We start from the raw sequence: 452,882 nt of genomic DNA on the forward strand, positions 1-452,882 counted from the left end.
CCGCGCGAGCCACCGCCATGCCGGGTATCCCTGAAATGGGCGAAGTCTGGGGGCCGGCCAACGCCGCGCTGGAGCTAAGCCTGACCGGCAAACAGGATCCCAAAGCCGCGCTGGACAGCGCAGAGAAACAGGTCCAGATGCAAATCGAAGCCATGCAGGCCAGCAACCAGTAATTTTCTGACGTCGCAGAACGGGAGGCCGCTCTCCCGTTTTATTGAAAGGAGTTGTCTGTGAGTATCATCCCGGAAAATTTTGCCAGACCGCACGGGGCCGGGCGTCACGCCTGGACCGGCCTGCTGCTGGCGGTCATCCCCGGCTTCGGCCAGTTCTATCACCGCCAGTGGCTGAAGGGCGTTATCTTCCTGGTGCTGCTGGCCAGTTTTATCGGCGTTTTTGCCGATTTCCTGCGCGAAGGACTTTGGGGGCTGGTGACGCTGGGGGAGGAAGTGCCGCGGGATAACTCCATCTTCCTGCTGGCAGAAGGGATCATTAGCGTACTGATCGCCGCATTTGGCGTGATGGTGTATTACCTGTCGATGCGTGATGCCTGGGTCAACGGTCGAAAACGCGATGAAGGGCTGGGGCTAAACAGCGTGCGTAAGCAGTATCAGATGCTACTGAGCGACGGCTTTCCGTATCTGATGATCACGCCGGGCTTTATTCTGCTGGTGTTTGTGGTGGTTTTCCCGATCCTCTTCGGTTTTGCCATCGCCTTTACTAACTACAATCTTTACCATACGCCGCCGGCTAAGCTGGTGGACTGGGTAGGGTTTAAGAACTTCATCAATATTTTCACGCTCTCCATCTGGCGCTCAACCTTCTTCGACGTGCTGCAGTGGACGGTGGTCTGGACCCTGCTCGCCACCACGCTGCAATGTACCGTGGGCGTGCTGCTGGCTATCCTGGTGAACCAGAAAGACCTGCGCTTTAAGCCGCTTATCCGCACCATCTTCATTCTGCCGTGGGCTGTGCCGGGCTTTGTCACCATTCTGGTGTTTGCCGGAATGTTCAACGACTCTTTCGGTGTGATAAACAATGCCATTCTGGCCTTCTTCGGCATTGCGCCGAAAGCCTGGATGACCGATCCGTTCTGGACCAAAACGGCGCTGATCCTGATGCAGACCTGGCTCGGCTTCCCGTTTGTTTTTGCTATGACAACCGGCGTGCTGCAGGCGATCCCTGACGATCTGTACGAAGCCGCCACCATGGACGGGGCCAGCAGTGCGACCAAGCTGCGCACCATCACGCTGCCGCTGGTGCTGTACTCGATTGCGCCGATTCTGATCACCCAATACACCTTCAACTTCAATAACTTCAACATCATCTACCTGTTCAACAACGGCGGGCCGGCGGTGGTGGGGTCCAATGCGGGTGGGACAGATATCCTGGTGTCGTGGATCTACAAACTCACCATGTCGTCGTCGCAGTACGCGATTGCGGCGACCATCACTATCCTGCTGTCGATCTTTGTCGTCGGCCTGGCGCTGTGGCAGTTCCGCGCCACCAAATCTTTCAAAAACGACGACATGGCGTAAGGGACGTAACAATGGCTCAATCACAAAGTATTAAACGTGAGAAGTGGGTACGCCTCTCGCTCTCCTGGCTGGTTATCGTGCTGGTGTCGACGATTATCATCTACCCGCTGGTGTGGACGGTCGGCGCGTCGTTCAACGCAGGTAATAGCCTGCTCAGCTCCTCAATTATTCCAGAGAACTTTTCGGTGCAGCACTACGCCGACCTGTTTAACGGCCAGGTGAACTACATGACCTGGTACTGGAACTCGATGAAAATCAGCTTTCTGACCATGATGCTGACCTTAATCAGCGTCAGCTTTACCGCCTATGCCTTTTCGCGCTTTCGCTTTAAGGGACGCCAGAACGGGCTGATGCTGTTCCTGCTCCTGCAGATGATCCCCCAGTTCTCGGCGCTGATTGCCATCTTCGTGCTGTCGCAGCTTTTGGGCCTCATCAACAGCCATCTGGCGCTGGTGCTGATCTACGTGGGCGGCATGATCCCGATGAATACCTACCTGATGAAAGGCTACCTCGACGCCATCCCGAAAGATCTGGATGAATCCGCGCGCATGGACGGGGCCAGTAATTTCCGGATTTTCATCGAAATTATCATGCCGCTATCGAAGCCAATTGTGGCGGTGGTGGCGCTGTTCTCCTTCACCGGGCCGCTGGGGGATTTCATCCTCTCCAGCACGATTCTGCGCACCCCGGATAAATACACCTTACCCATCGGGCTTTATAACCTGGTGGCGCAAAAAATGGGTGCCAGCTACACCACCTACGCGGCAGGCGCGGTGTTGATTGCGGTGCCGGTAGCGATCCTCTATCTGGCATTACAAAAATACTTCGTCTCCGGCCTGACCTCCGGGAGTACCAAAGGATAATCATGAAAAGACTCAAACCTGCTTTACTTGCCGTTTGCCTCTCATGTGGCCTGGCCGCGAGCGCGTTTGCTGCGGACGGGGTGCAAACGCGTCCTTTTAACGCCATGCCCGCGGACTTTATCAAGGGGGCGGATATTTCGACGCTGCTGGAAGCGGAACAACACGGCGCCAAATTTTATAACCAGAGCGGCCAGCAGCAGGACGCGCTTGCTATCCTCAAAGCTAACGGCGTGAACACCGTGCGCCTGCGCCTGTGGGTTGATCCGCAGGATGCCGACGGCAACACCTACGGCGGCGGCAGTAATAATCTCGAAAACACCCTCGCGCTGGCGAAGCGCGTAAAGGCGCAGGGCCTGAAGCTGCTGCTCGATTTCCACTACAGCGATTTCTGGACCGATCCGGGAAAACAGTTCAAGCCAAAAGCCTGGGAGAAGATGGACTACCCGCAGCTGAAAACGGTTATTCATGACTATACCCGCGACACGATCGCCCGCTTTAAGAAAGAGGGCGTATTGCCGGACATGGTGCAGATAGGAAACGAAATTAACGGCGGCATGCTGTGGCCGGAAGGAAAAAGCTGGGGGCAGGGCGGCGGTGAATTTGACCGCCTGGCCGGGCTGCTCAACGCCGCGATTGGTGGGCTAAAGGAGAACCTGACCGACGGCGAGCAGGTGAAAATCATGCTCCATCTGGCCGAAGGCACCAAAAATGACACCTTCCGCTGGTGGTTTGATGAAATCACGAAGCGCGACGTGCCGTTCGATATCATCGGCCTGTCGATGTACACCTACTGGAACGGCCCGATTAGCGCGCTGAAGGCCAACATGGATGACATCAGCAGGCGCTATAACAAAGACGTGATTGTGGTGGAAGCGGCCTATGGCTATACGCTGGAGAACTGCGATAACGCCGAGAACAGCTTCCAGGCCAAAGAAGAAAAGGACGGCGGCTATCCCGGCACCGTTCAGGGTCAGTACGATTATATTCACGATTTAATGCAGTCCGTTATTGATGTGCCTGACCGTCGCGGCAAGGGCATCTTTTACTGGGAACCGACCTGGATTGCCGTTCCGGGCACCACGTGGGCCACCAAAACCGGCATGAAATATATCCATGACGAATGGAAAGAGGGTAATGCCCGCGAGAATCAGGCGTTATTTGATTGCCAGGGTAAAGTGCTGCCGTCAATAACGGTATTTAACTAGTTTTTATCTCCATTCAGGACGTTTTAAATATGAATAAATTTGCGCCTTTAAGTCCAAAGGTCGCGGCGTTATTGCATGGCGCCGACTATAACCCGGAGCAATGGGAGAATTACCCCGGTATTATTGAAAAAGATATCGCCATGATGCAGCAGGCGAAATGTAATGTCATGTCGGTGGGGATATTTAGCTGGGCGAAACTGGAGCCGCAGGAAGGGGAATATGATTTTGCCTGGCTGGACAGCATTATTGAAAAACTCTATGCGGCGGGCATTCATATATTTCTCGCTACGCCGAGCGGCGCGCGTCCGGCATGGATGTCGAAAAAATATCCGGAAGTGCTGCGCGTCGGGCGCAACCGCGTCCCCGCGCTGCACGGCGGGCGTCATAACCACTGCATGTCGTCTCCGGTCTACCGCGAAAAGACGATGAAAATTAACAGCCTGCTGGCGGCGCGTTATTCGCATCATCCGGCGGTGCTGGGCTGGCATATCTCCAATGAGTACGGCGGCGAATGCCACTGTAGCCTGTGCCAGGAACGCTTCCGCGACTGGCTAAAGGCGCGCTACAACACCCTCGACGCGCTGAACCATGCGTGGTGGAGCACCTTCTGGAGCCATACCTACACCGATTGGTCGCAGATTGAGTCCCCCGCGCCGCAGGGAGAAATGTCGATTCACGGCCTGAATCTCGACTGGCGCCGCTTCAATACCGCGCAGGTCACCGATTTTTGCCAGCATGAGGTGGCACCGCTGAAGGCCGCCAATGCCGAACTGCCGGTGACAACCAACTTTATGGAGTATTTCTACGATTACGACTACTGGCAGCTGGCGAAAGCGATCGACTTCATCTCCTGGGACAGCTACCCGATGTGGCACAAGGAGAAAGACGAAACGCAGCTGGCCTGCTATACCGCCATGTACCACGACATGATGCGCAGCCTGAAGGGCGGTAAACCCTTTGTGCTGATGGAGTCCACGCCAAGCACCACCAACTGGCAGCCGACCAGCAAGCTGAAAAAGCCGGGGATGCATATTCTCTCCTCTATTCAGGCGGTAGCGCACGGAGCGGATTCGGTGCAGTACTTCCAGTGGCGTAAGAGCCGCGGGTCGGTGGAGAAATTCCACGGTGCGATTATCGATCACGTGGGGCATCTTGATACCCGCGTCGGGCGCGAAGTAACGCGTCTGGGGGAGATGCTGGCGCGTCTGCCTGAGGTGGTGGGGTGCCGCACCGACGCACGCGTGGCCATTATCTTTGACCAGCAAAACCGCTGGGCGCTGGACGATGCCGAAGGCCCGCGCAACATGGGGCTGGAGTACGAAAAAACCGTCAACGAACACTATCGTCCGTTCTGGGAAAAGGGCATCGCGGTCGACGTCATCGACGCTGACGGCGATCTGAGCCGCTACGCGCTAGTGATTGCCCCCATGCTCTACATGGTGCGCGAAGGTTTCGCCGAGCGGGCGGAAGCCTTTGTGGCCGCGGGTGGGCATCTGGTGACGACCTACTGGAGCGGGGTAGTGGATGAGACCGATCTCTGCCACCTCGGCGGTTTCCCGGGCCCGCTGCGCAAGCTCCTCGGCATCTGGGCGGAAGAGATTGACTGCCTGGGCGAGGGGGAGCGAAACCTGGTTCAGGGGCTGGCGGGCAATGCGGCGGGCCTGCAGGGGCCGTATCAGGTCAGGCATCTGTGCGAGCTGATCCATACTGAATCCGCGCAGGCGCTGGCGACCTACCGGGATGATTTCTACGCCGGTCGCCCGGCGGTGACGGTCAACCGCTTCGGCAAAGGCAAGGCGTGGCACGTGGCGTCGCGCAACGACCTGCCGTTCCAGCGCGATTTCTTCGCCGGGATTATCGACGAGCTGGCGCTACCGCGCGCAGTCGAAGGGGATTTCCCTCCGGGCGTGGTCGCCACGGCGCGCACGGATGGCGAAACCGCCTGGGTGTTTGTGCAGAACTACACGGCCCAGCAGCAGCTCATCACGATGCCGCAGGGGTATACCGACTGCATGACCGACGCCGCCGCTGCGGGCGATACCGTGCTGCTGGCGTGGGACTGTCGGGTGCTTAAGCGCAAAGCGTAGTTGATTTTCTCCCTCTCCCTGTGGGCTGAGGAATCCACAGTAATTTTTTAACCGAAAGCGATAAATGTTGCTTCAGGAAAATTAATGGCTTAAAGCGATGCCCTGGTCCGGCTGTAAATCGCCGAGGCGTTTCCGTAAGGCCGGGGCGAGGCGCAGGGATGCGCCGAGAGGGCGTGGCCTGCAGGGATGCAGGCTCATGCCCGACCCGATAGCCTGAAGGAATAAGCTGAGGGTACCGCGAAGCGGCTATTTACCGCCGGGAGCCCGGGTCGCCAGGGCGGCGGCGATTGAGCCGCCATGGCACGTTCACAGGTATTGTCGTTACAGAGTAGCAAGGAACATAAAGTGAACGGAATAACCACCACAGCCGTATGTTCCCCCTCACCCCAGCCCTCTCCCTCAAGGGAGAGGGGGTCGTCTGTGCAGGCATTATTTTGTGGGGATCCCTCTCCCTGTGGGAGAGGGATGGGGTGAGGGCATCAGACCGCGCCGTCCGGGCAAAAAAAGGCACAGAATGCCTGCTCTACGAGCGGGCATTTTTTTATCTGCATAACAGAGAGGCGTATTATGGACAGTCAAATTACTCAGCGTTTAATTCCGGCATTTGGCGGCGACGATAATATCGAGCACGTCGAAGCCTGTATTACCCGCCTGCGCGTGACGGTAAAAGATTTAAATAAGGTCGATTCACAGGCGTTACAGAATGAGGGGGCGCTGGGGGTGATTATTATCGGTCAGCAGGTGCACGCTATATTCGGCAGGCAGTCTGATACATTACGGAAATTATTAGACGAACATTTTAATCAGTAAATATAAAAAAGGGATAGCCAAAGTAATGGCTATCCCAAAGCAGTAAAATAGACTGCAGGTTGCTGGAGATACGATAACGATTAACGCAAATTATGAATTAAGATTTACCACCAGGCCTCGACCTGCACACCAAAGTTCCAGGTATTGTTGGCCGTGCCATCCTCGAAGGATTGCCCTTTTTCGGAGTCATTCAGATAGGAGGCGAACACGCGCAGTTCAGGACGTGACATAAACTCAGGACCGTCTGCCAGGCCCAGCGCGAGGGTGTACTTCTCGCCGCTCTGCTTGTACTTAGTGCCGTCGGTATAAGTATCTTCCTGGTAGAATCCGCCCACTTCGCCAATCAGACGCACGTACTCGGTGAACTGATACTGTGCGCGCCCCACCAGCGATACCAGGCGTGATTTGTCCGTATACTGCGTGGTGTCGTCTGCCGAGCCCCATGTCAGGACGTGGTTAAAGGAGAACTTGTCGGTAATCGGAATTAAGCCGGTGTTAATCACGCGGTAGCCGGTGGCGTCGTTCACGTAGTTCCACATGTCGTACCAGCCCCCACCCTGTGAAACCATGTTCTGGGCCAGACCTTTATTGGCGTACTGCAGCACCAGCTTGTTATAGCCGCCAAACATATCCTGGCTGATCTCACCGGTGACCATCACGCCGTTATCGGCCTCGTACAGCCCGCCGTACTCTTTTTGCTTGTTGGTCGGGTTTGGCATGGCGTAATCAATACCCACTTCCGTCCACGCGCCCGCCCACGGCTTCCAGCCCGCATAGCGAAGGTCAATGTAGTTGATGTTAACGTCGCTGTCGCCATCCACGCGGTAGTCCACGTCGTTAGCATCGCCGCGGATCCACGCAACGGAGACTGCGCCCGGGCCAAGCGTGTAGTTCTCGATACCCGCACCGGAGCCGGAAATATTCCAGTATTTGGTATCAATGATGTGCAGGTCATGGCGCTGGTAGTAGCGCTTACCGCCCCAAATTACCGCATTGGGATCTCCGGGGATCAGCCCCTTGATCTGCAGGTTAAGCTGGCGCAGGCCGAACTGGGCATCGTCATCTAAGGTGGTTTCATTGTCGTTGGAGCCGTCTGATACCATGCTCACCATGCTGTCGAGATAGAAACTGACGTCGTTCTTTTTGTATACCTCGGAGCCTAGCTCCAGTTCGCCGTAGGTGTCGGCCTCGTTACCCAGACGGCCAATTTTGTTTTTTTGCCACTCCTCCATCCCACCATCCCGTGAGACGCCCACACCAGAGCGAAGATATCCATGAAAATCAATCGGTACTGAAGACGCTGCAAACAGCGAAGGCGATGCCAGCGCGGCAGCCAACGCAACAGATACAGAGCGGATCGTCGTGTTCATTGTAACCCTCTTATTGTTTTGTAATACGTTCACAAATCCGCTGTCATAAAATGCCTAAACCCGTTGGCTGGCAATTACACGATCTTAAATGTGTGATTAACTGCAAATAAAATAGACAATTTTGTTACGAGTAATGAGATTGGACACAAATTATGGCATTGTGAGCGTCATACTTTTTGATGGTGTTATGCCCACAGCGAGAGGGTGGTAAGCGTTTTTTTTCAGCACCCCTGTTACAATCAGCGCATAACAACATAAGGAACCGGACCATGAAGTCGAAAAGCGCAACGTTAGAGGACGTGGCACGCCATGCGGGCGTCTCCTATCAGACCGTGTCCAGGGTACTGAATAAGTCTGCGAATGTATCCGACGCCACGCGCAGCAAGGTGGAGAAATCCATAGAGTTATTGCGGTATGTACCCAACCGACTGGCTCAGCAGCTGGTGGGCAAGCAGAGCCAGACCGTTGGGCTGGTGACCATTTCGCTGGCGCTGCACGCGCCTTCGCAGGTTGCGGCGGCGGTGAAACGCTATGCCAATGTGGAAGGCTACCAGGTACTGATCTCAATGATTGATGAGAACGTCAACCACAGCATCCAGGATTCCATCAACGAGCTGAAATCCCAGCTGGTGAGCAAAGTGATCATCAACGTGCCGCTGGAGGCTGAAGCGGCGCAGAAAATCGCCACCGACAACGATGACATTGTCTGCCTGTTCCTCGACGTGGACCCGTACAGTTCCGTGTTTAACGTTTCGTTTAACCCGGCGGACGGCACCCGCGCCAGCGTCAAATATCTTTACGAACTGGGGCATCGCGACATTGCCCTGCTGGCGGGGCCGACGTCTTCCGTCTCGGCGCAGCTGAGGCTGAAAAGCTGGATCGAGACCCTGAAGGGCTACGGCCTGGAGCCAGCATCGGTCATTCGCGGCAACTGGGATGCGCAAAGCGGTTATTCGGGAGCGTTGCAAATGCTGCGGGAGACGGCGCAGTTTACCGCCGTGCTGGTGGCTAACGACCAGATGGCGCTCGGCGTGCTGAGCGCGTTCCATCAGCAGCAGATTTCAATTCCGGGCGAGAAGTCGGTGATTGGCTACGATGACACCTATGAAAGCTCGTTCTTCTACCCGGCGCTGACGACGGTATCGCTGGATTTAGATCTGCAGGGTAAAGAGGCGGTGCGCCGTATTCTCGACAGCGGTGAAGAGAATGCCCAGCGCATGTCCTCGATTTTACCTGCCCGTCTGGTGGTGCGTCAGTCCACCGGGCCAAAAGGGGAAAAGGGGAAAAACCTGCAGGCGCTTGCCCAGCAGTTGCGTGAGATCGCGCATCAGCTCGGCGATGCGTAGCGAAGTGAGCACCTCAATCACGTGAATGAGGTGCTCGCAAGCTTACTCTAGCCCCAGCGTGTACTGGGCAATTTTGAAGTAGATAATCAGCCCGGTCCCGTCAATCAGTGTGGCGATAAACGGCGCGGACACCACGGCAGGGTCGATCCGGCAGCGCTTGAGCACCATCGGGATCACGGACGACACAATCGCGCTCCAGAGCGTGATACACACCAGCGTCAGGCTGACGATAAGCGTGATCTCCAGGCCGATACCCATCATCCAGGCGCGGATACACCCGGCGATACCCAGCGTGGCGGCAATCATCAGCGAGGTGGTCATCTCTTTGCGCAGCACGCGCCCGACGTCGCGAAGGTGGACTTCCCCCAGCGCCATCGCGCGCACCAGCGTGGAGGTGATCTGCGTCCCGCTGTTGCCGCCCGTGCCAATCAGCAGCGGAATAAAGAACGCCAGCGCAATGGCGGACTCCAGCGCCTCCTCGAAGTGCTGGATCACCGAGCTGGTATACGCTTCCGCGACAAACAGCAGCAGCAGCCAGACGGAGCGTTTTTTCCACAGGCTAAAGGCGCTGGTTTCCAGATACGGCTTTTCCAGCGGCAGCGTTGCACCCTGAAGCTGAGCATCTTCGGTGACGTCATCTTCCAGCAGATGGGCGATCTCGCGCTCGGTCAGGCAGCCGACGAGCTTGCCGTGGGTGACCACGGGCACCACATCCGCCCCGGCGTGGGCCAGCACGCCTGCCACGTCCGCACGTTCATCTTCGGGTTTAACCTGAATAAATTCCGAAATCATCAGCGCCTTAACGGACTGCAGCGTATCGGTAGTCTGCAAGAGTTTGCGCACGGCAATCATGCCCGCGAGGCGACCGTTATCTTCAATAAAAATATGCGACGGAATATCGTCGTCTTTTAATTTTTCGAAGAATTGCTCGCGCGCCAGTGCCACGCATAATGAAATATCAAGGACGATGAAGTCAGTATTCATATATTGCGCGATCGCGCTGTCATTGAATGCCAGATTTTGGTTGTGAATAGCGTAAGACATAGTGAATTCCCTTTGAATAATAACATCTCTCAGGGGCGAGCAAGACAGGGCATGTCGAAGAGGAGATCCCCACGTCCTGGGTTCAGCACTGTACACCGTATCCCGTAAGGGAAGTTATACTGACAAAGCCTTGATTCGACAGTGCCTGTTTTACCCTGTGCCGGTTCTCTCGAACCCACCAGAGCGATAACGTGTATTTGTACAGGAGCCTCGCCATAACGAGATCGTTGTATACCCGTCATACTTCAAGTTGCAGGTGCGTTGGCTGCACTCACTCACCCCAGTCACGTACTTATGTACGCTCCCGGGGATTCGTTCCCTTGCCGCCTTCCTGCAACTCGAATTATTTTGGGTATAAAACGAGAGGGATAATACGCTTATTTCATTTTGCCGCTCAGAAAATTAAATAATGTTTAAGAATGGTTTAGGAGAGTTTTATTAATTAAACGTTGAGGGTTTATTTAAGTTTATTCATTTTAAATGGAGGATGACATAATTCGTGGGGGAAGGGTAAATGGCGTGGTTTGATACGTTGTTGGATCATTTTACGTTCTACCCGGCACATCTGTTCGCGCTGTTATTCGTGATGGCGTTGAGTAAATCCACGGTGCTGGTCTCCTCCGTGCTGCCGCCCGCCTCGGTGATGCTGCTGGCGGGCATCAGCGTCGGTCAGGGGAGCATGCATCCTGCGCTGGCGTGGCTTGCCGTGGTGATGGGGGCAACGGCGGGGTCGGTGCTGAACTACCATATCGGCCAGCTGATGGGGCATACCCGGCTGGTCACGCGTTTCACGTCGAAGCACGCCGATAAGTTCTTGCGGGTACAGCACCAGCTGCAAAAGAACGGTGTCATCGTGCTGTTTACGTCGCGCTTTCTGGCGGTCCTGCGCTACATCGTGCCGCTGGCGGCTGGGATGCTCAGGCTGAATGCAGTCAAGGTCTACGCCGTCAGCCTGCTTTCCGCCTGCGTATGGGCGGCGCTGTACGTCGGCGCGGTCACCGGCATCAGCGCCTTTTGAGTTACAAACTTCCCATTCCGCCGTCCACCAGCAGCTCCGTTCCTACCGTATAGCTCGACTCGTCGGACGCCAGATAGAGCGCGGCTTTTGCCAGCTCCGTCGTCGAGCCCATTCTGCCGAGCGGGACCAGCTTGATGACCTCTGCCATCATCGCGTTAAGCGCTTCATCACTTAAGCCCGTCTTCGTAAACGCCGGGGTTTCCACCGGACCGGGGCTCAGGCCGTTGACGCGGATCCCGCGCGGCAGCAGCTCCGCCGACAGCGTACGCGCCAGAGACAGGAGGGCGGCCTTGCTCGCGGCATACACGCTGCTGGTGGGCAGGCCGATGCGCGCGCTCACGGAGCCGCAGAGGATAACCGACGATGGGTTATTCAGCAGCGGCAGCAGCGCCTGAATTAAAAAGAACGGTCCCTTCAGGTTGATGCCCATCAGGCGGTCCCAGGCATCCTCCTGCCAGACTTCCAGCGGCGCGTGCGTCACGTCGCCAGCGTTGAGAAACACCGCGTCGAGGCGCGGCCAGCGAGCGGCGAGAGTGTTCGCCAGCGCTTTTTGCGACGTGATATCTCCCGCATCGGTCGGGATCACCCAGGCCTTATCGCCAAGAATACGTTCTGCTTCGGCGAGGGTGTCCGGGTTGCGTCCGGTCACGGCGACGCGCGCGCCTTCGGCGATAAACGCCTGCGCGGTGGCAAGACCGATGCCGCTGGTGCCGCCGGTAATCAACGTATATTTATCTGTTAAACGACCCATGTTCTTCTCCTGAAATGTTACTGGAGAAAGCACTATAGAAACGTTAGTATCGAAAGGAAACCAGGTACCAAATGGATACTAACGCGGCAAGAGGTGTGCTATGGCAGAAATGCTGGACGTGTCATGCGAAAAAAAATCTGAGGTTTACACCTGCCCAATGACGCAGTTTGTGAACCTGATTTCCGGTAAATGGGCGATCCCGATCCTCTATCGCCTGATTATCCTCAATACGCCCGTGCGGTTTGGCGAACTGCTGAGGGCGGCCGCGCCCATCACCCAAAAAGAGCTGACCAAACAGCTCCGCCTGTTTGAACAGCGCGGGCTGGTGACGCGGACAGTCTATCCGGAGATCCCGCCGCGCGTGGAGTATCAGATAACCGACCTGGGGTTAACCCTTCAGGGTGCGCTTTCTCCGCTGGCCGCCTGGGTGAGCGAATACGGCGACCAGCTGGAGCGTTAGGCTAGCGTTTTACGTAGCGCGGTGCCGGAATGCCGGTGCGCGCGCTGTTGAACAGCTCAAGGCGCGCCGCTTCGTAGCGCTCCCACAGGCCTGCGTCATGCATCGGCGGGATGGTGATCGGTTCGCCCTGATCCAGACCCGCCAGCGACGCATCGACCATATCGTCGGTGGTCATCACCGAGCCTTCCGGCAGATCGTTCACCGTGACGCCTGAATGGCTCCAGATTTCTGTCGCCGTGGCGGCGGGCAGCACGGCCTGAATGCGCACATTGCTCTCGGCAAACTCTTCCTGTAGCCCACGGGTAAAGCTCAGTACCCACGCCTTGGTGGCGCTGTAGAGCGCGCTGCCCGCCCGCACGTGCAGGGCCAGCACCGACGCGATATTGATCAGCGTGCCGCGATTGTTCTGCGCCAGTCGGGGCAGGATGGCGTAGGTCAGACGCATCAGCGCCGTGGTATTCAGGGTGTTAATGGCCTGATGCTGCGCCACGTCACCTGCGAGGAACGGCGCCATCTGGGCGGTGCCCGCGTTGTTAATAAGCGTGTCAATGGCGGTATTGCTGCGCAGCTCCTCTTCCACGGCGCGGATCCCGGTCTCGTCGGTGAGATCGGCCACCAGAATATCGACGCCCACGCCATAGCGCGCGCGCAGGTCGGCAGCGAGGGTTTTCAGGCGATCCTCGCGGCGGGCAACCAGCACCAGGTTAGCACCGCGCGCGGCAAGACGGTCAGCATAGACGGCACCAATCCCGGAAGAGGCGCCCGTAATCAGGGCGGTGGTGATTTGCGTAGTCATCGTGTGTTACCTCAAGGCAAAGTGGGTTATTTGGTTTCAAGATGAAACTGAATTAACTCTCTGTCATTTGGTTTTATAATGCAACCATTTTGGTGGGCATTTTGTGCTTTTGTCCTCGGGAACGATCAGGAGGGGAGTTTAGCCACGATCTCTTCTGGCGCCAGTTCACGCCCATCGTCGGCAATAAGCGCCAGCCTGCGCAGGGGTTTGCGCTGTTCGCTATCGACCAGCACGGTGCCGCATTCGTTTTCACCAAACAAAAATTCATTCCCCCACTGGGACAGAGCAACCAGCACCGTTTGCAGGGCGCGACCTTTATCGGTCAGGACATACTCCTGCCAGGCGCTGCCGTCGGACGCGGGCTGAAGCGTAAGAATGCCTTCGTCGACCAGCAGCTTCAGTCGCGTGGTCAGCATGTTTTTTGCGATACCGAGGCTTTTCTGGAACTCGCCGAAGCGTTTAATCCCGCGCAGCGCGTCGCGCACGATCAGCAGCGACCACCAGTCGCCGATGATATCCAGCGAACGGGCGACGGGGCAGGTGCTCTCTTCAAGGCGGGTACGTTTCACGGTCAATTCTCCGGTAGGGTGTGGTTTTATTATAAAACTAATTGGCACACACCGTAAGCACGTTAATCATCACTTTGAGAAATGCTTCCCGAAAAAGCTGTCACGAATGTGTCACACTCGCCGCAACAATAAAACGCGTGAGGAATAAGGGATGAGAAAAGCACTACTCGCAGTTGCAGTCGCAGGTACCCTTTCAGTGACCTTTGGCGCACAGGCGCAGGAGACGCCAGACGGATATCAGCTGGAGCAAGTTTTAATCATGAGCCGTCACAACCTGCGCGCGCCGCTCGCCAATAACGGCAGCGTGCTGGAGCAGTCCACGCCGAAGCAGTGGCCGGAGTGGGAAGTGCCGGGCGGTCAGCTCACCACCAAGGGTGGCGTGCTCGAAGTCTATATGGGCCATTACATGCGCGAGTGGCTGGCGCAGCAGGGAATGGTAACCACCGGAGAATGCCCTCCAGCGGATAGCGTTTATGCCTATGCCAACAGCCTGCAGCGCACCGTCGCCACCGCGCAATTCTTTATCACCGGCGCGTTCCCGGGCTGCGACGTTCCCGTGCACCATCAGGAAAAAATGGGCACCATGGATCCGACCTTTAACCCGGTGATTACCGATAACTCGCCGGAATTTCGTGAAAAAGCGCTGAAGGCGATGGAGACGGAACGGCAGAAAATGCAGCTTGGCGAAAGCTATAAGCTGCTGGAGCAGATGACGAACTACGCGGATTCTCCGTCCTGCAAAGAGAAAAAGGTCTGCTCGCTGGCAGACGCGAAAGACACCTTCAGCGCCGACTATGAAAAAGAGCCTGGCGTATCCGGGCCGCTGAAGGTGGGTAACTCGCTGGTGGATGCGTTTACGCTGCAGTATTACGAAGGCTTCCCGGCCGACCAGGTGGCCTGGGGCGAAATTAAGACTGACCAGCAGTGGCGCGTGCTGTCGAAGCTGAAGAACGGCTATCAGGACTCGCTGTTTACCTCCACCGAGGTGGCGCAAAACGTGGCGAAGCCGCTGGTGAAGTATATCGATAAAACGCTGGTCACCGACCAGGCGAAAGCGCCTAAGATCACACTGCTGGTGGGGCATGATTCGAACATTGCTTCCCTGCTCACCGCCCTGAATTTCAAACCGTATCAGCTGCACGACCAGCAGGAGCGCACCCCGATTGGCGGCAAGATTGTCTTCCAGCGCTGGCATGACAAAAATGCCAACCGCGAGCTGATGAAAATTGAGTATGTCTACCAGAGCTCAGAGCAGCTGCGTAACGCCAGCGTGCTGTCGCTGCAGTCGCCTGCGCAGCGCGTGACGCTGGAGCTGAAAGACTGTCCGGTGGATGCGAACGGCTTCTGCCCTGTCGATAAATTCAATGCGGTCATGAATAACGCGGCGAAGTAAAAGAGAACCCCCCGCTGCGGCGGGGGGGAAACGCTTAGACGTTTTTACGTTCGATGGTTTGCTCACCCCAGAAGAGCGAGTCTTTATCCGTTTTTTCGAAGGCGCGCACCAGCACCTCATCATTACCTTCCTCCCAAATCTGCTCGGCCAGCTTTTCATCGTATTTAGCGACTTCAAAGATAGCTTCGGCAATCTCCGGAGAGGTATTGCGTAAACTTGCCCATTCGCCCACGTGGTGAGCTTTGGATTCTTGAGTTGGCATGCTTGTCCTCCTGTTGGGTGTTAGCCGTTCAGTTTTTTGGCCAGACCCGCGACGTGTTCACCCTGATAGCGGGCGATAGCCAGTTCTTCATTGCTTGGCTGGCGTGAACCGTCCCCACCGGCAATGGTGGTTGCACCGTAAGGCGTACCGCCGCGCACCTGGGAAACGTCAAACAGCTCCTGCGCGCCGTAGCCAATCGGCACAATCACCATCCCATGATGAGCAAGGGTAGTCCAGGTTGAGGTAATCGTCTGCTCCTGACCGCCGCCGGTGCCGGTAGAGCTGAAAACGCTGGCGAGTTTGCCGTAGAGCGCCCCGGATGCCCAAAGTCCGCCGGTTTGATCGAGGAAGGTGCGCATCTGACCCGACATATTGCCGAAGCGGGTTGGGGTGCCGAAGATAATGGCATCATAATCTGCCAGCTCCTGCGGGGTGGCGACCGGGGCGTTTTGCGTTTTCCCCCCGGCTTTCGCGAAGGCTTCCGCCTGCATGGTTTCCGGTACGCGTTTCACCACAACCTCCACGCCATCAACCCTGTTTGCACCTTCTGCTACCGCGTGAGCCATGGTTTCAATGTGTCCATACATGGAATAATAGAGCACCAGAACTTTTGCCATTTTGCTTCACTCCTCGTTTGTTTTTTCTGACAGCGGATCGCTGCGTTCTTTTAAAGATATGCCATCACAGCCAGACTGCAAAAATGAACGGCATTTCTTTGATTTATAACAATATGATTACAAAAATGGCTTTGTAGCAAAATGAAACAACTTTCTCTCAATCGAATTTTGAAATGATAAGAAAGGCTTATGAGTCACCGTCGCGTCGTCTCACCCAAAAGACTGAGATCATGTTGCAGAATATTACCTCTGGCTTGCTGGATAGCCGCATTCCACTAAGCTTAGTTTCACGCGGCACAGATAAAGGCACTGTCCTTGAGTCGCGCGGTGAAAGAATCCTCTTTTACTGAATGCAAAATGATGTCTAATGTTTCACACTCTGGAGGTTAGAGATGGCAAACCATCGTGGTGGTTCAGGTAATTTCGCTGAAGACCGTGAAAGAGCATCAGAAGCAGGTCGTAAAGGTGGCCAGTCTAGCGGGGGTAACTTCAAAAATGACCCTCAGCGCGCATCAGAGGCTGGTAAAAAAGGGGGCAAAAACAGCCACGGCAGCAATAAGTAACACGCCGGGTTGAATCCCTGCCGCCGGGATTTCCCGGCGGTTTTTTTATTTCTGCAACATTGAACTGTAACCAAAGGCAACGCACACTAGAGAATTGATTTTAATTGCGAGTGCCGCATGTCTGTCTCACGCTTCAAATTCTCCGTAAAACCGCAGGAAGCCATCCTCATTCTCATCACCATGTTCTGGGGCGGGACGTTCCTGGCCGTTCAGTATGCGGTGACCCTCAGCGATCCGTTCTTTTTTGTTGGCCTGCGCTTTGCGACGGCGGCGCTTGCCGTAGGGCTGATTTCGCTTAAAACGCTGCGGGGGCTGACGCTTAAAGAGCTTAAGGCCGGCGTGGCGATTGGTGTTGCGATAGCGATGGGCTACAGCCTGCAGACGTGGGGTTTACAGACTATCTCCAGCAGCAAATCCGCGTTTATTACCGCCATGTATGTGCCGCTGGTGCCGCTATTGCAGTGGCTCTGTCTCGGCAGAATTCCGGGCCTGATGTCCTGTATTGGCATCGTGCTGGCGTTTATCGGTCTGATCTTACTGGCCGGGCCGGAAAACAACCTGCTGGCACTGGGGCCGGGCGAAATCATCACCCTGATTGGGGCGATTGCCATTGCGGCGGAAATTATTCTGATTAGCGCCTGGGCGGGTGAGGTCGACGTCAAACGGGTGACGGTGGTGCAGCTCGCCACGGCGTCGCTGGTGGCCTTTGCGACGATGGTTCCGGCAGGGGAGTCCGTACCGCCGATGTCCACCGGGCTGGTTGTGGTCGCACTGGGGCTGGGTATCTTCAGCGCCATTATTCAGGTCACCATGAACTGGGCGCAGCGCAGCGTATCGCCAACCCGTGCGACGGTGATTTATACCGGAGAACCGGTCTGGGCGGGCATTTTCGGGCGGCTGGCCGGGGAGCGTCTGCCGCTGCTGGCCCTGGTGGGCGCGGCATTTATTGTCGCCGGGGTGCTGGTGAGCGAGCTGAAACTTAAGCGGAAGAAAAACGCGCTGCCAGGAGATGACAGCGCGACGTTAAATCACGAATCCTGATGCACGACCTCGCCCTGCGGCGCGGTCGCTTCCCGGCGGCTCAGCAGGGCATTAAGCAGAATTGCCCCAAAGGTCGCCGTGCCAATCCCGCCAATCGTGAATCCGCCCAGCGTCAGGGCGAAGTCGCCTGCGCCCAGCACCAGCGTGACCGCCACCATAATCAGGTTGCTGTTCTGGCTGAGATCGACGCGGTGCTGCACCCAGATACGCGCCCCGGCCACGGCAATCAATCCAAACACCACAATCGATGCGCCGCCGATGACCGGTGACGGAATAGTGTGTATCAGCGCGCCGAACTTCGGTGAGAACCCGAGCAGTATCGCCATCACCGCCGCTGCGACGAAGACCAGCGTGGAGTAGACTTTGGTGACCGCCATCACGCCGATGTTTTCGGCATAGGTGGTAACGCCGCTACCGCCCACGGAACCGGAGAGCATGGTCGCCAGCCCGTCACCGACGAATGCGCGCCCCATGTACGGATCCATACTGCGCCCGGTCATTCCGGCGACCGCTTTCAGGTGACCTAAGTTCTCCGCCACCAGGATCACCGCCACCGGTGCGATAAGCATCATCGCCTGAGCGTTAAAGGTGGGTGAGGTCACCTGCGGCAGGCCGAACCAGGCAGCCTGGTGCAGCAGCGTAAAATCAACCGGTTTGCCCAGGCCAAAAACGTTCGCCAGCAGGGCGTAGACCAGGCAGGCGACAATCAGCCCAACCAGGATCAGCAGACGCTGGATCATGCCCCGCGTAAACACCGCCACCACGCCGATGCACAGCACCGTGATCACCGCCATCCAGCTTTCAAACGGCGAGGCGGAGACGCTTCTGACCGCAATCGGTGCGAGGTTCAGACCAATCGCCATCACCACGGCGCCCGTCACGACGGGGGGCATCATTCGCTCTATCCAGCGCGTGCCGATTTTCATCACCACCAGACCAATCAGGGTATACACCAGGCCGCAGGCGATGATGCCGCCGAGGGCCACGCTCAGGTTGGGGTTGATTCCCTGGCCGTTAAACCCGGTGGTGGCGATGACCACCCCGACAAAGGCGGCGCTGGAGCCGAGATAGCTGGGCACGCGCCCGCCGGTAACAAAAAAGAACAGCAGGGTACCGATACCCGACATCAAAATAGAGAGGTTGGGATCGAGTCCCATCAGCATCGGCATCAGCACCGTCGCGCCAAACATGGCAACCGCGTGCTGCACGCCCATCACCATCGTCTGCCCGAGCGGGAGGCGTTCATCCGGCGCGACCACGCCTGCTTCTGTGGAGGTCGATTTCAACTGCCAGTGGGGAAATCCGAACATGGTCTGTCTCCTTAAGGCGGGTTAACAGGCGGGTCGCATAAGCGCGTGGTAGCCGCGGTCAAACCACACCAGCCCTTGCGGCGCGGGGTGGCGAATAATCGAAACAATGTCGCAAAACAGAATGTCGTGGGTACCGACGCTGACCACCTGGCTGATGCGGCAGTCAAACGAGGCCAGCGCATCCTCCAGCCGCGGGCAGCCCGTGTCGCCTGTCTGCCAGCGGGCGGCGGCAAAGCGTTCCTCCATCGGCGTTTTCCCGCCAAACAGATTGGACAGCGGCTCCTGTCCGGCGCTCAGGGTATTCACGCAAAGGGTGCGGTTTTCGCTAAACGTTGGCCAGACGGACGCCCCGCGGTTCAGGCACACCAGCAGGGTGGGCGGTGAATCCGTGACGCTGCACACCGCGCTGGCGGTGAAGCCTGCCATCCCCGCAGGGCCGTCGGTGGTGATGATATTGACCGCCGCGCCGACGCAGGCCATGGCGTCGCGAAAGGTTTGTTTATCCGGTGTCATGACGTTCGCTCCTTTAGGCCAGCCCGCAGGCATCGTCGAAGGTCAGACGCGGCAGGCGCCCGTATAGTTTGCTGGTATCGCCATAGCCAATGTTGATCAGCAGATTGCTTTTAAGCGTGGTGCCGGTGAAGAAGGTCTCGTCGACCTTTTGCCGGTCAAATCCCGACATCGGGCCAGTGTCCAGCCCCAGGGCGCGACAGGCGAAAATCAGGTAAGCAGCCTGCAATGAGCTGTTGCGAAAGGCGGTCTCTTCCGCATGCGCGGGGCTGGAGGTAAACCAGCTCTTTGCATCGCCGTGCGGGAACAGCTCGGGCAGGCGCTCGTAGAATTCACCGTCCCAGGCGACAATGGCCGTGACCGGGGCGGTGAGCGTTTTCTCGAGGTTGCCGCTGGAGAGCGCCGGGCGCAGCTTCTCTTTTCCCTCTGCGCTTCGCACAAACACAATTCGCGCCGGGGAGCAGTTGGCGGACGTTGGCCCCCATTTCATCAGGTCGTAGATTTCGTGCAGCATTTCGTCGCTGACAGGCATATCCAGCCAGCCGTTATGGGTGCGGGCGCCGGTGAACAGCGTTTCCAGCGCGGCGGGCGTAATGGCTTCGCTCATTAAAGCTCCTTACAAAACGGGTTCAGGACTGTGCAGCAGGCTGGCAAGCCCGTTCAGCAGCAGAGTGTTAAAGGTGTCCGGCTCGGTGACGTTGCAGGCATGCCCGCCCTGGCGCATCACCACGCTGTGGCTGTGTGGGATCGCCGCCTGCAGCTCGGACGAGCAAACAGCGGGCACCAGCATGTCGTCGGCGGAACAGATAATGTGTACCGGGCAGCGAATGCGCGCGGCATGGCGGCGGAAGTCGGCTTTTTTCAGTGCGCTTAGTCGGCGCAGCAGATTGGTTTTACCCTGGAAATGGGCCAGCGCCAGCGCTTCTTCTGCCTCCAGGCGAGGCGCGCGAGCGGCCATCCAGTCTGCCGGGTAGAGAAACAGCGGCTGCGCCTCGACCCAGGCCTGCGCGCCGCCGGAATGCAGCAGACGTTCGCGAACGTCAAAACAGCGGCGGGTATGGGCATTGAGGGTGAGCCAACCGTTAATACATACCAGCGCAGAAACCGCGTCGGGTTTGTCGATCGCCAGCTGCAGGCCGACCAGCGCGCCCAGCGCGTGGCCCACGACGGTGTAGCGTAAGATCCCGGCATCCGTAAGCGCCTGAGCCAGCTCATCGGCCATCTGCGCCAGGCTATAGCCTTCAGGAAGGGTATCCGGGTTATTACCCGTCCCTCGCTGGTCATAGCACACCACCTGATACTCCTTTTCCAGCGCGGCGAACTGGGGTAGCCAGTAGCTGCCGCTGCCCCCAAGCCCGGCAATCAGCACGACCACGGGCGCGCCCTTGAACGGGGGCGGCGAGAGAGAAAGTTTCATGGCAGCCTCACTTCGCGATGTGTGCAACGGTGGCGATTTCAACCAGCGCCTCTGGCTTCACCAGCCCGCACTGAATGCAGAACCGCGCCGGTTTATCGCCGGGGAAGAACTCGGCGTAGATCTCGTTAATCGCGGCGTAGTTTTTCCAGTCGGTGATAAAGATGCTGTTGAAGGTCACATCCTCCATCGTGCCACCCGCCGTTTCGATCACGGTTTTGATCGTCTCCAGCACGTGGCGAGTTTGCGCCTTTGGGTCGTTGATAAACACCACGTTGTTGTCTTTATCAAACGGCAGCGTGCCGGAGACATATACCACGCCGTCGGCGAGGGTGCCGGGAACAAACGGGGCAATGGGCGTGCTGGTGCCCGGCGGAATGATTACGGATTTTGGCATCAGGTGTCTCCTCAGGCGATACGGGCGAGCGGAGGAGTCAGGGCGTCGCAGAAATCATTGACGTTACTGACCCAGCCAAAAAAGGTTTCGATATTGAACAGGGCGGCTTTCTGGGCGAATTCCGGCCCGGCCTGGTGGGTTGCGTCTTCCAGCACCACGCCAAAATACTCGAGGAAAAAGCCGTCGCGCAGGGTCGACTCCACGCAGACGTTGGTGGCGATCCCGGTGAACACCAGATGGCGAATGCCCCGGCTGCGCAGCAGGCTGTCGAGTGGGGTGTTGAAAAAGCCGCTGTAGCGCGGTTTCGGCAGAACGATATCGCCCGCCTGCGGTACCAGCTCATCCACCAGCTGATAGTCCCAGCCGCCTTTCGCCAGCAGCTTGCCCTGCAGTTCGGGCCGTTTACGCATGGTTTTCAGGGCGTTCGACTTGTGGAAGTTGGGGGAGCCGGGGCCGCCTGCCTCGACGTACTGGTCATCCCAGCCGTTCTGGAACCAGATGATGAGCATCCCCGCGGCGCGCGCGGCGGCGACGGCGGTTTTGATGTTCGCGATCACCGGCTGCGTGGCGGAGACATCGAACCCCGCCAGGTCCAGATAGCCGCCCTGGCTGGCATAGGCGTTTTGCATGTCCACCACGATCAGCGCGCTCTGCTCCGGCGCAAAGGTGATGGCTTCCGGGCGTGCGTTAAGGGTCGTCATTACGCCACCTCCTTCGTGACGGCAGGGATGTGGGCGCGGCACTGCATCAGCGGCTGGATGCGCTCGCCGAAGGTCTCCACGCCGGTCAGGAAATCGTCGAAGGTCAGCAGGACGCCTTCCGCCCCAGGTACGGCCGCCACTTCGTCAAGCATTCTGGCCACGCTGGCATAAGAGCCGACCAGCGTGCCCATGTTGATATTGACCGCAGAGGTGGGGTCGGCCATCTGGCGCACGTTGGTATCCGCCCCGGAGCGGGTATCCTTCTGGCTCTGCTCGGTGAGCCAGCTCAGGGCCTCCTCGTCGGCACCGTCCTTATAGCGCTCCCATTTCGCGCGCGCGGCGTCGTCGGTTTCGTCGGCGATCACCATAAACAGCACGTAGGAGCCCACGTCGCGTCCGGTCTTATCGGCGGCCTCTTTCATGCGCGCGGCAGTCGGGGCGAAGGCGGCAGGCGTGTTCACGCCTTTACCGAAGCAGAAGTTGAAGTCGGCGTATTTGGCGGAGAATTCCATCCCCGCGTCGCTCTGCCCGGCGCAAATCACCTTCATCGGCTCCGACGGCTGCGGGCTGACGCGACAGTCGTTCATGGTAAAGAAGTCACCCTTGAAATCGCTTTTGCCTGTACCCCACAGATCGCGCAGCACCTGCACGTATTCGGTCAGGTAGTCGTAGCGACGCGAGAAGTAGTCGTCACCCGGCCAGAGCCCCATCTGCTCGTATTCGGGTTTTTGCCAGCCGGTGACCAGGTTGACGCCAAAGCGCCCGCCGGAGATGGAGTCGATGGTGGAGGCCATGCGCGCTACGATAGCTGGCGGTAAGGTGAGGGTGGCGGCGGTGGCGTAGATTTGGATCCGCGAGGTGACCGCGGCCAGCCCGGCCATCAGGGTAAAGGACTCCAGGTTGTGATCCCAGAATTCGGTTTTGCCGCCAAAGCCGCGCAGCTTGATCATCGAAAGCGCAAAGTCGAAATGGTAGTGCTCCGCTTTCTGCACGATGGCTTTATTCAGCTCAAAGGTCGGCATGTATTGCGGTGCGGTGGTCGAGATAAGCCAGCCGTTGTTGCCGATGGGTACAAATACGCCAATTTTCATCACGAACCTCTCTTCATTTCAGTGTGGGGTGAAAGTCAGACGTGGCGCTGCATCCTGCATATCCTGTTCAGCCTCGTGAAAAGGGATTTGCAAAGGGAATGCCAGTTTTTAAAATTGCTTTGTTATTAATGTGTTAATTAGGGGTTGGTGAATTGGGTGTAAATAAAGTGGACTAAATGGTCAAAAGAAATGCACACAAAGCAGGCAACGGTGCGCGATGGCGGTGCAGGGTCGGTGAGGGGAGTGCAGCACGATCCCTGTGCGGGCCGGGATTGCAGTTTAGCGTTTATTGTGGCTTCAGGTATAAAAACGTCTTTTATTTAGTTGCTGGTTTAGCATTAACCACTGTCTCCTTACCTTTGATAGCATTATCTAATATTTTAGAGAATAGTTGTGCGTAGGCATTTTGGTCTATGGCATTTGAACCATAAGCCATGCATAGCGAGAAGCTAGACGATAATACAAATAAAGCCGATGACATTTCATCGTCTTTATTCAGAACAACCACATCAGAAGTATCTTGAGCATTACGTTTCCCTGTAATAGATACTTTCGGTACGGTGATTGTAGCTTCTGTATTGCGGATTTTTTTTAATGCTTCTGCAGCTTGAGATGGAAGAGTACAAAGTACTGGTTCAAAGTGTGCTGTATCCCCCTTCCGGTAGAGGACATAAGATAAATTTTTCATAGGATTGGTTAAAATTAATTTACCTTGCACTCTGCAATTGCTATCTCTGTGGTGTAAAATTCCATTAGCATCCCTATAATCATCGCAATTATATGAAGCTTGATTGGTAATCGCTAAAATATCAGTTTCCTTAGGTGCCTCTGAGGTGCACCCACTTAAAATTAAACTAGCCAAAACAATAGAGGGAGAAATTAATTTGTTTGAGTCTGAGAGAATGCGTAAATAAAAGCAAAAGTAAGTCGACATGGGGGACTCCAATCAAAATGATAATTAAAATAACAGGCGGTCTCTATATCACATAACTATAGCCATTCAAAAAAATTATTCACTAGCACATTAGTTGTAGTTAATTAAATGGGTTCAATCTTTATTCACCATTGAGGGACCCTGATGGCTGAACATGTTACGGAGTTAGCCAACGTTTTTATTTCATTGCATAAGCCTGGATGAGTCTCCACAACAACCGACCCATAGGTAATCGATAGATATCGCTATGAGCATCCCCACCTGTTCCAAAGGAATTGTATTGTGTAATTCCGTTTGATGTATCAATGTAATCAATAACTCTTGCCCCATTAATACCGTTAAGAGGATTTATACATTTTTCTGATGTATCACCACGGTTGCATAGTGAAAATTTACCTTTTTTTTCTGTAGCTGATGTATCTGAGGCAGTCATACAGTGAAATGTTCCCGAGTAAACTGGTTGCGTACAAGCTTTCACATAACTTTTCACTGCTCCTGCAGGGTCAGTCCATTTCGCAAATTTTACTGCTGAGTCGAATTTCGATGCTGTTAATACTAATTTAGTATTACCCAACCTCATGTAATCTCTGTATGGCGCTCCTTCTTCACTTAACCCTGGAAAGAACCTGTTGATACTCATGGCACCCTGCAATGACACAGCTAAATTTACAGGGCTCGAGACCGTTGTGTCATTTTTTATTAATGGACTGCTAAATAGCGCTCGAGTCATAGCGCGAGCACCGAAACTATGACCAATGGCGATGACAGGAAGTTTGATGCCTGATTCGCTCATACTCTCAGGTATAGTTTGATTGATAATTTTATTGAGCCAGATGAGACCCAGTTCGTCCGCATCGTTTGCTTTGTTTAGGTAACTAGCAACATTATCAAGTCTAGTGGACCAATATGAAGGCCAGGTAATACCAATTACGAGCGGCCTAAAAGAAAGGTTATTTTTTTCGGAGGGCTTTATTACTCGTACTCTGGGAATTAGCATGTTACTTGCGGGACTTGAAGGGTTTTCTTTAACATCATCCTGTTGTTCAAGAGAGGCTGTTATTATATTTCCAGTAATGTCATTAAAATTACGAATTGCGTCACTTTGAGACGTATTCCAACCCATGACGATGATCAGGATATGGCTATAACCGCCACTTTTAAGATCATGCTTGAGATTGCTTTTAAGCGCAGTAAGCCCAACGTCACTATTTTTATAAAATGAGTATAATTTAGCGTCATTTGCATCTTTAATCGAACTTGAAATGTCACATGCATTCCACCCGCTTATTTTAGCTATGTCGACATTTGATTTATCAACCAACTCTTTTGATATATAGGAGTTATAAACAAAACAGTAATTACTAGTAATATAAGGAGTGACTGATTTTTCATTTATGATATTAAAGTCATTTTTTATGATATGAGAGATAAACATGGATTTTATATTGTATTTTGTAAGTGATTTTATTTCGCTTGGTCCGCCAATAATTCCTTTTGGTGATTTTTCAACCCCAATGATATATCCGGGGCTGTGAAGGGCTATACCTGAAGGATAATATAACATTGAATGAAAACTTCGAGTGGTTGAGTCATTGAGCTCAAGTTTTTTTTCATAAGGAGCCATTACCGTATCAGCATTGCTACAGCTGCTGGCAGCAGAACAAAACATGATGGTGAAAATTTTTGATAATTTCATGTGCTTTTACCCAATCAAGTGCTGTGATTTGAATTTTTTTTGAATGCAATAATTCATAAACAATAGAATCTATTTATAAAAATACCTTAATATCACTTAAAAACAATTCAATGTGTTAAAGAATAAATGTGATTTGTTCTCATGCCCCCATCAAATAGTTTTCTAATCATAAAAGCACAGTGGTTCAAGTTCGAGTAGGTAACTTCATTAAACTTAGACCTGCTTAAAAACAACTCCAGTGATTTCCGGTTAGAAATGAAAATAACATTAAAATACTGAGTTTTATTTTTATTGTGGTGTTTAATTTCATGGCATTAAACTCTTTCAGGATTTTATTGATTTTACTTTGGTAGAATAGAAAGCTTTAACAATAGATTCATTCACCAAATGAATAAATGGTGTATTGAAAAAAAACATCAGTCTGTTTCTAAAAAAATTTATGGTTCATATAGTTTTAGCAACCGCACCAGGCACTAAGCGGACCGTCTACAGGACCGAGTAGTCAGCGATAAAGAAGGGGTAACAGCATTCGCACCTGAACTCCCACAACAGCTTGTCTTTTTTCGATTTTGCTCAGAGCCTGCACCCCAAAATGTCGAGAGAAAGCAGGGCTTTTGCTATGCTATGGCAAACCAATAAGGAGAGCGGGAATGACACAAGGCGCAGTGAAAACACCGGGTAAACGTTCGCAGGCGGTGAGTGCGAAAAAGCAGGCTATTCTGAGCGCGGCGCTGGATACGTTTTCGCAATTTGGCATCCACGGCACGCGCCTGGAGCAGGTGGCGGAGCAGTCCGGGGTATCCAAAACCAATCTGCTCTACTACTACCCGTCGAAAGAGGCGCTCTATATTGCGGTGATGCAGCAGATCCTCGATATCTGGCTGGCGCCGCTGAAAGCGTTCCGCGCAGAGCTGGCCCCGCTGGTGGCGATCAAGGAGTATATTCGCCTGAAGCTGGAGGTGTCGCGCGATTACCCGCAGGCATCAAGGCTATTCTGTCTTGAGATGCTGCAGGGCGCGCCGCTGTTGCAGGCGGAGCTCACCGGAGATTTAAAGCAGCTGGTGGACGATAAATCGGCCATTATCGCCGGATGGGTCACCAGCGGAAAGCTGGCCCCGGTCGATCCGCATCATCTGATCTTTATGATTTGGGCCTCCACCCAGCATTACGCTGATTTTGCGGCCCAGGTTGAAGCGGTGACCGGTAAAACGCTCCAGGACGAGGCGTTTTTCCAGAGTACGCTGGATAACGTGCAGCGGATGATTATCGAAGGGATCCGTGTGCGTTAGTTCCCCCTCACCCCAGCCCTCTCCCTCAAGGGAGAGGGGGCCGTCCGTGCACCTCAGCCCGGCGGGAGAGGGCAGCTTAAGTCGCCCTCTTCACACTGCATCAGCGAGGCCAGAAACGCTTCGCGCTCGACCGTTTTCTCCGCCAGGCACTGGTTAACAATCATTGGCTGGACGCTTCCGCCTTCCGTCCCCGAACCGATAAACGCGCAGTCCGCGTCGCGCAGGGTAATCCACGCCTGCTGCGCTTTTTTCAGCAGGTCGCGCTGGGGGGCTGCCGCGCGTTTGATGGCGGCCTGATACGTCTGGTTGAGCTTATTATCGGCAGCCTGGTACTGCTGCGCGCTACAGGTATTCAGCTCAAGCTGGGTGGTCGCTTTGTCGCACTCGTCGGCCAGCGCGCTGGCGCTCAGCAGCAGTGCTGCGCCTGCGATAAGATATCGTTTCATACACTCCCCAATAAAATAAGGCTCCGTCTCCGGAGCCTTATTAGCACAGCGTTAGCCGATTGTCATCAGGCTGGCGTTACCCCCCGCCGCCGCGGTGTTGACGCTGAGCGAGCGCTCCACGTACAGACGCTCCAGCAGCAGGTTGGTTTCCCCGCGCGCAAAGCCCTGCACGGAAACGATGGCACCGCTGCGGGCCGCAACCTGCTCGCATAGTTCGCGCAGCTGGTCGGAATCACCGTGGTAGATCACCGCATCAAACGGCTGCGTCAGCAGCGCATCGGCCTTCGCAAAGCGAATGCGGGCCGAGACCGCTTTTGGCAGCTGTTTGGCGAGATCGCGATGCAGCGCATCTTCCGGCCACAGCACTTCACAACCGGTTGCCATTGCGGCAGCCAGCTGCACCAGCGCGTCCTGCTCATTATCGGCCACGCACAGTACGCGCTCGCGCGGCATCAGCGTCCAGGTGTTGCGCTCGCCGGTTGGACCCGGCAGCAGACGCTGGGTGCCCGCCTGCGCCAGTTCGCCGTACTGTCGGGCGACGGCACGCAGTTCAGGACGTTTTTCTGCCCAGGCGATCAGCGCCTCCAGCGGCTGGGTCAGCACGGTTTTCACCTGCGTATCCACCGGATAGTGTGCGTCCTGACGCGCCAGGGTCACGCCCAGGGCGTTTTCCGGACGGTTAGCGAGCAGACGGTACAGGTAGAGCGGGCCACCCGCTTTCGGACCGGTGCCGGAGAGACCTTCACCGCCGAACGGCTGCACGCCCACGACCGCGCCAACCATGTTGCGGTTGACGTACAGGTTGCCGACTTTGGCATTGCCGGTGACCTGCGCAATGGTTTCGTCAATACGGGTATGCACGCCGAGCGTCAGGCCGTAGCCGGAGGCGTTGATCTGCTCAACCAGCTCGTTCAGGTTGTTACGGTTGTAGCGCACCACGTGCAGTACCGGACCGAAGACCTCTTTTTTCAGCTCGTCGAAGCTTGCCAGCTCAATCAGCGTTGGCGGCACAAAGGTGCCGGTCCGCCATTCGCGGGCATCTTCGCTGTTCTCGCGCACCGCCTGGAACACCGGACGGCCTTTCGCGCGCATGGTCTGAATGTGGTTTTCGATATTGGCTTTGGCTTCCGCGTCGATCACCGGCCCGATGTCGGTGGTGAGACGGCCCGGGTTGCCCATGCGGCATTCGGCCATCGCGCCGCGCAGCATTTTCAGCGTGTGATCCGCGACGTCGTCCTGCAGGCACAGCACGCGCAGGGCGGAGCAGCGCTGACCGGCGCTGTCGAATGCAGAGGCCAGCACGTCGACCACCACCTGCTCGGTGAGCGCGGAGGAGTCAACGATCATGGCGTTCATCCCGCCGGTTTCCGCGACGAGCGGAGTAGGGCGACCCTGCGCATCCAGGCGGGTAGCAATGTTGCGCTGCAGCAGGGAGGCTACTTCGGTCGAACCGGTAAACATCACGCCGCGCACGCGGTTATCGGAGGTCAGTTTGGCGCCGACGGTTTCACCGCGGCCCGGCAGCAGCTGAACCACGCCCGCAGGCACGCCGGCTTCCAGAAGAATGTTGATACCCTGTGCGGCAATCAGCGGGGTCTGCTCTGCCGGTTTTGCCAGCACGCTGTTGCCTGCGGCAAGCGCGGCGGCTATCTGGCCGGTGAAGATCGCCAGCGGGAAGTTCCACGGGCTGATACACACGACCGGACCCAGCGGACGGTGGGTTTCGTTATCGAAATCATCGCGTACCTGACCGGCGTAGTAGTGCAGGAAATCGACGGCCTCGCGCACTTCGGCGATGGCGTTGCTGAAGGTTTTACCCGCTTCGCGCACCAGAATGCCGATGAGCGACTGCATCTGATCTTCCATCAGCACCGCGGCACGTTCCAGAATGGCGGCACGCTCCTGCGGCGGCGTGGCGAACCAGATTGGGGCGTTATTCACCGCGCTTTCCAGCGCCTGGTCAACTTCCGCTTCGGTGGCTTCACGCACGTAGCCGACGATATCTTTTGGCTCTGCCGGGTTAATGACCGGCTGCATTTCGCCGTCAGCAACGGACTGTTCCAGGATCGGCTTCGCCTGCCATTTCTGCAATGCGCTGTTGAGCAGGGCAGAGGAGAGCGACGCCAGACGATGTTCGTTGGCGAGATCCAGACCCGCCGAGTTGACGCGGCCTGCGCCATACAGCTCGCGCGGCAGGGAAATCTTCGGATGCGGCAGGCCAATCTGGCCTTCCTGCGCCGCCATCTTCTCTACGGCCTGCACCGGATCGGCAACCAGCTCGTCCAGCGGCAGGGTGGTGTCGGCGATGCGGTTAACGAAGGAAGTGTTCGCGCCGTTTTCCAGCAGACGACGCACCAGGTATGCCAGCAGGGTTTCGTGGGTTCCCACCGGGGCATAGATGCGGCACGGGCGGTTCAGCTTGCCGTCTGCCACTTTACCGGTGACCTGCTCGTACAGCGGTTCACCCATGCCGTGCAGGCACTGGAACTCGTACTGGCCCGGATAGTAGTTCTGTCCCGCCAGGCTGTAGATTGCCGCCAGGGTGTGGGCGTTATGGGTGGCGAACTGCGGATAGATCAGGTTCGGCACGCCGAGCAGCTTTTTCGCACAGGCGAGGTAAGAGACGTCGGTGTAAACCTTGCGGGTATAGACCGGATAGCCTTCCAGACCTTCCATCTGGGCGCGTTTGATTTCGCTGTCCCAGTAGGCGCCTTTCACCAGACGGATCATCAGGCGACGGCGGCTGCGGCTTGCCAGGTCAATCAGGTAATCAATGACGAACGGGCAGCGCTTCTGGTAAGCCTGGATCACGAAGCCGATGCCATTCCAGCCTGCCAGCTCCGGCTCGAAGCACAGTTTTTCCAGCAGATCGAGGGAGATCTCCAGACGGTCGGCCTCTTCGGCGTCGATATTAATGCCGATGTCATACTGGCGCGCCAGCAGGGTCAGGGACTTCAGGCGCGGGTAGAGCTCTTCCATCACCCGGTCATACTGCGCGCGGCTGTAGCGCGGGTGCAGGGCGGAAAGCTTAATGGAGATGCCCGGGCCTTCGTAAATTCCGCGGCCGTTGGACGCTTTACCGATGGCGTGGATCGCCTGCTGGTAAGAGACCATGTAGGCCTGCGCGTCGGCGGCGGTCAGCGCCGCTTCGCCCAGCATGTCGTAGGAGTAGCGGAAACCTTTATCTTCCAGCTTGCGGGCGTTCGCCAGCGCTTCGGCAATGGTTTCCCCGGTGACGAACTGCTCGCCCATCAGGCGCATCGCCATGTCCACGCCTTTGCGGATCAGCGGCTCGCCGCTCTTACCGATAATGCGGTTCAGGGAGCGGGAGAGGTTGGCTTCGTTATGGGTGGAGACCAGTTTGCCGGTAAACAGCAGGCCCCATGTCGCGGCGTTGACGAACAGCGACGGGCTGCGGCCAATGTGGGAATGCCAGTTGCCGTTGCTGATCTTGTCGCGGATCAGCGCGTCGCGGGTGGCTTTATCCGGAATACGCAGCAGCGCTTCCGCCAGGCACATCAGCGCCACGCCTTCCTGTGAAGAGAGGGAAAACTCCTGCAGCAGACCCTGAACCATCCCGGCGCGGCCGGTGGCGGTTTTCTGGTTGCGCAGCTTGTCGGCTAACTGATACGCCAGGCTATGCGCCTGCGCGGCAATGGCTTCCGGCAGACGAGCCTGCTCCAGCAGCATTGGCACGGCGTCGGTTTCGGCGCGGCGGTAGGCGCCGGTAATGGCGGCACGGCTGACGGACTGCGGCAGGATCTGCTCGGCGAATTCGAGGAACGGCTGATGGTTCTCGTCGCCAGCGGCTGGCGCTTCCTCGCTTTCGTTCGCTGCACCGGCCAGCAGGGCAGGCAGTTCCGGCAGACCTTCATCGCTCTCGAGTCTTTCGAGATAGTTAAAAATCGCCTGCTTAATTAACCAGTGCGGCGTGCGGTCAATGCGGGTTGCTGCGGTCTTAATCCGTTCGCGGGTGGCGTCATCCAGCTTAACCCCCATGGTGGTCATACCCATGCCAAAGCTCCTGTTGTTCTTTCATCGTGTTTGGTCGTTAGCGTGAAATATCCCCCATGTTGCAACTTTGTGCAACCGTGTTAAATGTGACCTGGTTTGCAACCCGGAAAATGAATGGATTGTTAACGAATGGTTAGCTGGAAAAACGCACTGGCTTTTGGGCGGGAAGCCTGTTTTTATGCGGGAGTTAACACTTTTAAAAGGTGCAACCCGTAAAAGCGTGAGCGAGTGCAACCTATAGGAAACTCGTATCAAACCAGGGATGAAATTGATGTAAATGCAGTGTTAAATCGTTTGTCAGCGGGATGCGCATACGGCAGGATAGCGCGCCCAACAGAAACACAAGATACATTCACCTCGTTCCGGTGATCATATAACAAGGCAGCCCGGATGGTTGTCGCTCGACATTTTGGAGAATTTGAATGGCTATTAGCACACCGATGCTGGTGACATTTCTCGTTTATATATTTGGCATGATCCTGATAGGGTTTTTGGCATGGCGTTCAACAAAGAACTTTGACGACTACATTCTGGGCGGACGCAGTTTAGGCCCGATGGTGACCGCGCTCTCTGCGGGCGCTTCCGACATGAGCGGCTGGCTGTTGATGGGCCTGCCGGGCGCGATTTTCATCTCCGGTATCTCTGAAAGCTGGATCGCCATCGGTCTGACCGTCGGCGCGTGGATCAACTGGAAGCTGGTGGCAGGCCGTCTGCGCGTGCATACCGAGGCCAACAATAACGCCCTGACGCTGCCGGATTACTTCACCGGACGCTTTGAAGATAACAGCCGCGTTCTGCGCATTATCTCCGCGGTGGTTATTCTGCTGTTCTTCACCATCTACTGTGCCTCCGGCATCGTGGCCGGTGCGCGCCTGTTCGAAAGCACCTTCGGCATGAGCTATGAAACCGCTCTGTGGGCCGGTGCTGCGGCGACCATCCTCTATACCTTTGTGGGCGGTTTCCTGGCCGTGAGCTGGACCGACACCGTGCAGGCGAGCCTGATGATCTTCGCCCTGATCCTGACCCCGGTGATTGTGATTTTCACCGTTGGCGGCTTTGGTGATTCGCTGGAAGTGATCAAGCAGAAGAGCATTGAAAACGTCGACATGCTGAAAGGACTGAACTTCGTTGCCATCGTCTCCCTGATGGGCTGGGGCCTGGGCTACTTCGGTCAGCCGCACATTCTGGCGCGCTTTATGGCGGCGGATTCTCACCACACCATCGTTCATGCCCGTCGCATCAGCATGACGTGGATGATCCTGTGTCTGGCAGGGGCGTGTGCGGTCGGCTTCTTCGGTATCGCGTACTTCAACAACAACCCGGCGCAGGCGGGCGCGGTGAACCAGAACGCCGAGCGCGTGTTCATCGAGCTGGCGCAGATTCTGTTTAACCCGTGGATTGCCGGTATTCTCCTCTCTGCAATCCTGGCGGCGGTGATGTCCACCCTGAGCTGCCAGCTGCTGGTCTGCTCCAGTGCGATCACCGAAGACCTCTACAAAGCCTTCCTGCGTAAAAACGCGAGCCAGAAAGAGCTGGTCTGGGTAGGGCGCTTTATGGTGCTGGTGGTGGCGCTGATTGCCATCGCGCTGGCGGCCAACCCGAATAACCGCGTACTGGGTCTGGTGAGCTATGCCTGGGCGGGATTCGGTGCGGCATTTGGTCCGGTCGTGCTGTTCTCCGTCATGTGGTCACGTATGACCCGTAACGGTGCGCTGGCGGGGATGATCATCGGTGCGGTTACCGTTATCGTCTGGAAACAGTTCGCGTGGCTGGGTCTGTACGAAATCATTCCGGGCTTCATTTTCGGCAGTATCGGTATCGTGGTGTTCAGCCTGCTGGGTAAAGCACCGTCAGCCTCTATGCAGAAACGCTTTGCTGAAGCCGACGCGCACTACCACACTGCGCCACCGTCTAAACTTCAGGCAGAATAATTTTCCCACATAACACCGTAGGCCGGGTAAGCGCAAGCGCACCCGGCTTTTTTCTTGCCAAAATCCGTATTTTCCTGTGATATCCATGTGCTTATAACAATGAGGATAGCGAAGCATGACCATCAAAACAGGGGTAATGGCAGCGGCATTATTGATGCTGGCGGGCTGCAACGCGCCATCGCAACATGCGGCGGTAGAGACCTGCAAAGCGGATAACCTGATGCAGCAGACCACGCTCTATTTCGGACTGAATCGTCCGGCCGGGGCGCAGATTACCGGCAACGAATGGCAGCAGTTTGTTGACCAGGACGTGACGCCGCGTTTTCGCGATGGCTTAACGGTATTTGATGCGCGCGGGCAGTGGCTGGGGAACGACGGGAAAGTGGCGCGTGAGCCGAGCAAGGCATTGATGCTGATCCACGGTAAAGATGCGCAGAGCGAAAACAACATCGAGGCGTTACGCGGGATTTATAAATCACGCTTCGCGCAGGAGTCGGTGATGCGGGTCGACCTGCCGGTGTGCGTGCAGTTTTAATGAAAACGGCGGGATAACCCGCCGTTGTTGTATCGTAGGCCCGCGCAAGCGAAGCGCCGCCGGGCACAAACGGCACAAAACTTACAACACCAACCCCGCAAAGCTCGCCGACAGCAGGCTCACCAGCGTCGCGCCATACACCAGACGCAGACCAAACCGCGATACCACGTTGCCCTGCTGCTCGTTCAGGCCCTTAATCGCCCCGGCGACGATACCGATTGAGGCAAAGTTAGCAAACGACACCAGGAAGACGGACAAAATACCCAGCCCGCGAGGGGACATCTGATGGGCGATTTTTTGCAGCTCGATCATCGCCACAAATTCATTCGCCACCAGCTTGGTTGCCATAATACTGCCCGCGTTTAAGGCATCGCTCAGCGGGATCCCCACCAGCCAGGCCAGGGGATAAAACACATAGCCCAGGATCTGCTGGAAGCTCATGCCAAATACGCTGGAGAAGAGGGCGTTAACGGCGCTAATAAGCGCGATAAAGCCAATCAGCATCGCCAGAATAATCATCGCCACCTTAAAACCGGCCAGAATATACTCGCCGAGCATTTCAAAGAAGCTTTGCGATTCATGCAGCTTTTCGAGCTTGATATCCGGCTCCGCTTCCGGGCGCACCGGGTTGATGACGGAGAGAATAATAAAGGTGCTGAACATATTCAGAATAAGCGCCGCGACGACAAATTTGGCGTCGAGCATGGTCATATAGGCACCGACTATCGACAGGGAGACCGTCGACATGGCCGTGGCCGCCATGGTGAAGAGACGACGTGAGGAGAGATCGCCCAGCACGCCTTTGTAGGCAATGAAGTTTTCCGACTGACCGAGGATCAGCGAACTTACCGCGTTAAAGGATTCCAGCTTGCCCATACCGTTCAGTTTTGACAGCACTGTCCCGATGACGCGAATAAAAATTGGCAGGATCCGCCAGTGCTGAAGAATACCAATCAGTGCGGAAATAAAAATAATCGGACACAGTACGCCGAGGAAAATGAATGCCAGCCCTTTTTCACCCATTCCGCCAAAGACGAAATTCGTCCCTTCGGCCGCAAATTTAAGCAGCGATTCAAAGAAACCGGAGACATATTTAATAATAAACAGACCGCTTTCTGCGTGCAGGAAAAAGAATGCCAGCGCGATTTCGATAACAATCAGCTGTACAACAAAACGAATGCGAATTTTTCGGCGGTCGAAACTCACCAGCCAGGCAAGCGCAAGAATAATCACCAGCGCCAGCAGGAAATGGATAATCTTAAACATGGTTTATTTTCAGTTAGTTTTCGAGGTGGATATTTAGCCACAGCGCTGATTAACCGTAAATGGGCATTTTCGTTATAACTTATAAACGCAATCGTAACGGATGGAATTATTATCCTGCGATGCGGTTACAACTCGTCATCAAAAGGCCACATATTTCGCTTGTTTTTCTTCTTGCCGTAATGATAATCACTATCACAAGAATTTACCTTTCTTTGCATCAGTTGACCGCGATAAACATTTAAGGTGTCGGCATGTTTGTTCCATTTCTCATTATGTTACGTGAAGGCCTTGAAGCGGCCCTGATTGTCAGCCTTATCGCCAGCTATCTGAAGCGAACCCAGCGCGGACGCTGGATTGGCGTCATGTGGGTTGGCGTCTTCCTTGCCGCGGCGCTCTGCCTGGGCCTGGGTATCCTCATCAATGAAACCACCGGCGAATTCCCGCAGAAAGAACAAGAGCTTTTCGAAGGGATCGTCGCCGTGATTGCGGTGGTGATCCTCACCTGGATGGTGTTCTGGATGCGTAAAGTCTCCCGCAACGTGAAGGTGCAGCTGGAGCAGGCGGTAGACAATGCCCTGCAGAAGGGGAACAACCACGGCTGGGCGCTGATCCTGATGGTCTTTTTTGCCGTTGCGCGTGAGGGGCTGGAATCGGTCTTCTTCCTGCTGGCGGCCTTTCAACAGGATGTCGGTATCTGGCCGCCGGTTGGCGCGATGCTCGGGCTGGCAACCGCGGTTGTGCTGGGCTTTCTGCTCTACTGGGGCGGCATTCGTCTCAATCTGGGCGCCTTCTTCAAGTGGACCAGCCTGTTTATTCTGCTGGTGGCGGCAGGGCTGGCGGCAGGGGCGATACGTGCCTTCCACGAGGCGGGCCTGTGGAACCACTTCCAGGACGTGGCGTTCGATCTCAGCAACGTTCTCTCCACCCATTCACTGACCGGCACCCTGCTTGAAGGTATCTTCGGCTATCAGGAAACGCCGAGCGTCAGCGAAGTGGCGATGTACTTTATCTATCTGGTTCCGGCGCTGGTGCTGTTCGCTATGCCGCCGCGTACCGGCACCCAGGCGTCGCGCGTTGCGCCGTAATGTGTAATTTAGTTACAACATACTTTTAAAGGGAAGAGTCATGGCAATTCAGTTCCGTCGTAGTGCGTTATGCGCAGGCATTGCCGCGCTGTTCGCTTCTTCATTCTCTGCCTGGGGCGCTGATGTTCCTCAGGTCAAAGTGACCGTCAATGATAAACAGTGCGAGCCGATGACCATCACGGTCAACAGCGGCAAAACCCAGTTTATCATCCAGAACCACAGCCAGAAGGCGCTGGAGTGGGAGATCCTCAAAGGCGTAATGGTGGTGGAAGAGCGTGAGAACATCGCCCCAGGCTTCAGCCAGAAGATGACCGCCAACCTGCAGCCGGGTGAATACGACATGACCTGCGGCCTGCTGACCAATCCGAAAGGTAAGCTGATCGTCAAGGGCAACGCCACGAAGGATGCCGCGAAAGGCGAAGCGCTGCTGAGCCTGGGCGAGGCCATCACCGCCTATAAAGCCTACGTCACTAAAGAGACGGCGGACCTGGTTGCGGGCACCAAAGCCTTCACCGATGCGGTGAAAGCCGGGGATATCGAAAAAGCGAAATCCCTGTACGCGCCAACCCGTCAGCACTACGAGCGCATCGAGCCGATTGCCGAGCTGTTCTCTGACCTCGATGGGAGCATCGATGCCCGTGAGGACGATTACGAGCTGAAGGCCGCCGATCCGAAATTTACCGGCTTCCACCGACTGGAAAAAGCCCTGTTTGGCGACAACTCCACCAAAGGGATGGAGAAATACGCCGGGCAGCTGAACGGCGACGTGCTGGAGCTGCAAAAGCGCATCAGCGAGCTGGCCTTCCCGCCGTCGAAAGTGGTTGGCGGCGCGGCCGGTCTGATTGAAGAAGTGGCTGCAAGCAAAATCAGCGGTGAAGAAGATCGCTACAGCCACACCGACCTGTGGGACTTCCAGGCCAACGTCGACGGCGCGCAGAAAATTGTCGATCTGCTGCGTCCTCAACTGCAAAAAGAGAACAGCGAACTGCTGGCCAAAGTGGATGCCAACTTCAAAAAAGTCGACACCATCCTGGCGAAGTACCGCACCAAAGACGGGTTCGAAACCTATGACAAACTGACCGACGCTGACCGTAACGCGCTGAAAGGCCCGATTACTACCCTGGCGGAAGATCTCTCCCTGCTGCGCGGCGTTCTGGGTCTGGACTAAGCACGATGAACAAGCATGACGAGCACGACGTGGCGGAACCTTCCCGACGTCGTTTGTTAAAAGGGGTAGGGGCGCTGGGCGGCGCGCTTGCCCTGGCAGGCGGCTGCCCGGTGGCGCATGCGGCTAAACCGCAGAGTGCTCCCGGCACGCTGTCGCCGGATGCGCGCATGGAGACGCAGCCGTTTTATGGCGAGCATCAGGCGGGCATTCTGACGCCGCAGCAGGCCTCCATGATGCTGGTGGCGTTTGATTCGCTGGCCAGCGATAAAGCCGATCTGGTGCGTCTGTTCCGCCTGCTGACAACGCGTATTGCGTTTCTCACCGCGGGCGGTCCGGCACCGGAAACGCCAAATCCGCGTTTGCCGCCGATGGACTCCGGTATTCTCGGGGCGTTTATCGCCCCGGATAACCTGACCATTACCGTGTCGGTGGGCGAGTCGTTGTTTGATGAGCGCTACGGCCTGGCAAAACAGAAGCCGAAAGCGCTGCAAAAAATGACGCGCTTTCCAAATGATTCCCTCGACGCGGCGCTGTGCCACGGCGATCTGCTCCTGCAGATTTGCGCCAATACCCAGGACACGGTGATCCACGCCCTGCGCGATATCATCAAGCACACGCCGGATCTGCTGAGCGTGCGCTGGAAGCGGGAAGGGTTTATCTCTGACCATGCTGCCCGCAGCAAAGGCAAAGAGACGCCGGTGAACTTGCTAGGCTTTAAGGACGGCACGGCCAACCCGAACAGCAGCGATGCGGCACTGATGAAAGACGTGGTGTGGGTGACGGCGGATCAGGGCGAACCGGCATGGGCGGTGGGCGGCAGCTACCAGGCGGTACGCATTATTCAGTTCCACGTGGAGTTCTGGGACCGCACGCCGCTGAAAGAGCAGCAGACCATATTCGGCCGCGACAAGCAGAGCGGGGCGCCGCTGGGCATGAAGCACGAGCACGATGTGCCGGACTACGCGAGCGATCCTGACGGGAATACCATCGCGCTCGACAGCCATATTCGCCTTGCGAACCCGCGCACCAAAGAGACGCAGTCGAGCCTGATGATGCGTCGTGGCTACAGCTATTCGTTAGGCGTGACCAACTCTGGTCAGCTTGATATGGGGCTGCTGTTTGTCTGCTATCAGCACGATCTGGAGAAAGGGTTCCTCACCGTACAGAAGCGGTTAAACGGCGAAGCGCTGGAAGAGTATATTAAGCCCATCGGCGGCGGTTATTTCTTTGCCCTGCCTGGCCCGCGCGACCGGAACGCGTACCTCGCTCAAGGGCTGATCGAAGCCTGATAATCGTCCCTGCGATAGTTCGCGGGGACATTATTTTTTCATATGACTATCTTGTTGTTATATTTCTGTAATATTTCTATATAAGACTGAATCCACTGCAGGCGCAGTCTTAAAAGTTGCATTCAGGTAAAATAAATGTTGCATTTATGATAACTCCTGATGTACTTAAGATAAGACAGCGGTAGTTCCCGGCAGTGATGCTGAATCACTATGGAGATCGCGAATGGTTGGGTCCTGTACTGGACAAGGTAAACATAACAACCGCAGCACCCGGCGCGGAGGCTCAGACTCCGGCAGCGATTTCCTCACCACTAAATTCTCCCCTTCACCTCAAGAATCTGATTCCACCGACGTGCAGACTGGTGCGCGTAGCTATTCTGTATCGTCATCCGGTAAAGCAAGCAATGGCTTACAAGGAAGCCAACCCTCTGATGTTCGTGCGCATAATCGTGCCGAAGCTGGCGCGTGTGATGAATACCAACAACTCAAGGTGCTATCCATGGGAAGACAAAAAGCAGTGATCAAAGCTCGTCGCGAAGCAAAACGTGTGCTGAGACGGGATTCACGTAGCCATAAACAGCGTGAAGAAGAATCGGTCACCTCGCTTGTGCAGATGAGTGGCGTAGAAGCAATTGGCATGGCCCGAGACAGCCGTGATAATTCTCCAATTGTTGCGCGCAATGAGGCTCAGGCGCACTACCTGAATGCTATCGAGAGTAAACAGCTCATCTTTGCAACCGGTGAAGCCGGATGCGGGAAAACCTGGATTAGTGCAGCCAAAGCGGCGGAAGCGCTGATCCATAAGGACGTGGAGCGCATTATTGTTACCCGTCCGGTACTGCAAGCTGATGAAGATCTCGGCTTCTTGCCCGGAGATATTTCGGAGAAGTTTGCCCCGTACTTCAGGCCCGTTTATGACGTGCTGGTGAAGCGACTGGGTGCATCCTTTATGCAGTACTGCCTGCGACCAGAGATTGGCAAGGTGGAAATCGCGCCGTTCGCCTATATGCGCGGACGTACATTTGAAAATGCGGTCGTTATTCTTGACGAGGCTCAGAACGTGACCGCTGCGCAAATGAAAATGTTCTTAACGCGCCTCGGGGAAAATGTGACGGTTATCGTTAACGGCGATATTACCCAGTGTGACCTGCCGTCCGGCGTGAAATCCGGATTAAGCGACGCCATGTCACGTTTTGAGGAAGATGAGATGATTGGGGTGGTACGCTTCACCAAAGAGGACTGCGTGCGTTCGGCGCTCTGCCAGCGCACGCTGCAAGCGTATTATTGAGTTTGCTGTTGTGTTCAAGGCCCGGGAAACCGGGCTTTGTTTTTTGTGCGGGCTTTTTGTCGGGTGGCGCTACGCTTACCCGACCTACAATACCCGTAGGCCGGGTAGGCGCAGGGAGTTTCAAGGTTCGAATCCCTTGGTGCGATCCAAAAGAAAAAAGCCCGTACTTTCGTACGAGCTCTCATCTCGAATATGGCGGTGAGGGGGGGATTCGAACCCCCGATACGTTGCCGTATACACACTTTCCAGGCGTGCTCCTTCAGCCACTCGGACACCTCACCATATTGTTTTGCTGCCTGACCGCTTGGGGGGCAACGGGGCGCTACTATAGGGAGTTGCGCTAAAACGGTCAAGCAGATTTTCTGTATTCGTGTGCGTTCGGTTAAGCCTTAATCAGCTCTTGTCGCAGCACGGGTTATTAACGCTGTGAATCGAGCACTTCGCTGTTTTTCACCACTTCCTGTACTTTGCTGTAGCTTTCGATCAACAGCTGATAAGCAGGGAAGATGTGGGTGTATACCTCAGCCCACTCAGCCGCGTCTTCACGATTCCATGTCCGCTGGATCTCAGAAGCCACAGCCGCCGTATCCATTGGCACCACGCCAGCCTGCACAACACGCGCCAGGGTGATTTCCTGGGCCATCTTGCTGTAGGTGCCGGAGGCATCAATCACCGCAAATACTTTATACCCATCTGCAACTGCGCTGATTGACGGGAAGGCCATGCAGACGCTGGTGATAGTGCCCGCGATGATCAACGTCTTACGTCCGGTCGCTTTCACTGACGCAACAAACTCCGGGTTGTCCCAGGCGTTGATTTCACCTCTACGGGCAACATATTGTGCATGCGGCGCGTTAGCGTGGATCTCCGGGATCAGCGGTCCGTTCGGCCCCTGTGGTACGGACGCCGTAGTGATAACCGGGATCTTCGCCAGGGTAGCGATTTTCGCTAACGCCGCGGCACGAGCACGCAGCTCTGGCATTGGCATGTCACCAACGGTCTGGAACAGACCGCTCTGGTGATCGATAAGCAACATCACTGCATCGTTAACATCAATGACCGGACGTGCTCCATTAAAATTGGCAGGTATGGACATGTTCTTCTCCTTTATTACAATTACGATCAGATCTGGCCGAAGCGGCCGGAGTTGAAATCACGAATAGCTTCCGCGATCTCGGTTTTAGTGTTCATCACAAACGGGCCATAGCCGACGATGGGTTCATTGAGCGGCGCGCCGGCCATCAGCAGCACTTTGGCATCGCTGCTTGCCTCAAGGTGCAGTTTGTCGCCTTCCTGACTCAGCACCACCAACTGGGTTTCTCCCGCCGGAGCAGTGCCGTTCACCGTAACGTGACCTTCCAGCACCACCAGCGCCGTGCTCCAGCCCTCCGGCTGAGCGAGCGTAAGATGGCTTCCCTGATTAAGGGCAAGATCCCAGACGTTCAGCGGCGAAAAGGTGTGCGCAGGGCCGGTAATATCGTCGTAGCGTCCGGCGATAACCCGCACCGTTCCGCTGTTGTCCGGTAGTGCCACAACCGGGATGTCGCTTTTGGTGATGCTCTGGTAGCCCGGCGTCGCCATTTTGTCTTTGGCTGGCAGGTTGACCCAAAGCTGCATCATTTTCAGTTCGCCGCCTTTCCGCGAGAACGCGCTGGAGTGGAACTCCTCGTGCAGGATGCCTGCACCTGCCGTCATCCACTGCACGTCGCCGGGGCCAATGACGCCACCTTTACCCGTGGAGTCGCGATGCTCCACTTCACCGGAATAGACGATGGTGACCGTTTCAAAACCCCGGTGAGGGTGTTGGCCTACGCCGCGTTTCGTCCCATCTGCCGGAAAGGTGTACGGACCTGCGTAGTCCAGCAGCAGGAACGGACTCAGCGGCTCGCCGTGGGTTTGATAAGAAAACATCGAACGAACCGGGAAACCATCGCCAACCCAGTGCTGGCGGGGAGCGGTATAAACGCCTGTTACGTTTTTCATGATTAACTCCTGATGTTCTGTTGATGTAATTAGCTTATATTCAGAGTTAATATCCCGGTAGATAGTGAAAATGGCATTCACTGTTCCGAAAATAGAACGATGGGGTTTTATGCAGGATCTCAATGACTTTGTCTGGTTTGTGAAGGTGGTCGAGCATGGTGGGTTTGCGGCGGCGGGAAGGGCGTTAGACCAACCCAAGTCCAAACTGAGCCGCAGGATTGCGCAGCTGGAAGAGCGGCTTGGCGTGCGGTTGATACAGCGCACTACGCGGCAGTTTACGGTGACGGAAGTGGGGCAGACCTTCTATCAGCACTGTAAGGCAATGCTGATAGAAGCAGAAGCGGCAGAGGAGGCCGTTGCTGCGCTGCAGGCTGAGCCGCGCGGCGTCGTCAGGATCACCTGTCCCGTCACGTTACTGCACGTCCACGTAGGACCGATGCTGGCGCGGTTTATGGCGCGCTACCCCGGGATTAATCTCCAGCTTGAGGCCACCAATCGGCGGGTCGATCTTGTTGGCGAAGGCATTGATGTGGCGATCCGTGTGCGTCCGCGTCCGTTTGATGACAGCGATCTGGTCTTAAGGGTGCTGGCTGACAGGGGGCATTGCCTGGTGGCGAGTCAGCAGTTGATTGAACGTATGGGTAAACCTCGAATGCCTTCTGAGCTCAGTGAATGGCCTGGTTTAAGTATGGGGGCCGGTAAACAGGTGCATAAATGGGATCTCAGTGGTCCAGAGGGAGCGAAAGCGGAGATCCACTACGCACCGCGCTTTATTACCACCGACATGCTGGCGCTGCGGGAAGCGGCGATGGCGGGCGTGGGCGTTGTGCAGTTGCCGATATTGATGGTGAAGGATCAGCTTGCGTCAGGGGAACTGGTACGGGTGCTGGACGCGTGGGAACCCCGACGGGAAGTGATTCACGCGGTTTATCCTTCGCGGCGCGGCATGCTGCCGTCGGTCAGGACGCTGGTAGATTTTCTGACCGAGGAGTATGCGCGGATGGTGGAAGAGTAGTACTTCCCTCTCCCCTGGGGAGAGGGGCAGGGTGAGGGGCTCAGGCCGCACCGAGCTGCAGATACCACCGGGGGGATTGACTCGCTTCGCTCGCCCTGCGGGCAGCCTGTTCGCTGCGCTCTCAGTCTGTCCAACTGGCTGTCGCCAGTTGTCGAACCCCGGTCGGGGATTCTCATCCCCCCTTTCGGAGAATATAAAAGAAAAAAGCCCGTACTTTCGTACGAGCTCTCATCTTAAATATGGCGGTGAGGGGGGGATTCGAACCCCCGATACGTTGCCGTATACACACTTTCCAGGCGTGCTCCTTCAGCCACTCGGACACCTCACCATATTGTCATCCCGTTGTTGCCGGGACGGGCGCTAATGTAAGGAAAAGCCGAACTGGCGTCAACTCACTTTTTCAGTAATTTAGCGTATTTAGACAAACTTCAAGCAACCTGATTCCTAAATGTGCATAAAGCGCCTCTTTTATCAGCAACGCGGTTTCCTGATAAATTTGTTATGCTGGCAATCCACTTGAAAATGAAAACAAAACAGCGCACTAAAAGGCAGGAATGACCATGGATATTCTCTTCTATCACCCTACATTTGATACCGCTTACTGGATTGACGCACTTTCGGCGGCGCTGCCCGGCGCACGCGTACGCGAGTGGAGGCGTGGCGATAATGAACATGCCGACTATGCGCTGGTCTGGCACCCGCCGGTTGAGATGCTGCAGGGCCGCAAGCTGAAGGCGGTTTTCGCCCTGGGTGCGGGGGTTGATTCGATCCTCAGTAAACTGAAAGCGCATCCAGAAATGCTGCCTGACAATATTCCGCTGTTCCGTCTTGAAGATACGGGAATGGGCCAGCAGATGCAGGAGTATGCCGTGAGCCAGGTGCTGCACTGGTTCCGCCGCTTTGACGATTATCAGGCCTTTAAACAGCAATCCCACTGGGAGCCGCTGCCGGATTATCGACATGAAGATTTTACCGTTGGGATCCTCGGCGCGGGTGTGCTCGGCTCAAAAGTGGCAGAAGCACTCGCTCCGTGGGGCTTCCCGCTACGTTGCTGGAGCCGCAGCCGTAAGGATTATCCGGGCGTTGAGAGTTTTGCCGGAACGGATGAGCTTCCTGCGTTCCTGAAAGGGACTCGCGTGCTTATCAACCTGCTGCCGAATACCGCCGAAACGGTGGGCATTATCAATAGCACTCTCCTGAACCAGTTAGCCGAGCAGAGCTATTTGATGAACCTCGCGCGCGGGGTCCATGTCGTGGAGGGCGATCTGCTGAACGCGCTGGAAAGCGGAAAGCTCAAAGGTGCCATGCTGGACGTTTACAGCCGTGAGCCACTGCCAGCGGAAAGCCCGCTGTGGGCGCACCCGCGCGTCGCGATGACGCCACACGTGGCTGCCGTGACGCGTCCGGCAGAAGCGGTGGCGTATATATCCCATACCATCAGCGAATTGGAAAAGGGTAACGCGGTCACCGGGCAGGTCGACAGACAGCGCGGCTACTAACGGAAACCCGGCGTTCGCCGGGTTTTTGCTAATATTCGCCGCTGATAACTGCTATCCTTTGGAAAAACCGCAGAGGAGAGAAAGATGTATCCCGTAGACCTGCATATGCACACCGTCGCCAGCACCCACGCGTATAGTAACCTCCATGATTATATCGCCCAGGCAAAGCTCAAGGGCATCAAGCTTTTTGCGATTACCGATCATGGCCCGGATATGGCGGATGCGCCGCACTACTGGCATTTTGTGAATATGCGGATTTGGCCACGTCTGGTGGACGGTATCGGGATACTGCGCGGCATTGAGGCGAACATCAAAAATACCGACGGTGAGATCGACTGCACCGGCCCGATGCTGACCTCTCTTGACCTTATCCTTGCCGGTTTCCATGAGCCGGTCTTTGCGCCTCAGGATAAAGAGACCAACACCGCGGCGATGATTGCCACCATTGCCAGCGGCAATGTGCACATTATCAGCCACCCCGGTAACCCGAAGTATCCGATTGATATTCAGGCTGTCGCGCAGGCGGCAGCGAAACACCGCGTGGCGCTGGAGATTAATAACTCCTCCTTTGTTCACTCGCGTAAGGGCAGTGAAGCCAACTGTCGCGAAGTGGCTGCCGCCGTGCGTGATGCGGGGGGAATGGTGGCGCTGGGGTCCGATTCTCATACCGCGTTTACGCTGGGTGATTTCAGTGAGTGTATGAAAGTATTAAATGACGTTGGTTTCCCGGAAGCGCAAATCCTGAACGTGACGCCACGCCGCATGCTCGATTTCCTCGAGTCGCGCGGAATGGAGCCGATTGCCGAATTTGCCGATCTTTAATTGTGTAATGGAATAAAAAATGAACGAGTTCTCCATCCTTTGCCGCGTGCTGGGTACGCTCTATTATCGCCAGCCGCAAGACCCGCTGTTGGTTCCGCTTTTCACGCTGATCCGTGAAGGCAAGCTGGCGCAGAACTGGCCGCTGGAACAGGATGATTTGCTGGAACGTCTGCAAAAAAGCTGCGACATGCAGCAGATTTCAACGGATTACAATGCGCTGTTCGTCGGTGACGAGTGCCGTGTTTCGCCGTACCGTTCAGCCTGGCAGGAAGGGGCGACGGAAGCAGAAGTGCGTGCGTTTCTCTCTGAGCGCGGGATGCCGTTGAGCGATACGCCAGCCGATCACATCGGTACGCTGCTGCTTGCGGCCTCCTGGCTCGAAGACAACGCCGGTGATGACGAAAATGAAGCCATCGAAACCCTGTTCGAAACGTACCTGCTGCCGTGGGTTGGGACGTTCCTGGGTAAAGTCGAAGCCCATGCCACCTCGCCATTCTGGAGAACCCTGGCACCGCTGACGCGTGATGCGATTGCTGCGATGTGGGATGAACTCGAAGAAGAGAATGAAGAGTGATTTAGATCACAAAAATCCTGCAACGATACATTTCAACTTGCACATAGTGTGCTTCTGATCGCATTTCTATGGCGCGCTTCTGCTAAGATGCGCGCCATGAACATATTACTTTGTATTGCACTGACAACAGGCATTCTCTCCGGTATCTGGGGATGGGTGGCCGTGTCTCTCGGATTGCTCAGCTGGGCCGGGTTCCTCGGCTGCACCGCCTATTTCGCCTGCCCGCAGGGTGGCGTCAAAGGGCTATTCATCTCCGGATGTACCCTGATGAGCGGTGTGATTTGGGCGCTGGTGATCATGAAGGGCAGCGCGCTGGCGCCTCACCTGGAGATCCTGGGCTATGTTATAACGGGCGTGGTCGCATTTTTAATGTGCGTTCAGGCAAAGCATTTGCTGTTGTCGTTCGTACCGGGCACGTTCATGGGGGCCTGCGCGACCTTTGCAGGGCAGGGGGACTGGAAGCTGGTCGTTCCCTCGCTGGCGCTGGGACTTCTCTTCGGCTATGCCATGAAAAACAGCGGCCTGTGGCTGGCAGCGCGGCGAGAAAAAGCGCAAAACATCACTGCGGTGAGTGAATAAAAAAAGGCGAGACAGGGATCTCGCCTTTTTTATGCGCTTTCGATCAGGATTCCGGCGGCACCGACATATCGCGGTATTTTACCAGTACCGGGTTTTGCGCTTCTGATTTGTTCTGCAGATCCCACAGCCCGCGATCAATACCATCGTTAATCAGGAAGATAACCCCGGTTTCGATAGCCGACATCAGACACAGCATCACCGGTTCATTAGAGGTATACCCAATTTCACCCTCCAGCAAACGCTGGTAGTCGATAAAGCGGAATACCCCGGCCTGAACTTCATACGAGAGAATGGTTTTGCTGGTGTTCACGGAGGATAAGATCTCACCCGTGCTCACGTTAACCACGCGCAGGTTGACGGCAATCTGGTCGAGTTGATACTGGGTGTCAGCACCGATACCGAAGTAACGCGCACCTGCTCCCCCCGATTTCACGTTACTTTCGTAACCGATAATCGAGCCTTCCACCATGATATTGGCCGCGGTAAGCGACTGAAGTGGCATTCGATTATTCACGCCAACAGTTCCGTTTTCCTGTGCGGCGCGGATGATTTTTCGTTCATTCAGCAGGTTTTGCAATCCCTGGCGTTCCAGAGGAATAAACCAGCGTGAATCCTTCAGGGCAGTGACCAGCATGGCGGTTGCACTCTGCGGCACGGCCGTAGAGAAGTTACTTGCCGGATACGGTTTAAACTGTCCTGTTTCATCCTGAATGTTATATACCGAGACAAATATCTTACCGGTTGGTGTCGGCAGATGGGTTAAATCGCGGTAGCTTTGTGCCCGAGGCATTAATGTTGGCTTAGCGGCTTCTTTGGGTGGAGCAGTTAAACAACCGCTCAATAAGCACACTGCAACAATGATCAAAAAGCGCTGCATGATAATTGTCCTTATTTTGGGGTTGTTTAAAAATCAGTCGAACTGGTTTGCAAACCCGACACCTGGATTGTCGATGTTTTTCCGGTTTTGCGATCCGTTACGTTCAACTGAAGCTGCCCATCTTTGTTGGCGATATCGACGATAAAGTCGTTAGTCACCATGCGGCCGGGTTTACCGGTATTAATATTGGTTAATAAGCCACCTAATATTTGCGACTGGATGGCCTGGGTGAAGTTATCCAGCGCTGACGGGGTTTCGATACCGAAATCGTCGTCAAAGCTTGGGTCTTTGTAAGAGTTTTGAGCCTGGGCTTCGTTAAGCATGAATGCCCCGTTGTTCGGGTTGCCGCCAAAATTAGGGTTGCGGAACTGGAAGGTCATATTCCCGGCCCAGCTTAGCGGTGCAATGAGCATTAACGAAATCACTGTGTGTGCGAGACGCATTACAGCCTCCGAAATAAGTATCGTTGCTAGAACTCATCTTTTGCTAAATCGCCTGTACTCAGCAGGGCTTTATCTAACTGCAGACGATTAATAGCTTCTTCTGTTTGTGCCAGGGCAAAAGCGACGTTCTGATCGAAGTCTCTTTTGGTGGGGAACAGGAAGGTTTGGTAAATAACATCCTGATTGGCTGTTATTGTGATCCAACTTCCCCACCGTGCACTGGGCCGTTCGTTGATTGTTAAGTTACCGGGGTAGTCACTTTCCCATTTATCGCTGAAGGCGCGGTAGAAATCGTGCCCGATAGATGTGACGGTGTGGTCGGTTAACAATCCGGGAACCTCAACTTCCACTGCCTGGAGATTCCCGGCCGCAAGCAGGAAACCTGCTGCAGCAATCCAACTCAACGTGCGTTTCATGCTATTAACGCCTGAGGTTATCGTTTGCCCATGAAACTGCCTGAGTCCGGTTTTTAACAGCTATCTTCTTGAAAAGATTATAAAGGTGCGTCTTGACCGTATTTTCGCTGATAAATAACGAACGGGCGATTTCAATGTTTGAAGCACCAATGCGCAACTTGTTCAGGATCTCTTTCTCACGATGCGTCAGCAGTGCAGACTCTGTACTGTTGTAGCGATAATTTCCGGAGTGTGTAATGAGGTAGCTGGCAAGCTTTTGCGAGAAATAGCATTCGCCTCGCAAGATGCCCTGCAAGCCTTCCACAACACGATTCTCTTCTTCAGTGACGTAGAACACGCCATTGATATGCGGCCAGCTTTCTATGTCTCTAAAAGGATACTCATCAGGGGTATTCAATAATAACACGCGGATATTATTGTTTTTCCTGCTTAAGTTATCTTGCCAGTAATGGATCAGCTTTTTATCCGCTTCCATCATATCGAGAAGAATGATACTACCAGGTGCAATGTCATCAAAAGAACGTTGAATGTTATGCAATTTCCCGTTCAATGAAAGAGATTGCTTTAAATGCTGCAATAATGCTGTCGCTTGTAAAGAAGGTTTGGTGATCAACAATAATGTATGACCATGTAAACTATGGACTTCATTAAACATGATGAAACCCCACTTTATTTATGACACCTGGCAGCTATCCCTTATTAATAGATAAGGAATACCAGAAGCACTGACAGATGTGGCACTGCTGTGTGTAGAATCAAACCATTCCTCCAGAGGAGGACGGAAATAAAAATAAAATGACTTACTACTGTTTTCAATCTAGCTATTACAAACGTTAAAGCAAGTGTTAATCATGTAACTAAATGTAAAATTCAATATTAAATTGTGTATTTGGTGTAATAAATTAGTTTTTGTTTAAGAGAAAAGTTGTACATGAGAATAACACTGCACACATTTTAAAAATCATACAAATAATTATAACCGACTGAAAAAATAGTGGATTTATAATTCTTACCCCACCGGTAAAAGGTATGAGATACATAAGAAAACTAAGCCTTCCCTCATCAGGCTATTCCTTCTTAAGAAAACTCACTCTGTGTGACAAGGTTTTCAAATTGTCTCGCGTGGGTGTGGTGAAGCCAGGCTACGTAAGGCTGGACAAGAAACCTGCCATTGTACAGGATCTGAGAGAGACGATTTTTTTCTCGCGCTAAACCTAACGTCTGTCAGCGTATTTTTACCGGAATTAATACTTTGAGGTGAAGTCATTAATTAAAATAAGCCGCGCGGGTGAGATATTTAAATTGTTTCGGCAGACATACTCTTTTTCGTAACGCGACGTTAACAAAAAAACGATTCGCGTTTATGCATGAAGAAACGTTATTTTGTGTATAGCCAGGTCCAGGGTGACAACATGAAAAACAGAACGTTATTTATGATGTTTACATTGCTGGGTGCGCCTGGATTTGTAACCGCAGGCGGTTCGGACTTAGCCGGTTCTGAATATAACTTTGCGGTTAATGAATTAAGTAAGTCCTCCTATAATCAGGCAGCCATTATTGGTCAACAAGGTTCAGGTAATTCTACTGATATTCGTCAGGACGGTTCCAAATTAATGTCCGTTGTCTCTCAGGAGGGTGGAGGCAACCGAGCGAAGGTTGATCAATCAGGAACTTATAACCTTGCTTATATCGATCAAGATGGAAATGGTAATGACGCGAGTATTAAGCAGGACGCTTTTGGTAATACCGCAATGATTATCCAAAAAGGGTCGGCTAACAGAGCGAGTATTACGCAGTATGGTACGCAGAAAACAGCAGTTGTAGTGCAGAGACAGTCACAAATGGCCATCCGCGTTATTCAACGTTAGGGCGTTGTGGCGACTTAATCAATCCGATGGGGGTTTACCATGAAACTTTTTAAAGTGGCAGCAATTGCAGCAATCATCGTTTCTGGCAGTGCTTTCGCAGGTGCGGTACCTCAATTTGGCGGCCACGGTCATGGCCACGGCGGTGGTGGTAATAGCGGTCCTGACTCAACCCTGAGCATTTACCAGTTTGGTGGCGGCAACTCTGCTCTTGCCTTGCAAACGGATGCAAGAGATTCAGAACTGACAATTACCCAGCATGGCGGCGGTAACGGTGCTGATGTTGGACAAGGATCTGATGACAGCACCATCGATCTGCTGCAGAAAGGCTTTGGTAACAGCGCAACCATTGACCAGTGGAACAGCAAAAACTCCGTCATCGATGTTAAACAGTACGGCGGCGGCAACGGTGCGGCAGTGGACCAGACAGCATCTGGATCAACTGTTACCGTGCATCAGGTCGGCTTTGGCAACAATGCGACCGCACATCAATACTGATTTCAAATCTGTGCTACAAAAAAACAGGGCATTTGCCCTGTTTTTTTTCGGGAGTTCATCATGAATACCTTAATTCTCCTTGCCGCGCTTTCCAGCCAAATAACCTTTAAAACATCTCAGCAGGGAAATATGACCACCATTATTCCGCAGGTCACTCTGACACACGCGTGCGATTGTCAGGTTCAAATTTTGTCCGTTCGCCAGGGGGAGGGAGGACATAGTACCTCACGCCAGCAAAATACCTTTTCTATACCCGCTAATCAGACGATTGATTTGATGAGACTGAGTTTAAATATTGGCACAGGGGATACGGTGAACATTACGGTCACCGTCTCTGACGGAAAATCGCTGCATTTATCACAACAATGGTCGCCTGCAGAACGCTCGCTTTAATCATTCACAAAATCAATGATTTGGGAATGTGGCGGGAGTTGAAAGGTGTAACTATGATGTTATCAGGAGCTGAACACGTTTCGCTGTTCAATTACCGGCTACCGCGTTGTCATACTGGAGCGCTTTTACCCCTCAAGGATGATTTATTTTGAGGAGTACAACTTGTGACCAAATCTACCGCTCTGCTCATCTCAGGTTTTAGCCTGATCGTCTCGGCTTATATGACACCCGCATTTTCAGCAACGATTGTGGAAGGCGGTGTTATCCATTTCCGTGGTGCCATTGTTGCCGATCCCTGTCAGATTACCCCTCAGCATCGTCAGTTTGCGATGTCCTGCCCGGAAAATAACCGTATCCAGACCCGAATGGTCAGCTATGAGGATGCACTGAATGGGCGCTCAGCCTATCCAGGACTGGCATCCGTGAGTATGCAGTATCTCAATCCTGAAAAAACGCTGGCCGTTGTTAAGGTGGAATATCGCTAGCCGTTTTAAACGATAGTTTTTTCTGACCCTCCCCTCTGCGATACACTTAAGAAAAAGGCGGGTAGCAGGGGGAATGTATGAGACCGCAAATCGAGATTATTCACGGCGATATCACAACGTTACATGTTGATGTGATCGTCAATGCAGCGAATTCCTCGTTGCTGGGGGGAGGCGGCGTGGATGGCGCTATTCATCGTGCTGCCGGGCCGCAATTGCTCGAAGCTTGCAAGGCCGTGCGTCAACAACAGGGGGAATGTCCGCCGGGGCATGCCGTGATTACGCTGGCAGGGGATCTGCCCGCCAAAGCCGTTATTCACGCTGTGGGACCGGTGTGGCAGGGGGGCGAGCACCACGAGGCACGGATCCTTGAGGATGCTTACCGTAACTGCCTGCGCCTCGCTGCGGACAATGGCTATAAAACCCTGGCGTTTCCTGCCATCAGCACCGGTGTTTATGGCTATCCCAAAGCGGCTGCCGCGACCATTGCGGTGAATACCGTGTACCACTACCTTTCCCTGAAGCCCATGCCGGAAAAGGTCATCTTTGTCTGTTTCGACGAAGAAACGACGCATCTCTACCAGAGGCTTTTGACCCAGCGTGGAGAAGAACTGGACGGCTGATACAAAAGCGGCGCCGTATCGGCGCCGCTTTTTCGATCAGGCTTTAACCTGCGGTTTCCCGGAGAAGAGGAACCGCAGGAGCGGGATACGCAGGTGGATCTCGTACAGCACGATGGCAATCCCAATCACGAAGACCAGCCCAGTGAAGAAGCCCAGCGTGTTGGAAGCAATATGCGGAGTGATGTAAGCACCGAAGAACAGTGTCAACGGGTGATGCACCAGATAAATGAACAGTGATGCATTGACGAAATAGGTAACGCGGCTGGATTTAAAGTTCAGCAGGCGATGACCGAGGGCAAACACCACGTTCACCATCCACAAGCCCAGCAGCATGGTAATGACACTCTCCGTTTCGTACATCCACGCGTCACCGCTGCCGTAGCGCTGATTGAGAAGATAGGCCGCGAAGGCAAGGGCTGCGCCGACGGCACACCAGGGCGACGGTTGGGTAAACAACGCTTTTAACTGCGGATAGACAAACGCTAGCGCTCCCACCAGGAAGAAAGGAATGTAGAACAGCGACTGCATCACCACGAAATTAAACAGCCCGTCGCTTAGGATGGGTGGATAAACAATGAACAGCGTGCGTCTGATGGCCGCGTAGACAATCCCCAGCACCAAAAAGAGCAGGGACAGTTTACCGAGCGTTATGTTGGCAAAGAAAGTGTCTGACGTAGCGCTTAAATGACGGCGCAGACGGCTGAAGATGACAAGACTGACAGTGGTAAGAACCACCAGAACCAGCAGGAACCAAAGGTGTGAAACTAGCTCCCAGACCAGCGTATTGTACTTTTCATACAGCGACAGGTTAGGCCAGTTTTCCGCTTTGCCTTTCATATACTGCAGCATAATGAATTGCGGCAGCGTCAACAGCGGGATGGCGGTGAGCATCGGTATGCCGACGCGCTCTACGCGCACCTTCCACCATCGCTTAAGCGGGTAGCGCAAAAACAGCATATAAGAGAAGTAGCCGGATATGACAAAAAACACCTGCATACGGAAGGCGTGAATGAAGTCATTAAACAGCGTCAGCCACCAGGAGGGCATTTGGCTGTTCACGTGCCAGGTGTGGCTGGAATAAATCAATGAAATGTGAAACGGGATCCCCAATAGCATCAGCCATGCCCGGATCGAGTCGAGGAAATATTCACGTTGTACGGGTGTTGTGCTCATATAACTCAGTACATTCTCAGACTAATCGTCTTATCCCTAAGACGCATAATGGTTACATTCGAAGCCAACCCTACACCAAGACCGACACCCTGTCTCCAGGATAAGCACGCAAAGTGAAAAGCGGGTTCTTTCATTTGCTTAATCCCTGAGCCAGCGAGCTGAACAAAGCAGTGATAATGTTGTCGGATTGCCTGAGTTTCCATTAAAATGGATCGGATCGAATTAAGCACACAAAGGGGGAAGTGCTTACTTATTATGAAACATAAATCACAAATGATGAAAATGCGTTGGTTGGGTGCGGCAGTGTTGTTGTCCCTGTATACCTCATCGGCCTGGTCCTTTACCATCGATGACGTTGCTAAACAGGCCAAGTCTATGGCTGGCAAGAGCTACGAAGCGCCAAAAAGTAACCTGCCCTCCGTTTTCCGTGACATGAAATACGCGGACTATCAGCAGATCCAGTTCAATCACGACAAAGCATACTGGAACAACGTTAAAACCCCGTTCAAGCTTGAATTTTATCATCAGGGTATGTATTTCGACACGCCTGTTGCTATCAATGAAGTGACGGCAACCGCGGTACGTAAAATCAAGTACAGCCCGGATTATTTCAATTTCGGCGATGTGCAGCACGACAAAGACACGGTTAAGGACCTGGGCTTCGCCGGCTTCAAAGTGCTTTACCCAATTAACAGCAAAGATAAAAACGACGAAATCGTCAGCATGCTCGGTGCCAGCTACTTCCGCGTGATTGGCGCAGGGCAGGTGTACGGGCTTTCCGCACGTGGTCTGGCTATTGATACCGCGCTGCCATCAGGTGAAGAATTCCCACGTTTCCGCGAGTTCTGGATCGAGCGTCCTAAACCAACGGATAAACGTCTGACAATCTATGCGCTGCTGGACTCCCCTCGTGCAACAGGCGCATATCGCTTCGTGATCATGCCGGGACGCGACACTGTCGTTGACGTGCAGTCCAAAGTTTACCTGCGCGATAAAGTGGGCAAGCTGGGCGTTGCACCGCTGACCAGTATGTTCCTGTTCGGGCCGAACCAGCCGTCTCCGGCGACCAACTTCCGCCCGGAGCTGCATGACTCTAACGGTCTCTCTATCCATGCCGGTAACGGCGAGTGGATCTGGCGTCCGCTGAATAACCCGAAACACCTCGCGGTGAGCAGCTTCGCGATGGAAAATCCGCAGGGCTTTGGTCTGCTGCAGCGTGGCCGTCAGTTCTCTCGCTTTGAAGACCTGGATGACCGTTACGATCAGCGTCCAAGCGCCTGGGTAACCCCGAAAGGTGACTGGGGTAAAGGGAAAGTCGAGCTGGTTGAAATTCCAACTAACGACGAAACCAACGATAACATCGTCGCTTACTGGACCCCGGACCAGCTTCCGGAAGCCGGTAAAGAGATGAACTTCAAATACGCCATCACCTTTAGCCGTGACGAAGACAAACTGCATGCGCCGGATAACGCGTATGTGATGCAGACTCGCCGTTCAACGGGTGATGTGAAGCAGTCAAACCTGATCCGTCAGCCTGACGGTACCGTAGCTTTCATCGTGGACTTCGCGGGCCAGGACATGAAAAAACTGTCCCCGGATACCGCCGTGACTGCTCAGGCGAGCATCGGTGATAACGGTGAGATCGTTGAAAATGCCGTGCGTTACAACCCGGTAACGAAAGGGTGGCGTTTGACCCTGCGCGTGAAAGTGAAAGATCCGAAACAGACCACTGAAATGCGCGCCGCGCTGGTCAGCAACGATCAGCCGCTGAGTGAAACTTGGAGCTATCAGCTACCTGCCAATGAATAATACATCTGAATATATTGATGCCATGCCGCTGACGGACATTGAAAAAGCGGCACTGCCTAAAAGCGACATCCGTGCGGTACACACCGCGCTGGATGGCGATCATCGTCAGTTTACACGTGATGATGATACGCCGCTGGGGTCAGTAAAGGCGCGTCTGGAGCAAGCCTGGCCGGACTCGCTGGCAGAAGGACAGCTGATTAAAGACGACGAAGGGCGCGACCAGCTTCAGGCGATGCCAAAAGCCACGCGTTCTTCTATGTTCCCCGATCCATGGCGCACCAACCCGGTGGGTCGCTTCTGGGATCGCCTGCGCGGACGTGACGTCACGCCGCGCTATCTGTCGCGTCTGACTAAAGAAGAGCAGGCCTCAGAGCAGAAGTGGCGTACCGTCGGAACGATCCGTCGCTACACGCTATTACTGCTGACGCTGGCGCAGACGGTGGTGGCAACCTGGTACATGAAGACCATTCTGCCGTATCAGGGTTGGGCGCTGATCAACCCGGCTGACATGGTAGGCCAGGATATCTGGGTCTCCTTCATGCAGTTGCTGCCGTACATTCTGCAAAGCGGCATTCTGCTGTTGTTTGCCGTTCTCTTCTGCTGGGTCTCGGCGGGTTTCTGGACCGCGCTGATGGGCTTCCTGCAGCTGCTGATGGGGCGTGATAAATACAGTATTTCAGCGTCAACGGTCGGGGATGAGCCCCTCAATCCTGAGCACCGTACTGCGCTGATTATGCCTATCTGCAACGAAGACGTTGACCGCGTGTTTGCGGGGCTGCGCGCAACCTGGGAGTCTGTTAAGGCGACCGGTAACGCCGAGCATTTTGACGTTTACATCCTGAGCGACAGCTACAACCCGGATATCTGCGTTGCAGAACAAAAAGCCTGGATGGAGCTGATTGCGGAAGTGCAGGGCGAAGGCCAGATCTTCTACCGTCGCCGCCGCCGTCGTGTGAAGCGTAAAAGCGGTAACATCGATGACTTCTGCCGTCGCTGGGGTAATCAGTACAGCTACATGGTGGTCCTGGATGCCGACTCCGTGATGAGCGGTGACTGTCTGAGCGGTCTGGTCCGCCTGATGGAAGCCAACCCGAACGCCGGTATCATTCAGTCCTCGCCGAAAGCGTCCGGAATGGACACGCTTTACGCACGTTGCCAGCAGTTCGCGACCCGTGTGTACGGCCCGCTGTTTACGGCTGGTCTGCACTTCTGGCAGTTGGGTGAATCCCACTACTGGGGCCACAATGCGATTATCCGCGTGAAGCCGTTCATTGAGCACTGTGCGCTTGCGCCGCTGCCGGGTGAAGGGTCTTTTGCCGGGTCGATTCTGTCGCATGACTTCGTGGAAGCAGCGCTGATGCGCCGCGCAGGGTGGGGCGTCTGGATTGCCTACGACCTGCCAGGCTCATACGAAGAACTGCCGCCGAACCTGCTGGATGAGCTCAAGCGTGACCGTCGCTGGTGCCACGGTAACCTGATGAACTTCCGCCTGTTCCTGGTGAAAGGGATGCACCCGGTTCACCGTGCGGTATTCCTGACCGGCGTGATGTCCTATCTCTCTGCTCCGCTGTGGTTTATGTTCCTGGCGCTGTCGACTGCCTTACAGGTGGTTCATGCCCTGACGGAGCCGCAATACTTCCTGCAACCGCGCCAGTTGTTCCCGGTGTGGCCGCAGTGGCGTCCGGAGCTGGCGATAGCGCTGTTTGCGTCGACAATGGTGCTGCTGTTCCTGCCTAAGCTGCTCAGTATCATCCTGATCTGGTGCAAAGGCTCGAAAGAGTATGGCGGTTTCTGCCGCGTGACGCTCTCGCTGCTACTGGAAGTGCTGTTTTCCGTGCTGCTGGCGCCGGTGCGCATGCTGTTCCATACCGTGTTTGTGGTCAGCGCGTTCCTGGGCTGGGAAGTGGTCTGGAATTCACCGCAGCGTGATGACGACTCCACCCCGTGGAGCGAAGCCTTCATGCGTCACGGTTCGCAGCTGCTGCTCGGTCTGGTGTGGGCTGCGGGGATGGCGTGGCTGGATCTGCGCTTCCTGTTCTGGCTTGCGCCGATTGTCTTCTCGCTGATCCTGTCGCCGTTTGTGTCCGTGATCTCCAGCCGTTCAACGGTGGGGCTGCGTACCAAACGCTGGAAGCTGTTCCTGATCCCGGAAGAGTATTCCCCGCCGCAGGTGCTGGTGGATACCGACAAGTACCTGGAGCAGAACCGCAGCCGTTCGCTGGATGATGGCTTTATGCACGCGGTGTTTAACCCGTCATTCAACGCCCTGGCGATGGCAATGGCGACCGCGCGTCACCGCGCCAGTCAGGTGCTGGAGATCGCCCGCGATCGCCACGTTGAGCAGGCGCTGAACGAGACGCCGGAAAAACTCAATCGCGACCGCCGTTTGGTGTTGCTGAGCGACCCGGTCACCATGGCGAGGCTTCACTATCGCGTGTGGTCTGCTCCGGAGAAATACTCTTCGTGGGTGGGCTACTACAAAGAGCTGAAGCTGAATCCGCTGGCGCTGAAGGCGAAGTAAGCTGCTAAGTAGGGCGGGTAAGCGAAGCGCACCCGCCAGATAAAATACCGGCTGCGAGGCCGGTATTTTTTTAGAGGTAATGAATGAAAATAATTGTCGTGGTGTTGATGACATGTCTGCTCAGCGGCTGCGGCAGCATTATCAGCCGCACTATTCCGGGACAAGGTCACGGGAATCAGTATTACCCCGGCGTCAAATGGGACGTACGAGATTCCGCCTGGCGCTACCTGACCGTGCTCGATCTGCCGTTTTCGCTGATCTTCGACACGCTATTGCTGCCCATCGACGCCAGCCACGGGCCTTACGAGTAATGAGCGCTTAACGTTCGTCCCACTCATCGGCTGCGGTCTGGCCCTCTTCGGTATCCAGCGGCGGTTCGAGTTGAAATTCCCCCTCATCCCATTCATGCAGGGTATTTTCTTCAAGCCATTCCTGGCGTAATTCAATTTCGTCGTAATCGCCGTCAAAGACGGCCTGAGCACCTTCACCGCTCAATATCGGCAAACATTCTCCCTCTTCACCGTCATCGGCAAAAAATTCGGCCTGCCACATAATATCGCCGTCCTGCAGGACATACTTTTGGATATTGAGTTGTTGCACGTCAGCATCTTCTTCCTCAATGCCGGGGTTATCGGCGAGGAATTCTTCACGAGCGGCATCAATAGCTTCTTCCAGCGTGGCGTACATGGTCATCGGTGTCTCCCTGTTTTTCATGAAGGTATTCAGGGAAAGAATAGCTGATTCTCTGATTTTGCAAGTATGAATGCGAAAATAAGCCGTCAGGCATTTGTCTTATTCAGTTCAGAACGCATCGTCCGGGATAAACTGAACCAGGAGTAAATGGCGTTAAACAGCACGACACCGGCCGTGACGATAAAAACGGCGCGAAAGCCAAAGCTGGCGGAAATGCCCGCCCCGACAAGCGGCCCGGTGACGTTGCCGATATCACGAAACGACTGGTTATAGCTAAAAATACGTCCAGCGATTTGGTTCGTTGAGTTGTAGACCAGCAGGGTTTGTACGGCAGGTAATAGCGCACCGTCTGCCGCGCCGAGCAAAAAGCGCAGCAGGCCGAGTTGCCAGGGAGACTGCACCATCGCCATCGGGATGAGTAACAGAACGGAAATCACCAGGGCACAAATCAGGATCTTTTCGGGCCCAACACGGTCGCCGAGTTTTCCCAGCCTTGGCGCGCTGAGCAGTGCCGCCACGCCAGGTACTGATGCGATCAGCCCGCTGATAAAGGCAATGTTGCTGACGTTGCCCGCCAGATCGCGTACGTACAGCGTTAAAATCGGGGCGATCGACCCGGTCGCCACCTGAATAATCATGGTCGTCACGAACAGGCTCAACACCAGTTTAGGGTTTTTCAGCGAGGTAAGAACATCCCGGGCATGAAGCATCTCTTTCCTGGTGACCGGCGTGAATTTTTCACGGATACAGAGCAAGGTGACGACAAAGCAGAGGAACAGCACGCTGGCGGTGATGAAAAAGACGGGCCGCAGGCCGTAGCTATCCGCCAGTAAGCCGCCCGCCAGAGGTCCAAGCAGCGCACCGCTGACGCCACCCGTTGAGAGCGTACCGAGAGCCCAGCCGCTTTTATGGCGTGGAATTTGTGTGGCAATCAGGGCGTTGGCATTGGGGATGAATCCGCCCAGCAGGCCAAGCAGAGCGCGCAGCACCAGGAACTGCCAGACGTTTTGCGCCACGCCCATCAGCGCCATAATAATAGCCATCCCCAGCGCTGAACGTAGCAGCATAATTTTTCGCCCCTTGCGGTCGGCGAGGCCGCCCCAGAATGGCGAAGCGATAGCGGAAAACAGAAAGGTGATGCTAAACACCAGACCTGACCACATATTGAGCGCGCTATGGCCCGTAACGCCAAGCTGTTCAACGTAGAGAGGCAGGAAAGGCATGACCAGGCTGAACGCCGCGCCCGTCAGAAAGCAGCCGAGCCAGGCAACCGTGAGGTTACGTTTCCAGTTTATGGGAGCATCTGAGGGTGACATAACTCTCCGCAAATTAAGATACAGTGCGCCGGGAAGGGGAAGTAATAAGCGTGCTAATTATGCGCCTGGGTCAGGATTGCCGCAATGTGGGGGAGCTTTTAAAGCTAAAACAGCATGCGGCCCGGAGGCCGCATGACAATCAGTATCGGGAGGGAACGCCTTGCGGGCGCGTTTTAAAGCGGCGATGGAGCCACATGTACTGCTCTGGTGCCATCATGATGCATTTCTCCACAATATCGTTCATCCAGCGCGCGGTGGTTTCTGCGTCGTCCAGAGGCGGCGTGAGTTCTGGCTCAAGCATGATGAGCTGATAGCCTGAACCATCCGGCTTGCGGCGTGGGACAAAGGGAACAATAGCCGCTTTAGACATTCGGGCGAGCATCCAGGTCCCTGTGGTGGTCGCCGCTTCTTCGACGGCAAAAAACGGCACAAACACGCTGGATTGCGGGCCGTAATCGTGATCGGGGGCGTACCAGACCACCTCACCGGATTTGAGGGCGCGGATCATGCCCTTCAGATCCTTACGGTCAATCATGCTTTTGTTAGAGCGCATGCGGCCATTAGTCTGGATGAGATCGATGACCGGATTGTCATTCGGCCGATATACGCCAATACCAGGCGCCTGCATGCCAAACATACGCGCGCCGATTTCAAGCGTCAGGAAATGGACGCCAATCAACAGTACGCCGGTCTGATTAGCCTGCAATGTGTGCACGGGCTCCATACCTGTTCCGGCAACCTCCGTCCAGCGGGCCATTCTTTTGTCCGACCAGAACCATGCAATGCCTGTTTCCATCAGACCCATGCCAACGGATTCGAAATTTTTAACCACCATATCGTTACGCTCTGTCTCACTCATCTGCGGAAAACAGAGTTCGAGGTTGCGGTGAGCAATCCTGACGCGGCGTTTCATGAATTTCCGGGCAACGTGGCCGATCCCTTTACCGAGGCGGAAAATAACCGGGTAAGGAAGTTGTACGATAAGCCACAACAAGCCAATGCCAATCCAGGTCAACCAATAGCGGGGATGCAAAAGGGCGGCAGTAAATTTCGGTAACTGGGTCATGTCTGTCCTGTGTTCTTACGTCCTGAATGGCTATTCTCGCATTTTTTAGTACGTAGCCAAAATGTCTGTCATCGAAACGTGCACGAATCCAGCAATTGTTAATCCTGGTAAATCAGGTAGGCTGAAATGTAGCGTAAATTGTGTGGATGTAAATTAGCTTTGTTTGCTATATGATGCCGACCGATTTTAATTCTCTAACGAATGCAGGACTTGTACACCATGCCAGTGTTACACAACCGCGTATCGAATGAGATGTTGAAGGCGCGTATGTTGGCTGAAACCGAACCGCGCACGACCATCTCATTCTACAAATACTTCACTATCAACGATCCACAAGCGACCCGCGATGAACTCTATCAGGCATTGACTGCGCTCAATGTCTTCGGGCGCGTCTATCTGGCGCGTGAGGGCATCAATGCGCAGATCAGCGTGCCGGAAAGTCAGGTGAACGCCTTCCGTGATTTTCTTTACGGCTTCGATCCGGCGCTTAATGGCTTACGCCTGAACATTGCGCTGGATGATGACGGGAAATCGTTCTGGGTTCTGCGCATGAAAGTGCGTGAGCGTATCGTGGCTGACGGTATTGACGATCCCAGCTTTAATGCGGGTGACGTCGGGGAATACCTGAAGGCCGCTGAAGTGAACGCCATGCTTGACGATCCTGATGCGGTCTTTATCGATATGCGCAACCACTATGAGTATGAAGTGGGCCATTTCGAGAACGCGATGGAAATTCCGGCTGATACCTTCCGCGAGCAACTGCCAAAAGCGGTTGAGATGATGCAGGAACATAAAGACAAAAAGATCGTGATGTACTGCACCGGCGGGATCCGCTGTGAGAAAGCCAGTGCGTGGATGAAGCACAACGGTTTCAACAAGGTCTGGCACATCGAAGGTGGCATCATCGAGTATGCTCGCCGCGCGCGTGAGCAGGGCCTGCCGGTGCGCTTTATCGGCAAAAATTTTGTCTTTGACGAGCGCATGGGGGAGCGTATTTCCGACGACGTGATCGCCCACTGCCACCAGTGTGGAACGCCTTGCGATACGCATACCAACTGCAAAAACGACGGTTGCCACCTGCTGTTTATTCAGTGTCCAACCTGCGCTGAGAAATTTAACGGCTGCTGTAGTGAGCTGTGCAGCGAAGAGAGCGTGTTGCCGGAAGAAGAGCAGCGTCGCCGTCGCGCAGGTCGCGAAAACGGGAACAAGATTTTTAATAAATCCCGCGGACGTCTGAATACCAAACTGGGTATTCCCGACCCCGAGTAATGTTTATGCCCGACGGAAAATACCGCCGGGCATATTTTTATCCCTTCTGCTGAACGCCTTCCACGGAAATAATCAGTTCAACATCCTGAGATGCCGGGCCTAAATCCGTGGTGATGTTAAAGTCTTTCAGGTGAATTTTACCTGCAGCTTCAAAGCCTGCACGTTTCCCGCCCCACGGATCATCACCCTGACCAAGCAATTTCGCATTAAGAGTGACGGGTTTCGTTACGCCATTAAGCGTCAGGTTGCCGGTAATATCCAGCTTGTCACCGTCCTTTTTCACGCCGGTAGAGGCGAATGTTGCCTGCGGGAATTTCGATACGTTCAGAAATTCTGCACTGCGTAAATGTTTATCACGCTCGGCGTGGTTAGTATCCACGCTGTTGGTATTAATGGTGACATTGACTTTATCCGCTGCCGGATTTTTCTCGTCAAAAGTAAAGGTGCCATCAAAATCGTTAAAGGTGCCATATAGCCAGCTATAGCCAAGATGCTGAATACGGAAATTGACGAAGGCATGTTGGCCCTCTTTATCAATTTTATAATCAGCCGCAACAGCAGAACCGGTGGTGAATAACAGTGAACCTAAGGCGATGCCCAGCAGGTGTTTTTTCATTTTATGCTCCAGAGTCAGAAGACGAACGGCCAAGCATGCGCTTCAGCGTGTCGTCTTTATCGATAACGTGATGTTTGAGGGCCGCGAGCCCGTGAAGGACAGAAAGAATAACCACGCTCCAGGCCAGCCACAGATGGACAACGCCAGCGGTATCCGCCTGGACGCCAGCATCGCTGAGCGTGGAGGGAACGTCAAAAAGACCAAAGACGCTGATCGGCTTGCCATCCGCTGTTGAAATAAGGTATCCGCTAATCAGAATGGCAAAAAGCAGGGCGTAGAGAGCAATATGGGCCGCGACAGCGCTCACGCGCGTGAATTTACCGTGGGTTTTCGGCGCGGGTGGCGGCGGGGAAATATGTCGCCAGACTACGCGAACAACCAGACCCATCATCAACAGGACACCTATGCTTTTATGCAGTTCCGGTGCCTGGTGATACCAGCCGTCATAATAGCTTAACGTGACCATCCAGAGTCCAAGCCCGAACATAGCATACACCGCAAGCGCGAATATCCAGTGCAAACCTATGGATATTATTCCGTAGCGATGGGGGGTATTACGCAATTGCATAGGAGATACCACTCAAAATCATTCGAGCAATAAAAATGAACGGGAATAGAGGATATTGCAACTGAAATAAGTAGATAACGTTTTTAATTTAATTTATTTCAGCGTATTTGAAGGTGTTGCGTGGATGTATTTCAAAAGCTTCGAGCAATATAACTCAGGTGGAATCAGTGGATGCGTTAAAAAATAATTAACCTCAAGAAATGTCAATAAACGTAAGCGTTTCTTTTCAATAAAATACAATGTAAATAACATCAATGATTGCCAGCAGCGCCCACAACAACAGATAGAGCATAAAATGCTCGCGAATATTATTGACGAGTAAATCGACGATCCTGCGCATCATTTTTCCTCAGATAAAAGAGGCTCCGGGGACCGGAGCCTGGCGGGTATTATCCGTTAAAACGTGAGAGCGAGAAGGGCTGCAGATCAAATGGTGGCGTAATACCCTGCGCAAACTGCGCGGCAATTTCGCCAAGCACGGAGGCGAACTTGAAACCGTGGCCGCTGAGTCCGGTAATGAGCAGCGTGTTGTCATGCCCCGGCAGGGTATCAATGATGAAATCTTCATCAGGCGTATTGTCATAGGTGCAGGCCGCGCCGTAGAGCAAGCCGCCAACGCCCGGCAGGATAGTGCGCAGGAACATGAACGCTTCTGAACCATCCTGAGGGTATGCGCCATAGGGTTTGCGCTCCTCAGGCGTGGAGATAATTTGTCCGCCGTTGTGTTTGCCAATCTTAAGCGCGTCTTTCTCTGACGGGAAGCCGTAGAACTGATCGCCGTTCGGTAACTCACCGGTGAATGCCGGGAATTTATTCTGCGTGCTGTAACGCCCGTCTGACTGGAACCAGGAGAAGACTTTGCGCACGGGCTGAATGGGCAGATCCGGGAGCAGTTTTGTTACCCAGGTTCCGGCGCTAATTAGCAGCCGAGACGCAGAATAGTCTCCGTCAGCGGTGGTGACGGTGACACCGTCAGCATGATGGGTAATGCCGCTTACGGGACAGTTGAACAACTGGGCACAGCCGGCTTTTGCCGCCAAATCAATCCAGGTCTTAATGGCCGCTTCACAATGCAGTACGCCCGAGTTGGCTTCAAACAGCCCGATGTAATCATCCGGAACGGCGATCTCCGGCCAGCGTTGCATAATGCCGCTCGCATCCAGACGTTCAACATCAAGATTAAATTCCTTCGCGCTCTGTTCCACGTTCGCAAGAAATGCAGAACTGGCCGGGCCAAGGTTGATAATCCCCGTGCGGTCAAAAATGTGTTCTTCGGTCAGCGTTGCCAGTTCATCCCACAGCGTCTGGGCACGTAAGACCAGCGGGACATAACGCTCTCCTTCACCATAGGCGTGGCGAATAAGACGGGTATCGCCGTGATGGCTACCTTCCGCGTGCGGAGGAAGATGGGCATCAATCATCAGAACCTTCAGACCGGCCTGCGTTGCGTAATAACCGGCAGCAGAACCTACGGAACCGCTGCCAATAATGATTAAGTCGTATCTCATATGCATCTCGTTAACTCACGCTTTGTTAGCAGAGTAATTAACTATGCGGGCTGATACAAGGGAGAAATAAATAAGGCACCGCGTGGGTGCCTGTTGAGTGAAAAATGGGCATTGTACTAATGCCGTTTATACTCATTTTCCTGATAGTCGCCAGATTCTATTTTTGCGATACCTGCTTCTAAAATAGAAATAAACTGACGGGCGACGTCTGTTGTAAGCCACAGCGTCTGTCCAACTTCCGCTTCGTCACGGTTGAGTTGATTTGGGGTCTGGTAGTGCAAACGCAGCATCAGCGCATCGTAGCTATCTACGGTACTGATATCCCAGCCGACAAGCGGGTGGGTCTGGATGACTTCACTATTCTTTTCCATTATAACCCCCTAAATGCGTGTTAGAAGACAACGGCTTTGAGGTTCAATGCATGTTTTTCTGAAAGCATCTTCAGTATACAAGTAATAAGGGTTCCGAAGAGAAAAATAAACAGCTGGCAACACATTTTTCTGCGTTTTAGGATTCTTCGAACAATAAAACACCGTCTTGTTCACGAATTTCTAAGAAGATGCTGAAATAATTTGAACTTATCCAGGATAAAAAAACAAAAAAAAGCCGGGGCGACCCGGCAAAACAAAACAATGAGGGAGCAAGGTTAATCCGTTATGAACCAGTCGTCGGCGCTTTCCCACGTTTCCTGCAGGATTTCGCGGATACGATCTTTGTCTTCTTTTGCACCGCCGATGACGGAGAGGTTGTTTGCGGCCGCGTAACGTACCGTTACGGCGCCATCATTTTCAGGAAAGGTGCTGTGAATACGACGGGATAACTCGCCCGCCAGCGCATCGAGTGCGCCAGCAGGCAGAACGGTTGTTTTGGCAATGGTGACTTCAATACGCATAAATGCCCCCTGTGTAATATACTGTTTATATATACAGGTATATTATGAATTTGACAACAAGAGGCGTTGATTTTTTAACGTTTTACCGTCCAGTGTACAGTTTCACCGGCCAGGAACGGGATCAGCGTGTCATCCGTCAACGGAATCGCGTCGTCCACCTGGCTGGCTTTACGCTCCAGCTCGATGAAGCTCTCATTGACCGGCAGACCATAGAAGCGTGGGCCGTTGAGGGAGCAGAACGCTTCAAAATGTTCCAGCGCATTCATCTCTTCAAACACGGTGGCATAGCTCGCCAGCGCAGTCGGAGCGTTGAAGCAACCAGCGCAGCCGCAGCTGGCCTCTTTACGATGACGCGCATGCGGGGCGGAGTCGGTACCCAGGAACGCGCGAGAGAAACCGCTCGCAACCAGCTCTCGCAGGGCTTGCTGGTGGATATTGCGTTTGAGGATCGGCAGGCAATAGAGGTGAGGGCGCACGCCGCCAACCAGCATGTGGTTACGGTTAAACATCAGGTGCTGAGGCGTGATGGTGGCGGCGATAAGATCGTTGCCATCGCGAACATATTCCGCGGCGTCTTTGGTGGTGATGTGTTCAAACACCACTTTGAGGGCAGGCAGACGCTGGCGCAGCGGTTCCATTACCGTTTCGATAAACCGGGCTTCACGGTCGAAGATATCAATCTCGGCGTGCGTCACTTCCCCGTGTACCAACAGCGGCATGCCCAGTTTTTGCATCCGTTCCAGAACGGGCATGATGGCATCAATGCTGGTCACACCGTGGCTGGAGTTGGTGGTGGCATTGGCCGGGTAGAGTTTCGCCGCGGTGAAGACGCCTTCGTTAAACCCACGTTCCACTTCGTTCGGGTCGAGTGAATCTGTCAGGTAACAGGTCATCAGCGGGGTGAAATCATGCCCCGCCGGAACGGCGTCAAGAATACGCTGGCGGTAAGCCATTGCGGCATCGACGGTCGTGACTGGCGGAACCAGGTTAGGCATAACAATCGCGCGGCCATAAATTTCGCTGGTGTAGGGCACGACGGTTTTCAGCATATCGCCATCGCGCAGATGGATATGCCAGTCGTCAGGGCGGCGGATTTTTAGAACCTGGGGTTGTGCAGTCATGGAAGCTCCGGCTTGTCAGGAATCAGTCATAAGGATGGCTGTTTTTGCCGGACACAAATCATAAGCGGAAACGTTTTCGTTTGCACACTTTTCTGCGAAAAAAAAGGGCGCTTCCGCGCCCTTCAGGTTAATCGGTGAAAGGAATAATGATTTCTCCCGGTTTCACCTCTATCCCTTTTGCATACTTTTTCGCGAGCGCTTCACCCTTGCTCTTGTCTTCGCTCAAGACATAGGCGGGTTGCTGGTTGAAGTAATTACGCAGCGACTGATTCAGATAAGGCATTAGGGTTTGCAGTACCGGCTTCATTTTGTCCGGCGTGACGACCGCATCGACGATCTCCATTTCCTGCAGGAAAATGGCCCCTTTCTCTTTGTTGAAGACCGGCAGCGCCTTGAGCTTCAGCTTAATATCGGCTTTCTGGTTGCCGAATAATGAGGTCATATCCAGCGTGGCGTCACCGGAAAGGGTGACTTTGTTCGGTTCTTCACGTCCAATCTGGCTGGCGAGATTGCTGAGGACGATATGGGCATCGGCAAGGCCCGGAACGCCGATGTCTTTGGCAAAGTTATTATGTTTTTCCAGCGCCTGATTAATTTCCTGCTCACTGACGGTGTACTGCGTAAGCTGGTTACAGCCTACCAGCAGGCCACTCACAATTAACGCAGCGGCAATGACAATCTTCTTCATAGTGTTCCTCAACGAAAAATCGGCGCATCTGTCCTGATACGCCAGTATGTCAGTGTGAATAGAGAGAAACCAGCAGAAAAAACTGAGAATTGAGGCGGGAAAGGATGCCCGCCAGAAAGAAGAACTAGGCGCCGGGTTCGAGCATGCCGCTCGCGCTGCGCTTCTGGCTGAATTGCCACCACAGGGCCAGCAGGGTCATAAAGCCTACCACGCCGAGCATCATCCACGGCAGTTCCGGCTGGTTCAGCGCTTTACCAGCGTCGAACAGCCAGCCGCCTCCGGCATAGCCCAGCGCGCCGCCAAGGGCGAGCCCAAGTCGACTGAACCCCATATAGCTGCCACGCGCGCGCGCATCGGCCAGTGAGGCACTCAGCGTTTCACGCGCGGGTTCGGCAACGATCGAGCCGATGTAGAAGGTGCAAATTAGCATGAACAGCTGCTGCAGCGAATTCACGAGCCCGATGGGCATCATGCTCAGCGTCATCAGCAGAAGCCCTGCCATCAGGCGATGCTCCAGACGAAAGCGGCGCTCGCTCCAGCGGGCTATCGGGTAGAGGAGCGTCAGTGACAGGCAGGCCTCAATGGCATACATCCACTTCACGGCGGCAGGGGTTCCTGCAATGTCGTTAACCATGATCGGCAGCATCAGCATGACCTGCACCGCCAGCATGTAGTACCCCGTCAGGGTGAGCACATAGGTGACAAAGCGTTTGTCGCGCAAAACGCGGCCCAGGCCTTCTCGCACCGGTGCTTTCACCGTCGACAGTTTCCACGTGGGCAGGAACAGGCCATTGAATAAGGCGCAGAGAATAAACAGCACCGCACCAGTCGCACAGACCAGACGGAAATCATACTGCAGGAGCCAACTGCCCAGCAGTGCGCCAATCACCGCGCCAGCGCTATCCTGCATCATCAGAATCGAGAAGAAGCGTCCCCGGTGCTGCGGGCGGATCAGCTTCACCACCAGCGCGGTACGCGGCGGATCGAACAGGGTGCCGCCAATCCCGGAGAGGAAGCAGGAGAACCACAGCAGCCAGGGCTCGTGGGCGATTGCCATCGTGGCAAAGCCTGCCGCGCGTAACAGCATGCCGGTAACGATCATCGGTTTAGCGCCGAAGCGGTCAGCAATGGCCCCGCCAAAGACGCCCAGACCCTGCTGGACAAACTGGCGCAACCCCAGTGCAATGCCAACCATTAATGCCGCCCAGCCCATCTGATCGACAAAGCGGATCGAAATAAGCGGAAAAACGACAAAAAAGCCGAGCACGACCAGCATGTTATCGACGAGCAGGAAATATTTACCCAGGCTCCTGGCCTGTGATACGCGGGACATTTTCCCTCCAGGGAAAATAAGAAGGTGAGCACGCTAACATTCTGCGGTGTCGCCGCGTTTTTTCCCACCCCCGGGCGTGACAATATTTTTTTATCAAAAGGGTGCTTTGATAGAGAGTTCTCATCGAAAAATGTGAAAAGAGGTCAAAATGGTATGTCACTGTTTTCACAGACGGCGCAGGCGCAGGTATAGTAAAGCTAATCGGTAGAACAGAAGTGACGGGAAGGAGTGGTATCGATGTTTGGCTATCGCAGCAATGTGCCAAAAGTGCGTCTGACAACGGACAGGCTCGTCGTTCGTCTGGTGCATGAGCGTGATGCCTGGCGTCTGGCGGATTATTACGCCGAGAATCGCCAGTTTTTAAAGCCCTGGGAACCCGTTCGGGATGAGAGCCATTGTTACCCCTCCGGCTGGCAGGCGCGTCTCAGTATGATCGCGGAATTTCACAAACAGGGCAGCGCATTTTATTTCGCGCTGCTGGATCCGGAAGAAAAAGAGATTATCGGCATCGCCAATTTTTCTAACGTGGTGCGCGGATCGTTCCACGCCTGTTATCTCGGCTACTCCATCGGTCAGAAATGGCAGGGGCAGGGGCTGATGTTTGAGGCGTTAACGGCGGCGATCCGCTACATGCAACGCACGCAACATATCCACCGTATTATGGCGAACTACATGCCGCATAATCAGCGCAGCGGGGATTTGCTGGCGCGCTTAGGCTTTGAGAAAGAGGGCTACGCCAAAGACTATCTGCTTATCGATGGCGAATGGCGCGATCATGTTCTCACCGCATTAACCACCCCGGACTGGACTGCAGGTCGTTAAGGAGAAAAGATGAAATATCAGTTAAGCGGTGCAGAAGCGCGCGTTGTCGGCAGCCTGCTGGAAAAACAGGTCACCACGCCGGAACAGTATCCGCTTTCGGTCAACGCCGTGACGATGGCCTGCAACCAAAAAACCAACCGTGAGCCGGTGATGAACCTCAGCGAGCATGATGTTCAGGACGTGCTGGATGCGCTGGTCAAACGCCACTACCTGCGCACCGTCAGCGGCTTCGGTAACCGCGTCACTAAGTATGAACAGCGCTTTTGTAACTCAGAATTTGGCGACCTGAAGCTGAGCAGCGCGGAAGTGGCGGTCATCACCACGCTGTTGCTGCGGGGGGCACAGACGCCAGGGGAACTGCGGACGCGCGCTTCCCGTATGCATGAGTTCAGCGATATGCAGGAGGTCGAACAGACGCTTGAAGGGCTGGCGGCTCGTGAGGATGGCCCTTACGTGGTGCGTCTGGCGCGCGAGCCGGGAAAACGCGAAAGCCGCTATATGCATCTGTTCAGTGGTGATGTGGATATTTCAGTTAAATCCATTGCAACCGATATCAATGCAGGAGAGGTCGATTTGGTTGCCCGCGTAGAGGCACTGGAAGACGAGGTTGCCGGGCTGAAACAGCGTCTGGATGCATTGCTGGCACATTTGGGAGACTGATGGTGAAAAAATTACGCATTGGCGTGGTCGGTCTGGGCGGTATCGCGCAGAAAGCCTGGCTACCGGTTTTGGGCGCAGCATCTGACTGGACGCTGCAGGGGGCCTGGTCGCCCACGCGCGAGAAGGCCGAACGCATCTGTGAAACCTGGCGCATTCCGTATGCCAGCTCGCTTCAGGCGTTAGCCCACGAGTGCGATGCGGTATTTGTGCATACCTCAACGGCAACGCACTATCAGGTGGTGAGCGAGCTGCTCAACGCGGGTGTCCACGTCTGCGTGGATAAGCCGCTGGCAGAAAATGTTCAGGATGCCGAACGGCTGATTGAGCTTGCCGCGCGCAAAAAGCTGACGCTGATGGTGGGCTTCAACCGCCGCTTCGCACCGCTTTACCAGCAGCTTAAGGCGCAGTCGGGCTCGCTTGCCTCACTGCGGATGGATAAGCACCGCACAGACAGCGTCGGGCCGAACGATCTGCGCTTCACCCTGCTGGATGATTATCTTCACGTTGTGGATACGGCGTTATGGCTGACGGACGGCAATGCACAGCTGAAAAGCGGCACTCTGCTGACAAACGATCAGGGGCAGATGGTCTATGCGGAACACCACTTTTCCGTTGAGCATCTTCAGGTGACCACCAGCATGCACCGTCGGGCCGGTAGCCAGCGTGAATCCGTGCAGGCGGTGGCCGACGGCGCGCTGGTCGACATTACGGACATGCGTGAGTGGCGAGAAGAGAAGGGCAACGGCGTGGTGACACTGCCCGTTCCCGGCTGGCAGAGCACGCTGGAGCAGCGCGGTTTTGTCGGGTGTGCTCGTCACTTTATCACCTGCGTACAAAATCAGACGGTTCCTGAAACCTCCGGCGAGCAGGCGATTCTGGCGCAGCGCATTGTAGAAAGGCTCTGGCGCGACGCCATGAGTGAATAACTCGCTGTAACATCTGCGGATAGTAATTCGTTGAAATCCGGTTAGACTAAGCGCCGCTTGTTGGCTTTGCCGGGTGGCGCTTACGCTTACCCGGTCTACAAATCCGTATGGTTCTGGAAATTCACGTTAATGAACTTATTAAAATCGCTGGCGGCCGTCAGCTCGATGACCATGTTTTCCCGCGTGCTCGGCTTTGCGCGCGACGCCATTGTGGCAAGGGTATTTGGTGCAGGGATGGCCACGGACGCCTTTTTCGTCGCGTTCAAATTGCCGAACTTATTACGCCGTATTTTTGCGGAAGGCGCATTTTCCCAGGCCTTCGTGCCGATTCTCGCAGAATATAAAAGCAAGCAGGGCGAGGACGCGACCCGCGTTTTTGTCTCTTACGTCTCGGGGCTACTGACCCTGGCGCTGGCGGTGGTGACCGTCATCGGGATGCTGGCCGCGCCCTGGGTGATTATGGTGACGGCACCGGGCTTTGCGGATACGGCGGATAAATTTGCCCTAACCTCGCAGCTTCTGCGCATTACCTTCCCCTATATTCTGCTGATCTCGCTGGCCTCGCTGGTGGGGGCGATACTCAATACCTGGAACCGCTTCTCCGTCCCGGCGTTTGCGCCGACGTTTCTTAACGTCAGCATGATCGGCTTTGCGCTGTTTGCCGCACCGCATTTCAATCCGCCGGTGCTGGCGCTGGCCTGGGCCGTGACCGTGGGCGGCGTGCTGCAGCTTGCTTACCAGCTGCCGCACCTGAAAAAAATCGGCATGCTGGTCCTGCCGCGTATCAACCTTAAAGATGCCGGTGCGATGCGGGTTATTAAGCAGATGGGGCCCGCGATCCTCGGGGTTTCCGTCAGCCAGATCTCACTCATCATCAATACCATTTTTGCCTCTTTCCTGGTGTCTGGTTCGGTCTCATGGATGTACTACGCTGACCGTCTGATGGAGTTTCCATCCGGCGTGCTGGGCGTGGCGCTGGGGACCATCCTGCTGCCGTCGCTCTCCAAAAGCTTTGCCAGCGGCAACCACGATGAGTATTGCCGCCTGATGGACTGGGGGCTGCGTCTCTGCTTTCTGCTGGCGCTGCCGAGCGCAGTGGCGCTGGGGATTCTGGCAAAACCGCTGACGGTGTCGCTGTTCCAGTACGGTAAATTTACCGCCCATGACGCCGCCATGACCCAGCAGGCGCTTATTGCCTATTCGGTAGGGTTGATGGGGCTGATTGTCGTGAAGGTGCTGGCACCGGGGTTCTATTCACGCCAGGACATCAAAACGCCGGTGAAAATCGCCATTGTGACGCTGATTATGACCCAGCTGATGAACCTGGCGTTTATCGGTCCGCTGAGACACGCCGGGCTGGCGCTGTCGATTGGTCTGGCGGCCTGCCTGAATGCCGGGCTGCTATACTGGCAGCTGCGTAAGCAGGATATTTTCACGCCGCAGCCGGGCTGGTCGCGTTTTCTTGTGCGTCTGGTGATCGCGGTGCTGGTGATGTCGGCGGCATTGCTCGGCATGCTGTATGTGATGCCGGACTGGTCAGCGGGCACCATGCCATTCCGCCTGATGCGCCTGATGGCCGTTGTGGTGGTCGGCGTGGTGGCCTACTTCGCCACGCTCGCGGTGTTGGGATTCAAGGTGAAAGAGTTCACCCGCCGTACGGCATAAACGCCAAAAGGGGAGTTCACCTTATGGTGCTCCCCACAGCTTGATTTGCCGCTAAGGCGTCAAATCGAAATCTTTTTCCCGCCCGTAATGCGTGCCGTGGACGTCTGACCATCCGCACCATACAGCCCCGGCTCTTTATGGGGCTTTAATACTTCCAGAGCCTGCTGATTACGCACCATCTGTCCCTCCAGTAACCAACCGTTATGCTGGTTGAGATCGCGCAGATGCTGGGTTTTTTCCGTAATCGTTTGCCAACGTTCGACAATTTCATCGTTGGCGCTGCGCTTCTGATCCTGTTCAGCGCGTCGCTGCTGCTCAAGGTAATCCAGCGTCGCCAGAAGCGAACTTTTGTCTTCAGTAATGCGTTGCAACGCGCTGCCGTTGATTTGACCCGAAGACAGGTGTTGTTGTTCAGCATCCATTACCGTTTTCAGGTCGTTCAGGACAACCGTCATCTGATCCAGTATTTCTGACAGTCGACTCATACGGTTATTTACTCTGTAAGAAACTCTGCGCTTCCTCGATCAGCGCGTCAGCGATTTTGCTGGTATCCATTTTCAGCTCGCCGTTACGAATGGCCGTTTTCAGCGCTTCAACACGTTCCATGTTGATATCGCTGCTGCCCGGCTGCATCAGTTTGGACTGCGCGTCGCTCAGAGTCACGCTAGTGCTGTTAGCCGTAGACGGTTTTTCCAGACGCGTTTTCTGCGCGGGAGCGTCATTCGTTTCGCGAGGTTGTACAGTGCTAACCGGCTTCAGGGCTGATGTACGATCAATGCTCATAGTGTTGTCCTCATCGAGGGTTCGCGGCGTTTGCGCCTGACATCATCATTAGTTGAATATTTATCGGCAGGCACCGCGAAATCTTTAAAAAGATTATAGGTTAATCAGAATATTCCCATCAGAATCGACGGTTCCGCTAACCACCTGGCCTGAAGACATTCTGACCCGGGCATTTTGCGCCACGGCGGCATTGTTTAATGCCTTACCTTCACTGTTGATACTAAAGCCGTCTCCGTTGGCGACCACCATCACCTGCTGACCCGCTTTCACCCGCCACGCTTTACGCAGCATGGAGAGCTGAATGGCCTGGCCTGGTGCCATATCGCGCAGGCTGACCGCGTCCTGTGCCTGGTTTATGTCCAGCATCGTTCGCGGCGGAAGCTGATCCAGTCGACCGCGTTTAAGCGTCACGCTGCTGGCCTGCAGTACGCTGCCGCGGGCAATGGGCGCGGCGGCAACAACATAATTGCCCGTCGCCAGAACCGCAACCTGTAAATAGCGTTTTTCGTTGGCGCAGCGCGCCAGCACGTTCACGTTACCCCACAGCTTTGTCGTGCCGGTCACGGTGAATGAGGGCTGTTCGCAGGAGGGATAGAGATTAGGCGGCGTGCGAACGGTGACGCTGACTTCATCACTAAAGCCCGCCAGCTGCTGTGCAAAAAAAGTCGTCAGCTGAGCCTGTAAGTTTTCAGCCTGCGCCAGAGGGCTTAAAAGCAATAAGGTTGCCGCCAGGCCTCGTTTTATCGTCCGCATTGCACATCCCACCGTTTCCAGAATTGAGAGGATTCTACCCGCAGTGGTTTTACATCAACGCAATAAATAGCGACGCATTTTGCGCTTATTCCGTCGATAGGGGAGACGGGGTGAGATTTAAGCTGTGAACTGAAATTTTGCCATCAGCGGAGGAGACATGCTCGATAAACTCGACGCCGCGTTACGTTTTCAGCAGGAAGCGCTCAATTTACGCGCCCAGCGGCAGGAGATTTTGGCCGCCAATATTGCCAACGCCGATACCCCGGGGTATCAGGCGCGCGATATTGATTTTTCCAGTGAACTTAAAAAAGTGATGGAGCGTGGACGTGCCGAAGGAACGGGTGTCGCACTTGCACTGACATCCTCACGCCATATTCCTGCTCAGGCGATGACCGCGCCCACGACCGATTTACTTTATCGCATTCCCGACCAGCCATCGCTTGACGGCAACACCGTCGACATGGACCGGGAGCGTACGCAGTTTGCCGATAACAGCCTGCAGTACCAGACGGGTCTGACCCTACTCGGCGGACAAATTAAAGGCATGATGACCGTCCTGCAAGGGGGCAACTAATCCATGGCTTTGCTGAATATTTTTGATATCGCCGGTTCGGCGTTAACGGCACAGTCCAAGCGTCTGAACGTTGCCGCCAGTAACCTCGCTAACGCCGACAGCGTAACCGGTCCTGACGGACAGCCCTATAAAGCAAAACAGGTGGTCTTTCAGGTCGATGCTGCACCGGGTGCGGCAACAGGCGGCGTGAAAGTCTCTGACGTGGTGGAGAGCCAGGCACCTGACAAGCTGGTGTATGAACCGGGCAACCCGCTCGCCGATGCCAGTGGTTACGTGAAGATGCCTAACGTGGATGTGGTCGGTGAGATGGTGAACTCGATGTCCGCCTCGCGCAGCTATCAGGCAAACGTCGAAGTGCTCAACACCGTGAAGAGCATGATGCTCAAAACACTCACGCTCGGCCAGTAAAGGAGACACGCATGTCCATTGCCGTCAGTATGAATGACCCAACGAATACGGGGGTCAGCAGTGCCAGCACGACCTCCGGTTCCAGCTCCCTGACCGGAAGCAGTGCTAACGATCTGCAAAGCAGCTTCTTAACGCTGCTGGTGGCGCAGCTGAAGAACCAGGATCCTACCAACCCGATGCAGAACAACGAACTGACCACGCAGCTTGCGCAGATCAGTACCGTGAGCGGCATTGAGAAACTGAATACCACGCTCGGCTCCGTCTCCGGTCAAATCGACAACAGCCAGTCTTTGCAGGCAGCCAACCTGATTGGTCATGGGGTGATGATCCCGGGGACCACCATTCTGGCGGGCACCAGCACCACCGATGGCACCTCAACCACCACCACCACGCCGTTTGGCGTTGAGCTGCAGCAGGCGGCTGACAAAGTGACCGCGACGATAACCGACTCGACCGGTGCCGTGGTACGCACCATCGACATCGGTGAGTTGAAAGCAGGTGTGCATACCTTCACCTGGGATGGCAGCCTGACCGACGGCACTAAAGCACCAAACGGTTCCTATAAGGTGGCGATCAGCGCCAGCACCGGGACCACCCAGCTGGTTGCGCAGCCGCTGCAGTTTGCACTGGTTCAGGGCGTCATCAAAAGTAGCGATGGCAACAAACTGGATTTGGGTACCTCTGGTACCACCACACTCGACGAAGTTCGGCAGATTATCTAAGCCTTTACACTTATCAGGAGTAAGTCATGGCCTTTTCTCAAGCGGTCAGCGGCCTGAATGCTGCGGCCACCAACCTGGACGTCATTGGCAACAACATCGCCAACTCCGCGACCTATGGTTTTAAATCCGGTTCGGCCTCGTTTGCCGATATGTTTGCAGGCTCTAAAGTCGGCCTGGGCGTTAAAGTCGCGGGTATCACTCAGGACTTTACCGACGGTACAACCACCAATACCGGTCGTGGTCTGGACGTTGCCATCAGCCAGAACGGTTTCTTCCGTATGGTGGATTCCAACGGCTCTGTGTTCTACAGCCGTAACGGCCAGTTTAAGCTCGACGAAAACCGTACCCTGGTGAACATGCAGGGGATGCAGTTGACCGGCTATCCGGTTGCAGGTACGCCACCAACGGTGCAGACCGGTGCGAACCCACAGGCGATTACTATCCCTAACACCCTGATGGCCGCGAAGGCGACCACAACGGCAACCCAGCAGATCAACCTGAACTCCACGGATGATGCGCAGACTGCCGCGTTCGATGCGACTAACCCGGATACCTACAACAAAAAAGGGACCGTGACCGTATTCGATACCCAGGGTAACGCCCACAACATGTATGTCTACTACGTCAAAACAGCAGACAACAAATGGGATCTGTACACCCAGGACGGTAGCGTTGCCGGTTCTCCAGCAACCAAAGCCGCTCAAATGAACTTTGACAGCAACGGTAACCTGGCGGGCGTGTACAACTACAACGCGGCTGGCGTGCTGAGCGCGACGCCAAACGCCACCCCGGCCATCAACATCACCACCGGTTCGGTGAGCGGCGCGACGCCTGCGACGTTCTCCCTGAGCTTCCAGAACTCCATGCAGCAGAATACCGGTGCCAACAACGTTGTCGGGACCACTCAGAACGGCTACAAGCCGGGCGATCTGGTGAGCTATCAGATTAACGACGACGGCACCGTTGTGGGTAACTACTCCAACGAACAGACGCAGGTTCTGGGGCAGATCGTGCTGGCAAACTTTGCTAACAACGAAGGCCTGAAATCTGAAGGCGACAACGTATGGTCTGCAAGCCAGTCCTCCGGCGTTGCGCTGCTCGGCACGGCGGGTACCGGTAACTTTGGTACGCTGACCAACGGCGCGCTGGAAGCCTCTAACGTGGACCTGAGTAAAGAGCTGGTGAACATGATTGTCGCGCAACGTAACTACCAGTCGAATGCGCAGACCATCAAAACGCAGGATCAGATCCTCAACACGCTGGTTAACCTGCGTTAAGCGGCTAACAGGAACGCGCAATGGATCACGCAATATATACAGCGATGGGCGCGGCAAGCCAGACGCTCAATCAGCAGGCCGTTACCGCCAGCAACCTGGCAAACGCCTCCACGCCGGGCTTTCGCGCGCAGCTTAATGCGCTGCGTGCGGTGCCGGTCGAAGGGCTTTCATTGCCCACGCGTACGCTGGTGACGGCATCCACTCCCGGTGCCGATATGACGCCGGGCCAGATGGATTACACCTCGCGTCCGCTGGACGTTGCCCTTCAGCAGGACGGCTGGCTGGCGGTGCAAACGGCAGACGGCAGCGAAGGCTATACCCGCAACGGTAATATCCAGGTGAGCGCAACCGGGCAGTTGACCATTCAGGGTCATCCGGTGATGGGCGAAGCCGGTCCGCTCACGGTACCGGAAGGCTCAGAGCTGACCATCGCGGCAGACGGCACCATCTCGGCGTTAAACCCGGGCGATCCGGCCAATACCGTTGCGCCCGTCGGGCGTCTGAAACTGGTTAAAGCGGAAGGCAAAGAGGTGCAGCGCGGCGATGACGGCATGTTCCGTCTGACCCAGGCGGCACAGGCCACCCGTGGAGCTACCCTCCAGGCTGACCCGAGCATTCGCGTGATGTCCGGCGTGCTGGAAGGCAGTAACGTCAAGCCGGTTGAAGCCATGACCGACATGATCGCCAGCGCCCGCCGTTTTGAAATGCAGATGAAAATTATCAGCAGCGTGGATGAAAACGCGAGCAAGGCTAACCAACTTCTGGCTATGAGTTAACAGGACTCCTTATGATCAGTTCTTTATGGATCGCGAAAACAGGCCTGGATGCGCAGCAAACCAACATGGATGTGATTGCCAACAACCTGGCAAACGTCAGCACCAATGGTTTCAAGCGTCAGCGTGCGGTTTTCGAAGATTTGCTTTATCAAACCATTCGCCAGCCGGGTGCTCAGTCTTCTGAGCAAACGACGCTGCCGTCCGGTCTGCAGATTGGTACCGGCGTGCGTCCGGTAGCGACCGAGCGTCTGCACAGCCAGGGCAACCTGTCTCAGACCAACAACAGTAAAGATGTGGCCATCAAAGGGCAGGGTTTCTTCCAGGTGCAGCTGCCTGACGGTACCTCAGCCTACACCCGTGACGGCTCATTCCAGGTGGATCAAAACGGCCAACTGGTGACGGCGGGCGGCTTCCAAGTTCAGCCTGCAATCACCATTCCGGCGAATGCCCTGAGCATCACCATCGGGCGCGACGGTATCGTGAGCGTCACCCAGCAGGGTCAGGCCGCGCCCGTTCAGGTTGGACAGCTCAACCTGACCACCTTCATGAACGATACCGGTCTGGAAAGCATTGGTGAGAACCTCTACACCGAAACCCAGTCCTCCGGTACGCCAAATGAGAGCACGCCGGGTCTGAACGGCGCGGGTCTGCTGTATCAGGGTTATGTTGAAACCTCGAACGTTAACGTGGCGGAAGAGCTGGTGAATATGATCCAGGTCCAGCGCGCGTATGAAATTAACAGTAAAGCAGTGTCGACGACCGATCAGATGCTGCAGAAACTGACGCAACTCTAAGGTGCAGTCCGGTGCGGTCAACGCCGCACCGGCTCCCTGTTTTCGAAGATGAAGGCAATGCAAAAAAACGCGGCGTTTCGTTATCCGATACTGACTGTTCTGGCCGTCACCCTCAGCGGGTGTGCCTGGATCCCGTCTAAACCATTGGTCGAGGGTGCGACGACCGCCCAGCCCGTTCCCGGCCCCGCGCCCGTGGTGAACGGCTCCATTTTCCAGACCGCACAGCCGATTAACTACGGCTATCAGCCGCTGTTTGAAGATCGTCGCCCGCGTAACATCGGCGATACGCTGACCATTGTGCTGCAGGAAAACGTCAGTGCGAGCAAGAGCTCGTCGGCGAACGCCAGCCGCGATGGCAAAACCAATTTTGGCTTCGACACCGTTCCACGCTATCTGCAGGGCCTGTTCGGCAATGCGCGTGCGGATGTTGAGGCGTCTGGCGGCAATACCTTTAACGGTAAAGGTGGTGCGAACGCCAGCAACACCTTCAGCGGTACGCTGACGGTGACGGTTGACCAGGTGCTGGTTAACGGCAATTTACACGTTGTGGGTGAAAAACAGATCGCCATTAACCAGGGCACTGAGTTCATTCGCTTCTCCGGTGTGGTTAACCCTCGCACCATCAGCGGCACCAACACCGTACCGTCCACCCAGGTGGCGGATGCGCGCATTGAATACGTCGGTAACGGCTATATCAATGAAGCGCAAAATATGGGCTGGCTGCAGCGTTTCTTCCTTAACTTATCGCCGATGTAAGCGAGGTGACCCATGTTTAAAACGATCTTCGCCGTGGCGCTGGCGCTGGTGGCAACCTTCGCTCAGGCTGACCGTATTCGCGACCTGACCAGCGTTCAGGGCGTGCGCGAGAACTCGCTGATTGGCTATGGCCTGGTGGTGGGGCTGGACGGTACGGGTGACCAGACCACCCAAACGCCATTCACCACCCAGACCCTGAATAACATGCTTTCGCAGCTTGGTATTACCGTCCCTGCGGGGACCAACATGCAGCTGAAAAACGTGGCGGCGGTGATGGTGACCGCGTCCTATCCGGCGTTTGCGCGTCAGGGGCAGACCATCGACGTAGTGGTCTCCTCCATGGGTAACGCCAAAAGCCTGCGCGGCGGCACGCTGTTGATGACGCCGCTTAAGGGCGTCGACAGCCAGGTCTATGCCCTGGCGCAGGGTAACATTCTGGTTGGCGGTGCGGGTGCCTCTGCGGGCGGGAGCAGCGTGCAGGTGAACCAGCTAAACGGCGGGCGTATCACTAACGGGGCCATCATCGAACGCGAGCTACCGACCCAGTTTGGCGCAGGAAATACCATCAACCTGCAGCTTAATAATGAAGACTTCACGATGGCGCAGCAAATTGCCGACACCATCAACCGCAGCCGCGGCTACGGGAGCGCCACGGCGCTGGACGCGCGTACCGTGCAGATCCGGACCTCTTCGGGTAACAGTAACCAGGTGCGTATGCTGGCGGATATCCAGAATATGGAAGTGAACGTGCCGGTGCAGGATGCCAAAGTCATCATCAACTCACGCACCGGGTCAGTGGTGATGAACCGCGAGGTGTCGCTGGACAGCTGTGCCGTGGCGCAGGGTAACCTCTCCGTGACGGTGAACCGCTCTGCCAACGTCAGCCAGCCGGACACGCCATTTGGTGGCGGTCAGACGGTGGTGACACCGCAAACGCAGATTGATTTGCGCCAGAGCGGCGGCTCGCTGCAAAGCGTGCGTTCCAGCGCGAACCTGAACAGCGTGGTGCGCGCCCTGAATGCGCTGGGCGCGACGCCGATGGATCTGATGTCGATTCTGCAATCGATGCAAAGTGCAGGCTGCCTGCGCGCCAAACTGGAAATCATCTAATGCTGACCGATAGCAAACTGCTGACCGGTGCCGCCTGGGATGCCCAGTCGCTGAACGAACTCAAAACCAAAGCAGGCAAAGACCCGGCGGCGAATATCCGCCCGGTCGCCCGCCAGGTGGAAGGGATGTTCGTGCAGATGATGTTGAAAAGCATGCGTGAGACCCTGCCGAAAGACGGGATGTTCAGCAGCGATTCCACGCGGCTTTACACCAGCATGTATGACCAGCAGATTGCACAGCAGATGACCGCCGGTAAAGGACTCGGACTGGCTGACATGATTGTCAAACAGACCGCTGCCGCACAGGGTATTCAGCCTGAGGATCAGCCGCAGCAGGTGCCGATGAAGTTCGACATCGAAACGGTGACCAGTTATCAGAACCAGGCGCTGACGCAGATGGTGCGTAAGGCCATGCCGAAGCCCGCAGAGACGCGCGACGAGCCGCTCTCCGGCGACAGTAAGGACTTCCTGGCGCAGCTTTCTCTGCCAGCGCGACTGGCCAGCGAGCAGAGCGGGGTACCGCATCACCTGATCCTGGCCCAGGCGGCCCTAGAGTCGGGCTGGGGCCAGCGTCAAATCCGTAAGGAAAACGGCGATCCGAGCTTCAACATCTTTGGCGTGAAAGCTACCTCCAGCTGGAAGGGGCCGACAACCGAGATCACCACCACCGAATACGAAAACGGCGCGGCAGTGAAGGTTAAAGCCAAATTCCGCGTTTACAGCTCCTACCTTGAAGCATTGTCAGATTACGTCGGCCTGTTAAGCCGAAACCCGCGCTATACCGCCGTGACGCAGGCATCGACGCCGGAGCAGGGCGCGCAGGCATTGCAGAATGCGGGATACGCTACCGATCCGAACTATGCGCGCAAGCTCACCAGCATGATCCAGCAGCTGAAATCGATGGGTGAGAAGGTGAGTAAAGCCTATAGCACCGATATTGAAAATCTGTTCTGAAAGTTCTCAAGTCCCGGTGGAGGCTGCCGATAACCTTCATCAGGACTCGTGTCTGAAAGTATAAAAGGAACCCCCATGTCCAGTTTGATTAACAGCGCCATGAGTGGCCTCAGTGCGGCACAGGCGGCACTTAATACCGTAAGTAATAATATTTCAAGCTATAACGTGGCAGGTTACACCCGCCAGAACACCATTCTGGGCGCGGCTAACAGCACGCTGACCGGCGGTGGCTGGGTGGGGAACGGGGTTTATGTCTCCGGCGTGCAGCGTGAGTATGACGCCTTCATTACCAACCAGCTGCGCGCCGCACAGACGCAGAGCAGCGGGCTGACAACGCGCTATCAGCAGATGTCAAAGATTGACGACGTGCTCTCCGATACCACCAACTCGCTTTCGACCACGCTGCAGGATTTCTTCAAGAGCCTGCAAACGCTGGTGAGTAACGCCGAAGATCCGGCTGCACGCCAGACGGTGATCGGCAAAGCGGATGGACTGGTAAACCAGTTTAAAACCAACGATCAGTATCTTCGCGATCAGGATGCGCAGGTTAACACCGCGATCACCACCAGCGTGGATCAGATCAATAACTACGCGAAGCAGATAGCCAACCTTAACGATCAAATTTCCCGTCTGACCGGCGTAGGCGCGGGCGCATCGCCGAACGAACTGCTCGATCAGCGCGATCAGCTGGTGAGCGAGCTGAATAAGATTGTGGGTGTGGACGTGACCGTGCAGGACAGCGGTACGTACAATATCTCCATCGCGAACGGTTACACCCTGGTGCAGGGCAGTACTGCCAGCCAGCTGGCTGCGGTGAAATCCAGTGCTGACCCGTCGCGCACCACGATTGCCTACGTGGATGCAGCGTCTGGAAACGTTGAGATCCCGGAAAAGCAGATCACCACAGGGTCACTGGGTGGGCTGTTGACCTTCCGTTCTGAAGATCTGGATAAGGCGCGTAACACCCTTAACCAGATGGCGCTGGCGTTTGCCGACGCGATGAACACACAGCATGAAGCCGGGTTCGACGCAAATGGCGACGCAGGCGGCAAGCTGTTCGACTTCGGTTCACCTTCCGTACTGAGTAACAGCAAAAACACCGGCAGCGCGTCGGTCACGGCGAGCGTAACGGACAGCTCTGCGGTGCAGGCGACGAACTATAAAGTTGAGTACAACGGGACCAACTGGACGGTCACGCGTCTGTCTGACAAAACCAGCTTTACGGCCACGCCGGACGGCAGCGGTAACCTGTCGTTTGATGGTCTGAACGTGAACATCACCGGTGCGGCCAACCAGAAAGACAGCTTCATCGTGAAACCGGTGAATGACGTCATTATGAATATGGACGTCGCGATTAGCGATGAATCCAAACTGGCGATGGCCTCCGCCAGCGACAGCGGCGATAGCGACAATACCAACGGCCAAAAACTGTTGGATCTGCAGAGCGCGAAGCTGGTGGGGAATAACAAAACCTTCAACGATGCCTATGCGTCACTGGTCAGTACGGTGGGGAGCACCACGGCATCGCTGAAAACCAGCAGCGCCACGAAAGACAACGTGGTAACGCAGCTGACCAAACAGCAGCAGTCGATTTCCGGGGTTAACCTGGATGAAGAATACGGCAATCTGCAGCGCTATCAGCAGTACTACCTGGCGAATGCGCAGGTTCTGCAAACGGCGAGCACGCTGTTTGATGCGTTGATCAACATTCGCTAAGGCCGGGGTTAAAAAATGCGTATTAGTACTCAAATGATGTATGAGCAGAGCATGCGCGGAGTGACGAACTCCCAGAGTCTCTGGCTGGGCTATGGCGAGCAGATGTCAACCGGCAAGCGCGTAAACCGTCCTTCCGATGACCCGATTGCGGCTTCTCAGGCCGTTGTGCTCTCCCAGGCGCAGACGCAGAACAGCCAGTATGCGCTGGCGCGTTCTTTCGCCACGACCAAGGTGTCGCTGGAAGAGAACGTGCTGAAAGAGGTGACGAATGCGATTATCACCGCACAGGAAAAAGTGGTTAACGCCGGTAACGGAACCCTGAGCGATGATGACCGACAGTCGCTTGCCACCAACCTGCAGGGGATCCGCGATCAGCTGATGAACCTGGCAAACAGCACCGACGGTAATGGACGCTATATTTTTGCGGGTTACAAAACGGAAGCGGCGGCCTTCGACGAGACGACCGGCACCTATAACGGCGGCTCTACGCCAATCAGCCAGCAGGTTGACGCCGCGCGTACCATGCAAATCAGCCACACGGGCAGTGAAGTTTTCGATACCTTCACCAGTAACGCGAAACCGGAGCCGGACGGCAGCGCGCCGGAAACCAACCTGTTTAAGATTCTGGATACCGCTATCGCTGCGCTGAATACGCCGGTTGAAGGCGACCAGACTAAAGCCGATGCGTTTACGGCGGCGATGGATAAAACCAACCGCGGCCTGAGCAACTCGCTGAACAACGTGCTGACCGTGCGTGCAGACCTGGGGATCAAACTGGACGAGCTGGGCAAACTGGATTCGCTGGGCGATGACCGTGCTTTGGGCCAAACGCAGCAGATGAGCGACCTGGTCGATGTGGACTGGAACTCGGTGATCTCTTCTTACTCCATGCAGCAGGCGGCTCTGCAGGCCTCCTATAAGGCGTTTAGCGATATGCAGGGGATGTCCCTGTTCCAGATGAACAAATAATGTCTTGACCTCTTAGAACATGTCTTGAAACTGGGCATGTTTTGACTGCCCAGTCCGTATGGACTGGGCATTTTTTTACACGGTTTCAGCCTGAGCGGATGTTACCCGGGCGTTTTCAATCAGTCTGATGATCAGGGCAATAACGCCGCACAGCGTTGCCAGCGCCACCACGCCAGACCAGCCTGCCATCGTATAAATTTTACTGCCGAACGCCGAGCCTAGCGCCATTCCGATAAACACCACCGTAAAGAGCAGGGCATTCAGGCGACCGCGTGCCTGCGGTTCAAGGCTGTAGACCAGATTCTGGTGAGCCACCAGGCTTGACTGCAGGCCAAGGTCAAAACCGACGGCGGAGACGGCAATCAGGATCAACTGCCCATGGACGCCGAGGGCGGGCATCAGGAACATTAGCGCAAACGAGACGGTGACGAGCGAGGCACCCAGTTGCGTCACTTTTCCTGCACCCAGTTTATCCGCCAGCCCGCCTGCCAGCGGCGCGGCTAATGCACCGGCGGCACCTGCGATACCAAACCCGCCCGCCACGGCGCTGCCGAGGTGGTAGCGTTCCAGCAGCATTACGGCCAGCGTTGACCAGAATGCGCTAAAGGCAATCGACAGAAAACCCTGAGCCAGCGCCGCGCGACGCAGTGCCGGGTAACGACGCCACAGGTGCTCCATGGAACGCATCAGCGCGGGATAGCTCAGCGTGGAGTGAATAGCAAAACGTGGGAGTACGGCCCACATCACCGCGCCGACAAAGGCAATGCTTGCAGCAGCCAGCTGATACATCACCCGCCAGCCAAAGGCTTCACCGACCACGCCGCTGACGGTTCTCGACAACAATATGCCTAGCAGAAGACCTGTCATGACGGTGCCCACGGTTTTCCCTTGTTTACCTTCAGGGGCGAGGATCGCAGCAGCGGGAACGATATCCTGCGCCATGGTGGCGGCCATGCCAATCAGCAGGCTTGTCAGCAGCAGCGAAGGGAGTTGCCCGGTGAGACTACAGCCCAGAAGAAACAGCGCCAGGGCAGCACTTTTAATCAGAATCAGCGTCCTGCGGTCATGACGATCGCCAAGCGGCAACAGGAAGAGGATGCCGAGCGCGTAGCCTGCCTGGGTCAGCGTCGGAACCAGGCCCATTCCTTCAATACTCAAATGAAGGTCTGCGCCCATGAGAGGCAGCAAAGGCTGTGCGTAGTAAATGGATGCCACGCTGAAACCAGCACCCAGAGCCAGCATTAATATCACCCAGCGGCTCACGGCATGGGAGGCAGTTGTTGTGTTCATAAGACGTTCCTCAGTCATAGTGTGAGGCTATTTTTTATCACTACGCCTTGCGGCGGTAGACGGGCCGATGGTAAAACGCTTATACGTTAAGCGTATGACAGAGGAAGGTATGAAGCGAGTTGAGCGTATAGACAGGGTGGAACTGATGCGAACTTTTGTTCGCATCGTGGAAACCGGCTCGCTCTCGGCAGCGGCAAGGCAGCTTTCGACGACTCAGGCCACGGTAAGCCGACGTTTGCAGTCTCTGGAAACCTTGCTGGGGGCTCGCCTGCTGCTGCGAACCACCCATGCCACCAGGCTCACTGACGACGGTGAACGCTGCTATCAGCATGCCCGGCGGGTGATTGATAGCTGGCTGGCGCTGGAAGATGAAGTCGGGCAGGCGGAGGATGAACCGGTTGGGGTATTGCGGGTGCGGGCACCGCACGCCTTTGGTCAGGAACAGCTCCTGAAACCGTTGACGGAATTTTTGCAGCGTTATCCTCAGCTTTCCGTTGAGTGGATGTTGAACGATAAGTCGGTGGATTTTCTCAGCGACAATATTGATTGTGCGATCCGCGTGGGTGCCGAGGTCGATCCCGCCACGGTTTCCGTACAGCTGGCAGAGGTACCGCGCTCCATCGTCGCCTCTCCTGCGTTGCTGGCACGCTTCCCAAAGGTTAGCAAGCCAGAGGATTTGCAGGCGCTGCCCTGGATTGCCATCAGCACCTTCTACCAGCGACACGTTGAATTGTTTGATGGTGCAGCGCAGCCGACACGCATTGCCATTACGCCGCGTCTGAGCACGGACAGCCTGTACGTGGCGCGAAATACGGCCCTGACCGGGCTGGGGGTGGCGCTGGTATCAAGCTGGACGGTGAAAGAGGATATTCAGGAAGGGCGCTTAATCCCTCTTCTGCCCGAGTGGCAACCCACGGCGCTGCCCGTCCATCTGGTTTATCCGTGGTCGCGATACTATCCGGCGCGCTTGCGACGTTTTCTTGAGATGATGAAGCAGGTGATGCCGGGTATAGCCGGAATGAGAAAGCCAGCAAATGCGCAATAAAAAAGCCGACCCTGAGGTCGGCTTTTCGTCCTAACGCGTATTACTCAACAGACTGGGGGCGGGTTGCCGGTGCAGTCGCCTGGTGCGTTGCGCTGTGACCACCTGCGGAACCTTTGCCGTCAAAGTTGAACTCTGGGCGAACCCAGTCGCTTTGACGCGGTGCTTCCGGCACATACTCAGGCGCAGGTGCGCGAGTCATGGGTGCCGTTGCAACGTGTGCTGCCGCTGGCGCAGTAACCACTGGCTCTGGTTTCACCTCAGGCGCTGGAGCTTCTTCGGCTTCACGAACCGGTTCAACGTCGAGTTCAACCTCCTGAACCACCTCTTCTGTCACCGTTTCGATAACAGCGTCAGCGGTGTCTTCAACCGGCGCGGCGACTTCAACTTCTTCAGCAACCTCTTCGGCCACGACCGCGTCTTCTTCGGCGATGAACTGCGGTGCGGCATCAACCGGGGCAGCAATCACTTCAGGATGGGTGGTTTCCACTTCAACCGCCTGTGGGGCTTCGGCTTCCACAGCCTGCGGCTCAACCACCGTCGCTGCTGCAGCCACAACCACAACCTCTTCAGCTGCAACGACAGGTGCAATCACCTCTTCGGTGACAGACTGTTCTTCAACAATCTGCTCCGGGCGAGCAACCGGGTAGCGGATCCAGACTTTACCGGATGCCATTTCAGGTGACGCACACGCGATAGCTAAAGGCATTGGAGACTGAGTCGGGTAACGCTCGTCACGATAACGGCGACGACGCTGACCGCTCACGCGCAGGTGACGAGGAGAACGACGTGAACGACGCGGCATGCCTGCGTTATCACGACCTTCGCCGTTATCGTCCTGCTCGGCGTTGTTCTCTACCACTGCTGGCAGATCAATTTTCGCCAGTTGGGTCTGCGGCGCGCTTTCGGCGACGGTTTCCGTAACAACAGTTGTCTCTTCGGTCGTTTCAGAAGCAAAACGGACTTTCTGATTCAGCTGACGCTGCTTACGACGTGGCATAACCTGAGTACGTTCTTCCTGCTCAGCGTCTTGCTGTTCAACAGGCTCTTCGCGGTTCAGGTTTTTAACTTCCTGCTGCGCCTGACGCTTCTCGTCGTTGCGACGACGATTGCGCTCGCGGCGAGGCTGCTGCTCGTCGCGCTGTTTGCTCTTCTCTGACTCATCGCCAGCCGGTTGGCGAATTTCGCGATCTTCAACATTCTGCTGCTGTTTCTCGCGACGGTTGCGACGGTTATCTTCGCGTTGCTCACGGCCTTCGTTGTTGTCAGAACGGTTGTCGCGACGCTCGTTACGGTCGTTACGATCGCTGCGGTCATTACGATCGCGGCGGTTGTTCTGGCGCTTACGACGATCCTGCTGACGCTCAGGCTTCGCTTCTTTCGGTGCTTCTTTTGGCTGCTCCGGCTGAACTTCTTCGCCAGCAAACATCTTCTTCAGCGCGCCGAAGAAGCGGCTCAGAAGACCAGGTTGCTCTGGCTGGGCTTTCGCCACGTCTGGCGCAGGTTTTTGCGCAGCAGGTTTAGCCGCTGGTTTTTCCAGCACGGCTTCCGGCGGCGCTTCCGGCATAATGAAGGTGGCTAATGCTGGCTGCTCAGGCAGTTTACGCTCGGCAGGTTCTTCATCGGATGGCAGTGCCATCTCTTCTTCATGCAGCTTCGGCAGCAGGTAGCTGAGGGTGGTCGTCTCTTCGCCCTTACGTACACGCAGCACGTGATAGTGCGGAGTCTGCATCTGGTCGTTTGGCACGATGATGCAGCGAACGCCGCCCTGACGTGCTTCGATTGCGCTTACCGCTGCACGTTTTTCGTTAAGCAGGTAAGAGGCAACGGGCACAGGCACAATGGCGTGAACTTCTTTAGTGTTCTCTTTCAGCGCTTCTTCTTCAATCAGACGCAGAATAGAGAGGGACAGCGATTCGTTATCACGCACGGTACCGGTACCGGAACAGCGCGGGCAAACGTGATGGCTGGACTCACCCAGTGATGGGCTCAGACGCTGACGGGACATCTCCAGCAGGCCAAAGCGAGAAATATGGCTGATCTGGATACGAGCACGGTCCTGGCGCACCGCTTCGCGCAGACGGTTTTCAACCGCACGCTGGTGACGAACAGGGGTCATGTCGATGAAGTCGATAACGATCAGACCACCCAGGTCGCGCAGGCGGAGCTGGCGGGCGATTTCATCGGCGGCTTCAAGGTTGGTGTTGAAGGCGGTTTCTTCGATATCACCGCCGCGGGTTGCACGCGCGGAGTTGATGTCGATAGCGGTCAGCGCTTCGGTCGTATCGATAACGATAGAACCACCAGATGGCAGACGCACTTCACGCTGGAAGGCGGATTCAATCTGGGATTCAATCTGATAGTGGCTGAACAGCGGGATTTCACCGGTGTACAGTTTGATTTTGCTGGTGAAATCCGGACGACCCAGCGCGGCGATGTGCTGGCGAGCCAGCTCAAGCACTTTCGGGTTATCAATCAGAATTTCGCCGATGTCCTGACGCAGGTAATCACGGAAGGCACGCACGATAACGTTGCTTTCCTGGTGGATCAGGAACGGAGCAGGGCGGCTTTCTGCTGCTTTCTGGATAGCTTCCCAGTGCTTCAGACGGAAGCTTAAGTCCCACTGCAGCGCTTCGGCAGATTTGCCTACGCCTGCGGTACGCACGATAAGCCCCATGCCGTCCGGCAGTTCAAGACTTGCCAGCGCTTCTTTCAGCTCGGTACGGTCATCACCTTCGATACGGCGAGAGATACCACCCGCACGCGGGTTGTTTGGCATCAGAACCAGATAGCTCCCCGCCAGGCTGATAAAGGTCGTCAGTGCGGCACCTTTGTTGCCACGCTCTTCTTTATCAATCTGGACGATAACTTCCTGACCTTCACGCAGAACATCTTTGATGTTTGGGCGGCCATGGGCGTTGTAGTTTGCAGGGAAATATTCGCGGGCGATTTCTTTAAGAGGGAGGAAACCGTGACGCTCAGCACCGTAATCGACAAATGCAGCTTCAAGGCTTGGTTCAATGCGGGTGATTTTACCTTTGTAAATGTTCGCTTTTTTCTGTTCGTGTCCAGGACTTTCGATATCCAGATCGTACAGGCGCTGCCCATCCACAAGGGCGACACGCAACTCTTCTTGCTGAGTTGCGTTGATTAACATTCTTTTCATCGTAACTTACTCGTTATTCTTACATTGACGACAAAGCTGCGGGCAAGGTGACGCTTTCCGGGGTATGAACCGATGGCCTCGTGTCTGTTCACGTCGCCAACCTCACGGTTGTCGCTCGCTTAAGAGGCGCAGAGTGTCGGTTGCCTGTATTTCATACGGAAACACAGCGCAATTATCAGGGGAATTGCCTGGGTAGAACTCTCCAGAAAACAATCCTTATACCGGGAAGTACTGCAACCCGCAGCCCGCTAACTGCCTGAAAGATCAATACGTCTTACGCCATTGCTGCGTGGATGATCGGTCAGACAAAATTGGTCATTCCGTCGACATCCTTACTTAACCTGGATTTAACACGGAAAACAGCCTCATTATTCCACTGCTCGCCGGGTTATAGCAAGATGACTTTTACCAATTATCACCCGGTTACTCACAGTTTCTTCACTTCGAGGTGGTGATTGGTTTAATAACCACCAAATCGATTGCGCGAAACGGGGCGCAGGCCGGATAAAAGTAAATATAAGCATAGAAAAATGAGTGGCGCTAATGGCTGACGATATTTAGAATCGCCAACCATGAAAACAGAGACTCCAGCCGTAAAAATTGTTGCTATCGCGGATGACTATGCGGGGCAACGCATCGATAACTTTTTACGCACCCAGTTGAAAGGCGTGCCAAAAAGTATGATTTACCGCATCCTGCGCAAGGGCGAGGTGCGGGTTAACAAAAAACGCGTGAAGCCTGAGTATAAGCTCGAAGCCGGTGATGAAGTGCGTATCCCGCCGGTGCGCGTGGCTGAACGTGAAGAAGAGGCGGTTTCGCCTAAGCTGCAAAAAGTGGCTGCGCTGAGTGACGTCATCCTTTATGAGGATGACTATATCCTTGTGCTGAACAAACCGTCAGGTACAGCCGTACACGGCGGCAGTGGCCTGAGCTTTGGCGTGATTGAAGGACTGCGTGCGCTTCGACCGGAAGCCCGTTTCCTGGAGCTGGTGCATCGCCTGGATCGTGATACCTCCGGCGTGCTGCTGGTGGCGAAAAAGCGTTCTGCGCTGCGTTCTTTGCATGAGCAGCTTCGTGAAAAAGGGATGCAGAAAGACTACCTGGCGCTGGTTCGCGGGCAGTGGCAGTCCCATGTAAAAGTGGTGCAGGCACCGCTGTTGAAAAATATTCTGCAGAGCGGCGAGCGCATTGTGCGTGTGAATCAGGAAGGGAAACCGTCCGAGACGCGCTTTAAAGTTGAAGAGCGCTATGAATTTGCCACGCTGGTGCGCTGCAGCCCGGTGACGGGGCGTACCCATCAGATTCGCGTGCATACCCAGTTTGCCGGGCATCCTATTGCGTTTGATGACCGCTATGGCGACCGCGAGTTTGATAAACAACTGGCAGGCACGGGGCTGTCGCGTCTGTTCCTGCATGCGGCTGCGCTGAAGTTTACCCATCCTAATACGGGGGAAGTCATCCGTATTGAAGCGCCGCTGGATGAGCAGCTTAAACGCTGTCTAAAGGTCCTGCGCGGCTGATTTTGCTTTTCTCCCTCTCCCTGTGGGAGAGGGCTGGGGTGAGGGCGTCGGGCCGCAATGGTCCAGTCACATCGTCAGCGGATTACACCCTTCTCGCCTTAACATCTGACACAAGGCAATCAGCGGTAACCCCACTAGCGTGTTGGGATCGCGACCGTCCAGCTTGTCGAACAGCGCAATCCCCAATCCTTCACTTTTAAAACTTCCTGCACAGTTGAGCGGACGTTCCCGGCGGACATAATCTGTTATTTCCTGCTCGCTGAGATGGCGAAAGTGCACGTCGAACGGCTCGCATTCCGTTTGCAGGTGGCCTGAGGCGGAGTTATAAAGTGCCAGCCCTGTATAAAAGGTCACGATAGTGCCACGTGCACGCAGAAGCTGCTGGCAGGCGTTCTCTTCCGTATGCGGCTTGCCGGTGATCTCTCCGTCCAGTACACAAACCTGATCGGAGCCTATAATCAAATGGGCGGGATAACGTGCGGCCAGCGATTGCGCTTTCTCTTGTGCGAGACGCGTCACCAGATGACGCGGGGATTCTCCCGGGTGTGGCGTTTCGTCAACGTCGGGGGCAGCGCATTCGAACGGGATCCCGAGCTTTTCCAGCAGCATTCGACGGTAGGGTGAAGTGGAGGCGAGAACGAGATTTGGCATATTTTTATCACCAGATATAGCGTATCGATGCCAGCCATTTTAAACTACAGGCCGCAATGTGTGCGAATAATTGGCAAAAGGCAGCTCTGGTTGCCTTTTTCTTTGACTCTATGACGTTACAAAGTTAATATGCGCGCCCTATGCAAAAGGTAAAATTACCCCTGACTCTTGATCCGGTTCGTACGGCTCAAAAACGCCTTGATTACGAAGGAATCTATTCTTCCGATCAGGCTGAGCGTATTGCCGAATCCGTAGTCAGTGTGGACAGTGATGTAGAATGCTCCATGTCGTTCGCTATCGACAACCAGCGTCTCGCCGTTTTAACCGGTGATGCAAAGGTGACGGTAACCCTCGAATGTCAGCGTTGCGGGAAACCGTTTGTACAGCATGTTCACACAACGTATTGTTTCAGTCCCGTTCGTTCTGACGAGCAGGCTGAAGCACTCCCGGAAGCGTATGAGCCGATTGAGGTTAACGAATTCGGTGAAATCGATCTTCTGGCTCTGGTTGAAGATGAAATCATCCTCACCTTGCCAGTGGTTCCGGTGCATGATTCTGAACACTGTGAAGTGTCCGAGGCGGACATGGTCTTTGGGGAACTGCCTGATGAAGCGCAAAAACCAAACCCATTTGCCGTATTAGCCAGCTTAAAGCGTAAGTAATTAAGGAGTAAGGTCCATGGCCGTACAACAGAATAAACCAACCCGTTCCAAACGTGGCATGCGTCGTTCCCATGACGCGCTGACTGCAGTTACCAGCCTGTCTGTAGACAAGACTTCTGGTGAGAAACACCTGCGTCACCACATCACCGCTGACGGTTTCTACCGCGGCCGCAAGGTTATCACTAAGTAATCACGCGTTAGCGTGATTAGGCTTAGTGAGGATTTCCCCGTGCAAACGGGGAAGTTACCGAACCAGGCTGTGACGATACCTTGACACGTCTAACCCTGGCGTTAGATGTCATGGGGGGAGATTTTGGCCCTTCCGTGACAGTGCCTGCAGCATTGCAGGCACTGAATTCTAATTCGCAACTCACACTTCTTTTAGTCGGCAATCCCGACACAATCACGCCATTACTTGCAAAAGCTGACTTCGAACAACGTTCACGTCTGCAGATTATTCCTGCACAGTCAGTTATTGCCAGTGATGCCCGGCCATCGCAGGCTATTCGCAATAGCCGTGGCAGCTCTATGCGCATTGCACTGGAGCTGGTGAAAGAAGGGCGAGCGCAGGCTTGCGTCAGTGCGGGAAATACCGGTGCGCTGATGGGGCTGTCGAAATTATTGCTCAAGCCCATTGAGGGCATTGAGCGCCCGGCGCTGGTGACGGTGTTGCCGCATCAACAAAAGGGCAAAACGGTGGTGCTGGATCTCGGTGCTAACGTTGATTGTGATAGTACAATGCTGGCTCAGTTTGCTGTGATGGGGTCGGTGCTGGCTGAAGACGTAGTGGGAATTCATAATCCCCGCGTTGCGTTACTGAATATTGGTGAAGAAGAGACCAAAGGCCTGGACAGCATTCGTGACGCTGCCGAATTGCTCAAGCAGGTTCCCTCCATCAACTATATTGGTTATCTCGAAGCCAATGAGTTGCTGACGGGTAAGACCGATGTATTAGTGTGTGATGGCTTCACCGGAAACGTAACGTTGAAGACTATGGAAGGGGTGGTGCGAATGTTCCTTTCTCTGCTGAAATCGCAGGGGGAAGGTAAAAAAAGCGCCTGGTGGCTGATTTTATTAAAGCGTTGGTTACAAAAAAGCCTGACGCGGCGATTCAGTCACCTCAACCCCGACCAGTATAATGGCGCCTGTCTGTTAGGATTGCGCGGCATCGTGATTAAGAGTCACGGTGCGGCCAATCAGCGAGCCTTTTCCGTCGCGATAGAACAGGCAGTGCAGGCGGTGCAGCGACAAGTTCCTCAACGGATTGCCGCTCGCCTGGAATCTGTATTAGCTAAAAGTGACTGAGCGTACATGTATACGAAGATTTTAGGTACCGGCAGCTACCTGCCAACACAAGTGCGTACCAACGCCGATCTTGAAAAAATGGTAGATACGTCTGACGAGTGGATTGTCACGCGCACAGGTATCCGTGAACGTCGTATTGCCGCGCCAGACGAAACCGTGTCCACCATGGGTTACGAAGCCGCACAGCGCGCTATCGAAATGGCTGGCATCGATAAAGAACAGATTGGCTTGATCGTGGTCGCCACCACGTCTGCCACGCATGCCTTCCCAAGCGCAGCGTGCCAGGTGCAGAACATGCTCGGCATTAAAGGCTGCCCGGCATTTGACGTTGCTGCCGCGTGCGCTGGTTTCACCTACGCGCTGAGCGTTGCCGATCAGTATGTTAAATCTGGCGCCGTGAAGTACGCGCTGGTGATCGGCGCTGACGTGCTGGCGCGTACCTGTGATCCAACCGATCGCGGGACGATCATTATTTTTGGTGATGGTGCGGGTGCGGTGCTGCTCGGGCAGTCCGAAGAGCCGGGCATCATCTCCACGCATCTGCATGCCGACGGTAGCTACGGCGAGCTGTTGACCTTGCCAAACGCCGATCGCGTTAATCCGGAAAACTCCATTTACCTGACGATGGCAGGTAATGAGGTGTTCAAGGTGGCGGTGACTGAGCTTGCACACATTGTTGATGAAACGCTGGAAGCGAACAACCTTGAACGCTCTGCGCTCGACTGGCTGGTGCCGCATCAGGCGAACCTGCGTATTATCAGCGCAACCGCGAAAAAGCTGGGCATGTCGATGGATAATGTTGTGGTGACGCTTGATCGCCATGGCAACACCTCTGCGGCGTCGGTACCGTGCGCATTTGATGAAGCGGTACGCGATGGACGAATCAAACGGGGCCAGTTGGTCTTGCTTGAAGCCTTCGGTGGCGGGTTCACCTGGGGTTCCGCGCTGGTTCGTTTCTAGGATAAGGATTAAAAAATGACGCAATTTGCTTTTGTGTTCCCGGGGCAGGGCTCTCAAACCGTTGGGATGTTGTCTGAAATGGCAGCCCACTATCCGGTAATTGAAGAGACTTTCCGTGAAGCTTCTGATGCACTGGGTTATGATCTGTGGGCGTTGACTCAGCAGGGTCCAGCCGAAGAACTGAACAAAACCTGGCAGACTCAGCCAGCACTGCTGACCGCGTCCGTTGCGCTGTGGCGTGTATGGCAGCAGCAGGGCGGCAAAGCGCCTGCACTGCTCGCGGGCCACAGCCTAGGTGAATACTCTGCACTGGTGTGTGCCGGTGTGATCGCCTTTGCTGACGCGGTACGTCTGGTAGAACTGCGCGGTAAATTCATGCAGGAAGCGGTGCCGGAAGGCACGGGTGGCATGTCTGCTATCATCGGTCTGGATGATGCTTCGATTGCAAAAGCGTGTGAAGAATCTGCTGAAGGTCAGGTGGTTTCACCGGTAAACTTTAACTCGCCGGGCCAGGTCGTTATCGCCGGTCATAAAGAAGCGGTTGAACGTGCTGGTGCTGCCTGTAAAGCTGCTGGCGCGAAACGTGCGCTGCCACTGCCGGTCAGCGTTCCGTCACACTGCGCGCTGATGAAGCCTGCCGCCGACAAACTGGCGGTTGAGCTGGAAAAAATTACGTTTAACGCACCGACGATTTCCGTTGTAAACAACGTCGATGTGAAATGCGAAACCGCGCCGGAGGCAATCCGTAATGCGCTGGTTCGCCAGCTTTACAGCCCAGTACAGTGGACCAAAACCGTTGAGTTTATGGCGTCACAGGGCGTTGAGCATCTGTATGAAGTCGGTCCAGGTAAAGTCCTCACCGGCCTGACAAAACGTATTGTTGATACCCTGACTGCCTCGGCCATTAACGAGCCGGAAGCACTGTCAGCGGCACTCGCGCAATAAAAGAGGAATACCATGAGTTTTGAAGGAAAAATCGCACTGGTTACCGGCGCAAGCCGCGGTATCGGACGTGCAATTGCTGAAACACTGGTTGCGCGCGGCGCGAAAGTGATTGGTACAGCAACCAGCGAGAATGGCGCTCAGGCCATCAGCGAGTATCTTGGTGTGAACGGTAAAGGTCTGGTACTCAATGTGACCGAACCTGCATCTATCGAATCTGTTCTGGAAAATATTCGCGCAGAGTTTGGCGAAGTCGATATTCTGGTAAATAATGCCGGGATCACGCGCGACAACCTGCTGATGCGAATGAAAGATGACGAGTGGAACGATATTATCGAAACCAACCTGTCATCTGTATTCCGTCTGTCAAAAGCGGTAATGCGCGCTATGATGAAAAAGCGTCATGGTCGTATTATCACTGTTGGTTCTGTGGTTGGTACCATGGGAAATGCTGGTCAGGCTAACTACGCTGCGGCGAAAGCAGGTCTGATTGGCTTCAGTAAGTCGCTGGCACGTGAAGTCGCGTCCCGCGGTATTACTGTAAACGTTGTTGCTCCGGGCTTTATTGAAACGGACATGACGCGTGCGCTGACCGATGATCAGCGTGCGGGTACGCTGGCGGCAGTTCCGGCGGGTCGTCTTGGCGACCCTAAAGAAATCGCCAGCGCGGTTGCATTTTTAGCCTCTGACGAAGCGGGTTACATCACTGGTGAAACCCTTCACGTCAATGGCGGGATGTATATGGTTTAATCACGATGAAAAATATTTGCGTTATTGTAGGGGTTGGCCTCAAAATAACGTAAAATCGTGGTAAGACCTGCCGGGATTTAGTTGCAAATTTTTCAACATTTTATACACTACGAAAACCATCGCGAAAGCGAGTTTTGATAGGAAATTTAAGAGTATGAGCACTATCGAAGAACGCGTTAAGAAAATTATCGGCGAACAGCTGGGCGTTAAGCAGGAAGAAGTTGTGAACTCCGCTTCCTTCGTTGAAGACCTGGGCGCAGATTCTCTTGACACCGTTGAGCTGGTAATGGCTCTGGAAGAAGAGTTTGATACTGAGATTCCGGACGAAGAAGCTGAGAAAATCACCACCGTTCAGGCTGCCATTGATTACATCAACGGTCACCAGGCGTAAGTGAACATCTCCAGGCGGTCATTCGACCGCCTGAGTTTTATCTTTTTTAGTCCCACGAATCTCTTTTATTTTTCCCTCCCTGGAGGACAAACGTGTCTAAGCGTCGTGTAGTTGTGACCGGACTTGGCATGTTGTCTCCTGTCGGCAATACCGTAGAGTCCACCTGGAAAGCTCTCCTTGCCGGTCAGAGCGGCATCAGCCTAATCGACCATTTCGATACTAGCGCCTATGCAACGAAATTTGCTGGCTTAGTAAAGGATTTTAACTGTGAAGAATTTATCTCGCGCAAAGAACAGCGCAAGATGGATGCCTTCATTCAATATGGAATTGTCGCTGGCATTCAGGCCATGCAGGATTCTGGCCTTGAGATTACGGAAGAGAACGCAACCCGTATTGGCGCCGCTATTGGCTCCGGGATCGGCGGTCTTGGCCTGATCGAGGAAAACCATACATCTCTGATGAATGGCGGACCGCGTAAGATCAGCCCGTTCTTCGTTCCGTCCACGATTGTTAACATGGTGGCGGGTCACCTGACCATTATGTTCGGTCTGCGTGGGCCAAGCATTTCCATCGCTACCGCATGTACGTCCGGCGTACATAACATCGGCCAGGCCGCGCGTATCATTGCGTACGGCGATGCAGATGCTATGGTTGCAGGCGGTGCTGAAAAAGCCAGTACCCCACTGGGTGTAGGCGGTTTTGGTGCGGCGCGTGCGCTGTCTACCCGTAATGATAACCCGCAGGCGGCGAGCCGTCCGTGGGATAAAGACCGTGACGGCTTCGTGCTGGGCGACGGTGCGGGTATGATCGTACTGGAAGAGTACGAACACGCGAAAAAACGCGGTGCGAAAATTTATGCTGAAATCGTTGGTTTCGGCATGAGCAGCGATGCTTACCACATGACGTCTCCTCCGGAGAACGGTGCGGGTGCTGCGCTGGCGATGGAAAATGCGATTCGTGATGCGGGTATTACCCCAGCACAGATTGGCTACGTTAACGCGCACGGTACTTCTACGCCTGCAGGCGATAAAGCTGAAGCACAGGCGGTTAAGTCTATCTTCGGTGAATCTGCCAGCCGCGTAATGGTGAGCTCCACGAAATCCATGACCGGTCACCTGTTAGGTGCGGCGGGTGCAGTAGAGTCAATCTACTCCATCCTTGCGCTGCGCGATCAGGCTGTGCCGCCAACCATCAACCTGGATAACCCGGATGAAGGTTGCGATCTGGACTTCGTTCCTCACGAAGCGCGTCAGGTTAGCGGTATGGAGTACACCCTGTGTAACTCCTTCGGCTTCGGTGGTACTAACGGCTCTCTGATCTTCAAAAAAGTCTGAGCCTGACTGCACGATGGCTATTAAAAAGGTCCGCTTGTCGGGCCTTTTTTATTAAGCGTAATCCCCTTGTCCGGTTAAAGACATCCTGCCAGACTGAACCCCCACGCATCAGGAGACATCATGTTTTTGATCAATGGCCTTGAGCAGGAGAATCTGCCTGCCAGCGACAGAGCAACGCAGTTTGGTGATGGCTGCTTTACGACGGCGCGAATTATTGACGGGCAAATATGCCTGCTCGACGCGCATATCCGCCGTCTGCAAACGGCCTGCGAAACCTTAATGATCCCCTTTCAGCACTGGGGCACGCTGCGACGTGAGATGAGCCAGCTGGTGTCAGAGAAGAGCAGTGGTGTGCTGAAAGTCATCATCAGTCGCGGCAGCGGAGGGCGGGGTTATAGCGGGGCCAGCTGTGAGAACCCCACGCGCATACTCTCCGTATCCGCTTATCCCGCACATTATGAAAGCTGGCGCAAAGACGGCGTCACGCTGACGCTGAGCCCGATACGACTGGGCCGCAACCCCATGCTGGCCGGAATTAAACACCTCAATCGCCTTGAACAGGTGCTGATTCGTACTCATCTTGAACAGACGGACGCTGATGAGGCGCTGGTTCTTGACAGCGAAGGGTTCATTACGGAATGCTGTGCGGCTAATTTACTCTGGCGGAAGGGCCGTGATGTCTTCACACCTTCACTGGAGCAGGCTGGGGTGAAGGGCATTATGCGTCAGTTTTGTTTGCAACAGTTGGCACACTCGGGTTTTCGCGTTGTCGAAGTTAACGAAAGGGAAGAGGCGCTACTGACCGCTGATGAAGTTATTGTTTGTAACGCGTTGATGCCTGTTTTACCCGTCCGCGCCTATGGTCAACAGGTCTGGTCATCGCGCGAACTGTTTCAGTTTTTAGCCCCGTTATGTGAGCAAACCAGATAGTCATGAAGAAAATGTTGCGCTTTGTTCTCCTCCTCATCGTTGTGCTGGGTATTGCTGGCGGCGCGGGAGTGTGGAAAGTCCGTCAGCTGGCGGACAGTAAAATCCTGATTAAAGACGAGACGATTTTTACCCTTAAAGCCGGTACCGGGCGCATTGCGCTGGGTGAGCAGCTTTACGTGGATAAGGTCATCAACCGCCCGCGCGTCTTCCAGTGGTTACTGCGCCTTGAGCCTGAACTGTCTCACTTCAAAGCCGGTACGTACCGCTTTACCCCTGGTATGACCGTCAGGCAGATGCTGCAGGTGCTGGAGAGCGGCAAAGAGGCCCAGTTCCCGCTGCGGTTTGTTGAGGGGATGCGTTTAAGCGATTACCTCAAACAGCTGCGTGACGCACCCTATATTAAACACACGTTAAAAGACGACAGCTATCAGACGGTCGCTGAGGTGCTGAAATTCGAGCATCCTGAGTGGGTGGAAGGCTGGTTCTGGCCGGATACCTGGATGTACACGGCGGGCACAACCGACGTTGCTATTCTGAAACGCGCACATAAAAAAATGGTCGCGGCGGTGGAGTCAGCGTGGGAAGGGCGTGTAGATGGCCTGCCCTATAAAGATCAAAATCAGTTCGTCACCATGGCCTCGATCATTGAAAAAGAGACTGCCGTTGCGGCAGAGCGCGATCAGGTCGCTTCCGTATTTATCAATCGTCTGCGCATCGGCATGCGTCTGCAAACCGATCCCACCGTCATCTACGGTATGGGCGAGAGTTATAGCGGCAAGATATCCAGAAAAGATCTGGAGACGCCAACAGCGTATAATACCTACGTGATCGCAGGCCTGCCGCCAGGCCCGATTGCGACGCCGAGTGAAGCCTCATTACGAGCCGCGGCGCACCCGGCCAAAACACCGTACCTCTATTTTGTGGCTGACGGAAAAGGGGGGCATACCTTTAACACCAACCTTGCCAGCCATAATCGCTCTGTTCAGGACTATCTGAAGGCACTTAAGGAAAAAAATGCGCAGTAAATACATTGTCATTGAGGGACTCGAAGGGGCGGGTAAAACCACCGCCCGCAACGTGGTGGTTGATACGCTGAAAGCGCTTGGCGTTGCGGACATGGTGTTTACCCGTGAACCCGGCGGTACGCAACTGGCTGAAAAGCTGCGTAGCCTTGTGCTGGATATCAAATCCGTTGGCGACGAGGTCATCACTGACAAAGCCGAAGTGTTGATGTTCTACGCGGCGCGCGTGCAGCTGGTAGAAACGGTGATCAAACCTGCAATGGCAGAAGGGAAATGGGTGATTGGCGATCGTCATGACCTGTCGACCCAGGCGTATCAGGGCGGTGGTCGGGGGATTGACCAGACGATGTTAGCAACGCTGCGCGACGCAGTGCTCGGTGATTTCCGTCCCGACCTGACGCTCTATCTGGACGTGACGCCTGAAGTCGGCCTGAAGCGTGCCCGCGCGCGCGGTGAACTGGACCGCATCGAGCAAGAGTCTTTTGACTTCTTCAACCGTACCCGCGCGCGCTACCTTGAACTGGCGGAGCAGGATGCTTCCATTCGCACTATTGATGCAACACAGTCTCTGGACGAGGTGACGCGCGCAATTCAGAAGACGGTCGCGCAGTGGCACCAGGAGCAACAGGCATGAAATGGTATCCATGGTTGCGCCCGCACTTTGAACAGTTGATCAACAGCTATCAGGCGGGGCGGGGCCATCATGCGTTACTGATTCAGGCATTGCCAGGAATGGGCGATGATGCGCTGATTTACGCCATCACCCGTTTCCTGATGTGTCAGCAGCCGGAAGGGCATAAAAGCTGCGGTAAATGCCGTGGTTGCCAGCTGATGCAGGCGGGCACACATCCGGACTATTACACGCTGGAGCCTGAAAAGGGCAAAAGCACGCTCGGGATTGACGCCGTGCGTGAAGTCAGTGAAAAACTGTATGAACACGCGCGGCTTAACGGGGCCAAAGTGGTCTGGCTGAAAGATGCCGCGCAGCTTACCGAGGCGGCGGCGAACGCGCTGCTCAAAACCCTGGAAGAGCCACCGGAGAAAACCTGGTTCTTCCTGTCATGTCGTGAACCGGGACGATTACTGGCGACACTGCGCAGTCGCTGCCGTCTTCATCACCTCGCAGTACCTCAGGAAACATGGGCGCTCACCTGGATTGAACGCGAAGTGACGGTGTCACAAGACGCGGCCCTGACTGCGCTGCGGCTGTGCAGCGGCGCGCCAGCGGCGGCTCTGGCGTTGCTTCAGGCGGATGTCTGGTCGCAGCGTGAAACGCTGTGTCGTGCCGTCGAATCCGCGCTGGATAGCGGCGACTGGTTGAGTTTGCTGCCTGCCCTGAACAGCGATCAGTCGACCGAGCGCCTGCACTGGCTGGCCGCTTTACTGCTGGATGCGCTCAAACTTCAACAGGGGGCAACACTTCTGACCAACCTTGACGTCTGGCCGCTGGTGAACACCCTGGCGAATCGCCTGTCGGGCGTTTCGTTGCGCGCTATCCTTCATGATATTTGCCAGAGTCGCGAACAACTTTTGACAGTAACCGGTCTTAATCGCGAGCTTTTACTGACAGACCAGTTACTGCGAATCGAACACTACCTGCAACCAGGCGTGATACCGCCTGTTTCCCATCTCTGAGAGAGACATTATGTTTTTAGTCGACTCACACTGCCATCTTGATGGTCTGGATTATCAATCTCTGCATAAAAACGTCGATGACGTGCTGGAAAAAGCCGCCGCCCGCGATGTCAAATTCTGTCTGGCCGTGGCAACCACGCTACCGGGCTACCGCTCCATGCGCGAACTGGTTGGCGTTCGCGATAACGTCGTCTTCTCCTGCGGCGTTCATCCACTGAACCAGGATGACGCGTATGACGTGGAAGATTTACGTCGTCTGGCGGCAGAAGAGGGCGTGGTGGCGATGGGTGAGACCGGGCTTGACTATTTTTACACGCCGGAAACTAAACCACGCCAGCAGGCGTCCTTCCGTCACCATATCCGCATTGGCCGCGAGCTGAACAAACCCGTCATTGTGCATACCCGCGATGCGCGCGCCGATACGCTGGCGATCCTGCGGGAAGAAAAGGTGACGGATTGCGGTGGCGTACTACACTGTTTCACAGAAGACAGAGAAACGGCGGGCAAGCTGCTTGATTTGGGGTTTTATATCTCGTTTTCGGGGATCGTAACGTTCCGTAATGCTGAGCAGCTGCGTGATGCTGCGCGTTATGTTCCGCTCGATCGCATTCTGGTGGAAACAGACTCGCCGTATCTGGCACCGGTGCCGCATCGCGGCAAAGAGAACCAGCCAGCGATGACGAGAGACGTGGCTGAGTATATGGCCGTTCTGAAGGGCGTCAGCATTGAAGAGCTGGCTCGTGCGACGACGGAAAATTTCTCCACGCTGTTCCACATCGACCCCGCCCGCCTGCAATCTGTCTGATACACCTGTTTTTTTTAGGCTCGTAATTAATAAATAAAGCGAGTAAAGTTCACCGCCTCATTTGGGGCGGTGATAGTGTTTTTAGACACATCCAGACATGCTTTTTGTAAATATCTGAAAGTTTTTTGGCCGTCTTGAACTGAAACGTGATAGCCGTCAAACAAACCCAGAGGGAATTATTTTACTCTGTGTAATAAATAAAGGGCGCTTAGATGTCCTGTCCACGGCACGGTACTCCCCCCGGGCCAATGCGTGAAAGCGTAAAAAAAGCACAAATACTCAGGAGCACTCTCAATTATGTTTAAGAATGCATTTGCTAACCTGCAAAAGGTCGGTAAATCGCTGATGCTGCCAGTATCCGTACTGCCTATCGCAGGTATCCTGCTGGGCGTCGGTTCTGCTAACTTCAGCTGGCTGCCAGCCGTAGTTTCCCACGTGATGGCCGAAGCAGGCGGTTCTGTTTTTGCTAACATGCCGCTGATCTTCGCGATCGGTGTTGCTCTGGGCTTCACCAATAACGACGGTGTATCTGCACTGGCTGCAGTGGTTGCCTACGGCATCATGGTGAAAACCATGGCGGTGGTTGCGCCGCTGGTTCTGCATTTACCGGCTGAAGAGATCGCCGCGAAACACCTGGCGGACACCGGTGTTCTGGGCGGTATCATCTCCGGTGCGATTGCAGCGTATATGTTTAACCGCTTCTATCGCATCAAGCTGCCTGAGTATCTCGGCTTCTTCGCGGGCAAGCGTTTCGTTCCGATCATCTCTGGTCTGGCAGCGATTTTCACTGGTGTGATCCTGTCCTTCATCTGGCCACCAATCGGTTCCGCTATTCAGACCTTCTCTCAGTGGGCTGCTTACCAGAACCCGGTTGTGGCGTTCGGTATCTACGGCTTCATCGAGCGCTGCCTGGTACCATTTGGTCTGCACCACATCTGGAACGTTCCATTCCAGATGCAGATTGGTGAATTCACCAACGCAGCAGGTCAGGTATTCCACGGCGATATCCCACGCTACATGGCAGGCGACCCAACTGCAGGCAAACTGTCTGGTGGCTTCCTGTTCAAAATGTACGGTCTGCCGGCTGCTGCGATTGCAATCTGGCACTCTGCTAAACCAGAGAACCGTGCAAAAGTGGGCGGTATCATGATCTCCGCAGCGCTGACCTCGTTCCTGACCGGTATCACCGAGCCGATCGAGTTCTCCTTCATGTTCGTTGCGCCGATCCTGTACATCATCCACGCTGTACTGGCTGGCCTGGCGTTCCCAATCTGTATCCTGCTGGGTATGCGTGACGGTACGTCCTTCTCTCACGGTCTGATCGACTTCATCGTTCTGTCCGGTAACAGCAGCAAACTGTGGCTGTTCCCAATCGTGGGTGCGTGCTATGCCGTTGCTTACTACACCATCTTCCGCGTGCTGATCAAAGCACTGGACCTGAAAACTCCGGGTCGTGAAGATGCAACTGAAGACAGCAAAGCAGGCGTGACCAGCGAAATGGCTCCAGCACTGGTAGCCGCGTTCGGTGGTAAAGAGAACATCACTAACCTGGACGCGTGTATTACTCGTCTGCGTGTGAGCGTTGCCGATGTCGCAAAAGTTGACCAGCCGGGCCTGAAAAAATTGGGCGCAGCAGGTGTTGTTGTTGCAGGTTCTGGTGTTCAGGCAATCTTCGGTACCAAATCCGATAACCTGAAAACCGAAATGGATGAGTACATCCGCAACAACTAAGTTGTGATGTGGGGAGACTGAGGCAGCCGAATGGCTGCCTTTTTTATTTGTGCGGCCTGTTCAGCCCGGTGGCGGCTACGCCTTACCGGGCCTACGTGAAACGAATCGTCATCCGGCGAGAAGCGCGAACAAAAAAGGGAGCCATTCGGCTCCCTATTAATACGTCTGAGCGATCAGAACTGGTAGCTTGCCGTTACGCTGACGTTTCGGGGTTCACCATAAACCAGTGAGCCCTGAACGTTGGTATCGTAAGTCTTGTCGAACAGGTTGTTCAGATTCCCCTGCAGAGAAAAGTTCTTCGTGACCTGATAGCGGGTGAAGAGATCAACCAGCGCATAGCTGCCTTGTTCCGCGCGCCACGTGCCGTAAGGTGTGGCAACGTCGCTGTAAACGCGGTTTTGCCAGTTAACACCGCCACCCACGGTCAGCGCAGGCATCGCTGGCAGACGGTAACTGGTGAACAGTTTAACCGTCGTGCGCGGTAGGTAAGGGTTAACGTCTTTACCGTCGCTGTCTTCAGCCAGGTAGCGCGTCGCGCCAAAGGTCATTTGCCAGTTGTCCGTCAGCGCGCCGTTAATTTCAAATTCAACGCCTTTACTTACTGTGCCGTCTACGCCTTCATAAGCGGTATCGGTTGACCCCTGAATCACGCGCCCCGTACTCTGCGCCACGTTATCCTGCTCGATGCGGAAGACAGAGAGCGTTGTGGTCAGTCGGCTGTTCATCCAGTCCGACTTCAGGCCCACTTCATAATTGTTGCCGGTGATTGGGTCGAGATACCTGCCGGTGCTGTCACGGTAGTTCTGTGGCTGGAAGATGGAGGTATAGCTGGCATAGGCAGACCAGTTATCATCAATGTCATAGACAAGACCCGCATACGGCGTGGTATGGTTTTTTTCCATACCATAAGTCATCGTGTTGACGCTCCAGTTCGTATAGCGGGCACCGAGAATCAAATGCAGAGGATCGGCCAACGAAATGCGCGTCGCGGCGTAGAGCGATTTCATATTCGTTTTGTCGTCCTGGGCCAGCGCCTGCGATCCCCAGTTTGTTTCCGGGAAATGGCCATCATAGTCGTAGAAATTACCGAGTTCGTCCGGATATACGTTCGCCCACGCGTTGGTGTAACGGTTCGTTTGACGACTGAAGCTGCCTCCGAACATCACGGTATGCTGGCGGCCAAACAGGTCATAGCCACCATCAGCAAACAGATCGACAGCATCGACCTTACGCTTCCCGCTGTTCCAGCCCGTCCCGCCGATATAGCCGTAGTCCGGTCCATAATTCGAATAAGGCCCAACCAGCATGCCGGTTGATTTGTCCACATAAGCGTCAAGGTACAGGGCTTTACTGTCGAACTTGGCCTCGGTATGGGTGGCATTCAGCGTGGCCTGCCAGGTGTCGGCAAAGCGTTGCTTGAAGGTGGCGAAAACTTTGTTGAACTCTTTGTCGTTATAGGCCCAATCTGGCGCGGTGCTGTGGGCGCGATCGTAATGCCTTACGCTACCGTCCGTGTTCCAGCGCGGTAAGCCGCCCCAGGTCTGGTTGTTTACGTCAATGCGCTGATATTCGTAACCAGCCGAAAATGAGGTGGTATCGCCCAGGTCCGCATCAAGAATGCCGGAGAAGAACGTTTTCTTTTGATTGTAGTTATCGAGCCAGGAGTCATTATCCTGATAGCCAGCCACGATCCGACCGCGTACATTCCCGTCATCCGTTAACGGGCTTTGCAGATCCATGACGTAACGCTGTTTGTTCCAGCTGCCGTATTCCGCAGACAGATTGCCTTTGAACTCGCGGCTGGTGGCATGTTTACGCACCATGTTGATCGCTGCCGACGGGTTACCCGTGCCCGTCATCAAGCCGGTCGCCCCACGCACCACTTCCACGCGCTCAAACAGGGCGGTATCCGAGAGGGCATCCCCGAGGTTCCAGCGAGATTCGAAATAGGTGGGGATACCATCAATCATGTAGTTGTCGATCTCGAAACCACGTGAGTAATAGCTGCTGCGATCGGAGTCTGCGGTGTTTTTGCTGATCCCCATCGTGTTATCCATCACATCTCCCAGCGTTTGCAGCTGCTGATCTTCCATACGTTGTTCACTGACAATGGAGACTGACTGGGGGATATCGCGCTGGACCATCTGCATTTTGGTGCCGATGGTGGTGGTTTTGACGCTGTAGTCCTGCTCTTCGCTGGACGCGTCTGGCTGGGAAGTACCGTCAACGACGAGTGTTTCCTCGTTTGGTGCGGCGAAACTTACGGTTGGCATCAGTGCCATAGCAATGCAGGCTGCCAGCAACGAAGGCGTTGCAACAGGCTGACGTTGCCCATCCCTGGTATGATTAATGAAAGACATCATCAAACCCTTAGTGAATGGTGAAGGTTGTATGCGTCAGTCCCTTAACCGGGCTGGCGTCGTATTCTTTGTTAAAAACGCGCATGAAAATGCAAATGCGAAATATACGCATTGTTATTAGCACTGTAAACAGATGTTTCGGACGAAACTGAAATAATGTTTCAGAGGAAAAATGTCGTCTGGCGGTCACTCTCCCGCCAGCTGGTGAGGGATCGGGAAAGAAATCGAGGGAGAAGGTTGAAAGGACAGGAGAAACTCGCTCATACTCTTGCGTTGTATCACACTGTCGTAAAGACTGTATGTGTGAATAGCGGACGCATCACGCCAGATTAATCAAAAAAGGAAAAGGTCATGGCCGAAGAAACGATTTTCAGTAAAATTATCCGCCGCGAAATCCCGTCGGATATCGTCTTTCAGGATGAGCTGGTGACGGCTTTTCGGGACATTTCACCTCAGGCGCCGACGCATATCCTTATCATTCCAAATATTCTGATTCCTACCGTCAATGATGTGAAAACCGAGCATGAAGTGGCGTTAGGCCGTATGCTAACGGTAGCCGCGAAAATTGCTGAGCAGGAAGGCATCGCTGAAGACGGCTATCGTTTGATCATGAACTGCAATCGCCACGGCGGTCAGGAAGTTTATCATATCCATATGCATCTTCTGGGTGGGCGACCACTGGGACCGATGCTGGCACATAAAGGTCTTTGACATGTTAAGAGGGCGTATTGCAGCGCTGATGATAACGCTGGTGATAGCAGGGTGCAGTGCGCGTCCTGCGATCCCCGTCAGCGACGAACAGACGCTGGTGATGGAGTCCTCAGTCCTTGCTGCAGGCATTACGGCAGAGCAGCCTTCGCTGACCATTAGCGAAATCCAACCTTCTGCCTCCTCTACGCTCTATAACGAAAGACATGAGCCAGTGACGGTACATTACCGCTTCTACTGGTATGACGTAAGAGGTCTTGAAATGCATCCGCTTGAGGCGCCGCGTAGCGTGACTATTCCGGCAAGATCGTCGGTGACGCTCTATGGCAGCGCTAACTATTTGGGTGCACATAAGGTGAGACTTTATCTTTATCTGTAAGGGGTGATCCTTGATTAAAAATATGAGCCGTTATGTGCTCTTAAGTGCGTTTGCACTTTTCCTCGCAGGGTGTGTGACGCGTACAGAACAGCCTGCGCCAGTGGATGAGGCGAAACCGGGTACGGAACAGCCGACACAGCCAACGCAGCCGGTGCCAACGGTGCCTTCTGTCCCGACCATTCCGGCGCAGCCTGGCCCAATTGAGCACCCGGACCAAACTTCACAGCCTGCGCCGCGCGTGCGTCACTATGACTGGAATGGCGCAATGCAGCCTATGGTGGGCAAAATGTTGCAGGCTCAGGGCGTGACGCCGGGAAGCGTACTGTTGGTGGATAGCGTAAATAACCGCACCAATGGTTCACTCAACGCGGGCGAAGCGACGGAAACGCTGCGTAATGCGTTAGCAAACAACGGCAAATTTACCCTGGTCTCGACACAGCAGCTGGCAGTAGCCAAACAGCAGTTGGGCTTGTCGCCGCAGGATAGCCTGGGCTCGCGCAGCAAAGCGATAGGCATTGCGCGCAACGTTGGCGCTCAGTATGTCCTCTATTCTAACGCCACCGGTAATGTGAACACGCCTTCGCTGCAGATGCAGCTGATGCTGGTTCAGACGGGTGAAATAATCTGGTCAGGTAAAGGTGCCGTTACGCAACAATAGCTGCACGCGTGACGAGATTCTGACGCGTTATTTTCCTCAGTATCGCCTTATCGCGCCGCAGGCCCACTCCGGGCTTGGCGGCGCGAGCTGCATCATTGAGCAGGGCGAACAGCGGCTGGTGCTGCGACAGCATCACGATCTCTCTGCCCCTGCATCCCACTTTCGCCGACAGTTTCGTACGCTGAGGTGCTTGCCTGCGGATCTCGTGCCGAAGCCCTGTTTTTTTACGCAGGGCTGGATGGCGGTAGAGTATCTTGCGGGGGAGATCAAAAGCACGCTTCCGCATACTCCCGCGCTCGCCGCGATGCTGTATCATCTTCACCGCCAGCCTTGCCTGGGATGGCGGGTCACGCTGTTACCGCTGCTGGAAAAATACTGGCAGCAGGCCTCGCCCGACAGACGAACGCCATTCTGGCTTGCGCAGCTTAAACGGATGCGAAAGCGAGGGGAACCGCAACCCTTACGGCTTTCGCCGTTGCATATGGACGTCCACGCCGGGAATATTGTACACACGCCCGCGGGAGCCAGGCTCATCGACTGGGAGTATGCCGGAGATGGCGACGTGGCGCTGGAGCTGGCGGCGGTCTGGATGCCGGAAGATGGCTCCCGTGAGCAGCTTATAATGGCCTATGCCCGTGAAGCGCAGATGGATGCGTTGACGCTTATGCGGCAGGTCAGGCGCTGGCGACCCTGGGTATTCATGCTGATGGCGGGCTGGTTTGAAATGCGCTATCAGCAATCAAACGACAAACACTTTATTACGCTGGCAGATGACGTCTGGCGTCAGTTACAAACTAAAGGATAAGAGAGGTTCGTGTGGGTCCAGTCATGTTGGATGTCGAAGGGTTTGAGCTGGATGCGGAGGAGCGCGACATTCTGGCGCATCCGCTGGTAGGGGGGCTGATTCTGTTTACCCGCAACTACCACGATCCGGCGCAATTGCGCGAACTGGTTCGTCAGATCCGCGCGGCGTCCCGTAACCATCTGGTGGTCGCGGTGGATCAGGAAGGCGGGCGCGTGCAGCGCTTCCGCGAGGGGTTCACCCGCTTGCCTGCCGCACAATCTTTTGCTGCGCTGCTGGGTACAGAAGAGGGCGGTAAACTGGCGCAGGATGCTGGCTGGCTGATGGCGAGCGAAATGATTGCGATGGATATCGACATCAGCTTTGCTCCCGTTCTGGATGTGGGCCATATCAGCGCGGCGATTGGCGAGCGTTCATACCATGAAGATCCGCGCATTGCGCTGGCAATAGCCACCCGTTTTATCGACGGCATGCACGCAGCAGGCATGAAAACCACCGGCAAACACTTCCCGGGACATGGCGCAGTGACGGCAGATTCTCACAAAGAGACGCCGCGCGATCCGCGTCCGGAAGCGGAAATCCGTGCTAAAGATATGTCGGTGTTCCGTTCGCTTATCACCGATAACAAGCTTGATGCCATCATGCCTGCACACGTGATTTACAGTGATGTCGACCCGCGCCCGGCCAGCGGTTCACCGCACTGGCTGAAAACGGTGCTGCGTCAGGAGCTCGGTTTTAACGGCGTGATTTTCTCCGACGATCTGTCGATGGAAGGGGCGGCAATTATGGGCAGCTACGCGGAGCGCGGGCAGGCATCCCTGGACGCAGGTTGCGATATGATCCTCGTCTGCAATAATCGTAAAGGGGCCGTCAGCGTGTTGGATAACCTGTCGCCGATCAAAGCAGAGCGTGTTACACAATTGTATCATAAAGGTTCATTTAGCCGTCAGGAGCTGATGGATTCGGCGCGCTGGAAGACGGTCAACGCCCAGCTTGAAGCACTGAATGAGCGCTGGCAGGCACATAAAGCCAGCCTGTAAACCCTCCCGGAAGGCGTAGCGTGGTGAGAAGACAATGATCATCTATTTACACGGTTTTGACTCAAACAGTCCTGGTAATCATGAGAAGGTGCTGCAGCTGCAGTTTATCGACCCGGATGTACGGCTGATCAGTTACAGCACGCGTCATCCGAAGCATGATATGCAGCATCTGCTCAAGGAAGTGGACAAGATGTTACAGCTCAATGTCGATGAACGTCCACTGATCTGCGGCGTGGGGCTGGGGGGCTACTGGGCCGAACGCATTGGCTTCCTGTGCGACATCCGTCAGGTCGTGTTCAATCCCAACCTGTTCCCGAACGAGAACATGGAAGGCAAAATTGACCGCCCGGAAGAGTATGTCGATATTGCCACCAAGTGCGTGAGTAACTTCCGTGAGAAAAACCGCGATCGCTGTTTAGTGATCCTCTCGCGCCAGGATGAGGCACTGAACAGCAGCCGGGCGGCAGAACTGCTGCATCATTACTATGAAATTGTCTGGGACGAGGAACAGACCCACAAGTTCAAGAATATCTCCCCACATCTGCAGCGTATCAAAGCCTTCAAAACGCTGGGCTAAGCCACAGCCTGCCACCCGAAACCCGGTACGCCTTTGCGACCGGGTTTCTTTTTGTCCAGAATTGTCTACTTTTAAGCCATCAAAACTTGATGCATATCAATTTTGGTATGACCAATGCGCCTGACGTGTTATTCTCAATTCACCTGAATGGTTTCAGTGCTGTAACCTATTGTTAATTAAGGGTTATTTTTATAACTTTTACTTAACAATTGGTTAATAATTTGAGGGGGTCACGTTGACTACGCCATTGAAAAAGATAGTGATTGTAGGCGGTGGTGCTGGCGGGCTGGAGCTGGCCACACAGCTGGGAAAAAAGCTGGGTCGCGGCAAAAAAGCCAAAATTACGCTGGTGGATCGCAACCATAGCCACCTGTGGAAACCGCTGCTGCACGAAGTGGCGACCGGTTCGCTGGATGAGGGCGTCGATGCGCTGAGCTATCTGGCGCATGCGCGCAATCACCATTTCCAGTTCCAGCTGGGATCCGTGGTGGATATCAACCGTGAAAGCAAAACCATTACACTGGCCGAACTGCGTGATGAAAAAGGCGAACTGCTGGTTCCTGAACGCAAGCTGGCGTATGACACGCTGGTCATGGCGCTGGGCAGTACCTCTAACGACTTCAACACGCCGGGCGTGAAAGAGCACTGTATCTTCCTCGATAACCCGCACCAGGCGCGTCGTTTCCATCAGGAAATGCTAAACCTGTTCCTGAAGTACACCAGCAATATGGGTGCCAATGGCAAGGTGAACATTGCTATTGTCGGCGGCGGCGCGACGGGCGTTGAGCTGTCTGCAGAGCTGCACAACGCGGTGAAACAGCTGCACAGCTACGGTTATAAAGGGCTGACTAACGAAGCGCTGAACGTGACGCTGGTTGAAGCCGGTGAACGCATTCTGCCTGCGCTGCCGCCACGTATTTCCGGTGCGGCGCACAATGAACTCACCAAACTGGGCGTGCGGGTGCTGACGCAGACCATGGTGACCAGCGCTGACGAAGGCGGCCTGCATACTAAGGACGGCGAGTATATCAAAGCGGATCTGATGGTCTGGGCGGCGGGTATCAAAGCGCCTGATTTCATGAAAGAGATCGGCGGGCTGGAAACCAACCGCATTAACCAGCTGGTGACAGAGCCGACGCTGCAAACCACGCGCGACCCGGAAATCTTCGCTATTGGAGACTGTGCATCCTGTGCGCGCCCTGAAGGTGGGTTCGTGCCGCCGCGCGCTCAGGCCGCTCACCAGATGGCGAGTCTGGTGCTGCACAACATCCTGGCGCAGTACAAAGGAAAACCGATGAAGGCGTATGTCTATAAAGACCACGGTTCGCTGGTGTCACTGTCTAACTTCTCTACCGTGGGTAGCCTGATGGGTAACCTGATGCGCGGCTCGATGATGGTAGAAGGGCGCATTGCACGCTTCGTGTATATCTCCCTTTACCGTATGCATCAGATTGCACTGCACGGCTACTTCAAAACCGGTCTGATGATGCTGGTCGGCAGAATCAACCGCGTGATCCGCCCTCGACTGAAGCTGCACTGATATTTCTCTCCCTCCGGGCCATCCGGAGGGGGTTTTTAGCATTTCATGCTGTACATCACACTTTGCGTGCTTAAGAGTTCTCTCAAACACGATATCTCTCCCCCAGACGGCCATTTTTTAATCCTTTGTCTTATTGGCGAGGACTGACCCCTGTTGCAAAATAGTTTCCAATAGCAACAAAGGAGGAAGTCCCGTGAATAAATCAATGTTGGCGGGTATAGGGATTGGCGTCGCTGCTGCGCTAGGTGTGGCTGCCGTAGCCGGTCTCAACGTACTTGATCGTGGCCCGCAGTATGCGCAGGTCGTTTCCGCTACCCCGATTAAAGAAACCGTGAAAACCCCTCGTCAGGAGTGCCGTAACGTCTCTGTGACTCACCGTCGTCCGGTGCAGGATGAAAACCGCATTGCCGGTTCAGTTCTCGGTGCCGTAGCCGGCGGCGTGATTGGTCATCAGTTTGGTGGCGGACGAGGCAAAGATGTGGCGACGGTCGTGGGTGCGCTGGGTGGCGGCTATGCCGGTAATCAGGTGCAGGGCGCAATGCAGGACAACGATACGTACACCACCACACAGCAGCGCTGCAAAACCGTTTATGACAAGTCCGAAAAAATGCTGGGCTATGACGTAACCTACAAAATTGGCGACCAGCAGGGCAAAATCCGCATGGATAAAGACCCTGGCACCCAGATCCCTCTGGACAACAATGGTCAGCTGGTACTGAACAACAAAGTGTAAAAAAGATGTTCTCTGAACTTAGCTCCTCATGCGCTCAGGCTGAGGAGCTTTTTTTTTGCCTTAAAGTTTAAGCAGTTCAGGCCACAGACGCAGTGTGGTTTGCGTAATACTCTGCAGTTTTTCAAGCGTAGCCCCTTCACGGGCGCTGATGGACATACCCTGTAAAATACAGCTCAGGTATTGCGCCAGCTCCTGCGGGCGGCAGTGCGCCGGGATTTCACCGCGCTGCTGCCGCTGGGCCAGAAACGTACTTAACGTCTCCTCCTGCATGGCATGGCGTGATTTCACCGTATTGGCAATCTCTTTAGATGAAGCAGCAAGCGTGGCGGAGGTGTTGATCATAAAGCAGCCCGCGGGTGTGTCTTTGCTGGTAAAGCAGGTCGCGACGGCGCAGAAATAGTCCTGCAACGCCTGTTCAACGCTTTTCTCTTCGCAAAAAAGCTGTGCTTCGTGTTTTGCCGCAAAGCGCGAGATGTATCTGTCCAGCACTGCCCTGAACAGCCCCTCTTTATTGGTAAATTCCGCATACAGCGTGGGGGCCTTGGCGCCGGTCGCTTCTACCAGATCGGAAAGCGAGGTCGCTTCGTACCCATGCTGCCAGAAGAGTGTCATGGCCTTATCGAGCGCCGCATCCCTGTCGAACACTTTTGGTCGGCCACGGCTTTTCTTTGCGCAACTCGTGACTTCGGTTGTCATTTGCCGTTGGTCCTCAGTTGGTTTGTTGAATGACCATTATAAAAATAAACCTATCCCGCGACCAGCGTAGTTTGCTTAAAAATAAATTAATCATATGGGTATGAAAATTAACGGAAATAAAATTAATTTAACGGTCGTTATAAAAACATGTTGACGTGTGAGCTGGATCACATCTATCATTTACCTATCGATCGTTAAGTAAATAACTTACGACGCCCAATTCATCTGCCTAAAGGTAAAAATCATGAAAAACGTAAAAACCCTGATCGCTGCTGCTGTACTTAGCTCACTCTCTTTCGCAAGCTTCGCCGCTGTAGAAGTACAATCTACTCCTGCTGACCAACAAAAAGTGGGTACCATCTCTGCAAACGCGGGGACAAACCTGGGCTCTCTGGAAGATCAACTGGCGCAGAAAGCGGATGAGATGGGTGCGAAATCATTCCGTATCACCTCAGTGACCGGCCCTAACACCCTGCACGGTACTGCTGTTATCTATAAATAAGCCTGGCTAAACCCTCATTTATGCCACTGCTATAAAAAACGCCCTGCATTTGCAGGGCGTTTTTGTTGGTACTTACATTGACTGCGGAGTGACATTTCCATGTCGCGTGACGTCAATTGGCATTCCTGACCGGGCTTCCATCGCGCGCTCCATCACCACGCTATCGGTGTTCGTATTCGATTTAAAGCTCACCATCGCGGCATTCAGTGGAATGGGCAGCGTCTGCGGATCGTCACCGAGGTGTTTTGATAATGGCTGGTGAATTTCGACCAACCGTACGCCACCGGGCTCTTCCGAGGCCTTAATCGGCGTATTGATAATATTCACTTTTGTGCCTGGCGTGATCACGCTATAGAGCGTCTTGATGTCGTCATCGCGCAGACGAATACACCCGGAGCTGACTCGCATACCGATGCCGAAATCCGCATTCGTTCCATGCAGCAGATAAACCCCACCATATGCCGCGAGGCGGATCGCGTGATGACCCATTGGGTTGTCCGGGCCCGCCGGCACGACGGTGGGCAGATCGATACCCTGAGCTTTATAGCGTGCGCGAATATTTGCCGTGGGTGTCCAGGTTGGGTTAGCACGTTTATCCGACACGGTAGTAACCATGGTTGGCGTCAGTGTGTCCCCGCCCAGCTGGCCGATACCGATTGGATAAACGGTCACTTCTTTTTTACCCGGCGGATAATAGTAAAGTCGAAGCTCGGCAAGGTTAATCACGATCCCCTGTCGTGGTGCATCAGGAAGAATGGTCTGAAGCGGGATGGTCAGCACGCTGCCAGCACGCGGCACGTAAGGATCGACACCGGGGTTGGCCTGCAGCAAGGCCAGGAAGCCGACGTTATATTTTTTGGCAATGGCCTCCAGCGAACCCCCGTTATCTTCAACAACATGAAAACGGTTTTGCCCGACAACGTTGCTGCCAGGGGGGGGAAGGGGCCAGGTGTTTGCGCGTGCAGGCAGCGCAACGGCTACCGTAGCGGCAAGCGCAAGCAGGGTGATCCAGCGAGTTAAACGCGAAGCGGTCATTATCATAATCCCTATAAATGATAAGGTTATTGTTTTATAAAGGGTTAATGATAATTATGGCGAAGAGGTGTGTCGGGAAGATCGGGTGAAGTGCAAAGAGTTTGTAAATTCTCCCCCGTCAGCCAGGCGCTAACGGGGGAGAAGATTACGCGATAGCGTTCTCTTCAAGCTGGCGCATAAAGTTGCGCACCCAGTCCATGCGGGTTTTGCGTTCTGTCAGTTCCTGAGTAAAACGCAGACGCGTCGGGCCGTCCAGGCGGAAGTGCTGCGGCTGTTTTTGCAGCAAACCAATCAACCACATTGGATCGACATGGTTTTTTTCCGCGAACTCAATCACGCCGCCTTTTTCATTCCCTTCGAGCTTACGAATGCCCAGCTTTTGCGCCTGCTGACGAAGCCGCGCAATATCCAGCAGATTTCGCGCGGCATCCGGCAGCAGCCCGAAGCGGTCGATCAGCTCCACCTTAATCTCTTCCAGCTCGTTTTCTTTTTTCGCGCTGGCGATACGTTTGTAGAATGACAGACGGGTATTCACATCAGGAATGAAATCATCCGGCAGCAGGGAAGGCATACGCAATTCCACCTCGGTCTGCTGGCTGGTCAAATCTTCCAGCGACGGCTCGCGTCCGGCCTTCAGCGCATCGACGGCATTTTCCAGCAGTTCCATATAGAGCGAGAAGCCGATGGTCTCCATCGAGCCGCTCTGGTCTTCACCCAGCAGTTCACCGGCACCGCGGATCTCGAGATCGTGTGTCGCCAGCGCAAAGCCTGCGCCAAGGTCTTCCAGTGACGCGATGGCTTCCAGACGCTTTTGCGCGTCGGTGGTCATCGCTTTAGGATGCGGCGTCAGCAGCCAGGCGTAGGCCTGATGATGCGAACGCCCGACGCGACCGCGCAACTGGTGCAGCTGCGCCAGACCAAAGTGATCCGCGCGTTCAATAATGATCGTGTTCGCGGTCGGGATATCAATACCGGTTTCAATGATGGTGGTACACACCAGCACGTTGAAGCGCTGGTGGTGGAAATCATTCATCACCCGCTCCAGCTCGCGCTCGCGCATCTGTCCGTGACCGATAGCGATACGCGCTTCCGGCACCAGCTCCGCCAGCCTGTCCGCCGCTTTTTGAATGTTTTCCACGTCGTTGTAGAGGTAGTACACCTGACCGCCGCGCAGCACTTCACGCAGGATCGCTTCGCGCACCACCAGATTGTCATATTCGCGGACAAAGGTTTTTACCGCCAGACGGCGCGCCGGTGGCGTGGCGATAATCGACAGATCGCGCATGCCGCTCATCGCCATGTTCAGCGTACGCGGGATAGGCGTTGCGGTCAGGGTCAGAATGTCGACGTCGGCGCGCATCGCTTTGATGCGCTCCTTATGGCGCACCCCGAAGCGGTGCTCTTCGTCGACGATCAGCAGCCCCAGATCTTTCCACTTCACGTCGCTTTGTAGCAGCTTGTGGGTGCCGATCAGGATATCGATTTTACCTTCACTTGCCTGTTCAAGAATTTGCGTCTGCTCTTTAGCGCTGCGAAAACGCGACAGCATCTCGATACGCACTGGCCAGTTGGCAAAGCGGTCGCGGAAGTTGTCGAAGTGCTGCTGGGCAAGCAGGGTAGTAGGCACCAGCACCGCCACCTGCTTGTTATTCTCAACGGCCAGGAAAGCGGCGCGCATCGCGACTTCAGTTTTACCGAAGCCCACATCACCGCACACTAAGCGGTCCATCGCCAGCGGCTGGCACATGTCGCTCAGCACCGCGTTAATGGCCTGCGCCTGATCCGGCGTGGTTTCAAACGGGAAACTGTCGCAGAACAGCTGATACTGCTCTTTATCATGCTTAAACGCATAACCTTCTTTGGCCGCGCGCTGGGCATAGATGTCCAGCAGCTCGGCCGCCACGTCGCGCACTTTTTCCGCCGCCTTCTGGCGCGCGCGCGCCCAGGCGTCGCCGCCCAGCTTGTGCAGCGGTGCATTATCTTCGGCACCGCCTGCATAGCGGCTGATCAGGTGCAGGGACGAGACCGGCACATAGAGTTTGGCGTCGTTGGCGTAGGTCAGCATCAGGTATTCGCCTTTGATGCCGCCCGCTTCAAGGGTGGTCATCCCCTGGTAGCGTCCGACGCCGTGCTCGAGGTGAACAATCGGCTGGCCCGGATGCAGTTCGGCCAGGTTACGGATCAGCGTGTCCGGGTTGATGGTGCGACGGCTATCCTGACGGCGGCGCGCCACGCGCTCGCCGAGAAGGTCGCTTTCGCAAATTAGCGCCAGGTTGTTGAGCGCGTCGATAAACCCATGCTCAGCGGCACCGATCATCAGATAGCGGCCCGTTCCGGTGGCATCGTCCAGCCGCAAAATGCGCTTTGGCGCGATCTTGATGCGGCCAAGCAGTTCGCCTAACGCTTCGCGACGACCTTCGCTCTCAACGGAGAACACCACCGGCCCGGTAAAGGATTCCAGGAACTTGCGCAGATTATCCAGCGGGGATTTTTGCTGCGCCTGAACGGAGAGGTCCGGCAGCGTTTGGAACGCCAGGTTGGTATTGGCCGCTTTATCCGCGAGCGAGTCGGTTCTGAGCTGCATGCGCGGCCAGCGCTTCAGTTCGGCGTTGAGCTCGTCGGTGCGCAGCCAAAGCGTTTCCGGCGGCAGCAGCGGACGCATCGGATCCACGCCACGGTTTTCGAAGCGAGCGCGGGTTTCACTTTCAAAGCGGCTGGCGCTGGCCTCGATATCCCCGGTGTTTACAATCAGCGTGTTCGCCGGGAAATAGCTGAACAGCGCGGGTAGCGGCTCGTTGAAGAACAGGGGCTGCCAGTATTCGATCCCGGCAGGCAGCGTGCCTTTGCTGACCTGCTGATAAATGTGCTCGGCATCGCGCTTCACGTCGAACCTGTCGCGCCACTGGCTGCGGAACAGCTCGATAGCGGTTTTGTCCGTCGGGAATTCATGTGCGGGCAGCAGGTTGATGGATTCCACTTCTTCCAGCGTGCGCTGCGTGTCGGCGTCGAACACGCGCAGGCTGTCGATTTCATCATCAAAGAAATCCAGGCGGTACGGCTGGTCGCTGCCCATTGGGTAAAGATCGAGCAGCGCGCCGCGGGTGGCGTATTCCCCATGCTCCATCACCTGATCGACATGGCGATAACCGGCACCGTCAAGCTGCGCGCGCAGGGCATCCCGCGACAGGCGCTGGCCTTTTTTCATCACCAGCGCGTGGCCGTGAAGATAGCTGTGCGGGCAGACGCGCTGCATCAGCGTATTGACCGGCACAATTAACACGCCGCGCTGCATGGTCGGAAGCTGATACAGCGTTGACAGGCGTGAAGAGATGATCTCCTGATGCGGGGAGAAGCTGTCATACGGCAGCGTTTCCCAGTCGGCGAGGCTGGACACCAGGCTATCGGTAAATTGACGGATTTCGTCATGCAGGCGCAGGGCATTTTGCATATCCGGGGCAACCAACACCACCGGGCCGGGATGGCGCTCAGCGATTTCTGCCACCAGCGTGGCGCACGCCGCGCCCGTGAGTTCGCCCAGCTGGCGTTGGTCGCCTGCTTTTACAGGCAAGGTAAAGCGATAGTGTTCAGGCATGGCTATGTCAGAGTCTCTTATGGATATACCAACAGTATTGGGGCATATCACTGATACGCAATGTCTTTATTATCCTCGATCGCTTTGCATTAGCAAATCGTAAGCGTATGGGAGGCAATTCGCCCCCGAAAAGGGGGCGGAGAGGGCATCAACGGGTAGCGGTTGATGGGGAGAGCGTAGCGGGTGGGGAGAAAAAGACATCGCCAAAGAGAGAGGTGGAAATCTTGCGTATGCCAAGCCCTACAAGGGTGCAGACCAGCAGGCTAGCGAACGGATAGACCAGAATCAGCGTTAACTCGGCCCACACCGGCCAGTACGCGGCATTCATTTCACCAATCAGGCACAGGCTAAAAGCCTCTATCAAAATGCGATGCGTGGTGTAAATCGCAATGGTATTCGAACCCACCACATTCAGCAGGTTTCCTGGATGGACGGCATAACGTTGCTCAACGCTGTAGAAAAGCTTCATGATCAGTACAATCGACAGCAATGAGAGCGGGAGAGGGACGTTTGCAAACCACAGCACCACGGATACCGCTCCGAACGCGACCAGCGCCAGCCAGACGCGACCTATTTCCAGCCCCTTCATCCAGGCCATAAGCTGGGCACCGTACCACGCGCCCAGGCTGTAGTAGATCATATTACGCACGACGCTGTTCATTCCCCACCACGGCAGCGGCAGGAAGTTAATGGCAATGCTCGCCAGCGCCAGCAGGCCCAGAACAGGCAGCTTCCAGCGGCTCAGCAGTTTGCACAGGGTGAAATAGACTACCAGGGCATACAGATACCACAGGCTGGTGCTGGCAGTGAGCATACCCAGAATAAAGCCCGAGACAGAGTCGGCGTAGGCCGCATTCGAGGACGTTGCCAGTTCACGTTCCGGTGCGAGCCAGGCATTGAGGTGGGTCAGCGCCTGCCACTGAAGTATTCCCCATAGCGCCAGCACCCAGACGATGCTCCAGATGCGCTTGTCGAGGCTGGTGCGCCAGTCTACTTCATCAATATATCGGCGGATCAGAAAGCCGGAGATAAAGAAGAACACCGGCATGCGGAAGGGTGCGAGATACAGGTTAAAATAGACCCAGCATTTGGCGAGAAGCCCTGACAGCGGATGCTGCAGCCCGCTGAGATGAGGATAAAAGGTGATGACCGAGTGGTAAATCACCACCAGGCAGATGCACAGCCCCTTTATCTGATTAATCCATAATGCTTTTTGTTTCATCGGTAACCAATACCTGTTTTGCCATAAACGAACGGGCAATTGTTCTAAAACGACAGCGAGATGTAACGGGTAACTGTCTGTATCGGGACGTTTTTCGGAAAAGGTGGAGGGTGTGCAGAGAAGAAACCGAAAGTACCACCCTGATTTGTCTGAGTTTTTCGGGAAAATGATTACCAAAGCTTACGGTTTCAGTCATTTACGCTTAACGGATTCGCTTATATACTCGTGGGTCTGCTATCAGCAAACAGACGGATTTCATGTATCAACCTGTCGCACTCTTCATAGGCTTACGTTACATGCGTGGGCGCGCCGCGGACCGCTTCGGTCGCTTTGTCTCCTGGCTTTCGACTATTGGCATTACGCTTGGCGTGATGGCACTGGTGACGGTGCTTTCCGTCATGAACGGCTTTGAGCGTGAGCTGCAAAACAATATCCTGGGGCTGATGCCGCAGGCCGTTCTCTCCTCAACCAACGGTTCCGTGAACCCGCAACAACTGCCGGAAAGCGCAGCGAAGTTACAGGGTGTCACACGCGTTGCGCCATTAACCACCGGCGATGTCGTGTTGCAAAGCGCCCGCAGCGTGGCGGTCGGCGTCATGCTGGGGATTGATCCTGCCCAAAACGATCCGTTGACGCCGTATCTGGTTAACGTAAAGCAATCCGATCTGCAGCCCGGTAAATACAATGTCATTCTCGGCGAACAGCTTGCCGGACAGCTCGGCGTCAACCGTGGTGACCAGCTGCGCGTGATGGTACCTTCTGCCAGCCAGTTTACGCCGATGGGGCGCCTGCCGAGCCAGCGCCTGTTCAACGTGATAGGTACCTTTGCCGCCAACAGCGAAGTCGAGGGCTATCAGATGCTGGTTAACATCCAGGATGCGTCGCGCCTGATGCGCTACCCGGCGGGAAACATTACCGGCTGGCGCCTGTGGCTCGATCAGCCGCTCAAGGTCGATACCCTTAGCCAGCAAACGCTGCCGGAAGGTACCAAATGGCAGGACTGGCGTGACCGTAAAGGCGAATTGTTCCAGGCCGTTCGCATGGAAAAAAACATGATGGGGCTGCTGCTGAGCCTGATCGTCGCCGTGGCGGCATTTAACATCATCACCTCCCTGGGCCTGATGGTGATGGAGAAGCAGGGCGAAGTCGCCATTTTGCAAACCCAGGGGCTCACGCCGCGCCAGATCATGGCGGTCTTTATGGTTCAGGGGGCAAGCGCAGGCATCATCGGCGCGCTGCTCGGTGCCGTGCTGGGCGCGCTGCTTGCCAGCCAGCTGAATAACTTAATGCCGATCATCGGCGCGCTGCTTGATGGTGCGGCGCTGCCGGTGGCTATCGAGCCGCTGCAGGTGGTCGGTATTGCGCTGGCCGCGATGGCCATTGCGCTGCTTTCTACGCTTTATCCTTCCTGGCGCGCTGCCGCCACTCAACCCGCTGAGGCTTTACGTTATGAATAAGATCCTGTTGCAATGCGACAACCTGTCCAAACGCTATCAGGAAGGCACTGTGCAGACCGATGTGTTGCACAATGTGAGCTTTAGCGTGGGTGAAGGCGAGATGATGGCGATTGTCGGCAGCTCCGGCTCAGGCAAAAGTACACTGCTGCATCTGCTGGGCGGGCTGGACACGCCAACTGAAGGTGATGTGATCTTCTCCGGCCAGCCGATGAGCAAGATGTCCTCCGCGGCGAAGGCCGAGCTGCGTAACCGCGAGCTGGGCTTTATCTACCAGTTCCACCACCTGCTGCCGGACTTCACGGCGCTGGAAAACGTGGCAATGCCGCTGCTGATTGGCAAAAAGAAACCGGCAGAAATTAACGCCCGCGCCAGCGACATGCTGAAAGCGGTAGGGCTGGGCCATCGCGGGAACCACCGTCCTTCAGAGCTTTCCGGTGGCGAGCGCCAGCGCGTGGCGATTGCCCGTGCGCTGGTGAATAATCCGCGTCTGGTGCTGGCGGATGAACCTACCGGTAACCTGGATGCGCGCAATGCGGACAGTATTTTCCAGCTTCTGGGCGAGCTGAACGCCTCGCAGGGCACCGCGTTTCTGGTGGTGACCCACGATCTGCAGCTGGCAAAACGCATGGGTCGCCAGCTTGAGATGCGCGACGGCCATCTGAACGCGGAACTGACCCTGATGGGAGCAGAGTAATGGCGTCACCGTTATCGCTACTCATCGGTTTACGTTTTAGTCGTGGTCGCCGTCGCGGCGGCATGGTGTCGCTCATCTCCGTGATCTCCACCGTGGGTATCGCGCTCGGTGTGGCGGTATTGATCGTGGGCTTAAGTGCCATGAACGGCTTTGAGCGCGAGCTAAACAACCGCATTCTTGCGGTGGTGCCGCACGGGGAGATCGAGCCGGTTAACCAGCCGTGGACGAACTGGAGCGACGCGCTCACAAAAGTCGAAAACGTGCCGGGCATTGCCGCGGCCGCGCCCTACATCAACTTTACCGGGCTGGTGGAGAGCGGGGTAAACCTGCGCGCCATTCAGGTGAAAGGTGTCAACCCCGCCCAGGAGGAGCGTCTCAGCGCGCTGCCGCAATTTGTGCAGAACGGCGCGTGGGCCAACTTTAAGGCTGGCGAGCAGCAGATCATCATGGGCAAAGGTGTTGCCGATGCTCTGAAGGTGAAGCAGGGTGACTGGGTATCGATCATGATCCCGAACGCCAGCGCCGACCACAAACTGCAGCAGCCTAAGCGCGTGCGCCTGCACGTTGCCGGCATTCTTCAGCTGAGCGGGCAGCTCGATCACAGCTTCGCCATGGTGCCGATGGAAGACGCGCGCCAGTATCTCGACATGGGCGACAGCGTGACGGGCATTGCCATTAAGGTGAACGACGTCTTTAACGCCAACAAACTTGTGCGTGATGCGGGCAGCGTGACCAATAACTATGTCTACATCAAAAGCTGGATCGGCACTTACGGGTATATGTACCGTGATATCCAGATGATCCGCGCCATTATGTATCTGGCGATGGTGCTGGTGATTGGTGTAGCGTGCTTTAATATCGTCTCGACGCTGGTGATGGCGGTCAAGGATAAGAGCGGAGACATCGCCGTGCTTCGTACCCTCGGGGCGAAAGACGGCCTTATTCGCGCCATCTTCGTCTGGTACGGTTTACTGGCGGGCCTGTTCGGCAGCCTGTGCGGCGTGGTGATTGGCGTGGTGGTTTCCCTGCAGCTGACGCCGATTATCAACGGCATTGAAAAGCTGATTGGCCACCAGTTCCTGTCGGGTGATATCTATTTTATTGACTTCCTGCCGTCTGAACTGCACTGGCTGGATGTTTTTTATGTGCTGGTTACAGCACTTTTACTGAGTCTGCTGGCAAGCTGGTATCCGGCGCGTCGCGCAAGCCGAATTGATCCGGCGAGGGTACTAAGTGGCCAGTAATTTCGTCATGGTTTAGCGGTCTTTAGGCCGCTGGATCAAGCAGAGGAATGCATCATGTATTACGGATTTGATATTGGCGGCACCAAGATTGCGCTCGGCGTGTTTGATAAAGACCTCAAACTGCAGTGGGAAACCCGCGTTCCCACGCCGCGCGAAAGCTACGACGAATTTTTAACCGCCATTGCCGCACTGGTGGCGCAAGCCGATGAACGCTTTGGCGTGAAAGGCAGCGTCGGCATCGGCATTCCGGGCATGCCCGAAACCGACGATGGCACGCTGTATGCCGCCAACGTGCCTGCCGCCAGCGGCAAACCGCTGCGCGCCGATCTCTCTGCCCTCCTTGAACGCGATGTGCGTTTAGATAACGATGCCAACTGTTTTGCCCTCTCCGAAGCCTGGGACGATGAGTTCCGTCAGTACCCACTGGTGATGGGGCTGATCCTCGGTACCGGCGTCGGCGGGGGAATTGTGATCAACGGTAAGCCGATTACCGGGCGCAGCTACATCACCGGCGAGTTTGGTCACATCCGTCTGCCGGTGGACGCGCTGGAGGTCGTTGGGCGTGATTTTCCGCTCACCCGCTGCGGCTGCGGCCAGCACGGCTGTATTGAGAACACTCTCTCCGGCCGCGGGTTTGCATGGCTTTACGAACACTTCTATCATCAGAAACTTGAAGCCCCCCAAATTATTACCCTGTGGGAGCAAGGGGATGCGCAGGCGCGTGAGCACGTCGAGCGCTATCTTGATCTGCTGGCGGTGTGTCTGGGAAATATTCTCACCATCGTCGACCCGGATCTGCTGGTGATTGGGGGAGGCCTATCAAACTTTACTGCGATTACGGAACAGCTGTCCGGGCGTTTGCCCCGACATTTATTGCCGGTCGCCCGCGTGCCGCGTATTGAACGCGCGCGACACGGGGACGCGGGAGGCATGCGCGGAGCCGCATTCCTTCATCTCACCGATTAGTCTACGAGGTTTCTATGCTGTCGCGTCGCCAGGGTCGACTCAGCCGTTTTCGCAAAAACAAACGCCGCTTGCGTGAGCGCTTGCGCCAGCGGATCTTTTTCAGAGACAGAATGATGCCAGAAGCGATGGATAAACCCAGAGTGGTGGTGCTGACCGGCGCGGGGATCTCCGCCGAGTCAGGAATTCGAACCTTCCGCGCGGCGGACGGGCTGTGGGAAGAACACCGTGTCGAGGACGTGGCGACGCCGGAAGGTTTCGCCCGCGATCCGGACCTGGTGCAGGCGTTTTATAACGCCCGCCGTCGTCAGCTTCAGCAGCCTGAGATTGCGCCGAATGCGGCGCATCTGGCGCTGGCTAAGCTGGAAGAGGCGCTGGGGGATCGTTTTCTGCTGGTGACGCAGAATATCGATAACCTGCATGAGCGGGCGGGTAACAAGAATATCATCCACATGCACGGCGAGCTGCTCAAGGTTCGCTGCGCCTGGAGCGGTCAGGTGCTGGACTGGAAAGAGGACGTGCTGCCGGAAGACAAATGCCATTGCTGTCAGTTTCCTGCGCGTTTACGCCCGCACGTGGTGTGGTTCGGCGAAATGCCGCTGGGCATGGATGAGATCTACAGCGCGCTGGCGATGGCGGACGTGTTCATTGCCATCGGCACGTCCGGGCACGTCTATCCGGCGGCGGGATTTGTTCACGAGGCTAAACTCCAGGGCGCGCATACGGTAGAGCTTAATCTGGAGCCGAGTCAGGTGGGCAGTGAGTTTGAAGAAAAACACTATGGTCTGGCAAGTGAAGTGGTGCCAGCTTTTGTGGATAAACTCCTGAAGGGGCTGTAGTTGTGACGGGAGACATCGCGTCGCCCGTCATATCTCAACGACCAGCTTTTAACTTCTGATAATACTCTTCATAAAGACGGCTCGCGTCCCCCACGTCGTTCTGCCATTCGCCTTTGCTGACTGTATCAGCATCAGGGTACAGCGATTTATCATTCGCGACTTCAGGGCTTAACAGCTTGCGTGCAGCCAGATTTGGTGTCGGGTAGCCAATGGTTTCAGCCACCTGTTTCGCCACGTCGGGGCGCAGCAGGAAGTTAATCAGCTTCAGCGCGCCGTCCACGTTTTTGGCGTTGGCCGGAATCGACAGACTGTCCATCCAGAAGATCCCGCCTTCTTTCGGCCAGACGACCTCCAGCGGCGTACCGGCCTGGCGGGCAACATACGCGGAGCCGTTCCACACCATCCCCAGATTCACTTCGCCTTCCATATACGGGTTTGCCGGGTTATCAGAGTTGAATGCCGCCACGTTAGGCATCAGTTTTTTCAGCTCGTTGTAGGCCGCTTCGATCTCTTTCGGATCGGTGGTGTTACCGGAATAGCCGAGTTTACGCAGCGCTATCTGGAACACCTCACGCGCATCGTCGGTTAACAGCAGGCTACCTTTGTATTCCGGTTTCCACAGATCGGCCCAGCCTGTAACCGTTTTCGGATCGATGGCATCGCTGTTCACGCCAATCGCTGTCGCACCCCAGATGTAAGGAATGGAATAGTCGTTATTGGGATCGAACGGTTTGTTAAGCATCTCCGGATCGAGGTTTGAAAAATGGGTTAGCTTCGTTTTATCGATCTTCTGGATCATCCCCTCTTTGCGCATTTTGTCGACAAAGTAGGTGGAAGGCACGACCAGATCGTACGCACCGTCTTTGTAGGTTTTCAGCTTGGCGTACATGGTTTCATTCGACTCATAAGTTGAGTAGATAACCTTGATGCCCGTCTCTTTGGTGAACTGTTCCAGTAGCCCTGGCGGCACATATTCGGTCCAGTTGTAGAAGTAGAGCGTTTTGCTGTCATCAGCGTGCGCGGCACCCATGCCAAGCACCAGCGCCGCAGCGGCGAGCATTTTTTTCATTTCATTGTCCCCTGAGATTTTGTTTTATCACGAGCAATAACCTGGCTGGCAATCACCAGAACCAGCGACAATACCAGCAGAATGGTCGCCAGCGCGTTCACCTCAGGTGAGACGCCGACTTTCACCATTGAATAGATCTTCAACGGCAGAATTTCATAGCTCGGCCCGGTCACGAAGGAGGAGACCACCACGTCATCCATCGACAAAGTAAAGCTGAGCAACCATCCGGCCGCCACGGCAGGCATTGCCAGCGGCAGGATGATTTTACGCAGGATGGTCATCTCGCTGGCGCCCAGATCTTTCGCCGCCTCCAGCATACGCACGTCGAACCCTTTAAGACGCGCAAAGACGGTCACCACCACAAACGGCAGGCAGAAGGTGATATGCGAGAACAGCAGCGACCAGAAGCCAAGCTGTACGCCCAGCAGCATAAACAGCACCAGCAGCGAAATGGCCATGACGATATCCGGCGACATCATCACTACAAACAGCATGCCGCTGACGAACGGTTTGCCGCGAAAGCGGTAGCGGTACAGCGCGACGGCGGTGAGGGAGCCAATCAGCGTCGCGAAGGTGGCGGAGACGATCGCCATCGTCAGCGAGTGCTGAGCGGCCTGCAGCAGGCTGTCGTTGTTCATCAGCAGGCTGTACCAGTTGGTGGTAAAACCCTGCCAGTTAATCCCGAACCGCGAGCTGTTGAATGAGTTCACGATCAAAATTACGATCGGGATATAGAGCCAGGCATAAATGGCGGTCATGAAACCGCCGCGAAGCAGTCGACCGATCATTCGAGCTCCACCTTTTTATTCAGCAGGCGCGAGGCGCGCCAGTAGACCAGCAGCATCAGGCCCATCACCACCGTCAGCGTAATGCTGGTGGCCGAGCCGAACGGCCAGTCGCGGATGTTCAGGAACTGGCTCTTGATCACGTTACCAATCAGCAGGTTTTTCGCACCGCCCATCAGATCCGACACATAGAACAAGCCCATCGCCGGGAGCATCACCAGCAGACAGCCTGCAATAATACCGGGCATCGTCAACGGAATAATGATGCGGATAAAGGTCTGCAGCTTACCGGCACCCAGATCTCTTGCCGCTTCCAGCAGCGGTTTATCCAGCTTCTCAATGCTGGAGTAGAGCGGCATCACCATAAACGGCAACAGGATATAAACCAGGCCGACAATCACCGCGCTCGGGGTGAACATAATACGGATTGGCGTATCAATCACCCCCAGCCACAGCAGAAACTCGTTGAGATAGCCTTTAGTGCTCAGGAAGATTTTCAGCCCGTAGATGCGGATTAACGAGTTGGTCCAGAAGGGAACAATCAGTAAAAACAGCAGCAGGGGGCGTACCTTTTGCGGCAGGCGCGCGAGGAACCATGCAAAAGGATAACCCAGCGCCAGACAGGCGAGGGTGGCAATCAGCGCCATATTGAGCGAGTGCAGCAGCACGTCAAAATAGAGCGGATCGAGCAGGCGCGTGTAGTTGTCCAGCGTAAAGACCAGCGAAACGAAGTTAGCGTCGTCGCGGGTCAGGAAGCTGGTAGCAACGATCATCAGGTTGGGTAAAAAGACAAACAGCACAAGCCAACCGACGATCGTGGCGATCACCACATTCTGGAATTTACTTGTGTTCTTCATCAGCCAGCACAACCTCCCAGCTTTCTACCCAGTTGATAACCATTTTCTGGTCGAGAGAGTGGTCGAAGTCAGGGTCATCCTCGTTAAAGAACTCGCTGACCATCACCATCTTGCCGTTTTCCAGCTCAACAACGGACTCCAGCGTCATCCCTTTGTAGTTGCGCTCGCGGATATAGCCGATTAACCCTTCGGCCTCGGTATTGCCATGAATTTCCTCGACGCGCAGATCTTCCGGACGCAGCAAGACGTTAAGCTTTTGTCCCTTTTCAACGGGGAAATTCACCGCGATAATGCACTCACGGCCTTCAACGCTGGCGCGCACACGCTGGTCGTCCAGGCGTTCAATCACCGTGGCATCGAAGATATTGATCTCACCGATGAAGCTGGCGACAAACAGATTCTTCGGCTCTTCGTAGATTTCGCGCGGCGTGCCATCCTGCTCGATTTTTCCGTCACGCATCACCACGATGCGGTCGGACATGGTCAGGGCTTCTTCCTGGTCGTGGGTCACAAAAACAAAGGTAATGCCCAGCTTACGCTGTAAGGCTTTCAATTCGTTCTGCATCTGCTTGCGCAGCTTGTAATCCAGCGCGGAGAGGGATTCATCCAGCAGGAGCAGACGCGGCTTGTTGACCACGGCGCGAGCGATGGCGACGCGCTGCTGCTGGCCGCCGGAAAGCTGATGGGGTTTACGCTGGGCAAACTCTTCCAGTTGCACCATCCGCAGGGCTTCGGTGACGCGCGGTGGGATCTCGGCTGCAGGTGTTTTTTGCATCCGCAAACCAAACGCGACGTTCTCAAACACGGTCATGTGCGGGAACAGGGCGTAACTCTGAAAGACGGTATTGACGTGTCTGTCTTCTGCGGGAACCTGGGTAATATCCTGGTTCTCAAGATGGATATGGCCGTTATCAACGCTTTCAAGCCCGGCGATAAGGCGCAGTACAGTGGTTTTGCCGCAGCCAGAGGGGCCCAGCAGCGTCAGAAACTCACCGTCGTTGATGGTGAGAGTGAGGTCGGAAATAACGTCTTTACCATCAAAGTTTTTACGAATTCGTTCCAGTTGCACCAGCGGTGAACGTGAACGGGATTGTGTATTCAATTTTTGCGCTGTCCCATATAGACGCCTCAGGCAGCAGACCGAAGCGGGGTTTGTGTGTAACCACCTTGGTGACTCGTAATGAGGGCGGACATTCTACGGCAATCCCCTGCAATCGCCAATCCTTGTCACTGATTCATAAGCTACATTTATAAACACTGCATGACATAAACGAAAAAAGTTCTCGTTTGCGGGATAAAAGTGACCTGACGCAATATTTGCGTTTTGATGCTTATTGATAATGTTGTCACAAAAAGTGAGGGTGACTGCATGGATAAATTACTTGAGCGTTTTTTACAGTACGTTTCGCTGGATACCCAATCTAAACCGGGTGTTCGCCAGGTGCCGAGCACCGAAGGCCAGTGGAAGTTATTAAACCTGCTTAAAGAGCAGCTTGACGCCATGGGGCTGGTCAACGTCACGTTAAGCGAGAAAGGCACTGTGATGGGAACGCTGCCTGCCAATGTCGACGGGGATATTCCGGCGATTGGCTTTATCTCCCATGTCGACACCTCTCCGGATTTTAGCGGTAAACATGTTAACCCGCAGATTGTTGAAAACTACCGCGGCGGCGATATCGCGCTGGGTATTGGCGATGAAGTGCTCTCGCCGGTGATGTTCCCGGTTTTGCATCAGCTGCTGGGCCAGACGCTGATCACCACTGACGGCAAAACGCTGCTGGGGGCGGATGACAAGGCGGGCATTGCGGAGATCATGACGGCGCTGGCGGTGCTGAAAGGCAAAAATATCCCGCACGGTGATATCCGCGTGGCCTTTACGCCGGATGAAGAGGTGGGCAAGGGCGCAAAACATTTCGACGTCGAGGCCTTCAATGCGAAGTGGGCCTATACCGTTGACGGCGGCGGTGTCGGTGAACTCGAGTATGAGAACTTCAACGCTGCGTCGGTGACGATCAAGATTGTGGGGAACAACGTTCACCCAGGCTCCGCGAAAGGTGTGATGGTAAATGCGCTGTCGCTGGCGTCGCGTATTCATGCTGAGGTTCCGGCGGAAGAGAGCCCTGAAATGACGGAAGGGTATGAAGGTTTCTATCACCTGACCAGCATCAAAGGCACCGTGGACAGCGCGCAGATGCACTACATCGTTCGCGATTTCGACCGCAAGGCCTTTGAGGCGCGCAAGCGTAAGATGATGGAGATCGCCAAGAAGGTGGGGAAAGGGTTACACCCTGATTGCTATATTGAGCTGATCATAGAAGACAGCTATTACAATATGCGTGAGAAAGTGATGGAGCATCCTCATATTCTCGACATCGCTCAGCAGGCCATGCGCGACTGTGACATTGAACCGCAGCTGAAGCCGATTCGCGGTGGTACTGATGGCTCGCAATTGTCGTTTATGGGATTACCTTGCCCGAACCTGTTTACCGGCGGGTATAACTACCACGGCAAGCATGAGTTTGTGACGCTGGAAGGAATGGAAAAAGCGGTGAAGGTGATTGTGCGGATAGCTGAACTGACGGCAAAACGCTGAGAAAACGCCCGGTGGCGCTTCGCTTACCGGGCCTACGGGATCACGCTTTTGTAGGCCGGGTAAGGCGTAGCCGCCACCCGGCTTTTAGGCAAGGAACGCCAATGTCAAACTATCGTCGTCATTACGTCCCTGGCGGTACCTGGTTTTTCACCGTCAACCTGCAAAACCGCCAGAGCGATTCGCTTATACGTCATATCGACAGCCTGCGTGCTGCCACCTCTATGGTTAAACGCGCGAAGCCCTTTACCATAAACGCCTGGGTTATCCTTCCCGAACATATGCACTGTATCTGGACCTTACCGGAAGGCGACAGCGACTTTTCGGCCCGCTGGCGGGATATTAAAAAAACGTTTAGCCGCAACATCGACATGCGCCACATATGGCAGCCGCGTTTCTGGGAGCACACCATTCGCAATGAACAGGATTACCGGCGGCATGTGGATTATGTCTATATCAATCCGCTGAAGCATGGCTACGTCAGTAAGGTTCGCGACTGGCCGTATTCAACGTTTCATCGGGACGTACGGGAAGGGTTATATCCAGAGGATTGGGCCGGAGAGATCGAGGATTTTGCGGCAGGTGAGCGGAAGTAAAAAGCCGGGTGGCGGCTACGCCTTACCCGGCCTACATTCGGATCGTAGGCCCGGTAAGCGAAGCGCCACCGGGCATTACAGCGACTTAGTCCTCAAAAAACCAATACCCACTGTTCACCAGCGCGGCCAGCATCGCAAGGAATGACGGGTCTTCCAGCGCGTCGCCAAACGTTTCGGCGTGCAACACCTGATGGCTGGCGATGGCTTCCAGCGCCGGACGATGCGGAGAGTCCAGCTTTTCGCCGTTCACGAAGACATCTTCACCAATGCGCAGCACGCGTAACCCGCCGAGGCGAACCAGCTTGTCACCCTGTTGCAGGGCATCATAAATCTCATCGGCCTGATACGGTGGCTCCGGCGGCGCAACGTCCAGCTCGTGGCGTGACTGGCTGACAAACTCACCAAACCACTGTTTGAAATGTTCCGGCTCGTTGATCAAATCCAGCATCATGCCGCGCAGTTTATCAAGCTCTTCCGGCAGGATGTCAGCAGGGTGTTCACGCGATGGCACGTCCGGGTCGCTATAGCGGTAGCTGCCCAGCTCGCGCTGCAGAACATAGTCAGCGAAGCCGCTGATCATTTCGCGACCGCTTGGCGCGCGGAACCCCACGGAGTAGTTGAGCGAGTTTTCCAGGGAGTAACCTTCGTGCGGGAATCCCGGCGGAATGTAGAGAATATCTCCCGGCTCCAGCTCTTCGTCGATGATCCCTTCAAACGGGTCAACCTGAAGCAGGTCCGGATGCGGGCAGTGCTGTTTCATCGGCACTTTGTCACCCACGCGCCAGCGACGGCGGCCGGTACCCTGAATGATAAACACGTCGTACTGATCCAGATGCGGACCAACGCCGCCACCGGGAACGGAGAAGGAGATCATCAGATCGTCCATTCGCCAGTCGGGCAGGGCGCGGAACGGGCGCATTAAGGCGGCGGTAGGCTCATGCCAGTTGTTGACCGCCTGCACCAGTAAAGACCAGTTATTTTCGCCCAGATGATCGTAGCTTTCGAAAGGACCGTGGCTGACCTGCCATTTTCCGTCCTGGTGGCTCACCAGGCGGCTGTCGACTTCATTTTCCATGGCCAGGCCGGCCAGCTCGTCAGGGGAGATAGGGTCGACAAAATTGCTGAACCCGCGTTTGAGAACCACCGGGCGTTTTTGCCAGTAGCGCTCGATAAATTCGGGCCAGTTAAGTGCTAAGTGATATTCCATATTTTTTTATTCCGCAGGCTCTTATTGAGTCGGATTATAACGGAAGCTCAGGAGCCTGAGTGCGAGATCCGCGCATTTTTCACATAACGGGTCAAGTATCGTTCGATGTGGGATGCTGGCGGCCAAAAATAGCCTCCATTCGCGCACCGCCCAGCAGGCTTTCACCCGTTTCAATTTTGCCATCGTACTGATCGACAATCTCCCGGGCGACGGCTAACCCCACTCCCTGACCCGGACGCAGCGTATCGGCGCGTTGACCACGATCAAACACGACTTCACGTTTATTGCGGGGAATGCCGGGCCCGTCGTCTTCAACGATGATGTGCAGCTCGTTATCCGTCTGACGTGCGGACACTTCCACAAACTCCAGACAATATTTACAGGCGTTATCGAGCAGGTTACCCATCACTTCCATGAAATCATTTTTCTCACCCACGAAGCTGATTTCCGGCGAGATATCGAGGCTGATGTTCACCCCTTTACGCTGATACACCTTGTTTAGCGCGGAAGTGAGGTTGTCCAGTAAAGGCGCCACCGGATGCAGCTCGCGGCTCAATAACGCACTTCCTGAACGCATGCTGGCGCGATGGAGATAATAGCCAATTTGCTGCGAGATACGACTGATCTGCTCAAGCATCACAGGCTCTGCGTCATCGACGCTGAGCGTTGAGCTACGCATGGAACGCAGCGTGCTCTGCATGACCGCCAGCGGCGTCTTAAGGCTGTGCGTCAGGTCGGTGAGCGTGGTGCGGTATTTATCATAGCGTTCGCGCTCGCTTTTCAGCAGGCGGTTAAGATTACGCACCAGGCTGGTGAGTTCGCGCGTGGTTTCCGGGTTGAGCTTTTCACGATGATGTTCTTCCAGCTCGCGAACCTCTTTGGCCAGTGATTCTATCGGACGCAAACTCCACCATGCTGCGACCCAGAGCAGAGGGATAACCAGCAGTAGATTGGCGGCCAGAACATACACGAACCAACTCCAGACCATGTAAGAACGTTTAAGCTCAACCGGAATGGTGTCGATCACCACGATGGTCAGTTGCGGCATGTTCATGGTAGCGGGATAGAGATTAATGGCGACGGAGTGGGTCATCTCCGTGTCGTCGTCATCCTCGCGTATCTCATTCAGCTTTTGCTGAAGGGCGCGATCGTCATGCAGCAATGCGCTGGTTGAATTGAGATCGGCCTCAATCTCATGAAAACCATTCGTCCTGAGCCATTCCGGGCGAATGCGTTTTTTTAACCAGGGGACGTCGCGCTGAGCCCACAGCAGTTTGCCTTTTTCATCATAAATTAACGCCAGCGTTGGGCTTTGCTGATTGAGGTGCTCAGGCATATCCACGGTAATGTGGTTATCTTCCCACTTCGCCAGGGTATAAAACAGGTTACTTTCGCCGCGTAACAGACGGAAGGTTGTTTTATCGAAGCTCACGCTATACCCGACCAGCGCCACTATCCCATAAGAAAGAGAAAGCACCAGCACCACGGCAGCGGTTGCCAGCAGAAAGCGCACCCGCAGCGAAAGGGGCAGAAAGTGTCGTGAAATCCCTTTCATTAGCGTAATTCGAACAGGTAACCCTGACCACGGACCGTGGTGATCACGTCCTGCGGGTATTGCGCCTGAATTTTTTTGCGCAAACGGCCCATCAGCACGTCAATGGTGTGGCTCTCCCGTAGCTCGGCATCCGGGTAAAGCTGGAGCATTAAGGAATCCTTGCTCACCACTTTGCCGTTATTACGGATAAGCGTCTCCATGATGGTGTACTCGAACGCCGTCAGCTTGACCACTTCATTATTAATAGAAAATTCGCGACGGGAAAGATCAACCTGGAATGGCGGAAGGGAGATAACCTGCGAAGCATGACCGCTGTTGCGACGTAACAGCGCCTGCATGCGCGCAGCGACTTCTTCGATATGAAACGGCTTCGTCACGTAGTCGTCCGCACCCGCGCTGAGCACTTCCACTTTATCCTGCCAGCCTTCACGGGCGGTCAGGACCAGCACCGGTAGAGAGACGTCATGGCTGCGCCAGCGACGGATCAGCGAGAGACCGTCTTCATCCGGCAAGCCTAAATCGACAATGGCGATATCCGGCAGGTGTTCATTGAGATAATAATCGGCTTCTTTTGCATCTTCAGCATCGTCCACCTGATGTCCCATCTCCTGAAGCTGAACTTTCAGGTGATGACGTAGCAATGCGTTATCCTCAACAACCAGTACGCGCATCATCTCTTCTCCCTAAATAATTGGTATGAATAGTTTAACGCTGATTATGTTGTTGTGGTGATAAACATTGACTAAACCGGGGAAAAGCATCCCCCTTTTCGGGCGAAAAGAGGGAGAGGGAGTTACTTCAGCTCGTCAACCATCGTGACGGCGCGACCAATATAGTTCGCCGGGGTCATCGCCTTGAGACGCGTTTTCTCGTCCTCCGGCAGTTCCAGACCGTCGATAAACTGCTTCATGCCTTCAGCGTCCACGCGTTTGCCGCGGGTCAGTTCTTTCAGCTTCTCGTACGGTTTTTCAATGCCGTAACGGCGCATCACGGTCTGGATTGGCTCCGCCAGCACTTCCCAGTTGTGATCCAGTTCGTCCAGCAGACGATCGCGGTTCACTTCCAGTTTGCTCACGCCTTTCAGGGTGGACTGATAGGCGATCAGCGCGTAGCCAATGCCTACGCCGAGGTTACGCAGTACGGTGGAGTCAGTCAGGTCACGCTGCCAGCGGGATACCGGCAGTTTGCTCGCCATATGCTGCAGCATGGCGTTCGCCAGGCCCAGGTTGCCTTCGGAGTTTTCGAAGTCAATCGGGTTCACTTTGTGCGGCATGGTGGACGAACCGATTTCACCGGCGATGGTTTTCTGTTTGAAGTGGTTCAGCGCGATATAGCCCCACACGTCACGATCGAAGTCGATCAGGATGGTGTTGAAGCGGGCGATGCAGTCAAACAGTTCCGCGATGTAGTCATGCGGCTCGATCTGGGTGGTGTATGGGTTCCACTGAATGCCCAGAGAAGTCACAAACTCTTCGCTGAACTGGTGCCAGTCCACTTCCGGATAGGCGGCGATGTGGGCGTTATAGTTGCCAACGGCACCGTTGATTTTGCCGAGGATCTCAACCTGTTCCAGCTGACGATACTGACGCTCCATACGGTATGCCACGTTCGCCATCTCTTTACCCATGGTAGATGGGGTAGCTGGCTGGCCGTGGGTACGGGAAAGCAGCGGAATGTCGCGATATTCCACAGATAGCGCTTTCACCGCGTCGATGATTTTACGCCAGTATGGCAGCACGACTTCTTTGCGCGCGGTGGAGAGCATCAGCGCGTGAGACAGGTTATTGATGTCTTCAGAGGTACAGGCAAAGTGAATGAATTCAGACACGGCGTGCAGGGCAGGAACGCTTTCCACTTTCTCTTTCAGGAAATACTCAACCGCCTTCACATCGTGGTTGGTGGTACGTTCAATGGTCTTAATGCGCGCAGCATCTTCTTCATTGAAGTCAGCAACGATTTTATCAAGGTAATCGTTTGCCTTTTCGTCAAAAGCAGGAACTTCCTTGATTGCTGCCTGGGCGGCCAGCTTCTGCAGCCAGCGCACTTCAACCTGAACACGGAACTTCAGCAAACCATATTCGCTGAAGATCCCGCGCAGCGCGCTGACTTTATCGCCGTAGCGTCCATCGACAGGGGATACGGCGGTCAGTGAGGATAATTCCATAATTCGCAACTCCGGGAGGTTAACAATGAGCAAGAATTTGTTTTGCCTGAGTGGTCAGGCGATTACGAGAAAACATTAACTGCAGGCGGCCGCCGCCGACCTGATGCCACAGCACGGCGGCGCGGATGCCTGCCAGCAGCGAGGCGCGAACCTTCGCCTGAACCTGTGGGCTTTGCAGTACCGCAGGAGAGCCGGTGACCTGAATGCGCGGGCCTAGCGGGCTGATGACGTCGACATAAATCCCCGCCATCGCGCTCAACAACGTTTCCGACTGCAGGTCAAAATGATCGAGCTGACGCTGCAGCCCGGCAATGCGATCGCCCAGCGTATTCATTGCGCCTTTTGCGGCGTTCAGCTTACGTTCCAGTACCATCAGGCTTAACGTGTAGCGGGTTAATTCCGCGTTTAACCCCTGACGGTTGCTGGCATTGAGCACGCCGAGCAGGGTTTCAAGACCGAGACGAAGATTGGCTTCACTGCCGCCGAAAACACCCAGCGTAGAGCCCGGGTTGAGATCGATAACGCTGTTAAGTGAAACGTGCAGGGCATCGGCGTCGCAGTGACCCTGATGCGCCAGCTGTTGCACCAGACGGGCTGACTGGCAAATTCCCGCCAGCGCCAGGGTGATGTCATAGTAGTTCTTCGCCACACGGTCTCCTTTATGTGTGCAATCGTATTAAACAGCAGGCAGCGGCAGGCGCTGTTCAATGATCCCGCCGCCCAGGCAGATCTCACCGCTGTAGAAGACAGCGGATTGACCCGGGGTGACGGCTGCGACCGGCTCGTCGAAACGCACGTCAATGCGATCGTCATCAAGCGCGGTAATGGTGCAGGGAATGTCGGTCTGACGGTAGCGTGTTTTCACCGTGCAGCGGAGCGTGCCTTTCAGCGGCTCGCGATCGACCCAGTGCAGCTGCTGCGCGATAAGCCCAACGGACATAAGACGCGGATGATCGTGGCCCTGGGCGACAACCAGAATATTGTTTTCAACATCTTTGTCGACGACGTACCACGGATCTTCACTACCTTCTTTGGTTCCGCCGATCCCCAGACCTTTACGCTGGCCGAGCGTGTGGTACATCAGACCCTGATGCTGGCCAATCTCTTCACCGTCGACGGTGACAATTTTACCCGGCTGTGCAGGCAGGTAACGTCCCAGGAAATCGCGGAATTTGCGCTCGCCGATGAAGCAGATGCCGGTGGAGTCTTTTTTCCTGGCGGTGATCAGGTCCAGCTCTTCGGCGATTTTACGCACTTCCGGCTTTTCCAGCTCGCCGACCGGGAACAGGCTTTGGGCAATCTGTTCGTGGCTCAGCGTGTAAAGGAAGTAGCTCTGATCTTTATTGCCGTCCAGACCGCGCAGGAGCTGGCTTTTGCCATTCACATCTGCGCGACGCACGTAGTGACCGGTCGCAATGTAGTCTGCGCCCAAATCTTCTGCGGCGAATTCCAGGAAGGCTTTGAATTTGATCTCTTTGTTGCAGAGAATATCGGGGTTCGGCGTGCGGCCCGCTTTGTACTCTTCCAGGAACAGTTCAAAGACGTTGTCCCAGTATTCCGCCGCAAAGTTTACGGTGTGCAGTTCAATGCCAAGCTTGTCGCACACGGCCTGCGCATCGGCGAGATCCGCAGCGGCAGTGCAATATTCCTCACCATCATCTTCCTCCCAGTTCTTCATGAACAGGCCCTCCACCTTATAGCCCTGTTGCTGTAACAGGTAGGCGGAAACGGAGGAATCGACACCGCCGGACATGCCGACGATCACTTTTTTCTGGCTATTATCTGACATGGAATACTCACGACATTGAACTTCAAGGCGGCGTATTCTATCACGCCCCCCCACCGTTGACACCCTCTGTAAACGGCCAGTTAAATTCTCCGATGACATCCAGCGGCAGGCGAACCGCAGACTGCCAGCAGCGGATGCTTTCCGCAACCAGCGGCGAGCGCAGGTTTGGCGCGTTCAGTATCTCGTCGGCGGTCACCCACAAGCAGCGATCGATATCGTCATCGTGCGGTTCAGTGGCGCACGTTTCGCTAAGCTCAACGGTGAATAAAAAACGCAGGAAGGGGGTGCTATCGGGCGCGATCCACTGGTGCATACGGATGAAATGCTGGGGCTCAGCGTGAATGCCGGTCTCTTCCCACAGCTCACGCTTCGCTGCCTGGAGTAGGGTTTCATTGGCTTCAAGATGCCCGGCAGGCTGGTTCCACAGCGCTTTGCCATTGATGCTCTCTTCAACAACAAGGAATTTGCCCTGGGCGTGAACCACACAGGCGACCGTAACATGAGGTTTGAACATCGTTTCTCCTTAAGGGACAGCGTCCCGCCATTCGCCGTTCGCCAGTGAATCCAGCGTGTAGCTGCCCATGGCGTAGCGAATCAGACGCAGGGTAGGGAAGCCAACGTGTGCCGTCATCCGGCGAACCTGACGGTTGCGGCCTTCGTAAAGGGTGATTTTAAGCCAGCTTGTCGGAATGGATTTACGTTCACGAATTGGCGGGTTGCGCGGCCACAGCCATTCCGGCTCATTCACGCGCTCAATACCCGCGGGCAGGGTGGGACCGTCATTTAACGTCACGCCGCTGCGCAACGTCGCCAGCGTCGCGTCATCCGGTTCGCCTTCAACCTGCACGAAGTAAATTTTGCCGGTGCGTTTCCCCGGCTGCGTGAGCTTCGCCTGCAAGGCGCCGTCGTTAGTTAAGACCAGCAGGCCTTCGCTGTCGCGGTCCAGTCGCCCGGCGGCGTAGACGCCCTGTACGGGGATGTAGTCCTTCAGCGTGCTGCGTCCGGCCTCGTCGGTGAACTGCGGCAAAACATCGTAGGGTTTATTGAACAGAATCACCCGCGTCGGCTGGGTTTCTTGCGGTCTTCTGGTGGCTTGTCGCGAGCTGAATCGCTCAACCCGGTGTTTTGTAAAAGAAGTTTTCTTCATGGTATTTTCAGGCGTTATCAATTGCCGCATTATAGCCTAATAACGAAGACCTTTCATGGCGTCGGACATTCAGGTACTATCGAAGGGCTCATTACAATTTATTAACATAAGATCAGTAACAACCAGAAGCGCTCGAAGGAGAGGTTAATGGAAAGCAAAGTAGTTGTTCCGGCGGAAGGTAAAAAGATCACCCTGCAAAACGGCAAGATTAACGTTCCTCACAATCCGATTATCCCGTTCATTGAAGGCGACGGTATCGGTGTAGACGTTACCCCGGCAATGCTGAAAGTGGTTGATGCCGCTGTTGAGAAAGCCTACAAAGGCGAGCGTAAAATTTCCTGGATGGAAATTTACACCGGTGAGAAATCGACTCAAGTTTATGGCCAGGACGTCTGGCTGCCAGCAGAAACGCTGGACCTGATCCGCGACTACCGCGTTGCAATTAAAGGCCCTCTGACGACGCCAGTTGGCGGTGGTATCCGCTCCCTGAACGTGGCACTGCGTCAGGAGCTGGACCTGTACGTGTGTCTGCGTCCGGTTCGTTACTATCAGGGCACCCCAAGCCCGGTTAAGCACCCTGAACTGACCGACATGGTTATCTTCCGCGAAAACTCAGAAGACATCTACGCGGGTATCGAATGGAAAGCGGACTCTGCTGACGCAGAAAAAGTGATTAAATTCCTGCGCGAAGAGATGGGCGTGAAGAAAATTCGCTTCCCTGAGCATTGCGGTATTGGCATCAAGCCATGCTCTGAAGACGGTACCAAGCGTCTGGTGCGTGCGGCCATCGAATACGCGATCACCAACGACCGTGACTCTGTGACCCTGGTTCACAAAGGCAACATCATGAAGTTCACCGAAGGCGCGTTCAAAGACTGGGGCTACCAGTTGGCGACCGAAGAGTTCGGCGGTGAGCTGATCGACGGCGGCCCGTGGCAGAAGATCAAGAACCCGAACACCGGCAAAGAGATCATCATTAAAGATGTGATCGCCGATGCGTTCCTGCAGCAGATCCTGCTGCGTCCTGCTGAATACGACGTGATCGCCTGTATGAACCTGAATGGTGACTACATCTCTGACGCCCTGGCAGCGCAGGTTGGCGGTATCGGTATCGCCCCTGGCGCGAACATCGGCGACGAGTGCGCCCTGTTTGAAGCGACCCACGGGACTGCGCCTAAATACGCAGGCCAGGACAAAGTGAACCCAGGCTCAATTATTCTGTCCGCAGAGATGATGCTGCGTCATATGGAATGGTTCGAAGCCGCAGACCTGATCGTTAAAGGTATGGAAGGCGCGATTAACGCGAAAACCGTCACTTACGATTTCGAACGTCTGATGGAAGGCGCTAAGCTGCTGAAATGTTCAGAGTTTGGCGACGCGATTATCGCGAATATGTAATCTACTCGCTGGATTAAATATCAACGGGAGCCTAACGGCTCCCGTTTTTTTAACCCGATAATTGTTATAATCACGCTTGTTGTTGAAAATATAAAACCGAGTCAACTTAACCTGAAAATTTAGCCTTTCCCTTGATTAATTACTTTACTGAAAAGGGGAAGTATCGCTCTTCTGAATTTGTGCTTGATTTTAGTCTTAAAGGTTCTGCCTGCCATGAGCTCATTCCATATTTTCTTCTTTTTTATATGGATTTCGTGCGCATCCTGGGGAACATTAATCGTAGAGTTCTTGGCTTCATCAGAAAGATGCACAGGGTGAGGTACAACAGAATATACCTCAACCAATGACATATCTTCAAACAGCCCCCATTTATCAGACACAATCCAGACAGGGTAAAGTCCTTTTAGTAACGATCTTGCGGCTTCACTGTTTATGATATAACTATGTGCCGTCGTGGCAAGTAAGGTTTTATGTAAAGAATAATTGCCAGAAATAGCTTTTAATGGTTTTTTAAAATACTTGTTTGTGCGGCTTAGCAAGATAACCGAAGGACGTTCTGAAGGAACGGTGATGTTTTGGAGTACGTGTTGAAAATCTTCGGTCAAAACAACGTCATCTTCTAGGATCAGAGCATTATTGATATTTTCATCAATTATTTTTTTGTAGATTTGCTGATGGCTTAGTGCACAGCCGATCTCACCGGGAAGAAAAGCGTAATTTACTTGAGCGGTGACACTTTGCCTCTCTTTCTCTGACAACTCTCTGCCATCTACGGCCTCTACAAACTCTGCAGAAAGCCCCAGAGCAACAAGCTGGGCCTCAATTTTCTGCCTTCTTTCTACGGACTGTTTAAGATTTACAATAAAAATCTTCATAAAAAACCTATTATTAAAAGCCTTTTTGTGGTCACGAGTCGAACTCTGTAGCTGAGCAGCAAAAAAGATGCACGGCATGAATATGTCTGTCTATCAAGCTCAACCCGTAACTACATCCCACTGCGGTATTATGCTTGTCGCTGTTACTGCTGCAATAGCTATCTTCATTCTTAAGCCAGAAATGTATCTGTGGATGGCTAAAACGGGTCGAAAGGGCTTTAATCGCCTGTTGAAGCAATCAATCAACTGACTGAGTCTTCCCTGGGCTTTTGTCGAAGAGCGTCGTCAGATATAATCGTGATATTGCCCTTTAATTGTCAGACTTGAGACTGGTATGAACAACGATATCCCACTTAAATTTTATGACATCGTCGATGAGTACTCGACGGAAGCCGCTGAAATGGTGAGCGAAGCGGAGCGAGATCAGCTGGCACACTATTTCCAATTGTTGATCACCCGTTTGTCGAATAATGAAGAGATCAGCGAGGAAGCCCAGCAAGAGATGGCCAGCACAGCAGGGATCCGCACGATGCGGGTTGATGACGTTGCGAATTTCCTGAATCAGTGGGGCAACGAGTAACACGTTGATGGCATAGGGCGTCGGGTCAACGTGTAGACATCCCAGCTCACCGCCCTTCAGTAATTTGAGTTATACTCTATCCGAATGAGTGAATCAGGATAACGTTTTGCAATAAGCTATATTTTGTTTCACTTTCTTCCCCTTCAAAAACGTGCTCGCAGAAATCAGGTTGAGACAAATTACGCAACCAACCAATACTGGTGGTTTCATTTGCATAGCTTAAGTACAATTTATTTTCCTCTTATACTGACCTTTGCTACAGTGACAAGAGTTGTCAGCCAGGGATATCAGGCGTGATAAGGTGGATTAGCTCGTGCATGTGAAAAACGCGTTTAACACAACAACCATTACCGTCATCATCGTCTCACTGATTATTTCGCTGTCGCTTGTCGTTCAGATCGCCACATCCAGACAGCAATCAATTCAACAAATTAATACCAGCGTTGCCAACCTGAGCCATACCCTTGATGTGTACACTGAGGGGATTATGCGCCAAAGTGAAATGTTGATTACCACTGTCTCTGACATGATTGAAATTTATGGCATGACGCCGCAGCAGGCTGTGAATATTCAGCGGATAATAACAAATCAGGATGATTTACTTTCTCAGATAAATAATGTCGTCGTCTACGATGCGAAAGGGGATATCTTCACGGCATTGCATGAGGGGTTTTCCGGTTCCCGTAAAGGGGCAGACAGGCCATTTTTCGTCTATCACAAAGAAAATAAAAATTCGCAGATTTTTATTGGTCAACCTGTGGTGAGCAGAACAAACGGTAAATGGGTGATTACCATCAGTCGACGCCTGGAAACGCACTCGGGAGCCTTTAACGGGGTTGTCGTGGTTACGCTGGGTATCGAAAACTTTCTTGCGCTGTATGGACAGATTGACATTGGTCATTCTGGGGTTATTGGTTTAACGACGCAAACAGGTGTATTACTGGTTCGGCACCCTTTTAAAAATAACTATATTGGCGCGATTGTTTCTGACTCACCCCTTTTTAAAGAGTATCTCAAGGTACAGAATGCCGGGATAGCCAGTTCCGTCTCGCGGTTTGATAAAATCGAACGCATCTACGCGTTTGAGAAAAACAAACGCTATGGTTTGGTGACGACCGTGGCGGTCAGCAAGGAGGAGGCGTTGTCTCCCTGGCGCAAGCAGGCCATTCAGCTCGCCGTCGTTATTCTTATTTTAACCGCCGTGCTCATCGTGGCTTCCTACTTTTTGTATGTAGACTTATCCAGAAAAAACCGGGTTAACAAAGAGCTTCAGATCATTGCCTCTGAAGATGCATTGACCGGGCTTTTCAATCGCCGTGCATTTGATGAAAAGATCCTGTCTGAAATTGCGCGCTGTGCGGCTGACAATTCCCCGATTTCGGTGCTGATCGTGGATGCGGATTTCTTCAAAAAATATAATGACAACTACGGGCACCCGGAAGGGGATCGCTGTCTTAGCCTTCTGGGAGAGTGTCTCAGGAAAAGCCTTACCCGGAACAACCAAATTGTGGCGAGATACGGCGGTGAGGAATTTGCGCTCATCTTGCCTGACACCGATATCGAGGAGGCGTGTCGCCTTGGCAAATCGATTATTCGCAATGTCTGCTCCCTGAATATTGAACACGATTTCAGCCCCTTTGGGCGGGTAACGGTAAGCGTAGGAGTCTCAACCGCGCGTGCCGTGGAGATTGCAGGTAGCCAGCAGAACATTATTATTGCTGCCGATCGCGCGCTCTATCAGGCAAAACGGGCCGGACGAAACCAGCACGCCTTTATTGCGGTATGACGTGTCTGTCTTGCAGGCAAAAAAAGCCCACTCAAGAGTGGGCAAGAAATACTGGAAGCAATGTGAGCAATGTCGTACTGAATACCTGAGTGTTTCACTCAACTATTCAGTATTGAGAAAGATAATCTTTCTCAACAAAAGATGCAACCCCACACTTCATGTGGAACGGCATTTTTTATAGCTCAGATTTTACTCAATCAAACCCTGTGATGCTTATCACAAATTTCCTTTCTTAAATCCTGTGCTATCCTTTTCTGTGTCGTTGATTTAATGACAAAAACCATACAGAGAGGAAAGCTATGGGAATTTTATCCTGGATTATCTTTGGGCTGATTGCGGGGATCCTGGCGAAGTGGATTATGCCGGGCAAAGATGGTGGTGGGTTCTTCGTAACCGTCATACTGGGGATCGTGGGTGCAGTCGTTGGCGGCTGGATCAGTACCCTGTTCGGGTTTGGCAAAGTAGATGGCTTCAATTTTGGCAGCTTTGCCGTCGCGGTAATTGGCGCCCTGGTGGTTCTGTTTATCTACAGAAAAATCAAAAGCTAAATCTGTTATTTGCTGAAAAAGGCTGCCAGATGGCGGCCTTTTTACATTGGAGGTTTACCACCAGCCGAACTGTGAACCTGCGACAGCCACGATTGCCACGATCAACATAATGATGGTTGTTTTTCTCATTTATGCCCCCGGCGCAGCGTAACCGCCAATGAAAAACCAGGCTAAAAAAATCACCGCCGTTATAAAAATAACAACCGGGAAGAGGATCCCTATTCGCATGCCATCACCTTTATCGTTTTACGTAACGCCGTAGAGTGTACGGCGTTAATCCATCGTGAGAAAGCGTGTTTTGCTTTTTCCTTTTTTGTCTTGATACATCGCCATATCTGCCGCCTGTAACGCGCTGTCCGCATCGGTGCTGGTGGGATCGACTTCGACGATACCCAGACTCGCACCCGGATACACAATATGAACCTGACCGAGCCAGTATTCACCCGAGATGCGAGCGCTAAGCCGGGTTTTCAGCAGATTAACCTGCGTCCTTTCGGCTTCTTTTGTGCTTTGACTCAGACAGGCTACCAGAAACTCATCGCCGCCTAATCTTCCGACGATCTCGTCCTCGGTCTGTTCGTCAGTGAGTCGTTTGCCCACTTCGATCAGGAATCGATCGCCCGTCTCATGCCCGAAGCGATCGTTAATCAGTTTGAAATCATCCAGATCGATAAACGCAATAATGGCGTTGCGTTTAAGGTGTTTAGCTAAGGAAAACAGGGTGGTGAGATTCTCGAAAATCGCCCGACGGTTGGGCAACCCCGTGAGGGCATCGGTATAAGAGTGGGCGATGAGTGCTGCATTGGCTTCGCGAAGCTGGGCCACCAGGGACTCTTTCTGAATGTACTGTGCAATTAAACCGGCAAACAGCTTCAGCACGTGTTCACCGCGCTCGCTAAGCTGCTTCTTCTCCGTGCTGGTCGCGCACAGGGTCCCGTAAATCGAACCATCAGCCAGGTGAATAGGGATACTCATGTAGGTTGTAATCCCAAGCGCTTTTGCGGCTTCGCAATCAGGCCAGCGACCCGGCACGTCGTTGCTGAACAGAGTATCGCTGTCTATCGCACGCTTGCACAGGGTATCCCCCCACGGAACGCTCAGCCCTTCAGGGATCTGCATCTGCTTACTGTTGCGGGCATAAAGAATGTGCTGCAACCGTGCGTTGATATCCACCTTTGTCAGGTAGGTGGATTCCATTTCGGTCACAATTTCCAGCATCTCCAGCAGCTGGCGTACAAGACTTTCTAAGGATTGCTCGGTGGCGAGTGTTTCAGAAACACGGGCAAGGATGATATCCGACATGACGTGGGTTGACTCCCATACAGAAGACGTCTGCATCTGCATGTTATGCTGAAATTTTCCAATTTCGACATAGTAAAACATGAATATAACAAATTTTATACATTCTCCGGGGCGATTCAGGAGACAAAAAGGCCCCGGTACAGAGACCGGGGCAAAGACATCTTGATTACGGAATGATGTTCTCTGGTCATATCGAGAACACGCTGCACTGTAAGGGGCAAAAGTGCAGTAACGATGGAGAAATCATGGAGAAAACCTTCCTGACCCGTTACCCTGACGTTTTCAGGACGCTTTAAGGATCGCGATGATGAAATATCTGTTACTGGCACTGGCGTTACCGCTCGCAGCATGCACAACAAAAGCTACTCAACCTGACGCCCCTATGCCGCCGCATGCGGTAGGGATGGCAAACCCGGCCTCCGTGTACTGCCTGGAGAAAGGTGGCGAACAGATCCCGGTGCAAAGTCCGCAGGGTGTGCGTACCGAGTGCAAACTGCCTGGCGGTGAAGTGATTGATGAGTGGGATCTCTACCGTCGGGATCATCCGCAACCTGCCAGGTGACAGCGGGATACTGTCTGCGATACACTTCTCTTTAGGATTATTCTTAGCCAGTTTCTGGCGATATTGACCGCGAGAGAAGTATGTTTCAGTTAAAGCCGGGCAGCCTGGCGATAATCATTGGCGCGCGTACGTCAGCTGGCCGCCGCAATGTAGGAAAATCAGTGGAGCTGTTTGGTCTTTGCCAGCCAGGTCAGCGTTTTGTTAATCCAGTAAACGGCGTGATGACGCAGCTGCCTGCAACGGCGGACCGTGCGCTGTGGCTGGTGACGGGAGACGTCTATGCGTTTGATAATCAGCATGGCTTTGCGTTTGTCCGTCCGGAACATCTGCTGCCGCTGACGCCGGACGAAACATCGCAGACCTGTGATGAACTGACGATCGGTTGATTACAGATGGCGTAGCCAGTCAGCCAAAACCAGGGCATGATTTTGCGCCTCGTCTTTAGCGCCGTAGAGCAGGGTTAAGGTCTGCCTGTTTGCCAGAGCTGCCAGGCGCTGGCCTTCGTCCTTATGCTGCGCCAGTTCTTCCCGATACGCCTTACTGAAGGCGGTGAAATCAATCGTTTCGCTATGAAAAGCTTTGCGCAATTCATTTGAAGGCGCGAGCGTTTTACACCATTCATCATACGCGAGGTCTGTTTTTTTCACCCCGCGTGGCCACAACCTGTCCACCAGAACCCGATAACCGTCGTCCTGACTGGCCCGATCGTACAGGCGCTTGCACTGAATCATATTTCATCCCTCCCAATTTAAGGTATTGTGATAATTGCAGAAGATCGGTAGTCTGAGGTTCCTTATGTTATCTGATAATTCTTTGGCATAAGGACTCCCTCATGGAACACCTCCCGGTTAAAACGACGCTGCGCATTGCCCTTGTTGGCGATTATAACGCTAATGTGGTCGCGCATCAGGCGATCCCACTGGCAATTGACGATGCCGCTGCTGTACTGGATCTCACCGCCGATTATGACTGGCTTGCAACAACGGAGCTGACCAGTCCGGAAGACCTGGTAGGCTATGATGCCATCTGGCTGGTGCCTGCAAGTCCCTATAAGAACACCGAGGCGGCCTTCATCGCCGCACGCTACGCTCGTGAAAACAGTATTCCCTTCCTCGGGACCTGCGGTGGATTCCAGCATGCATTGATTGAGTACGCGCGCAATGTGCTGGGCTGGAGCGATGCGGCTCACGCTGAAACGGATACCGAAGGGACGATGGTGATTGCGCCGCTGACCTGCTCGCTGGTGGAAAAAACCGATGCCATTGAACTGCGCAACAATACGCTCATCGCGAAAGCCTACGGAAAGCCGGAAATTGTAGAGGGCTATCACTGCAACTATGGCGTGTCGCCAGAATTTGCGCAGGAGCTGGAGAGCGGTGATATGCGCGTGACGGGCTGGGACGAACAGGGCGACATTCGCGCAGCCGAACTGGTTACGCATCCGTTCTTTGTGATCACCTTATTCCAGCATGAACGTGCAGCGCTTGAAGGGCGTCCGGTGGTGCTGGTGCAGGCGATGCTGCGCGCGGCGCGCGGATAAAACAAGGGCAGACTATCGTGTCTGCCCATGTCATTAGCGGGGTGTGATCTCCCGGTCACGCCCGGCAAGCACGCCGCAAACCGCCATCACCGCGGCGGCCAGCGCGCAGGCCATCAGTGGAATGCGCCAGTCCCCGGCTGTGTCGTGAATTTTCCCCATCAGCGGTGGCCCGCAGGCGGCCAGCAGATAACCAATTGACTGCGCCATACCGGATAACGCCGCCGCCTGGTGTGCAGAGCTGGCGCGCAAACCGATGAAGGTCAGGCCGAGGATCATGGTCGCACCCGAGCCAAAGCCAAACACCAGCGTCCATATTACCGCCATGTCAGGCGCAAACCAGAACCCCGCCGCGCTCACCGCGCACATCAGTGCCACGATACCGGCTATCCCGCGCTGATCCTTCAGGCGATGGAGGAGCAGTGGGATAGCAAGACCCGGCACGGCGGTGGCCAGCTGTAGCAGGCCGTGCATCGAACCTGCCTGTGTTTCACTGTAGCCGTGACTGAGTAAAATCGCCGGTAGCCAGCCGATGATCACGTAGTAAATCAGCGAGTTGATTCCCAGAAACAGAGTCACCTGCCAGGCAAGGGCAGAGCGCCAGATGGCGCGATTGTGCAACGCACCTGCGCCGGTCACGGTGGCAGCAGGGGTCTGACGCCACTGCGGCAGCCACAGCAGCAGGGCGACCAGCGGGAAGATCATCAGCATCAGCAGCGCGCCGTGCCAGCCCGCATCACCCAGCGCCAGGGGAACAATCAGCGCAGAGCCTAATGCAGCAGACGCCCCCATTGTCAGGGAATACGCCCCGGTGAGCTTAGCCACCTGTCCCGGGAAGTCGCGCTTGATTAACCCCGGTAACAGCACATTGCCCAGTGCGATACCACAGCCGATGACCGCCGTACCGATAAACAGCAGAGAGGCCGTAGGCAGGGAACGTACGCCAATTCCGGCGCAAATCAGCAGCAGGGCGAGAAACAGGCTGCGCTCCATGCCGATACGGCGGGCGACACCTGCGGCGAGGGGAGAGATTAACGCGAATGCCAGCAGAGGCAGCGTGGTGAGCAAACCCGTTTGCGCGGTGGTTAAGCCGTAGTCCTGACGGATGGTGTCAAGCAGCGGCGCCGCCCCGGTAAAGGTGACGCGAAGCGTGGTGGCAATCATCAGGATGCCTGCAATCAGCAGCGCGCCGTGTTTTCCTGACGTTCGAATAGCTGTAGTCATTATGTTCTCATACGTTCAAGCGAGCGCACACAATACCGATTTTCAGCTTGGTTTAAATCAAGCTAAAATGACAGTTTATCGCTAATATCGGACAACTTTATGATCGGTCTTGGGTTGGATGGCTACGATCCGGATAGCCAGCATGACGCTGCGGTGGCGTTTCGCATCCGCGTGGTGGCTGAAGAACAGCATATTCCGCTGCATCATCACCGTAAAGGTCAGCTGATTCTGGCGCTGGGGGGCGCGATCACCTGTGAGGCGGAAAACGCCATGCTGATGGTGCCGCCGCAGTATGCGGTATGGGTTCCGGGGGAGATGCCGCACAGCAATAAGGCCACGCCAGGCGCACAGCTGTGTTTCTTATTTATTGAACCCGGCGCCGTCAGTTTGCCCGATCGCTGTTGCACCCTGAAAATCTCCCCGCTGGTGCGGGAACTTATTTTGTCGCTGGCGGATAAATCGCGTGAAGAGCTGCGCCTTGCGGCCACCTCGCGCCTGGTGGATGTCCTGTTTGACGAGTTACCGCTCCAGCGTCAGGAGCATCTGCAGTTGCCCGTGTCGCCCCATCCTAAAATTCGGCTGATGAGCGAGAAGATGGCAGAAGAGCCTGCCGCCTGGCAAACGCTGGCGCAATGGGCGAGCCACTTTGCCATGAGCGAGCGCAACCTGGCGCGGCTGGTCGTAAAAGAGACGGGGTTAAGCTTCAGGCGCTGGCGACACCAGCTGCAGTTGATTGTCGCCTTGCAGTTGTTGATTGGCGGGAACTCCGTGCAGCAGGTGGCACAGTCACTGGGGTATGACTCTACCACCGCCTTTATTACCATGTTCAAGAAAGGGTTGGGGCAGACGCCTGCTCGCTATATTGCCAGCCTGACTACGATTTCCCAATAAACAGCGAAACCAGCCCGGCGGCAATCAGCGGCCCCACCGGCACGCCGCGAAACAGCGCTACGCCGAGCACGGTACCTACCAGCAGGCCCGCCACCAGCGAGGGCTGGCTGCTCATCAGCGTCACGCCGCGTCCACCCAGCCACGAGACAAAAACACCCACCGCGATCGCCACCAGCGATTTCCAGTTCATGAACGAATGCAGCAGTGTCGAGGCGGGAAGCGTGCCGCTGGCGATCGGGGCCATCACGCCGATGGTCAAAATGATAATCCCGATAGTGAGGCCTTGTTTTTCTATCCACGGGAAAAAGGTATTGAGCGGGGTCACACGCACAATAATTAGCACCAGAATCGAGATGGCGACCGTGGTGTTATGGCTGACAAAGCCGAGCGCGGCGAGTGCCAGAAGAATGAGCAGAGTAGGGTCAAACATAGGGAATCCTTGCCAAAATAATTAACCTGCTTACTGTACGCGCAAACGCGACGCAGGACAGTTTTAAAAAGATTTTGTTGCTGTCATAACCTTGTCATTTACGAGGATTAAAACGGAGGCAGATATCGCAAAAGGGGTCGCCATCATGAACGATCACATGTTTGTTGAAACGCTGATTATCTCCTCATCGTTTTTCGCTATTGCCGTGATTCTCGTCGCCTCCGTACTGTTTCTGGAAAGAAAAGGCTGACGGGGGCGTCAGCCTTAGCGGTTACGCTTTATGGAAGGTCACCAGCTCAGGACGGGCGATGCGCAGGTAATCCTGGGTATCCATAATGACGGATTTCTCCAGCAGGCCAGCGTTAAACGCGATTTCGTCGAAGCGCTCGAATAGCAGCGGGTCGGCCACCAGCGCCAGGTCAGGATGGAAGCTAAAGGGCGGGATAGCGCCGAATACGCAGGCGGTCAGGGTATCGACTTCCGCCGGGCTGGCGAGCGAGGCCTTAAGCCCGCCAAAATGGCTGGCAAGCTTGCTCAGGTCGGCCTGCAGGTCGGCGGCCAGGATCGCCAGAACGTGTTTTTTTACGCCGTTGCCTTTCACTTTGCACACCAGCGCTTTCGCGCCTTGTCTCAGATCGGTCCCGCGAATTTCACTTACCGCTTCACATTTCCCCACCGCCTCGTGCTCCATCACCCGAAACCGCGCGCCCTGCCCGGTAAGTAAGGTAATCAGTTGCTGGTGAGTTGCCGTCCCAATAACATCTTCAGACATAACGATTTTCCCGGTAATAAACCCATTTGCAGCTTGCTACATTATCACGGGATGAACGGGGTCGAAAGAAAACAGCCAGCGGATTTGCTGGCTGCTGGGTTATGCATTGCTGGTGGCAGACTGCTTGTGGAACAGCTCCCGGAATACCGGATAGATATCATCCTGATCGCGGATATGCTGCATGGCAAAGTTATCGAACATCGACTGCAAATGTTCATACTCCCGCCACAGAGTCTGGTGCGCGCGGCGGGTGATTTCGATATAGCTGTAGTAACGCACGACGGGCAGAATTTTCTTCGCCAGAATTTCATGACACAGCGGCGAGTCGTCTGCCCAGTTATCGCCATCCGACGCCTGCGCGGCATAGATGTTCCACTGCGCCGGGTCATAACGCTCTTTCACCACTTCATCCATCAGCTTCAGGGCGCTCGATACAATGGTCCCACCGGTCTCCTGTGAGTAGAAGAACTCGTGTTCATCCACCTCTTTCGCCTGAGTATGGTGGCGAATATAGACCACCTCCACGTTCTTATAGGTTCTGCTCAGGAACAGGTAGAGCAGAATATAAAAACGCTTCGCCATATCTTTGGTGGCCTGGTCCATTGAACCGGAAACGTCCATCAGACAGAACATCACCGCCTGGCTGGATGGCTCTGGACGTTTTTCGTAGTTCTTGTAACGCAGGTCAAAAGTATCAATAAACGGCACGCGGTCGATTTTTGCCCGTAGCTCGGCAATCTCTTTGCGCAGGCGCTCCTCTTCCAGCAGTTGCGCCGGTTCCGTGTTTTCCACGACCTTCAGGCTGGTTTCCAGCTCGCGCAGTTCACGTCGTTTACCTGCTGTCATCGCCGTCCGTCGCGCCAGTGAGTTCTGCAGCGAACGCACGACGCTGATATTGGCGGGCACGCCGTTTGCGGTATAACCCGCGCGATGGGTTTTGTATTCGTTAAGCTGGCGGTGCTGGTTCTTTTTCAGATTAGGCAGCGCCAAATCCTCAAACAGCAGGTCGAGATATTCATCTTTCGAGATCTGGAAGACAAATTCATCCTGACCTTCACCGTCCTGGCTGGCTTGTCCCTGACCGCTTCCAGAACCGCCGCCACCGCCTTGTGGACGCTCGATTCGGTCATTCTGAACAAAGTGATCGTTACCTGGGTGGACGCGATGGCGCAGACCGCCTCGCCCCTGATGAAACATCGGTTCGCTGATGTCATCAGTGGGGATGGAGACAGACTCGCCGCTGTCTACGTCAGTCACCGAGCGTTTGTTGATGGCCTCGGAGATCGACTGTTTAATTTGCGCTTTATAACGACGCAAGAAGCGCTGGCGGTTAACCGTGCTCTTGTTTTTGCCGTTAAGACGCCGGTCAATAAACCAGGTCATATACCCCCCGTACTGCATTTGCCAACTTGCATTTTGTAGGCCCGGTAAGCGTGAACGCTACCGGGCACTTGTTTTAAGACGATTTGCGCACGCGCAGGTACCATTCGCAGAGCAGGCGGACCTGTTTGCGGGTATAGCCTTTCTCCATCATACGGTCGACAAAATCGTCGTGCTTTTTCTGCTCGTCGGTTGAGGTTTTGGCGTTAAACGAGATAACCGGCAACAGCTCTTCGGTATTGGAGAACATTTTTTTCTCAATGACCGTGCGCAGTTTTTCGTAGCTGGTCCAGTTCGGGTTACGCCCGTTGTTATGCGCTCTGGCGCGCAGGACGAAGTTGACAATCTCATTACGGAAGTCTTTCGGGTTGCTGATACCGGCAGGCTTCTCAATTTTTTCCAGTTCCGCGTTCAGGGATTCACGGTCAAACAGCTGGCCGGTATCCGGGTCGCGGTACTCCTGATCCTGGATCCAGAAGTCAGCATAGGTGACATAACGGTCGAAAATGTTCTGCCCGTATTCTGAATAGGATTCCAGGTAGGCGGTCTGGATCTCTTTGCCGATGAACTCGGCGTATTTCGGGATCAGGTAGCCTTTCAGGAACTCAAGGTAGCGTTCAGCCTGCTCCTGCGGGAACTGCTCGCGCTCGATTTGCTGCTCCAGGACATAGAACAGATGCACCGGGTTGGCCGCCACTTCCGCATGGTCAAAGTTAAAGACGCGGGAGAGGATCTTAAACGCGAAACGCGTGGACAGACCGTTCATCCCCTCGTCGACGCCAGCGTAATCGCGGTACTCCTGATAGGACTTCGCTTTCGGGTCGGTGTCCTTCAGGCTTTCACCATCATAGACGCGCATTTTCGAGTAGATGCTGGAGTTTTCTGGCTCTTTCAGGCGCGACAGAATGGAGAAGCGAGACAGCGTTTCCAGCGTTCCCGGTGCGCAAGGTGCGTGCACCAGCTCACTGTGGTTAAGCAGTTTCTCGTAAATTTTGATCTCTTCCGAGATCCGCAGGCAATAAGGCACTTTGACAATGTAAACACGGTCGAGAAACGCCTCATTGTTTTTATTATTACGGAAGGTGACCCACTCAGATTCGTTGGAGTGCGCCAGAATGATGCCGTTAAACGGCAGGGCGGAAATACCTTCCGTACCGTTGTAGTTCCCTTCCTGAGTGGCGGTCAGCAGCGGATGCAGCACTTTAATCGGTGCTTTAAACATCTCGACGAACTCCATAATCCCCTGGTTTGCACGGCACAGGGCGCCGGAGTAGCCATAGGCATCCGGGTCGTTTTGCGCGTGATGTTCCAGCTTACGGATATCGACTTTACCGACCAGGGCCGAAATATCCTGGTTGTTTTCGTCGCCGGGCTCCGTTTTGGCGATGGCAATCTGTTCCAGAATTGACGGCCAGACTTTGACGACGCGGAATTTGGTAATATCGCCACCAAACTCGTGCAGGCGTTTTGCCGCCCACGGTGACATAATCGTGCCGAGATAGCGGTGCGGGATGCCAAACTCTTTATCAAGGATCTGCGCATCTTCCTGCGGATTAAACAGGCACAGCGGATGGTCATTGACCGGGCTGCGTTCCCCGTTGGCACTCAGCACGTAAATCGGCACGCGTTGCATCAGCGCTTTAAGGCGCTCGGCAAGCGACGATTTACCGCCACCCACAGGACCCAGTAAATAGAGGATCTGCTTCTTCTCTTCCAGACCCTGAGCAGCATGCTTCAGGTAGGAGACGATCTGCTCGATGGCATCTTCCATGCCATAGAACTCTTCAAACGCCGGATATCGGGCGACGACCCGATTCGAAAAGAGACGGGAAAGCCGTGGCTCCAGGGCAGTATCAACCATGTTAGGCTCACCAATAGCCATCAATAGCCGTTCTGCCGCATTGGCATAGGCACTGCGATCTTGCCGACAAATGGTAAGAAACTCCTGCAGTGTGAACTCTTCGTCCTTGGCAGCTTCGTAGCGCTGGCGATAGTGATCGAATATATTCATGGCATGCCGTCCTTTCGTTTTTTAGCACAGGATAAGAGCCGTTCGTATGAGTAGTGGAGGCTCCCGGAAGAGAATTTCTCGCACCTCACTGCCAGAGCAGCAACCTGTGTGCCAGGTCAGACGCTAAGAAGTGCGGGGTGTGCAGCAAAATCTCTTCTTAAATTAAAGCGTAGATGGCATTTGCAAAACTTGCATGCTGAGAAAATCTAATTTCAATGACATATCAATAACTCATCCAAAAATTCCCACGTGCGTAATAAGGCGAAGCCGCGTTTTTCATTCAGGGTTCACATAAATGAAAGCAGCCTGTCATCTGAAAAGTAAAAAATAACGGGTTAATCAGACTCATTAGTCAGCAAAAAATTTTGGGATGAACGGGAATGGCGGTTACACTTCACCCGCTGATTATTTGACTACAGGAAAGAATGGATTGTGACCAAACTCAAACTTCTGGCATTGGGCATCCTTGCCGCTACCGCAGTGAACACCGCACAGGCAGAAAGTCAGTGGACTGTTGGCGCGGGCGCGGGTGTCATTAACAGCCCGTACAAACAGTATGACCGCGATGTGTATCCCGTTCCCGTTGTCACCTATGAAGGCGATAACTTCTGGTTCCGTGGCCTAGGCGGCGGCTACTATCTGTGGAACGATACGGCTGACAAGCTGTCGATCATGGCGTATTACGACCCGACGCACTTCAAGCCAGGCGACAGCGACAGCAACGCGCTTCGCCAACTGGACAAGCGCAGAAGCTCGCTGATGGCGGGTCTTTCTTACGTACATAATACCCAGTACGGCTTCCTGCGTACTGCGCTGGCGGCGGATACGCTCGACAACAGCAACGGCTTTATCTGGGATCTGGCGTGGCTTTATCGCTACACCAACGGCGCGCTGACGCTTACGCCGGGCATTGGTGTGCAGTACAGCAGCGAGAACTACAACGACTACTATTACGGCGTCTCTAAAGCTGAATCTCGTCGTAGCGGTTTGAAAAGCTACAGCGCGGATGATGGCTGGGATCCGTACCTGGAGCTGACCGCGAGCTATAACTTCCTGGGTGACTGGAACGTTTACGGTACTGGCCGTTACTCCCGCCTGAGTGATGAAATCAAAGATAGCCCGATGGTCGACAAATCCTGGTCAGGGCTCTTCTCTGTGGGTGTGACCTACAAGTTCTGAGTGTGCATCATTAGCGTGCATTCTGTGCATCAAAATGGGGCGCTATGCGCCCCGTTTGTTTTATTTTGGTGCAACAGAACAGTGTTAACGCTTCACAATCTTAATTGTCTGTCCTAAACGAGAGGGTTTTTCTTCGCTTGCTTTCTGCAGCGTGCTCACGCAGGCGGTTTCTACGCAAACAAAGGTTTTATAACCGTCATCCGTTACGTCCGCCATGCTGACAGAAAGAGCCGGGCCTGGGTTCCAGCCGACTACGTCGCTGTGATGGTGATGAACCACTTCAATACCGCGATTCAGGGCACCGTCATGGATCACGCTGCATGCTTCCGGGTGCAGGTAAACGCGGTCGGTACGGTCAGGGAAAGTTTGCACCCCGTCGCTCAGCTTTCCTTCCTTCGCGTTATCCACCTTGTCGATAAAGGTATCACCAAGACCGCTCACTTTTACCGCGCTAATATCACCCACGTTGAAATAGGTGTGCAGGGCTGACGTGGTTTCAAACTCGCCATGGGCTTCCAGCTCAATTTCGCAGGTTTTCGCCAGCTTGAAGCGGGCATAAAGGGTGAAATCGTGCGGCCACAGGGCGCGAGTTTCATTGTTTGCCTGCAGTTCAAAGGTCAGCACCGCGCCGTTATCATCTTCGTTGTGTGCTTTCAGCGTCCACTGTTGATTACGGGCAAAACCGTGAGACGGCAAACCCGGTTGCGCGGAAGGGCCGAACCACGGCCAGCAGATCGGCACGCCGCCACGGATAGCCGCCCCTTTTTTGAATGAGGTCGCATCGCTCAGCCATAAGCCTTCCACTTCTCCTTCCGGTTTCCAGGAGAGCAGGTGAGCGCCGTTCAGCGCCACGGAAGCTTTTACGCGCGGATGGTCTACAACGATAATATCAGCACCGTCGATCTGACGGCGGGAGAGCACAGGGGTAAGTTGTTCGACTACCGGAAGTGCAAAAATTTTATTAATCATTAAGCAATCCTCTGTCTTAAAACAATAAAAAAGGCGACCGAAGTCGCCTTTTTGGATCAAACACTCATCTCAACTTATTTGGAGATGTGAGCGATCAGGTCCAGTACTTTGTTAGAGTAGCCGGTTTCGTTGTCGTACCAGGAAACCAGTTTAACGAAGTTGTCGTTCAGTGCGATACCTGCTTTAGCATCGAACACGGAAGTGCACACTTCGCCGTTGAAATCGGTAGATACAACGTCGTCTTCGGTGTAGCCCAGAACGCCTTTCATTGCGCCTTCGGAAGCAGCTTTGATTGCTTTCTTAATTTCTTCATAAGAAGCAGCTTTTTCCAGACGAACGGTCAGGTCAACAACGGATACGTTAGGAGTTGGAACGCGGAACGCCATACCAGTCAGTTTGCCGTTCAGCTCTGGCAGTACAACGCCTACAGCTTTAGCAGCACCGGTAGAAGATGGGATGATGTTCTGAGCTGCGCCACGGCCGCCGCGCCAGTCTTTGTGAGACGGGCCATCAACAGTTTTCTGAGTAGCGGTAGTTGCGTGAACGGTGGTCATCAGGCCTTCAACGATACCGAAGTTGTCGTTGATAACTTTAGCCAGTGGAGCCAGGCAGTTGGTGGTGCAGGATGCGTTGGAAACGATGTCCTGGCCAGCGTATTTTTCGAAGTTAGCACCACGAACGAACATTGGGGTGTTGTCTTTGGAAGGACCAGTCAGAACAACTTTCTTCGCACCAGCGGTGATGTGTTTACGTGCGGTTTCGTCGGTCAGGAAGATACCGGTAGCTTCAGCTACAACGTCAACACCAATTTCGTTCCATTTCAGGTTAGCTGGGTCTTTCTCAGCAGTAACGCGGATGGTTTTACCGTTAACAACCAGGTGGCCGTCTTTCACTTCAACGGTGCCGTCGAAACGACCGTGAGTTGAGTCGTACTTCAGCATGTACGCCATGTATTCAGCGTCCAGGAGATCGTTGATACCAACGATTTCGATGTCAGAACGTTTCTGAGCAGCACGGAAAACAATACGGCCGATACGGCCAAAACCGTTGATACCTACTTTGATAGTCATATATTCCACCAGCTATTTGTTAGTGAATAAAAGGTTGCCTGTAAAATTACAAAAACCTTACGCAGCGTCAAGCGGAATCGTGTCAATCATTGCGACAAATCAATCCTGTGACTAACGTTTGTGCGACTGACTCGCCTCACTTTCCCTTTGAGCTAGCAACCACATGGGGGCTGCGGCCGGAATTTTAAAGGCCTCGCAGGATAAAAATGTGAAACAGATCACAATTGCCTGACCGCCTTTTCGCGACACATAAGTTTAGAACAAAAGTGCACGCAAGGGTGTTAATGTTTTGTTAGAATTCGGGTCAGAAGATGTCTGTTTCTACAGCGAGATGTAAGCATATGTCGAACCAACGTAACCCCGACGATTTGAAAAAAAACCTCACAGAAATGCAGTTTTACGTGACGCAGAACCACGGAACGGAACCGCCATTCACCGGGCGTTTACTGCACAACAAACGAGACGGCGTCTACCACTGTCTGGTGTGCGATGCGCCGCTGTTTAATTCGCAAACAAAATATGATTCAGGCTGTGGCTGGCCGAGCTTTTACGAGCCGGTGAGCGATGATGCAATCCGCTATCTGACGGACTCCTCGCACGGCATGGTACGCACTGAAATTCGTTGCGGAAACTGTGATGCGCACCTCGGGCATGTCTTCCCTGATGGGCCTCAGCCAACGGGTGAGCGTTTTTGCGTGAATTCAGCCTCGTTAAGCTTCACTGATGACGAAAATGGCGATCACACTAAAGGTTGAAAAATCGATTCAGCAAATTATTCCTTTAAAAGGGAGACATCATGAATATTGATGACATGATTAGCGGTATGACACCGGAGGTTTATCAGCGTCTGGTGACGGCCGTTGAACTGGGAAAATGGCCAGATGGTGTGGCGCTCACCCCGGAGCAAAAAGAGAACAGCCTGCAGCTGGTGATGTTATGGCAGGCGCGCAACAACACTGACGCGCAGCACATGACTATCGATACCAAAGGCCAGATGGTGATGAAAAGCAAGCGCGAGCTGAAAGAAGACTTCGGCATCACGCCGAAGCCGATTGCGACCATGAAAATGCAATAACGGTGCGGGTTGATGCCCTCACCGAACCCTCTCCCACGGGGAGAGGGCTTGATGTCTTACTACTTATGCGGGATCCCGAGCGACTCCGCCAGCTGCTTCGCTAACTGATTGTTGTCGTCCGCGCCGTACTCCCAGAACATCGCCCCTGCCAGACCTTTCTCTTTGATGTAGTCCGCTTTGATCGCCACAGAACGTGGGTTCTCATAGGAAATTGCAAACAGCGCCTTCCCGTCGGCAGTATTCACCGACAGCCATGGCACCTTCGCCTGGTCATCCCAGTGCTCGGTAAAGCGCTTCTGCGGATCGTTCAATAGCTTCTTCACGATATCGTTGTACTTCACGTAGGTATCTTTGGTCAGGTCATAGCCGAGTGACGTGAACAACCCGATCTCCTGAGGTCCGAAGTAGGGCTGGGTCACCGGATTTTTTTGCGCATCCGGTTTCGTCCAGTCGATCCCCGGCTCGACGGCGCGTTTCGGCACGCGGCCATAGAAACCGATCCCGAGGTTCATCTGCTGTGGCTTCAGCCCGGCGGCCAGATAATTGTTCACCACAAAATCGACGCTGTATTTATCGGCCGCGGCAACCGTCGGCCAGGCGCTGGAGTCGTAAAGGTTCGCGTTGAAATACTGCGTCCCGTACGCCATGTCGTAGGTCATCAGGTTGATATAATCGAGCAGCGGGGCGATGGCTTTGACATCCACCCAGCTTTTCGGACTTTCCGCATTCGCGCCTACCGCGATAGTGACCAGTTTTCCCTGCCCGAACGCCTCACGCAGCTCTTTCAGCAGGGCGGTGAAGTTATCCCGGTCGGCAGGCGTGCTGGCAACCAGCCCCCACGCGCCATTGACCGGATACTCCCAGTCGAGATCGATCCCGTCCAGGCCGTATTTATCGACGATCTCCTGCGCGGAGCGGATAAACACCGCGCGCGTCTCTTTAGTTGCCGCTGCGCCAGAGAAGCCACGCGCCCCCCAGCCGCCAACAGAAAGCAGCACTTTGAGGTTCGGGTTTTGTTTACGCAGGGTCGGGATCAGTGCCAGGTCGGAGGCGACTTTTGGGGATAGCCAGATTTGATGCAGCTTTGCTGGATCTTTTAAGGCGGCGTTGGTTTCGTCTTTCTCATTGTTGTAAACCAGACCAAACGAGTAGTTCAGGTGGGTGATCTGGCGGACGTCCAGCTTATTGATATCGCCACCCGGTCCGGCGGTGACATCGCCACCCCCGTTAAAGTAGCCCACGGACATCAGGGGACTGGCGGAGGCAACTGACGCGCAAAGCAAGGGTAATGCTGCCAGCAAGGGCAAACGTTTCATACAAGTTCCTCTTTGACTTATCAAAAAAACCACGCCACAGAAAAAGCGTGGCGGAAAAATAACCTGATGAGAATAGCATTGCCGCTTCGCTGAGGATGCGAGGGAGTTCACTTTATGGGAGATGGAGAGGGGGTTGCCGGGTGGCGCTGCGCTTACCCGGCCTACAAAACCAGAGAAGTCGGCCGGGTAAGGCAACGCCGCCACCCGGCTAAAAAGGCTTACGCCTGCGTTTCCAGCCAGTCTTCCAGCGTATACAGCGTCGCGCCTTCGGCGGCCATATCCATAAACGCCTGGGCGCTGTCCTGCGGGTTAATGTTCACCCCGCGGCAGCCGTCGGTGATGACGCTGACGGTATACCCCAACTGGAGTGCGTCCAGCACGGTAAACTTCACGCAGTAATCCGTCGCCAGGCCCAGCACAATCAACTCCGTGATTTCGTGGTGACGTAACCATGCGTCCAGCGCCGTTTTCTGGCGATGCCCGTTATCAAAAAACGCGCTATAGCTGTCGATAGTCGGGTTTTCCCCTTTATGGAACACCGCGTCGATGGCCTTATGATTCAGGAGGGGATGCAGCTCCGCGCCTTCCGTCTGCTGTACACAGTGATCCGGCCAGAAGGTTTGCGCCAGCCCGTCGAGTTCACCCTGGGTGAAGGGCGCAACGTCGTGCTGGCTGGCAAAACTGCCGTGGTTCGCCGGGTGCCAGTCCTGGCTTGCGACAACCGCCTCACCGCGGGCTTTGCACCAGTCAATCAGCGTATTCGCCACATCAACGGTGCTGTCACCTTCCGCGACGGCCAGCGCGCCGCCCGCGCAGAAATCATTTTGCAAATCGACCAGTAACAGGGCGCGTTGCTTCATGTGGCCTCCTTATTCGTCCGGGGTCAGCTCGCCGCGCAGGTTTTGCATCATCGCGCTACGAATGGACTGGATGTCCAGATCCTGGCTCAGTAAATAGTGAAGTTTAGTCAGCGTTGCCTCAACGGTCATATCAAAGCCGCTGATGACTCCGGCATGTGCGAGCGCGTTGCCGGTAGCGTAGCCGCCCATGTTCACCTTGCCGGACATACACTGGGTCAGGTTCACCACCACGATCCCGCGCTCGCTGGCTTCCTGAAGCTCTTTCAGGAATTCGCCGTTCTGCGGGGCGTTGCCGACGCCGTAAGAGCGCAAAATCAGCGCTTTCACTGGCTGACGCAGGAAGTTACGTACCACGTCCGCAGAGATCCCAGGGTAAATCGTCACCACGCCAATCGGTTGTGGGGTAATCGGGTGCACAATCAGCTCACCGGCGGTGTTCGGCGCAGGCGGCGTGCCCAGACGACGGATATGAATACCCGCTTCCAGCAGCGGCTGCAGGTTAGGTGAGGCGAAAGCGTCAAAGCCGTCTGCGTGCGCTTTGGTAGTGCGGTTCCCGCGATACAAACGGTTATTGAAGAACAGAGACACTTCGTTAATCGGATAATTCGCCGCAACGTACAGTGAATTAAGCAGGTTGATCTGCCCGTCCGAGCGCAGCTCCGCCAGCGGGATTTGCGAGCCAGTGACGATAACCGGCTTGCCCAGATTCTCCAGCATGAAGGAGAGCGCGGAAGCGGTAAACGCCATGGTGTCGGTGCCGTGCAGGATCACAAAGCCGTCGTACTGGTCGTAATGGGCTTTAATATCATCCGCGATGTGCTGCCAGTCTTCCGGCGTCATGTCGGAGGAGTCCATCAGCGGCTCGTATTCGTGGATGGTAAAGTCAGGCATTTCCGGGCGGTGGAATTCAGGCATCAGTGCAAGCTGACGCTGCAGGTGGCCGGAGACAGGAATATAGCCGTTTTCAGAGCGCTGCATCCCGATGGTACCGCCAGTGTAGGCTACATAAATCGATTTCTTCTGCATGGGTGTGAGTTCTTGTTCTTCAAAAGAAAAAATCCCCTCTTCGTGGGAAGAGGGGACGGTTTTTAACGGACGTTCGCGCAGGTCAGGCAAAACGCGTAACGACTTTGTGGATCATTAAAGGCCGCGAGCTTATCGCTTTCCGCCTTCATCGCTTTCGCCGCCGTGGCAACAGGCGCAGGCAGGTAAGCCTGCAGCGCCTCCGGCAGCATGGCGCGAACGGAAACGGACATGCTGTCCATCACCATATCGAAGAACGACGGCTCGTCCTGATAATACTCAACGTGCCACTGCTTGAGCTTCGCCAGTTCGGCCGCTTTCTTAACGGCGTCGTCAAAGTCACCCAGACTGTCCACCAGACCGTTGTTCTTCGCGTCCTGCCCGGTCCAGACGTGGCCCTGCGCAATCTGGTCAATCTGGTCTGGCGTCTTTTTACGCGAGTCGGCAACCAGCGTGATAAAGCGCTTGTACCCGTTTTCAATGCTGAGCTGCATCATCTCAGAGACTTCAGGCGGCAGAGATTTCGTCACCGACACATCCGCCAGCGGAGAAGTAGAAACGCCATCGGTATGCACGCCCAGATAGTCCAGACTGTTTTCCACAGTGTTGATCACCCCGAAGATGCCGATAGAGCCGGTCAATGTGCTTGGGTTGGCGACAATGTAGTTCGCTGGCGTCGAGATCCAATACCCGCCCGATGCGGCCATTCCGCCCATTGATACCACCACCGGTTTGCCAGCGGCGCGAGCCGCGGCCAGTTCGGCGCGGATCACCTCTGAAGCACTCACGCTGCCGCCAGGGCTGTTTACGCGCAGAACAATCGCTTTCACTTTCGGATCAAGGCGCGCATCGCGGATTTGCGATGCGGTGGTGTCCCCGCCAACGTTCCCCGGGGTCTCCTGTCCGTCCATGATAGCGCCGTTAGCAAATACCACGGCAACGCTGTCGCCGGTCTCATCCGGTTTTTTTGCTGCGTAGTCATACATGCTGATGGCGCTGAAGTTTTTATCCTCTTTGCTCCAGCCAAACTGTTTGGTCAGCGCTTTTTCGACATCCGCACTGGAGCCCAGCGCGTCAACCAGCTTGTTGTCGAGCGCATATTTCGCGGTATCGCCGTCAACCTTACGCAGCCCGTCCAGCATGCCGCGCGCGCCAGGGAAGACCTGTTCAGCGGTAATCTGACGGTTGGCGGCAATGGTGCCGAGATAGTTCTGCCACAGTTCGCCAATCCAGCGGCTGTCCGCTTCACGGGCAGCAGGGGACATATCGTCGCGGATAAACGGCTCAACCGCAGACTTATAGGTACCGACGCGGAAGACGTGGGTGGTGACTTTCAGCTTGTCGAGCAGCGACTTGTAATACAGCCCGTTGGTGGCAAAACCATGAAGGTCGACCGTACCCTGCGGCGAGAGCCAAATTTTATTGGCAAAGCTCGCCAGATAATATTGCCCCTGGCTGTAGCTGTCGCCCACGGCAATCACCGGTTTGCCGCTGTCGCGGAACTCGCGCAGCGCTTTACCGATGTACTGCATGGAAGGCTGATCGCCTCCGGCAAAATCTTTCAGATCCAGCACGATCCCGGTGATGTTGCGGTCGTCTTTGGCCTGACGAATGGTATCGACGATATCGAACAGGGAGTTTTCCTGCAGACGGTCGGATGTTGCGCCAAACAACTGGCGGCCAATCACGCCCAGACGGTTGCTGGTAGATGGTTTATCAACGATGACGCCGGTGATGTCGAGTAACAGCGCCCCACGGGTCGAATGTTGGGCCTGGTTGGCGTTGCTGATGTGCATCCAGACGCCTACGCAAACCAGCACCAGGAAGATGAAAAAGATGTTCATCACCAGGTTGCGGACGAAGTTGAGCAGTCGCCACGTCCATTTAAAGAAACCGGCAAAGATTCGCCAAAGGGTTCGCATGTATTCTCCCTAACCAGAAAATGACTGTTTCCGTCGCCACGTGACGGTAATGTTGGGCTATCGTAATGACCCAACCGCCACTTGTCAGCAGGAATCGCCTGACACGCTGTAACAAAATCTGCCGCCGTGTTAATTTTGTGAGTAAATTTCAAGAAAGGAGTTAACCAATGGATGCACTTGAACTGCTTGTTAACCGCCGTAGCGCGTCGCGTCTGGCCGAGCCTGCTCCAGCGGGCGAGCAGCTGGAAAACATTCTGCGTGCGGGCCTGCGCGCGCCGGATCATGGCACGCTCCAGCCCTGGCACTTCTTTGTGATTGAAGCCGAAGGCCGCGACCGCTTCAGTGCGTTACTGGAAAAAGGCGCGGTTGCTGCTGGTCAGGATGAGAAAGGGATTGATAAAGCCCGCAGTGCGCCTTTCCGCGCGCCGATGATCATCGCTGTCGTGGCGAAATGTCAGGCCGACCATAAGGTGCCGGTCTGGGAGCAGGAAATGTCCGCAGGCTGCGCGGTGATGGCGATGCAAATGGCCGCCGTCGCGCAGGGCTTCAATGGCATCTGGCGCACCGGGCCGCTGACCGAAAGTTCAGTCGTGCGTGATGGCTTTGCCTGTGGCGAGCACGATAAAATTGTCGGCTTCCTCTATCTTGGCACCCCGCAGCTTAAAGCCTCCAGCACCATCAGCGTGCCGGACACCACGCCTTTCGTCAGCCGTTTCTGATAACCCGCGCTAAACTGTCTGGATTCTGAGCATCCACCGCAGAATTCAGACAGTCATACTTACCTCTTTATGGAATGAGCGCTACCATAGCGCGATTGAGATGACAGGAGACGTCCATGAGCGAGCAAACCATTCGTTTAACGCAATACAGCCACGGAGCCGGTTGCGGTTGTAAAATTTCCCCGAAAGTGCTGGAGACCATCCTGCACAGCGAACAGGCGAAGTTTGTCGACCCGAACCTGCTTGTCGGTAACGAAACGCGTGACGATGCAGCGGTTTATGACTTAGGTAACGGCACCAGCATTATCAGCACCACCGATTTCTTTATGCCGATTGTCGATAACCCGTTCGATTTCGGGCGCATTGCGGCGACTAACGCCATCAGCGATATCTTCGCGATGGGCGGTAAGCCGATCATGGCGATTGCCATTCTGGGCTGGCCGATTAACACCATTCCACCTGAGATTGCCCGCGATGTGATTGAGGGCGGGCGCTTTGCCTGTCAGCAGGCGGGGATTGCCCTGGCCGGTGGTCACTCTATCGATGCGCCGGAGCCGATCTTCGGCCTGGCCGTTACGGGCGTGGTACCGACCGAGCGCGTGAAGCGCAACAGCACCGCGCAGGCGGGCTGCAAGCTGTTCCTCACCAAGCCGCTGGGCATTGGCGTACTCACCACCGCCGAGAAAAAATCCCTGCTGAAGCCCGAGCACGTGGGTCTGGCAACGGAAGTGATGTGCCAGATGAACCTCGCGGGTGCGGCTTTCGCCAACATCGACGGCGTGAAGGCGATGACCGACGTGACCGGTTTTGGTCTGCTGGGGCACCTGAGTGAAGTCTGCCAGGGAGCTGGCGTTCAGGCGCAGGTCTGGTATCAGGACGTGCCGAAGCTGCCGGGCGTGGAAGAGTATATTGCTGAGGGCGCGGTGCCGGGCGGTACCCAGCGCAACTTCGCCAGCTACGGTCACCTGATGGGCGAGATGCCTGAAGCGTGGCGCAACCTGCTGTGCGATCCGCAAACCTCCGGCGGCCTGCTGCTGGCGGTTACGCCGGGATCCGAAGCCGACGTTCAGGCGACCGCCGCTGAGTTTGGCATCACCCTGACGGCGATCGGCGAGCTGGTGACCGCGCGCGGCGGCCGACCGATGATTGAGATCCGTTAATTCGATGCGGTTGTTTATTGCCGAAAAGCCGAGCCTGGCCCGCGCCATTGCCGATGTGCTGCCTAAACCGCATCGCAAAGGCGACGGCTTCATCGAATGCGGTAACGGGCAGGTGGTCACCTGGTGTATTGGTCACCTGCTTGAGCAGGCGCAGCCGGATGTCTACGACAGCCGCTATGCCCGCTGGAACCTGAACGATCTGCCCATCGTGCCGGAAAAATGGCGCCTGCAGCCCCGGCCTTCGGTCACCAAACAGCTCAACGTGATCAAGCGCTTCCTGCATGAAGCGGCTGAAATCGTGCATGCGGGTGACCCGGACAGGGAAGGGCAGCTCCTGGTCGATGAAGTGCTGGACTACCTGGAGCTGGCGCCGGAAAAGCGCCAGCAGGTGCAGCGCTGTTTAATTAACGACCTCAACCCGCAGGCCGTCGAGCGGGCAATCTCGCGCCTGCGCGCCAACAGCGAGTTTATTCCACTGTGCGTCTCGGCTTTAGCCCGCGCCCGCGCCGACTGGCTGTACGGTATCAATATGACTCGCGCCTACACAATCCTCGGGCGCAACGCGGGCTATCAGGGCGTGCTCTCCGTGGGCCGCGTGCAGACGCCGGTGCTGGGGCTGGTGGTTCGCCGTGATGAAGAGATTGAAAACTTCGTCGCCAAAGATTTCTTTGAAGTGAAAGCGCATATCGTCACCCCAAAAGACGAGCGCTTTACCGCCGTCTGGCAGCCGAGCGACGCCTGCGAGTCATACCAGGATGAAGAGGGGCGTCTGCTCCATCGTCCGCTGGCCGATCACGTGGTTAACCGCATTACCGGGCAGCCCGCTATCGTCACCAGCTATAACGATAAACGGGAATCAGAACCCGCGCCGCTGCCATTTTCGCTCTCTGCACTTCAGATTGAGGCGGCCAAAAAGTTTGGCCTGAGCGCGCAGAACGTACTGGATATCTGCCAAAAGCTCTACGAAACCCATAAGCTCATCACCTATCCGCGTTCGGACAGCCGCTATCTGCCGGAAGAACACTTTGCCGGACGCCACTCGGTGATGAACGCCATCGGCGTGCATGCGCCGGATCTGCTCCCGCAGCCAACGGTCAACCCGGACACCCATAACCGCTGCTGGGATGATAAAAAGGTGGATGCCCACCACGCGATTATCCCGACGGCGCGTGCCAGCAGCGTCAATCTGACCGAGAACGAAGCGAAGGTGTACAACCTGGTCGCCCGTCAGTACCTGATGCAGTTCTGCCCGGACGCGGTGTTCCGTAAATGCGTCATTGAGCTTGAGATTGCCAAAGGCAAGTTTGTCGCCAAAGCGCGTTTCCTTGCGGAAGCGGGCTGGCGCACGCTGCTCGGTAACAAAGAGCGCGACGAGGAGAACGACGGCACGCCGCTGCCGGTGGTCGCTAAAGATGACGAGCTGCTGTGCGAGAAGGGCGAAGTGGTTGAGCGTCAGACCCAGCCGCCGCGCCATTTCACCGACGCGACGCTGCTTTCCGCCATGACCGGGATCGCCCGTTTTGTGCAGGATAAAGATCTGAAGAAGATCCTCCGCGCCACCGACGGTTTGGGTACGGAAGCAACCCGCGCGGGGATTATCGAGCTGCTGTTTAAGCGTGGTTTTCTCGAGAAAAAAGGGCGCTATATCCATTCGACAGAGCCGGGCCGGGCACTGATTCACTCCTTGCCAGAGCTGGCCGCGAGGCCGGACATGACCGCGCGCTGGGAGTCGGTGCTGACGCAGATCAGCGAGAAGCAGTGCCGCTATCAGGACTTTATGCAGCCGCTGGTCGGGACGCTTTACCAGCTGATCGATCAGGCGCGCAGCACGCCGGTGAAAACGTTCAGAGGGATGGTTGCACCCGGTGGTGGCGCGAAGAAAACGTTTAAAAAGAAAAAGAGCGCGGCAGCCTCTTAAACCGTAGGCCGGGTAAGGCGCAGCCGACACCCGGCGAAAAGCAGCTCTGCGGCCTTAAAAAAGCCCGGTGGCGCTAACGCTTACCGGGCCTACAAGAGCGAGAATGCAGCGAAAGCTTAAATCACGCCCTGCCCAATCATCGCATCCGCCACCTTCACGAACCCGGCAATATTCGCCCCGCGCACGTAGTTGGTTTGCGATGCTTCACCGCCGTACTCCACGCAGGCGTGGTGAATATCCAGCATGATGTGGTGCAGGCGCGCATCCACTTTCTCCGCTTTCCAGCCGAGGCGCGCGGCGTTTTGCGCCATCTCGAGGCCGGAGGTCGCCACGCCGCCCGCGTTAGCGGCCTTGCCCGGCGCAAACAGCACGCCCGCTTCCAGGAACAGGTCCGTCGCGTCGATGGTGGTCGGCATATTCGCCCCTTCAGCTACGGCTTTCACGCCGTTGCTAATCAATGTACGCGCGGCTTCAACATCCAGCTCGTTCTGCGTTGCGCACGGCAGGGCGATATCCACCGGCACGCCCCACGGCTGTTTCCCTTCCAGGTAGGTCAGGCCAAACTCTCGGGCATAATCCGCCACGCGACCGTCGCGGCTGGCTTTGATTTCACACAGGCGCGCCAGTTTCTCCGCCGTGAAGCCCGCTTCATCCACCACCGTGCCGCTGGAGTCAGAGGCGGTTACCACGCGAGCGCCAAACTGCATCGCTTTCTCAATAGCGTACTGCGCCACGTTACCGGAACCGGACACCGCGACGCGCATCCCTTCAAAACCTAAGCCGTGACGCTTGAGCATGGCTTCGGTGAAGTAAACCAGGCCGTATCCGGTCGCTTCCGGGCGGATCAGACTCCCGCCAAACGACAGCCCCTTGCCGGTAAAGACGCAGGCGCTGTTATTAGAGAGTTTTTTCATCATCCCGGCCATAAAGCCCACTTCACGTCCACCGACGCCGATATCACCGGCAGGAACGTCGGTGCCAGGACCAAGGTGACGATACAGTTCGGTCATTAGCGCCTGGCAGAAGCGCATCACTTCGCCTTCGCTTTTGCCTTTCGGATCGAAATCGCTGCCGCCTTTCCCGCCGCCCATCGGAAGCGTGGTGAGGGCGTTTTTAAAGGTCTGCTCGAAGCCGAGGAACTTCAGAATCGACAGGTTTACGGACGGGTGGAAGCGCATACCGCCCTTAAACGGGCCAATGGCGGAGTTAAACTGTACGCGCCACGCACGATTGACCTGCACCTGATTGCGATCGTCAACCCATGTCACGCGGAACTGGATCACGCGTTCTGGCTCGACAAGGCGTTCAAGCAGAGACATCTGACGGTAGCGCGGATTTTGTTCAAGGAAGGGCCACAGCGTGGTCATCACTTCACGAACGGCCTGCGCGAACTCGCTTTGGTGCGGGTCGCGCTGCTGAACATGGGCAAGGAAACTTTCCAGAGTGCGTGTCTGATCCATAGATATAAGAACCTCTTATAGTAATTTATGTGAGTTGCTTATGCGATTTGTGTTGTTTTTTTGACTATACCACCCGTACCGCTTTGTGAGGCAAGCAGAAATGTGTGCCGAAAGGGAAATTCATGAGAGAGGGCGGGTCATAACCAAAAGCGATGGCGAGATAAATTAAAGGTTCTGCTCAGGTTTACCGTTATAGTCAATATCAGGACACAACAGGAAGACAAGTCGATGAACCGTTACGTGATGACCGCGTTATGTTTGATGTTTACCGCTGGCGCTCAGGCTGACCGCATTCGCCCGGATGTGGAAGTGAACGTGCCGCCAGAGGTTTTTAGCTCCAGCGGCCAGCGCGCGCAGCCGTGCAATCAGTGCTGCATCTATCAGGATCAAAACTATTCTGAAGGGGCGGTGGTTAAAGCGGACGGTGTTTTACTGCAGTGCCAGCGTGATGAACGCACCATTAGCACGAATCCGCTGGTCTGGCGTCGCGTAAAAGAATAAAGGCCTCCAGCAGCGGAATATCCGCCGGGGCTAAGTCGTAGGCGAACGCCTCTTCCGGCGTACACCACACCAGCGCGCTGTGGTAGTGCGCCGTGAGCTCTCCACTGAAGACGGGAACATGCCAGGCGTGCAGGTTGATTAACCGCTGCGACACTTCGCGCTGGTGGCTTGCCACGTAGCGCGCAGGCTGAGCCTCAATGCCCAGCTCTTCACGCAGTTCGCGGATCAGCGCCTCGGGCTGGGTTTCACTGGCTTCGACTTTCCCGCCTGCAAATTCCCACATTCCCGGCTGGTCGGCGTGGGCAGGGCGCTGCGCCAGTAAAATGTTGTCGTCTTTTTCGATGATGGCGGCAACGACATCGAGTGTTTTCAGCATGGTCGTCAATAATTGTTAGCAAAAAAAGACATATTATCGTGCCCTTTCTCAGAGTCCAGCTATCAGGAGAATCAGGTGAAAAAGACCGCCACCTGGGTTGCCCCCATCGAATCCCTTCCCGCCAGCCTTAAGCCGATTGCCGCCATGCAGAAAAAACATTTTGGCGCGGTGCTTAATCCCACTCGCTGGTGGGGACGGATGCCGCGTCTGTTCTGGCTGGTGGCGCTGTTTGTCGGTTATCTGGAGCGCCGCAAGGCACCTCTTTCCCCGGTGCTGCGTTCACTGCTGATGACCCGTGTGTCGCAGCTATGTCACTGCGCATTTTGTATTGATGCCAACAGCCTCCGGCTTGCCGAGCGGGCGGGCGCACTGGATAAAGTCCAGGCGGTGAGCCATTGGCGTGAAAGCGATGTATTCAGCGACGAGGAGTGCGCTGCGCTGGCGTACGCCGAAGCCGTCAGCGCCACGCCGCCTCAGGTGGATGACGTGGTCAAAGCGCGGTTGAAGCGCCACTTTACAGACGACGCGATTACCGAAATGACAGCGTTGATTGCGTTTCAAAACCTCTCGGCACGTTTCAATGCCGCGCTCGACATTCCTGCTCAGGGGCTGTGCGCTACCTTTAAAGAGAAACCCCATGCTTGATAAACACCTGCATCCTCGCCTGAAACCTCTCCTTAACCAGCTCGTGGTCGTGCTGGATAAACCCTTTATTACCCCTGATGGCCTGACGTTAACAGGATTTGCCGTCGGCGTGCTGGCGCTGCCGTTTCTGGCGCTCGGCTGGTATTTTGCTGCGCTGGTCGCCATCGTATTCAACCGCCTGCTGGATGGCCTGGACGGTGCGCTGGCGCGCCGCAGGGGATTAACCGATGCGGGAGGGTTTCTGGATATCGCGCTCGATTTTCTGTTTTACGCGCTGGTCCCGTTTGGCTTTGCCCTGGCTGCACCCGACGAGAATGCGCTGGCCGCCGCCTGGCTGTTGTTCGCGTTTATCGGCACCGGCAGCAGTTTTCTGGCGTTTGCGGCGCTGGCGGCGAAACACGATATCGACAACCCCGGCTATGCGCACAAGTCGTTTTATTACATCGGTGGGCTAACGGAAGGGACGGAAACCATCGCGCTGTTCGTACTGTGCTGCCTGTTTCCGGCACACTTTACGCTGTTTGCGTGGATATTCGGCGCGTTGTGCTGGCTGACCACCACAACGCGCATCTGGAGCGGCTATATGACGCTGAAGTCACTCAACGCTTAGAGGGTACTCTCAGGCCCGCGTTTGCCGGCAGAGACCGGATTTTGCGGATGACTGCTCCATTCGTACCAGCCGCCGTCATAGACGGCGACGTTCTTCCAGCCCATCGCGCGGGCGTACATAAAGCTTTCTGACGCCCGCCAGCCGGTGCCGCAGTAAAACGCGACGTGCTGATCAGGCTGGATGTGCCAGGTCTTCCACATGGCGGCTATATCATCGGCGCTGCGCATGGTGCCATCCGGGTTATGGAAATCTTCCATGTGGGTCGCGTCGCTGCCCGCGTGACCCCAGCGCGCCCCGGCAATTTCACCTTTGGGCTTGATGTAGCTGTAGCCGCTGGTGTCACCGATAAACTCCGGCCACGAACGAATGCTGACCAGCGAGGCATCCTGACGGTGTAGCATGCCGCGCGCCTGTTCCATATCCACCATTAGCTGCGGCTGGCCGGGGATCGGTGCACCGAAATCCGGGGCGGGCTTCACGTTTGCGGGCATACCGCGCTCAACCGGCAGGTTGGCCTCTGACCATGCTTTCCAGCCGCCGTCGAGAATGCGAACATCCTTCACGCCCGCATACAGCATGATTTGCGCCACGCGCGCGGCGGCGTAAACGTCACGGCCATACAGAATGACGGTGGTATCGTGACGGATCCCGTGCTTCGCCAGCATCGCTTGCAGCGCGTCGTCAGAGACCTTATTCCACAGCGGCTCGCTTTCCACCTCGTTGGTGTCGATGTAGCCCGCGCCAGGGATATGGTTCAGCAGGTAAAACTTCGGTGCGCCCCAGGCGGCTTCAATCACTTTCCAGTCGCCAGCCGGGGCGGCGGTGACCGGTTTGCCTTGTTGCAGCTGGTGGATCCATTGCGGGTAGACGAGTTGTTCAAAGTGCGGCAGGCGCTGTAGGCGGTCGGGTGTTTGCAGGGCATCGCTGAGAAGCGACACATGCGTGTATCCGGCCTTCTCCAGGCGGGCTTTAACGGCCTGGTTGTCGGCATCGCGACCGTAAAGGGCAATTGGCGTGGACGGGGTAAGCTGGTGCTGTTTTATCCACGCGCCAATCTGCTCGTCGCTCATGGCGCTAAGCCAGGAGGCCGCCAGGTTGAGCGCGGCGGGTTCATGCCCGGAGGGGCCGCTGAGCGTTTGCGGCCAGCCGTTGTAAAACGCGCTGGGGCGAGTGTCGATGGCTTTGCCCTGTTGTGCGTGCAGTTCGGCCAGCGTAAGCGAAGAGGACATATCAGCCGCCACAGAGGAAAAAGAAGCGAGGCCGCAGAGCAGGGCCAGCGCGGTCAGTTGAGAAACACGTTTCATCGAATAACCTGACGTCAGTAAAAGAGGGGGGCATTGTCGTCTCTCCCGGATCTGAAAACATTGCGTTAGCACATTATTGCCAGCGAGAAATCTCGATCACCTCGCCACCGGGCGGAATGTCTTCCTCATCATGGGTGACCAGCACCGCTGGAATATTACGCGCACGAACGGCGTCAAACACCCAGGTTCGAAACGTCGTTCGTAACGCTTTATCGAGGCGGCTGAAAGGTTCATCCAGCAATAATGCCTGCGGCTCCGCAAGCAGGGCGCGCAGCAGGCTGACCCGAGCGCGTTCTCCGCCGGAAAGCGTAGCAGGGTCGCTGGCAGAGTAATTTGCCAGCCCGGCAGAACGTAGCGCCTGCTCAACGCGTTCCCGACGCGCCTCGCCTTTAATGCGGGAAGGCAGGGCGAGCATCAGGTTTTGCCCGACGCTGAAGTGGTCAAACAGCAGGGCGTCCTGAAAGAGGATCCCTAAACCACGCGTTTCCACGGGCAAGGTGTCACAGCGGCGTTCATCAAGCCACAGTTCTCCCTGCGCCTTAAAATCAGAAGATAACGCCCCTACCATCCAGGAGAAAAGTGTCGATTTCCCGCTACCGGACGGCCCCATCAGGGTCACTATCTCCCCGCACGGTACACAAAAATTGACCTGCCGGAAAAGCGGTTCAATGGTGAGATTTTGCACCTTTAACATTATCGTAATCCTCGACGGTAGCGGCCTGCCAGTCTGGATAAGAGGGCGGCGATGCCAAAAACGATGCCCGTCACCAGCAGTAATCCCAGCGCGCGGGTCGCCAGGATCGGAAGACTTCCCCCGCTGCTGAGCGCCACGGTTTCAGTGGTCAGCGTGGCAAAACGTCCGGCACCCAGCCACAGTGTGGGCATGTATTGCGCCATGCTCACCGAAAACCCGGTGGCAAAAGCCAGTAACGCCGGGCGTACCAGCAGCGGGCATTTTAGCATCCAGAATATTTTCATCCGTCCCCAGCCAAGCGTTCTGGCGGAGAGGAACAGTCGGGGATCCAGCTTTTGCCAGGCAGGTTGCAGCACCAGCAGGGTCCAGGGTAGTACCCACAGCAGGTGCCCCCAGAGCACGGCAGCGAACTGCCCGTCGATGCCCAGCGTGAGCGCAACGGCATATTGACCGGAGACAAGAGGTAGAGCGGGCAACGCGAGCGGCAGCCAGACCCACAGCGCGCCTCTTCTGGGCCCCCATTCGAGCCAGAGAAAACCCAGCCCAAGCGCCAGCACGCCAGAGAGCATCCCCAGCGTAAGGCTGGTGGTTAACGGGGACAGCGCGGCATCTATGGGACGCGCTAAACCGAGCAGCACGATGGCGCAGAGGATCCCACATCCCGGTAGCCACCAGGCGAGCGACTTTTCCGGTACCGGCAGGGACGCGCGGCGCCTGACGCCGGAGAGGTTTGGCAAGGTGCGTCGCCAGACTTTCCAGATGCCGAATCCCACGCCGGCCAGCAGCGCCAGAGTCAGGAGTAAGAGAAGGCAAACGAGCGTTCCCTGCGCCTGCTGCTGCGCATCGCCCTGGCTGAGCCACTGCCAGGCCAGCACCGCCAGCGTGGGGGGATTACCTGGCCCCAGAATAATGGCAACATCCACCACAGACAGCGACCAGGCCAGAACGGCCAGCATCACGGCCCCCAGCGCGGGGGCAATGGTCGGCAGGACCAGCCAGCACAGGCGCTGAAGGCGTCCGTAACCGAGGGTACGCAAAACCACATTCTTCTGCGCCAGCTGCGCTTCAGGCAGCGCGGCATAGAGTGCCCACAGGACAAACGCGCTCTCTTTGACCGCGAGCGTTAGCCCCAGCCCGATGCCATAACGATCGAGTTGCGGTGAGCAGAAAGTGCAGACCTGATAAAACAGCCCTCCCTCGGCAAACAGGAGTAACGCGCTGGTCGCGAAAGCGACGTGGGGCACCGCCAGCATCCAGGGTAACTGCGTGCACAAGCGACGCCAGCGTTCGCCGGGCCACAGCAGCGTGATGAACCCCAGGGCAATCACCAGCGAACCCAGCGTTGCCAACAGCGTCGAGACCAGCGTAGCGGCAAACGCCTGCGGCAACTGGGGGTCGTCAGCCAGCGCCTGCCAGCTATCGAGCGACAGCGCCGGGGTAAACAGCATAGCGACGGCAGGAAGCAGCGGGAGATAAATCACCGCCATTACCAGCCAGATCGCCGCGCTTAGCGGGTGCCGTAGCGGCGAAGCCATTCCTGCTCCAGCGCGTTAACCCAGGCGGCGTGCGGTTCAGGAAGAACTGCCGGTAACGCTTCTGGCGTGTGGCTGCGAAGCCGCTTCGCCTCATCGGCGGGTAGCGTTCCCGGGTCCAGCACGCTCGGGTCACCCCACACGGCCGGGTCGGCTTTGTGGATCTGCGCCTGCGGTGAAAGCAGGAAGTTTGCCACCACTTTTGCCCCCGCACTGGCGCTGGCATTCGCCGGAATGGCGACAAAATGGACGTTACCGATCGTACCGTTCTTAAACCCGAAGCTGTAGCTGTCGGCAGGGAGTTCACCGCTGGCGACCTTTTGCCGGGCATGTGCCGGGTTAAAGGTCATCGACAGAGCCAGGTTGCCGCTGGCGAGCAGGGCATCCATGCGCGCGGGCGAGAGAGGAAAATCTTGCCCTTTACGCCACAGCAGTGGATGCAGCGTGTCGAGGTAGCGCCACAGCGGCGCGGTAATCTGCTGGAAGGTATCATCCGGCGCTTTTTTTAGCGCGTCAGGCTGCGTGGTGAGCGTCAGAAGCAGCTGTTCCAGGAACGCCGTGCCGGTAAAGTCAGGCGGGCGCGGATAAGTGACGTAGCCCGGATGCTGCTGCGCCCAGGCCAGCAATGCCTGAGGGGTATCTGGCGGCGCGGGCATGCTTGCTTTACGGGCGATAAAGGTCAGCTGCGCGCCGCCCCACGGCGATTCTGCTCCCTCGGTTGGTATGGCAAAATCCTCTGTAACCGGTTTACGCGTATCAACGTATCGCCAGTTCGGCAACTGCTGCGCCCATTCGGTTTGCAGCAAACCCGCCTCTTTTAGGGTGCGGAAATTTTCTCCGTTAACCCAGAGTAAATCGACCGAGCCGTTGTGGTTTCGCCCTGCGGCATGTTCCGTCTGGATGCGTTTTACCGCATCGGCGGCATCCGCCAGACGAACAATTCTGAGGTCAATCGCGTAGTGCGTTTTCATTTCGCCGCTAACCCAGTCCAGGTAGCGGTTAACCGCCGGATCGCCACCCCAGGCATTAAACCAGACGGTCTGGCCTTTTGCCTGTTGTTGCAGGGATTGCCAGCTGTCTGCAGAAAAGGCTGGCGCCGCCAGCAGCAGGCTTGTCAGAAACGCGCAAAAACGCACACGGCGCATAATGCCTCACTTTTTGAACGAAGAGGTGTAACGGGAAAAGAGCCAGCGGGTGGCCAGCGGGAATAACCCCAGTAGTGTAAAGGCGAACAGCACACCCGGCGACAAAATATCGCGCAGTGATGTCACTCTTCCTAGCTCGCGCCCGGCGTTGAGAAAGACAACCGTTGCAGGCAGCATGGCGGCCTGACTTACCCACCAGTAGCGACGCACCGTGATGCGGGTCAGCCCCATCAGCAAATTCACCAGGAAAAACGGAAACAGCGGCATCAGGCGAAGGGCAAAAAGGTACCCCGCGCCGTCACGCGCCATCCCGGCATTGACCGTTTTCATCTGTAGCGTAAAACGCCGTTGCACCCCGTCGCGAAGCAGATAACGGCTGGCGAGCATCGCCAGCGTGGCGCCGAGCGTGGACGCAAACGACACCAGCAGTACGCCTTCCCACAAGCTGAAAAGTGCACCACCCAGCAGCGTCAGGATGGCTGCGCCAGGGATCGACAGGGCGCTTACCACGACATAGATAACAAAAAAGGTGAGCGCACTTCGCAGGGGGGCATGTTCGACCTGCGTGAGCAACGCCTGCTGGTGCGTTTTTATCATGTCGAGGGATAGCGTACCCGGTGGCAGGAGGAAGAACGCCAGCGCAAAGGCGCCCAGAAGGGCGCACAGGAAAAGTGTTTTTTGAATGTTCACACAGGGTTACAGCTTGAATTTCGCCCACACCGGCGCGTGGTCAGACGGTTTTTCCATGCTACGGATATCGTAGTCAATACCGGTTTCAATGCAGCGTTCTGCCAGCGGGGAGCTGGCCAGCAGCAGGTCGATGCGCAGGCCGCGGTTGTCATCAAAGCCTTTTGAGCGATAGTCAAACCACGAGAAGCGATCCTGCGTCTCCGGGTTGGCGGTACGGAAGGTATCCACCAGGCCCCAGTCCAGCAGGCGCTGCATCCACTCGCGCTCTTCCGGCAGGAAGGAACATTTGCCGGTACGCAGCCAGCGTTTGCGGCTGTCTTCACCGATGCCAATATCCAGGTCGGTCGGGCTGATGTTCACATCACCCATAATCAGCACCGGGTTGTCTTTGTTCAGTTCGGTAGTCAGATAGTCCTGCAGATCCTGATAAAACTTGGCTTTGGCCGGGAATTTGGTCGGATGGTCGCGGCTTTCGCCCTGGGGAAAGTAACCATTGATCACGGTGATGTTCCCCAGCGGGGAAGGCAGCTCCGCCATGATGATGCGGCGCTGTGCTTCTTCGTCATCGCCGGGAAAACCACGGCGCACAGAAACGGGCGTCTCTTTGGTCAACAGCGCAACGCCGTAATGGCCTTTCTGCCCATGATAAAAGACGTTGTAACCGAGTTTCGCCACCTCTTCGAGGGGGAACATGTCGTCGTGAACCTTGGTCTCCTGCAGGCCGATCACATCTGGCTGATGTTGCTCAACAATGGCTTCAAGCTGATGAGGACGGGCGCGCAGGCCGTTGATATTAAAAGAGACAAATTTCATAGTCGCTGCCAGTGCAAGGTGAATAGTGCATGGATGGTAGCAGAAATTGTGTCGTCTGTTATCCGCTTCGCCCAATTACTGCGACAGATAATGCCAACGGTGCAATTTTTGCACCATTCTGACGCGTCTTGCCCCCAAAGAGAGCGTAAAGGGTCAATAAATTTCGCGAGCGATCACAATTCCAGAATTATATTTGGCCTGTGCATACTCTTTCTGATTTTCATGCGGCAAAGCGCCGCTTGTCGTAAAAATATTCACTTTTTATGCATTAACAGTGAATAACTCCATATCGTAACCTGTTGATATTCTGTCTTGCTATCCCGTTTATGCATTTTTATCGCTGGCTGGCACGAAGCGTGCAATCTACATTCACAGTGCAAACACCCAATTATTTAACATTCAAATAACTTTTTATTTACCGGATGAGGTCGCTATGTCTCTGTCAATTACGCGTGAAAATTTCGATGAATGGATGATGCCGGTTTACGCTCCGGCGGCTTTTATTCCGGTACGTGGGGAAGGCTCGCGCCTGTGGGATCAGCAGGGCAAAGAGTACATCGACTTTGCGGGGGGGATTGCGGTGAATGCGCTGGGCCATGCGCACCCGGCGCTGCGTCAGGCGCTGAACGACCAGGCGGCGAAGTTCTGGCATACCGGTAACGGCTTTACCAACGAGCCTGCGCTGCGCCTGGCAAAAAAACTGATCGACGCGACCTTTGCCGAAAAAGTGTTTTTCTGTAACTCGGGGGCGGAAGCCAACGAAGCGGCGCTGAAGCTGGCGCGTAAATATGCCCACGACAAGTTTGGCACGCACAAGAGTGGGATTGTGGCGTTTAAGAATGCCTTCCACGGCCGCACGCTGTTTACCGTCAGCGCAGGCGGTCAGCCTTCTTACTCTCAGGACTTTGCGCCGCTGCCACCGGATATCCGTCACGCCATCTATAACGATCTGCAGTCCGCCAGCGAGCTGATTGACGACACAACCTGTGCGGTGATCGTCGAGCCGATGCAGGGCGAGGGTGGCGTACTTCCGGCGCAAAAAGCCTTCCTGCAGGGGCTGCGCGAGCTGTGCGATCGTCACAATGCGGTGCTGATTTTCGACGAAGTGCAGACCGGCGTGGGCCGCACCGGTGAGCTGTATGCCTATATGCACTATGGCGTTACCCCGGACGTGCTCTCAACCGCCAAAGCGCTGGGCGGCGGCTTCCCGATTGGGGCGATGCTGACCACCGATAAATTTGCCAGCGTAATGACCGTGGGCACCCATGGCACAACCTATGGCGGTAACCCGCTGGCTACCGCCGTCGCCGGGCAGGTGCTCGACATCATTAACACCCCTGAGGTGCTGAAAGGCGTTAAGCAGCGTCACGACTGGTTTGTTGAGCGCCTGAATGCCATTAACAGCAAAATGGGGCTGTTTAAAGAAGTTCGCGGTCTGGGGCTGTTAATCGGCTGCGAACTCACGTCGGAGTTTGCCGGAAAAGCTAAACTTATTTCACAGGAAGCGGCAAAAGTGGGCGTGATGGTGCTGATTGCCGGTGCCAACGTGGTGCGGTTTGCCCCTGCGCTGATCGTCAGCGAAGAAGAGGTGAGAACTGGCTTAGACCGTTTTGCTCTGGCCTGTGAACAGGTGAAATCCGGGGTGTCATCATGATGGTCATCCGTCCCGTTGAGCGCGGCGATCTCGCCGGGCTTATGCAGCTTGCCGGTAAGACGGGAGGCGGGCTGACCTCGCTTCCCGCCGATGAAAAAACGCTGTCGGCGCGCATTGAGCGCGCCCTGCACACCTGGCAGGGGACGTTGCCAAAAAGCGAACAGGGCTATGTGTTCGTGCTGGAAGAGACCGACACGGGCACCGTGGCCGGGATCTGCGCCATTGAAGTGGCCGTCGGGCTTAACGATCCGTGGTACAACTACCGCGTCGGTACCATGGTTCACGCCTCGAAAGAGCTGAACGTCTATAACGCGCTGCCCACGCTGTTTCTCTGTAATGACCACACGGGTGCCAGCGAGCTGTGCACGCTGTTCCTCGATCCGGCGTGGCGCAAAGAGGGCAACGGCTATCTGCTCTCCAAATCGCGCTTTATGTTTATGGCCGCCTTTCGCGATCGCTTTAACGAAAAAGTGGTTGCCGAGATGCGCGGCGTGATTGATGAGACAGGCTACTCGCCGTTCTGGGAGAGCCTGGGCGAGCGCTTCTTCTCGATGGAGTTCAGCCGGGCAGACTATCTCTGCGGCACGGGCCAGAAAGCCTTTATTGCCGAACTGATGCCGAAACATCCTATCTATACCCATTTCCTCACCCCGGAAGCGCAGGCAGTGATCGGCGAAGTGCATCCGCAGACCGCGCCCGCCCGCGCGGTGCTGGAGAAAGAGGGGTTCCGCTACCGTAACTATGTCGACATCTTCGACGGTGGCCCAACGCTTGAGTGTGACATCGACCGCGTGCGTGCCATTCGTAAAAGCCGTCTGGTGACGGTCTCCGAAGGACAGCCCGCGCCGGGCGAATGGCCAGCCTGTCTGGTCTCCAACGAAAATTACAACAATTTCCGCGCCATGCTGGTACGTACTGACCCTAAATGTGAGCGTCTGGTACTGACGGCGGCGCAGCTGGATGCATTGAAATGTAACGCGGGCGACTCGGTTCGCCTGGTGCGTCTCTGCCCTGAGGAGAAAACAGCATGACTTTATGGATTAACGGTGACTGGGTAACGGGTGAAGGCGACCTGCGGGTAAAAACCAATCCGGTCGGCCAGGCGGTGCTCTGGAAAGGAAATGATGCCAGTGCCGGGCAGGTAGAGCAGGCGGGCCAGGCTGCTCGCCGCGCGTTTCCGGCATGGGCAAAACAGCCCTTCGCCGTGCGCCAGGCGATTGTGGAAAAATTTGCCGGGCTGCTGGAGGCGAATAAGGCCGAACTGACGCGCATCATTGCGTCCGAAACCAGTAAACCGCGCTGGGAAGCGACCACCGAAGTGACGGCGATGATCAACAAAATCGCCATTTCGATCAAGGCGTACCACACCCGCACCGGCGAACAGCATACCGAGATGCCGGACGGCGCGGCCACGCTGCGCCACCGTCCACATGGCGTGCTGGCGGTATTTGGCCCGTACAACTTCCCGGGGCATCTGCCGAACGGCCACATTGTGCCCGCGCTGCTGGCGGGCAATACCGTTATTTTCAAACCGAGCGAGCTCACGCCATTAACCGGCGAGGCGGTGGTGAAGCTGTGGGAACAGGCCGGTCTGCCGCCGGGCGTGCTGAACCTGGTGCAGGGCGGGCGCGAAACCGGTCAGGCGCTGAGTGCGCTGAGCGATATCGACGGCCTGCTGTTTACCGGCAGCGCCGGAACGGGCTATCAGCTGCACCGCCAACTGGCAGGGCAGCCGGAGAAAATTCTGGCACTTGAAATGGGCGGCAACAACCCGCTGATTGTCGAAGATCCTGATGATATCGACGCCGCGGTGCACCTGACGATTCAGTCCGCCTTTATTACCGCCGGACAGCGCTGTACCTGTGCCCGCCGCCTGTTGGTCAAACATGGCGCGCAGGGGGATGCCTTCCTGAAGCGTCTGGTAGAGGTGAGCGCGCGTCTGGCGCCTGCCGCGTGGGATGCCGACCCGCAGCCGTTTATTGGCGGGCTTATTTCCGAACAGGCCGCGCTGAACGTGCTGAAAGCCTGGCAGGACCACGTCGCGCGCGGCGCGAAAACCCTGCTGGAGCCGAAGCTGGTTCAGCCTGGTACCTCGCTGCTGACGCCGGGCATTATTGAGATGAGCGGCGCGAGCAACGTGCCGGATGAAGAGGTCTTTGGCCCGCTGCTGTGTGTCTGGCGCTATGACGATTTTGATGCGGCCATTGCGATGGCGAATAACACCCGCTACGGCCTGTCAAGCGGGCTGATTTCACCGCATCGCGAGAAGTTTGATCAGCTGCTGCTTGAAGCGCGCGCCGGGATTGTGAACTGGAACAAACCGCTGACCGGGGCGGCAAGTACCGCCCCGTTCGGCGGCGTGGGCGCGTCGGGCAACCATCGCGCCAGCGCGTGGTATGCCGCCGATTACTGCGCGTGGCCGATGGCGAGTCTGGAAACTCCAGCGCTGACGCTGCCGGAGACGCTCAATCCGGGGCTGGATTTTACCGGAGGGGATCGCCATGAAAGCGCGTGAGGTTAACTTTGACGGGCTGGTGGGGCTGACGCACCACTATGCCGGTCTCTCATTCGGGAATGAAGCCTCGACGAAGCACCGTTTTCAGGTCTCCAACCCGAAGCTGGCGGCGAAGCAGGGGCTGCTAAAAATGAAGGCGCTGGCGGATGCCGGTTTCCCGCAGGCGGTCATCCCGCCGCAGGAGCGCCCGAACGTGGCTGTCCTTCGCCAGCTCGGCTTTAGCGGTACTGATGAGCAGGTGGTAGAAAAAGCGGGGACGCAAACGCCGCACCTGCTCTCTGCTGCAAGCTCCGCGTCGTCAATGTGGGTGGCAAACGCGGCGACCGTCGCGCCGTCAGCCGACACGCTGGATGGCAAAGTCCATCTGACCGTGGCGAACCTGAATAACAAATTCCACCGCGCCACCGAAGCGGAAACCACCGAGCGCGTGCTGCGCGCCATATTCCAGAATGACGCCCGTTTCGAGGTGCATCAGGCCCTGCCGCAGGTGGCGATGTTTGGCGACGAAGGGGCAGCCAACCACAACCGGCTGGGCGGTGATTATGGCGATCCTGCCGTGCAGCTGTTTATCTACGGGCGGGAAGAGGGCGGTCACAACGCGCCCACGCGCTATCCTGCACGCCAGACGCTGGCGGCGAGCCAGGCGGTTGCCCGGCTGAACCAGGTCAATCCGTCACAGGCGATCTTTGCCCAGCAAAACCCGCAGGTGATCGACCAGGGCGTATTCCATAACGACGTGATTGCTGTCTCCAACCGTCAGGTGCTGTTCTGCCATGAACAGGCGTTTGCGCATCAGGAGAGGTTGCTTGCCACGCTGCATGAGCATGTACCCGGTTTTACGCCTATTCAGGTACCCACCCAGGCGGTGAGCGTGCAGGATGCGGTAGAAACCTACCTCTTCAACAGCCAACTGCTGAGCCGTGACGATGGCAGCATGATGCTGGTGCTGCCGCAGGAGTCCCGTAATCATCAGGGCGTGTGGCGTTATTTGAGCGAACTGGTGAAAGCCGATAACCCGATTAATGAACTGCGCGTCTTTGATCTGCGTGAAAGCATGGCCAACGGCGGCGGGCCAGCCTGTTTACGTCTGCGCGTGGTGTTGACGCAGGACGAAATGCAGGCGGTAAACCCGGCGGTCATGATGAACGATACGCTCTTTGCGCGGCTGAACGACTGGGTCGATCGTTACTATCGGGATCGCTTGACCCAGGCCGATCTGGTTGACCCGCTGCTTCTGCGTGAAGGGCGCGAGGCGCTGGATGCGTTATCGACAATCCTGCAGCTGGGATCGGTTTATCCGTTCCAGCGCTAAGGGGCTGATATGGAAAATTTACTGGCGCTGACGCTGGCAGACGAAGCGCCCGAACAGATTGAGGGCGATGGCCCCTCATTCCACTGGCGCTGGCTGGGACGGGGCGTACTTGAACTGACGCCGTTTGCGCAGAGCGACGTATCGCTTCTGCTGTCGAGCGGTATTCACGGCAACGAAACCGCACCCGTTGAGATTGTCGACCTGCTGCTGCGCGCGTTATACCGTGGAGAGATTACGCTCGCGTGTCGCGTGCTGGTGGTGTTTGGCAATCCGCCAGCGCTGGCGCAAAACAAACGTTACCTGGTGAGTGATATCAACAGGATGTTTGGGGGCCGCTGGTCGCAGTTCCCCCAAAGCGATGAAACGGCGCGCGCGCAGTGGCTGGAGAGCGTAGTGACGACGTTTTTTGTCACCGCGGGGGGAACGCGCTGGCACCTCGACCTGCATACGGCTATCCGTGCCTCTTATCATGTGCGTTTTGGCGTCCTGCCGCAGCGCAGTCAGCCCTGGGATGAAACCTTTCTGAGCTGGCTGGGGGATGCGGGGCTGGAAGCCCTGGTCTTCCATCAGTCGCCGGGCGGTACGTTCACCCATTTTACGTGTGAAAACTTCAGCGCGCTGGCCTGCACGCTGGAGCTGGGAAAAGCGCTGCCTTTCGGGGCGAACGATCTGACGCGCTTTGCTCCGACGCACTCTGCGCTTCGGGCGCTGCTCGGCGGCACCGCCCCGGAACATGCGCACGAGCCCGTCGTGCGTTATCGGGTCGTGCAGCAGATCACCCGTCGCAGCGATGCCTTCCTTCTCCATATGGCGGCCCACACGCTGAACTTCACGCCGTTCCGTCAAGGGGTACTCCTGGCAGAGGACGGTGACGAGCGTTACGAGGTGCAGAAAGCCACAGAGTATGTTTTATTCCCCAATCCGTCGGTGGCGTTGGGTCTGCGAGCCGGACTGATGCTGGAAAAATTAGCCTGATAATTTCCCCTCTTGAAGTAAGAGGGGAAATTATTTTCTTAGCAATGAAGGCGGTTATATCTCTTTTGCAGAATATTCCTGGATAATTGCTTTATTAATAAACGCCACTTCGTTATACTCCTGCATAATCTCTTTAAAATCAGTGTATTGAATATTTATGTTTCACCTCTCCATGTTTTATCCTTAATTCCTCCACATTTGGCGAAAAATTGTTTTTTACACTTTCATTGTTTTACCGTTGCTCTGATTAATTGACGATAAACCCCGTAAAGTGAATATCGTCAACACGGCATAGCGCCGAAGAATAACTGAAAGTAAGGAAATACATTATGCGTAAGTTAACTGCACTGTTTGTTGCCTCTACCCTGGCTCTGGGCGCTACCAGCATGGCGTTCGCCGCAGATACCGCCACCACGACCGCCGCGCCAACTGAAGGCAAAATGATGATGCATCATAAAGGCAAGCCGGGTATGCACCATGAGATGATGATGTTTAAAGACCTGAATCTGACCGACGCGCAGAAACAGCAGGTTCGCGACATCATGAAAAGCCAGCGTGACCAGATGAAACGTCCTCCGCTGGAAGAGCGCCGCGCGATGCATGACATCATTGCCAGCGACAGCTTCGATAAAGCGAAAGCGGAAGCGCAGATCGACAAAATGGCCGAGCAGCATAAAGCCCGCATGCTTGCCCACATGGAAACCCAGAATAAGATCTACAACATTCTGACCCCGGAACAGAAAAAACAGTTTAATGCCAATTTTGAGAAGCGTCTGACAGAACGTCCGGCGCCAGAAGGTAAAATGCCAGCACCAGCCGAATAATCGGTTCACCCTCTTAAGACCGCCGGGATCCTGTTCACATAAGCAAAAACGCTGTGGACAGGACCGGCGGTTTTTTCTTTCTGCCCACCTCTTGCCTGCCGCCGCCAGCGCGGTATTCTCCTGTAGTCGCGTCAGAGATTTACTAAGGTTTGCCCACTCTGCTGCCGATAATACGTCTGTAGATTTCCAACGATAATAAACAAGACAGCAATGACAGCAATGTCGTTGCCCTGGCGCAGGTTGCGCCCCTCAGGAGTGGTGATGGAGTTCTTTGATATCCGTAAGATGCCGGTCAGTCTCTGGCGTAATGGCGCTGGCGAAACACGCGAAATATGTTGTTTTCCTCCCGCGACGCGTGATTTTTACTGGCGCGCCAGCATTGCCTCTATTGCCAGCAATGGCGAGTTCTCGTCGTTTCCCGGCGTCGATCGGGTAATCACCCTGCTGGAAGGGGGAGAGGTCACGCTGGATGCCGGTCAGGCATTTTTCCATACCCTGAAACATCACCAGCCCTACAGTTTTGCCGGCGATCTGCCGGTGAAAGCGCTGCTGTCGGATGGGCAGATGTCGATGGATTTTAATATTATGACCCGGCGGGATTGTTGCCAGGCGAAGGTTCGCGTCGCGGATCGGACCTTCACCACCTATGCCTCCCGCGGTGGCGTGATATTTGTGTTAAGCGGGGCATGGCAGCTTGGCGAAAAATTGCTGACGGCGGATCAGGGAGCCAGCTGGGAGGAGGGCACGCATACCCTCCGGCTGCTGGAATCTACAGGAACGCTGTTGTTCAGTGAAATTACGTGGCTGCCAGGTCATTAAGCGAAATGATCTCGTACTTGCCGGTTAACACGGGTTTACAGAGTATTTTGTAGCCGTCGTGGTCGAATCCGGCGGGGGTACGCAGCAGGGTTGCGGCGTCTTGCAACGTATCAACGGCGCCCAGCCAAAGCCAGTTGTGGACGATGTGATACTGCGTCATCAATTCACCCACTTCCTTCAGGGCAACGGCACCTTCCCATGGCCAGCATTTGACGCTGATGGCCCCCAGCCCGGCGAGCAGTCGGGCATTATGTTCCTCGACGCTCTCTTTCCCACAACAGGCACCCGCGCAGCGTTTCAGCGCCGAGCGGAAACAGGCGCGACCGCGCGTGGTGCCTTCTAATCCTAAAAGGCTGTAGCAAAGCTGTAAATCGTCGGCGAGCGCCTGCAAAGCCTGCAGTGCCGCACGTTTATTGGCGAACAGGCCATAGAGGTTCGGCTCATGAGAAAAATCAACGTCACGGGCGTACACAACCTGTGGTTTGCCGTTGCTGATCTGCAGGGAGCAGAGCTGGCGATTGCGCCGAAGCCGCTTATTGAACAGCGGCTGCTGCTCTTTTATCAATCGGGCTTCCAGCAATAGCGCGCCCATTTCACCCGCAGTCGGAAACCAGGTGATGCGTCTCGACTGGCGGAGCATCGCGGCTTCGTCCGGCGTGCGCAAATGGGATAATACCCGGCTGCGAATATTCACGCTTTTACCGATATAGAGCGGAAGGGTGTCGCTTTCGCCGTGAAAGATGTACACACCCGGCTGTTTAGGCAACGCTTCAAGCCAGGGGCGAAGATGTTCGGGATATTCATAAATAGCCGCCGCTTCAAACTCAAGACGCGGGGCAGATTGACGCCTGCTCACATACTGCTCCATATACTGTTCAGGTATACAGTGTAGCAGGTGTGTTGTGGTTAAAAAAGAGCCGGATGGCCTGATGCCCTCACCCCAACCCTCTCCCACGGGAGAGGGCGCAAACACTAAAAACGGTAACCAGGTTACCGTTTTGCTTTTATTTCCAGAAATCGTCAAACACCGTAATCGGCGTGTGACGCTTGTGTTCGGTTTTCAGGTACCAGCCTTCAATAATCTTCGCGGTACCTTCATCCAGCTGTTTGCCTTCCAGATAGTCGTCAATATTGTCATAGGTCACGCCCAGTGCGGCTTCATCCGGCAGGGAAGGGCGACCGTCTTCCAGATCGGCGGTTGGCGCCTTCTTGTATAAATGCTCCGGGCAGCCAAGTGCGGCGAGAAGCTGTTTACCCTGACGCTTGTTGAGGCGGAAGATCGGATTAATGTCGGTGCCGCCGTCGCCGTATTTGGTAAAGAAACCGGTGACCGCTTCCGCTGCGTGATCGGTGCCGACAACAACACCTTTGGTCATGCCCGCAATGCTGTACTGCGCTTTCATACGCTCACGCGCTTTTTCGTTGCCGCGTACGAAATCGCTCAGCTCGATACCGGCTTCGCGCAGCGCCTGTTCGCTCGCCAGCACGGAACCTTTAATGTTCACGGTCAGAACACGGTCGGGCTGAATGAAGGTAATCGCGTCCTGGCAATCTTGTTCGTCGGCCTGCACACCATAAGGAAGGCGCACGGCGATAAACTGCAGCGCATTATCACCCGTTTCTTCACGCAGCTCTGAAATGGCCATCTGGCACAGTTTGCCGGTCAGTGTAGAGTCCTGGCCGCCGCTGATGCCCAGCACCAGTGACTTCAGGAAAGCGTTTGTTTTTAGGTAGGACTTCAAAAAATCAACGCTTCGGCGGATCTCTTCATTTGCATCTACTGCAGGTTTCGCGCCCAGCGCCTGGATAATCTGTTGTTGCAGAGCCATTACGCCCTCCCTATGCAGAACGAGACAGAAAAATGTTATCTGTTAAAACTAACCCTTTGGGCGGAAAACGACAAGGATCACAGTTTCGAGTGCGCTAAATTGCGCCGCTTTAGCAGCTTATCGTTGTTTTATTAGAATTTTCCGAAATTCGTGTGGCGTAACTCGCAAAGTTGAACAATAGTATTTTTTATCCCATGCTTAGTTAACACGCTGATAAACAAGAGGACGGAATATGAACAAGAACGTAGCAGGAATTTTAAGCGCAGCGGCGGTACTGACTATGCTGGCAGGGTGTACGGCTTACGATCGCACCAAAGATCAGTTTACCCAGCCAGTTGTAAAAGACGTCAAAAAAGGGATGACGCGTTCGCAGGTTGCTGCAATTGCAGGTAAACCTTCTTCTGAAGTCACCATGATTCATGCTAAGGGAACCTGTCAGACCTACATACTGGGTCAACGTGATGGTAAGGCAGAGACCTACTTTGTCGCGCTGGATGATACCGGTCATGTGATTAACTCCGGCTATCAGACCTGTGCAGAATACGACACCGATCCACAGGCCCCTAAGGCGCAGTAACCGCGCTTGCCTGAGGATGTTAACTAACCGGCCTGGTGGCCGGTTTTTTTATGCATACGTAAATCTTATTTCTTTGCGCGAATTATTTGCCCAAAATGTGAAGAGAGTCAACAAGCCAGGTCAATGAGAGACAATTTGACCCTATCCAGAATTATCCCCTCCTTGTACCATTGCGTATACTCGTTTCAACGACAAACAACAGTAAGTAACCTACCCGTCAGCCGGGATAGCAAGTCGAGTGATAGCGCGACGGCGGGGGGCACACAAGAGGGAAGTTATTATGGAAAAGAAACATATCTATCTGTTCTGTTCTGCGGGCATGTCAACCTCGCTTCTGGTTTCCAAGATGCGTGCGCAGGCCGAAAAGTATGAAGTTCCTGTGGTGATCGAGGCGTTTCCAGAGACGCTGGCGGGCGAAAAGGGCCAGACAGCAGATGTTATTTTACTGGGGCCGCAAATCGCTTATATGTTGCCAGAAATTCAGCGTTTGCTGCCTCATAAGCCGGTCGAAGTCATCGACTCGGGGCTGTACGGTAAGATTGATGGTTTAGGTGTATTAAAAGCTGCTGTTGCAGCCATTAAAAAAGCTGCTAATTAATTATTTATTTTTCCCGTCAAAGAGTTATTTCACACACAATACGCCGTAACATGCGTTACGGCATTTAAGGGTATTTTCCTATGAGTAAAGTCATCGCTTCACTTGAAAAGGTACTCCTTCCTTTTGCTGTTAAAATAGGAAAGCAGCCTCACGTTAATGCCATCAAAAACGGCTTTATTAAATTAATGCCGTTGACGCTGGCCGGGGCAATGTTCGTTTTAATTAACAACGTTTTTCTGAGCTTTGGTGAAGGTTCCTTCTTTTATTCATTAGGAATTCGGTTAGACGCTTCCACTATTGAAACCCTTAATGGTCTTAAAGCCATCGGCGGCAACGTATACAACGGCACGTTGGGTATTATGTCGCTGATGGCGCCTTTCTTTATCGGGATGGCGCTGGCTGAAGAGCGTAAAGTGGATCCTCTGGCCGCAGGTTTACTCTCTGTCGCAGCATTTATGACGGTTACCCCATACAGCGTCGGCGAGGCTTATGCTGTCGGTGCTAACTGGCTGGGTGGCGCTAATATTATTTCGGGTATTGTTATCGGTCTGGTCGTTGCGGAAATGTTCACGTTTATTATTCGCCGCAACTGGGTTATCCGTCTGCCGGATAGCGTACCGGCATCGGTATCTCGTTCATTTTCCGCGTTGATTCCAGGCTTCATTATTCTCTCCATTATGGGGATTATCGCCTGGGCGCTCTCTCACTGGGGTACAAACTTCCACCAGATCATTATGGACTCTATCTCTACGCCGCTGGCGTCAATGGGTGGAGTGGTGGGTTGGGCGTATGTCATCTTTACCTCCCTGCTGTGGTTCTTCGGCGTGCATGGTTCACTGGCACTGGCGGCGCTGGACAGCGGTATCATGACCCCTTGGGCACTGGAAAACGTTGCGCTTTATCAGCAGTACGGCTCCGTTGATGCGGCGCTGGCAGCCGGTAAAACCTTCCATGTGTGGGCGAAGCCGATGCTTGACTCCTATATCTTCCTGGGGGGTACCGGGGCGACGTTAGGTCTGATCATCGCGGTCTTTATTGTCTCTCGTCGTGCCGATCATCGTCAGGTGGCGAAGCTGGCGCTGCCGTCAGGCATCTTCCAGATTAACGAACCGATTCTGTTTGGTCTGCCAATCATCATGAACCCAGTGATGTTCATTCCATTCATCCTGGTGCAACCGCTGCTGGCGGCAATCACCCTGACCGCGTACTACCTGGGCATTATCCCACCGGTGACCAACATTGCACCGTGGACCATGCCAGCCGGTCTGGGCGCGTTCTTTAACACCAACGGTAGCGTCGCGGCCTTCCTGCTGGCGATATTCAACCTCGGGATTGCAACCCTGCTTTACATGCCATTCGTGGCAATAGCGAACAAAGCGGCAACCGTTATCGATGAAGAAGAGAGCGAAGAGGATATCGCCCTCGCACTGAAATTCTAAAAATTGCACGGCGCGGGGCAACCCGCGCCAGCTAAAAGGAGCTTAACGATGTTAGATTTGGATAGTATTGTCGCAGACGAAACCGTAGAGAACGATCTGGAAGAAGTGGTGATGGGGCTTATCATCAACTCTGGACAGGCACGCAGCCTGGCATATGCCGCGCTGAAGCAGGCCAAGCAGGGTGATTTCGCCGCAGCAAAAACCATGATGGACCAGTCCCGTCTTGCACTGAATGAAGCGCATCTGGTGCAGACGAAGCTCATCGAAGGCGACCAGGGCGAAGGGAAAATGAAGGTGAGCCTGGTGCTGGTACATGCCCAGGATCATCTGATGACCTCCATGCTGGCGCGCGAGCTGGTGGCAGAGTTAATCGAGCTTCACGAGAAGATGCAGTAAGTCAGGTCAGGCAGCAGGAGGTCAGCACGATGGAAATTAAAACCGCACTTGAGCAGCAGCTGTTTAATGGCAAGAATTTTCACGTGGTTATTTACAACAAGACGGAGAGCGCCAGTGGTCTGCACCAGCATGACTACTACGAGTTCACGATTGTTCTGACCGGCCGCTACTACCAGGAGATCAACGGCAAGCGCGTGTTACTGGAGCGCGGAGATTTTGTCTTCCTGCCGATGGGGTCCTATCATCAGAGCTTTTACGAGTTTGGTGCCACACGCATTCTGAATGTGGGCGTCAGCCGACGCTTCTTTGAGAAACATTATCTGCCGCTGGTACCGTTCTGCTTCGTGGCGTCACAGGTCTATCGCGTCAAAAACGAGTTCATGACCTGGATCGAAACGGTTATTGCCTCACTCAACTTCCGCGACAATGAGTTCGACGAGTTTATTGAAACCGTGACGTTTTATGTGATGAACCGCCTTCGCCATCATCGCGAAGAACAGCAGGTCATTGATGATATCCCACAGTGGCTTCGCAGTACCGTTGAGCTCATGCACGACAAAGGGCAATTCAGCGACAACGCGCTGGAAAATATGGTTTCGTTGTCGGGCAAGTCCCAGGAGTATTTAACCCGCGCGACGCAGCGTTATTATCGTAAAACGCCTGTGCAAATCATTAATGAAATCCGCATTAACTTTGCCAAGAAACAGCTGGAAATTACCAATTACTCTGTCACCGATATTGCTTATGAGTCAGGTTACAGTAGCCCCAGCCTGTTTATTAAAACGTTTAAGAAGTTTACTTCGTTCACACCAAACAGTTACCGCAAAAATCTGACGGTAATTAATTAATACCCGGCGATTTTATTCGCCACGAATATTGACGTAATTGCTTGCCCAAATAGCGGGAAGAGAACGCTATACCTTGCAGGCGGTTAACCTGATACGCTAAGGGAGATATTATGCAACAGAAATTAAAAGTCGTAACCATTGGTGGCGGCAGCAGCTATACCCCGGAATTACTGGAAGGTTTCCTGAAACGTTATCATGAATTACCGGTCAGCGAATTATGGCTGGTGGATGTAGAAGAAGGTCAGGAAAAGCTGAATATTATTTTCGACCTGTGTAAACGTATGGTTGAGAAAGCCGGTGTGCCATTGACCGTACATAAAACGCTGGATCGCCGTCTGGCGCTGAAAGATGCTGATTTCGTCACCACCCAGCTGCGCGTCGGCCAGCTGAAAGCACGCGAGCTGGATGAGCGTATTCCGCTGAGCCACGGCTATCTGGGACAGGAAACTAACGGTGCGGGCGGTCTGTTTAAAGGTCTGCGTACCATTCCGGTGATTTTCGACATCATCAAAGACGTGGAAGAGATTTGCCCGAATGCGTGGGTGATTAACTTCACCAACCCGGCGGGAATGGTGACTGAGGCAGTCTATCGCCACACCGGTTTCAAACGCTTTATCGGCGTCTGTAATATCCCGATTGGCATGAAGATGTTTATCCGCGACGTGCTGGCGCTGACCGACAACGACGAGCTCTCCATCGATCTGTTCGGCCTGAACCACATGGTGTTTATCAAAGATGTGATCGTTAACGGCACGTCGCGCTTTGCCGAACTGCTCGACGGTGTTGCTTCGGGTCGACTGACCGCCGCATCGGTGAAGAACATTTTCGATCTGCCATTCAGTGAAGGACTGATCCGCTCCCTGAACCTGCTGCCGTGCTCGTACCTGCTCTACTATTTCAAGCAGAAAGAGATGCTGGCTATCGAAATGGGCGAGTACTATAAAGGCGGCGCGCGTGCCCAGGTGGTACAAAAAGTTGAGAAGCAGCTGTTTGATTTGTATAAAGATCCAAATCTTAATGTTAAACCGAAAGAGCTGGAGCAGCGCGGCGGGGCATACTATTCCGATGCGGCCTGCGAAGTGATTAACGCCATTTACAACGACAAGCAGGCTGAGCACTACGTCAACGTGCCGCATCATGGCCACATTGATAATATCCCGGCTGACTGGGCCGTTGAGATGACCTGCATTCTGGGTCGCGATGGCGCGAAACCGCACCCGCGTATTACTCACTTTGATGACAAAGTGATGGGCCTGATCCACACCATCAAAGGCTTTGAGGTGGCAGCAAGCAATGCGGCGTTGAGCGGTGAACTGAATGATGTGCTTCTGGCCCTGAACCTCAGTCCGCTGGTGCATTCCGACCGTGATGCGGAGCAACTGGCGAGTGAGATGATCCTGGCGCATGAAAAATGGCTGCCAAACTTTGCTGCAACGGTTGAGAAACTGAAGTTCACCCACCGTTAAGAGGATGTACGATGGAAAACCTGCTGATCGTAAACGCCGATGATTTTGGCCTGTCGAAAGGGCAGAACTACGGCATCATTGAAGCCTGTCGTCGGGGTGTGGTGAGTTCAACCACGGCGTTGATTAACGGCGAGGCGGTTGAACATGCGGCTCAGCTAAGTCGGGACGTTCCCGGGCTGGGTGTGGGCATGCATTTTGTTCTGACGCTGGGTATGCCGCTTTCACCGATGCCGGGTCTGACGCGTGACGGGCAGTTAGGGAAATGGATTTGGGAAATGGCAGAGCAGGGCGCTCTGCCGCTCGAAGAGATTACCCGTGAACTGGATTGCCAGTTTAACCGCTTTGTTGATGTGTTTGGCAGGGAGCCGACGCACATCGATAGCCATCACCACGTGCACATGATCCCGGCGATTTTCCCGATTGTCGCGGAGTTTGCACAGCGTAAAGGCGTCGCGATCCGCGTGGATCGTGAGGTGCCCGGCGTGCCGGACTGCGCTGTGAAATCAACAGATGGATTCAGCAGTGCATTTTACGGCGACGAGATCGACGAAGCGCTGTTCCTGAAGGTGCTGGATGAGTCCGCCGCTCGCGGTGAAAAGTCCGTAGAGGTGATGGCGCACCCGGCATTTGTCGATAATACCGTGCGGAAAAGTGCCTACTGCTGGCCGCGTCTGGTGGAACTGGATGTGCTGACGTCGGCATCGCTGAAGTATGCGATTGCCGAGCGAGGGTATCGGTTGGGGACGTTTGGGGATTTGTGAGAAATCCCCCTCACCCTAACCCTCTCCCCAAAGGGGCGAGGGCACTGGGCGGTGCGGTTTGTCATGCCAGCACAGGTCAGCATTTCTCCCTCTCCCTTTCAGGGAGAGGGCCGGGGTGAGGGTATTGTTTACGCTGGAATGTGATCGATCTTACTGCTGCGCGACCAGACGCGGTGCGCGGCGAGTAAATCAAACAGCTTCGTCATAAAGGCATCGTCAACGTTATCGCCCTCGACAATGCCGTCCTCACCCTGATCGGCCACCTTCAGCTGCGCCTTAAACTGTCGCGCATCGCCTGCCAGGGCGATCGGTTTCAGATGCTTATAGGCTTCCAGCAGATAATACACGGCGTCACCGTTGGTCAGCAGGCTGTCAATATCTCCACACGGCACAATCACCGCATCAACGGTCAGCGAAGGCGCCCCGGCAAAGGTCGCCGCCACCGGCAGCACGGAGCCATCATCGGCGGTCACTTCGCCCATACGGGAATAAAGCAGTTTCGCATGCACGCCCTGGGTTTTCAGCGCCTGCATAATCCCCAGCACGTCGCTGGCGCGGGTTTTATCGTTCAGCAGGATGGCGACCACGCGGCCCTTAATCGATCCGCCCGGTACGGCGTACAGGCTCAGAGACGGATCCTTTTTCAGCCCGTTAACGTCTTTCGGTGGAGCTGCGTTACGTTGCTCATCGGTCAGGGTAATACCGAGGTTAACGGCGACGCTCTGCGCAAGCTGGATATCTATTCGCGCCAGCTGATCAACCACGCGCTCGCGGATGTAGGTGCGCACCACCTTGCTCAGCTCAAAGCTGAAGCCGCCGATGATATGCTGCTGCTCAATCGGGGTCTGGCTGTTCCAGAACAGGCGAGGATGGGCGTAATACTCACCGAAGGATGGGCTGCGTTCGCGAATTTTGGTCCCCTCGACGCGTTCCTGATACGACTCAAACCCGCCACGTTTCGGGCCCGGTGGTGTTTCACGTGGCCAGTTATCGTTGATCGAGTTCGGTTCGTAGTTCGCCGGGTTGGTGTCGATATCCTGGCGATGCATCCCGTCGCGCTGGAAATTGTGATACGGGCAGGTAGGGCGGTTAATGGGGATTTCGTGGAAGTTCGGTCCGCCGAGACGGCTAATCTGCGTGTCGGTGTAGGAGAACAGACGACCCTGTAACAGCGGGTCGTTGGTGAAATCCAGACCGGGGACAATATGGCCCGGGTGGAAGGCGGCCTGTTCATTCTCGGCAAAGAAATTATCCGGATTACGGTTGAGCACCATTTTCCCTACCAGTTGAACCGGCACCAGTTCCTCAGGAATGAGTTTAGTCGGATCAAGCAGGTCGAAATCAAATTTGAACTCGTCCTCTTCCGGAATCAACTGTAACCCCAGTTCGTATTCCGGGAAGTCTCCGGCTTCAATGGATTCCCACAGCTCGCGGCGGTGGAAATCAGGATCGCGGCCAGTCAGCTTCTGCGCTTCATCCCACACCAGCGACGCTTTACCCGCCACAGGTTTCCAGTGGAAGCGCACGAAAGTGGCTTTGCCTTCCGCGTTAATCAGGCGGAAGGTGTGGATGCCAAACCCTTCCATGGTGCGATAGCTGCGCGGAATGCCGCGGTCTGACATTGCCCACATCACGTTGTGCAATGTTTCTGGCTGTAGCGAGACGTAGTCCCAGAAGGTGTCGTGCGCACTTTGTCCCTGCGGTATGGCCCAGTGGGGCTCCGGTTTTACCGCATGGACAAAGTCAGGAAATTTATGCGCATCCTGAATGAAAAACACCGGGGTATTGTTGCCGACCAGGTCGAAAATACCTTCTTCGGTATAAAATTTGGTGGCAAAGCCGCGGATATCGCGCACCGTGTCGGCCGAGCCTGCGCCACCCTGCACGGTAGAAAAGCGCACAAACACCGGGGTGATTTTATCCGGGTCGGAGAGGAAATCCGCTTTGGTAATGTCTTTCAGACTTTTATAGGGCTGGAAGTATCCGTGCGCAGCCGAGCCGCGCGCGTGAACGATGCGTTCCGGTATGCGCTCGTGGTCAAAATGGGTAATCTTTTCCCGCAGGATGAAATCTTCCAGCAGGGTCGGCCCACGTGTGCCTGCGCGAAGGGAGTTCTGATCGTCAGCAATACGCACGCCCTGATTGGTCGTGAGCGCAAAACCTTCGCTACCTTTACGGTGTGGCTCAAGCGATTCCAGCTTCTCGTTCTCCGTATCCGGCGATTTCATGCTTCCCGGTGCGGTAGGCTGCTCGCCAGGCGCGGAAGGGCCCGGTGAGGGGCGGTGAGAGCCGTCAGCAGGAGCGAGAGAGTCCATACCCGGTTGCGATTCTTCAGTGCCATGAATCGGTGATTGATGTGTTTTATCTTTGTTCGACATTGCACGTTTCTCCTTTATCCATTGCTAAAAACCCTATTAAGGATAGAACAATGTCGTGAGATGGCTCGCCAACTAAGAGTTTTCACATGCCGTCATTAACGAAAGGAGCCATCTCACCCACTCTGAGCGCGACGGAAGGTAGTCGGATCGGCTATCATAGAATTTTCCTGCTTCAAGAATTTGCTTTAGTGAACCCGTCGCTTATGAAACCTCTTCGTCAACAAAACCGCCAGGTTATTAGCTATGTGCCCCGCGTTGAGCCCGCGCCGCCTGACCATGCCCTGAAAGTGGATGGTTTTCGCGACGTCTGGCAGTTACGGGGTAAATACGTGGCCTTTGTGCTGATCGGCGAACATTTCCGCCGCTCACCCACGTTTACGGTGCCGGAGTCAGCGCAACGGTGGGCGATGCAGATCCGCCAGGATGAAGAGGTTGAAGAATAACAGCCATAAAAAAACCGCCATCAGGCGGTTTTTTTATTTCAACAGTGATTAACGGTGCGCCAGCTCGGCGTCGTCTTCACTGTCCAGGATCGCTTTATCGGTCTGCTTCAGCCACTGGCTGGTTAGCGTACCGGCGGTCATGGAGCCACTCACGTTCAGCGCGGTACGTCCCATGTCGATCAGCGGTTCAACGGAGATCAGCAGCGCAACCAGCGTCACAGGCAGACCCAGCGCGGGCAGCACAATCAGCGCGGCGAAGGTTGCACCACCACCAACACCCGCAACGCCTGCGGAGCTGATGGTCACAATGCCCACCAGGGTGGCAATCCACACCGGATCCAGCGGGTTGATACCCACAGTCGGCGCGACCATTACGGCCAGCATTGCCGGGTACAGACCTGCACAGCCGTTCTGTCCAATGGTGGCACCAAAGGAAGCAGAGAAGCTGGCGATGGACTCAGGAACGCCCAGGCGACGCGTTTGCGCTTCCACGTTCAGCGGTATAGACGCAGCACTGGAACGGCTGGTAAACGCGAAGGTCAGCACTGGCCACACTTTACGGAAGTATTTCAGCGGGCTGACGCCGTTCACGCCCAGCAGGATGCCGTGCACCACAAACATGATGCCCAGACCCAGGTAAGAGGCGACGACAAAGCTGCCCAGCTTGATGATGTCCTGCAGGTTTGATCCCGCAACCACTTTGGTCATCAGTGCCAGCACGCCGTAAGGCGTCAGCTGCATGACCAGACGGACCAGTTTCATTACCCAGCTCTGCAGGGTATCGATAGCGGTCAGCACGCGTTCACCTTTTGGCGCATCGTCTTTCAGCAGCTTCAGCGCAGCCACACCCAGGAACGCGGCGAAGATCACCACGCTTATGATGGAGGTTGGGCTTGCGCCGGTCAGGTCAGCAAACGGGTTTTTAGGAATAAAGGAGAGCACCATCTGCGGAACCGTCAGGTCGGCCACTTTGCCAACATAGTTGGTTTGAATCGCCGTCAGACGCGCGGTTTCAGCCGTACCCTGGACCAGGCCTTCAGCGGTCAGGCCAAACAGGTTGGTCACCAGCACGCCCACCAGCGCGGCAATCAGCGTGGTGAACAGCAGCGTACCGATAGTCAGGAAGCTGATTTTCCCCAGCTGAGTCGCATTATGCAGACGAGCAACGGCGCTCAGAATAGACGCGAACACCAGCGGCATCACAATCATCTGCAGCAGCTGCACGTAACCGTTACCGACAATGTTGAACCATTGAATGGAATCTTTCAGTACCGGGTTATCGGAGCCGTAAACAGCGTGTAATGCCAGACCAAAGGCCACACCCATGACCAGACCGACCAGCACTTTTTTCGCCAGGCTCCACTGTTTGTGGCGCGCCTGCGCGAGAAGCAATAGCAATACAACGAACACAATAATGTTCGCGATGAGTGGAAAATTCATCCCCGTTCTCCTGATTTATTATACGGTCGGTTTTTACCGATCCTGATGGCGCAAGGTTAGCAGAAGTGTGATGCAGCGCTTATATCCAAATGGAATGGTTTATGACAAACGGGATTATTTTGTTTGTTTACTGTTCAATCTGGTGATGAATGAAACGATTGAACTGAAATTGCAGCGAATTGATCATCTGCGATGACCAACGAACTGCACCATTTTCGGGCAACGTCTGCGGCATCCAGACGGCGTACGCGAAGAGTGCCATGCACAAAACGCGCTCCAGCTGATTGCCTTTTTGCGGGGCGAGAATGGGAAAACGGAAACGCCACCGGCAGGGCCACAGGAGGGGGACACCGGCAGGCGTCAGCATATCGGCAAGAATATGACTTAAATAACCCAGCACCATCCCCTGTATGGCATCTGCCGGCACTATCCAGCTTTCAGGCACTTTTAAATAGAACAGGGTAAGCAGGGCAAACACGGCCAGCAGGCTGTGGGTAAACCCACGATGGCCAAACGCTCTGGCAATGGGTTTTGCGATCCACTTCAACCGTTGTCCAAGAAACGACTTGGGGTGATCGATGTCCGGCAGGAGACAGGTTAATACGGCGGAAGGGACGATATGCCACCAGTCACCCTGTGCCAGCACAGGGGTCAGTTCAGCGTTTTTGGCAAACACTGCGCATGCAATTGAAAAAAGCAGGTGGCCTTCCGCCGTCATGATAAAACCCAACAAACTGTCAATTCATACAGTATAGGGTTTTTATACAGTGTGCGGAAGAGGTGACGGTGTAACTCTTTGTCACAAAGCGGCGTCAGCGCGCCAGCCAGCCACCGTCTACGGCCAGGGTGTGACCGTTGACATAATCCGATGCAGCAGAGGCAAGGAAAACAACCGGACCTTGCAAATCCTCCGGCAATCCCCAGCGCCCGGCCGGGATACGCTCCAGGATCGCCTGGCTACGCTGTTCATCGTCGCGCAACTGCTGCGTGTTATTGGTCGCCATATAACCCGGCGCAATGGCGTTCACGTTGATGCCATGCGTAGCCCATTCGTTGGCGAGCAGGCGCGTGATACCCAGAACACCGCTTTTAGACGCGGTGTAAGAAGGCACGCGGATCCCCCCCTGGAATGAAAGCATCGAGGCAATATTGATGATTTTCCCACCCTGACCCTGCTGGATAAACTGTTTGGCCACCGCCTGAGAGAGGAAAAAAACCGATTTGAGATTCAGGTTAACAACATCGTCCCAGTCTTTTTCACTGAATGCCAGGGCATCCTCCCGACGTATGGTCCCGGCGTTATTCACCAGAATATCGACGCGTCCCATCTCGGCGACAGCGCTATCCACTACGCGCTGAATGCTTTCTTGTTGACCGAGATCGGCCCGAATCGCCATAAATCGACGCCCGAGAGCGGTGATGCGCGCGGCCGTTTCGTCGGGAACTTTACGGTTCACGCCAACAATATCGCATCCGGCTTGTGCGAGCGCCACGGCCATGCCCTGTCCCAGCCCGGTATCGCATCCCGTGACGATGGCCACTTTTCCTGAAAGAGTGAAGGACTCCAGTATCATACGCGCCTCAGAAGTAAGGTTATTGTCATTCTGAAGGTAAGAATAGGAGGTGAAAGCAGGAAATGCAATTAAATGAAACGATGTTTTATTTTTATTTCAGGCAGCGAAGGGCTGCCTGAAAGAGAAGGTCACTCGCCGCGCAGATGGGCAACCGTAAGGTCTTCCAGCGAGGCCAGTTTCACATCCGCCAGGGCAAAGCGGGGATCGTGGCGGCCTTCTTCCGCAGGCACAACGATAGAGCGCATGCGTGCGGCTTTGGAGGCCACCATGCCGTTAACGGAATCTTCCAGCGCCACGCAGGTGAGCGGATCCAGACCCAGTTTTGCGGCGCAGTCCATATAGACCTGAGGGTGCGGCTTGCTGTAGGGCAGTTTCTCGGCTGAGGCCAGCGCGTCGAAGCTGTCGCGCAGTTCGAACAGGGACAGCACTTTTTCCAGCATATGCAGCGGCGAAGCGGAGGCCAGCCCGACCTTCAATCCTTGCGCCTTGCACAGGGCGATCGCATCACGCACGCCCGGAAGCAGGGGCTTCTGCTCTTCAACCAGCGTAATGGCGCGGTTAATAATACGTGCGGTGACGTCGTCACGACCGGGGCCAACCCATGGCTGGTGGGCATACCAGAGGTCTACAACCATATCAATGCGAAGTCCCAGCGTATCGGGAAGTTCGTTCCGGCGGCTGATATCGACGCCGAGGCTCGCCATCACATCCAGTTCAGCCCGATCCCACAGCGGTTCGGAGTCAATCAGCAATCCGTCCATGTCAAAAATGGCGGCAAGTATTTGGCGCGGTGTCGACATCACAACGTCTCCTTATCTCAGGTGTTCGACAGACGATACGTGCTAAGCACAATCTGCAATTTAGCATAATGCTTTTAAAGAACGGGCGAAAATGATGGGCAGCAGGTAGACTTAGGCAAAAATAACGCGTCTTTTTGAAGGGGAACGAATGACGTATCAACAAGCTGGACGCATCGCTGTCTTAAAACGTATTGCCGGTTGGGCCATTTTTATTCCGGCTGTGATTTCCACACTGATTTCCGTACTCAAATTTATGTACGATCACAGTGAAAAGCAGCCGGGTATCAATGCGGTAATGCTGGATTTCGCGCATGTGATGATTGAAATGATGCGTTTTAACACCCCGTTCTTAAACTTTTTCTGGTTTAACTCACCGACACCGAATTTTCATCAACAGGCGAATGTTGGCTTTTGGGTGATTTACGCGCTGATTTTTATCGCGATGGCATTGCAGGCATCAGGCGCGCGCATGAGTCGCCAGACGCGTTTTTTACGCGAAGGTGTGGAAGACCAGCTCATTCTTGAGCAGGCGAAAGGGCCGGACGGAATGAGCCGCGAGCAAATCGAATCCCGCATTGTTGTTCCGCGTCACACGATTTTCCTGCAGATTTTCCCGCTCTATGTATTACCGTTAGTCATCATCGTGGCCGGTTATTTCTTTTTCTCTCTGCTCGGTTTTATCTAGAGCCACAGCGGGTGGTGCATGACCGCCCGCTACGCCGCCAGTACCCGCTCCAGTGCGCGCTGCGCATTCACCAGATGTTGACCGCCAAACAGAATTGCCCGATTCAACAGGGTATAAAGTTGATACACCGGCTGGCGGTCGAGGAAGTCAGGCGGCAACGGCGAGACCGACTGGTATCCGTCATAAATCTGCGGCAGCTGTTCAGGATGCAGTGGTAGCATGGCGAGGTCGCACTCTCTGTCACCCCAGTAACAGGCAGGGTCGAAGATATAAGGGCCGTTCGGACCCAGCGCACAGTTATCTGACCACAAATCCCCGTGCAACAGTGAAGCCTGAGGCTGATGCGCGGCAAGACGCTGCTGCACGTGTTCGACAATCGCATCAATGTTGCCAAATTCCAGCCCTTTCTCTGCCGCCAGTTCCAGCTGCCAGCCAATACGTTGCTCTGCAAAGAAGATCGACCAGCGGCGTTGCCAGGCGTTCGGCTGTGGTGTGGTGGAGAGATCGTTGTCGAAATCGAGTCCAAACTGCGGTTGATCGCTCCACTGGTGCAATCGTGCTAGCTGCTGTCCAAGAATAAACGCGTTATGGGCATCCAGTGGGCGAGCGGGGAGATATTCCATGACCAGAAAACTGTAGTCGCGGTCACTGCCCACGGCCCAGACGTGCGGGACGGTGACCGTTTTGCTGCGCGACAGCAGATCCAACTGATCGGCTTCGGCAGTGAAGATGGGGAGAAGTTCACGTTCATCGCATTTAACGAAAAGGTCGCGCCCCGCGTAGCGTAAATGCCACGCGGCGTGGATCTCACCGCCAGGCAGTTCATTACGCAGTTCAATTTCACCTTCACCTAATTGCTCGCTTAAAAGATGACTGATAGCCTGCCACATGATATCTCTCCCATGTTGTCTGCCAGATCATAAAGTTAGCGCAAAACGGCTGTTAAAAAATACGAACTAACGCACACCTGAGCGGTTTAAATTCATACAACGCACTTATTGTTCTTTTTTTCGCCAGCTTTCCCAGGTCTCTACCTCAATATCCGCGTCCTTGTCAGTCACACTCTCGGCCAGGCTGCTTGCCAGGGCGTGAACTTCCTCGTCGCTGAGGGCGCTTATCAGGCCAAATGTCAGCGTACCTAAATCATGAATATTGCCCTCGTCGTCCGTGAGGGTGAGCAGAAAATTTGCCCGTGTAAAAGCGTTGTTGAGTTCATTGAGCTCGGTCAGTGACGCTTCATGAATGTTGACGGTAATGACGTAGCGGGTGATGTCACCACTGCTCATAGTTCACCTCATTGTTATCATGAAAGTTTTCTTAGCATAGTCGATAGTACGTTTTTGGCGACTATAGCTCGTCTTTACCCTCTCCCCGGAAGAGAGAGGGGGACGGTTAATTTTGGGACAGATAATTAACAATTTTCTCGGTGTCAGGCAGCGAACAAAGCCGCGTGCCCTGATTGATGGTTGCAGCGCTACCTGCTGCAACGCCGTAGCGCGTCATCTCCAGCAGCGACGCCCCCTGCGCCAGTTTCAGCGTCATCGCCCCCACCATACTGTCGCCTGCGCCAACGGTGCTCTGGCTTTTCATGGGGGGTGGCACAACCTGCACATAGCCCGTTCCATCCACGGCCAGCGCACCCTGAGGGCCAAGAGAAACCACCACGCGCAATGCCTTGCCGCTGCGTATCAGCTCTTGCGCGGCATTACGGACGTCATCCGGCTGGGTGAGTTCACGATTCACCAGTGCGCTTAGCTCTTTCTGATTGGGTTTAACCAGCTCAAGGTTGCCTGGCTCCAGAGCGGCTTTTAACGCCTCGCCGGAACTGTCGACAATGCACCGGATGCCCCGTTGCAGGGCTGCCCGAATTAATGCTGTGAGTTTCTCTGTGCTCACGCCCGGCGGCAGGCTGCCGCTGATCACCAGCAAAGCGCCCCTTTCAATTGTCAGGACCTTCTCCTCAAGCTGACGAAACTCATCATCACTCAATTTTGCCCCCGGCATAACAAAACGGTACTGCTCGCCGCTGGACTCAACGTGAACGTGCAGGTTCTGACGCGTCCAGTCGCTGGCCTCGACGGTTTGCACGGCAACCTGTTCGTCTGCCAGCAGAGACACCAGATGTTCACCAGTGGCACCACCGGCAGGAAAAATCGCCGTCGCTTTGCCTCCAAGGTGGGTAATTGCGCGTGCGACGTTGATACCGCCACCACCGGGCTCAAACACCGGGGCGCTACAGCGCAGTTTACCTTCCGGGTAAATCTGTGCGGTTAAGGTAGCGGAATCGAGAGAAGGGGAGAGTGTCAGCGTGTAGACAGGAACCATCATAACCTCCTTTTTGCATGGGTTCCTTTAAGCCTGGCATCAATCGACAGGAAGGCAACGTAAATAACAGTATGATTTTAAATATGAATGCTGACAAAAGTACGGGGTTGTTTTTATAAAATAAAAGTCGTTTTGAGATCGTTCTTATTCAAAAAATGAAATAAGAAAACATTGCTATGTTATTTGCGGCTTTTTATAATTTGTTACCTTTCTCTGGACGCCTTGTCATTGATCCTCAAGAAAGTTTCCGAGACCGTGATGGTCTCTTTTTTTGTTGTATGGACTCCTTAATAAAATGAAGCTTTTGAAGACAGTACCCGCTGCAATGATGCTGGTGGGTGGCGTGTTTGCGTCAATGAATGCAATCGCCGATGATACCGTTTTTACTGTCATGGACGATCCCTCCACAGCGCAAAAACCTTTTGAAGGTAACCTGAACGCAGGGTATCTGGCGCAATCCGGCAACACGAAAAGCTCTTCCCTGACCGCAGACAGCACCCTGACGTGGTATGGCAACACCACCGCCTGGTCACTGTGGGGGAATGCCAGCAACACCTCAGCGAATGACGAGCGATCGTCAGAGAAATACGCCGTAGGCGGGCGTAGTCGTTACAATATGACCGATTATGATTACCTGTTCGGTCAGGCAAGCTGGCTAACCGACCGCTATAACGGCTACCGGCAGCGTGATGTCTTCACTGCAGGTTATGGTCGCCAGTTCCTGAACGGACCAGTACACAGCCTGCGTTTTGAATTCGGTCCAGGCGTACGTTATGACGAATACACCGACGGTGATACCAAAACCCAACCGCTGGGCTATGCGTCGGGTACTTACGCCTGGCAGATGACCGACAACACCAAATTCACGCAGGGTGTTTCGGTATTCGGTGCTGATGATACGACGCTGAACTCTGAGACGGCGCTGAATGTGGCCATCAATGAACACTTTGGGTTAAAGGTAGCGTACAACGTGACCTGGAACTCAGCACCGCCTGAAACTGCGCCTGATCATACCGACCGCAGGACGACAATTTCTTTGGGTTATAAAATGTAATCTAAACGGGCCGACATTATTTCGGCCCTTTTTTAATTTTTAGAAATTGTGCTGATTTATATTAAACGGCGTTTTAAAATAATTGGTCCGAAAATATCTCCATATTTTCTTCATAATTACACCACTCCCCGAATATTCAGATTATTTGACACGAATTGATAAATAAACTGACTATGCAAAAGTGTGATCCAGATCTACACTGTCACTACAGGCAAAATTCAGCCTTAGGTCTTTATGCTCTAATTAAGTATGAGAAGAATCATGATGAAAAAAATCAAAACTGCTGCAGCAGCAATGGTGCTTTCGGCACTCGCTTTTGGCGTATTCGCTGCTGATCGCACGGGTATTAGTACCGCCTCTGATGTTGAAGCGGGTTCAAACATCGCCCCGGCGTCACAGTCTACCGGTCAGTCAATGAATGATGCGTTTGACGTGCATACACTGGTTGCCGGTGAGTGGTCCTGATACGTGTTTCGGTTTTAAAACTCACCGTAAAAAACCGGATTGTGATGTACCGGTTTTCATCACAGCAATGCTGTAAAGATATTCAAAGAGTTTTCAGGTTTTGATGTCTTATTACTTTTGCTTGCAATGCATAAACACTAACCCCATATCATTGCAGCCCAGCGCAATAACAACATTGCACCGCAGATTGCAATTAATACGACCACCATTTTCCAGTGCTTCGCGGCAAAGCGTTTTGTTGGCATAACCTCTTCCTTGTCAGTTTATTGTTCCAGTCTACCAAAAAAATGCAGTAAAAAGCGCATTATTCGGGACAAAGGGTTATGCAACGGCATTGATTCATGTCAGAACCAATGGAATCTGTCGGCAAGAATCAACACTAAACCGGCAGCGGAAAGGATATTCAATATCACAACGGTTCTACTGGACACATTCATGTGATGCCCCTTGGGTGTGTAAGGACCTGTTCAAGAATAGCTCAGCACTTTTGAATTGCGAGCCATGGTTCGCGAAAGTTCGTTCACTCATACCGATGAGTGAAGGTTCAAACTGGTCGCAGAGGGTGCATTCGCCCTTTCATTAGTGTTACCATTAGGGGGCTTGCCGTAAATCCGCATTTGTCTGAAATCGGCGGGAGCATGATGACGAGCCAATTTGACGATTGTTGGTCAGATGGTTTCGCAATCTATTGTTAAATAATGATTATTTTCTTTGTATATGCTCTTATGTGTGGGGCATCACTGCAAATAAGGATATAAAATGCCTGTAATTACTCTTCCTGATGGCAGCCAACGCCATTACGACCACGCTGTTAGCCCAATGGATGTTGCCCTGGATATCGGCCCTGGACTCGCGAAAGCGACCATCGCTGGCCGTGTAAATGGTGAGCTGGTTGATGCGTCCGATCTGATCGAGAGCGATGCGAAGCTGTCTATCATCACCGCGAAAGACGAAGAAGGTCTTGAGATCATTCGTCACTCCTGCGCGCACCTGTTAGGTCATGCGATTAAACAGCTGTGGCCAAATACCAAAATGGCGATCGGCCCGGTTATCGACAACGGCTTCTACTATGACGTTGACCTCGATCATACCCTGACCCAGGAAGATATCGACGCGCTCGAAAAACGTATGCACGAGCTCGCCGAAACCAACTATGACGTCATCAAGAAGAAAGTCAGCTGGCACGAAGCGCGTGAAACCTTCGTGAAGCGCGGCGAGAACTATAAAGTCTCTATTCTTGACGAAAATATTTCGCATGATGACAAGCCTGGCTTGTACCATCACGAAGAATACGTCGACATGTGCCGTGGACCGCACGTGCCGAACATGCGCTTCTGTCATCACTTCAAGCTGATGAAGATCGCGGGCGCCTACTGGCGTGGCGACAGCAACAACAAGATGTTGCAGCGTATTTATGGTACCGCGTGGGCAGATAAGAAAGCCCTGAGCGCGTACCTGCAGCGCCTGGAAGAGGCTGCGAAGCGTGACCACCGTAAAATCGGTAAGCAGCTTGACCTGTATCATATGCAGGAAGAAGCGCCGGGTATGGTGTTCTGGCATAACGACGGCTGGACTATCTTCCGTGAACTGGAAACCTTCGTTCGCTCCAAGCTGAAAGAGTACCAGTACCAGGAAGTGAAAGGCCCGTTCATGATGGACCGTGTGCTGTGGGAAAAAACCGGCCACTGGGACAACTACAAAGATGCGATGTTCACCACCTCGTCTGAGAACCGTGAGTACTGCATCAAGCCAATGAACTGTCCGGGTCACGTTCAGATCTTCAACCAGGGTCTGAAATCCTACCGCGACCTGCCGCTGCGTATGGCGGAGTTCGGTAGCTGCCACCGTAACGAGCCATCAGGTGCGCTGCACGGTCTGATGCGCGTTCGTGGCTTTACTCAGGATGATGCGCATATCTTCTGTACTGAAGATCAGGTCCGTGACGAAGTTAACGCCTGTATTCGTATGGTCTACGATATGTACAGCACCTTTGGCTTCGAGAAGATCGTGGTCAAACTCTCAACGCGTCCGGAAAAACGTATCGGTAGCGATGAGACCTGGGATCGCGCAGAAGCGGATCTCGCCGTGGCGCTGGAAGAGAACGGCATTCCGTTCGAATACCAGCTGGGCGAGGGCGCATTCTACGGTCCGAAAATTGAATTTACCCTGTATGACTGCCTCGATCGCGCATGGCAGTGCGGTACTGTACAGCTGGACTTCTCCCTGCCGCAGCGTTTAAGCGCCTCTTATGTTGGCGAAGACAACGAGCGTCAGGTACCGGTAATGATTCACCGTGCAATTCTCGGTTCACTGGAGCGCTTCATCGGCATCCTGACCGAAGAGTTCGCGGGCTTCTTCCCAACCTGGCTTGCGCCAGTGCAGGTCGTGGTGATGAACATTACCGATTCTCAGGCGGATTACGTTAAAGAATTGACGCAGAAACTACAAAATGCGGGCATTCGCGTAAAAGCAGACTTGAGAAATGAGAAGATTGGCTTTAAAATCCGCGAGCACACTTTACGTCGTGTCCCGTATATGTTGGTCTGTGGTGATAAAGAGGTGGAAGCAGGCAAAGTTGCCGTTCGCACCCGCCGTGGTAAAGACCTGGGGAGCCTGGACGTAAGTGAAGTGATTGAGAAGCTGCAACAAGAGATTCGCAGCCGCAGTCTTCAACAACTGGAGGAATAAGGTATTAAAGGCGGAAAACGAGTTCAAACGGCACGTCCGAATCGTATCAATGGCGAGATTCGCGCCCAGGAAGTTCGCTTAACAGATCTTGAAGGTGAACCACTGGGGATTGTGAGTCTGAGAGAAGCGATCGAAAAAGCTGAAGAAGCTGGAGTAGATTTAGTTGAAATCAGCCCTAACGCCGAACCGCCAGTTTGTCGTATCATGGACTACGGCAAGTTCCTTTATGAAAAAAGTAAGTCTTCTAAGGAACAGAAGAAGAAGCAAAAAGTTATCCAGGTTAAGGAAATCAAATTCCGTCCTGGTACCGACGATGGCGATTATCAGGTAAAACTCCGCAGCCTGATTCGCTTTCTGGAAGATGGCGATAAGGCCAAGATCACACTGCGTTTCCGTGGTCGTGAGATGGCCCACCAACAGATCGGTATGGAAGTGCTTAACCGCGTCCGTGAAGATCTGAGTGAACTGGCAGTAGTCGAATCCTTCCCTACGAAGATCGAAGGCCGCCAGATGATCATGGTGCTCGCTCCTAAGAAGAAACAGTAAGGCCTTCAAGCAGCAAAATCTGTGGAGCCTTCGGGTTTCATAGGTTTTGTTCGCCTATGTTTCGTTTATTTAACAATGCGAAGTGGAAGTTATTAAGATGCCAAAAATTAAGACCGTACGCGGTGCTGCTAAGCGCTTCAAAAAAACCGGTGGTGGTGGATTTAAGCGTAAGCACGCAAACCTGCGTCATATTCTGACCAAAAAATCTACTAAGCGTAAACGTCACCTGCGTCCAAAAGGCCTTGTTTCTAAAGGCGATCTGGGTCTGGTTATCGCGTGCCTGCCGTACGCATAAGCCGTTAACGTTTAATTTTTTTACTAAGAATATAGATACAGGAGAGCACACATGGCTCGCGTAAAACGTGGTGTAATTGCACGTGCACGTCACAAGAAAATTTTGAAACAAGCTAAAGGCTACTACGGTGCGCGTTCACGCGTTTACCGCGTTGCCTTCCAGGCTGTTATCAAAGCAGGTCAGTACGCTTACCGTGACCGTCGTCAGCGTAAGCGTCAGTTCCGTCAACTGTGGATTGCGCGTATCAACGCAGCAGCACGTCAGAACGGTATTTCTTACAGCAAATTCATCAACGGCCTGAAAAAAGCCTCTGTTGAAATCGACCGTAAGATCCTGGCTGACATCGCAGTATTCGACAAAGTAGCGTTCACCGCTCTGGTCGAAAAAGCGAAAGCAGCACTGGCATAAGCCAGTTGAGAGAGGGAGCTTTGCTCCCTCTTTTGTTTTAACATCATCAGAACATTGACTTTTACCCGTCCAGGCTTTTCAATAAGGTCTTCACGGTTTTTACCACACAAGGTAACGCAAGCATGAATGCTGCTATTTTCCGCTTCTTCTTTTACTTTAGCACCTGAATTCAGGAGGCTAGCGCGTGAAAGATGAAACGAAAAACAGCGCCAGATAAGCCTCCCGATGGAGGCTTTTTTTGTGTCTAAATTCGAGAGAATAAGTCCACCAAATCGGTGTCTGCACCGACATAATGAGGAAAACCATGTCACATCTCGCAGAGCTGGTTGCCAGTGCAACGGCCGCCATTAACCAGGTCTCAGATGTTGCCGCGTTAGACAATGTCCGCGTCGAATATCTGGGCAAGAAAGGGCATTTAACCCTTCAAATGACTACCCTGCGTGAGCTGCCGCCGGAAGAACGCCCGGCAGCGGGTGCGGTGATTAACGAAGCCAAGGAGCAGGTACAGCAGGCGCTGAACGCGCGTAAAGCTGAACTCGAAAGCGCGGTGCTGAATGCGCGTCTGGCGGCGGAAACCATCGACGTTTCTCTGCCCGGTCGCCGTATTGAAAACGGGGGTCTGCACCCGGTAACCCGTACCATCGATCGCATTGAAAGTTTCTTCGGTGAGCTCGGCTTTACCGTGGCGACTGGCCCGGAAATTGAAGATGATTATCACAACTTCGATGCCCTGAACATTCCTGGCCATCATCCGGCACGCGCTGACCACGACACTTTCTGGTTCGACGCTACGCGTCTGCTGCGTACTCAGACCTCCGGCGTACAGATCCGTACCATGAAGGATCAGGAGCCGCCAATCCGTATTATCGCGCCGGGTCGCGTCTATCGTAACGACTACGATCAGACCCACACCCCAATGTTCCACCAGATGGAAGGTCTGATTGTTGATAAAAACATCAGCTTCACCAACCTGAAGGGTACGCTGCACGATTTCCTGAACAACTTCTTTGAGGAAGATCTGCAGGTTCGTTTCCGTCCGTCCTACTTCCCGTTCACCGAACCGTCTGCGGAAGTTGACGTGATGGGTAAAAACGGCAAATGGCTGGAAGTGCTGGGCTGCGGTATGGTGCATCCAAACGTGCTGCGTAACGTGGGTATCGATCCGGAAGTATACTCCGGCTTCGCATTCGGTATGGGCATGGAGCGTCTGACCATGCTGCGCTACGGCGTGACCGACTTACGTGCATTCTTCGAAAACGATCTGCGTTTCCTCAAACAGTTTAAATAAGGGCAGGACAGAACAATGAAATTCAGTGAACTGTGGTTACGCGAATGGGTGAACACGACGCTCGACAGCGAAGCACTTTCTAACCAGATCACCATGGCGGGTCTGGAAGTTGATGGCGTCGATCCTGTCTCGGGTGCTTTTACCGGCGTGGTGGTGGGTGAAGTGGTCGAGTGCGGCCAGCACCCTAACGCCGACAAACTGCGCGTGACGAAAGTGAACGTGGGCGGTGACCGTCTGCTGGATATCGTCTGCGGCGCGCCAAACTGCCGTCAGGGGCTGAAGGTGGCTGTGGCGACCGTCGGTGCAGTGCTGCCGGGCGATTTCAAAATTAAAGCGGCTAAGCTGCGCGGCGAGCCGTCTGAAGGCATGCTGTGCTCCTTCTCCGAGCTGGGTATTTCCGACGACCACAACGGCATCATTGAGCTGCCGCTGGATGCGCCAATCGGCACCGATATCCGTGAATACCTGAAGCTTGACGACAACACCATTGAAATCAGCGTCACGCCAAACCGTGCCGACTGCTTAGGTATCATCGGCGTGGCGCGTGACGTTGCCGTGCTGAACCAGACCGAACTGAACGCGCCGGAGATTGCTTCGGTTGAAGCGACCATCAGTGACGTGCTGCCAATCCAGGTTGAGGCTGCGGATGCTTGCCCGCGCTATCTGGGCCGCGTGGTGAAAGGCATTAACGTTAAGGCGCCAACGCCGCTGTGGATGAAAGAGAAGCTGCGTCGCTGCGGTATCCGCTCAATCGATGCGGTTGTTGACGTAACCAACTACGTTCTGCTGGAGCTGGGCCAGCCGATGCACGCGTTCGATAAAGATCGTATCGACGGCGGCATCGTTGTGCGCATGGCGAAAGAGGGCGAAACCCTGGTTCTGCTGGACGGCAGCGAAGCCAAACTGAACGCCGATACGCTGGTGATTGCTGACCACAGCAAAGCGCTGGCAATGGGCGGTATCTTCGGGGGTGAACACTCTGGCGTGAACGATGAAACGCAAAACGTTCTGCTGGAATGCGCGTTCTTCAGCCCACTCTCAATTACCGGCCGCGCACGCCGACACGGTCTGCATACCGATGCCTCTCACCGCTACGAGCGCGGCGTTGACCCGGCTCTGCAGTACAAAGCGATGGAACGTGCGACTCGCCTGCTGATCGACATCTGCGGCGGCGAAGCGGGTCCGGTTATCGACGTGACCAACGAAGCGACGCTGCCTAAGCGTGCCACCATTACCCTGCGCCGCAGCAAGCTGGATCGCCTGATTGGCCACCACGTTGCCGATGCACAGGTTACCGACATTCTGACCCGTCTGGGCTGTGAAGTGACCGAAGGCCTGGACGAGTGGAAAGCCGTTGCGCCATCATGGCGTTTCGACATGGAAATTGAAGAAGATCTGGTGGAAGAAGTGGCCCGCGTTTACGGCTACAACAACATCCCTGACGAGCCGGTACAGGCGGGTCTGGTGATGGGCACCCACCGTGAAGCCGACTTGTCCCTGAAGCGTGTGAAAACCATGCTCAACGACAAAGGCTATCAGGAAGTGATCACTTACAGCTTTGTTGATCCTAAGCTGCAGCAGCTGATCCACCCGGGCCAGGAGGCGCTGATCCTGCCAAGCCCGATCTCCAGCGAGATGTCCGCGATGCGTCTGTCCCTGTGGACCGGCCTGCTCGGCACTATCGTGTATAACCAGAATCGTCAGCAAAACCGCGTGCGAATTTTCGAAAGTGGATTGCGCTTTGTACCGGATACTCAGGCGAATTTAGGCATCCGTCAGGATCTCATGCTGGCGGGGGCTATCAGCGGTAATCGCTATGAAGAGCACTGGGATCTGGCAAAAGGTACGGTTGATTTCTACGATATGAAGGGCGATCTGGAAGCCATTCTCGATCTGACCGGTAAATTATCTGAAATTGAATTCCGTGCAGAAGCGAATCCAGCCCTGCATCCGGGCCAGAGCGCGGCGATTTATTTGGACGGTAAACGCGTTGGTTTCATTGGAGTTGTTCATCCGGAACTGGAGCGTAAGCTGGACCTGAATGGCCGTACCATCGTGTTCGAGCTGGAGTGGAACCCGGTTGCAGACCGCGTCATTCCTCAGGCGCAGGACGTATCACGCTTCCCGGCGAACCGCCGTGATATCGCGGTTGTCGTCGCTGAAAACGTGCCCGCAGCAGATATTTTGGCCGAATGTAAGAAAGTTGGCGTAAATCAGGTAGTTGGCGTAAACTTATTTGACGTGTACCGCGGCAAGGGCGTAGCAGAAGGTTTCAAGAGCCTCGCTATTAGCCTTATCCTTCAGGATACCAGCCGTACACTCGAAGAAGAGGAGATTGCCGCTACCGTTGCCAGATGTGTAGAGGCATTAAAAGAGCGATTCCAGGCATCATTGAGGGATTGAACCTATGGCGCTTACAAAAGCTGAAATGTCAGAATATCTGTTTGATAAGCTTGGGCTTAGCAAACGGGATGCCAAAGAGCTGGTAGAGCTGTTTTTCGAAGAGATCCGTCGTGCTCTGGAAAATGGTGAGCAGGTAAAACTCTCCGGTTTTGGCAATTTTGATTTGCGAGACAAAAACCAACGTCCGGGTCGCAACCCGAAGACGGGGGAAGATATTCCCATTACAGCCCGCCGCGTGGTGACCTTCAGACCCGGCCAGAAGTTAAAAAGCCGTGTCGAAAACGCAACGCCTAAAGCAGAGTAATATGAACTAACTAAAAAGGCCGCTATTGCGGCCTTTTTTCTTTGCGCTCTTCTGCAAACCCACCGTAAAATCAATTACATCTCACGTGACTAAAACCATACCCATGCTTGATTTTGCCCATCGCCAGCACTGTTCCGAACGACGTCGCCTGCTTCTGCTTGCGCTGCTGCTCATTGTGGCCGCTGTCGTTAGCCTGTGCGCGGGCGACAGGTGGCTGGGGCCGGAAAGCTGGTTGGGTCCGGATGGCCAGCTTTTTGTCTGGCAAATACGCCTGCCGCGCACGCTGGCGGTGATCCTGGTGGGGGCCGCGCTGGCGCTGTGCGGCACCATCATGCAGGCGCTGTTTGAAAATCCGCTGGCGGAGCCCGGGCTGCTTGGCGTGTCGAATGGGGCTGGCGTGGGGCTGATTGCGGCTGTCATGCTGGGGGGCGGGGCACTCTCAGCGTGGAGCATTAGCTTTAGCGCTATTCTCGGCGCCTTGCTGATAACCATCATTCTGCTGCGTTTTGCCAGACGGCATCTGTCGACCAGTCGGCTGCTGCTTGCCGGGGTGGCGCTGGGGATCATCTGCAGCGCGTTAATGACCTGGGCAGTCTATTTTTCAACGTCGTTCGATTTACGTCAGCTCATGTACTGGATGATGGGCGGATTCGGTGGCGTCGACTGGCGGCAGGGCTGGCTGATGGCGCTGTTGATCCCGGTCATACTGTGGACCTCTTTTCAGGCACAGCCGCTGAATATTCTCGCGCTCGGCGAAACGTCGGCTCGCCAGCTCGGCATGCCGATTAGCTTCTGGCGCAATGCGCTGGTGATTGCCATTGGCTGGATGGTGGGGGTGAGCGTGGCGCTGGCGGGGGCGATTGGCTTTATCGGGCTGGTTATCCCACATATGTTGCGTCTGTGCGGTATTACCGACCATCGGACGTTACTTCCGGCCTCGGCGGTTGCCGGGGCGGCAACGCTGCTGGTGGCTGACATCATCGCCCGACTCGCCCTGAGCGCAGCCGAACTGCCGATTGGTGTAGTGACCGCTACGCTGGGCGCGCCGGTATTTATCTGGCTACTCTTAAAAGCTGGACGTTAAATCACTACCCGTAAGACAACCTGAGGGAATGCTATGCAGACTGATATTCTGAATACCGAAGTGACCACCATTGACGGCGAGAAAACCACGCTGGAAGGCTACAAGGGCAACGTGTTGCTCATCGTCAACGTGGCATCCAAATGTGGCCTGACGCCGCAGTACGAACAGCTGGAGAACATTCAGAAAGCCTGGGGGAAAGACGGTTTCACCGTACTGGGCTTCCCGTGTAACCAATTCCTGGGTCAGGAGCCGGGCAGCGAAGAGGAGATTAAAACCTTCTGCAGCACCACCTATGGCGTGACGTTCCCGCTATTCAGCAAGATCGACGTCAACGGTGAAGATCGCCACCCGCTCTATGCGAAGCTGGTGGCCGCAGCGCCGACCGCCGTGGCGCCAGAGGGCAGCGGTTTCTATGAACGTATGGCAAGCAAAGGGCGCGCGCCGCTCTATCCTGACGATATCCTGTGGAATTTTGAAAAATTCCTGATTGGTCGCGACGGCCAGGTTGTCCAGCGTTTCTCACCGGATATGACGCCTGAAGATCCGATCGTCATGGAGTCTATCAAGCTGGCGCTGGCGAAATAATGACGTTGCTGATGCAGCTCACGGACGTCGCCGATAAGGGACGTCTGGAGCCGGTAACCGGTGCTATCAATGCCGGAGAAATCCTGCATCTTGTCGGGCCAAATGGGGCCGGTAAAAGCACGCTGCTGGCACGTATGGCGGGCTTGACCTCTGGTCCGGGCGAGATCGTGCTGCAGGGTCACGCCCTTGCCGACTGGTCACCGGTATCGCTGGCACATCGGCGTAGCTATTTAGTTCAGCAGCAGGTGCCACCGTTTGCGATGCCGGTCTGGCACTATCTGATGCTGCATCTGCATGATAAAAACAGCGCCACGCTGCTCTCGGATGTCGCGACGGGGTTAGGGTTAGACGATAAACTCACCCGTCACGCCAGCCAGCTCTCCGGTGGGGAGTGGCAGCGCGTGCGTCTGGCCGCGGTTATCCTGCAGATCCATCCGGCAGGAAATCCTCACGGACGCTTGCTGCTTCTGGACGAGCCGATGAGCGGTCTGGATGTTGCCCAGCAGGCGGCGCTGGATACCCTGCTAAGCGGGTTGTCCCGTCAGGGGATAGCCGTCGTCATGAGCAGTCATGACCTGAACCACACGCTGCGTCATGCCCACAGGGTCTGGCTGCTGTCGCGAGGCAAAATGATTGCCAGCGGCGCGCGTGACCAGGTTCTTACGCCTCCAAATCTTGCCCGCGCCTACAATATGTCGTTTCGCAGGCTGGACATAGAAGGGCATAAGATGCTGATTTCTACCGCGCAAGAGTAACCGTTTCTTGCCTGGTAGCCTACTTGCACGCTAAATTACAAAAAGAATAAAAAAGCAGAGGATTCGTCTGGACATGCGATTCTGGTTTCTCTTTGTGGCAGCGCTCTTTCTTGCGGGATGCAGTAGCCATCGTGCGCCACCCCCTAATGCCCGGCTCTCGGATTCAATCACCGTGATTGCCAGCCTGAACGACCAGTTAAGCAACTGGCGCGGCACGCCTTATCGCTACGGCGGTATGAGTCGCGGCGGCGTGGACTGTTCTGGTTTTGTGCTAATGACCTTTCGCGATAAGTTTGATTTGCAGCTTCCGCGTGAAACGCGCAAGCAAGCTGAAATAGGCACGGAAATCAACAAAGATGAGTTACTGCCTGGCGACCTGGTCTTTTTCAAAACCGGTTCGGGTGAAAGCGGTCTCCATGTTGGCATTTACGATACGGATAACCAGTTTATTCATGCTTCGACCAGCCGTGGGGTGATGCGCTCTTCGCTCGATAATGTCTACTGGCGTAAAAATTTCTGGCAGGCGAGGCGTATTTAGTCGCGCCTTGACGGCTTAACGCTGGCGGCAGGGTAACTAATAAACTATGCCGCTTTTAATCATATAAGATGATTAAAGTTAAATTTACGAAGAATTAGTTATGTCCAGATGTATCTGTTTTATCTAAAACTGGCTATTACACAGCAACCAGGATAAGATTAATTTAGATTCAGGGATAAATCTGAAAAATATTACGGAACTGATGAAATTAATCTTATTAAAATCAAGACAGTGGAATTGTGTCGTCAATTGCTCCAGGATGTCCTCTCTCATCTTTAATGCGGGGCGAGTGCAATGATTATTACGCTAGATAATGCCTACAAGTCTGAACTTTTGCTGCAGCCTGCGCGTAATAGCGCCGGGGAGCTTAAAGGTTTAGAGCTTGTGGTTAACTTTGCTGGCGTTGACACGGAAGTGAGGATCCCTACTGAACTGGTTATCCCGCGTCTTTCACCCGCAGAAGAGTTAGTGCTGTTTCAAGAGAAACTGCAATTGCTCGACACCTGTAAACTGTTCTTTATTCAGCACCAGTTAATTGCATGGATCAATATTACACCTGTAATAGTTGAGTTTTTATTAACGAATGGAAATGCTGTTTCATTACTTGAGCGCTATCCTTTTCTTGAGTTTACTGTTAATGAGAACTATCCAGGTTTAAATAATGGAAAAGATGATCTGAATCTGGCGAGAATGGCAATCCATTTTCCTTTAGTGCTGACAAACTTTGGCGCAGGTGCAGCATCTCTCAAAGCGGTTTATGACGGTTTGTTTAAGCGCGTAATACTGGACAAGGGTTTTATCCAGCAGCGGGCTGCAGCGCTTTCTTTTGAGCCCTTTATGCGCGCTATTCTCTGGCAAATCACCCCACACTGCCAGTCGGTTATGGTATCCGGGATTGACGATCACAGCCTGTTGCAGCGCGTGCTGACGTTTAATTTTGGCGCGATGCAGGGAAGTCTCTGGCCTGCCGTACCGGCAGAGCAGGTGACAACGCTCGTTCAATGATAACCCTTCTCTTCGCCCGTGTTTAAGACCCGCTAAACCCTCTACACTAAAAGCAGGAGGACCTATGACCCTGTCTTTTACTGCACACTGGCATGACGAGTTGCCTGGCTTTTATACCGCACTCAAACCTACACCGTTACACCATTCCCGTCTTATCTGGCATAACGCGCCGCTGGCTGACGAACTGGCGATCCCGCCTGACCTGTTCCAGCCTGCTGAAGGGGTTGGCGTCTGGGGCGGCGAAACGCTTTTGCCGGGCATGCATCCACTGGCTCAGGTCTACAGCGGCCACCAGTTTGGCGTCTGGGCGGGGCAACTGGGTGATGGCCGGGGGATCCTGCTCGGTGAACAGCAGCTTCCCAACGGGGAGACGGTTGACTGGCATCTGAAAGGTGCGGGTCTTACCCCCTATTCGCGAATGGGCGACGGGCGCGCGGTGCTGCGCTCAACGATCCGCGAAAGCCTGGCGTCGGAAGCCATGCATGCGCTGGGGATCCCTACCACGCGCGCGCTGTCCATTGTTACCAGCGACACGCCGGTTGCGCGTGAGACGATGGAGCAGGGGGCAATGCTGGTCCGCATCGCTGAAAGCCATCTGCGCTTTGGTCATTTTGAACACTTTTACTATCGCCGCGAGCCGGAAAAAGTCCGACAGCTTGCAGACTATGCCATTCGCCGCCACTGGCCACAGTTGCAGGGCGAAGCGGAAAAGTATGTTCTCTGGTTCCGCGATATCGTCTCCCGTACCGCCTCAATGATTGCCCGCTGGCAGACCGTCGGGTTTGCACACGGGGTCATGAATACCGATAACATGTCCCTTCTGGGACTCACCTTCGATTACGGTCCGTATGGCTTCCTTGATGATTACCAGCCGGGTTACATCTGTAACCATTCGGACTATCAGGGACGCTACAGTTTTGATAATCAGCCTGCTGTAGGGTTGTGGAATCTACAACGCCTTGCGCAAAGCCTGTCGCCTTTTATTGACGTCGATGCCCTGAACGATGCGCTCGACGGTTATCAGGAGGTTCTGCTGCGGGAGTATGGTGCGCTGATGCGCAACAAGCTGGGCCTGCTGACCCAGGAGAAGGGCGATAACGAATTACTGAACACCTTGTTTGCGCTGATGGCGCGGGAAGGGAGTGACTACACCCGCATCTTCCGGATGCTGAGCCAGACGGAGCAGAACAGCGCGGCGTCACCGCTGCGTGACGAGTTTATCGACAGGCAGGCGTTTGACGACTGGTTCACGCTCTACCGCTCGCGGCTTCAGCAGGAGCAGGTGGATGATGCAACCCGCCAGGAGAAGATGAAGGCCGCGAACCCCGCAATGGTGTTGCGCAACTGGCTGGCGCAGCGGGCGATTGAGCAGGCAGAGCAGGGACAGTACGACGAGCTACACCGCCTGCATGTGGCGTTGCGCACGCCGTTTGCCGACCGGGACGATGACTACGTCAGCCGCCCACCTGACTGGGGCAAGCGGCTGGAAGTGAGCTGCTCAAGCTAGGGAGCGAGAAATACCTGCGGCGCGGCGTGAGCCGGATGTTGACCCACGTGCAGCTGTGCGCCATACCAGTGGGCCAGCGCATCGGCCTGCAGGACGGCCTCCGGTGTGCCTCCGGCGACCAGCCTGCCGTTATGCAACAGCAGGATCCTGTCTGCCCACAGCGCCGCCAGATTGAGATCGTGCAGCACCACGCAGACGTGCAGATCCTTTTGACGGGTCAGCGATCTTAACAGCCGCAGCAGATACTGCTGATGGTAGAGATCCAGCGCGGAGGTGGGTTCATCCAGGAACAGCCAGCCGCGCGGAGCACCGTCGCACCAGAGCTGCGCCAGCGCGCGCGCAAGCTGGACACGCTGCTGTTCGCCACCGGAAAGCGCCGCAAATTGCCTTCCGGCAAGCGGTAAACATTCGGTGATCCGCATGATTTCCTGAATCACTGCCGCTTCAGGCGTGCGCGTCCACGGGGCGCGGCCCATGCCGACAACGGCCTCCACCGGCCAGTCAAATCCCAGCTGTGTGTTTTGTCGCATTACCGCCCGCTGGCGGGAAAGCGCGTCCGGACGCCATGCGCTGAGGGGTTTCCCCGCCAGAAGACAGTGCCCGCTGGCAGGCTTGAGATAACCCGTTAACAGCCGTAATAACGTCGATTTCCCGGCACCGTTCGGGCCTATTAACGCGATCAGTTCACCCTGCGACAACGACAGCGAAATGTCGTTGATTATCGTGCGTCGTCCCGCCTGAAAAACAATATTTTCAGCGCAATAGCGGTCAGCCATGTTGCCCTCCACGACGGAAGATAAGCCAGAGAAACCAGGGGGCGCCAAGAAGGCTGGTCAGTAAACCGACCGGCATTTCTGCTGGCGCGACCAGCGTTCGCGCGGCCGTATCCGCAACCAACAGCAGCGAAGCTCCGGCGAGGACCGAACCGGGGATCGCGGCCCGGTGATCCGCGCCCAGCCACATACGCATCAGATGCGGCACCACCAGCCCCACAAAGCTGATCACGCCGCTGACCGCCACTGCGGCAGCAACCAGCAGGGCGCTGCACAGCAGCAGGATTCGCTGTACGACGGCGACATCCACACCCAGGTAATGCGCTTCCTCATCACCGAGTTGCAGCACGTTGAGCGCGTTCGCCAGCCGCCAGATAACCAGAACGGTGGGCACCATCAGCGAGGTAACGGCCAGCAGTGTCGACCACTGCGCCTGACCGAGGCTGCCCATTCCCCAGAGCGAAAGCTGGCGAAGCTGCGCATCGTTACTCACCCAGGAGAGGACGCCGACCGCCGCGCCGCACAGGGCGTTTATCGCAATGCCAACCAGTAACAGACGTGACAGGGAGCTGTTACGCTGCTGGCTGAGCAGGAAGATCGCAACGGTCGCTGCCAGCGCGCCGAGAAAGGCTGCCAGCATCGGGGCGTAGAGCATCACGAGGGCAGGTAACGAGAGCGGAAGAACGACCCACAGCGCGACCGCCAGCGCCGCGCCGCTGCTGATGCCGAGCAAACCCGGATCCGCCAGGGGATTGCGAAACAGTCCTTGCATCACACACCCCGCCAGCGCCAGCGACCCGCCGATGACCAGCGCCAGCAGCACGCGAGGCAGGCGGATCGTCAGCCAGATTTGACGCAGCGCCTCGTCGCTGCCGTTCCACAGCAGGCTGACCGGCAGGCGCAACGCACCAAAGCCGGTGGCCGTGAACGTCAAAAGGGAGAGCAGGGCAGCCAGCAGCCACAGTGAAACCGTAACCCGTCGGGACATCAGGGGAGTTGCTCCGCTTTGGCGCGCAGCTGCTGGATCGCTTTCGGCGTTCGCACGCTAAAGCCCAGCAGCGCCATGTCATCAATCGCCAGCATCTGTCTGTTCCGCCCGGCTGGCGTTTGCGCCAGACCCGGCAGCGTCCACAGATTTTCTTCACCGCCCAGCGCCCGCACGCCGTCCTGCGAAATCACCACCAGGTCGGGCTGGCTGGCAATCACGCCCTCCTGCGACAGCGGCTGATAGCGGGAAAATCCCTGCATAGCGTTCTGTAAACCTGCCGCACGGATGGCGGCATCCGCGCCGGTCTGCTGCCCGGCAGCCATGGCGGTCATCCCGCCGTGGTTAAGAATAAACAGCACCCGCTTGTTCAGCGACGACCCAGACAGTGCGGCCAGCTCCGCACGCAGCGTTTTGCGCAGGATTTCTCCCTGCGCCTGCTGGTGCGTTGCTTCGGCGATCGTCCGGACTTTCTCGTCAATCACGCTCAGGGCGTTACTGGCGGGAACGGTGACAACCCTGACGTGGCTTTGCTCAACCTGCTTCAGTGCCAGAGAGGGCTGAGCCTGAGCGCTCGCCAGCACCAGCGTGGGACGCATGGACAAAATCCCCTCTGCATTAAGCTGGCGCAGATAACCCACGTCTGGCAGGTCGTTCGCCGCCTGCGGCCACTGGCTGGTGCTGTCGCGCGCGACCAGAGAAGACTGTGCGCCAAGGGCATAAACGATCTCCGTGACGTCGCCGCCGAGGGTGATAATTTTCTCCTGCGTGGCGGCAAACGCCACCAGTGGCAGGGCGCTTAGCAGGGCAAACCAGCTTTTCATGCGGCCATCCCTTTTGGCGTCAGGGCATCAATCTGGCTGCGCCACTGGCTCTGCTCCGGCTCGCCTTCGGTACGCTGGCCATACAGCTGGGCGATTTGCGTACCGTCGGCGGCAAACAGTTCCAGGCTGGTGACGTGGCCATCTGCGGTCGGCTTGCGCGTTACCCAGCTCTCCGCGACGGCGTCTTCCAGCAGATGCAGCGTAAAGGCGGGGTTAAAGATATTCAGCCAGCCTTTCATCGGTACGACTTTTTCCACCGCGCCGGTGAAGATCTGCACGCAGCCGCGGTTGCCCACGAAGACCATGATTTCGTTACCGTCCTGACGTGCCGTTTCCAGCAGTTGCCCCAGCGCGCTGTTCTCAACTTTGCAGGCGAGGTCGTCGCCCACCAGACGAAACGCCTGCTGACGGCTGAGGTTATGGCGCTTCAACAGGCTGAAGAACTGATGAACGTCGGTCATGGCGCGCCACTCTTTGTCCACACGCGCGCCATCCGCATTCTCAGCGTGAGCCGGGGCATCGGCGGCCTTCAGCTCAAGCGGCGGGTTATCGGCAAAGATAAAACGGGTCAACACGTCGCCCCAGGCAGAGACGTCGGTATTGTCCGTGGTATACACCTTCAGCAGGGCATCGCCCTGACGATCGAAAAACTGAATGCTCTGACGCTCACCGCGTGCGGTGGTTTCGCTGATGTGAAACACGCTCGCCCACTGGTTGAGGAACAGGCGCAGATCCAGCGCGTGCGGGTTCAGCACCAGCCCGGCGTGGCCGTTCAGGTGCTGGTTGGTAAAGCTCCCGACCTGCTCGTGCACGGCGTATTCGTTGCGGCAGATACACCGGGTTTCGCCCACGGCTTCCAGCGCGCCTAAAATCTCGCGGATTTCACCGTGCAGTCGCCAGGCGTCATGACCTACGCGGGCAAAGGTCAGCTCCGCTTCACTGATGTTCATTAACCCTGCGATGTCGCGCGCGTATTTACCCGGATTGTCTTCTTTTAACTCAAGCCAGCGTGTGTAGTGATTCATTGTCTCTTCCTTCTCAATATGCGTTACCACTGATAACTCACGAAAATCTTACCGTTACGACCGTCCTGCGGGATCCCCTGCGGTGACCAGTACGCTTTGTCGAAGGCGTTGCCTAGCACCAGCGTGGTGGTCACGCCTTTGAGCTGTTCCTGACCTTTATAGCTGACGTAGAAATCATTGACCGCATAGCCCGGCTGTTTACTGTAGCTGCTGCTGATATGCGTTGAGCGATCGACAAAAGTACCGATCCAGCCGACGGAAAACCCGCTTTGCGCCACCGGGATATCCAGCTTGCTGGTGACGGTGTCCGGGTTAATGCTGGAGATATACTCGCCGGTGTTGGTGTCTTTGCCGCGCGTGCGGTTGTAGGCCACGTCGAGGTTGAACAGGTCGGCGGAGTATTTCGCCATTACGTCCCATCCCCAGATTTTGGCGTCGGGGACGTTATAGGACATGGTGGTCGCCGCGGCAAAATCGACGGTGGTAGAGATGTAGTCTTTGGCTTTGGTATCGAAATAGCTGGCCTTAAACTCCAGCGCATCGTTGGCAAGCATCAGATCGTCAAAGCGCAGACCAAAACCGAACTCCTGGGTTTTGTTGGTTTCCGGGCGCAGATTCGGGTTGGGTACCCAGTAGTTAGTGTAGAAGCTGCCGATGGAGAAGTGTTTCGCATCGTTATACATCTCGCCCATGGTCGGCGCGCGGAAGGCCTGCGCATAAGAGCCGAACAGCATCAGCCAGTCGGTTGGGCTCACGGTTAGCCCGGCGCGGGATGACCACTTATCGGCATCCACATCGTCGTAACCCTCGCTGCTGCCGCGATAATTGTCGTAGCGCGTACCGCCCAGCAGGGTCACGGGCAGATCGCGCAGGGTGATCTCATCCTGCAGCCAGCCGGAGCTGAAATCGATTTTGGCATTCGGGAAGCCGGTTGTCGCACCGCCCGGGCGTTGCTCCTGACGATAGTATTCGCCGCCGTAGGTCAGGAGATGAGACGCAAAGGAGTCGCTGAACAGACGGGTGCGGTTTTCCACTTTACCGCCTTTGGTGGTCTGCTTGCGGAACTCGCCGGTGCCGTCGACGTTCTGGGCGTTAATGCGCGCTTCGGACCAGTAGACTTTTGCATCGGCGTTCAGCCAGTCGTTACCTTCCGGGGCAAGGTGGTAGCCAAGCTGCGCATCACGCTGGATGGTGGAGCGGTCGGTCATGGGGTTGCTGCTGTCGGACGCGTCGGTGGTTTGCGGGTTTTTCGGCTCCTGCGCGTCGTTGTTGTAGTAGCGCAGGGAGCCGCTCAGGGTTTGAGCCGGGTCGATTTTCCAGCTCCCTTTTGCCAGCATGTTATTAATGGATTCGTCGTTAGGCGCCGTTGCACCGTCACTCTGACGAATATCACCGCGATCCCGGCTCGACCATGCCACCAGACCGTCCAGCGTCTCGGTACGGCCGTAGGCGCTGGCACCCATTCCGATGCTGTGATCGCCCGTCGCGCCCGTACCAAACACGCGGTAGCCGCTGTTCTTGCCCGGATCGAGCAGATCGTTGGCGTCGGCGGTGTCATAGGAAATCACGCCGCCCAATGCGCCACTGCCGTACAGAAGAGCGGAAGGACCGCGCACCACTTCGATACGTTTGATCAGCGCCGGGTCGAGGAAGGTGCTGTTGAGGTGGCCGGTATCGGTTCCCTGACGTACGCCGTCGACCAGGACCAGCACGCCGCGACGGTCGTAACCGCGCAGGTTGGCGTCCTGACCATTCGTGCGGCCGGTACCGTCCAGCGTCAGACCGGGGACCTTGCGCAGCAGGTCGGCGGCAGAGCTGGCGGTCTGGTTTTCCGGGGCGGTGGCGTCAATGACGCTAACCATCATCGGCGCCTCAAAGGCGCTTCGGGCGTTGCCGGTGGCGGTTACGGTGATGTCGTCTGTAGCGGCAAACGCAGCCCCCGGCAGGGTGCTGACAATCGCCAGCGCCAGAAGTGACGGACGTAAAGACGTGGAATGCAGGTGTGGCATAGCAACTCTCCATAAGAATTGAAAAGCGCTGGCTGCCTGGGGATCACCTGGGTGGCTGGCGAAATTATCGTGTTGTTTATTTAGTCAGTATCAGTTTTCCGGCATGGGTCTGGCGCAGAAGATAGTGCTGGCCGTCATGCTCGATAATGACCCGCCCCTCATCACCGAGCAGGGTTTTGCTGTCGATACGGCGATCGGTGGAGGTGGGGGAAGGCGCTGTGTGTGTTTTTATTGGCGTTGCCGCGCTGTTATCCGTACGTGACATAATGTTTATAAATAACAATCAATGTAACAATGATAATCATTATCAATAAACTGCAAATTCACGGCAAGCGTTTTTGTGAAAATTGTGTGACGGGATCAAATTTGTGGGAGGTGCAGTCTGATGCCCTCTCCCACAGGGAGAGGGCACGGATCGTAGGTCGGGTAAGCGCAGCGTCACCCGACAATAAGATCAGAAGCGAGAATCAACCGCAGCTGCCAGCTTCTCCAGCAGCAGCTCGCTGTCTTCCCAGCTCAGGCACGGGTCGGTGATCGACTGGCCGTAAACCATCTGCTGTCCGGTAACGATTTTCTGCGTGCCTTCTTTGAGGAAGCTTTCCGCCATAATGCCTGCCACGGCGGTGGAACCGCTGCGGATCTGCTGGCAGATCTCATCGCAGACATCCAGCTGGCGACGGTGCTGCTTCTGGCAGTTGCCGTGGCTGAAATCCACCACCAGGTGTTCCGGCAGGTCGAATTCGGCCAGCGTTTCGCAGGCTGCTGCGATATCTTGCGCATGATAATTCGGTTTTTTGCCGCCGCGCATAATGATATGCCCGTACGGATTACCGCTGGTCTGGTAGATGGTCATGTGACCGCTCTTATCCGGCGACAGGAACATATGGCTGGCACGCGAGGCGCGGATCGCGTCGACCGCAATTCGCGTGTTGCCATCGGTCCCGTTTTTAAAGCCGACCGGACAGGAGAGAGCAGAGGCCATCTCACGGTGGATCTGACTTTCGGTGGTCCGTGCACCAATTGCGCCCCAGCTGATCAGATCGGCGATAAACTGCCCGGTCACCATATCGAGAAACTCGGTCGCCGTCGGAACGCCCAGCTCGTTGACCTGTAAAAGCAGCTTCCGCGCCAGCTCAATACCGTGGTTCACGCGATAGCTGCCGTTGAGGTCTGGATCGGAAATCAGTCCCTTCCAGCCCACCACGGTGCGCGGTTTTTCAAAGTAGGTGCGCATGACGATCTCAAGGCGATGCTGATACTTCTCACGCATCCCCTGAAGACGTTTTGCGTAGTCCATCGCGGCATCCAGGTCGTGAATGGAGCAGGGGCCAATCACCACCAGAAGGCGCTTGTCTTCGCCGTTCAGGATTTTTTCAATGCGGCGGCGGGACGCCGTTACATGTTCCGCAACGCCTGCGGAAACGGGGTGCCGCTGGGCCAGTTCAGCCGGAGTCACCAGGCTATCAATGCGCGCAGTGCGGAGTTCGTCGGTTTTGTTCATGGAATGTCTCAGAATTTTTGTGCTTCATCGGCAGACTACCGGGAAGTGATGGGCATCACCTTAAACCAATCCCTGCTGATTTCAAGTTCGGGGCAAATTCGCCCCGATGATGCCCATTATGATAACTGAAACTGGATTAATGTACTAGCATATTAGTACATGCGGCGATTCAGCCCCATGATGTCGAGGATTTTGGTAGCAATTTCTTCTACGGAATAGTTGGTGCTGTTCAGCCACGGGATCTGGTTTTTGCGGTACAGCGCTTCAACCTCGGAAACTTCCATCCGGCACTGGCGCATGGAGGCGTAGCGGCTGTTCTCGCGGCGCTCTTCGCGGATGGCGGCGAGGCGCTCCGGGTTAATGGTCAGGCCGAACAGCTTGTGCTGCAGCGGCTTAAGGGCGGCGGGCAGCACCAGGTTGTCCATATCGTCGGCAATAAACGGGTAGTTTGCAGCGCGAATGCCAAACTGCATGGCCAGATAGAGGCTGGTCGGGGTTTTGCCGCAGCGCGACACGCCCAGCAGGATCACCTGCGCCTGGTCAAGATTACGCAGCGAGATCCCGTCGTCGTGGGCGAGGGTGTAGTCAATGGCGGCGATACGCGCATCGTACTTGGTCAGGTTTCCGGGGTTCAGCCCGTGTGTACGGTGGGCGATAGGCGTGGGGTCGAGCTTGAGCTCGCTTTGCAGCGGTGCCACCAGCGCCTGCACGATGTCCTGGCAGAAACCTTCACTTTGCAGAATGATGCTGCGAATTTCCGGGATAACAATCGAATAGAACACCAGCGGGCGCACGCCGGTTTGCTGGAAGATGGCGTCAATCTGGTCTTTCACCGCTTTGGCGCGGCTCTCATTTTCCACAAAGGGCAGCGTGATGCTGTTAATCGAAACGGGAAACTGCGACATCACCGCGTGCCCCAGCACCTCGGCGGTGATCGCCGTACCATCAGAAATATAAAAAACGTGGCGATCGACAGCACTATCCATTTTACTCACCCTGAATATCTAACCTAATTGTCTGAAAGCATAAATTAAAAAAGTTAATTGCACAGCAAAGAACTTATCTGAATTTAAAATGAAACGGTGTTTTTGATTTTCCTGAAAAGTGGATTTCATTTTTCAAATAGCGACTTTATTTTTGTGGTTTTTGGCTGAATATATAGGAATCATCGGTTTAGCGAGTGATGGGAAAGTATCCGAAAAGTTGAAAATTTAAATTGCTTACACGATTCACCGTTTTTTTAGCGGAAGTAAATATGCCAGTATAAATACGTAGTCAGGTGTTTCTTACTCCGATCAAATATCACAAAAGGATTGTTTCGATGTCCAACAATGGCTCGTCACCGCTGGTGCTTTGGTATAACCAACTCGGCATGAATGATGTAGACAGAGTTGGGGGCAAAAATGCCTCCCTGGGTGAAATGATTACAAATCTGTCCGGTATGGGTGTTTCCGTACCAAACGGGTTTGCCACCACCGCCGATGCCTTTAACCTGTTTTTAGACCAGAGCGGTGTTAACCAGCGCATTTACGACCTGCTGGATAAAACGGATATTGATGACGTCACCGAGCTTGCCAAAGCCGGGTCACAAATCCGCCAGTGGATCATCGACACACCTTTCCAGCCGGAACTGGAAAAAGCCATTCATGACGCGTACAACCAGCTCTCTGCTGACGATGCGCAGGCCTCCTTTGCCGTGCGTTCTTCTGCAACCGCAGAAGATATGCCCGATGCCTCATTCGCCGGACAACAGGAAACCTTCCTGAACGTTCAGGGTTACGATGCGGTGCTGGTGGCGGTGAAGCACGTGTTTGCTTCCCTGTTTAATGACCGCGCCATCTCCTATCGCGTGCACCAGGGCTACGACCATCGCGGTGTCGCGCTTTCCGCCGGCGTGCAGCGCATGGTGCGCTCGGACGTAGGTTCTTCCGGCGTGATGTTCTCCATCGATACTGAATCCGGCTTCGACCAGGTGGTGTTTATCACCTCCGCGTGGGGCCTGGGTGAGATGGTGGTGCAGGGCGCGGTAAACCCTGACGAATTCTACGTCCACAAGCCTACGCTGGCGGCTAACCGTCCGGCAGTGGTGCGCCGCACCATGGGCTCGAAAAAAATTCGCATGATCTATGCCCCAACCCAGGAGCATGGCAAGCAGGTTAAGATTGAAGATGTGCCGCAGGAGCAGCGCGACCGTTTCTCCCTGACCGACGCCGAAGTGGAAGAGCTGGCGAAGCAGGCGGTGCAGATCGAAAAACACTACGGTCGTCCGATGGATATCGAATGGGCGAAAGACGGTAACACCGGCAAGCTGTTTATCGTGCAGGCGCGTCCGGAAACCGTCCGCTCTCGTGGTCAGGTGATGGAGCGTTATACGCTGCACGCGCAGGGCAAAATCGTGGCGGAAGGCCGCGCCATCGGTCACCGTATCGGTGCTGGTCCGGTGAAAGTGATCCACGACATCAGCGAGATGAACCGCATTGAGCCAGGCGACGTGCTGGTGACCGACATGACCGACCCGGACTGGGAACCGATCATGAAGAAAGCGGCGGCCATTGTCACCAACCGCGGCGGTCGTACCTGTCACGCGGCGATCATTGCCCGCGAGCTGGGTATTCCTGCGGTTGTCGGCTGCGGTGACGCCACCGAGCGGATGAAGGACGGGCAGAACGTGACCGTCTCCTGTGCCGAAGGCGATACCGGCTACGTGTACGCCGACATCCTCGACTTCAGCGTGAAGAGCTCCAGCGTGGATACCATGCCGGACCTGCCGCTGAAGATCATGATGAACGTCGGTAACCCGGACCGCGCGTTTGACTTCGCCTGCCTGCCAAACGAAGGCGTGGGCCTGGCGCGTCTGGAATTCATCATCAACCGTATGATCGGCGTTCACCCGCGCGCGCTGCTGGAGTTTGACGACCAGGAGCCGAAGCTGCAGAACGAAATCCGCGAGATGATGAAAGGCTACGACTCACCAAGAGAGTTCTACGTCGGCCGTCTGACCGAAGGGATCGCGACGCTGGGCGCGGCGTTCTACCCGAAACGCGTGATTGTGCGTCTGTCAGACTTTAAGTCTAACGAATACGCCAACCTGGTGGGTGGCGAACGCTACGAGCCGGAAGAAGAGAACCCGATGCTGGGCTTCCGCGGGGCCGGACGCTACGTGTCCGACAGCTTCCGCGACTGTTTCGCGCTGGAGTGTGACGCGGTGAAACGCGTGCGCAACGACATGGGGCTGACCAACGTGGAGATCATGATCCCGTTCGTGCGTACCGTGGACCAGGCGAAAGCGGTGGTGGACGAGCTGGCGCGTCAGGGGCTGAAGCGCGGCGAGAACGGGCTGAAGATCATCATGATGTGCGAAATCCCGTCCAACGCCTTGCTAGCCGAGCAGTTCCTCGAGCACTTCGACGGCTTCTCTATCGGCTCGAACGACATGACGCAGTTGGCGCTCGGTCTGGACCGCGACTCTGGCGTGGTCTCTGAGCTGTTCGACGAGCGTAACGAGGCGGTGAAAGCGCTGCTCTCGATGTCCATCCGCGCGGCGAAGAAGCAGGGGAAATACGTCGGGATCTGCGGTCAGGGTCCGTCCGACCATGAAGACTTTGCCGCCTGGCTGATGGAAGAGGGGATTGATAGCCTCTCCCTGAACCCGGATACCGTGGTGCAAACCTGGCTGAGCCTGGCGGAACTGAATAAGTAACCGCGTAAAAACGGAAAAAGGCGAGGAGATATCTCCTCGCCTTTTTTTATTTCCATCCGAATATGCTCCCCATCACAAATAAAACAAAAAACCAAATATCATAATTTGTCTGTTAATTTAGACAATTGTTAGCGCGCAAAGCGTTGCTAATACTTGAGCCTTACTGCGCACTTCCCTTCAGATGATGCGCAACTGGTTGAAATACGTTTTAACCTGATAAAAAGGCAAATAACAATGACAATCTCCTCTGTATTACGTACGAAAGATAAAATAGGTTATGGCTTAGGTGATATGGCCAGCGCGCTGGTCTGGCAAACGGCGACATTATTTCTCGCCTATTTTTATACGGACGTTTTTGGCTTGCCCGCCGCGATTATGGGCACCATGTTTTTAGTGGTGCGCGTGGTCGATGCATTTATCGATCCCTGCATTGGTGCGCTCGTCGACCGCACGCAAACGCGCCACGGTCGTTTTCGCCCCTGGCTGCTGTGGTTTGCTATTCCGTTTGGCGTCAGCTGTCTGATTACCTTCTATGTACCGGACGTCGGGCCGACCGGGAAAATCGTCTATGCGTGCGTGACTTACGCCATTCTGAGCCTTATCTACTCGGCGATTAACGTGCCTTACTGCGCCATGCCGGGGGCGCTGACGCTGGATCCCCGCGAACGCCACTCTCTGCAATCCTGGCGCTTTGGGTTGTCCTTTATCGGCGGGCTGATCGTGACGGTGATTGCCCTGCCGCTGGTGTCACAGCTGGGGCAAGGTAACGTACAGAAAGGCTATTTCTATGCCATGAGCCTGATGGGGCTGCTGGGTATTGTTTTATTCTTCTGCTGCTTCCTGATGACCCGCGAACGTTATTCACCACGAAATGATACCTCCGGCTCCATGCTGACGGATTTAAAACTGCTGACCAAAAACAGCCAGTGGCGAATTGTGTTCGTGTTTAATATTCTGCTGTTAACGGCTGTCGTGACGCGTGGCTCTGCCACCATGTATTACGTCAATTATGTGCTGCTGCGCCCGGAACTGGTCTTTGCCTTTATTGTTTCAGGCATGGTGGCCTCATTAAGCGGGGCATTATTATCTGAACGCCTGCTCGGAAAATTTGATCGCGTTCGCGCCTATCAGTGGACCATTATGACGTTCGTGATTTTCGGGGCGCTGATTTTCTTCATTCCGCCTTCGCAGGTCTGGCTGATATTCGGCCTCAACATCGTTTTTAGCTTTATTCAAAACCTGACCACGCCGCTCCAGTGGACCATGTTCTCCGACGTGGTGGATTACGAAGAGCATCGCAGCGGTCGTCGTCTGGACGGTCTGGTCTTCTCTACCGCGCTGTTTGCCATCAAGTTTGGGCTGGCGCTGGGCGGGGCCGTGGTCGGTTGGGTGCTTGGCATGGTGGATTACGCCCCGGGCCAGGTGACGCAGGCGCCGCACGTGCTCTCTACCATCAACGCGCTCTTTACGCTCATTCCTTGCGTGCTGTTCCTCTGCATGGTGGCGCTTCTTTCCATTTACAAACTCAACAGTCGGCTGGTGGATTCCATTGCCCGTGAACTTGCGGGCAAGCGTGATGTGCGTCCCGACGCGAGGCAGCTCAGCCCGGCAACCCATTCTGCAATACAGGAGTAAAACATGACGGCTATCTATAAGGACGCAGGACGTCCGGTACACGAGCGCGTCGCCGATTTACTGGCGCGCATGACCCCGGAAGAGAAGTTTGCCCAGATGCACGCGTACTGGCTGATCCTCGATGAAAACGGCAATCACCGTGAACGGAGCGATCTCAGCGATGAGTTCGCAGGCGTGAGCGAGCAGGCCTCGCTCAGCGAACGGCTGAAGCTGGGTGTGGGGCAGATCACGCGTCCGCTCGGCACGCATATTGTTGATGCGAAAACGGGCGTGCGCGCGGCCAACCGACTCCAGCGCATGATGATGGAAGAGACGCGTCTCGGTATTCCGGCGCTGTTCCACGAGGAGTGTCTGGTGGGGCTGCTGTGCAAAGACGCAACACTGTTTCCGTCCTCGCTGAACTATGGGTCGACCTGGGACCCAGAGCTGGTGCAGCGGGCGGCGGAGCAGATTGGCAAAGAGGCGCGGTCTGTCGGCTGTCAGCAGGGGCTGGCGCCGGTGCTGGACGTGTCCCGCGACGTGCGCTGGGGGCGTACCGAAGAGACCTTCGGCGAAGATCCCTGGCTGGTGGGGGTGATGGCGACCGCCTACGTGAAGGGGTTACAGGGCGATAAACGCGACCTGCTGGCGACCCTGAAACATTACGTTGGCCACTCGTTTAGCGAAGGGGCGCGCAACCACGCGCCGGTGCACCTCGGGTTTAGCGAGCTGAATGATACCTTCCTGCTGCCGTTTGAAATGGCGGTGAAGCTGGCAAACGCCGGTTCGGTCATGCCCGCCTACCATGACATTGATAATCAGCCGGGTCACAGCGACAGCTTCCTGCTTACCACCGTCCTGCGTGAACAGTGGGGATTCGATGGGATTATTGTGGCGGACTACGGCGGCGTCAGCCTGTTGCACCAGCACCACGGGATTTCCCACGACGCGGCCGAATCTGCTGCGCTGGCGTTCAACGCCGGGCTGGACGTTGAGCTGCCGAAAGATGACTGCGCGCGCCATCTGGCGGAAGCGGTAGAGCGTGGGCTGATTTCGATGGCGAAGGTGGACGAGATCGTGGCGCGTACGCTGACGGAAAAATTCCGCCTTGGCCTGTTTGAACGTCCCTATGCCGATGAGCAGGGCAGCGATCTGCAAAATGAGACGACCCGGCAGGTGGCGCGTGATGTCGCGACAACGTCGATCACGCTTCTGGAAAACAATGGCATTCTGCCCCTCGGCGGAAAGCCTCGCGTTGCGCTGGTCGGCCCGACGGCAGACGATCCGCTGGCGTTACTCAGCGGTTACAGCTTCCCGGTACACCTGATCATCAGCGACATGGTGGAAGAGACGTCGCAGGTGACGACCCCGCGCGCGGCGCTGGAACACTATCTGGGTGCATCGAACGTGCGCTATGCCAAAGGGTGCCACATCATTGAAAAACGGATGGCGGGCGCGCCGGTCTTCCCCGGCGACAGTGGTGGTAATCCGATGCAGCAGTCGCCGGTTTCACTGAGCACCGCACTGATCCCCGAGGCGGTAGACGCCGCGCAACAAAGTGACGTGGTGGTGGCCTGCGTTGGCGATCTGGCCGGGCTGTTCCAGAGCGGCACCGTGGGTGAAGGCTCAGATACTGACTCATTGAATCTGCCTGGCGTGCAGCAACAGCTGCTGGAAGCGCTGGTCGCCACTGGTAAACCGGTGATCGTAGTGATGACCGGCGGGCGTCCGTACAACCTTCAGGGCCTCGAAGATAAGGTCGCGGCGCTGATGATGGCCTGGGCGCCCGGGCAGGAAGGGGGCTGGGCGATTGCGGACGTGCTGACGGGGCGGGCGGAGCCGCAGGGGCGTCTGGTGGTGAGCGTGCCGAAAAGCGCTGGGGCAATGCCGTATTACTACAATCACAAGCTCAAAAGCGGCGGCACGCCGTTTGCGTTCCATTTCGGTTCGCGTTACCCGTTTGGCTTCGGCCTCGGCTGGACGCAGTTTAGCTGGGGAGCGGCAAAAGTGGCGGCATCCAGCGTGCCGGTCGACGGCGAGGTGACGCTGAATGTGGATATCACCAATACCGGTGAGCGCAGCGGCAGCGAGGTGGTACAGGTTTACGTCAGGGATAAGGTCGCCACGCAGGTGCGGCCGCTTCAGGAGCTGAAGGCCTTCCAGCGCGTCACGCTCTCGCCGGGCGAAACCGCCACACTCACCTTTACGCTACCGGTTGAGATGTTCAACTTTACCCGTCGCGACGGGAAACGCATCGTTGAGCCGGGTGAGTTTGAACTGCAGGTTGGCGCATCGTCGGGGGATATTCGCGAGGCGGTGATGGTCAATGTGACAGGGGAAACGCGGGTATTGCCTGTTGAGTGGCGGATGCTCAGTACCTGTGAGGTTAAGCGCGCGTAGTCAGGATAAAAAAAAGCCCATCGTGGGAGATGGGCAAAGACTACACACAGCAATTCGTTGTTTCACTCAGGGGATTTCCATGCTTATAAATCAAGGTGTTGATTTATAACCGTGTCCTAATAGTAGGCATGTCGGCTTTTAGCGTCGATCAGATTCGTCTCAATAGTTAAAGAGACGTAAAGATTTCTTGAGGTTAGCAGCGGACTTGCTGCTGAAATGGCGGGTCTGACCAGTGAGTAATGAATAAATACTTTAGCAGCATTTAAGTATTATACGAAAGCATGTAGGCCGGGTAAGCGTTAGCGCCACCCGGCCAAAAGGCTTAATGCGTGTTCTTCTCTTCCAGCTCTTCCAGTTCGCTCAGGATCACATCCGGATCTGTTCCCGGAGGGGGAACTTCATGCACCCAGGCTGAGAAGAGACGCCATGTCACTGCGAGCAGCACCGGGCCGATAAAGAGGCCGATCATCCCAAACGCGATTAACCCGCCGATAACGCCTGACAGGATCAGAATCAACGGTAAATCAGCCCCCATGCGGATCAGTATCGGGCGAATGACGTTATCCATGGTGCCGACCACGCAGCTCCAGACCAGAAGCACGGTGCCCCAGGTGGTATCGCCTGTCCAGTAGAGCCAAATGATGGAAGGCACCAGCACCAGCAACGGTCCCAGTTGCGCAAGACAGGTCATCAGCATGACAACGGTGAATACGGTAGCGTACGGCACGCCGGAAATGGCCAGACCGATACCGCCCAGCACCGCCTGCACCAGCGCGGTCACCACCACGCCCAGCGCAACGGCACGGACGGCTTGCGCAGCCAGCAGCACGGCGGCATCGCCGCGTTTACCCGCCAGTCGGGTGGCAAAATGACGCACCCCAAGGGCAACCTGCTCACCGCGCCAGTACAGGAGCGCGCTAAAGACCAGCATCAGCGCGCAGTGCATCATAAAGCGACCAATATGCGCCGCCTGACCGACAAACCAGGTGGTGGTGGTGCCAATATACGGCCGCACTTTCGCGATCAGCGCGCTGCCGCCCATCTCCAGCAGGCTGTGCCAGCCGCTATAGAGTTTTGCACCGACCAGTGGAATGCTGTTAAGCCACGCGAGATCCGGCAACGTCAGATCCCCGCTGGTGGCGGCACGGATAACCGGGCCACTGGAGTCGACAAGACTATTTACCAGCAGGGCAATCGGAATAATAAACAGCATGAACAGCAGCAGCGTCATGACCAGCACCGCCAGGCCACGGCGGCCAAACAGCAGTTTCTGCAGCCGTAATAGCAGAGGCCAGGTGGCGACGACAACGGTAGCGGCCCACGCAAAGCCAAGCACGAAGGGTTGAACAATCCACAGACACGCAATAATCATCAGGGCTAAAAACAGCACCGACAGCAAAATTTGCGCAACATCCCTGGGCTGACGAAGATTAACCATAAACGTAACTTTCCTTAAATGAACACCAGCATGGCTGGCGAGAACGTGAACCGCCTTTCTCTAATCATTAGTGATATCAGCGATTTTTGACAGGCGGATTTTGCCCGTAATTCTGCTGAGCGCATAAGAAAAAAATGTGATAAAAAGTTGTGATACAACGCAAACGATTTCCACAACAACTCTAATTAGGGTCGACAGTGATGATCCCACAGATTTCTCAGGCACCTGGCGTCGTTCAGCTGGTGCTTAATTTTTTGCAAGCACTGGAGCAACAGGGTTTTACAGGTGATACCGCCACGAATTATGCCGACAGGCTGACAATGGCGACCGATAACAGTATCTACCAGCTTCTCCCCGATGCCGTCGTTTTTCCACGCTCTACAGCAGATGTGGCGCTGATTGCCCGTCTGGCCTCGCAGGAGCGCTTCACCTCTCTGGTTTTCACACCCCGTGGCGGCGGTACCGGCACCAACGGGCAGGCGCTGAACCAGGGCATCATCATCGATATGTCCCGCTATATGAACCGCATCATTGAAATCAACCCTGAAGAGGGATGGGTGCGCGTGGAGGCGGGGGTTATCAAAGATCAGCTTAATCAATTCTTAAAACCGTACGGCTACTTTTTTGCGCCGGAACTGTCGACCAGCAACCGGGCGACCATTGGCGGGATGATCAATACCGACGCATCCGGTCAGGGCTCTCTGGTCTACGGTAAAACTTCCGATCACGTGCTGGGCGTGCGCGCGGTGCTTCTGGGGGGCGACATCCTCGATACCCAGCCAATGCCGGTCGAGTTGGCCGAGACGCTGGGTAAAGAGAGCACGGCGAGCGGGCGGATTTATCGCACCGTGCTGGAGCGCTGTCGCGATAACCGTCAACTGATCCTCGACAAATTCCCGAAACTGAACCGCTTCCTGACGGGTTACGATCTGCGTCACGTCTTTAACGACGACCTGACCCAGTTCGATTTAACCCGCGTGTTGACCGGTTCGGAAGGTACGCTGGCGTTTATTACCGAAGCGCGTCTGGATATCACCCGGCTGCCGAAGGTGCGTCGCCTGGTGAACGTTAAATACAACTCCTTCGATTCTGCCCTGCGCAATGCGCCGTTTATGGTGGATGCGCGGGCGTTGTCGGTGGAAACCGTTGATTCAAAAGTGTTGAACCTGGCAAGGGAAGATATCGTCTGGCATTCGGTCAGTGAGCTGATTACCGATGTACCCGACAAAGAGATGCTCGGTCTGAACATCGTCGAGTTCGCTGGCGATGACGCCGAACTGATCGAACGTCAGGTTAGCACGCTGTGCCAGCGGCTGGACGAACTGATTGCACGTGGTGAAGGCGGCGTGATCGGCTGGCAGCTGTGCAACGATCTCTCCGGCATTGAGCGTATCTATGCGATGCGTAAAAAAGCGGTGGGGCTGCTCGGGAATGCGAAAGGGGCCGCGAAGCCGATTCCGTTTGCCGAGGATACCTGCGTGCCGCCGGAACATCTGGCGGATTACATCGTTGAATTCCGCGCGCTGCTGGACAGCCACGGCCTGAGCTACGGCATGTTTGGCCACGTGGACGCGGGCGTGCTGCACGTGCGTCCGGCGCTGGATATGTGCGACCCGCAGCAGGAGATCCTGATGAAGGAGATCTCCGACGACGTGGTGGCCTTAACCGCCAAATATGGCGGCCTGCTGTGGGGTGAGCACGGCAAAGGGTTCCGCGCGGAGTACAGCCCGGCGTTCTTCGGGGAGCAACTCTTCGGTGAACTGCGTAAGGTCAAAGCGGCCTTCGACCCGGATAACCGCCTCAATCCCGGTAAGATTTGCCCGCCGGAGGGCGTTGACGCGCCAATGCTGCAGGTGGATGCGGTCAAGCGCGGCACCTATGACCGACAAATCCCGATTGCGGTGCGCTCTTCCTGGCGTGGCGCGATGGAGTGCAACGGCAACGGCCTGTGCTTTAACTTCGATGTGAAGAGCCCGATGTGTCCGTCGATGAAAATCACCAGCAACCGTATCCACTCGCCAAAAGGGCGTGCGACGCTGGTGCGCGAGTGGCTGCGACTGCTGGCGGACCGCGGCGTCGACCCGCTCAAGCTTGAGCAGGAACTGCCGGAAAAACGCGCCAGCCTGCGTTCCCTTATCGAACGCACCCGCAACAGCTGGCATGCGAATAAAGGCGAATACGACTTCTCGCATGAAGTGAAAGAGGCCATGTCCGGCTGCCTGGCCTGCAAGGCCTGTTCGACGCAGTGTCCGATCAAAATCGACGTGCCGGAGTTCCGCTCGCGCTTCCTGCAGCTTTACCACACGCGCTATCTGCGACCGATGCGCGACCATCTGGTGGCGACGGTGGAAAGCTACGCCCCGCTGATGGCGCGTGCGCCGAAGACCTTTAACTTCTTTATCAATCAGCCGCTGGTGCGCAAGCTTTCCGAAAAACATATCGGCATGGTGGATCTGCCGCTGCTCTCGACACCGTCGCTGCAACGCCAGCTGGTGGGACACCGCTCGGCAAACATGACGCTGGAGCAGCTTGAAGCCCTGAGTGATGCGCAAAAAGCCAACGTGGTGCTGGTGGTGCAGGATCCGTTTACCAGTTACTACGATGCGCAGGTGGTGGCCGATTTTATCCGTCTGGCGGAAAAAGTGGGCTACCAGCCGGTTGTGCTGCCTTTCTCCCCGAATGGCAAGGCGCAGCACATTAAGGGCTTCCTGACCCGTTTTGCGAAAACGGCGCAGAAAACGTCTGACTTCCTGAATCGCGTGGCGCAGCTTGGGATACCCATGGTCGGCGTCGATCCGGCGCTGGTACTGTGCTACCGCGATGAGTACAAGCAGAAGCTGGGCGAAAAACGCGGTGATTTTCATGTCATGCTGGTACACGAGTGGCTGCCTTTAGCGCTACAGCAAACTGCCGCGCGAGAGGCCAGCGGTGAGCCATGGTATCTCTTTGGCCACTGTACTGAAGTCACGGCACTGCCGGGTGCTCCCGCCCAGTGGGCCGCTATTTTCGCCCGTTTTGGCGCGAAGCTGGAAAACGTCAGTGTGGGCTGCTGCGGTATGGCAGGTACCTACGGGCACGAAGTGAAAAACTACGCCAATTCGCTTGGGATCTATGAATTATCGTGGCAACAGGCGATGCAGCGTCTACCGCGTAACCGCTGCCTGGCCACGGGGTATTCGTGTCGCAGCCAGGTAAAACGCGTTGAAGGTAACGGCGTTCGCCATCCATTACAGGCTTTGCTGGAGATTATCGGATGATCTGGAAACGTGCGGTGACGCTGCAGGCGTTAAACGCCATGGGCGAGGGAAACATGGTGGGGCTGCTGGACATCCAGTTTACCCGCATTGGCGAGAATGAGCTGGAAGCGACGATGCCCGTCGATAGCCGCACCCATCAGCCGTTCGGTTTATTGCACGGCGGCGCGTCCGTTGTGCTGGCTGAAACGCTGGGTTCGGTTGCGGGCTATCTCTGTACCGAAGGGGAGCAGAAGGTTGTCGGGCTGGAGGTGAACGCTAACCATATCCGCTCTGTTCGCAGCGGGCGCGTGCGCGGTATTTGCCGCGCGCTTCATGCCGGGAGCCGTCATCAGGTGTGGCAGATCGATATTCTCGATGAGCAGGAACGCCTGTGCTGCTCCTCAAGACTGACGACGGCAGTTGTGTAAAGTTTCCTGATGTTTTTGCCCATGGTCAAAAACTAGCCAGCGCGTTGTGATATACTGGTCAGGATTTGTACATAAGCGAGGACATCATGGATACTGAAATAACCCCAACCCAACTGGCAATTGAATATTTACGTCGCGATAAGAGCAACCTGTCTCCGGCGCAGTACCTGAAAAAACTGAAACAACTTGAGCTGGAATTTGCAGATTTGCTGGCGCTCTCTTCAAACGAGCTGAAAGAAGAGATCTATTTTGCCTGGCGGTTGGGCGTTCACGTCCATTGAGTGCGAATGAAAAGGCCGCGTATGCGGCCTTTTTTGTGTCTGGAATTCAGTATTTGGCGGGAAGCTTATTGATTTTTATCAGCCTGCCTTCATCGATTTCAATAAATCCGCCTGTTTTTAGATCGGCCAGAATGCGCATAACGCCACTGCGCGAGAGCTGCGTTTTTTCCCTGATATACCTTTCTGCCGTCACGCCGAGCCGATAAGCCTCATCTTCCTCCATCAGCTTAAGAAGCTGCTGGCGAATCATCTCATACGCCGTCGGTGCGCCTTGTGGCATTACGTTGTTATACAGTCGGCTATAGACAAACATCAGCTGGTTAGAAAGCAGGCCCCATAACGCTTTCTCTTTAATAATTTCACTGACCTTCTCGGTAGGGAGAATGCCAATCAGGCATGGGCTCACGGTTTTGATGTAATCATTGAAATAAATGTCCGTCAGATTCGCGAGACCAAACAGAGCAGGGCTGCGGGCGGTGGAGAGCATCATGTCATCGCTTCTGCGGTAGACGGCAATTGTCCCCTCCAGAATTAAATAACAGATCCCCTTGCCGTTGACCTGAAGATCGAATTGCTCACCACGGCCTGTTCTGCGCGCGGTGCAGTACGGCTCTAAATAAGAGATCAGTTCCCGGGCGTAGGGAGAGCCGCGATGTTGTTGTGCTGAAGACATTGTCTGAAACCTGAAAAAAGATCGGACTGATTATAGTGTCGCTCTTATCCTCTACCTTCTCCAGATATAAATGTGAGGTCAGTACTTTCGGGGTAAGTGATGGATATCCATCAGCACTCCGCGCGCCATAGTGATGTATTTACCCGTTCGTAACTCCGCCAGAATACGCATAATACCGCTACGGGAAAGATAGGTCCGGCTTTTGATATAGGCTGCGGCGGTCGTGTTGAGCCTTATCGCCTCAGGCTCCTGCATCAGTTCAACAAGCTGAAAGCGGATGATGTCGTAAGCCGACATTTGCGATATCTGGGCACAGTGTTCATAGACGCGTGAGGCGGTATAGATCAGCAGGTTAGAAAAATGCTCCCACAGATTTTGCTGCGCAACGATGCAATTAAAACGCTCCAGCGACACAGCCGCGACTTCGGAGGTTTCCAGCGCCCTGACATAAAGATGCTCAGAGGAGAACTGGCTGCTTACACCCAGAATAAAGGGCGCTGATTCAGAATTTAAGACAATACCATCTCCACGGCGGTGTAATGCCACGCTCCCCTGGATCAGTAAAAAACACTGGCGAATATCGCTCTTGTAATAGTGAACCACTTCCCCTCTGGACAGTATTTTCCTTTCTGCTGAAGGAAGTAGGGTATCGATAATTTTTTCAATGTGCTTATAGGGTTTTAGGTGGAGCACGGTGGAATTGTCTTTACTATATTCTGTAGCCATTCGGGTATTCATCAGCTGCCTCATTCACTCATGCGATCATTTTTTGATCGGCATAAAGAATTATCTTAAAAAACAGCATTTCAGGGAATGATCGAAGCAGGTCTAATAATAGACTGGTGGATGTGTAAAATCTAATCTTATGAATTTAAAGGATTTCTATTAAGAGTCTAAAAGTAGACCCTGAATAATCTGTCTAAGGTTTATCTAAAAGGAGATGTTTCGTGATTGTTAAATGTCAGTCTACAGCTAGACCTCAAAAGAATTGTGTGCGGAATAAGAGTTGGTTAAATTTTGACTCGTCGACAGGAATGCTCAGACTTCTATTTGTGAGTCATTTATCGGGTTCCTGACAAAAATAAAAGGCAACGCTCAGATTGATTGAAGCTTGTGGGGAACGTTTGCCCGGATTTCAGTAATAAATAAAGTGATACAGGGTAGGATATGATGAAAAAGAAAATGATGATGGCAATGCTGGCAGTGAGTTCTGCACTGCCGATGACGCAGGCTTTTGCTGCAGCGGGTACCGTTAATTTTAACGGTAATATTCTGGATTCCGCCTGCGACGTTGATGTGGCGTCTCAGAACCAGGTCGTCGTATTAGGCGATTATTATAAAACTGAATTCCCAACAACGGGAGCCAGAACCGCTGCCACGCAATTCAGTATTGTATTGAAAAACTGTCCGGTCACGGTGACTAACGCGAAAGTGCGCTTTGACGGTACGCCTGATTTAAGCAACGCCAGCCTGCTGGCAATTGACTCCTCGGTGGCAGGGGCGGCAACAGGGGTGGCAATCAACCTGATGAGCGCCGATAAGGCCGATCTGCCTCTGCATGGCAGCAACAGCTATTCCTATGCACTGAGCAGCACCGCAGATAATACGCTGAACTTCTATGCGCAGTATATTTCGACCGCCGCGTCAGTCACTGCCGGTCCGGCAAACTCGGTCGCGAACTTCTCCGTGGTTTACAACTGAGTTTTTGCAGCAATCAGTAGGGGGCCCAACCCGGCCCCTTTGTTTTAAGAGGTTTTTTCCCATGCATTTTATCAGAACAACAGGGCTGGCGGTGGCGCTGTTACCGTTGGCATTAATGACGGCCAATGCCGGGGTTATTATTGGTGGTACTCGCATTATTTTCGAGGGTGCGAAGAAAGAAGCCACAATCAATATTACTAACCCTGACAATACTCCTTATTTAATCCAGTCCTGGATAGATATGCAGGATGGGGGGGCGGGTAAAGCGCCGTTTATTATTACGCCGCCGCTGTATCGCCTGGACGGTGGACAAAAAAACCTTGAGCGTATTGTAATGACGGGTTCCCTGCCTCAGGAGCAGGAAAGTTTATTTTGGTTGAATATTAAAGCGATTCCCTCAGCCTCAAAACAGATGAACGCCCTGCAAATTGCGGTAAAGACGCGGATTAAATTAATTTATCGGCCTGAAGGTCTGCGTGCGTCAACTCCGGAAGAACAAGCGAATAAATTAACGTGGCAACAATCCGGGAATGCGATTCAGGTGAATAATCCCACGCCCTACGTGATCAATTTCAATGAGATTACTCTGGGCGGGCGAAAACTTGATGATGTGACCTATGTTTTACCCGGCGCATCAGCCCGATTTTTATTACCTGAAGGGGTGAGTGGTCATTCTCTCACATTTAAAGTCATTAATGACTATGGCAGTCCTGGCACCGCACATCAAGCCAGTTTCTGATGCTCGTGCATTCATTAGGTTTCCTGCAATGACAACCTCAACGCATAGGATACGGCCTGCTCGTCTGGCGATATTTATCGCCTGCGCACTTGCCGGTTCATCACCGGCACTTTATGCCAGTGAAACGTTTAATACGGAACTGGTTGAGCTGGATAATCCTGGAATGGGCAAAGCAGACCTGTCGGCTTTTGAAACAGGCTCTCAGGCACCGGGAACGTACCATGTTGACATCATTCTTGACGACCAGTTAATGGAGACCCGCGATATCGCCTTTGCCGCAGTGAAAAGCGACAACGGTAATGAGATATTGCAGCCTTGCCTGAGTATCGACCAGTTAAAACAGTGGGGAGTGAAAACCGCGCTATTTCCTCAGCTTGCTTCGGGAAAAAGTGACTGCGCGGATCTTCAGGCCATTCCGCAAGCCAGTACCGATTTTCAGTTTGGCGCTCAGCGCCTTCTGATCAGCATTCCACAGGCGGCGATCGATCTGCCCGCGCGAGGCTATGTGTCGCCAGAGATGTGGGATGAGGGGATCGCGGCGGCCATGCTCAATTACAGCCTGAGCGGCGCGAACACCCGGGCGAGCCACGGTGAAGGCAACAGTAGCAACAGCCAGTATGCCAACCTGCGTCCGGGGATCAATATCGGTCCGTGGCGTCTGCGCAATTACTCCACGTGGTCACGGGACGGTTCCGGTCAGGGCAGGTGGGACACCGTCTATACCTATGCGCAGCGTGCCGTGATCCCCCTGAAAGCACAGCTGACGCTTGGAGACAGTTCTGCACCAGCTGACGTGTTTGACAGTATGCCGTTTCGCGGCGCTCAGTTGGCATCTGATGACGACATGCTGCCAGATTCCCTGAAGGGGTATGCCCCAGTCGTGCGGGGTATCGCGCGCACCAGTGCGCAGGTTGTGGTGCGGCAGAATGGTTATCAGATCTACCAAAGCTACGTAGCACCCGGTGCATTCGAGATTACGGATATGTATCCGACCGGAGGGGCTGGCGATCTGGACGTGACGATCAAAGAAGCCGATGGCAGCGAGCAACATTTCATACTGCCGTATGCGTCGTTGCCGGTACTGCAGCGTGAAGGCCGTCTGAAATATGCCCTCACCGGGGGGCAATATCGATCCTATAACCACAGCGTGGACAACACGCCTTTCGGGCAACTTACCGGCATTTATGGCCTGAAGCACGGGATCACCCTCTATGGCGGAGTGCAGGGCTCAAGCAGATATCGTTCGTTGGCTATGGGGGTGGGTAAGAACATGGGCGATTTCGGCGCGCTCTCAGCAGACCTCACGCAGGGTTGGTCAACGCCGGATAACACAGCCAAAACCAACGGTCAGTCCTTACGCGCGAGGTATAGCAAGAATTTCGTGAATACCGGGACGAACTTTTCCATCGCGGGATACCGCTATTCAACCCGCGGTTATTACGGGATGCAGGAGGTGCTGGATTCTTACGGAGACAGCAGCGCGCTTCAGGAGAGGCGGCGTAACCGCGCAGAGCTGACGATGAGCCAGACGCTGGGCGTCGACCTTGGGTCTCTAACCCTTAGCGCGGCGCGGGAAGATTACTGGAACACCGGTAAGTCGATGGCTTCCTGGAGTGTCGGATACAACAACGACTGGCATAACATCAGCTACGGGGTGACCTGGACATACAGTAAAAATGCCAGCGCTGCGTCATACGGCAGCGGGAGTGGGAAAACCTATGACCATGACCAGCAGCTGGCATTCAACATCAGCGTGCCGCTGGATAAATTCCTGCCGCGGACGTGGGCCAACTATGCCATGAGCGCCAGCAAGAATAACGGCACCACGCACAATATCGGCATGAACGGCGTTGCGCTCGAGAACAGCGCGCTCGGCTGGAACGTGCAGCAGGGTTACGGCACGAACGGCGTGGGTTACACCGGCAACATGAACGGTGATTACAAAGGCACCTACGGCGAACTGACAGCGGGCTATGGCTACGACAAAAACAGCGAGCGTCTGAATTACGGGCTGCAGGGGGGCATACTCACACACGCCGATGGCGTCACGTTTTCTCAGCCGCTGGGTGAGACGAATGCCCTGATAAAAGCGCCCGGTGCGCGGGGTGTCGATATCCGAAATCAGTCCGGAGTACGTACGGATTATCGCGGTTATACGGTGGTCAGTAATTTGTCCGTGTACCGAAAAAACGATCTCATCCTCGATCCGGAAAATATGCCTGACGATGTTGAGCTGGAGATCAATACCCGTACGGTCACCCCGACGCGCGGGGCGGTGGTGAGAGCGGACTATCTTTCCAGAGTCGGACGTCGGGTGCTGATGACCCTGACAGACAACAACCGTCCCGTCCCGTTTGGCGCCGTGGTCACCCTCGCGGGCGAGCGTAACAACAGTTTCATCGTGGGCGATCGCGGCCAGGTGTATTTGACCGGCATGAGCGAGCAGGGGACGTTAGTTGCGACCTGGGGAAACCAGGACAGCCAACAATGCCGTGCTGTTTTCAATCTGCCGAAACAATCTACCTACAGTGGAATAACGGACGTGAGTGCCACGTGTCGCCAGGAGCATTAACATGAAATTCATTCAGGCTATTTTACTGCTCTGTTTACTCACGGGCTGGAATAACAGCGTGCGTGCAGGGAGCTGCACGACAATAATACCGCAAATTTCCACGCTGTCGGTGGGCACGATAAATGTCCAGCGCGATGCGCCTGTCGGGACGGTGGTATTTTCCGGCGCGGCCACCTATACGGGATCCTATCTTACCGGGTGCAGTAATCCATTAATGCTCGGATTTAGCATGCGCTATAACAACGCCACGTTGAGCAGCTACGGCAACCATGTTTACAACACCAATATCAGCGGAATTGGGATTCGTTTTTCTTCGAATAACAACTTTGAAAATCCGGCCAATACGTTTTCTTATAATGCGCAGACCTCTTATGTTGACTGGTACGGCGGCAAAATTGAACTTGTGGTCACCGGTCCGGTTTCGTCTGGTGCCTTAACGCCGGGGGTCATAGGCGTAGTGACGCTTCAGGGGAGCGATGGCGTCTACCGCGACGGCCTGACGACCCAGCTCACCAGCGGGACGATCAATGCGCTTGCATGCAGTATTACCACGCCTCAGCTGACGTTCCCCATTGGCGATATCTCCGCCTCAGCGTTTGGCACGGCGATCGGAACCACGCCCACGGGCGCGCAGAATACGCAAAACCTGGGGTTAACCTGCACCCCCGGAACCAATATTAGCGTTTCGCTTGGCGGAATTCAGAACCCGGACAGCAGCAATACCAGCGTAATGGCGCTAACGGGACAGGGGATGACCGGTACGGCAAAAGGCGTGGGCGTGCAACTTTTATATAACGGCACGCCGCTGGTGTTGAATAGCCGCCTGCTATTAAAACAATCTTCGGGTGGAGAAGAGACGATGCCGTTAACGGTGCGATATTACCAGACGCTAACGTCTGTCGAATCCGGCGCGGCCAATGCCTCTGCCACGCTTAATTTGACCTACCAGTAGCAGGTAAATGATGAAACTCTCACACAAGAAACTGCTCTTTCTCGCCTTGCTGAGCTGGACGGCCTTTTCCGCCGATAACGTGAGTCTTGACGTGACGGGAAATATTGTGGCCTCGCCCTGCATATTTAATGGCGGGAATACGCAGCTGGATATTAATCTCGGCAATATTCAGGCGACAAACATGGTGACGCCGGGTTCATCCTCCGACCCGGTGACGTTTAATCTGCAGTTTACGCAGTGTCCCGCGGGGACGCGCAGCGTGACGGTCTCCTTCACCGGAAACCCCGATCCGGTTGCCGGGGCGGACTACTACATGAACAGCGGCTCAGCAATGAACGTGGCGGTTGCCATGCGTGAGGCGGGGACCGGCATGCTCAAAGGAACGGGCTCCAGCATGACGCAAAATATTGCAGCAGACCGAACGGCCAGCATGCCCATGCAGGCATCGGTGATATCCCAGGCCGGTGGCGCGACGCCGGGAAGCATCAGCGCGGTTGTTGTGATGACGATGCAATACAACTGAATGCCGGAAAGCGCATTTATCATGAGACGTGGGGGAGCTATGTTGAATATCCTGATTCAGGAAACGAATTTATTCTTTCAGGCTGGGCTGCAGTATTTTTTCGAGGATTTCTTTGAGCATAATTTTCATCGACCCATCCATTTTAACGCAGGCCTGACCGCGGACAACGTCATTCAGGCCGATATTATTGTCCTTTCGCTCTGTCAGGGTGAAACGCTGACCTGTTTTCCTGAATTGCAGGTCCGGGAAAAAGGGATTGTGATAGGTCTGGTGGATGATGAGCACCGTTTTTCCGCGTTGCCCTCCTGTTTTCAGGACATCATTTTCCTCTCTCGCCGTGCTTCGCTGGATCATATAAGCGGCGCATTGTTTATCGCCTTGTTCAGGACGCAATTACCGGGATACACCTGGAATAAAAAATCCTGTTTCGAATGCCAACATAAAGTCCTGTCACCGCAACAGATTCGAATTATGGTGAATTTCTATCAGGGGCACTCGGTTGTGCAGACCGCCAACATATTAAAGATGAGTGATAAAACTGTCTTTACCCATAAATATATGATGATGCAGAAGTTTAACCTGCGAAGTGATTACGAGCTGATCGTTCTGCTCAGAAGGTTAATGGAGAAAAAGAGTCGGCCAAACCTGCTTCGCGATTACCTGGAAAATAATTATGCATGAGCGGTAATTTGATATTGCTGCAGAAAATATGCCGGGCAAGCGTAGCGCCGCCCGGCAGTATATTCACACGTTTACCGCACTGATTAACCGCGACTTCATGGACTGGTAGGCCGACGCCGCAAAGTCCTCGGCCCAGCGCTGATCCTCAATCGCCTCCAGCTGCACCGCACAATACTTCGTTTCCGGCGTTTTGGAGACGGGGTCGAGGTTATCCTGGGTCAGCTCGTTGCAGGCGCCAATCCACCACTGATAGGTCATGTAGACGGCTCCGGCGTTGATGCGTTCGCTGATGCTGGCGCGGGTTATCACTTTACCCCGGCGTGAACGTACCCAGACCAGTTGGCCGTCTGCAATTCCCAGTCTATAGGCATCGGCAGGGTTCATCTGGACGCGTCCAGGCTCGTCGGCCAGGCTTTGCAGCGCCGCGAAGTTTCCGGTCATGGAGCGACAGGAGTAGTGCCCCACCTCGCGTACCGTGCACAGCACCAGCGGATAATCCTCATCCGGGGTTTCCGCTGGCGCGCGCCAGGCGGCGGCAAAAAGTTGCCCTTTGCCCGTTGGGGTGTCGAACTGATTGTCCTTGTACAGGTAGGGCGTACCGGGGTGATCGAGCGTCGGGCACGGCCACTGAACATGGCCCATCTCGCCCATTTTTGCGTAGGTCACGCCGTAGAACAGCGGGCACAGCTCGCGCATTTCGTCCCAGATCTGCTGGTTGTCGTCGTAATGCATCGGGTAGCCCATCTCCGTCGCCAGCAGGCTGATGATCTCCCAGTCGCGCTTCACGTTGCCGCTGGCCTCAATGGCTTTCCCGAAACGCTGGAAGCCACGATCGGCGCAGGTAAAGACGCCTCCGTGTTCACCCCATGAGGTCGCCGGTAACAGCACGTCCGCCACTTCCGCCGTTTTGGTCATAAAGATGTCCTGAACCACCACAAAATCGAGCGCGTCGAAACCGCGACGGACCAGGCTGAGATCGGCTTCTGTCTGAAGCGGATCTTCCCCCATGATGTAATACGCTTTGACCTTACCTTCCAGCGCAAGATGCGGCACCTCGGTGATGCGCGTCCCGATGCGATCGTCCATTCTGTTGACGTCTACCTTCCACGCATCGGCAAATTTCTGTCTGACCGCCGGGTCCGTTACCTCCTGATAGCCGGGGAACATATTGGGCAGAACGCCCATGTCACACGCGCCTTGAACGTTGTTTTGCCCGCGCACCGGGCCAACGCCGACCGCCGGACGGCCCAGGTTGCCTGTCAGCAGCGCCAGGCTGGAAAGGCCTTTCACCACATCAACCGCCTGACCAAACTGGGTAACACCCATCCCCCACATTACCGTCGCTGACGGTGCCGCCGCGAACGTGCGCATTGCCTGACGCACATCGCGTGCGGGGATGCCGGTCAGATGCTCCACGCGCTCTGGCGCGTAATCTTTGACGATCTGTCGGTACGCCTCCAGCCCTTCCGTAAAACGTGCGACGTAGTTTTTATCGTACAGTTCCTCTTCCAGCAGTACATAGCCAAAGGCATTCACCAGTGCCATGTTGCTGCCGTTTTTCAGCTGAAGATGCTGATCGGCAATGCGTGCCGTTTCAATGCGACGCGGATCGCAGACGATGATTTTTGCGCCATTCTCACGCGCTTTCAGCACGCGCCGGGCGACGATAGGGTGAGAGTCTGCGCAGTTATAGCCGAACACCAGCAGGCATTTTGAGTTTTCAATGTCGTTGATCGAGTTACTCATGGCGCCGTTACCGAGCGTCTCCTGCAAACCGGCAACCGAAGGGCCATGGCAGACGCGCGCACAGCAATCGACGTTGTTGGTATTAAGCACGGCACGGGCAAATTTCTGCATGACATAGTTGGTCTCATTACCCGTTCCTCGCGAGGAGCCGGTGGTCATGATTGACCGTGGACCGAACTGTTCTTTGATGCTCTTGAGCCTGTGGGCGGTATAGCGAATGGCCTCTTCCCAGGTGACAGGGGTGAACGCCTCTCCTTTGTGGTAGCGGATCATGGGCTGCGTCAGGCGGGGGGTGAGCAGGCGGGTGTCGTTGAGGAAATCCCAGCCGTAGAATCCTTTCAGGCAAAGCGTACCCTGATTGGTGATGCCGTCTGCTGCTTCGGCTCGGATAATACGGTTATTTTCAACGACAAGGTTAAGTTTGCAGCCTGCACCGCAGTACGGGCAGACGCTGGCGATTTTTTTCATCAATAACAGACCTGTTAAGAAATGAAGCAATGTTTAACTGGAAAGCCCAGTCCCTTATTGGGCTTAAGCAGGAACCATGCCACATTGCTTGTGCTTGATTTACAGGGTGTTATGGAAGGAGGACGTGTCATCGTCAGGCTGTTCGTCAGAATTGACGATGACACGTTCGCTTTTTTGTGGGGAAGGATGTCAAAGATCGTCCATGGTGTAACCGACGACGATTTCCAGCGTCTTGCGGATCACATCCGCCTGAACGACATCGTCAGTGGCTTCCAGAGTCTGGATCAGCCAGAGGATAATGGCCTTATTGGTCAGATGTCCTTCAGACGCAAGGACACAGCGTACTGCAGTAGAAAAAACAGCGGACTCTTCAGCAAAACGTTCGCCTGCATGACGGAAGTATTCCGATAACGCACTGTCTAGAAAAGCAGAGTGAAATTCGGGTTGAAGCTGAATATTTTGTCTCATTTGTTCTCACCGTAGCTGTATGGTTGCAGTCAATGTATCTTCTTTGGATCGGACGGTTTTCCATTACCCAATAACGGCACTACATTGTCTCGACTCTCTCTGAGAGATCCCTCTCTTTTTGGTCGTCCGTGTGCGGTTCTGCGACGTTTAAAGGCGAGGTCATTTGAACCGATTTCGGCAATCACCCTCGCAAGTGTCTCCCGCCGCTGGGGATCCTTTTCATGTGCTTTCATACTGCGCAGACGCTGAATGAGACCTTCGGTTGTCACGGGGCCACGCTCTCTCAGAAGAGAAAGAACGGCTTCACCGATTAGCTGGTCGATCAGGCGATCTGCGTCACTACTGTTCATCACGTTACCGTTCGAAAAGCAGTCCAAGCAGCATGTGATAATGCTGTTCCTCTTCCGGGCCTTCAGCCCTTTCGAGGCGACTTAAAAGTTTGGTACAGAGCGATTTGCGATTGAGATGTCGCCCGTCGCTAAGAATCTCAACAACCACCTGACCCAGGGTCTCCTGCTGAGTAGGTAGCGCGGCTTTCTCGAAGTACTGCGCGATTGCTGCTGCTGAATCTGCGACATAACCGTTCTGGTTCATGTTTCGCTCCTGTAAATATCCGTAATCAGTAACGTTACAATTAAGGTATACATATTTTTCAAATCTGTACATTCAAAATGTACAGATTTTTAGATTTTTCTTGATATATTTTATAATTTTTATAAATATCAGTTGGTTGTGATTGTATCATTCAGCGTTATCGTTGCAGGATATATTGTACAATCTCTATTGTGCTCAGAGAGTTGTACAACACCAAAACCAGACTTTGTAAATGCGCTAAATCATTGACGTGTAAATTATTTGTTAAGCAATGAATGTGCTATAACAACACTCTATCCACGATCTTTTCGTGGCCGAACCTATAAACCCCCAGGAAAAGCATGCTAACAACCATCATTTACCGCAGTCATATCTGCGAGGACGTTCCGGTGAAAGCGCTGGAAGAAATGGTAGCTGCTGCAAATCGTAAAAATCGGCACTCCGATGTCACGGGGATCTTGCTGTTTAACGGCACACATTTTTTCCAGTTACTTGAAGGGCCAGTCGATAATGTGACGGCCATCTATCAGCATATCTGCCGTGACCCGCGACATCATAATGTGGTGGAACTCATGTGCGATCACGGTCCCTTCCGACGCTTTGGCAATGTGGGCATGGAGCTTTTCGATTTGCGTCAATTTGATACAGACGAAGTGCTCCAGCAGGTGCTTGATAAAGGGACGACGAAGTACCGGTTGACGTATAACGACCGTGCCCTGCAGTTTTTCCGGACCTTCGTTGAGGCCACAGAAAAAGCCAACTACTTTGAACTGCCTCCAGCGAACAGCTGGGATTTTATTCCTGAAGAGACGCCCTTATCCGCGCAGTCAGAGGTTGTGGCAAAAGGTGCAGATTGCAGCTTTGCGTTTCAACCTATTGTCGATCCCTTTATGCAGCAGATTGTTTCCTGGGAAGCGCTGATTCGTACGCCCGAAGGGGATTCACCTGCGGCCTATTTTCAGACTCTGGCGCGAGACGCGCTTTATGAGGCCGATCTGAAAAGCAAGCAGGTGGCACTGTCGATGGCCAGCGCGCTGGGGCTGCACACCCAAACGCTGTCCCTCAATCTGCTGCCGATGACGCTGGTTAACGTGCCTAACGCGGTTGATTTCCTGCTTACGGTCATTGAGGCGAATGGTTTTGTGCCGGAACAGATCGTTGTCGAGTTCACGGAGAGTGAAGCGATCTCCCGCTTTGACGAATTTACACACTCAGTCAGGCAGTTAAAGAGCGCGGGAATCAGTGTGACGATCGATCACTTTGGCGCAGGGTTTGCCGGGCTGCAGCTGCTGGCGCAGTTCCAGCCGGACAGAATTAAGATTAATCGGGATTTGATTGCCAACGTGCACAAAAGCGGCCCGCGCCAGGCGATTGTACAAGCCATCATCAAATGCTGCGCGTCCCTGGAAATCCAGTTCTGCGCGGTGGGGGTAGAGCTGGCTGAGGAGTGGATGTGGCTGGAATCCGCCGGGATTTCGCAGTTTCAGGGGCATCTGTTCGCCAGCCCGCGTCTGGGCGGGATCCCGGCTGTTGCCTGGCCTGAGAAAAAGAACGATTTCTAAAAACATGTACATGACACTCGAGAGTTAACTGTACGAAGAGATAAATTTAGACAACAATAGATAAACGAGTGAAAGGATTTGACCCCTTTCACTTGTCTCAGAACGAGGAGTTGGTTATACAAATGCGTTGTACAATCTGATAAGGTTGGTGCGGTTAGGTATGGAAGTGTTGAGCGTGAGGGAGTTAATGGCCTATTACAGTATCGGCGAAGTCGCCGAACGATGCGGTATCAACCCCGTTACGCTGCGTGCCTGGCAACGCCGTTATGGTTTGTTGAAGCCGCAACGCAGCGAAGGGGGCCATCGTCAGTTTGACGATGAGGATATCCTGCGTATCGAAGAGATCAAGCGCCTGATGAAAACCGGCGTCTCGGTCGGAAAAGTCAAAGCGTTACTGGAAAACAAAGAAGAGCTGACGCAGGGCAACTGGATCTCTTTCCAGGAAGAGATGATGACGGTTCTGCGTTACGCCAGCCCAGGTAAACTGCGCGCCAAAATCGGCGAGTTCCGCCGCGATCATGCGATGGATGCGCTGATCGATAACATTATTTCTCCGGTCCGACAGCGAATGAACCAGGACCAAAACACCGTGCGTCACATGGCGAGTCTTTTTGACGGCGTACTGATCGAATTCGCGGTCGCAAGCCTCGCGGAATCCCGCAAGAAAGCCGGTAAAGATGCTCTCCTGATCGGCTGGGAATGCGACGACCGAACGCATCTTTGGCTTGAAGCCGCGCGTTTGGCACAAAAGGGCTGGCATATTGACGTGCTGGCTGAACCCATCGATTCACCACGTCCTGAACTGTTCCCGGGGCAAAAAATCTTCGTCTGGACGGGGAAATCCCCCACACCTCGCCAGCAGGAACAGCTCGATCACTGGCGTGAACAGGGATTTGCTGTTTCATTTCATCACCGATCGTAAGAGGCCTTGAGGGCCTTTTTTTGTTTTTATCACTTCCTGAGCAAAAGCTATCTTAAAAATAGGCATTTCCGATGCATATTTTACTTTTCTCCTGTCCGCCACAAATGCCGCGGCGAAATACATTATTTATCAATGTATTGAACAATTAAATCCATCCTGCCTGCATCCTTCCACAGGGTCTATGCTTAATAAAAGTAACCAAAAAGGGCGGTTTACCCAGATGCCCCTACTGACAGGGGGTTGAAGTGATAATCGTTATCACTAACATGGTGTTATGCCCTGATGGCTATTCAGACGAGGTGGACCTATGGAACTGCATTCAGAAACCTTTAATCCGGCCGATTTTGCTTGGCGTGGTTTAACGCTCACGCCAGCGGCGGCGGCACACATTCACGAGCTGGTGGCGAAAAAGCCCGAGATCCTCGGCGTGCGTTTAGGCGTCAAACAGACCGGATGCGCAGGTTTTGGTTACGTGCTTGATACCGTCACCGAACCCGAGAAAGATGACCTGGTCTTCGAAACCGATGGCGCGAAACTGTTCGTGGCGCTGCAGGCGATGCCCTTTATCGACGGCACCGAAGTGGACTACGTCCGCGAAGGCTTAAACCAGTTATTCAAATTTCATAACCCGAAAGCCCAGAACGAATGCGGCTGCGGCGAAAGCTTTGGGGTATAGGCGGTACTATGTCTCGTAATACTGAAGCAACGAGTGATGTGAACACCTGGAGCGGCGGACACCTGAATTATAAAGAAGGGTTCTTCACGCAGCTGCAGACCGATGAGCTGGCGAAAGGCATCAACGAAGATGTCGTGCGGGCGATCTCGGCCAAACGTAACGAGCCCGAGTGGATGCTCGAATTTCGTCTGAGCGCCTTCCGCGCCTGGCTGGAAATGGAAGAGCCGCACTGGCTGAAAGCGCACTACGACAAGCTGAACTATCAGGATTACAGCTACTACTCCGCGCCCTCCTGCGGCAGCTGTGACGACACCTGCGCCTCGCAGCCGGGTGCGGTACAGCAAACTGGCGCAGAAAACAGTTTCCTGAGCAAAGAAGTTGAAGAAGCCTTTAATCAGCTTGGCGTGCCCGTTCGCGAAGGGAGAGAGGTGGCGGTGGACGCCATTTTCGACTCCGTCTCGGTGGCGACCACCTACCGCGAGAAGCTGGCAGAGCAGGGGATCATTTTCTGCTCCTTCGGCGAAGCGATTCACGACCATCCGGAACTGGTGAAAAAGTACATTGGGACCGTGGTGCCCTCTAACGATAATTTCTTCGCGGCGCTCAACGCGGCGGTGGCCTCCGACGGTACCTTTATTTACGTACCAAAAGGCGTACGTTGCCCGATGGAGCTGTCGACTTATTTCCGTATCAACGCGGAAAAAACCGGCCAGTTTGAACGTACCATTCTGGTGGCCGATGAAGGCAGCTACGTCAGCTATATCGAAGGCTGTTCCGCCCCGGTACGCGACAGCTATCAGCTGCACGCGGCGGTGGTGGAGGTCATCATCCACAAAGACGCTGAGGTGAAATACTCCACGGTGCAAAACTGGTTCCCGGGCGACGGCAACACCGGCGGCATTTTGAACTTCGTTACCAAGCGCGCGCTGTGCGAAGGCGAAAACAGCAAGATGTCCTGGACCCAGTCGGAAACCGGCTCGGCCATTACCTGGAAATACCCGAGCTGCATCCTACGCGGGGATAACTCCATCGGTGAGTTTTACTCGGTGGCGCTGACCAGCGGCCATCAGCAGGCCGATACCGGCACCAAGATGATCCACATTGGTAAAAACACCAAATCCACCATTATCTCGAAAGGGATCTCCGCCGGGCACAGCCAGAACAGCTATCGCGGGCTGGTGAAAATCATGCCGACAGCCACCAACGCGCGTAACTTTACCCAGTGTGACTCGATGCTGATTGGCGCTGACTGCGGCGCGCATACCTTCCCGTACGTCGAGTGCCGTAATAACACGGCCCAGCTTGAGCACGAAGCGACCACGTCGCGCATCGGGGAAGACCAGCTCTTCTACTGCCTGCAGCGCGGGATCAGTGAAGAAGATGCCATTTCAATGATTGTGAACGGCTTCTGTAAGGACGTGTTCTCTGAACTGCCGCTGGAATTCGCCGTTGAAGCACAAAAACTCCTCGCCATTAGTCTTGAACACAGCGTCGGTTAAGGAAAGCACATGTTAAGCATTAAAGATTTACAGGTTAGCGTGGAAGAGAAAGAGATCCTGCGCGGCCTCAATTTTGACGTCAAGCCGGGTGAAGTTCACGCCATCATGGGGCCGAACGGCTCCGGGAAAAGTACGCTTTCCGCGACGCTGGCAGGACGCGAAGATTACGAAGTCACCCACGGCTCCGTCGAGTTTAACGGCAAAGATCTGCTGGAGATGTCGCCGGAAGAGCGGGCTGGGGAGGGCATCTTTATGGCCTTCCAGTACCCGGTAGAAATTCCGGGCGTCAGCAATCAGTTCTTCCTGCAGACGGCGCTGAACGCGGTGCGCAAATATCGCGGTCTCGACGCGCTGGACCGCTTCGACTTCCAGGATCTGATGGAAGAGAAGATCAAGCTGCTGAAAATGCCGGAAGACCTGCTGACCCGTTCGGTCAACGTCGGCTTCTCCGGCGGTGAGAAAAAGCGTAACGACATTCTGCAGATGGCGGTGCTCGAGCCCGAGCTGTGCATTCTTGATGAGACCGATTCAGGCCTGGACATCGACGCCCTGAAGATTGTCGCAGACGGGGTGAACTCGCTGCGTGACGGCAAGCGCTCGTTTATTATCGTCACCCACTACCAGCGCATTCTTGACTACATCAAACCAGACTACGTCCACGTGCTTTACCAGGGGCGCATTGTGAAATCCGGCGATTTCACACTGGTTAAACAACTGGAGGAGCAGGGTTATGGCTGGCTTACCGAACAGCAGTAATGCACTCCAGCAGTGGCACCGGCTGTTTGAAACGCAGGGGCAATCGCGTTCTGAACAGGCCCAGCAGCACCTTCAGCAGATGCTGCGTCTGGGTCTGCCGACCCGTAAGCACGAAAACTGGAAATACACACCGCTTGATGGCCTGCTGAACGGCGAGTTTGTCACGCGCTCGGCGGACGTCACTCCGGTCCAGCGAGACGGGCTGGCGTTACCTGTGGATGCGTTGCGTCTGGTCTTTGTCGACGGCGTGTTTCACCCGGAACTCAGTGACGAGACGCGACACAGCGGCTTCGAAATCGCCGTGAATGACGTTCATCAGAGTCTGGCCGCACCGGTACAGCCGGAGGTCTTTCTGCATCTCACCGAAAGTCTGGCGCAGTCTGTGACGCATATCAGCGTAAAACGTAACCAGCGTCCGGCGAAGCCGCTGCTGCTGATGCACATCACTCAGGGGCTGGACGGTGACGAAATCAACACCGCGCACTATCGCCACCATCTTGAACTGGCGGAGGGGGCAGAGGCCACGGTGATTGAACATTACGTCAGCCTCAACGAGACGCGCCACTTTACCGGCTCGCGTCTGACGATGAATGTGGCGGCCAATGCCCAGCTTCACCACATCAAGCTGGCATTTGAGAACCCGCAGAGCCACCACTTTGCCCATAACGACATTTTACTTGGGCAAGATGCCGCGGCCTACAGCCATAGCTTCCTGCTCGGCAGCGCGGTGCTGCGCCACAATACCAGCACCCAGCTTAACGGTGAAAATACCACGCTACGCATTAACAGCCTGGCGATGCCGGTCAAATCTGAAGTGTGCGACACGCGCACCTGGCTTGAGCACAACAAAGGCTATTGCAACAGCCGTCAGCTGCATAAAACGATCGTCAGCGACAAAGGGCGCGCGGTGTTTAACGGCCTGATTAACGTGGCCCAGCACGCCATTAAAACCGACGGACAGATGACCAACAACAACCTGCTGCTGGGGCGTCTGGCGGAAGTGGACACCAAACCGCAGCTGGAGATCTACGCCGATGACGTGAAATGCAGCCACGGTGCGACGGTCGGGCGGATTGACGATGAGCAGATGTTCTACCTGCGCTCCCGCGGTATCGATCGGCAGGCGGCGCAGAAGATGATCATCTACGCGTTTGCCGCCGAGCTGACGGAAGCGCTGCACGATGGCGCGTTAAAACAGCAGGTGCTGGCCCGTATAGGTCAGCGTCTGCCTGGAGGCGAAGCATGAGTTTTCCCGTCGAGAAAGTACGGGCAGATTTTCCCGTTCTGACCCGTGAAGTGAACGGTCTACCGTTGGCCTATCTGGACAGCGCGGCCAGCGCGCAGAAACCGAATCAGGTGGTGGATGCAGAAGCCGAATTCTATCGTCACGGCTACGCCGCCGTGCATCGCGGTATTCATACCCTGAGCGCCGAGGCGACCCAACGTATGGAAAACGTGCGCACGCAGATTGCCGCCTTCCTCAATGCGCAATCGCCTGAAGAGCTGGTCTTCGTGCGCGGCACCACCGAAGGGATCAACCTGGTCGCCAACAGCTGGGGCAACGCGCAGGTGCATGCGGGCGATAACATCGTCATCACGCAAATGGAGCACCACGCCAATATCGTGCCGTGGCAAATGCTCTGTGAGCGCGTTGGCGCGCAGCTGCGGGTGATCCCGTTGAATGCCGACGGGACGCTTCAACTTGAGCAGCTTGACGCGTTGCTGGATGAGCACACGCGGCTGGTGGCGGTCACCCAGGTCTCTAACGTTCTGGGGACTGAGAACCCGGTGGCGGAGATTATCGCAAAGGCCCATCAGGCAGGGGCGAAGGTACTGATTGACGGCGCGCAGGCGGTGATGCACCACGCGGTTGATGTCCAGGCGCTGGACTGCGATTTCTACGTCTTCTCGGGACACAAGCTCTACGGCCCGACCGGGATTGGCGTGCTGTATGTGAAAGAAGACATCCTGCAGGCGATGCCGCCGTGGGAAGGGGGCGGGTCGATGATCGCCACCGTTAGCCTCTCAGAAGGGACTACCTACGCCCGCGCGCCGTGGCGTTTTGAGGCGGGCACGCCCAACACCGGGGGCATTATCGGGCTGGGGGCGGCGGTCTCCTACGTTTCTGCGATTGGCCTTGATGCCATTCAGGAATATGAACAGCTGCTGATGCACTATGCGCTTGCCCAGCTTGCCAGCGTACCGGATCTTACCCTCTACGGACCTGCCGACCGGCAAGGGGTGATCGCGTTTAATCTCGGGAAACACCACGCCTATGACGTGGGCAGTTTCCTCGATAACTACGGCGTAGCGGTCCGTACCGGGCACCACTGCGCCATGCCCCTGATGGCGTTTTACCAGGTGCCGGCAATGTGTCGCGCGTCGCTGGTGATGTACAACACAACGGAAGAGGTCGACAGGCTGGTGGCGGGGCTTAAGCGCATTCACCAGTTGCTGGGCTAACGGAGAGGCGAAAGATGGCAGAACTGCCGGATAAAGATAAATTGCTGCGCAACTTCGGGCGTTGCGCTAACTGGGAAGAGAAATATCTCTATATTATTGAGTTGGGGCAGCGTTTAGCGCCGCTCAGCGAAGAGGCGCATAACCCGGATAATATTATTCAGGGTTGCCAGAGCCAGGTGTGGATTGTGATGAAACAATCTGCCGATGGCACTATCGAATTACATGGCGACAGCGACGCTGCGATTGTGAAAGGGCTTATTGCCGTCGTCTTTATTCTCTATCACCAGATGTCGGCGCAGGACATTGTCGCTTTTGATGTTCGTCCCTGGTTCGAAAAAATGGCGCTCACCCAACATCTCACCCCGTCCCGATCCCAGGGACTGGAAGCGATGATCCGCGGCATTCGCGCCAAAGCTGCAATCCTTAGCTAGACTTAGAGAACAGCATTCATTCTGTTTCGCGAGGTGGTTCCCGCCTCGCTGGTTTTTCAGCTTTCTGGCGTTCTGTCAGTGAATAAGGAATCTCAGCATGAAGCGCGCGTCTCTAATAACTCTATTACTCCTTGGTTCGCTCGGTGTGCTTAATTCGGCCCGGGCGGTGGATTATCCATTGCCGCCCGCAGGCAGCCGTCTGATTGGGCAAAATCAAACCTACACGATTCAGGAAGGCGACAATAAACTGCAGGCCATTGCCCGCCGGTTTAATACGGCTGCGCAGCTTATTCTTGAAACCAATAATACCATTGCACCGGTGAACCCCGCGCCGGGGACGGTGATCACCATTCCTTCTCAAATGCTGCTGCCGGATACCCCGCGGGAAGGGATCGTGGTCAACCTGGCTGAGCTTCGGCTTTACTATTTCCCGCCGGGGGAGAATATCGTTCAGGTCTTCCCGCTCGGTATCGGGCAACTGGGACTGGAAACGCCGGTGACGACCACCCGCGTGAGTCAGAAAATCCCTAATCCAACCTGGACACCGACAGCGGGCATCAGGGCGCGCTCTCTGGCGCAAGGAATTCAATTGCCGCCGGTCGTGCCAGCAGGGCCAAATAACCCGTTAGGACGCTTTGCGCTGCGTTTAGGCGTTGGGAACGGTGAATATCTTATCCACGGCACCAGCGCGCCGGACAGCGTCGGTTTACGGGTCAGTTCAGGCTGTATGCGGATGAACGCTCCGGATATCAAAGCGCTGTTTGGGCAGGTGCGTGTTGGCACGCGGGTCCAGATTATCAATGAGCCGGTGAAGTTTGCCGTCGAGCCGGACGGGAAGCGCTACATCGAAGTACATCGCCCGCTGGCGCAGGTTGAGGGGGAAAACCCACAGGTAGCGCCCATTAGCCACTCCGAAGATTTCGCGACCTTCGTGTCTCAATCGGGGAGTGATAAAGCGCTTATCGATAAAGCCCTGTCACGTCGTGCGGGGATCCCGGTAGCAGTGTCTGCCGGTAATGGCCCATCAGCCAGCAACAGCGTGTTGTCGGTGCAGAACAGTCGGGTGTCAGCTGCGGTAGCCGAAGAGGAAGGGGAGAGGGTGACGCAGTAGGGGTTTGACGAAGGCAAAAAAAATGGCGCACAATGTGCGCCATTTTATTAACAGGTACTATTACTTACGGTATTTAGTAGCCTGGTTGTCCAGACGCTGGTTAGCGCGAGCTGCGTCGTCTTTAGCAGCCTGAACGTCGGAACGGATTGCGTTCACGTCGTTGCTCAGCTGGTCAACTTTAGCGTTCAGAGTCTGAACGTCAGAAGACAGCTGATCGATTTTAGCGTTGCTGGAGCAACCTGCCAGCAGAGTAGAACCCAGGATTACCGCGCCCAGTACCAGTTTAGTACGATTCATTATTAATACCCTCTAGATTGAGTTAATCTCCATGTAGCGTTACAAGTATTACACAAAGTTTTTTGGGTTGAGAATATTTTTTTGATGGGAATACGCCTATTTTTGATCGTTCGCTCAAAGAAGCAACGAATTTGGCCTTTTTGTCGAAAAAGCCATGTTAAAAAAGGCATTTTTCATCGGATTCATCTTAGATAAATCGCAATTAAATAGAAAAACCCGATTTGCTTTTTGAATAGATAGGGCTAATGACAGGAATAAAAAAAGCGCCCCGAAGGACGCTTTCTATCAAAAAATAATTCGTTCGGGAATTATTACAGTACGTGAACAGATGCAGTGTTAGTGGTACCTGCTGGAACCAGGGCACCAGAAACCATCACCACAACGTCGCCTTTCTGTGCCAGACCGCTTTCCAGCGCCATCGCTTTACCCTGAATGTAGAAATCATCGGTAGACGCGATCTCTTTCACCAGATGGGCAACCACGCCTTTGCTCAGCACCAGCTGACGCGCGGTGGTTTCATTGGTGGTCAGGGCCAGGATGGTGGCATCCGGGAAGTATTTACGCACTGCACGAGCAGATTTACCGCCCTGGGTCGCTACCACGATCAGCGGTGCGTCCAGTTTCTCAGCGGTTTCAACTGCACCGCGGCACACAGCTTCAGTGATGCGCAGTTTGCGGCTGTCGTTGTTGAAGTCCAGACGGCTGGTCATCACGCGGTCAGTACGCTCGCAAATGGTCGCCATGATGCCGACCGCTTCCAGCGGGTATTTACCCTTCGCAGACTCACCGGACAGCATCACTGCATCGGTACCGTCGAGGATGGCGTTCGCCACGTCACCTGCTTCAGCGCGGGTAGGGCGTGGGTTTTTGATCATGGAGTCCAGCATCTGCGTTGCAGTGATAACCACTTTACGCGCGCGAACGCATTTCTCGATCATCATCTTCTGCGCGAAGATCACTTCTTCAACCGGGATCTCAACGCCCAGGTCGCCACGTGCAACCATGATGCCGTCAGACGCTTCGAGAATTTCGTCGAAGTTGTTCAGGCCTTCCTGGTTTTCGATTTTGGAGATGATCTGGATCTTCTCGCCGCCGTGCGCTTTCAGGTGCTCACGGATCTCAACCACGTCAGAACGCTTACGGATGAAGGATGCAGCAACGAAATCAACACCTTGCTCGCAACCAAAGATCAGGTCCTGTTTGTCTTTTTCAGCCAGTGCTGGCAGCGCGATAGAGACGCCCGGCAGGTTAACGCCTTTGTTCTCGCCCAGGTCGCCGTTGTTCAGCACTTTACAGATAACCTTGTTACCTTCGATAGCGGTAACTTCCATACCGATCAGGCCATCGTCCACCAGCACGGTGTTGCCGACGGACAGATCGCTGGTGAAACCTTCGTAGGTCACTGCAACGATTTCGCTGTTACCGACAACGGATTTGTCGGTGGTGAAGGTGAAGGTCTGGCCCGCTTTCAGAGAAACGTCGTTACCGCCTTCCAGTTTGATGGTACGGATTTCCGGACCTTTGGTATCCAGCAGAATAGCGGCTTTTTTGCCGGTTTTGCTCATCACGTTGCGCAAGTTCTGGATACGCTGACCGTGCTCTGCATAGTCGCCGTGGGAGAAGTTCAGACGCATCACGTTCATGCCGGCATCCAGCATTTTGCTCAGCATCTCTTCAGATTCGGTTTTCGGGCCGATAGTACAAACAATTTTCGTCTTTTTCATGACAGTCTTAGTCTTTAAGTTGGGAAGGATATGGAAATCTCGCTCCGGGGGCGCACCGCCGCGGAGTCAAACCTGTGTTGCAAAAGAGTATATGACACGCACTAAGGATAGGAGACATCAAATGAGCGTGCAGAAGAAAGTGTGCCTGAGTGTCAGCCCAACGAAGGAGAGGAGAAGTTGTACGTTGTTTTTTGTATTCCAAGCGCTGAAACCATTCACCAGGGATTTGGCGCGCATTATACGCTGATTTTAAGATAAAAGGAAAATGGAAACAGCGTTTCAAAAATAATCTGTGCAGATTCACATAAGTTTGTTATCAAGGCGTTAAGGCATAATGACAACTTATGGCGGCAGGTGCCTGACCTGCCGCGTTTTGCTTATTTTTGCAGCGCCTGGCTGAGGTCGGCAATCAGGTCTTTTGGATCTTCAATTCCGACTGACAGGCGGATCAACTGCGGCACAATACCGTTGGCCAGGCGTTGTTCCAGCGGAATTGACGCGTGGGTCATGCTGTAGGGCTGGCTCACCAGACTCTCCACGCCGCCCAGGCTTTCCGCGAGGGTGAACAACTTCAGGTTGCGGATCACCTCGGTGGCGCGTTGCGCATCGCCTTTCACCACGACGGAAATCATCCCGCCTGGCAGCGCCATCTGCGTGCGGGCAAGCTGATATTGTGGATGCGATTCCAGACCGGGATAGAAAACGTTTTCCACCAGAGGATGCTGATCGAGCCATTGCGCAATCGCCAGCGCGTTGGTGCTGTGCTTTTCGACGCGCAGCGCAAGGGTGCGAATACCGCGCAGGGTCAGGAAGCTGCTGAACGGATCCAGTACGCCGCCCACCGCGTTTTGCAGATAACCCAGCTTATCCGCCAGTTCCTTGTTGTCCCCGACAATTGCCAGCCCGGCCACCACGTCTGAGTGGCCGTTCAGGTATTTGGTGGCGGAGTGCACCACGATATCGAAACCTGATTCCAGCGGACGGTGGATCACCGGCGACGCGAAGGTGTTATCCGCCACGCTGATGACGTTATGACGACGAGCAATTTGCGCAATGGCCGCCAGATCCGCCAGCTTCAGCAGCGGGTTGGTTGGCGTTTCAACCCACACCATGCGGGTTTCCGGACGAATGGCGGCCTCAAGCCCGGCCAGGTCGTCCGGTTTAACCCAGCTGACCTGCAGACCGGCGCTGCGCTTGCGCACGTTTTCAATCAGGCGATACGTCCCGCCGTAAACGTCATCAATGGCGACAATATGGCTGTCTTTATCCAGCAGTTCGAGCACCGTGGAGATGGCCGCCAGACCGGAGGCAAACGCGTAGCCGCGCGAGCCGCCTTCCAGTTCGGCAATGGCGGTTTCCAGCGCGTGGCGGGTGGGGTTGCCGCTGCGGGAATACTCATAGCCGGTATGCTCACCGGGTGACGGTTGCGCAAACGTCGAGGTAGCGTAAATCGGCGGCATGACGGCGCCGTGCTGGTCGTTGAACTCGCCGCTGTGAACGCTCAGGGTTGCCAGGTTTTTCATCTCTTATTCCTTTATTGTTGTAGACGGTTGCGCCAGGCGGTCAGGACGTCGCTGCGCGTGATCAGACCCAAAAAGCGGTCGTTGTCATTAATAACGGCCACCAGGCCACGGTCGAAAATAGCGTTCAGGGCGCTCTCAGGGGCGTGTTTATCAAGGAACTCCACCTGACGCGTCATGGCTGCCGTCACCGGAAGGGCGAAGCGATCGCCATCGCCGCCGATATGCCGCAGCAGATCCCACTCGTCGATGATGCCCACCACCTTGCCGTTCTCCAGCACCGGAAGCTGGGAGATGTCATACAAACGCATGCGCGCCAGTACGGTTGAAAGCGTGTCGTCCGGGGCGGCGGTGACGGTGGCACCTTCATCGTGACGCAGGGCAATATAGTCTGAGAGATCGCCCGCCTGAGGACGCGTGATGAGCCCTTGCTGACGCATCCAGTCATCGTTGAACATCTTCGAGAGGTATTTATTGCCGCTGTCGCAGGCGAAGGTGACCACGCGTTTCGGCGTAGTCTGCGCCTGACAATATTTCAGCGCCGCCGCCAGCAGCGTGCCGCTGGAGGAGCCCGCCAGAATGCCTTCCGTTTTCAGTAGATCGCGTGCGGTGGTGAAGGCTTCCCGGTCGGTGATGCGCCAGGCGCGATTCACCCCTTCGATGTGGGCCAGCGGCGGAATAAAGTCTTCTCCAATCCCTTCAACCAGCCATGAGCCAGCATCGTGATAGCGTCCGGTTTCCACCTGGTCGGCCAGAACCGATCCGGCCGGGTCTGCCAGGACAAACTCCGTATCGGGGGAATGTTCCGCAAACCACGCCTGCAATCCCCCCAGCGTGCCGCCAGAGCCCACGCCGACAACAATGGCATCGATCCGCCCATCAAGCTGTTCAAACAGTTCCGGCGCCGTCGTGGTGCGGTGCGCAAGCGGGTTGGCCTCATTATTGAACTGGTCGATGTAAAACGCGCCGGGCAATTCGTTGGCCAGACGCTGGGCGTAATCCTGGTAATAGGCCGGATGCCCCTTATTCACATCGGAGCGGGTCAACACCACCTGAGCCCCCAGCGCGCGCAGGTGGAAAATCTTTTCGCGGCTCATTTTGTCGGGTACTACCAGGATCAGCGAGTAGCCTTTCTGTGCGGCGATCAGGGCCAGGCCGAGGCCGGTATTGCCCGCCGTCGCTTCTATAATCGTGCCACCCGGCTGCAGCTGCCCGGTGCGCTCCGCTTCGTTGATCATCGACAGCGCAACGCGGTCTTTAATCGAGCCGCCGGGATTTTGGTTTTCCAGCTTCAGGAACAAGGAGCAGGGACCGGTATCCAGTTTGTGCAGCTGGATAAGCGGCGTGCGGCCAATCAGTTCGGTGACGGAGTGATAAATCGTCATGGTCTTTTTCCTTTAACGAGGTCATGACCGGATGATAGGACCATGAAAATTTCTCAATAAAGAACGTTTCACTGCCTTTTAGAACAGAAAGGAATATTCAGCATGTTTTCGGATGTAAGGACAGCAAGACGTAAAGTTGTCTGGATGTGAGGATGGCTATATCGGGATAAAATGCTGCAAAAATGACCATTTTTGCAGCGGGTCAGCCATCGAATATGCGTATGGCAGATAATGATTGCTGAAAATGATCTAAATGCTTTCCAGCCGTTAAATTCACGGTTTATTTCCGAAAGTTATAACAAATTCTTTTTTGTTCATTTAAAACCTGATAACGCCTGTTTACTATCGTTTGGACATCCATACTGCTAAACCGCCATGGGCGGAACGGATAACGAATAAGAATGATTGTACTGAGCAATATTTCGAAGGTTTTTGACAACGGAAAGGTGGCACTGACAGCCGTTGATAATGTCAATTTGACGATAGCGCAGGGACAAATTTACGGGATTATCGGTTACAGCGGCGCCGGGAAAAGTACGCTTATCCGCCTGCTGAACGGTCTGGAAAAACCCAGTACCGGCAGCGTAACCATCAACGGGCAGAATATTTCTGCCGCTAAGGGCGAAGCCTTACGACAGGCGCGACTGAAGATCAGCATGGTGTTCCAGCATTTCAACCTGCTCTGGTCGCGAACGGTTAACGAGAACATCGCCTTCTCGATGCAAATCGCGGGCGTGCCAAAAGCCAATATCAAGGCGCGCGTTGCTGAGTTGGTGGATTTGGTCGGCCTGAAAGGGCGCGAGAATGCGTACCCGTCCCAGCTGAGCGGCGGGCAAAAACAGCGCGTGGGCATTGCGCGCGCGCTGGCCAATAATCCGGACGTGCTGCTCTGCGACGAAGCCACGTCGGCTCTTGACCCACAGACCACCGATCAGATCCTCGATCTGCTGCTGGATATTAACCGTCGTTTCAAACTCACCATCGTGCTGATCACTCACGAGATGCACGTGGTGCGCAAAATCTGCGACCGCGTGGCGGTGATGGAGAATGGCAAGGTGGTGGAAGAGGGCGACGTCCTGAGCGTCTTTACCCATCCGCAACAGCCCATCACGCAGCAGTTTGTTCGTCAGGTGAGCCAGTACGCCGAGGAAGAGACCTTCAACGCTGAGCTGGCAAATGAACTGGAAGGCACGGTTATCAAGCTGACCTTTACCGGACATAGCACGCATAAGCCTGTCGTCGGTGAATTAACGCTGCGCTATGGCCTGCCGTTTAACATCCTGCACGGAAAAATGACGCAAACCGCCCACGGTGTTTTCGGGCAACTCTGGGTGCACGTAGTGGCATCTGATGAACAACTGAACAATATCCTCGCCGACCTGCAGCACAGCGATATTGAAGGCGAGGTGATTAAACATGGCTGAGGATCTCTTTCCGCATCTGAAGTGGGACCAGCTGTGGGCAGCAACCCAGGAGACGCTGTACATGACCGCGCTCTCAGGCGTGGCGACCTTTGTTCTGGGGCTCGTGCTCGGTCTGACGCTGTTTTTAACCGCGCGCGGCGGGCTGTTCCATAACCGCACGGTCTACAGTGTGATTTCGATTGTGGTGAACGTGTTCCGCTCCATTCCGTTCATCATCCTGATTGTATTGCTGATCCCGTTCACGAAAACCATCGTGGGGACCATCCTTGGCGCCAACGCGGCACTCCCGGCGCTGATTGTGGGCGCAGCATCGTTCTACGCACGCCTGGTGGAAATCGCCCTGCGTGAAGTGGACAAAGGCGTTATTGAAGCAACGCGCTCGATGGGCGCACGACTGAGCACGTTAGTGTTTCGGGTTTTACTGCCGGAATCATCACCTGCACTGGTTTCAGGTATTACGGTGACGCTGATTGCGCTGGTGAGCTATAGCGCAATGGCGGGGGTGATTGGTGCCGGCGGTTTGGGAAATCTGGCTTATCTGGAAGGATTCCAGCGCAACCATGGTGACGTCACGCTGGTGGCAACGGTGACCATTTTAATCATCGTTTTCATTATCCAGTTCTGCGGCGATGTCATTACTTCACTGTTAGATAAACGCTAATAAATACACACAGGAACCATCATCATGAAAAAGACACTGACACTGATCGCCGCAGCAACCCTGAGCGCCCTGAGCTTCGCCTCCTGGGCTGACACGCTGACCGTAGGCGCGTCCAACACGCCGCACGCCGAAATTCTGGAGCAGGCTAAGCCGATTCTGGCGAAGCAGGGTATCGACCTGGAGATTAAACCGTTCCAGGACTACATTCTGCCTAACACCGCGCTGGCGGGACGTGACATCGATGCGAACTATTTCCAGCACATTCCTTATCTGAACAGCGTGCTGAAAGATCATGCGGGCGATAAGGACTACGATTTTGTCAGCGCAGGCGCGATCCACATTGAGCCAATCGGCATCTACTCTAAAAAATACAAGTCGCTGAAAGACCTGCCGGAAGGCGGCAAGATCATCATGCGTGACGCGGTTTCCGAAGAGGGCCGCATTCTCTCTATCTTCGAGAAAGAGGGCGTGATCAAGCTGAAGCCGGGCATTGATAAAGTGACCGCGCGCATCAGCGATATCGTCGAAAACCCGAAAAAGCTGCAGTTCACACCTAACGTCGAAGCGTCTCTGCTGCCGCAGATGTACAACAACGACGAAGGCGCTGCGGTGGTGATCAACGCCAACTACGCGATTGATGCAGGTCTGGACCCGGTTCACGATCCGATTGCGGTAGAGAGTGGTGAAAATAACCCGTACGCCAACATCATTACCGTACACCGCGGTGATGAGAAGAAAAAAGACATCGTCGCGCTGGTGAACGTCCTGCACTCCAAAGAGATTCAGGACTGGATCCGCACCAAATACAAAGGCGCGGTCATTCCCGTAAACAACTAATTAGCTGATTTTACAGATGAAGCCCGGCGAGTCTCTCGTCGGGCTTCTTTTTTGTATCCGGCAGGAGAATCATTTAAGCTCAACGTTTAAAAGGCAATGGAGTGATGACGATGGGTAACGTGACCAAAGATGAAGCGCTTTACCAGGAGATGTGCCGGGTGGTCGGGAAGGTCGTGCTTGAGATGCGTGATTTAGGGCAGGAGCCAAAGCATATTGTGATTGCCGGTGTGCTGCGAACCGCGCTGGCGAACCAGCGCGTCAAACGCAGTGAATTGACAACCGAAGCGATGGAAACGGTGGTTAAAGCGCTGGCCGGGTAATGCGCCAGCGCTTCGCGAGTTGCTCAAGCGAGCAGCACAGCAGGTAGTAAACCACCCCCGTAAAGATAAAAATGGCCGCCGGGTAGATTTGCACCCGGTTGTTCACCTGGCCCGCCACGGTGGTCAGTTCAGGTACGTTCACAATAAACGCCAACGACGTATCCTTCAGCAGGCTGATAAATATCCCCACCAGAGACGGCAGAATATTGCGCATCACCTGCGGGAGCAGCACGCGCCACAAGGTTTGCCGCGTGCTGAATCCCTGAGTCAGTGCCGCTTCATATTGCCCGGCGGGCAACGCGTTTAGTCCGGCGAGTACCGAATGCATGACCGATGCCGCCGTGAACCAGGCCAGCGCCAGCGTCACGGTAAGAGCGCCGGGCAGATCGCCGCCGGTCATCAGGGGCAGCAGATACCACATCCAGAAAATCACAAAGATGAGCGGAATGCCGCGTATCAACTCTGCCCACAGGAACAGCGCCTTACGCACAAGCCCGGGATAGCGCCACGCAGCGCACGCCAGCGCAATTCCACAGGGCAGAGCAAGTATGGCGGCTCCTGCGGCCATCAGCAGCGAGAGCAACACGCCGCCGGGTTCACCCGCAGCAGCACGTCCCCACAGCAGATAATCCAGGTTATCAGCTATGACGTTAAATCCGGCAATCATGCTGAGTCCTCCCTGCGCGAGGGCCGAGTCGCGTCAGTAGCATACCCATTAGCACGCCGGTAAGCAGATACAGTGCGGTTCCCACGGTAAAGGCCTCCAGCGCGTGCGCGTTATAGCTTTCAATCTGCCGCACCTGATAGGTGAGTTCGGCAAAGCCAATGCCGCTGGCGAGTGAGGAGAGCTTCATCAGGTTGAGATACTGACCGATGACAGGCTGCCAGGCATTCGCCAGTCCTTGCGGCAGCAGAATGTAGCGAAATAACCGCCACGCAGAAAACCCCTGCGCCAGCGCCGCCTCCCGCTGTCCGTTGGGGACGGAACGCAGCCCGGACTCAATCTCCTCAATTAAAAAGGCCGAGGTGAACACGCCCAATCCCCAGGCAGAACATAAAAATTCAGGCGTGAACCACCAGACGTCACCGGGCAAAATCGACCAGGCGTGATCGGCATTTACGACGTCCCGAAACCCGAGCGGCAGCCCGTTCCAGGCAGCGAAGTACCAGAACAGGAGCTGCACCAGCAGCGGCGTGTTGCGAAACAGCGAGACCCAGCCGCTGACGACGGCATGACCGAACCGTCCTGCGGAGAGGCGAAGCAGCAGAAAAAACAACGCAAGCAGGGTGGCAAGTCCCACGCCCGCGAGCGTGACCCACAGCGTGGTGAGAAAACCGGATACTATCCACTGCAGGGGCTGCCCGGTCAGCACTCCCTGCCAGTCGAGCGCGGCCATTACAGCGGCTCCTGGTGAAGCGGGTCGAGCACTTTTTGCAGGAACCGCTGGGCGCGTGGATGCGACGGTTGACTGAAAAATTGCGCAGGCGGGGCGGTTTCGAGAATGTGTCCGCCGTCGATAAAGACGATCCGGTCAGCAATCTCCCGGGCAAACTGCATCTCGTGCGTCACCACAATCATGGTGATCCCGCTGTGGGCGAGGGCTTTCATCACATATAACACTTCGCCAATCATCTCGGGATCGAGGGCTGACGTCGGTTCATCAAAGAGAATGATTTGCGGCGACGAGGCCAGCGCGCGAGCAATCGCCACGCGCTGCTGCTGGCCGCCGGAGAGCTGTGCGGGAAAATGATGGGCTTTTTCCAGCATCCCGACCTTTTCCAGCAGCGCCAGCGCGCGCTCCTGGGCGGGCTGCGGCTTCCAGCCGTGAACGTGCTCCAGCGCCAGAGTGATGTTCTGGCTGGCGGTGAGGTGGGCGTAAAGGTTAAATTGCTGGAACACAAAACCGACGCGGCTGCGTAACTGGCGCAGTGCCGCAGTGGAAAGCCGGGCGGTGGGTTTGTTATCAATCAGAATGTCGCCGTCACTGAGGGTTTCAAGCTGGTTGATAAGACGGATCAACGTCGATTTCCCTGAACCGGATGGACCGAGGATCGCCACCACTTCACCCGGAGAAATGCTGAGGTTAATGCCTTTTAATACCTCATGGTCGCCGTAACGTTTTACGACGTCACGAAACTCGACGCTGGCGTGTTCCAGATGTGAAAAATCCGCGGCACCGGCCGCGGAGTGTGAAAATAAACCTGAGAGCATATTACTGGGCTTCTATTTTAAAGGCGCGAGGCTGTGGAGCTGGCGTGTTTGGGCCAAACCAGACATCGTAGATTTTTGCCGCCTGACCGTTCTTCTCGAGATTAACCAGCTCATCGTTAACGGCCTTCAGCAGCGCGGTTTCACCTTTTTTCACCCCAACGCCAATCTCTTCCTTGCTGAGCAGATCGGGCAAGATTTTAAAGTTCGCTTTATCCGGGGCCTGTGCCAGCAGGCCTGCAAGAATAGTGCTGTCCTGGGTGATGGCCTGCACATTGCCGTTGCGCAGCGCCGTCAGCGCCAGAGGAATGTCATCATAAGAGAGCACGCGAGACTGCGGGAAACGCTGGTGCAGCGCCTGCTCGCCCGTTGTCCCTTTCACCGCACCAATGCGTGCCCGGCTGTATTCATCCAACTTATCGGGTGATTTGGCGGGGACCAGGAACTGTTGTCCGGTCACGAAATAGGGGGTGGAGAAATCAATCACCTGTGCGCGTTCCGGGGTGATGGTGATATCCGCCACGATCAGATCTGCTTTACCGGACTGAAGCAACGGAATTCGGTTCGCCGGATTGGTGGCAACCAGTTCAAGCTTCACGCCGAGTGATTTTGCCAGCGCTTTGGCGAAGTCTACGTCGTAACCCACGATGTCGTGCGTCTTTGCATCAATAGAGCCAAACGGCGGATTGGCGTCAAAGGTGGCGACTTTCACCACCCCTGCGGCCTTAATATCCGCCAGCTGATCGGCCTGTACCTGCGCTGAAAGCAGGCTCCCGGCTGCCAGTAATCCCAGAACCAGTGTCCGTTTGTTAAACCCTTTCGTTTTTGCTGCCATAGTCATACGTCATCCCGTCGTTTTTTGTTTTGTCCCTTTACGCTCCCATAAGCGAAAGCTATCGCCAAATAAGAAATCGTTCTTTGCTATAAGCAAAAAAGCATTAGTGAACAGGGTGTTATGAACAGGTAAATGAAAGGGGACGCTATTTGCAGATACTGCACATGAACAGACGATATTGGTATTTCCCTCGCGCTGAAGTTGAGTGTTTAACTTAGGTCAGGCAAAGCGAAGAGGGGTAAAGACAATGAAAAAATGGATAAGCACGTTACGGCGGTTTTTTGCGACCCGGCAGGTCAATGCGGAGAACAGCGCGCAACGGGTTCTTGAGTCGATACTGCCTGTCGCCAGCCTGTATGGCGTGGACGTTGCCAACATCGATCCGGAGTGGTTCTATGATAAAACGTCACGCTGAATTGCGCCGGACGCGCGAAATGTACTGGAATGAGCTGTGCGCTTTTTTGTTATGACAATCGTTAACTGTTAATGTGACAGGATGTAACACCTGCCAGTTAACGGAATGAAAAACACACTGTTCACGCGCGCCATCATTGTCTGGATCGCCGTCTGCTTTGTCAGCGGTATCCTGCTCTATGCCGAACAAATCCGCCGACAGTACTGGGAGCGCGATCGGGAGTATTCGGCGCTCTTTTCTGAGATTAGCGCCGTCCTTACCCAGAACGAGTCTGTATTGCCGCTACTGAGCGGTGATGAAGATATCACGGCACTGAATAAAAAATTCCCCCATCTTCTTGCGCTGGAGAAAACAACCGGACGCGCGCTGGACGCCGCCCGCGTTGAGCCCGCCAGCGATCGACAATACTGGCTCTACAATCCCTGGCGGCAAATCCGTGTACGGGTTGATCTTGCCCCACTACTCAATACGCATCATGCCTTTGAGCGCCTCGACGTCTATTATTCGAAGCGAAGCGAACCACACCCTTCAGATGCCTTCTGGCACTGGGCACGCTCCTTCCCACAGGTAACGCAACCCTTCGTGCTTTCAGCCGATGCTCAGCCAGACTGGCTCGGTATTCAGTGTTTTATCTTCCTGGTAGTCTTTACTGGATGGGGTGTGGTCATTGCGGTGGGCAGCGTGGCGCTCTGGCAGCGCAAGGCAAGACGAGACGCAGAGCAGCGCGCCTTGTATTACCAGCATGCCCGACTCAACACGCTGGGGGAGATCACTACGGGTATTGTCCATGAGATCAACCAGCCGCTCACGGCCGTGCAGACCTGGATCCAGGGCGCGCAGCGACAGCAAAAGCTGGACAATCCACAGGCGGTGTCCCAGGCACTGGCAGCAGCGCTGGTGCAAACACAGCGTATCAGCGCCCTGTTAACCCGTTTTCGTGAACACGTGGTGCAGGAGAAAGTGACGCTGCGCGAAACCGACCTGGCGCAATGCTGGCAGCAGGTTGTGAATTTACTGGAGCACGAGAGACGCGCTGAACATATCATCGTTACCCATGCGTTTACACCGGAGGCAACGACGGTTCTGGCTGACAGACTCTGGCTTGAGCAGGTCCTGCACAATCTGCTCAGCAATGCGATTCAGGCTCAACAGGCGAACGCGCAGGGTTGGGTGCGGATCGAAAGCCGGAAAGGCGCAAATGGCATTCAGGTAATCGTGACGGATGGCGGCCCCGGTTTTAGCCCGGAGGCGCTACAGAATGCCTTTATGCCGTTTTACAGTGGTAGAGAAGAGGGAATTGGCCTGGGGATGACCTTAACGGAGTCACTGATGACGCGCATGAACGGATCGATTACGCTGGGGAATTCGCCGGAGGGAGGGGCGCGAATCGTCCTGCAACTGGCTAATGGAAAGGAGACGACGCATGGATAATATAATCTGGCTGATCGATGACGATGAATCCATCAGAGAGTCGATGGCATTTTTACTTTCAGGCATGGGCTGGGAAGTGAAGACATTCGGGAGTATCGACGCGTTTACCACGGCCCATGTTAAGGACTCAACGCTCGTCGGCTGCCTGCTACTGGATATGCGCATGCCGGGAAAAGGGGGGCTGACGTGGCTGGAAGAGGGCGAGTGGCCGTGGCCTCTGCTGCCGGTAATTATCATGACCGGGCACGGCAGCGTCGACGCCTGCCGCCGGGCGTTCCGTAACGGCGTCTTTGAGTTTTTCACCAAGCCGCTGGATGCGGACAAGCTTATCGAATCCGTGGGGCTGGCGTGCGAGGAGAGCCAGCGACGGTTCGCCGACTGGCAGGCGCTCTCACGAATAAAAGCGCGCTTTGAACAACTCACCGCGCGGGAACATGAGGTATTGGCGGTGTTGATGGAAGGGCTCAGCAATAAAGAGGTGGCGGCGCGACTTGACCTGTCGCCGCGCACGGTGGAAGCGCATCGTGCAGCTGCGTTTGCCAAGCTGGGCGTCACGAGCCTGGTTCAGGCAAGCCGCGAGTACGATAAATTGCAATCCGTATAATTACCAGGATGCGTGCGTAATCAACCGAATTACGCGTCGTTGCCTGTCCCGGTATCCTCGAATGGTCTTCAGTTATTCTATTCGAGGTTATGCAATGAAAAAGTTAATGATGGCGGCAGCGCTGGTCGCGGGTAGCGTAAGTCTGACTGCGCAGGCAGATTCCGTGAGTCAGAAAAATCTCTCCCTGGCGCAGGCCAATGCGCTGGCAAACTCTGCCGTTCAGGCGTGTCTGGCGAAGAACTATCAGGTTTCGGTGACCGTGGTTGACCGTGCGGGTGTGGTGAAAGCGGTACAGCGCACCGATAATGCGGGCCCACATACGGTCAAAGCCAGTGAAATGAAAGCCTTCACGGCGCTCAGCTCGAAGAATGCCTCAGGCAAAGTGATGGAAGCGGCGCAGAACAACGCGGGCGCGCAGAATATGCGTGATATCCCAGGCTTCCTGCTGCTGGCGGGTGGCTTACCCGTTAAAGAGGGCGATGAGGTGATCGGGGCGATTGGTATCGGCGGGGCGCCGGGCGGTCATCTGGATGAGGCCTGTGCTCAGGCTGCCATTGACGGGCTGAAGAAGTAACATCAAAAAAAGCACCGGCTTTACCGGTGCTTTGCAATCAGATCTTGCAGGCGTCGCCGCAGTCATCATCGGCAACCATCGCCTGCGCTTTTTTGTCTGCGTCGTCCAGACGTTCGGCGTTACGCTCTTCTGCTTCATCCAGTCCGTTAAAGACCAGGTTATCGAGATCAATTTCCATGTGGCACCTGCTATGTTCAGTTTTTGATACTGGCACAGTATAGGGCAAAAAAAACCAGGAATGTACCTCGCAGCACATAAGGATAATCCCTGCCATACTCAGTGCGTTGTCACTGAGGAAAGCACATGATTATACTCTGTAAAGCCTGCGGGACCTCGTATGCGTATCAACCCGACAGATGCCCTGTCTGCGAGGATGAACGCCAGTATGTTCCAGTTACCGGGCAGGCGTGGACCGAACTTAAAACCGTCACTGCCACGCATACCAACAAATGGCAGCAGCTTGAACCGCAGCTCTTTAGCATCAAAACGGTGCCCGCCTTTGCCATCAATCAACGGGCACTGCTGCTGCGCACCCCACACGGCAATATTCTGTGGGATTGCATCGCCAACCTCGACCCGGCAACCCGAACGCTGATCGCCGCCCTCGGGGGTATCAGTGCCATCGCCATTTCACACCCTCACTATTACACCACCATGCAGGACTGGGCGGAGACGTTCGACGCGCCGGTGTATCTTCATGCGAGCGATCGGGAGTGGGTCATGCGCGACAGTCCGGCCATTCACTTCTGGCAAGGCGAAACGCTGGAGATTGTCCCCTCCGTGACGTTGCTGCGTCTCGGCGGCCACTTTGCGGGCGGAACGGTGCTGCACTGGCAGGAGGGCGAAGGGGTTTTGCTGGCGGGGGATATTCTGCAGGTCACGCCGGGGAAAGACGCCGTTTCGTTTATGTGGAGCTATCCGAATATGCTTCCGCTACCCGCCCACACCGTAGCGTCCGTCACCCATCGCCTTGAAGGCAGAAAATTTGAACGTCTGTATGGCGCGTTCGAGGGGCAGAACATCCAGGCTTTCGCGGACGATATTGTGCAGCGGTCGGGCCAAAAATATATTGCTTGTCTGAAGTAAAGCACGGTGGGTAAACTTTACGAGTGTGATCGCGATCATACCTAAACTACAACAGATAAAAGAGAAATTGCTATGCAACATATCATTGAAGGTTTTCTCAGCTTTCAAAAAGAGATTTTCCCGCAACGTAAAGAGCTCTTCCGCAGTTTAGCGTCCAGCCAGAATCCCAAAGCGCTGTTCATCTCCTGCTCCGACAGCCGACTGGTGCCAGAACTGGTCACGCAACAAGAGCCAGGACAACTCTTTGTCATTCGTAATGCTGGCAATATTGTGCCGCCGTTCGGGCCAGAGCCAGGCGGCGTCTCCGCCACTATCGAATACGCGGTTGTCGCGCTGGGCGTGACCGATATCGTGATCTGTGGCCACTCTAACTGTGGTGCGATGAAAGCGATTGCCGACAATGCAAACCTGGAGCCGATGCCTGCGGTCTCCCACTGGCTGCGCTACTCTGATGCGGCTAAAGCCGTGGTGGAGAAGAAATCCTGGGACCAGCCAATCGATAAAGTGAATGCGATGGTGCAGGAGAACGTGTTTGCGCAGCTGAGCAACATTAAGACCCACCCGTCCGTCGCGGTGGGCCTGCGTAATAATTCCATCCGTCTGCACGGCTGGGTGTACGACATTGAAAGCGGTGACATTCGCGCGCTGGATAAAGCGACGAAAACCTTTATCTCTCTGTCTGAAAACCCGGAGGTTTTCTTCGAGTAATCAGGCCGTTCAGGGCAGGGAGGCCCTGTCAGTTATCCATAAAAGGTAACTTTTTGCGCGTAACCGACGCAGGTTTATTTGCCGCTTTTGCCATTGCTTCCCCAATCTCTGCGCACTCTGCGAGCCCCTGGACAAAGGGGTGGTCGTGCATCAGCCACGGTATCGCACCAAAGGCAATACGTCCGCGAAGCGTATCGGGTGCCAGCAGCGTGTAATCTTCACCAACATCGGGTATGTCATCGCCTGTCGTTTGTAGCAGTTTACGCAAGGACGGGAAGGGTAAATCTTCTGTCTTGAGGGGGTTCTGCCCGCGCGCATCAATAAAGACGTCGAAGCGGTAGCGGTGCTCTTTGGTGGTAATGACCGTTTCAGCACTACCGATATCCAGAGTGTAATCCTCACCCAATGCCACTACGCTTATGATCCCCGCCTCGCGCAGGGCAAGCAGCCTGCGAATAGACTGAGGGGGGATGGCGGCATAGTTATCAATAAACACGCGCTCCAGCCCGGCTTTGAACCGCGCTCTGTCCTTTTCATTCAGGGCGGGTACGATTTCTGCAACGATCTCGTGCAGGCGAAGTATGGTATAGCGCCAGGCTACGGTGCGCCGTTCACGTTTGTTTCGCTCGACCTCTTTAAGATTCTCTTCTGCCCAGGTAAAGGGACCGTGCTGTTTACGCTCTTCAAACCACGCCTCGCGAAGGCTGTCTGCGTCCCGTTGCCTCAGCGATATGGCCTCGCACCACGCCGGGTCTGCAAGTTCAAGCTCTTTAACCATCAGGGCAAAGATGCGGTCCAGCAAGCCGTCTGCTCCTTTGGCAATCTCGTTTTGAACCACGTATTCGGTCAATACCGACAGCGGCTCGTAAGGAATAGGGCAGTAAAAATCGGCCTCTGGCAAAATGCCGGTCCGGGACATCAGGACAATTTTTAGCGCCTCGCTTCCTTTATCCAGAATGAACGCGTCGTCCACAAACTCACCGTGCTGCATCACCACCGCCATGGCCGCGTCCAGGCCGCTCAAAGACGTTCCCATAATGCCCACCTTGCAGGGGCGGATTTCGGCGTCCATGAGTCCTGACCACGGGCTTGGGAAGAACGTGCGCGTGGCTTCATCTTCGTCTGGCCAGACATGGCCGGTGGCGATAACCGCAAGGTCGAAGCGTTCAGGAAAGGCGTTGTCGTTGACGGAAAGCGTGACGCCTTCTTTCGTGGGCACGATATCGGTGACCTGGGCAGATTCATGAACATCAATCTGGAAACCCCGTTTTTTGGCCTCTTTTACGATTGACCGAAAGCTGTCGCGGAAATACTCACCCAGCAGGAGTCGGGGCAGGAACTGTCGGTCATGCAAACGGGCTTTATCAACCTTAAAGCGCGCCAGATGGGTTTCGCTCTGGCCCTTAAGCCAGTCGAGATAGGTCATAAAAATAGGCGGGATTTCAATGCTCGCAATGTTCGCCAGCATCAGACGAGAGTTTTCGTCGTCGTTATAGGGCATACCCACGCCAGCTTCCTCAGCTTGTTCAAAGACGGAGACCGAAAGCGGCTGCGGATTTTTAAGAAGTGCGTAAAAGGTGTAAATCCCTGTTGGGCCGGAGCCAATAATCGCGATTTTCTTCATCGGCGTTCTTCCTGCTTTTTTTGTCATGAGAAAAGCGTAGCAGGAGAATAATTAAGAAATCAGGAGATTGGGATAATTCAGAACATAAAGAGAGGATTTGCACCATTTCAGGACTGAAATGGTGCGTCCGAGTGGACTCGAACCACCGACCCCCACCATGTCAAGGTGGTGCTCTAACCAACTGAGCTACGGACGCAGAATGGTGCGTTCAATTGGACTCGAACCAACGACCCCCACCATGTCAAGGTGGTGCTCTAACCAACTGAGCTATGAACGCAACGTGTTGTCGGTGACAACGGGGACGAATATTAGCGGCACAGCATCGTTGAGGCAAGAGGGAAAACGCATTTTTCTCTCTGAATTCACGCGATTGCTTCATTACCGCGCAAAGTGAAGAGAAAGTAGCCGCCAGCTGGCGGCTACTGTCTGTTTAACGTGCGGCGCGTTGCAAAATGACCGTAGAAGGCTGGCGTTGCAGAAAACGCATACGCAGCATCATCATGATGGCCGCAGAGGTCAGACCGATGATAAAGCCCATCCAGAACCCTGCCGGACCCATGCGATCCACCACCAGGTCGGTAAGCGCCAGGATGTAGCCTGTCGGCAGTCCCAGCACCCAATAGGCGATGAAGGTAATAAAGAAAATAGAACGCGTATCTTTATATCCGCGCAGCACGCCGCTGCCAATCACCTGGATGGAGTCAGAGATCTGGTAAATCGCGGCCAGCAGCATCAGGTGCGACGCCAGCGTGACGACTTCCGGATTGTCGTTGTAGAGCAGCGCAATCTGCTCGCGTAATGCAACGGTAAAGAGCGCCGTACAGACGGCCATGCAGACGCCGACGCCCAGCCCGGTCCGGGCGGCCGTTTGCGCATCCAGCGTTGACCCTTGGCCCAGACGGAAGCCTACGCGAATCGTCACCGCCGCGGCCAGCGACATCGGCAGGACGAACATCAGGGAACTGAAGTTCAACGCAATCTGGTGGCCCGCGACATCAATAATGCCCAGCGGGGAGACCAGCAGGGCGACCACGGCAAACAGGGTCACTTCGAAGAACAGCGCCAGCGCGATAGGCAGCCCTAACTGCACCAGGCGCGTCATGATGTTCCAGTCCGGCGTGCTAAATATTTTCTCGTTGCGAATATCGCGCATGGAACGGGCGCGTTTTACAAAGGTGATCATCGAGAAGAACATCACCCAGTAAACGGCTGCCGTCGCCACGCCGCACCCGACGCCGCCCAGTTCCGGCATGCCGAAGTGGCCGTAAATAAAGATGTAATTCACCGGGATATTGACCAGCAGACCGATAAAGCCCATCACCATACCGGGCTTGGTTTTTGCCAGACCTTCACACTGGTTACGCGCGACCTGGAAAAAGAGGTAGCCAGGCGCGCCCCAGAGCAGCGCGCGCAGATAGCCCACGGCTTTATCCGCCAGCGCCGGGTCGATGTTATGCATCGCGCGGATGATATGCCCGGCGTTCCAGAGCACCACCATAATCAGCACGGAGACAAACCCTGCCAGCCAAAAACCCTGGCGAACCTGGTGGGCAATGCGCTCGCGGCGGCCCGAGCCGTTCAGCTGTGCAATAACTGGCGTGAGCGCGAGCAGTAAACCGTGACCAAACAGGATGGCCGGTAGCCAGATAGATGTGCCGATTGCCACGGCAGCCATATCGGTGGCGCTGTAGCCACCTGCCATTACCGTATCCACAAATCCCATTGCGGTTTGGGCCACTTGCGCGATGATCACTGGTATAGCCAGTGCCAATAACTGGCGCGCTTCATTCATGTACTTCTGCACGTGAACACCTTTATTTTGTAGTTATTTGAGAGACTAAAAAAGCCGCCGTAACTGGCAGCAAGAAGAAAATGCAGGGGGGTGCCAGCTATTGTAGCGGGCTTTAACTATTTATCTAGTGAAAAAATCGCCAGAAAATGCGCTCCACTGGCAACCTGTTTTTCCAACTGTTATTGTGATGGGATTAAACGGTGTCACCACCGTCCGGAAAAAACAGGAGTTGTAAGCATGTTTACTGGTATTGTGCAGGGCACCGCCAAAGTGGTGTCCATTGATGAAAAACCCAATTTCCGCACCCACGTGGTTGAGCTGCCGGAATATATGCTCGACGGCATAGAGACCGGCGCCTCGATTGCACATAACGGCTGCTGCCTGACGGTGACCGAAATTAACGGTAACCAGATTAGCTTTGATTTAATGAAAGAGACGCTGCGTATCACCAACCTGGGTGAACTGGTGGTGGGGGATACCGTCAACGTTGAGCGCGCGGCGAAGTTCAGCGACGAGATCGGCGGCCATCTGATGTCGGGCCACATCATGACCACCGCCGAGGTCGCAAAAATTGTGACCTCGGAAAATAACCGTCAAATCTGGTTTAAAGTTCAGGATCCCGCATTAATGAAATACATCCTGTATAAAGGATTTATTGGTATTGATGGGATTAGTCTGACGGTCGGAGAAGTGACGCCGACGCGCTTTTGCGTGCATTTAATTCCCGAAACGCTGCAGCGCACAACGCTGGGCGCAAAAAAACTGGGGCATCGCGTGAATATCGAAATCGATCCGCAAACCCAGGCGGTTGTGGATACCGTTGAACGTGTCCTGGCGGCAAAAGAGGCGGCGATAATAAAAGCCGTTGAGGAAGAATAAAAAATAACCCCGGATATCCGGGGTTATTTTTTAGCGGGCGACACGTAATCCGTGTTCAATGCCGCGACTGAAAACAACCTGCCAGAGCTGAATATCCCGCGCACGGAACGCACCCGCACAGGCATTCAGGTAATAGCTAAACATGCGTTTGAACCGTTCGGAATAGTTGTCTGCAATCTCAGGCCAGGCTTCCTGAAAACGGGAGTGCCATGCCATCAATGTGGTGTCGTAATCCGCGCCGAAGTTATGCCAGTCTTCCACAATGAAGTGGGGCTCGCTGGCGTTAGCAATCTGGCGCACGGAAGGTAAACAGCCATTCGGAAAGATGTATTTATTGATCCACGGGTCCACGTTATTGTCTGTGCGCTTAGAACCAATGGTATGGAGCAGGAAAATACCGTCAGGCTTCAGGTTTCGGTCGGCAACGTCAAAATAGGTTCTGTAGTTTTTCGGACCCACGTGCTCGAACATACCAACGGAAACGATGCGGTCGAACTGTTCGTTCAGGTCGCGGTAGTCCTGAAGCCGAATATCGACATCCAGCTCCTGGCAACGTGTCTGAGCCATTTTTTGTTGCTCAGCTGAAATCGTCACGCCCACAACGCTGGCACCGTAATGCTTCGCCATGAAATACGCCAGACCGCCCCAGCCGCAGCCGATATCCAGCACGCGCATACCCGGTTTTAACTGCAGCTTCTCGCAGATTAGACGCAGTTTATCTTGCTGCGCCTCTTCAAGCGTTGTGGCCTTTTTCCAGTAGCCGCAGGAATATTGCATTAAGGGATCGAGCATACGACTGAACAGGTCATTACCGAGATCGTAGTGCTCTTTACCGACGATCCATGCCCGCTTTTTACTTTGCAGATTGAACAGTCGAGCGGAGGCGATACGCAGCGTGTCTTTGAAGTGGCGAGGGAGCTGATTTTCAAGACCGGCGCGCAATACGCTGGAGAAAAACATGTCCAGCCGTTCACACTCCCACCAGCCGTCCATATAGCTTTCGCCCAGGCCTAACGATCCCTCCTGCAAGACGCGTTTAAAAAAATCGGGATGTTTGACCTGCGGATCGGCGGGGGAAGACCCATTAATCGTGATGCCCGCACGTCCCAACAGTTCACTGACGATCCGGGACCAGTTATCGTCCGGAACGCTGACTTCTTCTATACACGATGAACTCATAGCTTCTCCATCACCTTGCTGTGATCAGAACCTTAAAACAGCGTAGACGCTTTTTTGGGTTTGTGAGAAATCTCACGGTAAATGCCCGCGAGGCTAATATCCGACGTAGAACAGAGGAAGGGAGATAACCCTTGCCGAAAAGCCTTCCATGGTAAAACGGGAGCACTCCGGCTCCCGTTAACACTTAATATTTATCGTATTTAATCGAACCAAATTTAGTATAGGCCTCAAAATTTGGTGATTCAATAGAAAATTCTTAGCAACCTAATCACTATGTCTTAACATAATTTCTGGCGCGATTATGCGTGCGACGTTTCCACCTTCTGACGCGCATTCTGCTCGCGCTGAGCGGAAGACTGCATACGGTAGCCAAGGGCAGCCAGCGCAACGGTCACCAGCATCACACTGGTGGTGGTCAGGAGCGGTGTGGCAATCAACGCAGAGACCACCAGACTCGCCAGGAAGCACAGACCCAACTGTAACGTGTTCTGCAGCGCGGCGGCGCGTCCCGTCGCCTGTGGGAACGGACGTAACGCATGCGCTACCACGATTGGGTAAATAGCACCGTTAGCGACCGCCATGACGCAGAACGGAATCAAAATTTCGGTCAGGCCCGTACCCGGAATAAACCCGACGGCCCATGTGCCGAAAACGCTTAACGCGAACAGTACCAGTAGCCAGGGCAGCATCTGCTGGCCTTCCCACTTCTGCAGCGCTGCACGACAGCCGTAGCCGCCGACCAGGAAAGCGATGGTCTGCGGAACATAACTCAGGCCGATTGCCGCCGGGCTGTATCCCATATCGTGCAGAATGAACGGCGAGCCAGTCAGCCACGCGAAGAAACTGGCGGAACAGGCCGCGTAAATCAGGACGTTGCCACGATACGCTTTTGAACGCAGCAGCGAGGCAAAGGTAATCGGCTTCGCGTCAGGATGCGTCTCTTTTTTATGCGCAGGCTTGAGGAAAAACGCAGGCAGCATCAGTATCAGCGTGATGGCAAAGAGCGTGGCGAAGATCGCCTGCCAGTCGAAATGGGCCAGGATCCAGCTTCCGAGCAACGGTGCAAGGGCAGGCGAGAGACCGACCAGCGGCATAATTGTGGCGAAAATTCGGTTAGTGCGGGATGCCGGATAATAATCGGTCACCAGCGCCTGCCAGGTGACCGCTGCAGCACAGACGCCAATGGCCTGAATGAATCGCAGTACCAGCAGCCAGGTAGCATCGCGTACCCACAGCATGCCCAGGCAGCCCACGGCAAAAATAGCCAGACCCAGCAGCAGCACGGGTTTACGACCAAAGCGGTCGGAGAGTGGCCCCCAGAGGAGTTGTGCGATGGCAAAACCGGCGAGGAACAGGCTCAGGCTGGCGCTGATAGCGGCTGCGGGGGTTTGCAGATCTTCCTGCATCGCGGCAAATGCGGGCAGATACATGTCGGTCGCTAAAAAGCCCAGCACGCTTAAGCCGCCGAGCCAGACTAAAAATCCTTTCCTGGGTTGCATTGTTTTATTCTCCTGAGGAGGCAGGTGTACGTTGGCGCAGAGTGTAGGGAGTGCAAAGCGGCTTGTGAAACGCTAATATTTGCTGAGTGCATTCAAATTTTTTGCAGGCAGAACATGTGGTCAGATTATTCTCTTGAAGTTGTGGATGCTGTTGCTCGTAACGGCAGTTTCACCGGTGCCGCGCAGGAGTTACACCGCGTACCCTCGGCGATCAGTTACACCGTGCGTCAGCTGGAAGAGTGGCTGGCGGTTCCGCTGTTCGAGCGGCGTCATCGCGACGTGGAATTAACGCCTGCAGGCGCGTGGTTTTTGAAGGAAGGGCGTTCTGTCATCAAAAAAATGCAGATCACCCGCGAGCAGTGTCAGCAGATCGCTAACGGCTGGCGAGGCCATCTCTCCATCGCGGTGGATAATATCGTTAAGCCGGAACGGACCCGGCAAATGATCGTGGATTTCTATCGTCATTTTTCTGATGTCGAACTGCGGGTCTCCCAGGAGGTATTCAACGGCGTCTGGGATGCGCTGGCGGATGGCAGGGTGGAGATGGCGATTGGTGCAACGCAGGCGATCCCCGTTGGGGGACGCTATGCGTTTCGCGACATGGGGATGCTGAGCTGGACCTGCGTTGTCGCCCGCGAACATCCGCTGGCGGCAATGGAAGGCCCGCTCAGCGATGACACGCTGCGCAACTGGCCGTCGCTGGTGCTGGAAGATACCTCGCGCTCGCTGCCCAAGCGCATCACCTGGCTCCTGGACAACCAGCGCCGCGTGGTGGCCCCTGACTGGGAATCGTCGGCAACCTGTCTTTCTGCGGGGCTGTGCGTGGCGATGGTGCCCATTCACTTCGCGCGTCCGCGCATCGATACCGGAGAGTGGACAGCGCTGACGCTGGAAAATCCGTTCCCGGATGCGGCCTGCTGTCTGACCTGGCAGCAAAACGACGTATCGCCTGCGATGGCCTGGCTTCTGGATTATCTGGGAGACAGTGAAACGTTGAATCGGGAGTGGCTACGGGAGCCAGCATAACTGGCTCCGTAAGCGATTAACGGCGATAGTCGCGGAACGGACCGTCCGCCACGGAGCGGCGCTCGATGAGGCGCGGGTGAACTTCAATCGACTGGGATTCTTCACGCTTGTTGACGATCCTGTCCATCAGCATGTTGAAAGCCGTTTCGCCCAGCGAGTCTTTTGGCTGGTGAATGGTGGTCAGCGCCGGGGTGAAGAAGCGCGCGTTACGCACGTTGTCATACCCGATCACGGAAATATCCTGCGGCACCCGCAGGCCCAGCTCGTCGGCGGCGCAGAGTGCGCCCATCGCCATAATATCGCCGCCACAGAAAACAGCTGTCGGGCGATGCGGTTGGGAGACAATCTGCTGCATTGCGCGGTAACCGGATTCCGGCTCAAAGTCGCCTTGAACGATCCAGTTTTCCGGCACGGTGATGAGCGCCTCTTCCATCGCCTTCATAAACCCGGCCAGACGGCCCGCACCGGTGTTGCGCTCCAGCGGACCCGGGATCACGCCAATCTCGCGGTGACCGCGTTCGATCAGATAACGACCGGCCATATAGCCGCCTTCAAAGGCATTATCGATAACGGAATCGGTGAAGTCCGCGCGTGCTTCGCCCCAGTCCATCACCACCATCGGGATGTGGCGGTACTCTTCCAGCATGGAAAGTACGGACTCTGGGTACTCGGAACACATTACCAGCAGGCCATCGACGCGCTTTTGCGCCATCATCGACAGGTAGGCGCGCTGCTTCTCAATGCTGTTCCACGCATTGCCCAGAATCAGCGTATAGCCTTTCTGGAAGCAGTTTTTCTCAACGGCTTCGATGATTTCGGCAAAATAGGCCGCTTCACTGCTGGTCGCCAGCAAGCCAATCGACTTGGTGTGATTCACCTTCAGGCTGCGCGCAACCGCACTTGGGGAGTAATGTAACTCCTTGATCGCCGCCCAGACGGCGTTGCGCGTCTCTTCCGCGACGAAGCGGGTTTTGTTAATTACATGTGATACGGTTGTAGTGGAAACGTTTGCGCGTTTTGCTACGTCTTTTATTGTTGCCATTCAATGTCACTCCAGACCATATCCTAAACTCCTGAAAAACTTGAAGGTAAACGTTTGCCTTCTCTCACCCTTATTACGCAATCTTGAGTTGCGACACGCCGGGAAAACGACACAGGACGTCAGGAGGGGGTCAATGGCCGGTACGCTAATAAATTTAGCGTGGAATTTTGTCCTATCTTGATGAAAAGGGGAAGAGCTAAAGTGGATATCAGTTTAAATCCAGGAAGATTTTTGACGTAAACTGTGTAAAAATGAGCAAGCTCACTTTTCGTGGGGTGATTAAAAGGAGAAAAATTGATGAGTTCCGATCTGAAGTTTTCGCTGGTGACCACCTTTATCGTGCTGGCATTGATTGTTGCCGGTGGTTTGACGGCTGCGCTGCACTGATTTACGCGGGGGGAGAAGTCTTTTCCCTCCTCATTTTCTTCCTATTGTTACCTCTCCGGCAAAAATCTTTTGCCAAAATGTTAACTTCTCAAATTTTGTGATTGATGTCATGCTTTTGACTTCTTAGTTCTGTGTCGCGTGATGACACGGCATCCGGAGTTGACTCATGAAAATCAATTTTCCTCTGCTGGCCCTGGCGATTGGCGCCTTTGGGATCGGCACTACTGAATTCTCCCCGATGGGGTTACTGCCTGTTATCGCACGCGGTGTAGACGTCTCTATTCCTGCGGCCGGGATGTTAATCAGCGCCTATGCCATCGGCGTGATGGTCGGGGCCCCGCTGATGACGCTGCTGCTGTCGCACCGCGCGCGTCGCAATGCGCTGATATTTTTGATGGCGATCTTTACGCTGGGCAACGTGCTCTCCGCGATTGCGCCGGATTACACCACTCTGATGCTGTCGCGTATTCTGACCAGCCTGAACCATGGCGCATTTTTCGGTCTGGGCTCGGTTGTTGCGGCAAGCGTGGTTCCGAAGCACAAGCAGGCCAGCGCGGTGGCGACCATGTTTATGGGGCTGACGATCGCCAACATAGGCGGTGTGCCTGCGGCCACCTGGCTGGGTGAAGTCATTGGCTGGCGAATGTCTTTCCTGGCGACAGCAGGGCTGGGCGTGGTGGCGATGGTAGCGCTGTTCTTCTCCTTACCGAAGGGGAGCGCCGGGGAACGTCCTGACGTGCGCAAAGAGCTGTCGGTGCTGATGCGTCCTCAGGTGCTTTCCGCGCTGCTGACCACGGTGCTGGGGGCCGGTGCGATGTTTACCCTCTACACCTATATTTCACCGGTGCTGCACGATATTACCCACGCGACGCCGATCTTTATTACCGCGATGCTGGTGCTGATAGGCGTGGGCTTCTCTATCGGTAACTATCTGGGCGGGAAACTGGCCGATCGCTCCGTGAGCGGTACGCTGAAAGGCTTTTTAACCCTGCTGATTGTCATCATGATTGCGATCCCGTGGCTGGCACGCAACGAATGGGGTGCTGCGATCGCAATGGTCGTGTGGGGTGCTGCCACTTTTGCCGTGGTACCACCGCTTCAGATGCGGGTGATGCGTGTCGCCCATGAGGCGCCAGGTCTCTCTTCTTCCGTGAATATCGGTGCGTTTAACCTGGGTAATGCGCTGGGGGCTGCAGCGGGCGGGGCGGTGATTTCCGGTGGGCTGGGATACAGTTTTGTGCCGGTTATGGGGGCAATTATTGCCGCACTCGGCCTGCTGTTAGTGCTAATGTCCGGTCGTAAACAGCCAGAAGCTGCCTGCGCGGCGGAATAAACAAAAACGCAGAAGGGCGAACCCTTCTGCGTGTCTCTTACGCGGCGAAGTTCTTCGCCACAAAGTCCCAGTTAGCCAGTGCCCAGAAGTGCTCCAGATAGTTAGGACGCGCGTTACGGTAATCAATGTAGTAAGCGTGTTCCCATACGTCCACGGTCATCAGCGGTTTAGCGCTGGTGGTCAGCGGGGTACCCGCATTAGAGGTGGAAACGATAGCCAGCTTGCCATCCGCTTCTTTGACCAGCCACGTCCAGCCGGAACCGAAGTTTTTGATGGCCGCATCGGTAAACTTCGCCTTGAAGTCCGCGAAGCTGCCAAAAGCGGCGTTAATGGCGCTCGCCAGTTCACCGTCAGGTTCACCACCGGCATTTGGCGCCAGGCAGTGCCAGTAGAAGGTGTGGTTCCACACCTGAGCCGCGTTGTTAAACACGCCACCCTCTGAGCTACGGACGATCTCTTCCAGCGTTTTGCCTTCGAAATCGGTACCTTTAATGAGGTTGTTCAGATTGGTGACATAGGTTTGATGATGTTTGCCGTAATGGTACTCCAGCGTTTCCGCAGAAATGTGTGGTGCCAGGGCGTCTTTTGCATACGGTAGTGCAGGTAATTCGAACGACATTGCTTCTCTCCTTATTTTATTTGTACGTTGTCAATAACCCTACAGACAACAGGGAAAGGATAGCAAATTGAAAGAGTATGCAAAAGAGGAACTTACCCTGCCACGCGAGCGACAGGGCAGGGGTTAGCGAATGGTTTTTGGCGTCATCACACGGCGCGCGCCAACGTAATGACGCACCCAGTAGTCTTCACTGAGTGAGGTAATCTGGATGTCCTGGCCGCTACGCGGTGACTGAATGAATTTTCCGTTGCCGACATAGACCCCGACATGGTCAGCCGTGCCGCGACCCTGGGTACGGAAGAACACCAGGTCACCGTTCTCCAGCTCACCACGATTGACCGGTGCGGCGTCGCGCAGGTGGTACATTTCATTGGCGGTACGCGGAATACGGAACTTCACTAGGTCTTTATATGCGTAATACACCAGGCCACTGCAATCGAAACCCGTTCGTGGAGAAGTGCCACCCCAGTGATACGGTTTACCTATTTGCCCCATTAATTTATTCATCGCCGTTTTTTGCGCTTTCTGCATACGAACTTTATGCACTTCGGCTAATTTCGTGACTTTCGTGCACTTCGCTTTGCGACCTTTACGGGTAGTGCATTTTTCTGTCACGAGGTTGGCGGCCGTTTGCGAGGCTTTACGTCGGCTAGAATGTGCGGTGTGGATTGGGGATGTTTTCGTCTTACTGGAGGCGGTCTTTTTGGTCTGTGTGGGTGTTTTTTTCTTTACGGTCTTGCTGGTGGTTTTTTTCTTACGTTCTGTGGACTTAACCAGATGCGATTTTTGTACAGCAGAATGCCGCGCCTGTTCAGAGGCGTTCGCCGCTGGCGTGAAAGTGAGTGATGTAAACAGTAAAGCACAGAGCGTGATCGAGATTTTATTTATCCGCGCCACTGGGCAGTCCCCTGATTAATGCAGGCCATCAATAATACCCGCGTATGATTTACAAAGCCTGTCGATTCTAATCCATAAAAACCCGAGAAGTTAATAGCATTTTTCATTCTAAAATCATGTTTCGTTAGCAAGTGCAAAAAAACTCATCGTTCTGTCGCACTATTGTTCACTCCCTAAGCAAAACCGTACTGCAAACAGGGATAAACGTCATTTGCGATGCATCTTTTAGCGTTAGCCGTTAAAATAGTAAAACGTGACAAAAATGTTATTTTCCGATGTCTGTCTGAACCGCTACAATGTCAGACTAATGCCGTAACAGAAGTTAAAGGAAGCAAGACATGAGCACCACTATTGAAAAAATTCAGCAACAAATCGCTGAAAACCCGATTCTCCTGTACATGAAAGGTTCTCCGAAGCTGCCAAGCTGCGGTTTCTCCGCGCAAGCGGTTCAGGCGTTATCTGCCTGTGGTGAGCGTTTTGCTTACGTTGATATCCTGCAGAACCCGGACATCCGCGCTGAGCTGCCAAAATACGCAAACTGGCCGACTTTCCCACAGCTGTGGGTTGACGGTGAGCTGGTGGGCGGTTGCGACATCCTGATTGAAATGTATCAGCGTGGCGAACTGCAGCAGCTGATCAAAGAGACGGCGGCGAAGTACAAAACGGAAGAACCAGACGCAGAGTAAGTTTCTGCGTTAATAAAAAAGCGACCCGCTTAGTGTGGTCGCTTTTTTTTTGCCGGGCGGCGCTGCGCTTTCCCGGCCTACAATTGGCGATCGGCCTCATCATCCATCGGCAGAGGCCAGCCGCCCAGACGTTTCCAGCGGTTCACAATTTCACAGAATAGTTCTGCCGTACGCTCTGTATCGTAGAGGGCCGAGTGCGCCTGGGTGCCGTCAAACTCAATCCCTGCCGTGATGCAGGCTTTAGACAAGACCGTTTGCCCCAGCGCCAGACCGCTTAGCGCTGCGGTGTCAAAGGTCACAAACGGATGGAACGGGTTGCGTTTCAGCGAGGCGCGCTCTGCGGCGGCCATCGTAAAGCTGTGGTCGAACGTCGCGTTGTGGGCCACCATAATGGCGCGGCTACAATCATTCTCTTTCATGCCTTTGCGCACCATTTTAAAAATGGCGTGCAGCGCGTCATATTCGCTGACCGCGCCACGTAACGGGTTTTTCGGATCAATACCGTTAAAGGCCAGCGCCTCTGGCTGCAGGTTTGCCCCTTCGAAAGGTTCAACATGGAAATGCAGCGTGGTGTCCGGTGTAAGCCAGCCCTGTTCATCCATCTTCAGCGTGATGGCGGCAATTTCAAGCAGCGCATCGGTTTTAGCGTTAAATCCGGCTGTTTCTACATCAATGACAACGGGATAAAAACCACGAAAACGGTCGCACAGACCGGTAAATTGAGCGTTATCGGACATCAGGGTCTCTTACAAGGGGAAAAAAGCAGTGCGCATTATGGCAAATTTTGAGAGGGGATGCAGTAAAACTACGGGCGCAAAGTGCGCCCTGCGGGATCAGTTGCCCAGACCGCGGCCAGCGTCTTTGGCTTCGATCAGTTCGATTTTATAACCGTCGGGATCTTCAACAAACGCAATCACGGTGGTGCCGCCTTTTACCGGGCCCGCTTCACGCGTAACGTTGCCGCCGTTGCTGCGGATACGCTCGCAGGCTTCCGCTGCGTTGTCCACTTCCAGCGCGATATGACCGTATGCGGTGCCCAGCTCATAGCTGTCCACGCCCCAGTTATAGGTCAGCTCAATGACGGCTTCATCGGTTTCCGGGCCGTAACCCACGAATGCCAGCGAGTATTTGTATTCAGGGTTTTCGCTGGTGCGCAGCAGCGTCATGCCCAGAACGTTAGTGTAGAAATTGATGGAACGTTGCAGGTCGCCAACGCGCAGCATGGTGTGAAGTAGGCGCATAATTTCCTCATTAACCAATAGAATGGAGTAACTTTTTGAACAGAAACGATGTTTTAGTATAGCGGCGAAATGTCGCCGCTATCAATGCACAATGGGGGATTACAGCGAAGGGTAGTCGGTATAGCCTTCCGCGCCGCCGCCGTAGAAGCTTTCAGGGCGCTGTGGGTTGAGCTCCGCTTGCTTCTGCAGACGGGCAACCAGATCCGGGTTCGCAATAAAGTCACGGCCAAACGCGACCGCGTCGATCAGACCTTTGCCGATCAGATCTTCCGCTTTTTCTGGGGTATACGCACCCGCACCGATGATCACACCGTGGAAGCGCTCGCGCACTTTCTGGCGGAATGCTTCTGTGTAAGGCTGGCCGCCTGCCCAGTCCGGCTCGGACATGTGCAGATAAGCAATACCGCGTTTCGCCAGCTCTTCAATCAGATACAGCGCGTCCGCTTCTTCGTTCGGACCGTTGTCGACGTTCTGGAAAGAACCAATTGGGGAGACGCGAATACCAATACGGTCTGCGCTCCACTCTTTACACACCGCATCCACCACTTCCAGGACCAGACGCGCGCGGTTTTCGACGCTGCCGCCATACTGGTCCGTGCGGTGGTTAGAAGACGGTGACAGGAACTGGTGCAGCAGGTAACCGTGTGCAGAGTGTAGCTCAACCAGGTCGAAACCGGCTTCACGGGCGTTCGCCACGGCTTGACGGAAATCGTTCACGATACCAGGGATCTCGTTCAGCTCCAGCGCGCGCGGCATGGAGGTATCGACGCGGATGGCATTGCCGTTTTCATCGCGCAGGGACGTTCGGGTATTTGCGCTCAGGGCAGAAGCGGACACCGGAGCCTGACCGCCAGGCTGGATGCTGCTGTGCGAGATACGGCCGGTGTGCCACAGCTGAACCGCAATGCGGCCATCTTCTGCGTGCACGCCTGCGGTGATTTTCTTCCACGCGGCAATCTGTTCCGGGCTGTGCAGACCGGGTGCACCGGCGTAGCCTTTCGCCTGGGCTGAAATCTGCGTGGCTTCTGAGATGATAAGGCCTGAGCTTGCGCGCTGACGGTAATATTCACCCATCAGAGGCGTTGGGATGTCACCCGGCTCGATGCTGCGAAGACGGGTCAGCGGGGCCATAAACACACGATTTGGCGCGGTAACGGCGCCCACTTTCAGTGGGGTAAATAACTTTTCAGCGGACATAACGACTCCTGAGTAGACCAGTCGACTAGTAATAATGTAAATAAAAACGCCTGCTAAGCGCCAGGCGCAGTAATACTGCTTTTTACATGTGCCAGCGCGCTTTCGAGCGGCACGGCACTGCGAGAAATCTTGGCCTGCAGGTTGGCTCCTAACCAGAGGGAGTATAAAACCTGAGCCTGTGTTAGCGGGTCACCGGGGAAGGAGAGCGTGTTTTCATCACGCCCCTTCGCCAGCGCCTGCGCGAGCAGGGCGATAACCCCGCTGGCACCTTTATCCATCGCCGCGCGCATATCTTCGGAGAGATCGCACACTTCCGCAGAGAGTTTTACCGTCAGGCAACCGCTGATGATGCCCTGCTGACAGAACTGCGTCAGCGTTTCCTGATAGTAGTTCAGAACACGATCCCGGTAGTTACCTGCACCGCTGGCGAAGTGGGTGGCAAGGCGCTGATGATAGCTGGCGTAGTGCCGCTCCAGCATGGCCACGCCGAAGGCTTCTTTGGAGCGGAAGTAGTGATAAAACGACCCCTTCGGCACCTCAGCGGTTTTCAGTAACTCACTCAACCCCATACCGGTAAACCCGCGGTGCATGCAAAGACGCTCGCCGGTTGCCAGTAAATGTTCGCGTGTATCGTGTTCAGTGTGTCTGCTCATGGGTGCACTCTAATAGACCGTTCGGTCTAATGCAAGCCCGCTCAGTGACGACATGGCGACAAAATATCCATCTGTTGCTGATAAACCGTTGATTTCACGTCCATCATACCCAGTACGGTGGCGAACAAATTGTCCTGCGATACCGCATCTTTTGCTGCATGGTCACGCAAACACTGCTCGTTGACGCCATAATTTTTCGCGTAGTCAGGGGAGAGCCAGAACATAAAGGGAATATGCGTTTGCTGCTCTGGCGCCAGCATGTACGGCGTACCGTGCAGATAAATCCCGCTTTCACCCAGTGATTCACCGTGATCGGAAAGATATATCAGCGCCGTGTTCATGTTGGCCTGACGGGCTTTTAAGGCGTCAATCGTTTTACTGACCACACTGTCGGTATAGAGGATGGTGTTGTCATAGGTATTCATCAGCGCCTGATGATCGCAGTCCTGAATTTCGTTGGTATCACAGGTTGGCGTAAATTTTCGGAAACTGTCCGGATAGCGTTTGCTATACGCCGGACCGTGACTACCCATCAGATGGATAACCAATACCGTGTCTTGCTGCAGGCCGTCCAGAACATTATCCAGACGATAGAGATTCACATCATCAATGCAGCTTTTGTCTTTGCAGAATTGATCCAGCTTCCACTGCGTCATATCTGTATGCGGCACACGGTCGCAGGCACCTTTACAGCCGCCGTCGTTATCGCGCCACAGCAGATTGACACCTGCATGGTTAAGCACGTCGAGCAGACCTTCCTGGTGACGCGCGAGGTCGGCATCGTATTTTTTCCGGGTCATGCCGGAAAACATACAAGGGACAGAAACGGCGGTTTCGGTACCACAGGATGAGGCCTGCGGGAAGTTAATGACGTCTTGCTTTTTCAGTTCCGGGTTAGTTTCGCGCCCGTAACCGTTGAGCGAGTAGTTTGCCGCGCGTGAGGCTTCACCGACGACCAGCACCAGCACGGTTTTTTTCTGCTGCCCGGCAATCAGTGGGCCTTTATGGGCATCTTCACCGATGCGTACCAGCGTTTGGTCGCCCGCAAACCAGCGCATTTTGCTGTATTTCACGACGGCGCTGACGTAGTTTGCCGGCGTGACCATTTTGACAATGCTTTTATTATTCCGAAACAGCGAGGCGTAATCTTTATAAAAGACGGCAGCCACCAGAATAATGACCAAAAGTGCCCCCAGCATTGCTGCAAAGCGCATCAGGAGGGCATACCACCATTTCCCGGTACGGATCCGCGTCAGGGCGAGTATGACGGAAGGGACAATACCGGCAACGGCAATCCACAGGATCATCTGCGGCGTGAGCAGTGCCGTGGCTTCCTGAGAATTGGTTTCAAACACGTTCACAATCATGTTCTGATCGATAACCGCGCCGTAGGTGTACATAAAGTAGGTCGCGGCAGCACATCCCATGGTCAGGAGAATCAGCAACGGCTTACGAATAAAGGGAATATTAAGTAGGCTAAAGACAATCACCCAGCCGCAAAACAGCACCAGCGGTACGGAAGCGGCGAAGAGGATATCGTGCAGATGTGCAGGGGCGATAATGGCCCAGCTGCGCTGAATAAAAAGTGCATTTAGCGCAGTGAAGAAAAGCGCACAACCCAGAGTGAATTTAATATCGTTACAGTGTAACTTTTTTGCAAACCACATCATAAGCAAACCATTCTTTATAGTGATGCGGCGAGTATAGAGAGGGAAGATTAGTGAAACCTTAATGCCACAAAACGGTGGTAAATCTCTTGCACAGTAGGCGCATAACGTCTTCACTGTATGTGATGGTCGGTTTGTGGAGGTGAGTGTGGCAGAGCAACTGGAATTTTTCCCCATCCAGAGCCCGTGCCGGGGGATTTGTCAGGTTGATGAACGCGGCTATTGCCGTGGGTGTATGCGTACCCGTGACGAGCGGTTTAACTGGCAAAACTTTAGCGATACACAAAAGCAGGACGTGCTTCGCCTCTGCCGACAGCGTCTGCTGCGCAAAATTCGCGCAAACAAAGCGGGGGAAACCGAAGAACCCCAGCAACCTTCACTGTTTTAACACGGTAATTGCGTATACTCATGACATCACGTTCTTGAGGAAAATGTTATGGTTCAGCGTATTACCCTTGCCCCGCAGGGCCCGGAATTCTCCCGTTTTGTCATGGGCTACTGGCGTTTGATGGACTGGAATATGTCCCCGCTTCAGCTGGCAAGCTTCATTGAAGAGCATCTCGATTTAGGCATCACCACCGTCGATCATGCCGACATCTATGGCGGCTATCAGTGTGAATCCGCCTTCGGTGAGGCGCTAAAGCTGGTGCCAGCCCTGCGTCAGCGGATGGAGATCGTCACCAAGTGCGGGATCGCCACCACCGCGAAACCTGAAAACGCGCTCGGCCACTACATTACCGACAGCGCACACATTATTAAGAGTGCCGAGCAATCTCTGGTGAATCTGGCAACCGATCATATCGATCTGCTGCTGATCCATCGGCCGGACCCGTTGATGGATGCCGATGAGGTGGCGGAAGCGTTTCTGAATCTGCACCAGAGTGGCAAAGTCCGACACTTTGGCGTGTCTAACTTCACCCCGGCGCAGTTTGCGCTCCTGCAATCGCGTCTGCCGTTTACCCTGGCCACTAATCAGGTCGAGATTTCTCCAGTACACCAGCCGCTGCTGCTGGATGGTACGCTCGATCAGCTGCAGCAGCTGCGCATCCGTCCTATGGCGTGGTCGTGCCTGGGCGGCGGTCGTTTGTTCAATGACGATGAATTCCAGCCCCTGCGTGACGAACTGGAAACCGTTGCCCGCGAACTGAATGCCGAAAGCATTGAGCAGGTGGTCTATGCGTGGATCCTGCGTCTGCCGTCTAAACCACTGCCGATTATCGGTTCGGGTAAAATTGAGCGTGTGCGGTCCGCGTTGGCGGCCGAAGAGCTGCAGATGAGCCGTCAGCAGTGGTTCCGCATCCGCAAGGCCGCGCTGGGTTACGACGTGCCATAAACCGCCATAAGGTGACTTTCCGGTGAAATCTTTGCCTCTGGTATACACTTAAGGGGCAAAAAATAACCAGCGGAGGTCATATGAAGCGTTTTGCTCTGGCATTGGTCACGCTGGTTGTTTGCGCAGGGGCGCAGGCAGCCAGCGACGAAGTAGAAATGAATCTCGTCACCTCACAGGGGGTAGGTCAGTCCATCGGTACGGTGAAGATCACGGAGACCGATAAAGGGCTGGAGTTCGCCCCCAACCTCAAAGCACTTCCTCCCGGTGAACATGGTTTCCATGTCCATGCTAAAGGCAGCTGTCAGCCCGCTTTAAAAGAAGGCAAACCGTCGGCGGCAGAAGCTGCAGGGGGTCACCTCGATCCGCAGCATTCCGGCAAGCATGAAGGCCCGGAGGGAATGGGGCATTTAGGCGATTTGCCTGTGCTGGTGGTGAACAATGACGGTAAAGCGACGGATCCGGTGGTGGCGCCTCGTCTGAAAAAGCTGGATGAGGTGAAAGGGAAAGCGCTGATGATCCATGTCGGTGGCGATAACATGTCCGATCAGCCTAAACCCCTCGGGGGTGGCGGAGCACGCTATGCCTGTGGTGTGATCTGATCCCCAATCGTTCCCGGTGGAGGTGCCTGTTCCAGCTGCGACAGCGAGCAGTGCAGGCGCCAGATTATCGAGGCCAAATCACGAGCCGCGGGCAGATGATGCCGCGCAAGGGTATCGCAGATCCGTTGCAGTTCAGCCAGCGTGGTTTCCAGCGGCCGCTGCTGGACGCCGCGCTCACTCATTACATCGCGTAGCAGGGAGAGGCAGACATCGCGCACCTGCGACAGCGGGTCGGAACGCGTTTCCCACGCACGAAGCTGCCAGACGACGTGTGAACAGTTCAGCAGTACCACGCCCCAGCGTAACAGCCAGCGACGGGAAAGAGAGTCCTGGCTATTATTGAGCTGGCTGACATGGTGATAAACCAGCGATTCATACTCGCTTTCACGCAGATGCGGTTTACGGCTAAGCTGGTCGACAAAACCCCGTCTTAGTTCACGGATATGTCTACGGCTTTTACGCGCATCAGAACCTGGCCGCAGTACGGCGAACGCCAGCCACGCCAGACCCACGCCGAGGATCTTCGCCAGATTGTCATTGAGAAAGTCGGCGTAATCATACACCGGTGGATTCGTCACTGAGATAAACGACCCCATAAAGACAATCAGTTGCCCCCAAAGACCGGCCAGCCTGGGCATTTGTAGCTTCAGCAACTGCATGGTGGTTAACAGCGGAAACAGGAACAGCAGGAACTGCCACAGGTCGCTTATCTGAACCATCAATCCAAACTTCACCACAAAACTGAACAGCGACAGCAACAGCAGCGTGCGTAACAGCAGCGTAAGCGAGTTAAACGGTGACGCGGCAACGGAATAGAGCACGCAGCTGATGGCGGCAAGCGTCAAGGCCGCAGAGCCGGATTCCCACTGCGTGGTGATGCTCCACGCGCCAACGAGGGTAAGGGCGCAAAAGGTGCGAAAACCGCTCCACAGCGCTTCCATATAGTCGGTGTGGCGCGCCAGCGCCGGGCTGCTGGGGACGGTGAATTCCGTTATTGGAGTGGCATTTTCGACCGCGTTGATCCAGCGACTGCTTCGCAGATACAGCCGACAAAAATAGTTCAGGCGCTGCCAGAACGCGCGGTGACGGTAATCGTATTCATCGACGGGAGCGAGCGGGGCGATGATCCTTGCCACGGTGTAGATGTCCGTATCCGGGCGGGCGAGGGCAGCGAGCAAGGTATCAATGACGGCGCGCGTGTTGGCAGGCGGCGCGGGCCAGTTGAGCAGCATTCGACGCAGGCTGGAGATAGCGCTGGTCATCCGCAACTGCTGATGCAGCAAATAGTTGAGGAGTTTGTTCTGCCGACGAAAGCGATAGTGGCTCCAGAAGGCCTGAATGCGCAGAAGATTCATGGTCAGGATCTGCCCGATGACCTTTTCGTGGGCCAGACGGATTTCATCGTTGGTATCTGGCTGCCAGAGAAGGCTTGCATGCTCCAGTAGGCGGGCATGCATGGTCTTCAGGGCGGTGATAAGCGCTGTACCGTCGGAGGTACTGGGCAGGATCATCATCATAAACCCACCGCTAAGAATGCCGACAATCACTTCACAGACGCGCGCCTGGGCGATGTCCCATAGCTCGGTGGTGTCGAGTACATTCACTACGGGAAAGGCAATAATGGCGGCGGTATAACCCGCCAGCTGGAATGCGTAGGCAACGTTATTGGTAAAATGGGCGCAGGCCCAGGTACAAAACCCCAGCCAGGCCGCCATGCTCAGTAAAAAGAGCCACGGATCGTTTAGCGTATGCCCCGCAATGATTAACGCCGCGGTGGCTCCCAGCAGGCTTCCGGCCACGCGCCCCAGACTTTTGCTGATGACCCCACCGACGGTCGGGAAGCTTACCACCGCCGCAGAGGTCATCGCCCAATAGGGTTCATCCAGATTCAGGTAATAGGCGACGGTCAGCGCAAGGCACATGGCAATGCCGTTTCGCAGCGCGTAACGCCACTGAGGACGCGATGCTTTTACCCAAGGAAGGTTTTGCCAGGAGAGCACCCGCAGGTTCATCTGCGCGTTCCGATAGAAACAGTACAGGTCGTGCCTGAAACCAGCGTGAGATTCTGGGGCAGGTTATCAAATTCTACGCGAACCGGAACGCGCTGTGCCAGACGAACCCACGGAACGTTAGGTTTAATATCGGGTACCAGGCCGGAATCCGTCTCAACGCTTTGATCGTAAATGGCGCGCCCAATGCTGGAAACGTGACCCTGTAACCTGTTCGAACCGCTGTAGAGGGTGATGGTTGCAGGCGCACCTTCCTGAATATGCCGAAGCTTGGTCTCTTCAAAATAGCCCACGACATAAAAAGAGTGGCTGTCGACTAAGGCAAAAACGGGTTGACCGGTAGTGGCATAGTTCCCCACGCGGGCAGAGAGGTTAGTCACCCAGCCATCGACCGGTGCTTCCACCACCGTTTGCGTTAGCGCCCACTGCGCCTGCTTGAGCGTAGCTTCCGCCACGTTAACGCTGGCTTGCATAGCCTTAACGTTTATGTTGGCAGTGTCTAAATCTTCGGCAGAGATATAGTTTTGCGACAAATGCCGACGGCGGGTCGCTTCGTTATTGGCTTTCGCGAGATCGGACTGCGCTTTCGCTAGCTGTGCCTGGGCGTTGAGGATGGCGATATGAAAGGGCGTATCATCAATACGGAATAAAACGTCTCCCTTTTTGACGAACTGGTTATCCTTAACAAGAAGTGTCGTGATGCTTCCTGACACCTGCGGTGTGATGCTTACCTGCTCTGCGCGAATTTTACCGTCGCGTGTCCAGGGGGACTGCATGTAGTAGTTCCACATCCACCAACCGGCAACCAGCGCCAGCGCCAGAACAAGAAGAGTGGAAAAGTATTTCAGCGTTTTCAGAGACATATTCACCACACGGTCAACACAGCAAGGCCCAGGCATACGGAGAGGGCAAACAGGGAGAGATCCATCAGCATGGGGTGCCAGATCTCGCCGGAATACATCCAGTCTCGCAGGAGCCGGTGTGCGACAAGCCAGATAGCAAAGCCCACCAGTACGGCTTTAAACAGGGGAGGAAAATAGACTGATGCACCAAAGATCAGGTCCTGAAGGGGTAACCCCGTGGAGTTTAACGAGAACGTCACGAGCAGTGGTCCTTTGCAGTGAACTGAGTGCCACGATGGCCTGTCTTACAATGAAGTAACATCTGTATTCAGTGTAAATCATACTTTTATTAATGTTGAATGCAGTAATGCATTTGTTTTGGCAATATAAATACTGCACACTATTCTAAAATCAGTATAATAACTTAGCAAGCTAATTATAAGGAGATGAAATTGGAATCGCCATTAGGTTCTGATCTGGCAAGGTTGGTACGCGTCTGGCGTGCTCTGATTGACCATCGCCTGAAACCTCTGGAATTGACACAGACGCATTGGGTCACGCTGCATAACATTCATCAGCTACCGCCCGAGCAGTCCCAAATTCAACTGGCAAAAGCGATCGGTATTGAGCAACCGTCACTGGTGCGCACGCTCGATCAGCTGGAAGAGAAAGGACTCATCTCCCGGCAAACCTGTGCCAGCGATCGTCGCGCGAAGCGGATTAAACTGACGGAAAAAGCGGCGCCTATCATTACTGAGATGGAAGCCGTTATCAGTAAAACGCGAGGTGAAATCCTGTCCGGGGTATCACCTGAAGAACTGGAAATGCTCATCAGCCTCATTGGACGCCTTGAGCAAAACATTCATGAGTTGCAGTCACGCGACTGAGAAGTAAAAAAAGGCCTTGCATGAGCAAGGCCTTTCTCTTTTTACTGGAAAATCACCACGCGGTTTCGGCCAGTCTCTTTGGCCTCGTACATCGCCTTATCCGCACTTTCCACGCACTTCTCGGCGGTTATGTCCGGCGATGTTGCCGTGAAGACGCCCATACTGATCGTAATCGGCTCGGGCAGCTGCCCCTCACTGCTGGCTTTATCAAAATTGCTTAACTTTATACGGATGCGTTCAGCGACCTGGCGTGCCTCTTCTGAAGAGGTATTTTCCAGCATCAGGACAAACTCCTCGCCGCCGATACGTGCCGCGATATCTTGCGGTCGCACGGAATCCATCAGCAGGTTAGAGACAAACTGCAGCACCTTGTCGCCCTGCAAGTGCCCGTAGTTGTCGTTAATACGTTTGAAGCGATCGAGATCGCTGACAATCACCGAAACCGGACGGTTGGCTTTGGCGATAGCCAGCGCCTGATTTAATGAATCATAAAAATAACTGCGGTTATAAAGACGCGTCAGCGGATCGCGAATCGAGTTCTGATAAGACTGCTGATATTTTAAATGTGATTCACGATACAAATTGAAAACGTCGTAAAGCAGGACAAAAATAATAAGCAGCGTCGCGACAGTCTCAAATAAACGGGCGCGATACCAGGAGATATCTTCGGCATGCCCACCCACTAACAGCATTGACAGCGTGACCACATAACAGACGCAGAGGAAATTCCCCCCGACCCAGAATAGGTTGCGTACGCGCGTAATAAACATCAGCGTTGCTAATGTCACCATCCACAGCACAATTAATGAAATATTGATGCACTGGCTCCAGAGAACCATAAACTGGCGGGTTTCATTATCCACCAGGTCAATTGATAACAAATCTGAATGACTTGAATAGAGCCAGGCCAGAAACACGGCACAAAAGGTAAAGACAAATAACCCGCTAATAATTGAAACATGCGCCAGCCGTGACAGTGGCCGACTCCGCGTGGTGTAGAGTAATGCCGAGACGATGATCAGTATCGCCATTAACAGATGGCGGAACATGTAGTAAATCATCGCATCGTTATAGTTGACGACATTGAATTGATAGAGATCCAGCCAGGCCGGGAAACTCGACAGCGTGCCAACCATCAATAATGCCGAACCGGCAAAGGCGAAGGCGATCGCTACCAGATACAACCGTTTCCTGTCACACCAGTATTTCATTGCCATAAAACAGGCAATAAAGAGGTGAAATACCAGCAGGAAAATGGTGAGCGTCGGGAACAGAAACGGTGAAAAGGAGGGGATCCATTCCACCAGTTTGATAAATAACGTTTGTAATATCCCGATGACAACAATGCAACCGAGACAGAACGAGATATAACGACCTTTTACAAAACGACTCATCGCAAGCATATAATTTTTAACAAAGTTATAATGAATTAAAAGAGGTAAGTGCGATGAGTCTAATCTATTAATTCAATAAATACTTTGCGCAGAAACAATATCAGATAACATTAATAATAAATGCAATAAATATATATTGTAAATATATTCATTCAAATGATGTTTTTTGTAAATGGATGTGGCCCGAGAGCCACATCCGTTATCAGATTAACGCGGGGAAACCGTCACCTGACGGCCATTGCTCGCCAGAACAACACGCTGGCCAGCGGAGAAACGGGTGTTGCCTTGTTTCTGAACGACCATAATGGTGCTACCGTCATCTTTGCGGATTTCCAGCTCCACGCCCTGGGTTTTGTTCATTGCACCCTGAACGCCCTGGCCTGCGACACCACCGGCAACGGCACCTGCTGCTGTCGCCAGCGAACGGCCCGTACCACCGCCTACGGTGTTACCGAGGAAGCCGCCCAGAACCGCACCGCCGATAGCACCCATTACGTTGTTTTCATCGCCGCCCTGAATTTGAACAGGACGCGCATTAACAATGGTACCGTAAGTCACGTTCTGAACTTGTTTAGCTTCAGAAGCGCTATAGACGTCGCCAGAAAGTGAACTGTCATTCACACAACCAGCGAGTGTTAAACCAATCAGCGAAACGCCCAGTACACGTAAAATCATTTGAATCTCCTGTTCACCCAAAACGCCCGGTTCGGGCATCCATTATGGCTAAATTATATGGCATTACGGGCCATACTTCATATCTTTGCACTAACTATCAGAAAATTGTACTTGAATTTGGCTTAACGGAAGATAAACGGACTTCCCGCGTGCCACCTGTCTGACATTGTTAAAAAATATTATCTCCGCATAGCAAAGCACCGCTGTTTATGGTGGAGTGGATATCCTTAGCCCACTCAACGTAAGGAAAGCGCATGAAATCGGGTCGCTATATCGGTGTGATGTCTGGAACCAGTCTTGACGGTGTCGATGTCGTCCTGGCCGCCATTGATGAAAACATGGTGGCGCAGCAGGCGAGTCTGACCTGGCCTATTCCCGTTTCGCTCAAAGAAGACATTTTGAGCATTTGCCAGGGTCAACAACTGACGCTTTCGCAGCTGGGACAGCTCGATGTGCGGCTGGGGGCGCTGTTTGCAGAGGCTGTTTTAGCCCTGATGCGCAAAGAGAATCTGCACCCGCAGGATGTGGTCGCCATTGGTTGTCACGGTCAGACCGTCTGGCATGAACCCACTGGCGACGCGCCGCACACGTTGCAAATCGGTGATAATAATCAGATTGTGGCAAAAACAGGTGTCACCGTGGTGGGGGATTTTCGTCGCCGCGATATTGCGCTGGGCGGGCAGGGTGCGCCGCTGGTACCAGCGTTCCATCACGCGTTGCTGGCACATCCGGTTGAGCGCCGTATGGTGCTTAATATCGGCGGGATTGCAAACCTGTCGATGCTGATCCCCGGTCAGCCCGTGCGCGGGTACGATACGGGGCCGGGCAATATGTTAATGGATGCCTGGATCTGGCGTCAGTGCGGAAAGCCCTATGATGAAGACGCGGAGTGGGCCAGCGAAGGCAAAGTCATTCTTCCGCTGCTGCAGTCCATGCTAAGCGATCCCTGGTTTGCGCTGCCTGCGCCGAAGAGTACGGGGCGCGAGTATTTCAACTACGGCTGGCTTGAACGCCAGCTGGCGCAGTTCCCTGCGCTGGCACCACAGGATGTTCAGGCCACGCTCACCGAATTGACCGCAGTGTCGATATCCGAACAGGTTCTCCTCAGCGGAGGGTGCGAACGCCTGCTGGTGTGTGGCGGAGGGAGCCGGAATCCGCTGGTGATGGCGCGTCTGGCGGCGCTACTGCCGGGTACTGAAGTCACCACAACGGATGAAGCCGGGATCAGCGGTGATGATATGGAAGCGCTGGCTTTCGCCTGGCTTGCCTGGCGTACCGTTGCCGGTTTGCCCGGTAATTTACCTTCTGTCACCGGCGCGCGGGAGGCGAGCGTCCTCGGAGCGATTTTCCCGGCAAATCCGCGTCATAATCAGAGTTAACTGAAATTCATCGTGGCGTGTCGTCGTTAGAATGGAACGAAACAGGAGGGCAGCGATGTCCTCCAGGACCAGGAAAGTCTTCGGAATACGCCCATGAAAAAACTTCTTCTTATTGCCGCGCCTTTATTGCTGTCAGGATGCAGCGTCTATAACCAGCTCCTTGAGCGCATGCAGACCGATACGCTGGCGTATCGCTGCGATGAAAAGCCGCTGACCGTTAAGCTGAATAATCCGCGTCAGGAAGCCAGTTTTGTCTACGACAACAAACTGCTGACCCTGAAACAGGGGATGTCGGCTTCCGGGGCGCGTTATACGGACGGGATTTACGTGTTCTGGTCGAAAGGTGACAGCGCAACGGTCTACAAACGTGACCGCATTGTGCTGAACAATTGCCAGCTCGAAAATCCGAAGCGTTGAGATTTTTACAGGGGCGGCGCACAATAGCGCCTCCCACTCTCAATGTCAGCTAACGCCATGTCAGATAACGACGAACTGCAGCAAATTGCGCATCTGCGCCGTGAATACACCAAAGGCGGCCTGCGTCGCCAGGATCTTCCCGCTGAACCCCTTGTGCTTTTCGAACGCTGGCTGAAACAGGCCTGCGAAGCGAAACTGGCCGACCCCACCGCCATGGTTGTCGCGACGGTTGATGAAAACGGTCAACCGTATCAGCGCATCGTATTGCTCAAGCATTATGACGAGAAAGGGCTGGTGTTCTATACCAACCTGGGCAGCCGCAAAGCGCACCACCTGGAAAACAATCCTCGCATCAGCCTGCTGTTTCCGTGGCACATGCTGGAGCGTCAGGTGATGGTGACAGGCAAAGCGGAACGTCTTTCGACGCTGGAAGTGGTGAAGTATTTCCACAGCCGCCCGCGCGACAGCCAGATTGGCGCCTGGGTTTCGAAACAGTCCAGCCGTATCTCTGCCCGCGGCGTGCTGGAAAGCAAATTCCTCGAACTCAAACAGAAGTTCCAGCAGGGTGAAGTGCCGCTGCCAAGCTTCTGGGGCGGTTTCCGCATCCCCATTGAGCAGATGGAATTCTGGCAGGGGGGCGAACACCGCCTGCACGACCGCTTTTTATACCAGCGCGACAACGGCGGCTGGAAAATCGACAGACTGGCACCGTAATCCCCGAAATTTGTTGATTTAAGCGCTAGCGCACACCGCGCTTGCGCTTTATTCTATGGTTGTTTCGCATCAGGCGAAAAGTCGTGTACCGGCAAAGGTGCAGTCGTTTATACATGGAGAATTTGATGGCAAGCAGTAACTTGATTAAACAATTGCAAGAGCGGGGCCTCGTGGCCCAGGTGACGGACGAGGAAGCGTTAGCAGAGCGACTGGCGCAAGGCCCGATCGCGCTCTATTGCGGCTTCGATCCCACCGCTGACAGCTTGCATTTGGGGCATCTTGTTCCATTGTTATGCCTGAAACGCTTCCAGATGGCGGGCCATAAGCCTGTTGCCCTGGTGGGCGGCGCGACCGGTCTGATTGGTGACCCAAGCTTCAAAGCCGCTGAGCGTAAACTGAACACAGAAGACACTGTGCAGGAGTGGGTGGATAAAATCCGCAAACAGGTGGCACCGTTCCTCGACTTCAACTGTGGCGACAACTCCGCAATTGCTGCTAACAACTACGACTGGTTTGGTGGCATGAACGTGCTGACCTTCCTGCGTGATATCGGCAAACACTTCTCTGTTAACCAGATGATTAACAAAGAAGCCGTGAAGCAGCGTCTGAACCGTGACGACCAGGGCATCTCCTTCACCGAGTTCTCCTACAACCTGCTGCAGGGCTATGACTTTGCCTGCCTGAACAAACTGCACGGCGTTTCCCTGCAGATTGGCGGTTCTGACCAGTGGGGTAACATTACCTCCGGTATCGATCTGACTCGTCGCCTGCATCAGAACCAGGTCTTTGGTCTGACCGTTCCGCTGATCACCAAAGCCGACGGCACCAAATTCGGTAAGACCGAAGGCGGCGCGGTATGGCTCGATCCGAAGAAAACCAGCCCGTACAAATTCTACCAGTTCTGGATCAACACGGCGGATGCCGATGTTTATCGCTTCCTGAAGTTTTTCACCTTTATGGACATTGAAGAAATCAATGCGCTGGAAGAAGAAGACAAGAACAGCGGTAAAGCGCCACGTGCTCAGTACGTGCTGGCGGATGAAGTGACCAAACTGGTCCACGGTGAAGACGGTCTGGCCGCGGCAAAACGCATTACCGCAAGCCTGTTCAACGGTACCCTGAGCGATCTGAGCGAAGCGGACTTCGAACAGCTGGCGCAGGACGGCGTGCCAATGGTTGAGATGGAGAAAGGGGCTGACCTGATGCAGGCGCTGGTGGATTCTGAGCTGCAGCCGTCTCGCGGTCAGGCGCGTAAAACCATCGCGTCTAACGCCATCACCATTAACGGTGAGAAGCAGGCTGATCCGGAATACACCTTCGTTGACGGCGATCGTCTGTACGGACGTTACACGCTGCTGCGTCGCGGTAAGAAAAATTACTGTCTGGTCTGCTGGAAGTAATTAAAAGTACACAGGGGCGTGGGAAACCACGCCCCTTTTGTTTTTACAGGGTTTGGTAAGAAAAAATGAAGAACATCCTCGCCATCCAGTCCCACGTTGTTTTTGGGCATGCTGGCAACAGCGCAGCGGAATTCCCGATGCGCCGCCTCGGTGCCAACGTCTGGCCCCTCAATACCGTACAGTTTTCAAACCACACGCAATACGGCAAATGGACCGGCTGCGTGATGCCGCCATCGCACTTGACGGAAGTTGTGCAGGGTATTGCCGAAATCGACCAGCTTAAGCGCTGTGACGCAGTGCTGAGCGGCTATCTCGGTTCAGCAGAGCAGGGGGAACATATCCTGGGGATCGTTCGCCAGGTGAAAGCGGCGAATCCTGCGGCAAAGTTTTTTTGCGATCCGGTCATGGGCCACCCTGAAAAGGGCTGTATTGTCGCGCCCGGCGTGGCGGAGTTTCACGTCCGCCACGCGCTGCTGGCCAGCGATATTATTGCGCCAAATCTGATCGAGCTTGAAATCCTCTGCGAGCATCCGGTAAACAGCGTAAAAGAGGCTGTAAGCGCTTCTCGCGAGCTAATTGCTCAGGGGCCTGAGATTGTCCTGGTGAAGCATCTTGCGCGCGCAGGGTTAAGCCAGGACCGTTTTGAGATGCTGCTGGTGACGAAAGACGAGGCATGGCACATCAGCCGTCCGCTGGTGGATTTTGGTACGCGTCAGCCGGTAGGGGTGGGCGATGTGACCAGCGGCCTGCTGCTGGTGAAGTTGCTCCAGGGGACGGCTCTGCGGGATGCACTTGAGCATGTGACCGCAGCAGTTTATGAAATTATGATGGCGACGAAAAACATGCAGGAATATGAGCTGCAGGTGGTGGCAGCGCAGGATCGTATCGCGAAGCCCGAGCATTATTTCAGCGCAACCCAATTGTAAGAGCAGGGAAAGTGTCGGCCGGGTAAGCGCAGCGCCACCCGGCAATACAGAGCGCTCGGATTAATTCAACCCTTCTGCCTTCAGCGCCGCTGCAACCGCAGGGCGCGTCGCGACGCGTTCCATATACGACGCAATATGATCTAACCCTTCCAGGTTCAGCTTCACCGCGCGCGCCCAGCGCAGAACGGTAAACAGATACGCATCAGCAATGGTGAAACGCGCACCGCAGATCCACTGATCGTCTTTCAGTGATTCATTAATGTACTGCATCTTTTTCTCAAGTAACGCACGTACGGTCGGTTTGTACTCTTCCGGCGTGTCCGGGCGGAACAGCGGCGTAAAGCCTTTGTGCAGCTCGGTCGCGATGTAGTTAAGCCACTCAAGGGTTTTATAGCGAGAGATACTGCCTGTTGGTGCCAGCAGCTGACGATCCGGCACGTTGTCGGCCAGGTACTGCATAATCGCCACGCCTTCGGTCAGCAGCGTACCGTCATCCAGCAGCAAAGCCGGAACTTGTCCTTTCGGGTTGATCGCGAAAAAATCATCGCCGTTTTCGAGGCGCTTTTTCATCAGGTCAACGCCGTCCAGCGTGAAATCTTTGCCGCTCTCGCGAAGAGTGATATGGGAAGCAAGAGAGCAGGCGCCCGGTTTGTAGAACAGTTTCATCGGTAACTCCTTTTTGCTGAGGTATCAGCTATGTTAGTGCGCGTTCGGATAAAAAAAAAGCCGCTAATGCTTTAGCGGCTTCTTTCCATTCAGTCGTTTCCCGATGACATTACGCGGTAGCGGTTTCGGTCGCTTTAGACGTTTTGTCGTCGTCCTGAGTCATGCGATTCAGCTTAGGCGCGGTCAGCAGCATCAGCACAGCGATAACCGCCGTGGCAATACCAATCTGCATGAACACGGTGCCGTATACGTTCAGGGAAAGCAGTGGGTCAGTCACGTTTTCCGGAACCGCCATCAGGTTAGCAATCTTACCGGCAATGATTGCCGCACCCGCAGTGGTCAGGAACCAGCTACCCATGATGAAGCCCATCAGACGCTGTGGCACCAGCTGTGCAACCATCGCCAGGCCCAGACCGGAGATCATCAGCTCACCGATAGACTGCAGGGCGTAGCTCAGGATCAGCCAGTTAACGGAGACGATACCCGCGTCGGACGCAAATTTCGTTCCCAGCGGCAGCACCAGGAAGGCGCAAGAGCACAGCACCATGCCCACGGCGAACTTGTGCGGCATTGGCAGGCGGTCGCCCATCTTGTTATAGATAGCGGCCAGAATCGGGGAACCAATCATGATCCAGAACGGGTTCAGAGCCTGGAACTGCTCAGGTTCGAACGCGATACCGAGGATTGAATGTTCAACGTTACGGATAGCGAAGAAGTTCAGGGAAGTTGGCATCTGGCTGTACAGCACGAAGAAGATAATCGCTTCCAGCATCAGGATGAACGCGACAATCATCTTACGACGTGCAGCGCCCTGCATGGCGAAGGCTTCTTTCGCAAAGATGCAGACGATACCCAGCGCAACCACGCCCAGAACCGCACGTGCAACGCCCTGGTTATGCAGCAGCCAGGTGGCAATCGCAGCGAGAACGACAACGCCCGCGATGGTGGCCAGCAGTTTACCCATGTGAACCGGTTCGAAGTCTGGCTTAGAACCGTAGTCTTTAACCCAGCTGCGGCAGAACAGGAAGTTCACAACGGTGATCAGCATACCCACGAAGCTCAGCGCAAAGGCCACGCTCCAGCCGAATTTCGCTGCCAGCCATGGTGTTGCCAGCATGGAGAAGAATGAGCCAATATTGATGGACATGTAGTACATGGTAAATGCACCGTCCAAACGTGGGTCATCTTTGTTGTAGCAGGTAGAGAGCAGGGAGGACGGGTTCGCTTTGAACAGACCGTTACCGACGGCAATCGTTGCCATACCCATATAGACCACAGCCGCATCGTGTCCAGACCATGCAACCAGACCATAGCCAATCGCCAGGACAATGGCGCCCAGCATAATGACGCGTTTGGTGCCGAGGACTTTGTCACCCAGCCAGCCGCCGATAGCAACCAGACCGTACACCAGAGCACTGAAGGAGGAGAACAGCGTGATGGAATCCGCTTCGGACATACCCAGTTGTTTAACCAGGTAAACTGCCATGATCCCTTGCAGGCCGTAATAACCAAAACGCTCCCATAACTCGATTGAGAAGATGAGATAGAACGCTTTCGGCTGTTTGAAAGCGTTGAGACTCACGCTTTCATTTGTTGGTTTATTGTTTGCAGTAGACACATATACCTCTTTTTTTACATCCCATATTAACGGGGGTGTTCATAGCGTGATGACCGTAGTCCATCCGCTTTATAGTTATATTGGGAGGGGAAACGGCGGGTAATGTTCACTATCCTGACCCATCTGGCAATATGTTTGAAATACTCTGTTACATATAACTGGGGTGGTATAATCCGCGGGTCACACAAATGTTATTCAGCGTTAAATTTCATCCGTTGCGTTTTGTTGGTTTTTTTCACTACCCCCAACCCCCTTCCAGCCCGATATGGCAATATGTTCTGCTATTTGACCTTTAAGGTAGTGATATAGCCCATAATCTGAAAAATGACTGGTCTTATATGCGGTATATGGATGGTTAATTCTTGTCAGGCAAAGGTTTTGCGAGGTGTTTGACAACAAAAATCCAACATGACGTTATCAGAGTGATCTTGATCACAGATGTATAGAAATTTTTGGTGATGAAAAAACTATTAACCTGTTTCAGTGTTAAATGGCCGAACAATCCATAAGGTGGGATAGCGCAAAAGCGGACAAATTACGGTCAAAAGGAAGGTATGCAGAGGACCTTCCTTTTATAGGGTTTTGATTCGGGAGTGAAAAAGGCTAAAGCGATCAGGGATAGACTTTTTCTTTATATTCGCAAAGATCTTCGATGATGCAGGAGCCGCAGCGAGGCTTGCGTGCGATGCAGGTATAGCGGCCATGCAAAATCAGCCAGTGATGACAGTCGACCTTAAATTCCGCCGGGACGACTTTTAATAACTTCTCCTCAACCTGTTCAACGTTTTTGCCAGGTGCAAAGTTGGTGCGGTTAGAGACGCGGAAAATGTGCGTATCGACGGCGATAGTCGGCCAGCCGAAGGCCGTATTCAGCACCACGTTCGCCGTTTTGCGTCCGACGCCGGGCAGTGCCTCCAGCGCGGCACGATCCTCTGGCACTTCGCCTCCGTGCTGTTCCAGCAAAATCCGGCAGGTTTTGATCACGTTCTCGGCCTTGCTGTTAAACAGGCCGATGGTTTTGATATACGACTTCACGCCTTCGACGCCTAACTCAAGCATCGCCTTCGGCGTATTGGCCACCGGATAGAGCAGGGCGGTGGCTTTATTGACGCTGACATCGGTAGCCTGCGCAGAGAGCAACACGGCGATCAGCAGCTCAAACGGGGAGGTAAAATTCAGCTCCGTCGTTGGGTGCGGGTTCTCGTCCCGCAGACGGGTCAGGATCGCAATGCGCTTTTCTTTATTCATGAAGCCTTCTCGGGTGTCCCTTCCAGAACGCTACGCTCAGCCGCGCGGCGCTTACGTTTTTCATCAATCAGGTATTTTATCGCCAGCATCATGCCAAGGCCAATGAAAGCACCCGGCGGCAGCATGGCCAGCAGGAATGGCGTATCGGTGTGGAACACTTCAATACGCAACGCTTTTGCCCAGCCGCCCAGCAGCGCATCTGCACCGTCGAACAGCGTACCGTTGCCGAGGATCTCACGAAGCGAGCCGAGGACAAACATGGCACCTGTCGCCCCCATACCGATGGCGAAACCGTCAAGCGCAGACATCGCCGGGCTGTTCTTCACGGCAAACGCCTCGGCACGCCCGACCACAATACAGTTGGTCACGATCAGCGGAATGAAGATCCCAAGCGACTGATACAGGCCAAACGCGTAAGCGTTAATCAGCATCTGAACGATACTCACCACCGACGCGATGATCATGACGTAAATCGGAATACGGATCTCCGAAGGCGTCCAGCGGCGCAGTGCGGAAATGGACAGGTTAGTCAGTGTCAGCACCAGCGTGGTCGCCAGCCCCAGACCGAGTGCGTTAGTCGCAGTCGAGGTGACGGCCAGCAGTGGACACATCCCCAGAAGCTGCACCAGCGCGGAGTTGTTCTTCCACAGCCCCTGAACAATAACCTCTTTAACCTGGCTCATGGCTACTCCTCACAGGCAGGAAGATTGTTAATCTGCGCAGGCAGCGTTTCAGCATACAGCCCGGCGCGTTTTACAGCGTTAACCACGGCGCGCGGCGTGATGGTCGCACCCGTGAACTGGTCGAACTCACCGCCATCTTTCTTCACCGCAAACGCTGCGTCATTTTCGCCGTGGATCACTTTACCGGCAAAGTGCAAAATCCAGTCGCTTAAGCGCGTTTCAATTTTATCGCCAAGACCCGGCGTCTCGTGATGCTCCGTCACACGGGTACCCAGTACGGTACCGGAAAAATCGCTGCCGACGAGCAGTTGAATGGCTCCGGAATAACCGTCGGGGGCCGTGGTTTCCATGACTGCACCCACAGGCCGATCCCCTTTGCGGGCGATAAAGACGCGGTGCGAGCCTTTCCCAAGCTGCGGCGCTTCTACAACAAAGCAGCTTTTCTGCAGGTCATTATCGTAGAAGTCAGACGGGATCACCTGATCAAACAGCGCTTTTTGCTGCTTTGCCGCCTGCTCATCAATCGTCGATTTGGTCAGCTCGTTCACCAGCGCCGTCAGGCCGGTCAGCACCGCAGCGAAAATAGCCAGCGTGACGCCGTGTTTTTGCATGGTCTTTAACATGGCGAAACCCTTAGCGATGACCGTACACGCGCGGACGCGTGTAGTAGTCGATGAGCGGAACGGTAATGTTGGCGAGCAGGACGGCGAACGCTACCCCATCCGGATAACCGCCAAAGCTGCGAATCAGCCACACCAGCAGACCCGCCAGCGCGCCGAAGATCAAACGGCCACGATTGGTGGTCGACGCCGTAACCGGGTCGGTAAGAATAAAGAATGCACCCAGCATGGTCGCGCCGGAGAGCAGATGCATCTGCGGGCTGGCCAGTGACTCAGGAGAGAAGACCCATCCCAGCGTAGCGCAAACCGCCAGCGTCACGAGGAAGCTGACGGGAATATGCCAGCGGATCGCTTTTTGTTGCAGCAGGAACAGGCCGCCCAGCAGATACGCCAGGTTGACCCACTGCCAGCCTGCACCGGCCAGCACGCCGCTGTAGATGGCGGATTTCATGATCTGCTCAACGCTGTGCCCGGCGTGCAGGGACGTTTTAAAGGTATCGAGAGGCGTTGCCTGGCTGATACCGTCCACGCCCATACGCAGCGCGTTCATATCCGCGCCGAGGGCCGTATGGCCGGTAAAGATAACGTGCAGGGCATCCATAAAGCCAGGCACCGTGGCGGCAATTTCATGGGGTGGCAACCAGCTGGTCATCTGCACCGGGAAGGAGATCAGCAGAACAACATAGCCGATCATAGCCGGGTTAAACGGGTTATGCCCGAGCCCGCCGTACAGCTGTTTGGCGATAATCACCGCAAACACGGTACCCAGCACCACCATCCACCACGGGGCAAACGGTGGAATACTGATCGCCAGCAGCAGCCCGGTCAGCAACGCGGAGTTGTCAGCGAGAATGCGGGAGACCGCCATTTTTCGCAGCTTCAATACGAGCGCTTCCGCCGCTAACGCACTGGCGCAGCCAAGGACCAACTGGAAAAGGGTTCCCCAGCCAAAAAACCAGAACTGAACGGCGATGCCCGGCAATGCCGCCAGGCAGACCAGCATCATGATGCGCGATGTCTGGCGCTGGTTATGGGTGTAAGGGGAACTTGCGATTCTGAAAACCATTTAATCCTCGTTAACTGCTTGTTGTGCGGCTTTCTTCGCCTGAACGCGCGCAATCGCGGCGGCGACGGCGGCTTTGCGTGGATCGTCGTTTGCGGCCTGCGGCTGCTCTTCCTGCAGGGCGGCTTTGCGCGCTTTGGCCCGAGCGATAGCGGCTTCGACAGCGGCTTTGCGTGGATCTACCGGCACTTCGGGCTCCGCAGTTTGCGCCTGCTGCGCTGCTTTGCGCGCTTTCGCGCGTGCAATGGCCGCTTCGACGGCAGCTTTACGCGGATCGTCAGCGTCTTTCTCAACAACCACGTCCTTCTGACCCGCTTTACGGGCTTTGGCACGGGCAATTGCCGCTTCAACCGCCGCTTTACGCGGATCGACGCCCGTTTCCGGCTGGGCAGTTTCTGCTTTCTCTGCCTGACGGGCGCGAGCCTGGGCCTTGCGCGCTTCGCGTGCCGCAATCGCTTCGCTGTTATCCGGTTTTTCGCCTGCCGGGATCACCAGGGTTTGCGCTGCAGTGGCTTTTTTCTCTCGCACGCGCGCCAGTGCAGCGTTGATGGCGTCCTGATCTTTCTCACCAGGCTGAACGGCAGCCTGTTTATGGCGCTCCTGGCGGGCGATTTTCTCGCGTTCGAGACGCGCCTGGCGGGCTTCAAAGCGCGCTTTGGCTTCGGCTGCGCGCTTCTCTTCCATTGAGATGGCATAAATCTCGGCCTTCTCCTGACGGAAGTATTGCACCAGCGGAATATTGCTTGGGCACACCCAGGCGCAGGCACCGCATTCAATGCAGTCGGCAAGATTGTGGGCCTGCGCTTTGTCGTGCAGCTGGCCTTTGCTGTACCAGTACAGCTGCTGCGGGAGCAGGTCCGCCGGGCAGGCATCAGCACAGGCGCTGCAGCGGATGCAGCCTTTTTCTTCCTGTTCTTCACCCATCTCGGTCGGAGAGGGGGCGAGCAGACAGTTAGTAATTTTGACGACCGGGACATCCAGCCACGGCAGGGTAAAGCCCATCAGCGGGCCGCCCATGATCACCATCTGGTCGCTACCAGGGCAAAACTCGGCCTGCTCCAGCAGATGACGCACCGGCGTACCCAGACGCGCCCAGACGTTGCCTGGACGGGATACCGATTCACCGGTCAACGTCACCACGCGCTCGGTTAGCGGCTCGCCGTCAATCACCGCACGTTTTACCGCATACGCCGTACCGACGTTTTGCATCAGCACGCCGATGTCAGAGGAGCGGCCACCGTGCGGTACTTGTTTACCGGTGAGGATCTGGGTCAGCTGCTTTGCGCCGCCAGACGGGTATTTGGTCGGGATTACGCGCAGGCTAATATCATGGCAACCCGCCAGCACGGCCCGCAGCATGGAAATGGCCTGCGGCTTATTGTCTTCAATGCCGATCAGCACTTCTCGTGGCTGCAGAATATGGGCGAGAATGCGAATACCTTCCACCACCTGGGCGGCACAGTCCTGCATCAGACGGTCATCGGCGGTGATATAAGGTTCGCATTCCGCAGCGTTGATGATTAACGTGTTAATTTTGTCGCCACCGCCGCGCAGTTTGGTACCCGTCGGGAAACCTGCGCCGCCAAGACCGGCCACGCCGAACTGATGAACGCGTTCAATCAGCTCTTCGCGGCTGCGGGAACGGTAATCGCTCCAGCCGTCACGGTCGATCCAGCGGTCTTCACCGTCGGCTTCAATAATCACGCTCAGTTCAGACAGCGCTGAAGGGTGCGCGACGGTATGTGGGGCGATCGACACCACTTTACCGGAGGTGGGGGCGTGTACCGGCAGCATTCGTCCCCGACCAAAGGTCAGCGGCTGGCCGCGAAGAACGGTATCGCCTTCTTTAACGCAGAGTTCGCCTTCCGCGCCGATATGCTGTTTGAGCGGCATGACGTAACGCGTCGCCAGCGGAATTTGTCGCAGCGGCGTGCCGTTTGACTGGGTTTTCATCTCCGGGGGATGGATACCGCCGTCGAAGTCCCAAATTTTCTCTTTTCTGAAAGCAGAAAATAACTTAAGCATGTTGTTCCACAGGAATATTGCGAACCGGAATGGTCTGAAGATCCCATTTCCAGCTTTCGGTAGTCGTTTCAACCGGGCGCAGTTCTATGCACTGCGTTGGGCAGGGGGCCACGCAAAGGTTACAGCCGGTGCACAGATCGGCCACAACGGTGTGCATGGCGCGGGTTGCGCCCACAATGGCATCAACAGGGCAGGCCTGAATACATTTGGTGCAGCCGATGCAGTTCGCTTCGTCAATCACCGCGAGGGCGCGAACCGGCTCCTGCACCTCGGCATCGCCGTCGACAGGCTGCGGGTCAACGTTAAGCAGGGCGGCAATTTTGAGCATCACCGCTTCGCCACCGGGCGCACAGCGGTTGATTTTTTCACCCTGCACGCCAACCGCTTCGGCATAAGGCCGACAGCCGGGGTAGCCACATTGCCCACACTGGCTTTGCGGCAGCAGCTCGTCAATTTTTTCGACAACGGGATCGTCCTCAACCGCGAAACGGCGGGAGGCGTAACCCAGAATCAGGCCAAACACCAACCCCAGTACGCTGATGGAGGCGATGGCAATCCAGATAGCACTCATTACAACTTCACCAGACCACTAAAGCCCATAAAGGCCAGAGACATTAAACCTGCCGTCACCAGTGCAATGGCGTTTCCGCGGAAGGGCGCGGGAATATCCGCTGCAGCCAGACGTTCACGAATAGAGGCAAACAGAACCATGACCAGTGAGAAACCGACGGCGGCAGAAAAGCCGTACAGCGCCGATTGCATGAAGTTATGCCCGAGGTTGATGTTCAGCAACGCCACCCCGAGTACGGCGCAGTTGGTGGTGATCAGCGGCAGGAAGATACCCAGCAGGCGATAGAGCGCCGGGCTGGTTTTGCGCACCACCATTTCGGTAAATTGCACGACGACCGCAATGACCAGAATAAAGGACAAGGTGCGCAAATAGATCATGTCCAGCGGGATCAGGATCCAGGTATCAATCAACCATGCGCAGATGGACGCCAGCGTCATGACGAAGGTTGTCGCCAGCCCCATGCCCATCGCGGTCTCCAGTTTTTTGGAAACCCCCATAAAAGGACACAGGCCAAGAAACTTCACCAGAACGAAGTTGTTAACCAGCACAGTGCCGACAAAGAGCAGTAAGTAATCGGTCATTATTCAGCCTGAAATAAAAAAGCCGCCTATTATCGGACAAAGCACGACAGGCGACAACAGGTTAACAGTAAGGTTATTACGGGTTCACGAAGGTTTTCTTCACCCGCGTCGAACGCTTGAAGTAAGGGACCAGCAGCGCAGCAGCCAGTAACGGGAATAACAGCTGGCGAACCGCTAGCGCGTCAGAAACCGGAGAAAAAGCAAAGGCTTTCACCGCCAACAGCACGGAAATCAGCAGCCAGATAATATAATGTTTTGGCACACTTTTGCGGCGCTTAAAGAACGCAATGGTCAACCAGAGCGTGTAGTACCACATCCCGATGGCGAAGACGAACGAGGCAAACCACAACGCAATATTAAGCACACTTTGCGACATCAGGGTCTGAATGGCATGAGGTGTGATCAGCGCGGTGGTATAGAGTAACAGCGCAAGCGATGCGCTTAATAATGCAACCAGCAGCCATGCCAGCGGGGCGATTAACCAGCCTCCAATTCTTTCTCCAGGCGATACGGTCATGCTCTCTCCCATAGTCTGCGCGAAAGGGTATACAGAAATTTGCAGGGCGGAGAGTATATAACATTTCGCGCGGATGGCTACTTTCTTATAAAACGTAACGCCATACGGACTTCGGCACTTCCCCGACGTTGAACAAACGGCCACCGGAGACCAGTTCAGCGCGGCGGTGGTCCGCGGCGCGATACATATTGATAATTTCGTGATTATCCGACAGCGTGTAGTTTAGATGGTCAAACAGTTTTTCCAGGCTCTCAAGGGAATTGATCTTGCGAAATTTTAATAAATAGTCCTGAACTGTCATGTTAATAAGTTTCCATATAAAAGTGAGTAATACCCGTGTCGGTAATTCGTTCGAATAATAAACGGATAAATAAAGACGTAAAACAGCCCACTCAGGTAATGTGACGAAATTAGGAGTTTTCTTTGCTGAAAGATTCAGGCATCAGACGATGCCTGGAAGAGAAGGTTAACCCTGTTCAACACGGCTGGCAATATGCAACTGACAGAATGTGTCACAAGGGCGTTACTTCGGTTGTGCGACGGTGACAGGCTCCGGCGGTTGGTAGTTATCGATGTGGCTGGCAACGCCAAGCAAAATGACCGAAACCCCAAGGACAATCCATCCCGCTAATTCAATGATTCGATTAATTATTGATGACATGACTCGTGTTTGTAATTTATCCATAAATACAGATTGCAAATGTTACCGTGCAGCACTGACCTCGGCAAGCGGTTTGGGAACGATACCCTTAATCAATCTTAGTGAGTTACATCCTTGTAACAAAAACATCTGGTGCAAGGTGCTATTTTAAGTCATATGACACATTATTAATGTGTAGTAATACCCGCAAAGCCAGTGTGAAATAAGATAATGACAGGAGGGCACTACGATGAGTGAAAATATCCGTGTCGGGCTGATTGGTTATGGTTACGCGAGTAAAACCTTTCATGCGCCTCTGATTAGCGGGACGCCGGGAATGTCTCTGGGGGCGGTTTCGAGCAGTGATGCCGCCAAAGTACATGCCGACTGGCCAACCGTTCCGGTTGTTTCTGAGCCTAAACATCTTTTCAACGATCCGAATATTGATGTCATCGTCATTCCTACCCCAAACGACACGCACTTTCCGTTAGCTAAAGCGGCGCTGGAAGCGGGTAAACATGTTGTGATCGATAAGCCCTTTACCGTGACGCTGTCACAGGCGCGCGAGCTGGATTCGCTGGCAAGAAGTCTTGGCAGGCTGTTGTCCGTTTTTCATAACCGTCGCTGGGACAGTGATTTTCTGACGGTGAAAGCCCTGCTTAGTGAAGGCACTCTCGGTGAAATAGGCTATTTTGAATCTCATTTTGACCGCTTTCGTCCGCAGGTGCGTAACCGCTGGCGTGAACAGGCGGGCCCCGGAAGCGGTATCTGGTATGACTTAGCGCCGCATTTACTCGATCAGGCCGTAAATCTGTTTGGTCTGCCGGTGAGTATGACGGTTGATTTAGCACAGCTTCGGCCTGGCGCGCAGACGACAGATTACTTCCATGCCGTTTTGAGCTATCCGCAGCGTCGTGTCGTACTGCACGGGACGATGCTCGCCGCCGCGGAATCGGCGCGTTATATTCTTCATGGTACGCGTGGTAGCTACGTGAAGTTTGGTTTAGATCCGCAGGAGGACCGCCTGAAAAACGGTGAGCGTTTGCCGCAAGAGGACTGGGGCTACGACATGCGTGATGGCGTGCTGACGCGCGCGGAAGGTGAAGAGTTGGTTCAGGAAACGCTGCTGACCATTCCAGGAAACTATCCGGCTTATTACGCGGCTATCCGTGATGCGCTCAACGGGACGGGAGAGAATCCGGTTCCGGCCAGCCAGGCGATTCAGATCATGGAGTTGATTGAGCTGGGCATCGAATCTGCCAAACATCGCGCCACGCTCTGTCTGGCATAGATTCTAAATGTTTTTGTTGGCCGGGTAAGCGCAGCGCCACCCGGCAAATGCTCAACCGCGAGCCACTTTATCTTTAAGCGCCTGCTTCTCTTCAGGCGTCAGGAACGCAATTTCCAGCCCGTTAATCTGCGCCTGGCGGATCTGCTCGCGGCTCAGGCCCGCCTGCGGTGCGGCGATGTTGTATTCGTGAATAATATCCACACCCTGAACCGCCGGATCGTCGGTGTTTAGCGAGGCCAGCACGCCGTGTTCCAGGAAGGTTTTCAGCGGATGTTTATCCAGCGTTGCCACGGTGCTGGTCTGAATGTTGGAGGTCAGGCAGGATTCGATACCGATGCGCTGCTCCGCCAGGAAATCCATCAGGGCACGATCTTCGACGGCTTTCACCCCGTGGCCGATACGCTCTGCGCCCAGCTCGCGAATGGCCTGCCAGATGCTTTCCGGGCCTGCTGCTTCACCCGCATGAACGGTAATGTGCCAGCCCGCGTCACGCGCGCGATTGAAATGAGAGAGGAACAGGCTACCCGGGAAGCCTAGTTCATCCCCGGCGAGGTCGACAGCGGTGATCTGGTCACGATGTGCCAGCAATGCTTCCAGCTCCTGAAGGCAAGCCGCTTCACCGAAGGTGCGGCTCATGATGCCAATCAGACGTGCCTGAACGTCGAAAGCTTTACACCCTTCGCGAACGCCCTCAATCACCGCTTCCACCACGCCCGCGACGGGCAGGTTGTGGGTCATTGCCATATAGCCCGGCGAGAAGCGCAGCTCGACGTAATGCAGGCCATTACGGGCGGCGTCTTCAATGTTCTCGAACGCCACGCGGCGGCAGGCATCCAGCGAGGCCAGCATCTTTACGCCCCAGTCGAGTTTGCTCAGGAAGCTGACCAGATCCGGCTCATTCGAGGTGACCTGAACATGTGGGATCAGGGTTTCAAGCGTTTGTGCTGGAAGCGTTAAATTGAACTGGCGGCCAAGATCGAGGATGGTTTGGGCACGAATGTTACCGTCAAGGTGACGATGAATATCAGTTAAAGGCAGGCGTGTATCAATCATGGTCGCACTCTTTGCTGGTTAAAGTGCGCCATATTATAAAAACAAAACGGGGTAAAAAGCTATTTGCGCAAGGGAATATTCCGTTGCGCAATGGTATTACAACAGGGTAGCGATTCCGGCGACGAGGCGTTGCACCCCTTGTTCCAGTTTGCTGCGCGGGCAGCCTGCGTTCAGGCGTACGAAGCCATTACCCTCTTCTCCGTAAGTATATCCCGGCATGATCGCCACTTTTTCCTGCTCTATCAGCACTTTTTGCAGCGCCTTGTCGTCAATGTTCAGCGGGCGCAGGTCAATCCAGGCCAGATAGGTTGCTTCCGGTGGCTGCCAGTTCAGTTTCGGAAAAGCGCGGTTTAATTCCTGCGCGATATACAACAGATTCTCTTCCAGATAACCCCGCAAGGCATCCAGCCATGGCGCTCCCTGCTGATAGGCGGCGATATGCGCCGTCAGCGCCAGCACGGAAGGGGAAGAGAGTCCGTCGCGGCCTTTAAGCGCGCGGAGGTAACCCGTGCGACTCGCTTCATCACCGATCAGGCCGTAAGCCCCGGTCAGTGCCGGAATATTAAAGCTTTTCGAGCCAGAGGTGAGGAGCGCCCATTTGCCGCATGCTACCTCATTCCACGGTGTGTGATGATGTTTTCCCCACACCATGTCCATATGAATTTCATCGCTGATCGCCGCCACGTCATAGCGTGCGCACAGCTCCGCCATGTGCGTCAGCTCATCCCGCGTCCAGACCTTACCGGTTGGATTTTGCGGGCTGCAGAGCAACAAAATTTTGTTTTCTGGTTTGACCAGGGCCGTTTCCAGCGCGGCCATATCACCCATCCAGCCGCTCGCCTGTTTCACCATCGCAACCGGCACGACGTGGCGCGCGTTGCCTTCGATGGCGTTATAAAACGCATCGTACGCGGGAGTATGAACCACCACGCCGTCGCCGGGCTGCGACCAGAGACGGATCAGCTCTGACACCATGTAGATGACGGAAGGGCCATAAACGACGGACTCGGTATCGATGCGGCTGTTAAAGCGTTGCTGGAACCAGTGCGCGACGGCAGCCAGAAACTCATCGTTTTTCCAGCGGCTGTAGCCAAACACGCCGTGATCGATGCGCTGATGCAGCGCGTCGGTAATGCAGGGCGCAGTGGCGAAATCCATATCCGAGATAGTGAAGGGCAGCAGATCGGCCGCGCCAAAGCGGTCGGCAACGTAATCCCACTGGGTGCACCAGGTGCCGTGACGATCCACGACGGTCGAGAAATCAAACATAACTCTCATCCTTAACGTAAAACCCCCTCATGAGAGGGGGGCTGAGGCATCAGGCTTCTACTGTTCGCATCAGGGTTGCCAGTTCATCTTTTACCGACTGCACCTGCGGGCCGATAACCACCTGCAAATTATGCTGATTTAACTGTACCACACCGATGGCGCGATTAGCTTTCAGCGCATTGGTATCCACTTTCGACATATCCGCCACCGACAGACGCAGGCGGGTAATGCAGTTATCCAGCGAGGTGATGTTATCCGCACCGCCCAGCGCTGCCAGAATGGCCGGGGTGTTGTAACCCGATTTTCCTACCGTCCCTGCAACCGCTTGTTCAACGCTGGTCGCTGTTTCAGCATCACGGCCCGGTGTTTTCAGGTTAAAGCGGGTGATGGCGAAGCGGAAGATGCCGTAGTACACCGCAAACCAGATTGCCGCCACGACCGGCACCAGATACCACTTGGTGGACAAGCCGTGCAGGATCCCGAACACGACGAAGTCAATCACGTTGCCGTCGGTGTTACCGATGGTGACGCCCAGTACCGCCATCACGGTGAAGCCCAGACCGGTCAGCACGGCGTGAATGAGATACAGCACCGGCGCGACGAACAGGAACAGGAATTCGATTGGCTCGGTTGTGCCGCCAACGACGCAGGCGATCACGCCGGAAATCAGCAGGCCTTTAATCTTATGACGGTTTTCCGGACGAGCACAGTGGTACATCGCCAGCGCCGCGCCCGGCAGGCCGCCCAGGAAGGCAGGCATTTTGCCCTGAGACAGGAAACGGGTTGCGCTCTCAGAGAAGCCGTGGGTGGTTGGGCAGCTCAGCTGCGCCTGGAAGATCGTCAGCGCACCGCTCACGTCGTGACCGCACACCTCCATCGTCCCGCCCGCTTCGGTGAAGCGAATCAGGGCCACCAGAATGTGCTGCAGACCGAACGGCAGCAGCAGACGTTCACCGGTACCGAAGATCATCGGACCGAAATCACCCGCGCCGTTAATGATGCGACCAATACCGGTGATACCCATCGCGAAGACAGGCCAGATCAGCGGAATGATCAGACCAAACAGACCCATTACCACGAGGGTGATAATCGGCACAAAGCGGGTACCGCCGAAGAAGGCCAGGGCATCCGGCAGGCGGATATTGTGGAAGCGCTCGTGCAGCATCCAGATAATCACACCCGCGATCACAGCACCGAGGATCCCGGTGTCGATAGACTGGATACCGATCACGCTCTGAATATTATTGGCTTTCAGTACGGCAGCGTCGGTGGTAGGCAGAATGCCTTTTGCGGTCAGCCAGAAGTTAACCGCAAGGTTCATCACCGCGTAGCCCACGAAGCCCGCAAAGGCGGCTACGCCTTTATTCTCGCGCGCCAGGCCCAGAGGGATGGCGATGCAGAACATGACGGGCAGGAAGCTAAACGCAAAGGAGCCGACTTTGCTCATCCAGATGAAGATCGCCTGCAGCACCGGGTTGCCGAGGAACGGGATCAGCGTGATAACGTCATGGCTGCTCAGGGAACTGCCGATCCCAAGCATGATCCCGCAGAATGAGAGGAGCGCCACGGGCAGCATAAAGGTTTTACCCAGTTGCTGGAAAAACTCCCACAGCGATATTTTTTGTGCTGCTTTCGCCGTCATAAAACGACTCCTTGATGGTTAAAAATAGTTTACCTGCTTCAATGCAGCGAGAAGATAAAACGTTTTATCAAACTTTAGTGCGCGCTAAATCACATTCTCAGGCTTTTACTGGTAGTATAAAGATAACGTATTGATAAAACGTTTTACCGATCTCATTTCAGGGAGTCACGCCGACACATGGCTGTAGTGAAAAAAATCACCATTAACGATGTCGCGCTGGCGGCGGGCGTTTCCGTCAGCACGGTGTCGCTGGTTTTAAGCGGGAAGGGGCGTATCTCCCCCGCCACCGGACAGCGGGTCAACGAGGCGGTTGAACAGCTGGGCTTTGTGCGTAACCGCCAGGCGTCCGCGCTGCGCGGCGGGCAAAGCGGGGTGATTGGTTTGATCGTTCGCGACTTAACCTCGCCGTTTTATGCGGAGCTCACAGCCGGATTAACGGAAGCGCTCGAGGCACAGGGACGGATGGTGTTTTTGCTGCATGGCGGACGCGAGGCCGATCAGCTTCTTTCCCGGCTCGATATGCTGCTAAACCAGGGAGTGGACGGGGTGATTGTCGCCGGGGCGTCGGGCGTGGGCAGCGAGCTGTGTGAGCGTGCCGCCGAAAAAGGCGTACCGCTGGTGTTTGCCTCTCGCGCCAGCTACCTGGACGAAGCCGATACGCTGCGCCCGGATAACATGCAGGCCGCGCAAATGTTGACCGAGCATCTGATTCGTCGCGGGCATCAGCGCATCGCCTGGCTGGGCGGGAAAAGCTCGTCCCTGACGCGCGCCGAGCGGGTAGGCGGCTACTGCGCGACGCTGATTAAATACGGCCTGCCGTTCCACAGCGAATGGGTCGTGGAGTGTGAATCTAGCCAGAAGAAAGCGGCGGAAGCGATAGGCGCGCTACTGCGAAGCAGCCCGACGATCAGCGCCGTGATTTGCTATAACGACGTGATTGTCATGGGTGCCTGGTTTGGCCTGATCCGCGCCGGACGTCAGAGCGGTGAAGGGGGCGTTGAAACCTTCTTCGGCCATCAGGTAGCGCTGGGTGCATTTGCCGATGTAGGCGAAAACGCGCTCGACGATCTGCCCATCGTCTGGGCGACGACCCCCGCGCGCGAAATGGGCTACACGCTGGCGGACAGGATCATGCAGCGCATCGAAAATACGGATGTCCAGGCCGGGCACCAGATTGTGGCGGCGCGGCTAGTGACGGCGAAATAACCTCAGGTCTGTTGCGTAAGCGGGTTGAGCAGCAGCTCGGCCTCAAGGGCTTCCACAAACTTTCGTACTTTTGCCGGGATCAGGCGGGAGGTCGGGTAAACCGCCCACACGGCCAGCGATTCCGGCTGGGCATCTTCGAGGACGATGCGCACGAGTTTCCCCTCTCTGAACGCCGGTTCTACGTACCAGCGAGATAAATTTGCGATCCCCATCCCACCGAGACAGGCTTCGAAAATGGCCTCGACAGAGTTCGCGGAGAATCGGCCCGACACCTTCTGCTTGTAGCGTAGTTCGCCCTGTTCGAAAGACCAGTGGACCGTGTCTGACGTGGTCAGACAGCTGTGTGCCGCCAGATCGTTAAACGATTTTGGATAACCGTTTGTTGCCAGATACTCCGCGCTGGCGCAGAGATCGCGAGGGTTATGGCAAAGGCGATGGGCAACCAGTCGGTTATCGCGCAGCGGCGCAATGCGTAACGCCACGTCTATGCCTTTGCCGACAATATCAACCTGATCGTCGGTGGCGAGTAAATCGACCTGCAGGGCGGGATGCTGCTGCATGAACCGGGTCAGCATAGGAGCCACGATCTTCCGGCCAAACCCCGCTGAGGCGGTAATGCGCAGGCGTCCGGAAAGGTGGGTCCCGTCGGGAAACAGGTCGGCAAGCGCGTTGCTTTTATCTTCCAGGAGCGCCAGCGCGTGAGGGAGAAAAATATCCCCGTCGCTGGTGGGCGAGAGCGAACGCGTGGTGCGGTGTACCAGCCGAACCCCCAGCTCCGCTTCGAGATGCGTCAGGGCACGCGACGCGGCCATGGCGCTCATGGAGAGCCGACGTGCGGCGCCGGCGAGGCTACCCGCCCTGACGGCTTCAACAAAAACTTCAATATCTTCCAGTCTCATTATCTCGCTTTTTGTTATGCTGCCTTATCAAATTACATATCTACATTATTTGTCGTTACGCTGCCATAGTCTCTTCACATCCTGATAAACATGAATTTGGAGTGAAGATGAAAAAGTTGAAAACGGTTCTGGCGTTCAGCGGCCTGATGTTTGCGAGCGCGACGTGGGCAGATGCACCCGCGCAGGTGAAGCAGCAGGTCCCCGGCTATTATCGCCTTGCCGTAGGGGAGTACGAGGTGACGGCGCTGTTCGACGGCTATAACGATCTTTCGCCCACGCTGTTACATGGCCTTTCACCCGACGCGGTTCGTAAACTGCTGGCACAACAAAAAATCGATGCCGAGCGCATGCCTACCGCCTTCAATGCCTTTCTGGTGAATACCGGTAAACACCTGGTCATGATTGACAGCGGGGGTGGCCACTGCATGGCGGAAACCGCCGGCAAGCTCATCGGCAATATGAACGCATCAGGTTATCGGCCTGAGCAGGTCGATACGATTTTCCTGACCCACCTTCATCTTGACCATGTGTGTGGCCTGAGCGATGCGGACGGTAAGGCGTTGTTCCCCAATGCCACCGTCTATGTGCCGCAGGGGGAGGCCGAATACTGGCTCGATCCGGCTAAAGAGGCGAGCGCGCCTGCGAATGCGAAAGCCTATTTCGCTATCGCCAGGAATGCATTGGCTGCGTATAAAGCCACCGGACATCTTAAAACCTTTATTCCGCCCGCTTCGCCTATTCCTGAAGTCCAGACAGCCTATGCCATTGGCCATACGCCCGGCAGCACCGTTTATCGGTTTGCTTCACAGGGAACGGCCATTAACTTCATTGGGGACCTGATTCATGCTCCTGCTGTCCAGTTCCCGCATCCTGAAGTGTCTATTCGTTTCGATGTCGATTCGAAAAAAGCCGTCTCATCCCGCGCGCAGGAATTTAACGCGCTGGCGAAAGACGGCGAGTGGATGGCCGCGGCGCATCTGCCTTTCCCGGGTATTGGGCATATCACCGCCTGGCAGCAGGGCTACCGCTGGACACCCGTAAATTATGGTCCTTATCAACGTGCGGCCCATGTGCCTCTGCTGAAATAAAGTGAGGTTAACCGCATGAAAAGTTACACCGTAACGGCAAACGGCATCCGTCAGTTTGTGGTCGAAGAGGGTGAAGGCGCGCCGGTTATTCTTCTGCACGGTTTTCCAGAAACAAACTATGCCTGGCGCCACCAGATACCGGTTTTATCCCGCCACTATCGCGTGATTGCGCCTGATCTACGCGGATATGGGGAAACGGATAAACCGGCCTCCGGTTATGATAAACGGAACATGGCGCGTGACATCCGGGAACTGATGCGAGTGCTGGGTCTGGAGAAGGTGGTGCTGGTTGGGCACGATCGCGGGGCGCGGGTTGCGACCCGCTTTGCGAAAGATTATCCCGAGTTAATCGACCGCCTGGTGGTAATGGACAACGTGCCAACGCGTATTGTAGCCCGCGATCTGAATGCTTCGATTGCGCGTGCATACTGGTTCTTCCTGTTTCATCTTGTGCCCGACCTGCCGGAAGCCCTGATTGCGGGTCGAGAAAACGTATGGCTGCGCCACTTTTTCTCGGACTGGACCTACGACCCGTCAACCATTAGCGGCGAAGCGTTTGACACCTACGTACGCGCGTATCAGGCGCCGGGTGCCGTGCGGGGCGCAATGGCTGACTATCGCGCTAACGCAGAGGATGTGGCGCAGGATCTGGCAGACGCTGACGTGAAAATTACCTGCCCGGTAATGTCGCTGTGGGGCAATGATTTTCACGCGGTTGGCAAGCTCTTCGATATGCAAAGCGTCTGGGCCGAAATGGCGGATAACCTGCGGGCATACGGTATTGATGAGTGCGGTCATCTGCCGCAGGAGGAGCAGCCAGAGAAAGTGAACGCACTGCTGCTGGATTTCCTGGCGGGATGGACATTTTAACGGGCAATAAAAAACCCCTCATGCGAGGGGTTTTGCTGTTTACTGCTGTGGCGCTGCCGGTTCGGCTGGCGCTGCAGGTTCAGCCGGTTCCGGCATCCCCAGAGCGGGCATACCAAACATGCCGACAAAATCTTCCAGCGGCATTTTATCGCCGTTCAGGTTTACCTGGCCGTTGGCATACTGCAGGCTGGTGGAAATCGTGTTGTCTTCCACTTTAGTGATGCGGAACATCTGGCCCATCGCCGCCAGACCTTTCACCTGCTGGTTCGCCAGTTTGCCAGCGTCTTCATCGCCGTAACCTTCCAGCTTCGCAATCTGGGTCATAAACTCGGTCGCCATGTCCATTGGGATGGTCAGCTTGCTCTCGAGCGACTTCACGCTGCGATCCACTTCCTGCGCCAGCGTCTGCGGTTCACCCGTTGCGGCTGTCGGATCTTTCAGGAACAGAGACAGATTGAAGTTGGTTTCGCCTTTGCTGTTTTTCCAGCTCAGCGGCGCGACGGTGATCACCGGCTCGCCTTTCAGCAGGATTGGCAGATTGTTGAACAGCACCGCCATCGCCTGCTGCTGGTACACTTCTGGATTCTGCTGCAGCGCGGCATCGGTCAGCAGCGCCTGGCTCTCTTTGCTGTATTTTTGGCTAAATTCGTGCCACGCCTGGCCGTCGATATTGCCGATCTTCAGCGTTAATTTTCCGGTCCCCAGATCCTGATTCTGCACCTTCAGGCTCTTCAGGGCGTAATCCAGCTGCGTATTGATATTCTTGCCGTCTTTGGAAATGTCGGATTTGCCGTTCACGTCCATGCCTTCCAGCACGGCCATCTCTTTACCTTCAACCGCGATTGCAATCTTATCGAGAGAGAGCTTCTGATCGCCAATACGCTCTTTAAAGTCGGTCATACGGCTGTTGCCGTCGGCTTTCAGGTTGTTGAAGCTGAGCTGAACCTTTTGGTTATATTCGTTAACCGCGTTCACCACGCCGCTTTCTGCTTCACCGGTCAGAGAGAACACGTTTCCGTCGCGGTCAGCGTCCAGTTTGAAGTTGCCTCCGCTGAAGGCGACCTTCTCGTTCTCTTTCTCGTAGTTCAGCGCTTTCAGCGCAATGTCGGAACTCGTGTCACCGGCATAGCTGATGCGAGTATTGATTTCGAAAGGCGAGGTATTTTTGGCCAGATCAAACAGCGGTTTGGTGACGTCGTTATTCACCAGAACCGTGTGAACGGACGCCATTGATGGGATCAGATTAAACGATTTTAACTGCGCCAGCGGGAACGGACCGTGGCTGACCACTTCATCCAGCACCACGCTCTGGCCTGGCTTCAGCCAGGCGTTGGTGTTTCCTGCTACAGGTTTCACCACCATCTGCATATGGCTGGTAAACACACCGCGCTGATAGTTCTGATAGCTCAGCTCAACGCCTGCCTCCGGCGCGCTGCGCTTAATCTCTCCGTTAGCCTGCGCGACCATCTCAGCCAGACGGCCTTCCAGCTGTTTCCCGGTAAACCAGGAGGCACCCGTCCAGACCACGCCTAACGCTACAATAACCCCAACCGCTACAACCGATTTTTTCATTGCGACTATCCCTAAAATGAAACCAGGCGGTAAAAACCGCCCGGAGATATAAAGCCTTAAACTAGCTTAGCAAGAGTTGTTAAAAAATTCAGTAAGTGCTTATAGCTTATTAAAAACGCGCGCCAGACGGCCGGTGCCGCTCACGCTGACCGGCGACTCGTTCGCTGCAACAAAAGCCGACTCGCCCGGCTTGAGCACCAGACGCTGTTGGCCTTTCTGCAGCGTCGCTTCGCCCTCCACGCAGAACAGGATCGCCGCGCTCTCCTGTGCGATGGCGGTTTCGGCCTGGCTCAGGTCGTGCAGAGAAAACGCAAAATCCTCAACCGGGATCGGGAAGTCCAGCTCTGCGCCGTTTTTCACCGGCTGAGTCAGCAGTTCGTCGGCTGGCTTCGCCACGAACTTCACGTTGGCGACCAGCTCAGGGATATCGATGTATTTTGGCGTCAGGCCCGCGCGCAGCACGTTATCCGAGTTGGCCATCACTTCCAGCGCTACGCCCTGCAGGTAGGCGTGCGGAGTTTCGGCAAACAGGAACATCGCTTCGCCCGGGTTCAGCTTCACCACGTTCAGCAGCAGGGGTGAGAACAGGCCGCTGTCGTCCGGGTAGAATTCGGAAATCAGACGGATGGTCTCCCACGGCTCACCTTGCTGGCTGTTCAGCGCGGCTTTCAGCACCGCCAGCGCATGAGATTTCTCTTCGCCCTGCATATTCAGAAGGCTGGCGAACAGCTGGCTCAGCGCGTCCGCGTCCGGGTTTTCCAGGAAGTGGGCGATAGCCTTGTTAGCACCCGCCACAGGTTGCAGAAGAGAAACGATCTCCGAAAACTCGCGGAACGCGTTCATCGCAAGGAAAGGGGTGAGAGCAAAAACCAGCTCCGGTTTGTGATTTGGATCTTTGTAGTTACGTTCAGCCGCGTCTAATGGAATACCGGCCGCGTTCTCTTTCGCAAAGCCGATTTCAGAGGCTTTCTTGTTTGGGTGAACCTGAATGGAGAGCGGCTGGTCGGCGCACAGTACCTTAAACAGGAACGGCAGTTCGCCAAAACGCGTGGCTACCTTGTCGCCCAGCAGTGCGGCTTTATCGGCATCAATCACGTCGCGCAGGCTGCGCACCAGGCCACTGGCGTCTTCAATTTTTGAGCTGCTCTTCGGGTGCGCGCCCATCCACAGCTCTGCCATCGGCAGGTTGTCCGGGTTGGCGATACCGTAGAGATCCGTTAACGCAGTTTTACTTCCCCAGGCGTAGTTTTGCACTGAGTTGATGAGTTTTTGCATTATCAAGCCCTGATTCAAATGTGGAATTAACTCCGGGTATTAAAGCAATAAACCGCGTGGAAGTAACCTGCGGATGTAAAAAGTCGTACTAGTCTCAGTTTTTGTTAAAAAATTGTGTAGGATAAGCTGACTCGCTTTTAAGCCGGGCAGCGGAACATCTGCCCTGAACAATCAGACCGAAGCAGTAAGTGAGAGAACAATGTCGAACAAACCCTTTCATTATCAGGATCCTTTTCCCCTCAGTAAGGATCAGACCGAGTATTACCTGTTAACCCGCGATTACGTTTCTGTCTCTGAGTTTGAGGGACAGGAGATCCTCAAAGTTGACCCGCAGGCGCTGACGCTGATGGCGCAGCAGGCCTTCCACGACGCTTCGTTTATGCTCCGCCCGGCGCATCAGCAGCAGGTTGCCGATATCCTGAGCGATCCGCAGGCCAGCGAGAACGATAAGTACGTGGCGCTGCAGTTCCTGCGTAACTCGGATATCGCAGCGAAGGGCATTCTGCCGACCTGCCAGGATACGGGTACTGCAATTATCACCGGCAAAAAAGGCCAGCGCGTCTGGACCGGCGGCGGTGATGAAGCGGCGCTGGCGCACGGCGTCTACAACACCTATATCGAAGATAACCTGCGCTACTCGCAAAACGCGGCGCTGGATATGTACAAAGAGGTCAACACCGGCACCAACCTGCCTGCTCAGATTGACCTCTACAGCGTCGATGGCGACGAATACAAATTCCTCTGCATCGCCAAGGGCGGCGGTTCGGCTAACAAAACCTACCTCTACCAGGAAACCAAAGCGCTGCTCACCCCGGGCAAGCTGAAAAACTACCTGGTTGAGAAAATGCGTACCCTCGGCACCGCAGCGTGTCCGCCGTACCATATCGCCTTCGTGATCGGCGGTACCTCGGCGGAAAGCACGCTGAAAACCGTCAAGCTGGCGTCGACCAAATACTACGACGGCCTGCCGACAGAAGGGAACGAACACGGCCAGGCGTTCCGCGACGTGCAGCTTGAGCAGGAACTGCTGACCGAAGCGCAGAACCTGGGGCTGGGCGCACAGTTTGGCGGCAAATACTTCGCGCACGACATTCGCGTGATCCGCTTGCCGCGCCACGGTGCATCCTGCCCGGTGGGCATGGGCGTGTCCTGCTCGGCGGATCGTAACATCAAGGCGAAGATCAACCGCGACGGCATCTGGATCGAGAAGCTGGAGAACAACCCGGGCAAATACATCCCGGAAGAACTGCGTAAAGCGGGCGAGGGGGAAGCGGTTCGCGTGGACCTGAACCGTCCGATGAAAGAGATTCTGGCGCAGCTTTCTCAATATCCGGTCTCGACCCGTCTCTCCCTGAACGGCACGATTATTGTGGGCCGCGACATTGCGCACGCGAAGCTGAAAGAGCGTCTGGACAACGGCGAAGGGCTGCCGCAGTACATTAAAGATCACCCAATCTACTACGCAGGCCCAGCGAAAACGCCTGAAGGCTACGCGTCCGGCTCGTTAGGTCCGACTACGGCAGGCCGCATGGACTCTTACGTTGACCAGCTTCAGGCCAACGGCGGCAGCATGATCATGTTGGCGAAAGGTAACCGTAGCCAGCAGGTGACGGACGCTTGCCACAAGCATGGCGGCTTCTACCTGGGCAGCATCGGCGGCCCGGCAGCGGTGCTGGCGCAGGGCAGCATCAAGAGCCTGGAGTGCGTGGAATACCCGGAACTGGGTATGGAAGCGATCTGGAAAATTGAAGTGGAAGATTTCCCGGCGTTTATCCTGGTGGATGACAAAGGTAACGACTTCTTCAAACAGATCCAGTCTTCTCAGTGTTCGGCGTGTGTGAAGTAATTCTGTAAATTGCCGGGTGGCGGCTGCGCCTTACCCGGCCTACGAGTCTGGTAGGTCGGGTCAGCGCCACCCGACACCAAAAAGAGCGCACAAAGCGCCATAACGTTTCTCAGAAGTCATCAATACTTATCCCTTAAGCATGTGAGCAATCCCTCTTTTGTTATCAAGGAGAAAGTAATGACCACGGTACGCCATGAGAAAGACTCGATGGGCGCCATCGACGTCCCCGCCGACAAGCTATGGGGCGCGCAAACCCAGCGTTCGCTGGAGCATTTCCGAATCTCGACTGAAAAAATGCCCGTCTCGTTGATTCAGGCGCTGGCGCTGACCAAACGCGCCGCCGCCAAAGTGAATCAGGATTTAGGCCTGCTGGCCGCCGATAAAGCGACGGCCATCATCGACGCTGCCGATGAAGTGCTTGCGGGCAAGCATCCCGACGAATTCCCCCTCGCCATCTGGCAGACCGGTTCCGGCACCCAGAGCAATATGAACATGAACGAAGTGCTGGCGAACCGGGCGAGTGAACTGCTGGGCGGCGTGCGCGGCATGGAGCGTAAGGTTCACCCGAACGATGACGTCAACAAAAGCCAGAGTTCTAACGACGTCTTTCCGACGGCGATGCACGTGGCGGCGGTGATTGCTATCCGCGAGCAGCTTATCCCGCAGCTCAACGTGCTCAAAACCACGCTCAACGAGAAAGCGCAGGCCTTCCGCGATATCGTTAAAATCGGCCGTACGCACCTGCAGGACGCCACGCCCCTGACGCTCGGGCAGGAGATTTCCGGCTGGGTGGCGATGCTGGAACATAACCTGAAGCACATCGACCACAGTCTGCCGCATCTGGCGGAGCTGGCGCTCGGCGGTACGGCGGTGGGTACCGGGTTAAATACTCATCCGGAATATGCGGTGCGCGTGGCTGAAGAGCTGGCAAGCATCACCGGACAGCCGTTCGTCACGGCGCCCAATAAGTTCGAAGCGCTGGCGACCTGTGACGCACTGGTGCATACCCACGGCGCGCTGAAAGGGCTGGCGGCATCATTAATGAAAATCGCCAACGACGTGCGCTGGCTGGCCTCGGGTCCACGCTGCGGCATCGGTGAAATCAGCATCCCGGAAAACGAGCCGGGCAGCTCCATCATGCCGGGTAAAGTCAACCCGACCCAGTGCGAAGCCATGACCATGCTCTGTTGTCAGGTGATCGGCAACGACGTGGCCGTCAACCTGGGCGGCGCGTCCGGCAACTTCGAGCTGAACGTCTATCGCCCGATGGTGATCCACAACGTTCTGCAATCGATTCGTCTGCTGGCGGACGGGATGGAGAGTTTTAACGAGCATTGTGCGGTAGGGATTGAGCCGAATCGCGAGCGTATCAGCCAGCTGCTCAATGAATCCCTGATGCTGGTGACGGCGCTAAATACCCATATTGGCTACGACAAAGCCGCCGAGATCGCTAAAAAAGCGCATAAAGAGGGGCTGACGCTGAAATCCTCCGCCCTGGCGCTGGGCTTTCTGACGGAGGCTGAGTTTGACGCCTGGGTTCGCCCGGAGGCGATGGTCGGCAGTCTTAAATAATCATCCCGCCACATATAGGTGCAGCCGTGGAATAATCAGCTGTAGCGGCTGCGCCTGAGGTCTGTAACGGTGCTGGACATTGTCCGCATCGTAATTCAAAAGCTCACCAATATCCGGCACGATGGCCCCCTGATCGGCATCAAAGAGCGCAATCAGTGGCGTTGGACAGGCATACTGCACCTGCTTTTGCTGCCCGGAATACCAGACGCGGGCAATAGGTTGCACCTTCACCGGGCGTTTTATCTTGAGGCGCGTGTCCGTCGGTAGCGAGGCGATGCTGTGATACTCCTGCTCCAGACGCTCAATCCACTGCTCGCGAGACCAGGGGGCAACCGTACGCGGTGCTTTCAGGCTTTTCTCAAGCTGCGCCAGAATCTCATCCCGGGTGAAGTTTTTAATGATGTGCTTATTCGCCCAGCCGAAGCGCAGCGTGGCGGGGTGACGCAGTACCGTCAGCGTGCGATAGGCATTCAGGGTAATCAGCCCCGGAAGCTGACGGTGCACCCACTCAAACCGGGCGGCAGGGGCGAGGCCCGACTCTTCGGTGACGATCTTTTCAAATGCCGCTTTCAGGGTGTTGATATGGGTAGTCTGGCCTTCCAGCGTTTCACGCATTGTCGCATCGGTTTGCAGGCAGATCACGCCAGGCAGACGCACGGCCGCCTTGCTGCTGCGATGTTCTGACTGCTGCTGGATAAAAAGATGGCGATAGTGCTTCATCGCCAGCTCAAATGCGGCGCTGCCGATGTGCTGTTCAACTTCGATGGTATTCAGCGGGTCGTGTTCCGCCCCTTTGGCTACATCAGGCAGAGTAAAGACGCGCGAGGCCAGCAGGCGGCAGGTTTGCAAGCGTTCTGTCAGGGTAAGTAGCTCGTGTTCTATTTCGCGAAAGGTACTGTTCAGCCTTTCGATGAGATCGTAGGTCGCCATAAACACTCTCATTAGTTACAACATACTTATCATATAGCACAGCACGCCGGGTCAGGCCAGCGTGCGGTTGAGGTCAGGCAGGGACGGGAAGGACGATGTTATGGTACACCGGCCAGCTAAAGCAGAAGCGCGCGCCGCCAAGTTCGCTCTCCTCACAATGTACCGTGCCGCCCATCGCCTGGGCGATAGAGTAGACGATCGCCAGCCCAAGGCCACAGCCTCCGGTGGCGCGATCGCGGCTGGGGTCGAGGCGGACAAAGGGTTCAAACACGGTTTCTCGTGCTTCCGGGGAAATTCCCGGCCCGTCATCCTCTACGGTCAGGCTCGCCTGATTGCCCTGCAAATCCAGGCCAATCCGCAGCGTACTCTCGCTGTAGCGCATGGCGTTATTCATCAGGTTATCCAGCACGCGCTCCATCAGGCGCATATCCAGCGCGCCGTAATCCCCCGGCGTCACCGCCGTTAACAGCGTGCGTTGGGGATTAACGCTCTGCACATCATCAATATGCGCCTGTAACCAGCCGGGCAGATCCAGCGTGCTGAGGTTAAGCTCGTTTTGCGGACGGTCGAGGCGCGCGTAGGTCAGCAGCTCCTCAATCAGCGCTTCAAGCTGGCCAATGTCGCGATTCAGCGCCTGATTCTCCGCCTCGGTCAGGTTCTCACTCATCTCCAGCCGATAGCGCAGGCGAACCAGCGGGGTACGCAACTCGTGAGCAATTCCGTCGATCAGCTGTTTCTTGCTGGCAATCAAGGCGTTAATGTTATCGGCCATCTGGTTAAACGCAATGCCGAGGCGATCGAAACTGGAACCGCTGTCGAAATGAATCCGCTCGGTAAGATGACCCTCACCAAAACGCTGCGCGGCAGATTCCAGTTTCAGCATGTCCTGCCAGTGTGGGCGCATCCAGATAAACACCGGAAAAGCCAGTGAAATGGCAATAAACGCCAGCAGGGCGAGGTCTAACAGGCGCATCTGATGCAGATAATACAGATAAGGAACCGGCCCGACGGCCAGTACGTAATGGCTGCGAGGAATACGCTGGATAAAGGTGTACTTTTCATCCAGCGCCACAATGTCCCCGTCACGCAAGCGTTGCAGGGTGGGGGCATCTAAATCGAAATCTTTCAATGGCTCGATGCGCAGATCGAACGACAGATTTAAATCCAGCTCTTTAAGGGTTTTCGCCCAGTCGTGCGGGGGAATTTCCCGCAGCTCGCTACGCATCAGATAGAGCGAGCTTTTCATCAGATCGTCCAGCGACTGCCTGCCCGCACGTTCGGCGGTGAATTTATAGACCAGCCCGACCAGCATGGTCATCACCAGGAAGCAGACAAACAGCAAAAGATAAAACTGCACAAACAGCTTTTTCATTGGATCTCACCGAAAAAACGCTTTGTGCAGAATATACATGAAAACCCGTCGATATTTTCATGTCTGTGAAGCGTGTTACGTGGCATTCGCGCTGTTTTTAACCTTGGCGATGAGTGTTTCCGTTACGGCCAGGCCTTCCGCAATATGCATATCAATCACGGCAGTCCCAAATTCGTTAATTAAATCCAGAAGTATTTCGTAAGACTGGATGAGTTCAAGGAGGTCAAAGAGCGCTTTTTGATCGGCGCGTGAGGGGGAGGAATGGCTAAGCGCAGCCTGATTAACAATCCATTCAAGATTGGTTTTGATGGCTTCTACCTGATTGTAGCTATACATATTTCATGGGCTTAAATCCTCATTTCAAGATTTTATGGGAGAGGTAGCGTGAGAGCTTCACGGTGAAAAAGAGTCTGTATATAGACGGGGCGGTACTGGCTGTAGAAAGGATGGGTGGAAATTTAATTATGGGATAGTTCGCGCGCTTAGCAAGTTAATTGTTGCGCAAACGGATAAATAAAAGCGCGAAGGCGAGGGCATCACTGTGTAATGCCTTCATTTCGCGCATGTTATGCTAACCGGATAACGGAATCAGGTTTCCCAGGCGTGCGGGGCGAACAGATAACCTTTATTACGCACGGTTTTAATGCGGTATGGCTCGGTGGCATTATCCTGCAGTTTTTTACGCAGGCGCGAAATCGCGACGTCCACGCTGCGGTCCATTCCGTCATAGCTGACGCCGCGCAGGTTTTTCAGCAGGGCATCGCGGTCCATGATCTGCCCCGCATGCGTTGCCAGCTCCCACAGGAGGTCAAAGTCTGCGGTGGAGAGAGCGATAAGCTCCCCAGAGAGCAGCACCTGGCGGTTAATGGGATCAATAGACAGCGTACCGAAGCGCATCGCTTTGTGCGGCGTCAGAGACGGCGCGGGCGCTTCGCGTTCACTGCTGGCGCGCTGGCGCAAATGAAGTCTCAGCCGGGCCAGCAGAACGGCTGGCGGCGTGGTTTTGAGAATGTAGTCGTTAGCGCCCATCTCCAGCGACAGAATATGGTTCATGTCGCTGTCCAGAGAGGTCAACAGCACGATAGGCCCCTCCCACCGGGCGCGCAGGTCACGGCAGAGCGTCATGCCATCTTTACCGGGCAGCATGATGTCCAGCAGCACCAGATCCGGGTTTTCGCGTAGCACAACCTCTTCGGCGCGATCGCCGCGAGGCTCAACGATGACGTCCATATCGTGTTTACCCAGATAAGCGGCGATCAATTGTCCCACTTCGGGTTCATCTTCTACATAAACAATCTTATTCATACTGCGTCTGTTATCGCGAAAAAAGCCAACATACACCGCACAACCTTAACCTTCCATTAATCTTTCAAAATTAACGCCAGTTCCGTTATTCTGCCTCATATTGTTTCTTGATTGTTATGGAAAAAATGATGGGGCTGCTGATTAAAGCCGCGCTGGGTGCGCTGGTGGTGCTGTTGATTGGGGTACTGGCGAAAACGAAGAATTACTACATTGCCGGGTTAATTCCGCTCTTTCCGACCTTTGCGCTCATTGCGCACTACATCGTTGCGTCCGAGCGTGGCATTGAAGCGCTGCGGGCCACCATTGTGTTCGGAATGTGGTCCATCATCCCGTATTTTCTCTACTTGCTGTCGCTGTGGTACTTCACCGGTTTTATGCGGCTTCCGCTGGCGCTGGGCGGGGCAGTGGTCTGCTGGAGCCTCAGCGCCTGGGTATTGATCTTCTTCTGGAGCCGCTTTCACTAGCGAAGCGGGCGTCCTCCGTCCACGGAGAAGGTTCTGCCCGTAACGTAGCAACTGGTGAGCAGGTAATCGATAAGGTCGATCACCTCTTTCTCGCCCGGGGCGATTTTCATCAGTGATTTATTCAGCGCCTGCTGGCGATACTCGGCATCATCATGTTCGTTAAACAATATCATCGCCGGGGCGATGGCGTTCACTTTGACCTCGGGGGCCAGCTTGCGGGCAAACGAGCGCGTCATGTTATCCAGCGCGGCCTTGCTGGCTGCATAAGCGATGTGCTTGTCGCTGCCGCGCTCCACCACATAATCGGTGAAATGAATAATGTCACCCGCGGCATGCCCGTGGCCGCGCAGTAGGTCTTGCAATGCATGGTTCAGCAAATAGGGTGCATTGACGTGGATTTGCAGCATGCAGGAGAGCGTTTCGCTCAGCGGCGTTGCAGGCGTTTCGGCCTGCCAGGCGCTGGCGTTATGAATAATGGCGCGCAGCCCGCTGGTGGTAGATTTCACCTTCTCCGCGAAAGCAAGAATACCCTCATCGGTTGAAAAATCGGCCTGAATACAGATCGCGCCGGCTTTACGCAATCCCTCAATCGAAGGGTATTCACTGCGGTAGCTGACGATAACCGGATGGCGAAGGTTGAGAAAGTGATGGGCAAGGGCGAGGCCGATACGGCGGCCTCCTCCGGTGATCAATATTGGGCGTTGCTGTGCATTTCCCATCGTATTCTCCTTTTCAGTTCAACAATGGGAAAGGCGATGCTATCCCATTAACATCCACGTGGCCGGTACGGCAGCAATCAGTAACAACCCGATCGCGGCCATTTCACGGCGCTTGAGGGCGTTCTCCAGCTGATGCGTGCGACGTGCATAGATAAACACCAGCAGACCCGGCGCATACAACACCACCGACAGCAGCAGATGCATAGGCCCGGAAGCATACAACAACCACAGACCGTAAATACAGGCGCCGACACCGACAATGTAATGCGCCGGGCGCGTCGCGATTTTTAACAAATACGCACCCACTAAGAAATAGGGTACCAGAATCATTTCAGAGGCGATGGTCAGCAGGGTGTTATAGTCCGAACCTGTGAGCCAGATCAGCACCAGACAGACCTGTACGCTGATGTTGGTGAGCCAGAGTGAGGCCGACGGCGCATTGTTTTTATTCTGGCGGGCAAACAGGCGAGGAAATGCCTTGTGCGTGGCGGCCAGGAACGGTACTTCTGCCGCCATGATGGTCCAGCTCAGGTAAGCGCCACACACGGAAACGATAAGCCCCGCAGCAATCACCACATCTCCCCACGGGCCGAGCATTTTCACCATCAGCCCGGCCATCGACGGATTACGCATTTCTGCCAGTTCAGGACGCGCCACCACGCCCAGCGACAGCAGCGTCACGAGCAGATAGACCCCCAGCGCCGCCAGCACGGCCAACAGCGTGGCGCGGCCGACATCGCGCTTATTACGTGCCCGGGCCGAAACCACGACGGCACCCTCAACGCCGATGAACACCCACAGGGTGATCAGCATCGTATTTTTCACCTGCTCCCAGACGGGCACGCCCAGCGCGATACCGGTGAAGTCGAGCTTAAAGACGTCAAGACGAAACGCAATAAATGCCAGCACGACAAACAGGCCAAGCGGGACCAGTTTAGCCAGCGTCGCGACCAGGTTGATGCTGGCCGCCGTCTGGACACCGCGTAATACCAGCCAGTGCACCACCCACAGCAGTACAGATGCCCCGACAATGGATTGCCAGGTATTGCCGTCACCAAACAGGCGGAGCTCAGGGGTATCGGTAAAGAAACTGAGCGCCGAGAAGACAATCACCAGGTAGGAGACGTTAGCGATCACCGCACAAAGCCAGTAGCCCCATGCGGAGCAGAAGCCAATCAACTCCCCGAAGCCTTCGCGGGCATAGGTGAAAATGCCGCCATCCAGATCGGGGCGAATGCGGGTGAGCAGCAGCATGGCAAATGCCAGCAGCAGGATCCCGACGCCGGTGATCGCCCAGCCAATAATTAACGCGGCAGGGCTTGCGACTGCCGCCATGTTCTGCGGCAAACTGAATACACCCGCACCCAGCATTGAGCTTAAAACGAGTGCAGTTAATGCACTCAGGCCAAGTTTCTTTTCCATTGGCTTCCTGTTATGAAAGGTCCAAATCCAGAATAATTATTTCGCACGGGCGCATAAAAATGGTGGATCACACTAAGGCGCGGGATTTTACGGAGTGTCAGGAAAGCATGCAATGATGTGTGGCCGAAATTAGAAAAAAAGTAACAAAAAAGGCGGCATTACGCCGCCTCAGATCAACCGTTTTGTTACTTATACAGATCGGCGCTGATGGTCATGTTGTTACCACGTTCCTGCCACTGGCGGGTGATGTGGTAGTACTTCGCGCCTTTCTTCGCCGCGCGCTTCGCGACCTGATAAGAGACTTCCGTTCCGTTGCCGTAGTTGCCGGTAAACTTGATGCTGTCGAACGGTACCATCTGCGCGGCAGTGGCGTTGTTCAGCTCTTCAATTTTGGTTCCATCCGGCAGAGTGACGGAATAGCGTCCACCTTTGGTGGTTTGCGTTTCAAAGAAACGGCCCACTTCAGCGCTTGGCGCTGCAGAGGTCGCGACGCCCGGGATCTCAACTTTCTTCGCTTCTTCACCGCCTTTTGCTAACGCCGCACGTCCCGCATCGGAATCAGCAGGGATAGCGTCCGGGCTTTGCAGAACGCGTTTTTTCGCATCTTCTTTATAGATGAACGCGGTAATGCGCTGGTTGCCGCCCTGGTTAGCATCCACCTGACGCACGATATAGAAAGAGTAGGCTCCTTTCTGCTTCGCGGCTTTGGTGATGGCATCGTTCACTTCAGGCTGGCTGCGGTAGAAGCCCTGAACGGTAACGGTGTCATACGGCTCAAGCGCAATCGCCTGATCTTTTGGCAGCTCAACGATGCCGTTAATCACGCGGTTTTTCTGTTCATCCGCTTTAGGCGCATTTTCTTTGTACAGCGCAATGGTGACGCGCTGGTTGCCGCTGTTGCCCTGATCGGACTGATCGAGCACATAAAACGAAGCCGCGCCTTTTTTATCAGCGGCTTTTGACGCGGCGGCAACGCCGTCGCCAATGGAGTTGTAGCGACCCACAATGACCGTCTGGTCAAAAGGTTTTAACGCTGCCGCTTGCTCCGGCGTCAACTCTGTCGCGGCATTCGCAGACAGGGCGGTCGCGGAAAGAAGTGCGGACGCCAGGAGTGTGTTCTTAAGCTTCATAAAAATAATCCTTCGCCTTGCGCAAACCATGTACTGGTATTGTTGTTAATTTGAGACGGTCCCGATTATGGCATTTAAATCCCGTCGCTGTCTGCGCCATTTTTCACAGCCTGTGCTCAGCGCATGACCCAATTCGATAACATTTAGTGATATGTTGAAAAAACAGACGTTTGACAAGTAAAACTGATAAAGCTTATGACTTTTACTAGTTAATTTAATGTTAATAAGTTGTTCTGTTATGGCGCTATATCATGTTTTTGCCGCTTCGCTTGCGCGATTTATCGGTCTCAGCGATGAATTTAAGGTAAATATCTCTGTCAGCGATGCCGATCGCTTATTTTTCACAGATAAAGTAAGAAATAGTGTTTTTGGACGGTAGATCACGGGCGTTATTTTCAGTAGGTTATAGAAAGTTTGTTACTGTTTTATTTTCCGGGGTGGATCATTTTTCGTCGTTATGTTGATGGCGAAATCTGCGGCCGACCGCGGGCAATTATCGACAAACCATCATCAAAAACCGATGGAAGGGAAAACTATGCGTATTGGGGTACCAAAAGAACGGTTAGCCAATGAAACCCGTGTAGCGGCAACACCGAAAACGGTGGAGCAACTGCTCAAACTGGGTTTTACCGTCGCGGTTGAAAGCGGCGCGGGCAAACTGGCCAGTTTCGATGACGAGGCCTTTATCCAGGCCGGTGCGGAAGTGGTCGAAGGGGCAGAGGTCTGGCAATCGCCGATCATTCTGAAGGTCAACGCACCGGAAGAGAACGAGATTGCTCTGCTGAACGCGGGCACGACGCTGGTGAGCTTCGTCTGGCCTGCACAAAATCCAGAGCTGATGGAGAAGCTGGCAGCCCGTGGCGTCACCGTAATGGCGATGGACTCGGTGCCGCGCATTTCGCGCGCCCAGTCTCTGGATGCGCTGAGCTCCATGGCGAACATCGCGGGTTACCGCGCTATCGTTGAAGCAGCCCACGAGTTTGGTCGTTTCTTTACCGGTCAGATCACCGCGGCGGGTAAAGTACCGCCAGCGAAAGTGATGGTGATTGGTGCGGGCGTGGCCGGTCTTGCTGCGATTGGAGCAGCAAACAGCCTGGGCGCTATCGTCCGTGCTTTTGATACCCGTCCGGAAGTAAAGGAGCAGGTCCAGAGTATGGGCGCCGAGTTCCTTGAGCTGGACTTCAAGGAAGAAGCTGGCAGCGGTGATGGTTACGCGAAGGTAATGTCCGAAGCCTTTATCAAAGCCGAAATGGAACTCTTCGCCGCGCAGGCGAAAGAGGTCGACATCATCGTCACCACGGCACTGATTCCGGGCAAACCGGCACCGAAGCTGATCACCCGCGAGATGGTCGATTCCATGCAGCCGGGCAGCGTGATTGTCGATCTGGCCGCGCAGAACGGCGGTAACTGCGAATATACCGTGCCGAATCAGGTGACCACGACCGCTAACGGTGTGAAGGTCATTGGTTATACCGATCTGCCGGGTCGTCTGCCAACCCAGTCTTCACAGCTGTACGGCACTAACCTCGTCAACCTGCTGAAGCTGCTCTGCAAAGAGAAAGATGGCTACATCACCGTTGATTTTGACGACGTGGTTGTCCGTGGCGTCACCGTGGTCCGTGAAGGTGAAATCACCTGGCCTGCTCCGCCTATTCAGGTTTCCGCGCAGCCTCAGGCGGCACCAAAAGCTGCGCCAGAGCCAAAAGAACCCGCTAAACCGGCTTCCCCGTGGCGCAAATACGCGATCATGGCGCTGGTGATTGTTCTCTTCGGCTGGCTGGCTGATGTCGCACCAAAAGAGTTCCTTGGTCACTTCACCGTCTTCGCGCTCTCCTGCGTCGTGGGCTACTACGTGGTGTGGAACGTCTCCCATGCGCTGCATACGCCGCTGATGTCGGTGACCAACGCCATCTCCGGGATTATCGTGGTCGGGGCGTTGCTGCAGATTGGTCACGGCGGCTGGATCAGCTTCCTGAGCTTTGTCGCGGTACTGATCGCCAGTATCAATATTTTCGGTGGTTTCACCGTGACTCAGCGCATGCTGAAAATGTTTCGTAAAGGCTAAGGGGTAGCATATGTCTGGAGGATTAGTGACAGCCGCATACATTGTTGCTGCAATCCTGTTTATTTTCAGTCTGGCGGGACTTTCCAAACACGAAACGTCTCAGCAGGGGAATAACTTTGGTATTGCCGGGATGGCAATTGCGCTGATTGCCACCATCTTCGGGCCGGACACCGGCAACGTTGCGTGGATCCTGGTGGCGATGATCATCGGTGGCGCAATTGGTATTCGCCTGGCAAAACGCGTTGAAATGACCGAGATGCCGGAGCTGGTTGCGATTCTGCACAGCTTCGTGGGTCTGGCGGCGGTGCTGGTGGGCTTCAACAGCTATCTGTATCACGAACCGGGCCTGGAACCGATTCTGGTGAACATTCACCTGACGGAAGTGTTCCTCGGTATCTTTATCGGTGCGGTGACCTTCACCGGTTCGATTGTGGCGTTCGGCAAGCTGCGCGGGAAAATTTCCTCTAAGCCGCTGATGCTGCCAAACCGTCACAAGCTGAACCTGGCGGCGCTGGTGGTCTCATTTGTGCTGCTGGTGGTCTTCGTGCGTACCGAAAGCGTAGGCCTGCAGGTGCTGGCGTTGCTGGTGATGACCATCATTGCGCTGGCGTTCGGCTGGCACCTCGTGGCGTCCATCGGTGGTGCGGATATGCCAGTGGTTGTCTCGATGCTGAACTCCTACTCCGGTTGGGCGGCAGCGGCGGCAGGCTTTATGCTGAGCAACGACCTGCTGATCGTCACCGGTGCGCTGGTGGGTTCTTCGGGTGCGATCCTGTCTTACATCATGTGTAAGGCGATGAACCGTTCGTTCATCAGCGTGATTGCCGGTGGCTTTGGTTCTGACGGCTCTTCGACCGGTTCCGATGAGGAAGTGGGTGAGCACCGTGAAATCAGCGCGGAAGACACTGCGGATATGCTGAAAAACTCGCATTCCGTGATCATCACCCCGGGCTACGGCATGGCGGTGGCGCAGGCGCAGTATCCGGTTGCGGAAATCACCGAGAAGCTGCGCGCGCGCGGTATCAAAGTTCGCTTTGGTATCCACCCGGTGGCAGGTCGTCTGCCAGGCCACATGAACGTGCTATTGGCAGAGGCGAAAGTGCCTTACGACATCGTGCTGGAAATGGACGAGATCAACGATGATTTTGCCGACACCGACACCGTGCTGGTCATCGGCGCTAACGACACCGTTAACCCGGCGGCGCAGGACGATCCGCGTAGCCCAATCGCCGGTATGCCGGTTCTGGAAGTGTGGAAAGCACAGAACGTGATTGTGTTTAAGCGCTCCATGAATACCGGCTATGCAGGCGTTCAGAACCCGCTGTTCTTTAAAGAGAACACTCACATGCTGTTTGGCGACGCTAAAGCCAGCGTGGATGCGATTCTGAAAGCGCTGTAAGTTGCGCTGAAACGAAAAAACCGCCGAATCCGGCGGTTTTTTTATTGCCGGGTGGCGCTCACGCTTACCCGGCCTACGGTTTTGTAGGCCCGGCAAGCTTGCGCCGCCGGGCGTTAGGGGTCAATCGTCTTCCGGGTCATCCAACTCAACCGGCGTCTGGAACTCATCCGGCTTAATGACCAGCAGGTCGCAGCGCAGATGGTCGATCACCTGTTCGGCGGTATTGCCGAGGAACGCGGCTGAAATACCGGTGCGCCCGATGGTTCCCAGTACCACAATCCCCGCCTGAAGATGTTCCGCTAAATCCGGGATCACCTCTTCAGGCAGACCTTTTTCAACGTGCGTCATTTTCTCATCAATGCTGAATTTTTGGCGCAGCGCTTTCATCGCCAGCAGGTGCTGTCCGCGGATCGCGTCGTTATAGACGCTCGGGTCAAATTCAGGCAGCTCAATGGCAATGTTAATCGGCGTAACCGGATACGCGCCCACAAGATGCACTTCGGTGTGATTGACCTGTTCGGCAAGCTGGATGGTTTCCTTCACCAGCTTCTCGTTTAGCGAATTGTGGTAATCCTCTTCGCTCGCGAGGTTTACTGCCACGACGGCTTTTCCGCCCTCAGGCCACGGCTGGTCTTTTACCATCCAGACCGGACAAGGACATTTACGCAGCAGATGCCAGTCAGTAGGGGTGAAGATCACGGATTCCAGCTTGTCATGCTGGTGCGCCATTTTCAGCAGCAGGTCGTGCCCACCGGCGACAACTTCCTGGATAATGGCTTCGAAAGGTCGGTTATGCCAGACCACTTTGATATCAATAGGAACACCCGCTTCCAGGTAATATTTCGCCTGTTCACGGATCCACGCGGTACGCTGGCCGATCACGCCCTGACGCATCGCGGTGCGCTCGTCAGGTGACAGAAGGGTGGTCATCTCATACGAGAAGTCATAGATCGGCAAAAACGCTTTGATTTTGCCACCAATCCGTTGATGTAAATACACAGCACGTCGTAATGCTGGCTGATCGTCCTGATTCGGATCGATAGCTACCAGCATGTTTTGATACTTGGCCATACAGGTCTCCTTACTACTGTCACCACAGTCTGTAATTAAAAGAGTAACCTATATATCTTGAATGAAACAGGGGGGAGGTTTTGTCAGATCAATAAATCATGCAAATTTATCAAAGAAGCAGAACGGTCACCGTCACGGCGATAAACGCAATCAACAGCAGCACCATCACCGCTATCGCAAAGGTCGTTGAATCCTGTACATAGGTCTTTTCCTCTCCCTTCATCGGGCCGACAAGCATGATCCAGATAAATATGAAGGTGATTGAGGCAATAACGACTGAAACGAAAAATAAACTTTCTCTCAAATCATAACCTCAACGGGAACGTGCCAGGCGCAGACCGGGGAGTGGGAGCGGTTGAAAAGGACAATGTAAAATGCCAGTCCCGTCATCACGAAAATGTACGAAACTGGCATGAATCATTCGGGGATGTTATGCGACGTTGCGGGCGTGCCCGGCGAGAACCGCCAGCGCCTCACCATTTTCGATGGTGATGTACTTACCTTTAACCGCCAGCATGCCGCTTTTCTGGAAACGTCCCAGCAGACGGCTGATGGTTTCAACGGTCAGGCCCAGGTAGTTACCGATATCGCCACGCGTCATCGTCAGACGGAATTCACGCGGCGAGAAACCACGTTCCGCGAAACGGCGGGAGAGGTTGTAGATAAACGCGGCCAGGCGCTCTTCTGCATTCTTTTTGGAAAGCAGCAGGATCATGTCCTGGTCGCCTTTGATCTCACCGCTCATCAGACGCATCATCTGCTGACGCAGGTTAGGCATCTTGCCGGACAGATCGTCCAGCGTTTCAAACGGAATTTCGCAAACCATTGAGGTTTCGAGCGCCTGAGCAAAGCTCGGGTGATGACCCGTGCCGATAGCATCAAAGCCCACCAGGTCGCCCGCCAGATGGAAGCCGGTGATCTGCTCATCACCCTGTTCGGTAATGGTGTAGCTCTTGATGGTGCCAGAACGGATAGCATAGAGCGATTTCAGTTCGTCTCCCGCTTTAAACAGCGTCTGCCCTTTCTGAATAGGCTTTTTACGCTCGATGATATTATCAAGCTGATCGAGTTCATGCTCATTCAGGGTAAACGGGATACAGAGCTGGCTGATGCTGCAATCCTGGCAATGGATAGCACAACCGCCAGACTGAATGCGTCGTATAATTCGCTTTTCCGGGATCATAGGTTTGCTCAAGCCTTAATTGATATTGGTCAATTTTAACATCTTTTTGGTAAGTACGTAAGCCTGGCAAACCCTCAATAAGGACAAGTGGCGACATTGTGTCGCCATCTTCTTGAAATTCCACAAATTGCTTATGGATTTTTACCCTAACCAGAAGAAAATTAAGCACTAAAAGCCTGGTTTCTACAGCAAAAGATACCCTTCATGGCGAAGTAGCCACTCTTTTCGCTGCACGCCACCGGCATAGCCCGTCATGGTGCCGTTGCGGCCAATTACGCGATGGCAGGGCACCACGATGCTGACCGGGTTGGAGCCATTTGCGGCCCCCACTGCGCGCGCCGCGCCCGCACGGCCTAACTGCTCTGCGAGCTGACCATAATGCATGACCTGCCCGCACGGAATCGACCGCAGGGCCTGCCATACGTCGCGCTGAAAAGGCGTGCCTGCCGTGGCGGTTGGCAGAGTATCAATGATGCTGAGATCGCCCTCGAAGTACGCCGCAAGCTTATCGCTCAGCCCACCCGGATTGGTGGCGCTGATACGCTCAAAACCCTCAGCGCGATAATGAATGTTCAGCAGTTCTTCCATGCGGTCGCTGTGCTCTTCCCATTCGACGGCGCGCAGATTGAACGCCTCATCGGCGAGAACCCACAGCGGCCCCAGCGGCGTCGCAATCTTATCTTCGAGTAATCTCAGCATCCTCATTCCTTTAGTTCAGCCTCGGGTATATTCCCGGTCCAATCGGCAGGCCGACAAGATACCACGCCACCAACATCACCAGCCATACCCCTAAAAAGATAAGCGGATAAGGCAAGACGAGCGAATAGTAGGTACCCAGTTTGGCCTCTGGTTTATAGCGCTGCAGGAAGCCTAAAAACAGCGGAACAAACGGCGAAACCGGCGCCAGCGGAATGACCGAGGAGTCTGCGATACGGAACAGGATCTGCGCAAAAGCCGGGTGGAAGCCCAGCATCATAAACATCGGCACGAAGATCGGCGCCAGAATCGACCAGATGGCGGACCCGCTGGCGATAAACATGCACAGCAGCGATGACAGCAGCGCCAGGCCGACAAACGCCGGTACGCCGCTTAACCCGGCTGCCTCCAGCGCGTCGGTCAGGCCCACGGCCATGAACTTGCCCATGTTGCTCCAGTTAAACATCGCCACGAACTGCGCCAGCGGGAATACCATCACAATAAAACCCGCCATCTCCTTCATCGGCTCGATCATTAGCTGCGGCAGATCGCCCTGACGGCGGATTTTGCCGGTGGCGATACCGTAGGCGAGCGAGACGACAAAGAAGAAGAGGATAATCAGCGGCACGATGCCCTGAATAAACGGCGACGGCAAGACGGTATGTTTAACCGGATCGCGCAATATGCCGTTTTCCGGCACCACCATCAGCGCCACCAGCGCGATAAAGGCCAGCGAGACCAGGCCAGCTACGCGCAGGCCGAAGCGCTGCTTTTTGCTCAGAGTATCCAGCTTTTCATCGCTACGTCCTTCCCATTTACCCAGCCGCGGCTCGATGATCTTATCGGTAATCAGCCCGCCAACAATCGTCAGGACGATCACCGAGCTGGCCATAAAGTACCAGTTGTCGATCACGCTGACGTGCATTGCCGCATCGATGGTTTTCGCCGCCTCCGTGCTGATGCCAGAGAGCAGCACGTCGGTGGTGACGATCAGCAGGTTAGCGGTAAATCCGCAGCCCACGCCCGCAATCGCCGACAGCAGGCCCGCCACGGGATGACGCCCGACGGCGAGGAAAATTAGCGCCCCCATCGGCGGCATGATCACCAGCGCGGCGTCGGAGGAGATATGACTGAAGAAAGCGATAAACAGCACCATATAGCTCGCGTAGCGCGCGCTGACGTGGGAAGCCATCTTCACCATTAACGCGGGCAGCAAGCCCACGCGTTCCGCCAGCCCGGCGCCCAGCACCAGGGCCAGAATGGCGCCCAGCGGGGCGAAACCGCTGAAGTTCTTAATCACGTTGGGTAAAAACCAGTGCAGCCCGTCAACGCTGAGCAGGTTTTTCACCGCCACCAGGCTGCCGTCAGCCGGACTGCGCACGCTCACGTCAAAGGCGGAGAGTACGGCGGTGGCGACCATCAAAATCACAATCAGATAGATAAAAAGCAGGAAAGGGTGCGGCACTTTATTGCCGATCCTCTCAACCCAGCCATAGAGCTTACCGGATGGGGAAGGCGAAGGTATGGATGACATACTCATGGGCGTTCCTCGGGAGTGTTGTGTTGTTGTGTTGTGTTTTTTTATTTTAAAGGTGACGGTGTCACGCCCTGAGGGATCGGACACACGTACGGTTTTTCGTGTAATTGTTGTTCGAACTCTTCACGGCATTTTTTCAGCAGCGCTGCGTCCTGCAGCAGATTGAGCGCGGTCGCACCCATCACTTTTCCGGCCAGCAGCATGCCTTTGTGGGCAATGGAGGTACGCCCCTGCGCCACCAGTTGCCAGGTGTGCAGCGGCGTGCCGACGGTAAAGCAGGGGCTGAAGCACTGGGCGACCGGCATTTTCCAGCTGACGTCGCCCACGTCGGTTGAACCCGCCAGCACGTTGTCGGTGATGGCATAGGGGGCGACTTCATCCACCAGCAGCGTCTCCTGATGACGACGGGCAAAGGCTTTCCCCGCGTCGCCACCCGTTGCGGCAATATTTTTCAGGCTGTTCTGCAGATCGTTGGGCGTCAGCGTGGCGCGGATCTCGCGGGCGAAGGCGCGTTCTTCCTCCGTCCAGAGCGGCGTGCCGTAGTGCTGCAGGGCGCGATACATCGCCGCCTCGAGCGTGCGGTTTGGCAGATAGCTTGAGCAAGCTTTATCAAAGCGACACTCGACGGTGGTTTCGGTCATCATCGCCGCGCCCTGGGCGATTTTCTCGATGCGTTCGTAGATTTGCTGCGCATCGGCCATCTCCGGGGCGCGGATCAGGTACAGCACCTCCGCCTGCGCTTGCACCACGTTGGGCGAAATCCCGCCGGTATCGGTAATGGCATAATGGACGCGCGCTTTTTCAATGATGTGTTCGTTGAGGAAGTTGGTGCCGGTGGTCATCAGCGTTACGGCATCCAGCGCGCTGCGTCCCAGATGGGGGGAGTTGGCCGCGTGCGCCGCCACGCCGTGAAAACGCCAGGCGGCCTGAATATTCGCCAGCGTGCTGACGTTGAACATCCCGGCGAAGGCTTCCGGATGCCAGGTGACGGCGGCATCAACGTCATCAAACAGACCTTCGCGCACCATAAAGGTTTTCCCGGAACCGCCTTCCTCGCCGGGACAGCCATAAAAACGCACCGTTCCGCTGCCGCCGTGCTCCTCCAGCCAGCTTTTCACCGCCACCGCGCCTGCCAGCGCCGCGGTGCCTAAGAGATTATGCCCGCAGCCGTGGCCGTTAGCCCCCGGCGTGGCGGATTGCGCGGTTGCACAGTGCGCCTGCTGGCTTAACCCAGCCAGTGCGTCGTATTCGCCCAGCAGGGCGATAACCGGTTTCCCGCTGCCGAAGCTGGCGATAAAGGCATTTGGAATACCGCCAGCCTCGCGCGTCAGCGTGAAGCCCTCGGCTTCCAGCTCGCTGGCGAGCCGTTCGGCGGACCAGAACTCTTCAAAGCGGGTTTCAGGGCGATCCCAGATTGCGTCGGCAATATCGGTTAACGTCCGACATCGTGTGTCGATCGCATCGGCAATAAAAGCGTAGTTCTCCTGCATTACACACCTCGCGTCCACGGGAAATTGAGCGCAGTTCGCGCCAGCGTTTCAATGGCGATGGCCATGACCTGCTCATCGAAGTCGAATTTTTCGTTGTGATGTCCGGCGCTCAAATCGGTGCCAAACACCATATAGGACGCCATGCCGCCGTTCTCCTGCACGCGGGCCATCATTAGCGTGGCGTCTTCGGAGCCTGCTGGCGCCTTCACCTTATCGATGGCGTGAACAACCCCGGAAACCTGGCTCGCCTGTTCGCGCAGATAATCCACCCAAGCCGGAGTCGGCGCGCTGGAGGTCGCGGCACCCATCAGGCGCATCTCGGCGCGCACGCCGTAGAGCGCCGCTGCGCCGGTAATGACCGCCTGCGCGCGTTCAAAGACATACTGGTTAATGGCTTCGGTTTCGCCGCGCGTTTCAACCTTGATCAGGGCATTGGCGGGCACCACGTTGCGTCCGCTGCCTGCCTGCATCACGCCGACGTTCACCCGGGAGGCGCCTTCGCTGTGCGGGGCGATGCTGTGCAGGGCGAGGGAGGCCTGCGCGGCGGCGAGCAGGGCGTTACGTCCGTCCTCCGGTTTACCGCCCGCGTGTGCGGCCACGCCGGTAAAGTTCACGTCGAACTTGGTGGTGGCCATAAAGTTATCGCTGCCGCAGATCGTCGTTCCGGCAGGGACGCCGGTACCAATATGGATGGCGGTGAAATAGTCCACGTCGTCCAGCACCCCGGCGGCAACCATGGCGCGCGCGCCGCGGGTGCCTTCTTCGGCAGGCTGGAAGATCAGCTTGAGGGTGCCGCTGAGCTGCGCTTCATTCTGCTTAAGCACCTGAGCCAGCCCCAGACCAATGGTGGTGTGGCCGTCGTGCGCGCAGGCGTGCATCATCCCCGCGTTGCAGGAGGCAAACCCGTCGCGGAACGGGCGATGGCTTTCATCCAGCGCTTCGCTTAAATCAAGGGCATCCATGTCGACGCGAAACGCCAGGGTTGGACCAGGACGCCCGGTATTGAGGATCGCCACAATGCCGGTAAACCCGCCTTCAAACGGCGCCAGCCATTTCTCAGTCGCGCCTTGCGCCCGCGCGCGGTCAAACTCATGCGCCAGGGTAGCGGCATCGGGCAACCCCATCCGGCTTTCGGCATCGACCACGTCACGCCCCATCGCCAGTTCGTAACCCAGCGAGTCCAGGATTTCCGCGACTTTCGCGGCGGTACGAAACTCTACCCAGCCGGATTCCGCGAAACGGTGAAAATCACGACGCCACGCGCTCAGCTGCGGGGATAATGTCTGGATGTACTGCGCCAGTGTGTCCATATCTGTTCCTGTCATCATTAAAATATGTGAACTGCTTCACGCTGTGATAGTTTTTACTTATCACTAACCGATTTTTCACAGTTTTAACCGTTCAGGAATTACCCTCGCACATCCCTTTCCATTAAAGTAGATGACAGTTTCTTTACTCTGATAAACAACGGTTATCGGTCGGGCTATGACATTCCAGATTAAATTTCATCAAATCCGGGCGTTTGTTGAAGTCGCGCGTCAGGGCAGCATCCGCGGTGCCAGCAGGACGCTGAATCTTTCGCAACCGGCGCTGACCAAATCCATCAAAGAGCTGGAGGGGGGCATAGCGGCGCAGCTTTTCGTGCGCAGGAGTAAGGGCGTCGCGTTGACCGAATGCGGTGAGGGCTTTTACCAGCGCGCCAGGTTGATTCTGGAAGAGCTGCGTGCGGCACAGGATGATATCCGTCAACGGCAGGGCGAACTGGCCGGGCAGATCAACATCGGAATGGGGGCCAGCGTTTCACGAAGCCTCATGCCCGCCGTCATCACCCGTTTTCATGCGCAACATCCGCAGGTCAAGGTGCGGATTATGGAAGGGCAACTGGTGTCGATGATCAACGAATTACGCCAGGGTGAGCTGGATTTCACCATCAATACCTATTATCAGGGGCCTTACGACCATGAATTTACGTTTGAAAAGCTCTTTGAAAAACCGTTTGCAGTATTTTGTCGGGAAGGGCATCCGGCAACGGGGGCAACCTCTATTAATGAACTTTTGCATTATAACTGGACAATGCCGACGCCGCGGGGAAGCTATTATAAGCAATTAGAAGAGGTATTTAGCCACCGCTCGCAAATACCGCGAATTGGTGTCGTCTGCGAAACCTTTTCTTCCTGCATTAGTCTTGTCGCGCAAAGTGATTTTTTAAGCATATTGCCGCAGGAGCTAGGCTGTGACCCGCTACTGGCGCACCGTCTGGTCATGCTGCCGGTCGTTGAGTCACTTCCTAAAGCAACCTATTATTTAATTCAGCGCCGTGATTCACGTCAGACGCCCCTTGCCGAATCATTAATTACGCAATTCAGAAGGGAAGCGAGAAAAATAGTCGTTGCGTGAAATACATATTATAAAAAAACAGGATCTGCCCGACATCAGACAGACCCTATAGTACACACAGCAGCACATCCTTTCGCCAGTCCTGAGTATTATATCCATGAGGCAGGTATATTTAGGTATAACATCTTTTCCGAAAAATGAAAGGCAGGCGAGTGATTGATTTTATAAAAATTTAACACAAATCACTTATTTTAACTTTACTGAAGTTTTAGTTAAGTCTGATTTAAATGTTTTTAATAATGGCTATATATATTCATCAGGATAATATGTATCTCACCCCGCATTCTGCAGGGGTGATTGAGGCGCCTGTCTGGTGCAGGTATAGTACAAGCCCAGATGTAGCCGGAGGATTTCCATGAACCCTGACGACAAATCCCTTTTTCTTGACGCCATGGAAGATGTTCAGCCCCTGAAACGCTGCACGGATATCCACTGGCAGCAAAGCCGTAATTCACGGGCTCGCCAGGACATTGATACCGAACAGCTCGACAACTTTCTGACCCTGGGTTTTCTGGAATTGCTGCCGCTCGAAGAGCCGCTGATGTTCCAGCGCGAAGGGGTTCAGCAGGGCGTTATTGATAAGCTGCGTTCCGGCAAATATTCCCGTCAGGCCAGCTTAACCCTCTTACGTCAGCCCGCTGAACGCTGCCGCCAGATGCTGTATTCTTTTATCCGGCAGGCGAGTCGTGACGGGCTGCGCAATCTGATTATCGTGCACGGCAAAGGGCGTGAGCTGAAGTCACACCCTAATGTGGTGCGCAGCTATCTGGCGCGTTGGTTGACGGAGTTCGAGGAAGTGCAGGCATTTTGTGTCGCGCTGCCGCACCATGGCGGCAGCGGGGCTTGCTATGTTTCGCTGCGAAAATCCGACGAAGCGAAACAGGAAAACTGGGAGCGGCACGCCAAGCGCAGCCGCTAGCGGTACGGCTTAGAACGTTTCCCAGTGATTGTCGCCCGACGCGCTGGCCGTTGCCGGGCGCAACAGCTGCGGCGTTTTCACATTTTTGGCGCGCGGCGCGGCACTTTCCTGCACGTTCAGGCGAAATGCGGCCACGGCCTGACGCAATTGCTCGGACTGGTCTTCCAGGGCCGCTGCGGCCGTGGCGGATTCCTGCACCAGCGCGGCGTTTTGCTGCGTCACGCTGTCCATCTGCGATACGGCCAGGCTCACCTGCTCAATACCACGGCTCTGCTCGTCAGAGGCTGACGAAATCTCGCCCATAATATCGGTGACGCGGGTGACTGCGGCGACGATCTCTTTCATCGTTGCACCAGCCTCGCTCACCTGTTCAGAGCCGGTGTTGACCCGGCTGACGGAATTCTCAATCAGTCCTTTGATCTCCTTCGCCGCCTGGGCGCTGCGGCTCGCCAGCGTACGGACTTCACCGGCGACAACCGCAAATCCACGACCTTGTTCCCCGGCGCGAGCGGCTTCCACCGCCGCGTTAAGTGCCAGAATGTTCGTCTGGAAGGCGATGCTGTCAATCACGCCGGTGATGTGCGCGATTTGCTGCGAACTGTCGGCAATTTCGGTCATTGTGCGAACCACGTTATCCACGACGTGACCGCCGCGTGCGGCCGTTTCTGAGGCATTTTTCGCCAGCAGCGTAGCCTGACGCGCGTTATCGGAGTTCTGTTTAACCGTTGCGGTCAGCTCTTCCATACTGGCGGCCGTCTCTTCCAGCGAGGCAGCCTGCTGTTCGGTACGGGCCGAGAGGTCGTTGCTTCCGGCGGCAATCTCACCCGCGCCGGTATAGATCGAATCCGTGCTCCCGCGTACGGCACTGACCGTGTTAACCAGCGACTGCTGCATCTCATGCAGGCCTGCCGCCAGCTGTCCCATCTCATTGCGGCCAGAGATATCGACGTTTTGCGTCAGATCGCCGCCCGCGATGGTACGGATGTGGTTCATGATGGTTTTGAGCGGTTTCAGCAGCAGGTGTTGTAAACCCTGCCAGATCACGACCAGTACGGCGATCACGGCCAGGAAAATCCCTGCCAGCGTCCACTGCATCTGCGTAAAGCTGCTCTGGTTTTCTTGTGTCGCCGCTTTAAGCAGGGTGTTGTTTTCGGCACGCCAGCGGTTATAGACCGCTTCCATCCCGTCCTGTGCCTGCTGGGCATCCAGATCACCGTAAGCCTGATAGTTGTCGGCGCGCAGATACTCAATCGACAGACGCATCACCTCGTGCATTTGATTCCAGGATTTCTGCATCTCTTCGGTTAACGCCGCGTTTTGGCCATTAACCTGCGGCATTTTCTGCCACTCTTTGTTATAGGCTTCGGCTTTCGCCAGAGAGTCATTGGCGGTGCCTAACAGTTTGTTGATCGCCGCGAGGGACGCAGGATCGCGCTGGTTTTTCAGGTAACGGATCGCCACGCGGGTGACGGTAACGCGCGTTTTTATCAGCGTATTGACGCTGTCGCTCAGGCTCTCCTGCTGGGCATTGAGCACCCCGGAGTTCTGGAAGTTATGGCGATCGTTGCTGACGGCAGAGTAGAACAACCCTCCCGTGACAACTTGCAGCAGACAGAATATGGTGAGGGCAAAGATAATACCGGTAATTACGTGCAGATTTTTCAGCATAGCGGTCGTCCGTTAGAGAGATGCAGAGGTACATCACTACTATCGTCGTATAGAATTTAAACTTTAATTTAACTCGTGCTTAACTTAGGGCTCCGATCGGGAACCTGTTGTAAACCCGGATCATTTTTATGAGGAAGGTCAACATGAGCAGCATTGATAAAAGCGGAACGTACGCGCTCGGCACGCGAACGGTTAAACGACTGGGCTATGGCGCGATGCAGCTTGCCGGGCCGGGCGTGTTTGGCCCACCGAAGGATAAGCAGGCCGCGCTGGAGGTGCTCCGCGAAGCGGTGGCCGCGGGTGTGAATCATATCGATACCAGCGATTTTTACGGCCCGCACGTGACTAACCAGCTGATCCGCGAGGCGCTTCATCCTTATCGGGACGATCTGACCATCGTGACCAAAATCGGCGCCCGCCGCGACGACAAAGGTGCCTGGCTCCCGGCCTTTTCCGCGCAGGAATTGACTCAGGCGGTGCATGATAATCTGCGCAACCTGCAGCTGGACGTACTGGATGTGGTCAATCTGCGGATTATGTTTAGCGCCCACGGTCCTGCGGAAGGATCGATCGCTGAACCGTTGTCCACGCTGGCTGAGCTACAGCAGCAGGGGCTGGTTCGCCATATTGGATTGAGCAACGTCACTGCCTCTCAGGTCGCCGAGGCGCAGAAAATGGTGCCCGTGGTGTGCGTGCAGAACATGTACAACATTGTGAATCGCGGTGATGATTCGCTGGTGGATACGCTTGCGCAGCAGGGGATTGCCTGGGTGCCATTCTTCCCGCTGGGCGGTTTCACGCCACTGCAATCTTCCGGGCTGCAGACGGTTGCGGATGCGCTGGGAGCAACGGCAATGCAGGTTGCGCTGGCGTGGCTGTTGCAACGTTCTCCGAACATCCTGCTGATCCCCGGAACGTCCTCCGTGGCGCATCTCCAGCAAAACCTTGCCGCCGGGGATCTGGTGTTACCGCCGGACGCGCTGGACACGCTGAATTCACTGGTGGATTAAGCGAAAACAGAATACCGCCTGCCAGATGAAGCCCTGGCCTAGTCTGCCGCAGGCGTCATCGGGTTATTCTGCCGGTGAAGCGCTAACGCTTCCGCCACAATCTCTTGCTTACTTTTGCGGGTTTCATAGGCGGTGGTTCTGATGTACTCCATCAGGTCGGGATCGATGCGGGCGCTCAACATCCTGAGATCGGCCTCCTTTGCTAAACCGCGAGCAACGCGTTTGTCGGGATAATCACGGGCTGGCATAGAAAACGTCCTCCAAAAAGTCTTGTTAATTCGTGCTGTAAAATATGCATTAGTCTAAATTTAAAGTCAATCATTAGTGTTTTGATAGTGATTGATTTAGTTGATCTCTCACAGTAAGTCATAAGTAAGTCATTAATTTAAAGATAACATGGTTATTTTTATTATTGTCGACCATGCTATTTATAATCATAACCCTGTAGGGTAGATACGTTGATGCGTAACGCTTTTGTGCCTGTCGCAGCAGCAGTAGCCATTTTTATTGCGGGTATTTTTATCCTCAATATTCAACTTTGGTATTCAGCACGGGCCGACAGTCAGTCGGGAGCCCGATACGCTGTAAGCGATATTAATGACATTCTTGACGAGGCGCGCGTTGCCGCCCGAACGGCGACGGAAATTATCGTCAAGGGGTGCGATGCAGAAGGCCAGTATCAACTGGGTACGGAGGCAGCGCTTCAGCCACATCTCAGAACCATCGTCATCATCAGGCAGGGGCAGCCCTGGTGTTCCTCTCTGCCGGGAAATCGCGTGTTATTGCGGCATATTAATACATTACCCGATACTCCCTTATTTCTTGTTCCGGCAAGCGATACGGTAAACGGGCAGCCGGTTTTGCTCTTTCAGACCCGGTTTGCAGAAAACCGTATTATCGTGACGATCAGCGATCGCCATATCCGGGATGCGTTAAGCACGCCGTTAAAGCATGTGAATTATTCATTAGCGGTGGGCGGGAGCGCAATTGACGCCTCTGGCGAACTGCACGTCACGTCTCCCGGCGAACGTCAGGCCAGACAGGTTTACTCTGAACAATACGCCTATAGCATCCGATACAACCCTGCGCCTTTTTTCAGCCCGCAAAGGCTGCTTCGTCAGGGGGGCGGCATACTCCTTTTCGTACTGCTGGTTGCCGGTATCGCGGCTTATGTTCTGTATAAGTACCTGAACAAACACACGCTTCCTGAAGAATCACTTCGCAGTGCGATTGCGAAGAGAGAAATCATTCCGTTTTACCAGCCCGTGGTTAACGGCAGGGAGGGTACGCTGCGGGGCGTGGAAGTGCTGGCAAGATGGAAGCACCCCAAAGCGGGATATATTTCACCGGGAGCATTCATTCCGATTGCTGAAAAATCGGGGCTGATTGTTTCCCTGACACAAAGCCTGATGGCGCAGGTGGTGACGCAAATGAATGCCATCTCCAGTAAACTTCCGGAAGGTTTTCATATCGGGATTAACTTCAGCGCTTCCCATATCGCGATGCCAGGCTTCGTGGACGAATGCCTGAAATATAAAAATAGCTTCGTCAGAAAGGATTTAAACCATGTGATTGAGGTGACAGAGCGAGAGCCGCTGGATATTGATGAACGCCTCGTGCAGACCCTGAACGTGCTCCATGAAAATGGTTTTGCCATTGCCCTGGATGACTTTGGTACCGGCTATTCCGGGCTCTCTTATCTACACGATCTGCATATCGATTACATCAAGATTGACCACAGCTTCGTCAGCAGAGTCAATGAACACGAGGACTCCACCCGGATCCTCGATTGCGTATTGGATTTAGCGCGTAAGCTCTCCATCAGCATTGTGGCGGAAGGCGTTGAGACGAAAGCGCAGTTAGACTATCTCAACCGGAATAACATCGTATATCAGCAGGGATACTACTTCTTTAGACCGGTCGCCTTTACCGGGCTTATCCATATTTTGCTGTCTAAACCCAAGGTGAAGGTCATGGTGGAGTGACTTGTACAGGCGATGAGTAAATTAAATCCGCTCAAACTTCAACGCGTTTGGGTTCGCCTCCGGAAATCATCTTGATCCTTGTCCATAATCCGTAATACTGTATTTATATACAGTATCTAGCGAGAAAGGCATTATGGACACTCTCTTTTCTTATCAACCAAAACAAGTCATTGAATTACCGTTATTTTTAGAACGCGTCGCCTGTGGTTTCCCGAGCCCGGCGCAGGATTACGTGGAGGATCGTCTCGATCTTAACCGGCTGGCAGTGAGACACCCCAGTGCGACCTATTTTATCAAGGTGAGCGGAGACTCCATGATTGGGGCGGGAATTAGCGATGGCGATCTGCTGGTGGTGGATCGTTCGTTAAATGCCGAACATGGGGATATCGTCGTGGCGTCGGTCGCCGGTGAGTTTACGGTGAAAGAGCTACAGACCCGCCCGGTTCTGAGGCTATTGCCACATAATGTCCGCTATCAGCCGATCGCCTTTCAGTCCGAAGAAGAGCTGCAGATCTTCGGCGTCGTCACCCACACGCTCAAAACGCATAAACATGTTCGCACTGGTTGATGTAAATAGCTTCTATGCCTCCTGCGAGCGGGTGTTCCGCCCCGATCTGGAAGGGAAGCCCATCGTGGTGGTGTCCAATAACGACGGCTGCATTATTTCACTGTCGCGAGAGGCAAAGCAGTTCGGCATAAAAATGGGTGAGCCGTATTTTAAATTCAAAGAAAAGCGCTACCCGTCGCGGGTTTACGTCTTTAGCTCGAACTATGCGCTGTATGCCGATCTCAGCAGTCGTGTCATGCAGACGCTGACCGATCTCGCTCCGGCCATTGAGATCTACTCCATTGATGAAGCATTTGTGAACGTTTCGGGTGTCAACCACTGCCTGTCGCTGGAAACGTTCGGTCACCAGATGCGCACGCAGGTCTTTAAAAATACGGGCTTAACCGTTGGCGTCGGTATTGCTCCGACAAAAACGCTGGCGAAACTGGCCAACTATGCGGCGAAACGCTGGGCCAGCACGGGCGGCGTGGTCGATCTCTCAGGCCGCGAGCGGCAGCGTAAACTGCTGGAAAAGGTTCCGGTAGAGGAGGTGTGGGGGGTAGGACGGCGCATTACGAAAAAACTGAACGCGATGGGCATTACCACGGCGCTGGAGCTGGCGGAAGCGTCATCCTGGGTCATTCGCAAACATTTTAACGTGGTAATGGAACGTACGGCGCGCGAGCTTCGCGGCGAGCCGTGCCTTGATCTGGAAGAGTTCACCCCCACCAGGCAGCAAATTATCTGTAGCCGTTCATTTGGACACCGTATTACGCAATACGAAGAGATGCACCAGGCCATTTGCGCCTACGCGGAACGCGCAGCGGAAAAACTGCGCGGCGAGCATCAATACTGTCGTTTTATCAGCGTGTTTGTGCGCACCAGCCCGCACGCTGACAACGAAATTTATTACGGCAATCAGGCTTCTGTTACCCTGTTGACGCCCACCAATGACTCGCGCGATATCATCCGCGCCGCCACGGAGGCGCTGGGGCGTATATGGCTCGACGGCTATCGCTATATGAAAGCCGGAGTCATGCTGGCGGACTTTTTCAGCAGCGGCGTCGCCCAGCTTAATTTGTTTGACGATAATCGACTGCGCGCCAACAGCGCAGCGCTGATGGAGATGATCGACAGCGTAAATCATTCCGGCAAAGGGAAGATATGGTTCGCCGGGCAGGGGATTGAGAAATCCTGGGCGATGAAGCGCGAGATGCTGTCGCCGGCCTATACGACGCGGTACGCCGATTTGCCGGTGGCGAAGTAGAGGAGCGTTGTGTTATTTCTTTTGCGTCAACCAAGTTGCCGCAGCCGTCAGCACGCCGATCCACGGCATTTGGCCCGCTCCGGCCAGGAAGTTATGGCGATCGATGTCATCATTTTTACGGATATCAGCAAGGCGGCTCAGCGCCTCTTTTTCATCCATGGCGCCGATCTTCTCAAACTGTTTTTCAAACCCCTGAGCGGTGAGCTGAGCGGCCGCATCGGTGTTCGCGCTCTCGATCGCAATGAGGTTTGGGCCTTTTTTGAAAAAACAGTAATCCGGCATAAGTGCTCCAGAAAGAGGGGATACGGTAAAAACACTCTATTCCTTGCGGTTAAAAAATGCACGTGGTTTACGGCGGGAACAATTAATTTTTCTTTATTATTTCAGGCAGTAACTGCTCAATCACGCTGACGACCTTTCTGACGCGCTGCGGAATAAAGCGGGCGTCGGGATAAACGGCATAGAGGAAGCGATCGGGTAACCGCCAGTCGGGCAGTATCGGTACCAGCGTGCCCGCCTGCAGCGCGCGGGCCGCGAGCGGTCGCTGCAGGCCGCCGATGCCAATGCCGGATGCCAGCGCCTGTAGCAGCGCGTCGCTGGTATTGGCACGGAAAACGGTATTCACGTTTATCTCGACCGTTTCCTCGCCAGAAATCAGACGCAGGGGAGCATCCAGCGGAATACCGCTGAACCGTACGTGTGGCAGCGTCGCCAGCTCGCTGACGGCGTGTACCGCCTGAAAGCCGGGAGCGGCAAACAGCGCGGCTTCAATCCGCGCCAGCACGCGAGCCGCGTGCGCCTGCGGAGGCTCACTGCTCAGCCGTATCGCAACATCCACGCCTTCCGTCACCAGATCGGCAAGGCGGTCATCCAGGGAAATCATCAGCTGCAGTTCGGGATGCAGGCGCTGCAGCCCCAGCAGATGCGGCAAAATGATCTGCCCCAGACCGCTCGGTAACTGGACATGGACGCGTCCCTGAACGCTATGATCGACAGGATGTAAACGCCTCTCCGCTTCCCCCATGGCGTCCAGCACAAGCTGCATATCTCGCCGGTAACGTTCACCCTGTTCGGTCAACTTCATCGTACGCGTTGTACGGTGTAGCAATACCACACCCAGCGATTCCTCAAGCGCCGCGATCTGTTGACTGACGGCGGACTGCTTAATACCTGTCTGACGAGCGGCTGCAGAAAACGAGCCCGCTTCAGCGACGCGCAGAAAGGTAGAAATGGCATTGAGCTTGTTATTCATTTAATGATTTTGCTTATAAGTGCCATCGGTTTCAGGGGATATCTCCAGAAAAAATAATATATCACACTACGTCTGTCACCCATTCCGGAGAAACACCATGAATAAGATGCAGCAACACAACGTCGCCCTGGTCGCGGGGGCCAGCGGTATTGTCGGCAGACAGCTGGTCAACACGCTTCTGCACCATCAGTGGAAGGTGATCGGCCTTAGCCGCCATGCCGAGTCTCATCCTGACGGCATCCCCCTGGTGAACGTCGATTTACTGGATGCGCAGGACACTGCACGGGCGCTGCACGCCCTGAACGGTGTCACCCACATTTTTTACAGCGCCTGGGCGAATGCGGCGAACTGGACAGACATGGTTGAGCCGAACGTCACCATGCTGCGTAATCTGGTCAACACCCTCGAAAAAACGGCACCGCTACAGACGGTAAGCCTGATGCAGGGGTACAAAGTCTATGGTGCGCATCTTGGGCCGTTTAAAACCCCGGCGCGGGAAAGCGATCCCGGCGTAGCGGGTGCCGAATTTAACGCCGCGCAGCTCACGTGGCTCAGCCAGTTTCAGCGGGGGAAACGCTGGCACTGGAATGCCATCAGGCCGGGCGTGGTAGGGAGTGCGGTACCGGGTAATGCCATGAACCTTGCGCTGAGCATCGCCCTGTACGCCTCCCTGTGCAAGGCGCTGGATTTACCGCTGCGTTTTCCCGGCTCGGAACAGACCTGGCACAGCATCGTTGATCATACCGACGCCGGGCTGCTGGCCGAGGCAACGCTGTGGGCCGCCACGTCACCCGCGGCACAGAATCAGGCGTTCAACGTGAACAATGGCGATATCTGGCGCTGGAGCGAGCTGTGGCCGCGTATCGCACGCTGGTTTGAACTGGACTCTGCGCCGCCGGTAAGATTGTCATTTCATCAGCTGTTTAACGATTATCGCGGCGTATGGCGCGAGCTTGCCGGAGAGCGGCTGGTGGAAGAGGATATTTTGCAGTTGAGCGACGGGCAGTTTGCCGATTTCGTCTTTAGCTGGAATTACGACATGTTTGGGGACGGGAGCAAGCTGCGCAGGGCGGGCTTTACGCAAATGCAGGCGACCGATGAGATGTTTTTCCGCCTGTTCGCGCAGCTGAGAGCCGCGCGGATTATTCCCTGACCGTAAGGGTTGTTGTCATAAACGATCGGCGCGTTATACTCACGCGTTAATAAAAAGGTATAGCGGGGCAGAGGAATGCACGAGAGTTTAAAAATACTATCAGTCGCGCTGCCCCTCATTGCGTTTTTCATTCTGTTAAGCTTTTTTGTCAGACGCATTCGCCAGGCAAAACGGATCATTTCAGATCGTAACGGGATGAAAAAGATATCTGCCAACCCCTCACTATTTGGCGGGAATGCAGGTAAAACCTGGTTTTATGATGACCAGTTTTTATATGAAGTTAAAAACAACGCCACCCGCAAGATTGCGCTGGCTGATATCATTAAAATCGGGCCGGGGAATACCGAGATAAATAGCAGACGGGCCTGGATTGTTATTTACCGTGATGGTGCTAATGAAAAGCAGGTGCAATTTTATAACAATCTCACCCTCTGGAATCACAACTTTACGGCTTTTCTGGCAGCGATAAAAAAAGCCAATCCTGATGCTGTCATTAAAGAACGCGCAATCCTCAATTTGTGAAAAACAACCGCAGACGGTGTGCGGACGCCGCTCTTGTGCAGCGTCCACAGCATCAGAGTTAAGGGCTTACTCAACCGCTAACGCATTAACAACCTCGGCCACGCTTTTCACGCTGCGGATGTTACCAATCCCCGTGCCGAGCGCGATATAACCGTCATCGGTGTTGCCTTCGAGCATGCCAAGACGCAGGCCCCGTAATCCACCCATCGCCTTGCCCAGCTCTTCGTTGCTTGCGCCTGCTTTATCCATCGACGCCAGTTTTTCCGCCAGCTTGCCGGGAAGAGAGCGGTAGTAATGGGGCACGGTGCGGAAAAGCAGCAAATCGAGGCCGTTGGCGGCAACAATTTTCTCTTTGACGCTCTGCGGCACGCGGCTTTCTTCCGTGCTGATAAAGACCGAACCGGCAAACACGCCTTCCGCACCCAATGCATGCGCCGCTCTGGCGGTGCGATTATCGGTAATGCCGCCCGCGGCCATCACCGGGATGTGCTTCACGGCATCGGCAATCAGCGGCACGATGGAAAAGGTGCCAAGCGCCGTTGCGGGTAAGGTACCGCCCTCATCAAAACCGGTAGCCACGATAATGTCTGCCCCCATTTCTTCTGCGAGGCGGGTGTTCTCCGGCGTTGGATTGATGTCGCGGTAGATAATGGCGATACCCGCCTCTTTTAACTCGCTGAACAGCGCAGGAATAATGCTGCCTTCCCCATAGCCCGTATACACCACAACCCTGACGCCTTCTTCTTTCACCACCTGAAGGATCGGCCCTGTCCAGACGTCATTAACGGCCGTGGGGATCAGGTTCACGCCAAAGGGTTTCTCGGTCAGCCGTTTGGTTTTACGAATCTCCTCGCGCATTTTTTCGGCGGTCTCTTCCGGCGTGGAAACTGCGGTATCCGCGGTTAAACCGGCATTGGGTCCCAACACGCCAAGCCCGCCAGCATTACTGACCGCGGCAACTAAACGGGCATCCGTGAGCCAGGATAACGGTCCCTGAATAACGGGCTTTTCGATCCCCAGGATCTGACAGATACGGTTATTTTTCATAGCGGACTCTCCCTCTCGTTTGAATGGAGGAGAGTGTAGAGCGTGGAATTGTTAGGAAAAATAGCCAAAAAGATTCATCACTGTTATAAAATTAATAACAATAATTTTATCCTGCTCGCGGCAAGATCGTCCCTTATGAACATAAACCTCTTTGAATCTATTCGAATTTTTATTGAAATTGTTGAGTCGGGGAGCTTGTCCAGGGCTGCGGAAAATCTGCAGATCCATCGCCCGGCGGTCACTAAAGCGTTACAGCTTCTGGAGCAGCACAGCGGCACGCGTTTGCTGCAGCGAACAACGCGTCGGATTAGCCTGACGCCGGATGGCGATGCGTTTTATCGCCGGAGTAAACCCCTGCTGGCGCAGGCGGACGAATTGCTGGAGTCGTTTGGTGCTGGCCGGGCAATACACGGCCAGCTGCGTGTGGATATGCCCATCGCTTTTGCGGCGCTGCGGGTGATACCGAACCTGCCTGATTTTTATCGGCAGCATCCTGAAATCGACATCATTCTGAGCAGCTCCGATCGCCGCCGGGATATGCTCCGGGAGGGCCTGGACTGCGTGCTGCGGGTGGGCGAACTGGACGACGGCGACTATATCGCGCGAAAAGTGGGGAACATCAAAATTACGACCTGTGCCAGTCCGGCCTGGCTGGCACAACACGGCACGCCAGAAACGCTGGATGATTTACACCAACATCAGGCCATCAACTGGGTGAATAACAACAGCAGACAAATCCATCCGTGGACGTTTACGACGCCAGACGGCATCGCGGAGATTACTCTGCCCGGTAAGCTTGTCGTGGATAATTCCGAAGCCTACATCGCAGCAGGTCTGGCCGGGCTGGGGTTAATGCAGGGGATGAATCTCTTTCTCCAGCCTTACATTGACGGCGGTCTTCTGGTTGAAGTTCTACCAGAGCATCGCTCTCCGGACCGCAAACTGTCGCTTCTCTACCCGCACCGCCACCTCTCCCGCAAGGTGCGGGTCTTTACCGAGTGGCTGGAGAGTCTGGTGTGAAAGCAGCCAGTTCATGACACAGCGCGCCAATCTGTTCCACGGCGTTCAGCAGGCGGGGCGAGGGTTCGTTTGCGCAGTTCAGCCGAAGAAAGTGCGTTAACTCTGCGCCAGGGGAAAACAGGGGGCCAGGGCTGACGCCAATGCCCAGCGCCAGCGCGCGACGATGCACCTCCAGCGCGTTGACCTGCTGAGGCAACTCTACCCACAGCAGGAAACCGGCAGCGGGTACGCTAACGCGCGTACCGGGAGGGAAGCTGGCTTCGACTCGTGCGACGACGGCTAAAACACCCTCTGCAACCCGGCGCTTTAGCCGCCGCAGGTGGCGATCGTAGTCGCCGCTTGCGAGCATCTCGCTCGCCGCGGCTTCCAGCAGCGGGGCGCCCGCCCAGTCTCCGGCCATGCGAGCCTGTAAAACCTGCAAATGGTAGCGTCCTGGCGCAATCCAGCCGATTCGCCAGCCCGGCGCAAGCGTTTTAGACAGCGAGCTGCAGTAAATCACATTCCCGCTCTGGTCGAATGCCTTACAGGCCGGAGGTCGCTGCCCGTCACCGACCAGGTCACCGTAAACATCGTCCTCAATCAAAGGAATTTCTACCTCTTCAAGCAGGGCAACCAGTTCCTGCTTGCGCGTGACGGGCATGCTGGCACCCAGCGGGTTTTGCACGGTGGGCGAGGCCAGCACGGCAGCGGGACGGTGGCAGCGAATGGCGTCCGCCAGCGGTTCCAGCAGCAGGCCTTCGACAGGATCGGTGGGGATCGCTAAGGCCTTCAGGCCTAAATCCTCCAGCAGCAGGAGCGTGCCAAAATAAGCGGGCTGCTCAATCGCCACGACATCACCCGGCTGACACACGGCCCGAAGGGCCAGGCGCAGCGCCTGCGTTGCGCCTGCGGTAATAATGAGATCGTCTGCGCCGAAGCGGGCTCCCCATTGCGCAGAACGCGCGGCAATCCTGGTGCGCAAATCAACCCTTCCCGGAGGCAGGCTATAGCTCTGCCCATGCGCGTCCAGACGACGACTCGTAGAGTGCAACGCCCGCTGTAGCGCATCTCCTGGCAGCCACGCGGGATCGGGCAGGGCGGCGCCCAGCGGAACCAGACGGGCTTCTGCACTGCTGAACAGCGACCGGGCCACGGCCGACAGGGTGACAGGCACCGGACCTGGCGGGAAACGGGAAGTCTCCACGCGCGGAGGGAGGCTGGTCTGGCGGATGTAATAACCTGAACGCGGACGCGCAACGATCAGCCCTTCAGCCTCCAGGCAGCGAAGGGCCTCCAGCGCCGTCGGAAGGCTAACGTGCTCGCGTTCGGCCAGTTTACGCGCGGAGATCATCCTGTCACCGGCGCGCAGCGCGCCAGACGTCAGCGTGAGGCGCAGCATCTCGGCAATTCGACGATAGTGTGGGGACGACTGGGACGGGGCAGACATGGGTATCTGTTCAGGCTAATTTTCGATAAAACTGACTATACAGCCAATGATGTGCGCCATCTATAGTGTCCGACATGTTCAGGACAAGGAGGCATTATGCACAGCGAAAACTTCAACATTTCCACCTATTTCAAACGCATAAACTATACCGGACCGGCGGGTGCCGATACGGTCACTCTGCATGCTCTTATGCGTCATCAGCTCTTTTCAGTCCCGTTTGAAAATCTGGATGTACAGGCGGGCAAAGTTGTCTCTCTGGTGCCAGACGACATTGCCGATAAGGTGCTAACGCAGGGGCGCGGCGGCTACTGCTATGAGGTGAACGGGCTTTTTGCCATGGCGCTGGAGGCGTTAGGGATACCTTACCGTTTTGTGGCGGCGCGCCCGATGTTCTACCCCGCGCGGCGGCCGAAAACCCATATGGCGCTCATCGCTGAGGTGGAGAGCCGACAGTGGCTTTGCGACCTCGGGTTCGGCAGCTACGGCATTCGCGCGCCGATGGCGCTGGACACGCTTGATGTGGAAATCACGCAGGATTTCGACACGTTCCGACTGAGCCGCAGCGCGGAGGGCGAGTACCTGCTTCAGGCGAAGGTGGAGGGGGAATGGGCTAATCAATACGGCTTTGATCTCACGCCTCAGGAATGGATTGATTTCGTCCCGGCCAACTACCTTAACTCCACGCACCCGGAGGCGATCTTTGTGCAGAAGCGGGTGGTGGTGCAGCACAGCCCGGAGGGACGCCAGATTTTACTGGGCGATATGCTGAAAACCATCACGGCGAACGGCACTGAAACGCGGCAGCTGGCGGCGGAGGAAATCCGCCATGTCCTGAAAGACCGTTTTGCGCTGACCGCCGCGTAATCGGAGAAAGATGGGGACTCAGCCCGGCCTGTCAGCTGCGGCTTTGCGCTGAGCCCCCCTCTGTAACAGCAGGCTAAACGACGCGGGTAACACGGTCAGCGTCACCAGCGTCGCAACCAGCAGCCCGCCGATGATGGCATAGGCCATTGGCCCCCAGAAGACCTGATGAGAAATGGGGATCATGCCCAGAATGGCGGCACAGGCGGTCAGACAGATGGGTCTGGCCCGGTGTTCCGCAGCCGCCATAATTGCGGCATCGTTTGCCATCCCCTGAGCAAGATTGCTGTCAACCTCACTAATCAATATCACCGCGTTACGCACGATCATCCCCGCCAGGGCGATAACGCCCAGCAGCGCGACAAACCCCATCGGCGTTCCGCCGGGGAGCATAGCCAGCACGATCCCCGGTAAACCAAACGGGGCCATCAGGAGTGCCAGCAGCATACGGGAATATCGCCGCAGCTGAAGCATCAGCAGCAACAGCATGATGACCAGCGTTACCGGAAGAACGGTAAAGACGGAGCTGTTCCCCTTATCCGATTCGGCAACCGCGCCGCCTTCTTCAATGCTGTAACCTGCGGGCAGGCTCGCGCGCAGCTTGTCGACCGCCGGACGCAGCGCCGTGGATACCGCTTCAGCCTTTAGCCCCGGGGCAAGATCCGTTTGCACCGTGATAAAGGGCACGCGCTGGCGGCGCCAGATGACCGGATCGTCCACGCCCCAGACCGGCGTTGCGACGGCGCTGAGCGGAATTTTTTTACCGTCATTCCCCTGAATCGTGAGCGAGGAGAGGGTAGCGGTGCTGTGACGTGCATTGTCCGTGGCCCGGAGCACCACGTCGACAAGGCGGTCGTTATCCCTGATGGACGTGATCACGCTGCCGGACCAGACGGTGTTCAGCGTGCGTGCGAGGCTTTCTGACGATATTCCCGCCGCCCTGGCCGCCGTCTGATTCACCTTAAGGGTAATGACCCTCTCCGGCTCTCCGGCCGTCTGGTTCACGTCACGTGAGAACGGAGACTGCCCAATCGCGTCCGTGAGACGGTTCGCAAACGCCCGAACCTGCATATAATCAGGCCCGCTCACCCGGTATTTGATTGGCCAGCCGACGGGCGGCCCCAGCTCAAGGGGCGACACGCGCGTGATGATGTCGCTAAACTGCGTCGCCAGGATCCTGTTGAGCTGCGCATGCAGACGATCCCGCGCCTTAAGATCTTTAGCCACCACGACCATCTGGGCGATATTTTCATTTTCCAGCAGCACGTCCATCGGCAGGTAAAAACGGATGGCGCCCGACCCAATGTACGTCGAATAGCGATTGATGTTGCCGTTGCCGACCAGCGCCTTTTCCAGCTTTTCCACCTCTCTTAACGTTTCCGGCTGCGACGCGTTGGCCGGAAGCGTCAGGCTGACCAGCAGCTCAGGCCTGTCCGAAGCGGGGAAAAACTCGCCCTGCATAAACGTCGTGCCGTACACGGACAGCCCCAGCGCGGAAAGGGTGAACAGCAGGGTAGCGACTCGGTGACGCAGTGCCAGGCGCAAAAGCCGTCCGTACCCGCGCGCGATCCTTCCGGGTCCCGTCGCGTGATGTCTGACTTTTTCCGGCAGTAGCCACGTGCCCGTCAGCGGTGAAAACAGGATCGCGACAGCCCAGGAACAGAGCAGGGCAATAAGCACCACCGCAAACAGGGAAAAACAGTATTCACCGGCGCTGGAGGCCGCGAAACCAACGGGAATAAAACCGGCAATCATCACCAGAGTACCGGTGAGCATCGGGAAGGCCGTCGTTTTGAATGCATGGGTGGCCGCATGCCGACGGGAATCACCCGCTTCCAGCCGGGAGACCATCGTTTCGACGGCGATCATGGCGTCATCCACCAGCAGCCCCAGGGCAATGATCAGCGCTCCGAGCGAGATACGCTGAAGGCCAATACCGGCGAGCATCATGCCGGCAAACGTCATGGCGAGCACCAGCGGGATGGCCGTCGCCACCACCAGTCCGGCCCGTAAACCCAGTGAAACAAATGAAACCGCCAGCACGATAATAACGGCTTCGATAAGCACCCGGATAAACCCGCTTACCGCGTCACTGACCACCGCTGACTGATCGGCGACTTTTACCATCTCTATGCCGTGCGGAAGCCCGGCGCTGAGGGCCGCCATTCTGGCGTTCAGCGCAGCACCGAAACGCAGCATGTTGCCCGTTGGTGCCATCGACACCGCCAGCCCGATAGCCGGTTTGCCGTTCACCCGGTAGGCCGGTGCCGGAGGCTCGGTGATTTCCCGGGTGACGGTGGCAATGTCGGTCAGCGGAATATAGCGATTGTTAACGTGCAGCGTGACGGCACGTAAGCTCTCTTCGGTCGTGAGCGCCCCGCTGACCTTTATCGCCATGTTCTCCCGCCCGGTACGCATAACGCCAGCCGGAACAACCGCGTTCTGCGCCCGGAGGGCGTCGGCGACGGCCTGAATATCGAGCCCCATCCCGGCCAGGCGTGCCGGAGAAAAGGCGAGAACCCACTGCTCCTGCTGTTCGCCCAGCAGGGTGGTTTTGCCCATATCCGGCAGGGACATAAGCTCGCGACGTATTGTCTCTGCGCGATCCCGTACCTCCCACAGGGTGAAACCTTCGGGAATAAAGGCATAAATTGTGCCGAACGTGTCGTCAAACTCGTCGTCCACGGCAGGGCCCTGCACTCCTTCAGGCAGGGACGGCGCGATGTCCTGCATTTTTTTGCGAACCTGATACCAGATGTCCGGCACGCTTTGCGGGGGCGTATCGTCACGGAGGTTGACATGGATAACGGTGCGTCCGGCGCGGGTTTCACTTTCGAGATAATCCAGCCAGGGCGTTTCCTGCAGCTTTTTTTCAAGCGTATCGGTCAGCAGGCGGGTGGTATCCGCCACGGATGCCCCCGGCCACTGCGCGGAGACGACGGCCGTTTTAATGGTGAAAGCCGGATCTTCGTTACGCGGCAGCTTCTCATAGCAGAACACGCCCATCGCAATCACCAGCAGCATGAAAAAGCTGACCATCTGCGGGTTCTTCAGCGCCCAGGCGGAGAGGTTAAATTTGGCTTCCGGTCCTGTGTTCATGGCTGAACCTCTCCGGCCATCACCGGCTCGCCGGACCGCAATGTGCTCACGCCCGCCGTGATCACCCGATCGCCCGGCTCAAGGCCGGAGGCAATCATAACGGAAGAGGCCGTATAGCTCGCGGGCACCACCGCGCGCAGCTGCGCCCGCGACTGCGGGGTAATCACAAAAACGGCCGGTTTGTCGCCTGCACGGCTCAGCGCCGAGGCGGGAAGGGTGTACCCGTGCGGGGCTGACGATGGAAACGTGACGGTAACGCTGGCACCCAGCGCCATGGCCTCTGGCGGGTTATGCAGGGTGGCTCTGACGCGCCAGGTGCGGGTCTGGGGATCGGCCTGCGGGGTGATATCCCGCAGCGCGGCGGACGCCTGTACCGACGGGGCGCTGAGGAGGGAAACCTGTAAAACCGCCTTATCCAGAGGCGGGATCGCATCGGGGGTGGCAATATCAAACGCCACGTCGCGACCTTCTCCGGTCGCCAGCGTCAGCACGGACTGTCCATCGGTGACAACCTGCCCCGCAGAGGCGTTCACGGCCGTGATTACGCCCGCTTGTGGCGCGATCAGGCGCGTCCAGCCGAGGCTTTCGCGGGCATTTCGCCACGCGGCCTCGCTGCTTTTTAAGCGCGCGCTGGCGACAAGCCAGTCCGCACGGGCGCTGTCGAGCTGCGCGCGGGCTATCGCACCCGTTGGCATGAGCTTTTGCATTCGACTGACGTTAAGCGCGGCGACCTGCGCTGAGGCTTTAGCGCCTTCATAGTCGGCCGCCGCGCTGTCGAGCTGGTTTTGCCCGGTCGTGTTGTCAAGCGTGGCCAGCAGCTGTCCGGCAGTGACCCGGTCGCCAATATCAACGCTGCGCGTCAGTATCCGGCCCCCGGTACGAAAGCTCAGGGTCGTTTCATCGTGGGCATGGATCTCACCGGTTCTTTCCAGCGCGGGAAGAGTTTGGGCGGCCCCGACGACGACGTAGCGTACCGCTCGCACAGGGTCGGGCTTGTTTTCGTGTTTATCACCGCAGCCGGTCAGCGGAAAAATCGCCAGCGCAAGCAGCGCCAGGGGAAGAAAATACAGCCAGGAAAGGGTGCGCGCCACGCCGTACAAATGATGCAGGCAGTGGCGGAGGGAGAGTAATAATTCGTCTGACATAACGCCGCTCCATAAAGGTAATGGCGTTATTAAATGCGCGCTACGTCGAGAAAGATTCGATGTTGTGTCAAGGCTTTATCAAGAGTGGATATTTTCATTCTCGGACGGATGCCAGGGCAACAAAATACGCACGGAGAGGCCGCCGGTTTCCGGTAATGACGCGCTAATTTCTCCGCCATGCGCCTGACAAATCGCCCGGGCGATGGACAAACCGAGGCCGCTGCCGCCGGAATGCCGCGCGCGGGACTGCTCCTCACGGCTGAAGCGTTTAAACATTTCCGGCAAGAACTGGGGCGATACGCCCGGCCCGTCATCGGTAAATTCAAGGGTGTAATGCCCGCTGGCGTCGTGCAGCGCCACCTCAAGATGGCCGCCATCGCGCCCGTAACGTAGTGCATTTTCCATGAGGATGGTCACGACCTGTCCCAGACGGAACGCATCGCCTCTGAAGGGGCAGCTACGCGGGTTACGCAGCGTTATCCGGAAATGATGCGCATCAGCCTGGGGCATGATCCAGGCGGCCCGCTCCTGTATCAGCTCATCCAGACAGAACGGCTGGTCCTCCAGCACGAGATTACCCGCGTCGGCCAACGAGAGAAGGTGGAGCTCATCGGTGAGGCGGTTGAGGTGCTGGAGCTGCTTCATCACCATTTCCAGCTGCGCGGGGCTGGCATCAAACACGCCGTCTAACATGCCCTGCAGACGCCCGATGGCGGCCGTCAGGGGCGAGCGCAGCTCGTGCGCCATTGCCACGTGTGAGGCGCGTAGCTCTTTCTCATAGCGGGCGAGTTGTCCGGTCATGGAGTTAAAGTCGGTCGCAAAGCTGACCATTTCCGCCGGGGCATCTTTGATAAGTTCCGCCTGACGGCCAAACTGCCCTTCGGCGACATACTTTGCCGCATCGCGAAGGCGGCTGAACTGCAGCGCCAGCGGCCGGGCGTGTTTTAGCCCCATCACCACAATAAACGGGATCATCACCAGCACCAGCAGCGCCACCGTGACCCAGTCGGCTGAGGCGATAGACGGCGTGGAATAGCTCAGACCCCACCAGGTGTCCACAATCGTGTGGAAGCGGGCCGGATTGGCCTGCGGGTTCTGGCTGAGCGTAAGAAACTCCTGTCGGACCGCCGGCGGCATCCTGCCCATTATCCAGTAGTTCTGTACCGCATAACGTAGCCACATGCAGGTGGCAATGACGATCACGCTGCCGATGGCCAGCGCCAGGATACGCGCGCAAATCCAGCGCCACAGAGAGGAGTGCCGGTTTTTTATCATGGTTGTCTGAACCTGTAACCCACGCCGCGAACGTTGATCAGCACGCCGGAAATACCCACCGCTTCGAGTTTTTTACGCAGGTTATAAATATGCGTGTCCACCACGCGCTCCAGCGCCTCGCTTTCCGGCAAACAGTGTTCCAGTAAATACTGGCGGGAGAACGGGTGCGCAGGGGAACGCAGCAGCGTTGCCAGAAGCGAGAATTCCGTTGGCGTAAGATCGAGTATCACAGGCGTGCCGTCGCCGTTATCCACGCTCGCCACAATGGCGGCGACATCCACCTCCAGCGTTTGCCAGCGAAGGATCGCTTCGTCTGTCTCTTTTTTACTGCTGCGCCGCAGCACCGCCTGCACCCGCGCCACGACTTCTCCCGGATGATAAGGCTTCACAACGTAATCATCGGCACCGTAGCGCAGGGCGCCAATGCGATCGGGGGTATCACCCATGGCCGTGACCATGATCACCGGCACATCGCTTTTACGACGCAGGCCAGCCAGCACTTCGGTGCCGTTAAGCCCCGGCAGCATCACGTCCAGCAGGATGAGGTCGGGCTTCCACCGCTGGGCCATATCCAGCCCGGAAAGACCGTCTCTGGTAATGGTCACGTCGTAATTTTCACGCCGTAAATAGGCTTCGAGCACGCCAGCCGCATCGGCGTCATCTTCAATAATCAGCACTCTTCTGGACAACATCCGTTCACCTTGACCATTTCTTAACACTATCCCGACGATTCATTGATTCAGCCAAATCATACTGCGCCAACATTGTGTGGCCGTTCCTGTACCAGGAGACGCCAGCGTCTGTATGGAGAGCAGTATGATAGCGATAAAAAAAGTCCTGTATATGTCCGTCCCGCTTCTGATGGTCGTGGCATCCGGCGCGCAGGCGGATGATGGCTCTGCGTCCGATTCCTTAACCGTCGGGCTGGGGGGACAGTATGCCCCGCGTTACTCAGGCTCAGACAAGCAGGTGTGGCAGGTGGTTCCTGTGCTGCTGGGTCGCAAAGGCGCTTTCTTTATTGATGCGCAAAAAGGGCTGGGATATGACCTGCAAAACGACAGCGGTTGGTATTTCGAACACACGCTGGGCTACGACTTCGGAAGGGCTGATAAAAATTCTGACTGGCGTGAGGGCGCAAACAATCTGAAAGGGATGGGGAACATTGATGCCACCCTGAATACCGGCCTTGCCGTGGGCTGGCAGGCCGCGCCCTGGCTGAGTGTGGAAGGCAAAGCGACGCTGCCGTTAACGGACAGCCAGGGAGGAAGCTATCAGGCCTCCGTTACGCTAATCCCTGTACAAAATAACCAGGACACGGTCGCCTTTCAGTCTGCGGCCCTGTTTGGCGACAGCCGTTATCTGAATACCTGGTATGGGGTCAGCGAGCAGCAGAGCCGCCGCACCGGATATCACCGCTATTCAGCGCCGGGTGGATTTTATGGCGTCGACACCAGTCTGACCTGGAGCCATCAGTTCGATGCCCACTGGGGAACGGTCCTGAGTGCGGACTATACCTGGCTTGGCGACCATGCGAATGAAAGCCCGATTGTGATGCGGCGAAATGAGGGGGCGGCAACAGCGGCCATCACCTGGACATTTTAACGTCGAGGTGACGGTATGCGCTTATGGGATTGGCCATTTTTCAGTACGGCAGGAGTAGCGATCGCGGGGATATACGTCATAACCTACTATGTGTATGTCTATACGTGAACCTCTCTAAGAACATCGGAGTGAGCAAAACTTGAAGAAGTAGTAACCCGCGAAAAAACGCCATTCCTGGCGTTGTTACTTCTTCTTGTTCATCATCGCTTTTAAATCGGCAAACGGGTTAAACGTGGCGACGCCAACGTCTTTTTGCGCGTCTTCACCGGCCACGACGGTAGTACCGTACTGATCCGCTTCGGTGTATTTTGAGTGCTCATGGTCATGGCAAAACAGGCACAACAGCTCCCAGTTGCTGCCATCTTCCGGGTTATTAGTATGGTCGTGATCGATATGGTGAACCGTCAGTTCACGCAGGTTGGAATAGACAAACTCTCTCGAGCAGCGTCCGCAGACCCATGGGTAGATTTTTAAAGCTTTTTCGCGATAGCCGCTTTCCAGCCGCGCGTAGTTTTTGGGGATCAAAGCCATTGTCGGTTTTACCTGTGATAAAAATAGTGTGCCAATATATCCCATCGGGTGTCGTAAAGGTAAACGCCATTGCACCGTTAGAATGAAAATGTGCCTTCAAGCGTAATCACACATTTTCCCCCTACGCGAACCACAGCCTTTCCTGACGAGGCATCGTATCCCGCGAACAGCACGCTTGCTCGTCCCATATCAACGCCCTGACTGACGTTAAGGTTAAGCGTCGTTTTATTGCGCTGCAACGCCAGTAGCGCCGTTGCAGCGGCCGTCGCGCTGCCTGTTGCAGGATCTTCTGTCATGCGGGGAGTAAACATGCGGGCCTGGACATCGTGAGGTTCATCGGGATCCGTATCCTGGGTATAGGCATAGAGGGAGACCGCGCCATCCAGCGGTAACGTCGCGCGAAAACCCTGTAAATTCGGCACGCACCGACGAAGCGCCTCGCGAGAAGCCAGCTCGGCTATCAGGAAGGGCAGACCTACCGACGCGACAACAGGCATATGTACCTCGGTACGGATATCTTCTGCGTTCAGGGATAAGCAGGCAGCCACGCTTTCCGGGCTAACTTCAGAGCGCAAGGAGAGTACCTCTGGCACCAGGAGTTCTGCGCCGGTCACGGTATCGTTGTCACGTAGCAGGCGCACGGGCACCAGACCGGCTATTTCCTCGAAGTGCAGCGTATCAGGCTGGCGCTGATGATTCATCGCTGCGTGATGTGCCAGCACGTACGCAGTTCCAACATTCGGGTGCCCGGCGAAGGGGATCTCGCGCGAGGGCGTAAAGATTCGCACGCGTGCCGTATTGGAAGGATTGTCTGGCGGCAGAACGAACGTGGTTTCGCTGTAGCCAAATTCAACGGCGACCTGCTGCATTTGTGCTTTGCTCATACCCTCCGCATCGAGTACGACGGCGACAGGGTTACCCAGAAACGGGGTGTCAGTAAAAACATCCGCAACAACATAGCGTCTTTTCATTTTCTGTCCGGTGTAAAAGTCCTGACATAGAGTAGTAACGATAAATCAAACCGATAACCAGCCGTTTTTTACCTGACGGACCTGAAAAAAATTCAATCAATTTATTTGAATCACTCCGTTAAATAAACGCCATTTATTCTCACCCGGTAATGCGTAAAGTAGGTACAACGCAAAGCATTATCAGGACACAGAGTCATGAAAAAGATCGGGTTTTTATCCTTTGGTCACTGGACGCCGTCGCCGCAGTCCGGTACGCGCTCGGCGGCAGACACGCTGCTACAGTCCATTGATTTGGCCGTGGCGGCCGAAGAGTTGGGAGCAGACGGTGCCTATTTCCGCGTACACCACTTTGCCCGCCAGCTGAGCTCACCGTTCCCCTTACTGGCGGCGATAGGTGCAAAAACCAAACGTATTGAAATCGGTACGGGCGTGATCGACATGCGCTATGAGAACCCGATGTATATGGCGGAGGACGCGGGGGCTGCGGATCTCATTTCCGGCGGTCGTTTACAGCTTGGCATCAGCCGCGGTTCCCCGGAGCAGGTCATTGATGGCTGGCGTCATTTTGGCTATGTCCCGCAGGAAGGGGAAGATGAATCGGATATGGCGCGCCGTCATACCGAGGTGCTGCTCGAGGTGCTGCGCGGAGAAGGATTTGCAAAACCGAATCCACAGCCGATGTTCCCGAACCCGCCAGGGTTATTGCGTCTGGAGCCGCATTCCGAAGGCTTGCGGGACCGTATCTGGTGGGGCGCGGGGTCGAATGCGACCGCGGTATGGGCCGCCACACTCGGAATGAATTTGCAAAGCTCCACGCTGAAAGACGATGAAACCGGCGAGCCGTTTCATATTCAGCAGGCAAAACAGATCCGCGCGTATCGGCAGGCCTGGGCCGACGCGGGGCATACCCGTCAGCCACGCGTGTCGGTCAGTCGCAGCATTTTTGCCCTGATGGATGACCGCGACCGGATGTATTTCGGTTCAAGCCGCAATGAGAGCGATAGTGTCGGTTATCTTGATGAGAAAACGCGCGCTATTTTTGGTCGCAGCTATGCCGCAGAGCCTGACGCGCTGATCGAACAGTTGAAAAAGGATGAGGCCATCGCCGAGGCGGATACGCTCTTGCTGACCGTGCCGAACCAGCTGGGCGTGGACTATAACGCACATGTTATTGAGTCCATTCTGAAGCATGTCGCACCGGAAATGGGCTGGAGATGATGTCCCGGGCACTCTGGAACGCCGATTCGGCGATCCAGAGTCTGGTGCAAGGCGATGAAGGGGCTAGCGATGATCCATATCGCTTAGCAGCACGGCGATGCTTTGCCCGCCCGCCGTTTGCTCCAGCCCAATCTTCACGATGATCGTCAGTGGAACAGAAAGCAGCATACCCACGGGACCCAGCAGCCAGCCCCAGAATATCAGGGACAGGAACACCACCAGCGTGGAAAGCCCCAGCCCGCGGCCCATCATGCGTGGTTCAAGAATGTTCCCGAACACCAGGTTGATCGCCAGATATCCCGCTAACAGAACCAGCGCATCATAAAGCCCACTGAACACCAGCGCCTGAAGAATAGGGGGGATCGCCGCCAGCACGGAACCGATGTTAGGAATGTAGTTGAGGGCAAAGGCCAGCAATCCCCAGACGAAAGCGAAGCGGACATCCAGCGCGACGAGCATCCCCCAGACCACCAGGCCAGTCACCAGGCTGATGGCGGTTTTCAGCACCAGATAGCGTGAAACGCTGTCCAGCGCGCGCTGAATCGCCCCCATACCTTCTACCGGACGAACCATGATTTGCTGCAGCTTTGCGGGCAGTTGCGGCACTTCCAGCAGCATAAACACGACCGTCAAAAACAGCAGGAAAATGGATGTCATAGCGTTAGAGAGTTGCGCCAGCAGGCTGGTAACGAGGGTCATGGCGGCATTCGGATCGATATACTTCAGCAGTTCCTCAACCGAGACCTCAATACCTGCCCGCTGCAGCCAGGGCTCGAGTTGCAGGAGCGGGATCGCCAGCGAAGAACGGTATTTTGGTAGCGTACGCGCCAGCTCGTTCAACGATGTCCCGAGATAGGCCACCAGCAGCACCATGACAACGATGATAATGCTGATGAGCAGCGTGATCGCCAGCACGCGGGGAACGCGTAGCCGCACCAGGCGCTGTACCAGCGGGTTCAGGATCACTGCAATAAAAAGCGCCAGAATAAATGGCACAATGATGTCGGCTGCAAAACGAACGCCGGTCAATATGATTACCAGCATGCCCAGCATAATGACAATCTTCAGCCCGTTCAGGGTAATGATGGGTTTAGCCATGGAAGTTCCTGAATAATGTTTTATTTATAATAGATGCATTATCCGAGTAAAAAAACTAACCAAAATCAAACGGAATGGGTAAAGAAATGAAAAGACTTTGAGTAAAACCCTGGCTTATGGTACAAATCTAGCGTGTTCAACTACCGAGGACAATTTTCATCCGCAAAGACGAGAAGCAACAACGCGGATAATTGTAATTTTATGGACAATTTGTTCAGGACGTATTTTTCAACAAACACCGCTGTATTCTCCACTTCCTTCTGCCTTCTGTCTGGTGAGCAACACTGGCGCAACGCGCTGTAGTCACGTCTTCTGCCTGAGCTGGCGCCCTGCGCTTAGCTGTCTGATCTCATTTAATATTTTTTGGTTTGCTGTCCAACGCGAGCCACGATGGATTATATTCTCAAGCAGGAGAAGAACATGTTTTACTGGATTTTATTAGCCCTGGCTATTATCGCTGAAATTACCGGCACCCTGTCGATGAAATGGGCAAGCGTGAGCGATGGTAATACCGGTTTTATTTTAATGCTGGTGATGATTACCCTTTCCTATATTTTCCTCTCATTTGCGGTAAAAAAAATCGCGCTGGGTGTCGCGTATGCCCTGTGGGAAGGTATCGGTATTTTATTGATCACGCTGTTCAGTGTCATGATATTTGACGAAACCTTGTCGACAATGAAAATTGCCGGATTAACCACGCTGGTGGTAGGGATCGTGCTGATTAAATCGGGTACACGTAAACCGACGAAACAGCAGAAGGAGCAGGCTCATGCAGCAGTTTGAATGGATCCACGCGGCCTGGCTGGCGCTGGCCATCGTGCTGGAAATCGTGGCTAACGTCTTTTTAAAATTCTCTGACGGTTTTCGCCGTAAGTTTTATGGCTTGATGTCCATTGCCGCCGTGCTGGGGGCATTTAGCGCCCTGTCGCAGGCGGTAAAAGGGATCGACCTTTCTGTGGCCTATGCGCTGTGGGGTGGCTTCGGTATCGCCGCCACCCTGGCAGCAGGCTGGATCCTGTTCGGTCAGCGTTTGAATCACAAAGGCTGGATCGGCCTGGTTCTGCTGCTCGCAGGCATGATTATGATAAAACTCGCCTGATGTCAGTTTCGACATCCTCTTCAGGCAGCGATATTCGCTGCCTTTTTTATTGCTGCGCGAGCGCTTCCAGCTTGTCGCGAAAACCGGTAACCGACAGGGCACGGTTATCGGCGCGCCATCTGTCTTTGGCGGATGGGGCAGAGCTTTGAACACCAATCAACTGCCAGCCATTCTCGGTTTTCAACATCAGCGGTGACCCGCTGTCACCCGGTAGCGTATCGCACTGATGCGAGAGCACGCTGTTTTGCGCCCAGCCAGTGACCGTGCAGTCCGTATGCGTGTAGAGAGAATCAAGATGATCGACCGGGTAGCCGGATTGCGTCACTTTTCGGTCGACGGCTTTCAGTGCCGCCGTCAGCGCGGCTTTGTCACCGTCGAATAAGGGCAGGGGTGTGATACCCGATGGCGGATAACGCAGAACAATCAGCCCAAAATCCCAGGATGCGGCGGCAGGGGGCACAATCCAGCCCTCACCATCCGGTTTTAAGCGTTTACCCAGAGAGGGATCAACCCGTCCTTCAATGCCGTGGATCTCATAGCGCCAGACCCCTTTTTGCGACACAAAGCGCAGGGCGATAGCTTTATCCGGTTTACCGGCTGGCGGCATGAGAAGGCAATGACCGGCCGTCAGTGCCAGTTGAGGCGTAATTAATGTTGCGGTACATAAGTTACCGCTGGCCGTTTCCAGTTGTCCTATGGCATCCCAGGGGGCCTGCGTCGGATCGGTAACCCGCGTGCGGTCATCATGACCAAAAAAAAGGGTCTTGACCTCTTTGGCGCTGATAGCGTCTTCATCACCATCGTCCGCATGTAAGAATCCTGAAAAAAGACCAAACGTTCCCAGTAACAACACAACAGATTTACGCATATCACACTCTGGTGGGGTAATTATGATTATTAAAAGTGAACCCTATGAAAATACTATAGACGGGACAGCACGAAAGTGGGAGTAAAATCAGCGTGCTACAATCAGGAAAGATAAAACTGGCTTGCGATGAGCGCGCATAAAATAAGCAAGATAAGAATGAGCTCAAACCGATAGCGCCGCAGCATACGCCCTCCGGATAAAAAAACGGCGCGGAACTGGTCGGTTCAGCGCCGGTTTACCAACGTGCCCCGAAGGGCACGGTTTAGCTTGTACTCTTACGCAGCTGGCTGTGCAGCTGGTTTAGCAGCTTCGTGTTTTACTGCTTTTTTGTGATGCTTTTTAGCAGCCTGCGCTTTCTGCTCTACAGCAGGTTTGGTCGCTTTTTTGTGGTGCTTTTTAGCGGCCTGGGCTTTCTGCTCTGCAGCAGGTTTTGCTGCTTTGTGATGTTTCTTATGGTGAACCGCTTTGGCTGGCGCAGCGGTGGTGGTTGCAGCTGGAGCCGCAGCAGGTGTTGCGGTCGCGGTAGTTTCAGCAGCAAATGCAGCAGAAGACAGACCCATAGCAGCGGCAACAACCAGAGCTAATACTTTTTTCATTTTCATACCCTCGAATTTGGTTTTTCATTTAACCCCACTGCGGGGCCGTTGAAAGAACTATATCCCTGTAAACTCGGGGTTTCCGTGAGTGATTGGTATCGGCGTGTAACCGTTTGTACAATGCCGGGTTCCCCCGGCGATGTCGATTACAAATAGCGTGACGTCAGGTGCTCGCGGAAGTAGCGGATATTCAGATCTTCCCCCGTCGCCTGGGTAATCAGCTGAGAGGTGCTAAACCGACTGCCGTGCTGCCAGACGTTCTGGCGCAGCCAGTCGAACAGCGCTGAGAAATCGCCGTCAGCAATAGACGCCTGCAGACCCGGAAGCGCCGTTTTCGCGGCGTGGAAGAGCTGCGCAGCGTACATCGCACCCAGCGTGTACGACGGGAAATACCCAAAGCCGCCGTCGGTCCAGTGGATATCCTGCATACAGCCGTTACGATAGTTATCTTTGGTCGATAGCCCAAGCCAGGCCTGCATTTTCTCATCCCACAGCGCCGGAATGTCGTCCACCTCAATGTCGCCGTTGATCAACGCGCGTTCAATTTCATAGCGCAGCACCACGTGCGCCGGGTAGCTCACTTCGTCCGCATCAACGCGGATATAGCCCGGCTTCACGCGCTGGTTCCAGGCGATAAAGTTCTCTTCGCTGAACGCAGCCTGACTGCCAAAGCGGGCGTGAACGGCAGGGAGCAGATGCTTCAGGAAGGCCTCGCTACGCCCGAGCTGCATCTCAAAGAACAGGCTCTGAGATTCGTGGATTGCCGTTGAGCGCGCCAGCGCCACGGGCTGTCCGGCCCAGGCGCGCGGCAGGTTTTGTTCGTAGCGCGCATGTCCGGTTTCGTGGATCACGCCAAACAGCGCGCTTAGCAACTCGTCCTCGTCGTAGCGCGTGGTGATACGCACGTCTTCCGGCACGCCGCCGCAGAACGGGTGGGCGCTGACGTCCAGACGACCGCCGTTAAAATCGAAGCCGAGCATCTTCATGGCTTCCAGACCCAGCTCACGCTGCGTCGCGGTCGGGAAAGGGCCCTGCGGCGGAACGAACGACCGCTGAGCCTGTTTTTCCACGACGTTTGCCAGGAGGTCCGGCAGCCAGGATTTCATGTCGCCGAACAGCACGTCCAGACGCGCGCTCGTCATGTCTGGTTCAAAAATATCGAGCAGCGCGTCGTAGGGCGAACACCCTTTGGCGTCGGCGCGCAGTCGAGCCTCTTCGCGGCTCAGTTTCACCACCTCTTTCAGGTTGGCGGAAAACCCCTGCCAGTCGTTGGCGGGGCGCTGAGTACGCCACGCGTGCTCGCATTTGCTGCCTGCCAGCGACTTGGCTTCCACCAGCGATTCAGGCAGCAATGTTGCTTGTTGATAATGGCGCGTCATTTCACGCAGGTTGGCCTGTTCGACATCATTCAGGTCTTCGCTTGCCGCGGCAGCCAGCCAATCACCCACTTTTTTATCGGTCAGGATCTGGTGTTGCAGGACGCTCATCTCCGCCAGCGCTTCACCGCGCGCGGCGCTGCCGCCCGGCGGCATCATGGTGAACATGTCCCAGCTGGCGATGGAGGATAGGTGGGAGAAGCGGGAGAGACGCTGGAAGGTGCGGGTGAGTTGCTGGTAGTTATTGTTTTTCATGAAGTCCTCGTGTCTGAATCAGCCGATGACAAAAATTAGCATCGGCTCGATTTAAACACGAAGGACGCAGAATGTTAATGCAGACGTTTATGCAAACTTGCCCCCACCAGTAGCGCCGCGCACAGCATCAGCGCGATAAACCCGCCCACGCCGTTCCAGCCGTAGTTGTGCCAGAACACGCCGCCGAGCGTCCCGGCAATGCTTGATCCCAGGTAATAGCTAAACAGATACAGCGACGACGCCTGGCCCTTTGCGCGACGGGCACGCGGGCCAATCCAGCTGCTGGCGACCGAGTGGGCGGCGAAAAAGCCTGCAGAGAAGAGCAGCATTCCGGCAAAAATCAGCCACAGAGAGGAGAAGAGCGTCAGCAGAAGGCCGACCAGCATCACCGCCGTGAAGAACAACATCACCGGGCCACGACCGTAGCGTGCGGTCATCGCTCCGGCTTTTGGCGAACTCCAGGTACCGGTGAGGTATGCCACGGAAAGTAGGCCGACCACCGCCTGGCTGAGATGCCACGGAGAAAGCATCAGGCGATAGCCAATGTAGTTAAACAGCGTGACAAACGAACCCATCAGCAGAAAACCCATCAGGAACAGGCGCGGCAGCCCTTTATCACGCCAGTGCAGGCGGAAGTTGATAAACAGCGTTTTGGGGCGCAGGGACGCCGGGCGGAAGTGACGTGATTCCGGCAGAATTTTCCAGAACATCAGCGCAGAGGCGAGCGCAAAGCAACCAATCACCGCCAGCGCAATGCGCCAGTTAAAGAAATCCGTAAACACCCCACTCAGCAGGCGTCCGCTCATCCCGCCGATGGAGTTCCCGCTGATGTACAGCCCCATAGAGAAGGCGACAAAGCTCGGGTGGATCTCCTCGCTGAGGTAGGTCATCCCGACCGCAGCGACGCCGCTCAGCGATAACCCGATCAGCGCACGCATTATCAGGATACCGTGCCAGCTGGTCATCATTGTTGAAAGCAGCGTACAGACGGAGGCCAGCATCAGAGCGGTGACCATGACCTGCTTTCGGCCAATCGCATCTGAGAGCGGCCCGGTGAAGAGTAGACCGACCGCCAGCATCCCGGTGGAGAGAGAAAGCGAAATACTGCTGCTGGCAGGCGACACGCCAAACTCGTGGGACAACACGGGCAGGATCGGCTGCACGCAATAGAGCAGGGCAAAGGTTGCGAGACCCGCTGAGAAAAGCGCCAGCGTGACGCGCATAAACTGAGGGGTACCACGTTTAATAAACTGCACCGGCTGAGATGCTGCAGGTAAATCATCAATATCATTTGCCGGAGTGATATCAATGGTAGTTGTACGACTCACACATATTCCTTGCTTAAACATCCCCGTGATTTCTGGTGACGGGTATGACCACAAGATCAGAGTAGGAAAATGTAAATATTCTGTCTAATATATTAATAATCTCAAATGATACTTTAAAAATATGAATATCGAACTGCGTCATTTACGCTACTTCGTGGCGGTAGCGGAGGAGCTGCATTTTGGCCGCGCGGCAGCGAGGCTGAACATCTCTCAGCCACCGCTCAGCCAGCAAATTCAGATCCTCGAACAGCAGGTTGGGGCGCGTCTGCTGGCGCGTACGAACCGTAGCGTGAGCCTGACCGCCGCGGGCAAGCAGTTCCTGGCCGACAGCAGGCAAATTCTGAGCATGGTGGATGACGCCGCTGCCAGGGCGGAGCGGCTGTATCTGGGGGAGACCGGCGAACTGCGGATCGGCTTTACCTCGTCGGCGCCCTTCATCAGCGCCGTCTCAGAAACCCTCTCATCGTTCCGCCGCCATTTCCCGGACGTGCATATTCAGACCCGCGAAATAAACACCCGCGAGCAAATTTCGCCGCTCAACGAGGGGGCGCTCGACCTGGGGCTGATGCGTAATACCGCACTACCGGATACGCTGGCGTGGCAGGTTATCCTGCGCGAACCCCTGATGGCGATGATCCCGCAGGATCATCCTCTGGCGTCGCAAGCTTCCGTGACGCTGGCAGAGCTGGCAAAAGAGCCCTTTGTCTTTTTTGACCCTCAGGTCGGCACCGGTCTGTATGACGATATTTTGGGCCTGATGCGTCGCCACGATCTCGCCCCGGTTATTACTCAGGAAGTGGGGGAGGCCATGACCATTATTGGTCTGGTTGCCGCCGGACTTGGGGTTTCTATTCTCCCGGCGTCCTTTAAGCGGGTACAATTGCAGGAAATGCGCTGGGTGGCGATTGCCGAAAAAGAGGCGGTTTCCGAGATGTGGCTGGTCTGGTCAAAACATCGCGAACAGAGTCAGGCGGCGCAGCGGTTTAAAAAGCAGCTCATTACAGCCTCGGCAGGGCGATATTTATAGGGAAACTGGGGTAAAAATGTGCGGTAAATCACATGGCTAAGTAAATATTTGACGACGCCTGGTGAAGTGCTTCACCATAGCCAACAGTTTATTTCGAAGCTCGAAAATAAGGGAGTACGAGGTGGTTGCTGATAGCCAGCCAGGGCATATTGATCAGATTAAGCAGACCAATGCAGGCGCAGTGTATCGCCTGATTGATCAGCTCGGTCCGGTTTCGCGTATCGATCTTTCGCGCCTGGCACAACTGGCACCCGCCAGTATCACCAAGATAGTCCGCGAAATGCTGGAAGCTCACCTGGTCCAGGAGACGGAAATACAGGAGCCGGGTAGCCGTGGACGTCCTGCTGTCGGGCTGGTGGTAGAAACGGAAGCATGGCACTACCTGTCATTGCGCATCAGCCGGGGGGAGATCTTCCTTGCGCTGCGCGATCTCAGCAGCAAGCTGGTGGTGGAAGACCGGCTGGAGCTCCCGCTCGATGCGGAACAACCGCTTCTTGACGCTATCCTGACCCATATCGATCACTTCTTTATCCGCCATCAGCAGCGGCTTGAACGGTTAACGGCGATTGCTATCACCATGCCGGGTATCATTGATACCGAGAATGGCATCGTGCACCGCATGCCGTTTTATGACAATGTCAAAGAGATGCCGCTGGGTGAGGTGCTGAAAAACCATACCGGCGTGCCCGTCTACATTCAGCATGATATCAGCGCCTGGACCATGGCGGAGGCGCTGTTTGGCGCATCTCGCGGCGCGCGCGACGTTATTCAGGTGGTGATTGATCACAACGTGGGGGCGGGGGTGATTACCGACGGTCGCCTGCTGCACGCCGGAAGCAGCAGCCTGGTGGAAATCGGTCACACGCAGGTCGACCCGTACGGTAAACGCTGCTACTGCGGGAACCACGGCTGCCTGGAGACCATTGCCAGCGTCGAAAGCGTGCTGGAGCTGGCGCAGGTGAGGCTCAGCCAGTCGATGAGCTCCTCGCTTCACGGCCAGCCGCTTACCGTGGATTCTCTCTGCGCGGCAGCCCGACAAGGGGATTTACTGGCGAAAGATATCATCACGGGCGTCGGTAACAACGTGGGCCGCATTCTCGCCATTATGGTCAATCTGTTTAACCCACAAAAAATTCTGATTGGTTCACCGCTCAGCCAGGCGGCGGAGATTCTCTTTCCGGCGATCTCTGCCTGCATCAACCAGCAGGCGCTTCCTGCGTACAGTAAAAACATCGCGGTCGAAAGCACCCAATTTTCGAACCAGGGAACCATGGCCGGTGCCGCGCTGGTGAAAGATGCGATGTATAACGGCTCTTTACTGATCCGTTTGTTGCAGGGTTAACTCTTTTCCATAGATGTAAGAAATATTGCGCTATCTCAAGCCGGGTAGCGCACGCATCCCGTAGACTTCCCCCACTGAATTATTTACCTGGTTTATATTTTCGAAGCATACCCAAGAGGTGGAATGAGTCATGCTTAAGCGTTTCTTTGTTACTGGTACTGATACCTCTGTCGGCAAGACCGTCGTATCCCGCGCATTGCTGCAGTCTCTGGCAGCCAGCGGTAAACGCGTGGCAGGGTACAAACCGGTCGCAAAAGGCAGTAAAGAGACGCCAGACGGATTGCGTAATAAAGACGCCCTGGTGCTGCAAAGCGTTTCGTCCATTGAATTACCTTATCACGCGGTAAATCCTATCGCGCTAAGCGAGGATGAGAGCAGCGTGGCGCACAGCGGCCTGATCAACTACAGCCTGCTTTCCGACGGTCTGGCGAGCCTGAGCGAGAAAGTGGACCACGTTGTGGTTGAAGGCACCGGCGGCTGGCGCAGCCTGATGAATGATTTACGCCCGCTTTCCGAGTGGGTGGTGCAGGAACAGCTGCCCGTAGTGATGGTGGTCGGCATTCAGGAAGGGTGCATCAACCATGCCCTCCTGACGGCACAGGCCATTGCCAATGACGGTCTGCCGCTGGTGGGCTGGGTGGCTAACCGTATTAACCCGGGGCTTGCGCACTACGCTGAAATCATCGAGGTGCTGAGCAAAAAACTCCCCGGGCCTTTAGTGGGTGAATTGCCCTACCTGCCGCGCGCCGAGCAGCGCGAATTAGCGCAGTACATCGACCTCTCTGCTTTCAGCAGTATGGGGTCCGTAGACAGAGTCGTGGCGTAACGTCCTCGACAGTACCGACGCGACGACGCACGCGACCAGCAAGCCGGGCAGTAAAAAATACTGCCCGGTCATTTCACAGACCATCAGTGCCGACATAATCGGCGCATGCGTCGTGGCAGCCAGCAGCGTTGCCATACCTGCCAGCCCCAGCAAAATTGCCGTCTCAGCACCTGGAAACCACAGCGCGGATAGCTGCGCAAACAGCATTCCTGTCGCCATGCCGACAAATAACGTCGGTGTGAACACCCCGCCGGGCGCGCCCGAGCCGCTGCTTGCCAGTACCGCCAGCAATTTACAGATAAACACGCCTGCAATCACCGACAGCAACGGCGGGGCGAGAAGAAAAGCCTGAACCACACTGTAGCCATTCCCCCACACCTTCGGCGTCAGCAGCGACAGCAGCCCGACGATCAGCCCGCCCAGCGCCAGCTGCCACGGCGGTGAAAGCTTAAGGCGCAGAAACAGAGCGTGGCTGTAGGCCATCAGCCACATCAGCAGCGGACCGCACAGCCCGGCCAGCAGTCCCATGCCGACAATCAGGGAATAATCTACCGCGGTAAGGCTCTCGTTGAGGTGGACCTGATAAAGGGTGTTTGCGCCGGGGCTAAGCAGGCGGGTCGTAAGCAGCGCGACCACCGCAGCAATCACCACCGGGCCGAGCGAGGCCAGCATCAGCGTGCCAAACAGGATCTCAGCGATGAACAGGCTTCCGGCTAAGGGGGCGTGGTAGGCGCTGGCCATCCCGGCAGCGGCCCCGCAGGCAATCCACAATTTCCATTCTGATTTAGGGGTAAAGCGCCGGGCGAACAGGGAAGCCGCGAGGGCGGCAAGCAGGATCATCGCCCCTTCACGCCCGATGGCGCTGCCGCTGGCGACCACCAGCAAAGAAGCGAGTGATTTCACCAGGCTGGCACCGTAATCAAACTGTCCGTCTTCGGTTTCCAGCGCTTCCATATAATCGGTTGGTGCGTGAGGCCGCTGCGCGGTAAACCGTTGCCATCCCCAGAGCAGCAGTCCAGCAGCCAGACCGCCCAGCGCGGGCGTTAGCACCCGTCGCCAGGGCGATAATGCGGCGGCGGCGTTCACCAGGCTGCCGCTGTCGTTGCTTAGAAACAGCCACTCCAGCAGATACATGCTGTGGCGGAATACCGCAACGGCCAGCGCGGCCAACACGCCGGTGACGGTGGCAATCAGTAATCGGCGAAACATCGCGCGAATGTCGGGGTAGGCGTGAAGACGTTGCATGGGTCGCGAGTCAACGGAAAAGATACAATATTGTGGCGGGAAATCGTGGGGTTAGCAAAAGGTATGCGTGCGAAAAAGCCGGGCGATGCCCGGCCTGAAAGATTAACTCTCACTATGAATATTTAGCGCCCGGCGCGTACGCCCTGAACTCAGGTACTCGGCAATATAGTCCTGAGAAATCTCGCCGTTGTAGCGCCCGTCCTCATCCACAATCGGCATCCAGCTGGTATTGCTCTCATACAGACGTGAAAGCACCACGCGCAGGTTGTCTTCCGCTTTGCCGGTCATGCGGAACGGATGCAGGATGTCGGCGCAGGTACCGCTGGCGTTACGCGCTTCGCGACGCTTCACAAAGCCCAGCGGTTTGCCGTGCTCATCGACCACGGTAATCGCGCGAATGTCATTATCATCCATGGTTGAAAAGGCTTCGGGAAGCGGGGTAGAACCCCGCACCGTAATGGTCGGCTGCTGGTCGGTCACGTCTCCTGCGGATACCAGCAGCAGACGCTTCAGCGTACGGTCCTGACCGACAAACGAGCCGACAAACTCATTCGCCGGTTTCGCCAGCAGTTCATCCGGGCTGGCGCACTGCACGATTTTCCCCTGACGGAACACCGCAATGCGGTCACCGAGCTTCAGGGCTTCGTCGATATCGTGGCTCACCAGCATGACGGTTTTTTTCAGCTTGCGCTGCATCTCCAGGAACTGGTTCTGGATCACCTCGCGGTTGATCGGGTCCACCGCGCCGAAGGGTTCATCCATCAGTAGCACCGGAGGATCAGCCGCCAGGGCGCGGATCACGCCGATACGCTGCTGCTGGCCGCCGGACATCTCGCGCGGGTAGCGATTGAGGAACTTATGCGGATCCATCGCCACCATATCCATCAGCTCTTCGGCGCGGGTTTTGCAGCGCGCTTTATCCCAGCCCAGCATGCGCGGCACGACGGTGATGTTCTCTTCGATGGTCATGTTCGGAAACAGGCCAATCTGCTGGATCACGTAGCCAATGTTGCGGCGCAGGGTGACGGTGTCCATCCCGCTGGTGTCTTCACCGTTGATCAGGATTGTCCCGCTGCTCGGGGTAATGAGGCGGTTAATCATCTTCAGCGTGGTGGTTTTCCCACAGCCGGAAGGGCCGAGCAGGACGCACATTTCCCCTTCGGGCACGTTCAGGTTGACGTTATCAACGGCCTTAAAGGTCTGGCCGTGCTTCTGTGAAAATTGTTTGGTGAGGTTTTCCAGTTTTATCATTATCGAATCCCCTTTGGAGTCAGAACCACCTGCAGACGGTGCAGCAGCCAGTCGAGCACAATCGCTAAAAGACAAATCATCAGCGCGCCCGCGATCAACATGCGAATATCACTTCCGCCGATGCCGTTGAGCAGCAGCAGCCCCAGACCGCCCGCGCCGATCACGGCGGCAATCGCCATCACGCCAATGTTCATCACTACGGCGGTGCGGATCCCGCCGAAAATCACCGGCAGCGCCATCGGGATCTCAACCCAGCGCAGGCGCTGCCAGAAGGTCATGCCGATGCCGCGCCCGGCTTCGCGCAGGCCAGGCGGCAGGCTGTCGAGCGCCGTATGGGTGTTACGCACAATCGGCAGCAATGAGTAGAGAAAAACAGCGGTGATTGCAGGCAGGGCACCGATACCCTGACCGATCAGCGAAAACAGCGGGATCATCAGGCCAAACAGGGCGATGGACGGAATGGTCAGCACGATGGTGGCTATCCCCAGCACCGGCGTTGCCAGCCACTTGTGGCGGACAATCAGAATGCCCAGCGGTACACCGATGATGATGGCTAAACCTACGGCCAGCGCCACCAGCCACAGATGCTGCAGCGTCAGGGTTAAGAGGTAATCCCAGTTGTCCAGAATGTAGTGAATCGTCTCCATAGCGCCTCCTACAGCAGCTGTTTGCTACGCAGGAAATCTCGGGCGACCTGCTGCGGTGACTGATGGTCGATATCCACCTTCTTATTCAGTTCGGTGATAGCGTCGTTGTTGAGCTGGGCCGAGAGGGTGTTGAGCGCCTCTTCCAGACCGGGGTTGGCCTCCAGTGTGTCTTTACGCACCACCGGCGTCACCGCGTAGCTCGGGAAGAAGCCTTTATCGTCTTCCAGCACCTTGAGGTCGAAGCCTTTCACGCGCCCGTCGGTGGTGTAAATCAGTCCGGCATCGACAAACCCGTCGCGTACGGCGTTGTATACCAGGCCCGGGTCCATCTGGCGGATCTGTGGGCGATCCAGCTCCATGTTATAGGCCGCCTGAAGCGGTTTCATGCCGTCGCTGCGTCCGGCAAACTCCAGGTCTAAGCCCAGCAGCCAGTTTTTGTCCGGGTTGGTTTTACGGATCTGCTCAATCTTCGCCACCATCTCCGACATGGTGTTGATATGTTCCGCCTCGGCGCGCTTGCGCTGCATGGCAAAGGCATAGGTGTTGTTCATGTCGGCAGGCTTGAGCCAGACCAGACCGTGCTTCGCGTCCAGGCGTTTTACCGTCTCGTAAGACTCCTGGGGCGACATACGCTTGTTGATGTGGTTAAAGATGATCAGCGACGTGCCGGTGTACTCCCAGGTCATGTCAATCTGCTTGTTGATCATCGCGTTGCGGGAAATTACCGTGGCAATGTTGGTTTGCGGCTGTACCTGAAAACCTCTCTTTTGCAGGTACTGCACGGTCATTGCCGAGAGAATGTGCTGCTCGGTAAAGCTCTTGGTCGCCAGAATCAACGGGGCCGCCATCGCCTGGCTGGTGAAAAGCGCCGCGGCACACAGCGCCGTCAGGCTGGAAAACAGTCTCATAAAAGCTCCTTGTTATTGTTATCGAGCGAGATGGGGACTCATCGCGCGACCCAGCGCCGCCAGCAGGGTATCGAGGATCAGGGCGAACAGGGCGGTTGCCGCCGCGCCGAGGATCAGGGTCGGGAAATCGTTTAAGTAAATACCGGGGAAAATCAGCTCGCCGTAGCTGCTGGCACCAATCAGGAACGCCAGCGGTGCGGTCCCGACGTTAATGGCGGTGGCAATGCGGATCCCCGAGAGCATGACCGGCCAGGCGGCTGGCAGCTCAACCTGACGCAGACGCTGCCATTTGGTCATTCCGATGCCGTTTGCCGCTTCCAGCAGCGACGGCGGGACCGAGCACAGCCCGGCGTAGGTGTTACGCACTATCGGCAGCAGCGAGGCGAGGAACAGGGCGATGATGGCGGGCGTATCGCCAATGCCAATCACCACCATCGCCAGCGCCAGAACGGCCAGCGGCGGCAGCGTATTGCCGACGTTGAAGATTTGCATGACGTATTCGGCGATACCTCGCGCCGCAGGGCGGCTCAGCAGGATCCCGCTCGGAATACCGACCAGCAGGGCAAAGAACATCGACGAGAAAACCAGAATCATGTGCTGTTGCCCGAGATAGACCAGGTCAACCTGGCGCGCCCTGATCGTCTCCAGCCCAATGCCCCAGACGAGGAGGGCGAGAACCACGATAATGGCGCCGACAAACAGCAGCGAACGTTTGAGTAATGGGTGCATTGCGGTGTGTCTCCCTGTGCGCATGCGTTATAGCAACCACCGGTTGCCTGTTGTTATGCCATGTTTCGGCAGGGGTATTTCACCTATAGCAAGCGTTTGGGAAGGGTTCCAGCGAAGGGGTAAAATCAGTAACCCTATGAAAACAGTGACAACCTCGGGTTAAGCCTTATGGCGTAAGGGCTGAAAGAGGTGCAGGCAGAATAGTCCTAAAGACGAGAAGTGAATGTGACGTTGTCACAGGATCAGGCCGCACCGCTGACGGTGCGGCAGCGCGTCTACGCTGTTTTGTGCGCTTTAGATGTCCATTCCTGCCAGATGTTCTCAAGACCCTGCCGGTATGAGGTGACGGGGAAGTCGGGAAAATGCCGCTTAAATTTCGTCGAATCAAACAGGTTATCAACGTCGTATCTGGGCAACAGTTCACGCATTTCGCGCGCCCCCTGTGAAAACAGCGCCGTCGCGGCGAATGCCAGCTTGCCCAGCACGGTGTAGTCCGCTTTCTGGCCGAAGATACTGCAGGCGAGAGCGACAAAATTTTGATACGTGAGCCTTTCATCGCAGCAGGGCAAATGCCACGTCTGCCCGAAGGCATCAGGTGTATTGCCCAGCAGGGCGAGCGCACGACTGGCATCCGGCGTCCAGATGAGGGTGCGAAGCGTATCGTCACGTACCGGAACGCGCGGGCATTTGTGCTGCTTCAACCTGTCGATAATGAGCGTATTCGTGAAGCTCTGCGTTCTATCAGGCCCGTAAAACTCTGGTGCCCGACCGATGAGGACGGGAATGTCGCCCCGCTGCATTTCGGCAAGCACTCGGTTGGCCATTAGCGCACGCACGTTGCCTTTCCGTCCCCGGGGCGCAAAGCGCGTCTCTTCAGTTTGCGGCACGTCGCTCTGGGGGTACATGTAGGTATTGTCAAAATAGACGAATTTTGCACCCGCCTTTCGCGTTGCATCCAGCGCATTTTCCAGCATGGTTGGGAACTGACGCTCCCACAGTGCGGAATCCGGCGGCAGACCGGCGGTAAAATAGACCGTATCGCTGCCGTTAACCGCCTCCTGCGTCTGCTGCGCATCCAGAAGATTGGCCGCCACCGTGATATCGCTGGCGTGAACTTTCTGCGGATGGCGGCTGACCAGCCTGATATCGTCGGTATAGGCGCGTTTTAATTCGCGGGTCAGTTCACGGGCGATTTGCCCGCTGGCACCCAGAATAGTTTGCATATGAGCTCCCTGATGAGATGACGATCCGGTTGACCGTATAAAAAGTTTAAGCTTAAAGTTAACTTTAAGGTCAATACATAAGAGTAGATGCAATGAAAATTGGCGAGCTGTCGAAAATGACGGGTATTTCCCCGTCGCGTATTCGGTTTTATGAGGCGGAAGGTCTACTGCCGCAGCCTGTCAGGCAGGGGAACGGGTACCGCTCGTATTCTAAAGAGGCGGCAGCGCTGCTGAACATCATCGATAACGCGCAACGTACCGGGTTCTCACTTGAGCAAATACGCCGCTTCCTGCCGCAGCCGCAACAGCACTGGGATCATGAGGGACTGATCCAGTCCCTGAAGACGCGTATTGCCGAAATAGAAGCGATGCAGAAGCAGCTTGAGGAAAACCGCAGAGAATTGCTGACGCTGGTCGCAAGCATCACCAACCGTCCGGATGGGATCTCCTGCGACGTCAACATGCAGCGCCTGCTGGGGCAGTTGCAACACTCAGACGGTAGCCCGAACCCGTCGAACCCGCGTCGAGACGGTGATAATTGAAACGATAGCGACCACGGCGAGCATCAACCCGAGCGCCAGCATGGCGTTAAACCCGATCCACCTGAACAGCAGCAGTCCTGCGATACCGCCCGTGATAAACGAGAAAAGGGTGGTTAAGTGGGTTTTCAACTGGCTTTTTTGTGCCGCCGTATCTTTGGAGTAATCCCTGCGGAGCATTGCCACCAGTACGGAGGCCAGGGATATTCCCGCGTCTGTCAGCGTCCCGGTAATATGCGTCGATCTCACCCGTCCACTGGACAGCTGCGTGGAAGTGGAATTATGAATGCCCATCAGGCCGCACAGAAAAAGAATAATTTCGCGGTTGCTCGTGAGGGTATGAAAAAACATTTCGTAGAAGGAGACACCGGTCAGCAATATCCCTTCGACAAAAAGGATCTGGCAAAAAACCAACCGGACGTTATGGATAATGCCCCATATCACGATCGTGCGCGCAATAATGGCGCCTGCGACAAAGGAGAGAATAATCGACCCGAAGAAAATCATATCGCTCAGGTCGGTGGAAGAGACTTCGCTGGATAATTGTGAGGTGTTGCCGGTCATGTGTGAGGGGAAAAAACCAAATGCGCCGAGGGCGATGGCATTCAGTAAACCTGCCGAGGTCGCCAGCCAGAGAGCAAGCCGGCGATCCTCCTTATGCGTTCGTTCTTTCTTGAGTCTAATCAGCAAGAATACCTCCAGGTTGAGCGTTGCCTGAATAGTCAGGCTAGCAAAGCGGTGCAACGGGCTGTCCAGGATATGGCTTGATTATTATTCCTTCTGATACGTTTAAGGGTTTAGTAATTAAATAAAATATCCTTGCTCAACATGGGGGCGTAAATACTTTACATCATGCCGTTATTGCCGTGACGCAAAAACGCCGGGCGCTGATTGAGACGTTCAAACCAGGCCTCAATCGCGGGAACGTCGGGCTTATCAAACGGCGTCATCTTCCAGCGATTCACCGACAGCCCAAGCACCACGTCCGCAAGGGTAAACGTCTCGCCCGCTGCAAAGGCTCCGGTGCGCTGCAGCTGGTTTTCCAGAATGGTGATGCAGTGGTTCCACTCTTTTATTCCCGCTGCAATGCGCCGAGGGTCGTTAAAGTCCGGGTTTTTACGTCCCAGCGCCGGGAAGACATAGCGCCAGGCGTTATTGAATTCGGTTGCCTGCCAGTCCATCCAGCGCTCAACGTTGGCGCAGGCCTGCGGCTCTGCGGGCAGCAGCGTGTGACGTCCGGCCTTGCGCACCAGATAACGGCAGATGGCGTTGGACTCCCACAGCACGAAATCACCGTCAATCAGTACCGGCACCATGGCGTTGGGGTTCAGCGCGCGGAAGGCATCCGTTTCCGTTGAGGCAAAACCGCTGCCGTAGTCTTCCTGTTGATACGCGAGGCCTGCTTCTTCGCAGGTCCAGAGCACTTTACGAACATTGATGGAGGTGGTTTTGCCGAGGATGTTAATCATGTCGCCGCTTCTCTTCAAAGTGATGAATCGTTTAAAAACAATACACCAGCGGTGAAGAAAAGCGTCAACAAATCATCCGGCGAGTGATTTGTGAAGACGCGAAAGCAGAAGCGTCAACACAACCGCGCCCAGGAGCAATATTCCGCTCAATGCAAACGTGCTCTGCCAGCCGCTATGATCGAACACCATACCACCCGCCGTTGAGCCGAGCGCAATGGCGAGCTGGATCACTGCGACCATTAACCCGCCACCGGCTTCGGCATCTTGCGGCAGCGTTCGCGCAATCCATGTCCACCATCCTGTGGGAGCCGCCGTCGCCAGCATCCCCCAGAAGCTTAACAGCAGGGCAACGATCCACAGGCTGTGACCGGTCAATATCAACACGCCTGCAATGACGGCCATCAGCAGGGGAATGGCGATTAACGTCGGGTAAAACGCCGCGTTCAGAACCATGGCAACGAGCAGTGTGCCAACAAAACCCGCGACGCCGATGGTGAGTAAAATCAGCGATAAGCCAGAGGGACTGACCTGCGTGACGGTTTCAAGCAACGGCCGCACGTAGGTAAACAGCGCAAACTGTCCCATAAAGAACAGGCCGCAGGCCAGCAGACCCACAGAGACCGCTCGCTGACGGAACAAACGAAAAACGCTTCCACGCGAGGCATCGTACTGATTCCCTCTCATACCCGGCAGGCTAAAACACTGCCAGATGAAGGCGACTATCGCTACAGGAACCAGGCACAGGAAGGCACCGCGCCAGCCAATGGTGGCGCCGAGATAGCTCCCCAGTGGGGCTGCCACCACTGTCGCCAGCGCGTTCCCTCCGTTGAATATCGCCAGCGCGCGCGATACCTGATGCTGCGGAACAAGGCGAATGGCCGTTGCGGCAGACATGGACCAGAACCCACCTATTGCGATACCGATCAGCGCGCGGCCTGTCATGTAAACCAGATAGTTTGGGGCGAAAGCGATAATCATCCCCGAGAGCGCCATCAGGATCGTCATGCCCAGCAGAAGGTGTTTGCGGTTCATATTCCCGGCAAGCCGGGAAAGGAAGAGACTGGTCAGAACCGCCAGCGCGCCGGAAATTGCGATCCCCTGGCCAGCGAGCCCTTCTGTAACGCCCAAATCTCTGGCAAGGGGCGTGAGCAGGCTGACGGGCATAAATTCCGAGGCAATCAGGACAAATACGCACAGGGTCATGGCAAAAATACCGCCCCAGTGCGCGCGTTCCTCATTCTGTGAGGTGGTAGGATTCAGAGTGGACATAGTCATCTTTCACGAAACACCGCCCGCTTAACACGGGCGGCGGAGCGGTTTATTTCAGGCTGGTTTTGAAGAACTGTTCAAACTGCGCGAAAGGGATCTTCCCGGCAACGTTGTCGTACAGATCGACATGGTTTGCGCCCGGAACAATCACCAGTTCCTTCTGCTTGCTGCCGACCGCTTTAAACGCATCTTCAGCAAAGTAGCGGGAGTGTGCCTTTTCACCGGTTACGATAAGCGTCGGGATAGTAATTTCCCCGGCATAGCTCAGCAGCGGCATATTCATAAAGGATAATGGTGTGGTCGCGGTCCATGCGCCGGTGGAGTTGACGGAACGCGCGTGGAAGCCGCGCGGCATGCGGTAGTAGTCATAGAACTCCTTCAGTACCGGATGCGGGTCTGCTGGCAACGCCTCTGGCAGAATACGTTCAGCCGCCGTCACCTTGCCGTTCTCATCGACATAAATGTCATGACCGCCGTGCGCGAAGGTCCCGTTCTCAGCATCTTTCCAGCGCTGTGCGTTCAGATACTGCAGAACGGCACGGCGGTCAGACGTTGAATAGCGATCTTTCCCGTCGCCCACGCCGTGGCCCATCGCCCGGCTCATGTCATACATCACGCTGGTGGCGACCGCTTTCACGCGGGTATCCATGGAGGCCGCATTCAGCGCCATACCGCCCCAGCCGCAGATGCCGAGAATACCAATGCGGTTACGATCAACCTCTTTCTGCAACCCCAGGAAATCCAGCGCCGCGCTAAAGTCTTCGGTATTGATATCCGGAGACGCGACGTTGCGCGGCTGGCCACCGCTTTCGCCCGTATAGGACGGATCGAACGCCAGGGTCACAAACCCATTCTCCGCCAGGGTCTGCGCATACAGGCCGCTGGACTGCTCTTTGACTGCACCAAACGGCCCGCTGACCGCAATCGCCGCCAGCTTGCGGTCGCCGCGTTTTTTGGGAAGATACAGATCGCCCACCAGGGTGATCCCGTATCGGTTCTGGAAGGACACCTTACGGTGATCGACTTTGTCACTTTCGGCGAAGGTTTTATCCCATGTACTCACCATCGAAACAGGCGCGTTTGGGTTGGTGGTTTCTGCATAACTCATTGTTGTCACTCCACTTAATGATGCACATAGCAACATCGCAACGGACAGTTTTTGGGTAAATGTTTTCATGGAAATGAACCCTGGGGTTGTTGTGTTGCGGTCATTATAGTTAGCAGAAATAGTGCTGATTAGAGGGCGAAATCTGCTAGGATTCATATCATATTGTTATAAATAGGTGGGCATGATGGCAAAACGGGAAAACTATAATGAGCTGTACCTGTTCATGCAGGTGGTACGGGAAGGGAGCTTCACGGCGGCCGCGCTTCGGCTTGGGCTGGCGCAATCCGGTATCAGCCGCTCGGTTCGCGAGCTGGAAGCGCGATTGGGCGTTCAACTTCTGGTCCGCACCACGCGCAAGCTCTCGCTTACCCACGCCGGGGAACAGCTTTATCAGACCGCCGAGTCTGCATTCGATACGCTCGATACGGGTCTGGCGACCCTGGCACACTATCGTCAGACGCCGTCCGGCACGGTGCGTATTAATGCCAGCCAGCATGCTATCGATAAATGTCTGCTGCCAAAGCTCGCCATTTTTAAACAGCGTTATCCGGACATCAGGCTGGAACTGATGAATGAAAGCCGCTTCGTCGACATTATCGCCGAGCGGTTTGATGCGGGTGTCAGACTGGGGCCGGAAGTGGGGCAGGGAATGATTGCCGTGCGTATCACGCCTGATATGGAAATGGCCGCAGTGGCTGCCCCGGAACACTTCAGACGCTACGGTTTTCCGCAGACGCCAGCCGATTTAGTGGATCATCCCTGCATTGCCTATCAGTTTGCCGACGGTAGTGACTATCAGTGGGAACTGGTGCAGGACGGGAAAAAAATCACCCATCGGCCAGAGGGACAATGGGCGCTGTCTGACAGCTACATGGAAGCTGAAGCCGCCCGGCTGGGGCTTGGGCTGGCCTATGTCCCGGTGGAGCTGGTGGCTGACGATCTGGCGCGCGGAACGCTGATCAGGGTGTTGCAGCGCTATAGCCTGCGCATGGACGGGTTGTACCTCTATTATCCGCACCGCAACGTGTCGCCTGCCCTGAGGGCTGTGATCGATACGCTGAAAATATAGCTTTATTTCAGGGATAAAGAGAATGGCAGGAACACGCCTTCATTCATTTGGAAGATTTAAAGAGGGTATTGCAAGACGGACAGACAAGTTGAGAGCCTTTCTGAACGCGGCTAAAGCTGTGTTCTGAATCTTTTGCACAGCCTGGACATGTGCATTTCACTAAATAATTACGATGAGTTTGTGTTTTTTTACGTACTGACATAGGGAGCTCCTGCTATAAGGGGACAAAAACAATACACGATTAAAATGATGATGACTTATTTTTTTAACAATATTTGAAGAGATGAAGACGTCAGGAAGTATAAATAAAAAACCCGCTCGGGGCGGGTTCATTTTATTATCAGTAGCACATAACTGCTCAGGCCAACGCCTTCATCGCTATCGTAAGCGCCACTGATAATGAGCACCTGTTACAGTGCAGTGACGTTACCGGCCGCAGGGCCTTTAGCGCCATTTTCAATGGTGAAGGACACTTTCTGACCTTCATCCAGAGTTTTGAAGTTATCGCCCTGGATTGCAGAGAAATGCACGAATACATCTTTGCTGCCGTCGTCAGGAGTGATAAAGCCAAAACCTTTATCTGCGTTGAACCATTTTACTAAACCAGTCATTTTATTAGACATAGATAATTCCTTAATTTATGAGCCACATAGTGCGGCGATGATGGCCTGTATTGAGAGAGTTACTTATTTGGCACTTAGGAGAAGGCTCATGAAGAAGGGATATCTAAGGATAACACCTGAACTGAGGACTGCTTTACTAAAACTGCTTTCATAAGGTCTGTTTTCCAAACCGATGACGCTATTAAGACATAGAATATTTATTACCGCAATGTAAATATTATTTTATTTTAACCATTTAAACACCCGGATGGCTGAACGGCTGATAATATCCTGAATACCCTATTAGCTGCCGAGGCCTGGCAAGAACCCAATATCCGCACCGTAGCGTGTCGCCTGCGCCTGGAGCGGTGATTGATACGCTTAAAATTGAGGGCAGCGTTGTCATTCTGGAAGGCGCCTCGCAAACCGCAAAGTAACCTTATGAAATTAAGTGTTAGGTCTTTTTCTCAACGGGTCGCGGTCGTAAAGTGCCTGCGTTGCGGCACATCCGCAATCGGGCGTAGGAACCCGCATCTACAGAGCGATATTTTTATGTCGCGACAACGCCGATCTCGTTAAAATTGCGGTGGCGCTGACGGAGCAGCCGCAAGGCTGGCCGTTTTCTCTGTGGGCGGTATTCCTACCTCTGTCAGCGCTACCCCCTCGAGCGTAGGAACTCATCGGGTGGTTCACCCAATTTTTATACACTGAGGATGCCTTACGATGGCTACTATCCCAACCCTGACTTACCTTCCATCTGACGAAAACGTCATTCTGCAACTTATCTCCCGACCGCTTCCGGCTGATGCCGATCTATTTGACGTCGCCGACAACTGCGCCGCGCTGGTGAGCGTGCTGGTCGAAACCGATGATGCCACGAGCCGTACTGCGCTGTGTGAGCGTCTTCTTCAGGCCCTGCGCAGGCTGCGTAAACTCTGCGATGTCGATCTTCCTCCCCACCTGATAGAACAGTTGATCATGGGTGAGAAACTGAACTCCTGCGTGCCGGATTGCTGGCAGGACACCCTGACTCAGGTGGACTATGTTCTGGCGCTGACGCAAGCGGTTATGGGGGGCACGCTGCCCGCTTACGTAGCGAAAGAGCTAACGGGCCTGCTGCACGATATGGTGTGGCTGCTGGCTGAGTTTGTGAAGGAGCCGCGCATTACTGCGCATTAAGGACGCTGACGGGGAGGGGCGGCAGTGCCCCTTTGAAACCATGTAATTAATGCGATCAGTTCCCGTTATCCAGAAGCGACGTACCGTAGGAGTTGTCGATAGTACAAAGCCAGCGACCGTCGCTTTCCTGCCGAAAAACATAGGTAGCGCGACGCGACATTTCTGTTGTCCCTCCCTGACCATCAGGAAAACGCAGAACGGTTTCCATGATAACGAGCGCATTATCACCTCCTTCGATCACCTGCATCTCTCCTTGTTCGACAATCAGCTGGTCCTGGAAATAATCAGAGATGGCTATAAATGCTCTGCGGATATTGTCTTTGCCTTTCACGGTCATGCCGGGCTTGACCACCAGAGCCGCGTCGTCGGCGTAGTACTCCATCAGGGCGTCATAGTTTTTGGTGGTGATGGCGTGGTCACAGGATTCGATTATCTGGCGTAGCGGATGTGTGGTCATGCGCGATTCCTCGTTATGGGCTAATCAGGTATTAACGTAACAGCCTGGTGCGTTTGTATAGCTACCAGGTTTTATGGCTGGTAGCGTTGAGGGAAGAGGTGGGGGAGGTAACGTTAGGTCTGCTAAGAGCGAAAAGCGGACATGTAAATATCTGTCAAAAAGGCAATTTTTATCTGCCACTTCCAGTGGTTGGCGGACGGTCAGGAGATAATAGAAACAAAACATAATCATTAAATGACTGAACAATGAAATTGTATAAACATTCATCTTAGATGACAATTTCAAATGCATTTCTATAATCCCCCCAGTTCAAACCAGACAGAATCTAACCACTGCAAGTAGTTTTAAAATCATAGGAAAATAACGTGCCTCAGCAGAAGCATATGAAAAATACACAACACATTTCAAAAATACACACTTTTAAAATTTCCATTGACTGATATTTTTAATTTATTTTCGTAAAAAAATCGACGCCCTATCCGGGTTTATTTTACATAGATGAGAAAGATATAGCGCCCTTCGATTAAATTTGCCTTCAGTAAGGTCATCAATGTTTTTCCTGAATGGATACTTAACCCGTGCAGCTATGCCAAAGTCACTAATGCTTGCATGAGCTTTGGTAAGTTTAGCTATCCCATAAGTGCCATAGCCAAAATAGCAACAGGATATATATGCTATGCAGATATCATCTGCTGTTGTTACTTTCCTGATAAGAATGGCTAATATTTGCTCTCTTATTTTTCTTCGAACTGTTTTCTCATATCTTTTAGTTATTGTTCTAACAAATTGTTGGTCTATAGTACTTGCGCCTTGATGAATATTTTTAAATGATCTCAGATATATAGTTCTTAAAATAGCAACTGGATCAACACCCCTGTGTAATAGTTGTCGATGATCCTCAGCCACTCTTAATATATCAATCAAAGATAAAGATATAGATCTTTCATTTATCGAACTAAGCCTTATATAATCAATGCATTTATAATAATCTTCCATAATACTTTTTACCCTGAATTTAAAAACGATTAATGCCAATAGCAAGTATGGCGATGACAGTAAGGTAATCAAAAAGCGCTTCGCTGCCATTTCACGTCTCCTGATGAATCTGCAGCTGTGGACCAAAATTTGCCATGCATAGCATCTGCATTCACCTTTTGGAAATACAACAAAATGGTATAACTCCTTAACTCACCTTCCATTTTTATATTCAATGAGGCATGATTTTTCCTTAAGTAATTTCTCTTAATCACCCCTCGAACCTCTCCAGTACTTCTATGCTTACCAGTGTATGGTCTTATATTATTATTGTTTTCAACGTCTTTTGTTTTCTCAATAAACCCTTCAATGTTATTGTTGTCACATATTAAAGTCAGTGTATAAAATGTTTTTAAATTCAAGTAGGGATTGTATGCGGATTTTAGTGTTTCACATTCAATTTCAAAGACGCCCGAAAAATTTGGTGGCGGTTTAATATATTCTTTGAATATAAAAATCAATACAGCTGCAATGAGGGTAGCAACAGCACCACTTAAGATTTGATTTGTGGAAATAAAGGTTAGAGATGGCTCAAGCCATTCCCAAAATATGTTAAAAAATCAGTGAATTTATTCATAAATTTCTTTTGACAGAATGTTTCTTATATAATGTTACATTTCTGAGAAAAAAGCAACTTCGCCGATTAAAAACTAGCTCGCTGGAATTTATGAGCTTCATGTTATGAATACATTCCTATCCCATAGGGAATAAAACCCAATCTATAGAATAAAAATCCAAATTTTATCTTAACAAATCAGATAAAAGGCACTTATACTATAAAGGCGCTTGTGTAAGATCAAATTTTTAATCCTATAAGTTACAGATTGAAGCAACAGTGACTTATAGTGCGCACACTTAAGAATCTCCGATGACGATGGTAGCGGGAGACAACTTTTGACAACTCTCTCCTGTTACCAACTGACTGACTTGCTCCGCGTTGAGAGATTTATAGTTATGCCAGCTTTGTCCACTACTGGCACAAAGTGGACTGCGCCACGAACAAAAAATACCCTGTTAGCGCCAACATCAAAGAAACAGCGGATGCTGCACAACGCGCGATAAGAAGCAGGCTTACGTGCGCAGCGACGATTGGCTGACTGGTCTGTGAAGATTTATGCGACGGTCAGAGCAATGCAATCCCGCAATGTTACCGGCCATCCCGTTTTAGCGTGCTACAGGGCCAAGACGAGGTTTCTGATCTTTTCAGCCTTTTCAAAATGGTCCAGTTTCATCTCCATAATCCACCAGTGCGCCACTTCCATAAGCAGTTCAGGATCGTCATTTTTATTAGCAAAAAAAGCATAAAACGAAAGCCCAACGTTGCTTCCCTTTGAAGCAATTTTTGAATCACAGATCCGGATGATTTTTTCCTTCATTCCTTGCCGCACGTCATCTCCTTTACTCTTTTCATGTTCGGGCTAAAAAAAAGCCGCAAGCAGATGGCTGCTTGCGGCTACAGGATCGTTGATGACGCATTCTGAGAATCAGGCCGCTTTTACAGCCCTGATCTTTTTCGTGTCAGCCGCATCGGATTCAGTTTTATCCGTTGTAGCTGGGGCAGTGAGATCGGGAAGTTTGCTGGTACGCAGAATATGCTGCACGGTCTCTTTCTGCTCGGCGAGATACAGGCCAAGATTCTCAGCCTGCGTTTCATCCATCTGCATTCCGCTTTGCAACAGCCAGTCGGTGAACGCGTCTGCCATATCGAGCAGCTTGTCGTGAGCGTCAGCTTCTTTCTTACTGGCAAAAGTCATTTTCTCTTCACCTTTTCTTACGACAACAAATTTTGTTTCAACAGCCATCGTGCACCTCGCTATACTGTAATTATATACAGTATAGCAGCTACAGATCGAAGTTGCAGCAAAATATGCATTACTGGCGCAGTTGCTGTGTTTCCGGGCCACCCATGCTCCGCCGCCATGCCCCAGGTGCCTGACCATACTGACGCTTAAAGCTGCGGTTGAAGGACTGCTGGGAGTCAAAGCCCAGCGCGATCGCCACGTTCAAAATCGGCTCGTCGCTGTGGGTTAAGCGCTCAACCGATTTTTGCAACTTTTGCGCGCGAATATACCCGGCGAGGGGATAGCCCGTATGTTCTTTGAACAGGCGCTGGAGATGCCATTTTGAGTAGCCGGAACGCCTGGCAACGGACTCAATATCCAGACGGCTATCCAGGTTGTTGTCGATCCAGTCGAGTAAATCATGCATAAATGCGCCAGTGTTCATGTTGTTACCCCCACGCTGCATAGAGAAAAGTATCTTTATCTGTTGCATTTAAAGGTGGCGCGTTTTTGTATTAATTGCAAGTTTTATTGTTGCATTTAAATCCCTGACCGAAACGGGTGTTTTAACATCGACTCAAATAGCACATTAAGTGCAACAATTATTCTTGCACTTAATTAAGCGCCTTCCTACAATCGCCGGGAATAGTGTATTCGCAACTGTTACAGTTTTGTGGCGATGAACGACACAAATGGCCTTAAGCCAGCCACCGGACAAAGGAAGTGGCGCAGCGCCTCCCGCTGCGTCTTGCCCGGCGGCTACAATTACCGGAATAAAAATAATGAGCCTGCAAAAAACCTGGGGTAACTTTCATCTGAGCGCGCTGGGGGCGATGTTCGCCTCCGTGCTGCTCGTCGGGTGCGATGACAGCGTCGCGCAAAACGCTGCGCCACAAGCACCCGCTGTCAGTGCCGCTAACGTGGTCGTGAAATCCATCAGCCAGTGGGATAGCTTTAACGGCCGGATCGAAGCGGTGGAGAGCGTTCAGCTACGCCCGCGCGTTTCCGGCTACATTGATAAAGTGAATTACACCGACGGCCAGGAAGTAAAAAAGGGTGAGGTGCTGTTCACTATCGATGACAGAACCTATCGCGCCGCACTGGAACAGGCGCAGGCTACGCTGGCGAGAGCCAAAACGCAGGCCAACCTGGCGCGTAGTGAAGCGAACCGTACCGATAAGCTGGTCAATACCAACGTGGTATCCCGCGAAGAGTGGGAGCAGCGTCGTTCGGCTGCCACCCAGGCGCAGGCCGACATTCGCGCGGCACAGGCGGCGGTTGATGCCGCGCAACTTAACCTCGATTTCACCAGGGTCACCGCGCCTATCGATGGTCGCGCCAGCCGGGCCCTGATCACCAGCGGGAACCTGGTGACCGCGGGCGACACCGCCAGCGTCCTCACCACGCTGGTCTCGCAGAAGACGGTGTACGTTTACTTTGACGTGGACGAGTCAACCTACCTTCACTATCAAAACCTGGCCCGCAGCGGGCAGGGGGCGTCCAGCAATCACACGGCGCTACCGGTTGAGATTGGCCTGACGGGCGAGGAGGGATATCCCCATCAGGGCAAAGTGGATTTTCTGGATAATCAGCTAACGCCGAGTACCGGCACCATCCGCATGCGTGCGCTGCTGGATAACGCGCAGCGTCAGTTCACGCCGGGACTCTTTGCCCGCGTACGCCTGCCGGGCAGCGCGGAATTCAAAGCCACGCTTGTCGACGACAAAGCGGTGCTGACCGATCAGGATCGCAAGTATGTTTACGTGGTTGATAAAGAGGGCAAAGCACAGCGTCGCGATATCACACCGGGACGTCTGGCAGACGGGCTACGCATCGTGCAGCAGGGGCTGAACCCTGGCGATAAAGTTATCGTCGAGGGTTTACAAAAAGTGTTTATGCCGGGTATGCCGGTTAACGCCAAAACCGTTGCCATGACCGCCACCAGCGCCCTCAACTGATCCCTTGACCTGAGAATCCAACCCATGGACTTTTCCCGTTTTTTCATCGACAGGCCGATTTTTGCCGCGGTGCTGTCGATTCTGATTTTTATCACAGGGTTAATCGCCATCCCGCTGCTGCCGGTAAGCGAGTATCCTGACGTCGTGCCGCCAAGCGTGCAGGTGCGCGCGGAGTACCCGGGCGCCAACCCGAAAGTGATTGCTGAGACCGTGGCGACGCCGCTGGAAGAGGCGATCAACGGCGTTGAGAACATGATGTATATGAAGTCCGTCGCGGGCTCGGACGGCGTGCTGGTCACCACCGTCACCTTCCGTCCGGGGACTGACCCGGATCAGGCGCAGGTTCAGGTGCAAAACCGCGTCGCGCAGGCCGAAGCGCGTCTGCCGGAAGACGTGCGGCGTCTGGGTATTACCACCCAGAAACAATCCCCGACGCTGACGTTGGTGGTGCATCTGTTTTCGCCAAACGGTAAATACGACTCCCTGTATATGCGTAACTACGCCACGCTGAAAGTGAAGGACGAGCTGGCGCGCCTGCCCGGCGTTGGCCAGATCCAGATTTTCGGCTCGGGTGAATACGCGATGCGCGTCTGGCTGGATCCCAACAAGGTGGCGGCCCGCGGGCTGACCGCTTCGGATGTGGTCACGGCGATGCAGGAGCAGAATGTGCAGGTATCCGCCGGGCAGCTTGGTGCCGAGCCGCTGCCGAAAGAGAGCGATTTCCTGATCTCCATTAACGCCCAGGGCCGTCTGCATACCGAAGAAGAGTTCGGCAATATTGTCCTGAAAACGACGCAGGACGGTACGGTCGTTCGCCTGCGCGACGTGGCGCGTATCGAAATGGGCTCCGGCAGCTATGCGCTACGTTCTCAGTTGAACAACAAAGACGCGGTCGGGATTGGTATCTTCCAGTCTCCAGGGGCGAACGCCATCGATCTGTCTAACGCGGTGCGCGCGAAAATGGACGAACTGTCGACCCGTTTCCCGGAAGATATGAAGTGGGCGGCACCTTACGATCCGACCGTTTTCGTGCGCGACTCCATCCGCGCAGTGGTGCAAACGTTGCTGGAAGCGGTGGTGCTGGTGGTGCTGGTTGTGATCCTGTTCCTGCAAACCTGGCGCGCGTCGATCATTCCGCTGATCGCGGTACCGGTTTCGGTGGTGGGGACCTTCAGCATTCTCTACCTGCTGGGCTTCTCGCTGAATACCCTGAGTTTGTTCGGGCTGGTGCTGGCCATTGGTATCGTGGTGGACGACGCCATCGTGGTGGTGGAAAACGTCGAGCGAAACATTGAAGAGGGGCTTGCTCCGCTTGCGGCGGCGCATCAGGCGATGCGGGAAGTGTCCGGGCCGATTATCGCGATTGCGCTGGTGTTGTGCGCAGTGTTTGTGCCGATGGCGTTCCTCTCGGGCGTTACCGGGCAGTTCTACAAGCAGTTTGCGGTGACGATCGCGATTTCCACGGTCATCTCCGCCATTAACTCGCTGACGCTCTCTCCGGCGCTGGCGGCACTGCTGTTAAAACCGCACGGCGCGCCGAAAGATTTCCCGACCCGGCTTATCGATCGTCTGTTCGGCTGGATTTTCCGTCCGTTTAACCGTTTTTTCCACCGTAGTTCGAACGGCTATCAGGGGCTGGTGGGTAAAACGCTGGGCCGACGCGGCTCGGTATTTGTGGTGTATCTGCTGCTGCTCTGTGCCGCAGGCGTCATGTTTAAAGCGGTTCCCGGCGGGTTTATTCCGACGCAGGATAAACTGTACCTGATTGGCGGCGTGAAGATGCCGGAAGGTTCGTCGCTGGCGCGCACCGATGCGGTGATCCGCAAAATGAGCGAAATCGGGATGAATACCGAAGGCGTGGACTACGCGGTTGCGTTCCCGGGGCTGAACGCGCTGCAGTTCACCAACACGCCGAATACGGGGACGGTCTTCTTCGGCCTGAAGCCGTTCGACCAGCGTAAACATACTGCGGCGGAAATTAACGCGGAGATCAACGCGAAAATCGCGCAAATCCAGCAGGGCTTTGGCTTCTCCATCCTGCCGCCGCCGATTTTAGGGCTGGGTCAGGGGTCGGGGTATTCCCTGTACATTCAGGATCGCGGTGGTCTGGGTTATGGCGCGCTGCAAAACGCGATAAACACCATGTCCGGTGCGATTATGCAGACGCCGGGAATGCACTTCCCGATCTCAACCTACCAGGCTAACGTTCCGCAGCTTGACGTGCAGGTTGACCGTGACAAGGCGAAAGCGCAGGGCGTGTCGCTGACCGATCTTTTCGGTACGCTGCAAACCTATCTGGGCTCGTCGTACGTGAATGACTTCAACCAGTTCGGGCGTACCTGGCGCGTAATGGCGCAGGCCGACGGGCAGTTCCGCGACAGCGTGGAAGACATTGCGAATCTGCGCACCCGCAATAGCCAGGGTGAAATGGTGCCGATTGGCAGTATGGTGAATATCACGACCACCTACGGCCCGGACCCGGTGATTCGTTACAATGGCTATCCGGCGGCGGATCTGATTGGCGATGCCGACCCGCGCGTACTTTCGTCCTCGCAGGCGATGGCGCAGCTGGACGGAATGTCTAAGCAGATCCTGCCGAACGGGATGAACATTGAATGGACGGACCTGAGCTTCCAGCAGGCCACGCAGGGCAATACGGCGCTGATCGTCTTCCCGGTCGCGGTGCTGCTGGCGTTCCTGGTGCTGGCGGCGCTGTATGAAAGCTGGACGCTACCGCTGGCGGTGATCCTCATCGTGCCAATGACCCTGCTCTCCGCGCTGTTTGGCGTCTGGCTGACCGGTGGCGATAACAACGTGTTCGTGCAGGTAGGGCTGGTGGTGCTGATGGGGCTGGCGTGTAAAAACGCGATTCTTATCGTGGAGTTTGCCCGCGAGCTGGAAATTCAGGGCAAAGGCATTATGGAAGCCGCGCTGGAGGCGTGCCGCCTGCGTTTACGCCCGATTGTGATGACCTCCATCGCCTTTATTGCCGGGACCATTCCGCTGATCCTCGGCCACGGCGCGGGCGCAGAAGTGCGCGGCGTTACCGGGATCACGGTGTTCTCCGGGATGCTGGGGGTGACGCTGTTTGGTCTGTTCCTGACGCCGGTGTTTTACGTGACGCTGCGTAAGTTCGTGACGCGCGGCAAAAAAGCGGAAAGGGATGTTCTGCCCGCGTAGGGATGTTGCAGATAATAAAAAACCGCCTTCATAGCAAGGCGGTTTTTTTTGCATTCAAGGAAAGTTAAAGGGCTTCTTTATACTTGGCGATAAGTTCAGGCACCGGATCGCAGCCGCTGGTATCGGCTTTTTTCACTTCTTCCAGCGCGCTTGCCACGGTGTGGCGCGCCAGTACCTGTAACGAAGCCTGCTCCGCTTCTTCGGAGATAGACTTGAAGTACCAGCAGGCGTTAGCGCTGACTACGCAGCGGGCCGGTACGTCAGGACGTGATGCCCACAGCTTTTTATCTTCGATGACGGAAAGGTAGATATCGCGCAGGGTGATCTCTTCCGCCGGGCGTCCAAGATGAATAGAGCCGTTACGGCCAAGCGTGGAGACGATAATACCGTCACGCGTGAGGGGAACCATCAGTTTGCGGATGAAGCTCGGGTTTGCTTCCAGACCGTAGGCCAGAATCGCACTCGTCGAACGTTCACCCAATTGCTCCGCCATTGCTACGCTGAGAACCATCTGCAAAGCTGTCGGGAAGCGGTAATCTAACATTTTTGTATCCTGGGTTGCGGTGAATCTTGTTCTTTTTGGCACCGCAGAGGTGAATAAGCAATAAACAACAATATAACAAATACGGTAATTTTTTTGAAGCAATCTGCGGCATTTGCGATCGAACCCCCTGTTCCTGTTTAGCTATACGTGCGGTTCGGGAAGTCAACCGTCACCATCAGGCCAGCTTCTGCGGAAGTACTCAGGTTTACGCTGCTGTTGTGCTGCTGCGCCACCGCTTTAACGATGGCAAGCCCCAGTCCGCTCCCGCTTTGCAGTTGACTGGGATCGCGGAAAAATCGGTCAAACACACGCTCGCGCAATTCAACCGGAATACCGGGCCCTGCATCGGAAACGCGTAGCCGCGCGGAGCCATCGAATGTGCAGACATCGACCTGAATCCGCCCGCCTTCAGGACTGTACTTCACGGCGTTCTCAATGAGATTATCAATGAGCGACACCAGGCGCTCCCTTACGCCTGAGATCCAGATTTCATCCTCGGCGAAAAATTCCAGCTCAATCCTGCGCGCAGACGCCAGCGGTTCCAGCTCGGCCATTCGCTCTTGAATGAGCGTCGTTAGCGGCACGGGCTCCAGGTCCGTATCAAGGTGTGCTTCACTGTGCATCATCAGCAGCAACTGATTGACGAGACGCGCAGCACGACTGTTGCTGCGAACAATCCCCGCAAGCAATTCCTGTTGGCTCTCGCTGAGTACATACGATTGCAACGCTTCCACGTTGATTCGCATCGCCGCCAGCGGCGTTCGCAGTTCGTGAGCCGCATCGGCAATAAAAACCCGCTCCCTTTCCGCGCTTTCTCGTACCCTGGCAAGAAAGTCGTTAATCGCGTCCACCATCTGGCGAAGCTCCCTGTGTTTTGGTACGGCTTTTAAGGGGGAGAGATCGTCTGGCGAGCGCAATGCAATTTCATTGACCACCTTGTTCCAGGGGCGCATGGCAATGCGGATTGACAGCCACGCGGGGAACAGAAGAAAAGGGAAACAGACCAGCAGCGGCATGACGTAGTAACCGCGCGAGTTGAGGTAGATAAAGAAGTTCCAGCCACCGGCCGGGGTGAAAAGGGTGACCTCCACATCGGAATGAGCGGATTTAAGGGTTCGGCTGGTCCAGGTACGACCGTCGCTCTGAACACGCTGCATTTCCACAAACCGGGTGTTGGTTACCCCCGTTGGTGCATCAGGCGATGAAAAAATAACCGCGTTATTTCTGCGCACGATGAAGTTGATCGACAGGGCGGGGTCTTCGCCGCCGCCATAGCCCTCTCGTAACGCTTTGCTGAAGGCTGCCAGCACGGCGGTACGATCCTGCGGGTGTTCGTCCATCCGCTCTACCAGCGTAAAAAGCGTTTCATAGGTATGACTGCCCGTGAGGATGGGAGGGCTGCGCAGGTCCTCCCACAGAATGAAGGTTAAAAATAGACACCACAGCAGGGTAAGCAGCAGCAACTGGGCGATGATAATTCGCCGTACCAGCGTCGGGCGCCTCAGGTGATACCACAGGTTTCGCATTACGTCGTCACCTTCTGAACAGCAACGGTATCAATAACATACCCGACGCCACGCACCGTTCGCACATAGCCTTCGCCGATTTTTCTTCGCAAATTTCCCATATGCACGTCGAGCGCATTACTGAGGTTCTCTTTGTTGCCGAATATCCGTTCTTCCAGAAACCGTCGCGTAATCACGCGGTCCGCACGCAGCATCAGCGTTTCAAGCAGCGCATATTCACTCGCCGTCAGGTCTATGTGGCGTGCGCTCACCGTTACACGACGCGTCGGTACATGAAGAGATAAGCCTCGAATCTCTATCGCCTCATTCTCGAAACCGTAACTGCGCCGCGCAAGGGCTCTTACCCGCGCCAGCAGTTCGGCGAGAACAAAAGGTTTAACGAGATAGTCGTCTGCACCTGCATCCAGCCCGGACAGGCGATCCTGCAGCGTGCCTCGCGCCGTCAGGATGATGACGGGGATCCCCTTAAGCTGCTGGCGTAAGCGCGTCATGAGGCTCATGCCGTCGCCGTCGGGTAGCCCCAGGTCGAGCAAAATAAGTTCTGGCACGCAGACGTCAAGCTGATGCAGCGCATCCTCTTTACGGCGAACCCATATAACGTCAAATCCTTGATCGGCAAGGGCGATACGTATGCCATTGCCAAGATCCAGGTCGTCTTCGATGAGTAGAATTTTCACACTGGTAACTGTATCAACCGTGAATGAAGAACATCTTAAGAAAAAACGGTATCAGGAAATCTGTCCGGTTTACAGCATCCGCGCGCGCTTCAGTGTTTCTTCATTTTCGGCTCATAAGAACCTTAGGGTCAGTATTCAAAATGGGCGTTCTGGCGTTTAACCGCTTGCACCGTCACCATTTGAATCCAGAAGGACTTCTTTAATGAGAAACATCGAACTGCGTCATTCGTCCCCACATTTGCTCTCGGGCCGCAGCCTGAAAAACATCGTGCCGGGCATCGTTCTGGCGTTACTGACCACGCCAGTACTGGCGGCAGAGCAGAGCGAGGGTAACGTTTTAACCCTGGGGGGCGGCGTGGACGTCGCGCCACGCTACTCGGGTTCGGATAAAAGCCGCGTCGGTGCGGCGCAGGTGGTGGATTACGCCATGGCAAACGGCTTCTTTATCAGCACCACGCGGGGCGTCGGTTACGGCAACAACATCGGCAACCTGGATTACAGCGCAGCTGTGAGCTATCGAACAGGCCGTAAAGATAAAGACGTAAGCAGCGATTCGATCAGCTCCGGCAGCGACTACCTGCGGGGTATGGGCGACATCAAAGGCTCGGCCATCGTTGTGCCTGGGCTGGAGTATAAGGTGACCGACTGGCTTCATCTGCAGCTGCAGGCTGAGGTTCCGGTTTCTGAAAGGGACAACGGCGAGGCGGTGCATTTCGGCATTATCAGCCCGCTCTATACCTCACCAAAAAATGAGGTGACGCTGGCGCTGACCAGCAGCTGGGGATCCGACAAGTATATGCAAACGTACTATGGCGTCAGCGCCGTCCAGTCGGCCACATCGGGGTTTGCCCGACATGACGCCGGAGCCGGAATTTATGCGTACTCGCTGAATCTTGACTGGACACACAGGCTCACCTCGCGCTGGAGCGTGCTTGCCGCAGCGGGCGTGACGCAGCTGGCGGGGGATGCGGCCGATAGCCCCATTGTTCAACGTAAAACATCGCCCACGGGGAGTTTGAAGGTGACGTACAGTTTTTGATGGTTGGTTACTTATGGAGATGAGCGCGCAATAGCGACGAATTCGAGCCGCCCAGGGGCCGGTATGTCTGCTCTGAGCGAAAAGCGGATATCTTAAGGCGGTTGTTTTTATACTATATACCTCTATGTAGCCATGTTATATGGCTACATTTATACAGAAGTAAGGATTAGTCTTTTCCTGGACCATAATTGAATTTTGTACCTTTACCAATAGCGTAAAACTGTCCGCCAGCTACGTAATGGACAGTACGTAATTCATCAGGCGCATCATCAAAAATCCAGTGCCCATTTCTGAAAACGCGGTCATCACTCCATGCTTCGACAATTTCCCCCATGAACAAGTTGTGCTGTTTTTCATTTTCTACATTGGGTATGACCTTACAGACTAGCCAGCCAGCGCAACCTTCAACTAAAGGAAGATCAAACTCTTTCTGATAAAATAGTGGAATTTTACTGTTTTTATCGGATGTGTCAGAATAACTGTGACCTCCAGCATATAAAACCATTTCCATCTGTTTTACTACGGGGATCTGGACAACGTAATATCCACTTTTTTCTACAAGTCTGCGAGTAAATGCCTGTGGACCTATAAAAGCCATCACTTTATTATTTCCTACTAACCCCACCCAGGCCGCTGCCATGACATTTTCAATGCCATCATTTTTAGCCGATATCATCGTCGTTGGCCCGACCTGCAATAAACGATAGGCTTTGTTTAACTCTACTGGTTGAATTGACATAATTTACTCTTTTGCGTTCTGATAAAAATTAGGGCAGGTTACTTATTTTATTGTTCGATTATATGACTGGAATAGTTGCAAATTAATTGCTATTATCAAAATACATTATTGCAATTTTCACAACAATCATGAACAAACTTGATGCTCTAAAGTTTTTTATCATTGCCTCTGAAACCCTGAACTTCCGCGAAGCAGCCATAAAGCTGTCGGTTTCACCATCAGTAGTAACCCGAACAGTCGCTGAGTTGGAGAAACAGCTTGGTGAACCTCTTTTCAAACGCAATACCCGGTCGATCTTTCTCACCAGTTTCGGTGAGTTATTTTTACCCCAAGCGAAGCGACTGCTGGAAGATTCTGAAAAACTATTTCAGACAGGGAAAGATGATAATGAAATGAAGGGTGTTGTTCGTATCACATTACTTCGATTTCCAAATCATGAACAAATCTTGTATGAACTATTGACTGCACTACGTCCATATCCTGAGTTATTTATCGACTGGCGTTTAGATATGATGAAACTTGATACTATCGAGCATCGTATCGATATAGGTATACGTGTAGGGCGAGAACCTAATCCAAACTTTATAATTAAAAATATCGGGGAAGTTGAGCATGTTTTTGTTGCGTCCCCTGAACTCATTGCGCGCCTGGGAGCACCAACTGATTTAGAAGATCTTCGACAGCGCTATCCATTCAGTGGTTTAATTAATCCTGAAACGGGAAAAACATTTGAGTTTATGAGTGACGTAGTGAATACTTTTGTCCCTCGTCATATTGAGTTTTATACTACAGACCCATACGCCGAAATTCAGGCTGCATTGGCCGGGAAAACGGTTGTACAATCCAGCGATTTTATCTGTAGGGAGTACTTAGCAAGCGGCCAACTTGTTCCCCCGCTGCCTGAACTGCGACAGGAAAAATGGCAATTTTATTTATATCGCCCTTACCAGCTGATTACTCCAAAAAGGGTGATGGTCGTTTTCTCGCTATTAGAAAAAATATTACGCAAATATTTCGCATAAAAATAATCTTTTCCTCAACGTCTGCTCCAGGCACAAAGCGGACATTCTATTCTGACTTGCTTAACCCTCGCCCTCGCAGCATCTGCAACAAAACGTTCGAAAATACGTGGGAATTTCCGTTTGGCATCACGACTGCGATGGTTCCGGAACTGGCTACCTTTCTGCGGAGTGTCGCGGAAGTCATTCCGTCTGAACCTGTCGTGACCTGACGACGGCAGTTGGGGCTGTCGCCGGGGGAGTGGCTGGGCAGGGCGTACAAGGGCGCATGAATCTTGTCCAGGGCGTAGAGCTTGAGATTCGTCTGGATGACGGACGCATGCTTATGGTAGTGCAACGGCAGGGGCCGACCCGCTTCTCCGCTGGACAACGGGTGGCCATATCATCCGCGGGCGGGCAAACGACGGTGTCACCTCGCTAATTATTCCGCTGTACTCGGGTATCTATGCCTTCATTGATACGCTCAATAATATAAGGATAGAAGGGGTTTGAAGACTGGCGCATAAGAGAATCAAGTCCGACGATCAGTACCGCGCGTTCACCACGCGCGGCAAAGGTCCCCAGGCTAATGCCGTATTGATTCTGTGGTTCAGGATAACGGCCATACAGGGAGTCAGTCATAGGGAAAGGCAGGGCGACATGAGAGAGTGAGTAAACGTCCGGCAAATAGCGCAGCCCCATTTTTTCAACGATCTGTTCTGTTTTACCTGCTGGAATCGTGCGGATTTCCATCTCTGTGCTGCCCGCGGTGACATTCGTGATTATCGTTGTGTCGTATCGACGTGGGGGCGTCGGGAGTAATCTCGACAGCGCGGTGTAAGAAGATCTCCGCAATAGTGCATTAAACCTGACGGCATGGTTCAAATCGAATAAAACCACTTCGCTGTGATTAACCGGCAAACGATTATATAACGCTGTAATGACCGCTCGGGCACTGACGGTGGAGTCCATTGCCGACTGAAATGTCATTATCGGCGGTAACTGGTCTAGTTTTTTGTTTCGTGAATCAGCCGCAATTTGGGTTTGCAGCGCACAGGTTAGCAGGAAAGACTGCCGGGCGGCATTCGTCGGGAATGAATTAAATTTAAACGGATTGAACTCTGGCATGATGGTTAACCATGCTGCTTTCGCAAACGCGGGCAGAAATGATGGCCAGCCCGCAACACCTGAAAAACGCGCGAAACGCGTAACGCCAATCATCGGCGAAATCAGGATAACGCGCTGAGGTTTTGCCAGACGGGGATCATTAAGAGCGTCCAGCGTGTATTTCATGGCAAGAGCACCGCCATTGGAAAATCCGACAATATGTAGCGGCACATCATTACCCGCTAACTTTTTGGCTTCTCTGACTGCAAGGCGCGTCGCGGCCAGCCAGTCTTGCCATGTCACATTCGTCAAGGCTGCAGGGACCGTACCATGTGCCGGTAATCGGATACCAATAGCAATAAATCCATGCTGACGATAATTCTCTGCAATATGTCGCAGACTGTACGGGGTATCGGTTAAACCATGCAACATCACCACGACACCTTTGGGTTTGGCATCAGGGAACATAATGTAAGAGCGATTCCAGTTAGTCTGGAATCTGTCAGGATAAATGGGACTGCCGGAATAATAGCGATTGAGTTCCGTCTGCTGTTGAGCATCCAGCTTGTCCGTGACATTGAGTTTCACTTCTGTGAAAAGAGAATCCTCAACCTTCAGGTAATGGTTCCAGTCTGCTTTGTCTATTTCGTCAGCATCCATTTCATGAGGAACATAGGTATGCCAGAGTTGCAGATCCGGTCCGCGCTGAATGTCATAAAGACGCAGGCCCATCGCGCCAATGACCAACAAAACAAGGGATAAGACGATGCGTTTGAACCATCTTAAGAATTTCAACGTCAGGCTCCTTGTCTGCCGAGGGCGCGTGGTACCTAAAATAATGGCACAGCATTACTCGCGTGGTATGTAAAAGATACACTGTGTTAACTCGTCCCCGGCTTTTCAAAATTTGCCGACTCTTTTCTCCCTTTCCTCTATTTGTCAGGAATGGGATGACATCCGGAGCGGGCAGACAGCCCGTATTGAGCGATAAGCGGACCACGCTATCTAAATAAAGGCATCACAGATAATGTCGGGACAGCTCATGCTATAAAATGTATAACTTTTATTTTCACCGACGATAAAGAAGGGATTTCAATGGTTGAGGTTGAGGTAATAAAAATGAAGTATCCAGGCGCAGATGCCTGGCAAATGGGTGACAGCCCGGAACTCGCCAGCGAGCTTGCGGACCTGATCAAAAAAGGGATCAAAACGGCCTCTTGCGGATCTTTTGCCTCTTTCCAGCAGGAGGATTCTGCCCTGAAGATTGGGAGTTATAACATTATTCTTGATGGCCAGAATGTTCCGGTCTGTGTGATCAGACTGGTTTCATTGCGGCTTGTGCGTTTTTGTGATGTGACTGAGGCGTTCGCCCGCAAAGAAGGTGAAGGGGATTTAAGCCTTGAATACTGGCAGAAAGAGCATCAGAGATTTTTCAGCCGCGAAGGTCATTTTTCTGAAGATATGGAGTTGATCGCAGAAGAGTTTGAAGTGGTTGAGATCCTGTAGAACAGAGTAAACGGATTGACGTTCATCAATTTCCATTCATATCAATGTCCGCTTCAGGCACGAAGCCGACAGTCAAAGTAGATATTTTTCATGGTTGTCCGTGCATTTCCCACCGGGCAGAACTCATGTCGTCGTAAACATGCTGGTTAGTAAATGATGGGAATTTTGCTTGCCTGGAGGCTTCAGCTAAAGCACGGCAGTAATCCTTATCTCCACTCTTTATGATGAAATTCTGCAAGGTGCCGTCCATATTGAAATCCAGATGCACATTACATCTTTTCCCACTCCAGGCTCGGGGTTTGGTCAGTGCTGCATCGAGTGCTTTTTTTATACCTGATGCTTGTTCGCCATAAATGTCTTTATCGGTTACTTTTCCTGAACGTTTGTAAGAGCACGAATCAAGAGCGCTTTTCTTCTGGCAATCTTTTGGGGTTAATGGAGTGCAACCAGCAATGGTTGCTACCATTGCTACCAGCATCAAGATTTTGGTCATGTCTAAGTCCGTTTATGATTTTTCCAAAAGTATCGATACGCACCGATGAATCGGGGCATTATGGCACGAAAATCAGAGAGGGGGGCTTGTTGGCTCATACCCCCCCCAATTTTAAGGGGGGCAGGCTTGAAAATTGCAGGAAAAATCAGCCTGGGCGCAGTAAGATTTACGTTGCGCTGGCTCCCTGGACTCGTCCATAGATCACCAAACCGTTCGCTGTATTGAGCTACGCTTAAATATGAACGTCGGCTAAGAGCGAAAAGCGGACAGCGGACAGCGGACACAGGATGAAAATAACCGCTTAGTGGCTATTGCTGGTCATTTAAGCGCGTTAAGGTTGCCATTAATGGTAACCCTAATATTGCACGGTGCTGTATTCGTAAGGTGCGTATCATGCGCTACTGGATAAATACGCACTTTTTTGCTTAAACAACCTGAATTAGTCTATAAGACTGGTTTTAGTAGGCTTTGGTTTAATAAGCAAAAAATGGAATTCCTATGCTAAGAAAAATTGATAAAAATACAGGCTTCAATGCATCAGAGGGAAAATTGATAAATTTGGCAGATAACGCATTCCTTGGTTTATGGTCATACGCAAATATACACAGTGATGAAGGCTACTCTAAAAATAAAACAGGCAAAGAAGTATGTGATTTGCTGGTAGTGTTTGGTGATAATGTAATAATCTTCTCCGATAAAAGCATTAAATTTAATGAAGATAAAGATATTAGCATTGCCTGGAAAAGATGGTTTAGAGGTTCGGTGATAGATTCTTCTCGTCAATTGTATGGAGCGGAGAAGTTCATAAAAGAAAACCCGCACAGGATCTATATCGATAAAGATTGCAAAGTGAAATTTCCTGTGAAAATAAATAAAACATCACGATTCCACCTTGTTGCGGTTACGGACAATATCTCCGCGCCAGCAAAAAAATACTTTGACTCATTATCGAAAGGTAGTTCAGCTACTTTGGTTAACGCTTTTATATATGATGTGAAAGAATGCCTGAATAATATTTTTTGCGTAGGTGATCTGTATCCGAAAAAGACGTTTATTCATGTGCTTGATGAACTTTCACTAACGCTACTGTTAACCGAGTTAAATACTGCAACCGATTTCATAGGATACTTGATTGCTAAAGAGAAGGCAGTCAGAGAACAACGTCTTGCGATTAGCCTTGGTGAGGAAGAAATATTAGCTAGCTATTTGCTAGGGGATAAAAAAATCATATCTGATGACATTTTAAGGGAGCAAGGATTAGTTTCCATTCCAGAAGGTGAATGGGTTCACTACACTAAATCATTTCAGTATCAACATGCCATTGCCATCAAAAAAGGAAGCATTTTTTGGGATAACCTTATTGAAAATTGCTCTAAAAGTATATTGGCAGCTAATGTAGGCTTCTTCGGGGATCAGCCATTCTCAATGCATGAGGCAGCTATAAGAGAGGTAGCTAAAGAAAGTAGATCATCACGTTATTATTTATCTAAACTCTTCAAGGAAAAAATGGACTCAGTGCCTTCGCACATAATGTCTTCCATGCTGGTTGAATCGCCTGACGAATCGGGAAAGTTTTATCTATTGCTCTTAGTTCCTCAAAAAGATGAAATTGATTATCTGACATATAGAGAGCACCGAGTAGCGCTTATAAACATGTATTTCCCAATTGCCTTTGCAAGACACAAACAAATAAAAAAAATAATAGCAATTGCGACTGAGCCTAAAAATAATAGTGGCAGGTCAGAAGACATTATTTATATCCATTTTCCTAAACCCATGCCGAGAGACGAAAGAGCTGAAATACTTAAAGCGACTAGGGACATTAACGTCATGTCAGATTTTGTGCCTTGGAAGCAGTCAGCCACTATCAAACATTACACTCCGCCTAATTCCAATATGCAAAAGTTAGGTAGGAATGAACCATGCTATTGTGGCTCAGGAAAAAAATACAAAAAGTGCCACGGTTAATCTGCTACCATCAATCCGGTATTACCATCCAATAGCGCATGATGCGTACCTTACGAATACAGCACCGTGCAATATTAGGGTTACCAGTTAACAATGCCCGCTTTTGGCACGCAGCGGACATTGCTGACTGAGCTGAAGGTCCGCTGTGAGCGAGGAACGGACTAAATGCTCATCTCAGCGGTCAAAGGATATTTTTCTTTGGCCGTTCTCTTTATAGAGAAAAGATTATCTGTTAGTTTTATTCTGAATATCTTTGATTACATCGAGGTAATACTCTTTTTCCTTCCCTTTGAACACTAACCCGAAATCATGATTAATTATAACCCCAACACTTTTCAAAAGATCGATTTTTGGTTTGGAAGCAGCGTTATTATAATAATAACCAGGGATGTAATATGTCACCTCATATTGCAAGCTTATTTTCTTTGCAATTCTAGTCCTTTCTCTAAATGTAAGTAACCACCAAAGATCAATTTCAACAAAATCCAAATTCAAGCCTAAGATATATACATCCTTAGTAAAAAAATCATCGATCCAGCTATTACCAATATCATTTGCTTGCAACCGTTTTGTAAGCGGCTCGTTGAACGATTTATTGGAATACTGACTTCCGGTAGTTGTATACCCCCGCATGCTTTGCAAATAACCACTGTAATGTTCATAGCCAAGAATTATTGAGCTTGGGTTATTCACTGCTCCATGTATATGCCATATGTTTTTGTTTTTCACCTGATAATGCCTGAAAATATTATATTTACTTTCTTTTATTACACCTTCATTTTTTAAATCATCAGGCTTGATGCTGTCGTCTAAACAATATTCAAAAGCTAAATCATAGTTTGTTGTTAAAATATTATTGCATTCTAACCCTATTATTCTTTGATGGATTTCATTTGGTTTTATTGTATTTATCTTTGATGCGATGGAATCTTTTATTTTATTTTCTGAAAATCCATTCGCTTGTTTATTTGAAATATTAAAATAAATCTCTTCATAGGCTAGTGGAAATGGTTTTTCATGCGTGTCAATTTTTATCCCATATGTTGCCCCTAGGTTATTTAAAACATCAAGCCAAGAATTTCCATTTGTAATATTATTTATGCCATTTCCAATAAGTAGTGAATAATCGCGCATTTCTATCCCTTATGTTAGATACATTTTTTACACTATACTACTGATATTTATTCTAATACCAGTCATTGGCATGTTCGACACCGATAAGTTTGATCTTGCCTAGCAACTAATGTTTTCGAATATGCCTCCCCATGAAAGTCTTAGACAACTATACCTATTAATATCCTACAGAGTGTACTTCGTAGTCAGAAAATGAGAACGAGATAACATCAGTTCATTGGTTTACTCCCTACGCAGTTTATGAGTTAGCACCGTCCGCTTCTGGCACAAAGCGGCCAGACTCGGCAGATCGGTAACAATTGTCCAACAAAAATGCCAGCAATCCGTTGCCCTGGAAAGTAATCCGATAACATCCGCTCCTTCGGATAAAGGAAATATCTGCTACCGATTCACTTTTTGCTTTTCCTCCGCGGCTAAGCTTGCTCTCAGCACGAGATAACCGGGTGGGGCAGTGCGGTCACTGCTGCAACACGCCACTGACCAACAGGGTGAAAACCTCAATCGCTTTGGGTAATGCCTGCTTCGGATCGTCACTCGCGGCCACCCACTGGGCGGCATTCAGTGCGGCACCATTTAATAACCAGGCGGTGGCATCAACGTCTACCGGTTTGATGACGCCACGTTCAATCAGGTCTGAAAGGCTTTCGCGAGTGGCGTCGAGGCAGGTATTCTGACTTGGCCATTTTGTCGGATCCCCAAGAAAAGCTGGGCCATCAAGCAGAACGATACGCCGGACTTCTTCATCCAGCGCCATCTTGATATAAGCTATCCCTTCGGCCAGAAGCTTTTGCTGGTCATCACCGGATTGCGCCGCTGCATGTTTGGCGCCTTGCGCCATTTCAGAATCAATCTGGGTCACCACCGCGGCAAGTAACCCTTTTTTATCCCCAAAATTATGGTAGAGGGCGCCACGCGTCAGGCCGACGCTGGCGGTCAAATCATCCATCGAAGCTGCCGCAAATCCTTTTTCAGCGAAGGCTTTTCGTGCAGCCGCAATCAACTTTGTGCGGGTTTCTTCCATCGTTTCGGCGCGGCGTTTGGCTGCCATACGGGCTCCTTATCCTGTACGCCGCGCAGGATGTTTGACATACGCGGCGTATGTGTGATTAAGTTGACATACGCCGCGTATCTTAATTCATTTATGGATGCCACGCATCCGCTGTTGCACATCCAAAGAAAGGATATGTTATGAACCAACCGAAACCTGTTTTCCCTGCAAATCGCCACGCACTCTATGAACAGCATGGTTATTCCGCAGCGATCCGCTCTGGTGATTTACTGTTTGTTTCCGGACAGGTGGGTAGCCGGGAGGACGGTACACCCGAGCCCGACTTTACTACGCAGGTAGAGCGTGCTTTCGAGAATCTCAAGGCTACGCTTGCCGCCGCGGGATGCACGTTTGACGATCTTATCGATGTGACCACCTTTCATACCGATCCGGAGAATCAATTTCCAGCCATTATGCAGGTGAAAAGCAGCATTTTCCCGAAGCCCCCGTATCCGAACTGGACAGCCGTGGGGGTTAACTGGCTTGCAGGATTTGATTTTGAGATAAAGGTTATCGCCCGCATTCCTGAACATTAAGAAGGCAAACGATGCACAGAGATATCAAGAGAAACGATATCTCACCGATCCGGAATGGCTACTCTTAACTGTTTTTGGATTCAGTCATTAGCAGCCTGACAATTCTGTCTATCATAAAAGGCGCAGCCTGATTAAGCTCCCGATCGCTTAATAGCTTCGCGGCAACGCTTAATGCGAAACGGTGAACGGCATCATTGTTCTCTACGCACGCCGTGTGGCCGCGATCTTCATTCGCGTGAATGACGTTGGATAATTCGCGAATGTTACGCACTGGGGCCGCTGGGCTGTGCCTGTCCGGAAATGGGATAACTGCCATACACTCTCCACTACAGGGATATGTTTTGAAGTGAAACCATCCTAGTAGTAGGATGGGGTGGTGTCAATGATATCAGGCGGCTTTTTCCCGTTGGCCCTTTGCGGGCCCGGCTATTTGACATTCTTGTTGCCGCTCAGTAGGTTGTCCCGGCGGGACGCGCCTGTCACAGACAGCACATTTTTTCACTGGATTGAACACTGGAGCGTGAAATGATCGAACGTTCGCCGAAAGCGCGCGAAATTATGGCAAATACGAGGCAGCTGCTCACAACGGGTGGGTACAAAAGCTTTAGCTATGCCGATCTTGCGGAGCGCGTGGGTATCCGCAAAGCCAGTATCCACCATCATTTTCCGGGCAAAGAAGATTTAGTCGAAGCTGTAGTGCAGGAATACCGTGCAGAAGCACGGAGTGGCATGGAAGCGATGGATCGCCAAACCAACGATCCTCTGATCAAAGTGAAAGGCTATGCTGATTTCTGGTCGGCCTGTATTAAAGAGGGGGCTTCACCATTTTGTATCTGTGTGATGCTGGCCGTTGAACTTCCGACCTTACCTGCAGATATTGCCGCAGAAGTGACCGGCCATTTTAACGATCTCTCTGACTGGCTGACCGCAGTACTGAGTGCTGGCGAAGCGCAAGGCGTTTTCACTCTCAGCGAAAGTGCCGAAGTCGAAGCCAGGGCTCTCATGGCGGGCATGCATGGTGCCATGCTGGCAGCCCGGGCGTTTAATAATCCGCACGTCTTTGAGCAGATTGCCTATCCACTGATCGATAAGGTTCTCACCGCAGCCTGAAGGACGCCCGGTTATTGACCGGGCTGTGCCTGTTTTCAACACGTCTTTCACTTTCCCGCGCCTTGACGATCCTTTTGTAACGGTTAGCGTAAAACATATTGATCTTTTATCTACCTACTAGTAGGTTTGTTATCGGGTGAGGCATGCTACGCTGCTTCGTTTGTTAAATATGCCAGGTTAAGAGGTCTATATGTCCGACACTATCCACCACGGGAATCAGCAGAACTGGCTACAACAGTATTATTTTATCCGGACGGCTTTCTCCGTTTTATGGGTTATTGCCGTGTTCACCGCTGGCCTGTCTTCGCCTGTTGGCGCAGCGATTTTGCTCATTCTTTACCCCGCATGGGATGCAATGGCGAATTATATTGATGCAAGAAAAAGCGGGGGATTTGGCCGCAACCGGATGCAGACCGTTAATATTATCGTTAGCGTTATAACAACGCTGGCCGTCGTGTTGGCTCTTAAAAGCAATATAAATGATGTCATTCGGGTATTCGGCTGCTGGGCGATATTATCCGGTCTGCTGCAGCTGGGCGCGGCAACACAGCGCTGGAAACATTATGGTGCGCAATGGAGCATGATATTAAGTGGCGCACAGTCTGCACTTGCAGGCGCGTTTTTTATCTATCAGGCCCGGACGCCTGAGCCACCGTCAGTAGCAAATATCGCGGGGTATGCTGCGTTTGGTGCCGTCTATTTTTGCCTGTCAGCCCTGACGTTAACATTCCGAAAAAAAAGAGAAGCGAAACGGTCATGCTGATTTCAGGCACGACGCGTCATCACCCCCTGCACGTTTCGTTTTGACATATCGTGAGCAGAATGAGTTAACAATATGAACAGTAAAGTACATTTAAACAGACAAACGGTTGTACGTCTGGCGCTGGTCGGAATTATTCCCCTGATCCTTTTTTTATTATTCCTGTGGACTGGCGGTTGGCTGACGCCTCAACGTCTGACGTCGGATAAGCTCGTTGATGTATTACAGCAGTCGGGTGGAGTACATAAAGGCTATCGCCGTAATCATGCTAAAGGCATGTGTGTGCTGGGCTCGTTTATCTCAAACGGGAATGCCAGTGTGCTTTCACGTGCCTCCCTGTTCAGCAAAGGTGAAACCGCTGTCACAGGGCGTTTTGCCATTGCAGGCGGGGCTCCGGCTGCACCGGATTATACCGTGCCCGTTCGGAGTATGGCGCTCTCCTTTCAGCAGTCGAATGGTGAGCAGTGGCGCACCGGTATGAACGCCATGCCATTTTTCCCCGTCAGTTCCGTTGAGAGTTTCTTTGAACTCCAGACGGCTACCCTGCCGGATGCCGCAACCGGAAAACCGAACCCGGAAAAATTACGTTCCTTTGTCATGAACCATCCGGAAATAAAACCGTTTTTTGCGTGGGCAAAGCAATACACACCCTCCTCAAGCTGGGCCAGCGATCGCTTTAACAGCCTGAATGCTTTTCGCCTGATTGATAAGGCAGGCCATGAACAACTTGTACGCTGGAGCATGGTGCCTCATGCCGGATTTACTCCGATAAGCGACGCCGATAAACAGAACAGCGATTTCCTGCAACAGGATCTTCAGCATCGTCTGGGGCAGGGCGCGCTGAAATGGGATTTAGTGTTCACGCTTGCTCAGGCAGGTGATAAAGGCGACGACGCCACCAAAGCATGGCCTGCCGACAGGAAAACGATTAATGCCGGAACGTTAGTCTTAAACAAGGCTATCCCTCAACAGCAGGGACCCTGTAATGACATCAACTATGACCCGTTGATTTTACCCGACGGTATGGCACCGTCCGCTGACCCGATACTTAACGCACGCTCATCGGCTTATGCCAAATCCTATAACCTGCGCACCCATGAACAGGCGCAACAGAAGGGAGAGACGTTATGAAACAGGCCGTCTATTTTCATCCGGCTCTGCGCGTCCTGCACTGGCTGATGGCCGCAGCCATTCTCATGATGTTGTTTATCGGTGTTGCGATGGTCTCGATCGTCTCCTCCGCGCACAGCCTGCTGGTGTCGATCCACAAGCCTCTCGGGGTGATGATATTGCTTCTGGTCATCGTGCGATTATGGCTGCGATTCACGACGGCCAAGCCCGCGTTGCCAGCGTCCATTCCGGCCTGGCAGCGAGGTATGGCCCATCTCTCGCATTGGATGCTCTATCTGATGATGGTGGCCCAGCCGCTGATAGGCTGGGCAATGCTCTCAGCAGCAGGGTATCCCGTCACGCTGGGTAACGGCATCGTTCTGCCGCCGATCATGGACATCAGTAATGATCGGTATGCGATACTGCGGCCACTTCATACCTGGGTTGCCCTGGCGTTATTCGCGATGATAATGCTTCACCTTGCCGCTGCGCTGCTTCACGCTTTCGTACTGCGTGACGGCGTCTTCAGCAGTATGACTGGCCACCGTAAACCCTAGGCTCACGCTATCGCCGTGGCGGGGTCGGCAAGCATCGTATCGGCGATATCCATCATGACCCGCAGGCGATCCATATGCCGGAGGTCGGAGTGATACCCTACCCAGATATCTTTGGACGGCGGTGGCTCCGGCATGCTGATGGCCTGCAACCCGGTGATGGCATCACCCAATGGACGCGGTAATACGGCGATGCCCATCCCCCGACTGCACATCTGCGCCTGCACGGCCCGGCTGGTGCTGGTGAAGACGCGCGGGGAATGTGGGAACCTGTCCAGCAGCCAGGCCACGTCAGAAAAGTGGGATTGGGCCGTATTCATCAGAATCAGCCCCACTGCGGCCGGGTCGTGTCGGGCGATATCGGCGATGTCTGGCGTCCCGTAAAGCGCATAGGGAATGCGCATCAGGCGGCGCTGGACTATATCGGGTTCGGTAAAGGGCACGATGCGAAACGCAATGTCGGCATCACGTCGCGACAGATTGAGTAAGCGGTAGCTCGCGATAAGTTCAGGGACAATCGCCGGATGACGACGCGTCAGCTCGCTCAGGACAGGTGCCAGAACATAGTTCGCAAACCACTCTGCTGACGATATCCGTAAGAGGCCTTCAAGACGGTCGTGATTTCCTGCCAGGCGTCGTTCCATCGCCAGCGCGGAGTTTTCTACCGCTTCTGCCAGCTTCAGAACCCTGTCGCCTGCGTCGGTCAGGACCAGGCCCTCCTTGGTCCGGCGAAAGAGGGCTTGCTGAGCCTCATCCTCAAGCGCCTTTATCCGGCGACCCACCGTAGGATGGCTCACACCAAGGCTTCGGGCCGCTTCGCCGAAAGAGCGCTTACGCATAACTGCAAGAAATACCCGGACATCACCCCATTCCATGTCAGTCTCTCACCGTACAAAAATGAACATTGAATATACAAAAGTGGCAGTTCTAAAACAACTTTGTCGATATCAATATGACCTTCTCAACCACACCGCCACGGGCGGTAAATCAGGAAGCTGAAGACATGAACAAATTAAAAGACAAAGTTGCCATCGTCACCGGTGGCTCCAAAGGTATCGGAGCAGGTATTGCTCGTCAGCTGGCGGCTGACGGCGCGAAGGTCATTGTTAATTACGCCTCAAGCAGAAGCGATGCGGATAAGGTCGTTGCCGATATCGAAGCCGCGGGTGGAAAGGCCATGGCGGTTGCGGCGGACATCACCTGCCAGACCGAGGTTGAGGCGCTGATCAACGCGGCTGTAAGCCATTACGGGCGGCTGGACATTGTGGTGAACAATGCAGGCGTTTATGCCTTCGCGAGGATCGAAGAGAGCACCGAAACGCTGTTTCGCAGGCAGTTTGATATCAACGTGCTGGGCCCGTTGCTGGTGGCTGGGGCGGCTGCGCCGCATCTGACAAAAGGCAGCAGCATCATCAATATCAGCTCATTCGTCACCCGCGTCTTTATTCCTGAGAGCGCCATCTACAGCGGCACCAAGGGCGCGATTGACGCCATTACCGGCGTACTCTCACGCGAACTCGGCCCGCGCGGCATTCGCGTCAACGCGGTCAATCCCGGCCTTATCGAAACGGAAGGGAGTCATAGCGCGGGCGCGATGAACTCGGATTTCCAGACATGGAATGAAAGCCAGACGCCGCTTGGCCGCATCGGCCATGTGCAGGATGTGGCCCCGATTGTTTCATTTCTCGCCTCAGACGATGCGGCCTGGGTGACCGGCGAGGTGATTCTGGCCTCTGGCGGCATGCGTTGAGCTAAGCCACGCGGCGGCCGCCCACAATCCACAATAATGTCTCTTAACGGGGCACAGAACCGTTATCTATGGAGTGTTCTATGTCGACACATACCCTCACGCAAGCCGAGCCCCGTCGCTGGGCAATGTTTATTATCCTGCTGGTTGGCGCATTTTTGCCTCCGCTCGATTTTTTTATTGTCAATGTGGCACTGCCTGCAATTCAGGGCGAGCTGAGCGCCACGTCCTCTGCTGAACAGCTCGTCATTTCGTCCTATGCTGCCGTTTACTCGGTAACATTAATCACCGGCGGACGGTTGGGAGATATTTACGGTCGCGGGAAGATGTTTTTTCTGGGGCTCATCGGTTTTGCTGCGGCATCGCTGTTGTGCGGTTTAGCCTGGTCGCCGTGGGTTCTGATAACCGGACGCATATTACAGGGCGCTACGGCCGCGATTATGGCTCCCCAGGCGCTGGCTTCCGTTCAGGCTATTTTTCCGGAGGCGGAAAAACCGCTCGCGCTGAGTATCTATGGCGCGGTGTTTGGTCTGGCTTCCGTTATCGGGCAGGTATTGGGCGGAGCCCTGCTTTCAGCGGATCTGTTTCATCTGGGATGGCGGGTTATTTTTCTGGTTAACCTGCCGGTGGCGATGCTGGTCATTCTTTTTGGGCTGCCGCTGCTAAAAGAGACGCGCGCGCAATCTGCACAGCGTCTGGATCCCGTCGGTATGCTGCTGGCAACCGTCACGCTGAGTGCGCTGATTGTGCCGTTAATTGAAGGCCGGGAAGCGGGATGGCCCTGGTGGACGTGGCTGTCATTTCTTGCTGTGCCTCTGCTGGCCAGGCTGCTGTGGCGTTATGAGCGGCATCTTAGCCAGAGCGGTGGTTCACCGCTGCTCGATCCTTCCGTGCTGCGCGCGCCAGGGCTGGGGCGGGGGCTCACAGTCATTTTGCTGTTTTATTCGATTGGTGCCTTCTTTCTGTTATTTTCTGTTTATCTCCAGGATGCGTTGCATATAAACGCCCTGACGGCGGGACTGATTTTTTTGCCCTTTGGCATCGGCTTTCTGATCGGACCGTTGCTGACGCCGTACCTGAGGCGTTTTGTCGGAAATTACTTAAGCGCCATCGGGATGGGCTGCGAGACGGTGGGGCTGGCAGGCCTTGCGTGGCTGGTTGCCCACACGCTGACAGGGCGCCCGCCAGCCATGTTGCCGCTCGCGGCACTGCTTTTTGTTACCGGTCTTGGACAGGGGCTGGCGATGCCGACGCTGGTGCGCATGGTGACAGGCCGCGTGGCGCCCGCGTTCTCAGGCACGATCGCCGGCGTGACCAGCTCGACTCTGCAAATTAGCACCGCGCTGAGCGTTGCCATCATCGGCGGCATTTTTTACAGCATGTTAGACGCTGGAAAAAGTGAAGCCACTATCACGCATGCTTTTATCGTCTCCCTTCTGACAATGGCGGTATGCCTTGCCATAGGCGCAGGACTCAGCGTCCGGCTTATCAGATATGCTTCGTGGGGACGTTTTCCTGAGCATAAATCAACGTGTTAAAAGAGACATCATCATGAAAAAATCGATAGTTCCTGACGCATTCCAGCATTACTTCGATGACTGGCACTTTTCCCCCGTCATTGAAGCCGATGGCACAGTCTATCTCTCAGGGGTGACCGCAGCGCGCAGGGACAAACCCATAAGCAAGGAGCCGGAAGAACAGTTTCATGATGCCTTTTATAAGCTGGGTGTGTATCTGAACGCTGCTGGCTTAGGCTATGAAAACATTCTTGAGATGACCACTTTTCATATTGATCTCAAGAAACATATCGCTGTTTTTTCTAAAGTGAAGGATGAGTATGTCAAGGCGCCATACCCGGCATGGTCTGCCATCGGTGTATCAGAGTTCATTCCGGAAAATGCCCTGGTGGAAATGCGGATCGTAGCAAAAAGATAGTTTCGGTCGTAAGGGCTAAAAAGAAGGCTTGCTCGCCACCCGCGAGCAAGCCACTTCCTTAGCGGTATAGCGTCTTTTCCGCAACCGGAATAAGTAACGCAGAACGCCAGTCCGCGAGCGTCAGCTGCGCGAGCTGACCCAGCGCGGTATAAAACGGATGCCCGGCGTTGTCGACAAACACCGACAGGAAGCGGGTGCTCCACGGCAGCAGGTGCCACGCCAGAAGCCGATCGCACTCCGCTTCGCGGCCATTCTCGGCCAGCCACGCCGCCAGCAGCAGCAAGGTGCCGAAATGGTCTTCCGGTTCATTTTGCTGCATCTCAAAAGCGATATTATTCTCACGCATCCACTGGCGCAGCGAGAGCGTCGAGTCGCCAAACAGTACGGATTCGCGGTCAAGCCAGACGGAACCCCACGGCGGTGCGGGCAGGGCATAAGGGCCAATAAACAGCCGTTGCCACGCATCCGTCAGCGTCTCATCGGAAGAAGAGGCAAAGGTATCGGCAACGGGCTGCAGCATTTCCGATGGCAGGGGCCAGTCCTGAACCCATTCGCCAGCGGTAAGCACCCGCACCAGCGGCGCAGCCTGCTCGCTGTCGGGAGAAAAATAAAACAGTGCGCCCAATACCCGGGCACTAAACGCGAACGATTCACGTGGTGAGACATCTCTCATTACAACCTTCCTTTCTCGCGCGGAAGATGTCCGCGCGACTGTGTTAACCGATAATACTGACCATAGAATAACCCGCGGTCTCGCGTTTCACCCTCTACACCTTCTCGATCTGCACCAGATTGGTGTGCTGCGGGTTGCCTTTTGCCAACGGCGACGGGCGGTGCGTGGTCAGCGTGTTGATGCACGAACCGTGGTCGATACGATCGCCACTCATATTGGCATCGTGCCACGCTCCCTGGCCCATGGCGCTCACGCCGGGCATGATGCGTGGCGTCACTTTCGCTTCAATTCGCACCTCGCCGCGACGATTAAAGACGCGCACCGTATCGCCGTTCTTGATGCCGCGTTTTTCGGCATCGACAGGATTAAGCCAGACCTCCTGGCGGCAGGCCGCTTTCAGCACGTCGACGTTGCCGTAGCTCGAGTGGGTACGGGCTTTGAAGTGGAAGCCAAACAACTGCAGCGGGAACTGCGCGCGCTCGGGGGCATCCCATCCGTCAAAGGTCGATGCGTAGACGGGAAGGGGGCTGATGGTCTCATCCTTTTCCAGCTCCCAGGTGGCGGCAATGTCCGCCAGCCTGCTGGAGTAGATTTCAATCTTGCCCGATGGCGTTTTCAGCGGATTGGCCTCCGGGTTCTCGCGGAATTTTTTATAGGCCACAAAGTGTCCGTTCGGATCGTTGCGCTTATAAATGCCCATTTTTTTCAGCGCGTCATAGGACGGAAGCTTAGGGTCTTTCTCAAGCATTTTGGCATACAGGAACTGCAGCCACTGTTCCTGCGTGCGTCCTTCGGTGAATTTCTGGTGGATGTCCGGCCCGAGGCGTTTTGCCACTTCGCTCATGATCCAGTAGATAGGCTTACGCTCAAACTTCGGCGCCGTCACGGGCTGGAGGAAAATCAGGTAGCCCATGTTGCCTGCATAATCATTAGGAATAATGTCTTCCTGCTCGACGGTCATCAGGTCCGGCAACACGATATCGGCGTACTTCGCTGACGAGGTCATGAAGTTGTCGATGACGACAATCATTTCGCACTTGCTTTCGTCCTGCAGGATCTCGTGAGTTTTATTGATATCAGAGTGCTGGTTAATAATGGTGTTGCCCGCGTAGTTCCAGATGAACTTAATCGGCACGTCCAGCTTATCCTTACCGCGCACGCCGTCGCGCAGGGCGGTCATCTCCGGCCCGCGGGCGATGGCGTCCGTCCAGCTGAAGCAGGAGATTTGCGTTTTGACCGGGTTGTCCGGGAGCGGCATACGTTCAATGGTGATGGTGTAGGTTGACTCACGCGCGCCGCTGTTGCCGCCGTTAATCCCCACGTTTCCGGTGAGAATGGGTAGCATCGCGATGGCGCGAGACGTCAGCTCGCCGTTCGCCTGGCGCTGTGGTCCCCAGCCCTGACAGATATACGCCGGTTTTGCGGAGCCGATTTCGCGGGCAAGCTTAACGATGCGATCCGCTGGAATGCCGGTAATACGGGAAGCCCACTCAGGGGTTTTCGCCGTGTGGTCATCACCCTGGCCGAGAATATAGGCTTTGTAGTGACCGTTAGCGGGAGCCCCTTCCGGCAGCGTTTTTTCGTCATAGCCGACGCAGTATTTATCCAGGAACGGCTGGTCCACCAGGTTTTCGTCGATCAATACCCATGCGATGCCCGCAACCAGAGCGGCATCGGTACCCGGACGAATAGGGATCCACTCATCTTCACGTCCGGCGGCGGTGTCGGTATAGCGCGGGTCAATGACGATCAAGCGCGCGTTGGAGCGCTCGCGCGCCTGCTCCAGATACCAGGTAATCCCGCCGCCGCTCATGCGCGTTTCAGCCGGATTATTGCCGAACATCACCACCAGTTTGGTGTTTTCAATGTCAGAGGTGCTGTTCCCGTCGTTGCTGCCGTAGGTGTAAGGCATTGCGCAGGCGATTTGCGCCGTGCTGTAAGTGCCGTAGTGGCTCAGGAAACCGCCGTAGCAGTTCATCAGGCGCGCCACCAGCGAAGCGTAAGGGGAGGAGCGGGTGATATTGCCGCCGACAATGCCGGAGGAGTAGTTAATGTAAACCGCTTCGTTGCCGTATTTGTCGACCACGTCTTTCAGGCTGGCGGTGATGGCGTTTAGCGCTTCGTCCCATGTGATGCGCTCAAACTTGCCTTCGCCGCGTTTGCCCACGCGTTTCATCGGGTAGTTCAGACGATCGGGGTGATTGATACGACGGCGAATAGAACGTCCGCGCAGGCAGGCACGCACCTGATGGTTACCGTAAATATCCTCGCCGGTGTTGTCCGTTTCGACCCAGTAGACCTCATCGTCGCGAACGTGCAGGCGCAGTGCGCAGCGGCTTCCGCAGTTGACCGAACAGGCTCCCCACACCACTTTATCTTCCGCAGGCTGGACGGCGTTTTGCACTGCAGCAGCGGCAGTTTTCAAACCAAACGGTAATGAGAGTCCACCCGCGGCAAGCGCCAGTGAACCCATCGCTGTAGATTTAACAAGCGTTCGGCGGCTAATACCGCCGTGATGATCGACCTCAGACATGGCTCACCCCAACATTGAGATTACGTATTATTTTTACCCGTGATTACAACCGGGCTAATGATGGGGTGAGTGTTACTTATTTTGAGGTACTAAATGTTAATCCTTATCAAATGAATGGACATTGAGCGGGAAGTTACTGAGGTTCACTCGGTGCATTGTCCTGGCTCCCAGAGGCAGCGCCACTTCCTGTGCGGGTGTATAAAATTTTAAAGGTGTCGTTGGCGCAATGCCCAACCACCTGCGCATCCGGCTGATCTGCCTGATCGTTTGGCACGATGTTCAGCGTAAAGCCAGACTCAGGCACGCCGTTGTTGACGATCTTCTGCTGAATGTCGCTTTTCACGCGCTCGCAGGAATCCGGTGCCGCCAGCGCGGCGGTTGAAGCACTCATTAACAGCAGGGCGGTAATCCAGGGTAACCGTTTCATCTGTAGCTCCTTTCTCTGTGTAGAGATTAATTTTAGCAGGGTTCGTGTAAACATCTGTATTTGCTAATATGATTGGGAATAATCTCTCTGAAACGGTAATAAATGTGAAGAAATACGCAGCGATAACGCTACTGGCAGCAACACTGGTGGGGTGCGACAACAACTCCGCGCCGCTGTCGTATACGCCTGAGATGGCGAGTTTTTCTAATGAATTCGATTTCGACCCGCTGCGCGGTCCGGTGAAAGACTTTACCCAGACCCTGTTTAACGACAAGGGTGAAGTGTCCAAGCGCGTGACCGGTACCCTGTCGACAGAAGGGTGCTTTGATACGCTGGAACTGCACGATCTTGAGAACAACACCGGCGTGGCGCTGGTGCTGGATGCAAATTACTACCTGGATGCCGAAACCCAACAGCAGAAGGTGAAGCTGCAGGGGAAATGTCAGCTGGCGGAATTACCCTCAGCCGGGGTGACGTGGGAGACCGACGATAATGGATTCGTCGTCGCGGCGCACGGCAAGGAGATGGAAGTGAAGTACCGCTACGATGCGGATGGCTATCCGCTGGGCAAAACCACCGTTTCTGGGGACCAGCACTTATCCGTACAGTCGACACCGTCGAAGGATCTGCGCAAAAGAATGGACTTCTCGGCCGTGAGTTTGTTGAATGACAAGCCGCTCGGGAATGTGAAGCAGAGCTGCGACTACGATAGACATAATAACCCGGTGAGTTGCGATCTGACGATCACCGATGACAGCGTTAAGCCCGCCGTTGAGCGCAAGTACACCATTCAGAACAGCATCGACTACTACTGAGCGGTCAGACCGCTGACAGCGTGCATTTTGTGCGTTTCGCCCGGCGGCGCTACGCTTGCACGGGCCTACAATGAAACGTGCAATCTATTGATATTTTTGCACAATGTAGGCCGGGTAAGCATAGCGCCACCCGGCAAGAAAGACCGCTCAACTGCCTATAACAGGATTTGTCATTAATCTCATTGCGCGGTAGGTTTCAGCAGGCTGGCGCCTGACGGCTTGTGTCCGGCCAGGTGCTGGTGCTGGAAGATGCACATACGGATGGTGTTTCGGTATTCGCCGTTGATAAAGAACTCGTGAATCAGTTCACCTTCCACCATAAAGCCCAGCTTGCGGTAGATATGGATCGCTTTCTCGTTCTCTTTATCCACGATGAGATAAAGCTTATAGAGGTTCAGGACGTTGAATCCGTAATCCATCGCCAGCTTTGCCGCCCGTGAGGCAAGACCTTTCCCCTGGTGCTCAGGCGAAATGATGATCTGAAACTCCGCCCGACGGTGAACGTGGTTGATCTCCACCAGCTCGACCAGACCGGCTTTTTCACCTTCACACTCCACCACAAAACGGCGTTCGCTCTGATCGTGAATGTGCTTATCGTAAAGATCCGACAGCTCGACGAAGGCCTCGTAAGGCTCTTCGAACCAGTAGCGCATCACGCTGGCATTGTTGTCGAGCTGGTGGACGAAACGGAGATCTTCACGCTCCAGCGGGCGAAGCTTAATGTCATACAGTGCTGGCATCAGGGTGCAACCGTGCGGCCAGTGCGGCGATCCAGGCAGCGCAAGGTGTTTGGCTCCCAGTAGGCGTTGACGTTGGCACTTTGCTGGCACTTATCACGCGCGTCGAAAGCGACATCTTCTTTGTCCCACTCTTTCTCGGCACGCGTGTTGACCTTCTGACGAAGGCTGCGAGTGTCATTCCATTGTTCTTTGTCCATCGCCGCGTTCTGACGGCTCTGTGCGCTATCGCCGGATTCAATAATCAGCTTGCTGGTTTCGGCTGTCGCCGTCGCGGTGAAAGCGAGCGTTGACAGCGCCAGCGCGGCGGTCAGACAAAGGCGTTTGCTTAATGTAGTCATAGCGTTTCCTTTTTAATGGGGGGCAGATAATCACGTTACCCTGTTCAGATTCTACACCAAAGCGAGATAGCGTCATACCCGCGGTTATCATCGGGTAAGATGGTTAAATCAATCCTCACCAGAAGAGAATTATGTTCAAAACCACGCTGCTTTTTTTTGCCACCGCGCTCTGCGAAATCATCGGTTGCTTCTTGCCCTGGCTTTGGCTGAAGAAGGGGGCATCCGTGTTGCTGCTCATCCCCGCGGCTGTTGCGCTGGCGCTGTTCGTCTGGCTGTTAACACTGCATCCGGCCGCGAGCGGACGCGTCTACGCCGCGTACGGCGGTGTCTATGTCTGTACTGCGCTGCTGTGGCTACGCGTCGTGGATGGGGTCAAACTCAGCGTCTATGACTGGGCCGGTGCCCTGGTTGCGCTCTGCGGGATGCTGATCATCGTGGCGGGATGGGGGCGCACCTGAGCGCTCTGATTTTGTGATCGCTCGCTGATATTATGATCAATATACTTGTATGGTAGTTGCATAATTGCGTAAATTTCCTGCATCACAACATGCGATGTAAGGAAATGGATTATGAAGATTGTCGGGGCTGAAGTCTTTGTCACCTGCCCAGGGCGTAACTTTGTCACCCTCAAAATCACCACTGATGAGGGGCTCGTGGGTCTTGGCGACGCCACCCTGAACGGACGCGAACTCTCTGTAGCGTCCTATTTGAAAGATCACCTCTGTCCCCAGCTGATTGGCCGTGATGCCCACCGCATCGAGGACATCTGGCAGTTTTTCTATAAAGGGGCTTACTGGCGTCGCGGCCCGGTCACCATGTCGGCCATCTCCGCCGTTGATATGGCGCTCTGGGATATCAAAGCGAAAGCGGCCAACATGCCGCTCTATCAGCTGCTGGGCGGCGCATCCCGTGAAGGGGTAATGGTCTACTGCCACACCACCGGACACACCATTGACGACGTGCTGGAAGATTACGCCCGTCATAAAGAGATGGGCTTTAAGGCGATCCGCGTGCAGTGCGGCGTGCCGGGCATGAAAACCACTTACGGCATGTCCAAAGGGAAAGGCCTTGCCTACGAACCTGCCACCAAAGGCGACTGGCCAGAAGAGCAGCTCTGGTCCACTGAGAAATACCTCGATTTCACACCAAAGCTGTTCGACGCGGTGCGCAGTCAATTCGGTTTCAACGAACATCTCCTGCACGACATGCACCATCGCCTGACGCCAATCGAAGCGGCGCGCTTCGGCAAGAGCATTGAAGAGTTCCGCATGTTCTGGATGGAAGACCCAACGCCTGCGGAAAATCAGGAATGCTTCCGCCTGATCCGCCAGCATACCGTCACGCCAATTGCGGTGGGTGAGGTGTTCAACAGCATCTGGGACTGCAAGCAGCTGATTGAAGAGCAGCTTATCGACTATATCCGCACCACCATCACTCACGCGGGCGGGATCACCGGGATGCGCCGCATTGCAGACTTCGCCTCGCTCTACCAGGTGCGCACCGGCTCGCACGGACCGTCCGATCTGTCGCCAATCTGTCACGCCGCCGCGCTGCATTTCGACCTGTGGGTGCCGAATTTCGGCGTGCAGGAATACATGGGCTACTCCGAACAGATGCTGGACGTCTTCCCCCACAGCTGGCGCTTTGATAATGGCTACATGCATCCGGGCGACAAACCGGGGCTGGGCATTGAGTTTGATGAAAAACTGGCCGCGAAATACCCCTATGACCCGGCCTATCTGCCGGTGGCCCGTCTTGAAGACGGCACGCTGTGGAACTGGTAACCGAGGAACGAACGATGAAAAGCGTAGTGATTCAACAGCCGAACCAGCTGGTGATTGAAGAGCGTCCACGCCTGGAGCCAGGCGCAGGGGAAGTCCGCGTCAAAATCATGCTGGCAGGGATTTGCGGTTCAGACAGCCATATCTACCGTGGACATAATCCGTTTGCGAAATATCCGCGCGTGATCGGCCACGAGTTCTTCGGCGTGATTGACGCCGTGGGCGAAGGCGTCGACAGCGCGCGACTGGGTCAGCGCGTCTCGGTTGATCCGGTGATCAGCTGCGGACACTGCTACCCGTGTTCCGTCGGGAAACCGAACGTCTGCACCTCACTGGTGGTACTGGGCGTCCACCGCGACGGCGGCTTCAGCGAATATGCGGCAGTGCCCGCTAAAAATGCCTGGCCGATCCCGGATGCGATCCCGGATAAACACGCCGTCATGGTTGAACCCTTCACCATTGCCGCCAACGTGACGGGGCAGGCGAAACCCACCGAACAGGATATTGCGCTGATTTACGGTGCGGGCCCGATGGGGCTGGTCACCGTGCAGGCGCTGAAGGGCGTTTATAAGGTGAAGCAGGTTATCGTCGTCGACCGCATTGATGAGCGGCTGGCAATGGCTCAGCGCAGCGGCGCGGACTGGGTCTTTAACAACGGCGAGCAGTCGCTGCAGGCCGTACTGGAAGAAAGAGGCATCAAACCGACGTTAATCATTGATGCCGCCTGTCATCCATCGATTTTACAGGAAGCCATTACCCTGGCCTCCCCGGCGGCGCGCATCGTGCTGATGGGCTTCTCCAGCGAGCCGAGCCAGATTGTGCAGCAGGGCATCACCGGCAAAGAACTGGCGATCTTCTCTTCGCGCCTCAACGCCAACAAATTCCCGGTCGTGATTGACTGGCTGGAAAAGGGGCTGATCGACCCGGAAAAACTGATCACCCATACCTTTGACTATCACCACGTAACAGACGCCATCGAACTGTTTGAAAAAGACCAGCGGCAGTGCTGCAAAGTCTTGCTCACGTTCGGTCAATAATAAAGCACGCGGTTAAGAGCCTGCGCAGACAGGCTCTGTGTGGTACGCATCTTACCTTTTAGAGATAGCCATTATGACGCAAGCACAACCTCAACGAACCACCTCCGATCTGGTGAAAGCTGCCGTTTCCGGCTGGCTGGGCACCGCGCTGGAGTTTATGGATTTCCAGCTTTATTCGCTGGGTGCCGCCCTGGTATTCCACGAAATCTTCTTCCCGGAACAGTCTGCCGCGATGGCGCTGATTCTGGCGATGGGGACCTACGGTGCGGGCTATATCGCGCGTATCGTCGGGGCTTTCATCTTCGGCAGAATGGGTGACAGCATTGGCCGTAAAAAGGTGCTGTTCATTACCATCACCATGATGGGGATCTGCACCACGCTGATTGGCGTGCTGCCGACCTACGCGCAGATTGGGATTTTCGCGCCGGTCCTGCTGGTGACGCTGCGCATTATTCAGGGGCTGGGCGCTGGCGCGGAGATATCTGGCGCTGGCACGATGCTCGCGGAATACGCTCCGAAGGGGAAACGCGGCATTATCTCCTCGCTGGTGGCGATGGGGACCAACTGCGGGACGCTAAGCGCAACGGCCATCTGGGCTGTCATGTTCTTTGCCCTCGACCGTGAAGAACTTGTCGCCTGGGGCTGGCGCGTACCTTTCCTCGCCAGTGTCGTGGTGATGATTTTCGCCATCTGGCTGCGTATGAATCTCAAGGAAAGCCCGGTCTTTGAGAAAGTGAACGACGCAGAAACTGTCTCGCCGGTGGCTGCCCAGGAAAACGCCCTGGGTGCGATGTTCAAAAGCAAATCCTTCTGGCTGGCAACCGGGCTGCGCTTCGGACAGGCGGGTAACTCGGGTCTGATTCAGACGTTCCTGGCGGGCTATCTGGTACAGACGCTGCTGTTCGATAAGGCAATTCCCACCGATGCACTGATGATTAGCTCTGTCCTCGGGTTCATCACCATTCCTCTACTGGGCTGGCTGTCTGACAAGGTAGGGCGTCGGCTGCCGTACATCATCGTTAACACCTCCGCCATTCTTTTGGCTTACCCCATGTTGTCGATTATCGTCGATAAGAGCTACGCGCCGGGGACAATCATGCTTTCCATTATCGTCATTCATAACATTTCGGTACTGGGGCTGTTTGCGCTGGAAAACATCACCATGGCAGAGATGTTTGGCTCACGTAATCGCTTTACCCGCATGGCTATCTCCAAAGAGGCGGGCGGGCTGGTGGCGGTGGGCTTTGGTCCGGTACTGGCGGGGATCTTCTGCAACATGACCGGATCCTGGTGGCCGATTGTCGCCATGCTGGTGGCCTATTCCGTGATTGGGCTGGTCTCGGCAATCCTGATGCCGGAAGTGCGTGACCGTGACTTGAGCGCGGCAGAAGATGCGGCGGAAGCGCCCCCGCGCGAATCAGTTGGCTATGGCGCACTCTCGTCACGACGTTAATGGTTTATATCCTGAGTGACTTGTCACATAACTTTTCGATCATGTCACACCACATGGACAAAAGTTAATATAAATCAATATCTGAAATTGAAGTATCAGTATGGTTGATGGCAGTTATTTTTTTACCCCAACTGCCATTCTAGTTGGTGTAGTCAGCAGGCGCTGCCGCTTCGCAAGGAGAGCGGCAGCGGATCGCAGCTTTCATTAATTAACGAGTCTCAATCATGGAAAACCGGTTATTACAGGCGAAAGCGACGCTGCCTCAGTACGATCGCGGCAGCCTCAAAGCGCGCATTGTTCATTTAGGGTTTGGCGCATTTCACCGTGCGCATCAGGCAGTTTATACCGATATTCTGGCGGCTGAACACGGCAGCGACTGGGGATACTGCGAAGTGAATCTGATTGGTGGCGAACAGCAAATTGCCGATCTCAATGCGCAGGATAACCTCTACACCGTCGCGGAGATGTCTGCCGATGCATGGACTTCGCGCGTCGTCGGCGTGGTCAAAAAAGCACTGCACGCGCAGGTTGATGGGCTGGAAACCGTGCTGGCGGCGATGTGTGAACCTCAGGTCGCCATTGTCTCCCTGACCATCACCGAGAAAGGCTACTGCCACTCCCCGGCGACCGGACAACTGATGCTCGATCATCCGTTAATCGCCGCCGACCTGGAAAACCCGCTTCAGCCGAAATCTGCCCCTGGCGTCGTGGTTGAAGCGCTGGCGCGTCGTAAAGCGGCGGGTCTGCCTGCTTTCAGCGTAATGTCCTGCGACAACATGCCGGAGAATGGTCACGTCATGCGTAACGTAACCTGCGCCTACGCGCGCGCCGTAGACGGCGAACTGGCGGACTGGATAGAAGCCAACGTCACCTTCCCGTCAACGATGGTGGATCGCATTGTGCCTGCAGTCACCGCCGATACGTTGGATAAAATCGAGCAGTTGACCGGCGTGCGCGATCCGGCAGGCGTGGCCTGCGAGCCGTTCCGCCAGTGGGTTATCGAAGACAACTTTGTTGCTGGCCGTCCGCAGTGGGAAAAAGCAGGTGCCGAGCTGGTTGCAGATGTCATCCCGTTCGAAGAGATGAAGCTGCGTATGCTCAACGGCAGCCACTCGTTCCTGGCCTATCTCGGCTATCTGGCGGGGTATCAGCACATCAACGACTGCATGGAAGATGAAAACTACCGTGTAGCCGCGCACGCGCTGATGCTAAAAGAGCAGGCTCCCACGCTGAAAGTGAAAGGCGTTGATTTAGGCCATTATGCTGACCTGCTGATTGCGCGCTACAGCAACCCGGCACTGCGTCACCGCACCTGGCAGATCGCGATGGACGGCAGCCAGAAGCTGCCGCAGCGTATGCTGGACTCTGTGCGCTGGCACCGGGTGCACCAGAAGCCTTTCCCGCTGCTGGCGCTGGGCGTGGCCGGCTGGATGCGTTACGTCGGCGGTGTGGACGAGCAGGGTAATGCCATTGAGGTGAGCGACCCGCAGCTGGCGGTGATTCAGGCGGCAGTAAAGGGAAGCGCAGAGGGGCAAAGTCGCGTTAAGGCGCTGTTGGGCATTGAAGCCATTTTTGGAAACGAACTGCCGCAGGATGCCGTGTTTGTGAATGCGGTGATGGAGGCCTATCAAACGCTGCTGGATAAAGGCGCGAAAGCCACAGTGGCGCAGTACGCGGTACAACCGTAATTTATTTCATGCCGCCGCTGGCGGCGGCATGAACCTGCACGCTTAGTGCATTCCCAGACGAATCAGTTCGATCGGTTCGTACCTACCTTCACTTCCTTCCACTTCAACCGTTTTGCTGCGGCGCACCTGCGCGGCGTCCAGCCCCTCACTGTGAATCGCTTTAATCACGCCGGTGCGGCCGGTGCCGCTAATCATGACCCGGCTGCCGGTGGTTATGGCGTTACGGTTACGGTCGTATGTCATCATGGTATTTTCTCCTCTCTTACTCTTCGCTACGGCACTATTTTTACCTTCTGCCGTTCACGGGCATTATTAATACGCCTCTCGCCGCATAAATTATTTGCTTTTGATCAAAGTCACACTTTTTTCATCCCCAGTGCAGCCCGCTGACGGTTCCGGACGGTAATTTACAAAGCCGACAATTATTTTCCTAAATGGATAATTTCACCCTGCAAGCGTTGAGGGTTTGTTTATATTGCCAATGGCACTCTTGAGTCAGGAAATAATCCTCTCATCGGAATAAGGAGTCAGGCTTATGTACAAGAAAATATTGATGCCTGTAGACGTGTTTGAAATGGACTTGAGCGATAAAGCGGTACGCCACGCGGCCAATCTGGCAAAAGCCGAAGGCGCGTCGATTACCCTGGTCAACATTCTGCCTAACAGCAGCCGCTCGCTGCTGCGCGGATTCAACGCGGACATAAAGAAGTTTGAAGAGTATATGACCGCGGAGTCTGAGAAAAAAATGACGGCGTTAAAGCGGCTCTTCGATATTTCGCCGAATGATATTCACTGCAAAGTATGCTTTGGCAACGTGCGTGATGAAATTATCAAGCTCAGCAAAGAAGGGGAGTATGACGTTATTGTCATCGGATCGAAAAACCCGAGCATCACCACCCATCTGCTGGGGTCAAACGCGGAATCTATTCTGCGCTACGCCACGATTCCGGTATTAGTCGTTCGCTAATCACATCGCCGCACCCGAAAGGTGGCGGCGAATATTATTCTTCGCTAAACCACTCGCTATTTTCCTGGCGGATTAGCTGGACCGATTCGCTAATTTCCTGCAGATGCAGCGTCATCGCGTTTTCCACGCCGTCCGCGTCGCGTTTTTCCAGCGCGCTGAAAATATCATGGTGTTGGCGGAGCAGCATTTCCGGCGGGGAAACATGGTCAAGGCTCATGTAGCGCACGCGGTCGATGGTGGCTTTGATGTTTTCGATGGTATCCCACGCCAGCTGACAATCCGCAATTTGCGCCAGTTTCTGGTGGAATTCGTCATCAAGCTGGAAGAAGTCGTTGAGCTGCTTACGGTCAATCGCAATCCGCTGCTGATGCAGGTTTTGCTCCAGCAGGTAACACTGGTTGTTATCGATAAGCGCTGCGGCGCGACGTGCAACTGCGCATTCAATGGCCTGGCGGACGAAACAGCCATTACGGACTTGCGAAAGGGAAATCTTATTTACATAGCTGCCTCGCTGGGGGCGGATCTGAATCAGGCCATTTTCAGCAAGTTTGATAAACGCCTCACGCACCGGCTGACGGGACACGTCAAAACGCACCGAGACCTCTTTTTCAGAGAGCGGCGTTCCCGGCGGGATCAGGCAGTGGACGATATCGCGTCGTAAAATACGATAGATTTGCTGGTTAACGGGCTGGGTAGGATTGAGTTGTGATTCAGCGGCCATGGGTTGCGATTTCTCAGAGAGTTAACCTGAACATACTACCATTCTTTTGCCTGCCATCACATACCCGGCCCGCAGGCCGGGAAGGGCCTAATTAGCCTCTATGGACGCTAAGTCCGGCAAAGCTCTGGCTGACTGGCATCATCTCAACGGTGTTGATGTTGACGTGTTTTGGCAGCGTCGCCACCCACCAGACTGTTTCAGTGATGTCTTCTGGCGTCAGGGCATTGGCGTTTTCGTAGGTTTTGTCCGCTTTCACGTCATCGCCTTTAAAACGCACGTTCGAGAACTCGGTCCCACCCACCAGGCCTGGCTCGATATCGGTGACGCGAATGGCGGTGCCGTGCAGGTCGGTGCGCAGGTTAAGGCTGAACTGACGCACAAACGCTTTCGTCGCGCCATAGACGTTGCCGCCCGCGTAAGGCCAGCTCCCGGCAGTCGAGCCGATGTTGATGATGTGACCGCGGTTGCGCTCGACCATACCCGGCAGCACGGCGCGGGTCATATACACCAGCCCTTTGTTGTTGGTGTCGATCATGTTTTCCCAGTCTTCAACGCTGGCTTTGTGGGCGGGCTCCATGCCCAGCGCCAGACCGGCATTGTTAACCAGCACGTCGATGGCGCGCCATTCTGCTGGCAGATTAGCAATCATCTCTTCAATAGCCGCGCGGTTACGCACGTCCAGCTGCGCGGTCAGGATGCTGTCACCTAACTCATCTTTCAGCTCCTGCAGGCGCTCCTGACGGCGACCGGTCGCAATCACCTTGTGTCCGTTGGCGACGAAGCGACGCGTGATGCTTTCACCAAAACCCGCTGTCGCCCCGGTAACTAAAATAATCATCTCACTGTTCCTCAACGCTTTTTGTGTTGTATTAACATAGCACGCTCTCAGGCACGCCGTTAAGGCAACATTTGTATGACGCCATTGCAGGCCAGGGCTGCCTGTCCTACTCTGGGGAGATATACCGTTCTCAGGAGTGAAAGATGTCGGCCAATAACCCTTTTTTTGACATTAGCCTGTTGCCTTATCAGGCGCCGCGTTTTGATGAGATTAACGATAGCCACTATCGCCCGGTCTTCGATGAAGCGCTTCGCCAGAAGCGGGCGGACATTGCTGCCATTGTCGCTCAGGCCGTTGCGCCAGACTTCACCAACACCGTGCTGGCGCTGGAGAAAAGCGGCGCCATGCTTTCCCGCGTAAACAGCGTATTCTTCGCCATGGCCTCCGCGCACACCAATGCGTACCTGCAGGAGCTGGAGGAGCAGTTCTCTACCGAACTTGCCGCGCTGGCGAACGATATCTGGCTGAATGACACCCTTTTCGCCCGCGTGGAGAGCGTCTGGCAGGATCGTGCTGCGCTGGACGCTGAATCTCGTCGGCTGGTCGAGGAGACATTCCAGCGGTTTATTTTGGCCGGTGCGCGTCTGAATGAAACGGAAAAGGCCGAGCTGAAGGCGCTGAATACCGAGGCGGCCTCCCTGACCAGCCAGTTTAATCAGCGTCTGCTGGCTGCCGATAAGACGGGCGGGCTGGTGGTGGATTATGCGCACCAGCTTGATGGGCTGAGCGCCGCTGAGATCGCTGATGCTGCGCAGGCTGCCGCGGATCGAGGGCTAAAGGATCGCTGGCTGATCCCGCTCCTGAACACCACCCAGCAGCCCGCGCTTTCAGCGCTGCGTAATCGTCAGACGCGCGAAAACCTGTTCAACGCAGGCTGGACGCGTACCCAGAAAGGGGATGAAAACGACACTCGCGAGCTGATCCTTCGCCTCACGGCGCTGCGTGCGCGGCAGGCCCGGCTGCTCGGATTTGACGATTACGCCAGCTGGAGTACCGCCGACCAGATGGCGAAATCCCCGGAGGCCGCGCTGGAATTTATGCGCGGCATTGTGCCGGCCGCCCGTGCGCGTGCGGAACGCGAGCAGGCCGATATTCAGAAGGTCATTAATGACGAGCAGGATGGTTTCACCGTGCAGGCCTGGGACTGGGCTTTTTACGCGGAGCGCGTGCGCCAGGCAAAATATGCCCTCGATGAGTCGCAAATCCGGCCCTATTTCGCGCTCAACACCGTGCTGCAGGATGGCGTATTTTGGGCGGCAAGCCAGCTGTTTGGCATCCGCTTCGTCGAGCGCTTCGATATTCCGGTTTATCACCCGGACGTCCGCGTATGGGAGATTTTCGACCACACGGGTGAAGGTATGGCGCTGTTTTACGGCGACTTCTTTGCTCGCGATTCCAAGCAGGGCGGGGCGTGGATGGGGAATTTCGTCGAGCAATCTTTCGAGTTTGCCGCCCGTCCGGTGATCTACAACGTCTGTAACTACCAAAAGCCGGCTAACGGCGGCGTTGCGCTTCTTTCCTGGGACGACGTGATAACCCTCTTCCACGAGTTTGGCCATACGCTGCACGGACTGTTTGCCAGCCAGCGTTTCGCCACGCTGTCCGGTACCAATACCCCGCGTGACTTCGTTGAATTCCCGTCGCAAATCAACGAGCACTGGGCCAGCCATCCGCAGGTATTTACCCACTACGCCCGCCATTACGAAACCGGCGAACCGATGCCGGACGCGCTGCGGGAAAGCATGCTCAACGCGACGCATTTCAACAAGGGCTATGACATGACGGAACTGCTGGGGGCCGCGCTGCTGGATATGAACTGGCACGGCATCGGTGCAGCCGTTTCGAGCGTAGAAGATTTTGAAGCGGCAGCGTTGAAAAAAGAGGGGCTGGATCTGCCCGCCGTGCCACCGCGCTATCGCAGCAGCTATTTTGCCCATATTTTTGGCGGGGGCTACGCGGCAGGGTATTACGCCTACCTGTGGACGCAGATGCTGGCCGACGACGGCTATCAGTGGTTTGTCGAGCAGGGTGGTTTGACTCGCGAAAATGGACAGAAATTCCGCGAGGCGATTTTGTCCCGTGGTAACAGTACGGATTTAGCTGAACTGTACCGTAACTGGCGTGGGCACGATCCGAAGATTGAGCCTATGCTGGAAAATCGCGGGTTAAACGAGTAGCGTGAATTTTGCTGAATATAGAACCGGGCGCGATGCCCGGTTTTTTTATATAGCCTGGCAGCTTACGGAGGCGATAATTTTATTCCCACCAATGTTGCCCATAATCAAATCGAGTAATTTTCGATATTCCTCGCGGGTCATGACTTCGGCCCGTATTTCCGTGGTTCCTGTTATTTCCGTCGTAGCTGAAGAAATCGCTTTCAGGCCTAACGTCAACTCTTTTGCCATATTTACCACGCGCTGCCGTACGACGTCACCATGTTCATCACTGCAGGTGATTTTCAGGATGTAGCATTTCTCACCCTCATGAACCGCAGGAAGCTGATTAATGCGCTGAGCGGCTTCGCGAAGCAATATGTTGGCGCACAGAATAATTAAGCTGGCCATGGCGGCGTTCCAGAACTGGCCTAATCCGCATAATACGCCTATACCGGCAGAGCACCACAGCGTTGCGGCGGTATTTAACCCACGAATATTCATTCCTTCACGCATGATCACGCCAGCCCCAAGAAATCCTATTCCGGAAACAATCTGCGCCGCGATGCGTCCTGGGCTATCGGGCGAGGTGGATACGGAACTCAAAATAAACACCGCAGCGCCGGTGGCAACCAGAGCATTGGTTCTAAGCCCGGCCATTCGCTGACGCCATTGTCTTTCCGCGCCAATAATCGCGCCCAGCAGCATCGCTGCGAGCAGATGAGAGATATAAGGGAACATAAGCTTGTCGCCTGTTAACATATTTCAAATAAGAAGCATCAGTGCGGCGTAAAGCACAGTGACACCGTTAAACGCTATGTCTGTCAGGACGAAGGTGGCGGGAAGAGGGTGTTATTAAACATAAACATCGCGATTACCCACAAATTAAGCGGTACGTATTGTGTCGGGATGCAATCGCTGAAAGGGGATTGCTGCCCACCGTGAGGGTAAGCAGCGAAAATATCGCGTTAGCTTACCTTCGTATTCACTATAAAATGACTTTCCAACGAAGGGCTCCTGTAAAATTTCTTGCCAGTATAATCACGCTTTATAGTGAGTAAAGCGAAAAAGCAGCGTTCTTTATGAATCGTTTAAGTTCAGGAAAAACGTTTTTTTTGAGCCGTCATCTGATTTTCAACGCTATCCCGTATACTGCATTCTGTTCACTACAGGCGATAACATGCAAAGGCAGGAAGTATGTCTCTTCGTTCGCTGCGGGCGTTATGCCTGACAAGTTTTTTCATTGCCGATGTCCGTGATGGTCTCGGTCCCTTTCTCGGCATCTTTCTGACTGAACGCCACTGGACCCCCGATGGTATCGGCATCCTGATGACGGCCGGTGGGCTGGCTGGATTACTGGCCACGCTTCCGGCTGGGTTTATCACCGATACCTCCCGGAACAAACGCTCTGTGCTGGCACTGGTCTGCATCTTGATCACCTTGAGCACGTTGCTGATCTGGTTTAGCCAGCAAACTGGCGTTGTCGCCGCTTCGCAAATGGTCACCGGCATCTGCGCGGCGTTTGTGGGGCCGCTGATTGCCGGGATTACGCTGGGCCTGACCGGTCAGGGCGGGTTCAGCGCGCAGATGGGCAAAAACGAGGCGTTTAATCACGCGGGTAATTTCATGACCGCACTGATAGCAGGCGGAATTGCCTGGTACTGGGGCGTCGGGGGGATTTTCCTGCTGATGACCTGTACGACGCTGCTCACGCTCTGCGCGCTGCTTGCCATCCGCAACGGAGACATCGACAACGACGCGGCGCGTGGACTCTCCTCTTCAGCGAACCTGCCAGTGCCCGGTTTTGCGGTGCTGATTAAAAACCGCGCGCTATTTGTGACCGGACTGACGCTACTGCTGTTCCACCTTGCGAACGCTGCGCTTTTGCCGATGCTGAGCATGAGGGTTGCTGCCGCACCCGCCTCGATCAACCCCGGTTTGTATGCCGCAGGTACCGTCATCATCTCTCAGGCCGTGATGATCCCCGTCGCACTTTGGGTCGCAGGCCGGGTTGAACGCTACGGCTACTGGCGCTTAATTATGCTGGCGCTGCTGGTCATGCCGGTGCGCGCTGCGCTGGCGGCGTCTACGGACGCGCCTTTGATGATGATCCCGGTACAAATCCTCGACGGTCTGGCTGCCGGAATCCTGGGCGTCGTGGTACCGTCGTTTATTGTGGTGCTTCTGCGCGGGAGCGGGCACGTCAATGCCGGGCAGAGTGTGGTGATGCTGATGCAGGGGGTTGGGGCATCCATGAGCCCGGCGTTAACCGGGACGATCGCCGGTCATTACTCGTTTGCGACGGCATTCAGTGTACTGAGCGCGATTGCCCTTATTGCCGTCCTGCTCTGGTGGCGATGTGCTCACCGGACCTGGGAAATACCTGCGCCGGGTGAGGCATAGCCCCACCCGGCGAAATGCTTAAGCCAGCTCGTTAGGGCAGGCTTCACCTTTTTCCAGCTGCTGCAGGTTACCCAGCGTGGTTTCTGAAATACTGATCAACGCTTCGGCAGTCAGAAACGCCTGGTGTCCGGTAAACAGCACGTTATGACAGGCAGACAGGCGGCGGAACACGTCGTCCTGAATCACGTCGTTGGACTTGTCTTCAAAGAACAGGTCGCGTTCGTTCTCATACACGTCCATGCCCAGCGCGCCAATTTTCTGGGTCTTCAGCGCTTCGATAGCAGCCTGAGAGTCAACCAGTCCGCCGCGGCTGGTGTTGATGATCATCACGCCATCTTTCATCTGGTCAAACGCCGCCTGGTTAAGCAGGTGGTAGTTTTCCGGCGTCAGCGGGCAGTGCAGGGAGATCACGTCAGACTGGGAGAACAGCGTCGGCAGATCAACATACTCCACGCCCAGATCCAGCGCGGCTGCGCTTGGGTACGGATCAAACGCCAGCAGGCGCATACCAAAGCCTTTCAGGATCCTCAGGGCAGCGACGCCAATTTTGCCGGTGCCGATAACGCCAGCGGTTTTACCGTACATGGTAAAGCCCGTCAGGCCTTCCAGCGAGAAGTTGGCATCACGGGTGCGCTGATAAGCGCGGTGAATACGTCGGTTCAGGGACATCATCATGCCGATGGCATGTTCCGCGACCGCTTCCGGGGAGTATGCCGGAACGCGTACCACTCTCAGACCCAGTTCCTTCGCCGCGTCGAGGTCCACGTTATTGAAGCCTGCACAGCGCAGGGCGATATACTTCACCCCATGCTTTTTCAGCTCTTCCAGCACCGGACGACTGCCATCATCGTTCACAAAAATGCAGACGCCTTCACAGCCGTGCGCCGTTTTGGCGGTTTTTTCGGACAGCAGAAAGTCGAAAAATTCAAGCTCAAACCCGTAAGCCTCGTTAACATGTTGCAGATACTTTTTGTCGTACTGCTTTGTGCTATATACCGCGAGTTTCATAAGACTTTCTCCAGTGATTTTGCATTCACGTTAGCATGATTAAAATAATCTTACAATTTCTAAAATATTATTGAATTCAATAAGTTCTATCAATTATTCTAGAGCATATGTACACCCTAACTCCATGATATTCATATCCACTGATTTCTTAAGGAGGAGTTGCACAACAGAGATATCTGCTCGTTTTATTCTAGGGGTGCTATGGGGGAAGCAAAAGTCACAACAAGTGCTTATGTTTCGGTAAGTGGTTTACCAACACCTGAAAATATGGCTACCTTTAGCTGTTCAAATGACGTAGCTCTTTGAATGTCTTAACATCGAAGGTAGTATTATTGCTATCGTTTTAAAATGACAGGGAGACCGAATGTACAACCATAATCGGGAAAAAAGTCATTTCGAGGAGAAAGCCTCAGAGATTGAAAATCTTGCGCAGCGAATTGCCACAAAGCATTTGCTTTATGGTACCTCTGGCATGTTTTTTGAAACTCAACAACTTGTTGCTCATCTGAGAAGGGAGATCGAATCGCATTGCTTGACATGGTCAGGCGGGATCCAATTTCTTGATGAACAGATACATCATCTTAAGGAACAGGATGATTTACTCACATTCAATAAGGCTAAATTATTCATTGTTGTTGAAAAAAATCGGACAACAACGACAACTATAGCGCTTAAACAGATCGGTTTCGTTGCCGGTGGGGCGCAAGTATATGGGGGCGCTAGTTTATGCGTCGGTTCGCTGGGTCTTGCCTGTGCTGCGTATGGTGCACCTATGATTACTCATGGGCTAAACAACATGTATGAAAATGGATACTATCTTCTCTATCGTGAAGATCGGTCTGGCACACTAAGAGATGCTTATCGGTACGCAGCAGCGAAGCTCGGATATGGGAATAATGAAGCTGATATTGTCTATGGTGTAGTTGATATCTCTTTATCTGCCTATGGCGCGGGCAGAAGAGTACTGGCTCCCAGAGAAAAATCCTGGAGTCTGTTTCGCAACATCGAATCTGATTATATCAGAGGATGGCAAGAGGCTTCTAAAACAGCGATGGCTCTGGATTTAACCAGTGGAAGCGTCACAGGTTGGCAGATGTACCAAATAGCTAAAGAGAATTAATTATGTCGGAACAGTTCGAGTTGTCATTAACCCCACCGATTCTACCTGCTGTATGCTATTTTATTGTATCTATTGCCATTTTTTTCTTTTTGTACCTCGGGAAACTCAAGGTCAACAGGCTTCGTAAATATCCTCTTTTCATAGCCTATACGCTGTTTGTGATAGCTATTGCAGCCATTCAAATTAACGTTTTTGCCAACGGCTATGAGTTTGTTAGCGGTTTTTTACATATTGATTTTGATCCCTGGCGGTACGACTCAGTGTATTGGGGGTCATTCATATTCGCCATGCTTTACCTGCTGGCAATGCCAAGGAACAGGTATTAATTTCACAACTCTGCTCTGTGATTATTCTTGTACTTATGCGTAACCAATTGAACCGAAGATATATTCTTTAGATTACGCATAGCAAAAAAATTACCGCTTACTATTACAGCATCTATTCTTAACTTGGCATTAACTTCAACTTAACTGCCAAACATGCGACAATGATCGGCAATGTCGGCTTAATTCTTTCGCTAAATCAGGATATTAACTGCCCATGAAGGGTAAATACAAAGCCGCGATTGCGCTTTTACTGCTGTTGATTTTGGTGCCGCTGACGCTGCTGATGACGCTCGCCCAGTGGGTGCCAACGCTCGCCGGGATCTGGCTCCCCGTCGGAACGCGTATCGCTTTCGAGGAAAGCCCAAAACTCACCCGTCACGCGCTGGTGATCCCCGATCTTCGTTATCTGGTGGATGAGTGTGAAATTGCGCGTATCGATAACGTGACATTGTCACACCCAAGCCGCTGGAAACTTGATGTAGGCACCCTTGAACTTAACTCCGTCTGCCTCAGCAAACTCCCTCAATCTGCGCCGTCGACGGTAGCACCCAAAACGCTGGCCCAGTGGCAGGCTGTGTTACCGAATACCTGGCTGACGGTGCATCGTCTTTCTCTTGCCCCCTGGCAGCAGTGGGAGGGCGAACTTCATGCGTCACTCACTCCCGCCAGTCAGGAAATTACCTATAAAGGCGAACAGGTCAGCATTAAAGGCCAGCTACGGGGACAAACTCTCTCTGTCAGTCAGTTTGATATTCGCCTTCCAGACCAGGCACAGCCTGTCAAACTGGTCGGGAAATTTACCCTGCCGCTGGTGCCGGACGGCGTGCCGGTAAAAGGGCACGCCGTTGCCACCTTTAACGTGCCACAGTTGACCTCTCTGGTCGATGCCGATCTGGACTGGGAAGACAATCAGGGGCAACTGGTGGTGATGGCACGGGACAATCCCGATCCGCTGCTCGACCTGCCGTGGCAGATTACCGCCGAACAGCTGAATATCAGCGACGGACGCTGGAACTGGGCGCTGCCCGGCCTGCCGCTGAGCGGGCGTGTTGGCCTGCGTATTGATAACTGGCAGCAGGGGCTGGAAAAAGCCACCGTTTCCGGGCGACTGAATGTGCTCACGCAGGGCGATGCGGGCAAAGGTAATGCGGTCCTGAATATCGGGCCGGGTTCGCTTAGCATGGAAAACAGCGATATGCCGCTGTACTTGAGCGGCGAGGCGAAACAAAACGATCTTATTCTCTACGCCAAACTCCCGGCCAAACTGACCGGAAGCCTCAACGATCCGCAGCTTTCCTTTGAACCTGGCGCGCTGCTGCGTTCGCGCGGTCGCATTATCGATTCGCTGGATATTGATGAAATCCGCTGGCCGCTGGCGGGCGTGAAGCTCACGCAAAAAGGCGTAGATGGCCGACTTCAGGCCATTCTGCGCGCGCATGAAAATGAAATGGGCGATTTTGAACTGCACCTGGACGGTCAGGCCAACGACTTTTTACCAGATAATGGCCTGTGGCAGTGGCGCTACTGGGGAAAAGGGAGCTTTACGCCCATGCACGCGCGCTGGGATGTCGCCGGTAAAGGCGAGTGGCGCGACGCGCTTATTGAGTTAACCGAACTCTCGACCGGATTTGACAAACTCCAGTACGGCACCATGACGGTAGGCGAGCCGCGCCTGGTACTGGAAACCCCCGTTCGCTGGAACCGCGATCCGGCCAAACCCTCCTTTAGCGGCGCTCTGGCGCTGAATGCCGGACAAACGACGTTCTCCGGCGGAAGCGTACTGCCGCCTTCGGTACTGAGCTTCAGCGTTGATGGCACCGATCCGACACTCTTTCAGTTTAAGGGCGACCTCCACGCCGACAAAATTGGTCCGGTACAGGTCAATGGACGCTGGGACGGCGAACGTCTTCGTGGTCAGGCCTGGTGGCCGAAACAGTCGCTCACCGTGTTCCAGCCGCTGATCCCACCAGACTGGAAAATGACGCTGCACGATGGCGAACTGTATGCCCAGGTTGCTTTCTCGGCTGCGGCCGGTCAGGGCTTTGAGGCGGGCGGACACGGGGTGCTGAAATCCGGCAGCGTCTGGATGCCGGATAACCAGATTAACGGTATCGACTTTGTCCTGCCGTTCCGTTTCAGCGAAGGCACATGGTCGCTGGGTACGCGCGGGCCGGTCACATTGCGTATTGGCGAGGTGCAAAACCTGGTCACGGCGAGGAATATCACGGCGGATTTGCAGGGGGACTACCCCTGGAGCGAGGAGAACCCGCTGTTGCTCACCAACGTCAAGGTTGAGGTGTTGGGCGGGAAAATCACCATGCAGCAGTTGAGGATGCCGCAGCACGATCCGGCACTGCTTCGCGTGGACAATATCTCGTCCAGCGAGCTGGTAAGCGCCGTCAATCCGAAACAGTTTGCGATGTCCGGGCCGGTCAGCGGCGCGCTACCGTTCTGGCTGGACAATGAAAAATGGATCATCAAAGATGGCTGGCTGACCAATCCGGGGCCGATGACGCTGCGTCTCGACAAAGACACGGCTGATGCCATTGTGAAAGACAATATGGTCGCAGGGGCGGCGATTAACTGGTTACGCTATATGGAAATTTCCCAATCGTGGACAAAACTCAATGTAGATAATCTGGGTGTATTAACGCTGAAGGCGACCATTAAAGGCACCAGCCGCGTTGATGGCAAAAGCAGCTCCGTTAACCTGAATTACACCCACGAAGAGAACGTATTTACCCTCTGGCGCAGCCTGCGCTTTGGGGACAACCTGCAAACATGGTTTGAGCAACATGCGGCGATACCGGGTCTCCGCAGTTCGACGGGCAAGGAAAGTGAGGAACAACAATGAAAAAGATGGCTGGTGTGCTCACCATTGCCGCGCTGATGACAGGCTGTACGCCGCGCATTGAAGTCGCTGCGCCAAAGGAGCCGATTACCATCAACATGAACGTCAAAATCGAACACGAGATCCATATTAAGGTCGATAAAGATGTTGAAACCCTGCTGAAATCGCGCAGCGATCTGTTCTGAGGACGCCATGAAACGAACGTTAGCTCTCATTTTACTGGCGCTGGGAATGCACGTGCAGGCGGCAACGCTTACCCTGAATGACGCCCGTGAGCAGGGGCGTGTGGGGGAGACCCTGAGCGGCTATATCGCGCCGATCACACACGATGCCGAAACGCTGGCGCTGGTTAGCCGCATTAACGCGGCGCGCACGGAAAGCTATCAGAAGCTGGCCGACAGCAATAACTTACCTGTAGATGAAGTGGCAAAAATGGCGGGGCAAAAGCTGGTTGCCCGCGCGCAGCCAGGGGAATATGTGAAGGGTATAAACGGTAAATGGCTGAAGAAGTGATCAGCGGAAGCGCTTGCGATACTCTCCCGGAGACACGCCAAAACGCTGCTTAAACGCCGTCGAAAAATGGCTGTGATCGGCAAAGCCCCAGCTGTAGCCGATCCCCGCCAGCTTTTCATCGTCGCTGGCGGAGCGCAACACCTGCGCGCAAAGGTCCAGGCGGCGGTTTTTGATGTACTGCGCCACGACCAGCCCTTTATCGGCAAACATGCGGTACAGGCTACGTACCGACATTCCGCTCTCTGTAGCAATCCACTCCGGTCGCAGGGCATCAGACTGAATATGATCGTCAATCAGCGAGAGGACGTGCTGGAACTGGCGTTCCTTTCGCGGCTGGACGACGTCACGTTGCTGAAAGGCCGGGCGGAGCAGGCAGACCATCGCTTCCAGCGCCGCTTCGCTCTCTCTATCGCTCAGCTCCGCATTTCCCATACTCTCCTGCAACAGGCGATGGCTCAGCTGTACGGTCGGCAGGCTACGTGAAAGCGTCAGCGCGCAGCTCACCTCCTGAAAACGACACTGCTGCTCAATGATTTGACGCGGCACGAGGAGTGAAATCTGGCGGGATTTATCTTGCCAGGAGATGGAGCAGGGGCGCGACGCGTCGATGAGCGTTATGTCGCCGGTATTGAGAATGGAACGTCGTTCATCCTGTTCAATCTCTGCACCGCCTTCAAGCTGAAACACGGCGTAGAACCAGGCATCGTTACTGTTTTTTATTTCCCGGCGGGTACGGAACAGGTTGACGTTGCCTGCGGTCACGGTGCTGAGCTTCAGGCTTCTTGCGTAGCTGGTTTCCAGTTCGCCAATGAATGTGCCCTCTAACGGGCGAGCGTCAAACCGTCCGCAAACTTGGTTAATTTGCGCCAGCCACTGCTGATACTTTTCCTGTTCGCTCGCACATGCCATCGTTTATCTCGCCGCACCGTCAATGTTTTTGCATTGTTGCATTTGTGTTGCAATTTGTCAGAGCCATGAGGCTGACTATAGGAAAGAACACTCACTGGTAACAGCGTTATAAGCGGTAATTATCATGTTTTGCGGAGCCTGTCACAGGTGGCAAAGCGAATGTCACACAGACAAAAGCGGGAATGCGAAACGCCTCGTAGACTGCATTAACACCCTACGAAGAATAACGAAGGAGTACCCTATGTCTGAATCACAGGTAGCCGTCCTGCCCGAGGTCCAGCGTTTTATGGATCGCCACCACGGCTTGTGGATTGAAGGGCGTCAGGTTGCGTCCGATAGCGAAAAGCGCCTGAACGTCTACAACCCGGCGACGGGAGAGGTGATTGCCTCAACCGCGGATGCCAGCGTCGATGATGTGGATCGTGCGGTGATGTCCGGCTGGCGGGCCTTTGTCGCCCGCAGCTGGGCAGGAAAACTTCCGGCAGAGCGTGAACGCATCTTGCTGCGTTTTGCCGATCTGGTCGAACAGCACAGCGAGGAGCTGGCGCAGCTGGAAACGCTGGAGCAGGGGAAGTCGATCAACATTTCCCGCGCCTTCGAGGTGGGCTGTACCCTGAACTGGATGCGCTACACCGCCGGGCTGACCACCAAGATTGCAGGGAAAACCCTCGATCTCTCCATTCCATTGCCTCAGGGCGCGCGCTATCAGGCGTGGACGCGCAAAGAGCCGGTTGGCGTCGTGGCCGGGATTGTGCCGTGGAACTTCCCGCTGATGATTGGCATGTGGAAAGTGATGCCTGCGCTGGC

General features: G+C 54.8%; 456 protein-coding genes, 4 tRNA genes, 1 other RNA gene, 2 pseudogenes, 1 riboswitch and 1 other annotated feature (2 of these 465 cut by a window edge). Of the genes and pseudogenes, 234 read left to right on the plus strand and 229 right to left on the minus strand.

Going from position 1 to position 452,882, the window contains the following annotated elements; translation table 11 throughout:
• The 6 genes from KW829_RS08350 to KW829_RS08375 form a co-directional block, all read left to right on the plus strand.
• On the plus strand, positions 1-173 hold the final stretch of the coding sequence (locus tag KW829_RS08350) for an extracellular solute-binding protein (RefSeq protein WP_042715476.1). It extends 1,042 nt beyond the left edge of the window; the window shows 173 of its 1,215 coding nt (coding positions 1,043-1,215); its start codon lies beyond the left edge, outside the window; its stop codon occupies positions 171-173.
• A gap of 57 nt (positions 174-230) precedes the next feature.
• Positions 231-1,535 carry a carbohydrate ABC transporter permease gene (locus KW829_RS08355; RefSeq protein WP_024909615.1) on the plus strand — a complete coding sequence of 435 codons (1,305 nt, stop codon included), beginning with the start codon at positions 231-233 and terminating at the stop codon, positions 1,533-1,535.
• A gap of 11 nt (positions 1,536-1,546) precedes the next feature.
• Positions 1,547-2,398 carry a sugar ABC transporter permease gene (locus KW829_RS08360; protein WP_059311087.1) on the plus strand — a complete coding sequence of 284 codons (852 nt, stop codon included), beginning with the start codon at positions 1,547-1,549 and terminating at the stop codon, positions 2,396-2,398.
• Positions 2,399-2,400: 2 nt separating this feature from the next.
• Positions 2,401-3,603, plus strand: a complete 1,203-nt coding sequence (locus KW829_RS08365) for an arabinogalactan endo-beta-1,4-galactanase (RefSeq protein WP_218308004.1) — start codon at positions 2,401-2,403, stop codon at positions 3,601-3,603.
• 29 nt (positions 3,604-3,632) lie between these two features.
• On the plus strand, positions 3,633-5,690 hold the full coding sequence (locus KW829_RS08370; protein WP_218308005.1) for a beta-galactosidase: 2,058 nt from the start codon (positions 3,633-3,635) through the stop codon (positions 5,688-5,690).
• 567 nt (positions 5,691-6,257) lie between these two features.
• Positions 6,258-6,500 (plus strand): glucose PTS transporter subunit EIIB, encoded by a 243-nt coding sequence (locus KW829_RS08375; RefSeq protein ID WP_072250618.1) that lies wholly within the window; start codon positions 6,258-6,260, stop codon positions 6,498-6,500.
• 104 nt (positions 6,501-6,604) lie between these two features.
• Here KW829_RS08375 and KW829_RS08380 read toward each other — a convergent pair whose 3' ends face one another.
• Entirely contained in the window at positions 6,605-7,870 is a 1,266-nt protein-coding gene (locus tag KW829_RS08380) for a maltoporin (RefSeq protein WP_010429455.1), read from the minus strand.
• 269 nt (positions 7,871-8,139) lie between these two features.
• On the opposite strand from KW829_RS08380, the gene KW829_RS08385 reads away from it, so the two are divergent.
• The gene (locus tag KW829_RS08385; RefSeq protein ID WP_010429458.1) at positions 8,140-9,216 is read left to right on the plus strand and encodes a LacI family DNA-binding transcriptional regulator; all 1,077 of its coding nucleotides are present in this window, start codon (positions 8,140-8,142) and stop codon (positions 9,214-9,216) included.
• A gap of 42 nt (positions 9,217-9,258) precedes the next feature.
• On the opposite strand, the gene KW829_RS08390 is transcribed toward KW829_RS08385, so the two are convergent.
• Positions 9,259-10,260 (minus strand): magnesium transporter, encoded by a 1,002-nt coding sequence (locus KW829_RS08390; RefSeq protein WP_089598404.1) that lies wholly within the window; start codon positions 10,258-10,260, stop codon positions 9,259-9,261.
• 60 nt (positions 10,261-10,320) lie between these two features.
• Positions 10,321-10,490, minus strand: a riboswitch (M-box (ykoK) riboswitch).
• 284 nt (positions 10,491-10,774) lie between these two features.
• On the opposite strand from KW829_RS08390, the gene KW829_RS08395 reads away from it, so the two are divergent.
• On the plus strand, positions 10,775-11,278 hold the full coding sequence (locus KW829_RS08395; RefSeq protein WP_218308006.1) for a DedA family protein: 504 nt from the start codon (positions 10,775-10,777) through the stop codon (positions 11,276-11,278).
• 1 nt (position 11,279) lies between these two features.
• Here KW829_RS08395 and KW829_RS08400 read toward each other — a convergent pair whose 3' ends face one another.
• Positions 11,280-12,029, minus strand: a complete 750-nt coding sequence (locus tag KW829_RS08400; RefSeq protein ID WP_218308007.1) for an SDR family oxidoreductase — start codon at positions 12,027-12,029, stop codon at positions 11,280-11,282.
• 100 nt (positions 12,030-12,129) lie between these two features.
• On the opposite strand from KW829_RS08400, the gene KW829_RS08405 reads away from it, so the two are divergent.
• Complete coding sequence (locus tag KW829_RS08405; RefSeq protein ID WP_042718861.1) at positions 12,130-12,489, plus strand: helix-turn-helix domain-containing protein; 360 nt, start codon at positions 12,130-12,132, stop codon at positions 12,487-12,489.
• A 1-nt stretch (position 12,490) separates the two neighbouring features.
• Here the strand turns inward: KW829_RS08405 and KW829_RS08410 are convergent, their stop codons facing one another.
• Positions 12,491-13,285 carry an SDR family oxidoreductase gene (locus KW829_RS08410; protein ID WP_089598407.1) on the minus strand — a complete coding sequence of 265 codons (795 nt, stop codon included), beginning with the start codon at positions 13,283-13,285 and terminating at the stop codon, positions 12,491-12,493.
• A 125-nt stretch (positions 13,286-13,410) separates the two neighbouring features.
• Positions 13,411-13,854: a helix-turn-helix domain-containing protein gene (locus tag KW829_RS08415; RefSeq protein WP_218308008.1), complete on the minus strand. Its 444-nt coding sequence runs from the start codon at positions 13,852-13,854 to the stop codon at positions 13,411-13,413.
• A 151-nt stretch (positions 13,855-14,005) separates the two neighbouring features.
• Between KW829_RS08415 and agp the strand changes: the two genes are divergently transcribed.
• Positions 14,006-15,247, plus strand: a complete 1,242-nt coding sequence (agp, locus tag KW829_RS08420) for a bifunctional glucose-1-phosphatase/inositol phosphatase (RefSeq protein WP_218308009.1) — start codon at positions 14,006-14,008, stop codon at positions 15,245-15,247.
• A gap of 34 nt (positions 15,248-15,281) precedes the next feature.
• Here the strand turns inward: agp and KW829_RS08425 are convergent, their stop codons facing one another.
• Positions 15,282-15,509 carry a YccJ family protein gene (locus tag KW829_RS08425; protein WP_008499832.1) on the minus strand — a complete coding sequence of 76 codons (228 nt, stop codon included), beginning with the start codon at positions 15,507-15,509 and terminating at the stop codon, positions 15,282-15,284.
• Positions 15,510-15,529: 20 nt separating this feature from the next.
• Positions 15,530-16,126: an NAD(P)H:quinone oxidoreductase gene (gene wrbA, locus KW829_RS08430; protein WP_010429487.1), complete on the minus strand. Its 597-nt coding sequence runs from the start codon at positions 16,124-16,126 to the stop codon at positions 15,530-15,532.
• 392 nt (positions 16,127-16,518) lie between these two features.
• Between wrbA and KW829_RS08435 the strand changes: the two genes are divergently transcribed.
• Positions 16,519-16,689, plus strand: coding sequence for a general stress protein (locus tag KW829_RS08435; RefSeq protein ID WP_001273664.1), 171 nt, complete (start codon positions 16,519-16,521; stop codon positions 16,687-16,689).
• Positions 16,690-16,806: 117 nt separating this feature from the next.
• On the plus strand, positions 16,807-17,730 hold the full coding sequence (locus KW829_RS08440; RefSeq protein ID WP_218308010.1) for a DMT family transporter: 924 nt from the start codon (positions 16,807-16,809) through the stop codon (positions 17,728-17,730).
• Here the strand turns inward: KW829_RS08440 and rutG are convergent.
• The 9 genes from rutG to KW829_RS08485 form a co-directional block, all read right to left on the minus strand.
• Positions 17,718-19,040, minus strand: coding sequence for a pyrimidine utilization transport protein G (gene rutG / locus KW829_RS08445; protein WP_218308011.1), 1,323 nt, complete (start codon positions 19,038-19,040; stop codon positions 17,718-17,720). The genes KW829_RS08440 and rutG overlap by 13 nt on opposite strands.
• Before the next feature lie 21 nt (positions 19,041-19,061).
• Positions 19,062-19,553, minus strand: coding sequence for an NADH-dependent FMN reductase RutF (gene rutF / locus KW829_RS08450; RefSeq protein WP_029485030.1), 492 nt, complete (start codon positions 19,551-19,553; stop codon positions 19,062-19,064).
• Between the two features lie 13 nt (positions 19,554-19,566).
• Positions 19,567-20,157, minus strand: coding sequence for a malonic semialdehyde reductase (locus tag KW829_RS08455; RefSeq protein WP_218308012.1), 591 nt, complete (start codon positions 20,155-20,157; stop codon positions 19,567-19,569).
• 9 nt (positions 20,158-20,166) lie between these two features.
• Positions 20,167-20,967, minus strand: coding sequence for a pyrimidine utilization protein D (rutD, locus tag KW829_RS08460; protein ID WP_218308013.1), 801 nt, complete (start codon positions 20,965-20,967; stop codon positions 20,167-20,169).
• A gap of 7 nt (positions 20,968-20,974) precedes the next feature.
• On the minus strand, positions 20,975-21,361 hold the full coding sequence (rutC, locus tag KW829_RS08465) for a pyrimidine utilization protein C (protein ID WP_010429508.1): 387 nt from the start codon (positions 21,359-21,361) through the stop codon (positions 20,975-20,977).
• Between the two features lie 11 nt (positions 21,362-21,372).
• Positions 21,373-22,062, minus strand: a complete 690-nt coding sequence (gene rutB / locus KW829_RS08470; protein WP_089601315.1) for a pyrimidine utilization protein B — start codon at positions 22,060-22,062, stop codon at positions 21,373-21,375.
• On the minus strand, positions 22,062-23,153 hold the full coding sequence (rutA, locus tag KW829_RS08475; RefSeq protein WP_126328204.1) for a pyrimidine utilization protein A: 1,092 nt from the start codon (positions 23,151-23,153) through the stop codon (positions 22,062-22,064). Before rutA ends, rutB begins: the two co-directional genes overlap by 1 nt.
• 316 nt (positions 23,154-23,469) lie before the next feature.
• Positions 23,470-24,087, minus strand: a complete 618-nt coding sequence (locus tag KW829_RS08480) for a hypothetical protein (RefSeq protein WP_218308014.1) — start codon at positions 24,085-24,087, stop codon at positions 23,470-23,472.
• Positions 24,088-24,265: 178 nt separating this feature from the next.
• Entirely contained in the window at positions 24,266-25,783 is a 1,518-nt protein-coding gene (locus tag KW829_RS08485; RefSeq protein ID WP_256350532.1) for a hypothetical protein, read from the minus strand.
• Between the two features lie 650 nt (positions 25,784-26,433).
• On the opposite strand from KW829_RS08485, the gene rutR reads away from it, so the two are divergent.
• Positions 26,434-27,072 (plus strand): HTH-type transcriptional regulator RutR, encoded by a 639-nt coding sequence (rutR, locus tag KW829_RS08490; RefSeq protein ID WP_218308015.1) that lies wholly within the window; start codon positions 26,434-26,436, stop codon positions 27,070-27,072.
• Between the two features lie 53 nt (positions 27,073-27,125).
• Here the strand turns inward: rutR and KW829_RS08495 are convergent, their stop codons facing one another.
• Together KW829_RS08495 and putA are read right to left on the minus strand one after the other, a co-directional pair.
• Positions 27,126-27,518, minus strand: a complete 393-nt coding sequence (locus KW829_RS08495; protein ID WP_218308016.1) for a lysozyme inhibitor LprI family protein — start codon at positions 27,516-27,518, stop codon at positions 27,126-27,128.
• Positions 27,519-27,569: 51 nt separating this feature from the next.
• Positions 27,570-31,532, minus strand: coding sequence for a trifunctional transcriptional regulator/proline dehydrogenase/L-glutamate gamma-semialdehyde dehydrogenase (gene putA / locus KW829_RS08500; RefSeq protein ID WP_218308017.1), 3,963 nt, complete (start codon positions 31,530-31,532; stop codon positions 27,570-27,572).
• A 422-nt stretch (positions 31,533-31,954) separates the two neighbouring features.
• Between putA and putP the strand changes: the two genes are divergently transcribed.
• Positions 31,955-33,463 (plus strand): sodium/proline symporter PutP, encoded by a 1,509-nt coding sequence (gene putP, locus KW829_RS08505; RefSeq protein WP_010429531.1) that lies wholly within the window; start codon positions 31,955-31,957, stop codon positions 33,461-33,463.
• 115 nt (positions 33,464-33,578) lie between these two features.
• Positions 33,579-33,998, plus strand: a complete 420-nt coding sequence (locus tag KW829_RS08510; protein ID WP_218308018.1) for a DUF3574 domain-containing protein — start codon at positions 33,579-33,581, stop codon at positions 33,996-33,998.
• Between the two features lie 81 nt (positions 33,999-34,079).
• Here the strand turns inward: KW829_RS08510 and KW829_RS08515 are convergent, their stop codons facing one another.
• Positions 34,080-35,264 (minus strand): NupC/NupG family nucleoside CNT transporter, encoded by a 1,185-nt coding sequence (locus KW829_RS08515; RefSeq protein ID WP_010429536.1) that lies wholly within the window; start codon positions 35,262-35,264, stop codon positions 34,080-34,082.
• Between the two features lie 251 nt (positions 35,265-35,515).
• Here KW829_RS08515 and efeU point away from each other — a divergent pair, with 251 nt between their 5' ends.
• From efeU to phoH, 4 genes are all read left to right on the plus strand, one after another.
• Positions 35,516-36,349: an iron uptake transporter permease EfeU gene (gene efeU, locus KW829_RS08520; RefSeq protein ID WP_042717954.1), complete on the plus strand. Its 834-nt coding sequence runs from the start codon at positions 35,516-35,518 to the stop codon at positions 36,347-36,349.
• Between the two features lie 40 nt (positions 36,350-36,389).
• The gene (efeO, locus tag KW829_RS08525; RefSeq protein WP_218308019.1) at positions 36,390-37,517 is read left to right on the plus strand and encodes an iron uptake system protein EfeO; all 1,128 of its coding nucleotides are present in this window, start codon (positions 36,390-36,392) and stop codon (positions 37,515-37,517) included.
• Between the two features lie 5 nt (positions 37,518-37,522).
• A complete protein-coding gene (efeB, locus tag KW829_RS08530) occupies positions 37,523-38,806 on the plus strand; it encodes an iron uptake transporter deferrochelatase/peroxidase subunit (RefSeq protein ID WP_218308020.1) in 1,284 nt (427 codons plus the stop codon).
• A 499-nt stretch (positions 38,807-39,305) separates the two neighbouring features.
• The gene (gene phoH / locus KW829_RS08535; protein ID WP_024908976.1) at positions 39,306-40,094 is read left to right on the plus strand and encodes a phosphate starvation-inducible protein PhoH; all 789 of its coding nucleotides are present in this window, start codon (positions 39,306-39,308) and stop codon (positions 40,092-40,094) included.
• Between the two features lie 193 nt (positions 40,095-40,287).
• Here phoH and KW829_RS08540 read toward each other — a convergent pair.
• From KW829_RS08540 to KW829_RS08550, 3 genes are all read right to left on the minus strand, one after another.
• Positions 40,288-40,375 (minus strand) — tRNA-Ser (locus KW829_RS08540).
• Between the two features lie 137 nt (positions 40,376-40,512).
• A complete protein-coding gene (locus KW829_RS08545) occupies positions 40,513-41,190 on the minus strand; it encodes an isochorismatase family protein (RefSeq protein WP_218308021.1) in 678 nt (225 codons plus the stop codon).
• 26 nt (positions 41,191-41,216) lie between these two features.
• The gene (locus KW829_RS08550) at positions 41,217-42,077 is read right to left on the minus strand and encodes a pirin family protein (RefSeq protein ID WP_218308022.1); all 861 of its coding nucleotides are present in this window, start codon (positions 42,075-42,077) and stop codon (positions 41,217-41,219) included.
• Between the two features lie 109 nt (positions 42,078-42,186).
• On the opposite strand from KW829_RS08550, the gene KW829_RS08555 reads away from it, so the two are divergent.
• The gene (locus KW829_RS08555; protein ID WP_218308023.1) at positions 42,187-43,092 is read left to right on the plus strand and encodes a LysR family transcriptional regulator; all 906 of its coding nucleotides are present in this window, start codon (positions 42,187-42,189) and stop codon (positions 43,090-43,092) included.
• Between the two features lie 240 nt (positions 43,093-43,332).
• On the opposite strand, the gene KW829_RS08560 is transcribed toward KW829_RS08555, so the two are convergent.
• A tRNA-Ser gene (locus tag KW829_RS08560) sits at positions 43,333-43,420 on the minus strand.
• A gap of 232 nt (positions 43,421-43,652) precedes the next feature.
• Between KW829_RS08560 and ghrA the strand changes: the two genes are divergently transcribed.
• From ghrA to KW829_RS08580, 4 genes are all read left to right on the plus strand, one after another.
• The gene (gene ghrA / locus KW829_RS08565) at positions 43,653-44,591 is read left to right on the plus strand and encodes a glyoxylate/hydroxypyruvate reductase GhrA (protein WP_218308024.1); all 939 of its coding nucleotides are present in this window, start codon (positions 43,653-43,655) and stop codon (positions 44,589-44,591) included.
• Positions 44,592-44,675: 84 nt separating this feature from the next.
• Complete coding sequence (locus tag KW829_RS08570) at positions 44,676-45,413, plus strand: phosphatase (protein WP_218308025.1); 738 nt, start codon at positions 44,676-44,678, stop codon at positions 45,411-45,413.
• 19 nt (positions 45,414-45,432) lie between these two features.
• The gene (locus KW829_RS08575; protein ID WP_042719419.1) at positions 45,433-45,987 is read left to right on the plus strand and encodes a molecular chaperone; all 555 of its coding nucleotides are present in this window, start codon (positions 45,433-45,435) and stop codon (positions 45,985-45,987) included.
• 96 nt (positions 45,988-46,083) lie between these two features.
• Positions 46,084-46,566 (plus strand): DUF1097 domain-containing protein, encoded by a 483-nt coding sequence (locus KW829_RS08580; RefSeq protein WP_218308026.1) that lies wholly within the window; start codon positions 46,084-46,086, stop codon positions 46,564-46,566.
• A gap of 43 nt (positions 46,567-46,609) precedes the next feature.
• Here the strand turns inward: KW829_RS08580 and csgG are convergent, their stop codons facing one another.
• From csgG to csgD, 4 genes are read right to left on the minus strand one after another with little or no spacing between them, the layout of a single operon-like run.
• Positions 46,610-47,443, minus strand: coding sequence for a curli production assembly/transport protein CsgG (gene csgG, locus KW829_RS08585; protein WP_010429561.1), 834 nt, complete (start codon positions 47,441-47,443; stop codon positions 46,610-46,612).
• 26 nt (positions 47,444-47,469) lie between these two features.
• The gene (gene csgF / locus KW829_RS08590; protein ID WP_010429564.1) at positions 47,470-47,886 is read right to left on the minus strand and encodes a curli production assembly/transport protein CsgF; all 417 of its coding nucleotides are present in this window, start codon (positions 47,884-47,886) and stop codon (positions 47,470-47,472) included.
• A gap of 26 nt (positions 47,887-47,912) precedes the next feature.
• Positions 47,913-48,302, minus strand: a complete 390-nt coding sequence (gene csgE, locus KW829_RS08595) for a curli production assembly/transport protein CsgE (RefSeq protein ID WP_010429567.1) — start codon at positions 48,300-48,302, stop codon at positions 47,913-47,915.
• Positions 48,303-48,306: 4 nt separating this feature from the next.
• Positions 48,307-48,957, minus strand: a complete 651-nt coding sequence (csgD, locus tag KW829_RS08600; RefSeq protein ID WP_010429571.1) for a biofilm master transcriptional regulator CsgD — start codon at positions 48,955-48,957, stop codon at positions 48,307-48,309.
• Positions 48,958-49,714: 757 nt separating this feature from the next.
• Here csgD and csgB point away from each other — a divergent pair.
• The 5 genes from csgB (at position 49,715) to ymdB (ending at position 52,163) form a co-directional block, all read left to right on the plus strand.
• Positions 49,715-50,170 (plus strand): curli minor subunit CsgB, encoded by a 456-nt coding sequence (gene csgB / locus KW829_RS08605; RefSeq protein WP_108418057.1) that lies wholly within the window; start codon positions 49,715-49,717, stop codon positions 50,168-50,170.
• Between the two features lie 39 nt (positions 50,171-50,209).
• Positions 50,210-50,665, plus strand: a complete 456-nt coding sequence (gene csgA, locus KW829_RS08610; RefSeq protein WP_010429577.1) for a curli major subunit CsgA — start codon at positions 50,210-50,212, stop codon at positions 50,663-50,665.
• 60 nt (positions 50,666-50,725) lie between these two features.
• Complete coding sequence (csgC, locus tag KW829_RS08615; protein WP_218308027.1) at positions 50,726-51,058, plus strand: curli assembly chaperone CsgC; 333 nt, start codon at positions 50,726-50,728, stop codon at positions 51,056-51,058.
• A 164-nt stretch (positions 51,059-51,222) separates the two neighbouring features.
• Positions 51,223-51,543 carry a type 1 fimbrial protein gene (locus KW829_RS08620; protein ID WP_218308028.1) on the plus strand — a complete coding sequence of 107 codons (321 nt, stop codon included), beginning with the start codon at positions 51,223-51,225 and terminating at the stop codon, positions 51,541-51,543.
• 77 nt (positions 51,544-51,620) lie between these two features.
• Complete coding sequence (gene ymdB / locus KW829_RS08625; protein WP_010429585.1) at positions 51,621-52,163, plus strand: O-acetyl-ADP-ribose deacetylase; 543 nt, start codon at positions 51,621-51,623, stop codon at positions 52,161-52,163.
• 36 nt (positions 52,164-52,199) lie between these two features.
• On the opposite strand, the gene mdoC is transcribed toward ymdB, so the two are convergent.
• Positions 52,200-53,336 (minus strand): glucans biosynthesis protein MdoC, encoded by a 1,137-nt coding sequence (gene mdoC / locus KW829_RS08630; RefSeq protein WP_218308029.1) that lies wholly within the window; start codon positions 53,334-53,336, stop codon positions 52,200-52,202.
• A gap of 273 nt (positions 53,337-53,609) precedes the next feature.
• Here mdoC and mdoG point away from each other — a divergent pair, with 273 nt between their 5' ends.
• From mdoG to KW829_RS08645, 3 genes are all read left to right on the plus strand, one after another.
• Positions 53,610-55,145, plus strand: coding sequence for a glucans biosynthesis protein MdoG (gene mdoG / locus KW829_RS08635; RefSeq protein WP_010429591.1), 1,536 nt, complete (start codon positions 53,610-53,612; stop codon positions 55,143-55,145).
• The gene (gene mdoH, locus KW829_RS08640) at positions 55,138-57,666 is read left to right on the plus strand and encodes a glucans biosynthesis glucosyltransferase MdoH (RefSeq protein WP_108418055.1); all 2,529 of its coding nucleotides are present in this window, start codon (positions 55,138-55,140) and stop codon (positions 57,664-57,666) included. Before mdoG ends, mdoH begins: the two co-directional genes overlap by 8 nt.
• An 83-nt stretch (positions 57,667-57,749) precedes the next feature.
• Positions 57,750-57,977: a YceK/YidQ family lipoprotein gene (locus tag KW829_RS08645; RefSeq protein ID WP_010429597.1), complete on the plus strand. Its 228-nt coding sequence runs from the start codon at positions 57,750-57,752 to the stop codon at positions 57,975-57,977.
• 7 nt (positions 57,978-57,984) lie between these two features.
• Here the strand turns inward: KW829_RS08645 and KW829_RS08650 are convergent, their stop codons facing one another.
• The 3 genes from KW829_RS08650 to KW829_RS08660 form a co-directional block, all read right to left on the minus strand.
• Complete coding sequence (locus tag KW829_RS08650) at positions 57,985-58,359, minus strand: MysB family protein (protein ID WP_100167059.1); 375 nt, start codon at positions 58,357-58,359, stop codon at positions 57,985-57,987.
• A gap of 86 nt (positions 58,360-58,445) precedes the next feature.
• Positions 58,446-59,675, minus strand: a complete 1,230-nt coding sequence (gene mdtG / locus KW829_RS08655) for a multidrug efflux MFS transporter MdtG (protein WP_218308030.1) — start codon at positions 59,673-59,675, stop codon at positions 58,446-58,448.
• A 139-nt stretch (positions 59,676-59,814) separates the two neighbouring features.
• A complete protein-coding gene (locus tag KW829_RS08660; protein ID WP_218308031.1) occupies positions 59,815-60,741 on the minus strand; it encodes a Kdo(2)-lipid IV(A) acyltransferase in 927 nt (308 codons plus the stop codon).
• Between the two features lie 219 nt (positions 60,742-60,960).
• On the opposite strand from KW829_RS08660, the gene KW829_RS08665 reads away from it, so the two are divergent.
• Positions 60,961-62,010: a rhodanese-related sulfurtransferase gene (locus KW829_RS08665; protein ID WP_108418052.1), complete on the plus strand. Its 1,050-nt coding sequence runs from the start codon at positions 60,961-60,963 to the stop codon at positions 62,008-62,010.
• A 37-nt stretch (positions 62,011-62,047) separates the two neighbouring features.
• Here KW829_RS08665 and KW829_RS08670 read toward each other — a convergent pair whose 3' ends face one another.
• From KW829_RS08670 to mdtH, 9 genes are all read right to left on the minus strand, one after another.
• Entirely contained in the window at positions 62,048-62,626 is a 579-nt protein-coding gene (locus tag KW829_RS08670; RefSeq protein WP_010429605.1) for a YceI family protein, read from the minus strand.
• A gap of 1 nt (position 62,627) precedes the next feature.
• Entirely contained in the window at positions 62,628-63,194 is a 567-nt protein-coding gene (locus KW829_RS08675) for a cytochrome b (protein WP_218308032.1), read from the minus strand.
• Positions 63,195-63,420: 226 nt separating this feature from the next.
• Complete coding sequence (locus KW829_RS08680; protein ID WP_010429609.1) at positions 63,421-63,534, minus strand: DUF2770 family protein; 114 nt, start codon at positions 63,532-63,534, stop codon at positions 63,421-63,423.
• Positions 63,535-63,583: 49 nt separating this feature from the next.
• Positions 63,584-64,702: an N-methyl-L-tryptophan oxidase gene (gene solA, locus KW829_RS08685; RefSeq protein ID WP_218308033.1), complete on the minus strand. Its 1,119-nt coding sequence runs from the start codon at positions 64,700-64,702 to the stop codon at positions 63,584-63,586.
• A 116-nt stretch (positions 64,703-64,818) separates the two neighbouring features.
• The gene (bssS, locus tag KW829_RS08690) at positions 64,819-65,073 is read right to left on the minus strand and encodes a biofilm formation regulator BssS (protein ID WP_003858012.1); all 255 of its coding nucleotides are present in this window, start codon (positions 65,071-65,073) and stop codon (positions 64,819-64,821) included.
• Between the two features lie 275 nt (positions 65,074-65,348).
• The gene (dinI, locus tag KW829_RS08695) at positions 65,349-65,594 is read right to left on the minus strand and encodes a DNA damage-inducible protein I (RefSeq protein WP_010429615.1); all 246 of its coding nucleotides are present in this window, start codon (positions 65,592-65,594) and stop codon (positions 65,349-65,351) included.
• A 74-nt stretch (positions 65,595-65,668) separates the two neighbouring features.
• Entirely contained in the window at positions 65,669-66,715 is a 1,047-nt protein-coding gene (gene pyrC, locus KW829_RS08700; RefSeq protein WP_042718793.1) for a dihydroorotase, read from the minus strand.
• Between the two features lie 127 nt (positions 66,716-66,842).
• Complete coding sequence (locus tag KW829_RS08705) at positions 66,843-67,403, minus strand: lipoprotein (protein WP_010429621.1); 561 nt, start codon at positions 67,401-67,403, stop codon at positions 66,843-66,845.
• Positions 67,404-67,527: 124 nt separating this feature from the next.
• Complete coding sequence (mdtH, locus tag KW829_RS08710) at positions 67,528-68,736, minus strand: multidrug efflux MFS transporter MdtH (RefSeq protein ID WP_218308034.1); 1,209 nt, start codon at positions 68,734-68,736, stop codon at positions 67,528-67,530.
• 237 nt (positions 68,737-68,973) lie between these two features.
• On the opposite strand from mdtH, the gene rimJ reads away from it, so the two are divergent.
• The 4 genes from rimJ to murJ all read left to right on the plus strand — a co-directional run bounded on the left by rimJ (position 68,974) and on the right by murJ (position 72,809).
• Positions 68,974-69,558 (plus strand): ribosomal protein S5-alanine N-acetyltransferase, encoded by a 585-nt coding sequence (gene rimJ, locus KW829_RS08715; RefSeq protein ID WP_010429626.1) that lies wholly within the window; start codon positions 68,974-68,976, stop codon positions 69,556-69,558.
• Between the two features lie 9 nt (positions 69,559-69,567).
• Positions 69,568-70,218 (plus strand): YceH family protein, encoded by a 651-nt coding sequence (locus KW829_RS08720; RefSeq protein ID WP_218308035.1) that lies wholly within the window; start codon positions 69,568-69,570, stop codon positions 70,216-70,218.
• A 2-nt stretch (positions 70,219-70,220) separates the two neighbouring features.
• The gene (locus tag KW829_RS08725) at positions 70,221-71,144 is read left to right on the plus strand and encodes a Gfo/Idh/MocA family protein (protein ID WP_218308223.1); all 924 of its coding nucleotides are present in this window, start codon (positions 70,221-70,223) and stop codon (positions 71,142-71,144) included.
• 129 nt (positions 71,145-71,273) lie between these two features.
• Positions 71,274-72,809, plus strand: a complete 1,536-nt coding sequence (gene murJ / locus KW829_RS08730) for a murein biosynthesis integral membrane protein MurJ (RefSeq protein ID WP_089599868.1) — start codon at positions 71,274-71,276, stop codon at positions 72,807-72,809.
• Positions 72,810-72,868: 59 nt separating this feature from the next.
• Here the strand turns inward: murJ and flgN are convergent, their stop codons facing one another.
• From flgN to flgA, 3 genes are all read right to left on the minus strand, one after another.
• Positions 72,869-73,294, minus strand: coding sequence for a flagella biosynthesis chaperone FlgN (gene flgN, locus KW829_RS08735; RefSeq protein WP_218308036.1), 426 nt, complete (start codon positions 73,292-73,294; stop codon positions 72,869-72,871).
• A 4-nt stretch (positions 73,295-73,298) separates the two neighbouring features.
• The gene (flgM, locus tag KW829_RS08740) at positions 73,299-73,592 is read right to left on the minus strand and encodes a flagellar biosynthesis anti-sigma factor FlgM (RefSeq protein WP_010429637.1); all 294 of its coding nucleotides are present in this window, start codon (positions 73,590-73,592) and stop codon (positions 73,299-73,301) included.
• Positions 73,593-73,685: 93 nt separating this feature from the next.
• Positions 73,686-74,345 (minus strand): flagellar basal body P-ring formation chaperone FlgA, encoded by a 660-nt coding sequence (gene flgA / locus KW829_RS08745; RefSeq protein ID WP_218308037.1) that lies wholly within the window; start codon positions 74,343-74,345, stop codon positions 73,686-73,688.
• Positions 74,346-74,502: 157 nt separating this feature from the next.
• Here flgA and flgB point away from each other — a divergent pair, with 157 nt between their 5' ends.
• The 11 genes from flgB (at position 74,503) to flgL (ending at position 84,400) form a co-directional block, all read left to right on the plus strand.
• Positions 74,503-74,919: a flagellar basal body rod protein FlgB gene (gene flgB, locus KW829_RS08750; protein WP_010429643.1), complete on the plus strand. Its 417-nt coding sequence runs from the start codon at positions 74,503-74,505 to the stop codon at positions 74,917-74,919.
• A 3-nt stretch (positions 74,920-74,922) separates the two neighbouring features.
• Entirely contained in the window at positions 74,923-75,327 is a 405-nt protein-coding gene (gene flgC / locus KW829_RS08755) for a flagellar basal body rod protein FlgC (protein ID WP_010429647.1), read from the plus strand.
• An 11-nt stretch (positions 75,328-75,338) separates the two neighbouring features.
• Complete coding sequence (gene flgD, locus KW829_RS08760) at positions 75,339-76,049, plus strand: flagellar hook assembly protein FlgD (protein WP_010429650.1); 711 nt, start codon at positions 75,339-75,341, stop codon at positions 76,047-76,049.
• A 26-nt stretch (positions 76,050-76,075) separates the two neighbouring features.
• Complete coding sequence (gene flgE, locus KW829_RS08765; protein WP_100167048.1) at positions 76,076-77,326, plus strand: flagellar hook protein FlgE; 1,251 nt, start codon at positions 76,076-76,078, stop codon at positions 77,324-77,326.
• Between the two features lie 20 nt (positions 77,327-77,346).
• Positions 77,347-78,102, plus strand: a complete 756-nt coding sequence (locus KW829_RS08770) for a flagellar basal body rod protein FlgF (RefSeq protein WP_109081055.1) — start codon at positions 77,347-77,349, stop codon at positions 78,100-78,102.
• Positions 78,103-78,113: 11 nt separating this feature from the next.
• Positions 78,114-78,896 (plus strand): flagellar basal-body rod protein FlgG, encoded by a 783-nt coding sequence (gene flgG, locus KW829_RS08775; RefSeq protein ID WP_000625853.1) that lies wholly within the window; start codon positions 78,114-78,116, stop codon positions 78,894-78,896.
• Between the two features lie 57 nt (positions 78,897-78,953).
• The gene (gene flgH, locus KW829_RS08780) at positions 78,954-79,652 is read left to right on the plus strand and encodes a flagellar basal body L-ring protein FlgH (protein ID WP_089599873.1); all 699 of its coding nucleotides are present in this window, start codon (positions 78,954-78,956) and stop codon (positions 79,650-79,652) included.
• A gap of 12 nt (positions 79,653-79,664) precedes the next feature.
• Positions 79,665-80,762 carry a flagellar basal body P-ring protein FlgI gene (locus tag KW829_RS08785; protein ID WP_010429662.1) on the plus strand — a complete coding sequence of 366 codons (1,098 nt, stop codon included), beginning with the start codon at positions 79,665-79,667 and terminating at the stop codon, positions 80,760-80,762.
• Positions 80,762-81,715, plus strand: coding sequence for a flagellar assembly peptidoglycan hydrolase FlgJ (flgJ, locus tag KW829_RS08790; RefSeq protein WP_010429665.1), 954 nt, complete (start codon positions 80,762-80,764; stop codon positions 81,713-81,715). The genes KW829_RS08785 and flgJ overlap by 1 nt, the downstream gene beginning before the upstream one ends.
• 75 nt (positions 81,716-81,790) lie before the next feature.
• The gene (gene flgK / locus KW829_RS08795) at positions 81,791-83,431 is read left to right on the plus strand and encodes a flagellar hook-associated protein FlgK (RefSeq protein WP_010429667.1); all 1,641 of its coding nucleotides are present in this window, start codon (positions 81,791-81,793) and stop codon (positions 83,429-83,431) included.
• Positions 83,432-83,446: 15 nt separating this feature from the next.
• Entirely contained in the window at positions 83,447-84,400 is a 954-nt protein-coding gene (gene flgL, locus KW829_RS08800; protein ID WP_010429668.1) for a flagellar hook-associated protein FlgL, read from the plus strand.
• Between the two features lie 75 nt (positions 84,401-84,475).
• Here flgL and KW829_RS08805 read toward each other — a convergent pair whose 3' ends face one another.
• Positions 84,476-85,690: an MFS transporter gene (locus tag KW829_RS08805; RefSeq protein ID WP_218308038.1), complete on the minus strand. Its 1,215-nt coding sequence runs from the start codon at positions 85,688-85,690 to the stop codon at positions 84,476-84,478.
• Positions 85,691-85,757: 67 nt separating this feature from the next.
• On the opposite strand from KW829_RS08805, the gene KW829_RS08810 reads away from it, so the two are divergent.
• A complete protein-coding gene (locus tag KW829_RS08810; protein ID WP_218308039.1) occupies positions 85,758-86,735 on the plus strand; it encodes a LysR family transcriptional regulator in 978 nt (325 codons plus the stop codon).
• A gap of 40 nt (positions 86,736-86,775) precedes the next feature.
• Here KW829_RS08810 and rne read toward each other — a convergent pair whose 3' ends face one another.
• Positions 86,776-89,898, minus strand: a complete 3,123-nt coding sequence (gene rne / locus KW829_RS08815; RefSeq protein ID WP_218308040.1) for a ribonuclease E — start codon at positions 89,896-89,898, stop codon at positions 86,776-86,778.
• Positions 89,899-90,470: 572 nt separating this feature from the next.
• Between rne and rluC the strand changes: the two genes are divergently transcribed.
• Positions 90,471-91,418 carry a 23S rRNA pseudouridine(955/2504/2580) synthase RluC gene (gene rluC, locus KW829_RS08820; protein WP_089599878.1) on the plus strand — a complete coding sequence of 316 codons (948 nt, stop codon included), beginning with the start codon at positions 90,471-90,473 and terminating at the stop codon, positions 91,416-91,418.
• A gap of 66 nt (positions 91,419-91,484) precedes the next feature.
• On the opposite strand, the gene KW829_RS08825 is transcribed toward rluC, so the two are convergent.
• Positions 91,485-92,069 (minus strand): nucleoside triphosphate pyrophosphatase, encoded by a 585-nt coding sequence (locus KW829_RS08825; protein ID WP_218308041.1) that lies wholly within the window; start codon positions 92,067-92,069, stop codon positions 91,485-91,487.
• 140 nt (positions 92,070-92,209) lie between these two features.
• Here KW829_RS08825 and yceD point away from each other — a divergent pair, with 140 nt between their 5' ends.
• From yceD to ptsG, 14 genes are all read left to right on the plus strand, one after another.
• Positions 92,210-92,731 (plus strand): 23S rRNA accumulation protein YceD, encoded by a 522-nt coding sequence (gene yceD, locus KW829_RS08830; protein ID WP_006174678.1) that lies wholly within the window; start codon positions 92,210-92,212, stop codon positions 92,729-92,731.
• 16 nt (positions 92,732-92,747) lie between these two features.
• A complete protein-coding gene (gene rpmF, locus KW829_RS08835; RefSeq protein ID WP_003857964.1) occupies positions 92,748-92,921 on the plus strand; it encodes a 50S ribosomal protein L32 in 174 nt (57 codons plus the stop codon).
• An 80-nt stretch (positions 92,922-93,001) separates the two neighbouring features.
• Positions 93,002-94,036 (plus strand): phosphate acyltransferase PlsX, encoded by a 1,035-nt coding sequence (plsX, locus tag KW829_RS08840; RefSeq protein WP_010429690.1) that lies wholly within the window; start codon positions 93,002-93,004, stop codon positions 94,034-94,036.
• 6 nt (positions 94,037-94,042) lie between these two features.
• Entirely contained in the window at positions 94,043-94,996 is a 954-nt protein-coding gene (locus KW829_RS08845) for a beta-ketoacyl-ACP synthase III (RefSeq protein ID WP_010429693.1), read from the plus strand.
• Positions 94,997-95,011: 15 nt separating this feature from the next.
• Positions 95,012-95,941, plus strand: coding sequence for an ACP S-malonyltransferase (fabD, locus tag KW829_RS08850; RefSeq protein WP_032647992.1), 930 nt, complete (start codon positions 95,012-95,014; stop codon positions 95,939-95,941).
• 12 nt (positions 95,942-95,953) lie between these two features.
• Positions 95,954-96,688, plus strand: coding sequence for a 3-oxoacyl-ACP reductase FabG (gene fabG, locus KW829_RS08855; RefSeq protein ID WP_218308042.1), 735 nt, complete (start codon positions 95,954-95,956; stop codon positions 96,686-96,688).
• Positions 96,689-96,842: 154 nt separating this feature from the next.
• Positions 96,843-97,079 carry an acyl carrier protein gene (acpP, locus tag KW829_RS08860; protein ID WP_003857954.1) on the plus strand — a complete coding sequence of 79 codons (237 nt, stop codon included), beginning with the start codon at positions 96,843-96,845 and terminating at the stop codon, positions 97,077-97,079.
• A 92-nt stretch (positions 97,080-97,171) separates the two neighbouring features.
• Positions 97,172-98,413: a beta-ketoacyl-ACP synthase II gene (gene fabF / locus KW829_RS08865; protein ID WP_089599880.1), complete on the plus strand. Its 1,242-nt coding sequence runs from the start codon at positions 97,172-97,174 to the stop codon at positions 98,411-98,413.
• A 120-nt stretch (positions 98,414-98,533) separates the two neighbouring features.
• A complete protein-coding gene (gene pabC, locus KW829_RS08870) occupies positions 98,534-99,343 on the plus strand; it encodes an aminodeoxychorismate lyase (protein WP_218308043.1) in 810 nt (269 codons plus the stop codon).
• A gap of 2 nt (positions 99,344-99,345) precedes the next feature.
• A complete protein-coding gene (gene yceG, locus KW829_RS08875) occupies positions 99,346-100,368 on the plus strand; it encodes a cell division protein YceG (RefSeq protein ID WP_218308044.1) in 1,023 nt (340 codons plus the stop codon).
• Complete coding sequence (gene tmk, locus KW829_RS08880) at positions 100,358-100,999, plus strand: dTMP kinase (protein ID WP_089599883.1); 642 nt, start codon at positions 100,358-100,360, stop codon at positions 100,997-100,999. The genes yceG and tmk overlap by 11 nt, the downstream gene beginning before the upstream one ends.
• Positions 100,996-102,000: a DNA polymerase III subunit delta' gene (gene holB, locus KW829_RS08885; RefSeq protein ID WP_010429717.1), complete on the plus strand. Its 1,005-nt coding sequence runs from the start codon at positions 100,996-100,998 to the stop codon at positions 101,998-102,000. Before tmk ends, holB begins: the two co-directional genes overlap by 4 nt.
• A gap of 10 nt (positions 102,001-102,010) precedes the next feature.
• The gene (locus tag KW829_RS08890) at positions 102,011-102,805 is read left to right on the plus strand and encodes a metal-dependent hydrolase (protein ID WP_108418030.1); all 795 of its coding nucleotides are present in this window, start codon (positions 102,011-102,013) and stop codon (positions 102,803-102,805) included.
• Between the two features lie 297 nt (positions 102,806-103,102).
• Positions 103,103-104,536, plus strand: a complete 1,434-nt coding sequence (gene ptsG / locus KW829_RS08895; RefSeq protein WP_010429721.1) for a PTS glucose transporter subunit IIBC — start codon at positions 103,103-103,105, stop codon at positions 104,534-104,536.
• 173 nt (positions 104,537-104,709) lie between these two features.
• On the opposite strand, the gene fhuE is transcribed toward ptsG, so the two are convergent.
• Complete coding sequence (gene fhuE / locus KW829_RS08900; RefSeq protein WP_218308045.1) at positions 104,710-106,896, minus strand: ferric-rhodotorulic acid/ferric-coprogen receptor FhuE; 2,187 nt, start codon at positions 106,894-106,896, stop codon at positions 104,710-104,712.
• A 351-nt stretch (positions 106,897-107,247) separates the two neighbouring features.
• Between fhuE and hinT the strand changes: the two genes are divergently transcribed.
• From hinT to KW829_RS08940, 8 genes are all read left to right on the plus strand, one after another.
• Positions 107,248-107,607, plus strand: a complete 360-nt coding sequence (hinT, locus tag KW829_RS08905; protein ID WP_010429724.1) for a purine nucleoside phosphoramidase — start codon at positions 107,248-107,250, stop codon at positions 107,605-107,607.
• 1 nt (position 107,608) lies between these two features.
• On the plus strand, positions 107,609-107,983 hold the full coding sequence (locus tag KW829_RS08910) for a YcfL family protein (protein WP_010429726.1): 375 nt from the start codon (positions 107,609-107,611) through the stop codon (positions 107,981-107,983).
• A gap of 10 nt (positions 107,984-107,993) precedes the next feature.
• Positions 107,994-108,641 carry a penicillin-binding protein activator LpoB gene (lpoB, locus tag KW829_RS08915; RefSeq protein ID WP_089599887.1) on the plus strand — a complete coding sequence of 216 codons (648 nt, stop codon included), beginning with the start codon at positions 107,994-107,996 and terminating at the stop codon, positions 108,639-108,641.
• Positions 108,622-109,446, plus strand: coding sequence for a thiamine kinase (thiK, locus tag KW829_RS08920; RefSeq protein ID WP_218308046.1), 825 nt, complete (start codon positions 108,622-108,624; stop codon positions 109,444-109,446). The genes lpoB and thiK overlap by 20 nt, the downstream gene beginning before the upstream one ends.
• Before the next feature lie 11 nt (positions 109,447-109,457).
• Positions 109,458-110,483 (plus strand): beta-N-acetylhexosaminidase, encoded by a 1,026-nt coding sequence (gene nagZ / locus KW829_RS08925; RefSeq protein ID WP_089599889.1) that lies wholly within the window; start codon positions 109,458-109,460, stop codon positions 110,481-110,483.
• Positions 110,484-110,517: 34 nt separating this feature from the next.
• Positions 110,518-111,060, plus strand: a complete 543-nt coding sequence (gene ycfP / locus KW829_RS08930; RefSeq protein WP_089599890.1) for an alpha/beta hydrolase YcfP — start codon at positions 110,518-110,520, stop codon at positions 111,058-111,060.
• A gap of 235 nt (positions 111,061-111,295) precedes the next feature.
• Positions 111,296-112,600, plus strand: coding sequence for an NAD(P)/FAD-dependent oxidoreductase (locus KW829_RS08935; RefSeq protein WP_023335290.1), 1,305 nt, complete (start codon positions 111,296-111,298; stop codon positions 112,598-112,600).
• A gap of 193 nt (positions 112,601-112,793) precedes the next feature.
• The gene (locus KW829_RS08940; RefSeq protein WP_029485037.1) at positions 112,794-113,333 is read left to right on the plus strand and encodes a glycine zipper 2TM domain-containing protein; all 540 of its coding nucleotides are present in this window, start codon (positions 112,794-112,796) and stop codon (positions 113,331-113,333) included.
• 60 nt (positions 113,334-113,393) lie between these two features.
• Here KW829_RS08940 and comR read toward each other — a convergent pair whose 3' ends face one another.
• Entirely contained in the window at positions 113,394-114,029 is a 636-nt protein-coding gene (comR, locus tag KW829_RS08945) for a TetR family copper-responsive transcriptional repressor ComR (RefSeq protein WP_010429744.1), read from the minus strand.
• A 244-nt stretch (positions 114,030-114,273) separates the two neighbouring features.
• Between comR and bhsA the strand changes: the two genes are divergently transcribed.
• Positions 114,274-114,531, plus strand: a complete 258-nt coding sequence (bhsA, locus tag KW829_RS08950) for a multiple stress resistance protein BhsA (RefSeq protein ID WP_006174713.1) — start codon at positions 114,274-114,276, stop codon at positions 114,529-114,531.
• Between the two features lie 72 nt (positions 114,532-114,603).
• On the opposite strand, the gene KW829_RS08955 is transcribed toward bhsA, so the two are convergent.
• The 3 genes from KW829_RS08955 to KW829_RS08965 all read right to left on the minus strand — a co-directional run bounded on the left by KW829_RS08955 (position 114,604) and on the right by KW829_RS08965 (position 120,380).
• The gene (locus KW829_RS08955) at positions 114,604-115,569 is read right to left on the minus strand and encodes a L,D-transpeptidase family protein (RefSeq protein WP_029485038.1); all 966 of its coding nucleotides are present in this window, start codon (positions 115,567-115,569) and stop codon (positions 114,604-114,606) included.
• 142 nt (positions 115,570-115,711) lie between these two features.
• On the minus strand, positions 115,712-119,158 hold the full coding sequence (mfd, locus tag KW829_RS08960; RefSeq protein WP_218308047.1) for a transcription-repair coupling factor: 3,447 nt from the start codon (positions 119,156-119,158) through the stop codon (positions 115,712-115,714).
• Positions 119,159-119,306: 148 nt separating this feature from the next.
• A complete protein-coding gene (locus tag KW829_RS08965; RefSeq protein ID WP_089599894.1) occupies positions 119,307-120,380 on the minus strand; it encodes an acyltransferase family protein in 1,074 nt (357 codons plus the stop codon).
• A 257-nt stretch (positions 120,381-120,637) separates the two neighbouring features.
• On the opposite strand from KW829_RS08965, the gene lolC reads away from it, so the two are divergent.
• Genes lolC through cobB form a run of 5 tightly spaced genes read left to right on the plus strand, consistent with a single transcriptional unit; the run spans position 120,638 to position 125,577 of the window.
• Positions 120,638-121,837, plus strand: coding sequence for a lipoprotein-releasing ABC transporter permease subunit LolC (lolC, locus tag KW829_RS08970; protein ID WP_218308048.1), 1,200 nt, complete (start codon positions 120,638-120,640; stop codon positions 121,835-121,837).
• Positions 121,830-122,531, plus strand: a complete 702-nt coding sequence (gene lolD, locus KW829_RS08975; RefSeq protein ID WP_010429765.1) for a lipoprotein-releasing ABC transporter ATP-binding protein LolD — start codon at positions 121,830-121,832, stop codon at positions 122,529-122,531. Before lolC ends, lolD begins: the two co-directional genes overlap by 8 nt.
• Positions 122,531-123,775: a lipoprotein-releasing ABC transporter permease subunit LolE gene (lolE, locus tag KW829_RS08980; protein ID WP_100167026.1), complete on the plus strand. Its 1,245-nt coding sequence runs from the start codon at positions 122,531-122,533 to the stop codon at positions 123,773-123,775. Before lolD ends, lolE begins: the two co-directional genes overlap by 1 nt.
• Positions 123,776-123,829: 54 nt before the next feature.
• A complete protein-coding gene (nagK, locus tag KW829_RS08985; protein WP_042718885.1) occupies positions 123,830-124,741 on the plus strand; it encodes an N-acetylglucosamine kinase in 912 nt (303 codons plus the stop codon).
• A 14-nt stretch (positions 124,742-124,755) separates the two neighbouring features.
• Positions 124,756-125,577 (plus strand): Sir2 family NAD+-dependent deacetylase, encoded by an 822-nt coding sequence (gene cobB, locus KW829_RS08990; protein WP_010429776.1) that lies wholly within the window; start codon positions 124,756-124,758, stop codon positions 125,575-125,577.
• A gap of 34 nt (positions 125,578-125,611) precedes the next feature.
• Here cobB and potD read toward each other — a convergent pair whose 3' ends face one another.
• From potD to potA, 4 genes are read right to left on the minus strand one after another with little or no spacing between them, the layout of a single operon-like run.
• On the minus strand, positions 125,612-126,646 hold the full coding sequence (potD, locus tag KW829_RS08995; RefSeq protein ID WP_100167025.1) for a spermidine/putrescine ABC transporter substrate-binding protein PotD: 1,035 nt from the start codon (positions 126,644-126,646) through the stop codon (positions 125,612-125,614).
• Positions 126,643-127,434 (minus strand): spermidine/putrescine ABC transporter permease PotC, encoded by a 792-nt coding sequence (gene potC, locus KW829_RS09000; protein WP_042718888.1) that lies wholly within the window; start codon positions 127,432-127,434, stop codon positions 126,643-126,645. Before potC ends, potD begins: the two co-directional genes overlap by 4 nt.
• On the minus strand, positions 127,431-128,288 hold the full coding sequence (potB, locus tag KW829_RS09005; protein WP_218308049.1) for a spermidine/putrescine ABC transporter permease PotB: 858 nt from the start codon (positions 128,286-128,288) through the stop codon (positions 127,431-127,433). The genes potC and potB overlap by 4 nt, the downstream gene beginning before the upstream one ends.
• Complete coding sequence (gene potA / locus KW829_RS09010; RefSeq protein WP_218308224.1) at positions 128,272-129,420, minus strand: spermidine/putrescine ABC transporter ATP-binding protein PotA; 1,149 nt, start codon at positions 129,418-129,420, stop codon at positions 128,272-128,274. The genes potB and potA overlap by 17 nt, the downstream gene beginning before the upstream one ends.
• 237 nt (positions 129,421-129,657) lie before the next feature.
• On the opposite strand from potA, the gene pepT reads away from it, so the two are divergent.
• Together pepT and KW829_RS09020 are read left to right on the plus strand one after the other, a co-directional pair.
• Complete coding sequence (pepT, locus tag KW829_RS09015) at positions 129,658-130,881, plus strand: peptidase T (protein ID WP_010429790.1); 1,224 nt, start codon at positions 129,658-129,660, stop codon at positions 130,879-130,881.
• A 101-nt stretch (positions 130,882-130,982) separates the two neighbouring features.
• On the plus strand, positions 130,983-131,474 hold the full coding sequence (locus KW829_RS09020) for a transposase (RefSeq protein ID WP_218308050.1): 492 nt from the start codon (positions 130,983-130,985) through the stop codon (positions 131,472-131,474).
• 85 nt (positions 131,475-131,559) lie between these two features.
• Here the strand turns inward: KW829_RS09020 and KW829_RS09025 are convergent, their stop codons facing one another.
• From KW829_RS09025 to rluE, 8 genes are all read right to left on the minus strand, one after another.
• Complete coding sequence (locus KW829_RS09025) at positions 131,560-132,681, minus strand: cupin domain-containing protein (protein WP_010429795.1); 1,122 nt, start codon at positions 132,679-132,681, stop codon at positions 131,560-131,562.
• A gap of 91 nt (positions 132,682-132,772) precedes the next feature.
• Positions 132,773-134,236, minus strand: a complete 1,464-nt coding sequence (gene phoQ, locus KW829_RS09030) for a two-component system sensor histidine kinase PhoQ (protein ID WP_211445989.1) — start codon at positions 134,234-134,236, stop codon at positions 132,773-132,775.
• Positions 134,236-134,907 (minus strand): two-component system response regulator PhoP, encoded by a 672-nt coding sequence (phoP, locus tag KW829_RS09035; RefSeq protein WP_010429800.1) that lies wholly within the window; start codon positions 134,905-134,907, stop codon positions 134,236-134,238. Before phoP ends, phoQ begins: the two co-directional genes overlap by 1 nt.
• A gap of 122 nt (positions 134,908-135,029) precedes the next feature.
• A complete protein-coding gene (gene purB, locus KW829_RS09040; RefSeq protein ID WP_120158893.1) occupies positions 135,030-136,400 on the minus strand; it encodes an adenylosuccinate lyase in 1,371 nt (456 codons plus the stop codon).
• A gap of 19 nt (positions 136,401-136,419) precedes the next feature.
• Positions 136,420-137,049: a high frequency lysogenization protein HflD gene (hflD, locus tag KW829_RS09045; protein WP_010430005.1), complete on the minus strand. Its 630-nt coding sequence runs from the start codon at positions 137,047-137,049 to the stop codon at positions 136,420-136,422.
• A gap of 27 nt (positions 137,050-137,076) precedes the next feature.
• On the minus strand, positions 137,077-138,189 hold the full coding sequence (gene mnmA / locus KW829_RS09050; protein ID WP_109081037.1) for a tRNA 2-thiouridine(34) synthase MnmA: 1,113 nt from the start codon (positions 138,187-138,189) through the stop codon (positions 137,077-137,079).
• A gap of 40 nt (positions 138,190-138,229) precedes the next feature.
• Complete coding sequence (locus KW829_RS09055; RefSeq protein WP_089599908.1) at positions 138,230-138,703, minus strand: NUDIX hydrolase; 474 nt, start codon at positions 138,701-138,703, stop codon at positions 138,230-138,232.
• Between the two features lie 9 nt (positions 138,704-138,712).
• Positions 138,713-139,366 carry a 23S rRNA pseudouridine(2457) synthase RluE gene (gene rluE / locus KW829_RS09060; protein ID WP_010430011.1) on the minus strand — a complete coding sequence of 218 codons (654 nt, stop codon included), beginning with the start codon at positions 139,364-139,366 and terminating at the stop codon, positions 138,713-138,715.
• Positions 139,367-139,483: 117 nt separating this feature from the next.
• Here rluE and icd point away from each other — a divergent pair, with 117 nt between their 5' ends.
• Positions 139,484-140,734: an NADP-dependent isocitrate dehydrogenase gene (gene icd, locus KW829_RS09065; RefSeq protein WP_063142859.1), complete on the plus strand. Its 1,251-nt coding sequence runs from the start codon at positions 139,484-139,486 to the stop codon at positions 140,732-140,734.
• A 119-nt stretch (positions 140,735-140,853) separates the two neighbouring features.
• On the opposite strand, the gene KW829_RS09070 is transcribed toward icd, so the two are convergent.
• Positions 140,854-141,609 carry a glycosyltransferase family 25 protein gene (locus KW829_RS09070; protein WP_218308051.1) on the minus strand — a complete coding sequence of 252 codons (756 nt, stop codon included), beginning with the start codon at positions 141,607-141,609 and terminating at the stop codon, positions 140,854-140,856.
• A 334-nt stretch (positions 141,610-141,943) separates the two neighbouring features.
• Between KW829_RS09070 and KW829_RS09075 the strand changes: the two genes are divergently transcribed.
• The 3 genes from KW829_RS09075 to KW829_RS09085 all read left to right on the plus strand — a co-directional run bounded on the left by KW829_RS09075 (position 141,944) and on the right by KW829_RS09085 (position 144,523).
• Complete coding sequence (locus KW829_RS09075) at positions 141,944-142,189, plus strand: DUF2543 family protein (RefSeq protein ID WP_089599066.1); 246 nt, start codon at positions 141,944-141,946, stop codon at positions 142,187-142,189.
• 313 nt (positions 142,190-142,502) lie between these two features.
• A complete protein-coding gene (locus tag KW829_RS09080; protein WP_174339357.1) occupies positions 142,503-143,975 on the plus strand; it encodes a sensor domain-containing diguanylate cyclase in 1,473 nt (490 codons plus the stop codon).
• Positions 143,976-144,274: 299 nt separating this feature from the next.
• Positions 144,275-144,523 (plus strand): GlsB/YeaQ/YmgE family stress response membrane protein, encoded by a 249-nt coding sequence (locus KW829_RS09085; protein WP_010430025.1) that lies wholly within the window; start codon positions 144,275-144,277, stop codon positions 144,521-144,523.
• A gap of 54 nt (positions 144,524-144,577) precedes the next feature.
• On the opposite strand, the gene yoaJ is transcribed toward KW829_RS09085, so the two are convergent.
• Genes yoaJ through KW829_RS09100 form a run of 3 tightly spaced genes read right to left on the minus strand, consistent with a single transcriptional unit; the run spans position 144,578 to position 145,825 of the window.
• The gene (gene yoaJ, locus KW829_RS23055) at positions 144,578-144,652 is read right to left on the minus strand and encodes a protein YoaJ (protein ID WP_071985424.1); all 75 of its coding nucleotides are present in this window, start codon (positions 144,650-144,652) and stop codon (positions 144,578-144,580) included.
• Positions 144,653-144,751 carry a YoaK family small membrane protein gene (locus KW829_RS09095; protein WP_010430030.1) on the minus strand — a complete coding sequence of 33 codons (99 nt, stop codon included), beginning with the start codon at positions 144,749-144,751 and terminating at the stop codon, positions 144,653-144,655. It lies immediately after the preceding gene.
• Positions 144,752-144,796: 45 nt separating this feature from the next.
• Positions 144,797-145,825 carry a sensor domain-containing diguanylate cyclase gene (locus tag KW829_RS09100; RefSeq protein ID WP_218308225.1) on the minus strand — a complete coding sequence of 343 codons (1,029 nt, stop codon included), beginning with the start codon at positions 145,823-145,825 and terminating at the stop codon, positions 144,797-144,799.
• 307 nt (positions 145,826-146,132) lie between these two features.
• On the opposite strand from KW829_RS09100, the gene KW829_RS09105 reads away from it, so the two are divergent.
• Both KW829_RS09105 and KW829_RS09110 read left to right on the plus strand, forming a co-directional pair.
• Positions 146,133-146,387 (plus strand): DUF333 domain-containing protein, encoded by a 255-nt coding sequence (locus tag KW829_RS09105; RefSeq protein ID WP_089599068.1) that lies wholly within the window; start codon positions 146,133-146,135, stop codon positions 146,385-146,387.
• 80 nt (positions 146,388-146,467) lie between these two features.
• Complete coding sequence (locus KW829_RS09110; protein WP_100166990.1) at positions 146,468-146,773, plus strand: hypothetical protein; 306 nt, start codon at positions 146,468-146,470, stop codon at positions 146,771-146,773.
• Here KW829_RS09110 and KW829_RS09115 read toward each other — a convergent pair whose 3' ends face one another.
• On the minus strand, positions 146,774-147,118 hold the full coding sequence (locus KW829_RS09115) for a DUF488 domain-containing protein (RefSeq protein WP_010430042.1): 345 nt from the start codon (positions 147,116-147,118) through the stop codon (positions 146,774-146,776). It lies immediately after the preceding gene.
• A gap of 101 nt (positions 147,119-147,219) precedes the next feature.
• On the opposite strand from KW829_RS09115, the gene KW829_RS09120 reads away from it, so the two are divergent.
• Positions 147,220-147,927, plus strand: a complete 708-nt coding sequence (locus KW829_RS09120; protein ID WP_010430044.1) for a CTP synthase — start codon at positions 147,220-147,222, stop codon at positions 147,925-147,927.
• Between the two features lie 33 nt (positions 147,928-147,960).
• Here the strand turns inward: KW829_RS09120 and KW829_RS09125 are convergent, their stop codons facing one another.
• Positions 147,961-149,148: a CynX/NimT family MFS transporter gene (locus tag KW829_RS09125; protein ID WP_218308052.1), complete on the minus strand. Its 1,188-nt coding sequence runs from the start codon at positions 149,146-149,148 to the stop codon at positions 147,961-147,963.
• Between the two features lie 99 nt (positions 149,149-149,247).
• Here KW829_RS09125 and KW829_RS09130 point away from each other — a divergent pair, with 99 nt between their 5' ends.
• Entirely contained in the window at positions 149,248-150,039 is a 792-nt protein-coding gene (locus tag KW829_RS09130; protein WP_218308053.1) for a helix-turn-helix transcriptional regulator, read from the plus strand.
• Here the strand turns inward: KW829_RS09130 and KW829_RS09135 are convergent.
• Positions 150,023-150,469 (minus strand): DUF441 domain-containing protein, encoded by a 447-nt coding sequence (locus tag KW829_RS09135; protein WP_010430052.1) that lies wholly within the window; start codon positions 150,467-150,469, stop codon positions 150,023-150,025. The genes KW829_RS09130 and KW829_RS09135 overlap by 17 nt on opposite strands.
• 145 nt (positions 150,470-150,614) lie before the next feature.
• On the opposite strand from KW829_RS09135, the gene yoaI reads away from it, so the two are divergent.
• The gene (gene yoaI, locus KW829_RS09140; protein ID WP_010430055.1) at positions 150,615-150,719 is read left to right on the plus strand and encodes a small membrane protein YoaI; all 105 of its coding nucleotides are present in this window, start codon (positions 150,615-150,617) and stop codon (positions 150,717-150,719) included.
• A gap of 21 nt (positions 150,720-150,740) precedes the next feature.
• Here yoaI and KW829_RS09145 read toward each other — a convergent pair whose 3' ends face one another.
• From KW829_RS09145 to yeaG, 3 genes are all read right to left on the minus strand, one after another.
• Positions 150,741-151,241: a YbaK/prolyl-tRNA synthetase associated domain-containing protein gene (locus KW829_RS09145; RefSeq protein ID WP_010430058.1), complete on the minus strand. Its 501-nt coding sequence runs from the start codon at positions 151,239-151,241 to the stop codon at positions 150,741-150,743.
• A gap of 99 nt (positions 151,242-151,340) precedes the next feature.
• A complete protein-coding gene (locus KW829_RS09150) occupies positions 151,341-152,624 on the minus strand; it encodes a YeaH/YhbH family protein (RefSeq protein WP_010430062.1) in 1,284 nt (427 codons plus the stop codon).
• Between the two features lie 73 nt (positions 152,625-152,697).
• Entirely contained in the window at positions 152,698-154,632 is a 1,935-nt protein-coding gene (yeaG, locus tag KW829_RS09155; RefSeq protein WP_042717518.1) for a protein kinase YeaG, read from the minus strand.
• Positions 154,633-155,064: 432 nt separating this feature from the next.
• On the opposite strand from yeaG, the gene KW829_RS09160 reads away from it, so the two are divergent.
• Positions 155,065-155,811 carry a MipA/OmpV family protein gene (locus tag KW829_RS09160; protein ID WP_010430068.1) on the plus strand — a complete coding sequence of 249 codons (747 nt, stop codon included), beginning with the start codon at positions 155,065-155,067 and terminating at the stop codon, positions 155,809-155,811.
• Positions 155,812-155,895: 84 nt separating this feature from the next.
• On the opposite strand, the gene KW829_RS09165 is transcribed toward KW829_RS09160, so the two are convergent.
• Positions 155,896-156,780: a D-hexose-6-phosphate mutarotase gene (locus KW829_RS09165; RefSeq protein WP_218308054.1), complete on the minus strand. Its 885-nt coding sequence runs from the start codon at positions 156,778-156,780 to the stop codon at positions 155,896-155,898.
• Between the two features lie 74 nt (positions 156,781-156,854).
• Positions 156,855-157,850: a glyceraldehyde-3-phosphate dehydrogenase gene (gapA, locus tag KW829_RS09170; protein ID WP_010430074.1), complete on the minus strand. Its 996-nt coding sequence runs from the start codon at positions 157,848-157,850 to the stop codon at positions 156,855-156,857.
• Between the two features lie 341 nt (positions 157,851-158,191).
• On the opposite strand from gapA, the gene msrB reads away from it, so the two are divergent.
• Positions 158,192-158,605, plus strand: a complete 414-nt coding sequence (msrB, locus tag KW829_RS09175; RefSeq protein ID WP_010430078.1) for a peptide-methionine (R)-S-oxide reductase MsrB — start codon at positions 158,192-158,194, stop codon at positions 158,603-158,605.
• A 41-nt stretch (positions 158,606-158,646) separates the two neighbouring features.
• The gene (locus KW829_RS09180; protein WP_010430080.1) at positions 158,647-158,925 is read left to right on the plus strand and encodes a YeaC family protein; all 279 of its coding nucleotides are present in this window, start codon (positions 158,647-158,649) and stop codon (positions 158,923-158,925) included.
• A 59-nt stretch (positions 158,926-158,984) separates the two neighbouring features.
• Here the strand turns inward: KW829_RS09180 and KW829_RS09185 are convergent, their stop codons facing one another.
• The 4 genes from KW829_RS09185 to sppA all read right to left on the minus strand — a co-directional run bounded on the left by KW829_RS09185 (position 158,985) and on the right by sppA (position 164,046).
• Complete coding sequence (locus KW829_RS09185; protein WP_218308055.1) at positions 158,985-160,241, minus strand: glycoside hydrolase family 18 protein; 1,257 nt, start codon at positions 160,239-160,241, stop codon at positions 158,985-158,987.
• A 218-nt stretch (positions 160,242-160,459) separates the two neighbouring features.
• Positions 160,460-161,101 (minus strand): bifunctional nicotinamidase/pyrazinamidase, encoded by a 642-nt coding sequence (gene pncA / locus KW829_RS09190; RefSeq protein ID WP_089599077.1) that lies wholly within the window; start codon positions 161,099-161,101, stop codon positions 160,460-160,462.
• Between the two features lie 9 nt (positions 161,102-161,110).
• Positions 161,111-162,127, minus strand: coding sequence for an asparaginase (gene ansA / locus KW829_RS09195; RefSeq protein ID WP_010430087.1), 1,017 nt, complete (start codon positions 162,125-162,127; stop codon positions 161,111-161,113).
• Positions 162,128-162,189: 62 nt separating this feature from the next.
• On the minus strand, positions 162,190-164,046 hold the full coding sequence (gene sppA, locus KW829_RS09200; protein ID WP_010430089.1) for a signal peptide peptidase SppA: 1,857 nt from the start codon (positions 164,044-164,046) through the stop codon (positions 162,190-162,192).
• A gap of 167 nt (positions 164,047-164,213) precedes the next feature.
• Here sppA and KW829_RS09205 point away from each other — a divergent pair, with 167 nt between their 5' ends.
• The 3 genes from KW829_RS09205 to KW829_RS09215 all read left to right on the plus strand — a co-directional run bounded on the left by KW829_RS09205 (position 164,214) and on the right by KW829_RS09215 (position 167,843).
• Positions 164,214-164,765, plus strand: coding sequence for an NAD(P)H nitroreductase (locus KW829_RS09205; protein WP_010430090.1), 552 nt, complete (start codon positions 164,214-164,216; stop codon positions 164,763-164,765).
• Between the two features lie 116 nt (positions 164,766-164,881).
• On the plus strand, positions 164,882-165,925 hold the full coding sequence (gene selD / locus KW829_RS09210; RefSeq protein WP_218308056.1) for a selenide, water dikinase SelD: 1,044 nt from the start codon (positions 164,882-164,884) through the stop codon (positions 165,923-165,925).
• Between the two features lie 4 nt (positions 165,926-165,929).
• Entirely contained in the window at positions 165,930-167,843 is a 1,914-nt protein-coding gene (locus KW829_RS09215) for a DNA topoisomerase III (RefSeq protein WP_218308057.1), read from the plus strand.
• Between the two features lie 116 nt (positions 167,844-167,959).
• Here KW829_RS09215 and gdhA read toward each other — a convergent pair whose 3' ends face one another.
• The gene (gene gdhA / locus KW829_RS09220; RefSeq protein ID WP_218308058.1) at positions 167,960-169,303 is read right to left on the minus strand and encodes an NADP-specific glutamate dehydrogenase; all 1,344 of its coding nucleotides are present in this window, start codon (positions 169,301-169,303) and stop codon (positions 167,960-167,962) included.
• 228 nt (positions 169,304-169,531) lie between these two features.
• On the opposite strand from gdhA, the gene KW829_RS09225 reads away from it, so the two are divergent.
• A complete protein-coding gene (locus tag KW829_RS09225) occupies positions 169,532-169,804 on the plus strand; it encodes a YnjH family protein (RefSeq protein ID WP_089599082.1) in 273 nt (90 codons plus the stop codon).
• Here the strand turns inward: KW829_RS09225 and KW829_RS09230 are convergent.
• Positions 169,764-170,180, minus strand: coding sequence for a pyrimidine (deoxy)nucleoside triphosphate diphosphatase (locus tag KW829_RS09230; RefSeq protein WP_305729966.1), 417 nt, complete (start codon positions 170,178-170,180; stop codon positions 169,764-169,766). The two genes, KW829_RS09225 and KW829_RS09230, sit on opposite strands and share 41 nt — an antisense overlap.
• A 75-nt stretch (positions 170,181-170,255) precedes the next feature.
• Between KW829_RS09230 and KW829_RS09235 the strand changes: the two genes are divergently transcribed.
• Complete coding sequence (locus tag KW829_RS09235; protein WP_218308059.1) at positions 170,256-170,825, plus strand: carboxymuconolactone decarboxylase family protein; 570 nt, start codon at positions 170,256-170,258, stop codon at positions 170,823-170,825.
• Complete coding sequence (locus KW829_RS09240) at positions 170,818-171,435, plus strand: CDP-alcohol phosphatidyltransferase family protein (RefSeq protein WP_218308060.1); 618 nt, start codon at positions 170,818-170,820, stop codon at positions 171,433-171,435. The genes KW829_RS09235 and KW829_RS09240 overlap by 8 nt, the downstream gene beginning before the upstream one ends.
• On the opposite strand, the gene KW829_RS09245 is transcribed toward KW829_RS09240, so the two are convergent.
• The 6 genes from KW829_RS09245 to xthA form a co-directional block, all read right to left on the minus strand.
• Positions 171,432-172,739 (minus strand): rhodanese-like domain-containing protein, encoded by a 1,308-nt coding sequence (locus KW829_RS09245; protein WP_218308061.1) that lies wholly within the window; start codon positions 172,737-172,739, stop codon positions 171,432-171,434. The two genes, KW829_RS09240 and KW829_RS09245, sit on opposite strands and share 4 nt — an antisense overlap.
• Positions 172,740-172,812: 73 nt before the next feature.
• On the minus strand, positions 172,813-173,433 hold the full coding sequence (locus KW829_RS09250) for an ATP-binding cassette domain-containing protein (RefSeq protein ID WP_218308062.1): 621 nt from the start codon (positions 173,431-173,433) through the stop codon (positions 172,813-172,815).
• Entirely contained in the window at positions 173,433-174,968 is a 1,536-nt protein-coding gene (locus KW829_RS09255) for a thiamine ABC transporter permease (RefSeq protein ID WP_218308063.1), read from the minus strand. The genes KW829_RS09250 and KW829_RS09255 overlap by 1 nt, the downstream gene beginning before the upstream one ends.
• The gene (locus tag KW829_RS09260) at positions 174,941-176,101 is read right to left on the minus strand and encodes an ABC transporter substrate-binding protein (RefSeq protein ID WP_371317573.1); all 1,161 of its coding nucleotides are present in this window, start codon (positions 176,099-176,101) and stop codon (positions 174,941-174,943) included. Before KW829_RS09260 ends, KW829_RS09255 begins: the two co-directional genes overlap by 28 nt.
• Before the next feature lie 15 nt (positions 176,102-176,116).
• Entirely contained in the window at positions 176,117-176,800 is a 684-nt protein-coding gene (locus tag KW829_RS09265; protein ID WP_218308065.1) for a TVP38/TMEM64 family protein, read from the minus strand.
• 6 nt (positions 176,801-176,806) lie between these two features.
• Positions 176,807-177,613 carry an exodeoxyribonuclease III gene (xthA, locus tag KW829_RS09270; RefSeq protein WP_100166976.1) on the minus strand — a complete coding sequence of 269 codons (807 nt, stop codon included), beginning with the start codon at positions 177,611-177,613 and terminating at the stop codon, positions 176,807-176,809.
• A 433-nt stretch (positions 177,614-178,046) separates the two neighbouring features.
• Between xthA and KW829_RS09275 the strand changes: the two genes are divergently transcribed.
• The 7 genes from KW829_RS09275 (at position 178,047) to ves (ending at position 185,712) form a co-directional block, all read left to right on the plus strand.
• A complete protein-coding gene (locus KW829_RS09275) occupies positions 178,047-179,267 on the plus strand; it encodes an aspartate aminotransferase family protein (protein WP_218308066.1) in 1,221 nt (406 codons plus the stop codon).
• Positions 179,264-180,298 carry an arginine N-succinyltransferase gene (astA, locus tag KW829_RS09280; RefSeq protein WP_010430122.1) on the plus strand — a complete coding sequence of 345 codons (1,035 nt, stop codon included), beginning with the start codon at positions 179,264-179,266 and terminating at the stop codon, positions 180,296-180,298. The genes KW829_RS09275 and astA overlap by 4 nt, the downstream gene beginning before the upstream one ends.
• Entirely contained in the window at positions 180,295-181,782 is a 1,488-nt protein-coding gene (gene astD / locus KW829_RS09285; protein ID WP_218308067.1) for a succinylglutamate-semialdehyde dehydrogenase, read from the plus strand. Before astA ends, astD begins: the two co-directional genes overlap by 4 nt.
• Positions 181,769-183,094, plus strand: coding sequence for an N-succinylarginine dihydrolase (gene astB / locus KW829_RS09290; protein WP_218308068.1), 1,326 nt, complete (start codon positions 181,769-181,771; stop codon positions 183,092-183,094). The genes astD and astB overlap by 14 nt, the downstream gene beginning before the upstream one ends.
• A 9-nt stretch (positions 183,095-183,103) precedes the next feature.
• Complete coding sequence (astE, locus tag KW829_RS09295; protein WP_218308069.1) at positions 183,104-184,069, plus strand: succinylglutamate desuccinylase; 966 nt, start codon at positions 183,104-183,106, stop codon at positions 184,067-184,069.
• A gap of 329 nt (positions 184,070-184,398) precedes the next feature.
• Complete coding sequence (gene spy, locus KW829_RS09300) at positions 184,399-184,893, plus strand: ATP-independent periplasmic protein-refolding chaperone Spy (RefSeq protein WP_100166970.1); 495 nt, start codon at positions 184,399-184,401, stop codon at positions 184,891-184,893.
• Between the two features lie 261 nt (positions 184,894-185,154).
• Positions 185,155-185,712, plus strand: a complete 558-nt coding sequence (gene ves, locus KW829_RS09305) for an environmental stress-induced protein Ves (protein ID WP_218308070.1) — start codon at positions 185,155-185,157, stop codon at positions 185,710-185,712.
• Here ves and cho read toward each other — a convergent pair.
• Both cho and nadE read right to left on the minus strand, forming a co-directional pair.
• Entirely contained in the window at positions 185,690-186,568 is an 879-nt protein-coding gene (cho, locus tag KW829_RS09310) for an excinuclease Cho (protein WP_120158903.1), read from the minus strand. The two genes, ves and cho, sit on opposite strands and share 23 nt — an antisense overlap.
• 148 nt (positions 186,569-186,716) lie before the next feature.
• Complete coding sequence (nadE, locus tag KW829_RS09315; RefSeq protein ID WP_218308071.1) at positions 186,717-187,541, minus strand: ammonia-dependent NAD(+) synthetase; 825 nt, start codon at positions 187,539-187,541, stop codon at positions 186,717-186,719.
• Between the two features lie 232 nt (positions 187,542-187,773).
• Between nadE and osmE the strand changes: the two genes are divergently transcribed.
• The 7 genes and pseudogenes from osmE to chbG all read left to right on the plus strand — a co-directional run bounded on the left by osmE (position 187,774) and on the right by chbG (position 193,626).
• The gene (gene osmE / locus KW829_RS09320; RefSeq protein WP_010430142.1) at positions 187,774-188,118 is read left to right on the plus strand and encodes an osmotically-inducible lipoprotein OsmE; all 345 of its coding nucleotides are present in this window, start codon (positions 187,774-187,776) and stop codon (positions 188,116-188,118) included.
• 241 nt (positions 188,119-188,359) lie between these two features.
• Positions 188,360-188,716, plus strand: a complete 357-nt coding sequence (locus tag KW829_RS09325; protein WP_260591518.1) for a PTS sugar transporter subunit IIB — start codon at positions 188,360-188,362, stop codon at positions 188,714-188,716.
• Between the two features lie 80 nt (positions 188,717-188,796).
• Positions 188,797-190,155, plus strand: a complete 1,359-nt coding sequence (chbC, locus tag KW829_RS09330) for a PTS N,N'-diacetylchitobiose transporter subunit IIC (RefSeq protein ID WP_010430146.1) — start codon at positions 188,797-188,799, stop codon at positions 190,153-190,155.
• 48 nt (positions 190,156-190,203) lie between these two features.
• On the plus strand, positions 190,204-190,551 hold the full coding sequence (gene chbA / locus KW829_RS09335) for a PTS N,N'-diacetylchitobiose transporter subunit IIA (RefSeq protein ID WP_010430147.1): 348 nt from the start codon (positions 190,204-190,206) through the stop codon (positions 190,549-190,551).
• Positions 190,552-190,562: 11 nt separating this feature from the next.
• Positions 190,563-191,399, plus strand: a pseudogene (chbR, locus tag KW829_RS09340) (transcriptional regulator ChbR); the annotation flags it as partial.
• A gap of 110 nt (positions 191,400-191,509) precedes the next feature.
• Positions 191,510-192,865: a 6-phospho-beta-glucosidase gene (locus KW829_RS09345; protein ID WP_089599100.1), complete on the plus strand. Its 1,356-nt coding sequence runs from the start codon at positions 191,510-191,512 to the stop codon at positions 192,863-192,865.
• A gap of 11 nt (positions 192,866-192,876) precedes the next feature.
• Entirely contained in the window at positions 192,877-193,626 is a 750-nt protein-coding gene (gene chbG, locus KW829_RS09350; protein WP_218308072.1) for a chitin disaccharide deacetylase, read from the plus strand.
• 128 nt (positions 193,627-193,754) lie between these two features.
• Here chbG and katE read toward each other — a convergent pair whose 3' ends face one another.
• Positions 193,755-196,004: a catalase HPII gene (gene katE, locus KW829_RS09355; protein WP_218308073.1), complete on the minus strand. Its 2,250-nt coding sequence runs from the start codon at positions 196,002-196,004 to the stop codon at positions 193,755-193,757.
• Positions 196,005-196,171: 167 nt separating this feature from the next.
• Between katE and cedA the strand changes: the two genes are divergently transcribed.
• Positions 196,172-196,447 (plus strand): cell division activator CedA, encoded by a 276-nt coding sequence (gene cedA, locus KW829_RS09360; protein WP_256350567.1) that lies wholly within the window; start codon positions 196,172-196,174, stop codon positions 196,445-196,447.
• 48 nt (positions 196,448-196,495) lie between these two features.
• On the opposite strand, the gene tcyP is transcribed toward cedA, so the two are convergent.
• From tcyP to hxpB, 4 genes are all read right to left on the minus strand, one after another.
• A complete protein-coding gene (gene tcyP, locus KW829_RS09365) occupies positions 196,496-197,887 on the minus strand; it encodes a cystine/sulfocysteine:cation symporter (RefSeq protein WP_010430157.1) in 1,392 nt (463 codons plus the stop codon).
• 127 nt (positions 197,888-198,014) lie between these two features.
• Positions 198,015-198,605, minus strand: a complete 591-nt coding sequence (locus KW829_RS09370; protein WP_010426116.1) for a metal-dependent hydrolase — start codon at positions 198,603-198,605, stop codon at positions 198,015-198,017.
• Positions 198,606-198,699: 94 nt separating this feature from the next.
• On the minus strand, positions 198,700-199,461 hold the full coding sequence (kduD, locus tag KW829_RS09375; protein ID WP_010426114.1) for a 2-dehydro-3-deoxy-D-gluconate 5-dehydrogenase KduD: 762 nt from the start codon (positions 199,459-199,461) through the stop codon (positions 198,700-198,702).
• Between the two features lie 128 nt (positions 199,462-199,589).
• Positions 199,590-200,261: a hexitol phosphatase HxpB gene (hxpB, locus tag KW829_RS09380; protein WP_042714491.1), complete on the minus strand. Its 672-nt coding sequence runs from the start codon at positions 200,259-200,261 to the stop codon at positions 199,590-199,592.
• A gap of 148 nt (positions 200,262-200,409) precedes the next feature.
• On the opposite strand from hxpB, the gene KW829_RS09385 reads away from it, so the two are divergent.
• Positions 200,410-200,946 (plus strand): YniB family protein, encoded by a 537-nt coding sequence (locus KW829_RS09385; protein ID WP_218308074.1) that lies wholly within the window; start codon positions 200,410-200,412, stop codon positions 200,944-200,946.
• A gap of 29 nt (positions 200,947-200,975) precedes the next feature.
• On the opposite strand, the gene KW829_RS09390 is transcribed toward KW829_RS09385, so the two are convergent.
• The 3 genes from KW829_RS09390 to pfkB all read right to left on the minus strand — a co-directional run bounded on the left by KW829_RS09390 (position 200,976) and on the right by pfkB (position 203,271).
• Positions 200,976-201,836: a fructosamine kinase family protein gene (locus KW829_RS09390; protein ID WP_010430160.1), complete on the minus strand. Its 861-nt coding sequence runs from the start codon at positions 201,834-201,836 to the stop codon at positions 200,976-200,978.
• Between the two features lie 105 nt (positions 201,837-201,941).
• The gene (gene ghoS, locus KW829_RS09395) at positions 201,942-202,232 is read right to left on the minus strand and encodes a type V toxin-antitoxin system endoribonuclease antitoxin GhoS (RefSeq protein WP_182402480.1); all 291 of its coding nucleotides are present in this window, start codon (positions 202,230-202,232) and stop codon (positions 201,942-201,944) included.
• Between the two features lie 106 nt (positions 202,233-202,338).
• Positions 202,339-203,271, minus strand: a complete 933-nt coding sequence (gene pfkB, locus KW829_RS09400) for a 6-phosphofructokinase II (protein ID WP_218308227.1) — start codon at positions 203,269-203,271, stop codon at positions 202,339-202,341.
• Positions 203,272-203,566: 295 nt separating this feature from the next.
• Here pfkB and KW829_RS09405 point away from each other — a divergent pair, with 295 nt between their 5' ends.
• Complete coding sequence (locus tag KW829_RS09405; protein ID WP_010430164.1) at positions 203,567-204,325, plus strand: YdiY family protein; 759 nt, start codon at positions 203,567-203,569, stop codon at positions 204,323-204,325.
• A 264-nt stretch (positions 204,326-204,589) separates the two neighbouring features.
• On the plus strand, positions 204,590-204,790 hold the full coding sequence (locus KW829_RS09410; RefSeq protein WP_120158860.1) for a hypothetical protein: 201 nt from the start codon (positions 204,590-204,592) through the stop codon (positions 204,788-204,790).
• Positions 204,791-204,927: 137 nt separating this feature from the next.
• Here KW829_RS09410 and yniD read toward each other — a convergent pair whose 3' ends face one another.
• On the minus strand, positions 204,928-205,035 hold the full coding sequence (gene yniD / locus KW829_RS09415) for a small membrane protein YniD (RefSeq protein ID WP_010426102.1): 108 nt from the start codon (positions 205,033-205,035) through the stop codon (positions 204,928-204,930).
• 99 nt (positions 205,036-205,134) lie between these two features.
• Positions 205,135-205,227 carry a stress response membrane protein YncL gene (gene yncL, locus KW829_RS09420; protein ID WP_071985389.1) on the minus strand — a complete coding sequence of 31 codons (93 nt, stop codon included), beginning with the start codon at positions 205,225-205,227 and terminating at the stop codon, positions 205,135-205,137.
• Positions 205,228-205,549: 322 nt separating this feature from the next.
• Between yncL and thrS the strand changes: the two genes are divergently transcribed.
• The 14 genes from thrS (at position 205,550) to selO (ending at position 218,196) form a co-directional block, all read left to right on the plus strand.
• The gene (thrS, locus tag KW829_RS09425) at positions 205,550-207,478 is read left to right on the plus strand and encodes a threonine--tRNA ligase (RefSeq protein WP_010430168.1); all 1,929 of its coding nucleotides are present in this window, start codon (positions 205,550-205,552) and stop codon (positions 207,476-207,478) included.
• A 3-nt stretch (positions 207,479-207,481) separates the two neighbouring features.
• The gene (gene infC, locus KW829_RS09430; protein WP_059443439.1) at positions 207,482-208,024 is read left to right on the plus strand and encodes a translation initiation factor IF-3; all 543 of its coding nucleotides are present in this window, start codon (positions 207,482-207,484) and stop codon (positions 208,022-208,024) included.
• 97 nt (positions 208,025-208,121) lie between these two features.
• Positions 208,122-208,319, plus strand: coding sequence for a 50S ribosomal protein L35 (gene rpmI / locus KW829_RS09435; protein WP_003030583.1), 198 nt, complete (start codon positions 208,122-208,124; stop codon positions 208,317-208,319).
• Positions 208,320-208,370: 51 nt separating this feature from the next.
• Positions 208,371-208,727 carry a 50S ribosomal protein L20 gene (gene rplT, locus KW829_RS09440; protein WP_000124850.1) on the plus strand — a complete coding sequence of 119 codons (357 nt, stop codon included), beginning with the start codon at positions 208,371-208,373 and terminating at the stop codon, positions 208,725-208,727.
• A 117-nt stretch (positions 208,728-208,844) separates the two neighbouring features.
• Positions 208,845-208,969 (plus strand) — a sequence feature (Phe leader region).
• The gene (gene pheM, locus KW829_RS09445; protein WP_001386830.1) at positions 208,850-208,894 is read left to right on the plus strand and encodes a pheST operon leader peptide PheM; all 45 of its coding nucleotides are present in this window, start codon (positions 208,850-208,852) and stop codon (positions 208,892-208,894) included. Its footprint overlaps the feature before it by 45 nt.
• Before the next feature lie 62 nt (positions 208,970-209,031).
• Positions 209,032-210,015: a phenylalanine--tRNA ligase subunit alpha gene (gene pheS, locus KW829_RS09450; protein WP_218308075.1), complete on the plus strand. Its 984-nt coding sequence runs from the start codon at positions 209,032-209,034 to the stop codon at positions 210,013-210,015.
• 15 nt (positions 210,016-210,030) lie between these two features.
• Positions 210,031-212,418, plus strand: coding sequence for a phenylalanine--tRNA ligase subunit beta (gene pheT, locus KW829_RS09455; protein ID WP_010426089.1), 2,388 nt, complete (start codon positions 210,031-210,033; stop codon positions 212,416-212,418).
• Between the two features lie 4 nt (positions 212,419-212,422).
• Positions 212,423-212,722: an integration host factor subunit alpha gene (gene ihfA / locus KW829_RS09460; protein WP_003857805.1), complete on the plus strand. Its 300-nt coding sequence runs from the start codon at positions 212,423-212,425 to the stop codon at positions 212,720-212,722.
• 103 nt (positions 212,723-212,825) lie between these two features.
• Positions 212,826-213,806 (plus strand): vitamin B12 ABC transporter permease BtuC, encoded by a 981-nt coding sequence (gene btuC, locus KW829_RS09465; RefSeq protein WP_218308076.1) that lies wholly within the window; start codon positions 212,826-212,828, stop codon positions 213,804-213,806.
• 33 nt (positions 213,807-213,839) lie between these two features.
• A complete protein-coding gene (locus KW829_RS09470) occupies positions 213,840-214,391 on the plus strand; it encodes a glutathione peroxidase (RefSeq protein WP_010426075.1) in 552 nt (183 codons plus the stop codon).
• A complete protein-coding gene (gene btuD / locus KW829_RS09475; RefSeq protein ID WP_218308077.1) occupies positions 214,391-215,146 on the plus strand; it encodes a vitamin B12 ABC transporter ATP-binding protein BtuD in 756 nt (251 codons plus the stop codon). The genes KW829_RS09470 and btuD overlap by 1 nt, the downstream gene beginning before the upstream one ends.
• 73 nt (positions 215,147-215,219) lie before the next feature.
• A complete protein-coding gene (locus KW829_RS09480; RefSeq protein WP_010426073.1) occupies positions 215,220-215,684 on the plus strand; it encodes an NlpC/P60 family protein in 465 nt (154 codons plus the stop codon).
• 294 nt (positions 215,685-215,978) lie between these two features.
• Positions 215,979-216,689 carry an EAL domain-containing protein gene (locus tag KW829_RS09485; protein WP_089601019.1) on the plus strand — a complete coding sequence of 237 codons (711 nt, stop codon included), beginning with the start codon at positions 215,979-215,981 and terminating at the stop codon, positions 216,687-216,689.
• A gap of 64 nt (positions 216,690-216,753) precedes the next feature.
• Entirely contained in the window at positions 216,754-218,196 is a 1,443-nt protein-coding gene (gene selO / locus KW829_RS09490) for a protein adenylyltransferase SelO (RefSeq protein WP_218308078.1), read from the plus strand.
• Here the strand turns inward: selO and KW829_RS09495 are convergent.
• The 8 genes from KW829_RS09495 to KW829_RS09530 form a co-directional block, all read right to left on the minus strand.
• A complete protein-coding gene (locus KW829_RS09495) occupies positions 218,193-218,972 on the minus strand; it encodes a heme ABC transporter ATP-binding protein (protein WP_010426070.1) in 780 nt (259 codons plus the stop codon). The two genes, selO and KW829_RS09495, sit on opposite strands and share 4 nt — an antisense overlap.
• Positions 218,965-219,957, minus strand: a complete 993-nt coding sequence (locus KW829_RS09500; RefSeq protein ID WP_218308079.1) for an iron ABC transporter permease — start codon at positions 219,955-219,957, stop codon at positions 218,965-218,967. The genes KW829_RS09495 and KW829_RS09500 overlap by 8 nt, the downstream gene beginning before the upstream one ends.
• On the minus strand, positions 219,957-220,778 hold the full coding sequence (locus KW829_RS09505) for a hemin ABC transporter substrate-binding protein (RefSeq protein ID WP_218308080.1): 822 nt from the start codon (positions 220,776-220,778) through the stop codon (positions 219,957-219,959). The genes KW829_RS09500 and KW829_RS09505 overlap by 1 nt, the downstream gene beginning before the upstream one ends.
• On the minus strand, positions 220,775-221,803 hold the full coding sequence (gene chuS / locus KW829_RS09510; RefSeq protein ID WP_218308081.1) for a hemin-degrading factor: 1,029 nt from the start codon (positions 221,801-221,803) through the stop codon (positions 220,775-220,777). Before chuS ends, KW829_RS09505 begins: the two co-directional genes overlap by 4 nt.
• A gap of 23 nt (positions 221,804-221,826) precedes the next feature.
• Entirely contained in the window at positions 221,827-223,812 is a 1,986-nt protein-coding gene (locus KW829_RS09515) for a TonB-dependent hemoglobin/transferrin/lactoferrin family receptor (RefSeq protein ID WP_218308082.1), read from the minus strand.
• A gap of 76 nt (positions 223,813-223,888) precedes the next feature.
• Positions 223,889-224,077, minus strand: a complete 189-nt coding sequence (gene hemP, locus KW829_RS09520) for a hemin uptake protein HemP (RefSeq protein ID WP_010426061.1) — start codon at positions 224,075-224,077, stop codon at positions 223,889-223,891.
• 189 nt (positions 224,078-224,266) lie between these two features.
• Complete coding sequence (gene aroH / locus KW829_RS09525) at positions 224,267-225,313, minus strand: 3-deoxy-7-phosphoheptulonate synthase AroH (RefSeq protein ID WP_108416820.1); 1,047 nt, start codon at positions 225,311-225,313, stop codon at positions 224,267-224,269.
• 152 nt (positions 225,314-225,465) lie between these two features.
• Complete coding sequence (locus KW829_RS09530) at positions 225,466-226,299, minus strand: pyruvate, water dikinase regulatory protein (RefSeq protein ID WP_042719439.1); 834 nt, start codon at positions 226,297-226,299, stop codon at positions 225,466-225,468.
• Between the two features lie 335 nt (positions 226,300-226,634).
• Between KW829_RS09530 and ppsA the strand changes: the two genes are divergently transcribed.
• The 3 genes from ppsA to KW829_RS09545 all read left to right on the plus strand — a co-directional run bounded on the left by ppsA (position 226,635) and on the right by KW829_RS09545 (position 233,027).
• Positions 226,635-229,013 (plus strand): phosphoenolpyruvate synthase, encoded by a 2,379-nt coding sequence (gene ppsA, locus KW829_RS09535; protein ID WP_010430177.1) that lies wholly within the window; start codon positions 226,635-226,637, stop codon positions 229,011-229,013.
• Between the two features lie 234 nt (positions 229,014-229,247).
• Positions 229,248-230,648: an MFS transporter gene (locus KW829_RS09540; protein WP_089601033.1), complete on the plus strand. Its 1,401-nt coding sequence runs from the start codon at positions 229,248-229,250 to the stop codon at positions 230,646-230,648.
• A 3-nt stretch (positions 230,649-230,651) separates the two neighbouring features.
• Entirely contained in the window at positions 230,652-233,027 is a 2,376-nt protein-coding gene (locus KW829_RS09545) for a glycoside hydrolase family 3 N-terminal domain-containing protein (protein WP_218308083.1), read from the plus strand.
• A 5-nt stretch (positions 233,028-233,032) separates the two neighbouring features.
• Here the strand turns inward: KW829_RS09545 and rprA are convergent.
• An RNA gene (rprA, locus tag KW829_RS09550) (antisense sRNA RprA) lies at positions 233,033-233,140 on the minus strand.
• 209 nt (positions 233,141-233,349) lie between these two features.
• Positions 233,350-234,465 (minus strand): AI-2E family transporter YdiK, encoded by a 1,116-nt coding sequence (gene ydiK / locus KW829_RS09555; protein ID WP_010430184.1) that lies wholly within the window; start codon positions 234,463-234,465, stop codon positions 233,350-233,352.
• Positions 234,466-234,665: 200 nt separating this feature from the next.
• Between ydiK and KW829_RS09560 the strand changes: the two genes are divergently transcribed.
• From KW829_RS09560 to KW829_RS09570, 3 genes are all read left to right on the plus strand, one after another.
• Positions 234,666-237,722 (plus strand): FAD-binding and (Fe-S)-binding domain-containing protein, encoded by a 3,057-nt coding sequence (locus KW829_RS09560; protein ID WP_218308084.1) that lies wholly within the window; start codon positions 234,666-234,668, stop codon positions 237,720-237,722.
• Entirely contained in the window at positions 237,719-238,129 is a 411-nt protein-coding gene (menI, locus tag KW829_RS09565) for a 1,4-dihydroxy-2-naphthoyl-CoA hydrolase (protein WP_042715638.1), read from the plus strand. The genes KW829_RS09560 and menI overlap by 4 nt, the downstream gene beginning before the upstream one ends.
• Before the next feature lie 86 nt (positions 238,130-238,215).
• Positions 238,216-238,410: a YdiH family protein gene (locus KW829_RS09570; protein ID WP_010430192.1), complete on the plus strand. Its 195-nt coding sequence runs from the start codon at positions 238,216-238,218 to the stop codon at positions 238,408-238,410.
• 46 nt (positions 238,411-238,456) lie between these two features.
• Here the strand turns inward: KW829_RS09570 and KW829_RS09575 are convergent, their stop codons facing one another.
• Together KW829_RS09575 and KW829_RS09580 are read right to left on the minus strand one after the other, a co-directional pair.
• The gene (locus KW829_RS09575; RefSeq protein WP_010430194.1) at positions 238,457-239,083 is read right to left on the minus strand and encodes a helix-turn-helix domain-containing protein; all 627 of its coding nucleotides are present in this window, start codon (positions 239,081-239,083) and stop codon (positions 238,457-238,459) included.
• A gap of 78 nt (positions 239,084-239,161) precedes the next feature.
• Positions 239,162-239,821 (minus strand): helix-turn-helix domain-containing protein, encoded by a 660-nt coding sequence (locus KW829_RS09580; RefSeq protein WP_010430197.1) that lies wholly within the window; start codon positions 239,819-239,821, stop codon positions 239,162-239,164.
• A gap of 432 nt (positions 239,822-240,253) precedes the next feature.
• On the opposite strand from KW829_RS09580, the gene KW829_RS09585 reads away from it, so the two are divergent.
• From KW829_RS09585 to KW829_RS09610, 6 genes are all read left to right on the plus strand, one after another.
• Positions 240,254-240,784 carry a fimbrial protein gene (locus KW829_RS09585; protein WP_029485046.1) on the plus strand — a complete coding sequence of 177 codons (531 nt, stop codon included), beginning with the start codon at positions 240,254-240,256 and terminating at the stop codon, positions 240,782-240,784.
• A 61-nt stretch (positions 240,785-240,845) separates the two neighbouring features.
• A complete protein-coding gene (locus KW829_RS09590) occupies positions 240,846-241,523 on the plus strand; it encodes a molecular chaperone (RefSeq protein WP_218308085.1) in 678 nt (225 codons plus the stop codon).
• Between the two features lie 28 nt (positions 241,524-241,551).
• Positions 241,552-244,095: a fimbria/pilus outer membrane usher protein gene (locus tag KW829_RS09595; protein WP_218308086.1), complete on the plus strand. Its 2,544-nt coding sequence runs from the start codon at positions 241,552-241,554 to the stop codon at positions 244,093-244,095.
• Position 244,096: 1 nt separating this feature from the next.
• Positions 244,097-245,047, plus strand: a complete 951-nt coding sequence (locus KW829_RS09600) for a fimbrial protein (protein WP_218308087.1) — start codon at positions 244,097-244,099, stop codon at positions 245,045-245,047.
• Positions 245,048-245,057: 10 nt separating this feature from the next.
• Complete coding sequence (locus KW829_RS09605; RefSeq protein ID WP_218308228.1) at positions 245,058-245,570, plus strand: fimbrial protein; 513 nt, start codon at positions 245,058-245,060, stop codon at positions 245,568-245,570.
• 39 nt (positions 245,571-245,609) lie between these two features.
• The gene (locus tag KW829_RS09610; protein ID WP_218308088.1) at positions 245,610-246,251 is read left to right on the plus strand and encodes a LuxR C-terminal-related transcriptional regulator; all 642 of its coding nucleotides are present in this window, start codon (positions 245,610-245,612) and stop codon (positions 246,249-246,251) included.
• A gap of 63 nt (positions 246,252-246,314) precedes the next feature.
• Here KW829_RS09610 and fdhF read toward each other — a convergent pair whose 3' ends face one another.
• The 4 genes from fdhF to ycgZ form a co-directional block, all read right to left on the minus strand.
• A complete protein-coding gene (fdhF, locus tag KW829_RS09615) occupies positions 246,315-248,465 on the minus strand; it encodes a formate dehydrogenase subunit alpha (protein ID WP_218308089.1) in 2,151 nt (716 codons plus the stop codon).
• Between the two features lie 189 nt (positions 248,466-248,654).
• Positions 248,655-248,933: a biofilm development regulator YmgB/AriR family protein gene (locus KW829_RS09620; protein ID WP_010430215.1), complete on the minus strand. Its 279-nt coding sequence runs from the start codon at positions 248,931-248,933 to the stop codon at positions 248,655-248,657.
• Positions 248,934-248,962: 29 nt separating this feature from the next.
• A complete protein-coding gene (locus tag KW829_RS09625) occupies positions 248,963-249,283 on the minus strand; it encodes a hypothetical protein (RefSeq protein WP_010430217.1) in 321 nt (106 codons plus the stop codon).
• Positions 249,284-249,287: 4 nt separating this feature from the next.
• On the minus strand, positions 249,288-249,527 hold the full coding sequence (ycgZ, locus tag KW829_RS09630; protein WP_010430219.1) for a regulatory protein YcgZ: 240 nt from the start codon (positions 249,525-249,527) through the stop codon (positions 249,288-249,290).
• Positions 249,528-249,868: 341 nt separating this feature from the next.
• Between ycgZ and KW829_RS09635 the strand changes: the two genes are divergently transcribed.
• The 9 genes from KW829_RS09635 to KW829_RS09675 all read left to right on the plus strand — a co-directional run bounded on the left by KW829_RS09635 (position 249,869) and on the right by KW829_RS09675 (position 258,947).
• Positions 249,869-251,089 (plus strand): diguanylate phosphodiesterase, encoded by a 1,221-nt coding sequence (locus KW829_RS09635; protein ID WP_218308090.1) that lies wholly within the window; start codon positions 249,869-249,871, stop codon positions 251,087-251,089.
• A gap of 187 nt (positions 251,090-251,276) precedes the next feature.
• A complete protein-coding gene (locus tag KW829_RS09640) occupies positions 251,277-252,011 on the plus strand; it encodes a MerR family transcriptional regulator (protein WP_010430225.1) in 735 nt (244 codons plus the stop codon).
• A gap of 307 nt (positions 252,012-252,318) precedes the next feature.
• A complete protein-coding gene (sufA, locus tag KW829_RS09645) occupies positions 252,319-252,687 on the plus strand; it encodes a Fe-S cluster assembly scaffold SufA (RefSeq protein ID WP_010430228.1) in 369 nt (122 codons plus the stop codon).
• Positions 252,688-252,695: 8 nt separating this feature from the next.
• Positions 252,696-254,186, plus strand: a complete 1,491-nt coding sequence (sufB, locus tag KW829_RS09650; protein WP_010430231.1) for a Fe-S cluster assembly protein SufB — start codon at positions 252,696-252,698, stop codon at positions 254,184-254,186.
• A gap of 9 nt (positions 254,187-254,195) precedes the next feature.
• Positions 254,196-254,942, plus strand: a complete 747-nt coding sequence (sufC, locus tag KW829_RS09655) for a Fe-S cluster assembly ATPase SufC (RefSeq protein WP_010430234.1) — start codon at positions 254,196-254,198, stop codon at positions 254,940-254,942.
• Positions 254,917-256,188 (plus strand): Fe-S cluster assembly protein SufD, encoded by a 1,272-nt coding sequence (gene sufD / locus KW829_RS09660; protein ID WP_218308091.1) that lies wholly within the window; start codon positions 254,917-254,919, stop codon positions 256,186-256,188. Before sufC ends, sufD begins: the two co-directional genes overlap by 26 nt.
• Positions 256,185-257,405 (plus strand): cysteine desulfurase SufS, encoded by a 1,221-nt coding sequence (sufS, locus tag KW829_RS09665; RefSeq protein WP_010430238.1) that lies wholly within the window; start codon positions 256,185-256,187, stop codon positions 257,403-257,405. Before sufD ends, sufS begins: the two co-directional genes overlap by 4 nt.
• A 14-nt stretch (positions 257,406-257,419) precedes the next feature.
• On the plus strand, positions 257,420-257,836 hold the full coding sequence (gene sufE / locus KW829_RS09670) for a cysteine desulfuration protein SufE (RefSeq protein ID WP_108416839.1): 417 nt from the start codon (positions 257,420-257,422) through the stop codon (positions 257,834-257,836).
• 97 nt (positions 257,837-257,933) lie between these two features.
• Positions 257,934-258,947 (plus strand): L,D-transpeptidase family protein, encoded by a 1,014-nt coding sequence (locus KW829_RS09675; RefSeq protein WP_218308092.1) that lies wholly within the window; start codon positions 257,934-257,936, stop codon positions 258,945-258,947.
• A 60-nt stretch (positions 258,948-259,007) separates the two neighbouring features.
• Here the strand turns inward: KW829_RS09675 and lpp are convergent, their stop codons facing one another.
• From lpp to KW829_RS09695, 4 genes are all read right to left on the minus strand, one after another.
• Positions 259,008-259,244, minus strand: coding sequence for a murein lipoprotein Lpp (lpp, locus tag KW829_RS09680; protein ID WP_010430241.1), 237 nt, complete (start codon positions 259,242-259,244; stop codon positions 259,008-259,010).
• A 311-nt stretch (positions 259,245-259,555) separates the two neighbouring features.
• A complete protein-coding gene (pykF, locus tag KW829_RS09685; RefSeq protein WP_010430242.1) occupies positions 259,556-260,968 on the minus strand; it encodes a pyruvate kinase PykF in 1,413 nt (470 codons plus the stop codon).
• A 377-nt stretch (positions 260,969-261,345) separates the two neighbouring features.
• On the minus strand, positions 261,346-262,491 hold the full coding sequence (locus KW829_RS09690; RefSeq protein WP_108416841.1) for a PLP-dependent aspartate aminotransferase family protein: 1,146 nt from the start codon (positions 262,489-262,491) through the stop codon (positions 261,346-261,348).
• Between the two features lie 11 nt (positions 262,492-262,502).
• On the minus strand, positions 262,503-263,873 hold the full coding sequence (locus KW829_RS09695; protein ID WP_218308093.1) for a cystathionine beta-synthase: 1,371 nt from the start codon (positions 263,871-263,873) through the stop codon (positions 262,503-262,505).
• A 401-nt stretch (positions 263,874-264,274) separates the two neighbouring features.
• Between KW829_RS09695 and KW829_RS09700 the strand changes: the two genes are divergently transcribed.
• The 4 genes from KW829_RS09700 to fumD all read left to right on the plus strand — a co-directional run bounded on the left by KW829_RS09700 (position 264,275) and on the right by fumD (position 267,115).
• A complete protein-coding gene (locus KW829_RS09700) occupies positions 264,275-265,297 on the plus strand; it encodes a methionine ABC transporter ATP-binding protein (protein WP_089599778.1) in 1,023 nt (340 codons plus the stop codon).
• Positions 265,290-265,958 carry a methionine ABC transporter permease gene (locus KW829_RS09705; RefSeq protein ID WP_218308094.1) on the plus strand — a complete coding sequence of 223 codons (669 nt, stop codon included), beginning with the start codon at positions 265,290-265,292 and terminating at the stop codon, positions 265,956-265,958. Before KW829_RS09700 ends, KW829_RS09705 begins: the two co-directional genes overlap by 8 nt.
• Before the next feature lie 24 nt (positions 265,959-265,982).
• Positions 265,983-266,795: a MetQ/NlpA family ABC transporter substrate-binding protein gene (locus KW829_RS09710; RefSeq protein ID WP_010430254.1), complete on the plus strand. Its 813-nt coding sequence runs from the start codon at positions 265,983-265,985 to the stop codon at positions 266,793-266,795.
• A gap of 110 nt (positions 266,796-266,905) precedes the next feature.
• Positions 266,906-267,115, plus strand: a complete 210-nt coding sequence (gene fumD / locus KW829_RS09715; RefSeq protein WP_008500615.1) for a fumarate hydratase FumD — start codon at positions 266,906-266,908, stop codon at positions 267,113-267,115.
• On the opposite strand, the gene KW829_RS09720 is transcribed toward fumD, so the two are convergent.
• Genes KW829_RS09720 through KW829_RS09735 form a run of 4 tightly spaced genes read right to left on the minus strand, consistent with a single transcriptional unit; the run spans position 267,096 to position 270,159 of the window.
• Positions 267,096-267,782 (minus strand): amino acid ABC transporter permease, encoded by a 687-nt coding sequence (locus KW829_RS09720; RefSeq protein ID WP_218308095.1) that lies wholly within the window; start codon positions 267,780-267,782, stop codon positions 267,096-267,098. The genes fumD and KW829_RS09720 overlap by 20 nt on opposite strands.
• Positions 267,766-268,512, minus strand: coding sequence for an amino acid ABC transporter permease (locus KW829_RS09725; RefSeq protein ID WP_216356924.1), 747 nt, complete (start codon positions 268,510-268,512; stop codon positions 267,766-267,768). Before KW829_RS09725 ends, KW829_RS09720 begins: the two co-directional genes overlap by 17 nt.
• Positions 268,512-269,327, minus strand: a complete 816-nt coding sequence (locus KW829_RS09730) for an amino acid ABC transporter ATP-binding protein (RefSeq protein WP_218308096.1) — start codon at positions 269,325-269,327, stop codon at positions 268,512-268,514. The genes KW829_RS09725 and KW829_RS09730 overlap by 1 nt, the downstream gene beginning before the upstream one ends.
• Position 269,328: 1 nt before the next feature.
• Positions 269,329-270,159, minus strand: a complete 831-nt coding sequence (locus tag KW829_RS09735) for an ABC transporter substrate-binding protein (RefSeq protein ID WP_029485049.1) — start codon at positions 270,157-270,159, stop codon at positions 269,329-269,331.
• 247 nt (positions 270,160-270,406) lie between these two features.
• Here KW829_RS09735 and KW829_RS09740 point away from each other — a divergent pair, with 247 nt between their 5' ends.
• From KW829_RS09740 to KW829_RS09755, 4 genes are all read left to right on the plus strand, one after another.
• Positions 270,407-270,574 (plus strand): hypothetical protein, encoded by a 168-nt coding sequence (locus KW829_RS09740; protein WP_042713742.1) that lies wholly within the window; start codon positions 270,407-270,409, stop codon positions 270,572-270,574.
• Positions 270,575-270,679: 105 nt separating this feature from the next.
• Positions 270,680-272,005 carry a sensor histidine kinase gene (locus KW829_RS09745; RefSeq protein ID WP_218308097.1) on the plus strand — a complete coding sequence of 442 codons (1,326 nt, stop codon included), beginning with the start codon at positions 270,680-270,682 and terminating at the stop codon, positions 272,003-272,005.
• Entirely contained in the window at positions 271,998-272,609 is a 612-nt protein-coding gene (locus KW829_RS09750) for a response regulator transcription factor (protein ID WP_010430272.1), read from the plus strand. The genes KW829_RS09745 and KW829_RS09750 overlap by 8 nt, the downstream gene beginning before the upstream one ends.
• Before the next feature lie 94 nt (positions 272,610-272,703).
• Positions 272,704-273,183 carry a heme-binding protein gene (locus tag KW829_RS09755; RefSeq protein WP_218308098.1) on the plus strand — a complete coding sequence of 160 codons (480 nt, stop codon included), beginning with the start codon at positions 272,704-272,706 and terminating at the stop codon, positions 273,181-273,183.
• Positions 273,184-273,220: 37 nt separating this feature from the next.
• Here KW829_RS09755 and KW829_RS09760 read toward each other — a convergent pair whose 3' ends face one another.
• Complete coding sequence (locus tag KW829_RS09760) at positions 273,221-273,361, minus strand: hypothetical protein (protein WP_010430278.1); 141 nt, start codon at positions 273,359-273,361, stop codon at positions 273,221-273,223.
• A gap of 125 nt (positions 273,362-273,486) precedes the next feature.
• On the opposite strand from KW829_RS09760, the gene KW829_RS09765 reads away from it, so the two are divergent.
• Together KW829_RS09765 and KW829_RS09770 are read left to right on the plus strand one after the other, a co-directional pair.
• Positions 273,487-274,269: an MBL fold metallo-hydrolase gene (locus tag KW829_RS09765; protein ID WP_218308099.1), complete on the plus strand. Its 783-nt coding sequence runs from the start codon at positions 273,487-273,489 to the stop codon at positions 274,267-274,269.
• Between the two features lie 72 nt (positions 274,270-274,341).
• Positions 274,342-274,977: a carbonic anhydrase gene (locus KW829_RS09770; RefSeq protein ID WP_010430283.1), complete on the plus strand. Its 636-nt coding sequence runs from the start codon at positions 274,342-274,344 to the stop codon at positions 274,975-274,977.
• A 28-nt stretch (positions 274,978-275,005) separates the two neighbouring features.
• Here KW829_RS09770 and KW829_RS09775 read toward each other — a convergent pair whose 3' ends face one another.
• The 4 genes from KW829_RS09775 to mdtK all read right to left on the minus strand — a co-directional run bounded on the left by KW829_RS09775 (position 275,006) and on the right by mdtK (position 278,405).
• The gene (locus KW829_RS09775) at positions 275,006-276,601 is read right to left on the minus strand and encodes an FAD-NAD(P)-binding protein (protein WP_218308100.1); all 1,596 of its coding nucleotides are present in this window, start codon (positions 276,599-276,601) and stop codon (positions 275,006-275,008) included.
• A gap of 119 nt (positions 276,602-276,720) precedes the next feature.
• Positions 276,721-276,797 (minus strand) — tRNA-Val (locus tag KW829_RS09780).
• Between the two features lie 4 nt (positions 276,798-276,801).
• A tRNA-Val gene (locus tag KW829_RS09785) sits at positions 276,802-276,878 on the minus strand.
• A gap of 153 nt (positions 276,879-277,031) precedes the next feature.
• Positions 277,032-278,405, minus strand: a complete 1,374-nt coding sequence (gene mdtK / locus KW829_RS09790) for an MdtK family multidrug efflux MATE transporter (RefSeq protein ID WP_218308101.1) — start codon at positions 278,403-278,405, stop codon at positions 277,032-277,034.
• Between the two features lie 225 nt (positions 278,406-278,630).
• Here mdtK and KW829_RS09795 point away from each other — a divergent pair, with 225 nt between their 5' ends.
• A complete protein-coding gene (locus KW829_RS09795; protein WP_010430291.1) occupies positions 278,631-279,272 on the plus strand; it encodes a riboflavin synthase in 642 nt (213 codons plus the stop codon).
• A gap of 30 nt (positions 279,273-279,302) precedes the next feature.
• On the opposite strand, the gene cfa is transcribed toward KW829_RS09795, so the two are convergent.
• Both cfa and punC read right to left on the minus strand, forming a co-directional pair.
• On the minus strand, positions 279,303-280,451 hold the full coding sequence (cfa, locus tag KW829_RS09800; protein WP_010430293.1) for a cyclopropane fatty acyl phospholipid synthase: 1,149 nt from the start codon (positions 280,449-280,451) through the stop codon (positions 279,303-279,305).
• 299 nt (positions 280,452-280,750) lie between these two features.
• Positions 280,751-281,950, minus strand: coding sequence for a purine nucleoside transporter PunC (gene punC / locus KW829_RS09805; protein WP_218308102.1), 1,200 nt, complete (start codon positions 281,948-281,950; stop codon positions 280,751-280,753).
• A gap of 114 nt (positions 281,951-282,064) precedes the next feature.
• On the opposite strand from punC, the gene punR reads away from it, so the two are divergent.
• Entirely contained in the window at positions 282,065-282,976 is a 912-nt protein-coding gene (gene punR, locus KW829_RS09810) for a DNA-binding transcriptional activator PunR (RefSeq protein WP_218308103.1), read from the plus strand.
• A gap of 16 nt (positions 282,977-282,992) precedes the next feature.
• Here the strand turns inward: punR and purR are convergent, their stop codons facing one another.
• Positions 282,993-284,018, minus strand: coding sequence for an HTH-type transcriptional repressor PurR (gene purR / locus KW829_RS09815; protein ID WP_010430302.1), 1,026 nt, complete (start codon positions 284,016-284,018; stop codon positions 282,993-282,995).
• A 297-nt stretch (positions 284,019-284,315) separates the two neighbouring features.
• Here purR and KW829_RS09820 point away from each other — a divergent pair, with 297 nt between their 5' ends.
• Both KW829_RS09820 and KW829_RS09825 read left to right on the plus strand, forming a co-directional pair.
• Entirely contained in the window at positions 284,316-284,405 is a 90-nt protein-coding gene (locus KW829_RS09820; RefSeq protein WP_042717882.1) for a YnhF family membrane protein, read from the plus strand.
• 166 nt (positions 284,406-284,571) lie between these two features.
• On the plus strand, positions 284,572-285,738 hold the full coding sequence (locus tag KW829_RS09825; protein ID WP_010430305.1) for an MFS transporter: 1,167 nt from the start codon (positions 284,572-284,574) through the stop codon (positions 285,736-285,738).
• Between the two features lie 37 nt (positions 285,739-285,775).
• Here the strand turns inward: KW829_RS09825 and sodB are convergent, their stop codons facing one another.
• Both sodB and KW829_RS09835 read right to left on the minus strand, forming a co-directional pair.
• On the minus strand, positions 285,776-286,357 hold the full coding sequence (gene sodB, locus KW829_RS09830; RefSeq protein WP_089599797.1) for a superoxide dismutase [Fe]: 582 nt from the start codon (positions 286,355-286,357) through the stop codon (positions 285,776-285,778).
• Positions 286,358-286,480: 123 nt separating this feature from the next.
• Entirely contained in the window at positions 286,481-287,254 is a 774-nt protein-coding gene (locus KW829_RS09835) for a C40 family peptidase (protein WP_218308104.1), read from the minus strand.
• 338 nt (positions 287,255-287,592) lie between these two features.
• Here KW829_RS09835 and grxD point away from each other — a divergent pair, with 338 nt between their 5' ends.
• The gene (grxD, locus tag KW829_RS09840) at positions 287,593-287,940 is read left to right on the plus strand and encodes a monothiol glutaredoxin 4 (protein ID WP_010430312.1); all 348 of its coding nucleotides are present in this window, start codon (positions 287,593-287,595) and stop codon (positions 287,938-287,940) included.
• A gap of 77 nt (positions 287,941-288,017) precedes the next feature.
• On the opposite strand, the gene rnt is transcribed toward grxD, so the two are convergent.
• The 5 genes from rnt to eptA form a co-directional block, all read right to left on the minus strand.
• On the minus strand, positions 288,018-288,677 hold the full coding sequence (gene rnt / locus KW829_RS09845; protein WP_010430314.1) for a ribonuclease T: 660 nt from the start codon (positions 288,675-288,677) through the stop codon (positions 288,018-288,020).
• 96 nt (positions 288,678-288,773) lie between these two features.
• The gene (gloA, locus tag KW829_RS09850) at positions 288,774-289,181 is read right to left on the minus strand and encodes a lactoylglutathione lyase (RefSeq protein ID WP_010430317.1); all 408 of its coding nucleotides are present in this window, start codon (positions 289,179-289,181) and stop codon (positions 288,774-288,776) included.
• A 99-nt stretch (positions 289,182-289,280) separates the two neighbouring features.
• Complete coding sequence (locus tag KW829_RS09855; RefSeq protein ID WP_218308105.1) at positions 289,281-290,378, minus strand: alkene reductase; 1,098 nt, start codon at positions 290,376-290,378, stop codon at positions 289,281-289,283.
• A 53-nt stretch (positions 290,379-290,431) separates the two neighbouring features.
• On the minus strand, positions 290,432-291,031 hold the full coding sequence (locus KW829_RS09860; RefSeq protein WP_100166913.1) for a TetR/AcrR family transcriptional regulator: 600 nt from the start codon (positions 291,029-291,031) through the stop codon (positions 290,432-290,434).
• Between the two features lie 41 nt (positions 291,032-291,072).
• Positions 291,073-292,698, minus strand: coding sequence for a phosphoethanolamine transferase EptA (gene eptA / locus KW829_RS09865; protein WP_218308229.1), 1,626 nt, complete (start codon positions 292,696-292,698; stop codon positions 291,073-291,075).
• A gap of 148 nt (positions 292,699-292,846) precedes the next feature.
• Here eptA and KW829_RS09870 point away from each other — a divergent pair, with 148 nt between their 5' ends.
• The 3 genes from KW829_RS09870 (at position 292,847) to sodC (ending at position 294,630) form a co-directional block, all read left to right on the plus strand.
• Positions 292,847-293,086 carry a DUF1289 domain-containing protein gene (locus KW829_RS09870; RefSeq protein ID WP_010430327.1) on the plus strand — a complete coding sequence of 80 codons (240 nt, stop codon included), beginning with the start codon at positions 292,847-292,849 and terminating at the stop codon, positions 293,084-293,086.
• 48 nt (positions 293,087-293,134) lie between these two features.
• A complete protein-coding gene (locus KW829_RS09875) occupies positions 293,135-294,031 on the plus strand; it encodes an aldo/keto reductase family oxidoreductase (protein WP_089600251.1) in 897 nt (298 codons plus the stop codon).
• 80 nt (positions 294,032-294,111) lie between these two features.
• Positions 294,112-294,630 carry a superoxide dismutase [Cu-Zn] SodC gene (sodC, locus tag KW829_RS09880; RefSeq protein ID WP_010430333.1) on the plus strand — a complete coding sequence of 173 codons (519 nt, stop codon included), beginning with the start codon at positions 294,112-294,114 and terminating at the stop codon, positions 294,628-294,630.
• Here the strand turns inward: sodC and KW829_RS09885 are convergent.
• Genes KW829_RS09885 through KW829_RS09895 form a run of 3 tightly spaced genes read right to left on the minus strand, consistent with a single transcriptional unit; the run spans position 294,609 to position 297,741 of the window.
• Positions 294,609-296,642 carry an FUSC family protein gene (locus tag KW829_RS09885; RefSeq protein ID WP_120158811.1) on the minus strand — a complete coding sequence of 678 codons (2,034 nt, stop codon included), beginning with the start codon at positions 296,640-296,642 and terminating at the stop codon, positions 294,609-294,611. The genes sodC and KW829_RS09885 overlap by 22 nt on opposite strands.
• Positions 296,639-297,502 (minus strand): HlyD family secretion protein, encoded by an 864-nt coding sequence (locus tag KW829_RS09890; RefSeq protein WP_010430336.1) that lies wholly within the window; start codon positions 297,500-297,502, stop codon positions 296,639-296,641. Before KW829_RS09890 ends, KW829_RS09885 begins: the two co-directional genes overlap by 4 nt.
• Positions 297,503-297,504: 2 nt before the next feature.
• Positions 297,505-297,741 (minus strand): DUF1656 domain-containing protein, encoded by a 237-nt coding sequence (locus tag KW829_RS09895; protein ID WP_010430338.1) that lies wholly within the window; start codon positions 297,739-297,741, stop codon positions 297,505-297,507.
• Positions 297,742-297,927: 186 nt separating this feature from the next.
• On the opposite strand from KW829_RS09895, the gene slyA reads away from it, so the two are divergent.
• Positions 297,928-298,368, plus strand: a complete 441-nt coding sequence (gene slyA / locus KW829_RS09900) for a transcriptional regulator SlyA (protein WP_029485052.1) — start codon at positions 297,928-297,930, stop codon at positions 298,366-298,368.
• A gap of 41 nt (positions 298,369-298,409) precedes the next feature.
• Here the strand turns inward: slyA and KW829_RS09905 are convergent, their stop codons facing one another.
• Together KW829_RS09905 and slyB are read right to left on the minus strand one after the other, a co-directional pair.
• Positions 298,410-299,771 (minus strand): GGDEF domain-containing protein, encoded by a 1,362-nt coding sequence (locus KW829_RS09905; protein WP_218308106.1) that lies wholly within the window; start codon positions 299,769-299,771, stop codon positions 298,410-298,412.
• A gap of 198 nt (positions 299,772-299,969) precedes the next feature.
• Positions 299,970-300,437, minus strand: a complete 468-nt coding sequence (gene slyB / locus KW829_RS09910) for an outer membrane lipoprotein SlyB (RefSeq protein ID WP_010430343.1) — start codon at positions 300,435-300,437, stop codon at positions 299,970-299,972.
• 254 nt (positions 300,438-300,691) lie between these two features.
• Between slyB and anmK the strand changes: the two genes are divergently transcribed.
• The 5 genes from anmK to pdxY all read left to right on the plus strand — a co-directional run bounded on the left by anmK (position 300,692) and on the right by pdxY (position 305,273).
• On the plus strand, positions 300,692-301,816 hold the full coding sequence (anmK, locus tag KW829_RS09915; protein ID WP_010430345.1) for an anhydro-N-acetylmuramic acid kinase: 1,125 nt from the start codon (positions 300,692-300,694) through the stop codon (positions 301,814-301,816).
• Between the two features lie 93 nt (positions 301,817-301,909).
• Positions 301,910-302,233 (plus strand): C-type lysozyme inhibitor, encoded by a 324-nt coding sequence (mliC, locus tag KW829_RS09920; RefSeq protein WP_010430347.1) that lies wholly within the window; start codon positions 301,910-301,912, stop codon positions 302,231-302,233.
• A 57-nt stretch (positions 302,234-302,290) separates the two neighbouring features.
• Entirely contained in the window at positions 302,291-302,947 is a 657-nt protein-coding gene (pdxH, locus tag KW829_RS09925; protein ID WP_003857601.1) for a pyridoxamine 5'-phosphate oxidase, read from the plus strand.
• A gap of 125 nt (positions 302,948-303,072) precedes the next feature.
• The gene (gene tyrS, locus KW829_RS09930) at positions 303,073-304,347 is read left to right on the plus strand and encodes a tyrosine--tRNA ligase (RefSeq protein ID WP_010430352.1); all 1,275 of its coding nucleotides are present in this window, start codon (positions 303,073-303,075) and stop codon (positions 304,345-304,347) included.
• A 65-nt stretch (positions 304,348-304,412) separates the two neighbouring features.
• A complete protein-coding gene (gene pdxY / locus KW829_RS09935) occupies positions 304,413-305,273 on the plus strand; it encodes a pyridoxal kinase PdxY (protein ID WP_218308107.1) in 861 nt (286 codons plus the stop codon).
• A 60-nt stretch (positions 305,274-305,333) separates the two neighbouring features.
• Here the strand turns inward: pdxY and gstA are convergent, their stop codons facing one another.
• The 12 genes from gstA to blr all read right to left on the minus strand — a co-directional run bounded on the left by gstA (position 305,334) and on the right by blr (position 315,514).
• Complete coding sequence (gstA, locus tag KW829_RS09940; protein ID WP_218308108.1) at positions 305,334-305,939, minus strand: glutathione transferase GstA; 606 nt, start codon at positions 305,937-305,939, stop codon at positions 305,334-305,336.
• 109 nt (positions 305,940-306,048) lie between these two features.
• The gene (gene dtpA / locus KW829_RS09945) at positions 306,049-307,557 is read right to left on the minus strand and encodes a dipeptide/tripeptide permease DtpA (protein WP_010430365.1); all 1,509 of its coding nucleotides are present in this window, start codon (positions 307,555-307,557) and stop codon (positions 306,049-306,051) included.
• 612 nt (positions 307,558-308,169) lie between these two features.
• Positions 308,170-308,805 carry an endonuclease III gene (gene nth, locus KW829_RS09950; RefSeq protein WP_008500570.1) on the minus strand — a complete coding sequence of 212 codons (636 nt, stop codon included), beginning with the start codon at positions 308,803-308,805 and terminating at the stop codon, positions 308,170-308,172.
• Entirely contained in the window at positions 308,802-309,488 is a 687-nt protein-coding gene (locus KW829_RS09955) for an electron transport complex subunit E (protein WP_010430367.1), read from the minus strand. Before KW829_RS09955 ends, nth begins: the two co-directional genes overlap by 4 nt.
• A gap of 2 nt (positions 309,489-309,490) precedes the next feature.
• Complete coding sequence (gene rsxG / locus KW829_RS09960; RefSeq protein ID WP_212473806.1) at positions 309,491-310,111, minus strand: electron transport complex subunit RsxG; 621 nt, start codon at positions 310,109-310,111, stop codon at positions 309,491-309,493.
• Between the two features lie 10 nt (positions 310,112-310,121).
• Positions 310,122-311,174, minus strand: a complete 1,053-nt coding sequence (gene rsxD, locus KW829_RS09965; RefSeq protein WP_089599515.1) for an electron transport complex subunit RsxD — start codon at positions 311,172-311,174, stop codon at positions 310,122-310,124.
• Entirely contained in the window at positions 311,175-313,196 is a 2,022-nt protein-coding gene (gene rsxC / locus KW829_RS09970; RefSeq protein WP_218308109.1) for an electron transport complex subunit RsxC, read from the minus strand.
• On the minus strand, positions 313,189-313,767 hold the full coding sequence (gene rsxB, locus KW829_RS09975; protein ID WP_042716342.1) for an electron transport complex subunit RsxB: 579 nt from the start codon (positions 313,765-313,767) through the stop codon (positions 313,189-313,191). The genes rsxC and rsxB overlap by 8 nt, the downstream gene beginning before the upstream one ends.
• A complete protein-coding gene (gene rsxA / locus KW829_RS09980) occupies positions 313,767-314,348 on the minus strand; it encodes an electron transport complex subunit RsxA (RefSeq protein WP_010430378.1) in 582 nt (193 codons plus the stop codon). Before rsxA ends, rsxB begins: the two co-directional genes overlap by 1 nt.
• A gap of 76 nt (positions 314,349-314,424) precedes the next feature.
• Positions 314,425-314,865, minus strand: coding sequence for a DUF2569 domain-containing protein (locus tag KW829_RS09985; RefSeq protein ID WP_010430380.1), 441 nt, complete (start codon positions 314,863-314,865; stop codon positions 314,425-314,427).
• A gap of 85 nt (positions 314,866-314,950) precedes the next feature.
• Positions 314,951-315,166 (minus strand): transcription modulator YdgT, encoded by a 216-nt coding sequence (gene ydgT / locus KW829_RS09990; RefSeq protein ID WP_010430382.1) that lies wholly within the window; start codon positions 315,164-315,166, stop codon positions 314,951-314,953.
• A 222-nt stretch (positions 315,167-315,388) separates the two neighbouring features.
• Positions 315,389-315,514: a division septum protein Blr gene (gene blr, locus KW829_RS09995; protein ID WP_168112406.1), complete on the minus strand. Its 126-nt coding sequence runs from the start codon at positions 315,512-315,514 to the stop codon at positions 315,389-315,391.
• A 241-nt stretch (positions 315,515-315,755) separates the two neighbouring features.
• Here blr and KW829_RS10000 point away from each other — a divergent pair, with 241 nt between their 5' ends.
• Positions 315,756-316,796, plus strand: coding sequence for an oxidoreductase (locus tag KW829_RS10000; protein WP_218308110.1), 1,041 nt, complete (start codon positions 315,756-315,758; stop codon positions 316,794-316,796).
• 51 nt (positions 316,797-316,847) lie between these two features.
• Here KW829_RS10000 and add read toward each other — a convergent pair whose 3' ends face one another.
• The 3 genes from add to malX all read right to left on the minus strand — a co-directional run bounded on the left by add (position 316,848) and on the right by malX (position 320,760).
• Positions 316,848-317,849 (minus strand): adenosine deaminase, encoded by a 1,002-nt coding sequence (gene add, locus KW829_RS10005; protein WP_010430386.1) that lies wholly within the window; start codon positions 317,847-317,849, stop codon positions 316,848-316,850.
• A 96-nt stretch (positions 317,850-317,945) separates the two neighbouring features.
• A complete protein-coding gene (locus KW829_RS10010; protein ID WP_218308111.1) occupies positions 317,946-319,118 on the minus strand; it encodes a MalY/PatB family protein in 1,173 nt (390 codons plus the stop codon).
• 49 nt (positions 319,119-319,167) lie between these two features.
• The gene (gene malX / locus KW829_RS10015) at positions 319,168-320,760 is read right to left on the minus strand and encodes a maltose/glucose-specific PTS transporter subunit IIBC (RefSeq protein WP_089599526.1); all 1,593 of its coding nucleotides are present in this window, start codon (positions 320,758-320,760) and stop codon (positions 319,168-319,170) included.
• Between the two features lie 177 nt (positions 320,761-320,937).
• On the opposite strand from malX, the gene KW829_RS10020 reads away from it, so the two are divergent.
• Positions 320,938-321,966: a Mal regulon transcriptional regulator MalI gene (locus tag KW829_RS10020; protein WP_218308112.1), complete on the plus strand. Its 1,029-nt coding sequence runs from the start codon at positions 320,938-320,940 to the stop codon at positions 321,964-321,966.
• A gap of 2 nt (positions 321,967-321,968) precedes the next feature.
• Here KW829_RS10020 and KW829_RS10025 read toward each other — a convergent pair whose 3' ends face one another.
• Complete coding sequence (locus KW829_RS10025) at positions 321,969-322,865, minus strand: LysR family transcriptional regulator (RefSeq protein WP_042716333.1); 897 nt, start codon at positions 322,863-322,865, stop codon at positions 321,969-321,971.
• A gap of 107 nt (positions 322,866-322,972) precedes the next feature.
• Here KW829_RS10025 and KW829_RS10030 point away from each other — a divergent pair, with 107 nt between their 5' ends.
• Positions 322,973-323,953 (plus strand): MBL fold metallo-hydrolase, encoded by a 981-nt coding sequence (locus KW829_RS10030; protein ID WP_218308113.1) that lies wholly within the window; start codon positions 322,973-322,975, stop codon positions 323,951-323,953.
• Between the two features lie 15 nt (positions 323,954-323,968).
• Positions 323,969-324,823 carry an alpha/beta fold hydrolase gene (locus KW829_RS10035; protein WP_218308114.1) on the plus strand — a complete coding sequence of 285 codons (855 nt, stop codon included), beginning with the start codon at positions 323,969-323,971 and terminating at the stop codon, positions 324,821-324,823.
• A gap of 39 nt (positions 324,824-324,862) precedes the next feature.
• Here KW829_RS10035 and KW829_RS10040 read toward each other — a convergent pair whose 3' ends face one another.
• Both KW829_RS10040 and manA read right to left on the minus strand, forming a co-directional pair.
• The gene (locus KW829_RS10040) at positions 324,863-326,395 is read right to left on the minus strand and encodes a YdgA family protein (protein WP_042716325.1); all 1,533 of its coding nucleotides are present in this window, start codon (positions 326,393-326,395) and stop codon (positions 324,863-324,865) included.
• A gap of 99 nt (positions 326,396-326,494) precedes the next feature.
• Entirely contained in the window at positions 326,495-327,670 is a 1,176-nt protein-coding gene (manA, locus tag KW829_RS10045; RefSeq protein WP_218308115.1) for a mannose-6-phosphate isomerase, read from the minus strand.
• A 199-nt stretch (positions 327,671-327,869) separates the two neighbouring features.
• Here manA and fumA point away from each other — a divergent pair, with 199 nt between their 5' ends.
• Positions 327,870-329,516, plus strand: a complete 1,647-nt coding sequence (gene fumA / locus KW829_RS10050; RefSeq protein ID WP_010430411.1) for a class I fumarate hydratase FumA — start codon at positions 327,870-327,872, stop codon at positions 329,514-329,516.
• A gap of 177 nt (positions 329,517-329,693) precedes the next feature.
• Positions 329,694-331,088: a class II fumarate hydratase gene (fumC, locus tag KW829_RS10055; protein WP_218308116.1), complete on the plus strand. Its 1,395-nt coding sequence runs from the start codon at positions 329,694-329,696 to the stop codon at positions 331,086-331,088.
• Here the strand turns inward: fumC and tus are convergent, their stop codons facing one another.
• The 4 genes from tus to rstA form a co-directional block, all read right to left on the minus strand.
• On the minus strand, positions 331,089-332,018 hold the full coding sequence (gene tus, locus KW829_RS10060) for a DNA replication terminus site-binding protein (RefSeq protein ID WP_218308117.1): 930 nt from the start codon (positions 332,016-332,018) through the stop codon (positions 331,089-331,091).
• Positions 332,019-332,091: 73 nt separating this feature from the next.
• Positions 332,092-333,390 carry a two-component system sensor histidine kinase RstB gene (gene rstB / locus KW829_RS10065; protein ID WP_218308118.1) on the minus strand — a complete coding sequence of 433 codons (1,299 nt, stop codon included), beginning with the start codon at positions 333,388-333,390 and terminating at the stop codon, positions 332,092-332,094.
• A 75-nt stretch (positions 333,391-333,465) separates the two neighbouring features.
• The gene (locus KW829_RS10070) at positions 333,466-333,726 is read right to left on the minus strand and encodes a hypothetical protein (RefSeq protein ID WP_218308119.1); all 261 of its coding nucleotides are present in this window, start codon (positions 333,724-333,726) and stop codon (positions 333,466-333,468) included.
• Between the two features lie 252 nt (positions 333,727-333,978).
• Entirely contained in the window at positions 333,979-334,695 is a 717-nt protein-coding gene (rstA, locus tag KW829_RS10075; protein ID WP_108417029.1) for a two-component system response regulator RstA, read from the minus strand.
• Positions 334,696-334,823: 128 nt separating this feature from the next.
• On the opposite strand from rstA, the gene KW829_RS10080 reads away from it, so the two are divergent.
• Positions 334,824-335,159 (plus strand): GlpM family protein, encoded by a 336-nt coding sequence (locus KW829_RS10080; protein ID WP_089599552.1) that lies wholly within the window; start codon positions 334,824-334,826, stop codon positions 335,157-335,159.
• Here KW829_RS10080 and folM read toward each other — a convergent pair.
• The 3 genes from folM to ydgH all read right to left on the minus strand — a co-directional run bounded on the left by folM (position 335,156) and on the right by ydgH (position 338,430).
• A complete protein-coding gene (gene folM, locus KW829_RS10085; protein ID WP_010430429.1) occupies positions 335,156-335,878 on the minus strand; it encodes a dihydromonapterin reductase in 723 nt (240 codons plus the stop codon). The genes KW829_RS10080 and folM overlap by 4 nt on opposite strands.
• 39 nt (positions 335,879-335,917) lie before the next feature.
• A complete protein-coding gene (locus tag KW829_RS10090; protein WP_089599555.1) occupies positions 335,918-337,300 on the minus strand; it encodes an amino acid permease in 1,383 nt (460 codons plus the stop codon).
• A gap of 185 nt (positions 337,301-337,485) precedes the next feature.
• Entirely contained in the window at positions 337,486-338,430 is a 945-nt protein-coding gene (ydgH, locus tag KW829_RS10095; protein ID WP_010430434.1) for a DUF1471 family protein YdgH, read from the minus strand.
• A gap of 535 nt (positions 338,431-338,965) precedes the next feature.
• On the opposite strand from ydgH, the gene pntA reads away from it, so the two are divergent.
• A complete protein-coding gene (pntA, locus tag KW829_RS10100) occupies positions 338,966-340,495 on the plus strand; it encodes a Re/Si-specific NAD(P)(+) transhydrogenase subunit alpha (RefSeq protein WP_218308120.1) in 1,530 nt (509 codons plus the stop codon).
• Between the two features lie 10 nt (positions 340,496-340,505).
• A complete protein-coding gene (pntB, locus tag KW829_RS10105; RefSeq protein ID WP_010430438.1) occupies positions 340,506-341,894 on the plus strand; it encodes a Re/Si-specific NAD(P)(+) transhydrogenase subunit beta in 1,389 nt (462 codons plus the stop codon).
• Between the two features lie 120 nt (positions 341,895-342,014).
• Here pntB and uspE read toward each other — a convergent pair whose 3' ends face one another.
• The 6 genes from uspE to KW829_RS10140 all read right to left on the minus strand — a co-directional run bounded on the left by uspE (position 342,015) and on the right by KW829_RS10140 (position 349,181).
• A complete protein-coding gene (gene uspE, locus KW829_RS10110) occupies positions 342,015-342,965 on the minus strand; it encodes a universal stress protein UspE (RefSeq protein ID WP_010430440.1) in 951 nt (316 codons plus the stop codon).
• Between the two features lie 430 nt (positions 342,966-343,395).
• Positions 343,396-344,148, minus strand: a complete 753-nt coding sequence (gene fnr, locus KW829_RS10120) for a fumarate/nitrate reduction transcriptional regulator Fnr (RefSeq protein WP_006174991.1) — start codon at positions 344,146-344,148, stop codon at positions 343,396-343,398.
• Between the two features lie 183 nt (positions 344,149-344,331).
• The gene (ogt, locus tag KW829_RS10125; RefSeq protein ID WP_218308121.1) at positions 344,332-344,847 is read right to left on the minus strand and encodes a methylated-DNA--[protein]-cysteine S-methyltransferase; all 516 of its coding nucleotides are present in this window, start codon (positions 344,845-344,847) and stop codon (positions 344,332-344,334) included.
• A 10-nt stretch (positions 344,848-344,857) separates the two neighbouring features.
• On the minus strand, positions 344,858-346,384 hold the full coding sequence (gene abgT / locus KW829_RS10130; RefSeq protein ID WP_218308122.1) for a p-aminobenzoyl-glutamate transporter: 1,527 nt from the start codon (positions 346,382-346,384) through the stop codon (positions 344,858-344,860).
• Between the two features lie 41 nt (positions 346,385-346,425).
• Positions 346,426-347,871 carry a M20 family metallopeptidase gene (locus KW829_RS10135; protein WP_218308123.1) on the minus strand — a complete coding sequence of 482 codons (1,446 nt, stop codon included), beginning with the start codon at positions 347,869-347,871 and terminating at the stop codon, positions 346,426-346,428.
• Positions 347,871-349,181 carry a M20 family metallo-hydrolase gene (locus KW829_RS10140; protein WP_218308124.1) on the minus strand — a complete coding sequence of 437 codons (1,311 nt, stop codon included), beginning with the start codon at positions 349,179-349,181 and terminating at the stop codon, positions 347,871-347,873. Before KW829_RS10140 ends, KW829_RS10135 begins: the two co-directional genes overlap by 1 nt.
• A gap of 175 nt (positions 349,182-349,356) precedes the next feature.
• Here KW829_RS10140 and KW829_RS10145 point away from each other — a divergent pair, with 175 nt between their 5' ends.
• Positions 349,357-350,268: a LysR family transcriptional regulator gene (locus KW829_RS10145; RefSeq protein WP_218308125.1), complete on the plus strand. Its 912-nt coding sequence runs from the start codon at positions 349,357-349,359 to the stop codon at positions 350,266-350,268.
• 355 nt (positions 350,269-350,623) lie between these two features.
• Positions 350,624-351,187 (plus strand): DNA endonuclease SmrA, encoded by a 564-nt coding sequence (gene smrA, locus KW829_RS10150; RefSeq protein WP_108416890.1) that lies wholly within the window; start codon positions 350,624-350,626, stop codon positions 351,185-351,187.
• Between the two features lie 9 nt (positions 351,188-351,196).
• On the opposite strand, the gene KW829_RS10155 is transcribed toward smrA, so the two are convergent.
• Positions 351,197-352,855 carry a methyl-accepting chemotaxis protein gene (locus KW829_RS10155; RefSeq protein WP_010430464.1) on the minus strand — a complete coding sequence of 553 codons (1,659 nt, stop codon included), beginning with the start codon at positions 352,853-352,855 and terminating at the stop codon, positions 351,197-351,199.
• Between the two features lie 143 nt (positions 352,856-352,998).
• On the opposite strand from KW829_RS10155, the gene KW829_RS10160 reads away from it, so the two are divergent.
• Positions 352,999-353,865 (plus strand): aldo/keto reductase family oxidoreductase, encoded by an 867-nt coding sequence (locus KW829_RS10160; RefSeq protein ID WP_120158790.1) that lies wholly within the window; start codon positions 352,999-353,001, stop codon positions 353,863-353,865.
• A gap of 38 nt (positions 353,866-353,903) precedes the next feature.
• Here the strand turns inward: KW829_RS10160 and KW829_RS10165 are convergent, their stop codons facing one another.
• Positions 353,904-354,113, minus strand: coding sequence for a hypothetical protein (locus KW829_RS10165; protein WP_029485054.1), 210 nt, complete (start codon positions 354,111-354,113; stop codon positions 353,904-353,906).
• Between the two features lie 213 nt (positions 354,114-354,326).
• Here KW829_RS10165 and KW829_RS10170 point away from each other — a divergent pair, with 213 nt between their 5' ends.
• The 3 genes from KW829_RS10170 (at position 354,327) to umuC (ending at position 357,664) form a co-directional block, all read left to right on the plus strand.
• A complete protein-coding gene (locus tag KW829_RS10170) occupies positions 354,327-355,850 on the plus strand; it encodes a cyclic diguanylate phosphodiesterase (protein ID WP_218308126.1) in 1,524 nt (507 codons plus the stop codon).
• 133 nt (positions 355,851-355,983) lie between these two features.
• Positions 355,984-356,418, plus strand: a complete 435-nt coding sequence (umuD, locus tag KW829_RS10175; protein ID WP_218308127.1) for a translesion error-prone DNA polymerase V autoproteolytic subunit — start codon at positions 355,984-355,986, stop codon at positions 356,416-356,418.
• Positions 356,402-357,664 (plus strand): translesion error-prone DNA polymerase V subunit UmuC, encoded by a 1,263-nt coding sequence (umuC, locus tag KW829_RS10180; protein ID WP_218308128.1) that lies wholly within the window; start codon positions 356,402-356,404, stop codon positions 357,662-357,664. Before umuD ends, umuC begins: the two co-directional genes overlap by 17 nt.
• Positions 357,665-357,676: 12 nt before the next feature.
• On the opposite strand, the gene KW829_RS10185 is transcribed toward umuC, so the two are convergent.
• A complete protein-coding gene (locus KW829_RS10185; RefSeq protein ID WP_089598709.1) occupies positions 357,677-357,946 on the minus strand; it encodes a hypothetical protein in 270 nt (89 codons plus the stop codon).
• 82 nt (positions 357,947-358,028) lie between these two features.
• Positions 358,029-358,916 (minus strand): LysR family transcriptional regulator, encoded by an 888-nt coding sequence (locus KW829_RS10190; protein WP_218308129.1) that lies wholly within the window; start codon positions 358,914-358,916, stop codon positions 358,029-358,031.
• 97 nt (positions 358,917-359,013) lie between these two features.
• Here KW829_RS10190 and KW829_RS10195 point away from each other — a divergent pair, with 97 nt between their 5' ends.
• Together KW829_RS10195 and KW829_RS10200 are read left to right on the plus strand one after the other, a co-directional pair.
• A complete protein-coding gene (locus tag KW829_RS10195; protein WP_218308130.1) occupies positions 359,014-360,069 on the plus strand; it encodes an SDR family oxidoreductase in 1,056 nt (351 codons plus the stop codon).
• A gap of 75 nt (positions 360,070-360,144) precedes the next feature.
• Positions 360,145-360,591 (plus strand): hypothetical protein, encoded by a 447-nt coding sequence (locus KW829_RS10200; protein WP_218308131.1) that lies wholly within the window; start codon positions 360,145-360,147, stop codon positions 360,589-360,591.
• A gap of 66 nt (positions 360,592-360,657) precedes the next feature.
• On the opposite strand, the gene KW829_RS10205 is transcribed toward KW829_RS10200, so the two are convergent.
• Complete coding sequence (locus KW829_RS10205; protein WP_120158785.1) at positions 360,658-361,638, minus strand: nitronate monooxygenase family protein; 981 nt, start codon at positions 361,636-361,638, stop codon at positions 360,658-360,660.
• 135 nt (positions 361,639-361,773) lie between these two features.
• Between KW829_RS10205 and KW829_RS10210 the strand changes: the two genes are divergently transcribed.
• Positions 361,774-362,658 carry a LysR family transcriptional regulator gene (locus tag KW829_RS10210; protein WP_218308132.1) on the plus strand — a complete coding sequence of 295 codons (885 nt, stop codon included), beginning with the start codon at positions 361,774-361,776 and terminating at the stop codon, positions 362,656-362,658.
• On the opposite strand, the gene KW829_RS10215 is transcribed toward KW829_RS10210, so the two are convergent.
• The gene (locus KW829_RS10215) at positions 362,630-364,084 is read right to left on the minus strand and encodes a PLP-dependent aminotransferase family protein (RefSeq protein WP_218308133.1); all 1,455 of its coding nucleotides are present in this window, start codon (positions 364,082-364,084) and stop codon (positions 362,630-362,632) included. The genes KW829_RS10210 and KW829_RS10215 overlap by 29 nt on opposite strands.
• Before the next feature lie 96 nt (positions 364,085-364,180).
• Between KW829_RS10215 and KW829_RS10220 the strand changes: the two genes are divergently transcribed.
• Positions 364,181-364,948, plus strand: a complete 768-nt coding sequence (locus tag KW829_RS10220) for an arylamine N-acetyltransferase (protein WP_010430505.1) — start codon at positions 364,181-364,183, stop codon at positions 364,946-364,948.
• Between the two features lie 18 nt (positions 364,949-364,966).
• Here KW829_RS10220 and KW829_RS10225 read toward each other — a convergent pair whose 3' ends face one another.
• The 4 genes from KW829_RS10225 to KW829_RS10240 form a co-directional block, all read right to left on the minus strand.
• Positions 364,967-368,044, minus strand: a complete 3,078-nt coding sequence (locus tag KW829_RS10225; protein WP_218308134.1) for an efflux RND transporter permease subunit — start codon at positions 368,042-368,044, stop codon at positions 364,967-364,969.
• Positions 368,041-369,189: an efflux RND transporter periplasmic adaptor subunit gene (locus KW829_RS10230; protein ID WP_218308135.1), complete on the minus strand. Its 1,149-nt coding sequence runs from the start codon at positions 369,187-369,189 to the stop codon at positions 368,041-368,043. The genes KW829_RS10225 and KW829_RS10230 overlap by 4 nt, the downstream gene beginning before the upstream one ends.
• A 78-nt stretch (positions 369,190-369,267) precedes the next feature.
• Positions 369,268-370,464, minus strand: coding sequence for a cell wall metabolism sensor histidine kinase WalK (locus KW829_RS10235; protein ID WP_120158781.1), 1,197 nt, complete (start codon positions 370,462-370,464; stop codon positions 369,268-369,270).
• On the minus strand, positions 370,461-371,156 hold the full coding sequence (locus tag KW829_RS10240) for a response regulator (RefSeq protein WP_218308136.1): 696 nt from the start codon (positions 371,154-371,156) through the stop codon (positions 370,461-370,463). Before KW829_RS10240 ends, KW829_RS10235 begins: the two co-directional genes overlap by 4 nt.
• Positions 371,157-371,280: 124 nt before the next feature.
• Between KW829_RS10240 and KW829_RS10245 the strand changes: the two genes are divergently transcribed.
• Positions 371,281-372,066 carry a MipA/OmpV family protein gene (locus tag KW829_RS10245; RefSeq protein WP_218308137.1) on the plus strand — a complete coding sequence of 262 codons (786 nt, stop codon included), beginning with the start codon at positions 371,281-371,283 and terminating at the stop codon, positions 372,064-372,066.
• Positions 372,067-372,249: 183 nt separating this feature from the next.
• Here KW829_RS10245 and yajD read toward each other — a convergent pair whose 3' ends face one another.
• The gene (gene yajD / locus KW829_RS10250; protein WP_006808895.1) at positions 372,250-372,597 is read right to left on the minus strand and encodes an HNH nuclease YajD; all 348 of its coding nucleotides are present in this window, start codon (positions 372,595-372,597) and stop codon (positions 372,250-372,252) included.
• A 77-nt stretch (positions 372,598-372,674) separates the two neighbouring features.
• Positions 372,675-373,568 (minus strand): PhzF family phenazine biosynthesis protein, encoded by an 894-nt coding sequence (locus tag KW829_RS10255; protein ID WP_218308138.1) that lies wholly within the window; start codon positions 373,566-373,568, stop codon positions 372,675-372,677.
• A gap of 195 nt (positions 373,569-373,763) precedes the next feature.
• Between KW829_RS10255 and KW829_RS10260 the strand changes: the two genes are divergently transcribed.
• A complete protein-coding gene (locus KW829_RS10260; RefSeq protein WP_010430534.1) occupies positions 373,764-374,786 on the plus strand; it encodes an LLM class flavin-dependent oxidoreductase in 1,023 nt (340 codons plus the stop codon).
• 63 nt (positions 374,787-374,849) lie between these two features.
• Here the strand turns inward: KW829_RS10260 and KW829_RS10265 are convergent, their stop codons facing one another.
• Positions 374,850-375,884, minus strand: coding sequence for an AI-2E family transporter (locus tag KW829_RS10265; protein ID WP_100166815.1), 1,035 nt, complete (start codon positions 375,882-375,884; stop codon positions 374,850-374,852).
• 420 nt (positions 375,885-376,304) lie between these two features.
• On the opposite strand from KW829_RS10265, the gene mdtJ reads away from it, so the two are divergent.
• Both mdtJ and mdtI read left to right on the plus strand, forming a co-directional pair.
• Positions 376,305-376,667: a multidrug/spermidine efflux SMR transporter subunit MdtJ gene (gene mdtJ / locus KW829_RS10270; protein WP_010430538.1), complete on the plus strand. Its 363-nt coding sequence runs from the start codon at positions 376,305-376,307 to the stop codon at positions 376,665-376,667.
• Positions 376,654-376,983, plus strand: a complete 330-nt coding sequence (gene mdtI / locus KW829_RS10275; protein ID WP_010430539.1) for a multidrug/spermidine efflux SMR transporter subunit MdtI — start codon at positions 376,654-376,656, stop codon at positions 376,981-376,983. Before mdtJ ends, mdtI begins: the two co-directional genes overlap by 14 nt.
• 46 nt (positions 376,984-377,029) lie before the next feature.
• Here mdtI and KW829_RS10280 read toward each other — a convergent pair whose 3' ends face one another.
• The 4 genes from KW829_RS10280 to KW829_RS10295 all read right to left on the minus strand — a co-directional run bounded on the left by KW829_RS10280 (position 377,030) and on the right by KW829_RS10295 (position 381,406).
• Entirely contained in the window at positions 377,030-377,851 is an 822-nt protein-coding gene (locus KW829_RS10280) for a serine protease (RefSeq protein WP_010430540.1), read from the minus strand.
• A 275-nt stretch (positions 377,852-378,126) separates the two neighbouring features.
• The gene (gene asr / locus KW829_RS10285; RefSeq protein ID WP_029485059.1) at positions 378,127-378,447 is read right to left on the minus strand and encodes an acid resistance repetitive basic protein Asr; all 321 of its coding nucleotides are present in this window, start codon (positions 378,445-378,447) and stop codon (positions 378,127-378,129) included.
• 146 nt (positions 378,448-378,593) lie between these two features.
• The gene (locus tag KW829_RS10290) at positions 378,594-380,078 is read right to left on the minus strand and encodes a carboxypeptidase M32 (protein ID WP_214594083.1); all 1,485 of its coding nucleotides are present in this window, start codon (positions 380,076-380,078) and stop codon (positions 378,594-378,596) included.
• A 74-nt stretch (positions 380,079-380,152) separates the two neighbouring features.
• On the minus strand, positions 380,153-381,406 hold the full coding sequence (locus tag KW829_RS10295; RefSeq protein ID WP_010430549.1) for an MFS transporter: 1,254 nt from the start codon (positions 381,404-381,406) through the stop codon (positions 380,153-380,155).
• A 121-nt stretch (positions 381,407-381,527) separates the two neighbouring features.
• Between KW829_RS10295 and KW829_RS10300 the strand changes: the two genes are divergently transcribed.
• The 3 genes from KW829_RS10300 (at position 381,528) to bioD (ending at position 384,601) form a co-directional block, all read left to right on the plus strand.
• The gene (locus tag KW829_RS10300; protein ID WP_010430552.1) at positions 381,528-382,433 is read left to right on the plus strand and encodes a LysR family transcriptional regulator; all 906 of its coding nucleotides are present in this window, start codon (positions 381,528-381,530) and stop codon (positions 382,431-382,433) included.
• A 121-nt stretch (positions 382,434-382,554) separates the two neighbouring features.
• Positions 382,555-383,775, plus strand: coding sequence for a sugar metabolism global transcriptional regulator Mlc (gene mlc / locus KW829_RS10305; protein ID WP_218308139.1), 1,221 nt, complete (start codon positions 382,555-382,557; stop codon positions 383,773-383,775).
• Positions 383,776-383,905: 130 nt separating this feature from the next.
• Positions 383,906-384,601 carry a dethiobiotin synthase gene (gene bioD / locus KW829_RS10310; RefSeq protein WP_010430557.1) on the plus strand — a complete coding sequence of 232 codons (696 nt, stop codon included), beginning with the start codon at positions 383,906-383,908 and terminating at the stop codon, positions 384,599-384,601.
• Here the strand turns inward: bioD and clcB are convergent.
• The 6 genes from clcB to KW829_RS10340 form a co-directional block, all read right to left on the minus strand.
• On the minus strand, positions 384,536-385,846 hold the full coding sequence (gene clcB / locus KW829_RS10315) for a voltage-gated ClC-type chloride channel ClcB (protein ID WP_218308140.1): 1,311 nt from the start codon (positions 385,844-385,846) through the stop codon (positions 384,536-384,538). The genes bioD and clcB overlap by 66 nt on opposite strands.
• A gap of 102 nt (positions 385,847-385,948) precedes the next feature.
• Positions 385,949-387,097 (minus strand): osmoprotectant ABC transporter ATP-binding protein OsmV, encoded by a 1,149-nt coding sequence (gene osmV, locus KW829_RS10320; RefSeq protein ID WP_010430562.1) that lies wholly within the window; start codon positions 387,095-387,097, stop codon positions 385,949-385,951.
• Complete coding sequence (gene osmW, locus KW829_RS10325; protein WP_006808875.1) at positions 387,097-387,744, minus strand: osmoprotectant ABC transporter permease OsmW; 648 nt, start codon at positions 387,742-387,744, stop codon at positions 387,097-387,099. The genes osmV and osmW overlap by 1 nt, the downstream gene beginning before the upstream one ends.
• A gap of 8 nt (positions 387,745-387,752) precedes the next feature.
• Positions 387,753-388,652: an osmoprotectant ABC transporter substrate-binding protein OsmX gene (gene osmX, locus KW829_RS10330; RefSeq protein WP_218308141.1), complete on the minus strand. Its 900-nt coding sequence runs from the start codon at positions 388,650-388,652 to the stop codon at positions 387,753-387,755.
• 18 nt (positions 388,653-388,670) lie between these two features.
• Positions 388,671-389,381, minus strand: a complete 711-nt coding sequence (gene osmY / locus KW829_RS10335) for an osmoprotectant ABC transporter permease OsmY (protein WP_042718248.1) — start codon at positions 389,379-389,381, stop codon at positions 388,671-388,673.
• A 275-nt stretch (positions 389,382-389,656) separates the two neighbouring features.
• On the minus strand, positions 389,657-390,604 hold the full coding sequence (locus KW829_RS10340; protein WP_218308142.1) for an NAD-dependent epimerase/dehydratase family protein: 948 nt from the start codon (positions 390,602-390,604) through the stop codon (positions 389,657-389,659).
• A 92-nt stretch (positions 390,605-390,696) separates the two neighbouring features.
• Here KW829_RS10340 and KW829_RS10345 point away from each other — a divergent pair, with 92 nt between their 5' ends.
• Positions 390,697-391,146: a MerR family transcriptional regulator gene (locus tag KW829_RS10345; RefSeq protein WP_218308143.1), complete on the plus strand. Its 450-nt coding sequence runs from the start codon at positions 390,697-390,699 to the stop codon at positions 391,144-391,146.
• Here KW829_RS10345 and KW829_RS10350 read toward each other — a convergent pair.
• From KW829_RS10350 to KW829_RS10365, 4 genes are all read right to left on the minus strand, one after another.
• Complete coding sequence (locus KW829_RS10350) at positions 391,096-391,833, minus strand: YoaK family protein (RefSeq protein ID WP_218308144.1); 738 nt, start codon at positions 391,831-391,833, stop codon at positions 391,096-391,098. The genes KW829_RS10345 and KW829_RS10350 overlap by 51 nt on opposite strands.
• Before the next feature lie 155 nt (positions 391,834-391,988).
• Positions 391,989-392,612: a glutathione S-transferase family protein gene (locus KW829_RS10355; RefSeq protein ID WP_218308145.1), complete on the minus strand. Its 624-nt coding sequence runs from the start codon at positions 392,610-392,612 to the stop codon at positions 391,989-391,991.
• 72 nt (positions 392,613-392,684) lie between these two features.
• A complete protein-coding gene (locus tag KW829_RS10360) occupies positions 392,685-393,881 on the minus strand; it encodes an MFS transporter (RefSeq protein ID WP_218308146.1) in 1,197 nt (398 codons plus the stop codon).
• A gap of 49 nt (positions 393,882-393,930) precedes the next feature.
• A complete protein-coding gene (locus tag KW829_RS10365) occupies positions 393,931-395,058 on the minus strand; it encodes an alpha/beta hydrolase (RefSeq protein ID WP_218308147.1) in 1,128 nt (375 codons plus the stop codon).
• A 115-nt stretch (positions 395,059-395,173) separates the two neighbouring features.
• Between KW829_RS10365 and KW829_RS10370 the strand changes: the two genes are divergently transcribed.
• Positions 395,174-396,058, plus strand: a complete 885-nt coding sequence (locus KW829_RS10370; RefSeq protein ID WP_218308230.1) for a LysR family transcriptional regulator — start codon at positions 395,174-395,176, stop codon at positions 396,056-396,058.
• 43 nt (positions 396,059-396,101) lie between these two features.
• On the opposite strand, the gene KW829_RS10375 is transcribed toward KW829_RS10370, so the two are convergent.
• Both KW829_RS10375 and cspA read right to left on the minus strand, forming a co-directional pair.
• Positions 396,102-396,260, minus strand: coding sequence for a YnfU family zinc-binding protein (locus KW829_RS10375; protein ID WP_213329513.1), 159 nt, complete (start codon positions 396,258-396,260; stop codon positions 396,102-396,104).
• A gap of 208 nt (positions 396,261-396,468) precedes the next feature.
• Positions 396,469-396,681 carry an RNA chaperone/antiterminator CspA gene (gene cspA / locus KW829_RS10380; protein WP_010430585.1) on the minus strand — a complete coding sequence of 71 codons (213 nt, stop codon included), beginning with the start codon at positions 396,679-396,681 and terminating at the stop codon, positions 396,469-396,471.
• Between the two features lie 702 nt (positions 396,682-397,383).
• Between cspA and KW829_RS10385 the strand changes: the two genes are divergently transcribed.
• Positions 397,384-397,839 (plus strand): hypothetical protein, encoded by a 456-nt coding sequence (locus tag KW829_RS10385; protein WP_218308148.1) that lies wholly within the window; start codon positions 397,384-397,386, stop codon positions 397,837-397,839.
• Between the two features lie 55 nt (positions 397,840-397,894).
• On the opposite strand, the gene KW829_RS10390 is transcribed toward KW829_RS10385, so the two are convergent.
• The 5 genes from KW829_RS10390 to KW829_RS10410 all read right to left on the minus strand — a co-directional run bounded on the left by KW829_RS10390 (position 397,895) and on the right by KW829_RS10410 (position 401,557).
• Positions 397,895-398,296 (minus strand): SgcJ/EcaC family oxidoreductase, encoded by a 402-nt coding sequence (locus KW829_RS10390; RefSeq protein ID WP_218308149.1) that lies wholly within the window; start codon positions 398,294-398,296, stop codon positions 397,895-397,897.
• Positions 398,297-398,746: 450 nt separating this feature from the next.
• Positions 398,747-399,382, minus strand: coding sequence for a transglycosylase domain-containing protein (locus KW829_RS10395; protein ID WP_218308150.1), 636 nt, complete (start codon positions 399,380-399,382; stop codon positions 398,747-398,749).
• A 1,121-nt stretch (positions 399,383-400,503) separates the two neighbouring features.
• A complete protein-coding gene (locus tag KW829_RS10400; protein WP_218308151.1) occupies positions 400,504-400,719 on the minus strand; it encodes a DUF6500 family protein in 216 nt (71 codons plus the stop codon).
• A gap of 96 nt (positions 400,720-400,815) precedes the next feature.
• Positions 400,816-401,133, minus strand: a complete 318-nt coding sequence (locus KW829_RS10405; RefSeq protein ID WP_010430597.1) for a YebG family protein — start codon at positions 401,131-401,133, stop codon at positions 400,816-400,818.
• 70 nt (positions 401,134-401,203) lie between these two features.
• Positions 401,204-401,557, minus strand: coding sequence for a helix-turn-helix domain-containing protein (locus KW829_RS10410; RefSeq protein ID WP_029485062.1), 354 nt, complete (start codon positions 401,555-401,557; stop codon positions 401,204-401,206).
• Between the two features lie 337 nt (positions 401,558-401,894).
• Between KW829_RS10410 and KW829_RS10415 the strand changes: the two genes are divergently transcribed.
• Both KW829_RS10415 and oqxB read left to right on the plus strand, forming a co-directional pair.
• The gene (locus KW829_RS10415) at positions 401,895-403,070 is read left to right on the plus strand and encodes an efflux RND transporter periplasmic adaptor subunit (protein ID WP_089598737.1); all 1,176 of its coding nucleotides are present in this window, start codon (positions 401,895-401,897) and stop codon (positions 403,068-403,070) included.
• 24 nt (positions 403,071-403,094) lie between these two features.
• On the plus strand, positions 403,095-406,250 hold the full coding sequence (oqxB, locus tag KW829_RS10420) for a multidrug efflux RND transporter permease subunit OqxB (protein ID WP_218308152.1): 3,156 nt from the start codon (positions 403,095-403,097) through the stop codon (positions 406,248-406,250).
• Positions 406,251-406,314: 64 nt separating this feature from the next.
• On the opposite strand, the gene KW829_RS10425 is transcribed toward oqxB, so the two are convergent.
• The 3 genes from KW829_RS10425 to KW829_RS10435 form a co-directional block, all read right to left on the minus strand.
• Complete coding sequence (locus KW829_RS10425) at positions 406,315-406,794, minus strand: Rrf2 family transcriptional regulator (protein WP_010430601.1); 480 nt, start codon at positions 406,792-406,794, stop codon at positions 406,315-406,317.
• 137 nt (positions 406,795-406,931) lie between these two features.
• Positions 406,932-408,320: a HAMP domain-containing sensor histidine kinase gene (locus KW829_RS10430; RefSeq protein WP_218308153.1), complete on the minus strand. Its 1,389-nt coding sequence runs from the start codon at positions 408,318-408,320 to the stop codon at positions 406,932-406,934.
• Positions 408,320-408,997 (minus strand): response regulator, encoded by a 678-nt coding sequence (locus KW829_RS10435; RefSeq protein ID WP_218308154.1) that lies wholly within the window; start codon positions 408,995-408,997, stop codon positions 408,320-408,322. The genes KW829_RS10430 and KW829_RS10435 overlap by 1 nt, the downstream gene beginning before the upstream one ends.
• 202 nt (positions 408,998-409,199) lie before the next feature.
• Between KW829_RS10435 and KW829_RS10440 the strand changes: the two genes are divergently transcribed.
• Positions 409,200-410,036, plus strand: a complete 837-nt coding sequence (locus KW829_RS10440) for a MipA/OmpV family protein (protein WP_218308155.1) — start codon at positions 409,200-409,202, stop codon at positions 410,034-410,036.
• 166 nt (positions 410,037-410,202) lie between these two features.
• On the opposite strand, the gene KW829_RS10445 is transcribed toward KW829_RS10440, so the two are convergent.
• On the minus strand, positions 410,203-410,775 hold the full coding sequence (locus KW829_RS10445; RefSeq protein ID WP_218308156.1) for a flavin reductase family protein: 573 nt from the start codon (positions 410,773-410,775) through the stop codon (positions 410,203-410,205).
• A gap of 128 nt (positions 410,776-410,903) precedes the next feature.
• Between KW829_RS10445 and KW829_RS10450 the strand changes: the two genes are divergently transcribed.
• Positions 410,904-411,797: a LysR family transcriptional regulator gene (locus KW829_RS10450; RefSeq protein ID WP_218308157.1), complete on the plus strand. Its 894-nt coding sequence runs from the start codon at positions 410,904-410,906 to the stop codon at positions 411,795-411,797.
• 193 nt (positions 411,798-411,990) lie between these two features.
• A pseudogene (locus tag KW829_RS10455) lies at positions 411,991-412,215 on the plus strand (hypothetical protein); the annotation flags it as partial.
• Here KW829_RS10455 and KW829_RS10460 read toward each other — a convergent pair.
• A complete protein-coding gene (locus KW829_RS10460) occupies positions 412,212-413,612 on the minus strand; it encodes a carboxylesterase (protein ID WP_256350571.1) in 1,401 nt (466 codons plus the stop codon). The pseudogene KW829_RS10455 and the gene KW829_RS10460 overlap by 4 nt on opposite strands.
• A 363-nt stretch (positions 413,613-413,975) precedes the next feature.
• Between KW829_RS10460 and KW829_RS10465 the strand changes: the two genes are divergently transcribed.
• Positions 413,976-414,386 (plus strand): ASCH domain-containing protein, encoded by a 411-nt coding sequence (locus KW829_RS10465; protein ID WP_174339930.1) that lies wholly within the window; start codon positions 413,976-413,978, stop codon positions 414,384-414,386.
• Between the two features lie 88 nt (positions 414,387-414,474).
• Here the strand turns inward: KW829_RS10465 and KW829_RS10470 are convergent, their stop codons facing one another.
• On the minus strand, positions 414,475-414,879 hold the full coding sequence (locus KW829_RS10470; protein WP_010430623.1) for a cell envelope integrity TolA C-terminal domain-containing protein: 405 nt from the start codon (positions 414,877-414,879) through the stop codon (positions 414,475-414,477).
• A gap of 498 nt (positions 414,880-415,377) precedes the next feature.
• Here KW829_RS10470 and KW829_RS10475 point away from each other — a divergent pair, with 498 nt between their 5' ends.
• Positions 415,378-416,847: an SEC-C metal-binding domain-containing protein gene (locus KW829_RS10475; RefSeq protein WP_218308159.1), complete on the plus strand. Its 1,470-nt coding sequence runs from the start codon at positions 415,378-415,380 to the stop codon at positions 416,845-416,847.
• Positions 416,848-417,072: 225 nt separating this feature from the next.
• Here KW829_RS10475 and KW829_RS10480 read toward each other — a convergent pair whose 3' ends face one another.
• Positions 417,073-417,981 (minus strand): SIR2 family protein, encoded by a 909-nt coding sequence (locus KW829_RS10480; RefSeq protein WP_218308160.1) that lies wholly within the window; start codon positions 417,979-417,981, stop codon positions 417,073-417,075.
• Positions 417,982-418,438: 457 nt separating this feature from the next.
• Positions 418,439-419,029, minus strand: a complete 591-nt coding sequence (locus KW829_RS10485) for a TetR/AcrR family transcriptional regulator (RefSeq protein ID WP_010430627.1) — start codon at positions 419,027-419,029, stop codon at positions 418,439-418,441.
• Positions 419,030-419,169: 140 nt separating this feature from the next.
• Between KW829_RS10485 and KW829_RS10490 the strand changes: the two genes are divergently transcribed.
• Complete coding sequence (locus KW829_RS10490; protein ID WP_010430630.1) at positions 419,170-419,565, plus strand: RidA family protein; 396 nt, start codon at positions 419,170-419,172, stop codon at positions 419,563-419,565.
• A 64-nt stretch (positions 419,566-419,629) separates the two neighbouring features.
• Here KW829_RS10490 and KW829_RS10495 read toward each other — a convergent pair whose 3' ends face one another.
• Positions 419,630-419,881 carry a hypothetical protein gene (locus KW829_RS10495; protein WP_218308161.1) on the minus strand — a complete coding sequence of 84 codons (252 nt, stop codon included), beginning with the start codon at positions 419,879-419,881 and terminating at the stop codon, positions 419,630-419,632.
• Positions 419,882-420,090: 209 nt separating this feature from the next.
• Here KW829_RS10495 and KW829_RS10500 point away from each other — a divergent pair, with 209 nt between their 5' ends.
• The 4 genes from KW829_RS10500 (at position 420,091) to KW829_RS10515 (ending at position 423,102) form a co-directional block, all read left to right on the plus strand.
• Positions 420,091-420,675 (plus strand): TetR/AcrR family transcriptional regulator, encoded by a 585-nt coding sequence (locus KW829_RS10500; RefSeq protein ID WP_218308162.1) that lies wholly within the window; start codon positions 420,091-420,093, stop codon positions 420,673-420,675.
• A gap of 190 nt (positions 420,676-420,865) precedes the next feature.
• A complete protein-coding gene (locus tag KW829_RS10505; RefSeq protein WP_218308163.1) occupies positions 420,866-421,438 on the plus strand; it encodes a DUF308 domain-containing protein in 573 nt (190 codons plus the stop codon).
• 72 nt (positions 421,439-421,510) lie between these two features.
• Positions 421,511-422,566 (plus strand): catalase family peroxidase, encoded by a 1,056-nt coding sequence (locus tag KW829_RS10510; RefSeq protein ID WP_218308164.1) that lies wholly within the window; start codon positions 421,511-421,513, stop codon positions 422,564-422,566.
• A complete protein-coding gene (locus KW829_RS10515) occupies positions 422,563-423,102 on the plus strand; it encodes a cytochrome b (RefSeq protein ID WP_218308165.1) in 540 nt (179 codons plus the stop codon). Before KW829_RS10510 ends, KW829_RS10515 begins: the two co-directional genes overlap by 4 nt.
• A gap of 2 nt (positions 423,103-423,104) precedes the next feature.
• Here the strand turns inward: KW829_RS10515 and KW829_RS10520 are convergent, their stop codons facing one another.
• Positions 423,105-423,974: a LysR family transcriptional regulator gene (locus KW829_RS10520; protein WP_218308166.1), complete on the minus strand. Its 870-nt coding sequence runs from the start codon at positions 423,972-423,974 to the stop codon at positions 423,105-423,107.
• Between the two features lie 128 nt (positions 423,975-424,102).
• Between KW829_RS10520 and KW829_RS10525 the strand changes: the two genes are divergently transcribed.
• The 3 genes from KW829_RS10525 (at position 424,103) to KW829_RS10535 (ending at position 426,781) form a co-directional block, all read left to right on the plus strand.
• Positions 424,103-424,849: a glucose 1-dehydrogenase gene (locus KW829_RS10525; RefSeq protein ID WP_218308167.1), complete on the plus strand. Its 747-nt coding sequence runs from the start codon at positions 424,103-424,105 to the stop codon at positions 424,847-424,849.
• Between the two features lie 80 nt (positions 424,850-424,929).
• Positions 424,930-426,384, plus strand: coding sequence for an MFS transporter (locus tag KW829_RS10530; RefSeq protein WP_218308168.1), 1,455 nt, complete (start codon positions 424,930-424,932; stop codon positions 426,382-426,384).
• 13 nt (positions 426,385-426,397) lie between these two features.
• Positions 426,398-426,781 (plus strand): Rid family hydrolase, encoded by a 384-nt coding sequence (locus tag KW829_RS10535; protein ID WP_010430656.1) that lies wholly within the window; start codon positions 426,398-426,400, stop codon positions 426,779-426,781.
• 58 nt (positions 426,782-426,839) lie between these two features.
• On the opposite strand, the gene dmsD is transcribed toward KW829_RS10535, so the two are convergent.
• From dmsD to KW829_RS10550, 3 genes are all read right to left on the minus strand, one after another.
• Entirely contained in the window at positions 426,840-427,454 is a 615-nt protein-coding gene (gene dmsD / locus KW829_RS10540; protein WP_218308169.1) for a Tat proofreading chaperone DmsD, read from the minus strand.
• Positions 427,455-427,548: 94 nt separating this feature from the next.
• Entirely contained in the window at positions 427,549-429,987 is a 2,439-nt protein-coding gene (gene ynfE, locus KW829_RS10545) for a selenate/tellurate reductase subunit YnfE (RefSeq protein ID WP_218308170.1), read from the minus strand.
• 133 nt (positions 429,988-430,120) lie between these two features.
• The gene (locus KW829_RS10550) at positions 430,121-430,414 is read right to left on the minus strand and encodes a DUF1161 domain-containing protein (RefSeq protein ID WP_100166774.1); all 294 of its coding nucleotides are present in this window, start codon (positions 430,412-430,414) and stop codon (positions 430,121-430,123) included.
• 104 nt (positions 430,415-430,518) lie between these two features.
• Between KW829_RS10550 and KW829_RS10555 the strand changes: the two genes are divergently transcribed.
• Entirely contained in the window at positions 430,519-431,229 is a 711-nt protein-coding gene (locus KW829_RS10555) for a YnfC family lipoprotein (protein WP_100167084.1), read from the plus strand.
• Positions 431,230-431,408: 179 nt separating this feature from the next.
• Here the strand turns inward: KW829_RS10555 and speG are convergent, their stop codons facing one another.
• Positions 431,409-431,969, minus strand: a complete 561-nt coding sequence (speG, locus tag KW829_RS10560) for a spermidine N1-acetyltransferase (protein WP_042714685.1) — start codon at positions 431,967-431,969, stop codon at positions 431,409-431,411.
• Complete coding sequence (locus KW829_RS10565; protein ID WP_042714686.1) at positions 431,969-432,307, minus strand: DUF1283 family protein; 339 nt, start codon at positions 432,305-432,307, stop codon at positions 431,969-431,971. Before KW829_RS10565 ends, speG begins: the two co-directional genes overlap by 1 nt.
• Before the next feature lie 131 nt (positions 432,308-432,438).
• Here KW829_RS10565 and KW829_RS10570 point away from each other — a divergent pair, with 131 nt between their 5' ends.
• The 5 genes from KW829_RS10570 (at position 432,439) to KW829_RS10590 (ending at position 438,266) form a co-directional block, all read left to right on the plus strand.
• On the plus strand, positions 432,439-432,765 hold the full coding sequence (locus tag KW829_RS10570; protein WP_010430670.1) for a YnfA family protein: 327 nt from the start codon (positions 432,439-432,441) through the stop codon (positions 432,763-432,765).
• A 111-nt stretch (positions 432,766-432,876) separates the two neighbouring features.
• On the plus strand, positions 432,877-434,091 hold the full coding sequence (gene manD, locus KW829_RS10575) for a D-mannonate dehydratase ManD (RefSeq protein ID WP_218308171.1): 1,215 nt from the start codon (positions 432,877-432,879) through the stop codon (positions 434,089-434,091).
• 14 nt (positions 434,092-434,105) lie between these two features.
• Positions 434,106-435,125 (plus strand): Zn-dependent oxidoreductase, encoded by a 1,020-nt coding sequence (locus KW829_RS10580; protein ID WP_218308172.1) that lies wholly within the window; start codon positions 434,106-434,108, stop codon positions 435,123-435,125.
• A 73-nt stretch (positions 435,126-435,198) separates the two neighbouring features.
• Positions 435,199-436,578: an MFS transporter gene (locus KW829_RS10585; RefSeq protein WP_218308173.1), complete on the plus strand. Its 1,380-nt coding sequence runs from the start codon at positions 435,199-435,201 to the stop codon at positions 436,576-436,578.
• A gap of 224 nt (positions 436,579-436,802) precedes the next feature.
• Positions 436,803-438,266 (plus strand): mannitol dehydrogenase family protein, encoded by a 1,464-nt coding sequence (locus tag KW829_RS10590; protein ID WP_218308174.1) that lies wholly within the window; start codon positions 436,803-436,805, stop codon positions 438,264-438,266.
• A gap of 42 nt (positions 438,267-438,308) precedes the next feature.
• Here KW829_RS10590 and ydfZ read toward each other — a convergent pair whose 3' ends face one another.
• Positions 438,309-438,512, minus strand: a complete 204-nt coding sequence (gene ydfZ, locus KW829_RS10595; protein ID WP_010430680.1) for a putative selenium delivery protein YdfZ — start codon at positions 438,510-438,512, stop codon at positions 438,309-438,311.
• A 289-nt stretch (positions 438,513-438,801) separates the two neighbouring features.
• Between ydfZ and KW829_RS10600 the strand changes: the two genes are divergently transcribed.
• On the plus strand, positions 438,802-439,233 hold the full coding sequence (locus KW829_RS10600) for a universal stress protein (protein ID WP_010430681.1): 432 nt from the start codon (positions 438,802-438,804) through the stop codon (positions 439,231-439,233).
• Positions 439,234-439,267: 34 nt separating this feature from the next.
• Here KW829_RS10600 and KW829_RS10605 read toward each other — a convergent pair whose 3' ends face one another.
• Positions 439,268-439,954, minus strand: coding sequence for a GntR family transcriptional regulator (locus tag KW829_RS10605; protein ID WP_218308175.1), 687 nt, complete (start codon positions 439,952-439,954; stop codon positions 439,268-439,270).
• A gap of 91 nt (positions 439,955-440,045) precedes the next feature.
• Positions 440,046-440,792 carry a bifunctional NADP-dependent 3-hydroxy acid dehydrogenase/3-hydroxypropionate dehydrogenase YdfG gene (gene ydfG, locus KW829_RS10610; RefSeq protein WP_218308176.1) on the minus strand — a complete coding sequence of 249 codons (747 nt, stop codon included), beginning with the start codon at positions 440,790-440,792 and terminating at the stop codon, positions 440,046-440,048.
• A gap of 143 nt (positions 440,793-440,935) precedes the next feature.
• Here ydfG and dcp point away from each other — a divergent pair, with 143 nt between their 5' ends.
• Positions 440,936-442,969: a peptidyl-dipeptidase Dcp gene (gene dcp / locus KW829_RS10615; protein ID WP_218308177.1), complete on the plus strand. Its 2,034-nt coding sequence runs from the start codon at positions 440,936-440,938 to the stop codon at positions 442,967-442,969.
• Between the two features lie 45 nt (positions 442,970-443,014).
• On the opposite strand, the gene KW829_RS10620 is transcribed toward dcp, so the two are convergent.
• On the minus strand, positions 443,015-443,707 hold the full coding sequence (locus tag KW829_RS10620) for an MgtC family protein (protein WP_371317570.1): 693 nt from the start codon (positions 443,705-443,707) through the stop codon (positions 443,015-443,017).
• A 435-nt stretch (positions 443,708-444,142) separates the two neighbouring features.
• Here KW829_RS10620 and KW829_RS10625 point away from each other — a divergent pair, with 435 nt between their 5' ends.
• Positions 444,143-445,348, plus strand: coding sequence for an MFS transporter (locus KW829_RS10625; protein ID WP_218308179.1), 1,206 nt, complete (start codon positions 444,143-444,145; stop codon positions 445,346-445,348).
• 18 nt (positions 445,349-445,366) lie between these two features.
• Here the strand turns inward: KW829_RS10625 and KW829_RS10630 are convergent, their stop codons facing one another.
• Positions 445,367-446,356 (minus strand): 2-hydroxyacid dehydrogenase, encoded by a 990-nt coding sequence (locus KW829_RS10630; protein ID WP_216356854.1) that lies wholly within the window; start codon positions 446,354-446,356, stop codon positions 445,367-445,369.
• Between the two features lie 364 nt (positions 446,357-446,720).
• On the opposite strand from KW829_RS10630, the gene KW829_RS10635 reads away from it, so the two are divergent.
• The 5 genes from KW829_RS10635 (at position 446,721) to KW829_RS10655 (ending at position 451,166) form a co-directional block, all read left to right on the plus strand.
• Complete coding sequence (locus KW829_RS10635) at positions 446,721-447,476, plus strand: DUF4225 domain-containing protein (RefSeq protein ID WP_218308180.1); 756 nt, start codon at positions 446,721-446,723, stop codon at positions 447,474-447,476.
• Positions 447,477-447,478: 2 nt separating this feature from the next.
• A complete protein-coding gene (locus KW829_RS10640) occupies positions 447,479-447,802 on the plus strand; it encodes a hypothetical protein (protein ID WP_218308181.1) in 324 nt (107 codons plus the stop codon).
• Between the two features lie 214 nt (positions 447,803-448,016).
• Positions 448,017-450,656: a YdbH family protein gene (locus KW829_RS10645; protein WP_218308182.1), complete on the plus strand. Its 2,640-nt coding sequence runs from the start codon at positions 448,017-448,019 to the stop codon at positions 450,654-450,656.
• The gene (locus KW829_RS10650) at positions 450,653-450,838 is read left to right on the plus strand and encodes a YnbE family lipoprotein (protein WP_120158740.1); all 186 of its coding nucleotides are present in this window, start codon (positions 450,653-450,655) and stop codon (positions 450,836-450,838) included. The genes KW829_RS10645 and KW829_RS10650 overlap by 4 nt, the downstream gene beginning before the upstream one ends.
• Before the next feature lie 7 nt (positions 450,839-450,845).
• Complete coding sequence (locus KW829_RS10655; protein WP_218308183.1) at positions 450,846-451,166, plus strand: YdbL family protein; 321 nt, start codon at positions 450,846-450,848, stop codon at positions 451,164-451,166.
• On the opposite strand, the gene feaR is transcribed toward KW829_RS10655, so the two are convergent.
• Complete coding sequence (feaR, locus tag KW829_RS10660) at positions 451,167-452,075, minus strand: transcriptional regulator FeaR (protein ID WP_089598779.1); 909 nt, start codon at positions 452,073-452,075, stop codon at positions 451,167-451,169.
• A gap of 241 nt (positions 452,076-452,316) precedes the next feature.
• Here feaR and KW829_RS10665 point away from each other — a divergent pair, with 241 nt between their 5' ends.
• Positions 452,317-452,882, plus strand: the 5' portion of a protein-coding gene (locus tag KW829_RS10665; RefSeq protein WP_218308184.1) for an aldehyde dehydrogenase family protein. The gene runs 934 nt beyond the window's last position; the window shows 566 of its 1,500 coding nt (coding positions 1-566); it begins with the start codon at positions 452,317-452,319; its stop codon lies beyond the right edge, outside the window.

It is taken from the genome of Enterobacter sp. ENT02 (genome assembly GCF_019219165.1).
In the GTDB taxonomy this organism is placed as follows: Bacteria; Pseudomonadota; Gammaproteobacteria; order Enterobacterales; family Enterobacteriaceae; genus Enterobacter; species Enterobacter mori.

Excerpts from the sequence above, each read along its gene's own strand:
- KW829_RS08805 (WP_218308038.1), bottom strand. The coding sequence starts at position 85,690 with ATGAACACAACAACTGCCTCCCATGCCGTGAGCCGCTGGGTGATATTA.
- KW829_RS08670 (WP_010429605.1), bottom strand. The coding sequence starts at position 62,626 with ATGAAAAAACACCTGCTGGGCATCGCCTTAGGTTCACTGTTATTCACC.
- KW829_RS08390 (WP_089598404.1), bottom strand. The coding sequence starts at position 10,260 with ATGTCTTACGCTATTCACAACCAAAATCTGGCATTCAATGACAGCGCG.
- KW829_RS09585 (WP_029485046.1), top strand. The coding sequence starts at position 240,254 with ATGAAAAAGAAAATGATGATGGCAATGCTGGCAGTGAGTTCTGCACTG.
- rpmI (WP_003030583.1), top strand. The coding sequence starts at position 208,122 with ATGCCAAAAATTAAGACCGTACGCGGTGCTGCTAAGCGCTTCAAAAAA.
- pdxH (WP_003857601.1), top strand. The coding sequence starts at position 302,291 with ATGTCAGATAACGACGAACTGCAGCAAATTGCGCATCTGCGCCGTGAA.
- KW829_RS09740 (WP_042713742.1), top strand. The coding sequence starts at position 270,407 with ATGAAAAAATGGATAAGCACGTTACGGCGGTTTTTTGCGACCCGGCAG.
- ydiK (WP_010430184.1), bottom strand. The coding sequence starts at position 234,465 with ATGGTTAATCTTCGTCAGCCCAGGGATGTTGCGCAAATTTTGCTGTCG.
- yniD (WP_010426102.1), bottom strand. The coding sequence starts at position 205,035 with ATGCCAACAAAACGCTTTGCCGCGAAGCACTGGAAAATGGTGGTCGTA.
- flgM (WP_010429637.1), bottom strand. The coding sequence starts at position 73,592 with ATGAGCATTGATCGTACATCAGCCCTGAAGCCGGTTAGCACTGTACAA.
- KW829_RS08365 (WP_218308004.1), top strand. The coding sequence starts at position 2,401 with ATGAAAAGACTCAAACCTGCTTTACTTGCCGTTTGCCTCTCATGTGGC.
- yncL (WP_071985389.1), bottom strand. The coding sequence starts at position 205,227 with ATGAATGTGTCCAGTAGAACCGTTGTGATATTGAATATCCTTTCCGCT.
- sodC (WP_010430333.1), top strand. The coding sequence starts at position 294,112 with ATGAAGCGTTTTGCTCTGGCATTGGTCACGCTGGTTGTTTGCGCAGGG.
- rutD (WP_218308013.1), bottom strand. The coding sequence starts at position 20,967 with ATGAAACTTTCTCTCTCGCCGCCCCCGTTCAAGGGCGCGCCCGTGGTC.
- tcyP (WP_010430157.1), bottom strand. The coding sequence starts at position 197,887 with ATGAATTTTCCACTCATCGCGAACATTATTGTGTTCGTTGTATTGCTA.
- KW829_RS10655 (WP_218308183.1), top strand. The coding sequence starts at position 450,846 with ATGAAACGAACGTTAGCTCTCATTTTACTGGCGCTGGGAATGCACGTG.
- hinT (WP_010429724.1), top strand. The coding sequence starts at position 107,248 with ATGGCCGAAGAAACGATTTTCAGTAAAATTATCCGCCGCGAAATCCCG.
- efeU (WP_042717954.1), top strand. The coding sequence starts at position 35,516 with ATGTTTGTTCCATTTCTCATTATGTTACGTGAAGGCCTTGAAGCGGCC.
- yoaI (WP_010430055.1), top strand. The coding sequence starts at position 150,615 with ATGAACGATCACATGTTTGTTGAAACGCTGATTATCTCCTCATCGTTT.
- KW829_RS09765 (WP_218308099.1), top strand. The coding sequence starts at position 273,487 with ATGATTATACTCTGTAAAGCCTGCGGGACCTCGTATGCGTATCAACCC.
- KW829_RS10520 (WP_218308166.1), bottom strand. The coding sequence starts at position 423,974 with ATGGAATGGGGTGATGTCCGGGTATTTCTTGCAGTTATGCGTAAGCGC.
- potB (WP_218308049.1), bottom strand. The coding sequence starts at position 128,288 with ATGAAGAACACAAGTAAATTCCAGAATGTGGTGATCGCCACGATCGTC.
- KW829_RS10430 (WP_218308153.1), bottom strand. The coding sequence starts at position 408,320 with ATGCGAAACCTGTGGTATCACCTGAGGCGCCCGACGCTGGTACGGCGA.
- KW829_RS10635 (WP_218308180.1), top strand. The coding sequence starts at position 446,721 with ATGTACAACCATAATCGGGAAAAAAGTCATTTCGAGGAGAAAGCCTCA.
- KW829_RS09115 (WP_010430042.1), bottom strand. The coding sequence starts at position 147,118 with ATGATTCAGTGCAAGCGCCTGTACGATCGGGCCAGTCAGGACGACGGT.
- flgJ (WP_010429665.1), top strand. The coding sequence starts at position 80,762 with ATGCTGACCGATAGCAAACTGCTGACCGGTGCCGCCTGGGATGCCCAG.
- KW829_RS09750 (WP_010430272.1), top strand. The coding sequence starts at position 271,998 with ATGGATAATATAATCTGGCTGATCGATGACGATGAATCCATCAGAGAG.
- ppsA (WP_010430177.1), top strand. The coding sequence starts at position 226,635 with ATGTCCAACAATGGCTCGTCACCGCTGGTGCTTTGGTATAACCAACTC.
- dinI (WP_010429615.1), bottom strand. The coding sequence starts at position 65,594 with ATGCGTATTGAAGTCACCATTGCCAAAACAACCGTTCTGCCTGCTGGC.
- KW829_RS08485 (WP_256350532.1), bottom strand. The coding sequence starts at position 25,783 with ATGAAATTATCAAAAATTTTCACCATCATGTTTTGTTCTGCTGCCAGC.
- KW829_RS10405 (WP_010430597.1), bottom strand. The coding sequence starts at position 401,133 with ATGGCTGTTGAAACAAAATTTGTTGTCGTAAGAAAAGGTGAAGAGAAA.
- anmK (WP_010430345.1), top strand. The coding sequence starts at position 300,692 with ATGAAATCGGGTCGCTATATCGGTGTGATGTCTGGAACCAGTCTTGAC.
- KW829_RS09100 (WP_218308225.1), bottom strand. The coding sequence starts at position 145,825 with ATGTCGGATATCATCCTTGCCCGTGTTTCTGAAACACTCGCCACCGAG.
- KW829_RS09095 (WP_010430030.1), bottom strand. The coding sequence starts at position 144,751 with ATGCGAATAGGGATCCTCTTCCCGGTTGTTATTTTTATAACGGCGGTG.
- KW829_RS08660 (WP_218308031.1), bottom strand. The coding sequence starts at position 60,741 with ATGACCCAGTTACCGAAATTTACTGCCGCCCTTTTGCATCCCCGCTAT.
- KW829_RS09105 (WP_089599068.1), top strand. The coding sequence starts at position 146,133 with ATGAAATATCTGTTACTGGCACTGGCGTTACCGCTCGCAGCATGCACA.
- KW829_RS10640 (WP_218308181.1), top strand. The coding sequence starts at position 447,479 with ATGTCGGAACAGTTCGAGTTGTCATTAACCCCACCGATTCTACCTGCT.
- KW829_RS09020 (WP_218308050.1), top strand. The coding sequence starts at position 130,983 with ATGTCAAACTATCGTCGTCATTACGTCCCTGGCGGTACCTGGTTTTTC.
- rutB (WP_089601315.1), bottom strand. The coding sequence starts at position 22,062 with ATGACGACCCTTAACGCACGCCCGGAAGCCATCACCTTTGCGCCGGAG.
- KW829_RS10505 (WP_218308163.1), top strand. The coding sequence starts at position 420,866 with ATGTCCGACACTATCCACCACGGGAATCAGCAGAACTGGCTACAACAG.
- sppA (WP_010430089.1), bottom strand. The coding sequence starts at position 164,046 with ATGCGAACCCTTTGGCGAATCTTTGCCGGTTTCTTTAAATGGACGTGG.
- cobB (WP_010429776.1), top strand. The coding sequence starts at position 124,756 with ATGCTGTCGCGTCGCCAGGGTCGACTCAGCCGTTTTCGCAAAAACAAA.
- KW829_RS09595 (WP_218308086.1), top strand. The coding sequence starts at position 241,552 with ATGACAACCTCAACGCATAGGATACGGCCTGCTCGTCTGGCGATATTT.
- KW829_RS10570 (WP_010430670.1), top strand. The coding sequence starts at position 432,439 with ATGTTCAAAACCACGCTGCTTTTTTTTGCCACCGCGCTCTGCGAAATC.
- csgF (WP_010429564.1), bottom strand. The coding sequence starts at position 47,886 with ATGCGTCTCGCACACACAGTGATTTCGTTAATGCTCATTGCACCGCTA.
- KW829_RS08400 (WP_218308007.1), bottom strand. The coding sequence starts at position 12,029 with ATGGGTCGTTTAACAGATAAATATACGTTGATTACCGGCGGCACCAGC.
- chbC (WP_010430146.1), top strand. The coding sequence starts at position 188,797 with ATGAGTAAAGTCATCGCTTCACTTGAAAAGGTACTCCTTCCTTTTGCT.
- KW829_RS10155 (WP_010430464.1), bottom strand. The coding sequence starts at position 352,855 with ATGCTGAAAAATCTGCACGTAATTACCGGTATTATCTTTGCCCTCACC.
- KW829_RS10525 (WP_218308167.1), top strand. The coding sequence starts at position 424,103 with ATGAACAAATTAAAAGACAAAGTTGCCATCGTCACCGGTGGCTCCAAA.
- lolD (WP_010429765.1), top strand. The coding sequence starts at position 121,830 with ATGAATAAGATCCTGTTGCAATGCGACAACCTGTCCAAACGCTATCAG.
- KW829_RS09610 (WP_218308088.1), top strand. The coding sequence starts at position 245,610 with ATGTTGAATATCCTGATTCAGGAAACGAATTTATTCTTTCAGGCTGGG.
- hxpB (WP_042714491.1), bottom strand. The coding sequence starts at position 200,261 with ATGTCGACACCGCGCCAAATACTTGCCGCCATTTTTGACATGGACGGA.
- tyrS (WP_010430352.1), top strand. The coding sequence starts at position 303,073 with ATGGCAAGCAGTAACTTGATTAAACAATTGCAAGAGCGGGGCCTCGTG.
- hemP (WP_010426061.1), bottom strand. The coding sequence starts at position 224,077 with ATGTCACGTACGGATAACAGCGCGGCAACGCCAATAAAAACACACACA.
- KW829_RS10385 (WP_218308148.1), top strand. The coding sequence starts at position 397,384 with ATGGCTACTATCCCAACCCTGACTTACCTTCCATCTGACGAAAACGTC.
- KW829_RS09385 (WP_218308074.1), top strand. The coding sequence starts at position 200,410 with ATGACGTATCAACAAGCTGGACGCATCGCTGTCTTAAAACGTATTGCC.
- rutR (WP_218308015.1), top strand. The coding sequence starts at position 26,434 with ATGACACAAGGCGCAGTGAAAACACCGGGTAAACGTTCGCAGGCGGTG.
- KW829_RS09500 (WP_218308079.1), bottom strand. The coding sequence starts at position 219,957 with ATGTCCCGACGGGTTACGGTTTCACTGTGGCTGCTGGCTGCCCTGCTC.
- fnr (WP_006174991.1), bottom strand. The coding sequence starts at position 344,148 with ATGATCCCGGAAAAGCGAATTATACGACGCATTCAGTCTGGCGGTTGT.
- spy (WP_100166970.1), top strand. The coding sequence starts at position 184,399 with ATGCGTAAGTTAACTGCACTGTTTGTTGCCTCTACCCTGGCTCTGGGC.
- kduD (WP_010426114.1), bottom strand. The coding sequence starts at position 199,461 with ATGATACTGGAGTCCTTCACTCTTTCAGGAAAAGTGGCCATCGTCACG.
- KW829_RS10090 (WP_089599555.1), bottom strand. The coding sequence starts at position 337,300 with ATGGAAAAGAAACTTGGCCTGAGTGCATTAACTGCACTCGTTTTAAGC.
- KW829_RS09540 (WP_089601033.1), top strand. The coding sequence starts at position 229,248 with ATGACAATCTCCTCTGTATTACGTACGAAAGATAAAATAGGTTATGGC.
- KW829_RS09070 (WP_218308051.1), bottom strand. The coding sequence starts at position 141,609 with ATGAAGATTTTTATTGTAAATCTTAAACAGTCCGTAGAAAGAAGGCAG.
- KW829_RS10200 (WP_218308131.1), top strand. The coding sequence starts at position 360,145 with ATGCACGAGAGTTTAAAAATACTATCAGTCGCGCTGCCCCTCATTGCG.
- phoQ (WP_211445989.1), bottom strand. The coding sequence starts at position 134,236 with ATGAAAGGGATTTCACGACACTTTCTGCCCCTTTCGCTGCGGGTGCGC.
- KW829_RS10600 (WP_010430681.1), top strand. The coding sequence starts at position 438,802 with ATGTACAAGAAAATATTGATGCCTGTAGACGTGTTTGAAATGGACTTG.
- KW829_RS08720 (WP_218308035.1), top strand. The coding sequence starts at position 69,568 with ATGAAATATCAGTTAAGCGGTGCAGAAGCGCGCGTTGTCGGCAGCCTG.
- KW829_RS09225 (WP_089599082.1), top strand. The coding sequence starts at position 169,532 with ATGAACCGTTACGTGATGACCGCGTTATGTTTGATGTTTACCGCTGGC.
- mnmA (WP_109081037.1), bottom strand. The coding sequence starts at position 138,189 with ATGTCAGATAATAGCCAGAAAAAAGTGATCGTCGGCATGTCCGGCGGT.
- KW829_RS10265 (WP_100166815.1), bottom strand. The coding sequence starts at position 375,884 with ATGGCTAAACCCATCATTACCCTGAACGGGCTGAAGATTGTCATTATG.
- gstA (WP_218308108.1), bottom strand. The coding sequence starts at position 305,939 with ATGAAACTGTTCTACAAACCGGGCGCCTGCTCTCTTGCTTCCCATATC.
- KW829_RS10240 (WP_218308136.1), bottom strand. The coding sequence starts at position 371,156 with ATGTTGTCCAGAAGAGTGCTGATTATTGAAGATGACGCCGATGCGGCT.
- ansA (WP_010430087.1), bottom strand. The coding sequence starts at position 162,127 with ATGCAGAAGAAATCGATTTATGTAGCCTACACTGGCGGTACCATCGGG.
- rsxB (WP_042716342.1), bottom strand. The coding sequence starts at position 313,767 with ATGAGTGCTATCTGGATTGCCATCGCCTCCATCAGCGTACTGGGGTTG.
- malX (WP_089599526.1), bottom strand. The coding sequence starts at position 320,760 with ATGACGGCGAAAGCAGCACAAAAAATATCGCTGTGGGAGTTTTTCCAG.
- KW829_RS09345 (WP_089599100.1), top strand. The coding sequence starts at position 191,510 with ATGCAACAGAAATTAAAAGTCGTAACCATTGGTGGCGGCAGCAGCTAT.
- KW829_RS08405 (WP_042718861.1), top strand. The coding sequence starts at position 12,130 with ATGGCAGAAATGCTGGACGTGTCATGCGAAAAAAAATCTGAGGTTTAC.
- csgE (WP_010429567.1), bottom strand. The coding sequence starts at position 48,302 with ATGAAACGCACGTTGAGTTGGATTGCTGCAGCAGGTTTCCTGCTTGCG.
- KW829_RS08435 (WP_001273664.1), top strand. The coding sequence starts at position 16,519 with ATGGCAAACCATCGTGGTGGTTCAGGTAATTTCGCTGAAGACCGTGAA.
- KW829_RS08645 (WP_010429597.1), top strand. The coding sequence starts at position 57,750 with ATGAAAATAATTGTCGTGGTGTTGATGACATGTCTGCTCAGCGGCTGC.
- KW829_RS08370 (WP_218308005.1), top strand. The coding sequence starts at position 3,633 with ATGAATAAATTTGCGCCTTTAAGTCCAAAGGTCGCGGCGTTATTGCAT.
- ycgZ (WP_010430219.1), bottom strand. The coding sequence starts at position 249,527 with ATGAACCAGAACGGTTATGTCGCAGATTCAGCAGCAGCAATCGCGCAG.
- fhuE (WP_218308045.1), bottom strand. The coding sequence starts at position 106,896 with ATGTCTTTCATTAATCATACCAGGGATGGGCAACGTCAGCCTGTTGCA.
- KW829_RS08890 (WP_108418030.1), top strand. The coding sequence starts at position 102,011 with ATGTTTTTAGTCGACTCACACTGCCATCTTGATGGTCTGGATTATCAA.
- KW829_RS10235 (WP_120158781.1), bottom strand. The coding sequence starts at position 370,464 with ATGATAAAAAACCGGCACTCCTCTCTGTGGCGCTGGATTTGCGCGCGT.
- slyB (WP_010430343.1), bottom strand. The coding sequence starts at position 300,437 with ATGATTTTACGTGTACTGGGCGTTTCGCTGATTGGTTTAACACTCGCT.
- mdtG (WP_218308030.1), bottom strand. The coding sequence starts at position 59,675 with ATGTCACCCTCAGATGCTCCCATAAACTGGAAACGTAACCTCACGGTT.
- pepT (WP_010429790.1), top strand. The coding sequence starts at position 129,658 with ATGGATAAATTACTTGAGCGTTTTTTACAGTACGTTTCGCTGGATACC.
- ogt (WP_218308121.1), bottom strand. The coding sequence starts at position 344,847 with ATGCTGAGATTACTCGAAGATAAGATTGCGACGCCGCTGGGGCCGCTG.
- KW829_RS10145 (WP_218308125.1), top strand. The coding sequence starts at position 349,357 with ATGACATTCCAGATTAAATTTCATCAAATCCGGGCGTTTGTTGAAGTC.
- manD (WP_218308171.1), top strand. The coding sequence starts at position 432,877 with ATGAAGATTGTCGGGGCTGAAGTCTTTGTCACCTGCCCAGGGCGTAAC.
- KW829_RS09485 (WP_089601019.1), top strand. The coding sequence starts at position 215,979 with ATGATTATTACGCTAGATAATGCCTACAAGTCTGAACTTTTGCTGCAG.
- pntA (WP_218308120.1), top strand. The coding sequence starts at position 338,966 with ATGCGTATTGGGGTACCAAAAGAACGGTTAGCCAATGAAACCCGTGTA.
- rplT (WP_000124850.1), top strand. The coding sequence starts at position 208,371 with ATGGCTCGCGTAAAACGTGGTGTAATTGCACGTGCACGTCACAAGAAA.
- yajD (WP_006808895.1), bottom strand. The coding sequence starts at position 372,597 with ATGGCTTTGATCCCCAAAAACTACGCGCGGCTGGAAAGCGGCTATCGC.
- KW829_RS09480 (WP_010426073.1), top strand. The coding sequence starts at position 215,220 with ATGCGATTCTGGTTTCTCTTTGTGGCAGCGCTCTTTCTTGCGGGATGC.
- purR (WP_010430302.1), bottom strand. The coding sequence starts at position 284,018 with ATGGCAACAATAAAAGACGTAGCAAAACGCGCAAACGTTTCCACTACA.
- pdxY (WP_218308107.1), top strand. The coding sequence starts at position 304,413 with ATGAAGAACATCCTCGCCATCCAGTCCCACGTTGTTTTTGGGCATGCT.
- ydgT (WP_010430382.1), bottom strand. The coding sequence starts at position 315,166 with ATGACAGTTCAGGACTATTTATTAAAATTTCGCAAGATCAATTCCCTT.
- KW829_RS10135 (WP_218308123.1), bottom strand. The coding sequence starts at position 347,871 with ATGCAGGAGAACTACGCTTTTATTGCCGATGCGATCGACACACGATGT.
- rstB (WP_218308118.1), bottom strand. The coding sequence starts at position 333,390 with ATGAAAAAGCTGTTTGTGCAGTTTTATCTTTTGCTGTTTGTCTGCTTC.
- KW829_RS09580 (WP_010430197.1), bottom strand. The coding sequence starts at position 239,821 with ATGAATACCCGAATGGCTACAGAATATAGTAAAGACAATTCCACCGTG.
- KW829_RS09135 (WP_010430052.1), bottom strand. The coding sequence starts at position 150,469 with ATGTTTGACCCTACTCTGCTCATTCTTCTGGCACTCGCCGCGCTCGGC.
- KW829_RS10630 (WP_216356854.1), bottom strand. The coding sequence starts at position 446,356 with ATGAAACTCGCGGTATATAGCACAAAGCAGTACGACAAAAAGTATCTG.
- KW829_RS09600 (WP_218308087.1), top strand. The coding sequence starts at position 244,097 with ATGAAATTCATTCAGGCTATTTTACTGCTCTGTTTACTCACGGGCTGG.
- agp (WP_218308009.1), top strand. The coding sequence starts at position 14,006 with ATGAGAAAAGCACTACTCGCAGTTGCAGTCGCAGGTACCCTTTCAGTG.
- clcB (WP_218308140.1), bottom strand. The coding sequence starts at position 385,846 with ATGCAACGTCTTCACGCCTACCCCGACATTCGCGCGATGTTTCGCCGA.
- KW829_RS10280 (WP_010430540.1), bottom strand. The coding sequence starts at position 377,851 with ATGCGTAAATCTGTTGTGTTGTTACTGGGAACGTTTGGTCTTTTTTCA.
- KW829_RS08705 (WP_010429621.1), bottom strand. The coding sequence starts at position 67,403 with ATGAAGAAGATTGTCATTGCCGCTGCGTTAATTGTGAGTGGCCTGCTG.
- astB (WP_218308068.1), top strand. The coding sequence starts at position 181,769 with ATGAAAGCGCGTGAGGTTAACTTTGACGGGCTGGTGGGGCTGACGCAC.
- murJ (WP_089599868.1), top strand. The coding sequence starts at position 71,274 with ATGAACTTATTAAAATCGCTGGCGGCCGTCAGCTCGATGACCATGTTT.
- KW829_RS09390 (WP_010430160.1), bottom strand. The coding sequence starts at position 201,836 with ATGTGGCAGGCTATCAGTCATCTTTTAAGCGAGCAATTAGGTGAAGGT.
- KW829_RS08810 (WP_218308039.1), top strand. The coding sequence starts at position 85,758 with ATGGTAAAACGCTTATACGTTAAGCGTATGACAGAGGAAGGTATGAAG.
- KW829_RS08480 (WP_218308014.1), bottom strand. The coding sequence starts at position 24,087 with ATGTCGACTTACTTTTGCTTTTATTTACGCATTCTCTCAGACTCAAAC.
- rsxD (WP_089599515.1), bottom strand. The coding sequence starts at position 311,174 with ATGGTTTTCAGAATCGCAAGTTCCCCTTACACCCATAACCAGCGCCAG.
- efeB (WP_218308020.1), top strand. The coding sequence starts at position 37,523 with ATGAACAAGCATGACGAGCACGACGTGGCGGAACCTTCCCGACGTCGT.
- KW829_RS10375 (WP_213329513.1), bottom strand. The coding sequence starts at position 396,260 with ATGTCAGTACGTAAAAAAACACAAACTCATCGTAATTATTTAGTGAAA.
- KW829_RS10440 (WP_218308155.1), top strand. The coding sequence starts at position 409,200 with ATGAGAAACATCGAACTGCGTCATTCGTCCCCACATTTGCTCTCGGGC.
- KW829_RS09470 (WP_010426075.1), top strand. The coding sequence starts at position 213,840 with ATGCAGACTGATATTCTGAATACCGAAGTGACCACCATTGACGGCGAG.
- KW829_RS10360 (WP_218308146.1), bottom strand. The coding sequence starts at position 393,881 with ATGTCCACTCTGAATCCTACCACCTCACAGAATGAGGAACGCGCGCAC.
- sufC (WP_010430234.1), top strand. The coding sequence starts at position 254,196 with ATGTTAAGCATTAAAGATTTACAGGTTAGCGTGGAAGAGAAAGAGATC.
- KW829_RS08455 (WP_218308012.1), bottom strand. The coding sequence starts at position 20,157 with ATGAGCGAAGCCATTACGCCCGCCGCGCTGGAAACGCTGTTCACCGGC.
- grxD (WP_010430312.1), top strand. The coding sequence starts at position 287,593 with ATGAGCACCACTATTGAAAAAATTCAGCAACAAATCGCTGAAAACCCG.
- mdoG (WP_010429591.1), top strand. The coding sequence starts at position 53,610 with ATGATGAAAATGCGTTGGTTGGGTGCGGCAGTGTTGTTGTCCCTGTAT.
- KW829_RS09575 (WP_010430194.1), bottom strand. The coding sequence starts at position 239,083 with ATGTCTTCAGCACAACAACATCGCGGCTCTCCCTACGCCCGGGAACTG.
- csgD (WP_010429571.1), bottom strand. The coding sequence starts at position 48,957 with ATGTTTAATGAAGTCCATAGTTTACATGGTCATACATTATTGTTGATC.
- KW829_RS09890 (WP_010430336.1), bottom strand. The coding sequence starts at position 297,502 with ATGTCTCTGAAAACGCTGAAATACTTTTCCACTCTTCTTGTTCTGGCG.
- KW829_RS10605 (WP_218308175.1), bottom strand. The coding sequence starts at position 439,954 with ATGGCCGCTGAATCACAACTCAATCCTACCCAGCCCGTTAACCAGCAA.
- putA (WP_218308017.1), bottom strand. The coding sequence starts at position 31,532 with ATGGGTATGACCACCATGGGGGTTAAGCTGGATGACGCCACCCGCGAA.
- KW829_RS08575 (WP_042719419.1), top strand. The coding sequence starts at position 45,433 with ATGAACGAGTTCTCCATCCTTTGCCGCGTGCTGGGTACGCTCTATTAT.
- flgK (WP_010429667.1), top strand. The coding sequence starts at position 81,791 with ATGTCCAGTTTGATTAACAGCGCCATGAGTGGCCTCAGTGCGGCACAG.
- oqxB (WP_218308152.1), top strand. The coding sequence starts at position 403,095 with ATGGACTTTTCCCGTTTTTTCATCGACAGGCCGATTTTTGCCGCGGTG.
- KW829_RS10425 (WP_010430601.1), bottom strand. The coding sequence starts at position 406,794 with ATGTTAGATTACCGCTTCCCGACAGCTTTGCAGATGGTTCTCAGCGTA.
- add (WP_010430386.1), bottom strand. The coding sequence starts at position 317,849 with ATGATTGATACACGCCTGCCTTTAACTGATATTCATCGTCACCTTGAC.
- dcp (WP_218308177.1), top strand. The coding sequence starts at position 440,936 with ATGTCGGCCAATAACCCTTTTTTTGACATTAGCCTGTTGCCTTATCAG.
- rluC (WP_089599878.1), top strand. The coding sequence starts at position 90,471 with ATGAAAACAGAGACTCCAGCCGTAAAAATTGTTGCTATCGCGGATGAC.
- bioD (WP_010430557.1), top strand. The coding sequence starts at position 383,906 with ATGCTTAAGCGTTTCTTTGTTACTGGTACTGATACCTCTGTCGGCAAG.
- rstA (WP_108417029.1), bottom strand. The coding sequence starts at position 334,695 with ATGAATAAGATTGTTTATGTAGAAGATGAACCCGAAGTGGGACAATTG.
- KW829_RS09025 (WP_010429795.1), bottom strand. The coding sequence starts at position 132,681 with ATGGAATATCACTTAGCACTTAACTGGCCCGAATTTATCGAGCGCTAC.
- ghoS (WP_182402480.1), bottom strand. The coding sequence starts at position 202,232 with ATGAGCAGTGGTGACATCACCCGCTACGTCATTACCGTCAACATTCAT.
- KW829_RS08770 (WP_109081055.1), top strand. The coding sequence starts at position 77,347 with ATGGATCACGCAATATATACAGCGATGGGCGCGGCAAGCCAGACGCTC.
- KW829_RS09145 (WP_010430058.1), bottom strand. The coding sequence starts at position 151,241 with ATGTCTGAAGATGTTATTGGGACGGCAACTCACCAGCAACTGATTACC.
- KW829_RS09795 (WP_010430291.1), top strand. The coding sequence starts at position 278,631 with ATGTTTACTGGTATTGTGCAGGGCACCGCCAAAGTGGTGTCCATTGAT.
- fabD (WP_032647992.1), top strand. The coding sequence starts at position 95,012 with ATGACGCAATTTGCTTTTGTGTTCCCGGGGCAGGGCTCTCAAACCGTT.
- uspE (WP_010430440.1), bottom strand. The coding sequence starts at position 342,965 with ATGGCCAAGTATCAAAACATGCTGGTAGCTATCGATCCGAATCAGGAC.
- KW829_RS08675 (WP_218308032.1), bottom strand. The coding sequence starts at position 63,194 with ATGCAATTGCGTAATACCCCCCATCGCTACGGAATAATATCCATAGGT.
- KW829_RS09075 (WP_089599066.1), top strand. The coding sequence starts at position 141,944 with ATGAACAACGATATCCCACTTAAATTTTATGACATCGTCGATGAGTAC.
- KW829_RS10300 (WP_010430552.1), top strand. The coding sequence starts at position 381,528 with ATGAATATCGAACTGCGTCATTTACGCTACTTCGTGGCGGTAGCGGAG.
- KW829_RS10550 (WP_100166774.1), bottom strand. The coding sequence starts at position 430,414 with ATGAAACGGTTACCCTGGATTACCGCCCTGCTGTTAATGAGTGCTTCA.
- sufE (WP_108416839.1), top strand. The coding sequence starts at position 257,420 with ATGGCAGAACTGCCGGATAAAGATAAATTGCTGCGCAACTTCGGGCGT.
- KW829_RS09410 (WP_120158860.1), top strand. The coding sequence starts at position 204,590 with ATGAAAAAAATCAAAACTGCTGCAGCAGCAATGGTGCTTTCGGCACTC.
- pfkB (WP_218308227.1), bottom strand. The coding sequence starts at position 203,271 with ATGGTTCCTGTCTACACGCTGACACTCTCCCCTTCTCTCGATTCCGCT.
- KW829_RS09570 (WP_010430192.1), top strand. The coding sequence starts at position 238,216 with ATGGATACTGAAATAACCCCAACCCAACTGGCAATTGAATATTTACGT.
- KW829_RS08580 (WP_218308026.1), top strand. The coding sequence starts at position 46,084 with ATGAACATATTACTTTGTATTGCACTGACAACAGGCATTCTCTCCGGT.
- KW829_RS09755 (WP_218308098.1), top strand. The coding sequence starts at position 272,704 with ATGAAAAAGTTAATGATGGCGGCAGCGCTGGTCGCGGGTAGCGTAAGT.
- cspA (WP_010430585.1), bottom strand. The coding sequence starts at position 396,681 with ATGTCTAATAAAATGACTGGTTTAGTAAAATGGTTCAACGCAGATAAA.
- KW829_RS10355 (WP_218308145.1), bottom strand. The coding sequence starts at position 392,612 with ATGATTAACATCCTCGGCAAAACCACCTCCATCAATGTTCGTAAAGTG.
- csgC (WP_218308027.1), top strand. The coding sequence starts at position 50,726 with ATGAATACCTTAATTCTCCTTGCCGCGCTTTCCAGCCAAATAACCTTT.
- selO (WP_218308078.1), top strand. The coding sequence starts at position 216,754 with ATGACCCTGTCTTTTACTGCACACTGGCATGACGAGTTGCCTGGCTTT.
- KW829_RS08380 (WP_010429455.1), bottom strand. The coding sequence starts at position 7,870 with ATGAACACGACGATCCGCTCTGTATCTGTTGCGTTGGCTGCCGCGCTG.
- KW829_RS08665 (WP_108418052.1), top strand. The coding sequence starts at position 60,961 with ATGCCAGTGTTACACAACCGCGTATCGAATGAGATGTTGAAGGCGCGT.
- KW829_RS09230 (WP_305729966.1), bottom strand. The coding sequence starts at position 170,180 with ATGCTGAAAACACTCGATGTCGTTGCCGCCATCATCGAAAAAGACGAC.
- KW829_RS10585 (WP_218308173.1), top strand. The coding sequence starts at position 435,199 with ATGACGCAAGCACAACCTCAACGAACCACCTCCGATCTGGTGAAAGCT.
- efeO (WP_218308019.1), top strand. The coding sequence starts at position 36,390 with ATGGCAATTCAGTTCCGTCGTAGTGCGTTATGCGCAGGCATTGCCGCG.
- rutG (WP_218308011.1), bottom strand. The coding sequence starts at position 19,040 with ATGTTCGGATTTCCCCACTGGCAGTTGAAATCGACCTCCACAGAAGCA.
- nth (WP_008500570.1), bottom strand. The coding sequence starts at position 308,805 with ATGAATAAAGAAAAGCGCATTGCGATCCTGACCCGTCTGCGGGACGAG.
- KW829_RS09905 (WP_218308106.1), bottom strand. The coding sequence starts at position 299,771 with ATGCTTGCGATGAGTCGTTTTGTAAAAGGTCGTTATATCTCGTTCTGT.
- KW829_RS10340 (WP_218308142.1), bottom strand. The coding sequence starts at position 390,604 with ATGCAAACTATTCTGGGTGCCAGCGGGCAAATCGCCCGTGAACTGACC.
- mdtH (WP_218308034.1), bottom strand. The coding sequence starts at position 68,736 with ATGTCCCGCGTATCACAGGCCAGGAGCCTGGGTAAATATTTCCTGCTC.
- holB (WP_010429717.1), top strand. The coding sequence starts at position 100,996 with ATGAAATGGTATCCATGGTTGCGCCCGCACTTTGAACAGTTGATCAAC.
- KW829_RS10410 (WP_029485062.1), bottom strand. The coding sequence starts at position 401,557 with ATGAACACTGGCGCATTTATGCATGATTTACTCGACTGGATCGACAAC.
- KW829_RS10035 (WP_218308114.1), top strand. The coding sequence starts at position 323,969 with ATGAAAAGTTACACCGTAACGGCAAACGGCATCCGTCAGTTTGTGGTC.
- ghrA (WP_218308024.1), top strand. The coding sequence starts at position 43,653 with ATGGATATTCTCTTCTATCACCCTACATTTGATACCGCTTACTGGATT.
- KW829_RS10510 (WP_218308164.1), top strand. The coding sequence starts at position 421,511 with ATGAACAGTAAAGTACATTTAAACAGACAAACGGTTGTACGTCTGGCG.
- KW829_RS10230 (WP_218308135.1), bottom strand. The coding sequence starts at position 369,189 with ATGTCAGACGAATTATTACTCTCCCTCCGCCACTGCCTGCATCATTTG.
- nadE (WP_218308071.1), bottom strand. The coding sequence starts at position 187,541 with ATGGCTCTGCAACAACAGATTATCCAGGCGCTGGGCGCGAAACCTGCA.
- KW829_RS09240 (WP_218308060.1), top strand. The coding sequence starts at position 170,818 with ATGCTTGATAAACACCTGCATCCTCGCCTGAAACCTCTCCTTAACCAG.
- KW829_RS10370 (WP_218308230.1), top strand. The coding sequence starts at position 395,174 with ATGGCAAAACGGGAAAACTATAATGAGCTGTACCTGTTCATGCAGGTG.
- msrB (WP_010430078.1), top strand. The coding sequence starts at position 158,192 with ATGTCGAACCAACGTAACCCCGACGATTTGAAAAAAAACCTCACAGAA.
- KW829_RS10025 (WP_042716333.1), bottom strand. The coding sequence starts at position 322,865 with ATGAGACTGGAAGATATTGAAGTTTTTGTTGAAGCCGTCAGGGCGGGT.
- acpP (WP_003857954.1), top strand. The coding sequence starts at position 96,843 with ATGAGCACTATCGAAGAACGCGTTAAGAAAATTATCGGCGAACAGCTG.
- rluE (WP_010430011.1), bottom strand. The coding sequence starts at position 139,366 with ATGCGGCAATTGATAACGCCTGAAAATACCATGAAGAAAACTTCTTTT.
- chuS (WP_218308081.1), bottom strand. The coding sequence starts at position 221,803 with ATGAATCACTACACACGCTGGCTTGAGTTAAAAGAAGACAATCCGGGT.
- KW829_RS08965 (WP_089599894.1), bottom strand. The coding sequence starts at position 120,380 with ATGAAACAAAAAGCATTATGGATTAATCAGATAAAGGGGCTGTGCATC.
- KW829_RS10415 (WP_089598737.1), top strand. The coding sequence starts at position 401,895 with ATGAGCCTGCAAAAAACCTGGGGTAACTTTCATCTGAGCGCGCTGGGG.
- KW829_RS10225 (WP_218308134.1), bottom strand. The coding sequence starts at position 368,044 with ATGAACACAGGACCGGAAGCCAAATTTAACCTCTCCGCCTGGGCGCTG.
- xthA (WP_100166976.1), bottom strand. The coding sequence starts at position 177,613 with ATGAAATTTGTCTCTTTTAATATCAACGGCCTGCGCGCCCGTCCTCAT.
- KW829_RS10485 (WP_010430627.1), bottom strand. The coding sequence starts at position 419,029 with ATGGCAGCCAAACGCCGCGCCGAAACGATGGAAGAAACCCGCACAAAG.
- KW829_RS10185 (WP_089598709.1), bottom strand. The coding sequence starts at position 357,946 with ATGCCGGATTACTGTTTTTTCAAAAAAGGCCCAAACCTCATTGCGATC.
- KW829_RS10345 (WP_218308143.1), top strand. The coding sequence starts at position 390,697 with ATGAAAATTGGCGAGCTGTCGAAAATGACGGGTATTTCCCCGTCGCGT.
- KW829_RS09775 (WP_218308100.1), bottom strand. The coding sequence starts at position 276,601 with ATGAAGAAAATCGCGATTATTGGCTCCGGCCCAACAGGGATTTACACC.
- KW829_RS08845 (WP_010429693.1), top strand. The coding sequence starts at position 94,043 with ATGTATACGAAGATTTTAGGTACCGGCAGCTACCTGCCAACACAAGTG.
- cfa (WP_010430293.1), bottom strand. The coding sequence starts at position 280,451 with ATGAGTTCATCGTGTATAGAAGAAGTCAGCGTTCCGGACGATAACTGG.
- KW829_RS09085 (WP_010430025.1), top strand. The coding sequence starts at position 144,275 with ATGGGAATTTTATCCTGGATTATCTTTGGGCTGATTGCGGGGATCCTG.
- flgN (WP_218308036.1), bottom strand. The coding sequence starts at position 73,294 with ATGAGTCGACTGTCAGAAATACTGGATCAGATGACGGTTGTCCTGAAC.
- flgG (WP_000625853.1), top strand. The coding sequence starts at position 78,114 with ATGATCAGTTCTTTATGGATCGCGAAAACAGGCCTGGATGCGCAGCAA.
- KW829_RS09125 (WP_218308052.1), bottom strand. The coding sequence starts at position 149,148 with ATGACTACAGCTATTCGAACGTCAGGAAAACACGGCGCGCTGCTGATT.
- rnt (WP_010430314.1), bottom strand. The coding sequence starts at position 288,677 with ATGTCCGATAACGCTCAATTTACCGGTCTGTGCGACCGTTTTCGTGGT.
- KW829_RS09545 (WP_218308083.1), top strand. The coding sequence starts at position 230,652 with ATGACGGCTATCTATAAGGACGCAGGACGTCCGGTACACGAGCGCGTC.
- slyA (WP_029485052.1), top strand. The coding sequence starts at position 297,928 with ATGAAATTGGAATCGCCATTAGGTTCTGATCTGGCAAGGTTGGTACGC.
- KW829_RS09560 (WP_218308084.1), top strand. The coding sequence starts at position 234,666 with ATGATCCCACAGATTTCTCAGGCACCTGGCGTCGTTCAGCTGGTGCTT.
- pheS (WP_218308075.1), top strand. The coding sequence starts at position 209,032 with ATGTCACATCTCGCAGAGCTGGTTGCCAGTGCAACGGCCGCCATTAAC.
- ynfE (WP_218308170.1), bottom strand. The coding sequence starts at position 429,987 with ATGTCTGAGGTCGATCATCACGGCGGTATTAGCCGCCGAACGCTTGTT.
- KW829_RS10000 (WP_218308110.1), top strand. The coding sequence starts at position 315,756 with ATGAGTGAAAATATCCGTGTCGGGCTGATTGGTTATGGTTACGCGAGT.
- KW829_RS10260 (WP_010430534.1), top strand. The coding sequence starts at position 373,764 with ATGAAAAAGATCGGGTTTTTATCCTTTGGTCACTGGACGCCGTCGCCG.
- KW829_RS10530 (WP_218308168.1), top strand. The coding sequence starts at position 424,930 with ATGTCGACACATACCCTCACGCAAGCCGAGCCCCGTCGCTGGGCAATG.
- lolE (WP_100167026.1), top strand. The coding sequence starts at position 122,531 with ATGGCGTCACCGTTATCGCTACTCATCGGTTTACGTTTTAGTCGTGGT.
- rne (WP_218308040.1), bottom strand. The coding sequence starts at position 89,898 with ATGAAAAGAATGTTAATCAACGCAACTCAGCAAGAAGAGTTGCGTGTC.
- rutF (WP_029485030.1), bottom strand. The coding sequence starts at position 19,553 with ATGACACCGGATAAACAAACCTTTCGCGACGCCATGGCCTGCGTCGGC.
- KW829_RS10480 (WP_218308160.1), bottom strand. The coding sequence starts at position 417,981 with ATGCGCGATTATTCACTACTTATTGGAAATGGCATAAATAATATTACA.
- KW829_RS08375 (WP_072250618.1), top strand. The coding sequence starts at position 6,258 with ATGGACAGTCAAATTACTCAGCGTTTAATTCCGGCATTTGGCGGCGAC.
- ymdB (WP_010429585.1), top strand. The coding sequence starts at position 51,621 with ATGAGACCGCAAATCGAGATTATTCACGGCGATATCACAACGTTACAT.
- csgA (WP_010429577.1), top strand. The coding sequence starts at position 50,210 with ATGAAACTTTTTAAAGTGGCAGCAATTGCAGCAATCATCGTTTCTGGC.
- KW829_RS08550 (WP_218308022.1), bottom strand. The coding sequence starts at position 42,077 with ATGAAAAACGTAACAGGCGTTTATACCGCTCCCCGCCAGCACTGGGTT.
- KW829_RS08410 (WP_089598407.1), bottom strand. The coding sequence starts at position 13,285 with ATGACTACGCAAATCACCACCGCCCTGATTACGGGCGCCTCTTCCGGG.
- KW829_RS08360 (WP_059311087.1), top strand. The coding sequence starts at position 1,547 with ATGGCTCAATCACAAAGTATTAAACGTGAGAAGTGGGTACGCCTCTCG.
- flgD (WP_010429650.1), top strand. The coding sequence starts at position 75,339 with ATGTCCATTGCCGTCAGTATGAATGACCCAACGAATACGGGGGTCAGC.
- KW829_RS10020 (WP_218308112.1), top strand. The coding sequence starts at position 320,938 with ATGGCTGTAGTGAAAAAAATCACCATTAACGATGTCGCGCTGGCGGCG.
- KW829_RS09120 (WP_010430044.1), top strand. The coding sequence starts at position 147,220 with ATGGAACACCTCCCGGTTAAAACGACGCTGCGCATTGCCCTTGTTGGC.
- KW829_RS10160 (WP_120158790.1), top strand. The coding sequence starts at position 352,999 with ATGAGCAGCATTGATAAAAGCGGAACGTACGCGCTCGGCACGCGAACG.
- abgT (WP_218308122.1), bottom strand. The coding sequence starts at position 346,384 with ATGAGTATGTCATCCATACCTTCGCCTTCCCCATCCGGTAAGCTCTAT.
- KW829_RS09705 (WP_218308094.1), top strand. The coding sequence starts at position 265,290 with ATGGCTGAGGATCTCTTTCCGCATCTGAAGTGGGACCAGCTGTGGGCA.
- KW829_RS10565 (WP_042714686.1), bottom strand. The coding sequence starts at position 432,307 with ATGACTACATTAAGCAAACGCCTTTGTCTGACCGCCGCGCTGGCGCTG.
- icd (WP_063142859.1), top strand. The coding sequence starts at position 139,484 with ATGGAAAGCAAAGTAGTTGTTCCGGCGGAAGGTAAAAAGATCACCCTG.
- KW829_RS09770 (WP_010430283.1), top strand. The coding sequence starts at position 274,342 with ATGCAACATATCATTGAAGGTTTTCTCAGCTTTCAAAAAGAGATTTTC.
- KW829_RS09710 (WP_010430254.1), top strand. The coding sequence starts at position 265,983 with ATGAAAAAGACACTGACACTGATCGCCGCAGCAACCCTGAGCGCCCTG.
- KW829_RS10190 (WP_218308129.1), bottom strand. The coding sequence starts at position 358,916 with ATGAATAACAAGCTCAATGCCATTTCTACCTTTCTGCGCGTCGCTGAA.
- KW829_RS08385 (WP_010429458.1), top strand. The coding sequence starts at position 8,140 with ATGAAGTCGAAAAGCGCAACGTTAGAGGACGTGGCACGCCATGCGGGC.
- KW829_RS10290 (WP_214594083.1), bottom strand. The coding sequence starts at position 380,078 with ATGAAAAACAATAACTACCAGCAACTCACCCGCACCTTCCAGCGTCTC.
- fdhF (WP_218308089.1), bottom strand. The coding sequence starts at position 248,465 with ATGAAAAAAATCGCCAGCGTCTGCCCGTACTGCGGTGCAGGCTGCAAA.
- KW829_RS10170 (WP_218308126.1), top strand. The coding sequence starts at position 354,327 with ATGCGTAACGCTTTTGTGCCTGTCGCAGCAGCAGTAGCCATTTTTATT.
- astD (WP_218308067.1), top strand. The coding sequence starts at position 180,295 with ATGACTTTATGGATTAACGGTGACTGGGTAACGGGTGAAGGCGACCTG.
- KW829_RS09820 (WP_042717882.1), top strand. The coding sequence starts at position 284,316 with ATGAGTTCCGATCTGAAGTTTTCGCTGGTGACCACCTTTATCGTGCTG.
- pntB (WP_010430438.1), top strand. The coding sequence starts at position 340,506 with ATGTCTGGAGGATTAGTGACAGCCGCATACATTGTTGCTGCAATCCTG.
- KW829_RS08570 (WP_218308025.1), top strand. The coding sequence starts at position 44,676 with ATGTATCCCGTAGACCTGCATATGCACACCGTCGCCAGCACCCACGCG.
- umuC (WP_218308128.1), top strand. The coding sequence starts at position 356,402 with ATGTTCGCACTGGTTGATGTAAATAGCTTCTATGCCTCCTGCGAGCGG.
- dmsD (WP_218308169.1), bottom strand. The coding sequence starts at position 427,454 with ATGAGAGATGTCTCACCACGTGAATCGTTCGCGTTTAGTGCCCGGGTA.
- gloA (WP_010430317.1), bottom strand. The coding sequence starts at position 289,181 with ATGCGCCTACTTCACACCATGCTGCGCGTTGGCGACCTGCAACGTTCC.
- sufD (WP_218308091.1), top strand. The coding sequence starts at position 254,917 with ATGGCTGGCTTACCGAACAGCAGTAATGCACTCCAGCAGTGGCACCGG.
- KW829_RS09675 (WP_218308092.1), top strand. The coding sequence starts at position 257,934 with ATGAAGCGCGCGTCTCTAATAACTCTATTACTCCTTGGTTCGCTCGGT.
- KW829_RS10255 (WP_218308138.1), bottom strand. The coding sequence starts at position 373,568 with ATGAAAAGACGCTATGTTGTTGCGGATGTTTTTACTGACACCCCGTTT.
- KW829_RS08910 (WP_010429726.1), top strand. The coding sequence starts at position 107,609 with ATGTTAAGAGGGCGTATTGCAGCGCTGATGATAACGCTGGTGATAGCA.
- osmE (WP_010430142.1), top strand. The coding sequence starts at position 187,774 with ATGAACAAGAACGTAGCAGGAATTTTAAGCGCAGCGGCGGTACTGACT.
- KW829_RS09405 (WP_010430164.1), top strand. The coding sequence starts at position 203,567 with ATGAAGCTTTTGAAGACAGTACCCGCTGCAATGATGCTGGTGGGTGGC.
- ydfZ (WP_010430680.1), bottom strand. The coding sequence starts at position 438,512 with ATGATGACATACGACCGTAACCGTAACGCCATAACCACCGGCAGCCGG.
- KW829_RS09245 (WP_218308061.1), bottom strand. The coding sequence starts at position 172,739 with ATGAAACGTGTTTCTCAACTGACCGCGCTGGCCCTGCTCTGCGGCCTC.
- rpmF (WP_003857964.1), top strand. The coding sequence starts at position 92,748 with ATGGCCGTACAACAGAATAAACCAACCCGTTCCAAACGTGGCATGCGT.
- KW829_RS10245 (WP_218308137.1), top strand. The coding sequence starts at position 371,281 with ATGATAGCGATAAAAAAAGTCCTGTATATGTCCGTCCCGCTTCTGATG.
- KW829_RS10210 (WP_218308132.1), top strand. The coding sequence starts at position 361,774 with ATGAACATAAACCTCTTTGAATCTATTCGAATTTTTATTGAAATTGTT.
- KW829_RS10490 (WP_010430630.1), top strand. The coding sequence starts at position 419,170 with ATGAACCAACCGAAACCTGTTTTCCCTGCAAATCGCCACGCACTCTAT.
- flgC (WP_010429647.1), top strand. The coding sequence starts at position 74,923 with ATGGCTTTGCTGAATATTTTTGATATCGCCGGTTCGGCGTTAACGGCA.
- feaR (WP_089598779.1), bottom strand. The coding sequence starts at position 452,075 with ATGGCATGTGCGAGCGAACAGGAAAAGTATCAGCAGTGGCTGGCGCAA.
- KW829_RS09250 (WP_218308062.1), bottom strand. The coding sequence starts at position 173,433 with ATGTTAAAGGTGCAAAATCTCACCATTGAACCGCTTTTCCGGCAGGTC.
- menI (WP_042715638.1), top strand. The coding sequence starts at position 237,719 with ATGATCTGGAAACGTGCGGTGACGCTGCAGGCGTTAAACGCCATGGGC.
- KW829_RS08495 (WP_218308016.1), bottom strand. The coding sequence starts at position 27,518 with ATGAAACGATATCTTATCGCAGGCGCAGCACTGCTGCTGAGCGCCAGC.
- sufS (WP_010430238.1), top strand. The coding sequence starts at position 256,185 with ATGAGTTTTCCCGTCGAGAAAGTACGGGCAGATTTTCCCGTTCTGACC.
- thrS (WP_010430168.1), top strand. The coding sequence starts at position 205,550 with ATGCCTGTAATTACTCTTCCTGATGGCAGCCAACGCCATTACGACCAC.
- KW829_RS08555 (WP_218308023.1), top strand. The coding sequence starts at position 42,187 with ATGCAGGATCTCAATGACTTTGTCTGGTTTGTGAAGGTGGTCGAGCAT.
- osmV (WP_010430562.1), bottom strand. The coding sequence starts at position 387,097 with ATGATAAAACTGGAAAACCTCACCAAACAATTTTCACAGAAGCACGGC.
- KW829_RS09530 (WP_042719439.1), bottom strand. The coding sequence starts at position 226,299 with ATGGATAGTGCTGTCGATCGCCACGTTTTTTATATTTCTGATGGTACG.
- KW829_RS10070 (WP_218308119.1), bottom strand. The coding sequence starts at position 333,726 with ATGTATAGCTACAATCAGGTAGAAGCCATCAAAACCAATCTTGAATGG.
- KW829_RS09730 (WP_218308096.1), bottom strand. The coding sequence starts at position 269,327 with ATGCTCTCAGGTTTATTTTCACACTCCGCGGCCGGTGCCGCGGATTTT.
- ydfG (WP_218308176.1), bottom strand. The coding sequence starts at position 440,792 with ATGATTATTTTAGTTACCGGGGCGACAGCGGGTTTTGGTGAAAGCATC.
- KW829_RS09370 (WP_010426116.1), bottom strand. The coding sequence starts at position 198,605 with ATGACGGCGGAAGGCCACCTGCTTTTTTCAATTGCATGCGCAGTGTTT.
- KW829_RS10080 (WP_089599552.1), top strand. The coding sequence starts at position 334,824 with ATGGGGCTGCTGATTAAAGCCGCGCTGGGTGCGCTGGTGGTGCTGTTG.
- KW829_RS09495 (WP_010426070.1), bottom strand. The coding sequence starts at position 218,972 with ATGGCTGACCGCTATTGCGCTGAAAATATTGTTTTTCAGGCGGGACGA.
- phoP (WP_010429800.1), bottom strand. The coding sequence starts at position 134,907 with ATGCGCGTACTGGTTGTTGAGGATAACGCATTGCTACGTCATCACCTG.
- mdtJ (WP_010430538.1), top strand. The coding sequence starts at position 376,305 with ATGTTTTACTGGATTTTATTAGCCCTGGCTATTATCGCTGAAATTACC.
- fabG (WP_218308042.1), top strand. The coding sequence starts at position 95,954 with ATGAGTTTTGAAGGAAAAATCGCACTGGTTACCGGCGCAAGCCGCGGT.
- flgB (WP_010429643.1), top strand. The coding sequence starts at position 74,503 with ATGCTCGATAAACTCGACGCCGCGTTACGTTTTCAGCAGGAAGCGCTC.
- KW829_RS09885 (WP_120158811.1), bottom strand. The coding sequence starts at position 296,642 with ATGAACCTGCGGGTGCTCTCCTGGCAAAACCTTCCTTGGGTAAAAGCA.
- lolC (WP_218308048.1), top strand. The coding sequence starts at position 120,638 with ATGTATCAACCTGTCGCACTCTTCATAGGCTTACGTTACATGCGTGGG.
- tus (WP_218308117.1), bottom strand. The coding sequence starts at position 332,018 with ATGGCGACCTACGATCTCATCGAAAGGCTGAACAGTACCTTTCGCGAA.
- pabC (WP_218308043.1), top strand. The coding sequence starts at position 98,534 with ATGTTTTTGATCAATGGCCTTGAGCAGGAGAATCTGCCTGCCAGCGAC.
- pheT (WP_010426089.1), top strand. The coding sequence starts at position 210,031 with ATGAAATTCAGTGAACTGTGGTTACGCGAATGGGTGAACACGACGCTC.
- KW829_RS09150 (WP_010430062.1), bottom strand. The coding sequence starts at position 152,624 with ATGACCTGGTTTATTGACCGGCGTCTTAACGGCAAAAACAAGAGCACG.
- speG (WP_042714685.1), bottom strand. The coding sequence starts at position 431,969 with ATGCCAGCACTGTATGACATTAAGCTTCGCCCGCTGGAGCGTGAAGAT.
- KW829_RS10365 (WP_218308147.1), bottom strand. The coding sequence starts at position 395,058 with ATGAAAACATTTACCCAAAAACTGTCCGTTGCGATGTTGCTATGTGCA.
- purB (WP_120158893.1), bottom strand. The coding sequence starts at position 136,400 with ATGGAATTATCCTCACTGACCGCCGTATCCCCTGTCGATGGACGCTAC.
- rsxA (WP_010430378.1), bottom strand. The coding sequence starts at position 314,348 with ATGACCGATTACTTACTGCTCTTTGTCGGCACTGTGCTGGTTAACAAC.
- fumD (WP_008500615.1), top strand. The coding sequence starts at position 266,906 with ATGGGTAACGTGACCAAAGATGAAGCGCTTTACCAGGAGATGTGCCGG.
- KW829_RS08545 (WP_218308021.1), bottom strand. The coding sequence starts at position 41,190 with ATGTCCATACCTGCCAATTTTAATGGAGCACGTCCGGTCATTGATGTT.
- KW829_RS09130 (WP_218308053.1), top strand. The coding sequence starts at position 149,248 with ATGATCGGTCTTGGGTTGGATGGCTACGATCCGGATAGCCAGCATGAC.
- astE (WP_218308069.1), top strand. The coding sequence starts at position 183,104 with ATGGAAAATTTACTGGCGCTGACGCTGGCAGACGAAGCGCCCGAACAG.
- KW829_RS10535 (WP_010430656.1), top strand. The coding sequence starts at position 426,398 with ATGAAAAAATCGATAGTTCCTGACGCATTCCAGCATTACTTCGATGAC.
- rimJ (WP_010429626.1), top strand. The coding sequence starts at position 68,974 with ATGTTTGGCTATCGCAGCAATGTGCCAAAAGTGCGTCTGACAACGGAC.
- KW829_RS09825 (WP_010430305.1), top strand. The coding sequence starts at position 284,572 with ATGAAAATCAATTTTCCTCTGCTGGCCCTGGCGATTGGCGCCTTTGGG.
- KW829_RS09590 (WP_218308085.1), top strand. The coding sequence starts at position 240,846 with ATGCATTTTATCAGAACAACAGGGCTGGCGGTGGCGCTGTTACCGTTG.
- KW829_RS10195 (WP_218308130.1), top strand. The coding sequence starts at position 359,014 with ATGAATAAGATGCAGCAACACAACGTCGCCCTGGTCGCGGGGGCCAGC.
- gdhA (WP_218308058.1), bottom strand. The coding sequence starts at position 169,303 with ATGGATCAGACACGCACTCTGGAAAGTTTCCTTGCCCATGTTCAGCAG.
- manA (WP_218308115.1), bottom strand. The coding sequence starts at position 327,670 with ATGCAAAAACTCATCAACTCAGTGCAAAACTACGCCTGGGGAAGTAAA.
- btuD (WP_218308077.1), top strand. The coding sequence starts at position 214,391 with ATGACGTTGCTGATGCAGCTCACGGACGTCGCCGATAAGGGACGTCTG.
- KW829_RS09505 (WP_218308080.1), bottom strand. The coding sequence starts at position 220,778 with ATGAAAAGCTGGTTTGCCCTGCTAAGCGCCCTGCCACTGGTGGCGTTT.
- KW829_RS09620 (WP_010430215.1), bottom strand. The coding sequence starts at position 248,933 with ATGAGACAAAATATTCAGCTTCAACCCGAATTTCACTCTGCTTTTCTA.
- KW829_RS10220 (WP_010430505.1), top strand. The coding sequence starts at position 364,181 with ATGCACAGCGAAAACTTCAACATTTCCACCTATTTCAAACGCATAAAC.
- KW829_RS09700 (WP_089599778.1), top strand. The coding sequence starts at position 264,275 with ATGATTGTACTGAGCAATATTTCGAAGGTTTTTGACAACGGAAAGGTG.
- KW829_RS09165 (WP_218308054.1), bottom strand. The coding sequence starts at position 156,780 with ATGATTAATAAAATTTTTGCACTTCCGGTAGTCGAACAACTTACCCCT.
- chbG (WP_218308072.1), top strand. The coding sequence starts at position 192,877 with ATGGAAAACCTGCTGATCGTAAACGCCGATGATTTTGGCCTGTCGAAA.
- KW829_RS09855 (WP_218308105.1), bottom strand. The coding sequence starts at position 290,378 with ATGTCCGCTGAAAAGTTATTTACCCCACTGAAAGTGGGCGCCGTTACC.
- lpp (WP_010430241.1), bottom strand. The coding sequence starts at position 259,244 with ATGAATCGTACTAAACTGGTACTGGGCGCGGTAATCCTGGGTTCTACT.
- KW829_RS08650 (WP_100167059.1), bottom strand. The coding sequence starts at position 58,359 with ATGACCATGTACGCCACGCTGGAAGAAGCTATTGATGCCGCTCGTGAA.
- KW829_RS09635 (WP_218308090.1), top strand. The coding sequence starts at position 249,869 with ATGCTAACAACCATCATTTACCGCAGTCATATCTGCGAGGACGTTCCG.
- KW829_RS10475 (WP_218308159.1), top strand. The coding sequence starts at position 415,378 with ATGCTAAGAAAAATTGATAAAAATACAGGCTTCAATGCATCAGAGGGA.
- osmW (WP_006808875.1), bottom strand. The coding sequence starts at position 387,744 with ATGGAGACGATTCACTACATTCTGGACAACTGGGATTACCTCTTAACC.
- comR (WP_010429744.1), bottom strand. The coding sequence starts at position 114,029 with ATGACAACCGAAGTCACGAGTTGCGCAAAGAAAAGCCGTGGCCGACCA.
- putP (WP_010429531.1), top strand. The coding sequence starts at position 31,955 with ATGGCTATTAGCACACCGATGCTGGTGACATTTCTCGTTTATATATTT.
- KW829_RS10590 (WP_218308174.1), top strand. The coding sequence starts at position 436,803 with ATGGAAAACCGGTTATTACAGGCGAAAGCGACGCTGCCTCAGTACGAT.
- chbA (WP_010430147.1), top strand. The coding sequence starts at position 190,204 with ATGTTAGATTTGGATAGTATTGTCGCAGACGAAACCGTAGAGAACGAT.
- flgE (WP_100167048.1), top strand. The coding sequence starts at position 76,076 with ATGGCCTTTTCTCAAGCGGTCAGCGGCCTGAATGCTGCGGCCACCAAC.
- KW829_RS10500 (WP_218308162.1), top strand. The coding sequence starts at position 420,091 with ATGATCGAACGTTCGCCGAAAGCGCGCGAAATTATGGCAAATACGAGG.
- pncA (WP_089599077.1), bottom strand. The coding sequence starts at position 161,101 with ATGAAGCAACGCGCCCTGTTACTGGTCGATTTGCAAAATGATTTCTGC.
- KW829_RS08440 (WP_218308010.1), top strand. The coding sequence starts at position 16,807 with ATGTCTGTCTCACGCTTCAAATTCTCCGTAAAACCGCAGGAAGCCATC.
- mdoC (WP_218308029.1), bottom strand. The coding sequence starts at position 53,336 with ATGAGCACAACACCCGTACAACGTGAATATTTCCTCGACTCGATCCGG.
- KW829_RS09860 (WP_100166913.1), bottom strand. The coding sequence starts at position 291,031 with ATGAGCAGACACACTGAACACGATACACGCGAACATTTACTGGCAACC.
- KW829_RS09185 (WP_218308055.1), bottom strand. The coding sequence starts at position 160,241 with ATGAAACGTTTGCCCTTGCTGGCAGCATTACCCTTGCTTTGCGCGTCA.
- pykF (WP_010430242.1), bottom strand. The coding sequence starts at position 260,968 with ATGAAAAAGACGAAAATTGTTTGTACTATCGGCCCGAAAACCGAATCT.
- rutC (WP_010429508.1), bottom strand. The coding sequence starts at position 21,361 with ATGCCAAAATCCGTAATCATTCCGCCGGGCACCAGCACGCCCATTGCC.
- KW829_RS10620 (WP_371317570.1), bottom strand. The coding sequence starts at position 443,707 with ATGTTAACAGGCGACAAGCTTATGTTCCCTTATATCTCTCATCTGCTC.
- KW829_RS10470 (WP_010430623.1), bottom strand. The coding sequence starts at position 414,879 with ATGACCAAAATCTTGATGCTGGTAGCAATGGTAGCAACCATTGCTGGT.
- KW829_RS08680 (WP_010429609.1), bottom strand. The coding sequence starts at position 63,534 with ATGCGCAGGATCGTCGATTTACTCGTCAATAATATTCGCGAGCATTTT.
- KW829_RS10215 (WP_218308133.1), bottom strand. The coding sequence starts at position 364,084 with ATGTCTGCCCCGTCCCAGTCGTCCCCACACTATCGTCGAATTGCCGAG.
- sodB (WP_089599797.1), bottom strand. The coding sequence starts at position 286,357 with ATGTCGTTCGAATTACCTGCACTACCGTATGCAAAAGACGCCCTGGCA.
- KW829_RS09215 (WP_218308057.1), top strand. The coding sequence starts at position 165,930 with ATGCGGTTGTTTATTGCCGAAAAGCCGAGCCTGGCCCGCGCCATTGCC.
- fumC (WP_218308116.1), top strand. The coding sequence starts at position 329,694 with ATGACCACGGTACGCCATGAGAAAGACTCGATGGGCGCCATCGACGTC.
- osmY (WP_042718248.1), bottom strand. The coding sequence starts at position 389,381 with ATGCACCCATTACTCAAACGTTCGCTGCTGTTTGTCGGCGCCATTATC.
- KW829_RS10460 (WP_256350571.1), bottom strand. The coding sequence starts at position 413,612 with ATGGGCCTGCGTCTTTATGACATTCAGCGCGGACCGGATCTGCAACTC.
- KW829_RS09690 (WP_108416841.1), bottom strand. The coding sequence starts at position 262,491 with ATGAAAAACCTGGCAACCCTGAGCGTTCACAGCGGCGAGTTCAACGAC.
- KW829_RS09720 (WP_218308095.1), bottom strand. The coding sequence starts at position 267,782 with ATGATTGCCGGATTTAACGTCATAGCTGATAACCTGGATTATCTGCTG.
- ptsG (WP_010429721.1), top strand. The coding sequence starts at position 103,103 with ATGTTTAAGAATGCATTTGCTAACCTGCAAAAGGTCGGTAAATCGCTG.
- KW829_RS10165 (WP_029485054.1), bottom strand. The coding sequence starts at position 354,113 with ATGCCAGCCCGTGATTATCCCGACAAACGCGTTGCTCGCGGTTTAGCA.
- KW829_RS09625 (WP_010430217.1), bottom strand. The coding sequence starts at position 249,283 with ATGAACAGTAGTGACGCAGATCGCCTGATCGACCAGCTAATCGGTGAA.
- flgH (WP_089599873.1), top strand. The coding sequence starts at position 78,954 with ATGCAAAAAAACGCGGCGTTTCGTTATCCGATACTGACTGTTCTGGCC.
- sufB (WP_010430231.1), top strand. The coding sequence starts at position 252,696 with ATGTCTCGTAATACTGAAGCAACGAGTGATGTGAACACCTGGAGCGGC.
- ydgH (WP_010430434.1), bottom strand. The coding sequence starts at position 338,430 with ATGAAGCTTAAGAACACACTCCTGGCGTCCGCACTTCTTTCCGCGACC.
- KW829_RS10030 (WP_218308113.1), top strand. The coding sequence starts at position 322,973 with ATGAAAAAGTTGAAAACGGTTCTGGCGTTCAGCGGCCTGATGTTTGCG.
- umuD (WP_218308127.1), top strand. The coding sequence starts at position 355,984 with ATGGACACTCTCTTTTCTTATCAACCAAAACAAGTCATTGAATTACCG.
- wrbA (WP_010429487.1), bottom strand. The coding sequence starts at position 16,126 with ATGGCAAAAGTTCTGGTGCTCTATTATTCCATGTATGGACACATTGAA.
- folM (WP_010430429.1), bottom strand. The coding sequence starts at position 335,878 with ATGGGAAATGCACAGCAACGCCCAATATTGATCACCGGAGGAGGCCGC.
- KW829_RS10650 (WP_120158740.1), top strand. The coding sequence starts at position 450,653 with ATGAAAAAGATGGCTGGTGTGCTCACCATTGCCGCGCTGATGACAGGC.
- KW829_RS08825 (WP_218308041.1), bottom strand. The coding sequence starts at position 92,069 with ATGCCAAATCTCGTTCTCGCCTCCACTTCACCCTACCGTCGAATGCTG.
- astA (WP_010430122.1), top strand. The coding sequence starts at position 179,264 with ATGATGGTCATCCGTCCCGTTGAGCGCGGCGATCTCGCCGGGCTTATG.
- KW829_RS09055 (WP_089599908.1), bottom strand. The coding sequence starts at position 138,703 with ATGTTCAAACCTCATGTTACGGTCGCCTGTGTGGTTCACGCCCAGGGC.
- punC (WP_218308102.1), bottom strand. The coding sequence starts at position 281,950 with ATGCAACCCAGGAAAGGATTTTTAGTCTGGCTCGGCGGCTTAAGCGTG.
- KW829_RS10395 (WP_218308150.1), bottom strand. The coding sequence starts at position 399,382 with ATGGCAGCGAAGCGCTTTTTGATTACCTTACTGTCATCGCCATACTTG.
- KW829_RS08395 (WP_218308006.1), top strand. The coding sequence starts at position 10,775 with ATGGCGTGGTTTGATACGTTGTTGGATCATTTTACGTTCTACCCGGCA.
- KW829_RS09180 (WP_010430080.1), top strand. The coding sequence starts at position 158,647 with ATGAATATTGATGACATGATTAGCGGTATGACACCGGAGGTTTATCAG.
- KW829_RS08510 (WP_218308018.1), top strand. The coding sequence starts at position 33,579 with ATGACCATCAAAACAGGGGTAATGGCAGCGGCATTATTGATGCTGGCG.
- KW829_RS10625 (WP_218308179.1), top strand. The coding sequence starts at position 444,143 with ATGTCTCTTCGTTCGCTGCGGGCGTTATGCCTGACAAGTTTTTTCATT.
- KW829_RS09985 (WP_010430380.1), bottom strand. The coding sequence starts at position 314,865 with ATGACCGTATCGCCTGGAGAAAGAATTGGAGGCTGGTTAATCGCCCCG.
- KW829_RS09275 (WP_218308066.1), top strand. The coding sequence starts at position 178,047 with ATGTCTCTGTCAATTACGCGTGAAAATTTCGATGAATGGATGATGCCG.
- potD (WP_100167025.1), bottom strand. The coding sequence starts at position 126,646 with ATGAAAAAAATGCTCGCCGCTGCGGCGCTGGTGCTTGGCATGGGTGCC.
- ycfP (WP_089599890.1), top strand. The coding sequence starts at position 110,518 with ATGATCATCTATTTACACGGTTTTGACTCAAACAGTCCTGGTAATCAT.
- punR (WP_218308103.1), top strand. The coding sequence starts at position 282,065 with ATGTGGTCAGATTATTCTCTTGAAGTTGTGGATGCTGTTGCTCGTAAC.
- KW829_RS08515 (WP_010429536.1), bottom strand. The coding sequence starts at position 35,264 with ATGTTTAAGATTATCCATTTCCTGCTGGCGCTGGTGATTATTCTTGCG.
- KW829_RS09745 (WP_218308097.1), top strand. The coding sequence starts at position 270,680 with ATGAAAAACACACTGTTCACGCGCGCCATCATTGTCTGGATCGCCGTC.
- bssS (WP_003858012.1), bottom strand. The coding sequence starts at position 65,073 with ATGGAAAAGAATAGTGAAGTCATCCAGACCCACCCGCTTGTCGGCTGG.
- KW829_RS09955 (WP_010430367.1), bottom strand. The coding sequence starts at position 309,488 with ATGAGCCAGGTTAAAGAGGTTATTGTTCAGGGGCTGTGGAAGAACAAC.
- eptA (WP_218308229.1), bottom strand. The coding sequence starts at position 292,698 with ATGTGGTTTGCAAAAAAGTTACACTGTAACGATATTAAATTCACTCTG.
- KW829_RS10450 (WP_218308157.1), top strand. The coding sequence starts at position 410,904 with ATGAACAAACTTGATGCTCTAAAGTTTTTTATCATTGCCTCTGAAACC.
- rsxC (WP_218308109.1), bottom strand. The coding sequence starts at position 313,196 with ATGCTTAAGTTATTTTCTGCTTTCAGAAAAGAGAAAATTTGGGACTTC.
- selD (WP_218308056.1), top strand. The coding sequence starts at position 164,882 with ATGAGCGAGCAAACCATTCGTTTAACGCAATACAGCCACGGAGCCGGT.
- aroH (WP_108416820.1), bottom strand. The coding sequence starts at position 225,313 with ATGAACAAAACCGACGAACTCCGCACTGCGCGCATTGATAGCCTGGTG.
- csgB (WP_108418057.1), top strand. The coding sequence starts at position 49,715 with ATGAAAAACAGAACGTTATTTATGATGTTTACATTGCTGGGTGCGCCT.
- nagK (WP_042718885.1), top strand. The coding sequence starts at position 123,830 with ATGTATTACGGATTTGATATTGGCGGCACCAAGATTGCGCTCGGCGTG.
- gapA (WP_010430074.1), bottom strand. The coding sequence starts at position 157,850 with ATGACTATCAAAGTAGGTATCAACGGTTTTGGCCGTATCGGCCGTATT.
- KW829_RS08425 (WP_008499832.1), bottom strand. The coding sequence starts at position 15,509 with ATGCCAACTCAAGAATCCAAAGCTCACCACGTGGGCGAATGGGCAAGT.
- mfd (WP_218308047.1), bottom strand. The coding sequence starts at position 119,158 with ATGCCTGAACACTATCGCTTTACCTTGCCTGTAAAAGCAGGCGACCAA.
- yceD (WP_006174678.1), top strand. The coding sequence starts at position 92,210 with ATGCAAAAGGTAAAATTACCCCTGACTCTTGATCCGGTTCGTACGGCT.
- pyrC (WP_042718793.1), bottom strand. The coding sequence starts at position 66,715 with ATGACTGCACAACCCCAGGTTCTAAAAATCCGCCGCCCTGACGACTGG.
- KW829_RS09695 (WP_218308093.1), bottom strand. The coding sequence starts at position 263,873 with ATGACGATTTATCACTCCGTCACCGAACTGATTGGCCGCACGCCGCTT.
- KW829_RS10495 (WP_218308161.1), bottom strand. The coding sequence starts at position 419,881 with ATGGCAGTTATCCCATTTCCGGACAGGCACAGCCCAGCGGCCCCAGTG.
- ihfA (WP_003857805.1), top strand. The coding sequence starts at position 212,423 with ATGGCGCTTACAAAAGCTGAAATGTCAGAATATCTGTTTGATAAGCTT.
- mdtI (WP_010430539.1), top strand. The coding sequence starts at position 376,654 with ATGCAGCAGTTTGAATGGATCCACGCGGCCTGGCTGGCGCTGGCCATC.
- phoH (WP_024908976.1), top strand. The coding sequence starts at position 39,306 with ATGGGAAGACAAAAAGCAGTGATCAAAGCTCGTCGCGAAGCAAAACGT.
- mdoH (WP_108418055.1), top strand. The coding sequence starts at position 55,138 with ATGAATAATACATCTGAATATATTGATGCCATGCCGCTGACGGACATT.
- KW829_RS10205 (WP_120158785.1), bottom strand. The coding sequence starts at position 361,638 with ATGAAAAATAACCGTATCTGTCAGATCCTGGGGATCGAAAAGCCCGTT.
- rsxG (WP_212473806.1), bottom strand. The coding sequence starts at position 310,111 with ATGTTAAAGACCATGCAAAAACACGGCGTCACGCTGGCTATTTTCGCT.
- KW829_RS10515 (WP_218308165.1), top strand. The coding sequence starts at position 422,563 with ATGAAACAGGCCGTCTATTTTCATCCGGCTCTGCGCGTCCTGCACTGG.
- smrA (WP_108416890.1), top strand. The coding sequence starts at position 350,624 with ATGAACCCTGACGACAAATCCCTTTTTCTTGACGCCATGGAAGATGTT.
- KW829_RS09605 (WP_218308228.1), top strand. The coding sequence starts at position 245,058 with ATGAAACTCTCACACAAGAAACTGCTCTTTCTCGCCTTGCTGAGCTGG.
- bhsA (WP_006174713.1), top strand. The coding sequence starts at position 114,274 with ATGAAAAACGTAAAAACCCTGATCGCTGCTGCTGTACTTAGCTCACTC.
- KW829_RS09205 (WP_010430090.1), top strand. The coding sequence starts at position 164,214 with ATGGATGCACTTGAACTGCTTGTTAACCGCCGTAGCGCGTCGCGTCTG.
- potC (WP_042718888.1), bottom strand. The coding sequence starts at position 127,434 with ATGATCGGTCGACTGCTTCGCGGCGGTTTCATGACCGCCATTTATGCC.
- KW829_RS09640 (WP_010430225.1), top strand. The coding sequence starts at position 251,277 with ATGGCCTATTACAGTATCGGCGAAGTCGCCGAACGATGCGGTATCAAC.
- KW829_RS10010 (WP_218308111.1), bottom strand. The coding sequence starts at position 319,118 with ATGTTTGATTTCTCGACCGTCGTGGATCGTCACGGCACCTGGTGCACC.
- tmk (WP_089599883.1), top strand. The coding sequence starts at position 100,358 with ATGCGCAGTAAATACATTGTCATTGAGGGACTCGAAGGGGCGGGTAAA.
- csgG (WP_010429561.1), bottom strand. The coding sequence starts at position 47,443 with ATGCAGCGCTTTTTGATCATTGTTGCAGTGTGCTTATTGAGCGGTTGT.
- KW829_RS09875 (WP_089600251.1), top strand. The coding sequence starts at position 293,135 with ATGGTTCAGCGTATTACCCTTGCCCCGCAGGGCCCGGAATTCTCCCGT.
- KW829_RS10390 (WP_218308149.1), bottom strand. The coding sequence starts at position 398,296 with ATGACCACACATCCGCTACGCCAGATAATCGAATCCTGTGACCACGCC.
- KW829_RS09735 (WP_029485049.1), bottom strand. The coding sequence starts at position 270,159 with ATGGCAGCAAAAACGAAAGGGTTTAACAAACGGACACTGGTTCTGGGA.
- btuC (WP_218308076.1), top strand. The coding sequence starts at position 212,826 with ATGCTTGATTTTGCCCATCGCCAGCACTGTTCCGAACGACGTCGCCTG.
- KW829_RS10580 (WP_218308172.1), top strand. The coding sequence starts at position 434,106 with ATGAAAAGCGTAGTGATTCAACAGCCGAACCAGCTGGTGATTGAAGAG.
- solA (WP_218308033.1), bottom strand. The coding sequence starts at position 64,702 with ATGAGATACGACTTAATCATTATTGGCAGCGGTTCCGTAGGTTCTGCT.
- KW829_RS10645 (WP_218308182.1), top strand. The coding sequence starts at position 448,017 with ATGAAGGGTAAATACAAAGCCGCGATTGCGCTTTTACTGCTGTTGATT.
- katE (WP_218308073.1), bottom strand. The coding sequence starts at position 196,004 with ATGTCGAACAAAGATAAAACACATCAATCACCGATTCATGGCACTGAA.
- KW829_RS10445 (WP_218308156.1), bottom strand. The coding sequence starts at position 410,775 with ATGTCAATTCAACCAGTAGAGTTAAACAAAGCCTATCGTTTATTGCAG.
- yceG (WP_218308044.1), top strand. The coding sequence starts at position 99,346 with ATGAAGAAAATGTTGCGCTTTGTTCTCCTCCTCATCGTTGTGCTGGGT.
- osmX (WP_218308141.1), bottom strand. The coding sequence starts at position 388,652 with ATGAGACTGTTTTCCAGCCTGACGGCGCTGTGTGCCGCGGCGCTTTTC.
- KW829_RS09760 (WP_010430278.1), bottom strand. The coding sequence starts at position 273,361 with ATGGAAATTGATCTCGATAACCTGGTCTTTAACGGACTGGATGAAGCA.
- flgL (WP_010429668.1), top strand. The coding sequence starts at position 83,447 with ATGCGTATTAGTACTCAAATGATGTATGAGCAGAGCATGCGCGGAGTG.
- KW829_RS09515 (WP_218308082.1), bottom strand. The coding sequence starts at position 223,812 with ATGCCACACCTGCATTCCACGTCTTTACGTCCGTCACTTCTGGCGCTG.
- KW829_RS08785 (WP_010429662.1), top strand. The coding sequence starts at position 79,665 with ATGTTTAAAACGATCTTCGCCGTGGCGCTGGCGCTGGTGGCAACCTTC.
- mliC (WP_010430347.1), top strand. The coding sequence starts at position 301,910 with ATGAAAAAACTTCTTCTTATTGCCGCGCCTTTATTGCTGTCAGGATGC.
- KW829_RS10140 (WP_218308124.1), bottom strand. The coding sequence starts at position 349,181 with ATGGACACACTGGCGCAGTACATCCAGACATTATCCCCGCAGCTGAGC.
- flgA (WP_218308037.1), bottom strand. The coding sequence starts at position 74,345 with ATGCGGACGATAAAACGAGGCCTGGCGGCAACCTTATTGCTTTTAAGC.
- sufA (WP_010430228.1), top strand. The coding sequence starts at position 252,319 with ATGGAACTGCATTCAGAAACCTTTAATCCGGCCGATTTTGCTTGGCGT.
- ves (WP_218308070.1), top strand. The coding sequence starts at position 185,155 with ATGGAGTTCTTTGATATCCGTAAGATGCCGGTCAGTCTCTGGCGTAAT.
- yeaG (WP_042717518.1), bottom strand. The coding sequence starts at position 154,632 with ATGAATATATTCGATCACTATCGCCAGCGCTACGAAGCTGCCAAGGAC.
- KW829_RS09725 (WP_216356924.1), bottom strand. The coding sequence starts at position 268,512 with ATGGCCGCGCTCGACTGGCAGGGAGTGCTGACCGGGCAGCCCCTGCAG.
- KW829_RS09110 (WP_100166990.1), top strand. The coding sequence starts at position 146,468 with ATGTTTCAGTTAAAGCCGGGCAGCCTGGCGATAATCATTGGCGCGCGT.
- asr (WP_029485059.1), bottom strand. The coding sequence starts at position 378,447 with ATGAAAAAAGTATTAGCTCTGGTTGTTGCCGCTGCTATGGGTCTGTCT.
- KW829_RS10040 (WP_042716325.1), bottom strand. The coding sequence starts at position 326,395 with ATGAAAAAATCGGTTGTAGCGGTTGGGGTTATTGTAGCGTTAGGCGTG.
- rutA (WP_126328204.1), bottom strand. The coding sequence starts at position 23,153 with ATGAAAATTGGCGTATTTGTACCCATCGGCAACAACGGCTGGCTTATC.
- fumA (WP_010430411.1), top strand. The coding sequence starts at position 327,870 with ATGTCGAACAAACCCTTTCATTATCAGGATCCTTTTCCCCTCAGTAAG.
- KW829_RS10465 (WP_174339930.1), top strand. The coding sequence starts at position 413,976 with ATGGTTGAGGTTGAGGTAATAAAAATGAAGTATCCAGGCGCAGATGCC.
- KW829_RS09255 (WP_218308063.1), bottom strand. The coding sequence starts at position 174,968 with ATGGCTTCGCCGCTACGGCACCCGCTAAGCGCGGCGATCTGGCTGGTA.